The organism is Paenibacillus sp. HGH0039, from assembly GCF_000411255.1.
Taxonomy (GTDB): Bacteria; Bacillota; Bacilli; order Paenibacillales; family NBRC-103111; genus Paenibacillus_F.
Genome location: NZ_KE150413.1, coordinates 1024341 through 1460947, shown reverse-complemented (window position 1 = coordinate 1460947; position 436607 = coordinate 1024341). Strand labels below are relative to the sequence as shown.

Annotated in this window: 424 protein-coding genes, 1 tRNA gene, 1 other RNA gene, 5 pseudogenes and 3 riboswitches; of the genes and pseudogenes, 123 read left to right on the top strand and 308 right to left on the bottom strand. The window is 52.7% G+C overall.

Annotated features, from left to right (window positions below):
- Positions 1-213, top strand: a pseudogene (locus HMPREF1207_RS21035) (XRE family transcriptional regulator); the annotation flags it as partial.
- A gap of 111 nt (positions 214-324) precedes the next feature.
- Here HMPREF1207_RS21035 and HMPREF1207_RS21030 read toward each other — a convergent pair.
- The gene (locus HMPREF1207_RS21030; protein ID WP_009674730.1) at positions 325-594 is read right to left on the bottom strand and encodes a hypothetical protein; all 270 of its coding nucleotides are present in this window, start codon (positions 592-594) and stop codon (positions 325-327) included.
- Positions 595-952: 358 nt separating this feature from the next.
- Here HMPREF1207_RS21030 and HMPREF1207_RS21025 point away from each other — a divergent pair, with 358 nt between their 5' ends.
- Together HMPREF1207_RS21025 and trxA are read left to right on the top strand one after the other, a co-directional pair.
- A complete protein-coding gene (locus tag HMPREF1207_RS21025; RefSeq protein WP_009674797.1) occupies positions 953-1585 on the top strand; it encodes a nitroreductase family protein in 633 nt (210 codons plus the stop codon).
- 40 nt (positions 1586-1625) lie between these two features.
- Complete coding sequence (gene trxA / locus HMPREF1207_RS21020) at positions 1626-1943, top strand: thioredoxin (protein WP_009674789.1); 318 nt, start codon at positions 1626-1628, stop codon at positions 1941-1943.
- A gap of 135 nt (positions 1944-2078) precedes the next feature.
- Here the strand turns inward: trxA and HMPREF1207_RS21015 are convergent, their stop codons facing one another.
- The 4 genes from HMPREF1207_RS21015 to HMPREF1207_RS21000 all read right to left on the bottom strand — a co-directional run bounded on the left by HMPREF1207_RS21015 (position 2079) and on the right by HMPREF1207_RS21000 (position 6634).
- A complete protein-coding gene (locus HMPREF1207_RS21015; protein WP_009674757.1) occupies positions 2079-3116 on the bottom strand; it encodes a hypothetical protein in 1038 nt (345 codons plus the stop codon).
- Positions 3117-3342: 226 nt separating this feature from the next.
- Positions 3343-4863 (bottom strand): MDR family MFS transporter, encoded by a 1521-nt coding sequence (locus tag HMPREF1207_RS21010; RefSeq protein WP_009674737.1) that lies wholly within the window; start codon positions 4861-4863, stop codon positions 3343-3345.
- Positions 4864-4920: 57 nt separating this feature from the next.
- A complete protein-coding gene (locus tag HMPREF1207_RS21005; protein WP_009674766.1) occupies positions 4921-5736 on the bottom strand; it encodes a Cof-type HAD-IIB family hydrolase in 816 nt (271 codons plus the stop codon).
- 112 nt (positions 5737-5848) lie between these two features.
- Positions 5849-6634 carry a pseudouridine synthase gene (locus HMPREF1207_RS21000; protein ID WP_269212180.1) on the bottom strand — a complete coding sequence of 262 codons (786 nt, stop codon included), beginning with the start codon at positions 6632-6634 and terminating at the stop codon, positions 5849-5851.
- A 357-nt stretch (positions 6635-6991) separates the two neighbouring features.
- On the opposite strand from HMPREF1207_RS21000, the gene HMPREF1207_RS20995 reads away from it, so the two are divergent.
- On the top strand, positions 6992-7501 hold the full coding sequence (locus HMPREF1207_RS20995; RefSeq protein ID WP_009674760.1) for a thioredoxin family protein: 510 nt from the start codon (positions 6992-6994) through the stop codon (positions 7499-7501).
- Between the two features lie 65 nt (positions 7502-7566).
- Here HMPREF1207_RS20995 and HMPREF1207_RS20990 read toward each other — a convergent pair whose 3' ends face one another.
- From HMPREF1207_RS20990 to HMPREF1207_RS20975, 4 genes are all read right to left on the bottom strand, one after another.
- The gene (locus HMPREF1207_RS20990) at positions 7567-8190 is read right to left on the bottom strand and encodes an ABC-2 transporter permease (protein WP_009674786.1); all 624 of its coding nucleotides are present in this window, start codon (positions 8188-8190) and stop codon (positions 7567-7569) included.
- Positions 8174-9049, bottom strand: coding sequence for an ABC transporter ATP-binding protein (locus HMPREF1207_RS20985; RefSeq protein ID WP_009674745.1), 876 nt, complete (start codon positions 9047-9049; stop codon positions 8174-8176). Before HMPREF1207_RS20985 ends, HMPREF1207_RS20990 begins: the two co-directional genes overlap by 17 nt.
- Positions 9046-9432 carry a GntR family transcriptional regulator gene (locus HMPREF1207_RS20980; RefSeq protein ID WP_009674777.1) on the bottom strand — a complete coding sequence of 129 codons (387 nt, stop codon included), beginning with the start codon at positions 9430-9432 and terminating at the stop codon, positions 9046-9048. The genes HMPREF1207_RS20985 and HMPREF1207_RS20980 overlap by 4 nt, the downstream gene beginning before the upstream one ends.
- A 153-nt stretch (positions 9433-9585) precedes the next feature.
- Complete coding sequence (locus HMPREF1207_RS20975) at positions 9586-10944, bottom strand: aminotransferase-like domain-containing protein (RefSeq protein ID WP_009674729.1); 1359 nt, start codon at positions 10942-10944, stop codon at positions 9586-9588.
- A gap of 137 nt (positions 10945-11081) precedes the next feature.
- Between HMPREF1207_RS20975 and HMPREF1207_RS20970 the strand changes: the two genes are divergently transcribed.
- Complete coding sequence (locus HMPREF1207_RS20970) at positions 11082-12029, top strand: DMT family transporter (RefSeq protein ID WP_009674754.1); 948 nt, start codon at positions 11082-11084, stop codon at positions 12027-12029.
- A gap of 218 nt (positions 12030-12247) precedes the next feature.
- Here the strand turns inward: HMPREF1207_RS20970 and HMPREF1207_RS20965 are convergent, their stop codons facing one another.
- From HMPREF1207_RS20965 to HMPREF1207_RS20935, 7 genes are all read right to left on the bottom strand, one after another.
- Positions 12248-12730, bottom strand: a complete 483-nt coding sequence (locus HMPREF1207_RS20965) for a GNAT family N-acetyltransferase (protein ID WP_009674791.1) — start codon at positions 12728-12730, stop codon at positions 12248-12250.
- 153 nt (positions 12731-12883) lie between these two features.
- On the bottom strand, positions 12884-13294 hold the full coding sequence (locus HMPREF1207_RS20960; protein WP_009674752.1) for a DUF309 domain-containing protein: 411 nt from the start codon (positions 13292-13294) through the stop codon (positions 12884-12886).
- Between the two features lies 1 nt (position 13295).
- Positions 13296-14099, bottom strand: a complete 804-nt coding sequence (locus HMPREF1207_RS20955) for a GTP pyrophosphokinase (protein WP_009674739.1) — start codon at positions 14097-14099, stop codon at positions 13296-13298.
- A 21-nt stretch (positions 14100-14120) separates the two neighbouring features.
- Entirely contained in the window at positions 14121-15224 is a 1104-nt protein-coding gene (locus tag HMPREF1207_RS20950; protein ID WP_009674728.1) for a quinone-dependent dihydroorotate dehydrogenase, read from the bottom strand.
- Positions 15225-15619: 395 nt separating this feature from the next.
- Complete coding sequence (locus HMPREF1207_RS20945) at positions 15620-17137, bottom strand: L,D-transpeptidase (protein WP_016423959.1); 1518 nt, start codon at positions 17135-17137, stop codon at positions 15620-15622.
- 210 nt (positions 17138-17347) lie between these two features.
- Complete coding sequence (locus HMPREF1207_RS20940; protein ID WP_009674781.1) at positions 17348-17584, bottom strand: ferredoxin; 237 nt, start codon at positions 17582-17584, stop codon at positions 17348-17350.
- A gap of 159 nt (positions 17585-17743) precedes the next feature.
- Positions 17744-19024 carry a DNA polymerase IV gene (locus HMPREF1207_RS20935; protein ID WP_009674762.1) on the bottom strand — a complete coding sequence of 427 codons (1281 nt, stop codon included), beginning with the start codon at positions 19022-19024 and terminating at the stop codon, positions 17744-17746.
- Positions 19025-19281: 257 nt separating this feature from the next.
- Here HMPREF1207_RS20935 and cimA point away from each other — a divergent pair, with 257 nt between their 5' ends.
- Positions 19282-20898 (top strand): citramalate synthase, encoded by a 1617-nt coding sequence (gene cimA / locus HMPREF1207_RS20930; RefSeq protein WP_009674744.1) that lies wholly within the window; start codon positions 19282-19284, stop codon positions 20896-20898.
- Positions 20899-21031: 133 nt separating this feature from the next.
- Here the strand turns inward: cimA and HMPREF1207_RS20925 are convergent, their stop codons facing one another.
- Complete coding sequence (locus HMPREF1207_RS20925; RefSeq protein ID WP_009674788.1) at positions 21032-21568, bottom strand: TlpA family protein disulfide reductase; 537 nt, start codon at positions 21566-21568, stop codon at positions 21032-21034.
- Between the two features lie 183 nt (positions 21569-21751).
- Here HMPREF1207_RS20925 and HMPREF1207_RS20920 point away from each other — a divergent pair, with 183 nt between their 5' ends.
- Positions 21752-23053 carry an MFS transporter gene (locus HMPREF1207_RS20920; RefSeq protein ID WP_009674774.1) on the top strand — a complete coding sequence of 434 codons (1302 nt, stop codon included), beginning with the start codon at positions 21752-21754 and terminating at the stop codon, positions 23051-23053.
- 39 nt (positions 23054-23092) lie between these two features.
- Positions 23093-23758 (top strand): Mov34/MPN/PAD-1 family protein, encoded by a 666-nt coding sequence (locus HMPREF1207_RS20915; RefSeq protein ID WP_009674784.1) that lies wholly within the window; start codon positions 23093-23095, stop codon positions 23756-23758.
- Between the two features lie 88 nt (positions 23759-23846).
- Here the strand turns inward: HMPREF1207_RS20915 and HMPREF1207_RS20910 are convergent, their stop codons facing one another.
- From HMPREF1207_RS20910 to HMPREF1207_RS20900, 3 genes are read right to left on the bottom strand one after another with little or no spacing between them, the layout of a single operon-like run.
- Positions 23847-24575, bottom strand: a complete 729-nt coding sequence (locus HMPREF1207_RS20910; protein WP_009674738.1) for an exonuclease domain-containing protein — start codon at positions 24573-24575, stop codon at positions 23847-23849.
- A gap of 20 nt (positions 24576-24595) precedes the next feature.
- Entirely contained in the window at positions 24596-25723 is a 1128-nt protein-coding gene (locus tag HMPREF1207_RS20905) for a DUF294 nucleotidyltransferase-like domain-containing protein (protein WP_009674727.1), read from the bottom strand.
- Positions 25724-25761: 38 nt separating this feature from the next.
- Complete coding sequence (locus HMPREF1207_RS20900) at positions 25762-27189, bottom strand: ammonium transporter (RefSeq protein ID WP_009674756.1); 1428 nt, start codon at positions 27187-27189, stop codon at positions 25762-25764.
- A gap of 307 nt (positions 27190-27496) precedes the next feature.
- Here HMPREF1207_RS20900 and HMPREF1207_RS20895 point away from each other — a divergent pair, with 307 nt between their 5' ends.
- Together HMPREF1207_RS20895 and HMPREF1207_RS20890 are read left to right on the top strand one after the other, a co-directional pair.
- On the top strand, positions 27497-27928 hold the full coding sequence (locus HMPREF1207_RS20895) for a helix-turn-helix domain-containing protein (RefSeq protein WP_009674805.1): 432 nt from the start codon (positions 27497-27499) through the stop codon (positions 27926-27928).
- Between the two features lie 40 nt (positions 27929-27968).
- Positions 27969-28655: a zinc metallopeptidase gene (locus HMPREF1207_RS20890; RefSeq protein WP_009674804.1), complete on the top strand. Its 687-nt coding sequence runs from the start codon at positions 27969-27971 to the stop codon at positions 28653-28655.
- Between the two features lie 142 nt (positions 28656-28797).
- On the opposite strand, the gene HMPREF1207_RS20885 is transcribed toward HMPREF1207_RS20890, so the two are convergent.
- Complete coding sequence (locus HMPREF1207_RS20885; RefSeq protein ID WP_009674734.1) at positions 28798-29721, bottom strand: LysR family transcriptional regulator; 924 nt, start codon at positions 29719-29721, stop codon at positions 28798-28800.
- Positions 29722-29903: 182 nt separating this feature from the next.
- Here HMPREF1207_RS20885 and tpx point away from each other — a divergent pair, with 182 nt between their 5' ends.
- The gene (gene tpx / locus HMPREF1207_RS20880; RefSeq protein WP_016423958.1) at positions 29904-30422 is read left to right on the top strand and encodes a thiol peroxidase; all 519 of its coding nucleotides are present in this window, start codon (positions 29904-29906) and stop codon (positions 30420-30422) included.
- Positions 30423-30522: 100 nt separating this feature from the next.
- On the opposite strand, the gene HMPREF1207_RS20875 is transcribed toward tpx, so the two are convergent.
- From HMPREF1207_RS20875 to HMPREF1207_RS20865, 4 genes are all read right to left on the bottom strand, one after another.
- On the bottom strand, positions 30523-30933 hold the full coding sequence (locus tag HMPREF1207_RS20875; protein ID WP_009675019.1) for a DUF1499 domain-containing protein: 411 nt from the start codon (positions 30931-30933) through the stop codon (positions 30523-30525).
- 236 nt (positions 30934-31169) lie between these two features.
- Positions 31170-31826, bottom strand: a complete 657-nt coding sequence (fsa, locus tag HMPREF1207_RS20870; RefSeq protein WP_009674996.1) for a fructose-6-phosphate aldolase — start codon at positions 31824-31826, stop codon at positions 31170-31172.
- Between the two features lie 205 nt (positions 31827-32031).
- A non-coding RNA gene (ssrS, locus tag HMPREF1207_RS28880) (6S RNA) lies at positions 32032-32212 on the bottom strand.
- A gap of 109 nt (positions 32213-32321) precedes the next feature.
- Positions 32322-33122: a YesL family protein gene (locus HMPREF1207_RS20865; RefSeq protein ID WP_009674978.1), complete on the bottom strand. Its 801-nt coding sequence runs from the start codon at positions 33120-33122 to the stop codon at positions 32322-32324.
- Between the two features lie 139 nt (positions 33123-33261).
- On the opposite strand from HMPREF1207_RS20865, the gene HMPREF1207_RS28875 reads away from it, so the two are divergent.
- Positions 33262-33354 carry a hypothetical protein gene (locus tag HMPREF1207_RS28875; protein ID WP_016423956.1) on the top strand — a complete coding sequence of 31 codons (93 nt, stop codon included), beginning with the start codon at positions 33262-33264 and terminating at the stop codon, positions 33352-33354.
- 92 nt (positions 33355-33446) lie between these two features.
- On the opposite strand, the gene HMPREF1207_RS20860 is transcribed toward HMPREF1207_RS28875, so the two are convergent.
- Entirely contained in the window at positions 33447-35054 is a 1608-nt protein-coding gene (locus HMPREF1207_RS20860) for a DEAD/DEAH box helicase (RefSeq protein ID WP_009675007.1), read from the bottom strand.
- A gap of 301 nt (positions 35055-35355) precedes the next feature.
- Between HMPREF1207_RS20860 and HMPREF1207_RS20855 the strand changes: the two genes are divergently transcribed.
- The 6 genes from HMPREF1207_RS20855 to tatA all read left to right on the top strand — a co-directional run bounded on the left by HMPREF1207_RS20855 (position 35356) and on the right by tatA (position 39047).
- Positions 35356-35889, top strand: coding sequence for a DUF4178 domain-containing protein (locus HMPREF1207_RS20855; protein WP_009674989.1), 534 nt, complete (start codon positions 35356-35358; stop codon positions 35887-35889).
- 152 nt (positions 35890-36041) lie between these two features.
- Complete coding sequence (locus HMPREF1207_RS20850; protein WP_009675008.1) at positions 36042-36749, top strand: DUF4247 domain-containing protein; 708 nt, start codon at positions 36042-36044, stop codon at positions 36747-36749.
- 199 nt (positions 36750-36948) lie between these two features.
- Complete coding sequence (locus HMPREF1207_RS20845) at positions 36949-37365, top strand: DUF2188 domain-containing protein (protein ID WP_009674990.1); 417 nt, start codon at positions 36949-36951, stop codon at positions 37363-37365.
- A 159-nt stretch (positions 37366-37524) separates the two neighbouring features.
- Positions 37525-38346, top strand: coding sequence for a YitT family protein (locus tag HMPREF1207_RS20840; protein WP_009674995.1), 822 nt, complete (start codon positions 37525-37527; stop codon positions 38344-38346).
- Positions 38347-38503: 157 nt separating this feature from the next.
- Positions 38504-38692: a hypothetical protein gene (locus tag HMPREF1207_RS20835; protein ID WP_009674991.1), complete on the top strand. Its 189-nt coding sequence runs from the start codon at positions 38504-38506 to the stop codon at positions 38690-38692.
- 133 nt (positions 38693-38825) lie between these two features.
- Positions 38826-39047, top strand: a complete 222-nt coding sequence (gene tatA, locus HMPREF1207_RS20830) for a twin-arginine translocase TatA/TatE family subunit (protein ID WP_009675012.1) — start codon at positions 38826-38828, stop codon at positions 39045-39047.
- A gap of 178 nt (positions 39048-39225) precedes the next feature.
- Here the strand turns inward: tatA and HMPREF1207_RS20825 are convergent, their stop codons facing one another.
- The 3 genes from HMPREF1207_RS20825 to HMPREF1207_RS20815 are packed head-to-tail and all read right to left on the bottom strand — an operon-like array spanning position 39226 to position 40935.
- On the bottom strand, positions 39226-40122 hold the full coding sequence (locus HMPREF1207_RS20825) for an aldo/keto reductase (protein WP_009674999.1): 897 nt from the start codon (positions 40120-40122) through the stop codon (positions 39226-39228).
- 26 nt (positions 40123-40148) lie between these two features.
- Positions 40149-40691, bottom strand: a complete 543-nt coding sequence (locus tag HMPREF1207_RS20820; protein ID WP_009675009.1) for an NADPH-dependent FMN reductase — start codon at positions 40689-40691, stop codon at positions 40149-40151.
- 19 nt (positions 40692-40710) lie between these two features.
- On the bottom strand, positions 40711-40935 hold the full coding sequence (locus HMPREF1207_RS20815; RefSeq protein WP_016423954.1) for a DUF3906 family protein: 225 nt from the start codon (positions 40933-40935) through the stop codon (positions 40711-40713).
- A 155-nt stretch (positions 40936-41090) separates the two neighbouring features.
- Between HMPREF1207_RS20815 and HMPREF1207_RS20810 the strand changes: the two genes are divergently transcribed.
- Positions 41091-42047 (top strand): D-2-hydroxyacid dehydrogenase, encoded by a 957-nt coding sequence (locus tag HMPREF1207_RS20810; protein WP_009675001.1) that lies wholly within the window; start codon positions 41091-41093, stop codon positions 42045-42047.
- A gap of 163 nt (positions 42048-42210) precedes the next feature.
- Here HMPREF1207_RS20810 and pfkA read toward each other — a convergent pair whose 3' ends face one another.
- The 4 genes from pfkA to HMPREF1207_RS20790 all read right to left on the bottom strand — a co-directional run bounded on the left by pfkA (position 42211) and on the right by HMPREF1207_RS20790 (position 45405).
- On the bottom strand, positions 42211-43179 hold the full coding sequence (gene pfkA, locus HMPREF1207_RS20805; protein WP_009675013.1) for a 6-phosphofructokinase: 969 nt from the start codon (positions 43177-43179) through the stop codon (positions 42211-42213).
- A 42-nt stretch (positions 43180-43221) separates the two neighbouring features.
- Positions 43222-44247, bottom strand: a complete 1026-nt coding sequence (locus tag HMPREF1207_RS20800) for a tetraprenyl-beta-curcumene synthase family protein (protein ID WP_138918197.1) — start codon at positions 44245-44247, stop codon at positions 43222-43224.
- A 37-nt stretch (positions 44248-44284) separates the two neighbouring features.
- Entirely contained in the window at positions 44285-44914 is a 630-nt protein-coding gene (locus HMPREF1207_RS20795; RefSeq protein WP_009674988.1) for a hypothetical protein, read from the bottom strand.
- Positions 44915-45090: 176 nt separating this feature from the next.
- Entirely contained in the window at positions 45091-45405 is a 315-nt protein-coding gene (locus HMPREF1207_RS20790; protein ID WP_009674981.1) for a hypothetical protein, read from the bottom strand.
- Positions 45406-45827: 422 nt separating this feature from the next.
- On the opposite strand from HMPREF1207_RS20790, the gene HMPREF1207_RS20785 reads away from it, so the two are divergent.
- From HMPREF1207_RS20785 to HMPREF1207_RS20760, 6 genes are all read left to right on the top strand, one after another.
- Positions 45828-47021: an MFS transporter gene (locus tag HMPREF1207_RS20785; RefSeq protein WP_009675010.1), complete on the top strand. Its 1194-nt coding sequence runs from the start codon at positions 45828-45830 to the stop codon at positions 47019-47021.
- Positions 47014-47796 (top strand): ABC transporter ATP-binding protein, encoded by a 783-nt coding sequence (locus HMPREF1207_RS20780; protein WP_009674986.1) that lies wholly within the window; start codon positions 47014-47016, stop codon positions 47794-47796. Before HMPREF1207_RS20785 ends, HMPREF1207_RS20780 begins: the two co-directional genes overlap by 8 nt.
- Positions 47793-49190, top strand: a complete 1398-nt coding sequence (locus tag HMPREF1207_RS20775; RefSeq protein WP_009675023.1) for an ABC transporter permease — start codon at positions 47793-47795, stop codon at positions 49188-49190. The genes HMPREF1207_RS20780 and HMPREF1207_RS20775 overlap by 4 nt, the downstream gene beginning before the upstream one ends.
- Before the next feature lie 17 nt (positions 49191-49207).
- On the top strand, positions 49208-50305 hold the full coding sequence (locus HMPREF1207_RS20770; RefSeq protein WP_009675005.1) for an efflux RND transporter periplasmic adaptor subunit: 1098 nt from the start codon (positions 49208-49210) through the stop codon (positions 50303-50305).
- Between the two features lie 143 nt (positions 50306-50448).
- A complete protein-coding gene (locus HMPREF1207_RS20765) occupies positions 50449-51096 on the top strand; it encodes a nitroreductase family protein (protein ID WP_009675022.1) in 648 nt (215 codons plus the stop codon).
- Positions 51097-51211: 115 nt separating this feature from the next.
- Complete coding sequence (locus tag HMPREF1207_RS20760) at positions 51212-52036, top strand: GNAT family N-acetyltransferase (RefSeq protein WP_009675011.1); 825 nt, start codon at positions 51212-51214, stop codon at positions 52034-52036.
- A 76-nt stretch (positions 52037-52112) separates the two neighbouring features.
- Here HMPREF1207_RS20760 and HMPREF1207_RS20755 read toward each other — a convergent pair whose 3' ends face one another.
- A complete protein-coding gene (locus HMPREF1207_RS20755; RefSeq protein ID WP_016423951.1) occupies positions 52113-54356 on the bottom strand; it encodes an MMPL family transporter in 2244 nt (747 codons plus the stop codon).
- Between the two features lie 257 nt (positions 54357-54613).
- Between HMPREF1207_RS20755 and HMPREF1207_RS20750 the strand changes: the two genes are divergently transcribed.
- Entirely contained in the window at positions 54614-55243 is a 630-nt protein-coding gene (locus tag HMPREF1207_RS20750; RefSeq protein ID WP_009674984.1) for a TetR/AcrR family transcriptional regulator, read from the top strand.
- 111 nt (positions 55244-55354) lie between these two features.
- On the opposite strand, the gene HMPREF1207_RS20745 is transcribed toward HMPREF1207_RS20750, so the two are convergent.
- Together HMPREF1207_RS20745 and HMPREF1207_RS20740 are read right to left on the bottom strand one after the other, a co-directional pair.
- Positions 55355-55552, bottom strand: coding sequence for a cold shock domain-containing protein (locus HMPREF1207_RS20745; RefSeq protein WP_009675016.1), 198 nt, complete (start codon positions 55550-55552; stop codon positions 55355-55357).
- A gap of 88 nt (positions 55553-55640) precedes the next feature.
- Entirely contained in the window at positions 55641-56357 is a 717-nt protein-coding gene (locus HMPREF1207_RS20740; RefSeq protein ID WP_009674994.1) for a class I SAM-dependent methyltransferase, read from the bottom strand.
- A gap of 275 nt (positions 56358-56632) precedes the next feature.
- Here HMPREF1207_RS20740 and HMPREF1207_RS20735 point away from each other — a divergent pair, with 275 nt between their 5' ends.
- The 5 genes from HMPREF1207_RS20735 to HMPREF1207_RS20715 all read left to right on the top strand — a co-directional run bounded on the left by HMPREF1207_RS20735 (position 56633) and on the right by HMPREF1207_RS20715 (position 60869).
- Positions 56633-56866, top strand: a complete 234-nt coding sequence (locus HMPREF1207_RS20735) for a hypothetical protein (protein ID WP_036740500.1) — start codon at positions 56633-56635, stop codon at positions 56864-56866.
- Between the two features lie 321 nt (positions 56867-57187).
- On the top strand, positions 57188-58024 hold the full coding sequence (locus HMPREF1207_RS20730; RefSeq protein WP_009675020.1) for a TerC family protein: 837 nt from the start codon (positions 57188-57190) through the stop codon (positions 58022-58024).
- 159 nt (positions 58025-58183) lie between these two features.
- Positions 58184-58372 (top strand): hypothetical protein, encoded by a 189-nt coding sequence (locus HMPREF1207_RS20725; RefSeq protein WP_009675025.1) that lies wholly within the window; start codon positions 58184-58186, stop codon positions 58370-58372.
- 236 nt (positions 58373-58608) lie between these two features.
- A complete protein-coding gene (pepF, locus tag HMPREF1207_RS20720) occupies positions 58609-60399 on the top strand; it encodes an oligoendopeptidase F (protein WP_170318686.1) in 1791 nt (596 codons plus the stop codon).
- A gap of 80 nt (positions 60400-60479) precedes the next feature.
- Positions 60480-60869: a LapA family protein gene (locus HMPREF1207_RS20715; protein WP_009674980.1), complete on the top strand. Its 390-nt coding sequence runs from the start codon at positions 60480-60482 to the stop codon at positions 60867-60869.
- Positions 60870-60988: 119 nt separating this feature from the next.
- On the opposite strand, the gene HMPREF1207_RS20710 is transcribed toward HMPREF1207_RS20715, so the two are convergent.
- Complete coding sequence (locus tag HMPREF1207_RS20710; RefSeq protein ID WP_442512604.1) at positions 60989-61840, bottom strand: DUF92 domain-containing protein; 852 nt, start codon at positions 61838-61840, stop codon at positions 60989-60991.
- Positions 61841-62004: 164 nt separating this feature from the next.
- Between HMPREF1207_RS20710 and HMPREF1207_RS20705 the strand changes: the two genes are divergently transcribed.
- Entirely contained in the window at positions 62005-62337 is a 333-nt protein-coding gene (locus HMPREF1207_RS20705) for a hypothetical protein (RefSeq protein WP_009675006.1), read from the top strand.
- Between the two features lie 81 nt (positions 62338-62418).
- Here the strand turns inward: HMPREF1207_RS20705 and HMPREF1207_RS20700 are convergent, their stop codons facing one another.
- From HMPREF1207_RS20700 to HMPREF1207_RS20690, 3 genes are all read right to left on the bottom strand, one after another.
- Positions 62419-63747 carry a CapA family protein gene (locus tag HMPREF1207_RS20700; protein WP_009675015.1) on the bottom strand — a complete coding sequence of 443 codons (1329 nt, stop codon included), beginning with the start codon at positions 63745-63747 and terminating at the stop codon, positions 62419-62421.
- A gap of 46 nt (positions 63748-63793) precedes the next feature.
- Positions 63794-64420, bottom strand: coding sequence for a fumarylacetoacetate hydrolase family protein (locus HMPREF1207_RS20695; protein WP_009675000.1), 627 nt, complete (start codon positions 64418-64420; stop codon positions 63794-63796).
- A gap of 155 nt (positions 64421-64575) precedes the next feature.
- Positions 64576-65796 (bottom strand): spore coat protein, encoded by a 1221-nt coding sequence (locus HMPREF1207_RS20690; RefSeq protein ID WP_009675024.1) that lies wholly within the window; start codon positions 65794-65796, stop codon positions 64576-64578.
- Between the two features lie 249 nt (positions 65797-66045).
- Between HMPREF1207_RS20690 and HMPREF1207_RS20685 the strand changes: the two genes are divergently transcribed.
- Complete coding sequence (locus HMPREF1207_RS20685) at positions 66046-67257, top strand: MFS transporter (protein WP_009675017.1); 1212 nt, start codon at positions 66046-66048, stop codon at positions 67255-67257.
- A gap of 229 nt (positions 67258-67486) precedes the next feature.
- On the opposite strand, the gene HMPREF1207_RS20680 is transcribed toward HMPREF1207_RS20685, so the two are convergent.
- Positions 67487-68161 carry an O-methyltransferase gene (locus HMPREF1207_RS20680; RefSeq protein WP_009674993.1) on the bottom strand — a complete coding sequence of 225 codons (675 nt, stop codon included), beginning with the start codon at positions 68159-68161 and terminating at the stop codon, positions 67487-67489.
- A 276-nt stretch (positions 68162-68437) separates the two neighbouring features.
- Here HMPREF1207_RS20680 and HMPREF1207_RS20675 point away from each other — a divergent pair, with 276 nt between their 5' ends.
- Entirely contained in the window at positions 68438-69598 is a 1161-nt protein-coding gene (locus tag HMPREF1207_RS20675) for a THUMP domain-containing class I SAM-dependent RNA methyltransferase (protein ID WP_009674987.1), read from the top strand.
- Between the two features lie 391 nt (positions 69599-69989).
- Positions 69990-70232, top strand: coding sequence for a hypothetical protein (locus tag HMPREF1207_RS20670; RefSeq protein WP_009675004.1), 243 nt, complete (start codon positions 69990-69992; stop codon positions 70230-70232).
- Between the two features lie 154 nt (positions 70233-70386).
- Here the strand turns inward: HMPREF1207_RS20670 and HMPREF1207_RS20665 are convergent, their stop codons facing one another.
- The 3 genes from HMPREF1207_RS20665 to HMPREF1207_RS20655 form a co-directional block, all read right to left on the bottom strand.
- On the bottom strand, positions 70387-71616 hold the full coding sequence (locus tag HMPREF1207_RS20665) for an MDR family MFS transporter (protein WP_009674979.1): 1230 nt from the start codon (positions 71614-71616) through the stop codon (positions 70387-70389).
- Between the two features lie 316 nt (positions 71617-71932).
- Complete coding sequence (locus HMPREF1207_RS20660; protein ID WP_036740497.1) at positions 71933-72880, bottom strand: aminopeptidase; 948 nt, start codon at positions 72878-72880, stop codon at positions 71933-71935.
- A gap of 133 nt (positions 72881-73013) precedes the next feature.
- Positions 73014-74147 carry a GNAT family N-acetyltransferase gene (locus HMPREF1207_RS20655; RefSeq protein ID WP_009676740.1) on the bottom strand — a complete coding sequence of 378 codons (1134 nt, stop codon included), beginning with the start codon at positions 74145-74147 and terminating at the stop codon, positions 73014-73016.
- Between the two features lie 235 nt (positions 74148-74382).
- On the opposite strand from HMPREF1207_RS20655, the gene HMPREF1207_RS20650 reads away from it, so the two are divergent.
- Positions 74383-75288, top strand: coding sequence for a TIGR01777 family oxidoreductase (locus HMPREF1207_RS20650; protein WP_009676713.1), 906 nt, complete (start codon positions 74383-74385; stop codon positions 75286-75288).
- A 63-nt stretch (positions 75289-75351) separates the two neighbouring features.
- Here HMPREF1207_RS20650 and HMPREF1207_RS20645 read toward each other — a convergent pair whose 3' ends face one another.
- Both HMPREF1207_RS20645 and HMPREF1207_RS20640 read right to left on the bottom strand, forming a co-directional pair.
- On the bottom strand, positions 75352-75573 hold the full coding sequence (locus tag HMPREF1207_RS20645) for a DUF1450 domain-containing protein (RefSeq protein ID WP_009676710.1): 222 nt from the start codon (positions 75571-75573) through the stop codon (positions 75352-75354).
- Positions 75573-75875: a heme biosynthesis protein HemY gene (locus HMPREF1207_RS20640; RefSeq protein ID WP_009676739.1), complete on the bottom strand. Its 303-nt coding sequence runs from the start codon at positions 75873-75875 to the stop codon at positions 75573-75575. The genes HMPREF1207_RS20645 and HMPREF1207_RS20640 overlap by 1 nt, the downstream gene beginning before the upstream one ends.
- A 108-nt stretch (positions 75876-75983) precedes the next feature.
- On the opposite strand from HMPREF1207_RS20640, the gene fosB reads away from it, so the two are divergent.
- The 6 genes from fosB to HMPREF1207_RS20610 all read left to right on the top strand — a co-directional run bounded on the left by fosB (position 75984) and on the right by HMPREF1207_RS20610 (position 80365).
- The gene (fosB, locus tag HMPREF1207_RS20635) at positions 75984-76418 is read left to right on the top strand and encodes a metallothiol transferase FosB (RefSeq protein WP_009676745.1); all 435 of its coding nucleotides are present in this window, start codon (positions 75984-75986) and stop codon (positions 76416-76418) included.
- A 318-nt stretch (positions 76419-76736) separates the two neighbouring features.
- Positions 76737-77483: a type I methionyl aminopeptidase gene (map, locus tag HMPREF1207_RS20630; RefSeq protein WP_009676742.1), complete on the top strand. Its 747-nt coding sequence runs from the start codon at positions 76737-76739 to the stop codon at positions 77481-77483.
- A gap of 177 nt (positions 77484-77660) precedes the next feature.
- Positions 77661-78767: a sporulation integral membrane protein YtvI gene (gene ytvI, locus HMPREF1207_RS20625; RefSeq protein ID WP_009676717.1), complete on the top strand. Its 1107-nt coding sequence runs from the start codon at positions 77661-77663 to the stop codon at positions 78765-78767.
- A gap of 136 nt (positions 78768-78903) precedes the next feature.
- Positions 78904-79458: a signal peptidase I gene (lepB, locus tag HMPREF1207_RS20620; protein WP_009676743.1), complete on the top strand. Its 555-nt coding sequence runs from the start codon at positions 78904-78906 to the stop codon at positions 79456-79458.
- 210 nt (positions 79459-79668) lie between these two features.
- Entirely contained in the window at positions 79669-79848 is a 180-nt protein-coding gene (locus HMPREF1207_RS20615) for a hypothetical protein (protein WP_009676716.1), read from the top strand.
- 313 nt (positions 79849-80161) lie between these two features.
- Complete coding sequence (locus HMPREF1207_RS20610) at positions 80162-80365, top strand: hypothetical protein (RefSeq protein WP_009676741.1); 204 nt, start codon at positions 80162-80164, stop codon at positions 80363-80365.
- 245 nt (positions 80366-80610) lie between these two features.
- Here the strand turns inward: HMPREF1207_RS20610 and HMPREF1207_RS20605 are convergent, their stop codons facing one another.
- The 5 genes from HMPREF1207_RS20605 to HMPREF1207_RS20580 form a co-directional block, all read right to left on the bottom strand.
- Positions 80611-80871 (bottom strand): hypothetical protein, encoded by a 261-nt coding sequence (locus HMPREF1207_RS20605; protein WP_170318730.1) that lies wholly within the window; start codon positions 80869-80871, stop codon positions 80611-80613.
- A gap of 210 nt (positions 80872-81081) precedes the next feature.
- Complete coding sequence (locus HMPREF1207_RS20600) at positions 81082-81597, bottom strand: hypothetical protein (protein ID WP_009676709.1); 516 nt, start codon at positions 81595-81597, stop codon at positions 81082-81084.
- A 559-nt stretch (positions 81598-82156) separates the two neighbouring features.
- Complete coding sequence (locus tag HMPREF1207_RS20590; protein ID WP_009676722.1) at positions 82157-83359, bottom strand: M14 family zinc carboxypeptidase; 1203 nt, start codon at positions 83357-83359, stop codon at positions 82157-82159.
- A 209-nt stretch (positions 83360-83568) separates the two neighbouring features.
- Entirely contained in the window at positions 83569-84378 is an 810-nt protein-coding gene (gene racE, locus HMPREF1207_RS20585) for a glutamate racemase (protein ID WP_009676736.1), read from the bottom strand.
- 206 nt (positions 84379-84584) lie between these two features.
- Positions 84585-85628: a delta-lactam-biosynthetic de-N-acetylase gene (locus tag HMPREF1207_RS20580; RefSeq protein WP_009676726.1), complete on the bottom strand. Its 1044-nt coding sequence runs from the start codon at positions 85626-85628 to the stop codon at positions 84585-84587.
- Positions 85629-85787: 159 nt separating this feature from the next.
- On the opposite strand from HMPREF1207_RS20580, the gene HMPREF1207_RS20575 reads away from it, so the two are divergent.
- Positions 85788-87245 carry a YcdB/YcdC domain-containing protein gene (locus HMPREF1207_RS20575; RefSeq protein WP_009676723.1) on the top strand — a complete coding sequence of 486 codons (1458 nt, stop codon included), beginning with the start codon at positions 85788-85790 and terminating at the stop codon, positions 87243-87245.
- 223 nt (positions 87246-87468) lie between these two features.
- Here HMPREF1207_RS20575 and HMPREF1207_RS20570 read toward each other — a convergent pair whose 3' ends face one another.
- The 8 genes from HMPREF1207_RS20570 to HMPREF1207_RS20530 all read right to left on the bottom strand — a co-directional run bounded on the left by HMPREF1207_RS20570 (position 87469) and on the right by HMPREF1207_RS20530 (position 96635).
- Positions 87469-88662 carry an acyltransferase family protein gene (locus HMPREF1207_RS20570; RefSeq protein WP_009676719.1) on the bottom strand — a complete coding sequence of 398 codons (1194 nt, stop codon included), beginning with the start codon at positions 88660-88662 and terminating at the stop codon, positions 87469-87471.
- A gap of 17 nt (positions 88663-88679) precedes the next feature.
- Positions 88680-89726, bottom strand: a complete 1047-nt coding sequence (locus HMPREF1207_RS20565) for a Gfo/Idh/MocA family protein (protein ID WP_009676735.1) — start codon at positions 89724-89726, stop codon at positions 88680-88682.
- Positions 89727-90157: 431 nt separating this feature from the next.
- Complete coding sequence (locus HMPREF1207_RS20555; protein ID WP_009676712.1) at positions 90158-91006, bottom strand: sugar phosphate isomerase/epimerase family protein; 849 nt, start codon at positions 91004-91006, stop codon at positions 90158-90160.
- A 77-nt stretch (positions 91007-91083) separates the two neighbouring features.
- Positions 91084-91998 carry a carbohydrate ABC transporter permease gene (locus HMPREF1207_RS20550; RefSeq protein WP_009676720.1) on the bottom strand — a complete coding sequence of 305 codons (915 nt, stop codon included), beginning with the start codon at positions 91996-91998 and terminating at the stop codon, positions 91084-91086.
- The gene (locus HMPREF1207_RS20545; protein ID WP_009676725.1) at positions 91999-92943 is read right to left on the bottom strand and encodes a carbohydrate ABC transporter permease; all 945 of its coding nucleotides are present in this window, start codon (positions 92941-92943) and stop codon (positions 91999-92001) included.
- 182 nt (positions 92944-93125) lie between these two features.
- Positions 93126-94391: an ABC transporter substrate-binding protein gene (locus HMPREF1207_RS20540; protein WP_009676714.1), complete on the bottom strand. Its 1266-nt coding sequence runs from the start codon at positions 94389-94391 to the stop codon at positions 93126-93128.
- 362 nt (positions 94392-94753) lie between these two features.
- On the bottom strand, positions 94754-96055 hold the full coding sequence (locus tag HMPREF1207_RS20535) for an alpha-glucosidase/alpha-galactosidase (protein WP_009676730.1): 1302 nt from the start codon (positions 96053-96055) through the stop codon (positions 94754-94756).
- Positions 96056-96200: 145 nt separating this feature from the next.
- Positions 96201-96635: a disulfide oxidoreductase gene (locus tag HMPREF1207_RS20530; protein WP_009676729.1), complete on the bottom strand. Its 435-nt coding sequence runs from the start codon at positions 96633-96635 to the stop codon at positions 96201-96203.
- A 104-nt stretch (positions 96636-96739) separates the two neighbouring features.
- Here HMPREF1207_RS20530 and HMPREF1207_RS20525 point away from each other — a divergent pair, with 104 nt between their 5' ends.
- Positions 96740-97600, top strand: a complete 861-nt coding sequence (locus HMPREF1207_RS20525; RefSeq protein WP_009676715.1) for an AraC family transcriptional regulator — start codon at positions 96740-96742, stop codon at positions 97598-97600.
- On the opposite strand, the gene HMPREF1207_RS30370 is transcribed toward HMPREF1207_RS20525, so the two are convergent.
- Positions 97582-97932: a hypothetical protein gene (locus tag HMPREF1207_RS30370; protein WP_138918244.1), complete on the bottom strand. Its 351-nt coding sequence runs from the start codon at positions 97930-97932 to the stop codon at positions 97582-97584. The genes HMPREF1207_RS20525 and HMPREF1207_RS30370 overlap by 19 nt on opposite strands.
- A gap of 182 nt (positions 97933-98114) precedes the next feature.
- Between HMPREF1207_RS30370 and HMPREF1207_RS20520 the strand changes: the two genes are divergently transcribed.
- Positions 98115-98690, top strand: a complete 576-nt coding sequence (locus HMPREF1207_RS20520; protein WP_009676728.1) for a GNAT family N-acetyltransferase — start codon at positions 98115-98117, stop codon at positions 98688-98690.
- Between the two features lie 246 nt (positions 98691-98936).
- Here the strand turns inward: HMPREF1207_RS20520 and HMPREF1207_RS20515 are convergent, their stop codons facing one another.
- The 3 genes from HMPREF1207_RS20515 to HMPREF1207_RS20505 form a co-directional block, all read right to left on the bottom strand.
- Positions 98937-100250: an ABC transporter substrate-binding protein gene (locus HMPREF1207_RS20515; protein WP_009676737.1), complete on the bottom strand. Its 1314-nt coding sequence runs from the start codon at positions 100248-100250 to the stop codon at positions 98937-98939.
- Positions 100251-100425: 175 nt separating this feature from the next.
- Positions 100426-101262 (bottom strand): carbohydrate ABC transporter permease, encoded by an 837-nt coding sequence (locus HMPREF1207_RS20510; RefSeq protein WP_009676734.1) that lies wholly within the window; start codon positions 101260-101262, stop codon positions 100426-100428.
- Entirely contained in the window at positions 101259-102143 is an 885-nt protein-coding gene (locus tag HMPREF1207_RS20505) for a carbohydrate ABC transporter permease (protein WP_009676744.1), read from the bottom strand. The genes HMPREF1207_RS20510 and HMPREF1207_RS20505 overlap by 4 nt, the downstream gene beginning before the upstream one ends.
- 239 nt (positions 102144-102382) lie before the next feature.
- On the opposite strand from HMPREF1207_RS20505, the gene HMPREF1207_RS20500 reads away from it, so the two are divergent.
- Complete coding sequence (locus tag HMPREF1207_RS20500; protein ID WP_009676738.1) at positions 102383-104200, top strand: cache domain-containing sensor histidine kinase; 1818 nt, start codon at positions 102383-102385, stop codon at positions 104198-104200.
- The gene (locus HMPREF1207_RS20495; RefSeq protein WP_009676727.1) at positions 104197-105822 is read left to right on the top strand and encodes a response regulator; all 1626 of its coding nucleotides are present in this window, start codon (positions 104197-104199) and stop codon (positions 105820-105822) included. The genes HMPREF1207_RS20500 and HMPREF1207_RS20495 overlap by 4 nt, the downstream gene beginning before the upstream one ends.
- Before the next feature lie 139 nt (positions 105823-105961).
- Here the strand turns inward: HMPREF1207_RS20495 and HMPREF1207_RS20490 are convergent, their stop codons facing one another.
- The 4 genes from HMPREF1207_RS20490 to selD all read right to left on the bottom strand — a co-directional run bounded on the left by HMPREF1207_RS20490 (position 105962) and on the right by selD (position 109651).
- Complete coding sequence (locus HMPREF1207_RS20490) at positions 105962-106303, bottom strand: YtxH domain-containing protein (RefSeq protein ID WP_009676731.1); 342 nt, start codon at positions 106301-106303, stop codon at positions 105962-105964.
- Positions 106304-106766: 463 nt separating this feature from the next.
- Positions 106767-107288 (bottom strand): DUF948 domain-containing protein, encoded by a 522-nt coding sequence (locus HMPREF1207_RS20485; RefSeq protein WP_009676711.1) that lies wholly within the window; start codon positions 107286-107288, stop codon positions 106767-106769.
- Between the two features lie 191 nt (positions 107289-107479).
- Complete coding sequence (mnmH, locus tag HMPREF1207_RS20480; protein ID WP_009676718.1) at positions 107480-108550, bottom strand: tRNA 2-selenouridine(34) synthase MnmH; 1071 nt, start codon at positions 108548-108550, stop codon at positions 107480-107482.
- A gap of 39 nt (positions 108551-108589) precedes the next feature.
- Complete coding sequence (gene selD, locus HMPREF1207_RS20475) at positions 108590-109651, bottom strand: selenide, water dikinase SelD (protein ID WP_036740239.1); 1062 nt, start codon at positions 109649-109651, stop codon at positions 108590-108592.
- A 190-nt stretch (positions 109652-109841) separates the two neighbouring features.
- Here selD and HMPREF1207_RS20470 point away from each other — a divergent pair, with 190 nt between their 5' ends.
- Both HMPREF1207_RS20470 and HMPREF1207_RS20465 read left to right on the top strand, forming a co-directional pair.
- A complete protein-coding gene (locus HMPREF1207_RS20470) occupies positions 109842-110501 on the top strand; it encodes a bifunctional 4-hydroxy-2-oxoglutarate aldolase/2-dehydro-3-deoxy-phosphogluconate aldolase (RefSeq protein WP_009671470.1) in 660 nt (219 codons plus the stop codon).
- Positions 110489-111274 (top strand): MBL fold metallo-hydrolase, encoded by a 786-nt coding sequence (locus tag HMPREF1207_RS20465; RefSeq protein ID WP_009671480.1) that lies wholly within the window; start codon positions 110489-110491, stop codon positions 111272-111274. Before HMPREF1207_RS20470 ends, HMPREF1207_RS20465 begins: the two co-directional genes overlap by 13 nt.
- Before the next feature lie 315 nt (positions 111275-111589).
- Here HMPREF1207_RS20465 and HMPREF1207_RS20460 read toward each other — a convergent pair whose 3' ends face one another.
- The 4 genes from HMPREF1207_RS20460 to HMPREF1207_RS20450 form a co-directional block, all read right to left on the bottom strand.
- The gene (locus HMPREF1207_RS20460) at positions 111590-112228 is read right to left on the bottom strand and encodes a helix-turn-helix transcriptional regulator (RefSeq protein ID WP_009671457.1); all 639 of its coding nucleotides are present in this window, start codon (positions 112226-112228) and stop codon (positions 111590-111592) included.
- Positions 112229-112339: 111 nt separating this feature from the next.
- Positions 112340-112771 (bottom strand): DUF86 domain-containing protein, encoded by a 432-nt coding sequence (locus tag HMPREF1207_RS20455; RefSeq protein ID WP_009671461.1) that lies wholly within the window; start codon positions 112769-112771, stop codon positions 112340-112342.
- Between the two features lie 5 nt (positions 112772-112776).
- On the bottom strand, positions 112777-112929 hold the full coding sequence (locus tag HMPREF1207_RS29380) for a hypothetical protein (RefSeq protein ID WP_009671483.1): 153 nt from the start codon (positions 112927-112929) through the stop codon (positions 112777-112779).
- 144 nt (positions 112930-113073) lie between these two features.
- Positions 113074-113739, bottom strand: a complete 666-nt coding sequence (locus tag HMPREF1207_RS20450) for a tetratricopeptide repeat protein (protein WP_009671460.1) — start codon at positions 113737-113739, stop codon at positions 113074-113076.
- A 205-nt stretch (positions 113740-113944) separates the two neighbouring features.
- Between HMPREF1207_RS20450 and HMPREF1207_RS20445 the strand changes: the two genes are divergently transcribed.
- Positions 113945-114238 carry a hypothetical protein gene (locus HMPREF1207_RS20445; protein WP_009671468.1) on the top strand — a complete coding sequence of 98 codons (294 nt, stop codon included), beginning with the start codon at positions 113945-113947 and terminating at the stop codon, positions 114236-114238.
- A gap of 366 nt (positions 114239-114604) precedes the next feature.
- On the opposite strand, the gene HMPREF1207_RS20440 is transcribed toward HMPREF1207_RS20445, so the two are convergent.
- The 3 genes from HMPREF1207_RS20440 to HMPREF1207_RS20430 form a co-directional block, all read right to left on the bottom strand.
- Positions 114605-114973 carry a hypothetical protein gene (locus HMPREF1207_RS20440; RefSeq protein WP_009671474.1) on the bottom strand — a complete coding sequence of 123 codons (369 nt, stop codon included), beginning with the start codon at positions 114971-114973 and terminating at the stop codon, positions 114605-114607.
- Between the two features lie 61 nt (positions 114974-115034).
- Positions 115035-115538 carry a VanZ family protein gene (locus HMPREF1207_RS20435; protein ID WP_009671477.1) on the bottom strand — a complete coding sequence of 168 codons (504 nt, stop codon included), beginning with the start codon at positions 115536-115538 and terminating at the stop codon, positions 115035-115037.
- A gap of 65 nt (positions 115539-115603) precedes the next feature.
- Complete coding sequence (locus tag HMPREF1207_RS20430; RefSeq protein ID WP_231392164.1) at positions 115604-115951, bottom strand: hypothetical protein; 348 nt, start codon at positions 115949-115951, stop codon at positions 115604-115606.
- A 191-nt stretch (positions 115952-116142) separates the two neighbouring features.
- Between HMPREF1207_RS20430 and HMPREF1207_RS20425 the strand changes: the two genes are divergently transcribed.
- Together HMPREF1207_RS20425 and HMPREF1207_RS20420 are read left to right on the top strand one after the other, a co-directional pair.
- Positions 116143-116215: transfer RNA gene (locus tag HMPREF1207_RS20425), tRNA-Ala, on the top strand.
- Positions 116216-116791: 576 nt separating this feature from the next.
- The gene (locus tag HMPREF1207_RS20420; RefSeq protein ID WP_016423945.1) at positions 116792-117511 is read left to right on the top strand and encodes an SDR family NAD(P)-dependent oxidoreductase; all 720 of its coding nucleotides are present in this window, start codon (positions 116792-116794) and stop codon (positions 117509-117511) included.
- Positions 117512-117696: 185 nt separating this feature from the next.
- Here HMPREF1207_RS20420 and HMPREF1207_RS20415 read toward each other — a convergent pair.
- Positions 117697-118095 (bottom strand): annotated as a pseudogene (locus HMPREF1207_RS20415) (Rpn family recombination-promoting nuclease/putative transposase); the annotation flags it as partial.
- A gap of 91 nt (positions 118096-118186) precedes the next feature.
- Entirely contained in the window at positions 118187-119188 is a 1002-nt protein-coding gene (locus HMPREF1207_RS20410; RefSeq protein WP_009671458.1) for an oxidoreductase, read from the bottom strand.
- A 147-nt stretch (positions 119189-119335) separates the two neighbouring features.
- Between HMPREF1207_RS20410 and HMPREF1207_RS20405 the strand changes: the two genes are divergently transcribed.
- The 3 genes from HMPREF1207_RS20405 (at position 119336) to HMPREF1207_RS20395 (ending at position 122980) form a co-directional block, all read left to right on the top strand.
- The gene (locus HMPREF1207_RS20405; protein WP_009671469.1) at positions 119336-119770 is read left to right on the top strand and encodes an Lrp/AsnC family transcriptional regulator; all 435 of its coding nucleotides are present in this window, start codon (positions 119336-119338) and stop codon (positions 119768-119770) included.
- A 308-nt stretch (positions 119771-120078) separates the two neighbouring features.
- A complete protein-coding gene (locus HMPREF1207_RS20400) occupies positions 120079-120741 on the top strand; it encodes a FusB/FusC family EF-G-binding protein (RefSeq protein WP_009671473.1) in 663 nt (220 codons plus the stop codon).
- A gap of 286 nt (positions 120742-121027) precedes the next feature.
- Positions 121028-122980: an AraC family transcriptional regulator gene (locus HMPREF1207_RS20395; RefSeq protein WP_009671471.1), complete on the top strand. Its 1953-nt coding sequence runs from the start codon at positions 121028-121030 to the stop codon at positions 122978-122980.
- A 93-nt stretch (positions 122981-123073) separates the two neighbouring features.
- On the opposite strand, the gene HMPREF1207_RS20390 is transcribed toward HMPREF1207_RS20395, so the two are convergent.
- Positions 123074-123409 (bottom strand): ribosomal protein L7/L12, encoded by a 336-nt coding sequence (locus tag HMPREF1207_RS20390; RefSeq protein ID WP_009671482.1) that lies wholly within the window; start codon positions 123407-123409, stop codon positions 123074-123076.
- 192 nt (positions 123410-123601) lie between these two features.
- Here HMPREF1207_RS20390 and HMPREF1207_RS20385 point away from each other — a divergent pair, with 192 nt between their 5' ends.
- Positions 123602-124054, top strand: coding sequence for a DUF441 domain-containing protein (locus HMPREF1207_RS20385; protein WP_009671456.1), 453 nt, complete (start codon positions 123602-123604; stop codon positions 124052-124054).
- Between the two features lie 98 nt (positions 124055-124152).
- On the opposite strand, the gene HMPREF1207_RS20380 is transcribed toward HMPREF1207_RS20385, so the two are convergent.
- The 3 genes from HMPREF1207_RS20380 to nrdR all read right to left on the bottom strand — a co-directional run bounded on the left by HMPREF1207_RS20380 (position 124153) and on the right by nrdR (position 126249).
- Entirely contained in the window at positions 124153-124800 is a 648-nt protein-coding gene (locus tag HMPREF1207_RS20380; RefSeq protein WP_009671455.1) for an FMN-dependent NADH-azoreductase, read from the bottom strand.
- A 185-nt stretch (positions 124801-124985) separates the two neighbouring features.
- On the bottom strand, positions 124986-125579 hold the full coding sequence (locus HMPREF1207_RS20375) for a YuzF family protein (RefSeq protein WP_009671465.1): 594 nt from the start codon (positions 125577-125579) through the stop codon (positions 124986-124988).
- A 187-nt stretch (positions 125580-125766) separates the two neighbouring features.
- Entirely contained in the window at positions 125767-126249 is a 483-nt protein-coding gene (gene nrdR, locus HMPREF1207_RS20370) for a transcriptional regulator NrdR (RefSeq protein ID WP_009671464.1), read from the bottom strand.
- Between the two features lie 111 nt (positions 126250-126360).
- On the opposite strand from nrdR, the gene HMPREF1207_RS20365 reads away from it, so the two are divergent.
- Entirely contained in the window at positions 126361-126591 is a 231-nt protein-coding gene (locus tag HMPREF1207_RS20365; protein ID WP_009671472.1) for an alpha/beta-type small acid-soluble spore protein, read from the top strand.
- A gap of 72 nt (positions 126592-126663) precedes the next feature.
- Here the strand turns inward: HMPREF1207_RS20365 and HMPREF1207_RS20360 are convergent, their stop codons facing one another.
- The 5 genes from HMPREF1207_RS20360 to polA all read right to left on the bottom strand — a co-directional run bounded on the left by HMPREF1207_RS20360 (position 126664) and on the right by polA (position 132278).
- Positions 126664-127242: a lytic transglycosylase domain-containing protein gene (locus HMPREF1207_RS20360; RefSeq protein WP_009671476.1), complete on the bottom strand. Its 579-nt coding sequence runs from the start codon at positions 127240-127242 to the stop codon at positions 126664-126666.
- Positions 127242-127835 (bottom strand): dephospho-CoA kinase, encoded by a 594-nt coding sequence (gene coaE, locus HMPREF1207_RS20355; protein ID WP_009671475.1) that lies wholly within the window; start codon positions 127833-127835, stop codon positions 127242-127244. Before coaE ends, HMPREF1207_RS20360 begins: the two co-directional genes overlap by 1 nt.
- Before the next feature lie 44 nt (positions 127836-127879).
- On the bottom strand, positions 127880-128647 hold the full coding sequence (locus HMPREF1207_RS20350) for an MntP/YtaF family protein (RefSeq protein WP_009671481.1): 768 nt from the start codon (positions 128645-128647) through the stop codon (positions 127880-127882).
- 63 nt (positions 128648-128710) lie between these two features.
- A complete protein-coding gene (gene mutM / locus HMPREF1207_RS20345) occupies positions 128711-129571 on the bottom strand; it encodes a DNA-formamidopyrimidine glycosylase (RefSeq protein ID WP_009671479.1) in 861 nt (286 codons plus the stop codon).
- A gap of 40 nt (positions 129572-129611) precedes the next feature.
- The gene (gene polA / locus HMPREF1207_RS20340; RefSeq protein WP_016423943.1) at positions 129612-132278 is read right to left on the bottom strand and encodes a DNA polymerase I; all 2667 of its coding nucleotides are present in this window, start codon (positions 132276-132278) and stop codon (positions 129612-129614) included.
- A gap of 208 nt (positions 132279-132486) precedes the next feature.
- On the opposite strand from polA, the gene HMPREF1207_RS20335 reads away from it, so the two are divergent.
- Positions 132487-133236 carry an HAD family hydrolase gene (locus tag HMPREF1207_RS20335; RefSeq protein ID WP_009671364.1) on the top strand — a complete coding sequence of 250 codons (750 nt, stop codon included), beginning with the start codon at positions 132487-132489 and terminating at the stop codon, positions 133234-133236.
- 421 nt (positions 133237-133657) lie between these two features.
- Here HMPREF1207_RS20335 and phoU read toward each other — a convergent pair whose 3' ends face one another.
- The 5 genes from phoU to HMPREF1207_RS20310 form a co-directional block, all read right to left on the bottom strand.
- Positions 133658-134317 (bottom strand): phosphate signaling complex protein PhoU, encoded by a 660-nt coding sequence (gene phoU, locus HMPREF1207_RS20330; RefSeq protein ID WP_009671365.1) that lies wholly within the window; start codon positions 134315-134317, stop codon positions 133658-133660.
- 16 nt (positions 134318-134333) lie between these two features.
- Complete coding sequence (gene pstB, locus HMPREF1207_RS20325; protein ID WP_036740494.1) at positions 134334-135101, bottom strand: phosphate ABC transporter ATP-binding protein PstB; 768 nt, start codon at positions 135099-135101, stop codon at positions 134334-134336.
- 17 nt (positions 135102-135118) lie between these two features.
- On the bottom strand, positions 135119-135976 hold the full coding sequence (gene pstA, locus HMPREF1207_RS20320) for a phosphate ABC transporter permease PstA (RefSeq protein WP_009671372.1): 858 nt from the start codon (positions 135974-135976) through the stop codon (positions 135119-135121).
- Positions 135973-136839, bottom strand: coding sequence for a phosphate ABC transporter permease subunit PstC (gene pstC, locus HMPREF1207_RS20315; RefSeq protein WP_009671360.1), 867 nt, complete (start codon positions 136837-136839; stop codon positions 135973-135975). Before pstC ends, pstA begins: the two co-directional genes overlap by 4 nt.
- Before the next feature lie 277 nt (positions 136840-137116).
- On the bottom strand, positions 137117-138013 hold the full coding sequence (locus tag HMPREF1207_RS20310; RefSeq protein ID WP_016423941.1) for a phosphate ABC transporter substrate-binding protein: 897 nt from the start codon (positions 138011-138013) through the stop codon (positions 137117-137119).
- 275 nt (positions 138014-138288) lie between these two features.
- Between HMPREF1207_RS20310 and HMPREF1207_RS20305 the strand changes: the two genes are divergently transcribed.
- Together HMPREF1207_RS20305 and HMPREF1207_RS20300 are read left to right on the top strand one after the other, a co-directional pair.
- On the top strand, positions 138289-140016 hold the full coding sequence (locus HMPREF1207_RS20305) for a methyl-accepting chemotaxis protein (RefSeq protein ID WP_009671355.1): 1728 nt from the start codon (positions 138289-138291) through the stop codon (positions 140014-140016).
- A gap of 520 nt (positions 140017-140536) precedes the next feature.
- Positions 140537-144520 (top strand): glycosyl hydrolase family 18 protein, encoded by a 3984-nt coding sequence (locus HMPREF1207_RS20300; protein ID WP_009671362.1) that lies wholly within the window; start codon positions 140537-140539, stop codon positions 144518-144520.
- 82 nt (positions 144521-144602) lie between these two features.
- Here the strand turns inward: HMPREF1207_RS20300 and HMPREF1207_RS20295 are convergent, their stop codons facing one another.
- The 3 genes from HMPREF1207_RS20295 to HMPREF1207_RS20285 all read right to left on the bottom strand — a co-directional run bounded on the left by HMPREF1207_RS20295 (position 144603) and on the right by HMPREF1207_RS20285 (position 150742).
- The gene (locus HMPREF1207_RS20295; protein WP_009671368.1) at positions 144603-145931 is read right to left on the bottom strand and encodes an ABC transporter substrate-binding protein; all 1329 of its coding nucleotides are present in this window, start codon (positions 145929-145931) and stop codon (positions 144603-144605) included.
- 24 nt (positions 145932-145955) lie between these two features.
- A complete protein-coding gene (locus HMPREF1207_RS20290) occupies positions 145956-148643 on the bottom strand; it encodes an EAL domain-containing protein (RefSeq protein ID WP_009671374.1) in 2688 nt (895 codons plus the stop codon).
- Between the two features lie 129 nt (positions 148644-148772).
- A riboswitch (cyclic di-GMP riboswitch) is annotated at positions 148773-148854 on the bottom strand.
- A gap of 166 nt (positions 148855-149020) precedes the next feature.
- Positions 149021-150742 (bottom strand): ribulokinase, encoded by a 1722-nt coding sequence (locus HMPREF1207_RS20285; RefSeq protein WP_009671371.1) that lies wholly within the window; start codon positions 150740-150742, stop codon positions 149021-149023.
- 309 nt (positions 150743-151051) lie between these two features.
- Between HMPREF1207_RS20285 and HMPREF1207_RS20280 the strand changes: the two genes are divergently transcribed.
- The 6 genes from HMPREF1207_RS20280 to HMPREF1207_RS20255 all read left to right on the top strand — a co-directional run bounded on the left by HMPREF1207_RS20280 (position 151052) and on the right by HMPREF1207_RS20255 (position 157157).
- Positions 151052-152680, top strand: coding sequence for a catalase (locus tag HMPREF1207_RS20280; protein ID WP_009671352.1), 1629 nt, complete (start codon positions 151052-151054; stop codon positions 152678-152680).
- Positions 152681-152995: 315 nt separating this feature from the next.
- On the top strand, positions 152996-153895 hold the full coding sequence (gene trhO, locus HMPREF1207_RS20275) for an oxygen-dependent tRNA uridine(34) hydroxylase TrhO (RefSeq protein ID WP_009671359.1): 900 nt from the start codon (positions 152996-152998) through the stop codon (positions 153893-153895).
- Between the two features lie 167 nt (positions 153896-154062).
- Positions 154063-154986: a Gfo/Idh/MocA family protein gene (locus HMPREF1207_RS20270; protein WP_009671379.1), complete on the top strand. Its 924-nt coding sequence runs from the start codon at positions 154063-154065 to the stop codon at positions 154984-154986.
- A gap of 284 nt (positions 154987-155270) precedes the next feature.
- Positions 155271-155822, top strand: a complete 552-nt coding sequence (locus HMPREF1207_RS20265; RefSeq protein WP_009671370.1) for a GNAT family N-acetyltransferase — start codon at positions 155271-155273, stop codon at positions 155820-155822.
- A 125-nt stretch (positions 155823-155947) separates the two neighbouring features.
- Complete coding sequence (locus HMPREF1207_RS20260) at positions 155948-156955, top strand: TIR domain-containing protein (protein WP_009671376.1); 1008 nt, start codon at positions 155948-155950, stop codon at positions 156953-156955.
- A gap of 1 nt (position 156956) precedes the next feature.
- Positions 156957-157157 carry a hypothetical protein gene (locus HMPREF1207_RS20255; protein WP_009671363.1) on the top strand — a complete coding sequence of 67 codons (201 nt, stop codon included), beginning with the start codon at positions 156957-156959 and terminating at the stop codon, positions 157155-157157.
- 239 nt (positions 157158-157396) lie between these two features.
- Here the strand turns inward: HMPREF1207_RS20255 and HMPREF1207_RS20250 are convergent, their stop codons facing one another.
- The 6 genes from HMPREF1207_RS20250 to fucU all read right to left on the bottom strand — a co-directional run bounded on the left by HMPREF1207_RS20250 (position 157397) and on the right by fucU (position 165934).
- A complete protein-coding gene (locus tag HMPREF1207_RS20250; RefSeq protein ID WP_009671369.1) occupies positions 157397-157927 on the bottom strand; it encodes a DinB family protein in 531 nt (176 codons plus the stop codon).
- A 162-nt stretch (positions 157928-158089) separates the two neighbouring features.
- Positions 158090-161086 (bottom strand): glycosyl hydrolase, encoded by a 2997-nt coding sequence (locus HMPREF1207_RS20245; protein WP_009671361.1) that lies wholly within the window; start codon positions 161084-161086, stop codon positions 158090-158092.
- Positions 161087-161445: 359 nt separating this feature from the next.
- The gene (locus HMPREF1207_RS20240) at positions 161446-162108 is read right to left on the bottom strand and encodes a class II aldolase/adducin family protein (RefSeq protein WP_009671356.1); all 663 of its coding nucleotides are present in this window, start codon (positions 162106-162108) and stop codon (positions 161446-161448) included.
- Complete coding sequence (locus HMPREF1207_RS20235) at positions 162101-163627, bottom strand: rhamnulokinase (RefSeq protein WP_009671366.1); 1527 nt, start codon at positions 163625-163627, stop codon at positions 162101-162103. The genes HMPREF1207_RS20240 and HMPREF1207_RS20235 overlap by 8 nt, the downstream gene beginning before the upstream one ends.
- Before the next feature lie 26 nt (positions 163628-163653).
- A complete protein-coding gene (locus HMPREF1207_RS20230; RefSeq protein ID WP_016423939.1) occupies positions 163654-165444 on the bottom strand; it encodes an L-fucose isomerase in 1791 nt (596 codons plus the stop codon).
- Positions 165445-165508: 64 nt separating this feature from the next.
- A complete protein-coding gene (fucU, locus tag HMPREF1207_RS20225) occupies positions 165509-165934 on the bottom strand; it encodes an L-fucose mutarotase (RefSeq protein ID WP_009675295.1) in 426 nt (141 codons plus the stop codon).
- Between the two features lie 132 nt (positions 165935-166066).
- Between fucU and HMPREF1207_RS20220 the strand changes: the two genes are divergently transcribed.
- Complete coding sequence (locus HMPREF1207_RS20220; RefSeq protein ID WP_009675293.1) at positions 166067-167077, top strand: LacI family DNA-binding transcriptional regulator; 1011 nt, start codon at positions 166067-166069, stop codon at positions 167075-167077.
- 14 nt (positions 167078-167091) lie between these two features.
- On the opposite strand, the gene HMPREF1207_RS20215 is transcribed toward HMPREF1207_RS20220, so the two are convergent.
- The 5 genes from HMPREF1207_RS20215 to HMPREF1207_RS20195 all read right to left on the bottom strand — a co-directional run bounded on the left by HMPREF1207_RS20215 (position 167092) and on the right by HMPREF1207_RS20195 (position 171413).
- Positions 167092-168147, bottom strand: coding sequence for a CotH kinase family protein (locus tag HMPREF1207_RS20215; RefSeq protein ID WP_009675283.1), 1056 nt, complete (start codon positions 168145-168147; stop codon positions 167092-167094).
- A 161-nt stretch (positions 168148-168308) separates the two neighbouring features.
- The gene (locus HMPREF1207_RS20210; protein WP_009675302.1) at positions 168309-168602 is read right to left on the bottom strand and encodes a hypothetical protein; all 294 of its coding nucleotides are present in this window, start codon (positions 168600-168602) and stop codon (positions 168309-168311) included.
- A gap of 434 nt (positions 168603-169036) precedes the next feature.
- Positions 169037-169903, bottom strand: a complete 867-nt coding sequence (locus tag HMPREF1207_RS20205; RefSeq protein WP_009675290.1) for a MetQ/NlpA family ABC transporter substrate-binding protein — start codon at positions 169901-169903, stop codon at positions 169037-169039.
- Positions 169904-169962: 59 nt separating this feature from the next.
- Positions 169963-170631, bottom strand: a complete 669-nt coding sequence (locus tag HMPREF1207_RS20200; protein ID WP_009675312.1) for a methionine ABC transporter permease — start codon at positions 170629-170631, stop codon at positions 169963-169965.
- Positions 170628-171413 carry a methionine ABC transporter ATP-binding protein gene (locus tag HMPREF1207_RS20195; RefSeq protein WP_009675287.1) on the bottom strand — a complete coding sequence of 262 codons (786 nt, stop codon included), beginning with the start codon at positions 171411-171413 and terminating at the stop codon, positions 170628-170630. Before HMPREF1207_RS20195 ends, HMPREF1207_RS20200 begins: the two co-directional genes overlap by 4 nt.
- Positions 171414-171690: 277 nt before the next feature.
- Between HMPREF1207_RS20195 and HMPREF1207_RS20190 the strand changes: the two genes are divergently transcribed.
- Positions 171691-173037 (top strand): LLM class flavin-dependent oxidoreductase, encoded by a 1347-nt coding sequence (locus HMPREF1207_RS20190; RefSeq protein ID WP_009675301.1) that lies wholly within the window; start codon positions 171691-171693, stop codon positions 173035-173037.
- A gap of 410 nt (positions 173038-173447) precedes the next feature.
- Here the strand turns inward: HMPREF1207_RS20190 and cysK are convergent, their stop codons facing one another.
- The 15 genes from cysK to HMPREF1207_RS20115 all read right to left on the bottom strand — a co-directional run bounded on the left by cysK (position 173448) and on the right by HMPREF1207_RS20115 (position 186877).
- A complete protein-coding gene (gene cysK, locus HMPREF1207_RS20185) occupies positions 173448-174413 on the bottom strand; it encodes a cysteine synthase A (protein ID WP_009675296.1) in 966 nt (321 codons plus the stop codon).
- Positions 174414-174448: 35 nt separating this feature from the next.
- A complete protein-coding gene (locus tag HMPREF1207_RS20180) occupies positions 174449-175012 on the bottom strand; it encodes an OsmC family protein (RefSeq protein ID WP_009675294.1) in 564 nt (187 codons plus the stop codon).
- Positions 175013-175201: 189 nt separating this feature from the next.
- Positions 175202-176527, bottom strand: a complete 1326-nt coding sequence (locus tag HMPREF1207_RS20175) for an LLM class flavin-dependent oxidoreductase (RefSeq protein WP_009675318.1) — start codon at positions 176525-176527, stop codon at positions 175202-175204.
- A gap of 25 nt (positions 176528-176552) precedes the next feature.
- Positions 176553-177035 (bottom strand): DinB family protein, encoded by a 483-nt coding sequence (locus HMPREF1207_RS20170; protein WP_009675297.1) that lies wholly within the window; start codon positions 177033-177035, stop codon positions 176553-176555.
- 12 nt (positions 177036-177047) lie between these two features.
- Positions 177048-178208 (bottom strand): N-methyl-L-tryptophan oxidase, encoded by a 1161-nt coding sequence (solA, locus tag HMPREF1207_RS20165; protein WP_009675284.1) that lies wholly within the window; start codon positions 178206-178208, stop codon positions 177048-177050.
- Positions 178205-179398, bottom strand: coding sequence for an amidohydrolase (locus HMPREF1207_RS20160; protein ID WP_009675315.1), 1194 nt, complete (start codon positions 179396-179398; stop codon positions 178205-178207). The genes solA and HMPREF1207_RS20160 overlap by 4 nt, the downstream gene beginning before the upstream one ends.
- Before the next feature lie 86 nt (positions 179399-179484).
- Positions 179485-180552, bottom strand: coding sequence for an LLM class flavin-dependent oxidoreductase (locus HMPREF1207_RS20155; RefSeq protein WP_009675289.1), 1068 nt, complete (start codon positions 180550-180552; stop codon positions 179485-179487).
- Positions 180553-180694: 142 nt separating this feature from the next.
- Positions 180695-181447, bottom strand: a complete 753-nt coding sequence (locus HMPREF1207_RS20150) for an amino acid ABC transporter ATP-binding protein (protein WP_009675317.1) — start codon at positions 181445-181447, stop codon at positions 180695-180697.
- Positions 181444-182154 (bottom strand): amino acid ABC transporter permease, encoded by a 711-nt coding sequence (locus HMPREF1207_RS20145; protein WP_009675286.1) that lies wholly within the window; start codon positions 182152-182154, stop codon positions 181444-181446. The genes HMPREF1207_RS20150 and HMPREF1207_RS20145 overlap by 4 nt, the downstream gene beginning before the upstream one ends.
- Positions 182144-182926: an amino acid ABC transporter permease gene (locus HMPREF1207_RS20140; protein ID WP_009675314.1), complete on the bottom strand. Its 783-nt coding sequence runs from the start codon at positions 182924-182926 to the stop codon at positions 182144-182146. Before HMPREF1207_RS20140 ends, HMPREF1207_RS20145 begins: the two co-directional genes overlap by 11 nt.
- A 33-nt stretch (positions 182927-182959) precedes the next feature.
- Complete coding sequence (locus tag HMPREF1207_RS20135) at positions 182960-183829, bottom strand: transporter substrate-binding domain-containing protein (protein ID WP_009675291.1); 870 nt, start codon at positions 183827-183829, stop codon at positions 182960-182962.
- A gap of 206 nt (positions 183830-184035) precedes the next feature.
- On the bottom strand, positions 184036-184575 hold the full coding sequence (locus tag HMPREF1207_RS20130) for a GNAT family N-acetyltransferase (protein ID WP_009675304.1): 540 nt from the start codon (positions 184573-184575) through the stop codon (positions 184036-184038).
- A 329-nt stretch (positions 184576-184904) separates the two neighbouring features.
- Positions 184905-185417, bottom strand: a complete 513-nt coding sequence (locus tag HMPREF1207_RS20125; RefSeq protein WP_009675281.1) for a GNAT family N-acetyltransferase — start codon at positions 185415-185417, stop codon at positions 184905-184907.
- Positions 185418-185459: 42 nt separating this feature from the next.
- Positions 185460-186251, bottom strand: a complete 792-nt coding sequence (locus tag HMPREF1207_RS20120) for a phosphotransferase (RefSeq protein WP_009675282.1) — start codon at positions 186249-186251, stop codon at positions 185460-185462.
- A 65-nt stretch (positions 186252-186316) separates the two neighbouring features.
- Positions 186317-186877: an AAA family ATPase gene (locus tag HMPREF1207_RS20115; RefSeq protein ID WP_009675300.1), complete on the bottom strand. Its 561-nt coding sequence runs from the start codon at positions 186875-186877 to the stop codon at positions 186317-186319.
- Between the two features lie 206 nt (positions 186878-187083).
- On the opposite strand from HMPREF1207_RS20115, the gene HMPREF1207_RS20110 reads away from it, so the two are divergent.
- On the top strand, positions 187084-187758 hold the full coding sequence (locus HMPREF1207_RS20110) for an SIMPL domain-containing protein (RefSeq protein ID WP_009675308.1): 675 nt from the start codon (positions 187084-187086) through the stop codon (positions 187756-187758).
- A gap of 524 nt (positions 187759-188282) precedes the next feature.
- On the opposite strand, the gene HMPREF1207_RS20105 is transcribed toward HMPREF1207_RS20110, so the two are convergent.
- From HMPREF1207_RS20105 to HMPREF1207_RS20090, 4 genes are all read right to left on the bottom strand, one after another.
- Complete coding sequence (locus HMPREF1207_RS20105) at positions 188283-189194, bottom strand: TauD/TfdA dioxygenase family protein (protein WP_009675298.1); 912 nt, start codon at positions 189192-189194, stop codon at positions 188283-188285.
- A gap of 78 nt (positions 189195-189272) precedes the next feature.
- Positions 189273-190028: an ABC transporter permease gene (locus HMPREF1207_RS20100; RefSeq protein WP_231392163.1), complete on the bottom strand. Its 756-nt coding sequence runs from the start codon at positions 190026-190028 to the stop codon at positions 189273-189275.
- Positions 190029-190158: 130 nt separating this feature from the next.
- Positions 190159-191175 carry an aliphatic sulfonate ABC transporter substrate-binding protein gene (locus HMPREF1207_RS20095; protein WP_009675299.1) on the bottom strand — a complete coding sequence of 339 codons (1017 nt, stop codon included), beginning with the start codon at positions 191173-191175 and terminating at the stop codon, positions 190159-190161.
- A 292-nt stretch (positions 191176-191467) separates the two neighbouring features.
- A complete protein-coding gene (locus HMPREF1207_RS20090; RefSeq protein WP_009675311.1) occupies positions 191468-192061 on the bottom strand; it encodes a TetR/AcrR family transcriptional regulator in 594 nt (197 codons plus the stop codon).
- A 172-nt stretch (positions 192062-192233) separates the two neighbouring features.
- Here HMPREF1207_RS20090 and HMPREF1207_RS20085 point away from each other — a divergent pair, with 172 nt between their 5' ends.
- Positions 192234-193505, top strand: coding sequence for an ATP-binding protein (locus HMPREF1207_RS20085; protein WP_009675285.1), 1272 nt, complete (start codon positions 192234-192236; stop codon positions 193503-193505).
- Positions 193506-193618: 113 nt separating this feature from the next.
- Here HMPREF1207_RS20085 and HMPREF1207_RS20080 read toward each other — a convergent pair whose 3' ends face one another.
- The 30 genes from HMPREF1207_RS20080 to pdxR all read right to left on the bottom strand — a co-directional run bounded on the left by HMPREF1207_RS20080 (position 193619) and on the right by pdxR (position 222127).
- Positions 193619-194566 (bottom strand): aminopeptidase, encoded by a 948-nt coding sequence (locus HMPREF1207_RS20080; protein WP_009675309.1) that lies wholly within the window; start codon positions 194564-194566, stop codon positions 193619-193621.
- A 97-nt stretch (positions 194567-194663) separates the two neighbouring features.
- Entirely contained in the window at positions 194664-195335 is a 672-nt protein-coding gene (locus HMPREF1207_RS20075; RefSeq protein ID WP_231392117.1) for an AroM family protein, read from the bottom strand.
- 86 nt (positions 195336-195421) lie between these two features.
- Positions 195422-196354, bottom strand: a complete 933-nt coding sequence (locus HMPREF1207_RS20070) for a DUF1177 domain-containing protein (RefSeq protein ID WP_009675316.1) — start codon at positions 196352-196354, stop codon at positions 195422-195424.
- A gap of 52 nt (positions 196355-196406) precedes the next feature.
- On the bottom strand, positions 196407-197468 hold the full coding sequence (locus HMPREF1207_RS20065) for a DUF917 domain-containing protein (RefSeq protein WP_009675310.1): 1062 nt from the start codon (positions 197466-197468) through the stop codon (positions 196407-196409).
- A gap of 10 nt (positions 197469-197478) precedes the next feature.
- On the bottom strand, positions 197479-199083 hold the full coding sequence (locus HMPREF1207_RS20060; RefSeq protein ID WP_009675292.1) for an OPT/YSL family transporter: 1605 nt from the start codon (positions 199081-199083) through the stop codon (positions 197479-197481).
- Positions 199084-199467: 384 nt separating this feature from the next.
- Entirely contained in the window at positions 199468-200391 is a 924-nt protein-coding gene (locus tag HMPREF1207_RS20055) for a DMT family transporter (RefSeq protein WP_009675307.1), read from the bottom strand.
- Positions 200392-200400: 9 nt separating this feature from the next.
- On the bottom strand, positions 200401-201060 hold the full coding sequence (locus HMPREF1207_RS20050; protein ID WP_009675319.1) for an aspartate/glutamate racemase family protein: 660 nt from the start codon (positions 201058-201060) through the stop codon (positions 200401-200403).
- A 163-nt stretch (positions 201061-201223) separates the two neighbouring features.
- Positions 201224-202768: a PucR family transcriptional regulator gene (locus HMPREF1207_RS20045; RefSeq protein WP_009675288.1), complete on the bottom strand. Its 1545-nt coding sequence runs from the start codon at positions 202766-202768 to the stop codon at positions 201224-201226.
- A 937-nt stretch (positions 202769-203705) separates the two neighbouring features.
- Positions 203706-204155 carry a hypothetical protein gene (locus HMPREF1207_RS20035; protein ID WP_009676573.1) on the bottom strand — a complete coding sequence of 150 codons (450 nt, stop codon included), beginning with the start codon at positions 204153-204155 and terminating at the stop codon, positions 203706-203708.
- A complete protein-coding gene (locus HMPREF1207_RS20030; protein ID WP_009676555.1) occupies positions 204136-204423 on the bottom strand; it encodes a hypothetical protein in 288 nt (95 codons plus the stop codon). Before HMPREF1207_RS20030 ends, HMPREF1207_RS20035 begins: the two co-directional genes overlap by 20 nt.
- Positions 204424-204445: 22 nt before the next feature.
- Positions 204446-204871: a hypothetical protein gene (locus HMPREF1207_RS20025; RefSeq protein ID WP_036740232.1), complete on the bottom strand. Its 426-nt coding sequence runs from the start codon at positions 204869-204871 to the stop codon at positions 204446-204448.
- Between the two features lie 223 nt (positions 204872-205094).
- Entirely contained in the window at positions 205095-205976 is an 882-nt protein-coding gene (locus HMPREF1207_RS20020) for an aminoglycoside 6-adenylyltransferase (RefSeq protein ID WP_009676552.1), read from the bottom strand.
- Positions 205977-206364: 388 nt separating this feature from the next.
- The gene (locus HMPREF1207_RS20015; protein ID WP_009676553.1) at positions 206365-208677 is read right to left on the bottom strand and encodes a M4 family metallopeptidase; all 2313 of its coding nucleotides are present in this window, start codon (positions 208675-208677) and stop codon (positions 206365-206367) included.
- A gap of 380 nt (positions 208678-209057) precedes the next feature.
- A complete protein-coding gene (locus tag HMPREF1207_RS20010) occupies positions 209058-209309 on the bottom strand; it encodes a hypothetical protein (RefSeq protein ID WP_231392162.1) in 252 nt (83 codons plus the stop codon).
- Positions 209310-209374: 65 nt separating this feature from the next.
- Positions 209375-209923: a CPCC family cysteine-rich protein gene (locus HMPREF1207_RS20005; protein ID WP_016423935.1), complete on the bottom strand. Its 549-nt coding sequence runs from the start codon at positions 209921-209923 to the stop codon at positions 209375-209377.
- Between the two features lie 64 nt (positions 209924-209987).
- Positions 209988-210476: an immunity 26/phosphotriesterase HocA family protein gene (locus HMPREF1207_RS20000; protein ID WP_009676554.1), complete on the bottom strand. Its 489-nt coding sequence runs from the start codon at positions 210474-210476 to the stop codon at positions 209988-209990.
- 77 nt (positions 210477-210553) lie between these two features.
- Complete coding sequence (locus tag HMPREF1207_RS19995) at positions 210554-211219, bottom strand: hypothetical protein (protein ID WP_009676548.1); 666 nt, start codon at positions 211217-211219, stop codon at positions 210554-210556.
- A 111-nt stretch (positions 211220-211330) separates the two neighbouring features.
- Positions 211331-211879 (bottom strand): hypothetical protein, encoded by a 549-nt coding sequence (locus tag HMPREF1207_RS19990; RefSeq protein WP_009676557.1) that lies wholly within the window; start codon positions 211877-211879, stop codon positions 211331-211333.
- 481 nt (positions 211880-212360) lie between these two features.
- On the bottom strand, positions 212361-212948 hold the full coding sequence (locus HMPREF1207_RS19985) for an Imm64 family immunity protein (protein ID WP_009676547.1): 588 nt from the start codon (positions 212946-212948) through the stop codon (positions 212361-212363).
- 94 nt (positions 212949-213042) lie between these two features.
- Positions 213043-213369 (bottom strand): hypothetical protein, encoded by a 327-nt coding sequence (locus HMPREF1207_RS19980; protein WP_009676559.1) that lies wholly within the window; start codon positions 213367-213369, stop codon positions 213043-213045.
- Positions 213370-213580: 211 nt separating this feature from the next.
- On the bottom strand, positions 213581-214135 hold the full coding sequence (locus HMPREF1207_RS19975; RefSeq protein WP_009676574.1) for a hypothetical protein: 555 nt from the start codon (positions 214133-214135) through the stop codon (positions 213581-213583).
- 32 nt (positions 214136-214167) lie between these two features.
- On the bottom strand, positions 214168-214476 hold the full coding sequence (locus HMPREF1207_RS19970; protein WP_009676562.1) for a hypothetical protein: 309 nt from the start codon (positions 214474-214476) through the stop codon (positions 214168-214170).
- A 67-nt stretch (positions 214477-214543) separates the two neighbouring features.
- Complete coding sequence (locus HMPREF1207_RS19965; protein ID WP_009676560.1) at positions 214544-215272, bottom strand: YfjL-like protein; 729 nt, start codon at positions 215270-215272, stop codon at positions 214544-214546.
- A 319-nt stretch (positions 215273-215591) separates the two neighbouring features.
- Entirely contained in the window at positions 215592-216080 is a 489-nt protein-coding gene (locus tag HMPREF1207_RS19960) for an immunity 26/phosphotriesterase HocA family protein (RefSeq protein ID WP_009676570.1), read from the bottom strand.
- Between the two features lie 268 nt (positions 216081-216348).
- A complete protein-coding gene (locus HMPREF1207_RS19955) occupies positions 216349-216576 on the bottom strand; it encodes a DUF7336 domain-containing protein (protein WP_009676551.1) in 228 nt (75 codons plus the stop codon).
- Positions 216577-216660: 84 nt separating this feature from the next.
- Positions 216661-217041 carry a hypothetical protein gene (locus tag HMPREF1207_RS19950; RefSeq protein WP_036740228.1) on the bottom strand — a complete coding sequence of 127 codons (381 nt, stop codon included), beginning with the start codon at positions 217039-217041 and terminating at the stop codon, positions 216661-216663.
- Between the two features lie 586 nt (positions 217042-217627).
- Positions 217628-218119, bottom strand: a complete 492-nt coding sequence (locus tag HMPREF1207_RS19945; RefSeq protein WP_138918240.1) for a hypothetical protein — start codon at positions 218117-218119, stop codon at positions 217628-217630.
- 1057 nt (positions 218120-219176) lie between these two features.
- Positions 219177-219464, bottom strand: coding sequence for a hypothetical protein (locus tag HMPREF1207_RS19940; protein ID WP_009676556.1), 288 nt, complete (start codon positions 219462-219464; stop codon positions 219177-219179).
- A gap of 442 nt (positions 219465-219906) precedes the next feature.
- The gene (locus tag HMPREF1207_RS19930) at positions 219907-220596 is read right to left on the bottom strand and encodes a GNAT family N-acetyltransferase (RefSeq protein ID WP_009676567.1); all 690 of its coding nucleotides are present in this window, start codon (positions 220594-220596) and stop codon (positions 219907-219909) included.
- A gap of 82 nt (positions 220597-220678) precedes the next feature.
- Positions 220679-222127, bottom strand: a complete 1449-nt coding sequence (pdxR, locus tag HMPREF1207_RS19925; RefSeq protein ID WP_009676566.1) for a MocR-like pyridoxine biosynthesis transcription factor PdxR — start codon at positions 222125-222127, stop codon at positions 220679-220681.
- A 110-nt stretch (positions 222128-222237) separates the two neighbouring features.
- Between pdxR and HMPREF1207_RS19920 the strand changes: the two genes are divergently transcribed.
- Positions 222238-223416 (top strand): DUF4272 domain-containing protein, encoded by a 1179-nt coding sequence (locus HMPREF1207_RS19920; RefSeq protein WP_009676549.1) that lies wholly within the window; start codon positions 222238-222240, stop codon positions 223414-223416.
- A gap of 355 nt (positions 223417-223771) precedes the next feature.
- On the opposite strand, the gene HMPREF1207_RS19915 is transcribed toward HMPREF1207_RS19920, so the two are convergent.
- The 14 genes from HMPREF1207_RS19915 to HMPREF1207_RS28515 form a co-directional block, all read right to left on the bottom strand.
- Positions 223772-224386: a DinB family protein gene (locus HMPREF1207_RS19915; protein ID WP_009676571.1), complete on the bottom strand. Its 615-nt coding sequence runs from the start codon at positions 224384-224386 to the stop codon at positions 223772-223774.
- A 65-nt stretch (positions 224387-224451) separates the two neighbouring features.
- Complete coding sequence (locus HMPREF1207_RS19910; RefSeq protein ID WP_009676565.1) at positions 224452-225399, bottom strand: helix-turn-helix transcriptional regulator; 948 nt, start codon at positions 225397-225399, stop codon at positions 224452-224454.
- Between the two features lie 278 nt (positions 225400-225677).
- A complete protein-coding gene (gene lepB, locus HMPREF1207_RS19905; RefSeq protein WP_009676546.1) occupies positions 225678-226910 on the bottom strand; it encodes a signal peptidase I in 1233 nt (410 codons plus the stop codon).
- The gene (locus tag HMPREF1207_RS19900) at positions 226891-227463 is read right to left on the bottom strand and encodes an RNA polymerase sigma factor (protein ID WP_009676564.1); all 573 of its coding nucleotides are present in this window, start codon (positions 227461-227463) and stop codon (positions 226891-226893) included. Before HMPREF1207_RS19900 ends, lepB (HMPREF1207_RS19905) begins: the two co-directional genes overlap by 20 nt.
- 92 nt (positions 227464-227555) lie before the next feature.
- Complete coding sequence (gene gap / locus HMPREF1207_RS19895; protein WP_009676563.1) at positions 227556-228623, bottom strand: type I glyceraldehyde-3-phosphate dehydrogenase; 1068 nt, start codon at positions 228621-228623, stop codon at positions 227556-227558.
- Between the two features lie 244 nt (positions 228624-228867).
- Positions 228868-230031, bottom strand: coding sequence for an efflux RND transporter periplasmic adaptor subunit (locus HMPREF1207_RS19890; RefSeq protein WP_016423930.1), 1164 nt, complete (start codon positions 230029-230031; stop codon positions 228868-228870).
- Between the two features lie 50 nt (positions 230032-230081).
- A complete protein-coding gene (locus HMPREF1207_RS19885) occupies positions 230082-230951 on the bottom strand; it encodes a carbohydrate ABC transporter permease (protein WP_016423929.1) in 870 nt (289 codons plus the stop codon).
- A gap of 20 nt (positions 230952-230971) precedes the next feature.
- Positions 230972-231865, bottom strand: coding sequence for a carbohydrate ABC transporter permease (locus HMPREF1207_RS19880; protein ID WP_009672570.1), 894 nt, complete (start codon positions 231863-231865; stop codon positions 230972-230974).
- 20 nt (positions 231866-231885) lie between these two features.
- Positions 231886-233286, bottom strand: coding sequence for an ABC transporter substrate-binding protein (locus HMPREF1207_RS19875; RefSeq protein WP_009672572.1), 1401 nt, complete (start codon positions 233284-233286; stop codon positions 231886-231888).
- 30 nt (positions 233287-233316) lie between these two features.
- On the bottom strand, positions 233317-233997 hold the full coding sequence (locus HMPREF1207_RS19870) for an N-acetylmuramoyl-L-alanine amidase family protein (protein ID WP_231392116.1): 681 nt from the start codon (positions 233995-233997) through the stop codon (positions 233317-233319).
- A 225-nt stretch (positions 233998-234222) separates the two neighbouring features.
- Positions 234223-234975 carry a hypothetical protein gene (locus HMPREF1207_RS19865; protein ID WP_009672573.1) on the bottom strand — a complete coding sequence of 251 codons (753 nt, stop codon included), beginning with the start codon at positions 234973-234975 and terminating at the stop codon, positions 234223-234225.
- Positions 234972-236411: a sensor histidine kinase gene (locus tag HMPREF1207_RS19860; protein WP_009672574.1), complete on the bottom strand. Its 1440-nt coding sequence runs from the start codon at positions 236409-236411 to the stop codon at positions 234972-234974. The genes HMPREF1207_RS19865 and HMPREF1207_RS19860 overlap by 4 nt, the downstream gene beginning before the upstream one ends.
- Before the next feature lie 3 nt (positions 236412-236414).
- A complete protein-coding gene (locus HMPREF1207_RS19855; protein WP_009672577.1) occupies positions 236415-237071 on the bottom strand; it encodes a response regulator transcription factor in 657 nt (218 codons plus the stop codon).
- Between the two features lie 228 nt (positions 237072-237299).
- Positions 237300-242792 (bottom strand): cadherin-like beta sandwich domain-containing protein, encoded by a 5493-nt coding sequence (locus HMPREF1207_RS28515; protein WP_016423928.1) that lies wholly within the window; start codon positions 242790-242792, stop codon positions 237300-237302.
- A gap of 273 nt (positions 242793-243065) precedes the next feature.
- Between HMPREF1207_RS28515 and HMPREF1207_RS19845 the strand changes: the two genes are divergently transcribed.
- From HMPREF1207_RS19845 to HMPREF1207_RS19830, 4 genes are read left to right on the top strand one after another with little or no spacing between them, the layout of a single operon-like run.
- A complete protein-coding gene (locus HMPREF1207_RS19845; protein WP_009676684.1) occupies positions 243066-243551 on the top strand; it encodes a GNAT family N-acetyltransferase in 486 nt (161 codons plus the stop codon).
- Positions 243548-244048, top strand: coding sequence for a phage tail protein (locus tag HMPREF1207_RS19840; RefSeq protein WP_009676692.1), 501 nt, complete (start codon positions 243548-243550; stop codon positions 244046-244048). The genes HMPREF1207_RS19845 and HMPREF1207_RS19840 overlap by 4 nt, the downstream gene beginning before the upstream one ends.
- A 30-nt stretch (positions 244049-244078) precedes the next feature.
- On the top strand, positions 244079-244579 hold the full coding sequence (locus HMPREF1207_RS19835; protein WP_009676690.1) for a phage tail protein: 501 nt from the start codon (positions 244079-244081) through the stop codon (positions 244577-244579).
- Positions 244580-244597: 18 nt separating this feature from the next.
- Entirely contained in the window at positions 244598-245140 is a 543-nt protein-coding gene (locus tag HMPREF1207_RS19830; RefSeq protein ID WP_009676705.1) for a phage tail protein, read from the top strand.
- 68 nt (positions 245141-245208) lie between these two features.
- On the opposite strand, the gene HMPREF1207_RS19825 is transcribed toward HMPREF1207_RS19830, so the two are convergent.
- From HMPREF1207_RS19825 to HMPREF1207_RS19795, 7 genes are all read right to left on the bottom strand, one after another.
- Positions 245209-245424, bottom strand: a complete 216-nt coding sequence (locus HMPREF1207_RS19825) for a DUF7336 domain-containing protein (protein ID WP_009676694.1) — start codon at positions 245422-245424, stop codon at positions 245209-245211.
- Positions 245425-245447: 23 nt separating this feature from the next.
- Entirely contained in the window at positions 245448-245804 is a 357-nt protein-coding gene (locus tag HMPREF1207_RS19820; RefSeq protein WP_016423927.1) for a hypothetical protein, read from the bottom strand.
- Positions 245805-246016: 212 nt separating this feature from the next.
- A complete protein-coding gene (locus HMPREF1207_RS19815) occupies positions 246017-247015 on the bottom strand; it encodes a DUF4405 domain-containing protein (protein WP_009676674.1) in 999 nt (332 codons plus the stop codon).
- A 95-nt stretch (positions 247016-247110) separates the two neighbouring features.
- On the bottom strand, positions 247111-248022 hold the full coding sequence (galU, locus tag HMPREF1207_RS19810) for a UTP--glucose-1-phosphate uridylyltransferase GalU (RefSeq protein WP_009676668.1): 912 nt from the start codon (positions 248020-248022) through the stop codon (positions 247111-247113).
- A complete protein-coding gene (locus tag HMPREF1207_RS19805; protein WP_138918243.1) occupies positions 248019-248498 on the bottom strand; it encodes a GtrA family protein in 480 nt (159 codons plus the stop codon). Before HMPREF1207_RS19805 ends, galU begins: the two co-directional genes overlap by 4 nt.
- Positions 248491-249471 carry a glycosyltransferase family 2 protein gene (locus HMPREF1207_RS19800; RefSeq protein WP_009676687.1) on the bottom strand — a complete coding sequence of 327 codons (981 nt, stop codon included), beginning with the start codon at positions 249469-249471 and terminating at the stop codon, positions 248491-248493. The genes HMPREF1207_RS19805 and HMPREF1207_RS19800 overlap by 8 nt, the downstream gene beginning before the upstream one ends.
- Positions 249468-251849: a glycosyltransferase family 39 protein gene (locus HMPREF1207_RS19795; RefSeq protein WP_009676670.1), complete on the bottom strand. Its 2382-nt coding sequence runs from the start codon at positions 251847-251849 to the stop codon at positions 249468-249470. Before HMPREF1207_RS19795 ends, HMPREF1207_RS19800 begins: the two co-directional genes overlap by 4 nt.
- 344 nt (positions 251850-252193) lie before the next feature.
- Here HMPREF1207_RS19795 and HMPREF1207_RS19790 point away from each other — a divergent pair, with 344 nt between their 5' ends.
- The 6 genes from HMPREF1207_RS19790 to cydS all read left to right on the top strand — a co-directional run bounded on the left by HMPREF1207_RS19790 (position 252194) and on the right by cydS (position 258198).
- The gene (locus HMPREF1207_RS19790) at positions 252194-252880 is read left to right on the top strand and encodes a response regulator transcription factor (RefSeq protein ID WP_009676662.1); all 687 of its coding nucleotides are present in this window, start codon (positions 252194-252196) and stop codon (positions 252878-252880) included.
- A complete protein-coding gene (locus tag HMPREF1207_RS19785; RefSeq protein ID WP_009676678.1) occupies positions 252877-254403 on the top strand; it encodes a sensor histidine kinase in 1527 nt (508 codons plus the stop codon). The genes HMPREF1207_RS19790 and HMPREF1207_RS19785 overlap by 4 nt, the downstream gene beginning before the upstream one ends.
- Positions 254404-254431: 28 nt before the next feature.
- On the top strand, positions 254432-255286 hold the full coding sequence (locus tag HMPREF1207_RS19780) for a hypothetical protein (protein WP_009676681.1): 855 nt from the start codon (positions 254432-254434) through the stop codon (positions 255284-255286).
- A gap of 392 nt (positions 255287-255678) precedes the next feature.
- Complete coding sequence (locus HMPREF1207_RS19775; protein ID WP_009676672.1) at positions 255679-257034, top strand: cytochrome ubiquinol oxidase subunit I; 1356 nt, start codon at positions 255679-255681, stop codon at positions 257032-257034.
- Positions 257031-258056, top strand: a complete 1026-nt coding sequence (locus HMPREF1207_RS19770; RefSeq protein ID WP_009676669.1) for a cytochrome d ubiquinol oxidase subunit II — start codon at positions 257031-257033, stop codon at positions 258054-258056. Before HMPREF1207_RS19775 ends, HMPREF1207_RS19770 begins: the two co-directional genes overlap by 4 nt.
- 7 nt (positions 258057-258063) lie before the next feature.
- Positions 258064-258198, top strand: coding sequence for a cytochrome bd oxidase small subunit CydS (gene cydS / locus HMPREF1207_RS30605; RefSeq protein WP_009676689.1), 135 nt, complete (start codon positions 258064-258066; stop codon positions 258196-258198).
- A 450-nt stretch (positions 258199-258648) separates the two neighbouring features.
- Here cydS and HMPREF1207_RS19765 read toward each other — a convergent pair whose 3' ends face one another.
- On the bottom strand, positions 258649-259740 hold the full coding sequence (locus tag HMPREF1207_RS19765; RefSeq protein WP_009676699.1) for a Gfo/Idh/MocA family protein: 1092 nt from the start codon (positions 259738-259740) through the stop codon (positions 258649-258651).
- 206 nt (positions 259741-259946) lie between these two features.
- Here HMPREF1207_RS19765 and HMPREF1207_RS19760 point away from each other — a divergent pair, with 206 nt between their 5' ends.
- Positions 259947-260816 carry an AraC family transcriptional regulator gene (locus HMPREF1207_RS19760; RefSeq protein ID WP_009676693.1) on the top strand — a complete coding sequence of 290 codons (870 nt, stop codon included), beginning with the start codon at positions 259947-259949 and terminating at the stop codon, positions 260814-260816.
- 491 nt (positions 260817-261307) lie between these two features.
- Here the strand turns inward: HMPREF1207_RS19760 and HMPREF1207_RS19755 are convergent, their stop codons facing one another.
- The 3 genes from HMPREF1207_RS19755 to HMPREF1207_RS19745 form a co-directional block, all read right to left on the bottom strand.
- The gene (locus HMPREF1207_RS19755) at positions 261308-262027 is read right to left on the bottom strand and encodes a response regulator transcription factor (RefSeq protein ID WP_009676698.1); all 720 of its coding nucleotides are present in this window, start codon (positions 262025-262027) and stop codon (positions 261308-261310) included.
- A 127-nt stretch (positions 262028-262154) separates the two neighbouring features.
- The gene (gene pnpS, locus HMPREF1207_RS19750) at positions 262155-263954 is read right to left on the bottom strand and encodes a two-component system histidine kinase PnpS (protein ID WP_009676695.1); all 1800 of its coding nucleotides are present in this window, start codon (positions 263952-263954) and stop codon (positions 262155-262157) included.
- A gap of 319 nt (positions 263955-264273) precedes the next feature.
- Entirely contained in the window at positions 264274-265857 is a 1584-nt protein-coding gene (locus tag HMPREF1207_RS19745; RefSeq protein ID WP_009676664.1) for a fumarate hydratase, read from the bottom strand.
- 152 nt (positions 265858-266009) lie between these two features.
- Between HMPREF1207_RS19745 and HMPREF1207_RS19740 the strand changes: the two genes are divergently transcribed.
- Both HMPREF1207_RS19740 and yfbR read left to right on the top strand, forming a co-directional pair.
- Positions 266010-267191 carry a polysaccharide deacetylase family protein gene (locus tag HMPREF1207_RS19740; protein WP_009676691.1) on the top strand — a complete coding sequence of 394 codons (1182 nt, stop codon included), beginning with the start codon at positions 266010-266012 and terminating at the stop codon, positions 267189-267191.
- Position 267192: 1 nt separating this feature from the next.
- On the top strand, positions 267193-267774 hold the full coding sequence (gene yfbR, locus HMPREF1207_RS19735; protein ID WP_009676682.1) for a 5'-deoxynucleotidase: 582 nt from the start codon (positions 267193-267195) through the stop codon (positions 267772-267774).
- A gap of 61 nt (positions 267775-267835) precedes the next feature.
- On the opposite strand, the gene HMPREF1207_RS19730 is transcribed toward yfbR, so the two are convergent.
- From HMPREF1207_RS19730 to citZ, 4 genes are all read right to left on the bottom strand, one after another.
- On the bottom strand, positions 267836-268249 hold the full coding sequence (locus HMPREF1207_RS19730) for a hypothetical protein (RefSeq protein ID WP_009676673.1): 414 nt from the start codon (positions 268247-268249) through the stop codon (positions 267836-267838).
- A 110-nt stretch (positions 268250-268359) separates the two neighbouring features.
- Positions 268360-269304: a malate dehydrogenase gene (gene mdh / locus HMPREF1207_RS19725; protein WP_009676688.1), complete on the bottom strand. Its 945-nt coding sequence runs from the start codon at positions 269302-269304 to the stop codon at positions 268360-268362.
- Positions 269305-269460: 156 nt separating this feature from the next.
- Positions 269461-270759, bottom strand: coding sequence for an NADP-dependent isocitrate dehydrogenase (gene icd / locus HMPREF1207_RS19720; protein ID WP_009676666.1), 1299 nt, complete (start codon positions 270757-270759; stop codon positions 269461-269463).
- A 148-nt stretch (positions 270760-270907) separates the two neighbouring features.
- The gene (gene citZ / locus HMPREF1207_RS19715) at positions 270908-272020 is read right to left on the bottom strand and encodes a citrate synthase (RefSeq protein WP_009676663.1); all 1113 of its coding nucleotides are present in this window, start codon (positions 272018-272020) and stop codon (positions 270908-270910) included.
- Positions 272021-272295: 275 nt separating this feature from the next.
- Between citZ and HMPREF1207_RS19710 the strand changes: the two genes are divergently transcribed.
- Positions 272296-273831, top strand: coding sequence for a Ppx/GppA family phosphatase (locus HMPREF1207_RS19710; RefSeq protein ID WP_016423922.1), 1536 nt, complete (start codon positions 272296-272298; stop codon positions 273829-273831).
- On the opposite strand, the gene ppk1 is transcribed toward HMPREF1207_RS19710, so the two are convergent.
- Entirely contained in the window at positions 273791-275896 is a 2106-nt protein-coding gene (gene ppk1, locus HMPREF1207_RS19705; RefSeq protein WP_009676704.1) for a polyphosphate kinase 1, read from the bottom strand. The two genes, HMPREF1207_RS19710 and ppk1, sit on opposite strands and share 41 nt — an antisense overlap.
- Positions 275897-276150: 254 nt before the next feature.
- On the opposite strand from ppk1, the gene HMPREF1207_RS19700 reads away from it, so the two are divergent.
- A complete protein-coding gene (locus HMPREF1207_RS19700) occupies positions 276151-277194 on the top strand; it encodes a S66 family peptidase (protein ID WP_016423921.1) in 1044 nt (347 codons plus the stop codon).
- A gap of 183 nt (positions 277195-277377) precedes the next feature.
- A complete protein-coding gene (gene ytvI, locus HMPREF1207_RS19695; protein WP_016423920.1) occupies positions 277378-278502 on the top strand; it encodes a sporulation integral membrane protein YtvI in 1125 nt (374 codons plus the stop codon).
- A gap of 90 nt (positions 278503-278592) precedes the next feature.
- Here the strand turns inward: ytvI (HMPREF1207_RS19695) and HMPREF1207_RS19690 are convergent, their stop codons facing one another.
- From HMPREF1207_RS19690 to hisC, 10 genes and pseudogenes are all read right to left on the bottom strand, one after another.
- Positions 278593-278988, bottom strand: coding sequence for an FxsA family protein (locus HMPREF1207_RS19690; RefSeq protein WP_009676697.1), 396 nt, complete (start codon positions 278986-278988; stop codon positions 278593-278595).
- Positions 278989-278991: 3 nt separating this feature from the next.
- Positions 278992-279423, bottom strand: coding sequence for an acyl-CoA thioesterase (locus tag HMPREF1207_RS19685; RefSeq protein WP_009676667.1), 432 nt, complete (start codon positions 279421-279423; stop codon positions 278992-278994).
- 110 nt (positions 279424-279533) lie between these two features.
- Positions 279534-281294, bottom strand: a complete 1761-nt coding sequence (gene pyk / locus HMPREF1207_RS19680; RefSeq protein WP_009676700.1) for a pyruvate kinase — start codon at positions 281292-281294, stop codon at positions 279534-279536.
- On the bottom strand, positions 281287-282261 hold the full coding sequence (gene accA, locus HMPREF1207_RS19675) for an acetyl-CoA carboxylase carboxyl transferase subunit alpha (RefSeq protein WP_009676686.1): 975 nt from the start codon (positions 282259-282261) through the stop codon (positions 281287-281289). The genes pyk and accA overlap by 8 nt, the downstream gene beginning before the upstream one ends.
- Complete coding sequence (accD, locus tag HMPREF1207_RS19670; protein WP_009676707.1) at positions 282251-283117, bottom strand: acetyl-CoA carboxylase, carboxyltransferase subunit beta; 867 nt, start codon at positions 283115-283117, stop codon at positions 282251-282253. The genes accA and accD overlap by 11 nt, the downstream gene beginning before the upstream one ends.
- An 84-nt stretch (positions 283118-283201) precedes the next feature.
- A complete protein-coding gene (locus HMPREF1207_RS19665; RefSeq protein ID WP_009676703.1) occupies positions 283202-283390 on the bottom strand; it encodes a hypothetical protein in 189 nt (62 codons plus the stop codon).
- Between the two features lie 435 nt (positions 283391-283825).
- Positions 283826-284360: pseudogene (locus tag HMPREF1207_RS19660) on the bottom strand (phosphatidylglycerophosphatase A family protein).
- A 93-nt stretch (positions 284361-284453) separates the two neighbouring features.
- Positions 284454-288647, bottom strand: coding sequence for a DNA polymerase III subunit alpha (locus HMPREF1207_RS19655; RefSeq protein WP_009676665.1), 4194 nt, complete (start codon positions 288645-288647; stop codon positions 284454-284456).
- A gap of 307 nt (positions 288648-288954) precedes the next feature.
- Entirely contained in the window at positions 288955-290154 is a 1200-nt protein-coding gene (locus HMPREF1207_RS19650; RefSeq protein ID WP_009676680.1) for a pyridoxal phosphate-dependent aminotransferase, read from the bottom strand.
- A 47-nt stretch (positions 290155-290201) separates the two neighbouring features.
- A complete protein-coding gene (gene hisC, locus HMPREF1207_RS19645) occupies positions 290202-291296 on the bottom strand; it encodes a histidinol-phosphate transaminase (protein ID WP_016423918.1) in 1095 nt (364 codons plus the stop codon).
- Positions 291297-291525: 229 nt separating this feature from the next.
- On the opposite strand from hisC, the gene HMPREF1207_RS19640 reads away from it, so the two are divergent.
- On the top strand, positions 291526-291858 hold the full coding sequence (locus HMPREF1207_RS19640; protein WP_009674587.1) for a YtrH family sporulation protein: 333 nt from the start codon (positions 291526-291528) through the stop codon (positions 291856-291858).
- Between the two features lie 2 nt (positions 291859-291860).
- Positions 291861-292406, top strand: a complete 546-nt coding sequence (locus tag HMPREF1207_RS19635) for a hypothetical protein (protein WP_231392161.1) — start codon at positions 291861-291863, stop codon at positions 292404-292406.
- Between the two features lie 41 nt (positions 292407-292447).
- Here HMPREF1207_RS19635 and HMPREF1207_RS19630 read toward each other — a convergent pair whose 3' ends face one another.
- The 3 genes from HMPREF1207_RS19630 to HMPREF1207_RS29940 are packed head-to-tail and all read right to left on the bottom strand — an operon-like array spanning position 292448 to position 295425.
- Positions 292448-293386, bottom strand: a complete 939-nt coding sequence (locus HMPREF1207_RS19630; protein WP_009674619.1) for a polyprenyl synthetase family protein — start codon at positions 293384-293386, stop codon at positions 292448-292450.
- A gap of 24 nt (positions 293387-293410) precedes the next feature.
- Positions 293411-294034: a response regulator gene (locus tag HMPREF1207_RS19625; protein WP_009674584.1), complete on the bottom strand. Its 624-nt coding sequence runs from the start codon at positions 294032-294034 to the stop codon at positions 293411-293413.
- Positions 294031-295425, bottom strand: a complete 1395-nt coding sequence (locus HMPREF1207_RS29940) for a sensor histidine kinase (RefSeq protein ID WP_196809674.1) — start codon at positions 295423-295425, stop codon at positions 294031-294033. Before HMPREF1207_RS29940 ends, HMPREF1207_RS19625 begins: the two co-directional genes overlap by 4 nt.
- A gap of 1014 nt (positions 295426-296439) precedes the next feature.
- Here HMPREF1207_RS29940 and HMPREF1207_RS29935 point away from each other — a divergent pair.
- The 3 genes from HMPREF1207_RS29935 to HMPREF1207_RS19615 all read left to right on the top strand — a co-directional run bounded on the left by HMPREF1207_RS29935 (position 296440) and on the right by HMPREF1207_RS19615 (position 297568).
- Positions 296440-296607: a hypothetical protein gene (locus HMPREF1207_RS29935; RefSeq protein ID WP_009674578.1), complete on the top strand. Its 168-nt coding sequence runs from the start codon at positions 296440-296442 to the stop codon at positions 296605-296607.
- Positions 296608-296960: 353 nt separating this feature from the next.
- Positions 296961-297104 (top strand): hypothetical protein, encoded by a 144-nt coding sequence (locus HMPREF1207_RS29930; protein ID WP_009674608.1) that lies wholly within the window; start codon positions 296961-296963, stop codon positions 297102-297104.
- Positions 297105-297271: 167 nt separating this feature from the next.
- Complete coding sequence (locus tag HMPREF1207_RS19615; RefSeq protein ID WP_009674559.1) at positions 297272-297568, top strand: YtpI family protein; 297 nt, start codon at positions 297272-297274, stop codon at positions 297566-297568.
- Here HMPREF1207_RS19615 and HMPREF1207_RS19610 read toward each other — a convergent pair whose 3' ends face one another.
- From HMPREF1207_RS19610 to HMPREF1207_RS29925, 3 genes are all read right to left on the bottom strand, one after another.
- Positions 297569-298906: a DRTGG domain-containing protein gene (locus HMPREF1207_RS19610; protein WP_009674567.1), complete on the bottom strand. Its 1338-nt coding sequence runs from the start codon at positions 298904-298906 to the stop codon at positions 297569-297571. It lies immediately after the preceding gene.
- 200 nt (positions 298907-299106) lie between these two features.
- Positions 299107-299382 (bottom strand): hypothetical protein, encoded by a 276-nt coding sequence (locus tag HMPREF1207_RS19605; RefSeq protein ID WP_009674576.1) that lies wholly within the window; start codon positions 299380-299382, stop codon positions 299107-299109.
- A 123-nt stretch (positions 299383-299505) separates the two neighbouring features.
- On the bottom strand, positions 299506-299673 hold the full coding sequence (locus HMPREF1207_RS29925) for a hypothetical protein (RefSeq protein WP_009674593.1): 168 nt from the start codon (positions 299671-299673) through the stop codon (positions 299506-299508).
- A gap of 129 nt (positions 299674-299802) precedes the next feature.
- On the opposite strand from HMPREF1207_RS29925, the gene HMPREF1207_RS19600 reads away from it, so the two are divergent.
- A complete protein-coding gene (locus HMPREF1207_RS19600) occupies positions 299803-301710 on the top strand; it encodes an ABC transporter substrate-binding protein (RefSeq protein WP_009674603.1) in 1908 nt (635 codons plus the stop codon).
- A 265-nt stretch (positions 301711-301975) separates the two neighbouring features.
- On the opposite strand, the gene HMPREF1207_RS19595 is transcribed toward HMPREF1207_RS19600, so the two are convergent.
- The 6 genes from HMPREF1207_RS19595 to HMPREF1207_RS19570 all read right to left on the bottom strand — a co-directional run bounded on the left by HMPREF1207_RS19595 (position 301976) and on the right by HMPREF1207_RS19570 (position 308667).
- A complete protein-coding gene (locus HMPREF1207_RS19595) occupies positions 301976-302971 on the bottom strand; it encodes an acrylyl-CoA reductase family protein (protein WP_009674561.1) in 996 nt (331 codons plus the stop codon).
- A gap of 110 nt (positions 302972-303081) precedes the next feature.
- Complete coding sequence (locus tag HMPREF1207_RS19590; RefSeq protein WP_009674595.1) at positions 303082-303918, bottom strand: PRD domain-containing protein; 837 nt, start codon at positions 303916-303918, stop codon at positions 303082-303084.
- A 16-nt stretch (positions 303919-303934) separates the two neighbouring features.
- A complete protein-coding gene (locus tag HMPREF1207_RS19585) occupies positions 303935-305368 on the bottom strand; it encodes a PTS transporter subunit EIIC (protein ID WP_009674598.1) in 1434 nt (477 codons plus the stop codon).
- 44 nt (positions 305369-305412) lie between these two features.
- A complete protein-coding gene (locus tag HMPREF1207_RS19580; protein WP_009674591.1) occupies positions 305413-306258 on the bottom strand; it encodes a carbohydrate ABC transporter permease in 846 nt (281 codons plus the stop codon).
- Between the two features lie 13 nt (positions 306259-306271).
- A complete protein-coding gene (locus tag HMPREF1207_RS19575) occupies positions 306272-307225 on the bottom strand; it encodes a carbohydrate ABC transporter permease (protein WP_009674583.1) in 954 nt (317 codons plus the stop codon).
- Between the two features lie 77 nt (positions 307226-307302).
- On the bottom strand, positions 307303-308667 hold the full coding sequence (locus HMPREF1207_RS19570) for an ABC transporter substrate-binding protein (RefSeq protein WP_009674617.1): 1365 nt from the start codon (positions 308665-308667) through the stop codon (positions 307303-307305).
- Positions 308668-309129: 462 nt separating this feature from the next.
- Between HMPREF1207_RS19570 and HMPREF1207_RS19565 the strand changes: the two genes are divergently transcribed.
- The 4 genes from HMPREF1207_RS19565 to HMPREF1207_RS19550 are packed head-to-tail and all read left to right on the top strand — an operon-like array spanning position 309130 to position 314181.
- On the top strand, positions 309130-310515 hold the full coding sequence (locus tag HMPREF1207_RS19565; protein WP_009674592.1) for a YheC/YheD family endospore coat-associated protein: 1386 nt from the start codon (positions 309130-309132) through the stop codon (positions 310513-310515).
- 21 nt (positions 310516-310536) lie between these two features.
- A complete protein-coding gene (locus HMPREF1207_RS19560) occupies positions 310537-311682 on the top strand; it encodes a YheC/YheD family endospore coat-associated protein (RefSeq protein WP_009674604.1) in 1146 nt (381 codons plus the stop codon).
- A gap of 4 nt (positions 311683-311686) precedes the next feature.
- Entirely contained in the window at positions 311687-313054 is a 1368-nt protein-coding gene (locus HMPREF1207_RS19555; protein ID WP_009674572.1) for a YheC/YheD family endospore coat-associated protein, read from the top strand.
- Positions 313054-314181, top strand: coding sequence for a YheC/YheD family endospore coat-associated protein (locus tag HMPREF1207_RS19550; protein WP_009674563.1), 1128 nt, complete (start codon positions 313054-313056; stop codon positions 314179-314181). Before HMPREF1207_RS19555 ends, HMPREF1207_RS19550 begins: the two co-directional genes overlap by 1 nt.
- Positions 314182-314206: 25 nt before the next feature.
- Here the strand turns inward: HMPREF1207_RS19550 and HMPREF1207_RS19545 are convergent, their stop codons facing one another.
- From HMPREF1207_RS19545 to HMPREF1207_RS19530, 4 genes are read right to left on the bottom strand one after another with little or no spacing between them, the layout of a single operon-like run.
- Positions 314207-315466 carry an ArnT family glycosyltransferase gene (locus HMPREF1207_RS19545; protein WP_009674618.1) on the bottom strand — a complete coding sequence of 420 codons (1260 nt, stop codon included), beginning with the start codon at positions 315464-315466 and terminating at the stop codon, positions 314207-314209.
- 39 nt (positions 315467-315505) lie between these two features.
- On the bottom strand, positions 315506-315877 hold the full coding sequence (locus tag HMPREF1207_RS19540; protein ID WP_009674588.1) for an EamA family transporter: 372 nt from the start codon (positions 315875-315877) through the stop codon (positions 315506-315508).
- Positions 315874-316263: a DUF2304 domain-containing protein gene (locus tag HMPREF1207_RS19535; protein ID WP_009674611.1), complete on the bottom strand. Its 390-nt coding sequence runs from the start codon at positions 316261-316263 to the stop codon at positions 315874-315876. Before HMPREF1207_RS19535 ends, HMPREF1207_RS19540 begins: the two co-directional genes overlap by 4 nt.
- 14 nt (positions 316264-316277) lie before the next feature.
- A complete protein-coding gene (locus HMPREF1207_RS19530; RefSeq protein WP_009674597.1) occupies positions 316278-316973 on the bottom strand; it encodes a glycosyltransferase family 2 protein in 696 nt (231 codons plus the stop codon).
- 269 nt (positions 316974-317242) lie between these two features.
- Between HMPREF1207_RS19530 and HMPREF1207_RS19525 the strand changes: the two genes are divergently transcribed.
- Both HMPREF1207_RS19525 and HMPREF1207_RS19520 read left to right on the top strand, forming a co-directional pair.
- On the top strand, positions 317243-317779 hold the full coding sequence (locus HMPREF1207_RS19525; RefSeq protein WP_009674609.1) for a hypothetical protein: 537 nt from the start codon (positions 317243-317245) through the stop codon (positions 317777-317779).
- 21 nt (positions 317780-317800) lie between these two features.
- Positions 317801-319357 carry a flotillin family protein gene (locus HMPREF1207_RS19520; RefSeq protein WP_009674571.1) on the top strand — a complete coding sequence of 519 codons (1557 nt, stop codon included), beginning with the start codon at positions 317801-317803 and terminating at the stop codon, positions 319355-319357.
- A 183-nt stretch (positions 319358-319540) separates the two neighbouring features.
- Here the strand turns inward: HMPREF1207_RS19520 and HMPREF1207_RS19515 are convergent, their stop codons facing one another.
- Together HMPREF1207_RS19515 and HMPREF1207_RS19510 are read right to left on the bottom strand one after the other, a co-directional pair.
- Positions 319541-320806 carry an ArnT family glycosyltransferase gene (locus tag HMPREF1207_RS19515; protein ID WP_009674613.1) on the bottom strand — a complete coding sequence of 422 codons (1266 nt, stop codon included), beginning with the start codon at positions 320804-320806 and terminating at the stop codon, positions 319541-319543.
- 320 nt (positions 320807-321126) lie between these two features.
- Positions 321127-321807, bottom strand: a complete 681-nt coding sequence (locus HMPREF1207_RS19510) for an HAD family hydrolase (protein WP_009674599.1) — start codon at positions 321805-321807, stop codon at positions 321127-321129.
- A 217-nt stretch (positions 321808-322024) separates the two neighbouring features.
- Here HMPREF1207_RS19510 and HMPREF1207_RS19505 point away from each other — a divergent pair, with 217 nt between their 5' ends.
- The 3 genes from HMPREF1207_RS19505 to nagA are packed head-to-tail and all read left to right on the top strand — an operon-like array spanning position 322025 to position 324807.
- Positions 322025-322882, top strand: coding sequence for a MurR/RpiR family transcriptional regulator (locus tag HMPREF1207_RS19505; RefSeq protein WP_009674573.1), 858 nt, complete (start codon positions 322025-322027; stop codon positions 322880-322882).
- A 3-nt stretch (positions 322883-322885) separates the two neighbouring features.
- Complete coding sequence (gene nagB / locus HMPREF1207_RS19500; RefSeq protein ID WP_009674569.1) at positions 322886-323614, top strand: glucosamine-6-phosphate deaminase; 729 nt, start codon at positions 322886-322888, stop codon at positions 323612-323614.
- Complete coding sequence (gene nagA, locus HMPREF1207_RS19495; RefSeq protein ID WP_009674579.1) at positions 323611-324807, top strand: N-acetylglucosamine-6-phosphate deacetylase; 1197 nt, start codon at positions 323611-323613, stop codon at positions 324805-324807. Before nagB ends, nagA begins: the two co-directional genes overlap by 4 nt.
- An 80-nt stretch (positions 324808-324887) precedes the next feature.
- On the opposite strand, the gene HMPREF1207_RS19490 is transcribed toward nagA, so the two are convergent.
- Both HMPREF1207_RS19490 and HMPREF1207_RS19485 read right to left on the bottom strand, forming a co-directional pair.
- Positions 324888-326024: an ROK family transcriptional regulator gene (locus HMPREF1207_RS19490; protein ID WP_009674566.1), complete on the bottom strand. Its 1137-nt coding sequence runs from the start codon at positions 326022-326024 to the stop codon at positions 324888-324890.
- Between the two features lie 140 nt (positions 326025-326164).
- Positions 326165-327373, bottom strand: a complete 1209-nt coding sequence (locus HMPREF1207_RS19485) for an MFS transporter (protein ID WP_009674606.1) — start codon at positions 327371-327373, stop codon at positions 326165-326167.
- Between HMPREF1207_RS19485 and HMPREF1207_RS19480 the strand changes: the two genes are divergently transcribed.
- Entirely contained in the window at positions 327372-327590 is a 219-nt protein-coding gene (locus HMPREF1207_RS19480; RefSeq protein ID WP_009674570.1) for a hypothetical protein, read from the top strand. The genes HMPREF1207_RS19485 and HMPREF1207_RS19480 overlap by 2 nt on opposite strands.
- Positions 327591-327602: 12 nt before the next feature.
- On the opposite strand, the gene HMPREF1207_RS19475 is transcribed toward HMPREF1207_RS19480, so the two are convergent.
- The 7 genes from HMPREF1207_RS19475 to HMPREF1207_RS19445 all read right to left on the bottom strand — a co-directional run bounded on the left by HMPREF1207_RS19475 (position 327603) and on the right by HMPREF1207_RS19445 (position 332869).
- Positions 327603-328709 carry a Gfo/Idh/MocA family protein gene (locus HMPREF1207_RS19475; protein ID WP_009674612.1) on the bottom strand — a complete coding sequence of 369 codons (1107 nt, stop codon included), beginning with the start codon at positions 328707-328709 and terminating at the stop codon, positions 327603-327605.
- Position 328710: 1 nt separating this feature from the next.
- The gene (locus HMPREF1207_RS19470; protein WP_009674602.1) at positions 328711-329529 is read right to left on the bottom strand and encodes a sugar phosphate isomerase/epimerase family protein; all 819 of its coding nucleotides are present in this window, start codon (positions 329527-329529) and stop codon (positions 328711-328713) included.
- 111 nt (positions 329530-329640) lie between these two features.
- Entirely contained in the window at positions 329641-329907 is a 267-nt protein-coding gene (locus HMPREF1207_RS19465) for a hypothetical protein (RefSeq protein WP_009674590.1), read from the bottom strand.
- Positions 329908-330050: 143 nt separating this feature from the next.
- Positions 330051-330380, bottom strand: a complete 330-nt coding sequence (locus HMPREF1207_RS19460) for a hypothetical protein (RefSeq protein WP_009674558.1) — start codon at positions 330378-330380, stop codon at positions 330051-330053.
- 25 nt (positions 330381-330405) lie between these two features.
- Positions 330406-331107 (bottom strand): pirin family protein, encoded by a 702-nt coding sequence (locus HMPREF1207_RS19455; protein WP_009674607.1) that lies wholly within the window; start codon positions 331105-331107, stop codon positions 330406-330408.
- A 374-nt stretch (positions 331108-331481) separates the two neighbouring features.
- Positions 331482-331883, bottom strand: a complete 402-nt coding sequence (locus HMPREF1207_RS19450; protein ID WP_009674581.1) for a phage holin family protein — start codon at positions 331881-331883, stop codon at positions 331482-331484.
- Between the two features lie 131 nt (positions 331884-332014).
- Positions 332015-332869 (bottom strand): C40 family peptidase, encoded by an 855-nt coding sequence (locus HMPREF1207_RS19445; protein WP_009674605.1) that lies wholly within the window; start codon positions 332867-332869, stop codon positions 332015-332017.
- 4 nt (positions 332870-332873) lie between these two features.
- Positions 332874-333014: riboswitch (cyclic di-AMP (ydaO/yuaA leader) on the bottom strand.
- A gap of 144 nt (positions 333015-333158) precedes the next feature.
- Here HMPREF1207_RS19445 and HMPREF1207_RS19440 point away from each other — a divergent pair.
- Entirely contained in the window at positions 333159-334211 is a 1053-nt protein-coding gene (locus HMPREF1207_RS19440) for a polysaccharide deacetylase family protein (RefSeq protein WP_009674575.1), read from the top strand.
- 48 nt (positions 334212-334259) lie between these two features.
- Here the strand turns inward: HMPREF1207_RS19440 and HMPREF1207_RS19435 are convergent, their stop codons facing one another.
- The 5 genes from HMPREF1207_RS19435 to HMPREF1207_RS19415 all read right to left on the bottom strand — a co-directional run bounded on the left by HMPREF1207_RS19435 (position 334260) and on the right by HMPREF1207_RS19415 (position 337423).
- Positions 334260-335225, bottom strand: a complete 966-nt coding sequence (locus tag HMPREF1207_RS19435) for a 3D domain-containing protein (protein ID WP_009674580.1) — start codon at positions 335223-335225, stop codon at positions 334260-334262.
- 11 nt (positions 335226-335236) lie between these two features.
- Positions 335237-335425, bottom strand: a riboswitch (cyclic di-AMP (ydaO/yuaA leader).
- 264 nt (positions 335426-335689) lie between these two features.
- On the bottom strand, positions 335690-335911 hold the full coding sequence (locus HMPREF1207_RS19430; protein WP_009674560.1) for a hypothetical protein: 222 nt from the start codon (positions 335909-335911) through the stop codon (positions 335690-335692).
- A gap of 374 nt (positions 335912-336285) precedes the next feature.
- On the bottom strand, positions 336286-336855 hold the full coding sequence (locus tag HMPREF1207_RS19425; RefSeq protein ID WP_009674562.1) for a manganese catalase family protein: 570 nt from the start codon (positions 336853-336855) through the stop codon (positions 336286-336288).
- Between the two features lie 77 nt (positions 336856-336932).
- A complete protein-coding gene (locus HMPREF1207_RS19420) occupies positions 336933-337199 on the bottom strand; it encodes a spore coat protein CotJB (RefSeq protein ID WP_009674585.1) in 267 nt (88 codons plus the stop codon).
- 38 nt (positions 337200-337237) lie between these two features.
- Positions 337238-337423: a spore coat associated protein CotJA gene (locus tag HMPREF1207_RS19415; protein ID WP_170318682.1), complete on the bottom strand. Its 186-nt coding sequence runs from the start codon at positions 337421-337423 to the stop codon at positions 337238-337240.
- Between the two features lie 229 nt (positions 337424-337652).
- Between HMPREF1207_RS19415 and HMPREF1207_RS19410 the strand changes: the two genes are divergently transcribed.
- Positions 337653-340238 carry a beta-N-acetylglucosaminidase domain-containing protein gene (locus HMPREF1207_RS19410; protein ID WP_009674610.1) on the top strand — a complete coding sequence of 862 codons (2586 nt, stop codon included), beginning with the start codon at positions 337653-337655 and terminating at the stop codon, positions 340236-340238.
- Between the two features lie 171 nt (positions 340239-340409).
- Here HMPREF1207_RS19410 and ytvI (HMPREF1207_RS19405) read toward each other — a convergent pair whose 3' ends face one another.
- The 7 genes from ytvI (HMPREF1207_RS19405) to HMPREF1207_RS19375 form a co-directional block, all read right to left on the bottom strand.
- The gene (gene ytvI, locus HMPREF1207_RS19405) at positions 340410-341456 is read right to left on the bottom strand and encodes a sporulation integral membrane protein YtvI (protein ID WP_009674565.1); all 1047 of its coding nucleotides are present in this window, start codon (positions 341454-341456) and stop codon (positions 340410-340412) included.
- Between the two features lie 17 nt (positions 341457-341473).
- Positions 341474-342787 carry a hemolysin family protein gene (locus HMPREF1207_RS19400; protein WP_170318681.1) on the bottom strand — a complete coding sequence of 438 codons (1314 nt, stop codon included), beginning with the start codon at positions 342785-342787 and terminating at the stop codon, positions 341474-341476.
- A 63-nt stretch (positions 342788-342850) separates the two neighbouring features.
- Positions 342851-343981, bottom strand: a complete 1131-nt coding sequence (yfkAB, locus tag HMPREF1207_RS19395; protein WP_231392115.1) for a radical SAM/CxCxxxxC motif protein YfkAB — start codon at positions 343979-343981, stop codon at positions 342851-342853.
- A 123-nt stretch (positions 343982-344104) separates the two neighbouring features.
- Positions 344105-346351, bottom strand: coding sequence for an MMPL family transporter (locus HMPREF1207_RS19390; RefSeq protein WP_009674589.1), 2247 nt, complete (start codon positions 346349-346351; stop codon positions 344105-344107).
- A gap of 223 nt (positions 346352-346574) precedes the next feature.
- Positions 346575-347663 (bottom strand): HD-GYP domain-containing protein, encoded by a 1089-nt coding sequence (locus HMPREF1207_RS19385; protein WP_036740216.1) that lies wholly within the window; start codon positions 347661-347663, stop codon positions 346575-346577.
- 191 nt (positions 347664-347854) lie between these two features.
- Positions 347855-348685, bottom strand: a complete 831-nt coding sequence (locus HMPREF1207_RS19380) for an undecaprenyl-diphosphate phosphatase (protein WP_009674574.1) — start codon at positions 348683-348685, stop codon at positions 347855-347857.
- Between the two features lie 114 nt (positions 348686-348799).
- The gene (locus HMPREF1207_RS19375) at positions 348800-350251 is read right to left on the bottom strand and encodes a bifunctional metallophosphatase/5'-nucleotidase (RefSeq protein ID WP_016423912.1); all 1452 of its coding nucleotides are present in this window, start codon (positions 350249-350251) and stop codon (positions 348800-348802) included.
- Positions 350252-350407: 156 nt separating this feature from the next.
- Between HMPREF1207_RS19375 and HMPREF1207_RS19370 the strand changes: the two genes are divergently transcribed.
- The 4 genes from HMPREF1207_RS19370 to HMPREF1207_RS19355 all read left to right on the top strand — a co-directional run bounded on the left by HMPREF1207_RS19370 (position 350408) and on the right by HMPREF1207_RS19355 (position 354732).
- On the top strand, positions 350408-351196 hold the full coding sequence (locus HMPREF1207_RS19370; protein ID WP_009671503.1) for a molybdenum cofactor biosynthesis protein MoaE: 789 nt from the start codon (positions 350408-350410) through the stop codon (positions 351194-351196).
- 222 nt (positions 351197-351418) lie between these two features.
- Positions 351419-352687, top strand: a complete 1269-nt coding sequence (locus HMPREF1207_RS19365; protein WP_009671545.1) for a ThiF family adenylyltransferase — start codon at positions 351419-351421, stop codon at positions 352685-352687.
- A gap of 355 nt (positions 352688-353042) precedes the next feature.
- The gene (locus HMPREF1207_RS19360) at positions 353043-354104 is read left to right on the top strand and encodes an HD-GYP domain-containing protein (protein ID WP_009671515.1); all 1062 of its coding nucleotides are present in this window, start codon (positions 353043-353045) and stop codon (positions 354102-354104) included.
- A gap of 202 nt (positions 354105-354306) precedes the next feature.
- A complete protein-coding gene (locus tag HMPREF1207_RS19355) occupies positions 354307-354732 on the top strand; it encodes a DUF308 domain-containing protein (RefSeq protein WP_009671535.1) in 426 nt (141 codons plus the stop codon).
- A 296-nt stretch (positions 354733-355028) separates the two neighbouring features.
- Here HMPREF1207_RS19355 and HMPREF1207_RS19350 read toward each other — a convergent pair whose 3' ends face one another.
- The 9 genes from HMPREF1207_RS19350 to HMPREF1207_RS19315 all read right to left on the bottom strand — a co-directional run bounded on the left by HMPREF1207_RS19350 (position 355029) and on the right by HMPREF1207_RS19315 (position 363379).
- On the bottom strand, positions 355029-355505 hold the full coding sequence (locus HMPREF1207_RS19350; protein WP_016423910.1) for a hypothetical protein: 477 nt from the start codon (positions 355503-355505) through the stop codon (positions 355029-355031).
- Positions 355506-355592: 87 nt separating this feature from the next.
- A complete protein-coding gene (locus HMPREF1207_RS28870; protein ID WP_009671495.1) occupies positions 355593-356273 on the bottom strand; it encodes a hypothetical protein in 681 nt (226 codons plus the stop codon).
- Positions 356274-356506: 233 nt separating this feature from the next.
- Entirely contained in the window at positions 356507-357904 is a 1398-nt protein-coding gene (gene sufB, locus HMPREF1207_RS19345) for a Fe-S cluster assembly protein SufB (protein WP_009671499.1), read from the bottom strand.
- Positions 357905-357931: 27 nt separating this feature from the next.
- On the bottom strand, positions 357932-358360 hold the full coding sequence (gene sufU, locus HMPREF1207_RS19340) for a Fe-S cluster assembly sulfur transfer protein SufU (protein WP_009671527.1): 429 nt from the start codon (positions 358358-358360) through the stop codon (positions 357932-357934).
- Positions 358347-359573: a cysteine desulfurase gene (locus HMPREF1207_RS19335; protein ID WP_009671498.1), complete on the bottom strand. Its 1227-nt coding sequence runs from the start codon at positions 359571-359573 to the stop codon at positions 358347-358349. Before HMPREF1207_RS19335 ends, sufU begins: the two co-directional genes overlap by 14 nt.
- A complete protein-coding gene (sufD, locus tag HMPREF1207_RS19330) occupies positions 359570-360865 on the bottom strand; it encodes a Fe-S cluster assembly protein SufD (RefSeq protein WP_009671534.1) in 1296 nt (431 codons plus the stop codon). Before sufD ends, HMPREF1207_RS19335 begins: the two co-directional genes overlap by 4 nt.
- A 32-nt stretch (positions 360866-360897) precedes the next feature.
- The gene (sufC, locus tag HMPREF1207_RS19325) at positions 360898-361734 is read right to left on the bottom strand and encodes a Fe-S cluster assembly ATPase SufC (RefSeq protein ID WP_009671509.1); all 837 of its coding nucleotides are present in this window, start codon (positions 361732-361734) and stop codon (positions 360898-360900) included.
- A 355-nt stretch (positions 361735-362089) separates the two neighbouring features.
- On the bottom strand, positions 362090-362683 hold the full coding sequence (locus HMPREF1207_RS19320) for a DUF1802 family protein (RefSeq protein WP_009671556.1): 594 nt from the start codon (positions 362681-362683) through the stop codon (positions 362090-362092).
- A gap of 246 nt (positions 362684-362929) precedes the next feature.
- Positions 362930-363379, bottom strand: a complete 450-nt coding sequence (locus HMPREF1207_RS19315; RefSeq protein WP_009671488.1) for a Dps family protein — start codon at positions 363377-363379, stop codon at positions 362930-362932.
- 201 nt (positions 363380-363580) lie between these two features.
- Here HMPREF1207_RS19315 and mtnK point away from each other — a divergent pair, with 201 nt between their 5' ends.
- On the top strand, positions 363581-364807 hold the full coding sequence (mtnK, locus tag HMPREF1207_RS19310; RefSeq protein ID WP_009671572.1) for an S-methyl-5-thioribose kinase: 1227 nt from the start codon (positions 363581-363583) through the stop codon (positions 364805-364807).
- Positions 364807-365916, top strand: coding sequence for an S-methyl-5-thioribose-1-phosphate isomerase (gene mtnA / locus HMPREF1207_RS19305; RefSeq protein ID WP_009671561.1), 1110 nt, complete (start codon positions 364807-364809; stop codon positions 365914-365916). Before mtnK ends, mtnA begins: the two co-directional genes overlap by 1 nt.
- Before the next feature lie 366 nt (positions 365917-366282).
- Here mtnA and HMPREF1207_RS19300 read toward each other — a convergent pair whose 3' ends face one another.
- Positions 366283-366984, bottom strand: a complete 702-nt coding sequence (locus HMPREF1207_RS19300; RefSeq protein WP_009671565.1) for a TetR/AcrR family transcriptional regulator — start codon at positions 366982-366984, stop codon at positions 366283-366285.
- A 159-nt stretch (positions 366985-367143) separates the two neighbouring features.
- Between HMPREF1207_RS19300 and HMPREF1207_RS19295 the strand changes: the two genes are divergently transcribed.
- A complete protein-coding gene (locus HMPREF1207_RS19295) occupies positions 367144-368844 on the top strand; it encodes a DHA2 family efflux MFS transporter permease subunit (protein WP_009671564.1) in 1701 nt (566 codons plus the stop codon).
- Positions 368845-369168: 324 nt separating this feature from the next.
- On the opposite strand, the gene HMPREF1207_RS19290 is transcribed toward HMPREF1207_RS19295, so the two are convergent.
- Entirely contained in the window at positions 369169-370128 is a 960-nt protein-coding gene (locus HMPREF1207_RS19290) for an aldo/keto reductase family protein (protein ID WP_009671523.1), read from the bottom strand.
- A 196-nt stretch (positions 370129-370324) separates the two neighbouring features.
- Here HMPREF1207_RS19290 and HMPREF1207_RS19285 point away from each other — a divergent pair.
- Positions 370325-370689: pseudogene (locus HMPREF1207_RS19285) on the top strand (winged helix-turn-helix transcriptional regulator).
- Positions 370690-370774: 85 nt separating this feature from the next.
- Complete coding sequence (locus HMPREF1207_RS19280; protein ID WP_009671494.1) at positions 370775-371245, top strand: ester cyclase; 471 nt, start codon at positions 370775-370777, stop codon at positions 371243-371245.
- Between the two features lie 368 nt (positions 371246-371613).
- Here HMPREF1207_RS19280 and HMPREF1207_RS19275 read toward each other — a convergent pair whose 3' ends face one another.
- Positions 371614-372609: a Gfo/Idh/MocA family protein gene (locus HMPREF1207_RS19275; protein ID WP_009671547.1), complete on the bottom strand. Its 996-nt coding sequence runs from the start codon at positions 372607-372609 to the stop codon at positions 371614-371616.
- Between the two features lie 296 nt (positions 372610-372905).
- Between HMPREF1207_RS19275 and HMPREF1207_RS19270 the strand changes: the two genes are divergently transcribed.
- Positions 372906-373526, top strand: coding sequence for a pyridoxamine 5'-phosphate oxidase family protein (locus tag HMPREF1207_RS19270; RefSeq protein ID WP_016423908.1), 621 nt, complete (start codon positions 372906-372908; stop codon positions 373524-373526).
- A 76-nt stretch (positions 373527-373602) separates the two neighbouring features.
- Here the strand turns inward: HMPREF1207_RS19270 and HMPREF1207_RS29370 are convergent, their stop codons facing one another.
- The 15 genes from HMPREF1207_RS29370 to HMPREF1207_RS19200 form a co-directional block, all read right to left on the bottom strand.
- The gene (locus HMPREF1207_RS29370; RefSeq protein ID WP_009671529.1) at positions 373603-373767 is read right to left on the bottom strand and encodes a hypothetical protein; all 165 of its coding nucleotides are present in this window, start codon (positions 373765-373767) and stop codon (positions 373603-373605) included.
- A 218-nt stretch (positions 373768-373985) separates the two neighbouring features.
- On the bottom strand, positions 373986-375743 hold the full coding sequence (ptsP, locus tag HMPREF1207_RS19265; protein WP_009671514.1) for a phosphoenolpyruvate--protein phosphotransferase: 1758 nt from the start codon (positions 375741-375743) through the stop codon (positions 373986-373988).
- Positions 375743-376012: an HPr family phosphocarrier protein gene (locus HMPREF1207_RS19260; protein WP_009671524.1), complete on the bottom strand. Its 270-nt coding sequence runs from the start codon at positions 376010-376012 to the stop codon at positions 375743-375745. Before HMPREF1207_RS19260 ends, ptsP begins: the two co-directional genes overlap by 1 nt.
- A 266-nt stretch (positions 376013-376278) precedes the next feature.
- Positions 376279-377013, bottom strand: coding sequence for an SIS domain-containing protein (locus HMPREF1207_RS19255; protein ID WP_016423907.1), 735 nt, complete (start codon positions 377011-377013; stop codon positions 376279-376281).
- A gap of 19 nt (positions 377014-377032) precedes the next feature.
- Positions 377033-377791 carry a creatininase family protein gene (locus HMPREF1207_RS19250; protein ID WP_009671557.1) on the bottom strand — a complete coding sequence of 253 codons (759 nt, stop codon included), beginning with the start codon at positions 377789-377791 and terminating at the stop codon, positions 377033-377035.
- Positions 377792-377804: 13 nt separating this feature from the next.
- Complete coding sequence (locus HMPREF1207_RS19245; RefSeq protein WP_009671541.1) at positions 377805-378797, bottom strand: phosphotriesterase family protein; 993 nt, start codon at positions 378795-378797, stop codon at positions 377805-377807.
- A gap of 100 nt (positions 378798-378897) precedes the next feature.
- The gene (locus tag HMPREF1207_RS19240) at positions 378898-380193 is read right to left on the bottom strand and encodes a PTS ascorbate transporter subunit IIC (protein WP_009671536.1); all 1296 of its coding nucleotides are present in this window, start codon (positions 380191-380193) and stop codon (positions 378898-378900) included.
- Positions 380194-380213: 20 nt separating this feature from the next.
- On the bottom strand, positions 380214-380477 hold the full coding sequence (locus HMPREF1207_RS19235) for a PTS sugar transporter subunit IIB (RefSeq protein WP_009671516.1): 264 nt from the start codon (positions 380475-380477) through the stop codon (positions 380214-380216).
- A complete protein-coding gene (locus HMPREF1207_RS19230) occupies positions 380474-380917 on the bottom strand; it encodes a PTS sugar transporter subunit IIA (RefSeq protein WP_009671517.1) in 444 nt (147 codons plus the stop codon). Before HMPREF1207_RS19230 ends, HMPREF1207_RS19235 begins: the two co-directional genes overlap by 4 nt.
- A 26-nt stretch (positions 380918-380943) precedes the next feature.
- Complete coding sequence (locus tag HMPREF1207_RS19225; protein ID WP_269212179.1) at positions 380944-383064, bottom strand: BglG family transcription antiterminator; 2121 nt, start codon at positions 383062-383064, stop codon at positions 380944-380946.
- Positions 383065-383359: 295 nt separating this feature from the next.
- Positions 383360-384217, bottom strand: a complete 858-nt coding sequence (locus HMPREF1207_RS19220) for an SDR family oxidoreductase (protein WP_009671511.1) — start codon at positions 384215-384217, stop codon at positions 383360-383362.
- A 76-nt stretch (positions 384218-384293) separates the two neighbouring features.
- A complete protein-coding gene (locus HMPREF1207_RS19215) occupies positions 384294-385091 on the bottom strand; it encodes an inositol monophosphatase family protein (protein WP_009671553.1) in 798 nt (265 codons plus the stop codon).
- 75 nt (positions 385092-385166) lie between these two features.
- Positions 385167-385703, bottom strand: coding sequence for a GNAT family N-acetyltransferase (locus HMPREF1207_RS19210; RefSeq protein ID WP_009671569.1), 537 nt, complete (start codon positions 385701-385703; stop codon positions 385167-385169).
- A gap of 6 nt (positions 385704-385709) precedes the next feature.
- Positions 385710-386027, bottom strand: a complete 318-nt coding sequence (locus HMPREF1207_RS30365) for a hypothetical protein (RefSeq protein WP_231392114.1) — start codon at positions 386025-386027, stop codon at positions 385710-385712.
- A 443-nt stretch (positions 386028-386470) separates the two neighbouring features.
- Positions 386471-386959 carry a DinB family protein gene (locus tag HMPREF1207_RS19200; protein ID WP_009671487.1) on the bottom strand — a complete coding sequence of 163 codons (489 nt, stop codon included), beginning with the start codon at positions 386957-386959 and terminating at the stop codon, positions 386471-386473.
- A gap of 247 nt (positions 386960-387206) precedes the next feature.
- Here HMPREF1207_RS19200 and HMPREF1207_RS19195 point away from each other — a divergent pair, with 247 nt between their 5' ends.
- Positions 387207-388184 (top strand): aldo/keto reductase, encoded by a 978-nt coding sequence (locus tag HMPREF1207_RS19195; protein WP_016423906.1) that lies wholly within the window; start codon positions 387207-387209, stop codon positions 388182-388184.
- A gap of 801 nt (positions 388185-388985) precedes the next feature.
- A complete protein-coding gene (locus HMPREF1207_RS19185; protein ID WP_009671520.1) occupies positions 388986-390662 on the top strand; it encodes a fibronectin type III domain-containing protein in 1677 nt (558 codons plus the stop codon).
- A 316-nt stretch (positions 390663-390978) separates the two neighbouring features.
- On the opposite strand, the gene HMPREF1207_RS19180 is transcribed toward HMPREF1207_RS19185, so the two are convergent.
- The 42 genes and pseudogenes from HMPREF1207_RS19180 to HMPREF1207_RS29360 form a co-directional block, all read right to left on the bottom strand.
- The gene (locus tag HMPREF1207_RS19180; RefSeq protein ID WP_009671505.1) at positions 390979-391179 is read right to left on the bottom strand and encodes a hypothetical protein; all 201 of its coding nucleotides are present in this window, start codon (positions 391177-391179) and stop codon (positions 390979-390981) included.
- Positions 391180-391191: 12 nt separating this feature from the next.
- On the bottom strand, positions 391192-391416 hold the full coding sequence (locus HMPREF1207_RS19175) for an aspartyl-phosphate phosphatase Spo0E family protein (RefSeq protein ID WP_009671513.1): 225 nt from the start codon (positions 391414-391416) through the stop codon (positions 391192-391194).
- Positions 391417-391746: 330 nt separating this feature from the next.
- Positions 391747-393048: a hypothetical protein gene (locus HMPREF1207_RS19170; RefSeq protein ID WP_009671522.1), complete on the bottom strand. Its 1302-nt coding sequence runs from the start codon at positions 393046-393048 to the stop codon at positions 391747-391749.
- 298 nt (positions 393049-393346) lie between these two features.
- Positions 393347-393547 (bottom strand): annotated as a pseudogene (locus HMPREF1207_RS28865) (DUF1805 domain-containing protein); the annotation flags it as partial.
- A 65-nt stretch (positions 393548-393612) separates the two neighbouring features.
- Positions 393613-394725: a tyrosine-type recombinase/integrase gene (locus HMPREF1207_RS19160; protein ID WP_009671538.1), complete on the bottom strand. Its 1113-nt coding sequence runs from the start codon at positions 394723-394725 to the stop codon at positions 393613-393615.
- Between the two features lie 86 nt (positions 394726-394811).
- Positions 394812-394994, bottom strand: coding sequence for a hypothetical protein (locus HMPREF1207_RS19155; protein ID WP_009671540.1), 183 nt, complete (start codon positions 394992-394994; stop codon positions 394812-394814).
- 89 nt (positions 394995-395083) lie between these two features.
- Positions 395084-395821 carry a phage regulatory protein/antirepressor Ant gene (locus HMPREF1207_RS19150; RefSeq protein WP_009671544.1) on the bottom strand — a complete coding sequence of 246 codons (738 nt, stop codon included), beginning with the start codon at positions 395819-395821 and terminating at the stop codon, positions 395084-395086.
- 181 nt (positions 395822-396002) lie between these two features.
- Positions 396003-396623, bottom strand: a complete 621-nt coding sequence (locus HMPREF1207_RS28510) for a hypothetical protein (protein WP_016423904.1) — start codon at positions 396621-396623, stop codon at positions 396003-396005.
- A 4-nt stretch (positions 396624-396627) separates the two neighbouring features.
- Complete coding sequence (locus HMPREF1207_RS19140) at positions 396628-397344, bottom strand: M15 family metallopeptidase (protein WP_009671546.1); 717 nt, start codon at positions 397342-397344, stop codon at positions 396628-396630.
- A gap of 11 nt (positions 397345-397355) precedes the next feature.
- Positions 397356-397754 carry a phage holin family protein gene (locus HMPREF1207_RS19135; RefSeq protein ID WP_016423903.1) on the bottom strand — a complete coding sequence of 133 codons (399 nt, stop codon included), beginning with the start codon at positions 397752-397754 and terminating at the stop codon, positions 397356-397358.
- 79 nt (positions 397755-397833) lie between these two features.
- The gene (locus HMPREF1207_RS28860) at positions 397834-397974 is read right to left on the bottom strand and encodes an XkdX family protein (RefSeq protein ID WP_009671512.1); all 141 of its coding nucleotides are present in this window, start codon (positions 397972-397974) and stop codon (positions 397834-397836) included.
- A gap of 20 nt (positions 397975-397994) precedes the next feature.
- Positions 397995-398279, bottom strand: coding sequence for a hypothetical protein (locus HMPREF1207_RS19130; RefSeq protein WP_016423902.1), 285 nt, complete (start codon positions 398277-398279; stop codon positions 397995-397997).
- A 16-nt stretch (positions 398280-398295) separates the two neighbouring features.
- Entirely contained in the window at positions 398296-399888 is a 1593-nt protein-coding gene (locus HMPREF1207_RS19125; RefSeq protein WP_009671519.1) for a hypothetical protein, read from the bottom strand.
- Complete coding sequence (locus tag HMPREF1207_RS28855; protein ID WP_036740210.1) at positions 399885-400214, bottom strand: hypothetical protein; 330 nt, start codon at positions 400212-400214, stop codon at positions 399885-399887. Before HMPREF1207_RS28855 ends, HMPREF1207_RS19125 begins: the two co-directional genes overlap by 4 nt.
- Position 400215: 1 nt before the next feature.
- Positions 400216-400833, bottom strand: a complete 618-nt coding sequence (locus HMPREF1207_RS19115) for a hypothetical protein (RefSeq protein WP_009671486.1) — start codon at positions 400831-400833, stop codon at positions 400216-400218.
- 4 nt (positions 400834-400837) lie between these two features.
- Positions 400838-401845 carry a hypothetical protein gene (locus tag HMPREF1207_RS19110; protein ID WP_009671533.1) on the bottom strand — a complete coding sequence of 336 codons (1008 nt, stop codon included), beginning with the start codon at positions 401843-401845 and terminating at the stop codon, positions 400838-400840.
- An 18-nt stretch (positions 401846-401863) separates the two neighbouring features.
- A complete protein-coding gene (locus HMPREF1207_RS19105; protein WP_009671531.1) occupies positions 401864-403210 on the bottom strand; it encodes a hypothetical protein in 1347 nt (448 codons plus the stop codon).
- A 12-nt stretch (positions 403211-403222) separates the two neighbouring features.
- On the bottom strand, positions 403223-404401 hold the full coding sequence (locus HMPREF1207_RS19100) for a hypothetical protein (protein ID WP_009671508.1): 1179 nt from the start codon (positions 404399-404401) through the stop codon (positions 403223-403225).
- 11 nt (positions 404402-404412) lie between these two features.
- Complete coding sequence (locus HMPREF1207_RS19095) at positions 404413-405267, bottom strand: hypothetical protein (protein WP_009671521.1); 855 nt, start codon at positions 405265-405267, stop codon at positions 404413-404415.
- 36 nt (positions 405268-405303) lie between these two features.
- On the bottom strand, positions 405304-405849 hold the full coding sequence (locus tag HMPREF1207_RS19090) for a GNAT family N-acetyltransferase (RefSeq protein WP_009671484.1): 546 nt from the start codon (positions 405847-405849) through the stop codon (positions 405304-405306).
- A 2-nt stretch (positions 405850-405851) separates the two neighbouring features.
- Positions 405852-406028: a hypothetical protein gene (locus HMPREF1207_RS29915; RefSeq protein ID WP_009671574.1), complete on the bottom strand. Its 177-nt coding sequence runs from the start codon at positions 406026-406028 to the stop codon at positions 405852-405854.
- A 237-nt stretch (positions 406029-406265) separates the two neighbouring features.
- Positions 406266-411848, bottom strand: coding sequence for a phage tail tape measure protein (locus HMPREF1207_RS19085; RefSeq protein ID WP_009671549.1), 5583 nt, complete (start codon positions 411846-411848; stop codon positions 406266-406268).
- A gap of 75 nt (positions 411849-411923) precedes the next feature.
- Positions 411924-412163: a hypothetical protein gene (locus HMPREF1207_RS29365; protein ID WP_138918117.1), complete on the bottom strand. Its 240-nt coding sequence runs from the start codon at positions 412161-412163 to the stop codon at positions 411924-411926.
- Positions 412164-412271: 108 nt separating this feature from the next.
- Positions 412272-412700: a hypothetical protein gene (locus tag HMPREF1207_RS19075; protein ID WP_016423901.1), complete on the bottom strand. Its 429-nt coding sequence runs from the start codon at positions 412698-412700 to the stop codon at positions 412272-412274.
- Positions 412693-413208 carry a hypothetical protein gene (locus HMPREF1207_RS19070; protein WP_009671525.1) on the bottom strand — a complete coding sequence of 172 codons (516 nt, stop codon included), beginning with the start codon at positions 413206-413208 and terminating at the stop codon, positions 412693-412695. Before HMPREF1207_RS19070 ends, HMPREF1207_RS19075 begins: the two co-directional genes overlap by 8 nt.
- 116 nt (positions 413209-413324) lie before the next feature.
- Positions 413325-414059: a hypothetical protein gene (locus tag HMPREF1207_RS19065; RefSeq protein ID WP_009671555.1), complete on the bottom strand. Its 735-nt coding sequence runs from the start codon at positions 414057-414059 to the stop codon at positions 413325-413327.
- A gap of 42 nt (positions 414060-414101) precedes the next feature.
- A complete protein-coding gene (locus tag HMPREF1207_RS19060) occupies positions 414102-414821 on the bottom strand; it encodes a hypothetical protein (RefSeq protein WP_009671570.1) in 720 nt (239 codons plus the stop codon).
- The gene (locus tag HMPREF1207_RS19055) at positions 414822-415310 is read right to left on the bottom strand and encodes a hypothetical protein (protein ID WP_016423900.1); all 489 of its coding nucleotides are present in this window, start codon (positions 415308-415310) and stop codon (positions 414822-414824) included.
- 17 nt (positions 415311-415327) lie between these two features.
- Complete coding sequence (locus tag HMPREF1207_RS19050; RefSeq protein WP_009671526.1) at positions 415328-415945, bottom strand: hypothetical protein; 618 nt, start codon at positions 415943-415945, stop codon at positions 415328-415330.
- Positions 415946-415949: 4 nt separating this feature from the next.
- Positions 415950-416381, bottom strand: coding sequence for a hypothetical protein (locus HMPREF1207_RS19045; RefSeq protein WP_009671530.1), 432 nt, complete (start codon positions 416379-416381; stop codon positions 415950-415952).
- A gap of 12 nt (positions 416382-416393) precedes the next feature.
- Positions 416394-416891 carry a hypothetical protein gene (locus tag HMPREF1207_RS19040; protein WP_009671518.1) on the bottom strand — a complete coding sequence of 166 codons (498 nt, stop codon included), beginning with the start codon at positions 416889-416891 and terminating at the stop codon, positions 416394-416396.
- A 51-nt stretch (positions 416892-416942) separates the two neighbouring features.
- The gene (locus HMPREF1207_RS19035) at positions 416943-417914 is read right to left on the bottom strand and encodes a hypothetical protein (protein WP_009671497.1); all 972 of its coding nucleotides are present in this window, start codon (positions 417912-417914) and stop codon (positions 416943-416945) included.
- 28 nt (positions 417915-417942) lie between these two features.
- The gene (locus HMPREF1207_RS19030) at positions 417943-418422 is read right to left on the bottom strand and encodes a hypothetical protein (RefSeq protein ID WP_016423899.1); all 480 of its coding nucleotides are present in this window, start codon (positions 418420-418422) and stop codon (positions 417943-417945) included.
- 29 nt (positions 418423-418451) lie between these two features.
- Complete coding sequence (locus tag HMPREF1207_RS19025; protein ID WP_009671559.1) at positions 418452-419462, bottom strand: hypothetical protein; 1011 nt, start codon at positions 419460-419462, stop codon at positions 418452-418454.
- 14 nt (positions 419463-419476) lie between these two features.
- Complete coding sequence (locus HMPREF1207_RS19020) at positions 419477-420976, bottom strand: hypothetical protein (RefSeq protein ID WP_009671504.1); 1500 nt, start codon at positions 420974-420976, stop codon at positions 419477-419479.
- Positions 420977-420993: 17 nt separating this feature from the next.
- A complete protein-coding gene (locus HMPREF1207_RS29910) occupies positions 420994-422811 on the bottom strand; it encodes a hypothetical protein (RefSeq protein ID WP_009671532.1) in 1818 nt (605 codons plus the stop codon).
- A 24-nt stretch (positions 422812-422835) separates the two neighbouring features.
- A complete protein-coding gene (locus HMPREF1207_RS19010; protein WP_009671493.1) occupies positions 422836-423873 on the bottom strand; it encodes a hypothetical protein in 1038 nt (345 codons plus the stop codon).
- Positions 423874-424027: 154 nt separating this feature from the next.
- A complete protein-coding gene (locus tag HMPREF1207_RS19005; RefSeq protein WP_009671507.1) occupies positions 424028-425236 on the bottom strand; it encodes a hypothetical protein in 1209 nt (402 codons plus the stop codon).
- 11 nt (positions 425237-425247) lie between these two features.
- Complete coding sequence (locus HMPREF1207_RS19000; protein WP_009671542.1) at positions 425248-425526, bottom strand: HU family DNA-binding protein; 279 nt, start codon at positions 425524-425526, stop codon at positions 425248-425250.
- 4 nt (positions 425527-425530) lie between these two features.
- Positions 425531-426274 (bottom strand): BRO family protein, encoded by a 744-nt coding sequence (locus HMPREF1207_RS18995; RefSeq protein WP_009671567.1) that lies wholly within the window; start codon positions 426272-426274, stop codon positions 425531-425533.
- A gap of 2173 nt (positions 426275-428447) precedes the next feature.
- A complete protein-coding gene (locus HMPREF1207_RS18985) occupies positions 428448-429062 on the bottom strand; it encodes a hypothetical protein (protein WP_009671560.1) in 615 nt (204 codons plus the stop codon).
- A 63-nt stretch (positions 429063-429125) separates the two neighbouring features.
- Positions 429126-429602, bottom strand: a complete 477-nt coding sequence (locus tag HMPREF1207_RS29360) for a hypothetical protein (protein ID WP_016423896.1) — start codon at positions 429600-429602, stop codon at positions 429126-429128.
- 1004 nt (positions 429603-430606) lie between these two features.
- Here HMPREF1207_RS29360 and HMPREF1207_RS18980 point away from each other — a divergent pair.
- On the top strand, positions 430607-430798 hold the full coding sequence (locus HMPREF1207_RS18980; RefSeq protein ID WP_016423895.1) for a hypothetical protein: 192 nt from the start codon (positions 430607-430609) through the stop codon (positions 430796-430798).
- 524 nt (positions 430799-431322) lie between these two features.
- Positions 431323-431505 carry a hypothetical protein gene (locus HMPREF1207_RS18970; protein ID WP_016423893.1) on the top strand — a complete coding sequence of 61 codons (183 nt, stop codon included), beginning with the start codon at positions 431323-431325 and terminating at the stop codon, positions 431503-431505.
- A 215-nt stretch (positions 431506-431720) separates the two neighbouring features.
- On the opposite strand, the gene HMPREF1207_RS18965 is transcribed toward HMPREF1207_RS18970, so the two are convergent.
- A complete protein-coding gene (locus HMPREF1207_RS18965; protein ID WP_009671558.1) occupies positions 431721-432431 on the bottom strand; it encodes a hypothetical protein in 711 nt (236 codons plus the stop codon).
- A gap of 57 nt (positions 432432-432488) precedes the next feature.
- On the opposite strand from HMPREF1207_RS18965, the gene HMPREF1207_RS29350 reads away from it, so the two are divergent.
- The gene (locus HMPREF1207_RS29350) at positions 432489-432650 is read left to right on the top strand and encodes a hypothetical protein (RefSeq protein ID WP_016423891.1); all 162 of its coding nucleotides are present in this window, start codon (positions 432489-432491) and stop codon (positions 432648-432650) included.
- 110 nt (positions 432651-432760) lie between these two features.
- Here the strand turns inward: HMPREF1207_RS29350 and HMPREF1207_RS18960 are convergent, their stop codons facing one another.
- Entirely contained in the window at positions 432761-433267 is a 507-nt protein-coding gene (locus tag HMPREF1207_RS18960) for a superinfection exclusion B family protein (protein WP_016423890.1), read from the bottom strand.
- Between the two features lie 129 nt (positions 433268-433396).
- Here HMPREF1207_RS18960 and HMPREF1207_RS18955 point away from each other — a divergent pair, with 129 nt between their 5' ends.
- Positions 433397-433849, top strand: coding sequence for a hypothetical protein (locus tag HMPREF1207_RS18955; RefSeq protein ID WP_016423889.1), 453 nt, complete (start codon positions 433397-433399; stop codon positions 433847-433849).
- 44 nt (positions 433850-433893) lie between these two features.
- Here HMPREF1207_RS18955 and HMPREF1207_RS18950 read toward each other — a convergent pair whose 3' ends face one another.
- From HMPREF1207_RS18950 to HMPREF1207_RS18945, 3 genes are all read right to left on the bottom strand, one after another.
- The gene (locus tag HMPREF1207_RS18950; protein ID WP_009671566.1) at positions 433894-434145 is read right to left on the bottom strand and encodes a hypothetical protein; all 252 of its coding nucleotides are present in this window, start codon (positions 434143-434145) and stop codon (positions 433894-433896) included.
- 69 nt (positions 434146-434214) lie between these two features.
- Positions 434215-434388, bottom strand: a complete 174-nt coding sequence (locus HMPREF1207_RS29345) for a hypothetical protein (protein ID WP_016423888.1) — start codon at positions 434386-434388, stop codon at positions 434215-434217.
- A gap of 68 nt (positions 434389-434456) precedes the next feature.
- The gene (locus HMPREF1207_RS18945; protein WP_009671571.1) at positions 434457-435083 is read right to left on the bottom strand and encodes an antA/AntB antirepressor family protein; all 627 of its coding nucleotides are present in this window, start codon (positions 435081-435083) and stop codon (positions 434457-434459) included.
- Positions 435084-435220: 137 nt separating this feature from the next.
- Between HMPREF1207_RS18945 and HMPREF1207_RS30675 the strand changes: the two genes are divergently transcribed.
- Together HMPREF1207_RS30675 and HMPREF1207_RS30670 are read left to right on the top strand one after the other, a co-directional pair.
- Complete coding sequence (locus HMPREF1207_RS30675) at positions 435221-435385, top strand: type II toxin-antitoxin system PemK/MazF family toxin (RefSeq protein WP_331271696.1); 165 nt, start codon at positions 435221-435223, stop codon at positions 435383-435385.
- 67 nt (positions 435386-435452) lie between these two features.
- Positions 435453-435635 (top strand): type II toxin-antitoxin system PemK/MazF family toxin, encoded by a 183-nt coding sequence (locus HMPREF1207_RS30670; protein ID WP_331271695.1) that lies wholly within the window; start codon positions 435453-435455, stop codon positions 435633-435635.
- Between the two features lie 36 nt (positions 435636-435671).
- On the opposite strand, the gene HMPREF1207_RS18940 is transcribed toward HMPREF1207_RS30670, so the two are convergent.
- Both HMPREF1207_RS18940 and HMPREF1207_RS18935 read right to left on the bottom strand, forming a co-directional pair.
- Entirely contained in the window at positions 435672-436226 is a 555-nt protein-coding gene (locus HMPREF1207_RS18940; RefSeq protein WP_016423887.1) for a hypothetical protein, read from the bottom strand.
- Positions 436227-436317: 91 nt separating this feature from the next.
- Complete coding sequence (locus tag HMPREF1207_RS18935) at positions 436318-436578, bottom strand: helix-turn-helix domain-containing protein (RefSeq protein WP_009671562.1); 261 nt, start codon at positions 436576-436578, stop codon at positions 436318-436320.
- Positions 436579-436607: the final 29 nt, after the last annotated feature.

Below are 436607 nucleotides of genomic sequence, written 5' to 3'. Positions count from 1 at the left end.
ATTCCTTACGCCGAACTGATGAAAATCGCCGGATATTTAGACGAACCGGAGAGCGGCGGGGACAAGCTCAAGGCTCCGGTCAATTTGCGCCGGTTTCTTCATGACAACGAACTTATCTTCGACGGCATCGAACTGACGGAGCAGGATAAAGAATGGGTCGAGCGCATGCTCAGTGCTCTGTTCTGGAAAGAACGGAACAGCCGCAACGAATAAGAACGGCCGGCCGGCACCTGGAATCCTGCCTTACATAAGCAAACGGAACAACCCGCGGGAGCTGAATCATCCCTGCGGGTTGTTTCTTGATGTATGTTAATCCGGCCCCGGCTACGCGATTGAATTCGGTTTGGCCAGACGGCCGAGGTTTCCCTGTATCTCCTGAATCCGTTCATTCTCCTGCCGCAGCTTCTCCTCGATACGTTCCGTCAAATGAGCGATCTGTTCTGCAACACTGTCCGGCACTTCCACTTCGGGCAGCGACTTGATAATATACAGCAGACACTGCAGCGTATCTTCCATCACTTCTTTTTTGCGGCTTGCGATTACGACCTCCGCCAGAAAGATAAGGTGCGTCAGTTCATTTTGCAGGACACTCATTCAAGTTCCACTTCCTTCCACTTCCGATTATGACTGAAATTGTCGAATGTGAAAAGTTGCTCTTGACAGTTTTAACTGTAATATTTATTATACTAGATATAGCGTAACTTATTTAGTTACAGTTTAGTCCACCCAGACGGCATCCGTTATGCCCGGATATCCGTCCTTCTGCCGGCGGGCCTGACCGAGTTCTCCCTTTTCTGCCGAACGGCCGGCGGCCCGCTTTTTTTACCCGACGACCGAGAAATCGTTTGGCCTGAAAAAATTGACTACGCGGAACTACCGGAAACGAGACATGTTTTCCGCAAAACCGCACACATTACCTATAACTTTGCGAACCGCCAAAAGGAGGATATTTATGACCCAACAGCTTTTTCCCGAAACTCTGAAAGTCATCGCGGAGCGCCACTCCGTAAAATCGTACGATCCGGATTTTGTGTTTCCCGAGGAGCATAAGGAGCTTATCCTGAACGCGGCTAACCAGGCGCCGTCCTCCTGGAATCTGCAGCACTGGAAATTCCTCGTGATCGACGACCCTGCCGCCAAGCAGCGTCTGCTCCCCATCGCAAGCAACCAGAAGCAGGTCGTGGAAAGCTCCTTTGTCGTCGCCGTCCTGGGCGACCTGCAGGCGAACCTGAACGCCGAGACGATCTACGGTGCTGCCGTAGAGAGCGGGTTCTTGACGCAGGAAATCAAAGACACGCTCGTGTCGCAAATTAACGGCGCCTATGCAAGCGGCGGAAGCATTCCTCGCGATGAAGCGATCCGCAACGCCTCGTTCGCGTCCATGCAGCTCATGCTCGCGGCGAAAGCGCTCGGCTACGATACGTGCCCGATGGGCGGCTTCAATCCGGCCGCGCTCGTACAGGAATTCAATGTTCCGGAGCGCTACATTCCCACTCTGCTGATCTCCGTCGGCAAAGCGGCTAAACCGGCTTATGCGTCGGGCCGCTTCCCGCTGGAGCAGGTTATCGTTAAAAATTCGTTCTGAACAGGTTTTACCCTAAAATTTCACACACGGAGGGATTCCTATGTCTTTGCTAAATGTATCCGATCAAACTTTCCAAGAAACGCTGGATAACAACAACCTTGTTCTCGTCGATTTCTGGGCGCCGTGGTGCGGTCCCTGCAAAATGCAGAGCCCGATCCTGGACCAACTGACGGAAGAAGCCGGCGAAGCGGTAACGATCGCCAAGATCAACGTCGACGACAACCCGGAAACGGCCTCGAAGTTCGGCGTGATGAGCATTCCTACCTTGAAGCTGTTCAAAAACGGCGGCGAAGTCAAAACGATGGTAGGCGTTCAATCGCTTCAGACGCTGAAAGAACTGGTTAATCAAAACCAGTAATTATCCGGAATCTTCCCTGCCCCTTTCCCCCAAAGCCCGGCACAAAGCAAAAAGAGCGGTCCTTTTCGTCATCCGGCGAATTGGACCGCTCTTTTTTACGGAAAAAACGCGGAGCTCCGGCTCCGCCTCATCGTGTTATTGAATCGTAACATTTTCGAACAACAGTTCATCGATCAGCTTGTTGCGGTACAGCATGGACAGATGCAGCGAATCGTAATCCTGCTCCTTGTCCAGCTCCTCCATCAGCAGCCGGGCAATTTCCTGCCGCTGGCGGGAATCGTCGGTTTGGCGGAAGTCGATAAATCCGGTCAGCTGATCCTCGCTTACGTCAATAGTGGCCGTTCCGATCGGAATACCGCCGTATTCCTGCTCGTAAATCTCATAGGTCAGCGTATCCCCGTCATCCCTTGCCAGAATGACCGAGTATTCCTCTTCGCCGCTGTCCAGTTCGCTCAGCTCATCCGCCTCTTCCAGCGAGATTTCGATCGAATCCACAATTTCCCCGTCAAAACGGCTGTGGAACAAAAAGTTCTCGGTCTCTTCGTCCTGAAAATCGGCGACAATCAGGTTCGATGCGAGCTCCATCTCTTCCTCAAGCGGGTCGAATACCCAGTCGAGCATACATACGGCTTCGCTGCCGTAGATCCGGCATGACGCTTCCGCTACCAGGCGGGAACCCGGATCGAAAAGCTGGTACTCCACCCGCCCGCGCGAATCCTCCAGAAGCACCAGCTCGTAATCCGGTTCCGCGTCGTAAGCGTCCTCTTCCATGGAGATGTCATCGAGCTCATCTTCGTCGTAGTCTCCGTATACGGATTCGTCACCGACCCACTCCGCCGTCGTTTCATCGTCCGCATAGTCCACCGCCGGGGATTCGTCCGGAAGCAGCGGAGTCCCGATGATATGGTCATAGCTGCCATACGTCAGCACAACGTCGCATTCCCGGATGTTCATCGCATCGACCAGCCATTGGATATGGTTGCGCACGAATGCGTCCACTTCTCTTTTGCCGGCAGGGGATAGTACGGCATCCTCAAGCTGAATGCCCCCGGTCATCCGGTCCCCTTCGCGGTACACCAAACTGATAATTCCGGCAAAACGGCCGTCCACCAAGATTTCCGTCACTTCTCCGCCCGCCGTTTTCAGGTCGGGTCTTAGTACTAGCTGGGCCATTTGCTCTGCCTCCCTTATCGGTATTTCCGGACGATGCAGCACATTCTGGCCAGGCCAAAAATGCTTACCCGGAAGATTCTGCTCCTAGCGTACCCGGATCGCCGGAAAAATATGTGACAACCGGGAGGCGGGCCCATAACAAAAAAAGGCTTACCCGGAGTCTGCAAATGCGGACGGGTAAGCCTTTTTTTCATGGATGCAGCGTTAATTGCCTGCGTTCAATCCGTCAGGACTGCCGGGACGGCTCCGGTTCCGCCGCCAGCTCCGGCTCCTCTTCGACCTTGAACCGTTTCGGCAGAAGCAGCGTGAGCACGATGCCGATGGCCGCCAGAACGAGCAGGGACCAGAAGATGCGGCTGAGACTGAACGCGAACAGCTCGCGGATGCCTGCCATCGTTTCCGGCGAGAACGCGGAACGTCCGTGGGCGTCCAACGCTTTGTTGAGGTCGATGCCTCCGACCTGATCGGGATGAGCCTGCTGATACGTATGCAGCGAGGTGTTGTACAGCATCCCGAACACCGCGATCCCCAGCGTCTGGCCGAGCGTACGGATGAACGTATGCGAAGACATGGCGGCTCCGCGCAGCTTCCAGCCTACGGCGGACTGCATCGTGATCGTGTACGCCGTGAAGGCGAAGCCGAATCCGATCCCGAACAGCGCCGTGTACACTTCCAGCGCCCACCCCGGGGTTGCGGACGTCATTAGAGCCAAGGCGACGGAACCCGCCGTAATTCCTCCCACGCCGATGAGGACGGCGGATCTTACGCCGAGACGGACAAAGCCTCTTCCCGCCAGAGCAGCGCCGACCGTCCAGCAGATGGACAGCGGAATCAGCGCGAAGCCCGAGCCGGTCGCCCCGCCGCCGTTCACGCTCTGCACCCAGAGCGGCAGATAGATCGTGACCGCCACGAGGATGGCGCTGAGAATGAAGCCCGACGAGTTGATGAGCGTAAGAAGCCGGTCTTTGAACAGGTCAAGCGGCAGCATCGGCTCCGGCGATCTTTTTTCGACGGCGATAAAAATAAACAGGAAGACGACGGAGACGACCAGCAGACCGAGAATGACAGGCGAGCCCCAGGCATACTGGACCCCGCCGCTGAGCAGGGCATAGATCAGAGCCGTCATGCTGACCGTGAACGTCACAATGCCCGGATAATCGATCGGCCGCTTCGTTTTCTCCAGATTTTCGTGCAGATAGGCGGAAATCAGCAGCATGGAGATAATGCCGAATGGAATGTTAAAATAGAAAATCCATCTCCACGACACATAATCGACCATCAGACCGCCGGCCAGCGGCCCGAGAATGCCCGAAAGCCCCCAGATGCCGCTGATCCAGCCCTGGATTTTCGCGCGTTCTTCGAACGAGTAAATGTCTCCGACGATAATCATCGTAACGGGAAGAATGGCGCCGGCGCCGATCCCCTGGACCGCCCGGAAGAAGATCATCATTTCCATGGATTGCGCGATTCCGCACAAGGTCGAGCCGATCAGGAACAAACCGGTTCCGATCATAAAAATTTTCTTGCGTCCGTACAAATCGGACAACTTGCCGAATATCGGGGTAGAAACCGCCGTGGTGAGCAGGTAAATGGATATGACCCAGCTCATCAAGTCCAGACCGCCCAAATCGCCGACGATGCGGGGAATGGCGGTCGACACGATCGTGCCTTCGATGGAAGACAGGAAGGTCACGACCATGATCGCCAGCAGGACTTTCGTTTTGTCGGTGTTACCGGACCGAGCCATTGGCAGCACCGCCTTTTCTTTTTTTAGGGAACCGCCCTGGATGACCGTTCAATTCGCTCAATCCCGGCGGACCGTTTGCAAGACGTGCGTTTCCAGCGCTTGCGCCACGCCGTCTTCATTGTTGGAGGCGGTTATTTGATCCGCCTGCTCCAGAACGCCTGCCGGAGAATTGGCCATCGCGATTCCGAGACCCGCGAAGGAGATCATCTCCAGATCGTTGAAGTAGTTGCCGATGGCAAGCACCTCGTCCGGACGGACGTCGAGACTTGCGCATAAGCTGCGCAGTGCGTTGCCCTTCGTGGCATCGGCGTGCATCACGTCGATAAAATGATCCCCGCTGCGGATCATGCGAAGATCGCCGTACAGCCGAGAAAGCGACCAGTCCCGCTCCACCGTGTCCATGACGGCCGGGTCCGCGCTGTAAAGCGTAAACTTGACGAGCGGGACCGTCAAAGCCGTAACATCCGCAACGAGATGCGGAGTGACGAAAAACTTCTTATACATCGCCTGTTCGACCTCGGTTAAACGCTCCAGGTACATATCAAACGGGGCGCACACGTCGAAGTGCACCTCATGCTCGCGGCAGTATGCGATCATAGCGGCGATTTGGCTCACCCGAAACGAATACTGATGAATCAGTTCCAGCCCGGGAGACTGAACGGTGGCGCCGCCGTTATGCGTAATGACCGTTCCTTCCAGTCCCAGTTCCTCCAGAACCGGAATGGCGCTTGCGGGCCCGCGGCCCGTGCAGAGCACGATATAGCTTCCCTGCTCATGCACACGGCGTACGGTTTCCCGGGTCCGTTCGGTAAGGAGATAGTCGTCGTTCAGAAGCGTGCCGTCAACATCCAGGGCGATCAGTTTGTAAGTCATGGGGCAGGTCTCCTTTCCACTCCGTTAGGATCTGGTTTTGTCTCTCTTGCCTTATGCACTGTCTTGTGCACTGTCTTGTGCATTGCCTTGTGTACGCTGCCTAAGCTTCGTCTCACTTATGTAAATCGTTGTCGACATCGGGGCCAGAATCAAGAGAAGGCTTGCCCTGGAGCAGCTCCAGTTCCTCCCGGGTCAGTTCCCGGTATTCGCCCAGTCCCAGAGCCGGGTCCAGTTGGAGCGGTCCCATCGAGACGCGTTTCAAATAAACGACCCGCTTGCCGACTGCCTGGAACATCCGTTTCACTTGGTGAAACTTCCCTTCCTGTATGGTCAGCTCAATCTCCGAGCGCGGCGGATCGGCGGTTGTATCGCATGTCAGAACGCGAAGCTGCGCCGGCATCGTCACGTACCCGTCATCCAGCTCGACGCCCGCTTCAAACGCCTGTTTATCGGCTTCTCCGGCTAAACCTTCCACCTTGGCGTAGTACGTCTTCGGCACATGCTTGCGCGGAGAAAGCAGATTGTGGGCCAGCTTGCCGTCGTTCGTAAGCAGCAGGAGCCCTTCCGTATCTTTATCCAGCCTGCCGACGGGAAATACGTCAAAGGGCGCATAAGCCTCGCCGAGCAGATCCACGACCGTGCGGTCCCGGTTGTCTTCCGTAGCGGAAACGACGCCCTGCGGCTTATTCAGAAGAAGGTAGACGAATTCCCGGTAAACGATCTTTTCTCCGCTTACGGTGATCTCGTCCTGCTCCGGGTCCACCTGCATCCCGCTGTCTTTGACCCGGATGCCGTTCACTTCGATCAAGCCGTTTTTGACCGTCTTTTTCAAATCGGAACGTGAACCGTAGCCGAGATGGGCGAGCACCTTATCGAGCCGTTGTGTTTTTCTTTTAATCGCGCTTCCGCCTCCTTCCGGCCAATCTTTTATGGAGCCTGCCTCTATTTCCTGCTTTTCCGCCCTATGAATAAAAGCCCTCTTGCCTCCGAGATCCGGGGCCAGGGCATGTTAGGTGGACTGCCTTTTATGCGAATCGGGGTTTCGGTCGAAGCGTTTGTGTCGAGCATACCGGGCGGAATTTAGTGCGGCTCCCCGTATTATAGACTATTCCGTGCCTGCTTGCACCTTCGGTCTGACAAAAAAACAGGCAATCTTTCACGATTTTCTCACTTTTTCACGAAGAACAAGCAGGATTTGCGCTCTTTCGTCTCGAAGTTATTCTAGCTAAACAAGTAACCACTTAAGGAGTGAATCATGAAAAAATTAGCGATTTATTTAGGCATTATCGTTGTCCTTTTCGCCGCGATCTTCGTGGTCACGAAATCTTCCAACAAGGGCAATGACGAAGCGGCCAACAAGCTTTACGGCGTATCGGCTTCCAAGCTGAAACCGGCCACGCAGAAACTGCTCGAAGACCCGAACTACCAGAACCTGATCAAACCCGAAGAGCTTGACAAACGCATCGCGAACAAAGAAAGCTTCTTCCTGTACTACTACGGCGCCGATTGTCCGCACTGTAAAGTAACGACGCCCGTCCTTGTCCCGCTGCAACAAAAGCTTGGCATCGACGTGAAGCAGTTTAACCTGCTTGAATTCCAGGACGGCTGGAAAAAATACAACATTGAATTCACGCCTACACTCGTATACTACAAAGACGGCGTAGAGGTAGAACGCATGGTCGGCGGCGTGCCGGAAAACGGCGGAACCGAAGGCAATACGCCTGCGAAATTCGAAGAATTTTTCCTCAAGCATAACGGCAAATAAACCAAAGAAGCAGCGGAGCTTATCCGCTGCTTCTTTGGTTTATTCCCGCTCCCCGGGACTGCGGGTCAAAAATCTTTCTTTTTCATAATTCCGAGCGAAATCAGATAAGAAACGAAAAATGCCGCAGCTCCCGCCGCCGCGATAACCGCGGCTGCAGCCGGGGAAGGAAGCCCCCATCTGTCCGTCGCTCCTACAATGAAGCCCAGCATGGAAGTCGACGCGAACAGCAGGATCATCATGATAACGCTGATTACCTGCAGGTATTTGTCTCCCAGCCAGTAATGCAGCGGAAGGTAAATCGCCGCATACACGAGCAGCATCGCGCCGAGAAGGCCAGAGGCTCCCCAGGAGAAGGAGGATGCGCCGCCCGTCCCTTGTATCATCGACGTTGCCGTGCTTACGATAAAACCGATCCCCGCTCCCAGTACACCGAACAGGAGCACGCTCACATACCTGGCGCGCACGATGTCCGAACGCCGAACGGGAAGGCTGCCCAGCAGGATGAAATTGCGGTTCTTCACGTCATGATTCGCGGAAATAAATAAGAGCATGATGGAGGGAACAAGCTGGACCACTACACCGCCCATCCGTGAGTTGGAGAAAGTGATGGCAAAGAAAACGACATAGACGGCCATCCACAAGAGCTCTTTTCTCATCACGCGAAAATCTTTGCTAAGCAGTGCCGCCATGGCTGTACCCTCCTTTGACCGTATAGACCATAATATCTTCCAGCGTCGCGGGCTCGATGACCGCATAGCCTCCGAACAACTTCTCGGCCTCCGGCCGGTTGTAAACAAGGCCTTCGAAGCCTACGGACGTTTCCCGGACGGAAACGAACTGCTTGCGGATGTCCGCATCCAGAAGCTCCGTCCCGCCTTTGACGATCGCGTACCGTTCCTGAACGTTCTCCTTGCTCTCGCTGAAAACGAGCTTTCCCCGGTTCATGAAGGCGATGTAATCCGCGACGCGGTCCAAGTCCGTCGTAATGTGGGTGGAGAACAGAATCGTATGCTGCTCATCCTGCATCAAATCCGCCAGCAGATCGAGCAGTTCGCGCCGGAAAACGGGATCGAGTCCTGCCGTCGGTTCGTCCATCACGAGGAGTTTGGCCCCGTGGGACAGAGCCGCAGCCAGACCGAATTTCATCTTCATGCCTTTGGATAAGTCCGAAATCTTCTTCCCGGCCGGAAGCTCGAACCGCTCCAGATAGGTTTGAAACTGCGCCTCGTTCCAATTCCGGTAAAAAGAAGCGAGCAGCCTACCGGTCTGGCGGACAGTCAAATGCTCGTAGAAATGACTTTCGTCCGACACGAAACCGATCCTTTCCTTGATTTCCTTCTCCCGCTGAGGCATCTCCATTCCTTCTATGAAGACGCGCCCCTGCTCCGGAATAGCGAGATGGAGCAAAATTTTGATCAGGGTGCTTTTGCCCGCACCGTTAGGACCGATCAGTCCTGTAATGTATCCTTTCGGAACCGCAAAGGACAGGTCTTGAATGTTGAAGTTTGAATAGGCTTTGGAAATATGCTTAAATTCCACGGCGTTCATCGGATGTCTTCCTCCTCTTCATACAGCGCTTTGACGGTTTCGATCGTTTCATCCACGGTTATTCCCAACTGCCTGGCTTCCCGGACGGCTTCCGACAATTTCGCTTCAAACTGCTTCAGCTGCTGTTCCCGGATATATTCCCGATTCAGACCGGAGACGAAGGAGCCTTTGCCGACGACCGAGTCGATCAGCCCTTCCTTCTCCAGCTCCTCGTAAGCTCTCTTGGTCGTAATCACGCTGATTTGCAGATCTTTGGCCAGCTGCCGGATCGACGGCAGGCTTTCTCCCGGAAGCAGCTCTCCCTGCAGAATTTGTCGCTGAATCTGCTGTCTGATCTGCTCGTAGATCGGCTCGCCTGAACTCTGCGAAAGAATAATGTTCATAGTTCACCCGCTTCGCGTTAGCTTTGTTCATATTGTATATGTATACTATATACACTATATACAATGTTGTCAATCCGATTTTGCCCATAAAAAAAAACGGCAGACCGCTTGGAGCAGCCTCCGTTATTTGTCCAACCGCCTTCCCTCGGGGCTTCAGCGGTCTCCGTATCTTCCCAGCTCCTCCATGAGAAGCCGGACTCCCCTCCGGATTTGTTCGTCCCCGACTTGGGAGACATTCAGCTTCAAATAATTGTCCCGGGGAAAGCCCGGCAGATAGTGCTTGTCGATCGGTTCGATCACCACCGATTTTTTACGCAGCCGCTTGGTCAGCTCCGGTTGGGATACAGACGGGCTCAGCACAAGGTGGGTATGGACGGGAGAAAGCTCTTCGCTGTACATTGCCCCTTGTACTGCGCCGCCGGCAAGCGGCCCATGCTCTGCAAGCATTTGCCGGAGAAGCAGCGACCTGGTCGCGTAGGCGGCTTTGATTTTATGCTTGTGCCGTTCGAACATCCCGCTTTTCAAATAAATCTCCAGCGCTCCTTGGGAAATCATCGAGCTGTCAATGTCGGCGATGCGCTTATACCGGCTGAAGAGATCCACAAGACTGCCGGGAATAACCGCAATACCGATGCGAAGGCCGGGGAACATGATTTTGGAGAAACTTTTCAAATATATCACGCGCTTGCCCTCATCGTAAGCATGGACCGGATCGGCTTTTCCGTCCGGCTCCAAGTCGGCCAGATAGTCGTCTTCCACCACGTAGACATCGTACTTGCGGGCAAGGGCCGCGATTTTCTTCTTCACATCCGTGCGGTAAGAGCACCCGAGCGGCGCATGAAACCGCGGGATCGTATAAAAGAACTTGATCGGCTCCGTGCGGAAAATCCGCTCCAGTTCGTCCAGATCGATCCCTTCCCGCGAACGCCGGATTCCCATGACCGGGACTCCGTGAGTCACGAGCTGTTCGATGAACAGGTGATAGCCGGGCTGCTCGATCAGCACCTTCGTTTTTCCGTTCGGAAAAGGAAGCCCGGCCAGAATGGCCAGCGCCTGCTGCACCCCGGACACGACAAACAGGCTGCTGACGCGCGTAAACACCTGATAATCCGCAAGCAGCTTCTGCATCATCATGAGCAGTGCGGGCAGCCCTTGAGGAGTGCCGTACACAAACAAATCGTTTTTGTACGTATCGATCGCTTTGTTCATGCAGTGCTGGAAATCCAGATAAGGAAAAAATGCCGGGTCCGGAGCGGAGACGGCAAAGTCGATGACTTCCGGCGAGTCCGGGGCGGTATCCGGCGACGATTGGACGACGTAGTACCCGCTCTTGGCGATGGAATAGACCAGATGCCTGCTCTCCAATTCCTCCATTGCCCGGATAACGGTGCTTTTGTTAACCCCGTAGCTTTCCGACAACTGCCGGATGGAGGGCAGTTTGCTGCCCTCCTTGTAGCGGCGGTCCGCGATCTGCTGCTCCAGATCGGTTAAAATTCCTTCATATTTGTGCATGAATACACCTCTCCGGCCAATCTGTACCGGTACAGTTAACGTTTTCTCCTATTGTAGCACAGCCGCCCGTCCCCTTAAAATCTAAACAAGGACCTTAATAAACCGCTTTGCATGCAGGCTCAAAGGAATAGATCGCCATGAAAGCAGCAGCACCTCTTACCAAAGCTTACCTATCCGCCGTACTATACGCCTTGATCATCGGCTTCTCATTCATATTCGTAAAAACCGCCCTCGTTTCCACAGGGCCGTTCGACCTCCTGGCGCACAGGTTTACGATTTCCCTGGCCGCGCTGCTCGTCTTCCTCGCCCTCAGCAAAACCCGGCTGAACATCCGGAAGCGGGATTATTTAGCCATCCTGCCGATGGCCGTGCTGTATCCCGTTCTGTTTTTTGCTTTCCAGACCTTCGGCCTGGTACAGGCGTCGGCTTCCGAGGCGGGAATCATTCAAGCCGCAGCCCCCGTTTTCACCATGATGCTCGCTTCGGTTGTGCTGAAGGAACGGACCGGCCTGCGGCAAAATCTGTTCATCGCCCTTTCTGTGGCAGGCGGTGTTTATATTTTCGCCATGAAGGGACTGGACTTTCGTACGATGAACGGAGCCGGACTGTTCCTGATCCTGCTCTCCGCTCTTTCCTCCGCCGGATACAGCGTGCTCGCGAGAAAATTAAGCCGGAACTATACGCCGCTCGACTTGACGTTTGTTTCGCTGCTTTTCGGCTTCATCGCGTTCAACGGATTTGCGGTCATCCGCCGCATCGTTCAAGGCACGCTTCCACTCTATTTCGAACCTTTCGGCGACCTTTCGTTCACTGTCTCGGTCCTTTTTCTGGGTGTGCTGTCCTCCCTTGCGAGTTCATTTCTGTCCAATTACGCCCTTTCGAAAATGGAGGCGTTCAAAATCAGCATTTTCAGCCAGCTGGCAACGATCGTTACCATGGCGGCCGGCGTCATCATCCTGCATGAGAAACTGGCCTATTTCCATTTGATCGGAGCCGCCCTTATGATTGCCGGAGTGGTCGGCGTATGCCTGCCGTCGTCTCCCCGCAAAATTTCCCGGCAGCCCGAACGGAGGCTGGATGCGTGAAGGGAATTTTGAGCAGCAAAAAGCCGCCGCGTTTGACAATCTGTCACCGCGTCCAGCTTCGAGTATGCGCATCCGCTCAACTATAATGCCTGACGTCTATTCCGCAGGTACAGCGAAAAGGCCGTGACATTCACGGCCTTTTTATCGTTCGCCCTATTCCCGGCTGTTGCTTCCCGCACCGGCTGCGGGGCACCCGCTTCTCGCCGCGAAACACTGCCTCAAAGAGAGGCCCGCATATGGATGCCGGCCAGACGCTTCCCGTCCGGGCCCGACTTCTCCGACACGTCAAAAGGACAGAAGCCGAGCTTCGCGTAAAGCAGCAGCGCGGGCGTATTCGTGTTGTGACAAACGAGATTCAGAAACGGAACATCGAGCTCCCGCTTCGCTTTGTCCATCATCGTCCGGATTAGATAAGAGGATGCCCCTTTTCCCCGGTACTCGGGCGCCACAATCACGTTTCCGAGCCAGCATTCCTTCTCCCGTACGCAGTCGTACAGATTGGCGTAAGCGGCAATTCCCCCGCCTTCGGCCGTTATAACGGTCGGGCACAGCCGTGTTTTCAGCGTTTCGCGAATCTGCTCCGGCGTCAGCGGATATGCGCCTTTCGGATACATGTAAAAGAGCTCGCCCGCATGCTGCGGCAGCCCGCAAATAACGTCCAAATCGTCCGGTGATAAAGGCCTGCTTTGATAATCCGCCATTCCTGCCACTCCCTCATCTTATTCTTATGTACCGTATTGTACAGGCGAACTCCGTTTTCCCGCCCGCTCTTATCTCTTATCCCTTGTCCCTGCCCTGCCTGCAAAAAAACCTGCCGGGCCTTATGCCTGCCGGTTCCTTCCCTGCCGTTCCGTCTATGATTCGGTCCGCCGCTCGCCTTGAATTTGCCGGACCTGTCCCGCCAGATCCTCATCCACGATGCGAATTTCCAGCGGATAAGGCTCGAAAGGCCGCACCCCGTTATTCCGGAGCTTGACCAGATACGCTTCCGCATCCCGCAGCAGCAGAGCCACGTCTATTCCGAGCAGCCTGTCCGGGTACCCCTGCAGCTTCGCGATCCCCGATTCCATCAATTTAACGGCTCCCGATACGTTAGCGTTAAGATGATGATACAGTCCGACGGCAATCTGCAGCAGCCCCTGATAAAACGGCTTCCGGCCTTCTTCCAGCCAAAGGGTCTCCATCACTTCATGGCATTCGTAATAGTCCCGGCTTACATTGAACTCGTATAAAAAAGCGAGGTACAGAGGATCGTAAGGACGCAAATCAGCGCGCCCCTTTTTTCGCCCGTTTGATGGCTTCCTGAATTTCCTCCTGGAGCTCGCGCATGGCCCGTGTATCGTCCTTTTCGAAAATTTCGTTGAAGCGCATCTGGAACTGGACGGCTTCCCGGACGCGATGATAGAAATACAGCACCTGGATGCAGTTCAGAATGACGGTAACCAAATTCGAATTGTCTTCGAACAGCTTCTGCGCTTCCACGATTTCCCCGCGGATATTGGACATTTCCTGATCCAGCAGGTAAGCGGCTTCGGCCGCCCGGCTCAGTCTCGTGCGGACCTCCTCCGGCAGCATGCTTTCCTTGTATTTATAATTCAGGGAATGCTCGATAGTCGCCCAGAAATTCATCGCCAGCGTACGCAGCTGAATTTCGCCGAGCACCTTTTTCATCCCCAGAGAAGTCTGCACCGGGTATTCGATAATCATATGAAAGCTGCGGTAGCCGCTTTCCTTCTTGTTGGCGATATAATCTTTCTCGTAGAGCACTTTCATATCCTTACGCTGGTGGATCAGCTCGCGCAATGTTTCGATATCTTCAACGAACTGGCACATGATGCGGATGCCCGCGATATCTTCGATGCCGGTTTCAAGATCGTCCATGGATACGTTCAACTTCTTGGCTTTATCCAAAATGCTCGAGATTTTTTTGACACGCCCGGTCACGAATTCGATCGGAGAATATTCCTCGCGGTTTTTGAGTTCCGCCCGAAGCGTTTTGAATTTAATTTTGAGTTCCTCTACGGTCTGTTCATAAGGAAACAGAAATTTTTTCCAATCTCTTCCATCCATAAGAACTGCCTCCACTTCCGGTCAAAGTCGACGTTGATCTGCCCCGATCGCCTCGGAAATATGGGTAAAGCCGTCTTTTTTAAGCAGGGTCGACAAACCTTCATTCAATTTCTTCAAAAGGCCCGGGCCTTCGTATATAAGCGCCGTATACACCTCGACGAGGCTCGCTCCCGCACGGATTTTGTCATAGGCATCCTGCGCGGTGAAAATTCCGCCGGACCCGATAATCGGGATGCGTCCCTCCGTCATTCGGTACACGCGCGAAATAAGCTCGGTCGAACGGGATGTCAGCGGACGTCCGCTCAGGCCCCCTGCCTGATCCCGGTTGGGATGACTTAATCCGTCGCGTCCTAGCGTCGTATTCGAAACGATAATCCCGGAAACCCCGCTTCCGCCGATGACGGCAATCGTATTTTCCAGCTCGGTGTCGGTCAGGTCGGGCGCAATTTTGACGAGAACCGGCTTGGCCGCGCCGCCGGTCCGCTCGTGCTGATTCTTCATCTCGCCCACGACCGCATGAAGCAATCTCTGCAAATCATTGCCATGCTGCAAATTACGCAGATCGGGGGTATTCGGTGAAGAGATATTGACCACGAAAAAGTCGCCGTGCCCGTACAAGGTCCGGATGCAGGAGCGGTAATCTTCTTCCGCCTGCTCGTTGGGCGTCGTTTTGTTCTTGCCGATGTTGACGGCTACGGGGATCGGACGGCTGCCGAGGCGGCTTAAATTTTGCGCCATCGCCTCCGCCCCGATGTTGTTGAAGCCCATCCGGTTGATGAGGGCTTCATCCTCCGGAAGCCGGAAAAGCCGCGGCTTGTCGTTGCCGCTCTGCGGTTTGGGGGTAACGGTCCCCACTTCCATAAAACCGAAACCCATCCGGGAGAACCCTTCCACCGCCTGGGCGTTCTTATCCAGTCCGGCGGCAAGTCCCACCGGATTCGGGAACGCGATTCCCCAGAGCGTGCTATGAAGTTCGGGGGCATGACCGAACCCCCATGCGGCGCCGATAACGGACGACATTCCCGGGATCTTGGCAGCCGTTTTAAGTCCGTTAATCGTCAAATGGTGAGCTTTCTCCGCGTCCATGCGAAACAGGACCGGCTTAGCGATCTTCTTGTATACCATGCAGTTGACACTCCGTTCCTCAGTACTCTCATCTGTCAGTTTATCGCGTTCCACGCGAGAATGCAAAGATTTTTATCCGTACAGAGCCCCGTGATCGGGACGTATAATCCCCTTTAATCCACATTAAACACGAACGAAATATATTATAACACAAAAATCGTTCGTCTTATCATGAAATCCGTACAAATGTTTGCTTATTTTGACCGGTTCTTGCGACAGAACCTATTACGATAAACCGGATCGTTTTAATCGGTTTTAAAAAAACGGATTTATACGGCAGGCCTTCGTCTCGTAACGCGTCAGACAGAGAGGTCTCTAACCGGACGTAAAAAAAGCGCCCGCCCCGCACATAGCAGGGAAGGCGCTCTCGCATCCCGTCCTTAACGGACGGGGACTTAATCCAGCCAGCGGTATACTTTACCGGGATTGGTCTCCTGTACCTCCGAAGGAAGCTTAAAAGCTCCCTTCGGGCCGAATCCTGCCCCGGGTGCGCCGCTTCCTTTGGAAGCCCCGCTGTCGCCGGACCCGTCACCGACGAGCCCCGCCGGGAGCAGCCCGCTTCCTATGGTGACCTTCGTGCCTTTCGGAGCCATGTCGAACAGCTCCTCCACGTCTTCCTGCCTCATCCGGATACAGCCCAGCGATTCGTCCTTGCCGATCGAGGACGGGTGTCTGGTCCCGTGGATCGCATAGTCCGTATCGGAGAGTGTCATCCCGCGCGTGCCGAATTCGCCTTTCGTCCGTCCCTTGGGATTGCGGACTTTCTCGGATACGGCGAATTCGCCGAGCGGGGTCCGCGCCCCCCCGAGACCGACCTCGTAGCTCCGCACGACGGTCCGTCCGCTCACCAGCGCCAGCCGGTGCAGCTTCGTGTCGATGAGGATCGCCAGCGGCTCGCTGAGCGCCTCCTCCGCGGCCGCGGAAGCGGCGGACGGCTTGGCGCCGGGGGCCGTGTCCGCGCCGCCTGTCCCGGCTGCGGCCTGCCCGTTCGCGCCCGCGGCGGCCGCCTCCCGTACAAGCGGGAACGCTTCCCGCATGTACGGCGTCAATCCCGACATCACGTTGTCGGGATACGGCCGCAGCAGCTCCTCCGGACGCTCCGGCAGCTTCCCGCTTGCCGCGCGGTAAGCCTCCAGCCCCGACCGGAGCACGAGGAGCTGCTCCTGGCGCTGCCGCCAGGCTCCCGCCGGCTCCGCGAAGCGGCCCGGATCGTCCGGGCGGCAGTTGCAGGCGGCGGCGTCGAAATAGGCGATCGCCGCCGCTTCGCCGGGCCCGCCGCTTGCGACCGACAGGAGCGGCTTCAGCGGCCTGTGCCAGGCGATCCAGCCGCCGCCCGGTCCGTCCGCGCCCTGTGCGGACAGGAGGACGGCTTCGCCGCCTGCCGGCCTGTCGCGCAGCAGCATCCGTTCGAGCGCTCCGCTCGCGGACGTCTCTTTCCCGGCGGAGGAAGCGCCGTCCGCCGTCAAATAGACGCGCGGCCCTTCCTCAGCCGCCGGGAGGTCCGCCGATGCTCCGGCGCTTCCGCCGGGGCGTCCGTCTCCCGCGTCCGGTCCCGCCGGAGACGGCAGCAGCGCGATCAGCGCCAGCAGGGCCGCCGTAAGCGCGGCTTTCCTGCGGCGGCTCCGCTTGGCCGCCGTCTTCAGCTCCTGCGGCCAGGGAACGGAGGAATCGAGCGCCGACCAGTCGACGGTTATTTTCCGCTTCTCGAACGCTTCATAGATCTCGCCGGACTGCGCGTAGCAGTAAGCGGCTTTCCCCCGGTCTCCCCGGGCCGCATATTCCCTGCCGAGCAAATACCACGCCATCCGCTGGTCCGGATGATCCCGGACATATTCCTTCAGATAAACCCGGTCTTCAATGGGATTGTGCCGCAAAAATCGGGCCAGTTTCTCGTCCGGTTTTTCTGTGCTCACTTTTTTCACCGCCTGCTTCAAGGATTACCGGTGTTTCTTTTCCTTTTATCGGCAGAAGAAGCTGCTCTGTTGAATTTCATTCAAATCCTGTCTGTTTTTCTCTCTTATTTTCTTTTATCCGGGGTAATCCAAGTTAATCCGACAATAACAGACAAAAAAGCCCTGTTTCCGATAGGGAAACAAGGCTTTATTTGTATAAAGAAAGAAATCTTACATATTGAAAGGAGTATCGGCCACTTTGATCGAATCGGTCGGGCAGCCGTCTTGCGCATCCTGCAGATCGTCGTACAGATCTTCCGGAATTTCGGTCACGCCGTGGTTACCGTCGTTTTCGTAAATCACTTCCGCAATACCCTCATCATCGTAGTCGTAAATATCTGGAGCAGTTGCGCCGCAAGCTCCGCACGCAATGCAGGTGTCTTTTTCCACCCATGTATACTTAGCCATATATGAATTCCTCCTCTAATAGTCCTCCATTGTCCACTATAATATAAAGTATTCGAAAGTTCAACGGAAAGTACAAGTGGAAAGCCAGCCGCCATGCGGTGTCCGGCTCTTCCCCTTTAAGATTTCATTCCGGGCCGGATGTTATTCAGCTCCCGGCTTTTATAACGGGAATGAATCTCCGTCCGGGTCTTTCTGCAAAGAAGTTCCCCTCCGTTTGCGGTTGCGAATAAGCGCCGACGGATTGTCGCCGATCATCCCAGCGGTAAGCACGGCATCTTCTCCGAATTTATCCCGGAGCGCGTCCATGATCTCGCTCAGTTTGTCCTTCTTCGGCTGCTGCTCGTAACTGAACAGATCGAGCTGAATCGCGGCCTCCTCCTTCGGCGTCAAGTTCTGGCCCGTGATGCCGAGTAGGCGGATCGGCTTTTCCGGCGCCCAATGCCGCTCGAACAGCTCGCACGCGGCCTTGTACAGATCTTCGTGATGGTCGGTCGGCACGGGCAGCGTCACATTCCGTGTGATCGTCTTCATATCGGGGTCCCGGATCGTAATTTGCACGGTCGAAGCCATCAGCTTCTGATGTCTGAGCCGGCGCCCGACCTGATCGGCCAGATTCAAGAAGACACGGAACACTTCCTTGCGGTCCGTGTAATTGTAAGGAAGCGTCGTCGTGTGGCCGACCGACTTGTTCGGCTCGCGCTCCGGGTTAACCTCCGAACGAGAGATGCCGTTGGCGGCCTGCTTGAGAGCGGGTCCGCTTATGCCGAACGACTTGCGGAGAAGCCCCTCGTCGGCGGCCGCCAGTTGGCCGATCGTGTGAATCTGCAGCTTCTGCAGCTTCTCGGCCGTTTTTCTGCCGATGCCGTACAATTCTCCGCAGGGTCTGTCCCAAAGCACCTTCGGCACGTCCCGCAGACGAAGCACGAACAATCCGTTGGGCTTTTTCATATCCGAAGCCATCTTGGCCAGAAGCTTGTTCGGCGCCACGCCGACCGAACAGGGCAGACCCAGCTCTTCGCGTATCCGGGTCTGAATCTCCTCCGCGATCTGAAGCGGGGTTCCGAACTGCTTGGAACCCGTTATGTCCACGTAACATTCATCAATGGACATGGTCTCGACCATCGGCGAATAATCATAGACTATACGGCGGAAGCCGCGGGAAAACTGCCGGTACAAATCGAAATTCGGCTTGATGAGCACAAGCTCCGGACAAAGCCTCATCGCCTGCCGGACGAGCATTCCCGTCTTGACTCCGCGCGCCCTGGCGGGATAGGAGGAGGTTACGATGATGCCTTTGCGCTGTTCCACGCTGCCCGACACCGCGATCGGCTTGCCCCGGTACAGCTCGGGCTCCACGACTTCGTGTACGGAACAGTAGAACGCGTTCATATCGATATGTAAAATGACTCTTCCGTTCTTGGGATACCCTTCCTGTGCCATTATCCCGGCTTCCTCCTTCCTGCGGGCGCGCGAGGTCCCGTATAGCGTATCGAAAAGCGGCCGCTCGGCGCTTTATCCTCTTTATTCCTTCTAATTCTTAGTCTATTCCTGTCCGCCTGAGGAATCAAGAACGGCTATCGTCCAAAATTTGCGAAAATTCATTCTTTATGGTTGAAATTATGGTATAATCGTGCATTATACATTCGAGAAAACATTCGAAAAATGAACAGCCACACGTTTAGAGGGGGAGCACCGAAATGTCCGATTCAATCAAAATCTTTGACACTACGCTTCGTGACGGAACCCAGGGCGAAGGAATCAGCCTGTCCGTGGAGGACAAACTGAAAATTGCCCAGAAGCTCGACGAGCTGGGCGTTCATTATATAGAAGGCGGCTGGCCCGGAAGCAACGGCAAAGACATTGAATTTTTTAACCGTGTTCAGGAACTGAATCTTAAGCATGCGAAAGTAACGGCATTCGGCAGCACCCGCCGCAAGAACACCAAAGCCGAAGAAGATCCCAATCTGACGACGCTGGTGGCGTCCGGCGTTAAAGTCGCGACGATTTTCGGAAAATCGTGGGATTTTCACGTTCACACCGCCATTCAGACGACGCTCGAAGAAAACCTCGCGATGATTTTCGATTCCGTACGGTATCTGAAAAGCTGCGGTCTTGAAGTCATTTACGACGGCGAGCATTTTTTTGACGGCTACAAAAACAACCCTGACTACGCCCTCCAGACAATCCGCCAGGCACAGGAAGCCGGCGCGGACTGGATCGTGCTGTGCGATACGAACGGCGGATCGATGCCGGAGGAAATTTTCGAGATCGTTTCGGAAGTCAAGAAACAGATCACGACGCCCGTGGGCATCCACGCCCACAACGACTGCGAGCTGGGCGTCGCCAATTCCCTGGCAGCCGTGAGAGCCGGCGCCCGCCAGGTACAGGGCACGATGAACGGATACGGCGAACGCTGCGGCAACGCGAATCTGTGCTCCGTCATTCCGAATCTGCAGCTGAAGCTCGGCTTCGCCTGCATTTCGGATGAGCAGTTGGAATCGCTGGGGCCCGTCGCCCGTTACGTCAGCGAGATCGCGAACATGCACATGCCGATGAACCAGCCGTATGTCGGCAGCGCGGCTTTCGCCCACAAAGGCGGCATCCACGTGTCCGCTATACTCAAGCACGCGAGCACATATGAGCATATCGTTCCCGAGAAGGTAGGCAACAAGCAGCGTGTGCTCGTTTCGGAACTGGCGGGGCAGAGCAATCTCGTGTCGAAAGCGGCCGAGCTCGGCCTCAACCTGGAACAGCAGGACGGCAAAGCGAAAGAAATCATTTCGCGCATCAAAGACCTTGAGCACGAGGGTTACCAGTTCGAAGGTGCGGATGCTTCGCTTGAACTGATGATGCGGGAGGCTTCCGGCGAGCTGCAGGAGCCGTTCGTGCTGGAATCGTTCAAAATTTTCGTGGAAAAGTCGGCGGATCGTCCGGTCAGCTCCGAAGCTTTCGTCAAAGTGAACGTGCACGGCGAATCCATGTATACCGCCGCGGAAGGCGACGGACCTGTCAATGCGCTCGATAACGCGCTGCGTAAAGCTCTGCTGCCTTTCTACCCGGACATTCACAGAATGCACCTGTCCGACTATAAGGTACGCGTGCTTGACGACAAAGGAGCGACCGCTTCCAAAGTCCGCGTCCTCATCGAATCCCGCAATTACGAGAACGAATGGAATACCGTCGGGGTTTCCTCCAATATTATCGAAGCCAGCTGGCATGCGCTCGTCGACAGCTTCCGGTATGCCCTGATCGGCAAATCCTGCATCGAGAGAGAATCGCTTGATCCAAGACCGGTCGGTCTAGTGAACCATTAATTTATTTTCCTTACAAAAAAATAAGCCCCGTTTCTTCCGTGTGGGCAGCCTGGCCTTTACACACGGACTCGAAACGGGGCTTTTTACATGTCACCGAAAATCGGGCAGGCTAGACGCGAAACTACGGAACCTACTAGCGGCCCTTGATCAAAGCCTTGATTTTCTTTTCCCACTCCGCCTTCGGAAGAAGGTTTACCACTTCCTGCACGACTCCGTTCTTGTCCACAAGGAAGCTCGTCGGGATCGCCAGAAACTTGAACGATTCCGATACTTTACCGGGTTCATCCAGCAGCACCGGAAAATTGATGCCGTACTCCTTGGCGAAGGCTCTCGCCTTTTGTTCGTCATCCTGACTCGTTACATTTATCGCCACCAGGTCCACTTTGTCCCCGTATTTTGTCTGCAGATCAATCAAATCCGGCACTTCCATCTTACACGGGCCGCACCAGGACGCCCAAAAATTCAAAATAAGCGGCTTATCGCGCGCGCCTCCGACCTGATAGGGCTTACCGTCCAAATCCGGCAGGCTGAAAGAAGGCACAAACATTCCCGGACGTGGGCCCGTTTGGGTAGGCGCAGCCGTTTGTTTTTCGTTTTTTTTGCCGATCTGGACAAATATAGCCGCGGCCACAAGGAGCACGATGGCCAGAATCGCTGCATTCCGTTTCAATTTCAGACCTCATTTCCGCATCATTCGCTTTTTATTCTATCACACGGGAAGCTCAAAATCAGGTACATACACGGTCAGTATCCCCATCTTTATCCGATTCCAACATTATGAACGGTTTAAAAAGTATGATCTTCCGCCCCGAGGAAACCCTATCCGTACCAAGTCAGAAGAGAGGTCAACCACATGGAAAAATCAAAATCCCGAGGGCTTGACATCATTTTCGAGAGTGATCAGGACGACGACTACCAGTTTACCGCCGAACAGACGGCTGAAGGCGGTAAAAAAGGCGGCGGCAAAAGCCGGCTTCTTGAATTTATGGCCATTGCGACGGTACCGCTCGTACTGGTACTCGGGAACTCGATGCTGGTCCCTATTCTCCCGCAATTGGAAACGGAGCTGGGCATCACCAAGTTTCAGAGCAGTCTGGTCATCACACTGTTTTCGATTACCGCAGGCCTGATCATCCCTATCTCCGGTTACTTGTCCGACCGGTTTACAAGGAAATCGGTGATCATCCCGTCTCTTATTATATATGGGGCGGCCGGGGTTTTGGCGGCGTTCGGAGCGATCTGGAAATCGTATACGATCCTGATTATAGCCAGGGCCATTCAGGGTATCGGCGCAGCCGGCACGGCCCCCATCGCGATGGCGCTCGTCGGGGATTTGTATAAAGGGGGGACGGAAAGCAAGGCTCTCGGCTTGACGGAAGCATCCAACGGGTTCGGTAAGGTGCTCAGTCCCATCATCGGCTCCCTGCTTGCTCTTATTGTCTGGTATATGCCTTTTTTCGCCTTTCCGATCTTTTGTCTCCTGGCTCTGCTGGCCATGATGTTTCTCATTCACGAACCCAAAACCAAGAAGGAACCGACGGAACTGAAGCCTTATCTCCACAAAATCGGAACCATTCTGAAAAAGAAAGGACGCTGGCTGATCACTTCCTTTTTCGCGGGTTCTCTTGCGCTTTTTATCCTGTTCGGTGTCCTGTTTTATCTGTCCAACATATTGGAGGAGCCCCCTTACCACATAGACGGCGTCAAAAAAGGGTTTGTCCTGGCGATCCCGCTGCTGGGCATGGTCATTACCTCCTACACAACCGGAGCCCTGATTAAGAAAAACGGCACCGTGATGCGCTGGCTGATTAACATCGGCCTTTTAGTTATGACGCTGTCGCTGGCATCCACGATATTCGCTCTCCAGAATCTGTATTTATTTATCGGCCTGCTTACCTTAAGCGCCATAGGCACCGGGCTGCTTCTCCCCTGTCTCAACACGATGATCACCGGCTCCGTGGAAAAAAGCGAACGCGGTATGATCACGTCTATCTATAACAGCCTCCGGTTCATCGGCGTGGCCTTCGGTCCGCCCATATTCGGCTGGCTGATGGATAAATCCGACCGGCTCATTTTTATAACCGTATCCTCGCTGGCGGGGTTGACGCTCGTCCTTGTGTTTTTTCTTGTTAAACCGCAGGGAAAAATCAGCTGATCCGTTGAGTGCGGTAAAGGATTCCGTTATAATTAGCGCATGATAAACGCGAAACGGTTAACTGAAATCAACGTAAGCCGGTCTTTGTACACGGAATGGCTGGCGCGGTTCAGCAGCTTTCCGGATGAAGAGGCGTGCGGATTCGTTTACGGAAGGATTCGGAAGGAGACCGCCTATGTCTCCTCTTTCGTATGGGTTCCGAATGTTTCGGCTTGCCCCACCCGTTCTTTCCGCATATCCCCCTCCGATATTATGCATCACTTAGGCGGCGGAAAAGCCCCTAGGGACCGGCCCGCGCGCTCTTCATTAGCGGGTCCCGTGCTGCTGGGACTGTTCCACTCCCACCCGCGTACGGCCGCTTTGCCGTCTTGCGAGGACATCTCGGTCTTACGGTTGTGGCCGGAACTGCCCTCCTTCTGGATCGTCTCCCTGGTGCGTTCCGCTCCCGAAACAGCGGTATACGCGTGGGCGGAACCGCAGGAGAGCGGCGCAGCACTCGGACCGTCCGAATCGGAGGATTCCGCCGGCAAGGCCGTCAAGACTGAGGATACGGGGCAGCCCGGACCGGTTGGTCCCTCCGAGACGTACACCCGGACCGATCGGACCTCGCAGCGTACAGTATCCGCTCCGTCGTCTAATCGGTCATATCAGGTCAAAAGTCTCCCGAGACTCCGTAAAATCCCGCTTTGTATAGAAGCGCTATGAACCAAAAAAAGCAAGCAGGTATCCGCGGCTTTCCGCATTCCTGCTTGCTTTTTCATCTCATAGCCTTCTTCTCCGCTTTCTGCGAGCCCTAGGCTTTGCTGAGAAGCGCGTAAAGATCTCCGAGCGTATCCACGCCCATTTCACCGATTTCTTCCAGAAGCTTCTTCCACAGCTCGCCAGTCATCAAAGAATCGTCCAGGGCGTGGTGTCTTCTCAGCACCGGAATCTCGTACAGCTCAAGCAGAGAATCGAGGGTATAGTCTTTGCGCCGAGGCATCAGCCATTTGGCTACCATCATCGAATCCAGCACCCGGTGGGAGAGGCTGACTTTCGAAGTTTTCCAGAGCGCCGCATTCAAAAACGCTTTGTCATGGGCCGAGCCGTGCGCCAGCAATACCCTTGCCCCTACAAACTCGAAAAATTCACGCAGGGCCGTAATCAAGTCCGGAGCTTCGGCCGTCTCTTCCGTCCGGATTCCGGTCAGCTCTTCGATATGGGGAGGAATCGGGCGGTTCGGATTCACAAGGGTGTAAAACGTCTTGTCTTCGAGCTTGTCCCCGGCCATAGACACCGCGCCGATCGAAATAATCTCGTCCGCCGTCGATGAGAAGCCCGTTGTTTCCAGATCAAAAACAACCACTTTGAGATTGTGCAGGCGAGTGTCCAGCAGCGAATGTCTGCGCTGATCCTTCAGAAGCTGACGGATAAACGCCATCTGCTGGGCGTTGCGCGGGTTAAACATGGAGGTAATCGCCGGGGTCAAGCCGCCCATCTTGTAAAGCCTCCACATACCGCCGTCGGGGCCGCTCTCTTTCATCGTTTTACTCCTTTCCGGTCCTATTGTCCCGTATGCTCGCGCAGTTTGGCGGAGGAAGCGTCCCTGCCTTTCTTGACGGAACCCCGCACCTGGCGGATGACCTGCCGCTGAAGCTGTTTTCCGAATTTAAGGCCGCTTTTCAGTTCCGCCCGGCATTTGCCGGTCAGCATTCCGGCAGGCAGTATACCCGCAGTCGCGAAGTGTCCGTTTTCCCTGTAAAAAGGCGTGTTCAATCTCATTTTCAATGAGTGCAGAAACACTTCCCGGCAAGCCGTGCCGAACTCAACCGTAACGGCTCCGCGGTCGATGAGCGCATCGATTCTTTTAAGGGTGGAAGAAACGGAAATGCCGTTTTCCAGAGCCAGAAGACGGACCGCATTTACAAGCGGGATATAAAGTCCGTATTTGATGTCCACGCCGCCCGCGTAAGGCCCGTACCGTTCCGTCACCAGACGCCCCAGCAGTCCCAGGGACACTTTATGGTGCAGGGTGTTAGCCAGAAGCGGCAGGAGCAGCCCGCGGTTGAGCGCTATGCTCTCGTGGAAGGCCTGCTTGATCCGGTCCGCAAGAGCTTCGCTGCCGTATACGCACCTCAGGTCGGCCGCGATAAGCAAATAGCGCGCGTTCTCCCAGACGGGCTCCGCAAACCAGCCGTTAAGCTGATCTTTCCACCCCGATTCGCTTCTTCTCCACAGCTGGTTCTCGGCCAGCACCCTCCCCGTGCACGGTGGATAACCTGCCAGCTCCAGACCTTGGCGGATTCGCTGGGCCAGCTTGCTGAAATATCCGTCCGCCGCCGCTTCCGCGCCTTCCGGGGGATTTTCGTAAACCAGTCCGCTGTCCTGGTCGCTCCACGGCGTCTGTTCCTCCCGGCCCCCGCTCCCCATAAGCAGGAATGCGTAAGGGAGCGGCGGCTCCCCCGCTCCTTCCGCTTCCAGGCGCTTTTCCGCCAAGGAAATCATTTTCCGGATCATGGCATCGTGTGTAAAATTGAGTTCTTCGTACAGCAAGGCCGCCGCTTCCTCGCCGAGTTCCCTCCGGAACAAATCCTGCATATCCGCGCGGATCAGAGCCAGTTCATCCGATCCGGCGGCACGGTTGATTCTTGCGCGGAGCAGTTGCCAAGCCGATCCTACTATCGGTTCCATGACGGCATCTCCTTAGATGAGACCGGTCCGGGGCGCGGTCACGAAACCGGCACCGAGCGACCGCCTTCATTGGACTGTTTTGCCGAAGTGTGCGCTTCGATCGCGTGATTCATTTGCTCCGGATACCCGTAAGTGCCGTGCTCGGCGAGATCCAGCCCCATGATTTCTTCTTCTTCCGTCACGCGCAGACCCGTCGTAACTTTAATCAGGTAGAGGACGATGAAGGAAATAACAAGGACGAAGACAAGTGCGCCCGCTACTCCGATAAACTGCACCCACAGCTGGTGGAAACCGCCGCCGTAGAACAAGCCCGCTCCGCCTACATTGACCGTTTTGGCCAGCTCCGGCGTAGCGAAGAAGCCTGTGGACAATGTGCCCCAAATCCCGGCGATGCCATGCACGGAGAAAGCGTAGACCGGATCGTCGATCCCTTTCTTCTCAAACCAGATCGCCGTGAAGAAAGTGACCCCGCCAGCGATGGCCCCGATGGCGATCGATGCCAGAGGCGTAACGAAAGCGCAGGAAGCCGTGATCGCGACAAGCGCGGCAAGCACACCGTTAAGCATGCTTGGAATGTCGGATTTGCCGAAGTAAATCCAGGAGACCGCCATAGCGGCCACGCCGCCTGCCGCCGCGGCCAAGTTTGTCGTCAAGGCGATATAGCCGAAGAAACCGTCTCCCATTGCGCTCAGCGTACTCCCCGGGTTAAAACCGAACCACCCGATCCAGATGATGATGACGCCAAGCACGGACAGCACTTGATTGTGGCCCGGAATTTTATTGGGCGAGCCGTCTTTATTAAATTTGCCGATACGCGGCTTCAGGAGGATGGTTGCCACAAGTGCCGCTGTTGCTCCTTGCAGATGCACAACCGTGGAGCCCGCAAAATCCTGCATGCCGATTTTGGACAGCCAGCCGCCGCCCCATACCCAGTGAGCCACGATCGGATAAATCACTACGGTGAATAGCAGTCCGAAAATAAAGTATACCGGGAGCTTGGCGCGTTCGGCGAAGCCTCCCCACGCGATTGCCAGCGATACACCCGCAAACGCCAGTTGGAACAAAAACTTAATCGTGATCGGGACATCCGAAGCGCTCAAGGAAACGAAGGCGTCGGCGTTGACTCCGTCCATGAAGAAGCCGGACAAGCCGAACAGATTGTTGTTGAACAATCCGGCCCCGTCTCCGAAAGCAAGCCCGAAACCGAACGCCCAGAATGCGATGGCGCAAATTCCGAAAGTCAGAATGGTTTTACCCGCCACGTGGCCGGCATTTTTCATCCGGGTTGAGCCTGCTTCAAGCAAAGCGAAACCGGCTTGCATAAAGACAACCAGCATAGCGGCGACCAGCACCCATACCGAGTTGATCGCGGCTTGCAGTTGCTCCGGTGTCGGAGCTTCCGCAAACGCCAAAGTCGGGAAAACCATACTGAGCAGCGCTAACCCGATCAGTGTCTTTTTAATCATTCATACCAGCCCTTTCATGTTAGGTTTCTTTACAAGATAATTGATTAGTGTCATTATACGCGAACGTTTTGCGAAAAAACAATAGGTTTCGTTCACGTTTCGGATGTTTTTTATTAAAAAAATCAACTTTTTTCAGATTTCAACAATATATTTATCATAATATGTAATGTATATGTCAGATGTATAATTGTTCATCAAAATGTCAAAAGCATTACGTTTGACTGTACGGTTTAGGATCGGGTATCATTAGGCTGAGGTAAACACGTGCGAACAACAACTTTTAAAGGAGGGGCAAAATCATGGGGATATGAAGCTTCATAGAATCGGAGAGTTGTCCCGGTTGGCCGGAGTCAGCCCCAGGACGATCGATTATTACACCAAGCTGGGCCTGATTCATCCCGAGAAAAGATCGGACACCAATTACCGCCTGTATTCGGATGAAACCTTGCTGCGGCTCAAACGTATTGAAGAGATGAAAAAAGAGAAATATACGTTGGAAGAAATCCGTACAACAATGCTGAAGCTGGATAAAGCGGCCCACGACGAACATGTGACCGATAAGCTGACATCCTATCAGGTGCTGCTCGGCCAACTGCAGAAAGAAATCAAGGAACTTGATCCTATGATTCAGCAGCTAAAACCGAATCAGCTCAAAAAGATTTATAATCTGATTACCCAGCCCACCGCCGCATGCGTCGAGGCACTGCTCTATTTGCTCGGCAAAGGTCCCTTTACGTAACGGATCCCCACGACTATCTTGACTATGGAGGTCTGCAGTTATGTTTTTTCATCCTATGGATTTTCTTATTCTCATTGCCTTCGGCTTATCCATGTGGGCTTCATTCCGGGTCCGCGGCACGTTCAACCGCTGGTCCCAGGTACCCGTTCAATCCGGTATGACCGGATACGAGGCGGCCCGCCGCATGCTTGATGCGGAAGGGCTGTACGATGTTCCGATCGAGCCAGTTCCCGGAGCTCTCACGGATCATTACGATCCGATCTCCAGAACGGTACGTCTTTCCGAGCCTGTCTACTACGAGAGCACCATCTCGGCCGTTTCGGTCGCTTGTCACGAAGTGGGACATGCGATCCAGCACCAAGTCCATTATCCGATGCTTGTTGCGCGCCACAAGATGTTCCCGGTCGTAAACTTCGCTTCCGGCGTTGCTCCGCTTCTACTTATCGCCGGCCTTATTTTTCAGCAGTTTGATATTCTGCTTCTTCTGGGAATCGTCTTCTTCTCCGCCGCGGTGCTTTTCCAGCTCGTGACTCTGCCGGTCGAATTCAATGCCAGCAACCGGGCCCGGGAGCTCATGATTGCAGGCGGCTTTATCACCAACGAAGAAGAGCAGGGCGTAGCGAAAGTGCTTAACGCGGCCGCCTTGACTTATGTGGCTGCGGCTCTTATCTCGCTGCTTGAGCTCGTTAAGTACGTCATGATTTTCAACAGCCGTTCCAATGATTAAAACGGCCGTATCCAACCCGGACGCAGCAGATGCTGTAACCGCAATAAGCTTTCGTCTCCAATAGACGAAAGCTTTTTTTCTGTTTATGCACGGAAAACGACAGATTATGTATGACGGAGTGCTTTCTCGCACCGTTATCCAGCTAAGACCCGTTTAATCTGCCCATAGGCCTGCCCGGATCGGCAGAGGGCTGAAACTCCATCAGAAACCGGCTGAAAAGCTCAGTCACGAGCGGAAGTTTCTCGTCCCTCCGGCGGATGACTCCTACGGTGCGTGTCACTTTCGGATCGACCTTCACCACACACGGCTCGATATGCGTCGTATAGCGCAGCGCCAGCTCGGGAAGAAGACTGACGCCCATCCCCGCTGCGACAAGCCCGCGGATCGTATCCGTTTCGTCTCCTTCGAATTCGATCTTCGGCACAAATCCTGCCTTTAGGCAGGCGTTCATGACGATCGGACGAAGGGAATACTGTTCGCCGAACATGACAAACGGCTCCTCCTTAAGCTGCTCCAGCCGGATGCTTTTACAGTCGGCCAGCGCATGGTTAGGCGGAAGCACCGCTAACAGCTCCTCCGTGAGCATGACTTCTCCCTTGACGAGCTCATGCGTCTCCGGACACGGCGATATGATCGCCAGATCGATTTCGCCTTCCGTAACGTCACGGATGAGACTGGTGTAAGTTCCTTGCTTTAACCGGAATTTAACGTTGGGATGCTCTTTCTTGAAGCAGGATATAAACGCCGGAAGAATGGAAACGGATACACTATGGGGAAAACCGACCCGAATCTCCCCGGCTTCGGGGTCCAGGAATTCCCGCACTTCGCCCACCGCGCGCTCCAAGTCGGCCAAAATATGTTCCGCACGGCTCAGAAACAGACTCCCGGCGGGAGTCAGCTGCAGATTGCGGCCTTTCTGGACAAACAGACGAACACCAAGCTCCTCCTCCAAATGGCGGATTTGCCGGCTTACGGCAGACTGGGCCACGCGAAGCTCTTCGGCCGCTTGTGTCATATGCTGCTTTTTAGCCACTTTCACGAAATACTGCAGTTGTCGTAACTCCACAGATTCCTCCATTAGTAAGTTCTACTATCTCTACCTATTATAGCCGATTTAGATGCTCCGGAGAACCGTTTCCAGGCTCCATATGTTTAAAGAGTGTATTGGACAACCCCTTTAACGCGAGGGTATAATAGGGAGGGCTGGAATTTCCAGTTCTTTCGGATAATCAATAAGGAGGAATACATATGTCTCAAGAACGCAAGGGTGCAGCCACTTTTAAGGGCAACCCGATCACACTCGTCGGTCCCGAGCTTAAAGCGGGCGATGCAGCACCGGATTTCAAACTGAACAAAGACCTCCTGAACGAAGTTTCCCTTTCCGATTATGCCGGCAAAGTGAAGCTGATCAGCGTGGTCCCTTCCATCGATACGGGCGTATGCGACGCTCAAACCCGCCGTTTTAACGAAGAAGCCGCCAAACTCGGCGATAACGTTGCCGTTCTGACTGTCAGCGTTGATCTTCCGTTCGCACAAGCCCGCTGGTGCGGCGCCGCAGGCATCGATCAAGTCGTCCTGCTTTCCGATTACAAAGCGAAGTCCTTCGGACAAGCTTACGGCGTTCTTATTCAAGAACTCCAGCTCGACATGCGTTCCATCTTCGTCATTGATGCCAATGACAAGATCCAATACGTGGAGTATCTCGGTGAAATGACGGAGCACCCGAACTACGAGGCCGCGATCGAAGCGGTTAAAAAGCTCGTATAAAACTCCGGCATAAAAAGAAAACAGCACAGGAATCGATGCGCTCATCGAATCCTCTGCTGTTTTTTTATGCCTATGAAGCTGCCCGCAAGCTGCCCAAGCGTTAGCGGCTGATTTTGTAAGCCGCCAGCTTTTTGTCCAGCTGCTTGTAAATGTCCAGAATGGTCCGGTAATTGGAACCGAGATCCCCCATGTTCCCACGGGAAGCCGAATAAATATCAATAGCCGTTGTCGTCGGATTAACCGCAAACAAAGTAATTGTAATATCCTGAGTACGTCCGAGAGCCGTACGTTTTTCCACCACAATCTCTCCGACATTTTTCACTTCGTGAAGGAGTTTGTAGCCGGGTGTTTTTTTGATCATCCCGACTGTTTCTTCCCACACCTGGTCTTTGGATAATTTGTAGTAACGGGTTTTTAATTCCGGATCTTTGGCTTTCTCACCGGTTGTCTCGAAACTGCGAAGCAAACCGACTAACGTTCGTTTCAAAGTCGTTCCCCCTTCATGAAGCATATCCAGACTGCTTGCCAAACCACACTAAAAACAATCTTACCATTCTTTGCAGGGAAGCAAAAGAGGAGAACCGTAAAAACCGGGCATAAATCCCTGGTCATTTTATTAAACAGCGGCTTAATAACCAATTTCACCCATACTTACCGCTTTTGTATGAATAAAAAGCCTCTCCGCAGAGAGGCTCCTCTAATTCAAGGGGGTTCCGTTCACTCTAAATGTGCGCCCCCGGATTATCTTTAGAACGTTTTCTGGTTGGCGCTTTCCCAATCTTTCATAAACCGTTCCACGCCGGCATCGGTCAGCGGATGCTTCATCATAGCTTCGATTACTTTGAACGGCACCGTAGCGATATGAGAGCCTAGAAGAGCGGCCTCGATCACATGCGTAGAATGACGCACGCTGGCTGCGATAATTTGTGTCGGCAGCTCGTGTACCGAAATAATTTGGCTCACTTCTTCAATCAGATGCATGCCCACCTGGTTAATATCGTCGAGCCGTCCGATGAACGGAGATACATAGGTCGCTCCCGCTCGTGCCGCCAGAAGCGCTTGTGTGGAACTGAATACAAGGGTCACGTTTGTTTTAATGCCTTGGTCGCTGAAACGCTTCGTCGCCTTAAGGCCGTCCGCAGTCATCGGCACCTTAATGACAATCCCGCTGCCGATTTTGGCAAGTTTCTCGCCTTGCTGGACCATTCCTTCCACGTCCGTGGCGACAACTTCGGCACTGATCGGCAGATCGCCTACGATGCCTACAATTTCTTTGAGGGTCTCAAAGAAATCTCGTCCCTCTTTGGCAATCAGAGACGGATTCGTCGTAATTCCGGAAATAACCCCCAGCTCGTGCGCTTCTTTAATCTCGTTTACATTGGCCGTATCAAGAAACAGCTTCATACACGATCCACCACTTTCGGCAAAATTTTTGATCTCTATGTACATTCACATTCCACTTTTTTACCATAGCATAAAATGGGTTCTAATACAAAAAGGGTCCGTGCCTGTAGCCTCTCTTTAAATTACCCTCTTTCGGACAAAATAAAAACAGCCCCGTTTACGGAGCTGTGTCTTTTTTTATACTTATAAAATCCATGATTACATAAGAAAACCCGCAAATGCCGTCCGGTTTAATAGTTTCAAACCTGCTTTAGCAGGTGGGTGATCGCAGAAACGTTTTTGAAGTCCCTTTTCGGGGGCATGTCAGCCGCGCTTCAATATGGATTTCCCGAGAAACAATCATTGGTTTAAAACAAAAGAAACCGAAACGTACATCGCAGGATTTTGTTTGTATCCCTATTATAAGACAATCGCGAACCGGATTCAACTGGAATCGACTGTCTTTTGTAAGAATAGGTCTATTGCTTCAGAACGCCGCTGAAAAAGGGACCAGGGCTACAGTTTGTCAGACTCTTTCTTTGTCGAATCGTCTTCCCGGACGGCCGCCGCATCCAGCTCAGCCGCCTGCCCGTTCTCTTCCTGCTCGCGTTCAGCCTCTTCCATCGCTTCCTGCTTGCGTTTGATTTTCTCGAAGCTCCGGTTGAACTGCCAGAACGAAAAGGTCGCGCTGACGCTGCCCGCGAAGAATACGAGCAGGAAACTGAAACGGAAACTGATGATCACGATCGCCACGTTCCCGATAATCGTCATCACGCTAGTAACGGGGTTGCCGATCGTCAGCAGGATGGCGTTTTTGATAATTTGAAGAACCTTCATATGAAGATGGGACATGATACAGAAAAAATTGAAAAAGGCGCCGATCAGCAGGATTCCCATGGCCAAGAACATGTACGAAAGAAGGGAAAGCGCGCTGTCGAGACCCGCATAAAAACGGTAGCTCACGAACAAAATCAGAGCAAATAAGACGAAGGCGATGCCTCCGATCATACTCTGCAAAAAGTTTTCTTTGTAGCCGCGGAAGAAGGTCTTGAACAGGGGCACATCCTCATCCCCGGTCACCCACTTGCGGGCTACCGTGAACATCGCAGCCGTAGAAGGAAACAGTGTAAACGGTGCCAATATTCCCATTAAAACGAGCGATTGCATCATTATATCCGCTTGGCCCGAAGTAAGCCCGGCTAATGCAAAAAAGAAAAACGGAATGCTGCAAAGGATCCACAGCAAATTAATGGCGGACAGCCTCATGATCCATTCGGAAATCCGGTAAAAGCCGCCCATTAGTCCTCTAAATTCCAAACCCTTGTCCCCCTCTGTTGATGTTATTCTTATTATAGCCTATTTTGTAGAGCATAGGTAGCGGCCCTTTCTTTTCTTCCCCGCAGGCATATTCTATTAAGGTAATAAATCTTCAAATTTTGTACGAGGAGGAGATTACATGTCTGGTGTAGGCGGCGCTTTTACTTCCACAGGTGCGATTCTGGTGCTTTTCATTCTGCTGGTTATCATCTCTCGTTCTTTCCTCTACTAATCCTTCCTTAACAGATCCGTAGGAACTAATTTAACACGAATCTCCAAAAAAAATGACGACCCGACGGGTCGTCATTTTGATATTCGAATCCATTAAGCGTTGGAATCTTCACTGCGGCGGGTGCTGCTGGAACGGTCACGATTGTAATCGGAACCGCCGCTGCGGGAGCCGTAGCCGCCACCGGAACGACTGTCACGGTCACGGTCGCGGTAATCGCGTCCGCCGTCTCTTCCGCGGGAGGAAGAAGAACCGTAGCGCGATCCGCCTTGGCCGGAGCGGGAGCCGTAGCCTCCGCCGGAACGGCCGTCGCCTCTGCGGTCGCTGCCATAGTTGAACTTGCGTCCGGAGCTGCGAACATCGACGCGGCGTTTCTTAGCACGGATCGGATCTTCCGGAGTCAGCTCGACGGATACTTCCTTCTTCTCACCGCCGGTAAGAAGCTGAAGTGCCGCTGCCAGCAGGTTGACGGAATCGTATTCCTCAAGGAGCTGGATAGCTACGCCTTTGAATTCGTTGTGCTTGTCTTCTTGAAGCAGGTTGATGATGCGTTCAGCCGTTACCTTCTGCTTGCCTTCCATAGCCTCGGCCGGGCTCGGCATAGGCTTCTTAGGAATGCGGTGACGGGTCACTTTCTCGATGAAGTGCAGGTGATCGATCTCACGCGGCGTTACGAACGTCCAAGCCGTTCCTTCTTTGCCCGCGCGGCCCGTACGGCCGATCCGGTGAACGTAGCTTTCCGGATCCTGCGGAAGGTCGAAGTTAACGACGTGCGTGACGCCGGAAACGTCGAGACCGCGCGCCGCCACGTCCGTAGCGACAAGCACTTCGATGCTGCCGTCACGGAATTTGCGCATTACGTTGTCACGCTGATTCTGGGACAAGTCGCCGTGCAGGCCTTCTGCGGCATAACCGCGCTTCTGCAGGGCTTCCGCCAGCTCGTCTACACGGCGCTTCGTACGTCCGAACACGATCGCCAGTTCCGGGGATTCCATGTCGATGAGACGGCTAAGCGCTTCGAATTTCTGCTTCTCATGCACTTCGACGTAAGCCTGATCGATAAGCGGAGCGCTTACGTGCTTAGGAATAACCGATACATGCTGAGGGTTCGTCAGGAACTGTTGAGCCAGCTTCTGGATGTTAGGAGGCATGGTTGCCGAGAAGAGCATGGTGTGGCGCTCTGCCGGTACAAGGCTCAGGATGGACTGGATGTCATCCATGAAGCCCATGTCGAGCATTTCATCCGCTTCGTCGAGTACGACGGTTTTAACGTCTTCGAGCTTGATCGTTTTACGGTTGATGTGGTCAAGCAGACGTCCCGGCGTACCGATGATGATCTGAGGTCTTTTCTTCAGCGCGCGGATTTGCTTGCCGATATCTTGTCCGCCGTAGATCGGCAGGGAGCGGATGCCTTTGAAGCGTCCGAGTTTGCTCACTTCTTCCGCAACCTGGATGGCAAGTTCGCGGGTCGGGCACATGATCAGTGCAACGATCTTGTCTTCGCTTGGCTCGATTTTGCTTACGAGAGGAATACCGAAAGCGGCCGTTTTACCCGTACCGGTCTGCGCCTGGCCGATCAGATCGTGTCCTTCAATCGCAAGCGGAATCGTTTTCTCCTGAATCGGGGTCGATTCTTCGAAACCCATTTCTGTAATAGCTTTGATTACTTTTGCATCTAAATCAAATTCTGAAAAATTTTTCAATCCGTTCATTCTCCTTTTATCCGATGAAGATCTCTCTTCTTTTATATACCCTTAAGCACGACTTTTCTTCCTTAATATCCGTTCATCCGTGCGGAAACCCTATCCCGAATTGCCCTTATCCTAATTCGTAGAGCCGCCCTTAAGAATATCTCGACTAGTATAACATATTATACTCAAGCTTTTCCAGTGACTATTTGCCCATGTGCAGGGAGGAAGAGGGTCTGCCATCGAAACCTTAATCGCTTTTCATCGTATATAATGGACAGAAGAACACCAGATTAAACGTAAGGAGCGTCCCTTTATGTCTATATTCAAACGCGTAGGCAACATTATCCGCAGCAATAAACAGCAGGAACCGGTCAGACAAGCGAACCCCTTCGAGGAATCCCGCGTCGGCGATATCGTCAACGTCGATCTCGAGGAGTACGTCGTTTCCGGGAAAGTGATTTATTTCGACCGCGGTTTCGAGCCTCACCGGTATGCGTACTATCTTCAAAGCGGCAAAGATGTCCGCTGCCTGCTCATCGAGAAAGGCCGTTCTTACGAGTGCTTCCTCTGCGATTTTATGGAGGGAGCGCTCGACGATCCGAACGACGTGCCTTCCCGGCTCGAGCTTGACGGAGAAGACACGTTCGAACTGGAGCATCACCGCAGCGATGTGACCCGTACGGAAGGCAGCACCGATTTCCGCAGCGGCGACGAAGTCATGATCTGGAGATACTTCGGACCCGACGACCGCTATTTCTTCCTGCAGTGGCAGGACGGCAAATTCGTCGCCATGCAGGGCGAACGCACACCGGCCTCGCAGGTTAAATTTATGCGGGCGACGCTTTAACGTCCGGCGGGCGGAAAACCGGTTTGTTCATTCCGGCGGCGAACGGCGCTGAGGCTGCAGACGGCCGCACAGACTGTCTGTGCGGCTTCTCCAGTTCAAACGGAGGCTTCTGTTTTTGATTCCCCCTTCAGCCTTCAGGAGGTGCCTTCCGCTTGAACAGATGGACATCATGGATTTCCGGCCTGCTAGTATTTGTTCTGCTCACGGGCTGCGCCCCCAACGCCAGCGATTTCGTCCGGCAAGAGTATAATCTCACCAGCGCCGACGGATCGGGCAGCAATTTATCGAAAGTATACACCGCCGAGAATAAAGACGTACCGGTCGTAGCCAAGGAGCTCGCCGACCGGGAGAAGCCGCGCGAAATCAGCAAGGAATCGCAGGATCAGATGTTTCTGCTCTATCCCGACAAGGTCATCAACCTGCAGCGGGACGATCAAAACCCGGCGAACACCCTGGTCCAGGTGGATACGATCCAATATGCCAGAGAGCATTACTCGCCCTCCTTCCTGCAGACCTTCCTGACCGTAGCCATGCTTCAATCCGTTCTCGGCGGCGGTTTTTTCAACAGCCGCGGGGTCAGCGATTACCGCGGCTACCGCTCTACCCCGACCTACCGGGGGACGCCAGGGGGTTACTCGCCCGGCACGGGTACGGGTTCGACCAAGCCGCCCGTAACGTCGGACCGCGAAGGTTCGTTCCGGACTCCGGGCAGCCCGTCCGGCACTACCGGCGGGATCGGGGCCGGAACGGGAGCCGGCGACCGCCGCAGCGAGATCACCAATCCCGGGCGAACAAAGCGCGGGATCGGGACAAAACCCGGAACAAGCGGACGTTCCGGATCGTTCAAAAGGCGGCGGTAAGCCGGTTGCCGGCGGCCGCCCCCTTTCCTTGCAGTACGAGCCGGTACCCGCGCTATGCCGGGAACTGGCGAGCCGTGCGGCCGTTCGTTGAACGGCCGCACGGCTTTTTACATAGGCCGCTCCTGCTTAATTCTTCCGCGTTTCGGGTAAAAGAACAACGAACGAGCAGCAGAACCGTAACCCGGAAGGAGGAACGATCATGCCTTGGACCAAGAACGACTATCCGCCCTCAATGAAAAATTTGCCCGAGCGGGTCCGCAATAAAGCCGTTGAAATCGCCAACGCCCTGCTGGACGACGGATACGAGGAAGGCCGCGCGATCGCGATTGCTACCGCCAAAGCGGAGGAATGGGAAGAAAATCATCCCGATCACCGGAGCGGCGGCAAAAGCGGTACGGAACGCCGGGCTTCTTCCTCTCCCTCCTCACCGCTCCATGTCGTACCGGACGGCGACGGCTGGGCCGTTAAAGCCGAGGGAGAAGATAAACCTCGTTATGAAGCGGACACGAAAAGCGATGCGGTCAAAAAAGCCGACGAGCTTGCTTCAGACGCCAACACGAGAGCCGTCATCCACCGGAAGGACGGCACCGTTCAGAACTCGCACAATTACTCTTAACCCCACAAACGGACCGGCTGAAAGTAACCTGAGCGGCAGAATGACAGGTTTATTTTCGAAAAGGTCCGTTTTTTTTATTGTCCTCCGGTCAATTCCTCTTGATGTTTATCCCGGATGAGTGGTACTTTTAATCTGCATACTACTTCTTGAGGTGATCGTGTGGACAAAAAAGCGATTTCCATCGCGGTTGTAATACTCGGCGCGGCACTCGTCGCGTTCGGCTTTAACATGTTTCTTATTCCGCACGAACTCCTAAGCGGCGGAGTATCCGGTATTGCGATGGTAATCGGATACTTGACGAACATGAATATTTCCATTTTATACTTCGTCCTGAACCTGCCTTTGATCATCTGGGGGCTTGTCATTATCGGACGCCGGTTCATCATTATCAGCGTCGGCTCCGTTATCGCCACAACCTGGTTCATGCAGATCATACCGGTCCGTGAGCTTGTGCAGGAGCCTATACTCGGAGCCGTATTCGGCGGCGTGCTTGTGGGAATCGGCGCCGGCATCACGATGCGGGCGGGCGGCTCCACGGGCGGGTTCGACATCGTGGGGTCCATTCTGACGCGCAAGCGCGATTTTCCTCTCGGCCAGATGCTGTTCGCTTTGAACGGCGGCGTTATTTTTCTGCTCGGTTATTTTAAAAACAACTGGGACCTCGCCCTCTTTTCGATGCTGTCCATTTATATTGCCGGCAAGGTGATCGATACGATTCATATCCGTCATATCAAAGTGACCGCCTTCATCGTGACGAAGCAGAGGGAGGCGCTTCTGGAGAAGCTTCTCGTGATTCCGCGCGGGGTGACCGTTATCCGTACGGAAGGAGCTTATACGAATCAGGAGCAGAGTCTGCTGATGACGGTAACGACGCGTTACGAACTGGTCGGCCTGCAGAAAATCATTAAAGAAACCGATCCTAAAGCGTTCGTGAACGTGGTCGAAACGGTCGGTGTCTTCGGTGAATTCCGCCGTCAATAGCACCGGATTTAATCGGGAGTCCTCCACGATGTGCCAATGCAACCCGCCGCTCTTTATGGTATAATGAAAGAAGGCTTCAGCTTGGCTTCATTTTCGGTTTACGAGTAATATTTCCGCTTAGCTTTCTCATCAAAACCGGATAGGAAGGATGATGGAAATGGAAACCGTAAAACTGTCTCATATCGTGAAGACTTACACCCCTGAGCTTTATACGTTTTTAACGCGTACGGAACTCAATTCCGAAATCGTCCTCGTGAACGGAATACAGTCCCTCGATCAGGAAGATGTAATTGAAATTGTACAGTTTAGCATAAACGAGAACCGCAAAGACGCCTTCCTCCAGTAGGAGGGCGTCTTTTTTACAGCTATGTTCACAAAAAAGTAGCAAATGAACTGGATTGGTGTCCCATTACATGGTATGATAAGGTCACGATTGAATAGCCTGGTTGCATGCCGGCATCGAATTGGAGGTACATGTAATGAATTTTTTCTCTCCATGGCATTTACTGCTCGTTGTTCTAGTTGCTTTACTGCTATTCGGACCAAGCAAACTGCCTGAACTGGGACGCGGCTTCGGACGTATGTTTAGAGAATTCAAAGACGCGACTAACGGTCTCGTTTCCGACGAATCGAACCAAGCGGCTCCGGCGCGTAAAGAAGTCAACACTAATTCTTCCGTTGAAGAAGAAGCGCGGAAATAATTTCATACGCCCCTTTATACACAGAAGACTCCGCGTGATGCATGCAGGGTCTTTTTTATTTGAACATAAGCTGTAAAATAAAAAACAGACCGGCGAGAGAGTTCTCTGGCCGGTCTGTTCTGTTTTGCGAAAAGCTCTTGCGGATTGAACCATCCGGACGAAGCACGCCGGATCTGTTTCAGCGCAATCCCGGCCAGTTCCCCCGGGACGCTTGCTGCCAGCGCCCTCTGATTTCGGCAATCGCTTCAATCGGCAGCGGTCCCCGGGAGAGGAATGCCGCATTCTCTTCCCAGCGTCCCGGACGCGTCGTTCCCACGATGGCCGTATGGACACCGGGCACCGACAGGGTGAACCGGAGCGCATAAGCGATGGCTTCCGGTACGGATTCGTTCAGAAAATGGTACCGCAGCTGCTTCAAGCGCTCCCAATACTCGTGGTGGTAGCTGTCGGCAGGCTTCTCTCCCGTCCGCCAGGCGGCGTTAGCAAGGGGCCTCTTCGCGATGACGCCCATCCCCCGCTGCCGGGCTTCGGGAATCGTCAGCTCGATCGCCTCCTGATCGGCTATGCTGAGCGACGTCTGAAGCGTGTCGAACACCCCCGTCCGGACCGCGTACAGGGCGGCTTGCCCGTCTCCGCTGCATCCGATGAAGCGGGTTTTGCCCTGCTTCTTGAACTTCTCAAGAAGCCCGATCACTTCCCCCCGGCGCAAAATCTCCTCCGGGCAGCTGTGCAGTTGAAGCAAATCCACATAGTCGGTTTTCAGACGTTTCAGGCTGCGGTCGATGCTTTTCTCAAGCATCCCCAAATCCCAGTCTTCTTCTTGAAAACCGGCGCCGTGGCCGATTTTGGTAAACAGGCTGAATTCCGCCCGGCGGTGCGAGACGGCTTTTCCGATTAATTCTTCGGAATTTTTGTAACATTCTCCGGTATCGATAACGGTAAGTCCCGCGTCCAGCGCTCGGCCCAGCAGATTTTCCACCGTTCCCGGGTCAATGCCCTGGTAGCCGATTTCGGCGCCTCCGAATCCAAGCGGGCTTACCTGCAGGCCTGTCCGGCCCAAAATCCTCTTTTCCATCCCGATGCCTGACTCTCCTTTCAACCTTAAACGGATTTACGGAAAGTCTCTGTCATCGACAGGAAGTAAGTGACCGTTCTAAGAATACGCTCGCGGATTTGAAGCGTTTCCGGCTCGCCCTGTTCGTTAAATGTCCGGCCTGCGCCCCCGATGGAAATCCATTCCGGGCAGTTAACGCCGTGAAGGTTGCGGACAACCGTCTGAAGCTGCTGCAGCGAGCTGACTCCGACAGCCCCGCCCGCGGAACTCATCGACAGCACGACTTTGCCGTCCACGTACTGGGCGTCCATGTGATCGAGCGCGTTTTTCAGTACGCCGCTCATGGCGCCATGGTATTCCGGCGTAGCCAGAACGATGCCGTCCGCCTCCATGACCGTTTTTTTCATATGGATCAGATTCTCGTCCTCGACTACGCTCGGATCCGGGCTGTAGAGCGGGACAGGCTGTTTGTACAGGTCGACCAGGGTCACTTCCGCCCCCTTTTCCGTCAATACTTGTCCGACATAGGCGCTTAAAAGGGTTGTGCTTGCCCCTTCGCGGTTGCTTCCGCTAATAATTACGATTTTCATTCTTCCGTTTCCCCTTTTCTTAAACCGGACTCTCGACGGCGGATTCGATTACGTACCCCGCGCCGTTTCCGACCCGTTTTTTCTCAATGATCGTCGTTTGCACGACTTCAGGCGCCACTGTGAAATGGCGGACAAGATGACCTTCTACCGCATCGAACGCCTTAGCGTCCGTTTCGGCCACAACAATCAGATAAGCCAGACTTTCTTTAAGCTCCAGCTCTACTTTGTATAAGAACACATTCATACCCTCCTTCTCCCACCGATATACTCGGCATCTCTGTAAGATTCCCTTTATGTTACCAAATTGTCAAGGATTTGCCTAGATGATCCTTGGCTGCTCGCGCTTGTTTTCTTTCTCTCCCTCTTTTGTTTAATATATAGAAAAAGGAGCTGACCCCTATGCTGAATATAACGGCCTTGACGAAAATGGACTTGACGTATTTGCAGGATCATCTGCCTGAAGATTTAAAAAACGCCGTCTCTCTGCAGCAGTTTCCGACTGCCGAAGAAGCGGGAGACCGGCTCGCTTCCACGGACATTCTTCTTACTTCCGGAGCGTTTCAAGACGACTGGCTCCCTCTGCTGCCCAAGCTGCGCTGGTTTCAAAGCCTTTCGGCCGGTGTCGACAAGCTGCCTCTCCGCCAATTGGACGCGAAAGGCATCCAGGTAACCAACATGAGCGGTGTCCACTCCATCCAAATGAGTGAATATGCGCTGTCCGTCATGCTGGACTTCGTCCGCCGTACACATACGCTTATGGAGAGCCAGAGCCGCAAAGAATGGAATCACCGGATTCGTACCGCAGAGCTTCACGGCCAGACGCTCGGCCTTATCGGCACGGGAGCGATAGGTTCGGAAGTAGCCCGGAAGGCGAAGGCGTTCGATATGAAGGTGGTCGGCTACAGCCGTTCCGGCCGGGACAGGGAACATTTCGACGACATGCGAAAAGGAAAGAGCGGCCTTCACTCTCTCCTGCGCGAATCCGATTTTGTCGTCGTGATCGTCCCCGCCACGCGCGAGACGGAAAATCTGATCCGGGCCGAAGAGCTGGCCCTCATGAAGCCGTCGGCGTTTCTCGTCAATATGGCCCGCGGCAGCGTGATCGACGAAACGGCTCTGATCGAGGCGCTGCGGAAAGGCAGCCTTGCCGGTGCGGCGCTGGACGTATTCCGGGAAGAGCCGCTTCCTGCGGATTCCCCCCTCTGGGGAATGGAGCAGGCTGCCCTTACGCCTCATATCGCGGGAAATACGCCGAAATATGTAGAGCGGTGTGCGGAAATTTTATTTCCGAATATCCGCCGTTTTATCGAAAATCAACCGCTGATCAACCGGATCGATCCGGACCACGGTTATTAATAAGCGCCGCTTTGCGCCGGGTCTGCTGTCGGATAGGACGGGACTCGGTGCGGCCGTATCTATCACAAAAGCCTTCCTCCTCCATATGCCCGCTGAGGCCGTGGAGAAGGAAGGCTTTTGTGTACTGGCTAGTTCCGGCGTACCGGTCACCTGCCTCGCAGGATTACTGCGACAAGCGAAGCGCAAGGTTATACAATTCCATGTTGAACGGACGCTTCGTGTTCACGACAAGATCGATATCCGTCGCAACGAGTTCACCTTTGATCACGCCGCAGGATTTGCCGGAGTCGCCCTCGATGAGTCTGCGCACTGCGAAGTCTCCAAGGCGGCTTGCCAGAATGCGGTCCGTATGAGTCGGCGTTCCGCCGCGCTGAATATGGCCGAGAACGGTCACGCGGGCATCGATTCCGTTATGCTCCATGATCTGGCGGGCGATATCGTCCCCTTTGCCGGCGCCTTCCGCAACGAGAATAATGCTGTGACGCTTGCCATGGGCAAAGTTGTCGCTCATCCGTTTCGCGATTTCCTGGCAGTCGTGGGGAACTTCCGGCACGAGGATTGTCTCGGCGCCGCTCGCGAGTCCCGCGTACAGGGCGATTTCGCCGCAGTGACGGCCCATCACTTCGACCACCGAGGAGCGCTCATGCGAAGTCATCGTATCGCGGAGCTTGTTAATCGCGTCCACGACGATGCTGACAGCCGTGTCGAATCCGATGGTGAAATCGGTGAAGGCAATGTCGTTGTCAATGGTGCCGGGAAGACCCATGGTCTTGATTCCGAGCTTGCTCAGCTTGTTAGCCCCTTGATAAGAGCCGTCTCCGCCGATAACGATCAGGCCGTCAATGCCTCTGTTGCGGAGATTCTCCGCTCCGAGCTGCTGGCCTTCCGGCGTCGTGAATTCTTTGGAGCGGGCCGTCTGCAGGATCGTTCCTCCGCGCTGGATAATATCTCCTACGCTTCTTAGATCCATTTCCGTAATATCGTTATTAATCAGCCCCTGGTACCCGCGTTGGACACCGAATACCTTCACACCGTGATAAAGTGCGCTGCGCACAACGGCGCGTACGGCTGCGTTCATCCCTTGGGAGTCGCCGCCGCTCGTAAGAACTGCGATGGATTTTACTGCTGTCATTAAAGTTCCTCCTTGCTTATCTATGAGCAATATAATGAGAGATCAGGACGTTTTGCGGATCACAAGACTGTTTATCCAGAAAAACAAACGGCTGATCGTACTGTCTTTCATAAGATTACGGGATATTTGCCGGACAACCGGCTGGTCTTTCACTTTGGGGTCGGACAAATAAAGGGCAAGCAGCCCTTCAATAACCATGCGGTGGAAAGCGGCGTCTTCCAGTTTCGAAGTGCCTTCCTTGGCCTGTTCGGCCACATAAGCGATCCGCCGGATCGTTTCATCCATATCCGCGTAGTAAAAACAAAAATTCAAATCTCCGCCGACACGGTCTTCTTCCTGGTCGATGAGATAATCCAGCAAAATATGAAGCCCGCATACGTAAGGGAAATAGGCGCTTTTAATCCCCTCCACCCGACGACGGTCCAAATTGCGGTCCGAAGCCGCCGCGAACAGCATGAACATGCCGAGCGTCGAGCCGGTTGCCGCCGAAAATTCGTTCCAAGTCAAATCGGGGTAGTTCGCGCTATGTTCCGCCCACCAGTCCAGCAGGGCTTGTTCGCGAAGTTCCGGGCGAATATGTTTGTACACCTGCAAATCACAATACAGCCCCACAAGCGAGCGGACCGCATCGGCCGCCAGCCCATACGAAGGAAGCTCGGCAATGCTTTTCTGGCAGGTCTGTACGAGTTTGACCAGATAGCCGTTGTCTTCTTTCTCAAGACGATAGGCGTAATAATCGTGAAGGGGAGCCGCCGGGTCGACCGCGTCCAACATGGATTGATGCAGCATCCGGAAATCCTGCGGGTCCAGTGAAGTGCTGCGGTCGCACAGATTGTCCAAGTAGTCGCTGATGGTCTGGAACGCGACAATCAGCGAAATGAGCACCTGCCTCATCGGTAAATTGATTACCGCATAAATGGCGCCGCCCTGACAGTGAAACTGTTTGGATGTCATGCTGGCAATCGCCTGCGTCCGCAGCTCCTCGTCCGGAATCCGCTCCGCTTCGCGGCGCCAGCCCTCCAATTCCCGTTTAACGCCCGGAAGCACATATTTGTATACCCGGTACATTAGGCCCAGAGGCCCCCGGGGAACGTTTAAAGATGGTTTATTCGGCAAGTTCAACGAGTTCTCCTCCATAACACTGGCGATAGCAGTAGGCAAGCAGCAGTTTGAACTCCAGGTATTGGATATGGGTGAGCCAAGCTTCAATGTCCGGATTTTGCAGCAGGGTTACCTGAAGCTCGACGGCATCCGCAAATACGGAGGAATTCCACTCTGGAGAAGTAACGAGAACGTCAATCTTCGCTTTCATCGCTTCATGCTCTATCGCCCGGAGCCCCGGCTGGCGGTCCAGAAAGGACCGGACCTCGTTGACCAGGTCGGTATGGATCGGATGGTTGCCCGCGTCCTGCAGCCAATACTTCGCATTGCTGTAGTCGCCTTCCATCCGGTGCATCAGCCCGTGCCAATAGCTTCCGGTTTCATTTGTAATGGACTGGGAAATTTCATGACTGTTGTCAAGACTCTCATTTAACAGATAGAGTCCCGATTTTAGCGCCAGTGCATAAGGTTCTTTATCTGGATTGTCTCCGCTTAATGCGGAAACCTGAAGTTTGTCGATCCGGACATCGATCAGCGAATCCCATTCTTCGATCGGATACAGCGAAGGCTGCCTTCCGAGCAAAGGCTTGACGATCAGTCTGATCCAAGACGGTTTCTCATTTTCTGTTGGCACCTCGAGCACTCCTTCCTGCGGCTCAGACCTGGCGCTTCAGATCCAATCTCAATTTTTCTTTCTATCTTACCAGAATTGCGGAGCTTTTACACCTTGTCTCCTCCGGCAGTTCTGCCGCAGGAAGAATACGTGCGTATCCGCGCAGAGAGAGAATCACCGGAAGGAACCCTCTGCCGTTAACCGTGTATCTTGCCTTCCACTTCCTGATTCGTCCGGAACCAGAGATGAAGGTCGTTGATGGCGCTGGCCAGATCGGCAATCTGCGAATTAAGCGCGCAGGAAGCCGGAAAATCGTCTTCGACGTTTAACTTGTTCTGCTTGGCGATAATCTGTCCTTCAAGCTGCTTGATCCGGTCCGGGATCGTCCCGCGTATTTGTTCCCATTGAAACAGAATGGACTCTCTTTCCCTTAGAGAGTACTCTTCCCACTCCTTATCGAACTCGGGGACCGGGATTCCCAATCGCTCGTCAAAAATAAAACGGCAGGTCACAAGGCACCCCCTTCAGCTTAATCCGGCGCGATGTCTAACAATCTTATCTTCTAATGTATCACGAGGCGCCGTAACCTTTCCACTACAAGTTAACGGTAACTTGCACCCTGCCGTTACCCGCATCCTACTCCATCCCAATTATACCGGGATATGACTTTTGTCATGGTTTCGGAGCGTCCATACAGGTCCTTAAGGCTATCGGACGGTCCATAACGCCACTGTGCCGGGATATGGCACCGGATTTGTTCATATAGGAGCAACCGGGATAAGCAGCCGCCCCTATTCTCCAAACGACTGCCGATAGCGGTGAAATGCTCAATTGCGCCACCGCCTGCGGCCTCCGTATACTGGATGGAAAGAATAGGGGACGCCCTTACGGCGTCCTCCGTTTTTTTACAGAACAACGAAGACAGGTGGTCGCCTTGAAAAAACAAAATGATTTCGTCTTGCGGGGATTTACGTTTTCCTATTATATGATGATGGCCATTATCGCCTCATTTTTCCCTCTTTACTTCGATTCGCGCGGCTATTCCAAAGCCGAAATCGGACTGCTGTACTCCATCGGGCCGATGGTCAGCATCTTTGCCAACCTCGCCTGGGGATTCGCGAGCGACCGGCTGCAGAAGATCAAGCCGATTATGATCACCTTGTATGTCGGACAGCTCGTTTTTGTCGTCTCCATGTTCGGAACCGATTCCTTTACCGTGCTTTACGCCTTGATGGCCGGGTTTTACTTCTTCCAGCAGCCCGCCCAATCCCTGAACGATAGCCAGCTCCTGCTGCATGCCAGCCAGACGGGAAAGAGCTATTCCTCCTTCCGGATATTCGGCTCCATCGGCTTTGCTTTCTCGGCGCTTTTTTTCGGGCTCCTTATAAAAGAAACTAATATCGGCCTTACTTCGTCTATTAGTATAGCGGTTATTGTCATCGGGCTGATTTTCACTTTCGGCCTGGTCGATACACGGGTTGCTTACAGCAAAATGGACTTTAAGGGCATGGGAAAAGTGATCGGCTCCCCCCGGCTGCTGATCTTCCTCCTGCTCGTCCTTATCATGTCGATTTCGCACCGGATCAATGACGGCTTTCTGGCTCTGCATCTGCGCGAGCTGGGGGCCTCGGACATGACGGTCGGTACGGCGATGATGCTTTCGTCGCTAAGCGAAATTCCGGTGTTTTTTCTGCTGGGCAAATACGGGAACCGCTACAAAGAGCTGCCGCTTCTGGCCATTGCCGGATTGATGTACGCCATCCGCTTCCTGATCGTCAGCCTGTCGGATCAAACCGGCTGGGTTCTGTTCGCGCAGACTATGCACAGCGTGACCTTCGGCATTTTCTTCGTCACGGCTCTGCGCTACCTCGCCCAGATCATTCCGGATGAGTACAGGGCGTCCGGCCAGGCTATTTTCGCCGTTACGTGGTCCGGCCTTGCCGGGATCATCAGCGGAAGATTCGGCGGCCTGATCTATGCGGATTACGGAAGCACGGTCCTCTACGGAATCGGATCGGGGCTTGCCGTTGCGGCTGCGGCCGGTTTCCTCGTATTCCATGCCCGTCTGAACGCGCTGGAAGCCAGATTAACTGCTATTTCAACGAAAAAGGAGGATTCGCATGCTTGAGGTAAGCGGGCTTTCGCATACCTTTCTAAGCGGTACGGAACAGTCCCAGGTGTTGAAAGACATCAATTTTACCGTGAACAAAGGAGAAATCGTAGCCCTGCTCGGAAGCTCCGGCTCCGGTAAATCCACGCTGCTCAACCTGATGGCCGGACTGATGAAGCCGACGGAGGGCAGCATTCTGATCGACGGACAGCCGATCGAGCGCATGAGCGAAAACAAGCTCGCCGAATTCCGGCGCCATCATATCGGATTTATTTTTCAATCCTATGAGCTCATCTCGCATTTAACCGTCCGGGAGAACGTCGAGCTTCCGCTCGTCTTTCAAAGCGTCAAGCCCAGCGAACGGCGCGAGCGGGCCATGAGTCTGCTTACGCAGGTCGGATTGGCGGAGAAGACGGAACTCTTCCCCTCCCAACTGTCCGGCGGACAACAGCAGCGCGTCTCGATCGCGCGTTCGCTGATCACCCGTCCTCCCGTCGTCTTCGCGGACGAACCTACGGGGAATCTGGACACTAAGACCGAGAAGGAGATCATCGACCTGCTGCTCGAATTGAACCGCACGCTTCAGCTTACGTTCATCATCGTGACGCATGAACGCGAAGTGGCGGCCAGAACGCAGCGGGTCATTCAGCTGAAAGACGGACGGCTCGCCGAAGACAGCGATTACCTGCACGGCGAGGATGAGACGGCGGCGGCCTTGGCCGATGAAGCTCCTCCGGCAATCGCGCCGGATCCCCCCCTCCATGCCGGACAAGCCGGAGGTGAGCGGCCATGAAGATGCGCGATTACATGGGGCTCGGCTGGGATCAGCTCAAACGCCGGAAAGTCGTCACCGCTCTATGCGCGCTCGGGATTTCCATCGGGTCCGCCGCTATCGTTGTCGCCCTGGCCGTTGGGGAATCCGCTTCTCACTACAGCGAGCAACAGATGAAAGCGTACCTGAAAACCGATGAGATTACGATCCGCAACGACCAGAGCCAGGACCAGGGGTCAGAGGGCTCCGCATCGGACAAATCCGGCTCCGCTGCCGGTTCCATTACAAATCAGAAGCTCGATCTGATCCGAACGCTGCCGCACGTCAAAGCCGTCGCCAGCTTTCAGCAGGTCGGTCACTTCTTCTTTAAGCTCGACGACGGCAAAATCGGCAGTTTCGAGCTGGTCGCTACAGATCTGGATACGCTCGAAAAGTTCGGGCACGAGTTCCAGCAGGGCGGCCCTTCCGATATCGAAAACACGATTATTCTGAACCCCGGTGCCACCATGGGTCTTCTCGACGAGGAAACCATGAAGAACCGGGATCGTCAAATGCGGGCGAACCAGAACGATCCGACCCTCTGGGAAACGTTCCGGGAATTCGATAAAATCCCGACATCGCTTTATCAGAAGAAGATTACGCTGACGCTGGAACACCCAAGCGCTTCGAAAGGCAAAGCGCAGGCGCAAATCCCCGTACGGGTCGCCGGCGTCCTAAAAAAAGGGGAAAGTGTGCCCAGCAACATGGTTATGTATGACAAAAAGGGATACATTTCCCACGCTCTTGCCAAACAAATCCGCGAAGCCATTAAAGCTTCGGCACCGCCGGACAGCGAAACCGCCAAGCGGATGGGAGCGGGCGAATCCTACTCGGAGGTACTGGTTAAAGTCGAGAACTCGAGCCATATCGAAACCGTCGACAAGCAGATTCAGAAGCTTCGTCTGAATACCCAGAACAACCTTCATCAGGAAGAGAGAATGCAGGGAGAATTCGTCATCATCCGGGTCGTCTTTCTCGGCGTCGGACTGTTCGTCCTGTTCATCGCCTCCATTTCCATTGTGGTCGCCATGACGATGTCCACCTACCAGAGACGACGCCAAATCGGCATCATGAAGGTGCTTGGAGCGAATCTGAGGCAAATCCGCAACATGTTCATCGTAGAGTCGGCGCTCTTGGGGCTGCTGGGCGGAATTCTCGGCATTCTGCTGTCCTACTGGGTCGTCTGGGGTATTAACGCTCTAACCTTCATGATGGGCAAAAATTCTGCGGGCGAAGACTCCCAAATCTTGTTTATATCCACCTGGATTCTTCCCGTCGGTCTCTTCTTTGCCATCATGACAGGGGTTCTCTCAGGTATCTATCCCGCTGTGAAAGCGTCCAAAACCGACGCCCTGACAGCTATCAAACGCGAATAGGAGTGAAAACGGTAACGATGAAGAAAAAAATTTGGGCACTGGCGGCGGCGGTTGTCGTCATAGGAATCAGCGCGTTTTTATACATAAAAAGCCATCCTCAAACAGGTCCTAATCCCGCCGATATGGCGATGAACAATCCCCTTTCTTTCAAAGTGACCCGCGAAGAGCTGGTCGGCTCCATTGAAGTGAAAGGCAAATCATCTTATGAAAAAGAGACCTGGGTACACGCCCCGTTCAGCGGGGATATCGTGAAGTGGAACGTAACCGAAGGCGCTCAAGTGAAAAAGGGCGACTCTCTTTTCGTCCTCGACAGTGCGGCCATCGATGCCGAAGTCGTTCAGATGCAGGCCAATCTGAAAAAACAGGACCTGGAAGCGCAGCTCGCCAAATTCCAGGAACGTTCCGCCCAAGCTCCGGCAGGTTCCGGCGAATCCGGCGACGGCATGTCGGAATCGGACGCCAAGAAACGCTATGTCGATGCCGAAAGCGCCAAAGTCCAGGCCCAGCTCAATACCATGAACCGCGAGACGGCCCAGAACCAGCTGGGAGAAAAACAGAAAATGCTCGCCAAAGCGAATTTTAAAGCACCGGAAAGCGGCATTTTTCTTTTCGAGGATTCTTCCAAAATTCCGCAGGCCCTTCAGGCCAATAACCGGATCGGCAAAATTGTCGATTTGTCCAAGCTTGAGCTGCTCTGCTATGTGGGAGAATTCGATGTTTTTCAAATCAAGCCGGATATGCCGGTCCAAGTCAAGATCAATGCTCTTGCCGACGTTCCGCTGAAAGGCAAAGTCAAACAAGTGTCCAAATTCGCCAAATCGGGAACGGAAGCGGCCACCTCCGCCACAGCCCAGTTTGAAGTCATCGTCTCTTTGGAACCCAACGACAGGCTCATTGCCGGACTCAGTTTAACGGGCACCATTGAAACGGCCCGCAAGGCCGACGCTCTTGTCGTTCCTACCCTTGCCGTACAGCGTGATAAAGACAAGCATTTCGTCATGCTTGAAACACCGGGCGGCGTGGAGCGCAAAGAAATTACAATCGGCATGGAAACCGCCGATAAAACCGAAGTGGTCAGCGGCTTGAACGAAGGAGATACCGTCGTCCTCCAGTAACCATTCCGGGCGGAAAGGACCGCTTGTCCGTCATCGGCTTTCCCTATGCAAACTGCCGGATTTGGACTATAATTAGGAGAAGATATTAGTACCAAGTCTTAAGGACAGTATCCAGGAACCAGCGGAAAGTAGGGACTGTACGCATGAACTATGAAGATTTCAAATCCGTCGTGCTCGAAAGACGGAGCGTCCGGAAATTCACGGAAGACCCTGTCTCGGTTGAAGACGTACGCGAACTGATTGACTGCGCCAGATACGCACCGAGCGATACAAACTCACAAACATGGAAATTTATTGCCGTCATGAACGGCGACCTCATCAAAACGATCGAAGACGTTACGTGGGAAGAACTTCACAAAAGGGCGGCCGATGCCGAAGAACGCGGCTTATCCCGTGAAGGCCGCCTTCTCGTCAAGTCTTTCGGACCGTATGCGACCGCGTTCTCAGGCGCGCCCGTGCTGATTATTTGCCTGGCCACCCCTTACGAGTCCAAATTTCGTGAGCGCATTTTCGACCCGATCAAGCTTGTGGAAAACTCCGTCTGGGATGAAGAAGGCATCAAGAGCTCCTGCCTCGCCGCCCAGAACCTGATGCTTGCCGCCCATGCGCGGGGCTTGGCGACTTGTCCCATGACCGGACCGGTCCTCCTTGCCCAGCACAGACTCCGCGAGCTTCTCCCGATTCCGGAAGAAGCGCAGGTCAACATGGTCATCGCCCTCGGTCATCCGCAGGAGCGTCCGGGCAAGCTGGCCCGTAAAGAAGTGGATGAGATACTCGAAATCATCAACTGACCGAACCAAACGCAGGTAAACTTTCAAAGCCTCCCCTTTCCAAGCCGGAAACCGGGAGGCTTTCTTTTCACGTTTTCTTTTTATGTTCACCCCGTAATGAACTTCAGGAGGCGGTATGATGGCACAATTACCCGTACTTACACAAGAACTTGTAAAGCGCCTGGAGCAGGCGGAAACGGCTTTCTGGACTTCACGCATAGAAGCCATCGGCAGCCGCGAAGGCAACCCGATGGGCGTTCATACGGCGCGGTTCGGTCATACAAGCGCGGTTTGCACGGAACATATGCCATGGCCCTTGTTCAACACCGTCAGGGGCCTGGGTTCCGGTGATGTCGGAGAACTCGGGGCGATTCTCCGTTTTTACGCGGAATACGGCCGTTCCTGCACGTTCGAGCTCACTCCCGGCAAAGCGGACAAGTCCGTTACATACGCGCTGGCACGACAAGGCTTTTATCAGGAAAGCTTTCACGCTTATATGTACGGCCTGCCGGAACCTATCGCTCCCGTGCTTCCGCCTCACATCCGGATTGAGCCGATCACGTCGACAGACCGGTTCGACCTATACGGGGAACTGCACTGCGTGGGAACAGGGATGGATATTAGCGCAAAGCAGCATTTCATCGACAACAACATCGTTCTGCTTAACCGGCCGGGATGGCATATGTATGTGGGCTATGTAAACGACGAGCCGGCCGGAGTCAGTGTGATGCACATCGACGGCGACATCGCTTCTTTCACGCTGGCCGCGACGATGCCGGAGCACAGGGGCCGCGGCCTGCACACCGCTATGCTGCAGGTACGCATGCACGAGGCGGCCAAACGAGGCTGCCGGCTAGTGGCCGCACAGGCCGCCTTCGGCAGCGTGAGCCAGAACAACATGGAGCGCGCCGGCATGAGGCTCGCTTATACGCGCGCCGTCTGGAGCGCTTTGGGCGAGTAGCCCGACGCGGCGGCCCTGGCGCGGTACACAAAAAAGGAGAGCGGAACGGCTAATGCCGCTGCTCTCCTTTTTTGCTTCAAATGCCCGGCCGCGATGCGCTCCGCTCGTCCGCCGGTGTTCCCGGCTTGCCCGGCCAGAAGGCCGCTCTGCCGAGCAGAAGCGTGATCGTCGGCACAAGGAACGGACGGACGACGAACGTGTCCAGCAGAACGCCGACTGCACAGATCACGCCGAACTGCACGAGCACCTGAATCGGCAGCACGGACAGTACCGCAAACGTGCCTGCCAGAATCAGTCCGGCCGAAGTGATCACGCTGCTCGTCGAGCTCACGCCAAGCCGGATCGCTTCTTTCAGCTTGTGCGTTTTGCTTGCTTTCCATATCCCCGACACCATGAAAATATTGTAATCTTCGCCCAAAGCGACCAGGAACACGAACGCGTAAAGCGGAATCAGCCCCTGAATCGCTTCGGTTCCGAAGAACGTGTGCAAAATAAGCCAGCCGGCTCCAAGAGCCGAGAAGTAAGACAGCAGAACGGTGGCCATCAGATAGACCATCGCAACGAGCGAACGGAGATAGACGAGAAGCAGCAGCGCGATGATCCCGATTACAATCGGGATGACCACCTTCGTGTCCTTGCTCGTCACTTTCTCGGTGTCGTACTGCTCGGCGGTTTGTCCCGAAACCCTCACATGGGAGCCGGCGTTCGCAACTCCCGCATCTTGAAGGGAAGCTTCCGCCGCCGCATACAGATCCGGAATATGATGAATCGATTCCAGCTCGAACGGATCATCCTTGAACAGCACATCGTAGGCTACGATGTCGGGATTCGTTTTCCCTTTTACAGGTTCCGAGACGGAGTCCACAAAAGAGAGTGCCTTCAGTCTGGCTCCAGCGTCCACCTTATTCCCTTCCGTGTCCACCATCACTTTGGCCGGAGCCAGAGTCCCCGGAGAATAGTGTTCCGAAAGAAGAGTAAACCCTTCTCTGGACGGCATCGTTTCCGGAAAAGAGGAAAGCAGATTAAAGGTATATTTGATCTGCGACGAAACCCCCGCCAGCGCAATCAGCACAACAAGGCTTACGACCAGAATCGTCTTCGGCTTTTCCGTCACCATCCGCCCCAAAGTTTCGCTCATGCGACCGACGGCCCGCTGTCCGCGGACGGGTTTTCCCCGCTTCGCTTCCTTCACGGCTCTCTGTTCCGGCGTAAGCGGAGCAAACGGATAGAAAGACTTACGTCCCAGAATGCCCAGAATCGCCGGCACAAGCGTTACGCTCGCTGCGGCCATGATAAACACGGCCAGAGAGAACGGGATGGCAAAGCGGTGGTTGGCCCCGTATTTGGCGAAAAGCAGCGCCAGCATCGAAACGATAACCGTCAGCCCGCTCATCCCGATCGCACCGCCCGAACCGAGCAGCGCTTCTTTCACGGCAAGATGCTTATTCTCGTGCTCCAGAAGCGCCGTCCGGTACCGGGTTGCAAAAAACAGGCAATAGTCCGTCCCCGCCCCGAAAAGCAGCACCGTCATAATAGAAATAGACTGCGCATCCACCACGATCCAGCCAAGCTGCGCCAGCTTTCCGAGTATCGGCGAAATAACGCCGTAAGCGAAGGCCACCCCGACAAGCGGCACAATCGCCATAACGGGCGACCGGTAAAGCAGAATCAGCAGCACGAGCACGAGAATGACCGTCGCCATCAGCAGCGAGAAATCCGCTCCTTTGAACAAATCGTTCGCATCCATGGAAATTCCGACTGGACCGGTAATACGCGCGATCAGGCCTTCCCCTTTCAGGTCTTTAACCGCAAAAGGATCGCTTCCCGTCACGGCGGCGGATATCTCCTTGAGCTTTGCCGCGCTCTCCTTGAGCACCTTGGTTTCCGTTTTTTCTTTAAACGAGACCGGCAGCACGATGGTGGTCCCGTCTTTGCTCACGGACTGCTTCAGGGCCGGTAAAGGCAGCTTGTCAAAAGGAGCTACCGAAGCCTGCTCCGGAAGCGGCGTTTCCGTCAGCCGACCCGCTATTTTCTGCAGGGCGCCAAGATCTCCTTCGGTCAGTCCGGCCTGCCGGTAAAAGACCACCAGCGCCGGGACCCCGCCGCTTGCGGGAAACTGCTCTTTCTCGAGCGCCGCGGCCTGCACGGAGAGCGAATCCGCGGGAAGCTGGTCCGCCGCGTTATTTTCCTGACTGTTGACGCCCGGCCACAGAGCGCTGAGCAGAACGGTCAGCACGATCCAGACTGCTACCGTAACCCATTTGCTTCTGGGACCCGCAACACGGGAAAGCATTCCCTCCATAAAGGACGATGATTTCATTGAGACGTTCTCTCCTTTTATCCGGATAGTAAAGCTGTATGTGCCTCTATAGACGTTAAACATTCATTTTCGTTATAATTATATATACTGGTCAGTTAATTAATCAACCAGAAATTTTCCGTTTAATTTTTTCCTGCCTGTTTTTTGGAGTTGCGAGTCCCCTACCACGAGCGCTTTAAGAAAGGTCGGGTTCCGGTTTGTGGTATACTACTCTTTAATGAGCTTCTCAGATTCCCGTTTTGAAAGGAACACTGCCTATGTCATCCACTTCCCGAAAATCTCCCGGAAGGCCCCGTTCCAGCGAGCAGGCGGCCCCCGTTTCCGACCGGATTCTCCAGATAGCCATGCACGAATTTATCCGCAGCGGATATGATGCCGTTTCCATGGACGATATAGCGAAAGCGAGCGGCGTCACCAAAGCGTCGGTCTATTATTATTTTCCGTCCAAAGCCGTGCTGCTCACCGAATCGACGATCCGGCTTATGAATGTGGTGCGAGCGGCCACGCTGAAAATTCTCCAGAAGCCCCTTCCTCTCCGGGAACGGCTGCTGGAAGTCACTTACAATCACCTTCAAGCCACGACAAGCTTCGATTTCGAGGGCTTTATGAACAAAATCGAAACCGTCCTCACTCCCGAGCAGACGGAAAATATGCGAAAAGCGGAGCATCAGCTTCTGGAAGCATTGGCCGACGCGTTCGCCGAAGCTTCGGACAAGGGCGAAATTCGCACCGCGGATTGCTGGCTCGCGGCACGTTCTTACATGGCCCTGCTTATGATCGGACACAGCAAACAGCCCGACGGGACGTTTACCTACCCCGACAAGCGGCTCGCCGCCGACAAAATCGTCAGCATGCTCTGGGACGGAATCGGAAACAGTCATCCATGAGCAGGTTAGGTACAAATTCAGACCGCAAAAAAGACAGTTCCCAATCTTTCGATCGGGAGCTGTCTTGGTTTGCTATGACACTATTTATAAGAAGGTGGTTATCCCTGGATCTTATAACTTGGTGACGTTAGCTGCTTGAGGACCGCGGTTACCATCCGTGATCTCGAATTCTACTTCTTGGCCTTCGTCAAGAGTTTTGAATCCATCGCCTTGAATAGCGGAAAAATGAACGAATACGTCTTCGCCGCCTTCTACTTGGATGAAGCCATAGCCCTTCTCTGCGTTAAACCATTTAACTGTACCTTTCAAGTGAACAACCTCCTAAATGTATCGCCATCTATGGCGAATATGGATATTATATCATCCTTTGTCTGCCAGTTCAACTGCCAGAAAGGGGTCAATCCGCAACTTTATGCAAAGTCAAGTAGTCCCTCGAACCCGGGATAAAAGCGAGCCGCGTCGGCCTATATGCGGCGCTGACGCCCTCTCCGGCGAGCTCTGCCAGCAGCTCGGGAAGCTGTGGATACACCTCTCCGCCGAATGTCAGCAGCGGATAAATCCGCACTTCTCCGCCCGGTTTACAAACCCTCAGCAGTTCTCTCATCGCCTGGAGGTGAAATTCGGGACTGAACTGCTCTCCGTACAGAAACAGGAAGTGGCTGCACAGCACAAGATCGAACTCGCCTTCCGAATGCGGAAGCTCCGGCAGCGAAGCCGCCGTGTATCTCTCTTCGCGGGAAGCGGGATTCGCATAATCGGCGGCGAAATCCGCGAATGATTGTTTGCGCAGCTCCTTCAGGAGCACGGGCTCCCCGTAGAAATCCCAATTGTACATATGCCTTCTCTCCGTCAGCTTGGCAATAAACCGGTCGATCTCCTCCAGACCCAGCCCTTCGATTTCCGAAGGCCCCATCGCATACAGGGGATCTGCCGCGCTGGCCTTGATTTCCCTGCGGGAAGCCTCGGCCGTAAATGCCGAAGCGCCGGCGCCGGTATCCAGCACGCGCTTGCCGCGCAGCTGTTCCGGCTCTAAATCAAACATCCGGACGTATTCCTCGAAATTGCGGCATGTCATAGCGACACCCGTCTGCTCATAAAAGCGTTTTGTCTCCATCTCAACTGCACTCTCCTCTTCTCGGCTCATCTCAACTAAACTGATTTTCCGTCCCTGCGGACGGGACTTTACGGATAAGTGACGGCGGCGCTCTATCTGCCTCATCCAACTTTTCCCATAAAGATTGAATGTATTGTACCACCTCCGCCCGGTTCAAGCTAGTGAAATTTTTAATCCCTTATGCTAAAGTAAGATGCAAGCGGTTGGGGCATTCTTACCTTTATATTCGTCCCTCATCCTTCAAACCAGATTAAAGGAGAATTCTCATGTCACACGTGATAAAAAAACATGTCATCTTCAAAAGAGACAAATGGAATATGGTTACGGTTGAAGTGAACGGTTCCCGGCTTGTCGCCAGGGAAATTTCGGATCAATGGGGCGAAGATACCCATACTTTTCTCAGCCGGCCGGCTTTGATGCATTGGGCTCAGGAAAGATTCCCGCGGGATTCGTTCGAAGGAACCGACGAAGAATATGACGCCATGATGGAAGCTTTCCGCAACGTCTGAAACAGGCGAACAAATGTCTTGACGTATTTGCGACACGCGCGGTATACTGAGCTCAGAAAACTAAATGTACGGGACAGTCAAAGGGGAGTAGCTTCTACAGTAAAGTCGTCAGTTCGGGTTGGACAACAGCCCCGGCTTTATTGGCAACGAAAGTTGTTAGCAAGACCTTTGCCAGCACGCTGGTAAAGGTCTTTTCTTCTTCGCTGGAGAAAAATGCCTTTACCGGATAATTCGGTAAGGCATTTTTTTGTAGGCTGCCGCCGAATTAGAAGTCCCTGACTTGCAAACCCTATTTTAAGATGAAGGAGTGAACTCACTATCATGGACTGGTTCTCAACAGCATCCTTGCTTACCTTGCTCAACATCATCATCATCGATCTCGTGTTAGCGGGAGACAACGCCATCGTCATCGGGATGGCTGCCAAAAACGTACCCAAGAACCTGCAGAAGCGGGTCATCCTTTGGGGGACTGCAGGTGCGGTCGGTATCCGCGTAGTCGCGACCGTTCTCGTTGTGTATCTACTTCAAATTCCCGGCCTGCTCTTCGTAGGCGGACTGCTGCTGGTCTGGATCGCGCTCAAGCTTCTCACGGATAAAAGCGATCATGACAATATCGCGGCTAAAAATACGGTCGGAGCCGCGATCACTACCATTATCGCGGCCGACGCGGCAATGGGCATCGACAACGTGATTGCGATTGCCGGTGCGGCTCACGGCCATATCGGCCTTGTCATTATCGGACTGCTGGTCAGCGTTCCGATCGTCGTCTGGGGAAGCACCATTTTCATTAAGGTCGTCGACCGGTTTCCGATTGTCATGTACATTGGTTCCGGGGTGCTCGCCTATACCGCAGCCAAAATGCTGACGGAAGAAAAATTCATTATGCACGATTATTTCTCCGCTAACCCGCTTGTAAAATGGCTCTTTATCGCCGTCGTTATCGTCGGGGTACTCGTGACCGGTTATGTCGTGAAAATGTCCGGTTATTCCGTTAAAATCAACGACCGCGGCCAGCTCACCCTTCCCAAGCATGTGGGCCACGAAGCCAACATCGCGCCGGAAGACCGGTTCACCGTACAGTCGGACCCGAGCGGCCGACTCGTCTTCGTCAAGGTCGGACCGGACAAGGATCCGAAATCCGTTAAATCCGCCGGCTGACGACCGGCTCCGTATACCGAGTAACTACCGAACCCGCCCCTTTCCGCTGAAAGGCCGGCGGGTTTTGCGCGCTAGCCGGAAAAGAGGGAAATCGCCCGCATGAGGCGAAGTTGTATGGCATACTAGTTAAAATGCTTAATGGCAAGAGGTGAACGTATTTTGGGGATTTCCAATGATGTACTGCTCTTTATCATCGCGGGCTTCGCTTTCGCGCTGCTTGTGCTTTATTCGCGCAACCGCATACCGGAGCAGCTGCGCAGGCCGATGGCCATTTTCGCGCTGATCCTGGTGGTCTGTTCTTTTTCGCTGGTGGTCGTATCTCTGTTTAAATTAGGAATGGCGGGGTAAAACGCGGGCGAATTTACTTCCCAAACGCATTCCCCTATAATGATAATTAATCTTCCGATCGGTCATACTAGACGGGATTCCCGAAAAGTCAACTGGGAAAATCCGTCTGGGGAGCGTGAAACCGTATGCGCCTCTTACCGATCGCCCTTATGGCCGGATTGCTCGTGTCCACGCTGGTTCCCGGCAGCGGCGCGCATCCGGCCGCCAATCCGAAATCATCTGTCAGGAGGGTTCCCATGAACCAAATTCCCGTTCGTAAAGACGTCCCGGCCGAGCACCGCTGGAAGCTGGAGGATCTTTTCGCCAATCAAGAAGCCTGGAACAAAGAATACAACGAAACGAAAGAAGCGCTGGGCAAAATCGGCCAGTTTCATGGCAAGTTAAGCGATCCTGCCGCTGTGAAGCAATGCTTCGAGCTGGAGGACGATATTTCTCTACATACCGAAAGACTATACGTGTACTCCAACATGAAGCATCACGAGGATATGACGGACCCTACCTACCAGGCTCTGTCGGATAAAGCCCAGAAGCTCAGCGTGGAAGTGAGCCAAGCGCTCTCTTTCATCTCTCCCGAAATCGTCAGCCTCTCCGAGGAGCAGTTAAAGGCGCTCGTGGAGAACAAGGATCTGGCGCCATACAAAACGACGCTGGAAGAAATGATCCGCCAGAAGCCTCACGTGCTGTCCAAGGAAGAAGAAGCGCTGCTGGCGATGGCCGGCAATATGTCCGGCGCTCCGAGCAACATTTTCGGCATGATCAACAATGCGGACATGAAATTTCCGAAGGTGAAGAACGAGAACGGCGAGGAAGCAGAGCTGACACACGGAAGCTACATCCAGTTCCTCGAAAGCCGGGACCGCGAGGTGCGCGAGCAAGCTTTCAAAGCCGTTTACGAGACGTATGCCAAGCAGAAAAACACGATAGCCGCCACGCTTTCGTCCAACATCAACAAGAACATTTTTTATTCGCAGGCTCGTAAATATCCGTCCGTTCTTGAGATGTCCCTTTTCGGCGACAACATCAAACCGGAAGTATACACGAATCTGATCGAAACGATTCACGAATCGCTTCCGCTTCTCCAGCGCTACATGAAGCTGCGCAAGAAGCTGCTCAAACTCGATGAACTTCACATGTACGACCTGTTCGTGCCGCTTGTAGACGATCTCAAGATGAAGGTCACCTACGACGAAGCGAAAGAAACGATTAAGGAAAGCCTGGCTCCGCTCGGCAAATCCTATGTGGAAACGCTGGAAAAAGGCTACAACGACGGCTGGATCGATATTTACGAAAACCAGAACAAGCGCAGCGGAGCCTACAGCTGGGGCGCTTACGGCACGCACCCGTACGTGCTGCTTAACCACAAAGAGAATCTGAACAGCATGTTTACGCTGGCGCATGAAATGGGTCACGCGATCCATTCGTACCTGTCGGATGAAAATCAGCCGTACCGGGACGCCCAGTACACGATTTTCCTGGCCGAAGTGGCTTCCACGCTCAACGAAGCGCTTCTGATGGACTACCTGCTGAAGCATACGGACGATCCGAAGAAGAAGCTGTACCTGCTTACTTACTATGCCGATCAGTTCCGTACGACCGTGTTCCGCCAGACCATGTTCGCCGAGTTTGAGAAAATCACGCACGAGAAGATGGAAAAGGGCGAATCGCTTACGGCACAGGAGTTCAGCAAAATCTATTATGATTTGAATACCCTCTATCATGGTAAAGAAATGGTAGTGGACAAAGATATCGAAATGGAATGGGCGCGTATTCCACACTTCTATAACAGCTTCTATGTGTATAAATATGCGACGGGCTTCTCCGCTGCCACGAGTTTCTCCAAACAGATTCTCGACGAAGGCCAGCCTGCCGTGGAACGCTACCTCGGCTTCTTGAAGAGCGGCGGAAGCGACTATTCCATCAACATTCTGAAAAAAGCCGGCGTGGACATGTCAACTCCAGAACCGATCAAGCAGGCGATGAGCGTATTCGCTTCCGTGCTTGATCAGATGGAAGAGCTGACGAAGTAATTCACGCGGACTTTACCCCGAGCTTAAAGGCCGATGAACGGTTTCACGGCCTTTTTGCCGGTTTAAAGGAGAGATTTTCCATGAAATCCAACCGTATTCAATGGCTGTTGATCGGCGCTCTTATTTTTGCCCTTATTACGACGGTTTTCGCGGTGGTAAACATGGATCAGGTTCGTGTCAATTTCGTGTTTATGGAAACGAACGCGCCCCTCATTCTGGTCATCGTGATTTCCACCGTTCTCGGCGGACTTATCGTCGGTCTGTTCGGCATTTTGCGTCAGGTACAGATGCAGAAGGAAATCAAGGAGCTTCGCAAACAGCTCAAAGGATCCGCCGTTCCGGCCGATACAGAAGTGCTGCCGGGAACTGCCGCCGCAGAAGCCGCTTCCGCTTCTTACGAAGATCGTCTGCCGGGTGAGGAATCTCCCGTCCAGAAAGAATTCGGCAAGAACAACTCCGGCGCGCTGTAAGACAAAACGAAAAACCTCCATCCATACGGCCGTTAAGGCCTGCCGGGATGGAGGTTTTTTCATGTTTCGGCGGAGTTTGCTGCTTCGGCCGGAACGCCGGGCAGCGGTCCCCAGGCTGTTCACAGCCAGCCTGCGAGCAGGGCCGCCGCAAGCGCCGCCGCGCCGCCGAAGAGCGAACCGATGACGTTCACGGCATCGTTCGTCATCCAGGCGAAGCCCCGCAGCGGCTCGGCGGGCGAGCCGCAGTGCGAGCCGCGCTCGACGTCGCGGCCGCACACGGCGCAGCGGTACATCGCCTGCCACTTCGCGCCGATCAGCGAATCGGATAGCGATCCGGCGAGGCCGCCGGCCAGACCCGCCGCAAGCAGCGGCAGCAGCGTCTCCAGCGGATGCTGCGCTCCGACGGCGTGAGCGGCTCCCGTGACGGCGCCGCTCCCCAGCCTGGCCAGCAGCCACGCCGCCGCGCCGATGAAGAGCCCGCCCGCGCAAGTCGCGAGCAGCCCGAGCGCGGTGACCCCGCCGGACGTGCCGGGGGCGACTTTGCGCCCCGTCAGGATGGAGCGGGGAGCGGTCCGGCTCAGCCCGCCGATTTCCGTAGCCCAGGTATCCGCCGTGACGGCGGCCATAACGCCTACGAAAGCGGCCCACCAGGCGGGATGAGGGGCGATCACCGAGCCGATGCAGAGCAGAAGCCCCAGCCCCCCGTTTGCGGCCACTTGTCCGGCGTCCCGGTTGCCGCTTTTGGCGTAGCCCGATTCGATGGCCGCTTTTCGCTTGTGCTTGTACTTGGACAGCAGCGTCGAGGCAACAAAAAACGCGATCAGGGTGCCGAACCAGGCGGCCGAGCCGAGCGAATACATCAGCGTGCCCAAGACAACCGCCGCGGCCGCACCCGACGCTGTCAGGGAGCGCTTCGAATAAGCGGCTCCCGCCACCAGGACGCTTCCCAGCAGTCCTATCCACACATCCATTCCCGACATTCTCTCATCTCCCCTTCTTTCAATCATCCGAGCAGGGCAAAGCACTGCCTGCAAAAGCCGGCGGCTGCAAACCGCGGGTTTCGTTTTCCGTATTTCGGGTAAAAATAAGGGTAGATCCCGTATCACACATTCGTTTATGAGGGGAGATTTTAATCATGGAAACCAACCAAAACAAACCGAACGAGGACATCAACCCGATTACGGATGAAAATAAGCACAACCCCTACACCAATCAGAAAAATAACGTCCGTAAATATGAGAATGAAGATCTTGAATCCGTAAAAGAGCATGAATATCATGACGCCAAGCAAAATTCCGCGAATCGCGATATCAATGAGGTCATGAACGGTTCGATGGCGCCGAACATGGATGAAATCAAACAGCTCGGCAAAGACATGGAAGGCATGAAAACCAACGAGGACCTCACGGAAGAAGGCCTGCTTCCCGACCCGATTCAGAACGAACGCGAGGAAGAAGCTTCCCGCTAAATTCTGCCTTAGGTCCATTATGGCAAAAATCGCCCTTTCAAGCAAAACACACCCCCACTCGGGAGGTGTGTTTTCTGCTTTTCAGGAAGCGGGTTCGATGGCTTTGCCGCGTATCTTGACGCCGTAAGAAATGGACTGGAGAAAATCCATCTGCTTTTTGTCGTAGGCCGCGTCCCTTTTCACAATCTGATCTTTTTGAATGTAATACGGGTTGAATTCTGCCGTGATCTTTCCGTTGATCAGCTTTAATTTAAGAAGTCCGGTGTCCGCTTTCGCGTCTTTCACATAATCGGGAAATAAAAAATTGCCGATGGAATACGCGATGGGCTTGCCTTTGTAAAATTCGAATCCTTGCAGAACGTGCACATGGCTCCCGATGATTCCGTCGGCCCCGGCATCGATCATTTCTTTGGCGAAGGTCCGCTGCCACTCTTCCGGTTTGTGGTTTTTCTCCACCCCCCAGTGCATATAGACGAATACATAGTCCGCGTCCTTGCTTTCCTGCCGGATGACCGGCAGAACGGCGGATTTGTCGTAAGCCTGAGCAATCCCCGGCGTATCGGGACCCGCAAACCAGTCCCGGGTCGGAATAAACCGGGAAAAGGCAAGAAATTTGATCCTGGCCCCGTTAATTTCGACGGTTTTGGCTTTGTACGCTTCCGCGGCGTTGCGGCCGCCCCCGATATAAGGGAGCCCCGTCTGTTTCAGGTGATTCAGCGTATCCAGAAAACCCTGTCTCCCGAAATCGAGCACATGATTGTTCGCTATGGAAACGAGATCGAATCCGGCATTTTTTAATCCTTTCAAGGACGGAGGGTCCGATTTGAAATTATAGAGCTGGTTCGTATCCTTCTCGGTCGCGTCGGTCACCGACGTTTCCAGATTCACAAAGGCGTAATCCGCCTTGGAGACTTCCTTTTTTACAAACTGAAAAGGATAATCCGGCCCCTTCTTCTTGATCGTTTCCTTCACGGACCAATCCATCAGTGCGTCCCCGGCAAAAATAAGATCAACGGCTTCATGATCGCCCACTTTTTTGCGGACGGCAGGAGCCGTGTCCTGCGAACCCTTCGGCTTTTCGGTCGCTTTGGCTACCCCCGGGTTCGCCGGTTTATCCGCCGGTTTGGCTTCTTTATTGCCGGTCGGTTCGCTTGCGGCAGCCTCCGCCGACTCCTCCGCTTTATCCGGGGCCGAAGATGCCGCGGGCACGGGCGATTTTTCCGGAGCCGGCACCGCGGAAGAGGCGGGCTGATTGTCTCCGGGCGTCTTGGCGACCGGCCGTTCGGAAGACGATGCGGCGGGCGGAACGGATGCCGCGTCCATTTTTATTTTGACAAGCAGCAGTCCTGTAAGGAGAACAGCGCTGAAGATCGCAGACACGATAAGAAGGGTCAACCTCTGTTTCTTCATCGGCCCCCTCTACTTTCCGCGGCAGGACAGTTCATCCTATCCCTCCTTACAGCTTAACTGTGCAGCGGCCGAAGGTTTCTGCGCCCCAGAGAAGCTCGAACACATCCCCGTCCGCGCAGGCTCCGACGCCGGCAGGCGTGCCCGTATAAATCAGGTCCCCCGCTCCAAGGCCGTAGTTTGCGGCCACATAATCAACGATAGCCTGCAGCGGGAAAATCAACTCCCCGATATTGCCCCGTTGGACGGTTTCGCCGTTGCGCACGGTCTTGAATTCCGTCTTTTCCAGTTCTGCGGCACCCGGAAACGGGCGAAGCGGACTCAGAGCGGCGGAGTTCAAAAATCCTTTGGCGGCCAGCCAAGGATGGCCTTTTTTCTTCAAGACGCTTTGAACGTCGCGAAGGGTGAAGTCAATCCCCAGTCCGAAAGAATCGACAAGCTCATCCACCGTCATTCCCGGCGAATAGGGCTTGGAAATATGAAGAACGAGCTCTCCCTCGTAGTGGATTTCTCCTTTGCCTTGAGGCAGCTCGAGCAAATCCCCTTCCATTGCGGCAAGCGCATGCGTCGGTTTCGTAAAGATCATCGGCTCTTCCGGCACGTCGTTGCCCAGTTCGGCGGCATGAAGCTTATAGTTGCGTCCTACACAGTAAATGTTGCGTACAGTTCCCGTCATCGGTCACTCAACTCCCCGTTCTGAATAAGGGCATTCATGGAAAAAGGCCCTCTAGCGATTATAAACGTTCCGCTAAGGGGCCTCAAGGAGAACACCGGTTTTAAACTGATTTTTATCGGAAGTTTCACGGCTGTCGCGGCTACACTTCTTAACGCTTATTGAATCGGATTGGAGGAAGATTCGCCCGCTTTGGAAGTCAGCGCCCCGCTGTCGGGTTCGTCCGTTTTCTCTTCCTGCCCGCCTCTTTGGGAGTTGACAGACGTCTGGGCGTGGGAAGCCTGCCTGGTCCCGGCGGCGGATGCGGCGTAGCCGGACTGGTGCTGCTGCTGGGTTCCCGAACCGGTTTGCGGCGTGTAATTCCGGTCTCCTTGATATGAGGAATTGGAAGCCTGTGTGTAGGACGGGTTTGGCGTCTGGTAGAGCGCCTGCTGGCCTGCGCTCTCATATCCGTAAGCGGCGCCGTAGCCGGAAGTGCCGCCTCCCGTATAAGAGGACGGCTGTGAGGAGCCGTAAGCGTCCGGCTGCTGCCCTTGTCCTCTGTAAGCCGAGCTGCCGTAAGAATGATCCGCATAGCCCGTTTCCGTTCTTCCGTATGCGGAGTAACCGCCGTTATCCGGCTGTGAGCTGTAACCCCCGTTGTAGCCATAGTCGCCCGGCTGGTGGATATGCGGTTGGTAACTTTGCTGCGGGCGGCTTTGCTGATGCGGCTGGCTGCCGCCGGCACCCGGATAGCCGTACAAGTGATTTTGGCCGTAGTCGGGAGCATGGCCGAATTCCTGGGCGTAGCCGTAACCTTGGCCGTAGTTTCCCGCCGTCTGGCCGAAATCCGCTTCATGAACCGGCTGGAAGGTGTGCAGGTAGGTTTTGGCCGTATGATCGTGAAGCGTCGGAACCTGGTACTGGCCTTGACTGTTCATGAACAGAAATACTTCATAGGCATGATCCGCGGCCGCGTCGGCTGCTGTAAGAAGCATCCGGCGGACGTTGGGATCGGCACATTCCAGCGCGGCCGTCATTTGATTTTTCGCGTTGTTTTTGTGGCAGCAGAGCATGGCGGATAAAATCTGCTCGTCATTGAAGGAGCCGTCCGTTTCCGGTGAGACCGGGGCAGGATGGCGCAGGCCGTACAAAATATCCTGGACCGAGACAAACGGCGGCTGGCCGTAGGGCGCCTGGCCGCGCGCGGCGCTGTAATCATGCGTGTAAGCGACCAGCTCGTTATAGTGCTGCACCCCCGCTTGAAGATGATGCTCGGCGATCGCTTTCACCTGCGGATGCCGGGCCTGCCGGGCGTAAAAAGAAAAATGCCGGATCATATTTATTTTTTCGGTCAATACTTCGTGGACCTCTAACGTTTCATGGGCTCCGAATGGCATGGGAAAACAGCTCCTTTTGTAAGTTCCTTTACGCTTACAATTCCCTGTCTTTGGGAAATTTATGCATAGGAAACCGATTGCTCCCGCCTTACCGGGTTAAAGATAACTAGAATCCTAGAAGCTCGCATCCACAAAGAGCCCCTTCCTGAGGATGAAGGAAAAAATATCTTCTTTTTGTGATATAATAAGGGGATGAATTCCAGGACGGCGCAAAAGCAAAGCATGTACAACTAGAAATGGGGGAATTGCATGATCAATTGGAGAGTAAACTTGGCGGTTTTGTGGGTCGGACAGTTTTTCGTAATGGCAGGCATGACCATGATCATGCCGTTTCTGCCCTTATATCTCAAAGAGATGGGCCTGCAGGACGCGCAGGAAATCGCAACTTGGACAGGCATTATTTTTGCCGGCAACTTCGTCACTTCCTTCCTCTTCCAACCGTTCTGGGGAGGAATGGCGGACCGCTACGGACGCAAAGTGATGCTGCTGCGCTCCGGCTTCGGAATGGCTGCCGTCATGACGACGATGGGCTTTGCGCATGCCCCGTGGGTGCTCCTGCTGCTGAGGCTCGTCAACGGCACGATCTCCGGGTACGCTCCCGCTTCCGTCGCTCTCATGTCGACGAACACGCCGCGCGAGCATATCGGATTTGCGATGGGAACGCTCCAGTCGGGTGCCGTAGCCGGCTCCATTCTCGGCCCGTTTATCGGCGGTCTGCTGGCCGAGCTTATCGGCTTCCGGTACATCTTCTATGTAACCGGAGCCATGCTCTTTATCGCTTCGATGGTGACGATGCTGCTGGTCAAGGAGAAGTTCAATGCGGCTGAAGCCAAAAAGCAGCCGAAAATATCGGTCATTCAGGGTTATAAGGACCTGAGGCCGATCCGGCAGCTGCCGACGCTGTATTCGATCACGTTCGTGATCCAGTTCTCCATCCAGTGCTCCATGCCGCTGATGGCGCTCTTCGTCGAGGAGCTCCACGGCTCGGGGGAACTGCTCGCCTTCTACGCGGGACTTGTCGCTTCGATCACCGGGTTCTCGAACATGGTGGCCGCCCCCCTTCTCGGAAAATTGTCCGATAGGATCGGCCCCCAGCGCATCCTTTTCGTCTCGCTTATCGGCGCGGCCATCTTCTTCATTCCGCAGGCTTTTGTGCAGAACGTCTGGCAGCTGATGGCGGCCCGGTTCTGCCTCGGCATTTTTATCGGCGGGCTTCTGCCGACGGTCAATTCCCTGATCCGGACCTACACGCCGGTCGGAATGGAAAGCCGTTCGTACAGCTTCAATACGAGCGCTCTGGCTCTCGGCAACATGATGGGACCGGTTATCGGCGGCGCCCTGTCCGGCTTCCTGAACATTCGCGAACTGTTCCTGTTCGCGACCGTGATGCTTGCCATTAACGCGGCCTGGTCGTACCGCACGCTGCTCGGCAAGCACAAGATTTCAGACGGAACCTTGTAAAGACCGAACGGGTGGATGGGCGGAGTAGAAAAGCGCTCGACGGAACCGCTTCGGCGGTCAGACGCCTTCAACCGCCAACCAAACAAAAAAGAACGATCCTCGGCCGGATGTGTCCGGGTGGATCGTTCTTTTTGTTGTTTGTAACTCATTCGCACCGTGCGAAGCTCCCAGCGCGCGGTGCTCGGCGTCACATGACCGTGGTCAACGGAAGACATGCGAGCCCGGAGTCCTATTTCACCCGCGCCACCGCAAGCCCGTCGTAAGCGGGAAGCATTGTGCTCTCAAGGCGCGGATCGGAAGCGAACCGGCGGTTGAATTCCCTCATCGCTTCGACCGATTTCTTCGTAACGGCCGCATCGATCGTCCGCCCCCGCATCAGAATATTATCGCCTATGATAATGGCGCCCGGGTTGGCCAGCTCGATGGCATAGTCCAGGTAAGCCGGGTAATTCACTTTATCCGCATCGATAAAAAAGAAGTCGAACTTCGCGCCTTCCTCCTTCAGCGCGGCTAAGCTTTCTACGGCGTCAGCCACCCGGTATCCGATCTTGTCCCCGAAGCTGGCCTTGGTCACGTTCTGCCGTGCCGTTTCCGCGAAGGCGGCGTTCACCTCCAGGGAGAGCACCTGTCCGCCGTCGCCAAGCCCTCTAGCCAGGCAAATGGCGCTGTAGCCGCCAAGGGCTCCGATTTCAAGCACCCGCTTGGCGCCCGTCAGTCCCACGAGCATGGTGAGCAGGCGGCCATAGCCGGGAGCAACCGAAATATCGGGCATGTTATTGTCCCGAATAGCCTCTTTTACCAGCGCCAGCGCCTCATCTTCCGCATAAAGAGCTTCCAGGTATTCCTCAGGCCCCGGAGCCGCTTTCTCCGAACCCCCGTTTGTTTGAACCGTCCTTTTTTCCACGGGTCATTCCTCTTTTCTGCATATGTATTCAGAAACTATCCTCCATGCACGGGACAGTCCTGGAACAGCCGGATCATCGGCCAAGCCAAACGCACCGTTGCGACGCGTGAACCCCATGCGTGCGTACGGCGTTGATCTGTGAGGTCATTGTATATGAAAAAACAAGCGTGTTCAACCGTCCGAAGGTTGATTTCGGCAACATTGGCATTTGTCTCCCGCGCCTCTTTCGCCTATACTTAGAAATTACACGGATACCACCCGAAAGGAAATGAAAGCATGGCTAAATTGGATTTGATCGCCACCTGTCCCATGGGGCTGGAAGCGATCGTAGCAAGAGAGGTCAAAGAGCTCGGTTACGAGGATGTAACCGTCGAGAACGGACGGGTTACTTTCACCGGGGACGAACTGGCGATTTGCCGGACGAACCTGTGGCTGCGTACCGCCGACCGCATTCTTGTCAAAATGGGGCAATTTGAAGCACGGACTTTCGATGATTTGTTTGAAGGCACCAAAGCACTCGACTGGCCCGCCTGGATTCCCGAATACGGCGAATTCCCCGTAGAGGGCCGTTCCCATAAATCACAGCTTTCCAGCGTCCCGGCCTGCCAGGGCATCGTGAAAAAAGCCGTCGTTGAGAAAATGAAAGAACGCTACCAAACGGAATGGTTCGAAGAAGACGGCCCCCGCTATGTGATTGAGGTCGCTCTCCTTAACGACATCGCCACGCTGACGATCGATACGACGGGTCCGAGCCTGCACAAACGGGGATATCGGAAGCTTGTGACCGAAGCTCCGCTCAAGGAGACGATGGCTGCTGCTCTGATAAACCTGAGCCGCTGGAAGCCGGACCGCCCGCTCTACGATCCGTTCTGCGGCTCCGGCACGATTCTGATCGAAGCCGCCATGTCGGGCTGGAATATCGCACCCGGCCTTCGCCGCTCCTTCCCCTCGGAGGATTGGGACATTATCGGCCAGGATCGCTGGGAGCAGGCCCGGGAAGAGGCCTATGATTCCCTGAACGACGACATTCCGCTGGAAATAGCGGGCTCCGACATCGATCCGAAAGCGATTGAGGTCGCCGAGGCGGCCGCCAAAGCGGCCGGCCTTTCCAAGGAGCTCAAGTTTTACGTCGAGCCGGTAGCCAAAGCGAAGCCGCGTAGCGACTTCGGCTGCCTGATCACAAACCCGCCATACGGCGAACGGCTCGGCGAACAGAAGGAAGTGGAGCGCGTGCTGCGCCAGCTCGGACAGCTGACGGGTTCGCTTCATACATGGAGCACGTTCGTCCTGTCACCGAGCAAGCAGTTGGAGCATTATTTCACCCGTCCGGCCGACAAGCGCCGCAAGCTGTTTAACGGACGGATCGAATGCCAACTGTATCAATATTTCGGCCCGCTGCCGCCGCGCCGCCGGAATACGGAACCCGTCGATCAATAACGGCAGATTTGCGCCTGTCCGGTCTAACCGTAACCCCGTTTCGTTCATTAGCTGAACGAAACGGGGTTTTATTTTGTCCGCAGGCTGCCATGGCCCCGATTTAGCCGGAGAAACTTCGGTGAACCGTCATGCGACGCCACACCGCGCAACCGGGAAATGCAAGTAATGGGCGAAAAGTAAATACCGGGCACACGACAACGCCATTTGTGGAGCTTGAGCCCGGAAAAACCGGGCCTATATACTCATAAATCTCACAATAATGAACAGAAACAAAAAAACTTGATAAAATTTTGATAAATTCTTCCCATTTTCCTTTGTATATGGTACTATTTTCATAGGAAATAGTACCCAATCATTTCTGACAATTTTATTATTTATAGGGGGAACCGCTATGCAAGGTATTCTGGCGCTTGTCTTATTTTTTATCTCTATGCTTATGTTCGCAGCTCTCGTTCAATCGAAATCGAAAGGCCAGAACCAGCGGTTCCGCTTTCTTCATCACCCGCTGTTTCGTAAAACGGCCGTGGTCGTTTCTGTTCTCGCCTTTCTGCTCGCGGTCGTAGTCAGCCCCAAAGCGGATGAGGGTCTGCAGACCGAAGCGAAGCTTACAACAGCGGCCGTTACGGTACGATAAAGTCCGGCAAGCAAGAGTGAACATCGCAGTCATTCACCGCTCTGAACCATACCAAAAAGAATCAAAAACGGCCTCCAGCCGCCTGTATGCGGGCGAAGAGGCCGTTTTTTCTTTGTCGGATAAGCCCGGGAAACAAAACACATTTGTTTGGCGGCTATACCGACCCGGTGGCGGAGGTGTATTCGCCTTCTATCCGTTTTGTAAGCAGGTGACTTCCACGCCAGTATAAAAACGAGCTGGTGACCGTCACGACCGCCATGACCAGAAACATATTGCCGCCGATTGAGGCTAGCAGAAGACCGCCGATCCACGGGCCGACAAAATGTCCGAGGCTGGTAAGGGTCTGCGCCCCGAAGTACGTGCCCCGCATATGGTCCGGGGCGATTTTGTCCATAAGCATCGTGGATGCCGGAAAATTGAGCGTCTCCCCGATAGTGAAAACGACCATCGAAGCGATCAGCAGCAGCCAGTGGTTCGAAAGCGCGAAGCCGACGTCCCCGAGCGCGAACAGGAGATTCCCCACGACGATCGCCGTAAGCGGAGACTTCCGGTCCGCCAGCTTGGACAACGGAATCTGGAGCACGATCACGGTGACGGCATTGACGCTCATCATCGCCGCGAACAGCTTGACCCCTTGGGCAAAATTTTCGTTCACGTACTGCGACAGGGTAATGGACATCTGGGAATAGCCGATCGCGCCGATCATCCCGCCCAGCAGCTGGTAGCGCAGTATCATGTCCTTGCGGACGACTCTCCATGCGGCTGCGAACGTTACCCTCTCCTTGACTTCCTTGGATACGGTCTGAACCTTGAATTTTCTCATCATAACGACAAGGAAGATTCCGTAGAACAGATACACGATCCCTGTAAGAAGAAAAGGAAGCGAGCCCTTCACCATCCCGAAGGCCGCACCCAGCAGGGGACCCACCGCCACTCCGACATTGATCGCCAGATAGCGGAGCGAGTAGACCTGCAGCCGTTTTTCTTTTTCGGTCAAATCCGCCATGAGCGCCTGAGAGACCGGCTCGTAGAACGAACGGCACAGGCCGCTGATCAGATTAAGCAGAAGAAACAGCAGAGGGTGCGTCACCAGCGAAAAGCCGACAAAGACGGCCGCCCATGTAAACAGCGCCCCCTGCATGACCGCTTTGCGGCCGATCCGGTCCGAGAGCGTCCCCCCGATAAAGCCGCCTACCGTTCCCGCCAGCGAGCTTGCGCCGATAACGAGACCGATCATCCCTTTGCTCATATCCGTTGTGGCTACGAGGTAAAGCGCCAGAAACGGCATACTCATGGAGGAAGCTGCCCGCGCCATCACTGTACCGAACAGAAGCGTGTGCACGAGCGGGTGATACGAAGATAAAAAATGCCGTATTCGATTCAAGCCAATCAGTCTCCTTCCGAACATTTCCGGGTATCCGGTCGACCGGGTAACCAGGAAGGCATTCGTTTACCTTCGGTCAATTGTTGTATATTTTTGTTATTATACACGACAATTCGTCCAGCACAACAAAAAAATCTTGCCGCCCGGTACGGACAGCAAGATCAAAGACGGAGAGCTCTAGCTCTTCCGCCGGTCGGACAAATTTTAAGCCGGACGGATAAACGATCGTCAAAATCACGCCACGTCGCTCCCGGCACGCGGTGCAGCGTCGCCTGACAAACGGCGGCTCGAGAGAGAGCTCCGTCCATGCGCCGGGTCACACGAGCAGACGCCCGTTTTCCAAAATCAGCTCGTCGTCGATATACACGCGCGGTGAGAGCACCATGAGGTCGATGTGGACGCCGGCCGCTACGGTTCCGCCAAACGTATTGTTGCTCCCGAACGCCACATGGATCGTGCCGTACACCTTCTCGTCCTCCAGCACGACGCCGGTGATCCGGGCCTTGTCGTTCGTGCCGATGCCGAACTCGCCCAGCAGCCGGCCGTCTCCGTCGCCAAGCACGGCAAGAAGAGCCTCGCCCTGCTCCCCGTCCGCTCCGACAAGGCGGCCGTTCTCCACGGTCAGCGTAAGCGGAGACGTTACCTTGCCGAGCCCGGCAATGGAGCCGTCCACGAGCAGCGTGCCCGAAGCGCTCCCTTCCACCGGGGCGATGTAGCCTTCTCCCGAAGGGAGGTTGCCCGATTCGCCCGGATTCAGGTAGACGCCCGTGCTGGGCACGCCCGCTCTGCCCGCGATCGAGAAGGTGAGCGCCGTGTGCTCCTTCTCGATCTTAACCCGGCTCCCGGCGGTCAGCCGGGCGGTCACGCGCTCGGTCAGCTCGCGCACTTGAGCGTAGTCGGCCGAGATCGCCCCTTCACGGAACATATCTTCCGTGATGGTCGGCATCGTCGCCACGCGTGTGCCGCTGGCCGCCGCTGCCTTGCGCGCGCCCGTATGCGTCAGCGAGTGCTGCGTGAGGCAGATGGCCACATCCGCCTCGCGCATCGCCGCCGCAACCGGAGCAGGAGGCTCCTCGCCGGATTTCTCACGGTGCTTCATGACGACGAGGGAGGCATCCGCCCCCAGCTCCAGTCCGGCCTGATGCACATGCTCGGCAAGTTCTTTCTTATAGTCGTCGGCCACAACGACAAGCAGCTCGCCCGGCTTTACGCCGAGGCTCGACTGCAGCAGCGATTTGCTGATCTCGATTAGAGAACGGTCCATAGTCATCGTTACAATCTCCTTTAAATCTTTCGGATTGCCCGGCGGCGGAATAACATGGTCGACGGCGCCAGGTCTTCTTTCGACCCGGGACGCCGCCAGCCTTCCTGCCGGCCGGAGCTGTCCCGCTATCGTATCACGCCCGGCCTTCTTCCGTCATGTCCCGAGTCATCCAGACCATCTCGTGAGCGGTTTCAAACCCTCTCTCCTCCAGCAGGCGGATCAGATCCGTCCGGCTCGAAGGAATATGAGAAGCGCTGAACGAGACTTCCCCGTAACCGTCCAGGACCGTCTCAAGCAGAGTCCTGAGCATAGTCTCGGGGTCCCGGTTGTCCGGCGAGGCTTCACACTGGTAAAGGGTGACACCGGCAAGTTTGCCCGAAGCTTCGTAGACGCGCATGTACAGGGCGTAGCCGGCCGGCTTGCCGTCTTCGAGCATAATCAGCGACTCTCCCGCCGGCAAGCTGGCCCAATGCCCCCGCCACGCACCCAGGGCCGGATAGAACGGCAGGAGACCGGCGTCTCTGGCGGTGCCGTGGCGCAGCGTGTACCGACCGGCGGCATCGTTATGCCGCGCCGCTGCCGCTTTAGCCCTGCCGGCGGACCGGCCGCCATCCGGCTGCCCTGCTTCCGCTGCCGACAGGGCGCCATGCCCTCTCCGGCCTTCCTCCGGCGCGTCCGCCTGCCGCGCCGCTGAGCCGCCGGAGGCATGGGCAGACCCGCCCGCGCGTACGGCCGCTGCATCGGTCTCTGCGGCCGCCGGAGGCAGCGCATCGCCCAAGGCTCCCCGGCTCTCACCGGTCCCCTCTGACGGACCGACACCCGCAGCTCCGCCCGCTTTCCGGAGGACCAGCACCGTGTCCCGCGTGACGTATCCCACGCTTTCATAGAGAGCGATCGCCGGGGCATTGTCCGCAAACGCTTCGATCGTAGCCGTATCGACGCCTTCTTCGCGGTAAATGTCCAGCGAGGCTTCGATCAGTTTACGGCCGACTCCTTGGCCCCTGTACGCCGGAATGACTCCGGTACCCCCGTTCCAGGAAATTTTACGGCCCCCCGCCATACGAATTCCGTTCAAAACAAACCCGACCGGCTGTTCCCCGTCAAAAGCGACAATGGAATGCTGCGGCGATAATTGTTCGTACGCCTGTCTCGTCATATAGGCGCCCGGATTCGTCGTCATGTCGACAAAGTACCCGGAAAACCCGTCGTTCCATACCTGAACGGCCTGGTCAAGGGTACATTCGGATAATTTTCGGATAGCAATCATCTGTCTCTTCCTCCTCTTCCCTATGTATATCACTATTATATCACTGGAAAGAGCCCAGTAAAAACCAGTTTTGAGCCGCTTCTCCCTCCGGAAAAACCGTGCTTTTGCGTTCAAAAGTACTAGCTTCGTCCCGGCGGAAGGCCGCAAAGGTCCTGAAAAGTTCCGCCCTGAGCAGGTTTGTGGAAAAAAACGGTTCGTCATATAATGGAAATTAGAGAGAAGGAGGAGAGAGCTCATGCGAATTGCCATCAGCGGAGGAACCGGGTTTATCGGCGGACATCTTATTGCCCATTTCAAAAAGCGGGGAGATGAACTTATTCTCATTTCCCGTTCGGCTTCCGGACATGCTTATGCGGGCGTCCAAACCGTAACCTGGTCGGAGATTGAGCATAATCCCCGGTATCTTGAAGGCACAGACGCCTGGATCAATCTGGCCGGCTCCACTATTAATCAGCGCTGGAGCGAAACCGCCAAGCGCCAGATCCTATCTTCCCGCCTGAAAACGACGGCGGCTGTCGCCTCAACCCTAAAGGCGCTCCAAAACAAACCTCCGGTGGTCGTAAACGCTTCGGCTATGGCGATTTACGGCACATCCGAAACTCATACATACGATGAATTCAGTCCCGTCCGTGCCGACGATTTCCTGGCTGAAGTCGTAAAGGAATGGGAGGAAGCCGCCGACCGAATTCCCGCGGAACGGATCGTCAAAATCCGTACGGGTCTCGTGCTCGGAACCGACGGCGGCGCCTTCCCCAAAATGGCTCTTCCGTTCAAATTCGGCGCAGGAGGCCGGATCGGCAGCGGAAGCCAGTGGATGTCATGGATCCATATCGCGGATATGGTCGCTTTGATCGATGCCTGTATCCGTAATGAGGATATATCCGGTCCCGTGAACGCGACCGCTCCTCATCCGGTCCGCAACCGGGAATTCGCCCAAACGCTGGGCAGCGTGCTGCGGCGGCCTCATGTCCTGCCGGTCCCCGCCTTCGCCCTGAAGCTTGTCCTGGGGGAGCTTTCCATGCTTCTGCTGGAAGGACAGCGCGTTCTTCCCCGCAAGCTGCTGGAGCATGAGTTCCAGTTCCGCTATCCGACGCTGGAAGAAGCGCTTCTGGAGCTGACCGGCGCCGAAAGGCCCGCTTAAACAACCGGAAGCGGGTCTTCAGCCAAATAAAAAACGGCCCGGTTCCCCGGGCCGTTTCTTTGGCTACTTCACAAACTTCTTCGCGTGCTCGATTGCTTCGTCTTCGGTCGGCGCTTTGATGTAACGGCCGTTAATAAATACGAATGCGTAGCGGGCGCAAGGTCCGCAGTATGATTTGCAGCCGACTTTGACTTCGGCATCCGATGCAAGCTTCTGAAGCTTAGGCAGCGCCGTTTTCACCCGCATATGCTTGCATTTATCGCAAATCCGGATATCGTTAGCCATTAATGATCCCCGTGATTGCCCTTGCTCGGATTCGTAATCATGAATCCTTCTTGCGGAATGTAGAAGTAATCGATCCGGATGCCGTCGAGCAGCGGCTCATCTTTCTCCAGCAGGACGTCAACATCCTTATCGGTAGAAACGACTACATCGTTATCCGTTTGTGTATCGAGACCAAGCGCATAGTGAGCGTGATCGCCGTGGTTGTGGCTTACCTGGACGCGGACCAGAAGACCCTGGTTCTCTTCTTTCTCCAGTTCGAGTTTCAAAACTTTAGCTGCGTTGCGCGAAATTTTGACGTTCATAGTGTAGTCACATCTCCTGAAAAGTTATCATTCTTTCTTTTAACCTTTATTGTAAAGAAAGCTTCGCCTGAAATCAACAAGAAGTCGCAAGCCGGAGGAGGCAAAGCCGTGACAATTCGCGGCATCAACCATTTACTAGTTTCCGTTTCCGATCTGGAGCGCTCGATCCGTTTCTACCGGGAGGTGCTAGGGGCCAGACTGCTGGTGCAAGGGCGCTCCCTTGCCTATTTCGATCTGGGAGGCCTGTGGCTTGCCCTGAACACCGAGCGGGACATTCCGCGCAATGAGATCCGCCAGTCCTATACGCATCTCGCTTTTACGGTGGACGAGAAGGATCTGCCCGCCCTCGAAGCGAAGCTTGCCGCCTGCGGGGCTCTTCTACCGGGCCGCGAACGGGACAGCCGGGACAAAAGCTCGCTCTATTTCGAAGATCCGGACGGACATAAGTTCGAATTTCACACCGGCACGCTTCAGGACAGGCTGGATTATTACCGGGCGGAAAAAGGGCACATGCGGTTTTTCGGCGATCCGACGGCGGATTAAAGGCTCCGGTAAGAGCGAACTCGCATGCCTTCCGCTTCCGGGGCATCGGCGCCGCGCCGCATGACGGACCGCAGCATAATCTAATTCTGCGGCAAGGAAAATTCGTCCCGTCCGATTTGAATTTTACGCGGTTATTTTATACTATGGAATTTGGGCTTTCTTACGGGCTTTGGGAAGCTTTTCAAGCTACGCTGACCTTTATCGGGATGTCAATCGCGCACAACGGCGTCTTTTTTTGACCCGAACGAAACTAGAAGCTGCCGAAAGGTCATACTGATGAAATATACAAATCATTCGGCAGAGGAGATGTACGCTCTTATGGTAACGATTAAGACCAAAGACGAAATCGAAAAAATGCACCGCGCCGGCAAACTGCTGGCGGCATGCCACCGCGAAATCGCGAAAATGATCCGTCCGGGTGTGACCACCTGGGAAATCGACCAGTTCACGGAACAATTTCTGCACGAGAACGGCGCCACCCCGGAACAGAAAGGGTACAAAGGATATCAGTACGCAACCTGCGCCTCCGTGAACGATGTCATCTGCCACGGTTTTCCGAAGAAAGAGCCGCTGAATAACGGGGATATCGTAACCATCGATATGGTCGTCAATCTGGACGGCTGGCTCGCGGACTCCGCCTGGTCCTATGCGGTCGGCACGGTTTCCGAGGAAGCCGGCAATCTGCTTGAGACGACGAAGGAATCGCTGTACAAAGGCATCGAGCAAGCCGTCATCGGCAACCGGATCGGCGATATCGCGCATGCGATTCAAGTCTTCGCGGAAGAACGCGGCTACTCGGTCGTCCGTGATTTCACGGGCCACGGAATCGGCCAGAAGATGCATGAGGAGCCGCAGGTGCCCCACTACGGCCCGGCCGGCCGCGGCACGAGGCTTAAGGACGGCATGGTGCTGACAATCGAGCCGATGCTCAATACGGGCATGTACTTCGCCACCGTGGATCTCGACGGCTGGACGGCCCGTACGGTGGACGGAAGCCTGTCCGCCCAGTATGAGCACACCATCGCCATCACGCAGGACGGACCGCTCATTCTGACTGCGCAGTAACCGCGGTTCTCCTGCAGCCGGGAGGCTGACGGGCAGCATGCCTGAAGCTTGCGACCTGTCCGTCCCCGGTTATTTTTTACCTACATACCCTGCCAAAGCATGGCAAACCTGCCCGGCAACTACCTTGTCATCCCCCACACGTCCTGCCAGCGGCCATAACGATTACGGAGGAATGCTATGATATCGTTTTACAAACGGTACTACAAAACCATCCTGGACATTGGGCTGATCGTCCTCACTGTTTTTCTGTTCATGAAATTGTTCAGCTTTATTTACGCGATCGCCACGCCGATCTTCTGGGCCTTCGTCATTTTTGCCATGATCGAGCCTCTTGCCCGCTTCCTCCATCGCAGAGGACTGAAAAAAATGCTCGCGACGACGATTTCGACGCTGCTGTTCGTTCTGGTCATCCTGGCCGTCTTCACCGGAGCGGGATTTCTGTTTACGAGCCAGATCGACAATCTGGTTACGGTACTCCCCAAGTATACCCAGATGCTTCAGGAGCAAATTACAAAACGCACGATCGATCTGCAAAACAGCATCGAGGCGCTTCCTCCCGATGTGATCGAGAAATCCAGGGAAATCGCCAATCAGATGGCGACGAAAGCGACCAGCTTCGCCACGAATTTCCTGAAAACCCTGCTTAATTTCCTGACCAGCGGCGTCATGGGACTCGTTACTTCTTTTTCTACGTTTATGCTGAATTTTGTGGTCGGCGTCATTCTGGCCTTCTTCCTTTCTCTTGAAATCGACTGGTGGAAAAAGAACGCCCGCGAAAAGACGCCCAAAACGTTCCGTAAAGCGTTCGATTTTCTTCGCGAGAACGTTATCAAGGGCATCGTAAGCTACCTGAAATCCCAGCTCATTCTCATTTCTATCACGTTCGTCATGGTTCTGGTCTCGCTCATGATTCTCGGCGTCGACAACGCCTTTACGATTTCGCTGCTGGCCGCTTTCTTCGATGTGCTGCCGCTGCTCGGTGTCTCGACCTTGTTCGTGCCGTGGATCGTGTACCACTTTATCGCGGGAAGCACAATGATGGGCATCTGGCTGACCGTCGTGCTGGCCGTAGTCGTTCTCGTCCGGCAGGTGCTGGAGCCCAAGATTACCGGCGAGTCGCTCGGAGTATCCGCTTTTACGATGCTGTCCTTTATGATCATTTCGCTGTCCCTTTTCGGGGTCGCAGGCGTTATTCTTTCCCCCATTCTGATTATTCTGATCAAAGCGTTGTACGACCAGGGCTATCTGCGCAAGTGGATCCGTACCCCCGAGGATGAATATTGACCCGGCCCTTACAGACAAGCTTAAAGAAGAAAGAGGCCCCGGCGGCCTCTTTTTTTGTCTAGGCGTGAACAGCCGTGATATACTGAAGCCATGAGAGATATGAGAGATATGTAAACCGGAAGGCAGGGAACTTGCGATGAATAAAGTGGCAAAAGAAATTGGAGGCTGGGCGCTTTCCCTCGGAATCGCGTTCGTCATTGCACTGGTAATCGGAATCTTCGGTATTCAGCCGACCAAGGTGCTGGGCCATTCGATGGACCCGACTCTATCCGACCAGGAACGTATTTACGTATCCAAATTGTCGCATACGCTGGGCTACGAGCCGGACTACGGGGACATCGTCATTATCGACAGCCGCGTAAACCGGGAACGTACGCTTAAGGACGACATCATGGAGCATCCCCTGTTTTCACTGCTGAGCGGGAAAGTGGACGATAACCTGTACGTCAAACGCGTCATCGGCAAAGCGGGCGATAAGCTCCAGTTCAAAGACAACAAAGTGTACCGCAACGGGCAGCCTCTGGACGAGCCCTATCTCAACGAAACGATGCTGTATGAATCGAACGAGGAAATTACCGTTCCCGCGGGCCACGTGTTCGTGATGGGAGACAACCGCAACAACAGCAAAGACAGCCGCGATATCGGACCCGTTCCGCTGGATCACGTGCTGGGCATCAAGATCAACGGTTAAATCAGCTTTCTCGCTAAAAAACAGAGTTTTCCGGCTGTCCGGAAGCTCTGTTTTTTCCTTTTTTGATGTGCGGCCTATTGAGTGACCTTACATCATGTGTTATATTAAAAAGGCGGATTATGAAGACTTTCCGCGTCTCATCCGCAACATTCATTGCTTCCGACAACCAGCAGTCGCACCCCTAATCTTGATTGACAAGGAGTGAAGAACATGAATCCCAATCTGCACATTCCCCAAGGGGACGAAACGATTCTTGTTGAAATGACCGTTAAGGAAGCCATGGCGCTCTCCGGAGAAAAGTTTCACTCGGACCACAAGGTGGAAACCGAGGCCATCAAGAAAGTCAAAAAGAGCTTGGAGAACCGTCTGATCTCGGGCGTTTCGCAATAAAACTTTTTTAAAAGCCGACCTTGAAAGGGGTTACATGCCCGGTTCAGGGTCTTTTTTATGGGCTCGTAAGAGCGGTAAAAAGCGGTCATGAAGATCCGGAGAACCGTATAGAAAATCCGCCGCGCCGCATACTAAGCATCGTGTACTTGCCTCACTTACGACCAACCCGACCGGACAGGGGGTGAACGTCAGTGTCACACAAACAACAGGGCCACGCTCGGCAAAACACGACGACCCGCACTTCCGACCGCAAGAACGGCAACGGCAAAAGCAAATAAGCCATTTCATCCTTGAAACAGGGAGGCAGCGACCGATGATTGAAAATCTCGAAAGCAATTACGATTGCGCCCACGCGGGTCTGGACCTGCACCAGTTGAAGGAAGAGCTGAACGACCTCAGAATCAGCATGATTCCGGGCTCTCTCGTGCACAGCGAGAAAGTGAACCGTCTGGAGAACCAGATCCGGTTTATCGAGAACAAGTGCTCCATCCACCACGGGGATTCCCATTCCCTGTAAGGCATTCTCATCCTTTCTGCCGAGGACCGGATTTATTCAGACCGTTTATCGTTTTGGCAGCATGCAAAAAAAGCCGCGGCCGGGGGCGCGGGGTTAACCCGTTCCCGCCGGATCGCGGCGTACAAACGTCTCCGGTACATATTCGTTCTTGATGCGGCACCGGGCTGTCCGGATTCCAGAGTGGATCTATCCCTCTATATTCGGATCATGCTGCCTTGCCTCCCGGCCGGCGGCGCTTGATTAATCTAAGCCTGCGGATATTTACGCTCCATCCAGCCCGTAAACCAGTTGGCAAGCATCATCGTGACCGCTATATCGTCAATCGGCATAAACGGCAGGACATCGGGAAGTACCCAGTACAGCAGCGCCGGAACTACAAAGAGTAGCTTACTGCCGATCGGTACTTGCGGAGACATCAGCAGTTTGCCCGCCCGCTTGAATACATGGCCCCAGTGGCGCAGTGACAATAGTTTTTTCACACGGGTTCCCTCCTTAGGGTGGGACATGATCCCGTAAACCGGTTGTGCGGCATTTGCACCGTGTCCCGATCTGTAACGGAAGTCCCTAATAACCTATACGCGATACGGCTTTTGGCGTTCCAGTTCCATCCTTCTTCTGCCGTATACTCTCCTCTTACCCGTAATCGCCTTGAAAAGAACAAAGAGCATCTCGCATAAGCCGATGCTCCGTCCTTGAAAACCCTTTACATTTTACGTTCAACTGTGCGGTTCGCCGGATTGCAGCTCGCTTGTCACGGCATCCGAATCGCCGAACCGGATGTTCAATTCCACGTTCACGGGAACATGACTCCGGATTTTAAGAAACAGGCTGAGCCGCTCCAAAATCTGCGCGACCTCTTCGGCCGGGTAGGTTCCGTTTACGTTGTAGCGGAAGTTGTCCGAGATCGATAAGGCGGGGGCCGAAACGGCCGGACGATTTTCTGCCTGAACAGATTCGGGGAGGCGCCGGAAGTCGGACGGCTCGGAAGGCCGTTCCAATGATCTGCTTTGGGAACGGTAATTTGTATAGCCCATAAACTTGTTGGACGTTCTGACAGTATCGTTGTAAATGTTCAGTTTTTTCAAAATGGTATAGTAGGTTGCCGCATTGTTGAGCTTCCATGCCGACGTTATTTCGCCTACGGAATAATCTTCTTTCCACTGATTGATTAACCGTATTTGCTCCTCACGTTCCAACTCCTTGAACTGGTCGAGTGGCAGAATCCCGGACATACTATTCCTCCTATTCGGATTGGTCTTACTCTTTATCATAAAACAAAATTAATTAAACTTCAAAAACCTTTATACCTATAATCTCTACTAGTTTACCATTAAAATGCATAATTCATACAATTACTTTATATAGGTATCTTTTACCATTTTAAACGATATAAAATAAACCTTTAAAGGCCCGGACATGTGTCCGGGCCTGAGTCTTCGGAATCAGTCGATTTGTTTTGCATCCGAAATCGACACGCTTTTTAGACTCAAGTGAGTTTTCTGCGCGTCAGTATGCAGGGTACTCCTGTGCCGAGCGCCCCGGGCCGGGACATCTGTTCCAGATACCGCAGTCCCCTTGCGCACTGTTGTTTGCAAGAAGCACAGGTGGAGGATTCGACAATCCTCATCGTATACTGTGCCCTGCCGGATGATTCAACCTTCTTGCCTTTTGCTTTTCCGCTTTTTCCCGCCATCGTATTCCCTCCCCTAACACACGCCTGGTTCAGTATATGGGAACCGATTTCGGACGGATTGGACGTTTGTACCGGCGGCGGGGGCTTCTTTGCGCGTTTTACAGGGCGAGAGCCCGGACAAGCAGCCGGGCGGTTTCTTCGTAAAGCGCCGGAAACTGCTCCAGCGGGAGCGGATTGATCCCGCTTCCGAGTTCAACGGTGAATCCGGGACGCCGGAATTCGTAGATGAACCAGTCCTTGAACCCGGCATCGCTGCCCCGCAGCTTTACGCTCTTGAAGCCGCTTGCCTGCTGCAGCTTCAGGGCCAGAAATTCCGCGTCATCCGGTTCGTAGTCCCGGTAGTTCCAGTAAATTTCTCGCCCCTGCGTATGCAGGGCGACGACGTGACGGAAGCTGCGGCTGCGGGTAAACTCGGCCACAGCTATCGCTTCCGGCTCGGTCAGCGGAGCCTCGCCCGTATAGTCGCGCGGTCCGGGTCCGGGTACCGCGCGGCGGGCCCGCTCCTCTTCCCAGAAGGCGGGGAACTGATCGTTAAGATCGACACCGTTGATGTTCGCTTTCCATCGGCGGAAATCAAACGACCCTCCGTTCCACTCATGAAGGGAATCGAACAAGGGATGCGCCGGGTAGACGCCCCCGAGCACGAGCTCGACTCCGTCCGGGTTCACCATCGGCACGATCCATAAGCTCGTCTCGCGGAACAGGGCAGCCGCATCGGAGCCGTGAAGGTCCCCGCTTTGACGGACAGCCTCCGCGTACTCCTCGAGAAACTTCACCGCCGCCAGGGAGGTGATCCACTCGTTGGCGTGAAACGATGCGTTGACTTGAATCTCCCGGCTTCCGGTGCCGATGCGCACAGCTGGAATGTTGCGGCCGAGGACGCTGTGCCCGATGCATGTTTCCTCCAGAAACGGGTACCGTTCCTTCAGAAGCGTCAAATCCCGGAGCATTTCGGGATACCCGTATTCCTCGTCCGTACGGACCACGGACCTGTCGCGGACAGCCGGCACATCTATCGTGACGCCGGGCCTGAGCACTGCCGGATCCAGGAAAGTATTGGCCTTCCAGAGCTCTTCCCCCGATAATCCGAAGCGCAGCGACACGCTTTCCCAGGCGTCTCCCGGTTGAACCGTATATTGATGATCGAGTTTGGCCGGAATCAGGATCATCTGTCCGGGAATGACATACTCATGAAGACTCAGCTGCGGGTTCGCGGCCTTAAGCGAGACGGAATTAACGGCATACAATCTGGCGATCCGCTGCAGTGTCTCCCCCTGCTGAACGACGTGGCGAAACGGCATACCACTCATACCTCCTCAGGACAAGGCAAAGAGAAGCCGCTTTCCTTCACGCACTTGCTTCCCTGTACCGAGTTGTGAGTATATGTCTATGCCCCCTCTCCCTTCTTCATGTCCCGGGCATGCAAAAGGACCGGCGGGTTCCTGCCGATTCTGAATAGAATACGGCGGAACTTACCGGTCCTGTCGTTTGATTGCGGAATGGTTACGGACTAGACGAACGTCGGCACCTGCCACACAACCGGGGTACCGAGCAGCTGCTCGCGCAGCCAAGAGCCCGTAATGTGATGGAACATCTCGGCATCGCCGCTGCAGAAAAACTGGTGCACCGGAATGTCTTTGGTCGTCGCCAGCATTCCCCGGTGATAGAGGATGGTGCTGATTTCCCGGGCGGTCTCGTCCGCGGAAGAGATCAGCGTCACTTCCGGATCGACCACACGGGCAATCGCCTCCGTCAGGAACGGGTAGTGCGTGCAGCCGAGAATGAGACAATCCATGGGCTTGTCGAGCAGCGGCTGGAGGGAATCGCGCACGGTATCGACCGCTTCCTCGGAGAAGTACAATCCACGCTCCACGAGCGGTACCAGGGCCGGGCAGGCCAGCGAGTGTACCTGGATCGTGGGCGAGATGGTTTTCAGCGCTTGTTCGTACGCTTTGCTCCGGATCGTGCCTTCCGTGCCGATTACGCCGACAATACCGCTTCGCGTCGTCTTGATCGCGGCGCGCGCTCCCGGGGAAATGACGCCCAGCACCGGAATATCCAGCCGGTCGCGGATTTGCTCCAGCGCGACCGCCGTCGCGGTATTGCAGGCGATCACGATCATTTTAGGGTTAAATTGGATCAGGTAATCCACAAGTTGATTCGTAAACGTGAGAACTTCATCGGCGGGTCTGGGGCCGTAAGGCGTCCGTGCCGTATCGCCGAAATAAATCACTTTCTCCTGCGGAAGCTGTCGCATAACTTCTTTTACAACGGTTAAACCTCCGACTCCGGAGTCTAGGATGGCTATCGCTTGCTGCACACTTATACGCTTCCTTTGCGAATGAAATGATTGCTTGTAAATACATGGATAGAATATGATTGCCCAAGCCGAAATGTACCTAGGTATCATACCAGATTTCCGATTCGGTGCCAACGAAAGCAGCTCCGGAGCGGCATGCGCCCGGAGCTGCAGGACTAGCTGGGAATAGGGCCGGACGAGATCCGGCAGCTCCTGACATTCAGGGGTCAGCGCTTGATCTCACTAACCAGACCGAAGGAGTAGCCGGCCTTTTTCACGTCTTTCAGAATGCGGTCCAGCGCTTCCATGTTTTCTTTGGAGCCCTGGTGCATGAGGATGATATTGCCCGGATGCAGATTGTTCATGATATCGTTGTAAGGATCCTCGGCTCCGTTGGCGCGGGGTTCCCAGTCACGCATCGCGGTCGACCAGAAAACGGAGGTATACCCCATATCCGAAGTCAGATCGAGCAGATGCGTGCTGTATTTCCCGTACGGAAAGCGGAAATATTTGACGACATCCTGTCCGGTAATGTTTTTATACAGCTTCTCGAAATCGGTAATTTCTTTACGCACCTGCTCATCGCTCAGCGTATTCATATCTTTGTGCGTCATCGTATGATTGGCCACGAGATGGCCATCCGCTACCAGTTGCTTGATAAAATCGGGATGGGCCTTGACGTTGTTGCCCGAAATGAAGAAGTTCGCCTTCACGTTGTTCTCTTTAAGCGTCTTCAAAAGTTTCGCGGTATCCCCCATCGGACCGCCGTTGTCTATGGTCAGGTAAACGTTTTTGCCCTGTCCGACCCAGACGGCTTTCTCTTTGGCGGTAAAGGATTTCGTTTCTTTCGGAAAATCCGGCACCTGGCCTTTCGGCTTTTTCATGTAATACCACGACAGAGCCTGACGGCTGGCGCCGCTTTCGCCCTTCGGCTGCGGAGACGGTTTCGCGGTCCCCGGGGAAGCGGAAGGTTTTGCCGATGGAGCAGCGGAAGGTGCGGCCGACGGCGAAGCCTTGACCGCGGACGAAGGCGCGGGAGAATCTCCCGGCGCAGCCGATGCGGATGGAGACGCGGAAGGCTTCGGGCTGCCTGCCGGCGTTTTTTCAGGAGCCGGTGACGATGCAGTAGTCGGAGATGCGGAAGCGCCGGCGGTCGCCGCCGGAGATTGGACAGGACTTCCGGAATTTGATACGTTGGAATTGCCTGCGCATCCGGCGGCCAGTATGCCGGAAAGCAGCAGAACGGCGGAAGCCGCAGCGGTTTTTTTCATGGTATCACCTAGATTTCCTAAAATGTGAGGCTAATCTTTCCTTTTCGACAACAGGCTGAGGAATCCTTGCTCGAAACTGTGTTTTAAACGTAAACGGAACAAAAAGTTCCACCATCAAACAGGGACCTGCCGGGTCCCGCCGACAAAGGGGCGATTGCGATGCTTATCGACGAACTTAAGCAAAAAGCAGCCGTGACCGGTTCCGTACCGGCACACTTCAACTTGATCATCGAGGACATCCATGAACCGGAAGACGGAGAGACAGAGGTCCTGTTTGTCTGGCAGGAGCCATCCGGGGAGAGCGGAATCTCCGTCACTCTTGATGCGGCCGGCAGGCTGCTCTCCTACTCCGTAGACGAAGAGCTGTGCAAGGAAGCCGCTCCGATCGGCGAGGAGGCTTTGAGGGAACGGGCACGGTCTTTCTTCCTCTCCCAACGTCCGGAAGCTGCGGACAGGTTTCTCCTGACGGAGTCCCGGTTCGGGGAACGCAGCGTTTTCTTCCAATGGGCGCAGACCGCCCTCGATCTTCCGCTTCCCCAGACAGGCGCCTTTATGCGGCTTACCTTATCGGGAGAGGTAACCAGTTTCACCTACAAAGGGACGGCGGCCTCGCCTCCTCTCCCCGCCTCTCTGGCGCAGCCGGAACGGCTCCGGCAGCAGCTAGCCGAAACCGTGCGGATGAGTCTTGCGATCGTCAAGCTCATCCCGGCATTATATGCGGGCGGCGACGACCGGCTCCGTCTCGTTTATCAGCCGGAACCCGGCTACCGGCGTTTCGACGCCGCGACGGGTCTGGCGCAAGGGACGGAGGCTGAGGCGGAAGAGGAACACGAGGCTTACAAGGCGTACGAGTTATCGCCGGAGGAGACCGATGATTCGCTGGGCAGTCTTGAAGAGCTCATCGGCATTTCCACCTATCCCCTCGTAAGAGACAGGGAAAGGGATATGGACGAGAACCTCAAAGGAATCGTCTGGCACGCTGCGGATCGGGAGGAAAATCCGGCAGACCTCTCGCTGGACGGCTATTTCCGCAGAAGGATGGAAGACACGGTGAAAGCGACCGCAGACAAGGACACCGGGCGCCTTCGCTCCTTCATTTGGATGATCCGCCGACCGGGGAAGCTTGCGCTCTCGTACGAAGAATGTTTGGAGCGGGCGGACGCTTTTCTGCGCAAAGCGATGCACGACTGGCTGCAAGTGCCGGGTCTCGCTTTTTATTTACAGGAAAAAAGCGACGAGGATGCCGGGTCGGAATCGGAAGGCCAGCTCCGGTACTTTTTTACGTGGCAGCTCCGCTATGAAGACGTTCCTCTCTATTTGCAGTTCGTGACGCTATGCGTGAATGCTTCCACCGGATATGTGGACCGGTTCTCGGGAACCGACTGGAATCCGGAAGAAATCCGGAATCTTGCTCCTGCTGCGAAGCTGAATGCAGACGAAGCTCATCGGCTCTACGTGGAAGCAGTGGACTTCAAGCTGGAGTGGGAGCGGGATTATGACGCCGAAACGCCCGAAGGCGCCTACAATCTTCTGTATACGCCCATCCTCAAGGGAAGCGGGCGGAGCCGGATCGCTTTTATCGATGCCGCAAACGGCGAGTTTGTGACCCAGGCGTAATCTGTCCGCTGCTTCCTCGTTTCGCTTAGGAAGACTTGGATAGCAAACAGCCGGCTCCCTTTCAGGGAGCCGGCTGTTCAGCTTTGGCCGGGATCGGCCCGGATGCTCGACTGCTCGGATGTGCGGTTGTCCGTTCCGCCGTTCCGGTTACGGGACCGCTCGCCACGCTGCCGGTGCGGTTAAACGCCGAATTTGGAGATTGTGGCGCGTATACACCCGCAAGCTACAGGTCCGCTTCCGTCCCGGCATGTCTTGCGGCGGCATCGGTATTCCTGCGGCTGCGCGCTGCGAATCGCACCCGCGAGAGCAGGCTGACGACCGGCTCATCGATCAGCCGGTACATTAGGTGGGCGAGCGCGAAGATAAGCGGGAGCGAAACGAGCGTAGTCACGAGGATGTTCAGCCCGTAAGGCAGCCAGCCGTCAAGCCGCAGAAACAGCAGGCAGGAGAAGCTGCAAAGCACGGCAAAATGAACGAGATAGAGCGAAAAAGACAGCTTGCCGAGATAAGCCATCGGTCTGCCGGCGAACAGCTTCTGCCCCGACGGGCTGTTCAGCAGCGCAAGCAGCACCAGAGCCGCGCCCGCGGTCCGGTAGGCGACGACTCCGGGGAAGCCGTCCGGTCCAAGCGGCAGCCAAGCGTAGACGGTTCCCTGCCAGCCGACGTAAGGAACCGAGCCGAGAAAAAGGCCCAGCAGCGCAAGTACCGCAGGGATGGCTCCGGGACGCAGCGCAATCAAATTCCGGCCGGAGACGGCCGATAAATCGCTGAGCAGCATGCCCAGCACGAAGCCCAGATAGTAAGAGTCCCGGAACAGCCATACCCCTGCGGCATACAGGATGAACCGGAAACGGGACATGCCGAAGGCCAGCAGCAGACCGTAAACGAGGAAGGAACCGAAAAGCTCGTAGGTCATCGTCCAGAGTACGGGGTTATAAGCCATGCCATATTCAAAGAACGTATGGACAAAGCCCTGCTCCAACAGCGCCGCAAACGACGGGACCGTCGTGTACGGGTCGGGCATCGTAGCCCGCGTGTACCCCCTCGCCTCCTCGTAAAAATTCCAGTCCAGCTTCATGACCGCGAAAGCGAGGAGCAGCGAGCAGAAAGCGGGAACGGCGAGACGGAAATACCTTTTCAGAAGTGCGGCCGTCACAATCGAGCGTTTGCGGTACCGGAAGAAGCGGCGGCTCAGGACGAATCCGCTCAAAACGAAGAAAAGGCAGACCGCAAAATTGCCGTTGAACAAAAGATTGAGCGGCGTACGCGGAATCCACTGATCGAACGCAAAGTGGGACACCTGCGGCCGAGCTTCGAACATGGACGGCAGAAACACCTGAAGAAAATGGGCAAAAACGACAACCAGCGCAGCCGCACCGCGCAATCCGTCCAGATACGTAATTTTCGGCTCGTTCATGACGGCTTGACTCCGGGCTACAGCCGGATCAGCTCACCGGACTCCGAGGAATGCCGGATGGCTTCCAGCATCCCGACGACCTCGCACCCCTGCGCCGCATCCGAAAGCGGCTGGCGTCTGGTTTTTACACAGTCGATAAAATGGGCGATCTCCGCCTTGTAGTAGTCAACGGACGGAACGGAAAGCTTGTGTTCCACCGGGAAGCCGTTCACTTCCGTGAATACGCTCAGCGGCTCGAGACTTCCCCCGCCCTGTGTTCCGTAAAGCTCCACCTTAACGGCGTCATCCTGGCTGCCGTTAACGGCCCAGCTTGCTTCGACGGTAAGGACGGCGCCGTTCGTAAACGTGATAAAAGCGGTGCCCAGATCTTCCACATCGTAGACGCCCTCCGACTTGTTGATGTCGGAATGAGCCGTATACGCCGCTATCCCCTTGGTCGAGTAAGGGGCGATTTTGCGGAACAACTTGCCGGTGACCGATTCAGGCTGAGGACAGCCCATCATCCACCAGGCCAGGTCCAGCACATGGACGCCGATGTCCATCAGCGGTCCGCCGCCGGAATAGCGGCTGTCCGTGAACCAGCCCTCGGGCACACCGCGCTGCCGCAGGATCTTGGTCTTCGCGTAGTAGATGCTGCCGAGCCCGCCCGACGCGACCATGCCCTGCAGCGCCTGCGCGTCCGCACGGTACCGGTGGCTCATGCCGACCATGACGAGCCGGTCGCTCCCGGCCGCCTTGTCGCGGAGCCGCAGTGCTTCGTCGCGGTTCATGGCCATCGGCTTCTCGACGAGCACATCGAGGCCGCGCTCCAGCGCCAGCAGCGACAGCGCCACATGGCTGTCGTTGAACGTGCAGATGCTGACCGCATCGAGCCGCTCGGCGTTCAGCATCTCCTCGGCCGACGCGTACGAAGCAGTCCCGTATTCGGCGGCCGTCCTGTCGGCCCTGTCCTTGTCGATATCGGCCACGGCCGTAAGCTCCACATCGGGGTGATCCTTGTAATGCTTCAGGTGAAACATATGGGCAATGGAACCGGTCCCGATGACTCCAACGCGAATACTCATCGTCTTTTCGCTCCTTTGCGTGTGGGCTACCCGGTAAGCCGCGCTGTAAACGGCACGCAGGCGCCTTTTTTGGCTGACGGTCAGAACAGGCTGGGCTGGCCGTGGCCATGGTTGCGCCGACCGTTGCGGTCCGGCGTCAGGCCGGTCTGTTTTTACGATATCCGCTCGACCGGCCGATTGCCGGCGGTGCTAGCCGGTATCTTTTCCGTCCGGTCAGCCTCTGTTTCCGTTAGCTTCTGTTTCCGTTTCAACTCTTCCACCGGATTAGGTACCGTCGGCCTTCTTCATCCTCCGGCCGATCAGCTCCCGTTTCCCCTACTCCTTCCCGCCTTGGCCTATTTCGAAGGCCGTCTTTCCATCCGCCGGAATCTGTGCTGAACCGGCCGACGAACACTGTCATCGCAAGCAAGATCACCGCTCACACCGGTTCTCTATTCCCGCTTCAAAAGCTCCACTTGTTCATGCACGTAGTCGAGAGCCTTTACGGAACCTTCCGCAGGCTCCTCCAGTCCTTCGAACTCGACCGTGAGCCAGCCGTCGTACCCGCTCGCCGCCAGCTCCCGGAAAATGTACGACAGGTCCACGTCGCCTTCTCCCGCTATACGGCCCGCATAGGGCGTGCCGTCCAGGGCGTTTATGCTCCCCTCCGCACCCGGCTCCGTCCGCAGGAAGTCCTTGACGTGGACATGCCCTACCCGGCCCCGCAGCTTTTGTACGGCTGCAGAAGGGTCTTCGCCCACCAGCAGGAAATTGCCGGTGTCGAACGTACTGAGCAGAGCCGGAGAACCCACCTCGCGGATGATCTCCAGCACCTGGTCGCTTCGGCCCGCGAAAAGCCCGTGATTTTCCAGGCACAGCACCTTGCCCTTCTCTTCCGCATAAGCGGCAGCCGCCTTCAGCCCTTCCAGCACGTAGCCCATGCCTTCGTCCACGGGCATCGTCTCATCCGGCCGGTCTCCGGAGAAAACCCGCACGACGGGCGCTCCGAAATGGACCGCCATATCGACGGCTTCCTTCACTTCCCGGAGCTGGGCGGCCCGTTCTTCGGCATCGGCCGTTACGAAGTTGTTGCACGCGCAGAAGCACGCGACCTCCAGTCCCAGCTCATCCAGCACCCGGTCGATCTCGGGCAGCTCGCGCTCCCGGTCCTTCCAGAAGACGGACAGGAGCTCTACCCCTTCCGCTTTCGTCCCGGCTGCAAAACGGAGAAAATCGGTGACGTCCCATTTCCCCCCGTACCAATAAGCATGAACGCTCCACATGCTGAGGCTAATTTTCATCGCCACTCTTCCTCCTCCTGAATTCTTCTCTGCACGGATCGGCAAGTCCCCGCCCATTACCAATCGGCACGAGCCCCTTATTTAAAACCGGAAAGCGTGGAACCGGCTTTCATAAAATATTTTTGTCCGAAAAAATACAAGACGACCATCGGAATCGTAAAAATGGCGGAAGCGGCCATCAGCAGCTCCCATTGAGCGCCGTGGTCCTGCAGAAACCCCTGCAGCCCGACCGTAATGGTCCATTTCGTATTGTCGTTCAAATAAATGAGCGGCCCCATAAAATCGGTGTAGGTCCCCACGAACGTGAACAGGGCAATCGTCATCAGCGGCGGCTTCAGCAGGGGAACGATGATCTGCCCGTACGTCCGCAGCTCGGATGCGCCGTCCATTTTGGCCGCCTCGCACAGCTCGCCCGGAATCCCCATCATAAACTGGCGCAGCAGGAAAATGTAAAACGGAGCGCCGAAAAAGCTGCCGATCGTCAGAGGCAGGAACGTATTGATCCAGCCCAGCTTCGCGAAAATGATATAGACCGGAATCATCTGAACTTGGGCCGGCAAAATCATCGTCGCCACGACGAGCGAAAAAATAATTCCCCTTCCGCGCCACGGGATTTTCGTGATGGAATAGGCCACAAGCGGCGCAGAGAAAAGCTGACCGACGATATTGACCGCGCACAGCAGCAGCGTATTGCCCATGTACAGGAAGAACGGAATCGACCCGATGGCGTTCCCGTAGTTGCTCCACTGCCACTTTTCCGGGAAAAAGGCGGGCGGGACCTGGAAGATTTCCGACGGGTTCTTAAGCGAAGTCAGAAGCAGCCAGATGAACGGAAACAGGAAAATAAGGCCAAGCAGCGACAGCGCCGCATGCGGCAGGATCGTCCTGCGGAGTACGAGCAGCGGGCGCCTGCGCCTGTTCTTGGGCATTCCGGCAGGCGTACCCGGCAAGACCCTCATCCCGCCCCCTTGAAGGTTCGTGGAAGTTGCCATTCAATCACCTCCGTAATACACCCAGCGGGCGGACGTTTTCAGCACGAGTACGGTCATGAGTACGACGATTACGAACAGAATCCAGGCTAAGGCAGACGCGTAGCCCATTTTCAGATACATGAAGGCGGTCTGATACAAATAAACGGCGTAAAACATCAGGGAATGATCCGGTCCCCCCAAGGCGCCGCCCTGGTTGCCTCCCGTCAGAATGAACGATTCCGTAAAGATCTGAAACGACCCGATAAGGCCCATAATGAGCTGAAAGAGGAGGACCGGAGAGAGCCCGGGCAGCGTAATGTGCCAGAACCGGCGCCACACGCTTGCCCCGTCGATCGAGGCCGCTTCGTAAAACTGCTGGGGAATCCCCTGCAGCGCCGCCAGAAATATGAGCGATCCCGCACCGGAGCCCCACAGTCCCATCAGGATGAGAGAAGGCTTCGTATAACGCGGATCGAGCAGCCAGGCCGGGTCCGGAAGATGCAGCGACCGCAGCAGCATGTTGATCAGCCCGTAGTCCGGATTAAGCAGCCACGTCCAGAGGATAGCGCTTGCCACTACCGGGATCACCGCCGGTAAATAATAGACCGTCCGGTAAAAAGCGATCCCCTTTACCTTGACGTTCAGCAGCAGGGCGATCAGCAGCGAGCTGAGAAGCCCGATCGGCATGGAGATAAACGCCATAAAGAACGTATTGCGCAGCGATTTGTAGAACGTCTCGTCTTTTAAAATCTCCATGTAATTTTGCAGGCCCACCCACTGGGGCGAATTGAATAAATCATAGCTTGTAAAGCTGAAATACAGGGAGCCGAAAAACGGATACACGGTAAACGCGAGAAACCCGACAATCCAGGGCAGAGCAAAGGCCGTACCGACCCAGAAATCCCGTCTGGCTTTGCGGGAGCGTGCAGGACGGCCGGCGCGGGCATTCAGCGTATCGGCGCTCATGACGGATCTCCTTTCGGAAAATCGGCCTCCCGCCTGTCTGGAGACGGAGCGGCCGGAATAGCGCCGCCCCCGGTTCCGGACTGACAGACGGAGGCAGCTTGGTCGTGCGCAATCGCCACAACAACATCAACATCAAGTAAGCGCTTGCAAACATTGGGCGCAAGTCCTTATTTATCTGCAAATTATTTCCCGACCAGCGGCTGGATTTTATCCTTGATCTGTTTGAGCCCTTCGTCCACCCCGACTTTTCCCCGGAGGATGTCGTTGTACTTTTTCGTAATTTCGTCCATATATTCGTTCATAAAAGGCAGCGTCGGAAACGATTTGAGGTTCGGGCTCTTCGCATATTCGGTATATTCCTTGAAGCCCGGAACACTGTCGTACGTCTTATCGTCGAGCGACGAAAGCCGGGTCGGCAGGTTGCCGAGCGCAGCCGTGAACTTCACCATCTGCTGCTTCTCCGTCAGCCATTTCAGGAACGTCCAGGACTGGTCCGGATGCTTGGCGCCCTTGGGGATGTAAAAGACGCTGGTGGCGATGCTGCCGGCGTTTTTCAGCTCCGGTTTATCCTCGCTGTAAGGGATGGGCGCGATGCCGTAGTTCAGACCCGGCGCATACTGCTTAATAAACGTCGGCAGCCATTCCCCGTCCAGGGCCATCGCGTATTTTCCCGAGAAAAACGGATTCTGCGAAGACTGGTACTTGCCGAGGGACGCCGAGAAACGGTCGAGGTTTTCCGTGCCGTACTTATCCCACAGCTCTTTGGAAAGCAGAATGGCCTGCTTAAAGCCCGGATCATCCGGCGTGACTTCCTTCTTGTCCGGGTCCCAGAACTTGCCGCCGAACACTTGCGTAAAAGTATATGCGTCCGCTCCGGGCCATAAACCCAGCCGGTCGAGCCTTCCGCCTTCCTGGACCACGCTTAATTTTTCCGCGTACGTTTTCAGCTCGGCGATCGTTTTGGGCGGGCCGTCGAAACCCGCTTCCTTCAGGAGATCTTTGTTGTAGTACAGCATGCTGAAGTGCATCGCAATCGGGATCGCATAGGTTTTGCCTTCGTATTGGGAAGTGGACAGGGCGGAGGGAATAAAATCGGCAAGATCGACCTGGTCTTTCTTGATGTACTCGTCTAGGGGAATCATTGCGCCTTTCACGCCCCAGGAAGCGACGTTCTGGCCGAATTGGGAAGCGATATCGGGAGGATTGCCGCCGGTAATGGCGGTCAGCTGCTTCTGGTAGTCACTCTGGCTGAGGCCTTTCACTTTGATGCCGTCATGGGTGTCGTTAAATTCCTTGATCAGTTTCTCCAGCGCTTCGGCTTCCGGTCCGGTCCAGCCGTACCAGAAGTTAAGCTCTGTCTTTCCGCCGCCGCCGACTGCGGAACACCCCGACAGGGCGGCCGCCGACGCCATAACGGCAGCCAGCATACCCGCTGTGAATTTACGCATACCTGGACCTCCTCGTGAATAAATGAACGTGATCCTTCCAGCATGGTGAATCCTTTATGCAGTTTTCGGCCTCCTTTTCGCAACGCTCGAACTTAAGATGGGGATATCATAGCACCCTCAAAATGAAAAGGAAACAACTTTTTTTATTATAATTTTAGGCGGAAATAATTTTCAAAATAACGTCGAACGGTGCACAAAGAAATGAGTACCTGGGCATCTGGCGGTGAGCTTAAAGGGGGACTTCGGGAGGAGGTGCGCGGCGTTTTTTTTGCCTAATGGTCGGAAAGTGTGTCGGAAACTATTTTTTGCGCGAAAAAAAGGACCGGAATTCATGGAAAAAAATTTCGGTCCCTTCTCTCCTATCAGGATGTATAGGCAGGCAGCCAGTCTCCGTGCGCTTCGATCAGTTCATCGCAGAGGGCCACGATATCGTCGATCGAGAGTTCCGCGGACGTATGGGGGTCCAGCAGAGCCGCATGATAAATATGCTCCTTCTTGCGTGTAGCGGCCGCTTCGATCGTCAGCAGCTGGGTGTTGATATTCGTGCGGTTCAGCGCCGCCAACTGAGGAGGCAGATCGCCGATATATGTGGGCGTAATGCCGCTGGCATCGACCAGGCACGGCACTTCCACGCAGGCTTCCTTCGGCAGATTCGTAATCAGCCCGGTATTCATTACGTTGCCCCCCATCTTGTACGGGACGTTCGTCTCCATCGCTTCGATCATGTAGGAAGCATATTCGCCGGACCGTTTGTGCTCAAGCTGCGGGTTGTTGACCAGCTCCGCGCGAAGATTTTTCCAACGCTCGATCTGGTTTACGCATCTGCGGGGATATTCGTCCAACGGGATGTTGAACTCATCAATCAGTTCAGGGTAATTCCGTTTGATGAAATACGGATGGTACTCCGCATTATGCTCGGACGACTCCGTTACATAATACCCGAACCGGAACATAAGCTCGAAACGCACCATGTCGTGGTGTTTTTCTTTCTGTTTTTCCTTCGCCAGCCGCTTGATTTCGGGATATAAATCTTTGCCGTCCTTCGTCACTTCAAGCAGCCAAGCCATATGGTTGATGCCGGCGATTTTGGACTGGACGCCTTCGGGGTCGATGCCCAGATGCCGGAACATAGACGGAACGCAAGCCTGGACGCTGTGGCACAGGCCGACCGTTTTGACGCCGCCGTGCGTATTGAGCACGTTCGTAAGCACGGCCATCGGATTCGTGTAGTTAAAGAACCAGGCGTCCGGACACACTTCCCGGATGTCCCGGGCGAAATCGAGCACGACCGGGATCGTGCGCAGATTGCGGAAGATCCCGCCGATACCGACCGTATCGGCAATCGTCTGGCGCAGGCCATACTTCTTCGGAATTTCAAAATCCATAATCGTACACGGATCGTACCCGCCGACCTGAATCGCGTTGATGACCACCTTAGCTCCGCGGAGCGCTTCCTTGCGGTCGCTGTACGCCTTGATCCGGCACGTGCTGCCTACGGTGTTTTTGATATGGTTCAGCATCGTCTCGGAATCGCGCAGCCGCTCCCCGTCAATATCGAACAAGGCGAGCTCATAGCCCTGCAGCGCCTCCGTTACCATGCAGTCCCCTAATATATTTTTGGCGAACACCGTGCTGCCTGCGCCCATGAACGTAATTTTGGACATCTCTTCTCATCTCCCGACTAAAAAAGTGGAATGCCTATACCTAGCACTATACCGTCTTAAGGCGGCACCGCACATGGAGACATCCCACTTTCGTATGGAGATTTGTAGTGTGAAAATGACCGGCAAATAATCCGAACGGAAAGTCTTATCTTTCTTTGCGCATTTGGACCCACAGAAGACCGAGAATCACGGTGATCAGCGTAAAAGCCGTGAAGGCCAGCAGCGGAATCGTAATAAATCCGAGCCAGTCGATGTAATCCTGATCGCATGCGACGATGCCGCATTTGGAAGCTGCCTCTTTAAACAGGGGCGTTTTTTGCATAAGATAGTGATAGAGGGAAATTCCCATCCCCCAGACGGAGAACGGCAGCGCGTAAATGACCTGCTTGTTGTCCTTGCGCGTTGCGGCGATTCCGAGAATCAGCACAAGCGGGTACATCAGGATACGCTGGTACCAGCACAGCTTGCACGGCGTAAAATCCATTATTTCCGAGAAATAGAGGCTGCCGAGCGTAGCAACCACGGAAATGGCCCAGGCCATGTGAAGGGCGTTATTTTTTAGAAACGAGTTCGATTTCAATACGGTCTTGCTCCTCTCCCGGCTCAATCTTGACGTGCATGCTTTATTATAAAAAATGAAGCGTCCGAAGTCTATCGTTCTTCTATCGTGATTGGAGGCTTATCATGCTTAAACCGTTTCACTCTGTTTCGGTTAATCCCTATAACGGCAAAGGAGAGCTGTTCGTCCTGTTCGCGGGTTACGGCCAAACCGCTCCGTGCCACGAAGTCGGTCCGCAGATGCTGGATTACTACCTGATTCATACCGTGGAATCCGGGAAGGGCCGCTTCAGCTGCCTCGGCAAAGAATACGACCTCGGACCGGGCGACACCTTCGTGATCTTCCCCGGCGAAGTCGTCACGTACGCCTCCGACAAACGCGACCCGTGGCGTTACAGGTGGATCGGCTTCAAAGGCAGTTCCGCCGACGACCTCCTGATCCGCCTCGGCATCACGGCGCAAAGGCCGGTCGTACATGCGGAGGGGCTTCCCCGCCTGCCCGTCTTCCTGCGCCGGGCCGAGCGGGCGCTGCGGGAGGCGGGCCCGGCCTGCGACCTCCAGGCGGAGGGCGAGCTGCGGCTGCTGCTTGCCCGGCTTGCATCGCACACCGATGTCCCCCGCCGCAGAGGCGAGGAAACCGACGCCGGGCGGCAGCAGATCGACCGCGCCGTGAGGTGGCTGCAGCTGCAGTACGCCCAGCCGGTGACCATCGAGCAGCTTGCGCAGCATATGGGCTACCACCGGACGTACTTGTCGAAGCTGTTCCGGCAGCATACGGGCCTCACGCCGACGCAGTTTCTGCTCAAAATCCGGATGGAGCGCGCCAAGCTTCTCATGACGGAGGGCTCGACAATCGAGCAGATCGCCTACTCCGTAGGCTTCTCGGATCCGCTCTATTTCTCGAAACAGTTCAAGAAATGGTTCGGCTGCACGCCTTCCGAATACCGCACCAAGCACGGCCGGCTTGCCTACGACTGCTCGCGGTAGAGAAGGCGGAGCAAAGCCGGGAAACAGGCGGACGTATGGAAAAGGACGTACGTACGGGAGGCGGACGTACGGAAAAAGACGGCGGCGAAAGGCCGTCTAACGGCACGGCCGGCTTGACGCCGGCCGCTCCGCACAGCGCGGGGCAAGCGGGTGACCGCCGTCAGGCGACGCCACACCTTGCCGGGCGCTGTGCGGAGCGCGATGTGACAGGCAGACGGCCGCCGTCTGCTCGCCGTTGTGCTGCCGCTCCACCGCTGCTTGACACTAGCGGATGGAGCAGCCTCGCGGGGCTCGCCTGTCGCCTTGCTCTCCCGATGCCGCAATCGCTGCACGTGCCGCTCTGCCCATACTGTCGGGCGGGCCGCTCTGCCCGTACTGTCGGGCGGTCAGAGCGGCTCACCCGAATCGCACGCCGACCGGTCGGTATGGGCGACAGCGTCCCGGCTCCTTGCTCACTCACACGATTTTGCGCCGATATAAGCGAATACACAGACAGGAAAGGAATCCAGAACCTATGAATCGCATTTCCCTGCTTTCCCCCGGCGGCCGCTTCGAAACCGGCCGCCTGTACCTCCGGCTGTTAGCGCCGGAGGATGCCCCCGCGCTGCTGGACTACCGGCAGCGCAACCGCGCCGAGCACGCTCCGTGGGAGCCCGTGCGCGGCGAAGCGTTCTTCACGGCCGAAGCGCAGCAGGCGGCCATCCGCGGATTCGAGGACGAATCCGCGACCGACCGCGCCTACAGCTTCGGCGTGTTCCATCAGCCGGACGGCCTCCTCATCGGAACGGTCCGGCTGAGCCACATCGGCCGCGGTCCGTTCCAGAACGCGTACGTCGGCTACAGCATCGACGCGGCGCACGGCGGCCGCGGCCTGATGACCGAGGCGCTGCGCGAATGCCTGCGCATCGCCTTCGGCCCCCTCGGCCTGCACCGGGTGCAGGCCGCGATCATCCCACGCAACGAGCGTTCGCTGCGTGTGGCGGAGAAGTGCGGCTTCGTGCGGATCGGCCTCAGCCCGCGGTATTTGAACATCGCCGGCGTGTGGGAGGATCACATCTTGTTTGCGCTTACAAGTGAAGATTTCGGATGATTCCGTATGGAGCTTTCCTACGGCAGTAACATACATTTTTTTCTAGTTCTACTGCAATTATCATACAAAAACGGACAAGTTTCAAGCGTTTGTCCAAGCTCTCTCCCTTGTATACGACTGGCGAAAATTTTCCTCGTTTCTCCATTTCATAAACGCAAAATTTATATGTTTATCCGTTCTCGAAAAGCAGCTAAAAAAGCCCGGTCATCCGTCTTAAACGGATGCCGGGCTTTTCCTCATATTCCGTTATTTCTTCAAGCTGTCCCAAGCTTTCTGGAAGTCTTGAAGCATTTGATCCTTGCTGATCTGTTTGCCTACATAACCCTGCATGGTGTCGCCGAACTTCTTGGAAGTCGCTTCGCCGCCAGGGAATTTGAACCAGTTCCAGGAAAGCGTTTTGCCGTCTTTCGCGTATTTCATAATGTCGGCGGCAAGAGGGCCCACGACTTTTTCGTCCACGGAGATAGTTTTGAAAGCCGGAATGAACTTGAATTCGTTGGTGATATACTTTTTACCCATATCGGACGTTACGAGCCAGTTCAGGAACTTTTTCGCTTCATCCTTATTCGGGGAGTTCTTGTTGATGACCCAGTTGTTCGGCACGCCCACGAGCAGTTTGTCGTTCGCGGCGGCATCGTCAGAGATCGGCATCGGAAGGAAGCCGATGTTGATGTTCGGATTCGTTTTGGAAATTTGAACCTGCGTCCAGTTGCCCTGCTGCGTCATAGCGGCTTTGCCGGTTGCAAACTCCGTTACTTGCGTGTTGTAGTCGGTTTGCAGCGGGTTTTTGTTGCCGTATTTGAGCGTCAGGTCAAACAGCTTTACCCAGTTGTCGAACACGGCATTGCCCGGAATTTTTTGCGAGCCGTCGTTCAGGCCTTTAATGAATTTGTCGGGATCCGGCTGGTTCGCAAACGGAACGTTCACGAAATGGTTGCCGAGTACCCACCACTCGCCGTAGCCGTTCACGAATGGCGTAGTGCCTGCCGCCTGCAGTTTCTTGGCCGCGTCTTCCAGCTGTGTCAGCGTCTTCGGAAGCTCGGTGATTCCGGCTTTCTGGAACAGATCTTTGTTGTAAATATAGCCGTAGCCTTCGAGACCTACCGGCATGCCGTAAATTTTGCCGTCTTTGGAAATCGGATCGCCCGCGCCCTGCGCCAGGTCTTTTACCCACGGCTGATCGGACAGATCTTCCAGATGCTCCTGCCAGACGTCCAGATCGGAGTTGCCCCCGTTGTTGAAAATGTCGGGCTTATCGCCGGAGTTGAATTTAGCTTTGAGCGCCGCGCCGTAGTCCGCACCGCCGCCGACCGTCTGAACTTCGATTTTGACGCCGGTTTCTTTCTCGTATTCGGCAATCAGCTTGGAAAGGGCCTCGGCGATTTCCACTTTAAACTGGAACATTTTCAGCGTGACGTTTTTCTTCTCGCCGCCTGCCGCCGGAGAACCCGATGGAGACGCTCCGCCTTGTCCCTGGTCTTTATTGCCGCAGCCTGCGAGCAAACCGCCTACGAGAGCGGTGGTCAGACCTACCGCGATCCATTTTTTATTTCTAGTCATGAAAGAAAACCTCCCTTTTCTAATGCATACCTGTTTGCTTGCATAAGCCTGATCTATCGGTGCTGCTCTATGCGGTAAACCCCGGTAATCGGGATAATCGCCGTTCTCTGGTGATGCGATAAATGGTTGCCATGGCGAAAAGTACCGGTTCCGGCCGAAGTTAAGCCGGGTGTGCTCAGCCCTTGACCGAGCCTGCCGTGATGCCTTCGATGATGTGCTTCTGCAGCAGCAGGAAGAAGATGATGATCGGCAGAACGCCCAGCGTCAGCGCCGCCATCGCGAGATCCCACTGCTTCGTGTACTGGCCGAAGAACGCGTAAGTGGCGAGCGGAATCGTATGCAGCTTCGTGTTCGTCAGAACGAGGGACGGAAGCAGGTAATCGTTCCAGATCCACAAGCTGTTAAGCAGAATCACGGTTACCGCGATAGGTTTCAGCAGCGGGAATACGATCCGCCAGAAAATGCTGAACCATCCGCAGCCGTCCACCGTAGCCGATTCCTCGATTTCCTTCGGAATGCTTTTGATAAATCCGTGGAACAAGAAGACGTTCAGGGAGACCCCGAAGCCGAAGTAGCAGACGACAAGTCCGAGCCGGCTGTCCATCAGTCCCAGATTGTTGGCAACCTTTACGAGAGGAATCATAATGGACTGGAACGGGATGACCATGGCCGCCACGAACAGCAGGAACAGCAAGTTGTTCAACTTGGTGGGCTTGCGGACGAACCGGTAAGCCGACATGGAGGCGAAAATAACGAGTCCGATGTTCGACAGCACCGTAATCATCAGCGAGTTGCCCATCACCTGCGGAAAGTGGATGATATCCACGACTCTGGAGTAGTTATCCAGGCTGAACGATTTCGGAAGCGAAGCCGTATTTTGCAGCAGCTCCGCGAACGGTTTAAACGAATTTACGAGAACGAAGTAGAACGGGACAAGGAATAGGATGCCCAGTAAAGCCGTAAGAACTTCCAGAATAAAGGTCCGCGACGTATACTTGCTTCCGCTGCTCATGATTCCACCTCTTTCCGCTTGGTGTAGGAAACCTGGATGAGGGAGATCAAAGCGACCACGAAGAAGAAGATCAGCGCTTTCGCGGTACCCAGGCCGAGCCGGTTATTGCGGAACGCTTCCTGGTAAATGTTCAGCGCTACCGATTCCGTGGAGTTGAACGGTCCGCCTTTGGTCAGGGACAAGTTCAGGTCGAACATTTTGAACGCCCAGGAGATCGTCAGGAACAGGCAGACGGTAAAGGCCGGCATGATCAGCGGCATCGTCACGCTGCGCAGCAGCTGCCATTTTCCCGCACCGTCGATCGTGGCCGCTTCCATCAGGTCTTTGGGCACGTTGGCCAGCGCCGCGATGTAGATGACCATCAGGTACCCGGCTCCCTGCCACACCGATACGATGACGATTCCCCAGAAGGCCGTAGGCGCGTCGCCCAGCCATGGAAGATTAAAGAACGAGATTCCCGTCATCTCCCCGATCGAGGCAAAGCCTTTTACGAAGATAAACTGCCAGATAAAGCCGAGCAGCAGACCCCCGATAACGTTCGGCATAAAGAACACGGTCCGCAGAACGTTGCGCGTTTTGAACGCTTTCGTCAGGAGCAGAGCCAGGACAAACCCGACCAGGTTCGTTAAAATAATCATGGCTGCCGAAAACCGGATGGTGAACCAGAAGGCATTATGGAAATCGGTATCTTCGAAAATGATCCGTTTGAAGTTGTCCAAACCGATAAATTTGACCCCTTCGCTGACTCCGTTCCATTCCGTAAAGGCGTAGTAAAGGCTCATCAGAAACGGAACGACGACGATCAGGGTGAAGAATAAGAGCGCGGGTCCGACAAATACCCATTGCTGGAGCCCGTCGTGCGTTTTGGAGCGAGTAGTCAAGATTTCCCTCCCCCTTTCTGAGTGCAATCGCTTTCAAATGTGTCTTTTTTTGATTTATACTGTGATTGTAATGCAGTTTAACGGGGTTAAACACACCTTAAATTGCTCCTTTGGTGGACTATTTTGCGCTTGGGGCAAAACTTTCGCCCGTGTATTTGCACGCCCGGCATCCTGATGTACACTTACTATGCCGACAAGAAGCCGGCATGACCACTAAGCAGCGACAGGGGGGAATTGCGATGCGGTCCAGACTCCGCAACAAGCTGATCGCCTTTATTCTGGCGGCGACGATCCTGCCGATCGCGACTTCCATTCTCGTCTCTCACTTCTATACGCAGTCCAAGCTGGAAGACAAAGCGATCCGGGACAATCTGAATCTGATTCACCAGGGAAAGCTCAATCTGGATACCTACCTCCAGAGCGTCGAGCAGAATATGAAGCTTCTCTACCACAATACCGTGATGATGGAAATATTGGAGAACCGGACGGATAACTTCTTCTCCGAGTCGCGTCTGTTTCTGACGGAGCAGGAAATTTTGCGCTCCATGCAAACGCTGAAATATGCGTCGCAGGATGTGCGGCAAGTTTACTTATATGTGGAACAAGCGCGCAAATCGTATCTTTTATCGGAAAACAGGCTCGTACGGACCGACCAGGGAGCCGCGCCGTTCAAACCGGATATCCGCCGGGAAGAAAGCCGGATTACGCCTCCTCACCCGATGTCCGCCTACGGCAAGCAATTTTTCATCTACTCGTCCGGAGACGTATTCACCTACCAGACGGCCTTGACCAACATCGTGGACAACATTCCGCTCGGCTCTCTGTCCCTGGATTTCTCGCCCGACACGATCAAAGCGATCTGTGACGAGCTTTACACCAAAGGAAGCGAAGAACTTTATATTATCGGACCGTCCGGCGAAATTATGTACCAGGCCCATCCCGATCCCGAAGGAAGCAAGAAACCCGTTCCGTGGCTTCAGGAACTTAAGAAATCGGCCGCCCAGGCGGAACGCGGTTACTTCCGTTCGGAGGATGCTTCCTACAACGGCATTCATATTTACGAAAGCATTCATGCGCCCGGAGGCAGCTGGCTTCTCGTCAAAGGAGTTCCGGACTCCGTTCTTTACAAAAGCCAGCGGGAGCTTACCGGCATATGGACGCTCGTCGGCGTTATTTTTCTGGGACTGGCTACCGTCGTGACGATCTATGTGTCCCTGCGGATGACGGCCCCCATCTCCGCGCTGATCGGCTATATGAACAAAATCGAGTCCGGGAACATGAACGTGGACATCCGGGTCAAAGCCGACGACGAGCTCGGCGTACTCGCCAGACGCTTCCGTTCGATGATGCACACCATCAATGAATTGATTCTCCGGGAATATAAGCTGGAAGTCGCGAATAAAACGAATGAGCTTAAAGCGCTGCAAGCCCAGATTAACCCGCATTTCATTAATAATGCCCTGCAGTCGATCGCCGCCCGTTCCCTCCAGAAGGGAGACCGCGAGGTGTATTCTCTCATTTCTTCGCTCGGCAAAATGATGCGGTACAGCATGAAAACGGAAGAAACGATCGTTCCGTTAAAAAGCGAATGGGACTATGCGAAGTCCTATATCAAGCTTCAAAAACAACGTTTCCGGGACCAGTTTGAAGCGGAAATGGAGCTCGAACCCGGCCTGGAATCGATTCTCGTGCCCAAAATGGTCATCCAGCCGCTTGTCGAAAACTATTTCAAGCACGGATTCGACGGCAGCCGGAGCGATAACATCGTCCGCATCGTATGCCGCTCCTCCGATAACCGCAGTCTGCTTCACATCGAAGTCTCCGATAACGGACTCGGCATCGGCGAGAACGAACTGACGGCGCTGCGGGCGGACCTGGAAGCCTGTATGGCGGAAATGGGCGAGCCCGGCAGCCATATCGGCCTGGCCAACGTGCTTTCCCGCCTCAAGCTTTATTACCGGGAACAGACCACCATGGAAATTGACCGCGGAGAAGACGTCGGTTTCCGCGTCTTGCTGACGTTACCGATTATGCAGGAAGAAGGTGAACCTGAATGAAGGCGCTCATCATTGATGACGAAGCTCACGTCCGTGAGACGATCCGGCTGCTCGTGGACTGGCAGCAGTATGGCATTACCGAAGTGCTGGAAGCTTCATCCGGCGAAGAAGGCATCCGGCTGATGGGAGCCGAGAAGCCCCAGCTTGTCTTCACCGACATCATGATGCCGGGCCTGACGGGGCTTGACGTGCTCAGCCGGATCGCCGAGAGCGGCGTTCCGATTAAAGCAATCGTCATCAGCGGCTATGACGATTTCACTTACGTGCGCAGCGCTCTCCAGTTCGGCAGCTTCGATTATCTGCTCAAGCCGATCGACGAAGAGGAGCTGGAAGAAGCAGTCGGCCGGGCTGTCGCGGCCTGGCGCAGCGAAGAGAACGAACGCACCCAGCGGCTGCAGTCGGAGACGAAAGCGAACCTGTACAAACCGATGCTGGCCGACAAGAGCTTCGTCCAGCTGCTGCTCGATCCCGAGCAGTATCCCCTTCACGCGGAAACGCTGGAGCGTGAATTCGGCATCGGCCGGGATCAGAAGCAGGTGCTCGCCGCCGTCGTCTCCCTCCAGCCGCTGGATGCGAGGCTGCAGGCGAAGTTCGAGAGTGCGATGGATCTGCTCTTGTTTGCAGTCACGAACATATGCAGCGAATTTATGAGCAAAAGCAATCTCGGCCTCGCGTTCCGCCACTGGCACCGTCATGCGGCCGTCCTGCTCTTCTTCGACCGCTTCCACCAGGCCGGCGCGATCCTGGAAGAGATCAACGCGGGTCTGTACGCCGCCTTGCGCGGGAACTTCCACCTCGGCTACGGAACGGTCCAGCCGTTTCCCTCCGGGATTCAGCGCACGTTCCACGAAGCGGAGACGGCCCTTCAGCTGCGCAACCTCCGGGAGCAGGACATCTTCCTGCATCCCTATCACGTGCGCAGGCAAGCCCTCGGCACTCTGCAGGCGCCCCTGGCCGCACGCGAGGACGAGCTGACGCTGGCGGTCCGGATGAACGACTTGGCGGGCATCCGCCGCGTGCTGGAGCAGTGGGAGCTGCAGATCCGCAAGCTCCCGTATATCCACACCCGCCAGCTGGAAATGTGGTGGCAGGAGTTTACCCTCCTGCACAGCCGGCTGCTGCTGGAGAACGAGGTCGATGAGGACGGCGAGGAACAGCTCGGCACGGCGGACGACTTGTCTTTCTGCCTGCCGCTTGACGAGCACGGAAAGCCGGACCTGGCCATCTGGACGAAGCGGATGGAATCCATTCTGACCGGCATCGCCCAGTTTCTTCTGCGGGGCGACCGGAATTCGGTGATCCGCAGCATCGAGAAATACGTGCGGCTTCATTACCGCGAACAAATTCTGCTCGACGATTTGTCCGAGAGATTCCATCTCAGCCCAAGCCATATTTCCCGCTCGTTCAAGACCGAATTCGGAGAAAATTTATCGGATTACGTGACGCGCCTGCGCATTAACAAAGCCAAGCTGCTGCTGGCCGATCCGGAGCTGAAGATCAATACGGTCGCGGAAGCGGTCGGCTATCAGGACGAGAAATATTTCAGCCGCGCTTTCAAAAAAAGCGAAGGCATCTCCCCGAATCTGTTCCGCAAGCGGAACGCTTGTCCGGCAGTGGATTAAAGGGCGGCTGGCCGTCTGCACAAGTGCCTCCTTCCCCCGGGTTTGGGTTCCCGTCGGCATTCCATGCAATCGATCCTTACTTTGGTTCCATAAAGAAGCGGCGGCCCGTTAGCGGGCCGCCGCTGTTCTTTTGCTTTTTTTATTTCCCGAGAATGACCAGATCCTGCGCCGCCTCGGAAGCCGCAATTTCCTCTGCCGCCAGCTTGCCGGGAATTTGGCCTTCACCGCTTTTAAAAGAGCGGATTCCTTCCGTGGCGTTGAGCGTAACTTCTTTCGCTTTGCCGACCAGCTCAGACGTCTTCTCCCCTACGGTGCGTGCGATTTCCTGCGTTTTCTCCGACACATTGGCCGCCTGCACGGCAATATCCGAACGCAGCTCCTTGCCCGACTTGGGAGCGAATAGCAGCGCCGTCACCGCGCCCACAACACTTCCGAACAACGCTCCGAATACCAGATCTTTCGTTCTTGTCGAGTTAGCCATTTACCATCTCTCCTTTAAAATTGGTGGGGTCTTTCCGGACCGCGAGAAACGTTATCCGGCAGTCCGGCCTTCCGGTGCATCCGCTCTCTGCCGATCGGCAGCCTAGCCCTTGCGTCAGCGGGGGCGATACGTCGGTGGCCCGGCGGCTTTGGTCTGCGGCTCACGGCTTCAACCTTCAGCTTCCGTTCTCTTGCTTACGCCTTACGGCGTACGGTGTACGCTTTAGGCGCACGGCTCACGGGGCACGGCACTTGGCTTTCGGCCACAGCGCACAGCACTTGGCTCTTGGCTCACGGCTCAGGGCTCCCAGCACACGGCACACGGCTCACGACACTTCAACCTTCAGCCCGGGCCTTCCGCCTTCGAGCCTTCGGGCCTCCGGGCGGGCCTATGACTTTCAGCTTCCGGCACGCGGCAACCGCCTTGCAGCTTCGGGCTGCCCGTATCCGCGGTTCTGCCGCCTTTACAGACCACCCGGGGAAACGCCTTTTCCCCGAGGGTCCGGGGACGGAGCGCCTGAATCCGGCGATGGTGCGGAGGACCCGGCTGCGGCTTCGTTCCTGCTGTTCTGCCACCGGCGCCACAGCTCGATTCCCGCTGCCGTCCAGTCGGCTGCTTCCACAATCCGGTTCTGCCGGGTATGTACAGCCTGCTGTACCTTCAGAACCGACTCCGCCAGTGCGGACGCCGCGCCGCCGACAGCTTCCGCGCCTTCATGCAGGGCGGCGCCGAACTTTGCGGCTCCGTCCAGAACACTCCGGGCGGTGCGAAGGTGCGACCGTGTCTCCGCGGCGAGCTCCCTCGTCTCCTGCAGAAGCTCTGCTGTCCGGTCCGCCGTCTCCTCCAGTCTCAGCCGGGACTGTCCGAGCGCTTCCTCCAGCCGGATCAGAGATTGCCGGAACGCCTGAAGGGCCAGCACCGCCTGCCAGACCAGGACCGCAAACGCGATTGCCGCACAGACCGCGGACAATTCGATCCACGTCATCCTTTCGCCACCTCCGCTGTTAGTGTGCCCCCGCTGCGGCTGTCTGTCTTCTAGACGAATGCCCAGGGGATAATACAGTATAAGCGTATCTCCCGTTTTTGACACAGCTTCCGGAAGAAAAATGGGGAAAAACGTAAAAACACCCGTCCATCCCGCATAAAACGGGAGCAACGGGTGCATGAAACAAATCGTCAGACAGCGTTCGATGACTGAACTTTAGGGCGATACCCCGGGAAACGCTCTTTCAGCTGGGCGGTAACGAGACGGAAAGCTTCGTCCGTATCCGCGGCCTGCAGGGTAACGGTTTCCTGCTCATAGTTCTGCGCCGCATGCGCATAGCGGGGGTCGTAATAATGCTCCAGCATCAGAGCGACCGCCTCGCCGAACCGGTCTTCCTTCAAATACTGCTCGATGGCAGCCGCAATGGGCGAGTGAATCCGCTTTTTAATGAGCTGATACGCATCGATACACTCTTCTTTATGCAAAGACGGCTGGTAGTCCGCCACGATATTGGCCACACGGCGCTCCATCGGAATGTCCAGGAAAAGGGGGATTCCCGTTTCCTTGGCATTGAACAGGAAATCGGGCATGACGACCTTCCCGACGCGTTTGCTCTCGGCTTCCACGAGGACGAAAGGCTGTTCATTGACTTCCATCAGCTCATGGACCAGCCTCGACTCGAACGTCTTCTGATTGCTGGGACGCAGTCCGATCTGGCCGAAAATAGAGCCGCGGTGCTGCGCCATCGTCTCCAGATCCAGCACCGGATATCCCGCTTCTTTCAGCTTCTGAAGCAGCTCGGTTTTGCCCGAACCGGTCGGACCGCCGATCACGACGCAGACCGGCTTGAACTCGAACGTTTCCAGCTTTTCATGCGTCCATTTGCGGTAAGAACGGATTCCGCCCGACAGCCTGTACATCTGAATCCCCATCAGGGATGTCACGGTCGCGGCGGTTTTGCTCCGCATGCCCCCGCGCCAGCAGAAGACGGCCTTCTGGCCGGGAATTTCTTCGAATTGTTTAATAAATGACGGCAGCTTGGCCGAAAAAATCTCCAGCCCCTTCTCCTTCGCCGCCTGAACGCTGACCTGCTTATAAATGGTGCCGACTTCCTTACGTTCCCCGTTGTCGAACACCGGAATATTTCTGCTTCCAGGGATAGTGAACTCTTCGAATTCTCCCTCCGAGCGCACATCGATCAGCTGGATGCCCCGCTGCTCCTGCAGCTCTAACAGCTGTTCAACCGTAATATCACGAAACATTGCTGCAAACACTCCTTTGATTTGCCGGAAAACGGGCTGTTAACGGATGGTTTTCGCGACGGCAATCCGTCCCGGATGATCGGCCGTCGTTTCGCCGATCACCGCCGCTTCGACGCCTGCGGCGAGCAGCCGGGCCAGCAGCTCGTCCGCATCCGCAGCCGCAGCCGAAATGAGCAGCCCGCCGGATGTCACCGCGTCGCACAGCATCCACTGGCCGATTTGATCGATAGACGGATCGAAATCGACCGTATCCTGTACGTGCGCGAAATTGTTCTTCGTGCCGCCCGGTACGAAGCCGGCCTCGGCCAGCTCGCGCACGCGCGGAAGAAACGGCACGTCATTGGCGCCGATACGCACGCCAACGCCGCTGCCTTTGGCAACCTCGGACGCGTGTCCGAGAAGCCCGAAGCCGGTAACGTCCGTGCACGCGTGCACCTCGAAGCCGTCCATGACTTCGGCGGCTGTTTTGTTGAGCGTCGCCATCACCGACGTGACGCGCTGTACCTCTTCCTCGCTAAGCTGATCCTTTTTGATGGACGTCGTCAAAATGCCCACGCCGATCGGCTTCGTCAGGATGAGCTTGTCCCCGGGCTTCGCTCCCGCATTGGTCCGCACCCGGTCCGGATGTATCAGCCCCGTTACGGCAAGGCCGAATTTCGGCTCGTTATCGTCAATGGAATGGCCCCCCACAAGCGTAGCGCCGGCTTCCTGGACTTTATCGGCCGCCCCTCTCAAAATATCGGTAAGCACTTGCTTATCGAGCGTTTTGATCGGAAAAGCCACGATGTTCAGCACAGTCAGCGGTTTGCCGCCCATGGCGTAAATATCGCTGATCGCGTTCGCTGCCGCAACCTGGCCGAAAGAATAAGGATCGTCTACAATCGGAGTAAAAAAATCGACGGTCTGCACGAGAGCCAGATCATCGCTCAGTTTATATACACCCGCATCGTCGCTCGTATCCAAACCGACAAGCAGGTTCGGATTCGGCAGCGGAGCGGGCATTCCCCGCAGAACTTGGGACAGATCGGCCGGACCGATTTTACAGCCGCAGCCTCCTTTACTGGAGAGGGAAGTTAATTTGACGGGTTGAGCTTCTTTCATGGGGTTCACCCTTTTCACACAGAATGGTTGACACGCTTCTTCTATTGTATACCAAGCTTGCGGTTTCTTAAAATAATCTTGTCCTTCGTCCCTCCCCCGGTTGGTCATGACGCCGCGCCTTTTCATGTGATAACATGAAGCTATACGGGAGTCTCTCCCGCTTAAACAACCGAAAGCGAAGTGAACGATAGTGGAACGTGAACAGGGACTCCAGGAACTGGAACGCACCCGACTTATCGCCATCCTCCGGGGCGTCAAACCGGGACAAATTATCCGCACGGCGGAAGCGATGCTGGAAGGCGGTGTTACCGTCCTCGAAGTCACGCTTAATACGGACGGGGCACTGGACATGATCCGGGAACTGAGAAGCAGGCTCGGCGGCCGCATGTTTATCGGAGCGGGCACCGTTCTGGATCTGGAGGATGCTCGGCAGGCGACCGAAGCAGGCGCTTCCTTCCTCGTCACTCCGAACACCGACGAGGCCGTGATCGCTTATTCGGTTTCGCAAGGCATCCCTATCTTCCCCGGCGCGATGACACCGACGGAGATTGTCCGGGCCTGGAAAGCCGGCGCGCAGGCCGTCAAGGTGTTCCCGAGCACCGGTCTCGGCCTTACGTACATACGCGAATTGATGGGACCGCTGGACCGGGTGCCTATGGTCGCCGTCGGCGGCGTCACGGCCGGCAACATCGGCGAATATCTGCAAGCGGGCTGCTATGCGGCCGGCGTAGGCAGCTCCTTGTGCAAGCTCGCCGATATTGATGCGGGCCGCTTCGATGTAATCACGGCGAACGCACGACGGTTTACCGGAGCCGTATCCGAGTGGAGGGAAGCCGCGTGGACGTCCTGACGTTCTTCGGCACCGGCGACTCGATGGGCGTTCCCCGCGCCTACTGCGACTGCGGCGTCTGCACGGAAGCCCGCACAACCGGCGTCAACCGCAGACTGCGCTCGTCCGCCCTGCTGGACACCGGCACGGCCGAAGGCAGCCTGCTTCTCGACTGCGGGCCGAACTGGGGCCTGCAAATGGAGCGGGCCGGCCTTAGAGATCTGCGCCATGTGCTCATTACCCATGCGCATTACGACCATATCGGCGGCCTTCCGGAATACGCCGATTTATGCCGCTGGCTGGGCATCCGCGGCAAAGTGTATGCCGCCGCGGAGGTGGTGGACCGGATCCGCGCCATCTTCCCCTGGATCGACCGCAATCTCGATTATATCGCGGTCGATGAAGGCTTCTCCTTCGGCGGCTGGGAGATCCGCCCGTGGAAGGTAACGCACGGGGCAAACGGATTTTCCTTTGCCCTGCGGTTCGACCGCAAGGAGGACTACAGCTTCGTCTACTGCCCCGATTCCATCGGCTTGGACGAGCGGGAGAAAGCTCCTATGCGAGATGTCGATCTCCTTGTGCTCGGCACGAGCTTCTACAAGGAGGAAGGGGCCGGCCGCTCCGTCTACGATGTGACGGAAGCGCTTGAGCTGCTGCGGGAAGTGAAACCGTCCCGCACGGTTTTCACGCATCTGTCGCACGGAATCGACCTGCTGGAGGATTACGCGCTCCCCTCCGGCGTCAGGTTCGCTCAGGCCGGGCTGAGCATTGCTCTGTCCCGCGATTCCGGCTAACGACAGGCTCTGCGCTCCGTGGGGATAAGAAGCGCGATGTCGCACGAGCCGCCGGTTCCGGTTATACAGCCGCTCCCGCTCCTGCGACGCAGCTTTGTGTTCTCCGCAGCCTCCGGTGAAGCTTGGCCGCTAGCTTCATCCCGTTAGATTATTCCGGACCGGCACCCGATAGTAGAAGGAATGCCACTAGGCATAGCCCCCGCCCCCGAGTTCTTCGGCAGCTCTATACAGGCAAAAACAAAGAAGCCCGCCCCAACGTCCGTTAGGACAAGGCTGGCTTCTTCGTTTCGTTTTTAACGCGGCCGGTTCTACAAATCAGAAGCTCTCCGCCCGGCGAATCTGATACACGCACTTAGTCCCGCCTTTGGCCAAACATTCGGTGCGTTCGACCGGCGTTCCGAGCAGTTCCTGGAACAAGGCAAGCTCACATTGACAGGCCTGCTGGTATTGGTCCGCAACCTGGGCGATCGGGCAGTTATGTTCATTCAGAATATAATCCCCGTTCTCCCCCTGCTCCAGACTTACCATATAGCCGTTGTCGTTCTGAATCCGGGCCAGTTCGGCGACCTTCTCCGGGAAAGACTTGCCTTCCATCCGGGAGCCGTAACGCTCCGAAAGCTTGTCTTTACGCCTTTGAAAAAGCCGCGTCAGCTTCCCTTCGCCTTCTTCCGCAACCAGCTCCTCCAGAAGATCCAGAGTCAGCGCATTGTATTTCTTGGGAAATAAATCATCCGCTTCTTTCGTGAGCGAATACATATGCAAAGGCCTGCCCATTGCCTGGCGTGCCAGCTTTGATTCGATAAAACCATCTCGATCCAGCGTGTTTAAATGGCGTCTGACGGCCATCTCCGTAATCCCAAGCTCCTTGGCAAGTTCCCCTACACTGAGAGGGCCCCGGGTCCTGAGCAGAGATAACACGATTTTGCGGGTCGACAGCTCTGCGTCGCGATACATGAGAATCACCTGCCTGATGCCTAGATAGTCTCATTGTATCGTAACCTTTGGCATAAGTAAATTATGAAACATAAAAGTATAAAAACACCGGGATGCATCTCTCCCCGAGTGTCAGATCATTTCTTTTTCGATAAAAGCTTCCACCGAACGGGTGAAATCCGGGAGAATGGCGGGCAGTTCTTTCAGCAGAGGGTGAACCCCTTCTCTGGAAAACGTATCGTACTCCTGTACGAGAGGCCTGCGAAGTTTCACCAGCGACAGCAAGGCCGCTGTCGTTTCCTCCGAAAACACTTTTTCCGTTCCCAAAATGTCGATAATGTCCTCATAGCTGCTCGCGTCTCTCATCAGAAAGCCGTCAATGATCAGGCTCCCCACGTCCGTGACGGTTTCGATCGCCAGATGAAGAACACGCTCCTGGGCCAGGTACGTGATCAGGCGCTTGTCCCCGTTTGAGAATGCCTGCTCCAGCTCGCTGCAGCCTGTCAGCAGTTCGGGTACGAAAGCGAGTCTTTGCTTGATTTGATCCACATTAACATAATACATGGCGGTTATTTCCGCCTCCTTTTCTTGCTCCATTTCGACCAGACCAGCATAATCACGAACATAATCACGACGATTATGACCAGAAGTACGCTCTGCATCAAGTATTCCATGCTGAGCTTGGACTTCCCGCTATCTCCGGCGGCCGCTGCAATGTACATTAGATCCATCTGCGTTCCAGTACCTTTCTTGTCGGCTTGCGCCGCTTTCTTCTCTCAACTAAGTGTAGCCAACCCCCGGCGCCGCCGTCAAGCGAAGCCGCGGGCTTCAGGGCAACAACTTTCGCAAGCGTTTGACGCCGACCGTCACTTAAACCGGGCGAGGATCGCCCAACGGCGTTGTTTACGCCTGCTGTATTTAGGCAGAGATTTGTATACGTCGACGGATTCCCTGAAAGCTTCCTTCGCTTGTTCGGTACGGCCGAGCTTGCGGTAAAGCAGCCCCAGCCGATAATAAGCTTCCACCGAAGAAGATTGTTCGTCGCGGAAACGTTCCAGCATGTCCACGGCTTGCCGGGGTTCGCTTTCCGCGAGGGCTTCGCCCATTTGCAGATAGGGATCGCCGTATTTGACGCGGGGGTTAAGCTCCAGCGCTTTTGTCATGTAAGCAAGGCCTTCTTGCAGCTGATCCGTTTTCAGCAGACACAGGCCGATTTCGTAGGAAACATCCGCCGATTCGGACATGACCGGCTCCACCTCGCGCAAATAGACAAGCGCCTCGCGGTATTTCCGTTTGTCGATCAGCAGACGCGCCAGTTCCAGCTTCGAGGAAGCGTGGTGCGGATTCGCGCGCAGCTCCTGCCTCAGCTGCGAGATGCGCCGGTTTCTTTTCAAGGGCCGCAGCAGACTGGGTGAAAGACCGATAAAACGGCGGTCGATGACATACAAAAGAACGAGCAGAATGATCAATGCGAGCAGAGGACTCCGGGTAATATAGAGCAAGAGCGAGAACAGAAAAAATTTCCCAAGCAAACCTATCTCTCCTTCCGACCTTTTCTTTCCGCAACTTATCGTACCATAATTTCCAAAAAACCTCATGAAATTGTTTGTGTGACATTGTTGTGACAGCCGTCTGCGGAGGCCGGGACATTTTTTCCTGAAGGAGGTATGTGCTTCCGGCCCCTTTTTAGTATAATTAGACTCAGCATTCTCACGCAGAAAGGATTTCGGTCTGAATATGAATGAACAACAAGCGCGTAAATGGAGTGTTATGCGGCGCAAAGGTCCGGGTATGTACGTCATGCTCAACTTCGCACTCCCGGTTGGACTTGTCCTGACCGCTCTCGTCTCGCTTCTGGAATACTCGCTGACCGGCGAACTGATCGGGATCTGGCTGCCCATCCGGCTTATCGTGTTCTGCTTTATCGGGTTCTTCATCGGCATGTTCCGCTGGCAGACGGTGGACAAGAGGTATCAGCAGGTTGCGCCTAAGTACGGATTGCCCGTTCAAGTGGAAAAAGGGACTAAGTAATCTCCGGCCAAGGGGTTCCTTTTCCCTCGGAGTGTCGGAATTAAAAAGATCGCTTCTTCGTCCTCCGGACGGAAAAGCGATCTTTTTTTACGGGACGGGGTTCTGGGAGAGGCCGGGAGTCGGGCATCATGCGGCATCCGTATGTGAATGACCGCCGACATGCGGGGCCATACCGCGCTCGGGAACTGCGCAGTGTGAAAAGGAGTTGTGCAGCTGCACAACTCCTGAACGGCTCAAGCTGCTCGGGCTCGGGCCCGGAATGAGGCGCGTGAGCTTGTCCAATCCCCTCGGCCTCAGGTTTGTCCAAACGCCGCAGCCTCGGGTTCCGCACGTCTCTATTACCTTGAGGGGAGTCAACCGAGATGTTTAAAAGGTCCCTTCCTCGAGTTCACGCTTGACGTCGCCGTGCTCCAGCAGCCTCGCTTCCAGCTGGTCTTTTTGCAGCTCGTAAATGTTGGTCGAGCTGGAAAGCAGCTCGGCGGTAATGTCCTCGTACGCGTCATGCAAGTTGTTGTTGTACCAATCCAGCGCCAGATCGGCGTCGTTGCGATAAACCGGACCCAGCTTGAAGGACGCTTCCCCGGCGCTGCCTGAGGATAATGCCCCATGAGGCTTTTCGAACTTGGCCAGCAGCGGCTTGTCAAAGCCCTCTACCGCAAATTCGACATCGGCTACTTGGGCGTCTTTGTGATTTGTAATGCGGGTTACTTTGGCGTGCTTGATGTAGGTATCCATAGCTCTCTCCTGTCTTTGGCATCGTATCCTTTAGCAGGTAGTATGCCCGGAGGAGCGTATTTTATCGGCTGCGAACGTTCCCGCCCCGGATGAGCCGGATGCCCGCGAAAACGACCATGACCAGCAGCACGCCCACGCTGTCCATTCCTACGTCAATGGCGTGTCCTGTCCGTCCCGGAACGAAGCTCTGGTGCCATTCGTCGGATGCGGCATACAATACGGCCAGAAAACCGCCGGCCAGCCATGCGGTCCAGAAAGGCCTTTTCATCGCCAGCAGCGTGCGGATCCAGAGAAAAGCGAGCAGCGCGAACTCCGATACGTGGCCAGCTTTACGGATGATGAATTCGGCGAAATCATACGGCTTTTTGTACGTCACCAGCCCGCCGTCGTAAGTAAATTCCACTTGGGGAATCCACTGCCGGAGCACATCCTCCTGAACCAGTTCCCGGAAAAAAGGCCGCATATCCTGCTCCTGGTACGTCTCGGCGGATTTTGCGAAAATAAATATCATCCACACCAGCGTCGCGGCCAGCCACCAGCCATACGTGCGTAAACGGGGCTTCATGTCTCTGTGCCAGCCTCCTTGCAGGAACTGTCTGAATTTGTCCCCAACTGCGAGCAGTCGGACAATCAGGTATCCCCGTATTCTTCTTCGTATGTTTTTTTGCGTTTTTTGGCTCCTTCGCCCGATGTCTTTCTTTGGATACTCACCAGAGCAAAAAAGTCGATAATGATGACATTGAAGTAGCCCAGCAGGAAAAACGCGTTATGAAACAGCACACTGTAGGCGTCATCCGTAATACGGGCCCACCAGAGGCAGACCAAAACCGTCATCACCGTATTGAAAAGAGTCGAAATTCCAAAGGAAAGCCATAGTTTACGGGTGCGCCGCATCAGGACGATTCCCATGACCAGCGTGATTCCGAATACCAGAATCGTAAACACCCAGTAGAGCGTATTATTCGACAATAGAACCACTCCTGCCAAAAATTACGTTCCGGCGGAACGCATACTGACCTAAGGGTAGCATGAAAACGCAGCCGCTTACAACAAAGATCCCCGGGTGAATACGTCAAAAAAAGTACTTTTTCGGGTGTCTTGGGCCGGAATGAGACTTGTCTTGCTTTGAGCCCCAGATCTATGTATAATACAAATCACGGGTATGATACGGGGCCTTAGCTCAGCTGGGAGAGCGCATCGCTGGCAGCGATGAGGTCAGGGGTTCGATCCCCCTAGGCTCCATATAAGACAAAAAAGCACTCTTCGGAGTGCTTTTTTGTTTTTTGAGCCAGCGGGGCCGAACCCCAAGGGGTTCAGTCCGCGCGCACGGAACGAGTGAGTACGTTTCGTAGCTTTACTTCGTGGAGGAGCACGGCGTCCGAATCTTCCGCTAGAATGCTGCGCCGAGTTAGCATCGTCAGCCGTTTAGATCAAGATTTGGACATCCCCCTAGGCTCCATATAAGACAAAAAAGCACTCTTCGGAGTGCTTTTTTGTTGTTTAAGCCAGCGGGGCCGAACCCCGAGGGGTTCAGTCCGCGCGCACGGAACGAGTGAGTACGCTTCGTAGCTTTGCTTCCGTGGAGGAGCACGGCGTCCGAATCTTCCGCTAGAATGCTGCGCCGAGTTAGCTTCGTCAGCCGTTTAGATCAAGATTTGGTCATCCCCTGGTGGATAGCCGAGTGCTTGCGAGGCATATCCCCCTAGGCTCCACCTTGACATTGGATCAATCCTGCGAGCAGTGGAGAGTCCGTAGCTAGTATAGTACACTTGAATATGATATTAAAATAGAATGATTAACATGGGGAAAGGATACAGTATGAGAAGCTATCTTATTTTTGGGGCGAGTAAGGGTCTAGGAGATGCATTTGTGAAAGGTTTGCCTGAACATGGTGATCAAGTATGGATTGTCTCCAGAAGCAGGCCGGGCAGTCTGGATCTTAATGATGGCATAAAGCGGATATGGATTGCTGCAGATCTGGCGCAGCCGGATGCCGCGCAAGTCATATCAAAGGGCATTCAAACGGAGAAGATCGATGTTCTAGTTTATAACGTAGGAATTTGGGAGAAAGAAGGGTTTGAGGTTCAATATACTTTTGACAAAGATGAGGCGAGTGACATTGCCAACATTATAAATGTGAATATAACTTCAACAATTACCTGCATACAGGCTGCACTGCCTAATCTTCGCAAATCAGAAGCGGGTAAAATTATTCTAATTGGCTCCACAGCAGGACTGGACCATACGAATAACAACCAGGTATCATTTGTAGCTTCCAAGTTCGGTCTGCGTGGCATTACTCATGCACTGCGAGAGCATGTTCGTAAGGATGGTATTGCGGTCACTTGTGTGAATCCGGGCGAGTTGGCAGCAGAAATTCCTTATGAGGATGGTGCGGACAAAGCGATTGCTGAATATAGCGGCACAAGAATTCCTGTACAGGATATTGTCTCAATTGTAAAATGCGTCGTCAACCTCTCTAGGGTTTCCTGTGTTAAAGAAATTCATATTCCAGCAATGACGGATTTGAATGCATAATACTGCACCAGAGTTACTTCCGTGCAGGAGTATGGCGTCTGAATCTACCTCTAGAATGCTGCGCCGAGTTTAGCTGCGCCTGCTGTTTAATCAAAGATTCGGACATCCCCCCTAGGCTCCATATAAGACAAAAAGCACTCTCTGGAGTGCTTTTTATTGTTTGATCCAGCGGGTCTCAGCCCGCTCTATTGTACCGATTTTAACGATTCAACCTCGGCTTCAGAGAGACCGCTAGCTTGAGCGATGACTGAAACCTGAAGCCCCAAGGCAAGCATATTTTTTGCAATTTGGATGGCCTTCTTTTGCTCTCCTTCGGCTATTCCTTTAGCTATACCTTGGGCCATGCCCTTAGCCATGCCCTTTTCCGTCGCCCATTCAATCATGGAAGCTTCATCGTGTAAATACTTTTGCCGTTCTTCATATAATCGGCGGGCTTCCCGGTCCTGGCTCAGAAATTCCAACGTATCCATGGCTTTTTTCAAAGTCGGTTCATTCATTTTCAGCACCTCCCAATTAGTTTTGTCCACACCCTTCAAGAACAACAGCCAGTTGATCAGACCGCCTTCAACCGGAGCAGCCTTCTCTAGGCACTCCGTAGAGCGCTTTGGTGATCAAAACTAGGGAACGTTCGAAGAACTTGCTTCCTTTTCGGGAAATCGCTCCCTTTAACCCGGCTTACCCCGCGTTCCCGGCCGTCTCCCTCACCATCAACAACCCCTCCGCGTAATCCGGATCTTCCAAAAGAGGGCGACCGATCGCGATAACGTCCGCCAATCCGTCCTCAAGGATGCGGTCGGCAAGACTCCGGGTATAAATCTTTCCGACGGCAATGACCGGAATTTCGAAGTGCTGCTTGATCGCGGCCGCATGAGGCAGTTGATACGCGGTGTATACGTCGCTGGGCTGCACCGGGAGAATCCCGCCCGAAGACACATGGATAGCGTCCAGTTCGGACTCCAGCGGCTTTAACATGCGTGCCCATTCTTCAGGGATGAGTCCCCCTTCGCTGTAGTCTGTGGCCGAAATCCGAACGATGACCGGATAGTCTCTGCCGACCTCTCCCCTGACCGCACTGAGAACCTCCTTCAAAAACCTCGCTCTGTTCTCGGAACTTCCTCCATAAGCATCGGTCCGCACATTCGACAGAGGCGATAAAAACTGGTGAATCAAAAACCCGTGCGCCGCGTGAAGCTCAATTCCGTCAAATCCCGCTTCTACACTGCGCCTTGCCGCCATACGGTACTCCCGGATGATGTTATGGATGCCCTCTGCCGACAGTTCTTGCGGCATGCCGTATTGATCGTCGAATGCAATCGCACTCGGCGCAACCAATGTAGCCGTAACCTCCGGCGAAGATTTTCTTCCCCCGTGGGACAATTGGATAAAGACCGGGGTATCGTGCGCATGGACAGCATCCGTCACTTTCCGCAGCGCCTCCACGTGCCGGTCCGTATAGATACCGATATCGTTTGCCCACAGTCTTCCATTCGAAGAAACTGCCGTCGATTCCAAAATGATAAGTCCCACATGCTTCGCTCTGCGCCCGTAATGCTCGATGTGGTGTCCGGCTGCAAAGGCTTCGGGGGTTCCTTTATACTGCTGCAGCGGCGCCATGATCAGCCGGTTTTTTAACGTGATTCCGCCGATAGTTATCGGGTCATTCAAGGTCCTTGTCATCCTTCATTCTCCTTCGCGATTGATTAATGACATTTTATAATGAAATACACCCGGATCACATAGTATTATTAAGGAATAAAAGTTTGAATAACTAAATTATGAAGTCATATGATTTCTATTCCCTTTAATAATGAGGTGTTTGCAATTATGGACAGAATCGACTCGAAAATTTTATCTTTGATGCACGAAAACGCCCGGATCCCCATCTCCGAGATGAGCCGGATGATCGCGATGTCACAGCCGGCCGTAACCGAAAGACTGCGTAAATTAGAAGAGCGGGGAGTTATTACGGGCTACCGCGCAAAGCTTTCTCCCCCGAAGCTCGGCAAGCAGACCACGGCGTTTGTTTTGTTCAAAACGACCGATTGCAAAGGCTTCGCCGCTTTCAGCGAAAAGTCACCTGAGATCGTCGATCTCTACCGGATCAGCGGGGAGTACAACTTTTTAATGAAAGTGTTAAGCGCAACGACGGAATCGTTGACCGGTTTTCTCGATGAATGCAACGCGTTCGGATTTTCAACGACTTTAATTGTGCTTTCGACCGCATTTGAGGATAAAAGTCTAGTAAAGAGCGACCTGTGATGCTGCGCTAAACGCCAGAAAAGAGGAAGGATTGCCTTCACACGGGCAAAATTTTTTTATAGCTGTTTTCGGCATTGCAGCGACGCCCCTGTTCCTTTATAATGGTCGCGTAAGAGGAGGTCGGTACAAATGGCAAATCAATTTGCCGGTACAAGAAGCGGCTCATGCGAAGCCTGATTATGGGGCGATACTTTGCATGGGCGGACGGTTCACGATAACATAGTCGCCCGAAACAGCTGATATCGTTTCTAATAATGGGCTTTGCACTTATTTTTTTAGCTTGAATAAAAAATAAGGGGCTGAAAGCCATGATACAACCATTTATTAGAAACCATCAATATAATGTCATTAAAAAGCAGAGTCTTCTGCTTCAGAAAACCTACGAAACCGTTTCCGACCCGAAAGTCGTGGAATCGGTAAAATCCAGCGCTCCATTCAAACTGCTTGAAGCATTCCCGGAGGCAGACGACCTTCAAAAACCACTGCTGGAGAAGATTTCAGGATTGCGTACCGCGGAAGAATCCAAGCATTATCCGGAATCGCTGGAATCTTACTTGGCGCCGTTCCCGGCACTGACGGGAAAGCAGCTCGCCAAACTTTTTCCGAAGAATAAGAAACTGAAGATTCCCGACCTGTCCGAAATCGACTACCGCTATGTCACTTATCTGGGCTGGACCGACATCGCGGCGAATAAATTGTTTCTCGTCTACCCGTTGAACGGGAAACTGATCGGCATCGAAGGACGTTATACACCGGCGAACAAAGGCGTTTGCTTTCTGTGCAACAAGCACGAAGAAGTCGCGCTGTTTACCGCGGTCACGAAATCAAGACCGGCCAAGGCATCATCCGATTACTATAAGGCGATCGGGAACTACCTGTGTGTGGACAGTATCGTCTGCAACCGGAACATCACGAATGTCACTACCCTCGACAAATTCGTCCGTGAGGTAGTTGGATATACTGAATCTTAACCTAGTCCTCCTGTCCATCTTGATCGTCTTGTTCTTAAACGTCCTGAAGGAAGCGTAAGGACACGCAAGAAGGAATAAACATCCGGAGCCCGCCCTGTTGGCGGGCTCTTGGCGTTTGGGAAGGAAAAACGGTCCGAAGCCCGCGGAATGCTTGCCAATATGGCGTTTCTTTCGCAGGAACGCCATCGCTACCCGGATAAGTAAGAAAGTTAAGTCTCTCTCCTCTTTTATTGAGAATCATTTTCAATTATACTATTGGAAAGCTGTGCCTCAGAGGAGACCCGTCATGAAATTCAATGAACAAGTTGCCATATGGAATCAAACCGCCGTTAAAATTTTCGATATCAGACACACGGTTATGAATCCGGGAGAACGGCTGGAGGATTACCGCCTGCCTGCAAGCGCATATATATACGGAACCCGGGGGGCCGCGAATCTTCAGTTGGATGGCGTCGTTCACCGGACACGGCAATATTATTTGCTTCACGGTGCCAAAGGAATGAATTTGGAGATCGAAGCAAAGGAAGAATTTGAATTTTACCTGCTTTTCTACAAAGCTAAGCTAGCGTTCACAAACTGGAGGAAATTAAGGGATTGGCTGGAGCAAAGGAGCCCGTTCGAAATCCAGTACGGATTCGAGCCTGACGAACCGCGTACCCTGTTCATTTTAATGTCGTCGATGAAGCGGACATTGAAAAGTTCCGGCAGCCTTGGAAATTTACAAATTAAAGGAATGTTTTATCAGTTTGTTCATGAAGTCATGCAGCATAGGATTGCGGCCGAGTCCGACAGCGGTCAGAAAGATCTTGTGTCCATGGTAACTCAGTACCTTCATACTCACTACCATGAGGTAATTTCTCTAGATCTCCTTGCCCGTCAGTACAAATACAGTCCCCGCTATCTGTCCATGAAATTCAAACAACAAACCGGAACGAGTCCGATCGAGTATTTGATTCAATACCGCATTAACGAAGCCAGGAAGCTGCTCTCGGAGACAGATGAGACTTTGGGGGTAATTGCGGAACACGTAGGGTATTCAGACGAGTACTACTTCAGCCGGCTGTTCAAGAAATACACGGGTCTATCTCCCTCTCGTTATCAGGCACAGGCACGGGCACGGGAAAACCTTGCACCGCAAGATAATCCATCGGCCATTTCCAGATCGTCCATTGGCCTGCTCAACTTACGCCGCTATAGTGATAATGATAATCATTACCACTATAGCGACGGAGGCTTCCTTACTATGAAAAGGATTAAAAAATCATCATTGATCCTCGGAACACTGATCAGCTTGACATTACTGCTTAGCGCTTGCTCGGGAGGGGTAAACCCGGCATCCAATTCCTCTGCATCAACGACGAATGTATCGGCATCCCCTTCCCCTTATCCCGATAAGATAAGTACGGAGACTCGCATCGTTTCAACGGTTAAAGGAGATGTAGTCGTTCCGGCGGAGCCCAAACGTGTGGTTGTTTTGTACATGTTGGGCGATGTCGTTGCCCTCGGGGTCAATCCGGTCGGCATATCCGAAATATATGACGGGGCCGCTTTTTCAGAGCAATTAAAGGGTGTACAATCGCTGGGCCACTGGGACGAAGCCAACCCCGAAGCCGTGTTGTCCCTCGAACCGGATCTGATTATCGTCTCCTCTGAAAATAGCTACAAAAAATTAAAGGATATCGCCCCAACCGTTTTCATCCCTGCAGACCAGATAACAACAGAGGCACGGATACAAAAGCTCGGGGAAATTTTCGGCAAAAAGAAAGAAGCCGATCAGTTTATGGAGGCGTTTAACGACAAGGTTAAGGCAAGCAGGGAGAAACTTCAGGCAGCCGGAATTCTGGATAAGACTGTATCCATCGTAGAGGGCGAGAGAAAAGGGATGATGGTTATTGAAAGCAAGCATTATGGGCGCGGTTCTCAAATTGTCTACGATTATTTGGGGATGAAAGCTCCGGAGATCATCCAGAAGAAAATCGATCTTGCCAAAGACGTGGAAAGCGAAACGGTCTCTCTGGAAGTGATTCCTCAATATATCGGAGATTTCGTGCTGCGCAGCACCTGGGAAGGAATGGACAATCTTATGGATCATCCGGTCTGGAACAGAATTCCCGCCGTTAAGGCCGGCCGTATAATCGAAGCGCCGTTCGGCTTGTTTTATTACACCGACCTTTACTCGCTGAGCGCTCAACTGGATTATGTCACGAACAGCCTGCTGAACAATGCTTCAAAATTTTGATCCACCCCTGGACCCCAAGTTACGGCTTCTGGTGTCCCCGTCCATTACGGGAAAAAACGCCACGCCGCGCTGCAAGCGGATCAAGACTGTAAGCTAGCCGCGCTCCAGATTCTCCACATAATCTTTGGCTTCCTTCAATCCGATCCCGTGTGCCGCTCTCACTATTTTGATCGCTTTGATTTTTTCGCCTTGTGCAAGCAAGTGATGCACTCTTTCGTCAAGGAGAGGCCTCTGCTCGGAAGCGGGCTTATCGGATCGGGCGGCCGTCGACGGCTTTAACCGGTTTATCATCTGGCCTTCCGCCCGTCCTTTCAGCCACTCCAGATCGGATTGGATGGCGTTGACCCGGCTTTGAAGGCTGAATACTTTAATCAGCAGCAGCAGAGCGAGAATCAAAGCCCCGACCGCTATCATTTCAATCGTTTCCATGGAATCGTGCTCCTTTCGCCAGGGGCGGTTTTGGATCACCTGCCCATATATATGTAAAGTATACCATATCACCTCAGGGGATCTCACAGCATCTTTCGGCTTTCGGCATTCCTCCTGACCGGTCCCTTCCTTGTTGACGCGGCTTCAATGCTTTACAATGGAAACAAAAAAGACCTAAAGGGGAATTTGAAGATGGTCCAAGTGGACATGCCTTCCATCCTGCTGCTCGGTTTGGCCCTTCTCGGGCTGCTCAGCAGCAATTCGACCGTTACGATTGCCATGCTTGTTCTCCTGCTCTTGCGGGTGATGAATGTACATCAAGCCTTTCCCTTTTTGGAAAAATACGGACTTACGATCGGCGTCGTCATTTTGACCATCGGGGTCATGACGCCGATTGCCAGCGGCAAGATGCCCGTCCAGACCATTTTCCAGTCCTTTATGCACTGGAAATCGCTTTTGGCCGTGCTGATCGGCATCACCGTTGCTTACCTGGGCGGCCGGGGCGCCCTACTCATGACGAACCAGCCGAATGTGGTAGCCGGACTGCTTATCGGCACCGTGCTCGGTGTTGCCCTGTTCCGCGGCGTTCCCGTCGGCCCTCTGATTGCGGCCGGTCTGCTCTCTCTTCTCATCGGCAAAGGCTGAGACAAAACCGTCGAACCGCCGGCTCCAAACGCAAAAAACTGCCCTCTTAGAAAGGGGCAGTTTTTTGCGTTTATATGGGAACACCGCAAGGAGTAAGTTTATACTCGCGATGGGGTTTTCGCAAACTGAGCGGCTGTTTCCGCAGCTCTTGTTTTGGCGCCTTTCACAAGCTCTTCCGCTTTGTCCGGGTAAGCCGCGATGCCTTCCACATAGACATGCTCGTAGTCCGTGATACCTATGAACGCCATAATTCCGCGCAGATATTTGTCGGTAAATTCAAAGTCCGCCGCCGGCCCTTCGGAATAAATGCCTCCGCGCGCCTGGATGTGAACGACTTTTTTGCCGGTCATGAGCCCTTCGGATCCGTTTGCGGTATAACGGAACGTTTTTCCCGCAATCGCGATGTTGTCGATGTAAGCTTTCAGCATCGGCGGGTAGCTCAGGTTCCACATCGGAGTGACGAATACGTAGCCGTCGGCCGACAAAAACTGCTCCAGCACTTCATTCATCCGGTTGATGGCAGCCGCTTCCGTTTCGTTCAGCGCTTCACCGGCACGCAGCTTATCCCAGCCGTTCAGAACATCGGCGTCAATAAGGGGAATATGCTCTTCGTACACATCTACGCGTTCCACTTGAAGATCTGGATTTTCTTTCGACACCGCCTCCAGAAAATGCTCCCCGACCTGAAGACCGAAAGAACGGTCCACCCCTCTTGGATTCGCAGTGATATATAATAATTTGTTCATTTTGATTTCCTCCTAGTCAGATTTCGAATATTTATATCAGCTAACTTGCATTCAATTACTTACTTTATGTAAGTATATTATCACGGTTACTTTCTTTTGTAAAGCTGCTATATAAAAATTTTTCGTAATCCGATGCACACCAAAAAACCGCCGGAATCCGGCGGATCTTAGGCTCCGAAAAGGTTCTACTCCGGCATCACCCAAATGATTTGGGCCGTCCGGATAAAAAATTTCTTTCCGTCCTCCTGAACCACGACATGATCCGGTTTCACGTCCGTCAGAACACCCCGGTTGCTGCCGCGGACCGTTTCTACCACGACGCCTCTGCCGACAATCGTTCTGAGCGTCAGATACACATAAGGATCGATGCTGAAAAAAGGCTGCGGCACCGCGACCGGTACGCCTCCGCCTCCGTAAGGGAAGCCCGCCTCAAGGGCGCCGTAGCCCCCCGGCTCCGCTCCTCCGCCGACCGATCCGAAGCCTCCTTGAGGGAAAGGCGCGAAGCCTCCGCCACCCGGTTGAAAACCGGGAGGGAAGCCCCCCTGTCCGGACCAGCCGTCGGCTGAGCCGAAGCTCCCCGGATAAGCTCCCGGCGGCGGAAAAGCGCCGGTCAGCCCTCCCGCCGGCTGACCCTGATTGCCCGGGGGTTGATTGACCCCGCCGCCGAACGGAGACCCCGGCAGCTGCGCCTGCCCCTGTGTCACTTTCGTGTAATCGGGAACTTCGGGTTTCCCGAACCCCCACGGGACTCCCTGCCCGTTTCCTTGCGTACTCGACATATCGTCGCCTCCTTTGGCCGTTCCACCCTGAAACATATGGCGGCGGATGCGAAGATATGCCTGTTGTCTTCCGACTGTTTTCGTCGGCTGCGCGGCATATGCCTGTATTCGGGCCTTTTCCCCCGGCTATACGGCAAAAAGGCTTTCCTCTTTTAAAGAAGAAAGCCCTGCAAGCTTGTCCCGGCCTCTAACCGTCCGGTTTCAATGCGCTCAAATTAGTTTTGCCTAAAATTTGCTCCAGTTCCTTCAGGAACATGTTGATATCTTTAAACTGCCTGTACACCGACGCAAAGCGGATATAGGCCACTTCGTCGACCGGGTAAAGCTGCTCCATCACGATTTCTCCGATCCTCATGCTGTCCACTTCCGCGTGAGCCATGTTGCGGACCTGCATTTCAACCTCGGAGACAATTTGCTCCAGCCGGTCCACGGACACCGGACGTTTCTCGCAGGCTCGGATTAACCCGCGCAAAATCTTGTCGCGGTTAAATTCCTCGCGACTGCCGTCCTTTTTGATGACGATAAGAGGCGTTTCCTCCACCATCTCGAACGTCGTAAACCGCCGCTGGCACTTCTCGCATTCTCTGCGCCGGCGGATCGATTTGTTGTCGTTAGCCGAACGGGAGTCCAGTACTTTCGTGCCGTTGTGCTCGCAAAACGGGCATTTCATCGGGGATTCCTCCTCTCGTCCGTTCTTTATTTTTTCTCCCAAATGTTGCTTGTTATCAAGCTTACAAAAACGCACATAATAGTTCTACCGACGACAAGGAGGTGAACAGAAATGGGTGCAGGACAATCTCGCAGCAGCAACGTACTGGTTGTTCCACAAGCTAACCAAGCTTTGGATCAGCTGAAATATGAAGTTGCCCAAGAGCTTGGTATTGCGATTCCTCAAGACGGTTACTACGGTAACATGGCTACTCGCGACACGGGTGCTATCGGGGGTCACATTACTCGCAGACTGGTGCAAATCGCCGAACAACAACTGGCCGGTCAAGGCCAATCCCGCTAACTTCTAGCGGAAACCAAGCAACACACGGAAGTATCGGATCCGGCGGCTACACCCGCCGGGTTCGGTGCTTCTTTATTTGCTTCCCGCACTTTGATTCCATTCCTCGCCGTACAGCTTCTTGAATTTCTGCTGATAATACAGCACCCTCTGTACATAATGCCGGGTTTCGCCGAACGGGATCTTCTTGATGGTTTCTTCCGTCCCGTCCCAGACGCCGTTGTTTTTCCATTTGCTGACGTTTCCCTGACCCGCGTTATACGCGGCTATGGAATAAAGCCAGTTTCCCTTGTACTGCTTGTTCAGCCAAGCCAAGTACCAGGAGCCAAGCTGGATATTATGTTTCGGATCGCGGAAATCGGCCGATTTCGTATTGGACGTTTCCCGAATCCATTCCGCTGTATCGGGCATGAGCTGCATAATGCCGACGGCCCCTTTTTTGGATTCCCGGTCGTGGTTGAAATTCGTCTCCACTTTGATAATAGCCGCAATCAGAAACGGATCGACCTGGTACTGTGCGGCATTCTGCCGGATTTCTTCACGATAGTGAATGGGATAGATCATCTGCCCGATAAAAAGTCCGTTGCTGAACAGAAGAAACACAAATCCGAGCAGCAGCAGGGCGAATACCCGCTTTTTCCGCAGAAGCTTCATTACAGCCCCCTTTGAAGCCAGAACCGCTCGACAAGCTGCTCCGTCTGCTCCAGGGTCCCCGAATTGTCGATACAACTATCCGCGAGCTCTTTTTTACGTTCAATGGGCCACTGGGCCGCAAGCCGGAATTCTGCCTGCTCGGCGTTTAGCCCGTCCCGCTCCATCAGTCTCCTCAGCTGAACTTCTCTCGGCACATAAACGACCATGACGGACGAAAACATGCTTTGAAGTCCCGATTCATAGAGCAAAGGCACGTCCACCACGACAAGCTTGTCCGGAAATTCACGCTCCGCGGCGGCCATTCTTTCTTTCATGAGAGCACGGATGGACGGATGCAAAAGATCTTCGAGCGCTTTGCGGGCCTCTTCGTTCCCGAAAACCGTCTCGCCCAGTCTTTTACGGTGGAGCGAGCCATCCGGCAGCAGCATATCTTGTCCGAAATGCGCGGCGACCTGAGCCAGAACGGGGCTCCCCGGCTCTACCACTTCGCGCGCGATCCGGTCGGCGTCTATAAGAATCGCACCGCGGCGGACAAGCATGGCCGAGACCGTGCTTTTGCCGCAGGCGATACCTCCCGTGAGTCCTATATTCATTTCACTCGACTCCCACGTCAATCACATTTTTTAAGGAATAACAGCTAAAACAGCTTGGAAATGCCCATCAGGATCAGGACGACTCCCGGCAGCACCGATACTTTACGAATCCAGCCGAACCCGGAATACGTATAGCCGATTTTCAGGCCGAAGTAAATAAACAGCCCGCTCGTTACCGCGATTACCGCCGATGTCAGCAGCGGGGTGTACCCGATCAAAGCGGCGCCGATGCCCGCGCCGAAAGCGTCAAGGGACAGCGCGATTCCGAGCAGCGTCGCTTCCGAAGAAGAAATATTGCCGGACCGGTCCACGTCGGCTGCGGAAGGCGTACGCAAAATCTGGATCACGAGTCCGAGCCGCTTGATCTCGATCGAAAACATCCTCGGCTCGCGCTCCGGCTCTGCCCTTGTGGCTTCAGGACGGCGGGCCGCAACCGGATTCGTCTGGAAAACAGCTTTCAGACGGGCCGTTCCGGCCGGTACCGCCGATGCATTCGCCGTCTGTGTACGTTCCTTTTCATCACCGTCGCCGTCATTGCCCTGCTTCTGTGCCAGAAACTGAACCAGCGCCCAGATTCCGATGCCGATCAGAATGACCGCACCGAGCATACCGGCATAGTCCGGGGATAAATACCGCGTCAACCACACTCCAAAACTCATCGAAATGTAAATGATGATTCCCGAGCACAGGGAAATGATCGCCAGGGACGGAAGCGGGATACGGATTTTACGCAAGCCGTACATCATCCCTACCCCGAAGCCGTCCAAACTGACGGCCAGAGCCAGAATCAACAGAGAAAAAAATGGAAGCACGCCTCATTCCTCCTACCTGCATTTTCTACTCACTTATCATATGGAAGGGTAGGAGGAGTTGTGCTAAAGCTTATTTTTCGGCGCGCTGCGCTTTCTTTTGAGAGGCTGGCATGTCAGGCAGAAATGCGTGCCCCGGCCGCCGACGACGGTTTTCTCGATCAAGCTGCCGCAGTTAACGCAGGGTTTGCCGTTCCGTCCGTAAATGTTCAGGGAATGCTGGAAATTTCCGGATTCGCCTTGGCCGTTTACGTACGATTTAATGGAAGAGCCCCCGGCCTCGACCGAGCTTTGGAGGGTATGCACAATCGCTTCGTGAAGTCTCTGAAGCTCAAGGCGGGTCAGCGAAGCCGCCTCCCTCTCGGGATGAATTCCCGCCCGAAAAAGCGCCTCGTCTACATAAATATTACCGAGTCCGACGATGTATGCTTGATTGAGCAGCAGCGGCTTGATCTTCGTGCTCCGCTTGCCGATGGCCTGCCGGAAGGCTTCGAACGTAAAAGACTCGTCCAGCGGCTCGATGCCCAGCTTATGAAGCGGCTTGCTGCTCAGATCTTCCTCTCCGGCGAAAAGATGCATCGTGCCGAACTGCCGCACATCGCGGTATCTCAGTTCCGTTCCGTCCGTAAAGCGGAAAATCACATGCGTGTGAGGTTCCACCTCGTCCGAAGCTTCGTAGAGGCCGTAGCGGCCTTCCATACGAAGATGGGAGACTAACACGCCGTCATCGAGCAGGAAACGCAGAAACTTACCTCTGCGGCTCACGCCCTGTATCGTCTGGCCTTCCAGAAGATCGGCGAATAGCTCCGGCTCTTCGGGTTTTTGAATAATCCGTTTCAGGCGGACTTCCACTTCTTGAATCGTCTTGCCGACGACCAGTCGGCTGAGCGTCCGTCTGACGGTTTCCACCTCCGGTAATTCCGGCATGGCGCTTCACCTCGGTTCATGCTGTGTTTTCGTAATCTCCCTATTTCGCTTCGTACCAGTTGGATCCGTAATCCACCTCGGCGAGCAGAGGCACGTCCAGCGCAAGCGCGCCTTCCATGACCTCGGGCACGATGCGGCGCATCGTTTCAAGCTCGTCGGGCGGAACTTCGAAAATCAGTTCATCATGTACTTGAAGAAGCATCCGGCTTTTCAGGCCTTCCGCTTTAAGACGCTCGTCCATTTGCACCATGGCCAGCTTGATGATATCGGCCGCGGTTCCCTGAATCGGCGTATTCATCGCCGTTCTTTCCGCGAAAGAACGGAGGTTAAAGTTAGAAGCGGTAATCTCCGGCAAATACCGGCGCCGCTGCAGCAGTGTCGTGACGTAGCCCTGTTCGCGGGCCAGTTTCACTATGTCATCCATATACTGGCGGACACCCTGGAAAACGGCGAAATACTGCTCGATAAACTGGCTTGCTTCCTTACGGGAAATGGCCAGGTTCTGGGAGAGCCCGTAATCGCTTATCCCGTATACGATGCCGAAGTTAACGGCCTTCGCCGAGCGGCGCATATTCGCGTCCACTTCGGATTCGGCTACGCCGAATACATCCATGGCCGTTTTCGTGTGAATATCCATATTATTCGTAAAAGCTTCCTTAAGATTCTCGTCACCGGAAATGTGAGCGAGCACCCGAAGCTCGATCTGCGAGTAGTCCGCGGCCAGAATGGACCATCCCGGCTCCGAAGGCACGAACACCTTACGGATTTTACGCCCTTCCTCCAGCCGGATCGGAATGTTCTGCAAGTTCGGATACTGGCTGCTGAGGCGGCCCGTGGCCGCGATCGTCTGCCTGTAGTACGTATGAACCTTGCCTGTTTCCTTCCGCACCTCTTTCAGCAGTCCTTCCACATACGTGGACTGGAGCTTGGCGAGCTGCCGGTAATGGAGAATGCCCTGCACGATTTCATGGTAAGGGGCCAGCTTTTCCAGCACCTCGGCATCCGTAGAGTAGCCTGTCTTCGTTTTCTTCTGGACGGGAAGCTGAAGCTTCTCGAACAGCACTTCTCCCAGCTGTTTCGGAGAGTTGATATTGAATTCCATTCCGGCGTGGCGGTAAATCTCCGTCATCGTCCGTTCGATCTGCACGGCGAGTTCATCGCCCAGCTGCCTCAGCCCGGCCGTATCGACCTTGATGCCGCGCAGCTCCATATCCGCGAGCACACCCGAGAGCGGAAGCTCCAGCTCGTAGTAGAGCTGCTTCATATCCGCCTGCTCCAGCTTCTCGCGCAGCGAGACGTCCAGGCGGGAGATGCGGTCGGCCTTGCGGACGAGATGCTCCGCGACGGCCTCGGTCTCCGGCAGGCGGAACTTCGCGCCTTTGCCGAAGACCGCTTCATCCGGTGCTACATGAAGCGCGCCGTACTTATCCGCGATGCCGCTGAGCGTAAGCGACGACTCCGTCGGATCGAGCAGATACGCCGCGAGCATGACGTCGAACGCCACGCCGGCCAGCGTGATGCCGTTCCAGGCGAGCACCAGCTCCGCGCGGTGGCGGTCCCACGTGCTCTTCGGAGCACGCTCGTCCGCCAGCCAGGCGTGAAGCGCTTCCGCTCCGGGAGCGGTCAGCACGCCCGCGGGCACGTAGTAGCCCGCTTCCGGCGTGTGGAAAGCCGCCCCGACCAGCTCGGCCGTGTGGGCATTGTCCCCCACGGCCTCCACGTGCAGCGCGCTTACGTCTTTCAGCGCGCCGGTCAGGTCCGTGATGTTGTCCGCGTCGATCAGGCGGACAACCAGCTCTTCCGCGGGGCCGGGCTCCGCCCCTTCGGGGGAGTCCGTTCCCCCCGCGCCGGAGAAGTCCAGCCTCTCGAGCAGCGACTTGAACTCCAGCTTGCGGAACATGGCCGCAAGCTCAGGCGTTTCGAAGCCGGAGAAGGCGAGGCTGCTCCAGTCCGTATCCATCGGCACTTCGCGGTAAATGGTCGCGATTTCCTTGCTCATCCGCGCGGAATCCGCATGGTCGCGGACCTTTTCCTTCATCTTGCCTTTCATCTCGTCCGCATGCTCCAGCACGGACTCGACGGAACCGTACTCGTGCAGCAGTTTCAGGGCCGTTTTCTCGCCTACTCCGGGAATGCCCGGAATATTGTCGGAAGAGTCGCCCATCAGACCCTTGAGGTCGATAATCTGGGCCGGAACGAGGCCGTACTTCGCTTGGATCTCGGCCGGATCGTAACGGTCCACTTCACTGATGCCTTTGCGGGTCAGGGCAACCGTCACACGGTCCGATACGAGCTGCAGCATATCCTTGTCGCCGGTAACGACCAGCACGTCCTTGCCTTCCTGCTCCGCCGATTTGGTCAGCGTGCCGATGATATCGTCCGCTTCATAGCCTTCCAGCTCGAACTGGCGGATGCCGAAAGCGCTCATCAGCTCTTTAATAAGTGGAAACTGCTCGGACAGCTCCGGCGGGGTTTTGGCTCGTCCGCCTTTGTATTCCGTGTAATCTTTATGTCGGAACGTCACTTTGCCCGCGTCGAAAGCCACGAGAAAATGAGTCGGTTTTTCTTCTTCAATCAGTCTGAGGAGCATGGTCGTGAATCCGTAAACGGCGTTCGTATGAAGACCGGCGGAATTGCTCAGCAGAGGCAGCGCGTAAAAGGCGCGGCTCGCAATACTATTTCCATCAATAACGATCAATTTTTCCATCTTACACCCCGAATTTTGGACATATACGTTCATGATAGCACAGGCTGGACGAATATGAAAAAGTTTCAGCCCGGTAATTTTTGAGCCTATCCTCCCGGGCTTGCGGTGATGTTCTCCGCTTTCCGCACATAGACTGATAGTACGATGCAAAGCCGGCGCGTCCGGTGTTTTCAGCTGGATTTCGTCCGGCGAGGGAAGGAGGACCGAGATGAGTCCCTTTTTTTTTCCGGCTCCCAAGAAATTGGTTTTTTTCGATATGAACAATACATTGGTCGACCGCAGACAGTGCTTCGATTCGGCATTCACGGAGGTACTGGGAGACTACACCGGAAGATGGGAACAGGAAGACGGGGCGGCTTCCCCCGAAGATGCGCTTCAGATTTATAAGCAGGAGTGGCAAAAACTGCGGAAGCTGCGCCCCCGGGGCCACCGTCCCAGCGAAGAAATGCGGATAGCCTGCCTGGAAAAGGCGCTGGACGCTTTTCCCATATCGGTGAACGAAACGTTTGCCAAAGGCTTTTTCGAACAAATTGAAGAAACGGAAGGAAACTACGTCCGGCTTTTTCCCGGCGTCGAAGAAACGCTGGCGTCTCTGGGCGAGCGCTACAAGCTGGCGGTCATCAGCAACGGCAGCCGCAAAAGGCTGGAGAGGGACATCGGGCGGCTCCGGCTGTCCTCCTTTTTCCCCGAGGAACTGCTCTTCAGCTCCACGAAAGACGGGCCGCGCAAGCCGCATCCGGGTTTGTACCGGACCGCCCTGAAAGAAACCGGCATAGCTCCGGGCCAAGGCGTCATGGTCGGCAACTCGTGGAAAAACGACATCATCGGCTCCACCCGCTGCGGTCTGGATGCCGTCTGGATTTACCCGCCCCATGTGAAAAAAATTTCCCAGCGGAAAGTCGGCCGCCAGAAAGTCGTTATCGTGCGGTCCGTCAAGCAGCTGGTGCATGTGCTTTAGCCGAGGCTTATTATGCCCGGCCCTCGACTATCGGCAGGAAAAATTTCATAAAAATCATGCGCACAGCCGCCCCGAGGGGCGGTTTCTTAATTGGCCTTGCAAGCGCGGATGACGTTTGCGTACGCGTCCGGACAAGGGAAGATCTTGCGGGTTAAGGAGCTTGCTTCTGCTTTTGATCTTGTGTTGCTTCGCCTGTTCGTCTGTATTCCTATCACAAAGAAACAGCCTGCCGGGAAGTTCCCGACAAGCTGTTTTCCGGTCACGCTTCTTTGTAGCGCCAGGCTGAATACGGCAATTTTCAATGCACCGTCGCCATCCTTACAGGTTTACATCCTTGCATTCTTATATCCTTGTCATGCTTACCTACCAAGCCGGGTTCTCCGATACGTACGGCCCGGTATCAGGCGGCATTGAAGCCGTTCTACACGTTCAAGTCTTTTCGTTTGCCCGTGACCATGTAAATTACGCTCTCGCCGATGTTCGTCACATGGTCGGCCACCCGCTCCAGGTAATGGGCTACCATGATCAGGTGCGTCAGCTGACGGTTGCGGGTGAAATCCGCATTCATCATCCCGATCACGTCGGTCATGATGCGGCTGAATATTTTATCCACCTGATCGTCCTTCTCCGCCAGCGAAGCGGCCATATGAACGTTGCGGTTCATATAAGCGACCAGACTCTCGCGGAGCATCTCTTTGGAGATTTCGGCCATTTGGGGAATGTCGATCAATTCCTTGGCCAGCGTCTCTCCGGACAGGCGGATCGTAATCTTCGCGATGTCCACGGCATGGTCGGCGATCCGCTCGAGATCCGTCGCTATGCTGAGTGCCGTGCCGATAATCCGCAGATCGCCCGCCATAGGCTGCTGCAGCGCGATCAGCTTCAGGCACATTTCTTCGATGCGAAGCGTCAGTTCGTCCACCGCGTCGTCATCCTCGACCGTGCGCCGCGCGAGATCCGTATCCAGCCGGGTCAGCGCTTCTACAGCCTGGTGAATGGAATTTTCAACCATGGAGCCTAAATCGAGCAGTTCGTTCTGCAGATCGTCAATCGAATGCTGAAAATTAAGACGATTATTCATTGAAGCCCCCTTAGAGTTAACCGAAACGGCCGGTGATGTAATCTTCGGTGCGCTGGTCGTTCGGATTTGTGAAAATCTTGTCGGTCTGATCGGTCTCAACGAGAATTCCGTTGAGGAAGAAAGACGTGCGGTCGGAGATACGCGCGGCCTGCTGCATGTTGTGCGTCACGATAATGATCGTGTAACGCTCCTTCAGCGTCTGCGTGAGCTCCTCCACCTTCAAGGTGGAAATCGGATCGAGCGCCGAGGTCGGTTCGTCCATCAGCAGCACTTCCGGCTCGACCGCCAGCAGGCGGGCGATGCACAGACGCTGCTGCTGGCCGCCGGACAGGCCCAGAGCCGACTTGTTCAGGCGGTCCTTCACTTCGTCCCAAAGGGCCGCCTGACGCAGGCTGCGTTCCACGATTTCGTCGAGAACGGCGCGTTTTTTCTGGCCGTGGATGCGCGGTCCGTAAGCAATGTTGTCGTAAATGCTCATCGGGAACGGATTCGGACGCTGGAAAACCATACCCACGCGTTTGCGCAGTGACACGATATCACTCTCCGGCGAATAAATATCTTGGCCGTCCACCTTAATGGTCCCGTTAATTCTCACGCTGTCGATCAGATCGTTCATCCGGTTGAGCGTGCGCAGAAAGGTCGATTTCCCGCAGCCGGAAGGCCCGATCAGGGCGGACACGGTATTCGGCGCGATGTCCAGATCAATGCTGTGCAGGGCCTGGTTGTCTCCGTAAAAAAGATCCAGCCCGTTTACTTTTATTTTTGTATCGGTCGCAATAGTCATGGCAGGAGCTGTCAAGGTTATTTCCCTCCCGTAAGTCTTTTTTGGATGATTCGGCTAGGAATGCCGATAAGCAGGTTGAAGATCAGAACGACTACAAGAAGGAGCGCCGCGCTGCCTTCCGCGATTTTCTTCGCATCCGGCACGATGGCTTCCGCCTGGATGTACCATAAGTGCGTGGAGAGCGTCTCGCCCATCGTCAGCGGATTGAAATCCGGGAAATGCCGGGAAACGGAAAGCCCCGACGTATAAATCAGGATGGCCGATTCACCCAGTGCGCGCCCGGCTACGAGCGTAATGCCCGTGATCAGGCTCGGCAGTGCGGAGGGAATCAGCACTTTGCGGATCGCCTGCCATTTGGTCGAACCGAGCGCAAGACTCGCTTCCCAGTACGATTCGGGCACGGTACGGATCGATTCCTCCGTGACCCGGACAAGAACCGGCAGATTCAGAAGCGCCAAAGCCAGGGAACCGCTCAAAATCGAAATTTTAAAATTCATCAAGTCCACGAAGAGGAGAAATCCGAACAAGCCGAATACGATGGATGGCACGGAAGACAGCGTCTCGACGGACATGCGGACAATTTCGGTAAAACGTGATTTTTTGGCATACACCGCCAGGTAAATCCCGGCTCCCAACCCGATCGGCAGCGAGAACAGCAGAGAGAGGAACAAGATATAGAACGAGTTGAAGAGCTGCGGTCCGACGCCGCCGCCGGCCACGATATCCTCCGGCTTGCCCGTGATGAAATCCCATGTAAGATGCGGCAGTCCCGCACCGAGAATCCGGATCAGGAACCAGGCCAGGATCAGCAGGATAAAGATGCCGGTTGCCCAGAAGAACAGCGTGGCGATCCGGTCAGTCGTTTTACTGTTCATTTCACTTCACTCCTTCTTGATACGACACGGATGATGAGAATCAGCAGCAGAGAAGTGATCAAGAGAACAAAGGCCATCAAATAAAGCGCGTTGTTCCAGGTCGATCCGTAGTTCGTGTTCCCCATATCCTTGACGATTGCCGTCGTCAGAACCGTGGTCGAGTCAATCAGCGATTTGGGCATCTGCGGCGAGTTCCCGATGACCATAAATACCGCCATCGTCTCTCCGATAGCCCTTCCGATTCCAAGCACCACGCCGGTCAAAATTCCCGGCCGGGCCGCGGGAAGCAGCACGCGCCAAATCGTCTGCCAGCGGGTGGCTCCGAGCGCCAGCGACGCTTCTTCCAGCCGCGGAGGCAGTGCGCGGATCGCGTCCTCCGAGATGGACAGGATGGTCGGCAGAATCATAATCGCGAGGATGATTCCCGCCGGCAAAATACCGTATCCTGTCCCGTTCACCACTTTTCCGATAAAAGGCACAATAACCGTAAGGCCGATCAGGCCGTATACGACCGACGGAATGCCCACGAACAGGTCCGTGGCCGGACGCATGATCTCTCTCACCCATTTCGGTGCGATCTTCGCCATGAAGACGGCTCCCGCTACGGCGAGAGGGACCGCAAGTACAATGGCGAGCATCGTTAACAGAAAAGTACTGAACAGGAACGGAAACGCTCCGTATTTGTCCGCGCTTGGCGTCCAGTCTGTCGAAAAGAAGAATTCAATCGGGCTGACGCCCGAGAAGGTGCGCATGCCTTGTACACCGACAAACAAAATAATCGAAAATATGACAATCGAGACGAGTGCCGCACTGCCGACAAACAGCAGCTTCATCACGCTGTCCTGCCGTTTTTGCAGTTTCATCCAGCGCGTGGGTCCTTTCTGGCTTTGGCGGTTTTGTCGGCTCTGCTCCTTCGTCTTCGTTGTTTGCTGAGCGTAAGTGTTCACAAACGGGAAGCCCCCTTCAATCGGAATGCGTGCATAGTCGGTAAGCACAAAGTACTAAATGATTCTTCTTAATCATAGGCCCTGTTTGTAAATACAAAATTAATCAATTGTAAAGCCCGTGTAAATTTTGCGGCAAAAAAAAAGATGCCCCGAAGTTGATAAGCTTCAGGACATCCCACGGAAGTAAATCATTTTATTTTTTCAGAAGGTCAGCCGGAAGGAACTTCAATTCTTCGACTTTTTTCGTTTGGAAATCAGGGCTCATGATGTAGTCAAGGAAAGCTTTGGTCGCGCCGGTAGGCTCGCCTTTCGTATACATGCGCTCGGTTCCGAACAGCTTGTAGCTGCCGTCTTTAATCGTTTCTTTGGAAAAAGCGACGTTGTCGAATTTCAGAGCTTTAACGGTGTTGTCCAGGTACGGCGTATCAATGTAACCGACGGAGCCGGATTGGCTGCCTACGGCTGTTTTAACGGCACCCGTGCTTTCTTGAACGACGCCGTCTTTAGTAAAGTCTTTGCCGTCAAGGACGATTTGCTGCACTAGCTTACGGGAACCGGAAGAGTCCGGACGGTGAACGACGTTAATCGGAGCGTCTTTGCCGCCTACTTCTTTCCAGTTCTTGATTTTACCCATGAAAATATCGGCTGCCTGCTGTTTCGTCAAGCCCTCGATACCTACGTCAGGATTTACGATCAGTGCGAACGGAGCGATCGCAACCACGTGTTCTTTCAGGTTTTTGTCTTTGTATTCGTCGCCGGCGGCCACGTCGGAGTTCCCGATATTCGAAATGCCGTCCGCTACGTCCTTAAGACCTTTGCCGGAACCGCCGGCCGTCGGGTTGATCGTAACTTTCGGATTCTTTTCCATGAACAGCTTCGCCGCTTCTTTCACGAGCGGGAGAAGAGCGCTGGAACCCGAAGCCGTAACCGTTCCGGAAATTTCTTGAGCCGCCGTTGTTTCCGTAGGCTTGTTCGACGTTGCGGGGCCGCTTGCGTTTGTGTCTGTCTTTCCGCAGCCAGCCAATACCCCCAGAGTAAGCACTGCAGCTAGCGAGATGGATAACCCTTTTTTCGACATGAACTTCAACATGTTGTACATGTCCTCCTTTGACGTTTCTTTCTTTGTTTTGTGTTTCCTAGGACATCGTAACAAGCGAATGTAAACTGCAAGTCGTCCAAACGTAAATTTCATGTAAAACTTTCACGAACCGTCCGGAAACGTTCCATCTCCCTTCGAAATGAGCCTATTTTACTCCCGTTTTACAAAATCCTTTACGTTCTCTAATACTGAAGACTTATAGTTAAAGCGACTAAAGACCTATATAAAGGTAATTTTCAAACAAAGAGACCTATCGGAGGGTGAACATGGGGAATTTCTTCTATCTAAGTACAATGAAACGCAAATTGATCGCCAGCTTCGGGGTTCTGATTCTGCTGTTTGTAGCCATGGCCTTTTTCCTCGTTCATCAAATCAGTAAAATCAACGCGCAGATCGCGCTGCAAAACGAGCGGGTCGCCATGAAAACGACTGCGCTGGAGCTGAAAGAAACGGTTCAGGAACTCAGCATTATCGCTTCCGGCCTGGAGCTTTCCAAAGATCCTTCCTATATAGAGAGATACGAGCAGAAGAGAAAGGTGTATAGCAGTCTTCTCGACGCCATCAAGGAAACCGCCCGGACCGAAGAGGAAAAAGCGTGGCGCGGGGGACTTATCGTCGCTTCCGCGGATTACATAAACAATTTCGACGCAGCCGCCAAGCTCGTCCAGGAGAAGAAAGTCAGCCCCAAAGAGATGGAGCTGAGCATGCTTCATTATTACGGCGAAGGGCAGATCTTGCGCGAAACGATATTTAAGCTGGTCGACAAGTTTTATATCGCCTTCTCGGCCGATGCGCAGGCGGCTGTCGAGGACTCCCGGAAAGTCATCGCGCAGACCGTGACCGTCACCGTCGCCGCGGCCGTCTTCGTCCTCCTCGCTTCCGCGGTTGTCGCCGTCCTGCTGATCCGCTCCTTCCTCATTCCGGTGCGCAAGCTCCAGGAAGCGGTCGCGCGCATGGCGTCCGGCGATCTGCGGCATGAAATCGGAAGCCGCACGCAGGACGAGCTGGGCGAGCTCAGCCGCAGCTTCGACCGGATGACCGCCCAGGTCCGCGGCATGCTCGAGCATACGAGCGGCATCGCGACGGCGCTGGCCGGGCAGTCGGTCACGTTCCGCCGGGTGTCCACCGACACGGCGGCGGCCAACGCGGACATCGTCCAGGCGATGTCCGCCATTGCTCGCGGCGCTTCCGATCAGGCGGCGGATTCCGAGCACGCGTCGACCTCCGTCGCCGGGCTCGAAAGCGAGACGCGCGAGATCGCCGAGTACGCGGCGGTGATGAGCCAGGCGAGCCGGGAAGCGGCGGAGGTCACCGTGCAGGGTTCCCGCTCCGTGCACTCGCTGGAGGAAGCCAGCGGCGCTACGCGGCGGGTGCTCGGGCAGGTGCAGGAAGCGATGGCGACGCTGGCAGGCGATTCCCGCCGCATCGGCACCATCCTGGACGCGATTACCGAGATCGCGTCCAGAACCCACCTGCTGGCGCTGAACGCCGCCATCGAGGCGGCCGCCGCCGGCTCCAGCGGGCGCGGCTTCGCCGTCATCGCCGCGGAAGTGCGTCAGCTCGCGCAGCAGTCGAGCGACGAAGCCCGCCGCGCCGCGGGTACGATCGCATCCGTCGAGAGCCGGATGCTCGAGATGCAGGCCCGCGTCACGGACGCGAGGCGCCATGCGGACGCCCAGGAGCTGACCGTCCGCGAATCGCTCGGCTCGTTCGAAGCGATCGAACGCGCGATGGAAGTCGTGACGAATCAGATTCAATTCGTCAACGGCCGCATCGAGCGTTCCCTGCACAGCAGCGCGCAGCTCGTCGGCACCATCCGCCACATGGCGGAAATTGCCGAGCAGACGTCCGCGGGCGTGCAGGAAGTCACCTCGGCTTCGACCGAGAACGACGCCTCCATCCGGAGCATCGCCGTGCAGGCCGACGAGATGAACGGACTCGCGGAAAGTCTGTACCGCGAAATCAACAAGTTCAAGATCGGCGAAGCTTCGTAAACGCCGGAAATAATCGCAAGAGCACCCCGTCATGGCGGTGCTTTTTTGCATGTCGAGGAGACATTTCTGTTCGACTCCCGCGGATTTTTTCAAGACAACTGGTTCTCATTCATGAAACACTCCATTTTAATTGACCTTTGTTCATCTTTCGTGTCAGTTCCTTGTAAGAAAAGGGCGAAAAATAGAGAAACTTCTCCCTTATCGTCTAATGTTATCCCTTTTGCTTCCCGCCGTTTTCCTTGATACTGAAATTAGTTAACCGGTTTCATCGCGAGAAGAAGAACCTTGTGCTTTCGCCTGTTTCAAGCTCGTTCGCTTGTCGCTTATATCCAAGCCTATCAAGGTCGGTCGTTCAACCTTACACCCTTCTTCTCCCATTCAGACGGTTATCTCATAAAGGAGGTGCATGCAGCCAGGAACCGCAACCCATGCGGAACAATCCGGATGCTGTTGAAGTTCTGTGGACTCTTATTCATGAAAGCGTTACCATTTCCCCTATCCGAAAAGGAGGCATTACTTAATGAACCTGAAATCCCGGCAATCAGCCAAAACCCGGCGTTCCCACTCACCGGCCCGGGTTGCGCTCCGCATCCTGTTGATCGTAACCCTCATTGTGTCTTTATTCCCGTTCCTGGGCTTAAGCGCGCAGAAAGCATCGGCGGCTGAATCTTATAAAATCGTGGGTTACTACCCTTCGTGGGCGGCTTACGGCCGCAATTACAACGTCGCCGACATCGATGCTTCGAAAGTTACGCACATTAACTACGCTTTCGCCGATATCTGCTGGAACGGCAAACACGGCAACCCGGACCCGACCGGTCCGAATCCGCAAACGTGGGCCTGCCAAGATGCTGCGGGCGCCAACATTAACGTTCCGAACGGCACGGTCGTTCTGGGCGATCCTTGGATCGACACGCAGAAAAGCTTTCCCGGCGATACTTGGGATGAACCGGTCCGCGGCAACCTGAAACAGCTGATCAAGCTGAAACAGGCCAACCCGAACCTCAAGACGATCATCTCCGTAGGCGGCTGGTCCTGGTCCAACCGTTTCTCCGATGTAGCGGCAAGCGCTGCGACACGTGAAGTATTCGCAAACTCCGCGGTCGACTTTATCCGCAAATATCAGTTTGACGGCGTCGACCTCGACTGGGAGTATCCGGTTGGAGGAGGCCTTGCAGGCAACTCCGCTCGCCCGGAAGATAAGCAGAACTATACGCTGCTCCTTCAGAAGATCCGTGAGAAGCTGGATGCCGCAGGCACGGCGGACAACAAGAAATATTTCTTGACCATCGCTTCCGGCGCAGGTCCGACTTACGCGGCCAACACCGAGCTCGGCAATATTGCCAAGCATCTCGATTGGATCAACATCATGACGTACGACTTTAACGGCGGCTGGCAGACGGTCAGCGCTCACAACGCTCCACTCTATACCGATCCGGCCGCAATTGCCGCAGGCGTACCGAATGCGGACACGTTCAATGTGGAAAAAGGCGTACAAGGGCACCTCGACGCCGGCGTACCGGCAAGCAAAATCGTTCTCGGCCTCGCTTTCTACGGACGCGGCTGGAGCGGCTGCAAGAACACGGCTAACGGCGAATACCAGCAGTGCGCCGGTCTGGCGACTACCGGAACGTGGGAGAAAGGCTCTTTCGACTTCTACGATCTGGAAGCCAACTATATCAACAAAAACGGATACACCCGCTACTGGAACAACACGGCGAAAGTTCCGTTCCTGTACAACGCTTCGAACGGCACGTTCATCTCTTACGACGATGCCGAATCCATCGGGTATAAAACAAGCTTCATCAAGTCCAAAGGTCTTGGCGGCGGCATGCTCTGGGAATTCAGCGGCGACCGCAACAAGACGCTTCTGAAGAAAGTCACAACCGACCTGTCAGGTTCCGCGCCGGTCGGCGATACGATTGCACCTTCCGTACCGGCCAACCTGACATCGACGGCTAAAACGTCCACAAGCGTTACGCTTTCGTGGAGCGCTTCGACGGACAATGTCGGCGTGACCGGCTACACCGTCACTTACGGCACCAAGACGGTTGACGTTTCGGCGACTACCGCAACAATCACAGGTCTCACGCCAAGCACGGCTTACTCCTTCACGGTAAAAGCGAAGGATGCGGCGGGCAACGTATCCGCGGCAAGCTCCGCCGTATCCGTTACCACCGATGCAAACTCGGGCGGCGGAACGGATACGACGGCACCGACGGCTCCGGCTAATCTGGCCGTAACCGCCAAAACATCGACCAGCGTAACACTCGGCTGGACGGCTTCCACCGACAACGTAGGCGTAACCGGCTACACCGTATCTTACGGCAGCACGAGCGTCAACGTCACCGGTACAACCGCAACGATCAGCGGCCTTACGGCCGGCACCGCTTATACGTTCAACGTAAAAGCGAAGGACGCGGCGGGCAACCTTTCCGCAGCGGCGACCGTGTCGGCTACGACGGACAGCGGCTCCGGCGGCGCGGTTTGCCCGGCGGCTTGGGACACAAGCAAATCGTATACGGCGGCACAACGCGTCTCCTACAACGGCAAAATCTATGAAGCGAAATGGTGGACGCAAGGTGAACGCCCGGATCTTTCCGGTCAATACGGCGTCTGGAAATATGTCAGTGATTGCGGAGCGGGAGCGGGTTCTCCCGCTTCTGTTTCTTCCGGCGGCGCGGCACTTGCCTCTAATCTGATCGCAGGTGCAGGCGCAGCTTTACCCGCCATCGCTCCGGGCAGCTCCGCTGCAAGCACATCTTCGGCCCTGGCTCCGAGCACCAAGGTGCTCGTCGGCTACTGGCACAACTTCGACAACGGTTCCGGTTTCATTCGTCTGCGCGATATCTCCCCCAAGTTCGATGTCATTAACGTTTCCTTCGCCGAGCCTGTAGGCGGATCGACGACTGGAACGATCGGATTCACACCTTTCAACTACACAGATGCGGATTTTAAAGCCGATGTCGCTTATCTGCAAAGCCAAGGCAAGAAAGTCATTATTTCCATCGGCGGCGCTAACGGCCAGGTCCAGCTTACAACGGCCGGCGCACGCAGCAATTTTGTAAGCTCCATGAAGTCCATCATTTCCAAATACGGCTTCGACGGCCTGGATATTGATTTCGAGGGCCATTCCCTGTACCTGAACCCGGGCGATGCCGATTTCAAAAATCCGACCACACCGGTCATTACGAACCTGATTTCCGCTATCCGCGAGCTGCATGATTCGTTTGGCGACAAATTCATGCTCACTATGGCTCCGGAAACGTTTTTCGTCCAGCTCGGCTACTCCTTCTACGGCGGTACTTGCAGCGGCTGCGATACGCGTGCCGGGGCTTACTTGCCGGTGATTTACGGCGTACGCGATATTTTGGACTGGCTGCAGGTTCAGCTCTATAACTCCGGTCCTATCACGGGACTGGACGATCAGTACCACACGATGGGCGTAGCCGATTTCCACGTGGCCATGACCGACATGCTGCTTACGGGCTTCCCGATCGCCAAAAATCCGAACTCCTTCTTCCCGGCGCTCCGTCCGGATCAAGTCGTGGTCGGACTTCCGGCTAACGGCAACGCGGGCGGCGGCTTCACAAGCGTCTCCGAAGTGCATAAAGCGCTGGACTATCTGATGAAAGGCAAAGCTTTCGGCTCCTATACCCTTCGCGGTTCCGTTCAACCGGGACTGAGAGGTCTGATGACCTGGTCCATCAACTGGGACAAATTCAACAACTTCGAGTTCTCGAACAGCCACCGCGCCTATCTGGACAGCTTCGGTCCGGGAACTCCCGTAGATACTCAGGCACCTTCCGTTCCGGGGAATCTCCGTTCTTCCAACGTAACGGCTACAGGCGTCACGCTTACGTGGAACGCGTCCACGGATAATACCGGCGTAACCGGCTACGAAGTCTATCAGGGATCGGTCAAAATTGCCGATACGGCAAGCACGACCTATAACGTGAGCAATCTAACGGCAAACACCTCCTACACGTTTATCGTAAAAGCGAAAGACGCGGCCGGCAACGTATCCGCGGCAAGCACGCCGCTGGCCGTCACAACCGCTAACGGCGGCGGCTCCGGCGACACTTCGGCACCTACGGCGCCAACGGCTCTGAAAGTAACGGCAAAATCTTCGAGCAGTGTCAGCCTCAGCTGGACCGCTTCAACGGATAATGTCGGCGTAACGGGCTACACCGTTTCGTACGGTACCAATGCTGTGGACGTCACAGGTACGACTGCCGTCATCACAGGGCTGACGGCGAACACGGCCTATACGTTCACCGTAAAAGCCAAGGATGCGGCAGGCAACGTATCCGCAGCCGCTTCCATCCAGGCAACGACGGACCCGGCAGCTCCCGGAGGTCCTGCCGCATGGGCAGCCGGCGTCAGCTACAAGGTTAATGAAGAAGTCACCTACAACGGCTCGACTTATATCTGCCGCCAGCCGCACACCTCCCTGCAGGGATGGGAGCCTTCCAACGTGCCGGCTCTCTGGACTAAAAAATAAGGACTGATTCGGCAGCCATGCTAATCGGACCGAAACGGAAAAACAGCAGCTTCGCCCCGTTTTGACGGGCGGCTGCTGTTTTTTATTTTTTCTTCATGGTATCCAGTAAAATCTGCTTTTCTTTCGAAAGGGACTGTTCGATTTTATCTCGTGCGTCCGCGATAATCTGTTTGGTAGACAGTCTTTTCTCAATGCCGCTTGCGATCTCATTCTCCCAGATCTCCTGGGCTTTGACGTCCAGCGGCGTGGCAGGAAATTCTCTCACCCGGGTCATCAAATCCTCATGAAGCGCATAGGTTTTCTGTCCCCCCAGGAACGGATTCGTGGCCGCCAATTCCTTCGCATTGCCGCGGGCGGGTAAATAGGCCGGAACCGCTCCGCTGAGGCCTTCCTTGCTGTATTCGGTAACGGCGAATTCAATGAATTTCCAGCCCATCTCCTTGTTGGCACCGTTCGAAGGGAGAAGGAAATTGGTGCTGTTCTGCCAGCCGTACAAGCCGAAAGGAAGTCTCGTTTCGCGCCATTTACCGGCCGTCTCGGGCGCCCATTCTTTAATCTGTTCGACTCCCCATGTCCCAAAATACATCATGGCGATCGTTCCGTCCTGGACCGCCTTCCGGCCCAAATCGCCCCATACGTCCAGATGGGCCTCCAGGCCGAAATCGTTGACTTTTTTGGCAATGTCCACCGCTTTGTGAAACGCTTCATTATACCGCATAAAATTCAGTTTGCGGTCGAAAATGCCTTCCGAACGCTCGAAGAGCTGGACCGTTTCGTTCACCCACTGCGTCAAATAAATGTTATGCTCGCGCAGTTTCTTGGCCATATTCAGCCAGTTTGCGGGGTCTTCCATATACTTGGCAAGCTCTTCGGGCTCCGAAGGAAACCCGTACTGCTTCATAATGTCCTCCCGGTAATAGGTAACGGTAGGCGCCGTGGAAAGCGGAAGGGCAATCAGCTCGATTCCGTCCGCCGACATGCCGCTATCCCAGAGGGAAGGGCTGAAATCGTTCCGGTATTTTCCCGCCTGATAAGGAGGCTTGAGCAGATCCTCCAGCCCTTCGATCGCGGAGAAATTGCCGAAATCGCTGCTGTCGACCATCATGACGTCCGGCGGTTTCCCGTCCGCCAGCGCCTGCAGGTAAGCTCCCACATATTCCGAGTAAGGAATGACCTTTACATCTACGCTTAGATCCGGGTAGCTTTCTTTGAATTTGGCGGCCATGGTCTCAATCCCGCCGTAATGGGTCCATATCGACAAATGGTTCGGAACGGCCGCTTGGCCCGTGGAGGGAGCCGGCTTTTCGGCGGGAGCGGTTGAAGCGGGAATGAGCGGCTCGGACCGGAAGCAGCCCGCGGTGGTTACTGTGAGCAGGAGCAGAAGCACGAAGATTTTAGTAAGTTTGACCACAACTCGTTTCCTCCCATCGTATAGCTAATCTGTATGTCCCCCGGCAAAAAGTCCGGCATAGTTTCCTCTTTGGAGAAGTCTGGAAAATTCCAGGGCCGGTAAAGGTCTGCTGAAATAGTAGCCTTGAAGTTCGTCGCACCGGCACTGGGTAAAATAGTCCGATTCCTCGGCTGTTTCGACTCCCTCCGCCACGACGGTCATATTCATGCTGTGAGCCAGCTCGATGATCGCCTTGGCCACGGCGGCTTTTTTGGGCTCCCCGCCGATATCCCGGATAAAAGAGCGGTCCAGCTTCACATGTGAAATCGGCAGCCGCTGAAGCTGGTTAAGGGAAGAGTATCCGGTCCCGAAATCGTCGATCGAAATATGGATACCCCGCTCCCGGATCCGGCTTATGATTCCGATGACCTGTTCGACATTCTCGATAAATACTCCTTCCGTAATTTCCAGAGTCAGATAGGATTCTTCCAGTCCCGATTCTTCCAGCGCGCTGTGAATCATATCCAGCAGATTCGTCTGGGAAAAATGCAGGGCCGAAATGTTCACGGCAACCGGAACTTTGGGAAGCCCCTCATCCTGCCACGCTTTATTTTGACGGCATGCTTCCTTCAATACCCATTCGTCGATTTTGTAGATGATCCCCGATCTTTCGGCCAGCGGAATAAATTTATCGGGCGAAATGCGCCCCAGCTCGGGATGCTCCCAGCGTACCAGCGCCTCGATTCCGCTGATTGCGCCGGAAGCCGTATCGACCTTCGGCTGATAATGCAGAACGAGCTGATTGTTCGCAAGCGCTTCCTGAATACCGTTGTCGATCATCATTTCTTCGGAAAAACGGATTTTCAGCTCTTCTTCATAGAATTGATAGCTGTTGCTGGAGCCCATGGATTTGGCGAAATACATCGCCATATCCGCGTTTTTGACGATGGCCTCCATCGTGTCGCCGTCTCGCGGAAACATGCTGATGCCGATGCTGACTGAACTGTACAGGGTCGATTCCATCAGCCGGACCGGTTCCTCCATAGCGGCGAACATGCTGTGCGCCACGGCCGTCGCTTTCGCGTCGTCGGCATCTTCAATGACGATGACGAACTCGTCTCCGCCGATCCGGAACAGCTTGCACGATTCCGTAACGCTGCGGGTAAATCTCTCGCCGATCTCTTTGAGCAGCAGATCGCCGATATCGTGACCCAGCGTATCGTTAATCTGCTTGAAGCGGTTTAAATCGGCGAACATCACCGCCACCTGCTTGGGCATGTGTGCCGCCTCCGCAAGCATGCTCTGCAGGTAGGTTGTGAAATACAGGCGGTTGGGAAGCCCCGTAAGGATATCGTAAAAAGCGAGCTGATGAAGCTTTTCCTCCGAGAGACGAAGCTTGTCCGTCTGCTCCTGCAAGCGTTGGTTCATGTTCTGCGCTTGATGGAACATGCTAAGCAGGTTCAGCGACATCTGCCGGAAGTTATAGGTCAGCGAGGTAATCTCCGAAACACGGCTGCTCGGCCACTCGATTTCTTTCATCTGCTTTAATTTTTCCGGCAGGTCCGTTGTGGAGGTCGCCAGTTTGGACAGCCCGTGGACCAGAACGCGGCTTAAATATAAGGCGGTGGCGGCTGCCGCTGCCGCGAATAAAAGCAGGTACCAGAGCTGCGACAAATACTGCGAGAACACACTGATCTGATAATGGCGGATCGGTATGTCGATGTACACGTGCAGGGGCATCCTGGCGACCGCATTGTCGTAGATGTAGCTGCCCTCTCTCCACTGTTGAGCGGGCAGAGCCGTACTCTCCCGGGCGGGCAGGACCTGGTAAAAGTTGTCGTCCAGACCCACTATATTATTGCCCCCCCTCCAGTCGTAAACCTGGTTAAGCGTGTAGCTCTGACGGTCGGCCGCCAAAACTTTGTTGGACCTGTCCGTAATGACGATCCGGAACAACTGTTCCGAGGTGTATTTATTCACCAGTTCCTGCAGATAACCCACTTGTATCCGCCCCTTGAGCCGGATGCCGAGAATATCCTCGGCTCCCCATTGGTTCAGCTCCTGGTTGATGCTGTTGGCCGTGTTTACCGCAAGCTGCCTGGAGTTCTGGATGGACAATTTCTCGGAATACCAACTGTTCATCACGATATAAAGGAGCGACGGAAGCGCCACGGCCATAATCGACAGGTGGAACAGGACCTTGCTGTAGGAGTAGGTTCTTTCCCGCTCTTTGACGAGGCCGAACCAGTGAAAAAGAGGCAGGTACTTCAGCAAAATATCGGCGATTAGCGCATTGAACAGCCCGTTCGAGAGCGCAATCAGGAGCATCAGAATCAGCTCGTCCGATACAAATTTGTAGAAACCGTAGTAAATGACGATCATCAGCGGAAGCCCCATCAGCAGCCAGTAAATACTGTCCCAGACAAGCAGCTGCCCCGGTTTTTTCCGGTTAAGGAGTCCGACCCCGGCAATTTCAAGAAGGCCGATCCATTCGAATGTAGGATGGTGTAGAAAGAAGAAGGAGAAGAGTTGGGTAATGACGCCGGCCAGGACGCCCAGACGGACGCCGAACAACGATACGGCAAACAGGAGAAAGATGCTGGAAAACGAGAAGGCGATTCCGTAGATAAGATGAAGCCTGCTAGCTTCGAAAAGAAGCGCCAAAGCGATACAGAGCAGGTATCCCAGCATTAGGCGGGCTTTATTTTGTAAAAGGGACTGAATAGTTTTCACACGCTGTCCTCCATTTCTGCCGAAAAGTACGAATGTGAGCACTGCCCCATGTCCGAACTTACTTACTGGATACCGGCAAAAATAAAAGACCGCTTACAAAACAGCAGCCTCCACTTCCACTCATCCAACTTCGGTAACCCGGCTGTCTAGCTGCGCTTTAGACCCGTGGCTTTGCGTCCTATGCTTTCGCGATAGTTTGCCTTTATCGAGTTATTCAACTAAAGATTCGTTAGTTAATAATTTCGACGCACTGGGTCCTTCTCCTCTTTTTTACAAGAATAAAATAGGGCAAAAGTCGCAGTTTTTTTAAAAAAGCTTAATACTAGCCGAGTGGTGAGGAAAATTAAGCCTTTTAACCGATAAAAACCATTTTTTTCTTAGGGGAGGAGATCCTGCTTTTGCCCCCGGTGACGTTCCGTGCCTTTTTCCCGGAGCGTTTGCTCCTTGACCGCTTTGAGCTCTTTCATCGTCCCGCCCGCGTCCCTCCCGAAATAATCGTGGAGCTTCGTATATTCCCGGTACAGCTTATCGTATACGGCCGCGTTCGCCGCATCCGGCTTATACGTATCTTCGGAGACCCGGGCCATGCGCGCTGCGGCTTCCACGATGGTAGCGTATCCGCCTCTGTCGGCTCCGGCCGCAACCGCTCCGAACATGGCGGCTCCGAGAGCGGGTGTTTGCCTGGACGCGGCAACTTTGATCTCGCGGTTCGTCACATCGGCATAAATCTGCATCAGCAGACGGTTTTTCTGCGGAAGCCCTCCGCACGCAAACAGTTCGTTTACTTCAAGGCCGCTGTTTTGAAAAGTATCCACGATTTTCCGCGTGCCGAATGCGGTCGCTTCAAGGAGGGCCCGGTAAATCTCTTCCGGCTTGGTAGCCAGCGTGAGTCCGACGATCAGACCGGACAGATTCGCGTCGACGAGCACGGAGCGGTTCCCGTTCCACCAGTCGAGCGCCAGCAGCCCGGTTTCACCCGGCTTGTACGCGGACGCCCGGTTCTCCAGCCAGCCGTGAACATCCGTGTTCTCCGCGGCGGCCGCTTCCTTGACGTAGCCGGGCAGCGCCTCGTTCACGTACCAGGCGAAGATGTCGCCTCCGGCGGATTGCCCCGCTTCGTAGCCGAAACAGCCGGGGATGATGCCGTCTTCCACGACGCCGCACATCCCTTCCACCGGCCTCTCCTCGGCGCCCAGAAGCAGATGGCAGATGGAGGTGCCCATCGCCATGACCAGCTTCCCCGGCGTAACGGCACCGAGCGCCGGAACTCCGGCATGGGCGTCGATGATGCCGACGGCGACAGCCGTTCCCGGCGCAAGGCCCATCTTCTCCGCCATCTCCGCGGTAAGCTCTCCGGCTTTGGTGCCGAGCGGAAATACTTCGCCGCGCAGCTTCGTTTCCGCCAGATTTTCCAGGCGCGGATCAAGCGCTTTTAAAAACCCGGGGCCCGGATATCCATCCCGCTTATGCCAGTTGGCTTTGTATCCGGCCATGCAGCTGCTGCGCGTCATTTTCCCGGTCATCTGATAAATGACCCAATCGGCGGCTTCCAGAAAACGGTCGGCCCGTTCATAAATGTCCGGCGCCTCACCTAGAATTTGCCAAACTTTCGCAAGCATCCATTCGGACGAAAGCTTGCCCCCGTACCGCGGCAGGAACGCTTCGCCCCGCAGGGCGGCGATCTCGTTTATCCGGTCGGCTTCGTCCTGCGCCGCGTGATGCTTCCACAGCTTGACCCAGGCGTGGGGACGTTCCTTCAGCTCCGGATGAAAGCACAGGGGAACGCCGCTTTCGTCGACCGGCAAAATGGTGCAGGCCGTAAAATCGACGCCGATCCCGACCACTCGCTCCGGACTCACGCCGGAAGCTTGGATCACTCCGGGAACGGAAGCGGTTAGCACGGCCATGTAGTCTCCGGGATGCTGGAGAGCCCAGTCCGGTTCCAGCCGGACTCCGGAGTGCGGCAGCTTGCGGCACATCACCCCGTGCGGATAAACCGTTACATGCTCGGCGATTTCGCGCCCGTCGGCCAGATCGACGAGCACGGCTCGTCCGGATTCCGTCCCGTAATCGATGCCGATGGCGTATGTTTTGCTCATCTTTTGATGCTCCTCTCTGCGTGAACGCGGAAACCGCTGCCGAAGCTCTATTGTTTTGGTATCGCTTACATTTCATCTGTACAAAACGGACCTACCCCTCGCGGGTCGGACTTTCTTTTTATTATATAAGAGATTACCAAGGATTACCGCTATTTTTCCGTTTGATCCAGAAAATTTCTCTTTACGGCATGCCGGTCGGTAATCCGCCGGAAGCTTTCCTTGCTCCCGCTGACTTTCCGTTTCATGCATAGTTTTGGCCTTCTCTGAAAATAATGGAAACAGTCTGACAAGAGCAGGAGGAATTGGGTTATGAAAGACGAGATCAACAACGGTACAGCCGTAACGGGAGTCGGCGGCCCTGCCGACCAAAGACTCGCCGAAGGCGAGCAGGAAACGACGCTGACCAACCGGCAGGGGCATCCGATCACCGATAATCAGAATATCCGCACCGTCGGAAACCGTGGTCCTTCCACCCTGGAAAATTACCATTTTCTCGAGAAAATTTCCCATTTCGACCGCGAGAAAATACCCGAGCGCGTTGTGCACGCCCGCGGCGCAGGCGCTCACGGCTATTTTGAAGCGTACGGTAAAGTCGGCGAAGAGCCGGTCGCGAAGTATACCCGCGCCAAGCTTTTTCAGGAGGCCGGTAAAAAAACGCCGGTATTCGTCCGGTTCTCCACGGTCGTGCACGGTGTTCATTCGCCCGAAACGCTTCGGGACCCGCGCGGCTTTGCCGTCAAATTTTATACGGAAGACGGGAACTGGGACCTCGTCGGCAACAACCTGAAAATCTTTTTTATCCGCGATCCGCTCAAATTTCCGGACATGGTTCACGCCTTCCGCCCGGACCCGGTTTCGGGTGTTCAAAATATGGAGAGAATGTTCGACTTCCTCTCCAACTCTCCGGAAGCGACGCATATGGTTACGTTCCTGTTCTCGCCTTGGGGGATTCCCGCCAATTACAGGGAAATGCAGGGGTCCGGCGTCAATACGTACAAATGGGTCAATGCAGACGGCGAGGGAGTGCTGATCAAGTACCACTGGGAACCGATCCATAACGGCATCCGCAACCTTGTCCAGCGCGAAGCGGATGAAATCCAGGGTAAAAACTACAGCCACGCTACCCAGGATCTGTACGAAGCGATCGAACGCGGCGACTATCCCGAATGGGAACTCAGCGTTCAAATTCTGAGCGACGACGAGCACCCCGAGCTGGATTTCGATCCGCTTGATCCGACTAAGCTGTGGGACCACGAGAAGTTCCCGTTCCTCCCGGTCGGCAAAATGGTCCTGAACAAAAATCCCGAGAACTACTTCGCCGAAGTCGAGCAGGCGGCCTTCGGTACGGGCGTCCTCGTGGACGGCCTGGATTTCTCGGACGACAAGCTTCTCCAGGGCCGCACTTTCTCCTACTCGGATACGCAGCGCCACCGGGTCGGGACCAACTACCTGCAGCTGCCCGTCAACGCTCCGAAGAAGCATGTCGCGACGAACCAACGAGACGGCCAGATGACTTACTTCGTGGACCGGGCGCCCGGACAAAATCCTCACGTCAACTACGAGCCTTCTTCGCTCGGCGGATTGCAGGAAGCGCCTCCGCGCGGACGGGAACACGAACCGGCCTATAACGCCAAGCTCGTCCGCGAGAAAATCGACCGGCCGAACGATTTCGGACAGGCGGGCGACACGTACCGGAAGTTCGAGCCGTGGGAGAAAGACGAGCTGATCTCCAATCTCGTCAACAACCTCAAGATCTGCAAGCCTGTCATCCGCGACAAGATGGTGAACTATTTCACCCAGGCGGATGCGGAATACGGACGCCGCGTAGCGGAAGAGCTGGGCAAGGCAGTTGCCTCCTCCGAGCACATGGGGACGGTTCAAAACCGGGAAGGCGCCGAGCAAGCGGAACAAGCCGGCCGCAAAACGGACGGCTATTAAAAGCGGCTGACGGGCGCACCCCGAAAACGGAAAACAGAGAACTGTTTTCCGTTTTTGCGTTTTGCGTTTCGCATTTTTGCTAACAACTATTATATAGAAACTTCTGATATCCGCCGCCGCAAAATATCCTATCACTTTCCATCCCCTATTTAGGAAGCCTAAATGTTTACTAAGTCCGGGATATCTTCTATAATAGATGCATGAATCCTCAAGTTACTCCTCTATAACGGTAGGAAAGGGCGATCCCTTTTCTACCGTTGTTGATTGAACGCAGCCTTTTCTCCTAAAACTTAGATTAGACAGGTGGTACTAGCCATGAACGATACGAAGCAGCCTTACCGCATTTTGCTTTACTATAAATTCGTTCCGATCGCAAATCCCGAGGAATTCGCGGCCGAACACCGGGAATACTGCAAAAATCTCGGCCTGAAAGGCCGCATTCTGATTGCCGCGGAAGGCATCAACGGGACCGTATCCGGTACGGTCGAGCAGACGGAGCAGTATATGTCGGACATGCATGCCAACCCTCTTTTTGCCGATATGGTATTCAAAACCGATCCGGCCGAAGAGCATGCATTCAGAAAAATGTTCGTCCGCTTCAAACAAGAGCTGGTCACTTTCCGTTACGACGAAGAGCTGGACCCTAACGTGATCAGCGGAAAAAGATTGTCTCCGGCCGAGTTCCACGAGCAGCTTCAAAACGAAGACGTGATCGTCCTCGACGGACGCAGCAACTATGAGTACGATCTGGGCCACTTCCGCAACGCGATCCGTCCGGACGTGGAAGCGTTCCGCGAATTTCCGGAATGGATCCGGGAAAACATGGCCGATCTGAAGGATAAGCCGATCCTTACGTACTGTACGGGCGGTATCCGCTGCGAGAAGCTGACCGGCTTCCTGATCAAGGAAGGCTTCAAGGATGTCGCGCAGCTCGAAGGCGGCATCGTCACTTACGGGCAGGACCCGGAAGTGAAAGGAAGACTTTTCGACGGCAAATGCTACGTCTTCGACGAGCGGATTTCGGTGCCGATTAATCACACCGAAGAAGATATCGTCGTGGGTAAATGCCATCACTGCGGCAAGCCTGCCGACACGTTCATCAACTGCGCGAACGACTTCTGCCATCTCCAGCACATCTGCTGTCCGGAATGCGAAGAGGAGCACAGCGGCTGCTGCTCGGACAAATGCGAGGAGCTCGTTCTTTCCGCGCGTTAAGCAGCTTCACATGGCGGCGCGTGCTTGACTTAAAGCGGCTGTGATCGTCCGCCGCAGCAAACCCCAGGCCTACTTCCGACAAGGAGGGGCCCGGGGTTTTTCTTTTTGCGGGAAAGAGCCGCGGAGTTCCGCTATAATGGAAGAAGAACATTCGAGGAGGAGACTTTATGCGCATTGGTATTATCGGGCTCGGCGACATCGCCCGCAAAGCTTACCTGCCGGTGATCACCGCAAGAAACGACGTGGAACTTGTCTTCTGTACGCGAAATACCGCTACCCTGGAGCAGCTTGCCGCCACTTACCGGATAAGCGAAACCGTTACGGAGGTCGGCGATCTGATCAGCCGGGGCATCCGGGCGGCATTCGTCCACTCTTCAACGGAATCCCACGCGGAAATAACGAAGCAGCTTCTGCAAAACGGCGTTCACGTCTATGTGGACAAGCCTATTGCCTATACATACGAGGAGTCCTTGGAGCTTACGGAGCTTGCCGAAAAAAACGGCCTCATTCTGATGGTCGGCTTCAACCGGCGTTTCGCTCCTCTCTACGTTTCCGTTAAAGAGAAATCATCACCGAACCTGATTCTGATGCAGAAAAACCGCCCCCACTCCCCCGACTTTGCGCGCCGGTTCATCCTCGACGATTTCATTCATGTCGTCGATACGCTGCGCTATCTTGTGCCGGGAGACGTCCGGGATGTTAACGTCACGTCCCATCAGAAGGACGGCAAGCTGTACCATGTGATGCTTCAGCTCAGCGGTGACGGCTATACGGCCATCGGCATCATGAACCGGGACAGCGGCAGCAGCGAAGAGACCGTGGAAACGATCGGCGGCGGCCGCAAATGGTCGGTGAAAGATCTCAATACCGCGGTAGAGCTGGCGGACGGCGGCGAGCGGCATTACAAATTCAACGATTGGGACCCCGTCCTGCACCGCCGGGGTTTCCATGCCATCATCGATCATTTTATCCAAACGGTAAAAGAAGGCGGACAGCCTCTGCAGTCAACGCGGGATGCCCTCGAAACCCACCGCGTCTGCGAGGAGATCGTGAAAGAGCTTGAAAAGAACGGAGTATCCGCCTGGGGATAAGGAATGCCCGATCTCCCGGCCGGTCATCTGCAAAGCTAGCCCTTTCAAATAAACGCCCTTCGCTTGTCCGGCAGTCCGGATCGGCCGCCCTTCGTTTAAAGGGACCCGTTCTCGCTTAAACTAAGAAAGAGTGCCTCCCGTTAAACGGGTCCCCGTACACTGGACACTTCAATAAAAGTGTTTCGCGTACGGGGACCCGTTTACGTTTCCGTGAGGCTGCCCTCTTTCTTTTTGTTTTTTTGTCGCATTTGCGGTTAACCAACTAATCCAGACCGGAGGTACCGATGAAAATCATCACGACCACGCAGTGGGATGAAAAGCTTTGGCGGGAAGCGGAGCCCCTCTACAATGAGGCTTTTCCGGATCACGGAAGAAAGCCGATCCGGATCATTCGTCAGATGTTCCAAAGGAAGCTCTGCTTCCTTCATCTCGGGATCGTTGAAAATACGGCCGCCGTTATGGCGATTACGGGAGAGCTCCCGTCGATACGGGCGCTTCTGATCGACTACATCGCCGTTCGTCACGATTGCCGCGGACAAGGCACCGGCCGGCTTTTTATAGAAGCGCTTAAAGATTGGACCCGAAGGGAACGCGGCCTCAGCGGCATGCTGATCGAAGCGGAAGCCGGCGACGGACCCGGCCATCGGAGCCGGCGGCGTTTCTGGGAAGCCTGCGGGTTTCATTTGACGGACTACGTCCACGAATACAGCTGGGTGCCGGAGAGCTATCAGGCGATGTATGTGAATTTAAGCCCCGAAGGAAAGCTCGTGGACGACGGCCGGCTTCTTTTTGAGTCGATCACCGATTTTCATCAAAGATCTTATCGGCGCACCTAGTCGAAGGAAGTCGATCGCCGCCCTTTGCTTCCCTGCCGCCTCGTCCTACTTCTGCCGCATGGACAAATGAGCTCCCTTGCGCTATTTTTAAAGAAGCAGGCGACTTTTGGAAAAAAGGAGTACGTATGGACCAACAACGGAAACCGAAAGTGTTTATCGGCTCTTCCAGGGAAGCGATTCCTATCGCGGAAGGTGTGCTGGAGAATCTCTCCCCGGCCGCACAGGTGAACCCCTGGTTTGCCGGCGCCTTCAATCCCGGGCGGTATACCATGGAAGATTTGGATAAACAGGTACAAAACAACGATTTCGCCCTTTTCATCTTATCGACGGACGACGTCGTTCAAATCCGCGGCAAGCAGTATGCCTCGGCCAGGGATAACACCATTTTTGAAATGGGGCTTTTTATGAGCCGCCTGGGCAGGGAACGCGTCTTTTTTCTTATGCCGGATCATATTCCTGAAAGCGTTAACGAAACGGCCGTCGGCGGGCTAAGGACACCTTCGGACCTGTTCGGGGTCAATGCCCTTACGTTCGAAATCCGTTCCGAAGCCGACGAGTGGGTTCAGGCGACGGCCGCAGCCTGCAGTACCGTCAAAAGAAAGATGCGCGAATTGGGCTGCCTTTCGGAGCAGCCGACGATCTCCCAGCTCGCACGCATTCTGCGCCTTTTTCGTACCCTGTTAAAGGGGGTTCCCTTCAAACCGGAGGAGGAAAATGCCCTCCAGACGCTGAGCGAAGGAATCCGGATCTCCTACACGTGTCCGGCCCAGTTTACGGTTAAGGGCGTCACGATTCACAGCGCGGAGCAGGACGAGTGGATCAAGCAGGTCGCGGGCACCTCGAACATCGGCACGATGAACCGGACTTATCCCTTGACGGCCAATGAAAATCTGGGCCCCGGAGACAAGCGTATCCTCGTGGTGGACGCTCATTTGAACAACAGAGTCACGATGAATCTGCACTCTTCCTCCATTGAAAATGAATATTTGATATGTTATCCTTTAGCTAAGAAGTATGTGCTGACCGTGCATATGATCGGCCAGGACACATTGAGTTCGGAGCAGTTGAATAAGATAGCCGGCCTGAACGGGCAGCTGATCAGTTCGGTAAACGATTTGTTGGGAGGGGAATAAGATGAAACCGGTCAGAAACAGATCGAACAGCGGATTAAAGCGTCGTCGTTCCGCCAAATCTGCTGGCAAAGTCTTGACCCAACGGAATTCCTCGGGTCCCATTTATTCCATCGGTCCTTCCGTAGACGGGAAAGAGCAGTCTTTCCAGCTCGTTTTGGAGAAAGAAGCCGTGTACGAAACTCCTGTCTATCTTCAAGGCTGACGCCCATACAGAATAAGAATAACCCGCTTCCTTTCGCAAGAAAGGGGCGGGTTATTGCTATACCGGCACCAAGGCATCCGTGAAGCCGCATGTTCGGCTAAGATTGTCGGACCGTATGGAGGGTATGAAAGCATGGAGAGACGCAGGACGGGGGGACGGGTATACGATACATCCGAGTTTGGATTAACGGAAGCGTAGAGGCCCGCTTTCCGTCCCTCATCCGTTCCCCCTTCATTCCGCTAATCCGAATGAGCCAGGCGAATCCGTTTCAGCTGGTGAATATGACTCCACTCGTGAAAAGCGCTGAATTGCAGCCACTGGCAGGCATTCAGTTCCACGCCGAGGGGATGGCGGGACACCAGACGGTTCGTCTCTCTTGCGGCCAAAAGGGGCAAAACCGCTTTCAGTTTGCCGCGGACCTCCGCAAGCCGTTCCAGCCCGTCCTCATACGCCACTTTTCCGGTAGGAGATGCGGAAGGCGGAGATTTTTTCGGCGTGCCGAGCAGCCCTTTTTGCTCGAACAGCGCCGTGATGTCCACCAGCTTCCGATCCTCCGGCTCGGATGGCCGGACAGCCTCGCCGTTCAGCAGCTTTCCGATTTCGGCGATGACCTGCTCTTCCACAATGCTCAGGTGCTCGACGATCTGAACCGGGTTCCAGCCGCCTTCGTACTCGCTCAGATGCCGTTCTTCCGGTCCGAAAGCGTCCAGCGCCGCCAGAAGCTCCCGTCTTTTTTTGTTCAGAAAGGGTTCCAGCTCGGAAAAAATCATACGTCCCGCCTCCTTCTGTATAAGCGTCCTTCTCTCCCCATCATAGCGCGTTCCCCTGTTTTCTTCATCCTTAATTTAGGGATTCCCCGAAATGCCGGAGCCCGGCCGGTCCGGCTGCTGCCGATATCTGGCCAAGCATCCTGTGTAGTCCACCGCAAAGTCTCAATGCGTATAGGTATAGTGAGCCGAATCGTACTGCGGACCAGATTTCTCGTAGGTGAACCACAGCTCGACCTGCTGACCGGCCGACAATCCCTGAATCGTATGCGTCCAACTGCCGCCGCTGGCGGTCATCCGCACGTTTTGCTGGTTCGTTCCGTTCACCTTATAGTGGATGTCTACATAGGTCGCAGACGTCTTCGGAGCGAATACGACCGTTTCCGACGCGCCCGACTTGGTAACCGTAGCGGTATAGTCCGAAGCGGTATAGGTCAGTACGTTGTCCGCTGATGCGAACTGCAGCCAGTTCAGGTTGAATTGCGGACCGCTGATAGCGACCCGCAGCGTCTGCGGACCGGCCGCCAGCTGCACCTGAGCCGAGACCGTCGTCCAGGTCTGCCAGCCTCCGGTGTTCGGGACGTTCACCGTCGCGGGCGTATTGCTGCCGGAGCGGAGCTGGAACTGGCCGGTTCCGTTCGGACTGGCCACCCGCGCCTGCAGCGTATAGGTTCCGGCCTTTGCGACATTGACGCTGTAGTCCATCCAGTCCCCCGTATCCAGATAGCCGACATTGAGGCCGCCTCCCGTGTCCGTCGTCGTTTCCGTCTGGACGCCGCTCATCGAAGCGTAGCTTTCGGCTTCGATTTTCCCGGGAATCGGCGCAGCCGACGGAGTAGGCGTTGGTGTTGGTGTTGGCGTTGGTGTTGGCGTTGGTGTAGCGGTCGGCGTTGGTGTTGGCGTTGGCGTCGAACCTCCGGCCCCTTCCGTGTTCGAACCGTTCGCAGGCACCGACATCGTCTTGCCGTCGGAGAACGTGACCCTAATCGCGGAGCTGCCCGCGTTGTATGCCGTGTAGGTGCGGACGCCGTTCTTCACGAATACGGCGTAGAGCGGCGTATCGGCTGTCACGGTACGGTCTTGGACACCCATTGCGTCCAGATTGTAGATCCAATGGTACGCAAACGCCTTGGAGTTCCCGGCTTCGGCCGAAAGCGCATTGCCGCGCGAGGACCAGAAGCTCTTCGCTTCAGCCGGATTCGATATCGCCCGGTACATGTAGACGAGGTCTTCCCAGGCGTCAAAATTCGTGCCGCCGTTCTCGGATACCAGCGCGTTATAATTTTTGGCGGCATAGTCGGGGTACTGCGTCAGGTAAAGCGAAGCTCCCGTGAAAGGCAGCCAGTTGATGCCGTGAACCTCTTCCGGATTGCCGGTCCACCAGGTTCCGTCGCCGACGGTTTTGCCGCCCCAGACCATGCTCGCCGTCGACCGGGTGAAACCTGCGGGACGGTTTGCGCCCGTCACGTCGAACCAGTATTCGTTGATCGCGTTCATCTCGGTCGTGTACAGAGAGATCCCCGTGTCGCGGATCGCGGTGTCGCCCGTCGCCTGTCCCCACAGAATCATGCCCGCCCAGGCGTTCATGCCCTCGGAAGAAGATTCATTGTTGTTGCCGTCTCCGAACCGTGCATGCCCCGAGGCCCATGAGTGGCCGGCATACGGGTCAAAGTTGCGAAGGTAAGGGAACATCGTGTCCGTGCGGCTGCTGCCGGCGATGTCCCGGATCAGTAAATTCACCATCGGTCCCCAGGCGGAAGCCCAGGCTTTGTCCACACGTGCGACCTCCGCGGCAGCCTTGATGAAATAGCCGTAGTGGAAATGGTGGTCGTTCAGCTCGTTGTTGGAGCCGTAGCTGGCCGGGTAGCCGATCACGGTGCCCCAGTTGCGGTTGTAGTAAAACACGTTGCCGCTCTTAAGATTACCGCTGCCGTCGCTCGCCTTGAACCAGTTCTGCAGGATGCTCTTGATCTCGGTGCGGAACTTGTTCGCCGCCGTCGTATCACCGATCTGATCGGCAATCGGAGCCAGCGAGGCAAGTTTGCCGAGGCGCTTGCCGATCCAGTAGGTGTCGCCGTCACCGGTGTATGTTTCGGCCTCCGCCTGGTCGATGTACTGCTGCAGTTGCCCGCGGTCGTAGGAACCCTTGTCCGGCAGCGCCGGGAGGACTCCGTTAAACTTCATGCGCGTCTGGAAGGAACTTCCCTCGCCCGTCTTCATCAGACCGCGCACCGAGCCGTACGTATAGGACAGAAGCGGCGTCGGGCTGTTCTTCCATTGATGCGGATACAAGGCGAAAATCGTACCGCTTTGCGCGCCCTGCTTAGCCTGCGTCGTGAAAGTGAAAGTCGATGTCACCTCGCTTGCAGTGGCATTGTAGCTGTAAGACACCTGCGTGCCGGTGACATGAGAGTAAGCGTACTGAGCAAACTTGCTCAGCGTCGACTGGCTTTGGTCCGGCAAGACCGCGACGGAAAAGTACGAGCTGCCGTTGTTCGTCAGCGTGCCGCTGCCGATCCCGCTCCATGTGCTGCCGTTCGCCCCGAACAAACCGTAGTGAGCGCCCGCAACCGTAATGCCGAGCACCGGCGTGTTCGCGCTTCCGGACCATACGGCAGGCGCGTCGTAGAAGCTAAGCTTGGGATTTCCGCCCGCATAAGTGAAGTAGACGTACGGCGAACCATGCCCGTAGCTGACGTTCATCTCGCTGGCGCCGCTCTTGTACTGCGACTTCACAAACCAGTCGCTGTAGCCGTCCACCTTCGCGTCGGGAAAAGCGGCCACGCTCGAGTGACCGACTGTGAAGTCGTGAATGTCGTTGATCCAGCCGCAGACGCAGCTGGAATTCGCCGTGATCCGGTTGCCAGGATAATAAATGCGGATGCCGCCGGAGCCGTTTTTCATCGCCAGCGGATGCGGATACTGGGCTTCCGAGAAGGTGTCCCAGGCGAGATTGCTCCACCAGTCGTTGGTCGGCATCGCTCCGGTGACGTTCGCGGTCTTGTAGATCATGCTCTGTGTATCGACGGCGCCCGGAGGCAGCACGGTCGAGTAAGAGCCGGAACCCAGAGTGACCTCGCCGCTAAAAGCGGAAGTGCCTCGTTCGGGAAGCAAGGAAACGAGCAGGACCAGTGCAAGCAGACCGGCAAAAAGTTTTTTCATTTCATTCCTCCTTAAAAGTTAAGTCATTGGGAAACGCTTTCATTTTATTGGGAATCGAATTCCTCCTCCCCTTTCCTTTTAAGATGAACGGACTGAGCCCGTACGTCTTTATCGTATCAGCCTAACGAAGGCCTCGAACAGGCGCCTCATTTCGGATCGATTCCCTTTTTTTCTCCTTCCCCCTTCGACGGAATAAAAGAGACACGGAAAAACGCAGCCCCGGTGGACTGCGCTTACAGAAGTACGTTGGCACGATTAACGAAAAACAGTTTTTCCTTTAAGCCTCTGAACCGCCGGACACCTCGGCATGCAGCCGGAGTCATCCGGCAAAACCGCCATACAGCGACCATCCCCCGAAGCTACTCCTTCATATTTTGAAGCAGTTGAACCCGGTAAGCTTCGCTCTCCAGCCCCTGAATCTCTTTGTATTCCTCTTCCGTCAGCCTTCTGGGCTCCCCGACCGATTTGGCGATCATATAAATTTTCGCGCTCTCTTCCATCACTTCGGTCCGGTAATACGCTTCCCGGAGGTTTTTGCCCGTAGTCACCAGACCGTGATTTTTAAGCAGCATGGAGCTGTAACGGTCCGCCTTCTCCGCCACTAGATGAGCGAGTTTGTCCGTCGTCGGCACGACATAAGGGATAAACGCGACATCCCCTACGAGAGCCGCCTGATCCGGAAAAAGCATGGGCAGCTCGTCGTCCACGAGCGTCAAGGCAATGCAGTAGGCGGGATGCGTGTGCACGATTGCCTGTAGCAGAGGGTTCACCCGGTAGCAGAACAGATGCATCAGCACTTCGGATGAAGGCCGGAAGGCGGTATCCCCGATTTCACCGGTAGGAATGTGGACCGGCACCCACTGATGCGGCTCGATATCTTCCAGCGCAAATCCGCTGGGCGACAGGTACATAAACTCTTCGGATCTTGCGCTGATATTGCCTCCGGGGCCGACTACCAGACCTTTCGCCACGCTTTTGGCGGCGTATTTCGTCAATTCTTCTCTTATTTTCCGTTCAGTCATTTCCGTTGACGCTCCTTTCGGAATGGTGGGCGTTTGCGTTGATCTTCCTGTAACGCGCATAAGCTTCCCGCCACCGGCCGGTATCCTCGGGAGAGTACACATCCGGCGGGAACGAGGCCAGCACGACCTGCCGCATTTCGTCCCGGGTATGAAGCTCGCCGCGAGCCTTCGCCTGCATAAGCAAGCTGCCGACGGCGGTCGCCTCGACCGGCCCCGCGATGACGCACCGGCCGGTGATGTTCGCCGTCAGCTGGCAGAGCAGCCGGTTGCGGATGCCTCCGCCGACCATATGGACGGCGTCCAGCCTCCGGCCCAGCAGCTCCTCGATTTCGTGGAGGGTCTGGCTGAATTTCATCGCCAGGCTTTCCACGATGCAGCGAATCATCTGCGCCTTCGTCTGCGGAACGGGCTGACCGGTCTGACCGCACCAGCTGCGGATGCGCTGCGGCATGTTCCCCGGCGCCAGGAACACGGGGTCTTCCGGATCGACGTAGGAAGCAGCCGCTTCTTCTGCCGCCGCCATCGCCTGCATGTCCCCGAAGGTGAGCGCTTCGCCTTCCAGCTCCCAATACCGGCGGCATTCCTGCAAAAGCCACAGGCCCATGATGTTCTTCTGCAGCCGGATGCGGCCGTCCGCTCCGCCTTCATTCGTGAAGGCGAGAATCCGGCTCTGTTCGGTGATGACGGGCCGCTCCGTCTCCACCCCCATCAGCGACCAGGTGCCGCAGCTGATAAACGCATAGCTGCCGCCGGCTTGCGCGGGGATGGACACTACGGCCGAGGCCGTGTCATGGGAAGCTGCCGCCACGACCGGGAAGCTGCTCATCTGCAGCTCCTCGGCCAATGCGGCGCGCAGACTGCCTGCTGCGGTTCCCGGCATCACGATGGAAGGAAACATCGCCCGCGGATGCGGAAGCAGGGCAAGCACTTCTTCATCCCAGCCGCGCAGCTGCGGGTGGAGCAGGCCGGACGTGCTGGCGATGGTGTATTCGGCCGAAATGTCTCCGCATAGATAGTAGCGGAACAAATCGGGCATAAACAGCATCCGCACATCCCCACCGGCCAGGGAGGCCGCCTCCCCTTCCGCTTCAAGCTGAAACAGCGTGTTGATGGACTGGGTCTGGATGCCTGTGCGCCGGTACAATTCTTCTTCCGGTATCCGGTTCAACACCCGCCGCATCGCGGGCTCGTTCCGTGAATCCCGGTAGTGGTAAGGGTTCCCGAGCAGCCTGCCCCTGCCGTCCACAAGTCCGTAATCCACGCCCCACGTGTCTACGGCAAGCGAAGCGGGGGCCTCCGCCGTAAACGACTTATAGGCCCGGATGCCCTGGAGCATCTCGTGAAACAGCCGCAGAAAATCCCAGTGAAGATTGCCGCCTAGTCTGACGGGATCATTGGAGAAGCGGTGGATTTCCTCAACGGCCAGACGTGATCCGTTGTAAGTGCCGAGCACCGTCCGCCCGCTGCTCGCTCCGAAGTCCACGGCAAGCATGTGAAGGCCGTTCTTCTCTACTCCCATGAAAAGTCCCCCTCCCTGTACGGCTTTTATTTATACAAAGGGCCGAAGTTTGCGCACGCGCGGAAGTCCGCCGCTTCTTCATCCCGGGTCCCGAAAGAACTCCATACGCGCGGCCGGAATAGATTCTTCTCATCGACATTGTGCATGGAAACGGGAATTCTCAGCATCGCCGCCAAGGTAATGAGATCGGCCCCGATGTGTCCGTAGCTGATGGAACCGTGATTGGAGCCCCAGGTGTCCATCACCGAATAGACATCGCGGAAAGAGCCTTCTCCTGTCAGGATCGGCGCGAACCAGGTCGTCGGCCACGTGGGGTCGGTCCGCTTATCCAGCGCGTCGTGCACGTTATCCGGCAGATCGACCGTATAGCCCTCGGCAAGCTGAAGCACCGGACCGAGGCCCTTCACCAAGTTGATCCGGGTCATCGTGACGGGCATCCCGCCTTTCGTCAGGAAATCCGACGAGTAGCCGCCGCCCCGGAAATACTCCACGGCCGCGGGCCGCCAGGACGTTTCGCTGAGGCATTTGTCCACCTCTTCCTCCGTAATCTCCCAATAAGGCTTCATGGCGGGCGCGCCGTCCCGGGACTGCTGCCCCGTACCGTCCAGTGCAGCCGAGCCGGAATTGATGAGATGGAGAATCCCGTGCTCCGCGGCTCCTTCCAGCGTATAACCCGTTACCCGCTTCACCGATTCGGGACTCCAGTACGTGCGGACATCGGCGAAAATTTGGGCGGTGTGCGTCAGAAGGTACCCCATCAGCATCGCAACGCCGTTCAAACTGTCGTTCTCGGTCGCCACGAGATAAGGCCCTCTTCTTCCGTTCCAGTCGAAGGAGCTGTTCAGGATCGCTTCCATGAAGTCCCCGTTCGGGAAGTGATCCGTCCAGTGGCGCTGCCCCTGGAAGCCGGACAAAATCGCGTTATGCCCCAGCGCTTCCTCGCCGAAACCGAGTTCAGCCAGCTTCGGATTCCCGGTCATCAGGTCGCGGACGATCAGGGACATTTTGACGACGGTTTCCCAATCTTTATCTTTACGTTCCCGGGACGTTTGAATGACCGCAGAATTGTTGTCGGGGCCCTCCTTGCAGTTGTCCTTCACCCAGGCGAGAGCAAGCCCGAACTCCTCCTTGTCGTATATCTCTTCTTCCATCCGGCGGACCAGCTCCGACATATCCACGTATTCATTGCGCATGCCGAGGTAATTCTGGAACAGCTCCTCGCTGACGATCGAACCCGCAATCCCCATGGAAACGGAGCCGACCGATAAGTAGGACGTTCCTTTCATCACCGCCACGGCCAGAGCCGCCCTTGCAAAACGGAGCAGCTTCTCCCGCACGTCTTCGGGAATGTCGGCCGTGCCCGCGTCCTGCACATCCTTGCCGTAGATACCGAACGCCGGAATTCCTTTCTGCGCATGGGCCGAAAGCACGGCGGCCAAGTAAACGGCGCCCGGACGTTCCGTCCCGTTAAAGCCCCAAATGGAATTCGGAATGGAGGCGTTCATATCCATCGTCTCGGTTCCGTAGCACCAGCAAGGAGTCACGGTGACGGATACGCCCACGCCCGACCGGGCGAATTTGTCCGCAGCCGCAGCCGCTTCCGCTACGCCGCCGATACAGGTGTCGGCAATGACGCACTCCACCGGCGTTCCGTCGGGGTAGCGCAAATTGCCGCTGAGCAGGGCGGCAGCCGCCTTCGCCATGTTCATCGTCTGTTCTTCAAGCGATTCGCGCACCCCTTTGCGGCGTCCGTCGATGGTCGGACGGATGCCGATTTTCGGAAAAGGCCGGTTCCATCTGTGTTCACGGTTGTTCATTTGATCTTCCTCCTCATTGAGTTATCGATAAACCTCTTCATAAAAAATATCCTTCACAGACACGTCACGTAACGACACCTTTTCTCAAAATAATGTTGGCATATAAAGCGCTTTCACTCGTAGCGACAATGGCATAAGCTTCTTTAGCCCGTGCGTAGAAAGCGAATCGTTCCAGTTGTCCCATCGGGGCGCGAGGCAAATGCCTTCCGATCAATTCGCCATACGTCTCCCAAATCACCGGCTGAACCGGATCGCCCGGAACGACCGCCATAAGCGAAACCGGCTGATCTCCGTATGTATCGAGCGGGAATAAGGCAAGAACCGCCTCCAGAAGCTCGGGCACGCCGTGACCGTCGCAGCGGACCAGACGTTTGGCATGGCTCGCCGCCGGAAAGTTGCCGTCCCCCAGGACGATTTCGTCCCCATGGCCCATTTCCATCAGCACTTTCAGAAGCTCCGGCGAAAGAATAGACGGAATTCCTTTCAGCATCCGCTTGTCTCCTCTCTGCAATTCAGGTAGAGTTAGAGTTACCGATAACACAAAATTAACAGCTACCTCTCTTGCTGTCAACGGTTTTCTTTTATACAATAAACTCATTGAAGTATGAAAAGGTGATAACGATTGATTACCATCTATGATATAGCCGAAAAAGCGAATGTCTCCGCCATGACCGTTTCCAGAGTTATCAATAACTCCGGAAGAATCAGCGAGGCGACCCGCAAGCGCGTCCGCAAGGTGATGGAAGAGCTGAATTATATCCCCAACTCCATGGCCCGCGGCCTCGTTCTGCAAAAAACGAAGCTGTTGTCGCTGTTGATCACGGATATTACGAATCCTTTCTACACCACGATTGCGCGGGGAGCCGAGGATACGGCGAAGCGGTCCGGCTACAAGCTTCTTTTCGGCAACAGCGACGAGGATTACGGCAAGGAAAAAGACTACGTGGAGATGATCCTCTCCACACGGGTGGACGGCGTCCTGTTCGCGCCTACCGGAGACGCCTCTCTTGAGCAGCTCCGGCAGCTGCAGAAGCACGGGATTCCGTTCGTGATTCTGGACCGTGAAGTGCCCGGCATCGAAACGGATGTCGTCCTCGGCGACAGCAAAGAAGGGGCGAGAAAACTGGTCGAGCACCTGATCGGCCTCGGCCATCGGCGCATCGCTCTGGTCAACGGCTCGCCCGATGTATCTACGGCCCGGCTCCGGTATACCGGCTACCGGGAAGCTCACCTGCTCGGCGGACTGCCTCTCGACGAGAGCCTGGTTGTGTCGCTGAACTACCGCGAGTTTCAGGACGAGGCCTCGCTGCAGACGCTGCTGGCGCTTCCTTCCCCGCCGACGGCGATTTTCGCGGCAAACAACCTGCTCGCCGTGGGGATTATCGGGGCACTCCGTCAGAGAGGCTTGTCCGTTCCGGAAGATGTATCGGTTGTCTGCTTCGACGATTTCGGCCCCGCCGAGACCGTCAATCCCTTTCTGACCGTAGCCTCCCAGCCCGCATATCAGTTCGGTGCCCTCGGCATGCAGCTTCTGATCGAACGGATCGAGAGCGGCCCCGGTTCCGAAAGCCGCAAAATCATGCTGCCCTCCGAACTTCTCATCCGTTCCTCGACCCGCACATGGGACAGGTAAGCCGCCGGACTGACTTATAACAGCCGGATTCCTTCTTGGATGTCTTTCCGCCGGTCCTCGATATACTGCTCGATCACTTCAGGCTCCGACCGGAACAGGGACAGACTTTTTTGACGGCCGGGGTCCTTATCTACATCCCGGGCAATGCGTTCGTGCATCTCATGCACGACGGGCATAATCCGGTCCTTCGTAAACGCAGTGTCCGTAAGATGTTTCAAAAGAGCCTTGTACCGCTGCCGCGCCTCCTTGCTTTCCAGCACTTTTTCGGTCAAGTCGTTATACCCGGTGATCCTCACGAGATTGCTGTTTACTCTTTTCCCGTAACAATTCCGCCCCCAAGTGCCTTCATAATCCCACGGAATCATCCGGTACCTCCGGGTCGGTTTATGCTCGTAAATCGCATAGTTATGCTCGAAACCGTCATAATTCCCCGTCATCACGGCCCCGGCCAGCCACCGCAAATAATTGTCGAGATCCACGTGCTTACCCAGAAAAGCCTTCAGCCGGTCTCCTTTAAGCGCATGCATGGATTGGATGAACGCTTTCATCTTGTCCCGGTCCTGACCCGTTCCGATAATAAGATCGTATCCGGCAAACAAGGTCTTTTTTCGCTTGCCGGTATCCGGATCTTTCAGTGAAAAATTCGCACGGTCGTTGCTTGCATACAGGAGAGACTTCATAAGAATCCCCCTCCGCCGGAAAAAAGACCGCTTAACCGCCTCGATCAGCACATATACGCCTTCGTTTCTGCCGTCGATCGTCAGTACGACATGGCGGGTATGCGGACTCGGCACGCCGATCATCCGGAAAAACCGGAACGACAGCGCGTTGCGGATCAGCGAAGGATCGTCGTATTCGGCATTCAGATGATAGGTCCTTCCCTTCATCCGGATTTCATACGATTTTTTCGCATATTCGCGGGTATGCCCGCCCCGATATCCGATCCGGATAGGCACGCTGCTGCTCCCGTCCGATAAAATCGCCGGTACGAAGCGGCTGCTCCATACGTCTTGCCGCAGTTTGCGGTCCCCACCGGTGCCGACTGCTAGTTGAAAATGAGGAAGCGACATCAGATTCCTCCGCCTTTCGCTATAAGAAAACAGCCTATCCGTCAAGATAGGCTGTTCTTGTTACGTTACCTTATGCGAAATGCAGGCGCCGCGGCACAATGCGGACCGACAAAGTTCAACCTAACGTTTTCTGGTCGGTTTCGCTTTGAATACGGGAGCGGTCAGGCGTGCGGGGAGCCCGTGCGTCCGGCGGCCAGACGTACGGTTTCCTCCCGCACGGCCCCCTTCGGTTCGGTTTCCTCTTGTACGGCTGCCTTCGGTACGACTGCCTCCGGTATGCCTGTCCCCGGTACGATCTTCCCTCGCGAATTCCCCCTCCGGTCGATCCGCAGGCGCGTTCCAGGGATTCGACCAGATTCCTCCGGGAAGGTTTTGCGGGTACTGCCCGCCGTAATGGTCTCTCCGCCCCTCCGTCCGGTTACCCCGCGTGCGGTTTCCTTCGTTTCCGTTTCCATCGCTCCGGCCACCTGCTGTACGATGGCCTAAGGTACGACTGCCGCCTGTGCGGTTACCCGAAGTCCGGTGATCTGCGGAACGGCTTCCCCTTGTCCGGTTGTCCCTTGTCGGATTCCCTGCTGTACGCCAGTCCAAACGATCCCCCTGAAAACCGGGAGATTCTTTTAAACCTTCAACCGACTGAGCTCGTTCATCCTTTGCCCACCAACTTTCAAATAAATCGGGATACTCGCTCATTTGAACTACCCTCCAGCTATCAAGATAGTATATACATATGAGCTAACTTGCAGATTGGTATGGTCATTGGTGTACTCTTATCTCGTTTTTGAAATATCCGCCTTAAAAACCGAGTTAATAGACACAAAGACGCCCCAGCCCGGAATTCGGTCTGTGCGTCTTTTATTCGGACATACGATTGGAGACTTAGCTTTGTTCAAAAAGCCGGGACAACGGCAACGCCGTATTTGTCCTGGATAAATTTCTTCACTTCCGGGCCGGTAAGCGCCGCATCGAGTTTTTTGATTTCGTCCCGGCTCTCATCGCCTTTGCGGACTACGATCACATTTGCGTAAGGAGAGTTGGCATCCTCCCGGAATAAGGCCGATTTGGGATCAAGCTTGGCTTCCAGGACGAGATTCGTATTAATAATCGCACCATCCAAATCCGGCAGCGCCCTCGGCAGAGTGGCGGAGTCCGTTTCGAAAAACTTCAGGTTTTTCGGATTATCCGCGATATCCTTCGGCGTAGCCTCGTAGGTGGTTAGCCCCTCTTTCAGCTTGATAAGACCCTGCTGCTGCAGGAGGACCAGCGCCCGGTATTCGTTGGAGGGATTGTTCGGAATACCGATCTTCGCGCCGTCTTTGATCTCGTCCTTGGATTTCAGCTTGCTCGAATAAAATCCGATGGGTTCCACATGAACCTTGGCAGTCACCGCAAAGTCAAAGCTTTTCTCTTTTTTGACCGAATCCAGGTACGGCACGTGCTGAAAATAGTTCGCGTCGATCTGTTTGTCTTTCAAAGCCGGATTCAACTGGCCTTCGTCATCGAACACTTTAATGTCCAGGTTGATTCCCTGTTCTTTCAATTTCGGTTTTACGACTTCCAGGATCTCCGCATGCGGAACGGCCGCTGCTCCTACGGTAAGTTTCACCTCTTTGGCGGGTTCTTTGGACGCTCCCGGCGTACTGCCGGTTTTCTCCGAAGCGGTAACCTCTCCTTTGCCTGGGCTTCCGCATCCGGCAGCCGTCAACGTGACAGCGAGCAGAATGGCCGCAATAGCGCTTAATCGTGTAGGTGTCATGGAATACGCCTTCTTTCTTCTATGTAATGAATAAAAAACAGATAAAACGGACGGATCGTTTATTCCAGTTTGTAGCGTTTGCGGATGACCGATTTGGCGATGGAATCGCCGGACCACTGGATAATCTGGACAATCAGAATAATAAGGATAACGGTGGCAATCAGGATATCTTCCCGGAAGCGCTGGTAACCGAACCGGATGGCCAGGCTGCCTAGGCCTCCCGCGCCGATGGCGCCCGCTACCGCCGTAAATTCCGTGATCGCGATGACGCCGATCGTGACCGCCCGGATCAGGGCCGGAAGCGCCTCCGGAATCAGCACGCGGAGGATGATGGTCCACGGCGAGGCGCCGACCGATTTGGCCGCTTCGATTTTGCCGGAGCTGACTTCTTTCAGCGAGTTTTCGATAATCCGTCCCAGAAATGGAGCGGCTCCGATCGAAAGAGACACAATCGCCGCCGTCGGTCCCAGTGTCGTGCCGACAATGAGCCTGGCAAGCGGGAGGAGCAGCACGATCAGAATAATGAACGGCAGGGACCGTACCGCATTGATCGCGGTGCCGATCACTTTATTCAGCTTCGGGGCCGCAAGAATGCCTCCTTTTTCCGTAACCACCAGAGAGATGCCGAGCGCGCTGCCCAGCAGGAAAGCGAACAGGGAAGACCAGACGACCATGAAAAGCGTCTCCTGCAGCCCTTCGACCAGCAAATCGACCAAATCGTCTCTCATATGCCTGCCCCCGCTCCTTCCAGAACCGTCCGCTTGCTGCGGTAATGGTCGATAATGCTGACGAATCTTCTTGCGGTATCGCTCTCCGGCTGGAGAAAGAACTTATCCACAGTTCCGGTCTCTACAATTCTACCTTTTTCTATGACCGCCATATTGCGGCAGATGTGCTGGAGGACGTCCAGCTCGTGCGTGATCAATACAATCGTCAAATTCAACTGGCGGTTAATGTCTTTGAGCAGCTCCAGCGTGGAATAAGTCGTTTGCGGATCGAGCGCCGAGGTCGCTTCATCGCTCAGAAGCACATCGGGTTCGTTCACAAGCGCCCGGGCAATCCCAACCCGCTGCTTCTGGCCTCCGCTGAGCTGGGACGGGTAGACGTTCTCTTTGTCCCCCAGCTGCACCAGATCCAGAATCTCTCTCACTCTCTCGGCCAGAAGCGGTTTAGGAACTCCCGCCACTTTAAGAGGAAACGCCACGTTCTGGAACACGGTTTTGGAATCGAGCAGATTAAACTGTTGAAAAATCATGCCGATTTTACGCCGGGCCATCCGCAGTTCCTTCTCGCCCAGATCGGTGATGCGCAGCCCCTCGATTTCCACCGTGCCCGAATCGGGCTCCTCCAGCCGGTTGAGGCAGCGGATTAATGTGGATTTCCCCGCCCCGCTAAATCCGATGATGCCGAAAATATCCCCCTTTTGGATGCGCAGATTGATGTTTTCCAGGGCCGTTACGGGACCGCTGGCGCTTTTGTACGACTTGGTCAGATTTTCTACGAGAATCATGTGCCTACACCTGCCCGGAAATTTTTTCAATAAAAAAAACCAAGCCCATCTTACCGGCCGTCCGGTAAAGAGCTTAGTTTCCAGCTATCTGGTCAACTAATGACTTATGAAGTTATTTCCGACTAAACCAATGTCTTTTGTTTAATTTATATCAGCTTTCCCCTCTTGTCAACCGCCTTTTGAGAATAAAAAACGAGGATTGACGGCCTCCGGCGCTTGATGTTAATGTTTAACATATTATTCCTATGAAAGAACTAGGTTATAAGGAGGAACCCCCTTGGCAGCCAACAGACAAATCAAGCTATCCGCCTACCTCGTGGGCACCGGAATGCATGTCGCCTCGTGGAAACATCCGAACGCGCAGCGAAGCGCCAGCATCTCCATCGATTATTACAAAGCGCTCGCCCAAACGGCCGAACGCGGCAAGTTCGATATCGCTTTTATCGCCGACAGTCTCGCCATCAATGAGGATTCCCATCCGAATATCCTGAACCGTTTCGAACCGCTTACGCTCATTACCGCGCTTGCGGGCGCCACATCCAAAATCGGCGTCGTCGCCACCGCTTCCACGTCCTACATCGAGCCGTTCAATCTGGCGCGTTCCCTGCTGTCCGTCGATCAGATCAGCAAAGGCCGGGCAGGCTGGAATATCGTGACGACACGCGATCTGTCCGGCAGCACGGCCCGGAATTTCGGAGCGCAGGATCATCTGGAGCACGGCTTCCGTTACAAAAGGGCGGAGGAATTCGTCGAGGTCGTGACAGGGCTCTGGGATTCCTGGGAGGACGACGCCTTCGTGCAGGACAAGGAAAGCGGTGTTTTCTTCCATCCGGGTAAAATGCACCGCCTTAACCACCGGGGCGAATTCTTCTCCGTCGAGGGGCCGCTGAATATCGCGCGTTCCCCACAGGGGTATCCGGTGCTGGTGCAGGCGGGGACCTCGGAATCCGGCCAACAGTTCGCCGCCAAGCGGGCGGAAGTGATTTTCTCCATCAAATACAGCAAACAGGAAGCCCGGGAGTTTTACGACACGTTCAAAAGCAGAGTCGCCTCTTTCGGCCGTTCACCCGACGAGGTCGTCATTTTGCAGGGAATCTTTCCGGTAATCGGCCGAACTCAGGAAGAAGCGGACGAGAAATACAGGCAGCTCGAGTCGTATATTTCCGAGGAAACGGGTTTCAGCTTCCTGCAAGACTATTTCCCGGGTGTCGATTTCGCGGGCTTAACGCTGGAATCCCGTGCCGCCGATGCGGGGCTGGACCGCCTTGAGCTGGACAAATCCGATTACCGGAAGCATCAGCCTGTCATTGCCCGGGAGAATCCGACGCTCCGTGAAGTCTACTCCCTTCTTACGGGCTCCTTCAGCCGGGAAGACTGGGTCGGCACCCCGGAGAAAATCGCGGATACGCTCGAAGAGTGGTTTACGGAACGCGCAGCCGACGGTTTTATGCTGATGGCCCCGCTGCTGCCGGACGGACTTCACGATTTCGTGGAGGAAGTCGTCCCGCTTCTCCAGCAGCGCGGGCTGTTCCGCACGGAGTATGCGGGCGATACGCTCAGAGAGCACCTCGGTCTGAGCGTGCCGGAGAACCGCTATGCCCGGGAGGAAGTATCCCGCCCGTAAACGGGCACTCGCGAGCGTGCCGGAAGGCGGCCCCTTGCTTCGTGGCGTGCTTTTGCAGCGGGTATGTGCCGCCGCAAAAGCACGTAGAAAAGGAGCCCGGATTCCACGGGCTCCTTTTCTACGTGCAGGCTCGCTGCGATCTTGTATACTCGCTTGGACGCGTTCGCGCTTGCTGTGCGTTCTTGATGCTCGCTGGGCGTATGCTGCTTGCTTCGCTACGCTCTTGATGCCGGCTTTGGTGCTACGCGCTTCGCTGCGTGAATGACCGTTGCTTCGGCACGCAAACGGTTCGCTGTCACATTGGAGCGTGTGTGCTTCTCTGCGCCCCGCCCGGCGTAATGTCATTCGCTGCGTTCACGCCCCCGCTTTCCGGCGATGCAGTAGCTGCTAAGGTAAATGGAAGCATGGCTTCAAACATCGTAAAGCCCCGTGCTTAAATATCGCTCCCCCGTATCGGGAGCGATGCAGAGTACCTTCTTCCCTCTTCCGAGCTTCCGGGCAATCCGCATACCCGCCCACACGGCCGCTCCCGAGGAAGGCCCGAGAAGCAGCCCTTCCCGGCGGGCAAGCTCTCTGGCCGTCTCGTGCGCGTCCTCGTCCCCGATCTGCAGCACCTCGTCGTAGAGCTGCGTGTTGAGAACCGGCGGAATAAAGCTGGGACTGATTCCCGGGATACGGTGAGTCCCCGGCTCGCCGCCGGAGAGTAGAGGCGAACAGCGCGATTCGACGACGTAAATACGCAAATCCGGCAGTCTGGATTTAAGCGACTCCCCCGTGCCCGTTATCGTGCCTCCGGTGCCCGAGGTACATACGAATGCGTCCAGCCTTCCTTGCATCTGCTCCCATATTTCCGAAGCGGTCGTAAACCGGTGAACGTCGGCGTTGCCGGCATTCTCGAACTGGACGGGAACGAAGCTGCCGGGAATCCGCTTTTCCAGCTCCCTGGCTCTGCGGAGGCCGCCTTCGATCTTTTCTTCCGCCGGGTAGAGGACAACTTCCGCCCCATACGCTTGCAGAATTCCCGTACGCTCCGCCGACATGTTATCGGACATGATTACGATAAGCCTGTATCCCTTGACGGCCGCCACCATCGCCATGCCGATGCCCGTGTTTCCGCTGGTCACTTCGATGATCGTTCCACCGGGGAGCAGCCTTCCGTCCCGTTCGGCCTGCCCGATCATATGCCGGGCCGCACGATCTTTCACGCTTCCGCCGGGGTTGAACGACTCCAGCTTGACGTAAAGCTCGGCGTCGTTCTCACCCGACAGCCGCCGGATACGGACGACCGGAGTATCCCCGATCAGCTCCAGTACGCTGCCCGCCATTGCGGGACTGTGTCCGGCACCTTCAACCTTTTCTCCGTCTCTTGCAGACATGAGAGCCGCCTCCTCCCGCCTCTCGGATCGCGATGTCAGCTTCCGATCGTTACTTCTCCCGCCTCTCCGCTGCCGGAAGAATGCAGGACCTTACCCGTTATTTCCTGAGGTCTTTGCAGCAGATTTAAGATAGGGCAGACTTCCTCGACTCCCCGGTGAAGCTCGGCGATTTCTTCCTTGGAAGCGGCCGACTCGATGTGCAGGGTGTAACGGATGTTGTGAGGCCAGAAAGGAATCTCCTCGTAGCCGTCTTTTCCGGCAAACTTATGCAGCTCGCCTTCGACCTCCACTTCCAGCGATTCCAGCGGAACTCCGCGCAGGGCGGCCTGAATCAACGTGATGTGCGTCAGGCAGCTTCCGAGAACGCCCAGCTGAATCTCCGCCGAATTCGGCCCGAGGTCGAATCCGGCGAAATCCGGCAGGCTGTCGCTAAGAATCTGGAAATTCCGGATACGGATTTCCCTTACGCCGCTCCGGTCCTTGGCTCTTACCTTGGCCTTCAGCACGTCCGACGGCTGATTCGCGACTCGTTTGCGCTCCTCCTCACGCTCCTCCAAAGACTTCTTTTTGTCGGCCAAATAATCGTTTAACTGGCTCATAACGCTCACACTCCCGTTCCCATGGATTGAACTGCCGTTCCTTAACTAGCCCCGTCCGCCCTAAAGAACCCCTTCAGAACGGGTCAGGTTACGACCGCCCGACGAGCGGACTCCCCGCCCACGGCACTAATTCCACATGCATAATCTACGCAACAGCGCAGCAACGCAGCCAAACTCTATTAAACCGGCTCACACTGTTTCCGGCTGTTTCGTATACCGGTTGGCCGGTACCGGCAGTCCGAGGTTGCCCCGGAGCGTATCGCTTTCGTACTCCGTACGGAAAATGCCGCGCTCCTGCAGGATCGGCACCACATGATCCACGAAATCCTCCAGGCCGTTCGGAACGGCGGCGGAAAGCATAAAGCCGTCCACGGCGCCCGCTTCGAAATACTCCTGAATAAGGTCCGCGACCTTTTCGGGCGTTCCGACGAAACGTCCTTTCGGCGTTGCGGCCTGCAAAGCTACCTGACGAAGCGTAAGGTTTTTCTCCTTCGCTTCCTGCTTGATTTTGTCGGTCCCGCTTTGGAAGCTGTTCTTGCCAAGATCGCCGAGATCCGGGAACGGCTCATCCAGAGGATACTGCGAGAAATCGTGATGCTCGAAAAAACGGCCCAAATAATCGAGCGCCGTCTCGATCGTCACCAGATCCGCTACCTCTTGGTACTTGCGTTCCGCTTCCTCCTCGGTCGACCCGATAATCGGTCCGATGCCCGGGAAAATAAGCACTTCGTCCGGCGAACGCCCGTGCGAAGCGGCCCTCTCCTTCACTTCCTTGTAGAAACGGACGGCGTCTTCCAAGTTCTCCTGCCCGGCGAAAATGGCGTCCGCCACTTTAGCCGCATAGTTTTTGCCCACTTCAGAGGCTCCCGCCTGAAAAATAACCGGCTGCCCCTGTCTGGAACGGGCAATGTTCAGCGGGCCCCGGACGGAGAAAAATTCCCCCTGGTGATTCAAGGTGTGCAGCTTCTCCGGATCGAAAAATACGCCGGATTCCTTATCCCTCACGAAGGCGTCGTCTTCCCAGGAATCCCACAATCCTTTCGTCACATCCAAGTATTCTTCCGCGATTTTGTAGCGCAGATCGTGTTCGGGATGCGATTTGCCGTAATTTAACGCGGACCCTTCGAGCGGTGAAGTGACGACGTTCCACCCTGCGCGACCGCCGCTGATGGCGTCGAGGGAAGCGAACTGCCGGGCGACCGTAAACGGTTCGCTGTACGAGGTCGACAGGGTTCCGACGAGGCCGATGTGTGTACTCACGGCCGCCAGAGCGCTCAGAATCGTAATCGGTTCAAAACGGTTCAGGAAATGCGGGATCGACTTCTCGTTGATATATAACCCGTCGGCAATGAAGATCAGATCGAACTTGCCCGCTTCCGCCTTCCGTACCCACTTTTTGTACAACTCGATATTCACGCTCGCGTCCGGCTGCGCATCCGGGTGTCTCCACATCGCCGGGTTACCGCCGACCCCATGCAGAAGCGCGCCCAGCTTTAACTGTCTTTTTTTACTCATAATCGTTCCTCCCCTTCCGCTTTTCTTACACAGCCGCTACCCGTGATTTGATCCGTTCGATTTGCGCCAGATGAGTTTGCACATGCGCCGTAAAAGCATTCACGACAGACGCCAGGGTGACGGTCTCCCCTTTGAAATTGACACCGGTTTTCTCCCAGTCTTCCTCCGTAAGCCGCCGGAACAACACCGCGTTGTAGTGCAGCAGTGCCGCATAAGCGTCCAATAGTTCGGAAACGTCGCTTTCATTCGCCCGCTGTCCTTCCACCCAAGGGTCCTGGGCGAATCCCGGCAGGGTCTTATCCGAGCCCGCCAAAATTTCCCGGATGCGAAACGAGACTACGATATTGTGGTCGGCCAGATGCGCAAGCACCTCCGTAATGCTCCATTTTCCCGGAGCTTCTTTCCGCTTGAGCTGCTCTTCGTCCAGTCCCGCGACCGCCAGTTTCAATTGATCGTAAACCGATAAATAAAGTTGGATATCTACGTTTAAAATGCCGGAACCGCTCATTGTTCTTCCTCCTTATGCAGTCGTCCGGGGACTCTGGGCCCCTTGTGTAAAACGCGTCAAAGCAAACGGACGGATATCGAACGGCGTCCGTCCGTACAGCGTCAGATCGGCGAGAATCTCCCCGACGACACTGGCAAATTTGAACCCGTGACCGGAAAATCCTCCCGCCAGAAGAACGGACGGATGGGCCGGGTGACGGTCGATCATAAACTGTTCGTCGGGGGAAAGCTCGTATTTGCAGACGGCGCCCCGGTTCAGCCGGCCAGCCGCCTGGGGCATATAAGCTTCCAGCGCCCGGCGCAGATCCCCTTCGTCCTCTTCGTAACGGCCGAAAGGCTCCAGAGCCTCACCCGCCGTCCATTCCACGCCGGTGTCGTGTCTGCCGATTTTGACCCCCGCGCCGCCGATGTCCGGAAAGCCGTAGTAGCCTCCCTCGCCGCCGCCGATGGTGAATCCCGGGAAGCGGCCCGCACCGAACAGAGGCTGTTTCGGCTGAAACCAGCCTACCGTTTTGCGGACCGCCCGGACGGGTAGCTTCACGAACGGCTCCAGCGTCCGAAACCAGGCGCCGGTGGCGAGGATGGCCTGCTGCGCATAGTACACGCCCTGGTCCGTATGGACGGCGACCACGCCTTCCCGCACGTTCAGCTGGCGCACCGGCGTATCCGTCAGCAGCCGGGCTCCCGCCTCTTCGGCCAGCCTCCGGTAGGCGGCGACGCACTTCTCGCTGAAGAGATAGCCGGCGTCCGGCTCATACATCCCGGCGAAATGCTCCGGCAGCTCGAAACCCGGCCACCGGCGGCCGATCTCGTCCGCGTCCAGGAGCTCGACACGGACGCCGAGCTTCCGGGCGTCTTCGGCCCGGGTGCGGAACGCGTCCGCACCCGCAATGTTGATCACCCCGGACGGGACCATCAGCTCCGCGCCGGTCTCCGCCTGGAGCTCCTCCCAGAGCTCCTGGGCGCGCAGCGCCACCGTGATGTAGGCGGGCCCTCCACTGTAAGCATGGCGGATAAGCCGGGGCTCTCCGTGATGGCTGCCTTCCCCGTGCGGCGGGTTGAAGGCGTCGATGAGCAGCGTCCGCACCCCCTGCTTCGCCAGGTGATAGCCTGCGCTCATGCCCATCGAGCCCGCTCCGACCACGATGACGTCATACGTCATCCCGCCGTTCATCCGTTTGCTCCGCCTGCGGGCTGCCCGGAGAGTTCCAGGAGCGCACGCTGAGCCAGCTCCGAGAAAAATTGCGCGCTCACCGGAAGGGCCGCTTCATCCAGGTCGAACGCCGGATGATGCCACTCGTGCGGTCCGTCCGTCCCGACGAAGACGAAAAGCCCGGGAACTTCCCGCTGATAGAAGGCGAAGTCTTCGCCTGCCGGAGACGGAAGCGGCGTCACCGCTATGTAGCCCAGGCTCTCGGCCGTGCTTCTCGCGAGCGCGGCCAGCTCGGCCGAATTGTTCACGGGAGGCGGACCCTGGATCCAGCGGAGCGACGCTTTCGTCCCGCTGGCCGCCGCCACTCCCTCGACGACCTCGCGGAAGCGCGCCAGCACGCGGCTCCGTACGCCTTCGTCGAAGGTGCGGATCGTGCCCTCCAGCAGCGCTTTCTCCGGAATCACGTTCCAGGCGGTGCCGCTGTGCAGCTTCGTCACGCTGACGACGGCGCTGTCCAGCGAGCTGATGTTGCGGCTGACGATGGACTGGACCGCCGAAACGATCTGCGCGGATGCCACGATCGGATCGCTGCCGGCTTCGGGCAGGGCCGCGTGCGAGCCCCGGCCCTCTATCTCGGCGACGAAGCCGTCTGCAGCCGCCATCAGCGGGCCTTCTTTAATGCCGAGCGTCCCGACCGGCAGATCGGGTTTGTTGTGCAGCCCGAATACGGCCCGCACGTTCTCCAGCGCTCCGCTGCCGATCACTTTGAGAGCGCCGCTCGCTTTCTCCTCGGCCGGCTGGAACAGGAAGCGGACTGTGCCCGGAAGCTCCTCTTCCCTCTGCTTGAGCAGATAAGCCGCTCCGAGAACGGCCGCCGTGTGAAAATCGTGGCCGCAGGCGTGCATTTTCCCCGGAATCTTGGACGCGTAAGGAAGGCCGGTCTCTTCCCGGATCGGCAGCGCGTCAATGTCCGCCCGGATGGCGACCACAGGTCCCGGGCGCAGCCCCCCCACTTCGGCAATGAGCCCGGTCCGCAGGGAGTAAGGGGCGATGCGGATGCCGGCCTCCTCCAGCCAGGCTTTAATAAAAGCCGTCGTTTCGAATTCTTCGTGAGACAGCTCCGGATTCTCATGCAGATGGCGCCGGACCTCAACGAGTCTTGTGGCGAGCTCCTCCAGCTGCTCTTGATGTGCCAGTGTTTCGCTAGTCATGGCTTTCGTCCTCCTCTCGACTGAGACTGCTTAAGATTGCTTAAGAAGCGCGATGCGGCGGATTGCCGTCCGCCAATCGTGGCAGCTCAAGCCTCTACCGATACTCGCTGCCCGGCTGTTTCCGCATCCGCTTCCGTTTCAGCCGCCGTGTCCGCACCCGACAACGCTTCGATCAGCAGCTCGAACGACCGCACCCGCTTCGCAAAATCTTTGACCGCGGTCAAAACGATAAATTCGTCCACGCCGGTCGCCAGCTGCAGCTCCAGCAGCTCTTTCTTCACGGTTTCGATCGTCCCTTTCGTCACCGAAGGCTCCTTCACCTCGATCGTGAAGTTCTCGCTGCTCTGCTTACCGAATTCCTCCGCATGTTCCAAGGTGCTGACCGTAATCGTCCGGCCGCTCTCCAGATGGATCTTGACCAGCTTATGGTCCCCGGCCAGCTCCTCCGCTTCTTCCTCGCTTCCGGCCGCAATGACGGACAAAGCGAGTATCGCCGCCGGTTCGGCGCCGTCCGCGTAATTGAACTCGCTCCGGTACGTCCCGATGGCTTCCACGGCCGTCTGCGGGTCCCCGTTAATAAACAGCGAGAACACGTAAGGCAGACCCAGTTCCGCCGCAATCCGGGCGCTTCCCGTGCTCGCTCCGAGAACGTAAAGATCCGCGGGCCGCTCCGGTACCGGATTCGCACGGAGACCGGCCAGCGGATGATCTTCTTCCAGCCGGTTGTGAAGAAATTTGCGCAGCTCGACGATTTTGTCCGTCAGGGAATCGGCGTCTACGACGTTTTTCTGCAGCGCCTGCGTCGATCTCGGCAGGCCGCCGGGAGCGCGGCCGATCCCCAGATCGATCCTTCCCGGTCCGAGCGCGGACAGCACGTTAAAGTTTTCCGCAACTTTGTACGGGCTGTAATGCTGAAGCATGACGCCTCCCGATCCGAGCCGGATGCGTTCGGTTTTGGCCAGCAGATGGGAGATCAGCACTTCCGGCGAAGATCCGGCGACGTGCGCGGAATCGTGATGCTCCGCCACCCAGAAGCGGTGGTAGCCGAGCTCCTCCGCCCGCCGGGCCAGAGCGACGGTCCGCTTGAAAGCCTCCGTCCCGGTTTCGCCTTCGTAGATAGGGGTCTGGTCCAGAATACTCAGTTTAATGGCCATAACTTGGTTTCCTCCTTGTAAAAAAACGAATTCCGGCCGTACAGACAGAACCGTCTTTCCTGTTGCGTTTTTGCTGTTGCGTCTTTGCATTTTCGTTTTGCAGTTGCGTCTTTGCCGTACCGTCTTTTTCCGGCTCCACGTTTTAAATGGAATAGCTCAGTTCAGGCGTGATCCGCTTCAGAAACTGCCGGGTCCGCTCTTCCTTGGGCGCGTTGAACAGCTCTCCGGGCGGACCCTCCTCGACGATTACGCCGCCGTCCATAAAGACCACATGATTGGACACCTCTCTGGCGAATCCCATTTCATGCGTCACGACAATCATCGTAATGCCCTCTTTGGCGATTTTGCGGATGACCGCGAGCACTTCGCCGACCAGCTCGGGGTCCAGGGCCGAGGTCGGTTCGTCGAATAGAATGACCTCCGGATTCAGCGCCAGTGCCCGCGCGATTCCGACGCGCTGCTGCTGACCGCCGGACAATTGGCTCGGATAGGCGTCCAGTTTCCCGGATAATCCGACTTTCAGAAGCACTTCCGCGCTTCGCGCACGCGCCTCGTCTTTCGGAAACTTCTGCGCGACGACCAGTCCTTCCATCACATTTTCCAGAACGGTCTTGTGTTTGAACAAATTGTACTGCTGGAACACCATGGCGGTTTTCTTACGCAGCGTATGAATATCTTTGCGGCCCGAGCGCTTGCAGTCGACGGTAAAATCCCCGATCGTCACCTCGCCGGCGTTCGGCTTTTCCAGAAAATTAATGCACCGCAGCAGCGTCGTTTTGCCCGATCCGCTCGGCCCCAGGATAACGACGACTTCTCCTTTATGCACGGTCAGGTCAATGCCTTTCAGCACTTCCTGCTTCCCGAACGATTTTGAAATCCCGGTCAGTTTAATCATGCCACTCCACCCCGATTGTAAAGAGTAAACCGCTTCTCCAGAGCGGACGATGCCTTTTCCACCAGGACCGTAATTCCCCAGAACAGGAGAGCGGCCGCTATATAGGCTTCGAAAAACTTCCAGTTCGTAGACGCCACGATGTTGGCCTGGGCGTTAATTTCCACCACCGAGATGGTAAAAGCGAGCGTAGTCGCATGCAGCATGGAAATGACGGAGTTCGTCAAATTGGGCAAGCTGACCGCAAATGCCTGGGGAAACACGATGCGCCGCAGCGCCTGGGCAGTCGTCAGTCCGACAGCGTAAGCCGCCTCGATCTGCCCCCGGTCCACCGCCCCGATGCCCGCCCGGACCACTTCGGACATATAAGCCCCCGCCGTGATGGAGAAAGCGATGATCACGAAAGCGACGAGCGGGATGGAGCCCGAATTGAAGGACCATCCGTAACGGTCCGCGAGCGTATCCAGAACGGCCGGAAGTCCGAAATACACGAGGAACAAGTGCATCAGCATCGGCGTTCCCCGGATAAAGGTCACGTACGCAACCGCCGCCGGATGCAGAACCGGCACCCGGTAAATGCGCGCCAGCGCGATGCCCGTACCGATCAGCAGCCCTCCCAGAACGGAGACAGCCGTGATATACAGGGTCACCGGCAGAGCCGACAGCAGGCTCAGAAAGGCCGTGCCGATGAAGGCAGGATCAAGGTTCATAGCCCGGCGCCTCCTTTTTGATTTCCGGCTGAAGCCGTCTGAAGATGTTCAGGCGCGCCGCCGTTTTACCGGCCGTGTCCGCAAGCGGCCTGCTGTGGCGCAGCAGCCTTTTCTCGGCGGCGTCGAAGCCTTTCTGCAAAATAAAGCTGACGACGAAATAAATCAGCGACAGGGCGATATAAATTTCGATAAAATGCTGCGTCGCCGTGCCCAGCGTCTCGGATTTGCCCGTCATTTCCATGACGCCGAGCGTAAAGGCGAGCGAGGAATCTTTTAGGTTGCCGATGACCAGGTTGCCGAAAACGGGCAGCGCAATCCCGAGCGCCTGCGGCATAACGATCCGGGTGAATGCCTCGTACCCGTTCATGCCTACCGCATAGGCCGCCTCCACCTGCCCCCGGTCAACGGCCGCCACCGCCGACCGGATCATCTCGGAGACATAGGCGCCGGTGTGCAGCGAATAGGTGAGAATGACGAACAGGAGCACCGGCGTTTTGGACACGTCCACCTGGACGATTTTCAGCAATTCCGGCAGTCCGTAATAGATCAGGAACAGTTGGATGAGAATCGGCGTCCCCCGGAAGAAGGACACGTAGACTTGACTGATCCGCCTCAGGACGGGCACGTTATACAGCCGGGGCAAAGCGATAAGAAACCCGATGATCAGCCCCAGCGCGATGGAGCTTCCCACGATCAGCAGCGTGATGTGCAGATAGGAAAGCAGCTTCGGAATAAAGAAGAAGATATAGTCCGCCTCGAATCTTCTGCCCATGATACCACCTCTCTCGTACGAACCTTCGGGTTCTTATTTCTTCTGCTTGCCCACGTGCGAGAAATCCTGGCCGAGCCACTGAATGCTCAGCTTGGACAGCGTTCCGTCCGCCTTCACTTCCTTGATCGCCTGGTCGATCCGGTCGGCCAGCTTTCCGTCCGTTTTGCGGAATACATACAGCACATCCGATTCTGTCAAAGGTTCGCCGACCGTTTTCAGCGCGACTTTGCCGTCTTTGTCCGTATAGTTGCGGAGGGCGAAATCCGACGTCACCGTGGCGTCGATGCGCCCTTTGCGGATTTTATCGACCAGATCGTTGGCCGTGGCGTTGTCGTACACGATCTCGATGGCGTTGTTGTTCTTCTTGTTGTACTCCTGGAGGATGTACGCTTCGTTGCTTGTCGCTCCGGTGCGGACTTTCTTACCTTTCAGATCGTCGATGGTTTTGATGGTGTCGTTGTTGATCTCGACGGCGACTTTGTTCAGGAAAATGCTGTACGGCTCTTTATTGAACAAATATTTCTGCTCGCGCTCCGGATTTTTTTCCATTTGATGGGCGATCAAGTCGATCTTGTTCGTTTCCAGGCTGAGCAGCAGACTCTGGAACTCCATCGTTTTGAATTCGAACTCGTATTCCGGTATCCGCTTGTCGAGCTCTTTGATCAGCTCCACGTCAAACCCCGTCAGCTTGCCGTTCTGGTCGATAAAGCACACCTGCGGGAACTTGGTCCCCGTGCCGACTATGACCTTCTGGACCTTGCCCGCCGGGCTTTCTCCCGGTTTGTCCGTGGCCGCCGAGGTCGTCCCTCCGCCCGTTTCAACGGCTTTGCCGCAGCCCGCAGACGCTGCCGCCAGTAATAAAATTCCTGCACCCGCCAACCATTTGCTAACCTGTTTCTTCATTAGACTCGCTCCCCCGCTTCATTATGGATAGTTATGTATAGTGATCGTCCAGCCCTGATTAAGTCCGAACCCGTGCGGTGTATGTCTCTTGCGGCTGAAGGTCTGCCTGCATCGTTGTGATTTGTAAGCATGTCTGTTCAAATTCCCTGCACATGCTTTCTCTTTGCCGACCGCCTTGCCTAACGGCTCTTATGTACCGGATTCTTCTATGAGGCCGTAAAAAAGGCGGATTCGCGCAGCTCCAGCCGGTAGCTTTTGACAAGCACCTCGCCGTTATGGAACTCCTTGTCAAACGCGCGCTGGAATCCCAGCCGCTCATACAGGCTCACGGCGGAAGCCATCATATCGGACGTATGAAGATGAAGCGTGGAAGCCCCGAGCTCCAGGGAGCGTTTCGCGCTTTCTTTAATAAGCTCCGTCGCGACGCCCCTGCCCCGCGCTTCCGGCGATACGGACAAATAGCGGATAATCGGCGTATAGATTTCCAGCTCCGGCCTGCCGTAAGCCGCCTCCGAGGAAACGAACAGCTGGACGGTTCCGACGATTTTCCCTTCCGCCTCGGCGACCAGCCGTGCGACGGGATTGCCTTTGTCGGCGGCGCCGCCGATATCTTCGAGGTACTGCTGCCATCTTTGCGCGGACATGACGTCGGCATACTGCAGATAAGCTTCAAGCATCACCGCGCGGACCGCTTCGCGATCCGCCTCTGCCGCTTCACGGATGACGATGGAGGGTGAGCTTCCCATAGACCTGACACTCCTTTTTCTCCTAGGTGTGGAACTCCGCGTAACAACGCAAAAAGCCAGAGAGGTCACTAGAAGCGACTTCTCCGGCTGTCCGGTCGATACTCGACAATTCAAAGCGGAATACTAAGTTTTTAATACTGTACCACTAAAGCGGGACGTTATCAACCATTTTTTGTTGTTTTTTTGGGGAAGCTGAACGGTTAAGATATTATGAAGTCCCGGAACACGCATACCCGGCTGCATGTGGTTCCGGCTGTTCGATCTTCACTTCGCGGACCCTGCTCACGATAAACGGGCTGCACAAAAAAAGGCTGCATGCCGCAGCCGTCTTACAGCTTTTTCTCATACAGGTTAGCGCGCCATCCGTCTCCCCGCACGGTTTCCAAATAAACGAAGCCGGCGTTCCGGTAATACGCGTTGAGCCCGGAGTTCTCCGACATGCAGTCCAGCCGGAAATACGTTTTGCCCGCCCGCCTGATATAACCTTCCGCCCATTCGAGCAGCCGGGTTCCCAGCCGGAGTCCGCTGCGCTTGCGCGTCACAACGAGCCGGTGAAGATAGCCCGCATCGCCGCGGTCCCTCTCTCCCCAAAGAGGCTTATCGCTCCACTGGAGCATGAAGCAGCCCACGGCCTCGCCGCCCGAATAAGCGATAAACATTTCATAATCGGCCATCAGGCCCGCGATATACTCCCGGGTGAACGTCTTCTCGTCCCAGAGCAGAATGCCCCGCGAAACTCTCCAGCGGGCCGCTTCCACATACAGCTCCTGCAAAAGAGCCGTGTCGGCCGGACCCGCTCTTCCGATTTCCAGTTCTGCCCCCGCGTCCGGACACGTACTCACCGGCTAAACCTCCTTTAAAGCCCCCTTTAACGGAAGGAAGATTTAAGTCCAGTCATTCTTATGCTCAGAGATGAATGTAATGTCATTTCGATAATGTTCAAGATGACCGGCATCTAGCATCTTTTGAAAAGCAAGGTCGCCTTCACTCGCTCTTCTTGTTATCGTTTTACATAATCCTTCCAATCGCAGCAGTACCATGTCTATATAATTTTCCGCAAATCCTTCCCCGTAAGAATCAAAAAACAAGTTCACTCTGTTTTTAATGCGGGAAGCGTCTTGAACGGAATCATAATAAACGATTTCGCCTGTTTCCGTAAGATACAATCGGCTTAACGGCACACAAGTGTACAGAGTATAAGCTATGTCCCAAAGCCGCGGACCGGGTCCGGCCGCATCAAAATCAATAATCCCTATCGGTCTTTCCTGCTGAAAAATCATGTTGTATACGGCAAAATCGTTGTGGCATATTACTTCCAAAGGTTGTGGAGTACCATCTAACGGCTGCCAGCCGTCATCAAATGAAAAGTCGCTTACCGCATCATGATAGAGACGGAGCATTTTCGCAATTTCCTGTAAGACATCATCTGACCGCATATAGTTCTTCAGAGGATAATTGCCGGCTTCTCCTTCGATAAAGGATAAAATTTCTCTTCCTTTTTCATCGATACCCAGGTATTTAGGGGCATACCCGTATCCTTTGTGGTCAAGATGGTTTAACAGGGCATGAATTTTGGGGCTGTTCGGCTTTAATTCCCGTCTGACTGTATGACCCGACCTATATACCTTTGAAACGTTGCCACCGGCTAACAATTCCTCATTTGAATGATTAGACATCTAAGCACCTCCTTTTTTTTGTACGCATCCGAAAAGAAGTACACTCGGCAGATTCGGGCTCTTTCCTAATCCCGGACATCCGAGGCCCGGACAGTTCCTTCCTCCCATACGCGCTCCAGAATCGCGTCCACGGTTTCCTCCGGCGTCAAATCGGTCGAGTCCAGCCACAAACCAACCCGCGGGGTTTCCGCGTGCAGCACGCCGTTCAGTGCGGATACGGTCCATACGCCGTATCCCGTCTTGGACCGGGCCGCTTCTCTGCGCGCGACTTCCTCTTCGCCGGGACACAATACGATCACGTACAGGGGCCGGTCCTCCAGCAGCGCAAGGAAGTCGTTCAGCACGCGGCCTACCACGACATCCTGCATCACGACGGTGAATCCGGCGGAATAGTAGGTGTCGGCGGCTTGAGTCGTCAGCCTGTACCGCAGCAGAAGCTGCTCCATCTGATCCGCTTCCGCATCCGGATGGACTTCCTTGCGGTCGTTGACGATCATTTTGCGGAAATGATCTCCCCGGAGATGAACCGATTTCTCGAATCGCTCCGCCAACAGCTGCGCGACCGTCGATTTGCCGCTTGCCATAATGCCGGTCACCAAAAACATCGCATGAATATCCCGAATCATACCAATCTCCTCCTCTTGCGGACGATTTCTCATGTTTCCATTGTAGCCAATCGCCGGCAAGGCACCGTAAGGAGAGTTTCGTTATAATTAAACCGGCCGACGCACGTCCGTGTACCAACGTATCCATATCCGCTGCCGGCATGCGGAAGGTAAGGATTCCATACACTAAGATATAACAACTCTTGCATCCAGAAAGGAGACCGGCCATGTACGGTTTTGCACCCCCGCCGCCGCTTCCTCCATCACCCGGATACCGGGCAGGCAAACCGGCCGCCATTGAAGTTACGGGCGACGGAATCGTCTCCGTCATTCCCGACCAAGCCGTGATCGTGCTGGGAGCCGTCACGGAGGGAGAATCCCTCTCACCCTTGCAGGCCGAGAACGCCCGGATCATCTCGGCCGTGATCGACTCCCTGCTGCAGCTCGGAATTTCCCGGGACAACATCCAGACGGACGAATTCCGGATCGATCCCCAGTACGACTTCCAGGACGGCAAACAAATTTTTCGCGGCTACCGGGTCACTCATCTGCTGAAAATTACGACGGAACGGGTCGGAGAAACCGGGACGATTGTCGATACCGCCGTTTCCAAAGGCGCCAACTCCGTCTCCGGGATCTCCTTCCGGACGTCCCAGCCGCAGAAATACAGCAAGGAAGCGCTGGCCCTCGCCGTCCGGAACGCCCGGGAGAAGGCGCAGACAATAGCGGCTTCCCTCGGGGTCACCCTGGCGGCGGTTCCGGAGTCCGTCCGGGAGATCAGCCGCCAGAACGAGCCCGTGCCGTTCAAGGCCTCGGTGCTGGCCGCCAGTCCGGCAACCCCGATCCAGCCGGGAGAGCTGCAGGTTTATGCGGCGGTTAGCGAGCGGTACACCTTCAGCTAGCGCGGGGCCGGGCACACCAAAAAAAGAGCGTATCCCGTCAGTTGGGGACACGCTCTTTTTGGGGCTAGGGCCAGACAGCACAACGAAGAGAGCGTATCCGTCAGCCGGGATACGCTCTCTTTCGCTGGAGCAGGATCACGGTAGATATTCGCCCCGTGCCATGCCGAAACGCACCCGGGATTCGCGGGCGGTCCCGGCGGCTCCGCGGAACGGCGTTTGCCTGCCGCCGCCACGGCCGGGCCCGCTCAGAAATCGCGGGCCAAGTCAGACGCACGCCAAGACCCGCGCTGTGTCCGCTCCGCTCTGGCTTGGCTCTGGCTCGGCCCCGGCTACGCTCTGATTACGCTCCCTTGCGGCCTCGCTTGACTTTGCTCCGCTCCCTTGCGGCTTTCGCTTGACTTTGCTCCGGCTCCGGCTACGCTCCCGTCCGGCCCCGGCTCGGCTCCGCCTACGCTCCAGTCGGCGTTCCGGCTCTCGCCCGGGCCAGCCCTGCGCAGGGCTGAGGCTTGTCAGCCGCAGCCCGCTTACGACGCGCTCGCCGCAGCCGCAGGCTCCGAGACGATGCGCGTCACGCTCTTGCGGCCGTCCACACCGACCGGGACTTCGCCGGCAATCGTGACCCGGCGGACGACCCGATGCTGGTCGCCGTAATCGTTCACGGCGTAATGCTGCGTGGCGCGGTTATCCCAGACCGCCACGTCGCCTTCGGCCCAGCGCCAGCGCACGGTATTTTCCAGGCTTGTGATATGTTCCTGGAACAAGGCGATAAGCTTCTGGGAATCGGCGATGGAGAAGCCTTCGATTTTTTTGGCGAAGCCGCCCAAAACCAGTGTCTTCTCTCCCGTTTCCGGGTGAACGCGGACGAGCGGATGCTCCGTTTCGTAGACCGTGGAAGCGAAGCTCTCCCGGTATTTCCGTGCCGCTTCGCTGCCCAGGGCGTTAACCGTTCTGGCTGTGGCCGCATAATCGAAATCATTGGTGTGCAGCACCCGCAGCTTGTCGGCCAGCTCGCGCAGCTCCGCAGGAAGGAGTTCATAAGCGGCTGCCGTATTCGCCCACACCGTATCCCCGCCCGATTCGGGAATCACAATTCCCCGGAGGATAGAAGCAGCCGGATATGCATCGACAAACGTCACATCCGTGTGCCACACGTTGGCGCGTCCACCGTGAGTCGAATCCAGCTCCAGAACGTAATCCGTGCCGTCTTTGGGCTTGATCGTCGGGTGGGCGATCGGACTGCCGAGCAGCTTTGTAAACTCTTCCTGTCCGGCATTGTCCAGGTGATTCTGACCCCGGAAGAAAATAACCTTATGCCGGAGCAACTTTTCGCGGATAAAACCTACCGTGCTTGCATCGAGACTGCCGGACAATGAAATCCCTTCAATAATAGCACCAATTCTTCCTGAAACCGGGGTTACCTTCACTTGTTCACTCATGTTCTTTTCCTCCTTTAAAATGGTTGATTTATCGTCAGCGGCAAGCCCGGACCGGCAGCTCGGCTGCCTTACCCGGGACTATCCCTTGTAATTGTCGCGCCATTTCAGCAGCCGCTCTTCCAGCAGCCGCACGACGGAATCCACAAGCTTGCCGACAACAGCGAAAATAAGGATGCCCACAAACACGGCGGTCGTTCTGGAAAACTGCCTGGCATCCTGGATCATATACCCGATGCCTTCGCTCGATCCCATCAGCTCCGCAACGACGAGCCCCAGCCAGGCGACGCCCAGCGACAGCCTGAGTCCGAGCAGAACATTCGGCAGCGCCGAGGGGAGCACCAGCTTCGTAATTTGCCGGAAACGGCTGAACTCCAGCACTTTGGCTACGTCAAACAGCTTGGAGTCCACGTTCCGGACACCGAGGAATGTATTCACATACAGCGGGAAGAAAGCTCCCAGCGCGATCAGCAAAATTTTGGACAACTCGTCGAACCCGAACCAGAGTATAAAAAGCGGCGTGATCGCAAGATGCGGAACAGTGCGGAGCATCTGTAAAGTAGGGTCGAGCATGTACTCGGCTCTTTTCCTCAAACCGACCAGCAGACCGATCAGGAGACCGAGCGAGCCGCCAAGCAAAAAGCCGTAGGCCGCCCGCTGCACGCTCACCCTCAGATGATGGAAAAGCTCGCCGGATTGAACCATGGCCGCGAATTCCTCCGCAATGCTGAGCGGTGAAGGAAATAGCGTCGCGGAGACCAGTTTCAGCCCGCTTACCGTCTGCCAGACGACAAGCGCCGCCAGCGGCAGCACGAGCCCGAGCAGGACGATTTTCAGTTTGCCTCCGCGTCTGGCGGATGCCCTGCCGGCTGCGGCTTGTCTCCCTTCCCTCTCTTCCAGATCCTTGGCGGCCGGAGAAGACGGATTTAATTGTCCCAAAGCTGACACGGTCTTCGCCTCCTTCTCCTTATTTAGCCGGTTTCACGGCTTCAATCGCTTTGCTGTCCGTATTTCGCGTCACGTCGATTTTCTTCTTGATAAAGCCCGCTTCCAGGAGGATGTCCGCCGAAGCCTGCTGGATACTGAAGATCTCTTTCGAAATCGGAACGTTCGAATATTCGGTATTTTGTACCACCAGCTCGATCGTCGCCCGGTCCGCCTTCTTCGCCTTCGCTATGAACTCGACGACCTCATCCCGGTGCCCCTTCTGAAACTCGATCGCTTTCTCGAATCCTTTCAGGAAAGCTTCCGCCGCCCCCGGGTGATCCTTGATAAAATCGGTCCGGCCGATCGTAAGCACCGGCGCTTTGATGTTCAGAGCTTCCCCGCTCGTCAGGACGCGCGCGCCGTTTTTGGCGATTTGGATGCTCGTATACGGGTCCAGTCCGACCCAGGCATCCACCGCCCCCGATTCGAAAGCGGCGACAGATTCTTCCGCCTGAAGCTGAATGAGTTGGAAGTCGGATTCTTTCAGCCCCGCCTGCTTAACCGCTTTGATGAAAAAAACATGAAGCGTAGTCCCCTTGGCAATGGCGATCTTTTTCCCTTTCAAATCCGCAAGGCTCTGGGCGGTGCTTTTGGCCGGAACGATCACGATGTTGAGCCCTTTCAAGCCCTCGGAGAGCAGAGACAGCGTCGTGACCGGCAGGTTGTTCGCCTGAGCGGATATCGCCGCCCCGTCCCCGAGCCAGGAGAAATCGACGCGTCCCGCGGCCAGTGCCTCCAGAAGAGCCGGTCCGCTCGGAAACTCGGACCATTTGACGTCCCCGCCGATTTTGGCGAACTCCTCCTCGAACCAGCCTTTCTCCTTGGCCAGGAGAAGCAGCCCTCCGCCCCCGTTGTTAGCGAGGTTGACGGTATATTTGCCCTTAGGCGCGTCCGTCCCGGAGGCGTTTGTCGCGGCCTGTCCGGCGCCGCATCCCGTAAGTCCGGCCAAGCCTATGGCGAGTGCCGCGGCCGCTAACGATGCTTGTAGTTTGTTCATCCGCCGTGCCCCTTTGCACAAAAATTTTGGGTACAAAAAAGACACCCGACAGCGCGCGTTAAGCGGGCCGTGCAAGGTGCCACCAGTGGACCGGTAGGATACCAGAGTTATCGATTGACTCCTAAAAACATTTAAACCTCATATTCACATAAAAATAGTTGGTTTTAAGAGTCGACTAACTGACTAGTCAGTCAGCGCTTGTTGGAATGATTTTATCAGCCCCTTTTTGGGAAGTCAATACTTTTTTAGCAATACTTGAAAAGAAGGCGGCAGCCCCTCCATATCCGCCGGCTTATTTGCAAAGCAAACCGACCAGCTGCTCTTCATCCGGGTTCGCTACGGCGCCCAGTCCTCTGCGCCGGGCCCCGCTGACTCCGTTGAGCAGAGCGAAATAAAGCACCGCCAAATCCTCCGGTCTTCCTTCCCGGAATGTCCCCTCTTCTTGTCCCTGCTTCACGATCGCGATAATCGGCTGGAGGTTCTCGACGGCCCTTCGCGGTATTTCCCGCTTTTCTTCCGGGGAGATGCTCGCTATCGTCTCCGCATGCAGAACGACATGCATACCGTTCAACGCATTCTCGTCCTCCCCGATTTTCCGGGCATGCCAAAGAAGCTTATCGCGCGCATTTCCTTCCCGGCGGCGGGCCTCTTCGCAGACTCTGCCGTATCTTTCCTGAAGCATCTTGACCAGGCTGACGAACAGCTCTTCTTTGGAGGAATAATAGTTGTATACATGGCCGTGGGAAATGCCCGCCGCTTCCGCAATATCCGATATTTTGGCCGCCGCGAGGCCCTTTTTGGCGAAAATTCCGATGGACGCATGAAGAATCTGCGACCTGCGTTCTTCTCTCTGCTGCGTAACTTTTTCCGGGTTGTTCACAGACATAGCGGGTCCCCTTTCTCTGATACCGTGGATTATAACATATTTAAGGAATCTGAAAACTGAGGTTTCTCCCGGTTCCTGGAAATATTCATTTTGAGCCCCAGGAATTTCCCCCTTCATGCCGAATAGTTTAGGGGATCAGATGAAGTTAACCACGTCCAGAGGGTGAGCGATATTGGCACAGATCAAGGATCTTTTACTTCAGCTCTTTTTTTCCCTTATGCCTTTCGTACTGTACAGCTTCTATTACCGGGACAAAGACACCAATTACTCCAAGAAATTTATTCTGATTACCTCCATGATCTGCCTGTTTCTTTCCATGACATTCGCTTCCAGCGTCGAAAAAGGCATCCAGTTCGATGTCCGTTACGTCATCCTTTTTTTCGCGCTTGTGTTCGGCGGGTTTCGCATCGGCCTTCTGCTTGTGCTGGAGTTTGTTCTGTACCGCCTTTATTTGGGCGGACCCGGGACCTCTTCGGCTATGGGCATCTTGCTGGTTACGTTCCCCCTGTCGGTCTTGCTGTGCCGTGTCTACCACAGGACAAGCCAGAAGTACCTGGTCGCCCTTATGGCCGGACTTTGCTATTCTTTTTTTCCCCTGCTTCTTTTGTATATCAACCGGCCCGATTATATTCTGACTCATTTGACTTACCATATTCTGATCATACCCGTTCACAATTCGGTCGGAGTTCTGCTGCTGATCTACTTGTTTGAGAAATCCGCGACGGATAAGGACATGTACATGAGGTACCTGCAAAGCGAGAAAATCGAAGCCGTCGGCCAGGTCGCCGCATCCCTGGTGCATGAAGTGCGCAACCCGCTCACAACCGTGCTCGGTTTTTTGAAGCTGATCCGTCAAGATCAGGCAATGCCTCCCGAAAAACTTCACCGGTTCATTGACATCAGCATCGAGGAAGTGAAGCGAACGGAAGCGATTCTGTCGGAGTATTTATCCATGTCCAAGCCTTTAACGCAAAAGCGCGAAGAAATCGATCTCGTCCATGAGCTGGAGGCTGTCGCGGAGGTTATGACTCCCTATGCCACAATGAACAATGTGTCGCTGATCCTGCATGTCCCGTCCGAACCCGTACGACTAACCGCTAACGGAGCCGAAATGAAACAGCTCCTTGTCAATTTCGTAAAAAACGCCGTCGAAGCCTGTTCCGCCATACAAAAAGGAAACGTCACGCTGCGCATGCATACGGACGGGCACCTCGTGAAAGTACACATCCGGGACAATGGAATCGGGATGAACAAAGAACAGCTGAGGCGGCTCGGCTCCATCTATTATTCCACCAAAAATACGGGCACCGGCCTGGGCCTTACGTATTCTTATCAAGTGATCCGATCCATGAACGGCACGGTCTCGGTGTTCAGCGAGCTTCATGGGGGGACGGAATTCACTCTCTCGCTGCCCCTTTCTTCCAAAGGTCCCGGTGGAGGTTAAAAAAAATCGCCCGTCCTTTCACGCTCTGTCGGAGCATAAGAGGACGGGCGATTTGATTTATTGGCCGCGGACGGCCGTGATTGTACAGGGTGGGTACTGACAGCGTATTACACCTAAAAAGCCAGCTTCCCCTTCTCCATGATGAGTTTGCCGTCCAGATATACGGTCGGCTCTTTAACGAGTCCGTCGATATGGACGCCGGCCATGATCGTTCCTCCGAACGTATTGTTGCTGCCGAAGGCCACATGTATCGTGCCGTACACCTTCTCGTCTTCCAGGATGACGCCGGTGATTCTCGCTTTATCGTTCGTTCCGACTCCGAATTCGCAGAGAAGCCGGCCGTCTTTGTCTCCGAGCATGCCCAGGAGCTGCGGTCCGGCTTCGCCTTCCGCCTTCACGATACGGCCCTGTTCGATCGTGAGCAGAAGAGGCTCGCTCAGCTTGCCGATCCCGGCAATAGACCCGTCGATCAGGATTTGCCCTTCCGCCGTTCCTTCCAGCGGCGCGATGTACGCTTCGCCGGACGGCAAATTCCCCGACTCGCCGGGATTCAGATACAGACCGGTGCTCGGCACGCCGTTTCTTCCCTCCACAGGGAAAGTGAGCGTGTAGCCGCCCTTCTCGATGCGCACCTCACGGGCCCCGGTTAAGAGCTTCGTCACTTGCTCCGTCAGACGCTTAACCTCGGCATAATCGGCCGAGATGGCGCCGTGGAGGAACATATCCTCCGTAATGCCCGGCATCGTGGCCAGCCTTGCTCCGGCGGCAGCCGCATTTTTGCGGGCCTGCGTATGCGTGAGAGACTGCTTCGTGATGCAGACGACCACGTTCGAAGTGATCATGGCGGCGGCAACTGCGGCAGGAGGCTCTTCCCCCGGTCTGTACCGGTCCTTCATGACCATAAGCACAGCCTCCGCTCCAAGCGCTTTTCCCGCTTCGTAAAGCGGCTCAGCGAGATGTCTCTTGTCCTCGTCCGAGACGACCAGGAAAGATTCCCGGGCCTGCAGGCCCAGACAGCTTTGCAACACATGTTTGCCGACTTCAATGAGTGATTCGTTCATTATCTTCATCCTTTCTGAATTGGAAAATGGGCCGGGAAGGGGCTGACGTTCGATTGCTTCCCTGCATCAGCCTCAACCCGTCTCAACATAGCTTCTTCTAAATCATTTCCGATACGAGCTTGCCCATCAGAGCATTGGACAGAACCACAGGCTTCCCCGAAGCCTCCGCCATAAACTGCCGCGCTTCCTCCGTGTACCCCATACAGTCCAGCACGATGATGTCGCTCTTCTCTTTCAGTTCCTCGGCGGCACGCCGGAATTCGGCTTCGTCCAGTTTGTACGGCGACGCGACGGCAAAAACCGGGCTCAAGCCGTAGGGCTCATACTTCTGCGCAAGCGTTGCGCGCTGCTCCGCCAGCGGAACGAGCACGCCGAGCCTGCGGCCGCCGGCCATCGCTTTGACAGCGGGAGGGATGAGATGGTCGGGCTCGATCAGATACGACCGCTCTGTAGTAAGGCCGGGGAATACGCCCGTGCACAGCAGCAAAATGTGCCTGATTCCGGCCTCCTCGAACTCGCTAATCCGCTTCTGCAGCAGAGGCTGCAGCTTCTCGCGCGACATCAAGACGGATTCTCCGGTCGCCAGACGCGACGTCAGCACGTACTGCCCTTCTTCCGGAGAAAGGTCCCTCTCGATTTCCGCTTTGTCAAGCCCGTCCAAGGCACCGCCCTGAACGAGCTCGGCGCGCCCCTCCAGGCAGCGCTCCACAATCGGCGCCACGTCTGTCCTCGGCGCTTGGCCGATTGTAATCATTCCCAGTTTCTCCATGTTCTCCACCCCCATGAAAGATCCGCCCGAAGCGGCTGAAAAAAAAGGACAGGGGAAACTCCCCTGCCTGCTGTCCCGTTCCAAGCTTACTTGCCGCTGGTCTGCAAAATTTTCATGGACCCGTACAGCTTCGTGATCCGGCCGAATTCTTCCGGGTCGTAGAAAGCGCACGTGCCGGCCGTCGTTTCCTTGGCCGCTTCAATGGCGAAACGCGCCGCCGCCGCGATGTCCGTCTCATGGCTCGCGCCCGTTCCACAGCCCGGCACGACGGATTGCGCCGTTACCGCAACACCGACGACGGGAGCATCCGTCGCTACGGCCGGCTGCAGGATGGAGTTGATGTGATACAGGTCGTTGCCGTACGGCGTGATGTCCTGCATCGTAACCGGGAACGTCACCGCATGCTGACCGGTCGTCATCTCCATAATGCGGAGCAGATCGTCGCTGACGCGGAGGATGTACCCTTCCTTCACAGTCGGCGAAATCGCGATGCCTTTGTGATTGATCACGCGGTTGCCCTTCGTCGTGTCGATGGACAGAATCGCGTCCATTTCGGGCACGACTTCCTCCTGGTTCATCGTCAAGATATCGACCGGCGAATCCATAAAATCGACCGGTTCATGCGGGCGGGTCGGCGCGTCCGGGCAAATGTGAGTCGTGACGATCACATCGCCCGGCAGCGCGTCGCCCTTCGTCTGCATATCCGCCAGCTTCAGCGCCGCGGCGACAGCCGCAACCGCTCCGTCGGCATCGGAGACGAGGCCGATGCGGCTAGGGCGTGCCCCGATGCCGCCGAGACGGCCGATAATGCCGAAAGTCGGCGCGCTGCCGCCTTTGCTTTTGCCGTCCGTGCCGGGGATCACGACTTTGACGAAATCCGTGCTTCCTTTTTCCCCGCTGACTTTGGATACGGTCACCGATACGCCGGGATAGGCGTCGAACAATTCTTTTACCTTCGCTCCGCTTGCATAAATGCTGTCGAGTGTATCGAGAACAGTCATCGTTTGTTTAAGGGTCATGTTAATTTCCTCCGTATGATTCACTTTGATGTCGAAATGAACGAGTCCGGATTTAATCCAGGTAAGAAAGCACCGGCTTCTTGATAATGTCTTCCACCGCTTGCAGCAGCTTGCGGTTTCTCATCGTCGTGCTGAGCAGCAGCTTCTCGGCGGGCACGGTAATGACGGCAATGTGCTGCCCTTTCGCGATGGCCGCCGATACGATCGGCTTCGCTGTTTTCGCGTCCAGCGTCATGATCAGATCCGGGAAGGTGCCGAAGCGCTCCCCGTCTTTCTCGAGCGTCATGTACTCGTTCCAGAAGGTCATCTCGTACGCGTCGTCGATCCGGACCGTACCGGCATCGAAGCCTCCCGCCGTTTCCAGCGCGAAGTCCGTTACCGTTCCGGCGGTCACGACTTTGCCTCCGAGCTGCGCGACTACGGCCTCGATAGCGGCTTCTCCCTTGGCGGAAAGCAGCGCCCGGCCGACTTCGATCGCCTGCGTGATAGCCCCCGCCGCGCCGTTGGCTCTCGCGTAAGCCGCGGTCACCGGGTTCCGCGCCACGGCCACGAGGCCGCCCGCTTCGATGGAAGCCTTGCGGATCATCGTCGACGCCTTGTCCAGCGTCCCGGAGATGCTCAGCTCGATGTAGCGGTCGCCACGGCCGCCCGCCGCCGCCTGATGGGACACATAGTCCTCCACCTCGGACAAGTTCATCGAGCCCATGGAGCCGGTCGGGTGAGCCCGGCCGTTGCAGGCGAAATCGACGAGCGGCACGCCGGTGATCGCCGACTGGAACCAGCCGTTGACCGTCGTCCCGGCCCCGTTCTCGTTCGTGTGAAGCCCCTGGATGGGCCGGCCGATTTTGGCCGCGAGCATCTCAAGCGCCTTCGCGTAGTGAACGGGCTTCACGAACTGTTCTTTGGCGGCGGGAGCGCCGACCATGGAGACGGTGACCAGCAGGTCGTCGTCCCCGAATTCGTCGAGAGAGATCAGCTCGGGCTCGCCGACTTCCAGCGCCAGGCGTCCGAGCTTCAGCCCCTCTTCGATCCAGCCGCCGCCACCGCCGCCCAGAACGGCGCCGCCGTATACGGCCTGCTCTACCATTTCTTCGTTCAGCTTCAGTCTCGTCATGGGAGTCACCTCATTTTTTCAGTTTGAATACGGAGCTAAAGAAGCTGTACAGGGCATCCCCCGCGATAAAGCCGGCGGCGAGAATGCTCATCGGTGTTTCGGCTTCTTTCTTGAAAATTTTCAGAACGATGATCCGGATCAGAATACCGGCAAGTACCGCCCAGCACGCATTCGGCGAAACGATCAGGAGACCCGTTGCGAAAAGCACCCCGATCTGACGGGACGGCCCTCCGAGCAATTGGACAATCGCGCCGGGAATCGCCCAAAGCAGCAGTTGGCGGGCAATATCGGCCGAAGCTCCGGCCTGGATCGTGGACACATACACTTTATCGATCGGCGGAACGAGGTTTTGCGCAAAATAGCCTTTGTACGAAAGCAGCACGGTCAGCAGAGCGACACCGAAGGCGATCATCGCCGTGATGTACTGCTGTTTTCTCCCGTGAAGCTCAAGCTCGGGATCTTTGCCGTTGCCCCGGAGAATATATCCGGCTTTCAGATCGTAGCCCATATCCGCAAACGCCGGGCCCGTTGCCGCGCTGAAGCCGGCCAGAAGCGCAAGCGCAACCGGCGGAAACCCGATCAGCATGCCGAACAGCAGCGTGATAAAAGCGACGGCAAACGCCGGGAACCAGCCGGAATGCATGGCGGCGATCCCTACGATGATCTCGTGCACGAAGGCGGCGAAAGCGGCGAAAATGATGAAGCCGATCAGCATGCCGAGCGACATTTTCGTCATAATGCCGCCGATGATGGCAATGAGCAGGGCGATGACCAGGTAAGCGGCAAAGCCGAGGCTGAGGGTGCGGCGGGCTTCTTTATCCGTCCTTGTCAGCCTGCTGTCCCTGACTTCTTCCTCGCTCTCCGCTTCGGAGCCCGCCGTTTTCGGGCGCTTGAAAAGGAGCATCCCCGCCTGGATGAGCGCGACGATACCGGCGCCGATCATGACCCCGTGGGCGATGTAAAGCTGATTGACGTCGATATCGAACCACGGCACCGAGTACTGCCGGATCATCAGGCCGATGCCGAACATCGTCAGCGCCCAGATGTTTCCGATAAACGCGACACCGAAAGCGGACATCGAGATTTTAAAATACGAGCCGATGAGCCCGATAACGGTTCCGACACCGAGCAGCAGCGCGCGCTTGCCGCCTTTATCCCCCGCCAGGATCGATTCCGCGGTAGCCACGCCGGGCGCCCAGGTCCCTTTTGCCGGGAAGAGTTTGGAGTCAAAGAGCTTGTACAGCAGCGTCGCGTCGACAAACATCGCCAGCGCGGCTCCGATCAGCATCGGCACGATCAGTTCCGTCGCACCCATCGCAAACGGAATCCCGATCGGAATGAGCAGGCTGTTGGCCGCTCCGAACGTAGCCGAGGAAATGGACGTCTGAACCAGATTTTGACGATGGATCGATTTGTACTTACGGAATATCATCATGGGAATTCGTGCGATGAGCATCGCGACAAGAGCGCCGATAATCGCGGTATTCGGGGTTACCCCCAGTGTCGTAACCAGCTGCATCCCGATAATGGCCCCGATTACACTCGTGACAATGTTCAAGATCAGCGCGAACGGCTCGAAAATACTCGGGTGTTTCTTTTCCTCTTTCTCTTCCATGGACAATCCCCCTAATCACTTGATGTAGAACCATTCTCCCGTCATCTGTTTCCTTAAGAAAACTTTTTTCTGTTACGGGAATGAAGCCGAAGGCAGAGCCGCAAGCTTTTTTTTTACATTTAGTATGTGCAAAATGGAATAATCCTACAAACGGAAGCGCAGAGCGGAAGCCGCCTTGTAAACCTGGTGATATACAGCCGTCACAGACGTCACAGCCGTGCTCATGCAATATGCACATCCTATACATACTAGGCGCATGTCCCATTCGTCACGTGTACGGCATCCATCGTACACATCCCATCTCACTCACACCGCTTTAAAGCTTTACTAGAATATAGCCCGGGGGTATGACAAAACCGGCTCGCGGGCGCTTTCCGAAAGGAATTACTTTCCGGCCGTATCCGGGAAATCCTCCGATAACGTCCGCTTCTTTTTCAAGGAAAATATACGCAGTTGAACCGTCCCGAGAAGAACCCCGGTAAACACAAGCGCAGCTCCGAAAAGCTGTGGAGCCGTAACGGCGCGGCCCAAAAGAATAAACTCAAGCAGCATCGTCATCAGCGGCTGCAAATTCAGCATGATGGCCGCTTTCGCCGCGCCTAGCGTCTGCATCCCTTTGTTCCACAGGACGCCCGTAAGCCCCTGCGCCACGATCACCGTCACAATCACGAGCGCCCACATTCCGGCCGGATGAATCCATGTGACCTCCCCGGCCGCCAGAACGAACGGATCGAAGAGTACGGCGCTGAGTGCGAAGCTGTAAACCGTCACGATAAAGGGAGACAGCCGTCTCGTCAGAATGCGGGCGAAAATCAGGTTGCACGAAAAGGTAAACGTCGCGCCCGCCATAATCCAGTCTCCCGCATTGAACTGCAAACCGCGGACATTCAGGGCGAAAGCCAGTCCGGAAATGGCGATCACGCTGCCTGCCACCATGCGCCAGGTCACCCGTTCTTTCAGGAAAAGAGCGGCCAGACCGGCCGTAAACAGCGGCGACAGCGTAAAAATAAGCGAAGCGTTCGTGGCCGTCGTGAGCTGGAGTCCCCGGAGCAGCAGGATCTGGTTTGCAATGAGGCCGATTCCGGCCGAGCAGCAGAGCCAGAGCGCGTCTTTTCCCGTTATTTTCACAAAAGCGCGCGTTCCCCACGCCCACAGCAGAAAGGCGCCGGACACGATCGTCAGGCTCAGCGCCGAGAGAAACAAGGGAGGAAACTCCCGGAGCAGCACCTGGCGGACCATGTAGTTCAGCGCCCAGACGAAGACGCAGAAGATCAGAAGCAGGTAGGATCTGGCTGTTGCCCAAGTCACAAGCTTGACTTAATTCGGCTCGCGGACATCAACGAGCTGCTTGTAGTAATGGGAGGCGAACAAGCCCTCCGCTTCGACGGCGTCGACGACCGGAACGTGCAGTTCGCTCCGTAGGACGGCGGCCAGGCCGATGGTCGAGAAGCCCGTGCAGGCGAACACGATGACCTTCGTCCCCGCATCCAGCAGGGCTCGGGCGGCTTCGACCGCCTTCTCGCGTCCGGCCGGTGTCATGAGATCCGTCGTGTTGGTGACGCCTTCGGGACGTGCGTAGCGGACGAGCTTGCCGCCGAGCAAATCGCGGATGACCGCGGGCGCTTCCTCCGTGATGCCCAGCACGCCGACGGGCCGGCCCATGGACAATGCCGCGTACGCCGCGGCGCTTCCCGCTCCGATGACCGGCACCGAGACGCTTTCGCGCAGAGGCTCGATCGCCGGGTCCGCCGCGCAGGAGATGACGAGCACCGTGCAGCCTTCCCGCTCCATCCGCTTGCCCAGTTCGACAATTTTCGGAATGGCGATGGCTTCCGTCTCCTCGTCATAGATGCCAAGGGGCTGATCCGGAATACATTTACTCACAACCGGCAGTCCATACGTCTCATTCAGTAACTTTCCGTGCTGCTCGAGAACCTTCGTATCTTCCGTCGTTAATACGCGGATCACTCCGATCATGGCTTCCCATCCTTCCTCGTTTTCGTTTGCTTTTTTGTAGACTTCGTGTAGCTTATTAAAGTTGGATTGGTAATATTGTATTCGTTTCCAAAGAGGCGGACCATGTTCCCTGCTGCCAAAAATAACGAAGGCCTTTTGTGCTCGGAGCACAAAAGGCCGATTTTCATTCCAAATTTTTCAATAAATAAAACGACGTGCACAAATAATACATCAGCCGTTTCGACGTATCTTCCATGTCTATGTCAGCTATGTCTTTGATGCGGTCCAGCCGGTATTTTACGGAGTTCCGGTGAATGTACAGCTTGTTCGCCGCTTCGATCAGACTGCCGCCGGCCGCCAGGTAAGCATGGAAGGTGGGCACAAGATCGGTTCCATTGTCCCGGTCATACTTGGAGAGCCTGCCGATCTTCTTCTCCATGAACGCATCGAAGCCTACATAGGCGGAAGATTCCAACAGCAGATCGAACATTTCGATCTCCCCGTAGCTGAACGTACGGCGGTCTTTGTCCAGCCGGCAGCCGATGGTCATCGCTTTTTTGGCCTTCACATAGCTGCGGTACACTTCCCAGAGCGGAGCTTTGCCGCCGAAACCCGTCCGGATGTGGCTATGAGAGTCCAGCAGTGGGGCCAAAACATCGGCCCACGCGGCCGTTTTGCCGCTGACCGGCTGCTTCGTGCCTGGCTCCGATGCCGCAGGAGAAGCGAGCAGAAGGACAAACCGGTCCCCCTGCCGGAGCAGATGGGACTTGACTTTGCGAGCCGCCGATTCGCTTTCCACAAGCTCGCCCAGCGCGACCGGAAAGGCGGCATGCTCCTCGAACAGATGCGGCTCGCCCTCGGCGATGCAGATCTCCCAGCACCAGTCCGGCTGAAGGCCCAGCTGCCTCCCCTTGTTCTCCGCGTCCTGCCTGGACAGGGGCAAGCCCATCAGCAGCTCCTCGAAGAAGTTGCCCTGCAGCCGCTGCTCCGTGTCGTAGGTGATCTTGCGGCGCATCAGCTCCAACGAGAACACCAGCCGCGCATGCTCGATGCAGACCAGCTCCAGCTCGTCGAGCTGCTCTTTCCCGATGATGAGCCGCCCGGCGAATTGCTTGTCCACCGACACGTCCCAGCTCTTCGTCCGGCCGGTCGGCGGATCACCCGCATCAGCCGGCGATGAAACGATGACGCGGCCCTGCTTGTGGATCACCCAGATGGGCGCCTGGACCAGCTCCGCCACGCTGTCCGCCACCACCTGGATGCCTTTGTTGTGCAGAACAAGACCGGTCAGCGTCTTGTTCACTTCCTCGGATCTGCGCAGCAGAGCCGCTTGTGTATTCAAAATCTGCTCCATCACTGTATGCGTAATATCGATATACGGAATTCCCGGCGGAATCTGGATCACCGGAATGCGGTACCGGTTGCTCAGCTCCACCATTTCAGCGGGAATGCCGCCCATGAACCGCTCCGGTTTGATCGCAAGCGCCGCGGCATCCGCTCTTCTCAGCTCTTCCATCAGCTCCAGCACCAGACCCGGATCGTTGCGCATGGAATAGCCGGTAGTCAGAATAAGCTCGCCTTCCCTCAGCCAGCCCTTAATATCCGGGACCTCCATAATGTCGATATACCGCACGACGCGGTCCAGCCCTTCTTCTCCGCTGATCAGCGACGCGTCTTTCAATATCGGAAGCTGGAGCAGCTCCCGGACCGTCATCCCTTTGAGATTCATCGTGTTCACCCGATTTCAGACAGTTTGTGCGTTTCTTGGTGCATGGGGCAAAGGCAAAAAACTTCTGCGTCTATTGTATCATTTCTGCGTTTTTTGTGGGGAGGAAGGGGCGTGACAGGCAAGGGAAAAGAAGGATGCCTGTTAGGAGGCTCCTTCTTTTTGAGGGAGTGGTTTAGATTTTATTAGGATCAGAAAAGGGGCGATGCTTATAATCAGCCAGTACCAAATCATATAGGTTGTGGTTAGAGGGAGCTTACCTATTTGAATAAAATCTCCGCTTTTAACACAAACAATCAGATTCGTAAATACGGGTGCTAAACTAACGAAGAAATAGATACATTTACTGAACAAACTGACTTCAACTTCACCCATACAGTGAGCGCAGGTTACTTTCTTATTCCTATGTAAAGCTGCGAAGACTTTACTCCATTTCAGATAACCGTTACAACTCCTACATCGCTTTCTCATGAAATTCTGTACTCCCCTAATTGAGTTATAAAAACCAGCTTATTCCCCGCCCATCTTTGATAGACGAAACTTGAGAGGTGCTGTGGATCATAATCAAATCATCCAAAACCGTTATTTCATACAAAGCGTATTCATGCTGTAAAGAGGTACTTTCGGCATCTCCATGAAAATGGCACGCTCCTATACGAATGCATGAGTGTCCTCCACCGAACGTTTATCTATCCGTCTTGCCGCTCCATCTGAACATCACTTTTTTCAAATTCCCTTCGGGAAAATAATCTTCGTTCATACTCCGCGAACCAATCATACTTATGCGCTTTTATCAAAGAGAGAGCTTCATGTAAAGCGGTCCCTTTCAAAAGCAGCAACTGATCGTAATTGATTTCCGATTTTCTTAACCATATGTATGCCAACGATTCGCCACAGCTTGCAGCAACCATTTCACCTATACCTTCTTGATTAGATACCTTCAGCAGGATAGCAATTGTTTCTTCATCTTCAAAATGTTCGCCAGATCTATCGCCGCGTCATCTTTTTCAGCTTCCTTTGAATAAGGATCCAGTAAAATGTCGATTAGTGCTTTTTTTATAATGAAAGATTCTTGCCCCCGAGGGACAAAAGTCCATTTAATAGGCCCTTTATTAGCATTTTCATGAATCGGTTTGGGTTTTAAAGTTGGATCGTTTTTTCTAGCCCACCATCTGGAGCTATGTCCATAATAAATAATATAGGCCCAATCATCGGGAGTTTCATGATACCGGATATCGTCTTCATCCAAAAAGTCCATATCCGACCATTGAAGATTTATCCGGCAGACAGCTTCGCTTTCCTCTATTGTGAACTCTCTCATCATGCACTCTACGATTTCATAACATAGAGCATATGATTCTTCATTTGTTTTAAAAGAAAAATGAATCATCCAACATTCCCCTCTCTACTACACGCTCTACATCCTCTGTTGTAAAGTACACCCCCGGGTATTTTTGGTGATCTTCTTCAAACGGAGAGAATCTCGCTGCTACTGCAGCAATTTCTCTAAAAAGAACTCTTTCCGTTTCAGTTAATTTGTCGTCAAGATCATGATTGTATGTTAAATGAAATTCATCGCAGAACGTTTCTGCCTCTATTTCTTTATCCTTGTATAGTCTTAGCAGCCAACACAGGCGCTCTTTGGGTGTCCGTTCCATGTGAGATCCCCCCTTTCGGCTTTCATGATCTTCCTGTTTGCTTATCCGCTACAGCCAAGATACTAATAACAATAGCAAACACCAGGAAAATCATGCTCATAACCAACGGTTCCGTTATTTCAAAATTATTTTCATAATAAAGGAGGAGGACATCCACAATAAAAACAGTTAAAGTAAATAAAAAGAAAACAAGGAAACGTCCCGTCTTTGATGGCATTGGTTCCGAGCGAACGTACTTAACTATCCCCAAAATCATATACGCAGCAAAAATGTAGAGGATGTTATCATACGGTAGGTTTTTGTTAACAAATCTCTGATAGATCAGATTAACAATGATTATGGCAGCAAGAACACCCGCATATTTTAAAAGAGTCAGAGCTCTAATTTGCACAAAAAATTCTCCATCCGATGCTTGATTGTCCCTTTCCCATCCCCGGTAAGATCCCAACTCATATCTTCCATTCTTTTAACATTGGATCATGAATTAAATCGCTGCACAAAATTTCGCCAATTTCAAGAAACCGATTATACAAATCCTCAAATATCCTTGAAATCTGTTCTCTCTTCATATGAATAAAAATAGGGTCAGAAGTCCAATGAGTACGGCTTGAACATGTGAGCTTTACTGCATCCTTATCCTGGCTGAATGCTATCTGTCTGCGTCATGCTATTCAAAATATTCCTTTCGCATCCCCAGGCAATTCCCTGACTTGCATCAAATATTGAATCATATTCGTTTCATCCTTGATTTCGTATGTAAACCCAAAATGTTCAGCTACATGTCTGGCGAGAATTCTAAATAATTCACAGGCCCTGAAAACCGAATTCCACATATTTTCATAAGTGCTGTCCGAATAGGTTTCTTTGTACATGTCCCAATAAGGTTCGGGAAGATAGATTTTCAGATACTTCCCCATTTTTCCTATGGAAACTTGAAAATCATTTTTAGTGCCCACCCACCATGCAATCATCTCATCCAAACGGGGTCTGATGACTTGTTCAAACATTTGTTTGGCATAAGGTAATTCGTCGCGCCAAATCCCCTTTGCCACATTTTGCAGGCACCACCAAAAATTATTACAGCAAACTCTATACAGCTGCTCGGAAGGCTTTTTTATTTGATAATCGATATCACTTGGAGCAGGAATGATTGGCAGGCAGTCGTCCTTATCTAGCAATGGAACTGTCAATTTATCTCCGCCATATCTTTCAAGCATGGATTCTTTCGTTTCAATGCGAAGATCTATACGATTTCCATCTTTAAATAGCATTAAATATCCGTATGATCGAGTAAAATCCATATCCATGCCTACCGATTGATCATTTTTATCAGGCTCTTGCAGCATAAGCAAGTCACCAAAAGTATGTATCCAATATGCATCATTAATAAATGAAGCTGTTTCCGTTACTACATAAACAATATCAAAATCCTGAAAAATGTCTTTGGGGACATTAGAGTTGGTACGCGAGCCGTTCATATATACCGCACGAATTCGTTCGTCCTTGCGAGCAGTCTCTTCTATTAAATCAAACATTTCTTTCTCGGTTCTCATCTGCGCCTTCCCTCCAGCTTCATACTGCTAGATATAGCATAGCATGATTCGTATTTTTACTTACATCTTAACTTGCCGGTAAACTTAGTTAAGCAGGCAAGCAATCAGACATCTATAAAACTCGCCGTTTTTTATCGGCCTATCCTTAAAAATCAGTGAAGAACGAAGCCATTCCCGGCGTGAGAACTGGTTCGAAAACGTCTCTATTGAATCGTTCTTCTCTCAATCGAAAATTGAAAAGTTGTATGTGGAAATCCCAAAACTCCCAACAAATAAGTAGCCATATGGACGCATATATTTGATTTTATAACAAGCACCGTTTCCATAAAAAAAAAGCGCCCCATCCCCGGTTAAATCCAGGGAACAGGCCGCCTCTTAACTTTCTTTTTTAACTAACGACTGCCCACAAAGCCGGAACGTTAGCCGGTTCCCAGCCTGGCATAGCCGTGTGACCCTGAAGAGCTCTGTAGGTCTTCCCTTGATAGGTGACAAGATCGTTGACTTGGTAAGTGGTATACGCGGCCCAGGCAGCAGCGCCGGAGCCTGTATCGGTCACAACGGTCACCGCATTGCTCGCCGGCGACACGTTGCCTGCGGCGTCTCTCGCTTTGACGGTGAAGGTGTAGGACGTTCCGCCCTGCAGGCCGCTAACGGTGGCGCTCGTGCCTGTTACTGTAGCGGCAAGCGTCGAGCCGTTGTACACGTCATAGCCGGCTACGCCCACATTATCCGTCGACGCGCTCCACGACAGGGATACACTGCTGGACGTTTTGGCTGTCGACACCAGGTTGCCAGGAGCCGTAGGCGGCTGCGTATCCGTCGGGTCGGTCGACGAGCTGGTCGTCACCGTCACCGGGCTGCTCGCCGGGGATACGTTGCCGGCCGCGTCCTTCGCTTTCACCGTGAAGGTGTAAGCCGTGCTCGGGCTCAGACCGCTGACGGTCGCGCTCGTGCCGGAGACGGATGCCGCTAGTACGGAGCCTCTGTACACGTCATAGCCGGTTACGCCCACATTATCCGTCGACGCGCTCCACGACAAGGTTACGCTGCTCGAAGTCTTGCCTGTCGAGACCAGATTCGCCGGTGCCGTCGGCGCTTGGGTATCTTGAGCCGGCGGAGGACTTCCGATGCCGACCGCGGCATAGGCCGCTTTTACCGAGTTAACCTGAGCCGAGTTGGCACCGAATAGATCGGTGGCCGAGCTGATCGCCGCTTGACGCATGGCCGCAAAATTGGATGTGCTCGTCAAGTAGTAAGTAAGCGCTTTATATACAATCTTGGCAGCATCGCCGCGGCCGATGCCGGTTACGCTAACGCCGCGGTGCGTGCCGCCCTGGGCAAGCAGGTAAAACGCTTTGTTGGGAATGCCGCTGTTTGTATGCACGCCGCCGTTATCGTCGGACCCCCGGTAGATGTTGCTGTAATGGTCCGGCTGATTGAACAGAGTCGGATTCTCCATCGAGCGCAGCGCATCGCCTGGGATGGACGGCGTATAGATGTCATCCCCGATCAGCCAGTTCTTTCCTTGGATGGTGTTGCCGAAAACGTCCGAAATCGACTCGTTAAGCGCACCGGACTCTCCTTGATAAATAAGCCCCGCCGTTTTCTCGGTAATTCCGTGCGTCAACTCATGGCCGATGACGTCGAGATCGCCGGAGAACGCGCGGAATGTCGTACCGTCGCCGTCACCGTAGGCGATTTGCGTTCCGTTCCAGAAGGCGTTGTTATAGCGGCTTCCGTAGTGCACCGTCGACTTGATCGCCATTCCTCTGCCATCCAGGCTGTCGCGGTTAAAATTATTTTTAAAATAGTCATAAACGACTGCCGCATAAGCATGCGCATCGACAGCCGCCGGGTCCGTCCACACGTTGTCCGTATCCCTCATCAGCGTTCCCGGAAGCGATTGGGTGTTGCCCGCCGAATAAGTAACGATACCACCGCCGCGCGTCGTATCCTGCATCACGTATTGGGTGCCGCTTTGCGTTGTTGTAAACGTTTTCGTATCACCTAGCACGCCAACGCCCGTACCGGTCGCATGGTCCAGCATGCCGTACTGGTTCACGATTTTGCCCGTTGCCGCATCGATAAAATACGTCTCGCGCTGCGGGGAAGGATCAAGCACATTCACTTCCGTGATGTATACCAGCACGTTCTGCCCGTTGACCGGATAGAAGTTCAGCTCCGCCTGCTGCTCACGCTGCTGGGCGCCCAGCTTGCCGATCCGCTTCTCCATATCTTTATTCGCGATCGCAATCGCCTTCTCGGCGCTGATCTTCGGCGCGATAGCCGTGAGAGACTGCTGGCCGTTGTCGGCAACCGTACTGCCCAGATAAGCCGAGACGTTGCCCTGCTTGTCAAAATGCAGCGTCTGATCCGTGCCGAACACCGGAATTCCCTGGATGTACTGCTTCAGACGCACGTGCTGGGTTCCTGTCTCGGCGTCCGTCGCCTGATCCGTAATCCGGATGCTCTGCTCCGCATCGCCCGTCAGGTTCAAAATCCCTTTCTTCGCGTTCAGATAAGCCCATACCTTCGCTTCCAGCGACGCCCCCTGCGGCGCAATCCACTTCTCCCCGATAAAACGCGGAGCGGCCAAATCAGCCGGCGAACCCGACGCAGAATTGCCGGAGGCTGCGCCTACCGGAATTGCGGACAACGCCATTATCGTACTCAGCACAATTACGGATAAACTCTTTTTCATTCATCATTCATCTCCCATCATTTTTTTACTTGCAAGGCTCTTCAACCCCGTAATGTTAACGCTTTCAAAACACTCCCCTTTCAAAACAGCCCGTTGTCTCAAAGCTCTATGTTAGTTAAACCGGATGCACGCATGGAATGGCACAAAAAAACAGCCCTTTTCAAAACGTTAGTTAATCTTGGCTGCAATTTCACTGGTAAATATGTAATTATTATGTTATTTTTACAATTTCATAATACTATCGGTTTTGCGAGTTGTCAATTGACCGTAGGTTAAATTTGAGAAAAAAATTTTTTAGCTGAGAAGGAATAATTTTAAAAGAGAACTGCCCTTTGAGGTTGTAGAACCTGCCGGATCTAGAGGATATACGCTTAACTGGCCTACAAACATAAATTCATGATCTTTCTGGCAATTTCTAGTGTTTGTTCACTTTGTGTATAATAGCGTTCAAATGTTTTGCTAAATACCTCGTTTATTTTATCTCTAAGTGCATGTAAGGTCAGATCGGTTTTCTGTTCATTTATAAATTCGATAATGTATCTGATTTCTAAAGTATATTCATCATCCAGTAAGGGTTCAATCTCAATGGGATTCCATTCATTAATGATCTCTTGGATATTGTAAAAATTCACGGTCAATCTTTCTCCTCCTTGGAAGTTGAAAGGTTAGGAAAATTATATTTTTTGATAAGTCACTCTTATTTGCCATACCTTTCAAACCTATCTCTATCGAGGTGCATTAAGGAAGATTCGCTCATTGCTCCGAATTCCAGAAAATTTTTCTGGGCTTGTGTAAGAGTCATGTGATTTGGTGAACTATAGAAAGCGGGGGCTGTGGTCCCATCATCTTCCCAAAAGCATACCGGACAAATATCATACTCGCCTTTTACCGGCAGTGTCTTAAACTCACAACACGGACACGCAAAAAGTTCTTCCTGTAAGCCCACAACCGTTTGGTTGGAATTCAGTTGTTCGGAAATTCGTTTCGATAAATACTCGTTTGTGACTCCAAGATACTTGGTTCTTAAGCCTACACAGATCAAGCTATCGTAATCTTCATCCATAGCATCTCTCTGGGGTTCATCAAACTGGAGTATTTCTGATTGTAATGTTTCCGGCAGTTTATGGAATTCGGGATCCTCCCGGTCTATCCCCCACCAGTTTATTAAGTGGTTCATTCGTGCATCCTTTGACAAAACCTTAAGGGTTGATTTTATTAACAAAGTTATGGCTTCATCTCGATTCATTTATTGGCACCTCTCATTCCGCCATCATGTGATTTGCTGTTCTTCAGTCACCCGCGGGCTTTTCTCATAAATTGTGCGGTTGTCCCGAAAGCAATCTGTGAATACATCGACCGATTCCTCCGTAGCTAATTAATCCGTAACCGGTAAAAATTTTCGGATTATTTTTCAAAACTTCTCCTGAAAGAGAATAAAATTTCTCTCGTGTAAAATCCCAGAATCCGTAATCTATACTCTTCTCTTCTTCCGTAACGCCTTCTGAACCTATCGTCTCAAAGTACCCTTTCAACCATCCTTGCTTATTAATGACCATTGGAGGAATTAACAGATGATTAGGATCAAGGCTGCTTGGAATTTCTTTAGTTCCAGAAGGAATATTGTATAAATAAACGAGGTACCATCCACTGAAAAAGGGATTCTTGCTCTCCACATGGGCATTGATTACTTTTCCAAAGTAAAAGAGATTTTCCTTCGGCTCCATCACAAAAATATCTCCATCCTTCGGACTCTTTCTCGTGCGTTTTAAAACCCGGAGTTCTTTAAATTCCTCTGTCATCTTAGCTCACCTCTTCATCTTAGGCCGTCTGGTCTTCTCTAATAGAAAATGGGGTTCAATCAACTAATTTAAATACGTCATTTGTTCGGACACGATGAGTTTAGTTTAGTTGCTTTATTAAATAAAACCGTCTTTATATTCTTATTTTTATCCCCTTTGTTTGGAAGTCTAAATAGCGGTAATGCACTGCGCTCTATCAATTCTTGGGCAAGAGCATCCTCAATAAGTTTGTAATTCTCGTATTCGAACAATTTTAATAGTTCACTTTCGGATAGTGGAAATTTGCCTTTGATTTTTGATCTTATCCTGTTGGAATAAATCTCTTTCTCAATCATTTTACTATCAAAACTTCTCTTTAATTTTTCGAAATGGTTCTCGCTTAATCGATCCTCTTTTAACAGTTTCACAATTAGGCTTTCAAGTGCCAAAAACGACGTTTTCTTGTAATCTTTAAGAATTTGTTCCACTAAGCTGCCCTCTACCGTCTCGTTGGCTTGCTCTTTAATTTTTAGACCGTAATATTTGTAGATAATATGTTCCTTAGCTTCATTTGTCGTTTTCAGATCATCCAGTACAAGGTAGAGACCGAAAATAGCCTCATTTGATAAATCGCCGAAAATTCCAGCGGCATCTATGACTGATAAATTTGAAAACAGGTTTTGTACTTTGTGATAAATTTGTTCATCAAAAATTTTATAGGTATATAAATGATTAATTGATTTTACCGTTTCCGCATATTCCAATAAATATCCTCCCCTATTTCTTTTCTTTTACGTAAGATCTTTCAAATCTTTTTGTGCCAGATCCATAGCGCTCAAAATCCAGCCCTTCCTTTCAGCCAAAATGATTCCAGCTCAACTAAGCTTCTCCTCTTCCAGAAAAATATCAACAGAATAATCAGCAATATCATTTAGGGCCTCTGTCTTAGCAGTAGGAATTATAGTGATAGCCCCTTGATCTTTCAGTATCTTAACACTTGTTGTAATTCGGCTTCTCAAAGAATGGATCCATGCCGTATTCAACCAAGGAAAACAAAATAGCGTTTTTCCGTGCGCGAGTCCAATAGCTATGGACGCATTCCATCTCTCGTTACTGATATGTTCTATGTTTCGATCTAAACGTGAGGACGACAATTCAAACCATTCTACGAGCTCATTCAAGGTGAATTTGTTGGTTTGTTTTAACCCCTTTTCGATTTGCTGCCGTACTGTCATGCCTCCAAATCGCTTTCTTGAAATGACACCCTCACCAACATAACAACCATATTCGGCAAGTACAGACGAGTCCGCGGCAAGAACGTTATTCAGGTATAAGGTCCCGCTCTGCGCTTTTTCCCTCCCCGTTAAAAAAATAGGATAGAACCCAGCCTCCCGAACCGCATTCGCCGATAATTCCGTATACATGTCCACCTCTAAACTCATAGGAAAAGTTTTCGCAATAATCCCGCATCTGTCCATAGTTAGCTAACTTGGGATCGCCCAAAACCGTCAAATCCTTTACTCGAACCGTGTCGATGGGTTTTACCATTGGTTTAGAGCCTGCCTCCTCTCAAGAGTATCTTTAGTCATTTATTATGTACCAGCTCCAAAGTTACAAAATTGATTTTGAGTCCTAAGATAGCTAAGAATTATCATAAAGAATTGGATTACTAATACTTTAAACATGCATACAAAACAAGATAGGAAGTTACTAAAACCAAGCTAAGAGTAGGTTTGATTGTTGGCAGCCGCTTGATTCATTCGGCACTTGCTGAAGTTCTATTCATTTCAACTTTTTTAAATAAAGATAATAACAGTGAAATCTCTTCTTTACCGATCATAATATCCGCATCTCCGCCGCGCGTTAGAGATACTACGAGAATAATCGAATGTTCAAAAACATTGACTAATATAAATCCCTGTCCTGTCTTTCCGTTAATCCGTTAATATGACAATTGCTCTTTGTTACCTTCAATTCACCATTCGATATGTCCGGCCAAAAAGATAACGAGTATCTTTCCGGTTTGAATTCTTGGGGAGAGAACTCGATCTGTGCTTCAAGGTCACAAAACGCATAATCAAATGGCACTGCCGGATAAATTTCTGCAACAAGTTTTACAAGGGTTTCTGTAGCTGTCTCTAACGAGTCTGCTGAGTAATCCGGAAGCATTTCACTCTCTCTAAAAGAAACCAGAAAACCAGAATACCCCTCACACTTTTCTATCTCTATTTCAACATTCAAACCTTTAAATGGAACCAGATCGGCAAACAAATAAATGTGCCCATAATACGATCGTGTGAGTTTTTCAAAGATTGCAGGATCATGATGTGGAAAATCGTACTGAATCCATCGTTCGCCATCCACATCCTCACAGAACTTTACATTTTCAATTCGACCTTCATTCTCAGTCAGTAGTTCAATCAACTTCATTAAATGAGCCTCAGTGGCCTCAGAACTGCTGTAAATTAAGCCGATATTGATATAGCTGCCCAAATAATCCCTCCTGTTCCGTTGTGAAGCTTAATCAACTCTGAGTTTCCAAATAGCAACCTACATCTAATAACATTGATTAAAGCTCCTCGTGGATTCATTCAAAAACAATATGGAACAAGAAGGCTTTTTTACTGTCCAACGAGGAGAGTAAGAAATATTGAATGGCATCCTGTGTATCTTCTCTTACATAAAAAGTCGACCGGTATTCGATAAATCTTACTAAAGAAATAAAAACGGTCTTAGCTGCATCTAAACTAAACTCTTTTAATTTAATAACAAGATTATATTGTCCGTCTGTATATTTAATTGAAAAAGTAGTAAGGTCCTGCCTTTCGAGAAAATCCCTTGTCTCTAACCAAATACCAATTTCATACTCAGTGTTTAACGTTTTAGATAGGTCGAGCAGAGTATCTTTAGTCATTTATTGGGTATCAGCTCCAAAGTACAAAATTGTTTTCCTAACGTAGCTGAAGAAATTATCACATAGTATGGACTTACAATACTTTATATAGTGCACACAAACCAAATGGGAAATTAAAAAAATCAAGCCGAGGGATATGTTTGATTGTTGGCAGCCGCCTGACTCATTCGGAACTTACTGAAGTTGGGGACTCATGGGGATAAATCTGCTCTCAGTCCTTGATGGTGGTATTATTTATTTTGGATAGCAAGTCAAGTAAGCTCGATACTTCTTGACTCTGTATAAAGAGTTTATTAATTTCTAGAAGTTCATCAATAAATTCCTTCGTTCTTTGGATAACTATACTTTTGAACTCTTCCTTGGGTATTAAAATATCCTTCCACTCGGGATAGGATGTGCACGACAATGGCTTTAAAATAATAAACTCACTAATAGAAGGATCTGATTTCATTAAACTAACTGATATCTGGTCTTCTTTGGGGATAAATTCAATCCAAGTGTTATAGGTTTCAATATCTTTGAGCGCTACATACTTAGAAGCCTCCAAATGCAAACATACTTCCATTAAATTATCGAACCAGGTGGATATAAGATCGAAACCTTCTTCACCTTCTGCTAAATCTCTATTATGGTAATATCCGTATTCTTCGTTATTAAATACTAATTGAAAAAATCCTTCTATACCCCCCTCCTTGTCAATTTGTTCTAAATTACAATTTCTCCAATGGTCAATCTCGGTGATAATCCGGTAGTTAATTTCAAACATATTTTAATCCTCCCCTTCGCAAAAGAAAAATCTCATAAAAAATCTTTGTTTAATTGCTTTAACCAATCTGATAATTGAATAACGTTCGCTTCTAATTCGCTATAAGTAAAACATTCCTTTCTAAGGACCGGCTCGTCCCAGTTTAAATTTCGCACAATAAAAATCAAAAAACTCTGAGTTCCCAAATACCACCCTACATCTAATGCATAGTTATTCGGATACCTAACAAAAAACATATCTTCCTGTAAATCGTCATTGTCCCCATGCAATATGGTACTGCTATCGATCTTATACTCGTTATATTTAACTAATCCAGGATAAAAATTTATGTTTTCAAACATGATTTCACCTCATACTGCCTGGATAATGAGATTGCATCTTTGACTAGAATGATAAGGTAATAGTAAGTCATTCAAGATCGGATGAGTTTTCTCTGGAGAGGAGCTCAAATTTAACGATATCGTCCTGACTGTTCACCTTATCAAGCGAGTTAAATTCGAAAGTTTTTCCCGGCGAATCTTTTTGCTCCCCTTTATAACTGAACGAAATTTGTTCAAACTTGTACCCTTTAGCTTTAATAAATTGGATAACTTTATACACTTTATCATATTCATCTTCTATGCTCTCTTTTTTAAATGCGCGATCTATATGTATATAAATAATTGAATCTTTAAGTTCTTGTTTAATGTCTTGGTAACTCGGTACCTCTCCATATGGAATTGTAGAGTACTTATCTACTACAGATATAGTTTTTCCCAAGTTAATACTAGCCGTACCCTTCTGGGCATACACACTCTTTACAAACGATTCCAGTTCTTGATTAACTTCGAACCTCCAGGATGCCGTTAAAAAATCATCCCATAAACCTCGATCATTCCATGACTGGGATATTTCAAACGAAAGCTCTTTGTTGTTCTCAGGATGTGCAAGAATCCAGTAAAGGTCGTTTTTAAAGCTATACTTAATATTTTCGGTCACGATGTTTTGTGAAAATTTTTCCTGAATATAACTGTCTACTTCTTTTTTGAATTTGTACCTTTCTATTGGTGAACCTTCGCTTACATAATAAACCAAGCTGAATAACACAAAAACGATAAAGCTTATTAAAACGAGAATAATCTTTTTACTTCTTCTCACTTTTATCCCCTTTTCGATTATAGAGACATAGAGACGGGTTATTTAAATCCTACTCGTTTTTCAATATTATACTACCTATCTGGAACGCTAACTTAGTAAAGATTTCAAACTGGAAATAATGCCAGAATTAAAGAAACGTGACCAAGCGGCATTTGACTTTCCTTTTTTCAGTACGGTTTGCCAGGCCACTCTTATCCTGCTTGCACAAATTAGCTGTCGGAGGCATGTTGTACTCGCTTTTATTTTTTATGAGTGTAAATGATATTGGTTAGAATGAATTTAAAAAACACAAACGAAAACCTTCGCTTGTGGGTATCCCTTATAAATTGTGCGGTTGTCCTGAAAGCAATCTGTGTATACCTCGACCTATTCCTCCGTAGCTTATTAATCCGTAAGTAGTAAAAATTTCAGGTTTTTTCTTCAAGACTTCTCCTGAAAGAGAATAGAATTTTTCCCTTGTCATGTCCCAAAATCCGAAATCAATACTTTTCTCTTCGTCCGTAACGATTTCTGAGCCAATCGTCTCAAAATAACCTTTTAGCCAACCTTGTTTATTAATAACCATGGGGGGAATTAACAAATTATTGGGATCGAGATTATCCGGAATCTGTTTAGTATCAGAAGGCGTATTGTAAAGATAAACAAGATACCATCCTTTAAAAAATGGATTTTTACTTTCCACACTGTCGTTGATCACTTTGCCGAAATAAAAAAGATTTTCCTTCGGTTCCATGACAAAAATGTCTCCATCTTGCGGGTTCTTCCTTGTTCGTTTCAATACACGAAGTTCTGTAAATTCTTCTGTCATTACGTTCATCCCCTCTTTCTATAACTTAGCAAAAGGAAGGCATCAATTGAAACCAATTGCTGCCTCACTTTCTTTCGTACTGTTTACCCGCCCGTTACAGCGTCAAATTCACCCACCGTAAAGGTAATATAGACACCCAGTCTATTAATTCAGCGATCATTCAAATATAGATCATACATCCAGAAATTAAACAAAGGACCACAACCTCCGTTGTTGTCCTTTGTGGAAATATAAACTCTCCTTGCATAACTTATACTTATAGCAAGAATCAATCTTCAAATGCACTAGAACCTAAGAATCCTTCCTGCCACTCATTCTTATCCACATGATATTCATCAATATAAAAATCTTCCGGATATTCTTTAAAACCAGGCAATTCTTTATATTTATTGATTACATCCTGTGCTTTATCTCTTGTAGAATAGATACCAATTGTTTTTGTATATTCAATTTGGTTTATTTCATAACTATGTTGCAGCAAAAAAACTGTTTTCATGGTTACTCCCCTCTTCAAATTTTATTCCACTAGATCTTTCACCTTTATTCTTTCCATCATTAGGAGTAGTGTAGATTACGAGAATTATCTTGTAGATTTTAATATATGCTCTATGACTTTACTAAAGGCAAGCTCGGCAGTACCACCTTTACCCTTGATTTTATTGCCTTGCCTATCTAAGGCTTGAACTACATAACCATGACCCAGTTCCTTGCACTCCAATGTATAGGTATAATTATTATCCGCCAACCAAGTCATTAAATCAGTCAAACTAGGTAACCATGTCCCTCCAGTAATAATGTCTGAATGTGCTAGTAAGTCTCCTTTGGGCAAGACTCTACCACCTAACACCCATTCTTCTTCATTAAGCTTGTAAAAGTCAAATGGTGCTAATTCATCAATGTAGTAAGTTCTCTTAAAGCCGAGTTCTTTTAATCTCAACGCTGAGGTTTCAGACAAGTACATTTGCTCACCCACTTTATAAATAGATTAAGCGGCCTCCATTAAATAAAGAATACCACCGATCTTTGGGTTCTTCCTTGATAAGCACCTACGATGTAATACACCAATTTGCTGCCTCATTTTCTTTCAACGTATTTAACTTCTTTCTTTCGCAAGAAATACCTCTTCGCCAAAATGTTGTCTGGCATTTTCCTCTAGATAATTGGGCTCCACCAACTCTTTAGGGTTTCCGCTATATTCTGTTTATTGAAGACTCGGTAGGTAAATAGGGTAAGAGATATCTCCTTCACACGTTTTCCACCTTTCATAACGACTAATAATTTTTGTAAGTTCCGTTTGTATTTCGGACTTTTACAGTTCCTCCAGCACGTGTGATATCGTTTAATTTAAGTAGTAACTTGTATAGCTAAGGTATAATCATCAACACTTGAACGAGTACATACATTTGCATTTGAAGAAATATCATATGGGTCTGATGAGAGTAAAGTTCTATTAGAGACTGCCGCCCGATTCATTCGGCACTGGGTGGAGGCAAAAAAAGATCCTGAGGATTGCCGCCCCCAAGGTCAATGTGTTTACAACAGATGGTTTAGAACTCAATAATCGTTAACTTCGATTCGTACCCTTCTGGTAAATTATATCTCCATATCTCTTCTACCCCAAACCCTCCAATATTTATGCCAAAGAATTGAGGGTCTAAAAATAGTTCCTGTTTATTAGTCTTGTTAGTTATAGATAGCCTTAGAGCATCGCAGATAATTTCATTGCTGTTTACCTGCATATTGAACATCTCAATTTTGCTAACTTTGTTGTCAATCAAACTATTATCAAAAATAATGTCGCTAATACTTGATTTAGTCGGAATCACATCTTCCACCTCTACCCTTACAATAAGGGTTGGGGTTATTGCAATTGAAATTTTTGAATATTGCTCAATTGCTTCAACTTTTACGAGTTGATCATCAAACTCAAAAAACAGATAACTCCTATAAGGCACAAACTCTGCAAGTTCATCATCTCTTTCTGAAGGCAACACGACACCCGTTACATAAACATTACTTAAAAAGTTATTTTGAATCACACTTTTGATCTCTTCTAAACACATAGGTCTCCCCCGTCTTTTTACTATTCAAACAAAAATTTCAAATTCATCCCTTTCCCTGACTCTAAGAGAGTGTGCCACTCATCATCTTGTTTTGTTGTTATTGTCAAGCCATTGCCTCGATATACCTTGTATACTTCCCCGCCTTTTACAAAGTTGCATTCCCTACAAATGTGACTTTACCATCATCAATCATACTTTTATACTTTGTTCCAAGTACATTTTCTAGTAACTTCTTATGATAGAGATAATGACTTTTGAAGTTTTTCCCTGGTATAAAAAAAGACCTTGAGGATTACAACCCTAAGGTCAAACTCCACTAATACCTATTGGCTGATTTTCCCAGATGACTGTAATTCAACAATTCGTTGGCTCATTAGTATAGCAGGGTTTATTTTAACTAGGTCTGCAATAAAGTCTGCCGTTTTACTAATTACTTCTTTGGCAAATATCTCTTTTTGAATTCTGATGTCTCTCCATTCGGGAAAAATTCGATGTTCTAAATACCGGGATAGGCGCAGCCGGCGTAACCGTAAACGGTGCTCCTAACGTTTTGGCAAAACCATTCAAATATACGTTCCCGTATACACTGCTTTGGACATCTGTGCCAGGCAGCACCGCCCTGTCTATAAGATTCCCCGGATACGTGAGTGAATGATCGGACATACTAGCAACCCCTTCAAACCCAGCTTTGCTCATACTTTGTGAATATGCTGCAGTTGCTCCAAGTGTTAAAGCGTTCAGCAGCAGAACCACGCTAGCAAATCTTCTCAAGATTCCGTTTTTTCGTTTACGAAACCAACTCAAAATTTCCACCATCCTTGAATTAAAAATATTTTCGTTATCACTTAATATGTATATCCCTATGACCCTTGAACCTTTTGTTCCACCGCCTCGAATAAAATAAAGAACCAACAAACTACAATGTTAGTGGACAAAGCCTCATTTATCATTAAGAACTTTTGTCGTATATTGTAAAAATCCATCATTTTTTGACGAAATACAAAAAAAGGCCAACCGGGCTTCCCGGCTGACCTCAATTCCCTAACAACTTTCCGAATTTCATAGACACACTTTCAACCATCCGGCTGTCATACCAATCGATATCCGACCAGAAATGAACATAATCGTTCATCTGAAGCTGCGTAATCTGTAATACTTCCTTCGAAATGTCTTCGAACCTGACACGATTGTTCAATAGATCCGAAAGCACCTTAAAGCAGACAATTTCAACTCCGTCCACGGTCATGTTCTCACATAACTCTTTAAGAAGTTCAATTTCCTCCATCTCTTCCGTTGAAAAGATGATACCTTTCAGCTGCATGGATCTACCCTACTTTTCCAATTTGTATTGGTACAATAAACTCACGCCTTTGAATACATAAACACGCAAACATTCGGGGCAGCGCCATACGTCATATTTGGGTTCAGCGTCATAGATATCCGCTCCTTCGTGCACTTTTTCTTGTATGTCTTCCCATTCGAAATCCGTAAAAAGAATCAATTCGATGTCGTTGGGACACCTCGAATTGGATAAATTTTTTCCGCAATCGCATCTAAATACGGCCATAGGCTGCTCCCCTTTTCTAAAACGTCTGCTCTCCCCAGCTTCAAGGTTCTTCCATATAGTATAGCATCCCCCTGTCACAAAACCGTTTCCTTTCGTACATATTTCTGCTAATATTTCTCTCTTCAGTTGCGAGCATTCTCGTGGAATAATTTAGGTAACAGCATGATGACTTTTTAGGAGCAGTCCAATCTAAACTCTACAGCCCGTGAAGCTCCCGGTACTCGTGTTCAAGGAGCGCCATTAGAATCGAGTCGTGGTACTTGTGATTGTAATAGAGGGCTTCTTTCTGCACGCCTTCTTTTTTGAAGCCGATTTTCTCGTATACGTGAAGGGCGCGCTCGTTATAGGCAAATACGTTCAGCTCGATCCGGTGCAGGTTCACGATGCCGAATCCGTAATCCAGCATTAGGTTGAGCGCTTCCGTTCCGCAGCCTTTGCCCTGATTTCTGCTGCTGTCGATGGAGATGCGGATGCCCGCGCTGCGGTTGTAGCTGTCGATATCCTGCAGCGCGATGTCCCCGATCACCTCGTCGGTTTCGGTCAGGGCGATCAGCAGCAGAATGCTTGACGTGTCCTGCGCCTTTCCTTCGATATATCGCTCGATCTGGTTTCTTGTAAAATGTTTCTGCGTCCCCGTCAATTTGCGGGTTTGCGGCTGAAACAGCTGCTGAAAATACGTCTCCGTGTCCCCGGTATCAACGGGACGCAAATAGACCTTCTCCCCTTCCAGAAAACGTACGGGGACCGGGACTCCGGCTTTGTTCGGGCCGTCGCTTTTTTGCCGGTCCGGCTCGGTATTCCCAACTCCGTTCACAGGATCATTCACAGCTCTATTCACAGGCTCGCTCACAGATTCTTTTACAGGTTCATTCATAGATTCATTCATAGCTTTCAAATCCTCCATAGATCATGTGTACCTTAGTTATACCAGCAAACTATCTATTTCAAAATGAACAGATTTATAAAATTCAAGACGACAGATTCGCATCGCCGAACCACGCTTCTTTCAGTTTCCGTATACCCGGTTCGATGTCCTCTTCCGCAATCCCGCTGAATCCGACCATAAAATCTTTCTCGCCTTCGGGCGGAACCGTCCCCGGCCAGTAAAACGCCGCCGATGACACATGAACGCCGGCCGCTTCCGCCAGCCGGAGCAGTTCTGCCTCCGGCCGATCGTCGCGCACGCGGAGCACGATGTGGAACCCCGCGTCCCGGCCGATCACCGCGGCCCGGCTGCCGAAAATGCGCCCGACGGCTGCCGTCAGCCTGTCGTGCTTTTTCCGGTAAAGCTTGCGCATCCTGCGCACATGCTTCTCCAGGTAGCCCCGCTCCATAAAAAGAGCCAGCGTATGCTGATGCAGCCTGGAGGCGGACTGCTCGAACATCATCTCTCTGCGCAGCGCGTCGAAAAGCGGCACGAGCTTGTCCGGCAGCACCATATAGCTGACGCAGAGGGCCGGGGCCATAATTTGGCCGAAGCCGCCCAAATAAATGACGGGGGCGCCGGGAACGAGCGCCTGCATGGCCGGAACGGGACGCCCGTGGTAGCGGAATTCCCCGTCGTAATCGTCTTCGAGGATGAAGCCGTCCGTATCGCGCGCCCACTGGAGCAGCTTCAGCCGCTTGGAGACCGGCATCACCATTCCGCGGGGAAACTGGTGCGAAGGCGTGACGGTGACGAGACGGGCCCCGGTGGCGTGAAGCCGCCCAATGTCGATGCCGTCCGCCTCCAGCGGCACGGGCAAGATCTCATAGCCCGTCCTGCCGAAGATCGACGGGATCAGCGGGTACCCGGGGTTCTCTATGGCGAGCCGCGCACCGTACCGCTTCAAAATCTGGCTCAGGATGACGCCCAGATTAAACTGGTCGGCTCCGACGACAACCTGCGCCGGGGAACATTCCACGCCCCGCATCTGCCGGAGGTAGCGGGCGATTTGTTCCCTCAGCCCGCGCTCGCCTCTCGGGTCCCCGAAGAACAGCAGGTTCTCGTTATCCGGGGCGAGCATTTCGTTCGCAAGCTTTTTCCAGGTTCCGTATGGAAAAGCGGTAAAATCGTTCCGCGACAAATGAAAATCGTAGCGGAACTTGCGCTTCCTGGCCGCATGAGGCTCCTCCTCCTGGACCGGCAGGGGCGCCGCCACGGGTAGTGAGCCGAGTTTTCCATAGGGCTCGGGAAGCTTTTCCACATAATAGCCGCTCTTGGGCCTGCTCGCGATATAGCCTTCCGAAAGAAGCTGATGGTAAGCCGATTCGACCGGTGTCGTGCTCAGCCCGAGAAAACCGGCCAGTTTGCGGATAGACGGCAGGCGGGTATGTTCGGCGATCTCGCCCCGGATAATGCCGGTCTTAATATGAACGTAGAGCTGCATATACAGCGGCTGCGGGTCTCGTTCGTCCAGCTTAGGGTAACCAATCACGTGAATCCTTCCTATCTTTCTAGGTTTAATGCTAGAATACCACATTTTACAACTTTACCGGTTTTTCGGTATGATGGTAGGGTTAACGACACGATGAGAGGAAGTGCAGCATGAATCAATGTACGCTTTATATCTCGATAAAAGGGTACGAAAAAATAACGGAGGCCATCCGCACCGCCTTCGGGGACAAGCAGGTTCAAATTTCGCCAGACGGAAACCAGATTACAGTGGTGGACAAAAAGTTTTTCAGCAAAACGACCGTTACGTTTTCCCTGATGACGCTGGAAGGCAATCCGGGCGAATTCGAGCCGATGATCCGGGGCATGTACGGCTTTTTCAGCCAGATCGAAACGCCGCACGAACACATTCAAGCCAAAGTACTCAAGCAAATCTCCGCCCTTAACGCGGCTGTCGGCATCGTATCTTCCAAGGAAATCGATCCGGAGACGATGAACCGGATATTGGAGGCGGCGTCCCGCGTGCATGCCGTTTTGTTCCTGCCGACCGGCCAGCTGCTGAACCCGGAGGGCCGGGTGGTTTTGAGCGCACAGGGTGAGTCCGAGGTAGAAGATTTCACCGTCACGGTCAGCACGGATCTGATCGACGCCCATATCCAGTCGTCCCCGTCCGCCGAAGCGCGGAAAGAACGAAATATGGCTTTGCTGGCGGAACAGGGCGTGCCCGTCATCGAGCATTTACCGGTCATCGACGGCGATGAATTTGCCGCTATCCGGACGAAGGAGGAAATCGCCGCGCGCGCAGCCGCTCTATGCATGATCGCCATGTACGGCGCGGACCTTGCCGAAGGCGCGGACATCAAAGAAGCGAGAGAATTTATCGAAGGCGTTATCGAGCTGTACGGCGCTTCCCCTTTCTTTACGGAGAAAGAACGGGCTTTCCTCGAAAGCGATTCGCCCGATCCGACGGATGCCGTCCAGTTCGCCTGGATGTACGAATGCTACTGGGTTCTGCTCTGGTCCCTCGGGTACGTGGAAGAACTGGGCTATCCCGACTCCGTATGCGACGTTCAGGCCGCCGTGGACGCTTTAAGGCTGGCCGGGAATTTCGACACGTTCCATGAGCAGGCAATAGTCCGATCGAAAGCAGACATTCTCGAGGAAGCGGACCGGATTTACCGCTATGACTGGGCCTGCGTAGATGCCCGGATCAAAGGCAATCCCGCCCCGGCCGGACTGGACGGCGGCGTCGTTATGGAGAGGCACCGGGCTCTGAACTGGCTGGTCCGCTATATGGATGCGGAGTGGGATGACGTAAGCACCGATACGTAGAACCGGATATATCACCGGGTACATGATTTGGGTCCATAGGACCGGATACATCACCTGGTACATGATTCGGGTCCATAGGACCAGGTACATAGGGCATGGAATGAGGCTCAAGCATAGTCGATAAACCACGCCGCCCATACCCAAAAGGAGCAGCTCTTTTATGAGTCTGCTCCTTTTTGGGTTGCTTGCGCTGCCGACAGGCAGCTTTTGATTTTATCCGGCCTTCGGACATTGTCCATCCTTTGGATAGACAGGCGGCCGCCGCTTATGTGAACCCTGAGTTCCACATTAAATGTGAATTCTCGGCAGGAAATGCGATTTCGCATGACGGCGCCTCCACTACAGCTCGCAGAAATCAGGCCTCGGCAGCTTCCTTTGTCTCCCGCAGAAAAGCGTCCAAACGCTCCTTCTGGCGCAGATGGTGGCGGTAGTGCATCTCCACCAGCGAGAACCATTCCACCGCGTTCAATCCCCCGAAGCCGGGATGCTCCACCGTATGGGCGGGCGGAATATCGGCCAGTACCGGCTGGATGGCTCGCATGGCGCGAATAACGTCACGAAGGCCATCAGAGAGCTGCTCTTTGCTTTCCGGCTGAAGCGGCGTGTATTCCTTGGACGGCGGAACTTGGATTCGGATAGGAGGATAGCCTCCATTGGCGAAAGCCTCTACACCTCTCTCCGTTTTCTCGTCCATCCCGTCCGAACCGGAAGAAGAACGGCAGGCTTCCATAATGGGAAGATGCCGGTATAAAGCCGACTTGATCAAATGCACATACATTTGCCCCAGCGACCATTGTTCTTCATCGGGCTTGCGGGTCAGCTCTTCCAGGCTGTAATTTTCCAGTTCCTGAATATAGGTCTCGGCCAATTGCTCGAAGCGGTTCAGAGCGTCGAGCGTGTTCAAGTTCTGGTTCTGGTTCTGGTTCTGGTTTTGGTTTTGGTTTTGGTTTTGGTTTTGGTTCGTTTGCATGGGTCGTTCTCTCCTTTAAGGTGAAGTTATACCCAGTATAAAAGAGCGCTGCTGACAACAGTATGTCAGTAGCGTTTTGCCATGCGCCGAATTTCTTCCCGCAGCCGGACGCGCAGCGATTCGGGCTCCAGCACTTCAACGCCCGCCCCCCAGCTCAACACCCAATGGAGGATCTCCTCCGGCGACCGGACCTTTAATGTAACGAGCAGGCCCTGCTCCACATTTTGCGTTTCTTCTATATAATAGTAGTTCATTTCCCGAACCCGGTTTGCAAGCTCGCGGCGAAAAAGCAGGCGGACCTGCCCCTGCCGGTCATCCGCCGGCTTGTACGACTGAAGGTCGAACTCTTCCGGCTTCTCGAAGGTGGTCTCCAGGAGCGCAAGCTCGCTGATCCGGGACAGCCGGAAATGCCGGATTTCCTGCCGCAGCCGGCAGAAGGCGATCAGCATCCACGCGCTGTTCACGTAGACCAGCCCGTAAGGATCGGCTTCGCGCACCGTCAGCCGCTCGCCTCCCGGCATGGCCGCATCCTTCGCCGCGTAGGCGAAGCGCACCGTGCGCTCCTGCAGCACCGCGCCGCGCAGCAGAGCCAGCGCCGCCGTTCCGTTCCCGGCGGCGCTTCCCAGGCCCGCGAGGAGCTTCATGCCCTCGCGGTGCCTCTGGGACTCCCGGCGCACCCGCTCCGGGAGTACGGCCTCGAGCTTGGCCCGCGCGGCACCCGCCTGAGTGCGGGAAGCCTCGTCGAACTGCTGCTCGACAAATTCGATGCCGAGCAGCAGGGTGACGGCTTCTTCCGCCGTGAAGCTGACCGGCGGCAAGAAGTAGCCTTCGACGAGCGAGTACCCTTGTCCCGGCGCCCCGACGACCGGGACACCCGCTTCGCAGAGCGCCTGCATGTCGCGGTAGATCGTACGCACGCTCGTCTCGAAGGCTGCGGCGAGATCTTCCGCGCGCTGTGTGCCCTTGCGCTGGAGCCGCAAAATGATAGCCAGCATGCGGTCGGTTTTGTTCATGGCGTGAAGCCCCCCTTGTCGCCAACGTGTCGGATAGTTACTCCTATCGTAACCCCCGCGGCGGGAGTGTGCCAGCTTTTCTTCCCTCCGAGCAAAGAAAAGAAGAAGCTCCGGCACCATGCAGCCGCCAGCTCCTTCCCTCTTTTTGTTGCCTGTCCGCGCAAGTCAAATTTACGCGAATGATATCGGCGGAAGAATCTTTTAATCCCTGCCGCTTATGATTTACCGTTTCTCGGTTCCATCATTTATATTTGCTGCGCTTTCTATGATCTCCATAGCTACTCGGCGTTAACAAACATACTTGCGAAAAATTTTCCGCCCAAATAAATATCGAGGCGCCACTGTCCGCTTTCGTCCAGCTTGATCAGCGAGGGCAGGCTCGCATCCGCCCCGTTTAACGGACCGTAAGCCGGCCCCCACTCGTATTCCCATATGACACTGCCGTCTTCCTGCAGCAGCACCGGTTTTTTAACACCGTCACTCGTATGAATGCCTTCGATCCGCAAATTTTTGCCTTCGAACTCTTCACGAGCCCCCCAGAAATGCCAGACGATTTTATTAGGGGGGGAGGTAAGTATTTGACCGTTCAAGATGCCGAGCTTACCCGGAATTCCGGTAAACCACAAATTTCCGGAGGCGAAGATCTGGCTGGGACTTCGGGTTCCTGCTTCGTCGTAACCCAGCACTTTCCCCTGAATGTTCCCCTGTGCCAAGGCGCCGAACTCCCGGCTGTCATGGCTCTTCGCCCAGAAATCTCCCAAGACGAAGAGAGACCCGTCCGGCACTGTCGTCTCCGTCATATTCGTGTTGAAATAGTTTTTGGTATCTTTCACACAGTCCGGAGGACAGGCATCCTTTCTGCCGGATGCTTCCATATTCTTGAGATACGCGGCTTCGTCCAGCCCAACCGTCTTCATCTTTCCGTAGAACGTATCCAGCTTCTTCCCGTTCACGTAAACCCGGCCTTTCTCGATTGTAATCTTCTCCCCGGGCAGCCCGATCACACGGGCCGTTTGAGAGTCCGATCCGCTGATTTCGGGATTGGGCGTAAACCCGGGAATAGCCGGCAGCCGGTAATACAGCACATCTCCACGGCGGAACTGCTGTACCGTCTTAAACCGGGGATCGACGACTAACCTCCCGTAACCGCCGCTGTAGTATTCCATTTTCTGGCCGGCCATGCTCATCGAGTAATCGTCAACCAGTATCAAGCCTTCTTTCGCTTCTACACGCTGGGGATTCTGGGGTGTCGTTAAGTCCCGGATCGTTCCGTTCGCTTTATCCCCGAGAGGCCCCATAAACAGAACGGCACAACAAACGAGCAAGGCAGTCAAAGCCGTTCCCGCCAGATAGAGCCGCTTGCGTCTATTTGCGGGCCTGCCCGCTTCAGGACCTCCCCCGTTCCATACTTTTCGTTCCACGGCATCCATCGACTCCATTCCGAACATCGGCTTATTAAAGGGCCTGCCCGAAAGCTCAAACGGATCCGTCTCAATTTCCGTTTTCCTCATACCGGAATCCTCCTTTCGCTAGTTGAGCCGCTTTCCGGCGGGCTCTATGGATGCGGGATTTTACCGTCCCTTCCGAAATTTCCAGGGCGGCCGCTATTTCCGTTACCGACATCCCGTGCATCGATTGCAGCACCAGCACCTCCCTGTAGTGGGCGGGAAGCTCCAGCACGATTTTCCATGCCTCATCGGCCAAGTGGCGTTCCAGAAACTCGCTTTCGGCGGACGGGCTTTCTCCCCGGACGTAATCGGCCAGAATCACCCGCCGGAAAAAAGCTTTTCTCCGGTACGAATACGCGGTATTCCGGGTGATTTTCAGCAGCCAGGTCTTCACGCTGCATTCGCCCCGGAAGGAACTGACGCTGCGGAACGCTTTTACAAACACATCCTGTGCGATGTCGTCGGCGAGATCCCGTTTTTTCGTTAAAAAATACGCATAGTTCCATACATCTTCTCCGTGCTGTTCCATTAAGGTTCTTAAATCGGACGGATGAAGTTCGGACACGTACTTCAAATACTCGTCGTCCACGCGCTCCCCCCTTTCTTTTCTGAACAAACAGACTCCCCGCAAAAGAAAAAGTTCCCGCTTTTGGGAACTTAGGTCATTTATTTTCTGTTTTTTTAGTATACCATACAGAGCACGGAGAGTTAGGCGAACATGCGGCTTACCTCGGCATCACGGGACTGATCGGCCTTGGCTTTGTCCCGCATAAGCCCCGCCAACTCCACGACACGGCAGGCGTAAGCCCATTCGTTGTCATACCAGGCCAGCACTTTGATCTGATCGCCCATCGCCATCAGGGAGAGACCGTCTACGACAGCGGAGTTCGGGCAGCCCACATAATCCACGGACACGAGCGGCTCGTCGGAGTAGGCGACATACGGGGACATAGCACCTTCCGCCGCTTTACGGAAAGCGGCCTTCACGTCGTCCAGAGAAGCCGTGCGGGACACCTTCACGGTCAAATCCACCAGCGAAACGTCCTGCGTCGGCACACGAAGTGAAACGCCCTGAACATGCGCCGCCAAGTGAGGCAGGACATCTGTAAGCGCTTTACCTACACCCGTCGTGGTAGGAACGATCGACTCCGTGCACGCCCGCGCTCGGCGTAGGTCGTTGTGCGGATTGTCCAGATGCTTCTGATCCGATGTATAGGAATGCACCGTGCTCATCCATCCGTTCTGGACGCCGAACGCCTGATCCAGAATATGAAGCACGGGAGCGACACAGTTCGTCGTGCAGGATGCGGCGGATACAAGAGTATGCTTGATGGGATCATAGAGGTGGTCGTTGACGCCCATCACGACGGTAAAATCCATCTGCTTGCCGGGCGCGGTAATGAGAACTCGGGAAGCTCCGGCGGCCAGATGTCTCTGAGAACCTGGACGGTCGTTGAATTTACCGGTGGCGTCAATGACGAGATCGATTCCCATCTGTCCCCACAAAATGTTCTCCGGTTCCCTTTCGTACGTCAGCTGGATAGACTGTCCGTTAATGACGAGGCAGCCGTCGGCAATTTTCACATCCGCATTCCATCTTCCGTGGACCGAATCGTATTTTAAAAGGTGAGCCAGCGTTTCCGCCGGATAAATGGTATTGATCGCCTTGAGCGGAGAAGTCTGCCCTTTATCCGAAAACATTTTCCGAACGACAAGACGTCCGATTCTCCCCATTCCGCTAATCCCGATTCCTCTAATTCCTGCAGCCTGTGACAAGCTAACTCCTCCTCTGTAAGGTGAAATATGAGATAATTCGCATATGTCGATTAATTAGTACATCACAATTATAATTTATGACGTCATAAAAGACAATAGTATGTTTGAATTGTTTATATATGAGTATTATACATCGGTCAATTAAATCAAAAAAAGAGAGAGAATCCTAAAGATCTCTCTCCACTAACGTTTGCGATTCCGTTTCCGTTTCTTTGGCGCCTCCGGATCTCAACCTCATCCGTCCTTATTGCATCCGCACCTTATCGCCATCCTGCAAAGGCTCGCTGCTCTCGACTACGATTTGCTGTTGTTCGAATAGGCCTTGGGTGACCGTCGATGCTTTATCATCCGAGTCAGTGACGGTGATGGATGTTCTGCGGATATAAAAGGCGTTGCCCAGCGGACCGTTTTTTTCTTCGATTGTAAAGACGTATTTTCCGGTTTTATCTTCGTGAATGGCTTTATTGTCTACCACTATTATATCGGGATCTGTCGCTCTGTTCAGTTCCACCCGGACACCGGCGCCTTCCTTCAAGCCCGTACCTTGCAGCGTCACCAGAAGACGCTTCATCGGCAAACTCATGGCCGTATTACCGCCCTCACCGGCGCTGCCTTCCTCTGTCTTGCTTTTATCCGGGATACCGGGTTCGTGGATTTCCGAAATTTGACCTTCGATTTTTTCGGCAGCAGGACCATCCACTTGGACTTCCAGCTTGTCTCCCGCTTTTAGCGCGGCAGCGATATCGACCGGGACGGACAGCTCAAATTCAAAACCGAGGCTTTCGTCGGATAGGCGGACATCGTAGCCTCCACTTTCGGAAGAAAGCCCCTCCTTGGCGTTTACCTTCGTGACGATTCCGTTGAACGGAGCCGTCAATTTGACGTTCTTTTTCAACTTTTCCTGAAGATTTTGTATTTTCCGCTGCTGGACTTCCAGATCGATTTTATGAATCTCCATGGCACGCTTGGCGTCCTCAATACTCTTCTCTTCCCCGTTCTGGGACGCCTCAATAAAATGGCTTTGCAGTTCTTCCATAGTAAGCTTGAGCTTAATAAGACCGGCTTGCTGGTCCAGGATATCCTGCTCCGCATCTTTGCTGTCGTAAGTCACCAGCGTCTGCCCTTTCTTGACACGATCCCCTTCCTTCGCTTCCACCTTCTTCACTTTCCACCCCGTGCTGTTCGTTAAGGCGGTTTCAGCCCTCCACTTGATGACGCCGCTGCCTTTGAACGTATGAACAAGCTGGCCCCGGCTCGGCACTACAACCGCAACCTTGGGGATAGTCAAAGCCATGAACGTGTTGCTGAGCAGCGTAAATACGACCAGAAGGCCGATAAATAAACCGGAAAAGAGGCGAATCTTTCTTTTGCGTCTGTCACTCGCCTGCCCGGCATGCAGCAATTCCATTAGGACCACCTCTTACATTTCAGAAGGAGCTTTGGACTCGCAGGTGCCGGCTATCCTTTAATTCCCGATAACTGAATTCCTTCGATAAAATGGGACTCTGCATATAAGAACAGCAGCACCATGGGAGTCATATACAGTACGGATGCGGCAAAAGCGACGCCCCTGGCTCCTTCGTTGATACGCGACAAATATAAAGATAACGGCTGCTTGAACGAATCCTCCAGAAAAATAAGCGGCTGCTCGACCATGTTCCAGTTGTCCACAAACAGCAGGACAATCAACCCGGCGATTCCAGGCTGAATGAGCGGAAGAATAATTTTGTAAAAAATCCTCAGATGCCCGGCCCCATCCATCTGGGCGGCTTCGATATAGGAATTTGGAATATGCAGCATGAATTGTCTGAGCATAAAAACCCCGAAAGCGCTGAAGATGCCCGGCAATATAATGGCGGATGCCGTGTTCAATAGTCCAAGCTTCTGAGCCATCATATAATTGGGAACCAATGTAACCTGAAACGGCATCAGCATCGTCATGATATACACGACAAACAGCTTATCCCGTCCCCAAAACCGGAGCTTGGCAAAAGCGTAACCGGCCATAGAGGCGACCAGAACTTGCCCGGCGATGATAGGGGCTACCAACCCTGCGGAGTTCCAGAACATCTGAAGGAACACCGGCTTGTACACCAACACTTCCATATATTGATGGAACGACAGCCAGTCCGGAATCAGCTTCAGATTGACAAAGCCTTCTTCCCCCCCTGCTGCGGTATCGAACATTTTGCCGATGAGCTCATAATTATGGGCGATTTCACCCTCCGTCATAAGCGAGTTTACAAAGGTGACCCCAATGGGAAACACCATCACGGCGGCGATAACTCCCATTACGAGCGTCAGCGAGACCTTACGGAACAAAGTCAACGTTATCACCGTCCTTGCATCTAATCAATGAACTGTCTAAAGCGCCGTTCTATGAAAAGCATGAGGGTCACGAGGATGAGAATGCAGCCGACCATTAAACTTGCCGCGGCCGTCAGCTTCTGAATGTCCAAGGACAGAAACATGTTGTTCATATAATGCTGAAGCATATAGATCCGGTCGTACGGATAATCGCCCGCGATCAGATACGTTTCCCGGAAAACCTTAAACGAATTGATAATGGACATCAGAACGACCAAAAACATCGTCGGAGTCAAATACACGAGCGTTATATGAATGGTCTTGCGGAATGTTCCGGCGCCTTCGATATCCGCCGTTTCGTAATAGTCCTTCGGTATACTCTGGAGACCCGCCAAAAATAAAATGATGTTGTACCCGATATTTTTCCAGCTGTACACGACAGCCAGCACCCCCACGGACCAATCCGATTTCATCCAGTCGATCCGCTCCAAATGCAAGCTCTGCAGCCACGCGTTCACCGACCCGTTCCAGTCGAATAAAATTTGCCAAATCATCACGACAGAAGCTGCGGGCACCACCAGCGGCAAAACAAAAGCCGTCTGCAGCCAATTTCGGATAAACAGTTTCTGGTTCAGCAAGAGAGCAACTACCAAGGACAGGACAAGGATCAGCGGCACGCTTACAAAGGTAAAAAGAAAGGTGTTGGCTGCCGCATTGCGGAAAGATCCGCTCGCCAGCAATTCCTTATAATTTTCGAAACCGACAAAAGAGCCGTCCAGCGTACTATCCTGAAAAGAGTAGAAGAACCCCATGGCAAACGGAATCAGATAAAAAATCGCAAACCCTGTTAAACTCGGACCCAAGAAAAGAAAAACGACTATCCAATTCTTGCCCCTTCGTTTAAACGGGTTGCTCCGATAAAGCTTGTCCGCCATGTTATCACCTCGAATCTTGATCATTCATTCAGGAAAGTTGTCACTCTGTTTTGAATTAACTTCGCCGCGGCTTCGGCTGATTTCTGTCCTTTGAAATAGGATTTAGCCTCTTCCGAGATAATTTCTTCGATCTTGGAAGGCTTAAATTCGACGGGATAAATCGCTTCGGAAAGGAACCGGTCCAAATCTTGAATATCCTTGGCCGTGATGTCGAACACTTTGTCCTTTAGGGCTCCCATTTCCTGATCGGATTTCACTTTCCCAACTTTCAGCAGCTCCTTCACTCGCTTCTCGTAAACGGATTTATTCATCGGAAACCCGGCATGGTCTGGCCCTTGTTGAACCTCATCGGACAGCATAAATTTAAGGAAATCCCATGCTTCCTCTTTCACGGTAGACTTTTCGTTAATCCCGATGGTTTTATACGTCCGGAAGTATCCTCCGGCTTTCAGTCCTTCCGCGTGCGGTTTAGCGTAAAGCTTGGATGTAAACTCATACCCTTTCGATAAATATTCGCTCTGCTTTAAATCGCGAATATAATATTCCGGCGAAACGATCGAAACATTATTAAACAAAGCCTGAACCGGCTTCTCCGTGGCGATTTGGTCATCGAAAAGAGACTTCACCTGCTTCATAAGCCCGGTAAAAGCAGCCGTCTCGAAATTTGCCTTTTTATTCACCGGATCCACAAACGCGGCATACTGCTCCTTAACCCTTTCATTCAGCAAGTACTCCGGCGTACTATATAACGCGGATTTAGTCTTCTGATTCCCGTTTTTCATCAACTCTTTGGCAACGTCGGTAAACTGGCTCCAATCCCAGTTCTTATCGTCGATCTTCAGTCCGCTTTTCTCTATCGCCGTTTCATTCCCGATGAATCCGTAGGTAAAGAAATTCAAGGGCATTCCATAAATCCCGCCGTTTAACTTAACGTTGTCCAATATATTCGTGAAATATTGATCTTTCTTAAAGGTTGGATCTTTATCCATCATTTCGCTCATATTGGCCAACAATTTTTTATTTACATAATTTCCGATGGGCAATAGATCCATTTCGATCAAATCGGGGCCTTTCCCGGATAATAGGGCGGTATTCGTCGTTTTTATAAATTTTTCACTATTCTCTTCTCCATGTGCATCGTCCGTCTCCACATATTTCAGCTCGATTGTGATGTTCGGATGCTTCGCTTCATATTTCTTTTTAGCTTCCTTAAAGAAATCATCTGGAAAAAATGTAGAAAACACAATCGTTTTCGGTCCGCCGTCGGATTTCTTTCCTTCCGTTTTGGCCCCCTCTGGGCTTTGTGCTGCCTTATCCCCGTTTTGGGTTCCGGTAGCCTCTCCATTGCCCGTACGGCTGCTGCAAGCCGAGGCCGAAACCATAAGGACGATGGCGATCAAAATGAATGAAACTTTTCTCATGTGAATCCTTCCCTTCTTTTGCATATGAAGTTAAAACCCCGCGAAATAGTTCTTGATTCCATTCGCAATGGCTTGGGCTGTTCGAATCTGATGGGCTTCACTCAGCATATCCGTTTCGTTATCCCGGTTCGTGAGATACCCGACTTCCAGAAAAACAGCCGGATGTTTACTGTCTCTCAGTACCTTCCAGCCTTCCTTTTTCACACCGCGGTCCTTGAATCCGGTCGATTTTACCAGTTGCTCATGAACCTTTTGCGCGAGCGCAAAACTATCGTCCGCATAATAAAACGTTTCGGTGCCGGATACATCGGGATCCTTGTAGGTGTTCCCATGAATGGAGATGAATGCGTCCGCACCAAGCTCATTCGCGATTTGGGCCCGATCCTCCAGTTCGACGAAGGTGTCATCCGTACGTGTCATAAACACCTCAAATACCGGGTCCTGCCGGAGCTGGTCGAACACCTTTTTAGAAAGCGCGAGCGTGTACGCTTTCTCCTGCTTGCCGCTCGCTCCCGCAGCGCCGGGATCCTTGCCCCCATGCCCCGGATCGATCACGATTTTATAGCGGCTTGTCCCATTTTGCAGCGCTGCATGATTTTTGCCGGGCGAGACGGCCAACTCCGTCAAAGGTAGGCTTGCACTCGCTAAAGTCAGGGACGCGGACAGCTTATATAACGACCAGACCATTCCCGTTAACACGATTATGCTCATCCATATCGCTCTGCGGTTCTGAAGTTGTTTTCTGCTGCTCCTTTTCATACTCTCTCCTTACTCCCATTTTCTCTGACGTTCTCCTACACTCACGGGCGGCACTCCATCAGTGTAGTACGCGAATATAGCATAAGTTAGATAGACTTATATAGAACTTGTAAAAAAGACAACAAGGACAGCACAAAAAAGCCGGCTGCTTCTGCAGCCGACTTGTAGTACGCTGGCCTACGACTCTGAAAAATAACCGAGTATGGCCATGATATCCTTGCTGAATCCGATCACTTGGTTCGTTCTGAAATTAACCCTGACACTGTAGACTAACGATTGCGTTTCCTTGCTCTTGTAATACACTTCCGCAGCGACGCCCTTCCGGACTGTTTTCACTTCCGGAATCAGATCAGATAAGACATAAGCTCCCTTTGCCTGAATAAACCGGTTAGCGATCTCAAGCCCATCGTCCTGGATTACGCTTGGTTCCTTTTCAACAGGGGCCGGCTTTGAGCTATCACTGGAAACTTTCAGTACCTCGCCGTCTCTCGCGTTCAGAACAAGTTCATACACTTCAGAGGGATCCGCTATGTGGGTCAAGGTTACATAAAATAAACCGCCTGGGACTTTATTCAATTCCGTTTCGGAATCGATCTTTAACTTCTGATTCTTATCCAGCATCGGTTTGACCCCGTATTCCGTCTTATTCAGCAGATCTTCGAGCTTCTTCCGGTCCACCGCCATCAGTTCGAATCGGGCTTCTTCCAACTTCAGCTTCTCGTTGTAGGTCTTGTTGACCGCATTGAGGCTGAGTGTCTTCACCGTATCCTGAGCAAGAACGCCTTCATATTTCACTTCGCCCGTTTTATGCTCCCGGGTTATTTTTTTTACCAGAACCGTGTCTTTCTTGACCGTATTGAAAAATCCCTCGCACCCTGTCGTCAAACCCAGAAATAATGCGCAGAGAATAATCAGGATGAGCTTGTTCATGGATTCATCCCGCCTTCCGGATTTGTCCGCTCGAAAATGACTCTGATTGTCGTGCCCTTGTTTTCCAGGCTGTTCACTTCGATCACAGCATGATGAATACCGGCTACGCTTTGACAAATCGCGAGGCCCAGGCCCGCTCCATTGCTGTTTCTCGTTCTGGATTTATCCGCCATATAGAAGGGTTCAAAAATTTTGTCCCGATGCTCTTCGGCAATCCCGATGCCTTGGTCCATCACTTCAAGAATGCAGCGGTTGTCCCGCCAGTAAGTCCGAATCGTAATGCTCTGTTGTTCTGCGGAAGCTTTAAGCGCATTGTCGACCAGATTAAAAATCAAAATTTTAATCAAATCCTTTTCCAGCCGCAGCTTCCCTTCCTCCAAATCGGTGACGATCGTAACCCGGCGTTCCTTGGCCATCATCACCAACGCAGGCTCGATTTCGGCAACGACGGTTCCCAGATCATGCTCCTCCAATTGGAAATGATCCTCCTGCAGAACAATCAGATCCATCAGCTTCATCGAAAGCGACTCCAGGCGTTTGCCTTCCGAATAAATGACGTTCAATCCGTCCAAGTACAGCGCTTCGTTGTATTTGGTGGTCCTTAAGAAATTGGCATACCCGATAATCGACGTCAACGGCGTTTTTAATTCATGGGTAAAATTATCAATGAACCGTTGCTTCTCCTCATTATGCCGCTTCAGGTCATTTATTTTTTCCTCCACAGCCGAGGCCATCTCATTAAAATTTTGTGCCAGAACGCCTATTTCATCCTTCGATTTCAGTCGGACGCGTTCCGAAAAGCCGCCCTGTGCGATAACCCGGGCCGTCCGGTTCAGACGATCAATCGGTTTGGTCAATCCTCTGCTCACGAAAAACATGATGAGCATATAGAGCAAACAGGCGGCGATGTCCACTTTGATGAAAAAACCGTATTGATCCATGCGATCCTGGTATAAGGGAGTCACGTCTTTCGTGTAGGTGAACACATAGTTCTTGTGATTGATTTCCGTATGGTTCGATGTAAATAACAGGGTGCGATTGCCGATATCCCGTAAAATATAATGGATTTCATCCATGGCCAGCTTGTCCAGTTCTTCACGGTGCTCCGGCATCTTGAAATCGTTGTTGCTGAAAATGACCCGGTTCGTATCGTCCAAGATTTCCAAATAAATGCGCTGGTCGCTATTCTTCGCCACAAATTCATTGGCCATGTTCGTTAATACCGTTTTCTCATAATCGATGGAATCGTAAATACGAAGAATCGGAACAATGGCATCGACGCTGGAATGAATGCTCATGTTCTGGCTTAACGCGCCGTTGATTTCCTGACCCAGCATTTTGCCGTGACTCCGCTCGATGACCATAACGGAAGCCGCATTAAAGATGAAGACGAAGACCAGAATCGAGAACAAATAAATCTTTTGCCAAAATTTCATCGGCTAATCCTCCAGCCGGTAACCGATTTTGTAGATGGTCTTAATGTGATCCTGCAGGTGAAGCTTCTTGCGCAGCGATTTGATATGCATATCGACCGTTCTTGTTTCCCCGTAATAGTCGCTCCCCCATATTTTATCAATAAACTGTTCCCTGGTCAGGGCGATGTTCTTATTCCTCAGCAGCACGATCAGCAAATCGTACTCCTTAGGCGTCAGCTCGACGGGTTCCCCTTGCAGGGTCACTTCTCTTTTGTTCAAGTCCGCTTGAAGGTTCTGAAACTCTATGACGCGTTCTTCTTTGCCGTACCTGCGCAGTACGGTTTCGATCCGGGCCAGCAGCTCGATGGCTTCGAACGGTTTGACCATGTAGTCGTCGGCCCCCAGCCTCAGTCCGTTGACTTTGTCGTACACCGAATTTTTCGCCGTCAGAAAAATAACCGGGATTCCGCAGGACTGAATTTTTTCCATCAACGCAAATCCGTCCAGCTTAGGGATCATGACATCCAGCAGAATGAGATCGAATTTGTCTTGTTTTACCGCATCGAGCGCGGATAAACCGTCGTAGACTTCTACCGTCGCGTAGTTCACGATGTTGAGATTCATTTTAATGATGTTGGAAATATGGATATCGTCTTCCACGATCAAAATCTTTTTCTGCATCCGGTAATCCCCTACTTTTAGTTTGAGCTTCTGCTATCTTCTATATGATAACGCACCGTCATTAAACATGCACACGGCATGTATGCCTCCAATCATCTCCAATCGCCTCCAAAGGTTCGGAAACATGGAAGGAACCCGGCAAACTTCATCGGCAAAAAAACCGCATCTTATAAATAAGATGCGGTTAATCCTCCGAATTCGTCCGGCTGCGTTTTCATTTACGGGTTGTTATTTCCAAACTTCCCGGCCGTTCGCTGTCTTGTACTCATGGTAGACGGAAGCCTCCATCACGTCTTTATATCCCCAGAAGCCGGCAGGGACATCGGACCATGCCTGCGGGGTTCCCGCAGGAACACTATCCGGATTCCGGTCGAGGAGCTTGTTGAAAATGACGACCGCCTGCGCCCGGGTAAGCGCCTGATCCGGTCTGAACGTACCGTCCTCGAATCCCGAAAGCAGCCCGGCTTTCTCGGCTTTCCGGATATTTTCGGCGGCCCAGTGGCCTTGCAGGTCTGTGAAGGCGGAAGTTCCCTGCACGCCCGGAAGCTGTCTCAGCTTCACGAGAATCGTGGCCATTTCGGCACGCGTCAGAATGCGCTCCGGATAAAACTTGCCGTCCGGGTATCCGTCCATAAGCTTGCCTCCGAACACGGCCGTCACATATTGGAAAGCCCAGTGCGTGGCCGGTACATCGGCAAATGGATTTTGCACGGCGGCGTAAGTTTCATTTGCGAAAAGTCTGGCCAGTATGGCTGCCAGCTCCGCCCGTGAGATCCCCTTGCCCGGCTGGAACGTCCCGTCCGGGTAGCCTTCCATGTAAGGCTTATGTTCGTGGTACGCCCCCGAAGGTTTCAGAGCGATATCGAATTTTAAAGAAGTAAAATCTTTCGCAACGATTCCGCTGCCCCGGTCACTTCTGCTGTCGTAGGTTTCATACCCGTCTTTTTCGGCGATCAGATAGTAGGCCCCGTCCGGATATACGAGCCATCCGTAACGGCCGTCACTCGAAGTGGTTTGGGCATTCTTGTTCTGTCCCGGCAGCATTTTCGCAAGTTCCGGCAAAGAAACCGGCGTTCCCGCGATTTTTCCGGCAGAACGATTTTTTTCCGTATCGGCCCAATACAGGGTCACCTTGACTCCCGCAAGAGCGGCGCCTGTGACCGAGTCACGGACCGTCCCGAACGGATCGATTTTTTGCGTCCGGAACACGGCCGTATCCGAGTTTACTGTGAGCGTGCCTGCCGTTCCGGCAAGCTTTTCGCCGTTAGGAGCGGTTAAGGAAAGAATCATTTTATAAGTTCCGGCGGAAAGCGAGTACAGCGTAAACTTTCCTGAAGTATTGACGCTTACGTTTTGCTTGAAAAGCGTAGCGCCGTCGGCGCTGTAAATGTCCGCAAGCATCGTCAAGTTATCTCCGATTAGCTTGGTGAAGGACTCGTTAAGCACCTCTCCCGAGGAGGAAACGACCTCGATACGTCCGTCGATCGGGCGCTCTGTTGAGCCGCCGCCACCTCCGCCACCGCCACCGCTGCTTTCGCGCGTAAATGTAACGGTGTAGGTTTTGGCGGTCCCGTTCTGTGCGGTGACGACAACCGTAACCGGATTGGCGCCGACGCTCAGCGCGATCTGACGGCCGCTGCCGGCCGGTACGGAAACTCCGTTAACCGATACCGAAGCAGTGGCATCCGCAGCCGTCGGCGTTACCGTGACTTCCGTCACGGAATTTTTCACGGAAGCCGTGTATGCCGTCACGCCCGGTGCAAATGCCGTAGTCAGCGTTCCCGCGCTTAAGGCCAGGCCGCTGAGGTCCGCGTTGCCGGACGGAGGAACGGCCCGGGTGACGATGATCACGTAGGAATTCTTCGTTCCGTCCTGGGCTGTAACTTGGACGGTAATCGTGTTCGCTCCCGTCAGGAGCGGAACGATTTCGGAGCCGCCCGCGGACAGAACATGTCCGTTAACCGATACCGATGCCGTACTGTCTGCAGCCGCCGGCGTTACCGTAATCTCGGTTATATCGTGGGCGACATCCGCGGTATAACTGGTCTGCGTTCCGGCAAAAACCGGGTTAAGCGTGCCGGGGCTAATCTTCAGCCCGCTTAACAGCGCATTACTGGAAGGCGGTGCTTGCCGGTTGATCGTGACCGTGTAGGATTGCGTTGTTCCGTCCTGCGCCGTCACAACGATCGTGACCGGATTCGCCCCCACGTGCAGCGGGATATTGACGGTCTGCCCGCTCGCAGCGGGATTTCCGGCAATCGTCATCGTCGCGGTAAGATCCGCAAGCTGTGCGGCGAGATCCAGATCGTACACATCCGATGCCACAGTAGCCGTGTACAGCTTCGTTCCTGCGGCGAAGGCAGGCGTCAGCGTTCCCTTGCTCAGCGTTAGAGCGCTGAGATCCGCGTTGCTTGAAGCCGCGCGTGTGACCGTCACGGTATACGTTTTAAGCGTGTTGTCCGCCGCTTTAACGACAATCGTGATCGGGTTATCGCCCACATTCAGCGAAACCGGTTTAGGGGTTCCGCTGACTACGGCGTCTCCGTTCACGGTGATTGAAGCGGCCACATCCGCAGTTACGGCCGTTATGTCTATTCCGGCCGAAGCGTTCGGTACAGCCGCCGTGTAGCTAATCTGCGCAGGATCAAATGCAGGCGTCAGGGTTCCCTCGCTTAGCGAGATACCGCTTAAATCCGCGTTGCCGGATGCGGCGCGGGTAATCGTCAACATGTACGTTTTGACGCTCCCGTTCTGCGCCGTCACCTGGACTTCTACCGTATTGGACCCTACGTTCAACGAGACGGCAGAAGCGGTTCCGCTCGTCACCGGTGTTCCGTCCACCTTGACGGAAGCCGTGCTGTCCGCTACCGCAGGTGTGACGTCAACCGTGCTCACAGCGTTGGCCACACTTGCCGTATAGGCCGTAGTTCCCGCTGCGAAGGCCGGGTTGAGCGTGCCTGCGCTTAGGGCCAGGGAGCTTAAATCCGCATTGCCCGATAGCGGTGCGGCGCGTTTTACCGTCACCGTGTACGTTTCGCTAGTCCTTCCGTCCTGTGCCGTCACTATAACGGTGACCGTGTTGTCGCCGACGTTGAGCGACATCGGAACCGCCGTGCCGCTTGGCACCGATTGACCGTTCATGGTCATGGTTGCCGTGCCGTCCGCGACTACCGGCGTCACATCAATGCTCGATACGCCGGTTGCCACTTGCGCCGTATAGCTTGTAGTGCCGGAGGCAAAGACCGGGCTTAACGTTCCCGCACTTAGCGTTAAGTTGTTCAAGAGCGCGTTGTCGGATGGTGCCCGGTTTATCGTCAACGTATACGTTTTGGGCGTGCCGTCCTGTGCGGTGACGAGCAGCGTAACCGTATTGCTTCCCACGTTCAAGGAGACGGGAACCGGAGTGCCGCTTGCCACTGCTGTGCCGTTGACTTTAAGCGTCGCCGTGCCGTCCGCCACCGACGGCGTTACGTCCAAACCGAAGACACTGTTCGGAACATCAACCGTATAAAGTGTCGTTCCCCCCGCAAAAACGGGGCTGAGCGTTGCGCCTCCGCTTAGCGTGATTCCGCTCAGATTGGCGTTATTGGAGCCCGCCGCACGCGTTACCGTGATCGTATAAGTCTTCGTTGTACTATTCTCTGCCGTAACGAGAAGGGTGACCGTATTCGGTCCAACATTCAGCGGTACGGAAGATGGAGTCCCGCTGGCGACAGTATGGCCGTTCACTGTAACCGCAGCATGGCTGTCCGCCACTGTAGGCGTTACGTCAAGAGTAGTGACTCCATAGGCCACACTGGACGTATATGTAGTCGTACCGGATGCAAATCCGGGATTTAAGGTGGCTCCGCTCAGGACCAAGTTACTTAAATCGGCATTGCCGGATAATGGTGCCGCCCGCGTTACCGTTATCGTATAGCTCTTCTGCGTCGTGCCATCCTGCGCCGTTACCAGAACGGTGATGGTATTGGCGCCCACGTTCAGCGATACGGGCGACGGACTGCCGCTCACGGCCGCATTGCCGTTCACTTTAACCGTTGCCGTACCGTCCGCAAGGGTTGGCGTTACGTCGACGCTCGCTACGCTGTCCGCCACACTGGCCGTGTAGCTCGTCGTACCGGAAGCGAAGGCCGGACTAAGAGAACCGGCGCTTAGCGTTAAGCCGTTCAAGTTCGCATTATTGGATGCCGCTCGCGTTACCGTGACCGTGTAGGTTTTCTGCGTCGTGCCGTCTTGTGCCGTTACCAGGACGGTGATGGTATTGGAGCCCACATTCAGCGGTACGGATGACGGACTGCCGCTGACGGCCGCATTGCCGTTCACTTTAACCGCTGCCGTGCCGTTCGCAAGGGTCGGCGTTACGTCGACGCTCGTCACATTGTTAGCCACACTGGCCGTGTAGCTCGTCGTACCGGAAGCGAATCCCGGAGCCAGTGCCGTCCCGCTTAGGGTCAGATTATTAAGATCGGCATTAGTGGATGCCGCTCGCGTTACCGAGACCGTGTAAGTCTTCTTGGTCGTGCCGTCCTGCGCCGTTACGAGAACAGTGACGGTGTTGGCACCCACGTTCAGCGATACGGGCGACGGACTGCCGCTGGCCACCGTGCTGCCGTTTAATTTAACCGTCGCCGTGCCGTCTGCAACCGTCGGGGTCACATTAATACTTACCGTGCCGTATGACACATCGGCCGTATAGCCGCTTGTCCCGGATGCAAACGCAGGGCTGAGCGTTCCCGCACTTAACGTTAAATTGCTCAGATTGGCGTTCGTGGAAAACGTGTTATACTGCGTCAGCATAGCGCCGGCTCCCCCAACGGTGATAAACCTTCCGTTAGCAAAACCCACATGATTTAAAAAATCGCCGAGCCCCGTTTTCTCCGCACTCCATGTAATGCCGTCGGGAGAGGAGGCTATCGCTCCAGGTCCCCCTCCTGTATCGCCTACGGCTACAAACTTGTTCGCGCCATAAGCAATGCCGTATAAGTTCATCCCGGCCACGGAGACCGTTCTGGGCGTCCAGGTGATTCCGTCGGAGGAAGTAAGCACCCTCTGATTTGACCCGCCGGCAACGAATTGGCCGGCTCCGTAATTAACGCCCATCAAGTCTTCCGGGCTGCCCGAACGCGTCGTCCAGGTGATCCCGTCGGGAGAAGTTCGTATCGTGCCTGCACTCCCAACCGCAGCGAACAAACCGCCTCCATACGTAACGCTGTAAAAATTGGCCGCAGTTCCCGAAGTCCTGGGGGTCCAAGCGATACCGTCCGGAGAGCTCAGAATCACCCCGCTATACCCCGCGATGACCCATACGGTACCGTTATAGGCAGCCGCACTCAGATTGGCGGATGTTCCCGTCGAGCGGACCGTCCAGGTTACGGCATCGGGCGAGGTCGCGATTTTACCGCCCGCTCCCGTAACAATCCACTGGCTTCCGGCGTAGGTTACCCCTACCGCCGACGAAAGAGCAATGGTTGTCTTGCTCCAGCTCAGCCCGTCTGACGACGTCATAATCGTACCCAAGTTACCGACGGCCACCCATTTTCCATTTCCGTAAGCAACTTGGTTTAAATCCGTTCCCGCATTGTTAGGAACGTTATCCCATGTGCCTGCCGCCTCCGCTCTGCCAATCCAGTTCCCCGCACCGCCGGTACCGGCAACGAGCAGGAACACCAGGGCTATCCGCAGAAAGCGGCCCCAAAATCCCGTTTTACCCAGCTCCCTCATGTGAACCTCCTATATCGATTTATAAATGGTGACTGAATATATGTCATCTGGATGTTTAAAAATGCTAATAATTCTCATCCCCCCATAAGTTCATCGGAATACAAGCCTTCGTTTTGAGACCTAATTACATTTTAATAGAAAAAGAAGAAAAACTCACCAAAAAAATAAAGACAAACAGCCTATTGCATGTCACAAAATGTATATATTTTGGAGAAACCTTGTGGTATTCTGAAATGGAAAATAGTTCTTAACTCCTTAAGAGGGAGGTCCCCTGTGTTAAAAAAAATGTCCGAGCCGGAAGACCAGCCGTTTCTATTCGAGCTTTATTGCAGCTCCCGGATGGCGGAAGTACAGGCTTGGGGCTGGGACGAAGCAACCCTGCGGTCTTTTCTTGACATGCAGTACAGCGCCCAGAGCGGCTCTTACCGGCAGCAGTATCCCGAAGCGGAGTCGTACATCGTCTGCCAAGACGGTCAACGGGCCGGAAGAATTCTGATCCACCGGACGCCACACTGTATAAGAATTGTGGATATTACCCTCCTCCCGCAATTCCACAATCAAGGACTCGGTACAAAGCTGCTTCAAACCTTTATGCAAGAAGCCCGCGAACAAAACCTTCCGCTCCGGCTTTCCGTACTTAGAACCGGCAGAGCGCTGGCCCTGTATGAACGGCTGGGCTTTCATAACGCGGGAGAGAACGACATGTATCTGGCTATGGAATGGAATCACGAAACTTGTAAAGAAGGTGACAGCTCATGAGTGAATCTTATTTAGGCGAAATACGGATGTTTGGAGGCAATTACCCGCCGCAAGGATGGGCGCTGTGCAACGGCCAGATTTTGAGCATTGCGGAGAACGAGGCTCTTTATGCTTTGCTTGGCACGACCTATGGAGGAGACGGACAGACCACGTTCGGGCTGCCCGATTTGCAGGGCCGCATCCCGGTTCATCCGACTCAAGGGTACATCCGGGGATCGAAAGCCGGCACCGAAACCGTGACGCTTACCCAGTCTCAGCTGCCTCAACATACCCATATCCCCTATGCGACAGCAAGCCCCGCTACGGCAAACTCTCCGGCCAATAACACTTGGGCAACCGCCATCACCCAGAACTATGCGACTTCCGGCACGACAACGCCCATGAATCCGCAGACCCTTTCCTCCGTCGGCGGCAATCAGCCGCACGACAATGTGATGCCATCGGCTGTTATTACATTTATCATCTCTCTATACGGGGTCTTCCCGCCGCAGCCTTAAACACAGTTGATATATAAGGAGGAACTAACTATGTCCGAACCATTTGTGGGGGAAATCCGGTTGTTTGCAAACAATTACGCTCCGCGCGGCTGGGCTTTCTGCGAGGGACAAACCCTGCCTATTAACGGATACCAGGCTCTTTACTCTCTGATCGGCACCGTTTACGGAGGCGACGGCAGAACAAACTTTCAACTTCCCGATCTTCGCGGCCGTGTCCCGATTCACGTAAGCCCTACCAATCCTTTGGGCCAATCCGCAGGAGAGGCGGCTCATACGCTTACCGTTAACGAGATGCCTGCTCATACACATCAAGTGTCCGCTTCGGGGAATCCCGGTTCCACCTTTGCTCCCGCAGCCAACGTATGGGCCGATGAAACGGCACTGTACGAGCCGCTTTCGGACCCTACCGTTCCGATGAATGCGGGCACCATATCCGTCGCCGGTCAAAGTCAGCCGCACAATAACATGCAGCCGTATCTGGTCGCTAATTATGCCATCGCCCTAGTCGGCATCTATCCTTCAAGGAGCTAAGAAAGGAGCATTACTTTTATGGCTGACGCTTACTTAGGAGAAATCCGTATATTCGCAGGTAATTATGCTCCAAGGGATTGGGCGTTTTGCAACGGGCAACTTATGCAGGTTAGACAGTATACCGCCCTTTTCGCCATCTTGGGTACGCAGTACGGCGGGGACGGCAAAACAACTTTCGCCCTGCCGAATCTAATGGGCAAAGCTCCCATGCACCAAGGCGCCGGGCAGGGACTAACTCCCCGCGTTGTCGGGCAGTCCGTCGGTTCGCCTACCGAAACTCTGCTCACGACGGAAATCCCTTCGCATACTCACGTTCCCCAATCGGTGAATGCCGTAGGCAGCGACACAAACCCGACCGGTAATTTCTGGGCGCAATCTCCGGCAGAAGGCCGTCCCGGCAGGGAAAAGCAGCGGAATCTATACGATCCCACTCCCACCGTACAAATGAGTCCGGTCAATCTTTCCGTTACCGGCGGCAGCCAGCCGCATAACAACATGCAGCCTTTCCTTGCAATGAATTTTATTATTTGTTTATCCGGGGAATTCCCGCCAAAACAGTAAACGTGTGTAAAAAAAAGGACCTTCCGTCCGGTGAAAGGATGGGAAGGTTCTTAACCTTGTTTCGATAATTATAACTCAAACATAAATCCTTCCGTCCACTCATTTTCATCGACTTGATAAGCATCTATGTAAAAATCATCCGGAAATTCTTTAAAGCCCGGCAATTCTTTATATTTCTCTATCACAGCGTCGGCTTTATCTTTGGAAGAATAAATGCCGATTACTTTCGTACTTTCGATTTGATTCCATTCATAGCTATGTTGTAATAAGAAAACCGTTAGCATATTCGTTCTTTACCTCCATATTTTTAAGGCTGGTTCCCCAGTAATTTTAAATACTCCTCATATGCTTCATGAATTTTTTTCCGGCAAACTTCTTCCCATATTTTTTTAAGTTCTAAGATTCTGGTTTCATCTGCGTCAGCCGGAATCATTTCACCGCCAAATCCAATCCATGCATCCGAATCAGGTACTTCCCCATGTGCTCCTGTATATGCAATTTCATGAGGGGCGTAGGTAAAACCGATGTGCTTGCAATGGTTATCCAAACAGTGATAGCCAGGGTCTCCTACGCCATTTTTGCAAAAGGAAGGCGTTGCAACCGCTCTGGCATTAGACCAGGTTTGCGAACAATACAATTCCAGTAACAAATGTTTAATCGTCATTAATTCACTCCATTTTAACGTAATCTAACGCAGATCTTTATTATCGGATATAACTCTTACAGCCATCATATAAAATAATTATCAGTAGAACATTAGGAGATTTTGTCGAAAGCAAATCTTAAATCTAAATACAAAAATAACACACCGCAATAGTAAAAAAAACCGGCCGCCCCGAAGGTTTCCCCCTCAAGTTTCCGGTCTTCTATATCTGTTTATACCACTTTCGGTCTAGACTGCGCCGTTCCGCTGCCCGCGTGTTTCCTTCTTCTGCCCCGCTTCTCCGTGTAATACGTTACGGCGACGAATACACCCATCATGGCCGAATAAACGGCGATGACTCCCAGCGGATTCGGGCTTGCGAAGCCTACGCCCCCTCTTCCTTCGCCGGGGTGAAAGCCGCCCGGACCCGCCGCCCGCTCCGCTCCCAGTCCGCCTCCGCCTTGAGGCGCCCCGCGATCTTGTCCTCCGGCACCCTGTCCCTCGCCGGACGGTTCGCCGGCTCCGGAGGTGTCGCCGGTGGACGAGGACTGCCGCTCCCCGTCAAAGCCGCCCGGCGGCTGACCGCTCTCTCCTGCGGCCGCGTTCTGCGGCCGTTGCCGGCCGCCGCCCTCCTGCATCGGAGAAGATGCGGTCGTGATGCCGAACACGCTGCCGACTCCTTCCACCCGGGCAAGAAAATTCGTCGCGTACATCTCGTAGGCTCCGAATGCAACGATGGCCGCAGCCGCGATTTTGGCCGCCGCAGCTCCCGCTTTCCCCGGTGCTTTTCCGGAAAATATCCGGCCCGTCACCTGGATGACCCACTGCCAGTGCATCCCCACGTGGACGCCAATCAGAACCAGCACGAGGTATGAAATGCTGATATGTGCCATTTTGAACCAGCGCTCTTCACCGAGTCGTATTCCCCGGAATACGACTTCGGATATAAGAATGCCGCTTATGATGATGAAGGTCATCGTGACAAGCAGCAGAACATTGAGCAGATAGCCGAAGCGCGTTTTTCCCGGCAGGCTCCGGTCCATAATGCGCAAGGTTACTTTTTTCACCCACTGCAGATTCAGCAGGATATGGGTGAGTAGGGCGAACGAAATCGCCAAGCCCGCTATTTCGTGAAACGTCAATCCGCCAAAAACTCTTTTATTGAACAATAAGACCAGCGTAAGCGCCATGGCAAGATCGAGCATTAATTTTACAAGAGTTATCTTTTTCATGATTCACGTCTCCCGCACCCGTTAATTCTTTGCCGCCTTTTTCATTACCGTATGTCTCTATAGATTGTCGCTAGGTGTCTTCCCCTCGGACCTTCTTACGCCCTCCGCCGCTCGCGTTGGAGCTTCCAAGCCTCGGCTTCCTGCTGGTACACGAGATTTTTCAGATAGGGAAGAAGCTGCGCCGCAAGCTCCTCCCGGTTCAGCCCGATTTCCAGCACTGCCTTGAGATAACCGAGCTTATCCCCGATGTCGTAGCGGTTTCCGGCCAGTTCCAGGGCGAGCAGCTCCTCCCGTTTCGCGATTTCGTGCAGCGCATCCGTCAGCTGGTATTCGCCGCCGGCTCCTTTTTCGATATTTTCCAGTATGGGGAAAATAGTCGGCTCCAGAATGTACCGGCCCATGACGGCCACATTGGAAGGGGCGCTGCCGAGAGACGGCTTCTCCACCAGACCCGCTACGCGGTGAATCCGGTTCCTCCCTCCGGCCGAGTCGATGATCCCGTATTTGTCCACCTCGGAGTCCGGTACGGGTTTGACCCCGATCACCTGCCGGCCCGTCTCCTCATAGAGGTGGATCATCTGCCGGAGTGCGGGCGGGTCGGAAACCATGATATCATCCCCGAGCAGAACGGCGAAAGGCTCGCTGCCGATAAACTGCTTCGCGCACAGAATGGCATGTCCGAGTCCGAGCGGCTCCTTCTGGCGGATAAAATGGATCTTGGCCATCTCGCTGATCGCCTGCACTTCTTTCAGCAGTTTCATTTTGCCTTTCTCGCTTAAAGTCTGCTCAAGTTCAACCGACCGGTCGAAGTGATCCTCGATGGACTTCTTGTTGCGCCCGGTTACGATGATAATGCTTTCGATCCCGGACTGGACCGCTTCTTCCACAATATATTGGATGGCCGGTTTATCGACAATCGGCAGCATCTCCTTGGGTTGTGCTTTAGTCGCGGGCAGAAAACGCGTACCCAGCCCCGCTGCCGGGATAACCGCTTTTTTGATCGTCATGACTTTTCACTCCCTGTAGGTGTTGGTAAGCGGAAAACCCAGTATCGGCTCCCCGCGTAGTTGATCCATGAGCTGGCAAATGTTGCCCCCAGTTTGCCGGTTACGAGCGGCCAGCCCAGCCCGCTGTGCGCCCACTGGAGCAGAACGGTCGATACGGCCAGCGAAATCAGATTGATCAGGAAAAATCTTGCGATTTCCCGAGTGCCTCGCCCCGTCCGGCTGCGGAAAGTCCAGCTCCGGTTGAGAAAATAGCTGTTCAGCACCCCGAGCAGGAAAGCGATAACCTGTGCCGTTAAATAGGGCACGCCCGCTTCCGTCAAGAGCAAGAAGGCTGCGAAATCGACACCGGTGTTCAACAGACCGACCAGCCCGAACTTCACGAGCGGCAGAAGGCGGTTACCCCGGCTGCCTAATCTGTCCGGACTGCTCAGTCCGCCCGGGCCGCTCTGCTTACTAAGGTTCCCAGAGTTACTCATAACCGGCCAGCCTTTTGGGCATCGGCCCTTCCTGCTTTTGGAGACCATGGCATTCCCTCACGATATACAGCGGTCTGCCTTTCGTCTCATCGTAGATACGGCCGATATATTCGCCCAGAATGCCCAGCATAAGCAGCACAAATCCGTTAAAAATGAGCATAATGCCGACGACCGACGGCCAGCCCTTTAACGTCGCGTCCGTAAACAAGGCAAGGTATACCACATAGAGAAGGTAGAGAAATCCCGAGCCCGAAAGCAGAACCCCAAGATATCCAGCCAACTTCAGTGGCTTGTAAGAGAAAGACGTAATGCCGTCCAAGCTGAGCTTGATCATCCTCTTCAGCGGATACTTCGTCACTCCTGCAAGGCGTTCGTCCCGCTCATACTCGATCGCCGTCTGACGGAAACCTACCCAGCTGACCAGCCCGCGGACAAAACGGTTGTTTTCGGGAAGCTTCCTCATCTCGTCGCAAACCTTCCGATCCATCAGCCGGAAATCTCCCGTATCCACGGGTATATTGATGTCTGTCGATGCCCGGAGCACGCGGTAGAACAGGCTGGCCGACCATTTTTTGAATAACGTCTCTCCGCTCCGCTTCACCCGTTTCGCATAGATGACTTCGAAGCCTTCCTTCCATTTCTCGATCATCTGCAAAATCAGCTCCGGCGGGTCCTGCAAATCGGCATCGATAATGATGACCGCATCGCCGGAAGCGTAATCCATACCGGCCGTAATCGCGATCTGGTGACCGAAATTGCGGGAAAAATCGATCAGCTTCACCGTTTCGTCCCAGGTGGCGTACTCCTTGATGATTTCAGCGCTCCGGTCCCTGCTCCCGTCATTGATAAAAATCAGCTCGTAAGTTTCGGAGGTTCCGCTCATCACCACTTTCAGGCGCCTGTAAGTTTCCTGAATGACCGCTTCCTCGTTATACATCGGAATGATAATGGAATACTTTACCTTCTGCGTCATGACGCGTTCCCTCCATCCTCTATGGTTACTTCATACAGAGTCATGCTTCCGCCGCGGCCCCCCTCACCGCCGTTTGCCGCACTAGTGCCGGTTTGTGTCTGAGCAGACCCGGACTGCCATTCTTCGGACGAAATTTTCTTGCCGTGCTGCGCGAGCCATTGAGCCAGCTCCGCATTGCCTCCTCGTCCTCCTCCGCCTTCGGAAATCAGGAAATATTTTAATTTCCCGGTTTTGACCATGTCCTCCAGCTGAGCCGTTGTGTAAACCGGATCGTTGCCCGAGAATCCGCCGAGGGTGACGACTTTTTCCCCTTTGTCGATGATATAAGGCGCCGCTGTATTATAGTCGGATGTTGCGAATAAGTATGTCGTGCTGCCGATGTGGGCCTTCATGTAAGCGAGAAGCGCTTCGTTCACGCTTCGGCCTCCCATGCCGCCGTCCATTGCACCGGGTGCTCCCCAGCCTCCGGCGCTGCGGTCCGTTTCGCTGCCCGTGCCGGTACCGTCCGCCGAGGCGTCAGGGCCGTTTCCGTTCCCGGCTTCCAAAGCCCCCGGGTCCGTACCCTGACTTGCGCCGTCCTCGTTCTGCGAGCCGGAGCCTGCGCCATCGCGGCTGCCGTCGCCGGGCATCATTCCGCCGCCCGGTCCCTGACCCATCGCGCCGCGGTCGTTGCCGCCGGAAGGTCCCGCCTGCGGAATCATGCTGTTGAGTCCGTAAGTAATCGGGGTCGCCGCCCAATACGAGGGTCCGATGAGCAGGACGAGAAGTCCCGCCACGGCTGCCGCATAGGAGAAGCGCGTTGTCCTGAATTTCAGGGCAATAAGCACAAGTGCCGCCGCCGCGCCGGTCAGGCCGACGCCATAGGTCCAGCCGCTGCCGATTGTGCCGTTGTAGGGCGCCATAATAAACACTTGAAATGCCGCCGTCACCGCCACGGCTGCCGGAAGCAGCCAGGAGAGCCACCCCGATTTGCCACGGTAAGCGCTCCACATCTCGGACCAGCCCGCACCTGCAAGCGCGGCAATCGGAGGCGCCAGCATGATCAGATAGTAGTGGTGGAAGAAGCCCGCCACACTAAAGAAAGCCATCCCCGGAAGAAGCCAGGCGAGCCAGAACAGGCTCTCTTTATGCTTCCGGGTGAAGTTGTTCCGGCGCAGGCCGGCGAGCAGGGCGACGGACGCCACGGCCGCGAAAGGAATCATCCAGCTCGCCTGGCCGGACAGCGCCGACTGGAACAGGCGCAGCGGGCCTTTCTCGCCCGTGCCGAACATGCCGCCGCTGCCCCCGCCGGGGCCTCCGCTGCCGAATCCCGGCGGTTGGCCTTGGCCGTCTGCGCCCGGTGCGCCGGGCATTCCGCCGCCGTCGGCTCCACCCGGCACAGCCGCGCTGCCGCCGCTGGCTCCGCTCCCGCCCGGCAGCGGGTCGCTTCCTGCGGCACTCTGGCCGCCGGTTGTTCCGGCGCTGCCGCTGTCCGAGCCCGCAGCCCCCGGCGTCATGCCGCCCCCGGCGTTGGCGCCATCGTCAGCCGCACGTCGCTCTCCCATCGGCATACCGCCGCGGTCACCGCCGCCACCCGGACCGCCGCCCTGATTGCCCGTCAAGCGCGAAACGCCGTTATAACCGAAAGCCAGCTCCAGGACGGAATTGGTTTCGCTGCTGCCGATGTAAGGCCGCTCGCTTGCCGGAATGGAATCCACGATGACCGCCCAGGAGACGGAGATCATCAGCATAAGGGCGATTGCGCCGGACAGTACGCCGGCTTTCTTTTTCCAGGTGCTTTTAAACGCGAATAAGTAGAAGAGAACAAAGGCAGGCAAAATCATATAAGCCTGAAGCATTTTCATATTAAAACCGAGCCCGATAAGAGCAAATGCGCCAAGCAGACTGAAGACGCTGTTTCGTTTAACGGCTCTGAACAGAAACCAGGTGCCGAGAAGAAGGGTAAAAACAAGCATACTATCAATGTTGTTGGTCCGGCTGACCGCCACCGCAACCGGTGTGCACGCCATAACGAGGGCCGCTATCCTAGCCGCCGCCGCTCCGAAGGAAGGTTTAACGAGCAGGTAGATCAGCAGGATCGACCCGACGCCCGCAAGGGCCTGAGGCAGAATGACGCTCCATCCGTGAAGGCCGAAGATACAGGCGCTCACCGTTTGAATCCAGAACGTTACGGGCGGTTTGTCGACGGTTACGGAACCCGCTGAATCGAGGGAACCGAAGAAAAAGTTGTGAAAGTTTTGCAGCATACTCGCTACGGCCGTCGTATAGTACGTATTGGCGTATGTATCGAGCCAAATGTTGTAGGTGTTCAGAAAGACGCCGAGCAGTAAAATGAAAACTAGCGGAAGATCGACCCGGAATCGTTTGGTGCTTATCATGGTTCTCCACTCCTTAATTGTCACTTGCGAAAATGAAATTTACATCCCCCGGCAAAAACGTTACCATCGAGAAAGAAATAAAAGCGCCATGCCCATTGCCGGCCTGCGCCAGCCAAATGATCTGCCAGAAGCCTCTTGCAGCGCAGCCGGCTAGTCACCTGACATGCTTGTATTGTGCAATGTGTGCCTGAACCCTTCTTGAAGGCTGGCTGAATGTTTGCTGAAAGTCCGGCGGGCGCCCCCATGATTAAGCGGAAGCTCAGGCTGCGTTCAGACTCCATTCAGTTTCGTGACGGATAATCCGTGTATAGCTAATAGAAAGAAGACCCGAGAGGTGATCCCGCATGAAAAATGGTAAAGACATCCGTATCCTGCTTGTCGATGACGAGCCGCACATTTTGCAATTTCTCGAATTCGGCCTTGTTAATGAAGGCTTTGAAATTAAAACGGCCCCGGACGGCATGAGCGCCATTAATCTGGTCCGGGAATTTCAGCCGCATGTCGTGGTGCTCGACGTCATGATGCCCGGCATGGACGGCTTCGAAGTGTGCCGTCTGCTGAAGAAGAACGGCAGCAATATCGCCGTCATCATGCTGACCGCCAAGGACGAGGTCGAGGACCGCGTCAAGGGACTGACCATAGGCGCGGACGATTACCTCGTGAAGCCGTTCAGCTTCGAGGAGCTTCTGGCCCGGATCGAGGCCAGGCTGCGCAACCAGTTTCCCGGCGTTTTCCGGGAAATCGCCATCGGCCCTTTCCGGATCGACGATCCGAGGAAGGAAATTATTTTCGGAGAGAGATCGCTGGAGCTTTCGCCAACGGAATACGAGCTTTTGAAGTTTCTCGTCGTTAACCACGGCATCGTGCTCAGCAAGACGAAGATTTTGGACAAGGTGTGGGGGTATGACTTCGGCGGGGAAGAAAACATCGTGGAAGTGTATATCCGCTCTCTGAGGGACAAGCTGGGAGACAAGGAGCACCGGTTGATCCGTACGCTCCGGGGAGCCGGATACCGGCTCGACTGGTCATGAAACAAGGCCGGCCTCTGACCCGCGCCGCGCGCCTGTTGGCCCCCCGCTCCCTTCAGTTCCAGCTGTTGTCGCGGTCGCTCTATATTTTGGCCGCGCTTCTTGTCCTGGTCGGCGCTCTTCAATCTATATGGATGAAAAATTTCCTGTACCGCAACCGGGCCGAGACGATGTCCATTCAGCTGAACGGACTTCCCCGCGACCTGCTGGACCACTCCTCCCTGCTTCCGGAAAGGCGCGGCAAAAACGAAGAGGTCCAGCCGGGATCGGAGCGCCCGCGCGGTCCGGTGCTGTTCCTTCCGGACACGTCGCTTGCCTATATCGCTCCCGACGGAACCTTCACGGATTTGACGAAAGAAAGCGGGATGATCTCCCCGCAGCTCCCGGCCGAGGAATACACCGCCGTCCGAGAAGAGATGGCTCCCCGGCGGCCCGTTTCCTACAAAATCGTGCAGGATGCCGTGGGAACCGAGCAGCTCGTCGTCTTCCGGCCGGCGGAACGGTCGGGCAGCTTCGGCGGTATTATCCAGATGGGGACGGGCACGGCCCAGCTACAGGCCGTCGTGCTCCAGCAGCTCTGGATTTACGGGGCACTCATCGTGCTTGCCCTGGCGGGCGGCCTCGCGCTGAATATTCCCGTGCTCCGACGTACGCTCCAGCCGCTGAACAAAATGGTCGAGGCCGTCGAACAGACCGACGCCGGCAACCTGAACGAACGATTTCCCGAGACGCAGGGCCAACTGGAGATCGACTCCCTCGCGAAATCGTTCAACGGCATGCTCCAGCGCCTGGAGACTTCTTTCATCGCGGAACGCGATGCGAAAGAACAGATGCGGCGCTTCATCGCCGACGCCTCCCACGAGCTGCGCACGCCGCTGACTTCGATCCACGGCTTTCTCGAAGTGCTGCTCCGCGGGGCGGCGGACAATCCGAAGCAGCTCTATGCCGCTTTGACGAGCATGCACGGCGAATCGACCCGCATCAAGAAGCTGGTCGAGGACCTGCTCACGCTGGCCAAGCTCGACCGCGCTCCCCAGCTCCAGCTCTCGGACACGCGGCTGGATCGGCTTCTTCTGGAGATGGAGCCTCATCTCCGGATGCTGGCGGGTACCCGCACGGTTCATATCGACCTGACCGCGGGCATAAGCGGAACCTTCGACCCGGACAAAATGAAACAAGTGATCCTGAATCTGTTTCATAACGCGGTCCAGCATACGGACCCGGAAACCGGCGTCATCACGGTCATTTTATCCGCGGACAGGGACGGAATCGCGCTGAAGGTCAAGGACAACGGTCCGGGCATCCCCGAAGAACACGCGGCTCATGTGTTCGAGCGCTTTTACCGCAGCGATTCCTCCAGAACCCGCAAGCACGGCGGAGCCGGACTCGGGCTGTCGATCACGAAGTCGATCGTCGAAGCCCACGGCGGTACGATCTCGGTCCGGAGCCGGGAAGGCGCCGGTTCGACTTTCGTGCTCACCTTCCCTGAAATCGGTGAAATTAACGGCGGAAAAATGTTAAAATAAACGGGATAAACAGAAAGGCGGAGAAGCGATGGTATACGCGTTTACGATTCAGCCCGGTATCTACCACGCCTTCGAAGACGAGGCGGAGCAGATTGAACAATGCAAGGAATGGGGCTTGCTGTCCGGTAAGGCAACCAAAACCAAAGCCTTTTTCTATAAGGGAAACGGCTTGAACGTTCCCTGCACCATCGTCGGGTACACCGACAGAATGACGGCTGTCATCGAATTTGACAACAAGCAGCAGCACTGCATCCATCCCTCCTATTTGAAGGAAATGCAAGCGGCGAACTACGGGCAGAGGCAGTGGTCCTCCAGCGAAAACGCCACTGAAGCCGATGCTTCGGAAGGAAACGATGCGGCCGGGAATGCGGAGCCTGCAGGTGAAGTTCCGGCGGATTCGGCCGCTGAGACTACGGCAGCCGCCATCCCGCAGAAGCAGGCTGCCGCAGAGCCGGCGCTGACGTCACAGACGGAGGCAGAGCCTGGGCAAGCCGCGGTTTCCGCCGATCGGGACAAGCCCGACGCCGAATCCGAAGCCGTCGATGCGCCTAAGGCGAAGGCCAAGAAAGAAAAAGCGCCCAAGCTTCAGCTTCCGGAAGAAAAAGTGAAGATGACCGCTAAGGTACAGGATTTCACGACGGTTCCCAATCACTTTTCCGATAACGACGATGAGGTCATCATTTACGAAAATGTCACCATTGTGGAGCCGGAAACGGATATCGGCACCGCCTGGTCCAGCCACAGCGCGACGCTGAAAAAGCTGGAGCTCGAAGTCGGCGATACGATCACGTTCGAAGCCAAGATCGTGGCCAAGAAGCTGACGCGCTATCCCGTGCCTTACAAAATCAACAATCCCGCTAAAATCCAGAAAGTGCAGGAATAGCTGTAAAAAGAAGCACCTTCCAGACGCACGTTTCCCGTGCTTCCGGACGGTGCTTCTTCTTTTGGTCACCCGTCAATATTTTGTCAACCATTCTTCACCGTTTACTCACAGATATTGTGAAAATAATCACATCCAAGTGTGTAAGATAAAAATAGAATCATTTGGTTTAAGTAATCTAGGGTCGTGATTACATTATGTACCGGGGCGGTGAAAGCATGAAACCGTTTAAACGTCAGGAGAAACGGCTGATGATTCTCATGTTCGTCGTGGCCGCCGTTATGCTGCTTTCCTTTCTGCGCAGGTTGTTTGCATGAGCCTGTATGAGCCTGCATAAGCTTGCATGCACCCGCATGCATCCGAAACAAGAACATTCCAGGGGGAGTTGATGCACCGTGTTTCATTATGATCCTGTATTGTACAGCCGCATACTCACCGAAGTCACGCTCGCGTTCCACATTATTTTCGCCACGATCGGTGTCGGCGTTCCGGTGATGATCGCTCTGGCCGAATGGACGGGCATCCGCAAGAACGACCGGTACTACACACTGCTGGCCCGCCGCTGGGCGCGCGGCTTCGTCATCACCGTCGCCATCGGCGTCGTGACCGGAACGGCCATCGGTCTACAGCTGAGTCTGCTGTGGCCGAGCTTTATGGAAATCGCCGGGCAGGCCATCGCGCTGCCGCTGTTTATGGAGACGTTCGCGTTCTTCGTCGAAGCGATTTTCCTCGGCATTTATTTGTATACCTGGGACCGGTTCAAACCGAAGCGGCATCTGATGCTGCTCATCCCGGTCGCCATCGGATCTTCCGCCTCGGCCTTTTTCATTACGACCGTGAACGCATTTATGAACACGCCGCAAGGCTTTACGCTTGAAAACGGCAAAATCACGAACGTGGACCCGATTGCGGCCATGTTCAACCCGGCGACGCCCACGAAAGTTTCCCACGTCCTCGCATCGGCTTACATGACTTGCGCGTTCATTCTCGCGGCCATAGCGGCCTTCTCGCTGCTGCGCCGCAAAGGAGACCGGCTTTACGCCAAGAAGGCGCTCAAGCTTACGCTATCCGCAGGCCTTGTGTTCGCGCTGGCAACGGCTGCGATCGGCGACCTCTCGGGCAAGTTTCTGGCGGCTTATCAGCCCGAGAAGCTGGCTGCGGCCGAATGGCATTTCGAGACGCAGACCAAAGCTCCGCTGGTGTTCGGCGGAATTTTGACAGAGGACAAAGAAATCAAATACGGGCTGAAAATCCCGTACGCCCTGAGCATCCTCGCCGGCAGCAATCCCGGCTTTGAAGTCAAAGGGCTGGATCAGATTCCCGATGAGCTGGAGCCTCCGCTCTATGTGCACTACTTCTTCGACGGCATGGTCACCATCGGGATGTTCACCATCGTGATCGCGGCTCTCTACCTGTGGCTCAGCCGCAGCAAACGCGCCTCGAAGCCGGCTCCGCGCTGGCTGCTCCGGGTGATCGTCGCCTGCGGACCGCTCTCCATGCTCGGCATCTGGCTCGGCTGGTTCTATGCCGAGGTAGGCCGGCAGCCGTGGATTCTCCGCGGCTACATGAAAGTGGCCGAAGCGGCCACGACGTCGGCCCATGTGGACAAGATGCTGCTCTTGTTCTGTCTGCTGTATCTCGTCCTGGGGCTGACCGCGATAAAAGTGCTGTCCAAGCTGTTCAAAAACAACGACGTCGCGGATGAATTGATCGCATTCGGCGTTTTCGAGAAAAGGGGGCCGCTGGAATGAATCTGGAGCTGCTCGGCATTACCGTTCTGTGGGTGTTTCTGTTCGGCTACCTGATCGTGGCTTCCATTGACTTCGGAGCCGGTTTTTTCAGCTACTATTCCGTCGTTACGGGCAGCAAAAATATCACGCACCGCATCATCGAACGCTATCTTTCTCCCGTCTGGGAAGTCACCAATGTGTTTCTTGTCTTCTTCTACATCGGCCTGGTCGGATTTTTTCCGGAAACCGCCCGCTATTACGGCACGGCACTGCTTGTCCCGGGGTCCCTGGCGCTCATTCTTCTCGCTCTGCGGGGTTCCTACTACGCGTTCAGCACGTACGGGTCCAAAGACAACCAGTGGTACATGCTGATCTACGGAGCTACCGGGCTGCTGATCCCCGCCGCTTTATCGACCGTGCTGGCCATTTCGGAAGGCGGCCTGATCGTGGAAACCGCCGGCCAAATCACGCTGGACTGGAGCGCTCTCCTGGGCAGCGTCTATACCTGGTCGGTCGTGCTGATCGCTATCGTCAGCGTGCTGTACATCTCCGCCATGTTCCTGGCCTACTATGCGCATAAAGCGAAGGACAAGGCCGCTTTTGAAATCGTACGCGGGTATGCGCTTTTCTGGAGCGTTCCGACCATTCTGGCCAGCGTACTCGTCTTTTTCGCGATCTCCCGGCATAACCCCGAACATTTCACAAAAATGCTCGATCTCGCCTGGATGTTCGTTATCTCGTTCCTCTGCTTCCTGATTGCCGTCTATGCCGTCTGGAAAAAAAGACATTTGGGCCTCGGCTTCACCTTCGTCCTGCTTCAGTTCGCCTTTGCTTTTTTCGGGTACGGGGCCTCCCATCTGCCTTACATTCTGTATCCGTACATCACGATTCATGAAAACTTCACCAATCCCGCCATGGGCACGGCGCTTATCATCGCTTTTATCGCCGGCCTGCTGATTCTCATTCCTTCGCTTGTTCTGCTGATGAGACTGTTCCTGTTTGATGCCAGCTATGTTCAAGGAAACCGGGATAAGAAAGGATGAAGACGCCGTGGAACATTTTATGATCATGTATGCTCCTCCGATTGTCGTTGCGGTCTCGCTGCTCTTCTTGTTTCTGTGGACGCCCCGCGCCAAAGATGTTACGGACGAGCCGGAAGGCGATCGTCCGCAGCGTATGCGCTGAACCTTCTCTGCTCTAACCGTGCCGATCAGCCATACCCTTCTTATCACTCGCGAAAAGAAAGGCGATTCCCGTAAGAGAATCGCCTTTTTTATTTTACCTGCCGCTTACATGGTGATAATTTGCAGAAAACGATCATAAACTAGTATGTAAGAATAGATTACCGGAAGGAGGTGCCGACTAGATGTACTACGAAGAAGATCGCGAACCGTTTGAAGACGATACAGCCGACGAGAAGGAAGAATAAGTAGCCCTCGTGCGGCCCCCATGAATGTGAACCCCGTTTCTTCTGTCCACTCTCTCCTGTTTGACGTGTATGCCTCTTCCTTCCAAACGGCAAAAAAGCCCGTTCTCCGCTAATGGAAACGAGCTTATTTTTGTTGGACACTTTAAGAAAAAGCCGCCCCGTAAAACGAGGCGGACTTTTTTGTTTTAAGCAGACTGCGGCCGCTCTTACTTCTCTTCGTTCAGGTAAACCGCTTTGCCGGTTTTCGCCGATTCGTAGATGGCTTCGAGAATTTCCGATACGACAAGTGCTTGTTCCGGCGTGACTACCGGATCTTTGTCGTTTTCGATCGCGTCGATCCACATGCGCATCTCCAGATCGGGCGCGTTCTCGGAAGCACCCTCGTAGAAGGCTACGCCGCCGCTGGAAAGCTCGATATTCTGTGTGTACAGGCGGCTGTTTTTCTCGCCGTTAATGCGCAGGCCGTCCTTCATGTCGGCTCCGCCCTCGGTTCCGCTCAGCGTACATTTCGCTTCGTCGACTTCAAGGGTGTTCAGCGCCCAGCTCGATTCAAGCATGATAGTCGCGCCGTTTTCCATCGTGATCATACCGAAAGCGGAATCTTCAACCGTGAACTTCGCCGGGTCCCAAGGGCCCCAAGCATTCGCCGCGTTCGCCCGGTGAGACAGCTTGTGGTACGAGGTTCCAAGCACAACCTTCGGTTTGTAGTTGTCCATCATCCACAACGTGAGGTCGAGCGCGTGAGTCCCGATATCGATCAGCGGGCCTCCGCCCTGCTTTTCTTCATCCAGGAATACGCCCCAAGTCGGAACGGCCCGGCGGCGGATAGCGTGTGCTTTGGCGAAGTAAACTTCCCCAAGCTCGCCGTCTTCGCAAAGCTTTTTCAAATACTGGGAATCGGAGCGGAAACGGTTGTTATATCCGATCGTCAGTTTCTTGCCGGTCCGTTTGGCGGCGTCCACCATGCGGCGGGCGTCCACGGACGTTTTAGCCATCGGCTTTTCACACATGACGTGTTTGCCGGCTTCCAGTGCATCGATGGTAATGTCCGCGTGAGAATCGTTCGGTGTGCAGACATGAACTATATCAAGGGAGGAATCTTTCAGCAGTTCACGGTAATCTTGGTAAACGCAAGCATCGCCGGAACCGTATTGTTCCTTGGCTTTTTCCGCCCGTTCGATGACAATATCGCAGAATGCGACCAATTCAACGTTAGGCAGTTTCGCCAGACTCGGCAGGTGTTTGCCGTTTGCAATCCCTCCGCATCCGATAATTCCGATCCGGTACTTTTGTGACATTGCAGTTCCTCCTTCAAATGGGTAAACATGGGTATGTAACTAACAATCAGACAGGATGGCGGCAAAATGTACGCGCGTTCTAAAATTTAGCGGCTTCCCCTGCCTGCTCGATCGTACTACAATAAAGTATAGAAGATACCTCGCCAAAATAAAATCACAGATATGGCGATACTTATATGCGATTTTGTCATTCGGGGGCAGAGCTGGTGGAAATCTATAACGAACAGATTAATTATGAAAACCCTTTTTTGTCCATGCGGGTCTTTCAAGCCCGTCGTGACGACGAGCGGATGAGTCCGTGGCATTACCACAAAGAAGTCGAAATGCTCGCCATTGTCGAAGGAGAACTCGACGTTTACCTTGAAAATGAAAGAGTGAGCCTGAAAGCCGGAGACGTTGTCCTCATCGGTTCCTCCGAGCTCCACCGGGACCGTTCGTCGGCAGATACCACACTCGTCTACTATGTGTTCCAGTTCGACCTGGAGCATTACTTTGACGAAAGCGGGATCGCTTATTTGCGTTATTTTTCGGAGACCCAGTCCGCACTAAGCAAGCTGAATTATATTTTCCGGGAAAATCCCGCTATCCGCGACGAGGTATTTGCGTGCATCCGCAACATTTATACCGAGTACGCCGGCAAAAAAGTCGGCTATGAAATCGCCATCTCCATCCTCGTGAAACAGATCGTGCTCTCTCTGCTCCGCAGCGATGAGAAGCGCCTGCTCGATTACGGCAACAGCGCCGATCTGATCCGGCTGAAGCCGGTTTTCGAGTACATTGACCGGAATATCGACGGCAAGGTTTACGTGGATGAAGCCAGCAAGGCGGCCAACATTTCCTACTACTATTTTGTGAAATATTTCAAAAAAGTACTCGGCATTTCTTTCCTCGATTACGTGAACTTCAAAAAAATCAAAAAAGCCGAGAAAATCCTGCTGACTCAGGATATAAGCGTCGCCCAGGTCGGCGAACAGATCGGCATGCCGAACATGGCTCACTTTTATAAAACCTTCAAAAAGATCAACCACTGCTCCCCCCATGAGTTCCGCAAAAAAATGCTGGAGTGGAACCGGTAAGGACGGATATGGGCTTTCAGGCGGGCAAGCCGTGGTTGCTCACCGTCATGCTGAAGCAACGCAGAATGAGAGCTCGCTTGATGCGGCTGGGTACTAACCCAGGCGTTTGGGAGCTTGCCGGACGCCCCTAACGGAGCCGCACAGGTCAAGCCTGCGCCCCTGCACTTACCGGCAGGCCCCACGCGCGTCTCCGCGACCGGCAGCGGGGCTACCTCATGCCACGCTCTGCGGCTGCGACACTCGGCCGGACCCGCCGCTTTCACGCAGCCGTCTCCACGGACCGGCAGAACCGCGGCATTTGCGGACAGCCCAGCGCGCCGCAGACAAACCGAAGAAAGGCAGGCCCGCATAGGGCCTGCCTTTTCTTCTTACTGCGCCGCCGCGCGGAACAGCCCCGGCAATAGCCCGGGGCTTTCCGTATCGGCCGCGCCATCGCATCGCTCGCGCGGCGCGATCTCAAGACCGGCGGCGCTTAGCCGCACCGGTCCCGTCTACACCTTGCGGCCCTGGTGGGCAACGAGCTTGTACCCCACGCCGCGGATGGATTCGATCTGAACCGACTGCTGGTTCATCTCCAGCTTCTTGCGAAGCGAGCTTACATGAACATCCACCGTCCGCTGGCCTCCGATATAATCGAAGCCCCAGACGATGTTCATCAGGTCATCCCGCGTAATCACGACTCCGGGGCGCTGCACGAGATAAAGCAGCACCTCGAACTCCTTCGGGCGCAGCGGGATGGATTCTTCTCCGAGATAGACTTCGTACTTCTCGGGGAAGATTTGCAGATCGCCGACCGCGATCACCTTGTCGGTCGATTTCTTGCCTTCGCCGCCGGGCTCGTCCGCCTGCGTGCGGCGCAGAACCGCCGCCACGCGCGCCAGAAGCTCGGCGACGCCGAACGGCTTCGTAATATAGTCGTCCGCTCCGTGCTTCAGTCCCTGCACGACTTCTTCCTCGGCATTACGGGCCGTCAGAATCACCACCGGCGTCGCATTGCCCTTCTGCCGCAGTTTGGACAGCACCTCAAACCCATTCAACCCCGGAAGCATAATGTCCAGAATGATCAGGTCGTACGGCTGCTGCATAGCCGCCTGCAGACCGTCTCCCCCGTGATCCACGACCTTCGTTTCGTAACCTTCCTGAGTCAAATTATAAGAGAGCAGCCTCGCTAACGTAGGCTCGTCCTCGATAACCAAAATTTTTTGTGACATCGTGTCCCCCACGCTTGAACGTCTTATACTACTATCTTAAGTTTATCATAGCAGTGGAATGTAAATCGAATGTAAATAAAATATTAACGCCGCGTAAACTTGTCCGAAAAAAGAAACTCTTCCGTCGTTACGGATGAATCACCGGAAGCTCGATAATAAATTCCGTGCCGTAGCCGACCTCGCTCTCGACCCGGATCGTTCCGTGATGCATCTCAACCAGATGCTTCACAATCGACAGACCGAGGCCCGTTCCGCCTGAACTCCGGGAGCGCGCTTTGTCCACCCGGTAAAATCGTTCGAAAATCCGCGGAAGATCTTTTTTAGGAATTCCGATTCCCGTATCTTTAATGGATATCCGGATCCGCTCGTCCTCTCCTTCGGTTCCCGATCCCGCTAGTTCGGCCGCGACCGAGACCCGGCCGCCTTCCGGCGTGTAGTTGATTCCGTTCGCCATCAGATTGATCAGAATCTGCCTCAGACGGTCTTCATCCGCTTCCAGGAACAGCGCTTCATCCACATTCATGCTGAGCGCGATCTTCTTCTTGTCCGCCTCCGCTTCCATCATGTGAAGCGATTTTTGAATAATGCTTTGGAGATGAGTCGGCGACAACTGCAGAGGAATGCGCTTCGATTCGATTTTCGACAGCTCCAGAATATCCCCGACCAGCCGGTTGAGCCGCTCGCTTTCATCGAAAATAATTTGCAGAAACGATCTCGCCGTTTCCTTGTCATCCAGCGCTCCGGCCAGCAGCGTTTCGGAAAAGCCCTTCACCGCGGCAATCGGCGTTTTCAGCTCATGGGAAACGTTCGCGACAAATTCGCTGCGCATCCGTTCCAGCCGGCGCATCGCCGTAATATCATGCAGAACGACGAGCGCGCCCGACCATTCTCCATCCGCTTGCGAGATGGGGCTCAAGTTGATTTCCAGAATCCGTTCCGACGGATAATAGAAAATGATTTCCTCGCGGATATGCTCGTTCGTTTCGATGCATTCCTGAATGAGCCGCGTCAGCTCGAACTGCTGCTTCGCTTCGTCGTACTTTTTTCCGTACAATTCATTGGAAGAAAAACCGAGAATATCTTCGGCCGAACGGTTGACGAGCACGATTCTCTGGTCGCGGTCTACCATCAGAATACCGCTTCCCATATTCTCCAGCACGCCTTTGAGGCGGCCTTCGTTCTCCAGAATCCGGTTCATCTGCATATGCAGACTGTCCGCCATCCGGTTGATAGCCTGACCCAACTGGCCCACTTCGTCTAAGCTTTTCGTTTCCACACGCGCTTTATAGTTGCGGTTGGTAATCTGCTTCGCCACATTCGTTATGTTCTCGATCGGCCGGGTCAGCCCTTTGGCAATCCGGTAGCTGGTCGCACCTGCAATTAGGAACAGGATACCTAGACCGATAAGAAGGAACAGCCATAAATGGCGAATCGTATTCTCCACCTGCTCGAGGCTTATGGCCAGACGCAGATATCCCGTTTTCTCTTCGCCCGCTGTCTGTACCGGGATAGCTGCATACAGCATGTTGCGTTTAAGCGTGTCGCTGTACCGGATCGCGTACCCGACGCCTTCCCGGTTTGCCTGTTGAATTTCGCTGCGGCCCGCGTGGTTGTCCAGCTCTTCGGGATTTTCATCCGAATCTCCCAGCACCTTGCCGTCTTCCCGGATATACGTCACTCGGGCATCCGTAAATTCCTTCAGCCGCTTTGTCTGGGAAGTATAATACGGCACAAGGAAAGCCAAATCCCCGGCCTTGTTCCAGTCGCCGGTCATCTCGATCACGCGAAGTTCGCGCACCAGATTGGATTCCAGTTCCTTAATATGTGAATCTTCCAGCAGCTTTGCCATGAAAATACCGGCGATCAGCATGGAAACTCCGATCATCAGCATAAGAATGAGCGTCAAGCGGGCTCTAAATTTGAGCATAAGTTTACCTTCACTCCAAACATGAGGTCATCCTAACGGTTTTCTTCAGGAGATCAATCCTTAGTGTACGCTTCCCCCGCACGTAAAAAAAGTAAAGATTATGTAAAGGAATCCCGGAGGACCGGCAGTATAAGCATGCAAAAAAACCGGAGGCTCCCCGCCTCCGGCCCCGCGGGCAGAAGGCTTCCACCCGCGAAATAAGTCCGTTTATGAATAGCATAAACTCACGAACAAATCTGAGCAATCCTCGCGTACCGTTCACCCGATTCGTTCGCTTTCGGGAACTAACCGGCATCGCTTGCCCGTCCAACGGATAAACTTAGGCGAAAACAGGCTCCTTGAACTGCTCCAGCTTTTGCAGCGAATTTTTCTCTACATCCGCATGGAGACTGTTTCCGTGAGAATCCATCGTTACGATGGCCGCAAAACCCTCGGTCTGCAGATGCCACATGGCTTCCGGAATCCCGAATTCCATAAAGTCCACGCCTTCTACTTTTTTGAAGCATCTCGCATAGTATTGCGCGGCTCCGCCAATCGCATTCAGATAAACACCGCCATGTTCCTTCAAGGCAGCCAGCGTTTTGGGGCCCATACCGCCCTTGCCGATGACGGCGCGGATGCCGAACTTTTTAATAATATCTCCTTGGTAAGGCTCCTCACGGATACTTGTGGTAGGGCCTGCCGCTCTCACTTTCCAGTTGCCCGCTTGATCTTGGCTCATAACCGGCCCGCAGTGATAAATGGCCGCACCGTTCAGATCGACCGGCGAGTCGTGATCCATCAAATATTTATGAAGCGCGTCGCGCCCGGTATGCATCATTCCGTTGATGATGACCACGTCGCCCACTTTCAGCTGACGGATCTGCTCTTCGCTGATCGGCGTCTGCAGAACGATCTCACGACGCTCGTCAGATTCGTCGGCATCAGGAGCGGCAGCTACGGCCTCCGGCTGCGAAGCTTCCGCTGCAGCTACCGGTTGAGCCGCCTCGTTCATCGGCTGGTCGGAACCGCGCTCGTACACCCAATCCTGGATTTCGCCGGTTTGGGCGTTTAGGACAACCCCTTGGCGGCGGTAGGCCCAGCAGTTATACGCGATCGAAACGAAGAAACTTGCAGGGAGACGGTTCATCACACCGGCCTTACAGCCGAGCAGCGTAACTTGGCCGCCGAAGCCCATCGTGCCGATGCCGAGTTTATTGGCGTTCTCCATCACGTAATCTTCCAGCTTGCGGAGATCTTCGTTCGGATTCACATCGTCCAGGGAACGGAACAGCTGATGCTTGGCCAGCTCGTAGCCGGTCGTGCGGTCGCCCCCGATGCCGACTCCGATCACACCCGCGCTGCATCCTTGACCCTGCGCCTGATATACGGAATGCATGACGCATTTGCGGATTCCGTCCAGATCTCGTCCCGCTTTGCCCAGGCCGGGAATTTCCGCCGGAAGGCTGTACTGGATGTTTTTGTTTTCGCAGCCGCCGCCTTTCAGAATGAGCTTGACTTCGATATCGTCGCGTTCCCACTGCTCGAAATGAATGACCGGGGTGCCGGGACCCAAGTTGTCGCCCGTGTTGGCGCCTGTCAGGGAATCGACCGAATTCGTCCGTAATTTGCTGTCTTTGGTCGCTTGAGCGACAGCTTCACGGATTTGACGCTTCATCGTGATTTGGTCAGCTCCGACCGGACAGTGTATAATAAACGTAGGCATTCCCGTATCCTGGCAAATCGGCGATACGTTCGTTTCCGCCATTTCGATGTTTTGCGCAATGGTGCTTAACGAAAGCGCCGCACGAGTACCCTTATCCTCCAGGGACTGGGCATTGCGGATCGCCCGGCGGACGTCGGCCGGAAGGTTAGTGGACGTTTCCACAATCAAATCATATACACTTTGTAGAAAATGCTGCATGGTGTTAGTCTCCTCTCCTCTTGTCGCATCAGAACAACCGTAAGACCGTGATTTCTGTGGTAGTCACCGCTATTCTTACTATGCTTTAATTATAACACACCGTTCACGCCGCTTGTTACCACGGAAATATGATACAAGGAGCATGGCCATTCATGTACAAAAGACTTCTGAGCGCGCTGCTGCTTGCCGTCTTCGGGCTTAGCGCGCTGCTGATACCTACCGGTGCCGACCGGTACAAACTGTGGTACAGGGATCAGGTAGCCGTACTGATGTACCACCACATCCATGATCAGGACACAAGCAGCAGCACCATTACAAGCAAGCTGTTCCGCGATCAGATGAATTATTTGCTCGCCAAAGGCTATCATTTTATTACACTGCAGGAATTCAAACAGTATCTGGCGGGTGCGAGCGTCCCGGATAATGCCGTTCTCGTCACTTTCGACGATGGTTATGAGAGCGTGTATTCGCACGCCTATCCCGTACTGAAGGAACTGAAAATTCCCGCCGTCAACTTCATCATTACCGAAACGCTGGCCGATCCCAAAGCGACCATGATTCCGTCCATGTCCAAGGAAGAACTGACCCGGATGTCGCACGAGACGAATTTTATCGAAAATCAGTGCCACACCAACGCTTCCCACCGGAAGCTGGACAGCGGGGAAGCCGCCCTCGTCGGCCGCGAAACGGTAAACGGCGTTCAGGAAACGGACGAGCAGTACCGCAGCCGGATTTATAACGATGCCGCCGCCTGCGCATCTAACCTGTCTCCGCTGCAGGAGCTCCCCGTCGATACGGTTGCCTATCCTTACGGCATCATCGCCGATGAAGGCGCGGAGATGTACAGCAAAGCCGGCTTCCGCTACGGCTTTACGATCATTCCGCAGATGGCGACACGCGATGCCGACCGGATGCACATTCCGCGCATCAATGCGGGAAGCCCATGGATCACGCCGGAACGGCTGCACACCACACTCAAACGGCGGGCTGTCGCCCAGCCCCAGACGTCCGGCTCCGTCCTTCTGTCCGATGCCGTCGACCGTCTGGGAGGTACCGTTACCGACGACGGGCAGTCGGTGACGATCCGCTCGGACGACCGCGTCTTTTCGGGTTCGGTGGGCAGCCGCCGGTTCAAAACCGCCGCCTCCGTCGTTGAGCTGTCCGAACCCGTGCGCCGCGAGCACGGCGAGCTGGTCATCAGCCTGTCCGATCTCCAGCGGCTGCTCGGGCGCGAAGTGACCTACAACCGCTCCACCGGCCAGATCTATTGGCGGCAGGAACCCCGAATCCTGACGTCCCAAGACAGTAAGAGTCATCAGGGAGGAACGCCGTAAGATGGACCATCATTTTTTCGCCTACTTGTACCGGATGCGCTACATAGAAAGATGGAGCCTGATGCGGAGCACGGTGCGGGAGAACGTGGCGGAACATTCCTTCCACGTCTCTCTTCTCACCCACGTGCTCTGCACCATCGGCAACGAAGTGTTCGGCCGAAGCTGGCCGACCGACCGCGTCGTATCCATGGCGTTGTTCCATGATGCGACGGAAGTCATCACCGGCGATATTCCTACGCCGGTGAAGCATCACAACCCGCACATTCTGCGGAATTTCCGCGAGCTGGAGCAGCTGGCGGCCGATAAGCTCGTCCAGATGATTCCGGACGAGCTCCGGCATGCTTACGAGCCGCTTATACTCGGCCCGTCGGACCCCGAGCTTGCGCGGATTGTCAAAGCCGCCGATCTGCTGGATGCCTACCTCAAATGCACCGCCGAGCTGTCGGCGGGCAACCGGGAGTTCGGCACCGCCAAGAAGCAGATCGAGCAGTCCATCACGGAGCTGAACATGCCGGAAGTCGAGTACTTCCTGACGCGTCTCGCTCCGAGCCTGGAGAAAACCCTAGACGAGCTGTCCGATTAGTTAACCGGACCGCTCGTTTTTTTGCTTGGGCCTCGCTCTCGCCTCATCCCCGGCAGGTCTCTCACAAAATCTGCGGGAACTTCTTCAGCACCAGAAGCAGCACAAAAGCCAGCTCCGCGGCCGCGCTGTACCAGAAAGCCTGGCGCATCGCTTCGGCCCGCCCGTTGATGACGCGGCGGAGGGCCACACCAAGCATGCCTCCGGCAGCGCCGACCCCGATAAACAGCGTTATGACTGCTGTCATCCAGGCTGTAGAGTAGGTACCCAGGCTGAGCAGGTAACCGCCTGTCGCAAGCTGCGCAAGCAGAATATACTGACCGATCCGGTTCAAGTGACGGATCAGTCGGAGCTGCCCCAGCCTGGCGTCCTCCGTCTGCTTCAGGCTGGAATGCAGCAGAAGCGGAAGCAGCAGATAGAAGCCTAGCGTAATAGCTCCTGTCACGTGCAAAAACAATAGAGTTTGCAGAAAAAGCACAATACGACCCATCCTTCCGGAATTCCACCCGTTTGAACCCGGGCAGAAGAAAAGAGCCGGATCGGCTCTTTTCTTGAATGTTCGGGTTATATGCGCTAACCGGGCTTAAATTAAGCGCCTGTTACGACTTTAATTACGTTGCGAACGGAATCCGCGGATTTGTCCAGCGCCGTTTTCTCTTCTCCTGTGAGTTCCAGCTCGAATACTTTCTCAATGCCGCCCGCGCCCAGCAGGGTCGGTACGCCCATGAACAAGTTCTCGTAGCCGTACTCGCCTTGGAGGAGAGCGATAGCCGGAATAATGCGTTTTTTGTCTTTCAGGATAGCTTCAGCCATTTGAACCAGGGAAGCTGCCGGAGCGTAATATGCGCTGCCGTTGCCGAGCAGGTTCACGATTTCGCCGCCGCCCGTACGTGTACGCTGTACGATCGCCTCGATGCGTTCGGACGGAATCAGTTTCTCGATCGGAATACCGCCTACGTTGGAGTAACGAACGAGCGGAACCATATCGTCGCCGTGGCCGCCAAGCACGAAGCCGCGAACGTCTTCTACGGATACGTTCAGTTCTTGCGCGATAAACGTGCAGTAACGGGCTGTATCCAGAACGCCGGATTGGCCGATTACGCGGTTTTTCTCGAAGCCGAGTGCTTCGTAAGCCACGTAAGTCATGGCGTCAACCGGGTTGCTCAAGATAATAACGATGGAATCCGGGCAGTGTGTTTTCACGTTTTCGCAAACGGATCTTACGATTCCCGCATTGGTATTCACGAGGTCGTCACGGCTCATTCCCGGTTTGCGGGCGATGCCTGCCGTAATGATCACGATATCGGAACCGGCAGCATCTTCATAAGAAGAAGTGCCTACGATGTTGCTGTCAAACCCTTGGACCGGGCTAGCTTCCATCATATCCAGCGCTTTACCTTTTGTCGGGTTTTCCAGCTGCGGAATATCAACGAGGACAACGTCACCGAGTTCTTTTTGAGCCAGCATAAGAGCCGTTGTCGCTCCTGTGAAACCTGCACCTACAACCGTAATTTTGTTGCGACGGATAGCCATTTTTAGTTACCTCCTGATCATTGTTGCACGCTTTGGACAAGCGGGCATGGTTTTTAGGAACATGTAAAAACAGCCTTACCTGCCGTTCCGCTAGCGGAGCCGGAACAAGAAGGAATAGCCGGGCAAGCCCGGCTGGTCCTTTTATTCAACTACCAATTAACCCATGTGCTTGATGATTTCGTCGCCGAACTCGGAGCACTTGATTTTAGTCGCGCCGTCCATCAGACGTGCGAAGTCATAAGTAACGGTTTTAGCGTCGATTGCGGACTCGATGCCTTTATAGATCAGGTTGGCCGCTTCCTGCCAGCCCAGGTGCTCAAGCATCATAACGCCGGACAGAATAACGGAACCCGGGTTAACAACGTCAAGTCCGGCATACTTCGGAGCCGTACCGTGAGTGGCTTCGAAAATAGCGTGGCCTGTCATGTAGTTAATGTTCGCTCCAGGTGCGATACCGATACCGCCAACTTGTGCCGCCAGAGCGTCGGACAGGTAGTCGCCGTTCAGGTTCAGCGTTGCGATAACTTCAAAATCGGTCGGACGAGTCAGAACCTGCTGGAGGGCGATGTCGGCAATCGCGTCTTTCACGACGATTTTGCCGGCTTCTTCGGCTTCTTTTTGAGCCTGGTTAGCAGCGTCGGTACCTTTCTCTTCTTTGATTCTGTCGTATTCTGTCCATGTGAATACTTTATCGCCGAACTCTTTCTCGGCAAGCGCGTAACCCCAGTTTTTGAAAGCACCTTCGGTGAATTTCATGATGTTGCCTTTGTGAACGAGGGTAACGCTCTTGCGGCCGTGTTTGATTGCATATTCGATAGCCGCGCGGATCAGACGCTCGGAACCTTCTTTGGAAACCGGCTTGATGCCGATACCGGAAGTTTCAGGGAAACGGATTTTGTTCGCGCCCATTTCGTTTTGAAGGAACTCGATCACTTTTTTCACTTCTGCGGAACCTTCTTGATACTCGATACCCGCATAGATGTCTTCCGTGTTCTCACGGAAAATAACCATGTCAACCAGCTCAGGGTGTTTTACCGGGGAAGGCACACCGTTGAAGTAGCGAACAGGACGCAGGCAAGTGTACAGATCGAGTTCTTGGCGAAGCGCTACGTTCAGGGAACGGATACCGCCGCCTACCGGTGTAGTCAGAGGTCCTTTGATGGCTACGATGTACTCGCGGATAGCTTCGAGCGTATCGTTCGGCAGCCAGCTGTTGTAGGTGTTGAACGCTTTTTCGCCGGCAAATACTTCGTACCATGCGATTTTCTTCTCGCCTTTGTAGGCTTTCTCGACAGCAGCGTCAAGAACGCGTTGGGAAGCTGCCCAGATATCGGGACCTGTGCCGTCACCTTCGATGAACGGGATGATCGGGTTGTTCGGAACGTTCAGCTTACCGTTTTCAATCGTAATCGCTTGTCCTTCGGTAGGCAGTGCATAATTTTCAAATTTCGGCATGTTAATATCCTCCTAATCGATTATAAGATCATGGTTGCGCACCCGGTTTAACGCGGGCGCACGCAAAGAGAAAGCCGGATTGTCCGGGCGGGGGATGGCTCAGCCATTTCTTCCGCTGCCGCCCGTCTTCGTTGCCGGCCCTGCTTAATTAACGTTCTTCGATCGGAATGTACTTCTGATTCGTAGGGCCTGTGTATTCGGCGCGAGGACGGATCAGACGGTTGTTGTCGTATTGCTCCAAGATGTGAGCAGTCCAGCCGGATGCGCGGCTGATGGCGAAAATCGGCGTGAACAGATCACGAGGGATTTTCAAGGACGTATAAACGGAAGCGGAGTAGAAGTCAACGTTCGGCTTCAAACCTTTGAGGCTCGTAATAAGCTCGTCGATTTGAATGGACATTTGGTACCACTTGCCAAGACCCGTCGATTCCGTGAGCTGCTGGGACATCTCCTGCAGATGCTTCGCGCGCGGATCGCCGTTCTTGTAAACGCGGTGTCCGAAGCCCATGATCTTCTCTTTGTTTTCCAGCTTCTTGTTGATGTAAGGAACGACGTTTTCCACTTCGCCGATCTCCTCGAGCATCGCCATTACGGCTTCGTTCGCGCCGCCGTGCAGAGGCCCTTTGAGGGTGCCGATTGCGGAAGTGATGCCGGAGTAGATGTCCGTCAGCGTCGCCACGGTTACGCGTGCCGCGAACGTGGAAGCGTTGAGCTCATGGTCGGCATGAAGCACAAGCGCCTTATCCAAAGCGGTGATAGCGGTTTCATCCGGCTCTTCTCCAGTAAGCATGTAGAGGAAGTTTGCAGCCAGGGACGGGTATCCTTTGGAAGCAAGAGGCTCTTTGCCTCCACGGATGCGAGCGAAAGCCGCGATAATCGTCGGAATTTGAGCTTGAAGCTTGATGGCCTTGCGAACGTTGGATTCGCGGCTCATCTCGTTAGCTTCTTTATCATACAAAGCAAGAGCGGATACAGCCGTACGGAGCGCTGCCATCGCGTTTGTATCGGAAGGATACAATTTAATTTGTTCAAGAACCTGATCCGGAATGGAAGAACTCGCATTTAAATCGCTGCGGAGCTGGTCCAACTCGGCCTGGTTGGGCAATTTACCGAACCAGAGCAGGTAAATGACTTCTTCAAAGGAGGCATTCTCAGCCAAATCATCGATATCTAATCCGCGATAAGTTAACACACCGTCCACGATGGAGCTGATCGACGATGTTGTCGCAACAATACCTTCCAAGCCTTTGGTAGCTGTCATGGAAACCTCTCCTTATTTCACTGGATTGACAAAAACTGCGGTAGCTTTCTTACTAATAATAAAGGATTTTGACCATTATGTGAAACAAAAGCCCATAAAACTTCATTATCAGTACAATAAATAAACTTTCTTGCATCATTCGTGCACATTCGCCCGGTTTGTGGTCTATACTCGGTATTGGTACAATAGGAACCAGAGCAGCCAACAAAATCGGCCATTCATTCATCATACCATATTATTCACAAATTTTCTCGTAAATAGGAGCCCGAACGCATATGAACAGCAGCCGCTACGCCATTATCGACATCGGATCGAACTCGGTCCGTCTGGTCATTTACGAAGTGACGCCTCCGGGCGCCTACCGGATTCTGCATGAAACGAAAGAGACGGCCCGGCTGTCCGAGCGCATCGGCGAAGACGGAGCGATGACTCACGACGGCATCCTGTCCGTCGTGCCGCTGCTGCGCCGTTTCAAACGGATATGCGGCGCCTATTCCGTCGATTCGGTGAAGGCCGCCGCTACGGCCGCTATCCGCAATGCCGCGAACGCCGAAGATATCGCGCGGGAGCTTGCGGAGCGTTCAGGCATCGTCATCGACATCCTCTCCGGCGAAGAAGAAGCCCGCCTCGGGTTTCAAGGCGTGGTCAGCACGCTCGACGTCCGGGACGGGTTCATCGTGGATATCGGCGGCGGAAGCACCGAGATCACCCTCTTCCTGGACCGCAAACGGGTGAACAGCGTTTCCTTCCCGTTCGGCGCCGTGACGGCTGCCCGCGAGTACACTCCGGGCGGAATCGTCCGGCCGGAACGGATCGAGGCGCTCAAGGCGCTCGTCCGGGATACGATCGACCTTCACCCCTGGATCCGGGAGCATGCGGAGCTGCCCCTGATCAGCTTGGGCGGAGCCGGGCGGGCGCTGGCGAAGCTTAACCAGAAGCGTGTGGATTACCCGCTCCCGGTGATGCACAACTACGAGCTGGAGGAAAACGACCTCCAGAACTACATGGACCTTCTCCCGTCCCTTCCCGTGGAGAAGCGCAAAAAGCTCGACGGCCTGTCCAAGGGACGCGCCGATATTATTGTTGCCGGAGTCGTCCTCCTTCACTCCGTTTACCGGCAGACGGCCGCTTCACGGATTATCGTGAGCAGTGCGGGGCTCCGCGACGGCCTGTTCTACGAAACGGCCATGCCGGACCGGCTGCCCATCACCGATGTGCTGGAATTCAGCGTGGAAAACATGCTGAAGCTGCATACGCCCCTGCCGCACGATCATCTCCGCCGCGCAGCCGCCCATGCGGCAGCCTTGTACGATGTGCTGGCGGATAGCGCGCCCGAGCTGCAGCCGCGCCACCGTTCACTTCTTCACGCCGCAGCGCTGCTGCAGCGGATAGGCTACACGGTGAGCAGCTACCAGCACTGGCGCCATACGTTCCATCTCATCACGGAATCCCGCATCGACGGGCTGACCCACCGGGAGATCGTGCTTTGCGCCCTGATCGCCACCTTCAAAAACAAAAACCGGACCCGTCAGCAGGCGCTTCCTTACGCAAGCGTGCTGGACAGGTCCGATGAAGACATCGCGGCCAAGCTCGGCTCTCTTCTCCGCCTGGCCACCTCCTTGGATTACGGCGAGAACGGGAACGTCGCCGAACTGGACGTGCGTTCCGTTCCGGGCGAGCTGCACTTGCATCTGCTCTGCAAAGAGCAGGACCCGTCGGAAATCGGAACGATCGAAGAAACCGCGGAGGAGACCGGAAAATACTGGTCCTTTACCGCGTATATTCACGCTTCCGCACTTTCCACCGATTAATAGTCATCGCATCGAACTGGCTTCTCACCTTAGGCCCGTTTTCAGCCGCCCGGATATAATTCCCTCCGGGCTGCAGGAAACGGGCTTTTACATTATCCCGCAGACACAATTCAAGCAGATTGATCACACTCTGCTGCAGCTCCTCATCCCGGACGGGGCACATCAGTTCAATCCGCCGCGTCAAGTTGCGGGTCATCCAGTCGGCGCTCGACAAGTAGACGTCGGGACTGCCTCCGTTCTCGAACCAGTACAGTCTCGAATGCTCCAGAAAACGGTCGACGATACTCCGCACGGTGATGTTTTCGCTCAGATCCGCAACGCCGGGACGAAGGACACAGACTCCTCTCACGATGAGGTCGATCTTCACGCCCGCCTGCGAAGCCTCGTACAGCGCGTCCACCACTTCCTGGTTCGAGAGCGAGTTCATCTTGGCCACGATACGGGCAGGCTTGCCCGCAAGCGCGTGGCGTCCTTCTCTTTCGATAAGCTCGATAAGCCGCGTCTTCATGTCCGCGGGGGCGACGATAAACGCCTGCCAGTCATGAGGCGACGAATAGCCGGTCATTTCGTTGAACAAGGCCGAAGCGTCTTCGCCCATCACCTGGTGGCTCGTAAACAAACCCACATCCGTGTACAGCTTGGCCGTGTTGTCGTTGTAATTGCCGGTTCCGACATGGACGTATCTCCGGAGGCTTTCCTGCTCCTGCCGGACGACCAGCGTGATTTTGGCATGGGTCTTGAGTCCGACCAGACCATACACGACGTGGCACCCCGACTTTTCCAGCTTCCTGGCCCAGGCGATATTCCGCTCCTCGTCAAAACGGGCTTTAAGCTCGACGACGACCGTCACCTGCTTGCCCGATTCGGCCGCTCTGGCCAGCGCCCCGATGAGCGGAGAATTGCCGCTGACGCGATACAGCGTCATTTTGATGGCAAGCACAAAGGGATCGTCGGAAGCCTGCAAAATAAAATCCGCCACCGTATCGAAGCACTCGTACGGATGATAAAGAAGCACATCCCGTTCCCGGATCACCTCGAAAAAATCGTCCGTATGCTCAAACTCTTCGGCGTAAACCTGTTCCAGGGCGGGGTAGTACAAATGCGCGCGCCCGCCGACCAACTGAGGGAGCTTGATCAGATAGGTCAAATCGATCGGGCCGTCGATTTCGAAACAGCCTTCTCCGATTTCAAACTCGTCCCGCAATAGCTCCAGGGCATAAGGGTGGATTCCTTTCTCCACCTCGAGACGGACAGGCGCCCCCCATCTGCGCTGCTTGAGCTCCTTCTCGATCTCTTCCAGAAGATCCTCCGCGCCTTCCTCGTTCAGAGTCAGGTCCGCATTGCGTGTGAGCCGGAAGCCGTTGACGGCGATGGGCTTATACCCGCTGAACAAAGACTCGATATGATGCTTGATCAGCTCCTCCATCCGGATAAATTCCAGCTTCTTGCTGTTGGTGCGCACGGGCACCCGGACAAGCCTACCCAGATTAAGCGGAACTCTCACAATAGCAAAATACGTGCGGAGGTCCGTCGGCACACAGCTTTCCAGAACGACGGCCAAATAATTGGACTGCGTATGCACCAGCGGAAAAGGACGGCTCTGGTCCACGGCCATCGGCGTCAGTACGGGAAACACGATTTCATGAAAATAGGTGTCCATTTCCTTCTGCTGAGTGCTGTTGAGTTCATCGTAGGAAGGGAAAAAAATTCCCTCGCGGGCCAGTTGGCGCGTCAAATCGCGAAAAGCTTTATACTGGTCCGCCACCATGCGGTTCGCTCTCTTCAGCAGGCGCTTGAGCAGACCGGACGGCGTATAGCCGGTAAAATCTTTTTTATGATAGCCCGCTTTCATCTGATCCAGAATTCCCGCTACCCTTACACTCATAAACTCATCCAGATTGCTGGATACGATGGACAGAAATTTTGCTCTTTCCAGCAGCGGAGCCGTCGGGTCCTGAGCTTCTTCCAGCACGCGGCGGTTAAACTCGATCCAGCTCAAATCACGGTTTACATACTTATAGCAATCGTTGCTTTTAACGCCTTCCGGCTTTTGATTGTTTTCCACGAAACCCCAGCTCCCACTTATCTGCAATTTCTATTCTATACCTCTATTGTACAAGGGTTGTTCGGGGGGCATGTTTGCGCTGTATTTTTGCTTTGTTAATTTTATGTAAAAGTTTCGCGGAATGTTTTCTCCGTATTAAATTCGCATGTTTCGGCGTTCAGGCAAGGATTTACTCCGGTAACGGCGAAAAGAACGAAGCAGAGCCTTCACGGTTTTTTTCAGGCAAAATAAATGACAAGAAAGGAGATATCCGTATGAAAAAGCGCATAGTTTATCCGCAGCCATTAAAAAAGGGCGGACGCATCGCCGTGACAGCCCCCTCCAGCGGAGTGGAGGAGCCTCTCCATCATCTTCTCAAGGCATCGAAGGAAGCGCTCGAAAATTCGGGATACCGTATTTTGGAGGGTCAAACTATCCGGACCAACGACAAGTGCGTCAGCACGGGGAAAGAAGAACGTGCCCGCGAGCTTCAAAGCTTTTTGCTGGACGATACGGTTGCGGCCGTAATCCCCCCGTGGGGCGGTGAGTTCCTTATGGACATTTTGCCGCTGCTGGACTGGAACTTATTGAAGGCGAACCGGAAGCCCAAGTGGGTTCTCGGCTATTCCGATATCAGCACGTTTATGTTTGCGTACACGCTGCTGACCGGACACGCCACCGCGCACGGGACGAACTATATCGACATGAGTTCCGGACAACTGGACGGGACATCCGCACGATGGGAGGCGGTTTTAAGCACGGCTGAGGGGGAAACGGTGGAACAAGCCTCGTCGGAGAAATTCCAGTCGGCCTGGGATTTTTCCAAACCCGGTTTCCAACTGGATACCCCGACTTCCTGGAAAATACTCGGCAGCGAAGACGATCCCGCTTATGAGATAAGTCTCGAAGGCCGTCTGCTGGGAGGCTGCATGGACACGCTGTCCATCCTTGCCGGCACTCCCTACGCTCCCGTCCGGCCGTTCGTCCGGAGCTACTGCCGCGAGGAAGGCGTGCTTTGGTACTTGGAAAGCTGTGAAATGAACGCGGCCGACATTTACCGGCACCTGTGGCAGATGAAGCAGTGCGGGTGGTTCGAGCACGCAAAAGGCATCCTGATCGGAAGACCCGCCGGCTACGGCCCCGTCAAAAATTTCGCTCTTCAGGATGCGCTTCATCACGTATTCGACGGGCTCGGCATCCCTGTACTTTATGACCTCGACATCGGGCACGTCCCTCCCCAACTGACTCTCGTGAACGGAGCTTTTGCGAAAGTTAAAGCGTCGGGAGGAGCCGGAAACGTCAAGATGTCCTTCGTCTAAGGCGGCCGGCAGATTCAGCAGAGGCTTATTGCGGGTATTGGTTCTCAGAACTTAAGTCAGAACTTAAGGCAGGCACGGTCCTATAATCAAGGAAGTTCAGAGAAACACTATACTTGCTCCTTGTGATTTAGGGATTCATCCCGTCCTGTAGTAAACTCATTTCGAGCGAGAAAGAGGAAGCCTATGAGAGTGTTCAATCCGTACCTGCTGCACAAAATTTTCCGGGGAGCTCTGGTCCTGCTGTGCCTCGTGGCGGGCTGGCTGCTGCTGCGGTACGTGTCCCCGCTGATTTATCCCTTTATCATCGGCTGGCTGCTGGCCTATGTGCTCAATCCGATCGTCAACATGCTGCAGCGGAAGGCCAAAATGCCGCGTTGGCTGTCCGCCACGCTGGTCATCCTTCTATTGATCGCCATCACGGTTACAGCCATGACCCTGCTGGTGACGAAAGTGATCGTAGAGCTGGGAACACTGGCTGAAAATTTACAAAGTATGATCAATGGCTGGAAAGATCAGGCGACCGGATTTTTGAATTCGGCCTGGTTTCAAGGGATTGTCGGACAGCTTAATGATTTCATGAGAGCCAACAATCTGGATCTCAGCAGCAACCTCAGCTCCGTTACGGGAACGATTGCCGATTTTAGCTCCAATGCCTTGAAATATATCGTCAACTCGCTGATTCATATCATCCAGTCCCTGCCTAACATCGCGACCGTATCGATTATCGTGTTGATGGCGACCTTCTTTATCAGCAAAGACTGGTACCGTCTCGTGATGCGCTACACCGTACTGGTGCCGGAAACCGTCCGCAAAGCGACCCGTCTCATTTCCAGCGATCTGCAGAAGGCGCTGTTCGGCTTTATGCGCGCTCAGCTTATTCTGATTTCCCTGACAACGGTCGCGGTCATTATCGGGCTGGTTATTCTGCGTGTGGATTTCGCCGTCACCATCGGCCTTCTGATCGGCTTGTGCGATTTGATGCCTTATCTCGGCACCGGCGCCGTCCTCGTTCCATGGATCATTTACTGCTTTTTCAAAGGCAACCTCTTCCTCGGAATCGGACTGTCCGTCCTGTACGGTCTGATCGTCATCGTGCGGCAGATAATGGAGCCCAAAGTGCTCGCCTCAAGTGTAGGGCTGGATCCGCTCGCCGCCCTGATCGCCCTGTTTGTGGGACTTAAGCTGTTCGGCGTCGTAGGACTTATCCTCGGCCCCGTGCTCATGGTGGTCCTGACGGCAGTCTATAAAGCGAACGTCTTCCACGATATTGCCCGTTACATAAAAAATGGCCCGGCCGCGAACACGTAGGTTCGCTGACCGGGCTTTTCTTCGACCTGCTTAATCGAAAGCGTCGAAACGGCACCGTTTGCTGCTGTTTCGACGCTTTCGTTTTTCGTTTTACCTGCGGTTAATAAACATGAACCGTCCGTTTCTCATTAGCTTCTGCAGCAGGACGAGTAGCCCCATTTTAAACAAGGAACGTGTAAATGGGAGCACCAGAAGCAGACCCGCCAAATCGGTAAGGAAGCCCGGAACGATCAGCAGCAGTCCGCCGACAAAGACGCAGACGCTGTCCAGCACGGAATCCGACGGATTCTGGCCCATAGACAGTTGATTGCGGGCGTAAGGCAGGAAACGGGACGCTTCCTTTCTCACGATAAGAGCCCCCAGAAGACCCGTCAGCAGAATCAGCCCGAACGTCATCCAGCCCCCTATCAGATGAGCCATACCGATGATACAAGCGATCTCAAGGACCGGAACGATAATAAAGACGGCAAGCGCTATGCGTAACACCGGCTATCCACCCCTTTGCAGCCATTCGTATAATTCAGGCACTTCTTTATCTATACGTACAGGCTTCCAGGAAAGATTCACCCAAGCATGCCTCGTGATGCCCGTAACAAGAAGTTCTTCTCCGCGCCGCACTTCGTACTCAAACTCCAGTTTCACCGTCGTGTAGCTTGTAACGCGGGTCAGAATCGTAAGCTCGTCGTCATAGCGGGCCGGACGCACATACTTCAGTTCGGCACCGACGACCGGCAGCAGCAGTCCCAGCTCCTCCATCCGCTTGTACGGAAATCCTCTGTCCCGGATATATTCCGTTCGGGCGATTTCCAGCCAGGTCAAATAATTGGCATGGTACACGACTCCCATCTGGTCGGTTTCCTGATACCTGACCCGGACGCCGTATGGAAACCATTCGCGCTCATTCGTTGCTTCATTCGGCAAGATTCATCCTCCTATCTTTTGTTTCAGCGGTTTCGAGGCTCTGTCCTTATAGTTTGAAAAAAAGAGTGAACCCGCACCAGGCGGACTCACTCCTTTCTTATCCGAATCGCTTACAGGACGCGCGCACGTCCCGAGTACACAATCCCTACTTCAGGGAACAAGGTAATTTCCATGTCGTCCTTGATCAGGTCAAGGGCACGGTCAACACCGACGATAACCGGGATGCCCAGGCTGAGAGCTACTACCGCGGCGTGGGATGTGATCCCGCCCACGTCCGTGATCAGACCCGCCGCACGCTCGATAGCCGGCATATATTCCTTGTCGGTCGTATTGGTGACCAGAATAGCGCCGTCTTTCATTTTGCTGATGGCTTCTTCGGCTGTTTCTGCCGTCACGACAATACCTTTCGCGTGCTGGGTGCCGATACCGGTTCCTTTGGCGATCATTTCGCCGACCTGGTGAACCTTCATCAGATTCGTAGTACCGGAGCTTCCGATCGGCACGCCGGCCGTGATCACGACGATATCGCCGAGATCCACATAGCCTTCGCGGATGCTTCCGTCGACCGCTTGCTCAAACAGCTCGTCCGTCGTTTGCGCGTCCCCGTGGAGAAGGACAGGCTGCACGCCCCAGACGAGGTTCAGACGGCGCATAACCTGCGGGTTGCGTGTTACCGCAACGATCGGCGCCTTCGGACGGTATTTGGATACCATTCTTGCGGTATAGCCGCTTTCCGTAGCGGTTACGATCGCTTTGGCATCCAGTTCAAGAGCGGCGTTCGCGACGGATTGGGAAATGGATTCCGTTACCGTCGTTTGCAGCGCGTGCGCTTGACGCAGGAAAATCTCGCGGTATTCCAGAGCCGCTTCCGCACGCTGTGCGATGCGGGACATGGTTTCTACCGCTTCAACCGGATATTTCCCGGCAGCCGTTTCGCCGGACAGCATAATCGCGTCGGAGCCGTCGAACACGGCGTTGGCCACGTCACTTGCTTCGGCACGGGTCGGGCGCGGATTGCGCTGCATGGAGTCAAGCATCATCGTAGCGGTAATAACCGGTTTGCCGACCAAGTTACACTTCTTGATCATTTGCTTCTGCACAACCGGCACGTCCTCTGGCGGAATTTCCACGCCAAGGTCGCCGCGGGCAACCATCAGACCGTCGGAAACTTCCAAAATTTCATCCAGGTTGTCAACGCCTTCCTGGTTCTCGATCTTGGAGATGATCTGAATGTGCGAAGCGTTATGGCGCTCAAGCAGCTCGCGGATTTCAAGCACGTCGCTAGCTTTACGGACGAAAGAAGCGGCGATGAAATCGATGCCCTGCTCGATACCGAATACGATATCGTTAGCGTCTTTTTCCGTAATACCCGGCAGCGAGATGCTGACGCCCGGAACGTTCACGCCTTTTTTGCTTTTAATCGGACCGCTGTTCACGATGCGGCATTTGATATCGTTTCCTTGAACGGCCTCAACCGTCAGACCGATCAGACCGTCGTCGATCAGAATCGTGTCGCCGGGCTTAACGTCTTCCGCCAGACCTTCGTAGGTTACGGACACGCGTTCACGATCTCCGAGAATTTCTTCGGTCGTCAGGGTAATCATCTCGCCTGCGGCCAGTTCGATCGGCTCTTCTTTCAGCTTGCCGAGACGGATCTCAGGCCCCTTCGTATCCAGCAAAATGGATACATTGCGGCCTCCGAGCTCTTCGCAGGCAGCGCGGAGATTATTGATCCGGCCGCCGTGCTCTTCAAAATCGCCGTGAGAGAAGTTCAGTCTCATCACGTTCATTCCTGCCGTTACGAGCTTCTTGAGGTTTTCTTTGGACTCGCTTGCCGGTCCGATCGTACATACAATTTTTGTCTTACGCATGGTTACCCTCCTGAGTAAATGTATATCTGCCTATTTGTCTGAATTTGAGGTACCTGTCTTCTTTGAGTTCCTCTTCCGACATCGCTAACAGCGGCTGCATGTGCTCCAGAACGGCCGCTTTAATATTCGCTGACTGGAGCTCCAGATCACGATGGGCACCACCCTGCGGTTCAGAGACGATGCTATCGATAACGCCCAATTCCGCAATATCCTTGGCGGTGATTTTCATCGCTTCCGCGGCATGCAGGGATTTGGATGCATCGTTGTACAAAATGGATGCGGCCCCTTCGGGACTGATAACTGAGTAAATGGCGTTCTCAAGCATCAGCACCCGGTTGCCGACGCCAAGCGCGAGCGCTCCGCCGCTGCCTCCTTCGCCGATCACGACGCAGACGACAGGCACGCGAAGACCGGCCATGACAAGCAGATTGCGCGCAATCGCTTCCCCTTGGCCCCTCTCTTCGGCGGCGTTGCCGGGAAACGCCCCTTTCGTATCGATGAACGTAATGACAGGACGGCCGAACTTGTCCGCCTGTTTCATCAGACGAAGCGCTTTACGGAAACCTTCCGGATGCGGACAGCCGAAATTGCGGGCAATGTTGTCCTTCGTGTCCTTGCCCTTCTGATGACCGACGACCGTAACGGGAAGCCCGTCCAGCTTGGCGACGCCTCCGATAATGGCGAGGTCGTCCCCATACAGACGGTCTCCGTGAAGCTCTACGAAGTCCGTAAAGATTCTCTCTATATAGTCGATGGTCGTCGGACGCTGCGGATGCCGGGCCAACTGCATTTTCTCCGATGCGGACATCGTCGAATACAATTCCTGCTGCAGCTCGGCATACCGTTCCTCCAGACGTCTGATTTCATCCGTGAAATCGATTTTCTTCTCTTCACCGAAACGCTTCAGTTCGTCAATTTTGCTGCGAAGCTCAGTCAGTGGCTGCTCAAATGACAATTCACCCGCCATAATTCGCATCCCCTTTCATCACGTGCATGTCAAGCAGTTTGATCAGCGTTGTCCGCATATCTTTGCGTGCCACAACCTTGTCCACCTGTCCGCGCAGAAGGTTGAATTCCGCGGTTTGGAAGTTGTCGGGCAGTTTCTGCTTGATCGTCTGCTCGATGACACGTCGGCCGGTGAAGCCGAACGATGCCGCGGGTTCCGCGATAATAATATCGCCGAGCATGGCAAAGCTTGCCGAAACCCCTCCGAAAGTCGGATCGGTAATGACGGAGACAAACAAGCCGCCTTCCGAGTCAAGCTTCTGAATAGCCGCACTCGTTTTTGCCATTTGCATCAAACTGAGAATACTCTCCTGCATGCGGGCGCCGCCCGAAGTCGAAAACAGAATGAGCGGATACTTCTTCTGGATGGCGCTCTCAATGGCGCGCGTCAGCTTCTCGCCTACGACAGAGCCCAGGGAGCCGCCCATAAAGTCAAAACTCATCGCGCCAAAGACGACCGGATATCCGCCGATCGTACCTTCACCGGTAACGATGGCATCCTTCAGGCCGGTCTTGTCCTTCGCTTTGGTGATTTTATTCTCGTAATCCGGAAATCCGAGCGGGTCTTCCGAAATCATATTCTCGTCATACTCGAACAGACGCCCTTCATCGAGGGTCATCGTCATACGTTCCATCGCATTTAATTTGTAATGATAATTGCAGGACGTACAGACTTTCAAGTTTTTCTCAAGCTCTTTACTGTATTGAATAGTTCCGCAGCGCGGACATTTATTCATCAGCCCTTCGGGTATATCGCGTTTCGCTTTCTCGGAAGGGATCGTTGCATATTTGCGTTTCTGAAAAAGATCCTTTAGCACATTTGCACCTCTCTGGCTTACAATTTCCGCTCCAGCCGTCTCGCTGCGGAGGTTTCGTAAAACACGCCTTCGCAACCGCTGCGGTCAGCGATGTAAAATGGTGTTGAGTACTTCTTGAACCTCTTCCACTTCACCCTCGGGAACCACGATTTCAAATTGGTTCTTGGTCATGGAGATTGCTCGAATTTGGACCAGAAACCCCTCCTCCGACAGGCGTTGCTTTATACGCTCCGCAATTTTGGCGGTGGGGGCAATATAAATCACGGTCCACATGGGGATATACCTCCTCAACAGTACCCGGGTAAAATGGATAGCGCCAAAATGAAAATGACGCGGCAGCGTATCTCTAGCCTTCACTTTCCGTTCTCTCAAGTTCTATACAATGGAATAATGATAACACAACCTCTAATTTTCCCGCAAGGAAGGGTTGTCTTCCCTAAGAGGCTTCCGCTCCGCTGACACCTGAGATTAAACATGGAAAAAGAAGGATGGAGCATGCCGCGAACCGCTTTCCGCCGCCCGGATACCAAGGCATTTCCTCTGTAAAATATTCCCTGGACCCTATCAGCCCGACAAAAAAAACTTCCCACGCCCACGGGCTGGTGAAGTTTTTGTGAATCGGACACGCGGACGCTATCGCCGCGGTCCCGACCGATTCGCCGAGACGGCGCCTGAACGTTCGAGCGCCTGCCGCAGATAAAAGCCGGGCTATGCGGGCTCTTTCGTATCCACGCCGGTTTCGCCGGTTTCGCAAAGTTCCTCGAAATAAGTCGAAACGGGTTTGTTTTGATGAGCGATTCTGGCGGATGCCGCTGCGGCCAGCCCGGCCACGAGATCGTCGAGAAACACGTGAATCTCCCGCTGATGGTCGTTGAGATCGCGGATCACGCCTATTTTCTGCTTATCCAGATAACCGAAGCTCGTCAGCCCGATCATACCATACACATGTACAATTCCCAAAGCCAGCGTCTCGTCCACCCCGTAGAGGGGCTCGTCCGCTTCCAGAATGCTTTGCAGCGGTTCGGGAAGAAGCTTGCGTTCCGCCAGCTCGTCCAGTGCGATACCGGTCATCAGGGTGTACTGCACTTCGCGTTTGGCAAGCACGGTCATCACGCTCTCCAGGCAAAACCTCTATTGTTAAAGCCTTGTTATACGGCTTCTGGAGCTGGAGAACAATTTCGGCAACACTCTCCGCGGTCACTCCCCTTTCCCGCAGCATTTGCAGCACCAGCTCTGTACTCATGCTTCATTCCTCCCTTATCCGGCTGTTACCGCGCAGCTGCGGACAGGCTGCCGCTTTTGGCGGATTTACAAATGTATGCCGGAAAAAGGAGGATTATTTCACCTTTACACAATCTTTGCCCATCAGCTGTTCGATCGAACGGAACAGTTCCGGAGAAGGCTTGACGCGGTACTGGCCGCTCAAAGCCAGCAGCCGCTGGGTGCGCTCGTAGAACAGCGCGACCTCCAGCGGACCCGCGTGAAGCTGCAGCAGCTCCTGCAGCTTCACGAGGTTGTGCGGCTCCTCCAGGTGAGCCGCGATCTTGACGTACACCCGCTGCCGGGACGCCCCGGCGGGTGTGCCCTGCGCGGCGGGGCGCCGTGGCTCATCCGCAGACTTGGCTGCGGATGAGCGCTGCGGGGCCGCACTGCCGCGGTCTGCGGCGCGTCCGGACGAGCCCGCGTGGGCAGTGGCTTCGCCGCCCGGACCCGGGCCGCCGTCTTGCCCGCTGCGGGCTTCGCCGGCTGCAGGCCCGGGCTCTCCGGCGCCATAGCCAGCGGCTCCGCGGCGCGTCTCGCGCACCACGCTGGAGCTGCGCGCAGAGCCTGCGGCACGGCCGGGCGCCTGTGCGCGTCCGGAGGCCGCGTCCGCACGGCTGCTGCCATCGGCAGGCCGTGCGCTGCCGCTTACGCCCGCTTGGGCGCCGCCTTCTCCGCCGGGGCGCGTGCCGGCGCCCGGGCTCACGTTCGCGCCGCTGCCTGCTCCCGGGCTTCCGCCCGGCTGCCCGCTGCGGGCGTTCCCGGCCGCAGCGCCGCGCTCTCCGGCGCGCCCTCCTTGCGGCGCAGCCCCGGCTCCCCGCGGCGCACTGCCGCCGGAGGCGGACTGGCCGCCCGGACGCAGCGGACGGCGCTGCCAGCGGCGGACGGCCGGATCGTCCGGCGCGGCCACTGCCTCCGCCAGCAGCTTCGGCGGGTCTTCGTCCTGCAGCTGAAGCTTCGCTTTGACAAGCACGACGCTGCCTTTCTGCACGAGCGGAGCATGTTTTTTCCACGCTTCGGGGAATAAAACCACTTCGACCCGCGCTATCCGATCTTCCAGATCCATGAAGGCCATAGGCTGGCCTTTCTTCGTGACGATCGTTTTGCTGGAGACAACCATACCCGCCACGATAACTTCACTGTTATCGGCATAATCCTGCAAATAATGCAGAGGGTCCGCTTCCAGCTCCTGCAGCAGCTCTTGATGGTCATCGAGCGGATGACCGGATATATAGAGTCCCAGCAATTCACGTTCATACTCCAGCTGCTGTGTGCGGGAAAGCCTGGCAACCTCCGGAATCTCCACTTCCCAGTTCGGTTCCTCCACGAAGCCGAATAAGTGAAGCTGCAGATCATCCCGCTCTTTCCGCCATTTCACCGCCGCCTCCACCGTATCGTCCAGCATGGCGACAAATTGGGCGCGGTGACCGGGAAAGCCGTCAAGCGCCCCTCCCTGGATGAGCGATTCGATCACGCGTTTGTTGCAGACGCGCAGATCCACTCTCCGACAGAAATCGAGCAGGCTCTCGTAAGGCTTCTCACGCCGCTCCTTGAGGATCGCTTCGATGGCGTTCGTGCCGACGTTTTTGATCGCGGCCAGACCGAAGCGGATGGCACCCTTACCGGCAGGAGAAGCGCCGGCATCGCTCTTGGCGGATTCCCCGGAATCTCCACTCCCCCCATCTTCACCCTTCGAATGACCGCTTCCGGCCGTAACGGCGGCCCCCTCGAGGCCCTTATCTCCGTTGTCCGTCCCTCCGTGCCCTTCGCCTGCCCCTTCTGCAGCCGGCAAAGATGCTTTAGGAGCGACAGGCGTAAAATTAACGCCGCTCTCATTCACATCCGGCGGAAGTACTTCAAGCTTCATCCGTCTGCATTCGTCGACATACTCGGCCGTTTTGCGGTGATTCCCGACGACGGCCGTCAGCATGGAAGCCATAAAATGCCGCGGATAATGTGCCTTCAAGTACGCTGTCTGGAAAGCCAGCACACCGTAGGCAGTGGCATGCGCACGCGGGAAGCCGTAATCCGCGAACCGCACGATCATGTCGTAGACGCCGTTCGCCTCTTCCTCCTTATAGCCTAACCCGACGCTTCCTTCCACGAAGTGCGCGCGCTGCTCGTCCAACACTTCGCGCTTCTTCTTGGAAACGGCACGACGGAGCAGGTCCGCTTCCCCTAGCGAGAAGCCCGCCATTGCCGAAGCGATCTGCATAATCTGCTCCTGATAAACGATAATACCGTACGTATCCTTAAGGATCGGAACCAGCGCTTCATGCGGGATCTGCGGCTGTGTCAGCCCGTGCTTGCATTCGATGTACCGGGGGATAAACTCCATCGGTCCCGGACGGTACAAGGCGATAACGGAGACGATATCTTCAAAGCCCGAGGGCTTCAAATCCCGCAGCACCTTGCGTACTCCCGGTGACTCCATCTGGAAAATCCCCGTCGTCTCCCCTTTTTCCAGAAGTTCGTACGTCAGAGGATCGTTATCCATGTCCAGCTTCGCCAGATCCAGTTTGATGCCTTCCTGCTCCTCAATGGATTTCAAGGTCCGTTCGATGATGGACAAGGTCCGCAGGCCGAGAAAATCCATCTTGAGCAGGCCGATGGCTTCCAGATGCTCCATCGAATATTGGGTCAGGGGCGTTTGGCCGGTTCCCTCCTGCAAGGGAACATAATGGGTCAGCGGTTCGCGCGAAATGACAACTCCCGCGGCATGTGTCGAAGCATGACGGGGCATGCCCTCGACACGTTTCGCCATATTCAGCAGTTCCGCGGTTTTAGGCTGCTTCTCGGCCAGATCTTTCAGATCCGGGTTCACCTTCAGGGCCGCTTCAAGCGTCATGCCGAGCTGTCCCGGAATCATCTTCGCGGCGCGGTCCACTTCGTTGTACGGAACGTTCAGCACCCGGCCCACATCGCGTACGGCGGCCTTGGCGGCCATCGTCCCGAAGGTGATGATCTGGGCAACATGCTCCTGCCCGTATTTCGCCACGACATAATCGATAACTTCGTCCCGCCGTTCGTCGTTAAAGTCGATATCGATATCCGGCATCGTGATCCGCTCCGGGTTCAGAAAACGCTCAAAAAGCAGCTTATACCGGATAGGGTCCACATCGGTAATCCGGAGCACGTACGCAACGAGGCTTCCTGCGGAAGACCCCCTTCCGGGCCCCGTCATAATACCGTGCTCATGCGAGAAACGGATAAAATCCCAGACAATGAGAAAATAATCCGAGAAGCCCATGCTCTCGATAACGCCAAGCTCGTATGAAAGCCTCGTCTCCAGCGTCTGCCGGTATTCCCCCTGCAGGTCATTCCAGCCCGGCTGGTTCTCATAGCGCCGGGCAAGACCTTCCGTGCACAGCTCCCTGAGGTATTCCCCCGCGCCGAGCCCCTCGGGGATCGGTTTGAATTTCGGCAAAATGGACTGGTCGAAATTCAAAACCAGTTCGCACTTCTCCGCCACAAGCAGCGTGTTGTCAAGCGCTTCGGGTACATGTGCGAACAGTTTGCGCATGTCGTCTTCGCTTTTCAGGTAAAGCTGGCTCGTCTCGAACTTAAGGCGCTGGGGATCGTCCACCGTCTTGCCGGTTCCGATGCACAGAAGCACATCCTGCACCACATGGTCCTGTTCCCTGACGTAATGCACGTCGTTGGTGGCGACAAGCGGGATGCCCGTCTCCCGGCTGAGCTCGATCATGCCTTGCATGACTTTTTTCTGCTCGATGGAACCGTGATCCTGAATTTCAAGGTAAAAGTCCTCGCCGAAAATAGAACGATACCGCTCGGCGGCCGCTTTTGCCTGTTCCTTGCGGTCATGGAGCAGATGCTGGGACACCTCTCCCCCCAGGCATGCGCTCAGACAAACAAGCCCTTCCGAATAACGGGCGAGATGGTCGTGATCAATGCGCGGTTTATAGTGGAATCCTTCCAGATGACCGACCGAGCACAGCTTCATCAGGTTCTGATAGCCCTGCATATTTTTGGCCAGCAGAATGAGATGATAGATCGGCTGCTCCTGCCGCGTTCCCTTGGTGCGGATCGTCCCTTCCGTAAAATAAGCTTCGCAGCCCAGAATAGGCTTGATGCCCTTGGCCCGGCACGCCTTATAAAACGGTACCGCCCCATACATGACGCCATGATCCGTCAGCGCAAGTGACTTCATGCCCAACTGCGAGGCGGTTTCCACGAGGTCCTGAATGCGGGCGGCCCCGTCAAGCAGGCTGTATTCACTGTGAACATGCAGATGTATAAACGAATTCATGGCCATTACTCCTCCGAAACTTCCTTTCTTCTATTCTATCACAATTTTCAAAAAGGCGAAAATGCGTTCGCCCCGAAAAAATCTCGCCCCCGGCCCGTTTTTATCTTAAAAAAACCGCCTGCACCCGTAGGGACACAGACGGTTATTTATTGTTTTTGCTGCCATGCAGCAGCAGGAGCTTCTCTTTGCTTGGGGGTCGATCGCGCGGCACTACGTGCCGGAATGCCACCCGGCGGCCGAACACGCTGGAAACGGCTAGCAGCCTGCCTCTCCCGCTTTCTCCGTACTCTTCTCTCTCGCCGCTTGATTACCGGTAAGAATCCAGAAGCGCCTTAAATACTTTGCCGGAGCGCTCGATCTGCTTGATGGGCACGCTGTAGGACAGACGGAAATGCCCGCCCCGCCCGAAGCCGCTTCCCGGCACGATCAGAAGACGATGCTCCTGCACCGCTTTCAGGCAGAACTCGACGTCGTCTGCAATCGGTGCCTTCGGGAAGATGAAAAAGCCTCCCTGCGGCACGGTGAATTCATACCCGGCCTCCTGCAGCACGCCGACCATAAGATCACGCCGCTTGCGGTATTCCTGCTGCTCGACGGCGAGCGTATCCATACGCGTAATGACACGCTGCATCATAACCGGCGCGTTGACAAATCCGAGCGTGCGGTTGCTGAAAACGAACGCCTGGGCGAGCAGCTGCGCATCGTCTGCCGAAGCGTCGACCGCGACATAACCGAGACGCTCTCCGGCGATTCCGAGGTCTTTGCTGAACGAGCTGACGAGGATCGTACGCCCGTATGCGGCAAACGGGTTCGGCGGAACCGCGTCGTAAACCAGTTGGCTGTACGGATCGTCGTACACCATGTAGATCAGGCCGCCGTGTTTTTTCTCGCCTTCGGCAAGCACTTTTCCCAGTTCGTTCAAATTGTCCTGCGTAAGAAGCGTGCCGGTCGGATTGCCCGGGGTGTTGATAATGATCGCGCGGGTCCTCTCCGTGATCGCCCGGGCGACACGTTCCGTATCGACGCTGAAATCGTCGGCGAGGGGAACATGAACCGCGACGCCGCCGTGATTGTCGGCATAGTAGTCGTATTCCACGAAGTAAGGCGTCAGCAGAATCACTTCATCGCCCGGATTCAGGATGCTTTTCAGGACTACGTTCAGCCCTCCGCCCGCTCCGACCGTCATGACGATATGTTCGGGCTTGACGCTGCCCCCGTACCGGCCGTTGAGATAGTCCGCCACTTTCTGCCTTGCCGAAGGCAGCCCCTGGTTCGGAATGTACTGGTGCTTGCCCAGCTCGCCGCTGTTTACCGTATCGGCTAGTGCTTTCAGGAAAGCCTCGGGCGGCTCGACTACCGGATTTCCAAGCGAGAAATCATACACTTCATCGGCTCCGTAAATGTCGATCAGCCGCTTCCCTTCGTCGAAGAGCTTGCGGATCCAGGAGCCCTTTTCAAGCTGGCCTGCGAGTTTTTCAGAAATTGCGCCTTTCGCTGGAGATGTCATAGCGTTGCTCCTTTGGTACATTTTATTTTTGTAAACGAAAAGAAGATTTAATCCTCCGATGGAGCCGTTTCGTCCTCCGGCCTGTTAAGCAGTTCTTTAAGGAGTGTCAGCAGCTTAAGGTTTTCCTCTTCCGTGCCTATGCTGATTCGGATTTTGTCCTCAAGCAGCGGGGAATCGAAATGCCGGATGTACACGTACCGCTCCGCGAGCCACTCCGTAATCCTTCGTGCGGATAAACCCGATCCGGCCGGAGGCGTGCACAGCAGGAAGTTCGTCTCCGAATCGGGAACGGCAAACCCGAGGCTGCGAAGACTGCCGCCTAAGCTGCTTCTGGACGCGCGGATACGGCCGACGGTCTCGCCGAAATAGGACCGGTCCCTCAGCGCGGCGGCCGCGATTGTTTGCGTGAGCATGCTCACATTGTAGGAATCTTTGCATTTGTCGAGCGCCTCGATCAGAGCCTCGTCCGCAAACGCATAGCCGAAGCGAATTCCGCAAAGCGAATACGATTTAGATAACGTGCGCAGAATCAGCAGGTTCGGACAGCGGCCGATCAGCCTCAAGGCGCTCGCTTCTCCATCGGCAAAATCGATATAGGCTTCATCGACGATCAGAAGCCCTTTGTAACGGCCGGCAAGCTCTTCAATCGCATCCACGGACACTAGCAATCCCGTAGGGGCATTGGGATTTACGAGAATGATGGCCTGGGAAGGCACGGCGAGCAGAGCTTCCGTATCGATGCTGAAATCTTCCCGGGTCGGTACGAATTCGCAGTGCACCCGGTGGATGTCCGCCGCGGTCCGGTAAAGCGAATAAGTCGGATACGGCAGGGCGATGGTGCTTCCCTCCTCCAGAAACGCTTTGAACAGGAGGGAAATGATCTCATCGGAACCGTTGCCGCAGAACACCTGATTGCGGTTCACACCGTAGATGTCCGCCAGCACTTCCCTTACGGGCTCGGCCGTCGCATTGGGATAACGCCTCAGCAGAGCGTAATCGAAACCAGCCAGCGCCTTCCTCACATCGGGTGAGGGCGGATAAGGATTTTCGTTGGAATTGAGCTTGATGACCTGCTGCTCCGCTTCCGGCTGAAAGCCGGGTATGTAGGGAGCCATGCTGCGAATGTGGGCTTTGGCGTACAAGAAACCTGCCTCCTTTGCTCTTTGTGATCTCCGGTGAAATTTCTTTTTAATCAGTATAACGCAATTTTCCGGAGATTCTAGCAAAAAAAATAGAGACCGGAGCCGTTCTGCAAGAATCGCGGGCTTTGTCTCTTTTCTCTATCATAAACGCTCACGGAACTTCATAGACTTTACCAAAGGGACCCTATTAAAACCGCACAGAAGTCCAAAAAAGAAAGAAGGGAATCAGGTGACGGGCTTTGTCACTTCCGCGATACTCAATTTCTTCGTAGCTTTCGGCGTCGTTATGGGAGGCAGCATGCTGGCGGGAATCGGCTCGGTTCTTTCGCTCCAGCCCCCAACCTATAAGATGCTGCTTATCGCCGAGAACATTAAAATTTGGGCGATGGTCGCCGCAATCGGGGGCACGATCGACCCCATCCGGATGATCCAGGACAACTTTCAGGACGGGCAGCTTTCTCCCGCTTTCAAGCAAATTCTGCTGATCATCAGCGCCTATATCGGGGCGCACATGGGTACATCGCTCATCCAGCTGATCTGCAAGGGGGGCGGGCAGTCTTGAAAATGCCCAGCTTCGACCGTTATCCCCGCTTCCTCGCGGGTATCGGGCTTTTTTTGGCGGGAGGGATTGTGGGCAGCGCCGTGTTTCTAAGCTTGTATCATCATACCTACAACGTGCTCGTGATCGAGAACTGGAACCTGAAAAAAGAAAACAACGGGCTTCAACTGGATATCGAAACGCTGAACAAATTCAAGAACAAACAGGGACTGATCACGCGTGTGACCGTCCATTTGTACAATGATATTCAGCATCCGCTGGAAAGCCATGTTCAGAAAGCGCTGGAGGACCGGGTCAAAAGGGACCTGAAAATCGTCGAAGGACAGAAGCTGGGGGAAATCCGGGATTCGCCCCAATTGTACGAACGCCTCATCGCGAGCAAAACGTATTACGGCGTAATCGATAAAGACTACATCGTCAATGTCAAAGCGATGGCGCTCGTACAATCGGAGCTGACCGTGTGGATTACGGCGGACGAACCGAAGAAGCAGGCTCTTCCCGACAAAGGAACGATCGTGCCGGATCATGACGCCTTTAAAGGCTCTTACTAGCCCTTCCTATTAAAATAGGTAGAAAAGGCTGAAACCGGGCGTTACAGCTCGAAACGGGCCAGTGCGATCTCCCGGAAAGCCTCTTTATTCGCGGAAGCGGCCGGAATTTCGGCAAACAGCTCGTCCGCATGGTGCAGATACAAGTTCTGAATCGTGCGCGTGTATTCGATACAGCCGGAGTCCACGACATACTGGACGCATTGCGGCTTATGTTTTAAAAATTGGGGCTGGTCGATTTCACCGTTGTAATACTGCTGGATAACCGGGAATTCCGCATCTTCCTCGTCCAGAAGAAACAGGACCGGGATGGTTTTCTTTTTCTGAACGAGATCGTTCTTGTAATCGAAACGGAGCAGATCGCTCAAATCGTTGTCGAGCTGAGCCATCAGTCCCATATAGACGGCCAGACGATTCAGCTTGCCTACGGTATCTTCATCGGCGTTCGCATCCGTGCAGGCGTAGCCCATATACAAAGCCAGCTGAACGAGCGTACCGGATTTACGCTGAACCATTCCCACGTAGTCTTCTTCCGTCTGCACGGCATTCGTCACATCCAGATGCTGTCCGTTAATCGCCTCCGTAATGAATTCGCATACTTTGGCGGGATCGGGCAGAGGAGAGGCCGGGTATTGGCGTCGGAGGGCTCCCAATTCGGAGACGGACGCCGTCACGAGTCCCGTGTATACGTTCAGCGCCTGCTCCTGGGGCACGGTCATCCACGGCTTCTCCGTATTGTCCTGATCCTGGATATCGTCCATAATATCCAGCGCAAGCAGCATAAGCTCGGTCAATGCGGCGGCCCGGTGAATGGCCGGATTGCTTCCGCCCAGCAGATCGTGAACACTCCAGGTGAGCTCTCCCCAGATGGAGTGCTCTTCTTTCTTGTCCGCCACGCTTTTCAACAGCAGTTCTTTCAAGGAAGGTACGGTAAAATAAGTTTCAATGAGATTCTGAATATCGCTCCAAACTTCAGCCTTCATGCTGCACCGCCTTTTCGGGATTGGTCAACGCTTGATTTGTAAAAACTTCTCGATAGCCTGAGCCCGGGATTTCACCCCGAACTTGTCGTAGATCTTGCGCACGTAGTTGTCCACCGATCGCTTGCTCATATGAATCTCATCGGCAATCTGCTCATTGGTGGCGCCTTTGACGATCTGATTCATGATGTTGATTTCCTCGTCGGTCAAGCTCGACAAATCATCATCCGGGTGGCTGAGCCTCATCTGATGCAGGAGGGAGATCGGAATGACGGACTGGCCTTCCTTCAAGGCCCTCATCATGTTGCGGATCTGATCCTCGCTCGAGTCTTTGGACATGATGCCGCAAACGCCGAGCTCCAGAAGGTTGTTCAGAATCGGCATATAATCAATGCCCGTAAAAATCACGATCTGAACGTCCTTATTCAATTCCTTCATCTTGACGGCAACTTCCATGCCCGTTAAATCCGGAAGGTGAAAATCGAGAAAAATGATGGAAGGATTCAACTGCACCATCATTTCGACGCCCATTTCCCCCGTCGTCGCGACGCCGACCACTTGAATATTCTCCTCCTGCTCCAGAATAAACTTCGTGCCGTAAGCCATGGCGGGATGGTCATCAACTATTAGGATATGTTGTATTTTGTTCATGTCGGTATGCCTTCCTTTATAGGGATCTGAATTCTGACTTCAACGCCTTTACCCGTCATGGACTCCATTGTGAACTGCCCGTTTAAATGCAAGACCCGGCCTTTCATCTGCTCCAGGCCCATACCGGAACGGCCGACTGTCTTGCCTGACGACGAATTCGGTCTAAACCCGATACCATCGTCCTCATAGCGAATGCTAACCTCGCTTCCGCTTGCGACAAGCCGGATGAAAAGCCGGCTGGCCTGCGAATGTTTCTTCGCATTTGTAATCAATTCCTGAATGACTCGGAAAATATGGCGTTTCGCCTCATAATCGAGATTCTCCATCGCCGTCGTCTTTCCTTCCGTCACGAACTGAATTTCGTAATCGCCGAGACTCGATTCGGTATCCACGAGGTTCTGCAGGGCCCGGACAAGCCCGATATTTTTAAGCAGATAAGGATTCAGTTCGAAGCAGCACTGCCGCAAATTCATATTGATCAGTTCCAGATGGTTCAAAATATCTTTAAGCTGCCGGTGCTCATCGGGATTAAGCAGCTGTTTCTGAAGATTTTTTAATTTCCGTTGAACGAAGAAAATATCCTGCATAGTCGTATCGTGCAAATCGGTCGCGATCCGCGTCCGTTCTTTTTCCTGCAGATCGAACATGGTCTTGCGGAACCAGACGTATTCTTCGCTGCCTTCCTGGTTGGGAAGCTCCGAGGCCAGCTCCAGGAGCTTCATGTTCAGCTTGCGGATCAGATACAGGTTTTCTAGGCTGACGGACAAATACGAGATAATGAGGCTCAGCCATTCGCTCTCTTCCCGGTTCATGAACGTATTCGTTTTTTTCTTGGTCATGACCAGAAAAGAGATATACTCTTCATGCCCCTTGATGAGCGTTCGCGTATAATCAGAATCAAACCAGTCGTTCCCCACAATCCGGCGTCGCACTTCCTTCTCGTCAATGCTGCCCTCGCTGATAATTTCCAGATTTCCATCCGCGTATTGGATCACGATCGCTCCCCCGAGCACCTGCAAGGTATCCACAATATCAACCAGGACAATGTCTCTCAACTCACGAAAGTTTGTAATTCCGCCAAGATCGCTCGCGATCTTTTTCAGCGCCTGCTGCAGGTAATATTTCCTGGGAAACATAATCTTCTCGAGCCTGGTGGCGAAGTATTCGAGAGAATAGGTGACGAAAGTAAGCACGATTAAAGTCGTCAAGAAGCTGATGACCAAATGCTTGAGACTTGCATCCTTCTGAAAGATGAAGTAATTGACAATTACCAATACTCCGCTGGGCAGAGTGGAAATAAAAGCGGTGTAGTAGACCCTTCTTATAAGAATATCCAGATCGTAGAGCTGCTTGGACATCATCAAATAACCGAAAACAACCGGAAAGATCATCACAAACCACCCGCTGTAATATGAAAACGCGAGCTCTTGTTTAAGAATTAGCCTTGGCAGGAAAGTAAGAAATACCAGTGGAAAAAATGAACAGATGAGAGCAATTACAACTGTCCTAATCACTGTAAACAAATAATCATTCGTTTTTCGGTACTTAATGTATAAGTAAGCCAGCAGCGCGAGATTCAGTGTAAATCCCAGGATGAAAATAAAAATGGTTCCGTAATAAACTTCCGAATAAAATTCAAATTCGGCAGAGGGCAGAAACATGACTGCCTGTATCCCGGTAAAAATAATCAGTCCTACGTAAACATATTTCATAAAATAGGTCGGCAAGCTGAAGCTTGATCTCTCTTTAAAGAACATAATAAGAAAGTGAAGAAACACAAAAGGGAGGGCAGCGACCAGGGTCATAGTCACTCCTTTAGCCAGAATGTCCGCCCGTGTCGAGGCGCCTATGGCCATGAAGATCAGCGCAATATTTGCAAATACTACGGAAAGCATGGAAGCCGATACTGAATTTGCTATTCGAGTATATAAGAAATAAGCAAACAAAAAAGCAAAGATTTCTCCGATCAATGAAAGAATATCAATCGTCATCGACGTGGAGTATTCTTTCAAGGAAAACTCCAAGGTTTGGCCGTCTCTTTGAATAGTGATTTTGTCCGCTTGCTCTATACTGTGATACTTTTGTACAGTCGCATGTTCCGACGGATCTTTACCGTCAATGGAAATTACAATATCGTTTGTTTTAAAACCAACCTTATCGCCGATGCTTATCTTCTCTAATCCTGCTATGTACCACTGTCCCACTGCATTCTGTTCCGCCAGTATTCCTAAATACGGGTATCGGTAGGCTACTTTAAAAAAAGAAACCTGCAGGAAAACGATTACTAATAAAAGCAAGATGACCCATTTCTTTTTGTAATTCATTAAAATCACCTTTTCTATTTCCAGTTTTTATTGTAGTATAGGTAATAAGTTATATATTCTGAACAAAGCGAGGTGTCTGTCATGCAAACGGCAGTACTATGGTCCCGCGAACTGAAACAAGCTGTTAAAGAAGCAGTTGGTTCCAAATCCGCATCCGCATCCTCCGAATCTTTAACAAAGATTGAAGTGAATTCCTTGCAGAAAGCTTTGGCAAGCGAAAAACCAGAAGTAAGATATATTATGTGGTAAACCTATCCACATCATAGCAAAAAACAAAAAGATTGCCTATCAGCAGTGAGCTGATAGGCAATCTTTTTTTATGGTTCGTATGCACTAGACTGCATATGTGCGCAAGCCGGATTGCGTACTTGTTCAAGGAAACAGGGATGCTTGCACTACCGGATACGACTTTAAGACATGCAATCCCGGGTACGTCTTTAAAGCAGAACGCGTTTTTTTCCATTATTATCCTTCTTTCTTGCGCATCAGTGAAAATTATTTTGCATCCTTGCGAAACAAAATTGCGCTGAATCTGTAAGGTTTTAAAGATAATATAAAAGTATACATTTTTATCCATAGACCAGAACTTAGGAGTGTTATTTATGACCCAGTACCAATTCGATAACTTTTTTGAAGATCTTCTCAAAGATACGCTGATCGAAAAGTTCGAAACTGTGGAAGTACCACGGCTGCAGCTGGAATCCTCCTGGGAGAAACTGCAGCAGAAATTAGAGATAAGCAACTAACCCGTGTTGTGTCTTCTTTAATAATCAGGACATGTATTCGACAGAAAGAATTGAATCCCTTCTTTACTCATGACAGCCGGTTGCCCTTGGAGGCCCCGGCTTCGTTGCTTTTTCCAAGAAAAATCGGTACAGTTAAGGCAAAACAATCTGTAGGGGGCTTTCCGTACATGTTAGAAACGGTTCAAATCGTACTGTCTACGCTTATTTTTATTACCCTGCTCTTCTCGGTCGTCTTCAGCTTCCGCTCCCGCCGGAAAACCGATCCAAAGCAAAGAGGCACCAACGCCGCGCTGATGAATATCAGTATGGGGCTGATGCTTATTCTTATTGCCGTGACGCAGCTTTTCTTCCTCTCGGACACGCCGGTGCGTCGAATATTCGGGACGATCTGCCTGCTGCTCGGACTGTTTAACCTGTTTGCGGGAATCCGCAATTATTCGTACTTCTCCCGCATGTCCCGCTGATCAGACGCCGTCGATAAACTGGGCCGTCAGCATCGCCCGGCACACCAAAGTGCCCGCATGGTAGATCTGCACATCGATTTTGCCGAATTTACGGCTCACTTCCAGAATGTTGGGCCGGATCTGGATCTCGCTTTCGATCTGCACCGGTTTGATAAAGTACGTCGACATGTTATCCATCACGAGGTCCCCCTTCTTGACGGTCTGCACGACGCGGTACGCCGCTTCCGTCATGAGAGTGGTCAGGACCCCTTCCGATACCGTCCCCAGGTGATTCGTCATCTGGGGCGTTATCGTTCCGCGGAACACCACGTTCCCTTGTTCGTCCCGGAATTCCTCGAACCTTCCCCAGATGAGATCCTCGAACGTTTCCCCGTTCTGCGGCTGCTTCTGGATATACTGCATCGCCTTGAGCACGTCGTTGCGGTTGATCACGCCGAGCATTTTGCGGTTGCCGTCCACGACCGGTAGCAGCTCGATCCCTTCCCACACCATCATATGGGCGGCGGAAGCGACGGAGGTCTGCGGGCTGACCGTCAGAGGATTCCGCGTCATCAGGCGGTCGACGGTCTGGCCGGCATCGGCGCCCAGCATATCTTTTGGGGCCACAAGTCCGATAACGCGGTTCCACTCGTCCGTGACGGGAAAGCGGCTGTGCCCCGTCTCTTCGACCAGCGCGCGCCATTCCTTGACCGAGCTGTTCGCTTTCAAAGCGAAAACATGGGGATTCGTCGTCAAAATATCCTCGACGAGAAGAATTTTTTTCTTGATCAGCCTGTCGTAAATGGCCCGGTTAATCATCGAAGCCACGGTGAAGGAATCGTAGCTGCTCGATATGATGGGAAGCTCCAGCTTATCCGCCAGCTTCGTCATCTCGGGGCTGGTGTGAAAGCCGCCCGTGATCAGTACGCCGGAACCCTGCTCCAGAGCCAGCCTGTGCACTTCCTCCCGGTTGCCCACGATAAGGAGCGAGCCCGCCTCCACATACCGCATCATCGCATCGAGTTCCATAGCCCCGATCACGAATTTGTGCAGCGTCTTCTCTAGGCCGTTCATGCCGCCGAGCACTTCGCCGTCCACGATGTTCACGACTTCCTCGAAGGTCAGCTTATCGATATTGCGGCGTTCCCGCTTGCCGACCCTGACCGTGCCGACCCTTTCCTTCGTGGAAACGAGGCCCTGATTTTCCGCTTCTTTGATGGCGCGGTAAGCGGTGCCTTCGCTCACTTCGAGCTGGTCCGCAATTTTGCGGACGCTGATCTTGCTTCCGATCTTCAGGCTCTCGATATGGCGAAGAATCTGTTCGTGCTTCGTTAACGATTCTGTTCCCGTTTCATCCAACTGTACTACCCCCGTCCGATTCGCTGTATTAGTCTGTTAAGTTTATTATAGACGAAGAAAAACCAAACGAAAAGCGCGGAAAGCGCCGTCCGTCTGGTTTTTCTTCGCTGCCTGTGTTATCTCCGCGTGTCCACGGGACCTACGTTGTCTGCGGTGTCTGCGGTATTCGCGGTACCCCGTCGCTGGGCCCGCCGGATACTTTACTTGCGCAGGCCCAGCAATTTCTTCCCCTGCAGCCGCTGCTCCATGCGCCAGCGCTTCATCCGCTTGACGCGGACGATCTCCTGCCGGGTCTCCTCATCGACACCGAGAAGCTCGTGCAGATGAGCCGCGATGATAAGCAGGGCGAAACAGATCCAAATCGCACCGAACACCGTCGGCAGAGTAAAGCCTCCCCCAATATCAAGCTGCGGTACGGAGTACAGCAGCATACCAAGCGCGAGGCTCATAAAAATCACGTTTTTGAATCCTTTCACGGCTGTTCACGCTCCCCCTGAAGTGACGGCATCCCGCCCTCGAGCCTCTGCCCGAAGCAGCTTGAAGGACATGCCGCCCTGTACTTCATCCTATGACAGGCTCAGGAGCTTTATGAGTACGTTTTATACGGCGGATTTAGCGGTTGTACTGGCGTTCTTCGTTCCGTCCTTGCTGCTCATAAGCTTCGAGCAGAGAAAACGTCCGAATTTGGTATAGTCCCGGAGTCTGCGATCCAGGTCCCGGTTGTGCTGTTCCATTTCTTTTTCCAGATAATATGGTTGCGGATACATGCGTCAAACCCCTTTCTTTGTGTGAAGCGGCCGGCTACCTTTGATTATAGATGGAATAAGAGGAACAAAAAGAGTATAATTACCTTTAATATTTTCCCCTTTTTTACAACTACAAGGAGACCGGACTTTATGCAGCTTTATGATTATTATCTGCAGCTGCGCGTCAGCCAGCCGCATGCGCGCGAAGGCGAGCCGATTCCGATCACCTTGGACCTGCTGGCCGGCCACTGGTTCTGCACCGTACGGAATGTGAAGCTGCTGCTTAAGAAAATGACCCAGCTGGACTGGATCCGCTGGCAGCCGGGCTGCGGACGCGGCCGTTCTTCGCTGCTTACTTTCGTGATCCCGGCTCCGGAGCTCATCTCCCGGACCGCGATGGACCTGACTCGCAAAGGCGACTTCAAAGCCGCCGTCGAATTGATCCACACCTACGGGCGCCACTATGCCCTTAAGGACAGTTTTCTGGACTGGATGTCCGGATATTTCGGCTTTACTACCGCCTCCTCCGAGGGAGCCGTCCTGGATACTCTGCGTCTGCCCTTGTTCCGGCACCCCGTTTCGCTCGATCCCGCCCATGCCATTTTTGCCACGGACTGCCAACTTATCAGCCATGTGTTCTCGACGCTGCTCGAACTCGATCCCGCAACGGGAAATCTGCTCCCCCAGCTTGCCCATTATTGGGAATGCAGTGCGGACGGCACCGAGTGGACCTTTTATCTGCGCAAAAAAGTGTGCTTCCATCACGGCCGGGAAATGGATGCGGGGGATGTGAAATACTCGCTGGAACGGCTTGCCGATCCCGCCAGCGGCTCCAGCTGGTCCTGGTTCATCCAGGATGTGGTGTCTCTCACTCCGATAACCCCTTACATGCTTCGGATCGGGCTCAAACGGCCCAATCATCTGCTGCCTTTCTTCCTGACGTTTCCGGCGGCTTCTATCGTGCCGGAAGATATCGTCAGGGACAGTCCCTCCCTTTTCGGGCGCTCCCCTATAGGTACAGGACCTTTCCGGATGGAGTTTTATGACAAATATATTTGTCGGCTTCATGCCTTTGACGGCTATTACGGCGTACGGCCTCATCTGGATGTGATCGAGATGTGGATTTTACCGGAACAGCTTGCCGCCTATCGTCCGAAAGGGAATGATAAGCTCATCGTCTCCCACGGGGATGTCCCGATGCCTGCGGAAGAGTATAAACATCAAGGTTTCCTTGCCAAAGAAGAGCATGTATTCGACGGAAGCACTGTGCTCACATTCAACGCCAGACGCGGTCCGTGCCGCAGCCGGCTCCTCCGCCAGGCTATCGACCGGCTTATCGACCGGCAAGCCATGGCGCGGGAGCTCGGAGATAACCGGGTCGGTCCTTCGTCCGGCATTATGCGGGATTTTCAGTTGAGGCAAGGTTCACGGCTTCCGGAAGATCCGGATTTGAACGCCGGATATGCGCGTGACAACGCGTCTTCGTCCGTGGACGAGCTGATCCGGACATCGGGATACGCGGGTGAGACGCTGCTGCTCCTTGCATACGCCCAGCACGGTGAAGATGCCCGCTGGATAGCCGGAAAACTTACGGAAGCCGGCCTGAGCGTGAAAGTCGAAACGATGCCTATCGCCGCTTTTACAGACCGGGACTATGTCCATCAGGCAGACATGTGCATGTTCATGCCTGTCTCATCTTCTCCGCTAGGTTTTCTCGGCTATCTCCTTCAGACGACCAACTATATCCACAGGCATATGAGCTCCGCCCTCCAAAGCCGCATACAAAACGCGGTGGGACAAATCCAGCGGGAGGCCTCCCTTGAACGGCAGGCTGCGGAGCTGCTGAAGATCGAGGACATGCTCCACGCGGAAACGGCTCTGCTTTTTTTATTAAAAAAAACGTTCCGGGTCGCCGTTCACTCCTCGATCGGAGGCGTTCGCGTAGAGCGCCAGGGATGGGTCGATTACCGTCATCTTTTCTTAAGGGAGAGAGCCGACGAGGGAGATAGAACCGTTAACGAGAGCGGTCTCCGGGATTCCGCGGACGAACGGCCGTAAAAAAAGACGCTGAGCTCGGGAGAGCGGCAGCGCCGGGTGGTGCATTTTATCCCAGGGGAAATATGTGCTTGTGGCATGGAGCCTCTAACGGCGATGTACGGGAGCAGCCCCGCCGTGCAAGGAAGATAAATAGACAAAAAAGCAGTCAGCCGCGGGAATCCGCATCTGACTGCTTTTTAACGGGCGTCCGCTGTTTGGCGGAGCGTTTAGGTGCGCACCCCTGCAGATGATACGCGGCGAGCATCGCCGCATCGGCCCGTGTGCGCTACAGGCGCACCACGACGCGTCCGCGCATGCGGCCCGCCAGGATGTCCTGCAGCGCCGCAGGCACTTCCTCCAGCGTGATTTCCCGCTGGATCATGTCCCCCAGGCTGCGCGGCTTGAGGTCGCCGGCAAGCCGCTCCCACAGCTTCCTGCGCAAATCGGCCGGGCAGTAGACGGAGTCTATGCCCAGAAGGTTCACGCCGCGCAGGATGAACGGGTACACGGTGGCGGGAAACGCCCCGCCGCCGGTGAGCCCGCTGAGGGCGACGGAGCCGCCGTACCGTACCGTGCCGAGCACGTACGGAAGCGACGCGCCGCCCACAGGATCTACCGCCGCGCTCCACTGCTCGCGGCGGAGAGGCTTGCCGTCTTCTGCCGCAAGCGCTTCGCGCGGCAGCACCTCGCTTGCTCCGAGCCCGCGCAGGTATGCGTGCTCGGAGCTTTTGCCCGTGCTGGCGGCTACCTCGTAGCCGAGACCCGCCAGCATGGAGACGGCGGTGCTGCCCACGCCGCCGGTAGCTCCCGTGACAAGCACGGGACCCTGGCCCGGGCGCAGGCCGTTGTCTTCCAGCCGCTGGATGGAGAGAGCGGCCGTGAAGCCCGCGGTGCCGAGCGCCATGACGTCCTTCGGCGTCAGGCCGACCGGTACGGGCACCGCCCAGTCCGCCGGCACCCGGGCCAGCTCGCTGTAGCCGCCGAAATGCCCGGTCCCGAGCGCGTAGCCGGTGACGAGGATTTCGTCCCCTTCCTTATAGCGCGGATCGGCCGATGAGACGACGGTGCCGGACAAGTCGATGCCGAGCACCATCGGATAAGAACGGACGGTCTTGCTCTCCGGCGTGGAGGCAAGACCGTCCTTGAAGTTGACGCCGGAGTAGGCAACCTTCACCAGCAGCTCGCCTTCAGGGAGCTCCTCCACCGTCATTTCGCGTATACCCAGTGAAACGCCCTGCCCGGTCTTATCAACCTGCAAGGCACGGAATGTGGAATCTGTCATGATTCATCCCTCCTCATTCCGATCTTATCACGATTGCTGCCGTCGAGAAAATGCGGGGTGCCGCTTCCGACCGGAGCCCGCCACTTTCCCTACGGCAGCAGAGAAGCGGTTTAGTCCATCCCGGAGCGCTGCATCTGCCGTTCGAGGTGAAGAGCCAGAAAGCCGATCTCATCCATCGGAATCGGTTTTTGGAGATTCGCCTTGAGCAGTTCCGCCAAAAGGACCGCTTTTTGAAACGCCAGGGGATATTCCTCGCAGATTTTACCCAGCAGGGGATTCCGTATCGTTTTTTGTTCCATGATCCGGTCGATAAGCGCTTTTAAATGAGAAATAAAACGGACGGTCGAGAACGAATTGTCAAAATCCAGACCGAGTTCCTTGGCTCTCTCGATTACCTGGGCGACCAGTCTGACCACCGCAAGCGCCGTTCCTTTTTCCACCTTGGTCCGGGCGGTATGGAAATGCATCGCGAGAAAAGCGATTTCATCGTCCGGCAGCCTCACATCCAGATGCTGATTCAGAAAATCGATCGCCTTGCTGGCTATCCGGTACTCTTCCTCGTACAAGTGCTTGATTTCGTAAGCGAACGGATTAAGGATATGAACCCCCCGCTTGCAGCGTTCCACGGCAAAGTTGATGTGATCGACCAGCGCGGCGTGGATCGTTTCGGAAAATTCCCCTTCCAAATGCCCCTGCGCGTATGCGATCACTTCTTCCGTAATCCCGATAATTTTGACGTCAACGGCATGAAGAATGTGCTCGTAGTGCTCCAGCACTTCCGAAGTGTGCAGCAGAAATTCCTGCGAAATATCGGCGTCCTGTATAATCATGCCTGGTTCTTTTTTGAATCCGATTCCTTTGCCGAACGCAATTGAATTTTTGCCGGTCGAAAGCTTCGTCATGACTACATTATGGGAAAGCACGTGAATGATTTTTCTTTGAATCATAAAGGTTCTCCTCCATCTAGGCAGCTAAACGTTTGGCAATGGATTCCTTAATCAGTTCCGAGTCCGTCCCGAAAATAACGTGCACGTGTCCCTTTCCCATGTTCATAATTCCGAATGCACCCAGTTCCTTCAGTTTTTCTTCCTCCACTTCTTCAGCCTCTTTAAGCCACAGCCTCAGCCGGGTTATGCAGGAGTCCACTTTGATGATATTGCCGATGCCGCCCACGCTGTTCACGATAGCCGTAATCCGTTCTTCCTCCGGGGGCGGGGCCGAAGATACGATCGCCGCGGTCAAACCGGGAAAGTCTTCTTCCCTGCCGGGGGTTTTCAATTTAAAGGCTTTAATCAGAAACAGGAACAACCCGTAGTAGACGACAAAATAGACAGCTCCTATGATCAGAAACGTAAAAGGAAATTCCTTTAATTTCCAATTCAACAACAAATCGATAAATCCTCCCGAGAAACTGAAACCGAGCTTAATATTAAACAGATGCATGAGCAGCATCGAAAGACCGTTCAGAACCGCATGCACTCCGTACAGCAGCGGTGCCGCAAACATAAACGAAAATTCAAGCGGTTCCGTCACCCCGGTGAGCATCGAGGTGAGTGCGGCGCTGTAAAGCAGAGCGGCCGCTTTCTTCCGCTTCTCCGGCAGCGCGCATTTGATCATCGCCAAAGCGGCCGCAGGCAAGCCGAATATCATCGTCGGGAAAAAGCCGCTCATGAACATGCCCGCGCTCGGATCGCCCGCGTTGTAGCGGGTCATATCGCCATGAACATAAGTTCCGGTATTTGTCATGAACTCGCCCACCTGAAACCACACGATACTGTTCAGAATATGGTGCAGACCCGTGACCAGGAGAAGCCGATTCAGAAAGCCGTACATGAATACGCCGATTCCCCCCGCATCTACGATCCAGAGGCCCGCATCCCGGATCACATCCTGTACAGGAGGCCAGATCAGGCCCATGATCCCCCCCATTCCCGCCATAACGAGCGAGGTAATGATGGGCACAAAACGCCGGCCCCCGAAAAACATGAGGTAATCCGGAAGCTTGATATTATGAAACCGGTTAAACAGCATCACGGTGATAAGCCCCGTCATCATCCCTCCGAGGACACCCATATCCAGATGGGCTCCGGGCGTCGTCTGCTCTACGGGTACGCTTTCAAAAGTCGCAAGCGCTCTCACAAACACGACGTATCCTACCGTAGCCGCAAGCGCCGCCACTCCTTGACCGGACGTCATACCGATTGCGATGCCGATCGCAAACAGCAGAGGAAGGTTATCCACAATGGCATTGCCGCCTGTGCTGAATATTTTCGAGATGAAGATCAGAAACGGATCCTGGAAAGTAAAAGCGCCGAGCCGCTGCAAAATTGCGGCGGCCGGCAGGACGGCAATCGGTATCATGAGAGACCGGCCGATTTTTTGAAGCGTATGCAGCATGTTTGCTCACCTTTTTTCATCTTGCGGAAAAAAGCGGCGGGCCGTTATTTAACCGCACCCGCTGTAATTCCGCTGGCAATTTGACGCTGAAAAATGAGATAGAAAATCATGACCGGCACCATGGAAATGAGAAGCGCCGCAAACAGCGGACCCCATTCCGTCCGGTACTGCATCTCCCCTTGCATAACGGCAATGCCCACAGGAAGAGTGTATTTGGAAGGCTCACTATTAAGTACGACGCCGAGAATGTATTCATTCCACGTATTCAGCACGTTGATGATGCTGACGGAAATGAGTCCCGGTTTGGCGAGAGGCATCATAATGCGGAAGAAAATGCCGTAGTAAGAGGCGCCATCCATCATGGCCGCTTCCTCGATTTCGGACGGCAGTGTTTTGAAGAATCCGACCAGGACGAACACACTGAACGGAATGGTAGAAACTGTGTATACGATGATAAGCCCAAGAAGGGAATTGGTCAATCCCATATCGCTCATCAGGAAGAACAGGGGAATCATCCCGAGGAACATGGGAATCATCATCGAAGCGATATACACGTAATAAAGGACGCCGCTTCCCTTGAAGGCAAACCGGGCCAGAATATACGCCGTCATTGCCGAAAGCACGAGACCCGCCAGGACACTGACTACCGTAACGATGATCGAATTCATAAAATAGCCGCCGAACTGGTATTTATCCCAAACGTAACTGAAGTTGGAGAACAACAGCGGAAATTGGGGAAGATTCCACGGTTTTCCCTGGAAAAACTGCTGGTTATCTTTCAGGGAGCCGAGAACGGTCCAGACGAGCGGGTAAAGCACCATGATCGCCCACACGATTAAAAGCAGGTTGACGACTATGCGCCAGAACGGGTTTTTCAGTCCATCACTCATGCATATAACCCCTCTACGAAATTTCTAACGGTTCTCTTTTCATAATGCGCTGCAAGGCAACCGTCGTGATCAGAGAAACAAAGAGCGTCAATACGCCGATAGCCGCCGCATAGCTCAGGTGATACTGCCTGAAGCCCTGCTGGTACAAGTAGGAGCCCAGTACTTGGGTCGCGTTATCAGGCCCGCCCTCGGTCATAATCGAGACAATGATAAAGGAGCCGTTCAGTGTCGTCATCACGATCCAGATCACGGACGTCTGAATCTGTTCCCACGTCAGCGGAAGCGTAATGTGCCAGAACTGCTGCCACTGGGTGGCGCCGTCAAGTCCTGCGGCTTCGTACAGAGAGTCCGGGATGCTCAAAATTCCCGCGATCAAGAGCAAGGTACAGAAGCCGACGCCGGCCCAGATCGAAGGCGGAAGCAGAGACCACATCGCCGTTGCCGCATCTCCCAGCCAAGGAAACACGAACGGCTCGCCTTTAACCGCACCGATCAGGGAGTTCAGAAAGCCCAGGTTCGGGTTGTAGACATAACGCCACAGCACGCCGACGACTACGACGGAGATTACGTTCGGAAGGAAGAAGATCGCCCGGTAAAACCCGGAGCCTTTGATTTTGAGACGGGTAAGCGAGACTGCAAAAAACAGGGCGAGCACCATAAAGCCAATCACTTTGCCCGCAACCAGGAAATAATCGTTCAGCAGGGCCTTCGGTATAATGGGGTCCTTGAACATTTCTTTAAAATTATCCAGCCCGATAAAATTGTAATCCATGGAGCCGCCGGACCAGTCGAACAAGCTGAGATAGATGCCTTTCAGCATCGGATAAACGGTGAATACGAGATAGAGCAGCAGAGTCGGAAGGATAAAAGAAGCAATAAACAGATTGCGTCTTACCTTGGAGCGTCCGCCCTTCGGCTTTTTCGCCACGATGGCTCCAGCCGGATTAGTCACAGGTGTTCCTTTCATGCGAGAACCTCCGCTTTCCTGGGAACGACAATAAGGGAATTCGCATTCCCTTATTATCACTCCGGAGATATGGGTGCTTATTTTTTCAATTTGGCGCGCTGCTTGGCTGCTTCGTCTTCCATACGTTTCGCCCACTCTTCTTTGGTGATTGTGCCTTGAGTCAGAGCCAGCGTGGAATCGTTACGCACTTTTTTGAGGTCTTCCGGAATAACCGGCTCCGGCGCTACGACCGTATCCGGGGAGCTGTAGGATTTGATGGCCGTTTTTGCCAAGGTGCTTGCGGACGTGTTGTCAAGATTCGTTTTCACGTTAAGCAGAGCGCCTGTCGCTTCCGCCCATTTCCCCGCTTGCTTCTCCGTAAAAATAAACTGGATGAACGCTTTTGCCGCTTCCGGATTTTTCGCTTTTTTTGCGATACCCATTGTAGCCGTAGTCGGAATGGCTACGCTTTTTCCGCCTTTTTCCTGGGCAATGGACGGAATGAATCCGAATTCAAAGCCTTGCGGCACGTCTTTTTTCATTTCGTTCTCTACCCAGAGGCCGTTCGGAATAAAGGCCGCTTTGTGCTGAAGGAACTGCGTCTGGGAGTCCGTGTGGTTCAAAGCGACGGAACCCTTGTCGATGAAGCCCTTATCGCGCATTTGAATGATCTTGTCAAGCGCTTTCATAACCGGTTCGCTTTTGAATACGCCTTCTTCCATGTTGTTGATTTTTTTAATAACGGACGTATCGTAGTTGTTCGCCGCCACGGTTGCGGAATCCAGGAACGCCCCGTTAATGTAGTACGGGTACACGCCGGTGTGAATGTAGACGCTCATTTTGCCGGAAGCTTTGATTTTGTCGCCTACCGCAAGGAAGCTCTCCCAGTCTTTCGGCTCTTCCCAGTTGTTTTTCTTGAACTCGGCACGATCCCAGAACGTTCCCCACGATCCGAAAACGAGCGGAACATCGTAGTATTTGCCTGCTTCGTACTCTTCCGGCTTGGTAATGAACAGGTCCATAATGTTTTTGCCGTCCGCGTTCTTGGCGGTTTTCAACCAGTCGGTAATGTCCATGAGCTGGCCATCCTGAAACATGGTTCTCGCGTTGGCGCCCGCTCCATCGATATAAACCACATCCGGCGGATTGCCTTGAATCCAGCGGGGTTTCATCTGATCGTTGATTTTGGCTCCGGCGGACTGCTTGATTTTCAGATCGGGATTAGCTTTCTGGAACTCGTCGATCGCCGATTTCCACCAGGTATCTCCGTATCCGCCGACAAAATATTGGATCTCGAACTCGCCGGTCAGTTTTTTGCCGCCCGCTTCTCCCGAATTCGCGTTCGAGGACGCTCCCGGAGTAGCTGCCGGCGTAGTCGTTGTGTTCGTTTTGCTGCACCCTGCCGCAATTGCGGATACCATCATCAAAGAAATTCCCATGTTGAGCCATTTGTTTCTTTTCATGTGTACAAACACTCCTTAAAGGTTCTTTTGTAATCGGTTACAAACTGAAGCGGTCCCCCTGATGCTTTGTCAACCAACGCCTTCTTACCGGGAGTTCCTCACCTCCTTAGTGGTCCCGAGAGAACAAAAAAAGGGCATAGTCAAAGAAGCAAAATCACTTCTTTAACTTATGCCCTTTCGGTAACATGTTAAAGTTTGGGTATGCAGTTGTCGGGATGAAGATAATATTGAAATTACTTACATCTTACAAGGACTTTAGTCTCTCGTCAATCCTTTTGTTAACACTTTGTCCATATTTGTCATCTTGTGCCGGATTTACCCCTGCCGCTAAGTCATGCCGAACGTAAGGCCGAAACCCCGCATTCGCCCTTGCACCAAGGGATATATGTCCTCATATGATGAAGTAATTCTTTAGTTGCAGCCGCTGGTACCGCCGGTACCGCGAAGCGAAGGAGCTTTCCTATGACCCGCATCTTCCATGTCCGCAGCCTCGATCCCGCTCTCTATGAAGACGAACGGACCGTTCTGCTGAGCGCGGGGATAATGCGGGCATACCGATTGGCACCGGACAGCGCCGTCAAGCTCCGCTTCGGTTCCGCGTCCTGCGAAGCGGTGGTCCGGACGGCTGCGGAACCGGGGGCGAGTCCGGACGAAGAGCTATGCCTTCATCCGGCGCTGGGGCGCCGGCTCGGCATTCGCGGCGGATGCAGGCTCTCGCTCGTTTATCAGCCTTCCGCCGCCACGCTTTACGCGGGTCCGCTCGTCGGGGTTCTGCTCAGCAGGCTCTATTCGTCTCAGGAAATGCCGTTCGGCTCCATGACAACCTTCTGCCGGGAGCTGACCAAAGCAGGCGAGGAAGCCGGGGTCAGCCTGTTCTTTTTCTCTCCCGAAGAAATACACACTTTTCCCGATCTGGGAGGACTGTATTACGACGAGGAATGGAGAACAGGGATTTTTCCCGTCCCGCACGTTATTTACAACCGGCTGACTTCCCGCAAATACGAAAACAAACCGGAAATCCAGCATTTCCTCAAAGCCGTTCAACTGCGTCACCAGACGCACATTTTCAACGATAAATACCTGGATAAGAACGCCGTATTCTCCGCCCTGTGCAGTGAGACCGCTCTTCAGGACTGCCTGCCGGAATCTCATCCGTTCTCCAACTATCACATGCTGAAGGCCATGTCCGGCCGATACCGGACCTTATTTATAAAACCGGCCTCCGGCAGTCTCGGCAAAGGAATTTTCCGCCTGCACGTCTTGGAGGACGGCAGCTGTGAAGTCCGGTTCTCCGCGCTCAGCGGGACCGTCGTTCTTCCCTATCCCGATCTCTTCGAGGCTTACTCCCATATGGCGGGAAAAATTCGGACACAGGCTTATCAGATCCAGGAAGGCCTGGACCTGCTGACGATCGGCGGCCGCCCCGTCGATTTCCGTGCCCTCGTTCAGAGAGACGGCGGAGGAGAATGGGTTCTGAGCTCCATCGTAGCCCGGATCGCGGCGGAGCAGCACTTCGTATCCAACCTCGCGAGAGGCGGAACGATGACGGCCGTCCAGGAAGCGCTGGCCGGGACTTCTTTGGCCTCACGCAAAGGGAGCATTCAGCGTACTTTAAAAAGTACGGCGCTGACAGTCGCTCAGGCCATCAGCAGGAACGTGAAGGGAACGTTCGGGGAGCTCGGCGTGGATCTGGCTCTGGACGCGGCCGGGCAGGTAAAACTGCTGGAAGTGAACTCCAAGCCTTCCCGCGAGGAATTCTCCCTTCCCTCTGCGGCTGAGGAACCGCTTGTGCGGCCGTCCGTCCGGCGTCTCCTTGACTATGCCGTTTATTTGTCCGGCTTTATGTAGAACAAGAAGGCGGTGGGTTGTGTGGATCATGCAGTGAATCGATGTCTGGGCGTTCTGGCCTCGCCGGGTAAAGCGGCGCCCGCCGGAGATTCCGAACCCTTTTTCCGGAAGCTGGGCCAGAACGGGGCGGCCGAAGGAATCGAGGTCATCGTGTTCAGCCCGGACGGAATCTCTTTCGAGTACGAGACGGTGGACGGCTTCCTGTACAGTCCCTCGGATTCCGCCTGGAGAGAAGGCACCTTCCCTCTTCCCGCCGTCCTTTATGACCGCTGCTTTTGCTCCAATTACGCAGAACAGCGGCTTTACCGCCGGCAGCTGAACCGGCTTCACCAGCTGCCCGGGATCCGGTTTCTGGGCGGAGGCCTCCGGGGCAAATGGGACGTCCAGCGCCTGCTGGCGGCCGACCCGGCTCTCGCCCCGCATTTGCCGCTTACCCGGCGTCTGACTTCGCCGCACCAGCTTGAACCGTGGCTTGAACTGCACGGGGCCGCTTTTCTGAAGCCCGAAGCAGGCATGCACGGCAAAGGCGCCCTGCACGTTTACCGCAGTCCCGGCCCGGACTTTTCCTGGAGCGTACGCGGCCGCGACCGGGCAAACCGTCCGGTGCAGCGGGATTTCGGAACGGCGCTGGAGATGCGGCGCTGGGTCCGCGGTTTCATAGGCAAACGCCGCTATTTGCTCCAGCAGTACCTGCCGCTGACTACACCGGACGGTACGGCTTACGATATCCGTTCTCTTATGCAAAAAGACGAACACGGCCTTTGGAAGTTGACCGGGATGGTTGTGCGCTCGGGCGGTCCGGGGAGCGTGACGTCCAATCTCCACGGCGGTGGCACCGCCTGCGAGGCCGAAGCTTTTCTGAGGGAACAATTTCCCGGCGGGGCGTCCGGCAGGCTAATGAAGACACTGTCCGTTTTATCCCATCGAATTGCGCTTATTCTGGAATCGTCGCATGGGCGTCTGGCCGAGCTGGGCATCGATTTCGGCGTTTGCCGGGATGGACGCATCCACATTCTGGAGGTTAATTCCAAGCCCGGCAGAGCAGCCTTCCAGAGCATTGACGGCGGGATAACCGCCCGCTCAGCCGCCTCTAATCCGGTCCGGTACGCCGCCTATTTGCTGAGAACGCAGCGGGAACCGGCAGGGGCAACAAGTTTAGGAGGGTAACCCAATGAGTTTGACGACGTGCACGGTTCACGTAAATTCCAAACAGGAAAAAAGTATTTTGGTATCCGGTGAACTGGCCAAGGCGCTGCACTTGTCAAAAAGCAAGACGCTGCAGCTCCAGGTCGGCTCCAAATCCATTACACTCCCGGCCCGGTATATCAAAAAAAGCGGACTCCACCTCTATCTGCCCCAGTCCGTCATTACTTCCGTGAAACTTCCGCGGATCGGTCCGTGCCTGGCAGTGAGCGGAAGCGGCAAAGATATCCGGCTCGGTCCCGTAATCGGAATTCTGACGAATGTGGCCAGCACCACGTCCGGTCCTTTCGGAACGAGAACTCCGTTTATCCGCTCGCTGATGCAGCCGGGGGAACGCAAATCGTTCCACATCGCCTTTTCGCCTAAGGATGTCAACTGGCAGCAGGGCACTGTAAACGGCTATATGCTTCAACCGCAGGGAGGCTGGGTCCGTAAAACCGTTCCTCTTCCGGATGTGGTTTACAACCGTCTTCCCAGCCGCAAAGCGGAGAAATTGCTCTCCATGGAGGACTTCAAGCAGCGCTTCGTCAAACGGAATATCCCTTTATTCAACTGGGCTTTCTTCGATAAGTGGGATGTGTACCGGCTTCTTGAAAACGATCCGGCCTTCAAATACGTGCCGGAATCGGTCCTGGATCCTTCGGCGGATCAGTTGAAGGACCTTCTCACCCGCCACAAATTTATCTATCTGAAGCCAACGGCCGGAAGCCTCGGCATCGGCATTTACCGCATTACGTATTCGACGGACCGCGGATATTTCGTACGCTACCGCCGCAACGGCAAAAATGTACTGCTGCGCTTCAACAAATTCGAAGGGCTCGTCAAAATGCTCGGCATCAATCGCGGAAAGCTGACCAGCTATGTGACCCAGCAGGGAATCCGGCTGATCGAGATCGACGGCTGCCCCATTGATTTCCGCTTCCATCTGACCAAGAACGGAAGCAATCAGTGGGTCGTCGCCGCCATCGGCGCTAAAAAAGCCGGCAAAGGAAGCGTCACGACCCACCTGCGCAACGGCGGCCAGCTGATGACGGCGGAGCAGGCGCTGAAACAGGTGTACGGCAGCAGAAGCGATGCTGTTTTGTCCCGGATGAAAGAGACGTCTATCGAGCTTGCGGAAGCGATCGAAAAAAATTACAATCACCGTCTGGGCGAGCTCGGATTCGACCTCGGCATCGACCAGAACGAAAACACGTGGATGTTCGAAGCCAATGCGAAGCCGGGACGTTCCATCTTCAAACACCCGGGGTTGAAAGCCCAGGATAAAGCTTCCCTTAACTATATCTATGAGCACTGCGTCTATTTAAGCCGCTTTCGTGCGAGGAGGGATGGTTAGTGGACGTAAGCGCCCATAAAAAGCAGCAGCCTCTGTGCATCGGAATTTTAACAACACCCGATCCAAAACGCCGATTCTCGGGAAATCGTGAAAATTTCATTGATTTGATTAAAGCCGGCTACGAACAGGGTGCTCTCGTTTATGTAGTCACTACATCCGATCTGAAATTGAGCGGCAAGCATGTTCAGGCCTACTGCTATCAGTTGACCGCGAAAAAATGGAACAAACAGCTGATGCCTCTTCCCGACGTCATTTACAACCGGATCCCGACACGCCGGCTCGAAATTCAGAGTGACGTTCAGCGGACGATCCAGGCCTGCATCCGCAGCAAGCAGGTTCACTTGTTCAATCCGTTCTTTTTCGACAAATGGACGCTCTTCGAATGGCTCGATCAGTCTCCCGAAATCCGCAAATACGTGCCGGTTACGAAGCAGTTGAGCAGCCAGGCCGTTCTGGAGTCGATGCTCAAACGGTTCCCTTTCATCTACCTCAAACCGGTTGAAGGGAAAGCCGGCAAGGGGATCATGCGCCTGGAACGGATCACGAAGAAAAGCGGAGCGCAGACTTACAAGCTGACCATGCAGGAAACTGTGAATTCGCATTACGAGTTATTCACGAACTTATCCGATGTCTGGAACCGGATTGCCGAGATCAAAAAGGACGAAAGCTACATCATTCAGCAGGGAATCCGCCTTTCAAGCTTTAACAAACGTCCTTTCGATCTGCGAGCGCTTCTTCAGAAAACGTCGAAAGGCACGTGGAGCGTAACCGGAATCGGAGCCAGAGTCGCCGGCAGGCAGAGCATTACGACACATGTGCCTCGGGGAGGCTCCATCGACGATCCGGAACGGCTGCTGGAGAAATCATTCGGGCCGCTCAAGGCCAAACGGATTCTCCAGCGGACGCGCAGCACCGCACTGCTTATGGCAAGCAGCGTAGAACAGACCTCCAAGCAGAAGCTCGGAGAGATGTCGATGGATCTGGGCGTCGATCTCGACGGACGCATCTGGTTTTTCGAAGCCAATTCCAAACCGATGAAATTCGACGAACCCCACATCCGCAAAAAATCGCTGTCGCGCATTATCGGGTACAGCGTGCATCTGGCAAACAAAAACAAGACCAAATGAACCCACAAAAAAACCATCCCTCACTTTACGGAAGGGATGGTTTTTGATGTTTGCGGCCGACTGCCGCGCCTGTTCTTCCTCTGCCTTCCCACGCCTGGAGAATCGCATAGCCGGCAAAAAGAGCCATAAACGGCATCAGCGGAGCCGAATACCGCGAATGCGCCAAATAAATCATATGAAGCAGAGACATGTAGGCGAACAGCACGGTCAGGAGGTAAGCCAGCCGCTTCTCTCTAGCCAGCCAGATCCCCCGGATGCCGAACCCTAGGATCGTATAGTGAATCCCTACGGGCAGAATGAGACTAACCCAATTTACAGCGTTCCAATAATACACGTCCCCCCAGAAGGTCGCAAACTTCCCGATCGTATACCACTGGAGGTAGTACAGCGGCTGCTCCGCAAAGCCCGTCCGAATCCGCTCCTTGGCCCACTGCGTGTCGAACGCGTCATTGACCCACAGATCGCTTGATGCGTGCCACGTCCGCTGTTCGGCTACAGGCGGAGGCCCGTAAGGAAACGTGCCGAGGAGCAGCGGATTGCCGCTGGATTTCGTCAGCGGAATAAACTGCCCTCCGGACACTTCGTAGTTGCGGACCCACCACGGCATGAGGCAGAGGACAAATACCAGAGCGGAGACCGCCAGGCAAGCCGCCAGTTTTTTCCACGGGATCGTCCGCCAGTAAATGAGCAGCAGCAGAAAAAAACCCGGCCAAAGCGCGATCGTCGGCCTTACGTAAACGGCAAACGCCCATACCAGCCCGAACCAGACGGCATTTCCCGCGGTCGGCTTGTCCATCGCTTTCAACGCGCCATGCACCAGAAGCATCAGAGCGAGCACAAACAAGGCTTCCGTCAAAATATAAAACGAAATGTTCCACATCGGCGGATAAACGGCCGTCAAAACGACGGCGATAAGCGCGGTTCTCTCGTTAAACAGCCGGATTCCGATTTTGAACAAAAGAATCATCGAGAAAGAAACCATGACGACCTGAACGACCCGGATCGTCTGCTCCAGCACGTACCCCGTTCCGAGTCCGCTCATAAACAGGGCGATAAAAGCCGGAAGAGCGGGCGTAATAAACACCGTCGGCTTCGACGGGTCATTGTAGGTAAACATTCCTTTTTCCAGCCAGATTCGCGCGGTTTCCAGATAAGATTGGTCGTCCGATCCCAAGTTGTAGGAGGAACCGTATGTAAACACCACCGCCAGCTTCAGCAGTGTCGTGAGCAGCACGACAATCCAGAGCCAGCCCCGGACCGGTATAGATCGAAGCCTATGCGGCATGATGCATTCCCCGCTTTCCGTAAAAAAATCAAAAGCGCGTTACGAATAACGCGCCGATAAACCGATCATTCCCACGCCGATCAGGATCACTACGCAACCGGCGATTTTAAGTACCGACATTTGTTCGTTGAAAATATAATACGCACCGATGACAGTAATCAGATAAGCGATGCTCTGCATCGGGTAGGCGATGCTGATGTCTACTTTATTCAGGATAAACAGCCATAAAACCGTTGCAAGCCCGTAAATGAAAAGTCCCCCCAGAATAAACGGGGAAAACATAAGATGAATGATGCTTTGCAGGCTTTCGAAAGAGTCCGCTTTGCGCGAAAGCCCGAATTTCCACAAAAATTGACCGCTTACCAGCATAAGCGTATTCAGTAAAATCAGTCCGATATGTAACGGATTCATGGCGCTTCCCGTCTCCCCGCTCCTGTGTAACTATCTTGGTTTCGGCTTTGTTCCTTAAGCAGCATCACTTCGTTCTCCAGGTACGCGTGCTCTTGAGCGAGCGTCTTGATCTGCTCCTGCTGCTTGGACAGCAGGATCGTCTGATGGACGAGCAGGCTCAGGGTGACCACGATCACGATCAGGAAGATCAGCGACGGCATGTACGACACGCCGATCCAGAGAGCGAAACGGTTGAGCAGCGGGATACAAATGCCCGTGACAAGTCCCGCCAGGGCGATCATAATCCAGGTGAACGCATGGCGGTCTCTTAATTTATGCTTGCTGGTGTAGTAAAGAATCTGAAACAAGAAAATGACCGTAACTCCGATCGTAATAACCTGAATCAAAATGATTGCCCTCCCTAGAAGCTTCTCCGGATGATCGAAAACATGGTCACCTTCAGCATGTAATACACGGAACGGATCGGATTAATGGACGAGACGCCGCCCTGCCGTTTTTTCATTTCCACGCTGATCTCTTTGATCCGGTATTTGCTGCGGGCCATGGAGACGAGAATTTCCACTTCCGGATAATCAACCGGATAATAAGTGGCGAATTCCCCAATGATCTTGCTGTTGACGATCCGGTATCCCGACGTCGGGTCGAAGATCCGGTTCCCTGTAAGAATGCGGATCAACATGTAGAAATAGTAGATGCCGATCCGTCTGGGCAGGCTGCTTTTGTAAGAACTCTTCTCGACAAAACGGGAACCGATCACCATATCGGCGCCGGACTCGCGGATCTCCCGCACCAGCTTGTCTATGTCCCGGGCGTCGTGCTGCCCGTCCGCATCAAGCTGGATCGCATATTTATAGCCGTGTCTCGCGGCATAGCGGTACCCGGTCTGCATGGCTCCGCCGATGCCGAGATTGACGGGCAGACGCACACCGTTGTAACCCCGCTCCCGGATAATCGCCGCCGTGCGGTCTTTGGAGCCGTCATCCACGATCAGATAATCGTACTCAACGTGTTTCCGCAAATGATCGACGGTCTGTTCGATGGCGTCTTCTTCATTATAGGCCGGAATAATAATGAGTACATCACTTTGTCTGGACATAACCTCTTGCTTCCTCCTTCATTGCTTTTCAATCACCTTGTCCAGCTGTTCATTTATTTTATGCAGTCGGTTAAATTGAAATCTCTACGGTTTAACATCCCGATCATTCTGTTCAAAATCAGCTCTATTCAGTATAAAGGATATCCCTCCTGCTGGAAAGGACAACACCTGAATCATTAACCCCGTTAATTCCGGACCGAAACCCTTCTCCGCCTTGCCCGTATAGAATCCCATAACCAATATCCAGTATTTGATAAGGGAGGGACGACATGGAATCCTGGTATTGGGGCCTTTTTATAGCCGGCATTCTTTTTGCCTTGGCTACCCTCATTTTCGGCGAAGTTCTCGGCCATCTCTCGGGTATGCTCGACTCCGCCTCCGGACACCACCTGCCATTCCTGCAGCCGGCGGTTCTCGTCGGGGGAATTACAACCTTCGGAGGGGCCGGCATTCTGCTCTCCAGGTACACGGAACTCACTTCCTGGCAGAGCGGAGGGCTTTCTCTGCTGATAGCCGCCGTTTTATCCGTCCTCGTGTACCTCGTCTACGTCAAACCGATGGAAAACAGCGAAAATTCGGTCGCCTTCTCGCTGCAGGAGCTGGTCGGCAAAATCGGTGAAGTCACCGTGCCCGTGCCCGCCTCGGGCTACGGTGAGGTCATGGTGCGGACCGGCGGCGGAGTGACCAATCAGATCGCGGAAAGCTTTGACGGACGGAGTATCCCGGGCCACCTCCGTGTGGTCGTCGTGGAGGTTAAGAACAGCGTGCTGCTCGTCTCCCCGCTGGATTCCGATCCTCTTAACTAACCAAGCAAAGGAGTTTTGCCCATGTTGAACACAGATGTACTGCTCATCCCCGGTATCGTAGTCGGCGTCATTCTCATTCTCGGTATTGCCTTCTGGGCCCGCTACAAAACGGTCAGTCCCGATGAGGCGATGATCGTCACAGGCTCTTTTCTCGGGAGCAAAAATGTCAGCATCGACGATTCCGGCCGCAAAATGAAAATCGTGCGCGGCGGCGGGGCGTTTATTCTGCCGATCTTCCAGCAGTCCCAGTTCCTTTCCCTGCTCTCCCACAAGCTGGACGTTATGACGCCGGAAGTGTACACCGAGCAGGGAGTGCCGGTTATGACAGACGCCGTCGCCATCATTAAAATCGGCGGTTCCGTCGAAGATGTGGCGACCGCGGCCGAGCAGTTTCTCGGCAAACCGACCGAAGCGCTGAAAAGCGAAGCCCAGGAGGTCCTCGAAGGCCACCTACGGGCTATCCTCGGCTCCATGACGGTCGAGGAAGTATACCGCAACCGGGACCGGTTTGCCCAGGAAGTTCAGGGCGTTGCGGCGCGGGACCTCAAAAAAATGGGCCTGCAGATCGTCTCCTTCACGATCAAAGACGTCCGCGACAAGCACGGCTACCTCGATGCCCTCGGGAAACCGAGAATCGCGGCCGTAAAGCGCGATGCGGATATCGCCGAAGCGGAAGCCGTGCGGGACGCCCGTATCCAGAAGGCGAAAGCCGAGGAAGAAGGGCAGAAAGCCGAGCTTCTGCGGGATACGAACATCGCCGAGGCCAGCAAGGAGAAGGAACTGAAGGTCGCGGCCTTCAAGAAAGACCAGGATATGGCCAAGGCCGAAGCCGATCAGGCTTACCACATCCAGGAAGCGCGCTCCAAGCAAAGCGTAGTCGAGGAGCAGATGCGCGTGGAACTCGTGCGGAAAGAGCGCGAAATCGACCTCGAAACCAAAGAGATTTTGCGCCGCGAGAAGCAGTACGACGCCGAGGTGAAGAAGAAAGCCGACGCGGACCGGTATTCGGTCGTGCAGGCCGCCGAAGCCGAGAAGTCGCGCAAAATGCTCGAAGCGGAAGCGCTCCAGTTCCGCATCGAAGCGGAGGCCAAAGCGATGGCCGAGCAGAAGCGGCTTGACGGTCTGGCCCTTGCCGATGCCGAGCGGGCCCGCGGTACGGCCGAAGCCGACGTCATCCGGCTGCGCGGTCTGGCCGAGGCCGAAGCGAAGCAGCGGCTCGCCGAGGCGTTCGAGAAGTTCGGCGAAGCGGCCGTGCTGGACATCATCGTCAAAATGCTTCCGGAGCTGGCCGGCAAGGTCGCCGAACCGATCAAAGGCATCGACAAGCTGACCGTTGTCGATACGGGCCACGGCGAAGGGGCCGCGCGCATCAGCAACTACGTCACCTCGCTGATGGCTACCGCGCCCGAGATGCTCAAGAACGTCTCCGGAATCGACGTCGAGGGGCTTATCAAAGGGCTGACGTCGAGGAGCGCCAAGCCGGCAGCGAAGCCCGCGCCCCTGACCGCGGAGCTGGAACCCGCATCCGCAGCCGGGGCCATCGCCGCCGCCAAGGAAGACGAACCGGACGAGGCCTGATCGTCCCCCGGCCGGAATCAATCAACATGGAGGGCGGAGAACTTCCACCCTCCCAAGGTAATGAAAAAGCACTCCATGCGAGTGCTTTTTTATTTTCTTTTTCCGGCAGAAGATACGAACCGTAATCCCGGCATGATCCTCCGCAGTTCGCCGCCTGGCTTTTCGCTTGACAGCAACACCGCCTCAGACAGCCTTACTTCCGTCCGTTTCCGAACGGACATCCTTCCGGACTCCGCCTCCCGTCTTGTTGCGGCCACGGACAAGCCCTACCGCATAGGAAACCGCCTGAACCAGCAGCGCGGAAATAATCAGCATAAGAAACGGCATCATGCCGATCGTGTAACGCGCTTCCGGGATAAACATAAGCTGCGTCCCCAGCAGGATAAGAAAAACGGTGATCAGGTACCGGTAGCTTTTATGGATAAAGAAGGCGATCAGGGAGCCTCCCATTCCCGCATAGACCAGAAACTTGTGAAACCTTGGAATCCAGGGCGCATACCAGGCAGGCACCGAGGAGCCGTAATCTCCTATGTACAGCTTGTTCAGAAACATCTCTTTCATTTTGCCCACCGTAAACCAGCGAATCCAGAGGGCCGGATCGGTCTGCAGCCCTTCTTTGATGCGTTTTATCGCCTCTCCCTGTTGGTTGTTGAAGTCGATTTTGCTCCAGTCCAGCGTTCCCCGGTAATAAGGATCGGTTCCGCCTAGCAGGGGATTTCCCGCTCCTCCTTTGGAAATGAAAATAATTTCGTGAAAGGTGATCGCATTGCGTATCCACCAAGGAAGCATCCCCAGCGCAAAAGCGAGGACCCCGAAGCTGATTTCTTTAAAATAGGGCTTCTTGTGCTGAAACCACAGGAAAACATAAGGAACCGGCGCCACCACCAGCGTATTCGGGCGGATCAGAACGGCCAAGGCAAGGAGCAGTCCGGCAAGGAGATGATCCCTGGTACGGTTTTCCTGTACGATTTTGATCTGATAATAAATGAGCGCCATAAACGACGTCAGGAATATGACCTCCGTCAGGATCAACGAATTCACGACAATGAAGGTTCCGTATACGGAAGCGAAAAACGCCGCAATCAGGCCGGTCGTCCGGTTGAAAAGCCTCAGCCCGATCTTGTAGATATACCAGATGGCCCCGAGCGAGATAAAAACCTGTAAAACCCGTACCACCATAAACGTGCGTTCTATATCCGTGTATCCGAATACGGCCAGAATCGCCGCCAGAAATACGGGAAAGCCGGGAGTCACTAACGTGTTGGATTTGGCCTCGTTGTAGCCGTAAATCCCTTTTTCAAGCATTTGTACCGCCATCGTCGTATAGTTCTTTTGATCGTATTCCACAGGCTCGTATTGTTCTCCCAGTACGTAGAATAGCCTCAGGCCGAGCGCAAAAGCCAGAACGAACACAATCAGCATTTTTTTCCATAACCGGGATGCACCCACGCTCTTCTTCCTCCTCCAGCTTTACCGTATTCTTCCTGTCCCTTTAACGCAGGCCGGATTAAAAAGGTTTCATTTCTTAAGGATTGATAAGAAATTCCGTTCAAGCAGCCGCTCTTCCTGTCGTACCAGCATACCCGAGAAACGTCAACGGCCATGCTGCGTCCGGTCAATTTTACGTAAAAAATAAATAGGGAAACGCGTGATGGCCTACCCTATATATACCGAATAACTTCTGCCTAGAAACAAAAATCCCCGGCAGTGGACAAACTTGTCCCGCCGAGGATTTTCTTTATTCAGTTGTTTAAAGACGGCTTGTCTGATCAGTTTTCCTCTCGGGGAAGAAGGCCGAGCAGCTCCGGAAATGCCGTAATCCGGACATCGGCTTCGTCGAGCTCATGCTCGGTACGGAAACCCGCATAATCGCAACCGATCACCTTAAGCCCGTTGCGGTGACCCGCTTCCACATCGGAAGAGCGGTCCCCTACCATCCAGGCGCTTTGTAAGCCGTGCTGCTCCAGGAGCAATTTGACAAGATCCACTTTGGACTTCGTTGCGTATTCGCCCGCACTGTACAACCCCGTAAATAGAGGCGCCAGCCCCTTCATCCGGATCACTTCCCGGACATAATCCTCCAGACCGTTGCTCGCGACGAAAAGCCGGATCCCGCGGGCATGAAGCGCCTGCAGCGTTTCCTCGACGCCATCGTAGAGCGTACCTTCTCCCTGGAGCAGCCGGTCCATCTGTTCGGCGAGCAGGAGCTCGTCCGCGCGGCTGCGGACCGCGGCCGGGACATCGGGCAGAACCCGCTCCCAGATTTCTTCGAGAAGCATGCCGAGCCCGCCGAGAATACGTTCGTCAGACGGCGTCGGCCCTTCATAAACTCCTTCGCGGCGAAGCGCGTCGAAAGCCGCATGATAAGCCGGCAGAAGAAGTGTTTCCGTTTTGAAGAGCGTTCCATCCAAATCAAAAAGCATCGCTTGCGGTGTAGGGGACTGATTCATAGCTGGACTCCACATCCTAAAGGTTTTCTTTTAAGAATGGCAAACCGTGCCGGGCTTGTCAACTTGGTCCGCGGAAAATTTTTCCGGTGTTCGTCCGCTTTTCACTAGGACTTCCTATTGATGTTAAGGGTAAAATATTTTAGAATGAATGTGAAAATGTTTTTCTTAATAAACTACGATTTCACTAAAATTTTTTTCAAAAAAGGTGCGGAATCCTATGTCCAGCATTCTTCGGGCCATTGAAGAACGGAAGCACGGGCTGAACCGCCAAGAACAGGTTCTCGCCATTTATATTCTCGAGCATTCCAGTCAAGTGGTGCGCATGGGAATAACGGAATTGGCGGAACAGTCGAAGACGAGTCCCGCTACGATTTCCCGCTTTTGCAAGACGTTTCATTTCCAGGGATACACCGATTTCAAGTTCCAGCTCGGCGCGGAGCTCGCCACTCAGCCTGCCGGCCAGTCTTACCAAGATATCGTCGCCGGGAATCCGCTGGAGAAAATCGTGTCGGCTATGGAAGCTAACCATATGCGCTCTATTGCGGATACGACCCGTCTTCTGGATCTGAAGCAGGTCCAGTCGGCGGTCGACGCGCTTCAGAGCGCGAGGCAGATCGATCTTTACGGCGTCGCCACTTCGGGCGTCGTAGCGCTCGACTTCCACCAGAAGCTGGTGCGGATCGGGAGGTACGCGACCGCATGGTCGGATCCTCACATGCAGATCACGTCCGCTTCCAACCTGCAGCCGGGTGACGTCGCCTTCGCGGTTTCCTACTCCGGCGATACGCCTGAAACGATTCAGGCGCTGCTTTGCGCCAAAGAGCGGGGGGCCACGACGATCAGCCTGACCAAATACGGCTCCAATCCCCTGGCGGATCTTTCGGACATCAAGCTGTTCGCCTCTACGCTGGAGGAAGGCATGCGCCGCGGAGATATGGCGTCCCGGATCGCACAGCTTCATGTGATAGACATTTTGTTTACGAGCCTGGTCAGCGACCGGTTCGACGAACATGTCACCCGTTTGGAACGGACCTACCACATGGTCCGCAAATACCGAAGCAAAGGGAGAGAGTAAACCATGATTATTCACAAGTTTGAAAATCAGCAGGAATTAAACGAGGCGGGCGCGGGGATTATTACCGCTCTTGTCCAGACGAAGCCCGATGCGGTTCTCGGTCTCGCTACGGGAAGCACGCCGATCGGCATTTACGAAGAAATCGTAAAAGCTTACAACAAGGGACGCGTGAGCTTTAAAAACGTACGCACGTACAATCTGGACGAGTATGTGGGACTTCCCGACGGTCATGCCGAAAGCTACCGTACGTACATGAACGAGCATTTGTTCCGCCATATCGATGTGCAGCCGGAGCGCACCCGCATTCCGAACGGCAACGCCTCCGACCTTCAGGAAGAATGCGCGCGTTATAATGGCGAACTGGACGAGATCAAACAAGTGGACCTGCAGATTCTCGGTCTCGGCCACAACGGCCACATCGGCTTCAATGAGCCGGCGGACGAGCTTCATGGCGGCACTCACCTGGTCGAACTCGATCACAAAACACGCGAAGCCAACGCACGCTTCTTCCCTTCCATTAATGACGTTCCGACGCACGCTCTCACGATGGGGGTAGGAACGATTCTTAAAGCCAGAACGATTCTTCTCGTTGTCCGCGGCGCCGACAAAGCGGATATCGTACACCGTGCCCTGACCGGCCCGATTACGACCCAGTGTCCGGCAAGCCTGCTGCAGACACACCCGCATCTGATCGTTCTGCTCGATTCCGAAGCAGGGAGGAATTTTGTATGAGCCGGTCCACTTCCGCGCAGGAGCGCATATTAATCGTTAACGCCCGGATCGTGACGGAAAATACAGTCGTCGACAACGGCGCGCTGCTCGCCGTAGACGGCCGCATCGAACGCATCTACAAGGCGCATGAACTTGCGGAGCTTGATTTAACGGGCGCCGTAGACGCGCAAGGAAGCTGGCTGCTGCCGGGCTTTATCGACGTGCATGTTCACGGCGGCTTCGGAGCCGACTTCATGGACGCTTCCGCCGAGTCCCTGGAAACGATCACCCGTTTCCACAGCACCAAAGGCACGACAGCGATGCTCGCCACATCCGTCACGGCCTCCCGCGAAGCGCTGGATGCGGTTATTACCGCCACAGACGCTTATATCCGCGGCGGAATGCCGTATGCCCAGTTGATCGGGGTACATCTGGAAGGCCCGTTCATTTCTCCGAAATGGAGCGGCGCCCAGAACCCGGAATTCATCTCCCTGCCGACATCCGAGTGGCTTGAAGATTGGCATGCCCGCTTCCCCGGCCTGGTCAAAATGATGACGCTCGCGCCCGAACGGGAAGGAGCCATGGACGTCATCCAGTGGCTCAGCGATCACGGAATCGTTGCGGCCGCAGGCCATACGGATGCCGACTACGAGACGATCGAACGCGCGGTTGAACACGGCTTGAGCCATGCCGTTCATACGTTCAACGCCATGACTCCCCTGCACCACCGGAATCCCGGCACGGCGGGCGCCGTGCTGACCGATCCGCGGATTCATGCGGAAATTATCGCCGACGGCGTGCATGTGCATCCGGCCGGCGTCCAGCTGCTGACGCAGACGAAGAAGCAGCATAACCTCATCATGATCACCGATGCGATTTCCGCGGCCGGCCTGGAAGACGGCGATTACAAGCTGGGCGGACTCGACGTGATCATGAAGGACGGCATCTGCCGCCTGAAAGAAGGCGGAAGCCTGGCCGGAAGCACGCTGACCATGATCGACGCCTTCAAATTCATGGTCAACAAAATCGGCGTCAGCGTGCAGCAGGCCAGCGAATACGCCAGCGGCAACCCTGCCCGCCAGATGGGCGTAGCGGACCGCATGGGCTCCATCGCACGCGGCAAACAAGCGGACTTCCTGCTCGTCAGCCCGTCGCTGGATCTCGAACGCGCCTGGGTGCTCGGACGCGAACTTTCCCTCGTGACGGAAGCTTAAGCCTTCCGTCCATAAGCGCAAAAAACCTCGCGCAGAATGTTACGTTCATTCTGCACGAGGTTTTTTTGCGGTCTTTGCCGTCAGCTCATGGTCCGCGACTTGAACATCCGGTGGAGGCCGATCGTAGCGGCGCCGATGGAGGCGCCGTACTCCTTCCACCGGGGCGAGTGGACAGGCGTCGGCACGATCGCCTGCTCGCGGCTTTGGATACGCTCCGCAAGCCGCTTGAAGAACGGCTCGCTCTCGCCTATCCAGCCGCCCAGAATGAGCTGCTCGGGGCTGAGCAGCTGCAAGACGTGCCCGCAGTAGGAGGCGATCGTCTCGATGATCTCCTCCAGCTCTCCCGCGAAGGGCTCCGCTCCCTGCATGCCCAAGTCCACGAAACGGCGGACGACGAGCGGCTCTTCGTCTCTCACATCGCCGAAGGTGTCCGGGTACGTCTCCAGCAGACGCTTGGACAGATTCGCCGTGCTGAACCGGCTGAACTCGCGGATACGTCCCGCACGATCATGGCGGCCGCGGTAGATTTGGTTGTTCAGCACAAGACCCGCGCCGATTCCATAGTCGATGAGGATGTAGACGATCGTCTGGAGACCTTTGGCCGTTCCGTTAAAACGTTCGGCGAAACCCGCGGCATCCAGATCGTTCACCAGATGCATCGGAATGTTGAACTCCTCGTAAAGCTTCGTTCTCAGCGGGAAGTTCTCCAGGCCCAGTACGGTCGAATTTACGACGTTCTCGCGCTTCTCGTCAATCCGCCCCGGAATCGACACGCCCATCCACCGGATGGTGGCAAGCGGCGTCTCCTGCTCCTCCAGAAAGGCGCGGATGAGCTGGGGAAGCTCGCTGCACATCGCTTCCGGCCCAAAGAGAGGCTGCGCCGGCTGCAGAGGCTGCGAGGCGAGCAAATTGCCCCGCAGGTCCAGCAGAACGCAGCGGGCCGGGGCGTTGGACAGGTCTACGCCAAGCACGCAGCCGCCGGCCGCGTTGATGTCGAGAAGCGTCATGCGCCTGCCGACACCCGAGCCGGCCGTGCCTGTTTCGCGCACCAGTCCTTCGCGGATCGCTTCTTCCATCAGGACGGAAACCGTCGTCGGGCTTAGTCTTGTTTTCCGGGCCAAATCCACTCTCGAAATCGGACCCTGCTCATAAATATTATTCAGCAGCAGAGACTTGTTGATCTCCCGCAACATTTGTTGATTTCCAATCTGATTCATAATCCTCTACTCCCTGCAAGCCTTATTTCATCCACTATCATTGTGCCACGGGCATCCGATTTCCCGCAATTCCGGAACCCTGCCGTTTATCGTAAACAATGCCGGTCAGGCCCACTCCTGTCAAAATGCTTCCGGATCTGTCAAACGCCTGCGGCCGCATCCGTTCCCCGATCGGCCGACGACTGCCGCATTCCGCGCCAGATCAGCAGAAACCCGATCATTCCGATCAAGGATACCCCCGCTCCGATACCGTACATTTTACCGGCTCCGAGCGTATCGTACATCCAGCCTCCCGCGAATCCCGCGAAAATTCCGGACACTCCGCCCCAGGTAAGCGCAAACGCCGCTTGGCCGGACGCCCGCATTCGGGCCGGAATCAAATGACCTGTCAGGTTCGTTCCGATATAATAGTAGCCTCCATACGTAATGCAGTGCAAAAGCTGAATAAAAATCAGCTGCATGGGGCTGTCCACCAGCATCATGAGCAGCCAGCGGATACTGAAAAGAAGACTGACCAAGGCGAGGCAAACAAACATCGTTCTGGAGTCCCGTTTCAAATAACGGTCCAGCAGGAGAAATACCGGCGCCTCGAAAACGGAAGAAAGAAAAGCGGCCCAGCCGATCCAGGTCGCCGACCCGCCCATATCCGTCAGGTAGATGGACACGAAGGTCGAATTAATGGAATTCGGGACCGAAATCAGAACTCCCAGCAAAAGCAGCATCACAAACGGACGGTTGCCCAGAAGCTGCTTGAATCCCCCTCCCGGCAGCGCATCGCCCGCAGCGGCGGGTTTCGGTTGAGGAATGCTGAAAACGAACAAAAGCGAGATCATCAGAATACCGCTGTACAGCCACCAAAGCTGTTCTATGCCAACCGCAGTCAGCACGGGTCCCGCCGCAACGGCGGCAATGGCCCAGCCGAGCGAGCCCCAGAGGCGGAACGTGCCGAACTTGTAAGGAGTATTTTCAATTGTGCTTAGAATGAGACTATTGCTCTGGGAAAAGGTCGGGCTTTGAAAGAAAAAGTACAGAAGCAGGACCAGGTAAAGCCAGGAGAACGAATGCAGGTGAAAAACAGGTTGAACCACGATGAGGTTGCAAATGACCAAAATAATGAGCGTACGCCGCACATTTTGCATCCGGTCGCTCCAATAGCCCCAGAACGGGTTGGCCAGAATGGAGACGAAAGGGCCCCCCGCCATCAGCATGCCGATCTGAAACCGGGTCAAGCCGTGTTCCAGAAACAGAAGCGGCACATAGGTGAACAGAAGCGAAAAAGCGCCGTACAAAAAAAGAATATACAGCTTAAACATCGTAAATGAGCGCCGTTCGGCGGCTCCGGTTGTCATGATGAGCAAACTCCTTTGCGATTCGGTTGCAGGTAAACAGGTATGCTTCCGCCAAGCGGAAGGAACGGCGGCAGGCAGGAAACGCGGTTCCTTTTCTGCCGCCGTATACCGCGCCTCCCTGCTTCGGCTTAGGCTGTACGGGATAGCGGCATCCGCCGGGTTTCCCGCTGCCGCGCTGCTTTGTATGCTCAGCCGGAAGAGCTGCTATCCGGGTTGACCGGCGCTCCGCTTAAGCTTTAAGCCCGTTCTCCACTTCCTCCGCGGAAACCTCGCGGCCTTGGGCGTCGGAGAGGTACATGCCTTCGCTGATCAGCATGGTCTGCAAAGCGATCTCCGCCGTCGGCAGAAGCTTCACTCTCCCCTGAAGAGCTGCGATCCAGTGATGCTGGGAAGAGTCGTAGGCTTCTTCGTCGGCGCGCAGGCGGTGCCAGCGCAAATCGGCCGCGTCCAGATCGATCGTCGTGTCCATATCCATGTCGCATCTTGTCGAGTAATGCGTCAGCTTGTTGCCGTCCGGCCCGTTAACCGGCAGGCGCAATCCGCCTTTGGACCCAAGAACGGAGCTTCCTTCGAACGGATTCATATGAACGGCCCATGATTCGATGATATCCATCGTGATGCCGTTCTCGAAGCGCACCAGCCCGATCGCCAGCTCTTCCACGTCGAAACCGCTGGATTCCCGGCGACCGGGGTCCATGTCCGTCTCCTGGTAGAGCTTCCCGGAGATCCGCTCGACTTTAGGCAAATCGAGCAGATACAGCATCTGCGAGATATGGTAGACGCCCATATCGAAAAGCGCGCCGCCCGCAGCCGTCTCCTTGCGCGTAAAAGCCGGGGTGCCGTAGCCGTCCACAAAAGGGCGGTTCCGTCTGCGGTAGCCTGTGGAGCGCGCGTGGAACACACGGCCCAGCTCCCCGCCTTCGATCAGCGCTTTCGCCGCTTTGGTCTCCTTGCGGTAGAGCGTGCCGAGCTGGACGTGCAGCAGCCTGCCGAATTCACGGGAAGCGTCTACCATCGCTTTGCCGTCCGCGTAGGTGCCCGCGATCGGTTTCTCGCAGTACACGTGCTTGCCTGCCTTCATCGCGGCAATCGAAATAGGAGCGTGGAAGTTGTTGTGCAGGCAGACATCCACCGCATCCAGGTCGTCGCGCTTTAACAGCTCGTTATAGTCCGTGTAAACTTCCGGAATTCCGTACAGGTCCGCTACACGGCGCGCTTCCGCCTCGTTCACGTCACAGACGGCCACGATTTCCGCGTCCGGAATCAATTTATATTGATCGAGATGAATTTTGCCGATTTGTCCGACTCCGATGATGCCGATCCGAATTGGGTTCATGTTAAGCCTGTTCCTCCCCGTTGTTGCCGTCTTCGCTCATGAGCAGCAGATGCTTGACCGTGGTCAGCAGCCATTCGACTTCCAGATAAGGCTGTTTCTGAGCATGATGCTCAACGCCCCAGTAACCGTCGTAGCCGTTCTTTTTCAGCATGCGTATAGTTTCAACCGCATCGTCCGCCTCGGCCGTCTGAGGGTCGAAATGCGTGTGTACGGTCCACGGGGCCACGATAGCGTCCCCCTGCTCCCGATCTTGATCCCAGCGGTGCATATGAAGCAGAAACCCGTAAGAAGGATGATTCACGGCTTCGGCAAGGCGTTTCATTTCACCCGGCACGAGAGACGGGCCCATATGATTCTCGGGACCTATCGTAAATCCGTTCTCCTGCGCGATTTGACAATATTCGCGGTAGCGTCCCGCCACATAATCCAGTTCTTCCTCGGAGAAGGCGGATTGTCCGCGGCCGCCCGTATCGATCCGGACCGTTTTCGCACCCAGTAAAATGGAGGCGTCCAGGTATTCCAGCGCATTTTTGTGAAGCGCTTCCCTTTTGTCCGCATCGGGGTCCCACAGATGAGCTCCGTCAATGGCAATGTTCACGAGCGTCATTTCTTTCTCGTCCATCGCCTGGCGGATCTTCTTTAAATACTCCCGGTCCGGCAGCTTAAGCAGCGGATGGGAGCGGTCCGCGAATTGTCCGTTCCATAAATCGACGGTGGCAAGCCCGTAACGGTACCGGACCGTTTCCAGGTAGCCGAATACATCCATCGTTCCGTTCAGAAAAGCCTGGTTAAAAGAAAATCCGCCTACAGATACTTTCATGAGTAAGTCCTCCTGAGAATTAATTATTCCAGCGGAAAAACTAATTAATTAAAGAAAAAAGTGAAATCATGTTCACTTTGATTTAAATGTTAAACCGTCTCTTTGGCGATGTCAACCATAAAGTAAAGGATTTCCCGGCGTCTTTTTTCTACGGGGATAAAATTCCGGTCTGCTTGAAGTTTCTTCCTCGGACTGCGGAACCCAAGCCAGAATATCGGCGCTGCGAAAAAAGCGGAGAGCCTGCTGCGCGTAACAATAAGCTTTAACCTTGTCCCCGGTTACGGCCAGCGGCCGAATGTCGCGTTGGCTGATCGCTCCTTTCCGGTCGATATAGATAATCTCTACTCTCCTTCCCAGGTATCGCTCCAACGTTGACATAAACGGCCAGCCTCCTTCTGAGTTATCGCATTTTCCGAACAAAAATAGGAACGTTTGTTCTTATTATAAGTCCCGGAAAGCAAAAATGCAATCGGCCTTCTTTTGCCAATCCTAAAAAATCCGCAACAAAAAACCGGACGTCCTCAGACGTGCCGGTTGCTGTAAGCCTTTCTCGTATCCACAGTAATGTGGAGGACTCGGCCGTTGGCCTCATAGTCGATCTCCGGCGTTTTATGGCCGTAATACCACCACTTTTGGGGCTCTTCCTCTTCACCTTCCTCCAGGTAAAAGAGGTTAAGCTCATCCTTGAAATCCGCGATTTCACGTGCCGCGTCCAGATCGACTCCGCTTATTTCAAAGCGCCAGCCTCCCGGAACCTCGGACAGGTGCAGAAATCCGCCCACTTCCTTCGTGTCCAGCAGCATCCGGCTGCCTACTGCATGCTTCACATACAAACGGTGAGCTTCACTCATAGGTATTCCCCCTCTTTGACGCGTATCAAGGCAGATCAATCAGCATAAAACGTGCGCCTGCCGCGCTGCCGATCGTGAGCGACGGAGTTTCCGTGATCCGTGCTGAATCTCTTTTACCCAAAATCGTCCCATTGTTAAGCGCGGCCTCACCGTCCAGGACCATGAAGAAAACCCTTCTGCCTTCCGGCTGTTCGAACGTAACTGATTTACCTCCGTCCAATTCGGATAAGTAAATGCTCATATCCTGATGGATGCCGGCGACCCCGGGACCGGCCTTTGGTTTGGACACCACCGGCAGCAAGTTGTTCTTCAGCGCTTCAACCTTGAACTCGGTCGTTTCATAGGAAGGTTCGAGACCGCGCTCTTCCGGATCGAACCACATCTGCAAAAGCGTAACGTCGTCTTGTCCCGGATTCATTTCCGAATGAATAATGCCGGTACCCGCGGTCATCCGCTGAACGCCTCCATAGGTTGTGACCGCCCGGTGGCCGGAGCTGTCTTCGTGCTGAAGCTGCCCTTCCAGAACGATGGTCACGATTTCCATCTCACGGTGGGGATGGGCCCCGAATCCCCGTCCGCCCTGCACCGTGTCGTCATTCAACACTCTCATGGGACCGAAACGGGTATTGTCCGGATCGTAGTAATCCGCGAACGAAAAGCTGAAATGGCTGACCAGCCAGCCGTGATCCGTGGAATACCGGGATGAAGCGGGATAGATCTTTATCATTGTCATTCACACCTTTCAATATAAGCTTGTCCAGCCGTTTATGGATTTACGAGCCATCGGGATATCCCTCTTAGGATGATTGATTGCGAAGTACGATTGCGTTAGAGTCCTGATTCTATTTTTTAATCTATTCTTCCTCTATCATACTCCTTAAACTTACTTATTTCAAGTAACTATATATTTCGTTTAAATTACAATTATTTCATTTTGTCATCAATTTGTTACCCTTCTTTCTTCATAAACGCATACAATAGGAATTAGGACCAAGTCATAAAAAAACTCCCGCCTGAGCGAGAGCCTTGTCCGATCATTCATTTAATAAAAAACGGAAACTTTTTCTAATGGAAGAGTTTCACAGCAACTTGGAGCGGGTATTAATCCTTATCTTGCTTCGGATTTTTCAATTGGGCGATGACTTCCTTGAATTTATCGGGAAGAGGAAGACCGAGTCGGCCATAATTTTCCGTAATGGAAATTAACTCATTGACCAGATAGAAATAAATAGCGGCATCCATCACGACGCTGCTGCCAATGAGCATGTCCATCCGGTGACCCAACAAAATGATGAGCAGCATAAGCCCTTTCTTGGCGAGACCCCAGAAGCCGATATTGCTGTTCAACCCGGACTTTTCTTTCAGAGAGGCCGCAACACCGGTTACATAGTCGATTGCGATAGCCACGAGGAAGAAACCCAACAATTCAGACCATCCACCGAACGCATACGTAACGAGTGAGGCGCCGAAAGCCGCCAAACTACCGAAAATCGTTTGGTTCATCTTAATCCCTCCTTTCTCTACCACTCTATGAATCCGGCAGTAGAAAGGAACGACGCTTGGCTAGTGCTTACAAATAAAATAAAAAACCGCCCGGTGGCACCCGGACGGCATAAAAATTACAATTTGTATGATTACATGACGCGTTTGGCTCCAACATAACGAGAGCCCCAGTAAGCGCTGCCCAAGCTGTCCACTTTCACTCCATCATCTGTCGCGGAAATGAATTTGTCAGCCCCTACGTAAATACCCACATGCTGCATTTTGGAATTGCTTGCGAAGAATACAAGATCGCCCGGCTGCGGGTTGGATACTTTAACCCCTGCGCTGGCATACATACTTGCAGAAGATCTAGGCAGGTCTACCCCGTTCTTATCGTACACATATTGCACAAACCCGGAGCAGTCAAATCCAGATGGCGAAGAACCGCCATACACGTAACGAACGCCTTTATATTTGTTGGCTGTTGCTACAATCGTATTTTCCTGCTGCGACTTCTGAGGCACGGTTGCATACCAAGCCGGGGAATGGTACTGACCATCGGCATCGAAAATTGCAATCGTATTCACATTATCCCATTGTACACGGATAGACAGTGAATCCGCCAGAAATCTCATCGGAACATAGACCGTATTGTTCAAAAACTGCGCTTTGCTTGGCAAGTCGATCTTCTTGCCGTCCACGAGAGCCTGATTCTCCCCCGTAGTAAACGTAATCTTGTGGCCATTCCCGGTCACCGAGATACTCATTTGAGCTCCTGCACGTTCCCATCCAATTTGAGTTCCCAATTTCTCTGCAACAGGACGAAGCGGAATCATCAGGTTATTGCTGGAATCGATAAAAGGTGCGGTACCTTCGGTATTCACCAGTTGGTCGTTGACCTGCACTTTAGCGGAACGAGCGGCATTGGCATGAGCATCCGAAGCCGCGAATAGACCGGCCGTCAGTACGGCGCATGAAACTACAACGCTTTGTACCCAAATCTTCAAAACGATTTTTCCTCCTTGGGCCTCCGAGGTTAGTTGACGGGTTCGGGAAAGAGGTTCCCTAGCTTGCAGAATGACAGGCATTCACCCCAGAAATAAGTCCCCCGTACAGGTGCTTTTGATTCACCGGATTCGGCTTTGTATAAATTGTGTCAAAGACACTCCTAAAAAGGTTAACATAATTTACATAATCGGACAACCCTTTTTGTTGTGTCTATTTTGTAACAAATCCCGGATAAAATTCCTCCCTCTAAACAAAACTAGTGAAAACGCCATTAGAGGAGGGTTCCCCATGAAACGTGCAGCCCTGGCTGTCTCATCCGCCATTTTGCTGGCCTTCGTCTCCGCATGCTCTCCGGCAAAGCTGCCCGGCGAGGGCTCGGCCTCTTCCCGGCTGGACGAAAACCGTTTTATCCCGCACACTCTAAGCGAAGATCCAGGTCCGTCATCCGTATCCGGTCCAGCCAAATTCCAGCCTGCGAAAATTCCGGCGATCAAGGAAAAAACCGCTGCCGCTCCTTCTGTATCACCGGCAGCTCCGGCAGCTCCGGCTCCTGCGCCTCCCGTGCCCCTAAAAAAACTTAAAAACGCATCTGCTCCCAAACCGGAGCCGAAAAAGAAAGACGTTCCCGTTCAGAAGCATCATCAGGAAGCGAATGCCCTTCAGAAAACGGAGCAGCGGAAGCTGAGCCTAGCCGAGATTCATCACAAATACCCGGCGGTTTTCCGGATGAGAGGAACCTCCCAAGGAAAGAAAATCGCGCTCACGTTTGATGACGGGCCCGATCTCAAATATACCCCGCAAGTGCTCGATATTCTGAAAAAGCATCAGGTGAAAGCGACCTTTTTCGTGATCGGAAGCCGCGCTCAGACACATCCCGAGATCATCCGCCGGATGGTACGGGAGGGTCATGTCGTGGGCAACCACTCGTACAGCCATCCTTTTATGCCCAAACTGACCGCCTCGGAATTTTCTTCGCAAATTATGCGTACGCAAGAGGTCATCAAACCGTTGACCGGTTATACGCCCAGACTGGTTCGTCCTCCTTACGGAGCCATCAATGAAGAGCAGGTGCGCTGGATGTCCGATCATCACCTGCTGGCCGTGAACTGGGACGTGGATTCCCTCGACTGGAAAGGACTGTCCGGCAAGCAGGTATACCACAATATTGTGGACAACGCCCGGGCCGGTTCAGTCATTCTGCAGCACAGCGCGGGAGGAAACGACAAGCATGATCTCAGCGGTACGGTCACGGCCCTTCCCGATCTGATCCGTTCCTTGAAATCGAGCGGATACAAGCTGGTCACGATTCCGGAACTACTGGGAATTTCCAAGGATTTGTAACGCACAAAAGACGGGAGCATCCGCTCCCGCCTTCTTTCCGGCTAATGGTTATTTAAGAATGTATACTTTCACGCTTTGATAGCCAAAGTTGTTTACTTTATCTTTGGAGCCCGGAACGAAAATATCGATCCGGTTGCCTTTGATCGCGCCGCCGATGTCCGTCGCTTTGGCGATCATTCCCTTGGCCGGAAGGCCCGGGAAAGCATAACCCGTTACATATACGGTGGAGCCGAGCGGAATTACTTTCGGATCGACCGCGATCGTGCCGACGGTCAGTTTGTTGCCGTAGTAGTCGATGCCGGCATATCCGCCGTTCTCGCTCGGGTCAGCGGAATAGGCCGATGCCTTGATATTCAGCACTTTTTTGTATTGAATCTGTTTGCCCGCCGCGGTTGTCAGCGTCTGGCCAGATTTTGCGGAAGCCGATGCCGCTTGGGCAGCCGGTTTCTTAACGGCCTTCTTCTCCGCGGTTTTCTTCGGTTCGGGAGCCTGCGGTTTGCCGCTCTTTTGAAGAGCCTCCGAAGGTTTTATGGAGTCCGTCTGACTTGGCGAGGCCGATGCAAGCTGAACTTTGGCCGGTGCCTGGACCGGGACTTTTACCGTCGCTTTTAAAGCTTTAAGCTGCTCAAGGGCCGCTTCCCCCACAATTTTCAGCTCGCTGCCTGCCGGCAGGCTAAGCGGATCCGCATCGGGATTTAACGATAAGAGGTCAAGAACGTCCATATTCATTTGGGAAGCGAAGTTCCACATGGAATTTGGCTCGGATAGCACCAGGGTTTGATTTTCCGGTGTCACCAAAGATTGGGTAAGCTCCGAATCGGCTGCTTGTCCTACGGTATCGGTCATACCGGCTGCAATCTCCTGATAAGATTTAGCCAGTTTCCAATACAACAGGCCGTCGTTTTTAGCCGTTTCCGTTTCAGCCGCCTGCGACTGGAATGCGGAAGATGCCGCCACCACTGCACCCAGCAGCAGAGTAGCGCATGTTTTTTTCCAATGATGCTTTAAAGCCATAGTTGATGTACGCTCCTTCTCGGTATTGCCTACGAGGTTAGTTGTCGGGTTCGGACTGAGAAGTCGCCCACGCTGCTGCCAGCGATTCACCCCTATCGGACGCCGCAGTCATACACACGGTTCCGAAATAAATCATCCCCCGCACCTCCTCCTCTCCTGGAAAATCCGGGAAACGGAAGAAGTTTCGGCTCTCTACACAAGCTATCACATACATCTTTAGAAACAAACACACACAAATTGGCAGAAAACAACCTTTTCATTTTTTTAATCCACCGCTGAAGCTGCTGTAAAAAGCTGTTCCATCAAGCCTATTTGATGCTTCCCCGCCCTTTCGGCCGGAAAAACGCGAGAGAGAAAATTAACGCCATTCTCACATTCCGCTTATGTAATTCTCATGTGTTTCTCATAAAAGGCATTGTTTCTTCACCATATATCCAGGAAATTCATCCCATAGGAGGAAACCTTTATTTGGCGATTCGTTTCCTTTCTCTCGGCTTTTCTTCTATTTTCACGGCTGCCTGGCTTTGTACCGATTCTACAGTCGGCCGCTTCTTCCCCTCGTAAATATCATCGAAAGGACGAAACGGCACGTTATCGGACCGGTCGAATTCCTTCGGTTTGCGCAGACCTAATGATGCCGCTAAAAGAACTAACATACCGATCAGCAGACTTAATGTGATCCCCATAATAGCAGCCTCCTCCTTATTCCAAAATATAGGTTTCGCTCTTAATTTCTTGCTAACTTATTCCATTTTATCATACTTATAGGTAAAATGTGGTATTTTTTAGCGGAAAGCTGACGAACTTTTTAAGATTTTTCGTAAATACGACATCATTTTTGCCCATGTCCAGCTCCTAACACCGCTCCTATAAGACCTACGCCATTTAAACGGACTGTTTACTTGTAACCTTTATATAAGTAAGACACCTTCAGAAGGGGAAACGTTCCGGAAAAATTAGTAATCTTATTCAATTTTTCCATATCTATTGAAGTCGTCGGCTCGGTTATCTTAAAAATTGCCGAAAAAAGACGGGTTTCCCCGTCTTTTTGTCCAGGCCGCTAGAAAATTTTCTGGGCCGCCCTTTCGTCTTTAAGAATTTCTACCGCTTCGCGGAAACGCATCGAATGGATGATCTCACGTTCACGCAGGAATTTCAGCCCATCCTGGAGATCGACGTCGTCCGTCAGATCAATGAGCCACTGATAGGTAGCACGCGCCTTTTCTTCCGCCGCGATATCTTCGTAAAGGTCGGCGATGGGATCGCCCTTGGCTTGAATGTAGGCTGCCGTCCACGGTGTGCCGGCCGCATTTTGGTAATACAAAGCCGAATCGTGGTTGACGTAATATTCGCCCAGGCCCGCGGCTTTTAGCTGGTCGGGAGTGGCGTCTTTCGTAAGCTTGTAGATCATCGTGGCAATCATCTCTAGGTGAGCGAATTCTTCTGTCCCGATATCATTCAGTACCCCGATTACTTTGTCCGGAATGGTGTAACGCTGGTTCAAGTAACGAAGCGCGGCAGCAAGTTCCCCGTCCGCACCCCCGTACTGCTCGATCAGAAGTTTGGCCATGTGCGGATCGCATTTGCTTACACGAACCGGATACTGCAATTTCTTCTCGTAAATCCACATCGGAATCCCCCGTCTCCTTAAGCACAACCGTGCTTGTTCTTCCGTCCAGGCCGTTCATACAGTTTCCTCTACACATGTCATACCTGCCAAGGCCAGGGAGCTTCAGCCCACTCCCAAGTCTGCTGCGGCAGCGCATTTTGCCCGTACTGCAGAAGCGGTCCGTACAAACACTCATATTCCAGCGCGATTTGCTTCCGTTTTTGGGAAAATTCGTTGAACTGCTGCAGAGCGTTGCCATCTTCGGGATGGGTGTCCAGATACAAGGTCAGTTCGACCAGTACGAAATCGGCCGCTTGCAGGTCGTGCAAAAGCCGGTAATAATTTTCATCCAGTTGTTTGTGCATACGGTTGTCGTTCCCCTCTCTTTCGCTTTCGGACCGGGTTAGCACTTGGGTTCGTAGCTGCTGTACAGCTCCGGCCAAAGGGTACCGAGCCTCAAAGCCTCGTAAGGGCTAAACTGCGGCAGGCACATGGGCTGGAACTTGATGAACAGGTTCGGCGGAGTTACATACGTTTTGACGAGCTTCGGCGGGCAGGGGTCGAACGGCCCCACGAAAGGATGATACATGCGGACTTCAGGATACAATGCGCTTCCTCCTTGTAACCGGTAATGGTGTGGCTCTGCAATACCATATGGCATCCGCCCAGGGATGGTATGGGCATCCGCCCAGATTTACGAAATAAAAGCGGAATAATCCGCAAGATTGTCATCTCTACCGTCTCTATGAATATCCTATGATAGAAAGAGAGACGATCCGGGGAAGCCTTTTCCCCTTTAAAAAAAGGAGTGAGATGGCATGACACATCATCTGAAAGCTCCCCTTCTGACCCCGCCCCCGCAGCAGGTGGAATACAGCGGGTACACCGTCCCTTTGTATGCAACCGCCGGAATCCTGGCAGGCGCGGATACGTCCCCCGAAGCTCTGCTGGAGCTGCGGAGTCTGCTTATCGGGTCCGGCGTCAAGCGCGTCGTTCCGTGCAAGGACTGGCATTCCGCCGCCAAAATGCCTCTGGCCGTCTATATCGGCAAGCTGCCGGCCGATCCCGCCGTACAGCGGGAATTCCGGAGCCGGCGCAGCGGCGACTCCCTCGGAATTCCCGAAGAGGGCTACACCCTTGCGGCGCGGCGTAGCAAACGCGGCGGCAGCATGATCGTGCTGGCAGGCGCGGATCATACCGGCACCCTTTATGCGGTCCGCACGCTTAAGCAGCTCATCCGCAAAGGCCCGATGATGGCCGCTGTGCCGGCTATCACGATCCGGGACTTCCCCGCGTTCCCCGTAAGGGGCGTTGTGGAAGGGTTCTACGGCGGTCCGTGGTCTCCGGACGACCGGGTCAATCTGATTGCTTTCCTCGGCGATCATAAAATGAACACGTACCTATACGCTCCGAAAGATGATCCGTACCTGCGCGGACGCTGGCGGGAGCCGTACCCGGAGGAAGAGCTCCGTCATATCCGCAGGTATGTGGATGCGGCCGAAAAAGCCGGTGTCCGCTTCGTTTACGCGCTCTCGCCCGGGCTCGATATCTGTTTCTCGTCGAACGAGGAATTTCAGAAGCTGGCTGCCAAAGCGAGCCAGATGTGGACGCTCGGAGTCCGCCATTTCTCTCTGCTTATGGATGATATTTTCCAGAATCCCAACTGTGCGGACGATGTACAGAAGTTCGGCGGGGACGAGAGCCCCGCTGCGGCTGCGCAGGCTTATCTGCTGAACCGGTTCAACCGCGAGTTCGTGCAAGCGCATCCCGGCGCCTCCAGGCTCATTACGGCGCCGACCGAATATTATCAGGACGGCTCCAGCCCTTACCGGAAACGCTTTGCCGAATTGGTAGATCCGGGCATCCTCGTCTGCTGGACGGGGATCGGCATCGCTCCGGCGGTTATCACTTCCGGGGAAGCCGAGCGGATTCACAAGGTGTTCAATCACGATATGCTCTTGTGGGATAACTACCCGGTGACGGATTATGTGCGGGAGAAGCTGTTTCTCGGGCCCTTGGAGGGCAGAGACGCCGAGCTGCACAAGCACGGCCAATTCGGCTATTTGTCCAATCCGATGGAGCATTTGCAGGCCTCTTTGCTTGCTTTGTTCACTTCAGCCGAGTATGCCTGGAAGCCCGGTGCCTATAAACTCTGGGAATCCTGGGAAAGATCTCTGAAGGAATTCGGAGGGCCGCTGTATAAGGAACTGCGGATTTTGGCGGAAAATCATTTATCCTCCGCCGTCCACGGCGGTGAATCTCCAAAGCTCACAGCTCTTCTTGCGGCTTTCTGGGAAGATTTCGAGAAGGGCGCACCGGAGAAAGCCGCCGCTCGTTTGATCGCCTACTTCGGCTCTATGCGCAGGGCAGCCTTACGATTGGCTCAAATGCACAATCCCGATTTCGTAAGGGAAACGGCGGACTGGCTGAAAAAAATCGACTTTTACGGAAAAGCCGGTGAATCCGCCGTTTCCCTGCTTCTGGCGATGATGCTGGGCAGCGGTGAAGAGGCCGATGCCCGGTACTCCGCCTACGCCGCCGTTCTCACGCAGGATACCGTCGACATCGAGGTAACGGAACCGAGAACAGGCTCGCGCCGTATCGACGGCGAAAATCGTGAGCGGGGTGAATCCGAGCTTATCCGGTATACATCGGTATATGGGGCAAGGACCGGGACGAACGAGTGGGGCTACGAGGTGACGGTCGTGAACGGGCGCATCATCCGGGAAGGCGGCAACAACTCGGTCATTCCCCCCGACGGCTACGTACTCAGCCTTCACTCGGGCCAAGACAGAGAATGGTTGAAAAGCATGACGATAGTAGGCGCTAAAGTGGATATCCGTGACGGGAGCGTAACCATTTCAGTCGAAAAGGGAATCTACCCGGTCCCCAACAAAAAGGTTTCGGCCGACGGAGTTATGGAGCCGTTCCTGCAGCGGGTCTCGTCAGCCTACGAGATGTATGTCAGGTGGCGTGAGAACCGCGGGTTCACCGACCCGATCAGCACACTTCCCGCCTGGGAAAGCAACGTGCTCGCAAACATGACCGACGGCCGGGCGGATACGTATTTCTGGAGCGGCAGAGCCCCGCAATCCGGAGATTACGTGGGCGTAAACCTGGGGCAGCCGGCACAGGTACGCCGGGTCCGCATCAGCCTGGGCCATCCCGATCCGGCAGCTCCGCAGGCTGGCGACCTCATCCTCAGCGCTTCTCTGGAAGCTTCGCTGAACGGCCTCAGCTGGACGAAGCTGGCGGAATTTACGGAGCAGCGGGAAATTGATTTTACTCCCGCCGCGCCCTTCCGCGCTCACTTTGTCCGGCTGAAAAGCAACGCGTCCCAGACGGAGTGGGTCATGATCCGTGAGTTCGACGTCACGGCGGACCGCGATCAGGCGGCGAACTGAACGAGGGCGGAATCCGTACTTCGTCAAAGCTTCGCCAAGGATACTTCGGATGGTTCGTAGTGTACATTTTTATTTGACGGCTGCTTGATCTCTACGGGCAGTCATCCAAAAAAGCCTATCGTCCGGAGCGCAAGCTCGGGACGATAGGCTTTTGTACACCAAACAGACCTTCTAATCCAGGTTAATCTTGAATTGCAGCAGTCCGACCTGCCGCATCGTTTGAAAGAGAATGACAATCAGCGGGCCCAGGAACATGCCGGCCACACCCATCAGCTCGAACCCGATGTATAAGGAAACCATGGCCGCAAGCGCGCTAATTCCGACCGAGTTGCTTAAAATTTTGGGCTCGATAACGCGGCGGGCCAGCGTGATGACGATAAACAGCAGCATGATCTGCATACCCATGCCCGGATCGCCAAGCAACAGCCTGTAAATCGCCCACGGCAGAAAAACGAGTCCCGTTCCGATCACCGGCACGAATTCCATGAACATGACAAGCAGGGCAATCGCAAGCGGATAGTCCGTCCGGATAAACAAAAGGCCGATCAAGGTAAGCACATAAGTGAGCATCGACATCATGACTTGGGCATACATAAATCCAAACAATGCCTGACGGAGGGAAAGGATCAGTTTTTCGACTTTTTCACGGGAACGGTCATCGAACATATTCAGGAAGGATTGCTTCAATACGGGCAGCGAGTAGGAGAAGAGATAGAGGGAGAACAAGTAGACGATGAACAAAATAAGAAGATTCGGGATGGCCGCGGCCGCTCCCAGAAACGAGTCGGACAAAAGCAGGATAAAACGCTCCAGTGCTTGGGCGGCGGAAGCCAGTCCGTTTTGCAGCCAGACTTGCATTTGGGAGTTATCGCCCGGGAAAAGGGACTCGTACATCATTCTCGCCCTTGCGGCCGCATCCTCCACATAAATGCCGGTTTCCTCCAGATAAACGGGGATTTTGCCCCAGAAGTTCATAAATTCTGTTACGACTTTGACGCCGATCATGGAGAAAAGGCCCAGGGTAAGAAGCGTAAACAGTGTGCTGACAAGAGAAACGGCTGCAAACCTGCGCAGTTTAAGCAGCCGCATTCCCACTGTCACCACGGGCTCCAGCAGCATCGCGGTCACGATCGCCAGCAGGAACGGCATTCCCACTGTGAAGAGACCGTACAGCAGCAGAAGCCCGAAAGCCAGTATAAGCAGGGTTTTCCACGACACGTGAAAGAATTCCCCCTTTATTCCTCCAGTCCGGCTGCAGGATCTTTGGGCGTTTCGCTTTCGTTCTTCGTGATATTGACACGGGTAATACGAAGCCGGTCCACCTCGGCGACTTCAAACGTGTGTCCGCCAAAGACCACTTTTTTCCCTTTGATCGGGGAGCCTTCAAGCGTCTTGAACACCCAGCCGCCGATCGTGTCGACTTCCTCATCCTCAATTTCGAGATGAAGCAGCACGTTTAAATCTTCAATCAGTGTGCGTCCTTCGACGGAAGTGATGTTTCCTTTAACTTCGATGCTCGGTCTCTCATCCTCATCGAATTCGTCATGAAGCTCGCCGACGATTTCCTCCATGATGTCTTCGAGCGCCAGCATCCCCGCCGTTCCGCCGTACTCGTCCACTACGATGGCGAGCTGGGAATGCTTTTTTTGCATAAGCTTGAGCACCTGGCTGATCTCCATGGATTCCGGTACGCTGAGAATCGGCCGCACGAACTGCTGCAGCTCGACCTGAACCGTTGCGTCCGCGGTCAGCAGATCGGTAATGTGGACAAAGCCGATAATCTGGTCCTTGTCCCCCAAGGCCACCGGGTAGCGCGTATGCTTCGTCTCGTAGATATGCTGCAAAATTTCGTCGTAAGGCTGGTCGATGAACAGACAGTCCATGTCCGTGCGGGGCAGCATCACCTCGCGGGCAATACGGTCGGAGAATTCGAAAATATTATCGAACAGAAGCATTTCGTCGCGGTCGATGTGTCCGCTTCTGGCGCTCTGATTCATCAATATGCGGATTTCTTCCTCTGTATGCGCGGCATCGTGTTCATTGGCCGGCTGGACGCCGAACATTTTAAGAAGCAGCCGTGCCGCTCCGTTGAGAACCCAGATAGCGGGAAGAAAAATTTTATAGAAATACATCAGCGGGGCCGAAGTCCACAAAGAAACCGCATCGGGTTTCTGGATCGCCAGCGATTTGGGCGCAAGTTCCCCCAGCACGATGTGAAGAAACGTCACAATTGAGAAAGACAAAACCAGCGAGATCGTCCCCGACAGGAAAGTCGAATGCCAATTAAGTGCATGGAAAAGCGGTTCGATAATGAGTTCCGCAATCGCGCTTTCCCCGACCCAGCCGAGTCCGAGGGACGCAAGCGTAATCCCGAGCTGGGTGGCGGACAAGTAAGCGTCCAGTTTCTTGGTGACGGCAAAAGCGAATTTCGCTTTCTTGTTCCCTTCATTCACGAGCTGCTGCAGTTTCGATTGACGCACTTTCACGAGCGCGAACTCGGCGGCGACGAAGAACCCGTTGAGCAGTACCAGTAATAAGACCAGTGCCATGTTCAGAAAAATTTTATCCCATTCAAAACTCCCCAATGGTTCTCAGTCTCCTTTGCTGCTAAATTACGTCAGAATGGCCTGACGCCGTGTGAAATCCTCACCGGAGTAATAAGAATTCGCCACCAGCAGGTTGGGACCGCAGCAGGAAACGGCCGGACAATGGCAATCGACCGTGCGGCTCAGCGGATGGTTCAGCCACCGATCAAAAACGGTCTCCAGCTTATCCTCGTGCAGATTGCCCAAAGCCGGGACGTCGGCAAAATCGGTCACGTAAACGTCGCCTGTAAACATGTTGACGTTGAGACGGTTGCGCCCGTCCGGATCGTTGCGGACCGTCAGGTTCGGTTCGCTGCGCAGCCTGCTCAGCAGCTTCCGGTCTTCCTCCGCGCTGTTGCACGCGTAGAAAGGAAGTGTTCCGAGCAGCATCCACATCTCCGGATTGCGCCCGTCGAGCAGGCGGTGTATCGTATCCCTCAGCTGATCCAGGGTGAGGATCGGCAAGTTGGATGCAAAAGAACTCGGATACATGGGATGAACCTCATGCCTCTGGCATCCGATTTCTTCAATGATTTTATGTATAGGAACTATTTTTTCGCTCGTTCGGGTGTTCAGCATGGATTCCGCCGAAATAAACATCCCACCCTTACTGAGTGCCACGGAATTATCCAGCATGCGGTCGTACATTTTGGAAGCGGCTTGCATTCCGACAGGCCGTCCCGAACGGACAAAACCTACTTCGTGAAAATCTTCCACGCTCGTGTAGTTAAAGGAAATGTGCATCACGTCCAGATATGGGGCAATCCACTCGTACCTTTCCAGCTCCATAGTGAGATTGGAGTTGATTTGCGAACGGACTCCTCTCTCGCGTGCGTACCGCAGCAGAGGGACAATATATTCCTTTACGGTTTTCTCGGAGAACATGGGCTCTCCGCCCGTAATGCTGATCGTTTCCAGGTGCTGGATTTCTTCCAGCCTGCGGAGCGCATGATCCAGGGCAAGCTTCGGCCCTTCTTTCATGACAAGCGTATCGCCGACCGCACAATGCTCGCAGCGCATGTTGCACAAATTCGAGACCGTGAATTCCACACTGGTTAACGTGTGACGGCCGTGCTGCTGGAGCGAACGTATCGGATCCCACGGGTCGTAGGAGGGCGAAAGTCTCATTAAAGCCGGGACAGCTGTTCGTTCATTCATTTCTTCTTCACATCCGGTACCTAAATTGGGGTGATTTCCCGATCCCCCTGGAATATACGCCGCCTTGCGCAAACGTATGCCCTCTATTGTACCCGATGCCAATGAAAAATGAAATAATCTCCGTTACAGTAACGGATCGCTTTCCTCCCGCGGTCCGTGGGGACGCAGCCAGCCCGGGGCCCACCAGTTGAGCCTGCCGAACAGCTTCATCAAGGCCGGAACGAGCAGGACGCGGACGACAGTCGCATCAATGAGGACAGCGAGCGCAAGGCCCAGGCCGAGCGCCTTCATAATCTCGATATCGGTAAAAATAAACGTGCCGACCACGACGATAAGAATGAAAGCAGCGCTCGTGATAAGCGAGCCGGTTTTCATCAGCCCTTCGGCCGTACTGCGCTCGTTGTCCCCGCTCCGGTCGTACTCTTCCGCTATCCGCGAAATGAGAAACACCTCATAGTCCATCGAAATGCCGAAGACGACGCAGAAAATAACGATGGGCACCGTAGCGCTCACGTAACCCGTCGAGGTTACCCTCATCAGATCGGCCAGGAAACCATGCTGAAAAACGAGCACCACTGCTCCGATACTCGCCCCTAGGCTTAATACGTTCATCAGGACCGCTTTAAGCGGGAGAAACAGAGAGCGGAACGCCAGCAGGAGGACGATAAACGTCACTCCCAAGACAAACATAATTACCACCGGCAGCTTGTCTTGAATCCGGTCCAGCATATCCAGCCGGTACGCGGGACCGCCCGTCATATGGACGTCCAGCCGCTGCCGGTCCAGCCCGCGGAGGCTCCGCACCAGTGCGTCGGTCGCCCGGTCGTCGGGGTCGCTTTCCGGGACGACGCGGATCAGCACGCTGTCCCGGACGGCCCCTGTCTTCCCCGCACCCGGAGAAGACAGGGAAGGCTCGCTCAGCACCGAAGCCGTCTGCTCGTCGCTGAGGCCCGGGAAGCCGTCCAGCACGCTGCGGACGCCTTTCACTCCCCCGGTTGCCTTCACCGAGGCGATGTAGGCCCTCAGACGGCCGACGGATGCGGCATCCCACCTGCCCCCCGGGGCCGTGGCAAGTACCTGCAGCGGGTTCAACTCCCGCTCGTCGAATGCCTGCCCGGCCAGGTCGCCGGCTTGCCGTGCGCCATACTGCGGCGGCAGGACGTCTCCGCTCGGGGTGCTCAGCTGCATGCCGCGTATGGGCAGCATCATGGCTGTCAGCGCCGCCGTCAGCACGAGGGCCAGAACGACCGGATGGCGCATGACGAAGTAGGCGGTCCGCTCCCAGAAGCGCCGTGTCGTCCCTCTCTCCGACCACGCCTTCGGCAGGACCCGCAAGGAATTCACGTGTCTGCCCAACATAGCCAGCAGCGCCGGCAGAAGGGTGTTGGCAGCCAGAACCGAGATCGTCACCACGAGAATGCCTCCCAGACAGAGGGAGCGGAAGAACGAAAGATCCACGAACAGCATGCCGCACAGCCCGATCAATACGGCGATTCCGGAGAAGAAGATGCTCCGTCCCGCCATCCTGCAGGTCACCGCAACGGCATCCGGAATCTCCCTGCCTGCTCTCAGCTCTTCCCGGAACCGGCTGACCATAAACAACGCGTAGTCGATTCCAACCGCGAGCCCGAGCATCGTCACCATGTTCGGCAGGAAGTTGGACAGCGCGACTTGCCGCGCAATAAAGTAGGTAATCCCCAGTGCCGCAGTCAAGCTGGCCACACCGACGATAAGGGGCAGCAGGGCTGCCGTTAACGTGCCGAAAATGATCAGGAGCACGATCAGCGCAATCGGCAGGCCGATCATTTCCGCTTTGGCGATATCGTTCTTGCTCGCTTTCTGCATATCGGCCAGCAGAGCCGGCGCTCCGCCCGTGTACACTTTCATTCCCGGAGGCGGAGTCAGACAAGCCTGGAGCTCGCCGTATTTCTCCAGTACTTTCTCCACCTCCAGCTTGAGCGCTACGTTCACCGCCTGGATCTCGGCGGCCCGGGCCGATTCTTTTCTCGGACTTTCGACAAACGCCCACGTACCTACATAGGGCAAGGACTTCAAAGGCTCCAGCGATTTTGCAATGGAGGCTTTGGCTTTTTCCGTCGTCAAATCTTTGCCGTCCCCGTCATATACGAGCTGTAGCGAGGAAGGCGGAACGCCCAGCTTCTCCTGCAGCAGGTGAAACCCCCTATCGGATTCGCTGCCTTTCGGCGTAAACCCGTCGTCTTTCAAAAGCCCCGGTACTTGACCCGCCAAAATGGCGGCCCCGGCAAAGAATACGATCCAGACCGTCAACACCCGCTTGCGGTACCGGTACATGGCGTATCCCCACTTCATGAATAGCTCCGACTTCGCGCTTGGCTTCATCCCGTTCATTCCGATTCCTCCCGGACCTCTTGCGGCAACCGGAATTCTGCCCTATAAGCGGAATTTCCGTAATCGCTTCTTTTAGTATTCTTCCGGGATTTCCATTTTATATCAGCCTTCGCGGACGAAAAGCAAAAAAAGCCGACCGGATCCTTCCGTCAGCTCTCGGGCTTTTAACGTATCTATTCTTTTGAGAGCCGGACGGCCGGATAGAACCGCTTAACGGCACGACTTACAGGGGATGAACTTCCGTAATCATGATCGTCAATTTTTTGGACAAATCGATCTCGTACGGGGAGGCGATCATTTCACGCGCTTCGTTCTTGATCACACGGACAACGGGCCGCTGGGGAGCGGAAGCATTGAGGTCGACCACGACGGCGATTTCGCCGGTATTGAGCGCAACGGTGACGCCGAGCGGGTAAATGGCCACTTTATCCCGGAACAGGTTCAGCATGTCCGTATCGTACAGGGTGCCCGCTCCGCCCATAATGACTTCCAGCGCCTCGTGGGGAAGCATCGCCTTGCGGTAGACCCTCTGTGTCGTCATCGCATCGTAGGAGTCCACCATCGCGATCCATTTCGCATAGGGATGAATCTCTTCGTCTTTAATGCCTCTCGGGTATCCGCTGCCGTTGATCCGTTCATGATGCTGAAACGCGCAGTGTGCGGAGAGCAGAGGGATGTTCGCCTCATCCTTGAGCATTTGAAACCCGTACACCGTATGCTTCTCCATCTCGGACCATTCCGGTTCGGACAGCTTGGAGGGCTTCGACAGGATCTCCTCCGCGATTTGCGTTTTGCCGATATCGTGAAGTAGAGCCCCGAGGCCCAGCGTCATCAATTCATCCCTTTCGTATCCATGGCTCATGCCGAGCATGGTGGTGTATAAACAGACGTTAAGCGAATGCTGATATAAGTAGTGGTCTTTAATCTGTATATCGCCCAGCATAATCATGGCGTCTTTATGACGGGATAAATCATCGATCACGTGGTCCATCTGCTGCCTGAACGATTTGCCGAAATGCTGGTAATTCGCCAGTGTTCTCCGTCCCGGCTCGTTCATCAGCTTACGGAAGGTGGAGCGGATTTCCGTGAAAAGCCTGCGCTTGGTCTCCTCCGAGACCAGTTCGTCCGGAACGATATCATCGGTCAGCGCATCCTGGATATATAAATAATCGATTCCGTGTGTTTTCAACCGCTCCAGCAGCGATTGCGTTAATTCGACATTTTCCGCAAGCAGTACCGCTCCCTGCTCGTTGTAAATATGTCTGCTCAGTCTCATGCCCGGTTGGCAATGGCTGATGGGTAAAAGCCGCATATTCTCCAAACCCCGCGATCTGTGTATTCCTCTCTTTATACCCTTACTGTATAAGATATTTTTGGAAAGAGCAATACAAAAACCGCGTTTTTTCGACGCGGTTCTTGGAGGTTTTTTTACATGTTCCATCCATTTTTGTAAAAACTATCTCTCCGGATATCCCAAACTTATAGGCTAAAACCCGGAAAAACCTAAACGACCCACAGATAAACGATGAAAATAGCGGCCAGTGCAAAGCGGTAATAAGAGAAATAAGTCAGTTTCATGCGCTGTACGAAACGGATAAACGTCACAATGGCCAGCAGCGCGACAATAAAGGAAACGATAAAGCCCACTGCGAAAAACAGGATATCGTCCGACGTGAAGCTTTTGTAGCTTTTAAGCAGGGAATATCCGCTGGCGGCAAACATGATCGGAACCGCCATAATGAACGTAAAATCGGCACCCGCTTTACGGGTTACACCGTGGAGCATACCGCCCGCCATCGTCGCACCGGAGCGCGAAAATCCCGGAATCAGGACGGATAGACACTGGTAGAGGCCGATGGTAAACGCCTGACGGTACGAAATACCGTCCATGTCCTCAACGACCGGTCCTCTTGTCCGGTCCATCTTCTTCTCGGCGATGATCATCAGAATACCGCCCAGGATCAGGGACACGACAACGGTTTTCGGGGAAAACAAATACGTTTCAATCAAATCGTCGAACAGAAAAGCGATTCCCATCGCCGGGACGATCCCCAGCAGAATGTGAAGGACATTTAACCGGGATGCTCCTGCTTTAACCGCTACCGGCTCCCGGTTGATTCCGAGAATACGCAGGATCCGTTTCCAATACACGATCACGACGGCAAGAATGGCGCCGAGCTGGATCACGATCGTGAACGTCTTCATGAGCGGTTCATCGTCGCTGATTCCCAGCAGAGACTGCGTCAGAATCATGTGTCCGGTTGAAGAAACCGGCAGAAACTCGGTTAATCCTTCGACAATCCCGATAATCACGGCAATCCACAAACTGTACATGGTCTCTCTCCTAATAATAACAGCTGGGGACCTGTGCCGGGCATGGACAGATCCCCGCAATTATACATTTTACCCGGATCAAAGGGTCAAGACAAGTTAACCTCCCGGCATCGGTCAAATGCCTTCAGGCTGCCAGCGTGACTCGAAAGCCTCTTGAAACCGCTCGGGATGCTGAAGCTCCTCGCCCAGAATATCCCTCAGCAGCTCGGGAAGCAGGTACTCCACATCCGTTGCTTCGCGCAAGGATAAGTATCCCACTCCGAACGTAAACATGTCGATCATACCGACCGTATACGTCCGGTCTTGCTCCAGTGCCTCTCCGTTGACGAGCACCCCGCGAATTTTGTCCGAAGGCTTCCCTTCCGGATCGTAACGGACGGTCAAACCGTCCAGGCACAGGATGCCGAGCACTTCCCCGCGGAAGCCGAAGCCCCGGATCGGCTTGCTCTGAAATTCCGGCAGAAGTGATTCCTCCAGCGCCTGCAATAGACGGCCGCCTGTCAGCTTGACCCGGCAGGGATTGATCGGGCCGGGACAGATGGCCAAGAGGCGCCCGATCGTGACGGGCCCTCTCGCAAGCCCGCGCAGCAGTTGACCGGCGTTGACGAGCCCGATCTCCGCGTTCATCCAGCGGCGCAGGCCCGACGCGAGCAGGTTGCCGAGCGGAGACTCGCTGTACCAGTCAAGCTCCAGCGGCTCCGCGAGATTCGTTACCGGAATATCGAGGGCGCGCCGGCCCAGCTCCGCATTGCGGGCGAGAATTTCCGCGATCTCCGCGTCGTCCTCCCAGCCGGAGACGGCGTGAACGCGGCCCGCAAGCCGCTCGATGCGCCGCTCCCGCACGTTGTAGGCGATCTCCACCTCTCCCGCATACTGCCCGTATTTGCCTGCGGCGCAGACCAGCGTGTCCCGGATGTGCAGCGGTTTTTCCAGCAGATGGTGAGTGTGCGCGCCGAGGATGACGTCGATGCCTTCGACTTCCGCCGCCATCCGTTCATCGTAACGGAGTCCGAGGTGGGACAGGACGATCACAATGTCGACCTGCGGCCGCAGCTTCTCCACCCAGTAGGCAGCCGCCTTAACAGGCTCCCGGACATCCCAGCCCAGCAGCTCGTAATAGTCCGTAAAAGCCGCCGTCAGGCCGATTAAACCTACGGTGATGTCTCCTTTGCGCACGATATGATACGGAACCATCCAGGCGGGAACCTTCCCCGTGTCCGCATCAAGAATGTTGCTTCCGATAACGGGAAATTCCGCTTTCGTTTCAAAAAGACTCCGAAGCGCATCCGGAGCGTATGTCAATCCTTCGTTATTGCCCGGGACCATCGCCTCGTATCCCGTTGCATTCATGATTTCGATATTGGCGGCGCCGCCCGTCCCTTCGGTTTCGAGCCTCATCCGGTCCAGATGATCGCCGATATCCAGCGTCAGGATCTCATCCCCTTCATGGCGGCGTCTAAGCTCTTTGAAGCAGGTTGCAATTTTGGGCATTTGTTCGAAATGACTGTGCAGGTCATTCGTATGAAGAATCACTAACGTCTGATGCTTCTGCTGCTTTTCGGGCATGATTTCACCTCCGCTGTAAAGCCTGTCTCTATTACGTATGCCATACTTTGCTTCATTATGTAAGAAGCCCGGTTGCCCGGACAGCCTCATTATATCATTTTCGTTTTAGGATATGATATGCTAGTTGAAAACGCAACTTTCAGGAGAGAAGCCCTCATGACGTTTCATATCCGACTTTTTGCGGGCTTGGCCGATGAGCTCGGCCGCCCTTCCATTGATATAACACTGACCCGGGACCCCGGTGAAAAATCCGTAACCGTTCAGGATCTCTTGGACGAAATAGGCGGGCAATTTCCCGGTGCCCGTTCTCTTCTTACCCACTGCTTCCTGGCCAAAAATCACGCCTATGCGGCTCCGGATGAGCTTGTAGCCGAGACCGACGAGCTGGCTCTCATTCCTCCCGTGTCGGGAGGAGGCGGCGAAGAGCCGCAAGCGGCAGACGAAACATCCGTAGCCGCCCGTTACATACTCACGCGAGATCCCATTGAGCCCGCCGAGCTCCTACATAAGGTTACCCATCCCGACTGCGGAGCGACACTCGCGTTTATCGGCACAACCCGCGAACATACTCACGGAGTGCGCACCGTCCTGCTCGAATATGAAGCCTACGAGCCGATGGCCGTCTCCGTCATGGAAACCATCGGCGCCGAGATGGAAGCCCGCTGGCCCGGAAGCCGCTGCGCGATGACGCACCGGCTGGGTCCCGTCGGAATCGGCGAAAGCAGTCTTGTCATCGCCGTCTCCACGCCGCACCGGGCTGACTGTTACGAGGCAAGCCGCTACGCCATTGAGCGGGTAAAGCAGATCCTGCCCATCTGGAAAAAAGAAATCGGCGAAGACGGCGCCGAATGGAAAGGCTACGTATCCCCGTCCGGCGGGCGCGAGTGGAATCCGCTCGATCTCCCGGAGGGCGGGAACGGCAGCGTCAGCAAAGCCGGAAAGTAAATTTTCCTTGCAGAAGCGGGGGAAGGAAAGACTGAAAAGCCTAAAAGGACGAACCGGACCTGAACGGACTTATACCGATTTAATTCCTTCTGAATCTAACGTTCACGTTCGCACATCGGATAAAGGCGTGCGCGCAACTTCTTCAATGAACCTAAGGTTACGGTTAATTACCATAATGCCCAGCAGATTACTCTACAAAACAAGCACGGAAGGAGCAAACCTATGAGCAGCCTCCACCCCAATCAGCCAGCGGGCGACTTGCCGTCCGCGGCCTTCTCTCCGTCCTCCCGAGCCGGTGAGGATGCAGCCGCTCAGCCGGCGGCGCAGCTTAAAGCGGCGCAAGCCGGCGGGCTTCATGCCGGAGCGGCGCAAGCCTCCGGCGAGCCGGCCGCGCAGGCCGCCGCCGTGCAAGCAGCGCGGACCGGAGTGGCCGCCGGGGCGCAAACCGCCGGCGAAGCCGAAGTGCCGGCCCGCTATTCCCGGCACGTGCTCTTCAAGCCCGTCGGCGAGAACGGCCAGCGGGCGCTCGGCCGCGCGCGGGTCGCCATCGTCGGCCTCGGCGCGCTCGGCACCGTCCTCGCGAACCACATGGTTCGCGCCGGTGTCGGCTTCGTGCGCCTGATCGACCGCGACTTCGTCGAGGAGAGCAATCTGCAGAGGCAGATGCTCTATGACGAAGAAGACGCCCGCCAGGCGCAGCCCAAAGCATCAGCCGCCGCCGCGAAGCTGCGGCTGGTGAACTCCCTCGTCGGCATCGAAGCCCATGTCGCCGACTTGAACCCCTTGAATGCCGAAGAGCTGCTGACCGGCGTGGATCTGATTCTGGACGGTACGGATAACTTTTCCGTCCGGTTTCTGATCAACGATGTCAGCGTCAAGCACGGCATTCCGTGGCTGTACGGCGGCGCCGTCGCTTCGCGCGGCGTCTCGCTTGCCATTCTGCCCGGCGAAACGCCGTGTCTGCGCTGCCTGTTCGGCTCCGCGCCGGCACACGGCACCGCCGATACATGCGACACCGCCGGCGTCATCGGTCCGATCATTCATATGGTCGCTTCCTATCAGGCAACCGAAGCGATGAAAATTCTGATCGGGGATATGCGGCATCTAAACCGCCGCATGCAGCAGTGGGATCTGTGGTACAACCACTACACCTCCGTGGATGTTGCGGGAGCCCGCAAAGCGGACTGTCCCGCCTGTGCCCGTCACACATTCGAATATCTCAACGCGGATATCGAAGGGGAAACGATCCAGACGCTGTGCGGAAGAGATTCCGTCCAAATTCATCCCGTCCAAGCAGCGGAATTTTCTCTGGAGCAGTGGGAACAGCGTCTCGCCCCGCTCGGTCACGTAAGCCGCAACAAATTTTTGCTTCGCTTCCGTCCTTCGGATGAGATTACGCTTGTCCTGTTTCCTGACGGACGCGTGCTTATACAAGGCGTCACCGACCCCACTGCCGCCAAAACGTTGTACAGCCGGTACATCGGCATGTAATCTGCGCGCCACGCTTCGGACCTTATCTACGGATAAGGTCCGTTTTTTATAAGATCCGTCCATGCTGGCGTACTTCATAAGAAAAAACACCCCGGCACTCGTACTCGCACGCTATTCGTTACAAAACATGTCCCCCCTCCCTTCCGTTTACAATATAAATCCCTCCCCTTTATTTTCCTATTTTGCCCATCTTTTAGTGGCTTGTTACGGCTTTCATTTTCTTTATAAATAATTGATCAAATCCGACACCTAAATTCCGAAAGATGGAAAATGTTTCATTGCAACTCTGTTTATCCTCCTGCTAATATGAAAGTGATTGAGAAAAAATGGGAACAGGAAAAGGTGAATGAATTCAATGAGAATTCATATAACAGATCTGCAGGTGGGTGACCGTCTAGCCCGCGATACGTTCAATTCTATCGGATTGAACATTTTATCGGCCGATACGAAAGTGGACGAGTTCGATATTTTGAAACTGAACAAGCATCAGATTGAATATGTGGACATCGAAGACCGTCCTCTGCCCGGCAGCCAAGCTCATTCGCAAACCGCTGCTGCTTCCTCGGAGCTTTTGCGGCAGGAGGAATCGTTCCACTCCGCTATCGGCGGCATCAAAGACTTATTCGAAAGCGCGGTACGGACAGGCAAGCTTTCCGACCCGGTTGTCGAGCAGTACTATGGTCCCCTCATCTCTAGTGTGCGGGAAGAAAAAGACGTCGTGAATCTGCTGCTCTGCCTGGACAGCCGCGATGATTATACATACCAGCACAGCGTACAGGTCGGCCTCATCTCCTACTTTATTTCGATCTGGCTGGGCAAATCCGAAGAGGAGGCCAAGGAAATCGGCAAAGCCGGCTATCTTCACGATATCGGAAAATGCCGGATCAGCTTCGACGTGCTGCATAAACCAGGTAAGCTTACGGAAGAAGAGTATACCGAGATGAGAAAGCATACCGTTTACGGTTACGAAATTATACGTAATTCAATTGCGGATGAACTGGCGGCGCTCGTCGCCTTGCAGCATCACGAACGGCTCAACGGCTCCGGGTATCCGCTGGGCAAAACCTCCGAAGCGATTCACCCAGCCGCCAAAATCGTTGCCGTAGCCGACGTATACAGCGCCATGATCAATAACCGTTCGTACCAGTCCAAGCGGGATCTGCTTTACGTCCTGAAGGAGCTTCACAAAATGAGCTTCGGTGAGCTTGATCCTCAAGCGGTTCATGTTTTTATCGCCAACATGGTCCCCAATTTTATCGGTAAGAAAGCCACCTTATCCAACGGTCAGTCCGGCACCATCGTCATGACTTTTCCCAATGATTATTTCCGCCCCCTTATTCAAATTGACGATGCCGGAGATACGTTCGTCGACCTTACACAGCGGACCGATCTGGAGATTCAATTCATCACGGTCTAGTAAGCGCTTCATTTCTAATGCTGCAAAATGCAACAGCCGCCGCTCCCTTTGGGATTGTGCGGCTGTTTTGTGCTACAATGACCCTATCGCCACACACACGGCCACCGATCCGCCGATTCGGCGATCCTCTTATACCGGATATGCCAGATCCGTCGGTGGTAAATCCGGCAACCCAACCCTTCCTCAAGGAGGCGCATGCATCTTGTCCGACGACAAACACAAAGAACAGCCATTTGTAACGATAAATCGCCAGCCTGATCCGCTACAGGAAGGCACGTTCGTAAACAAGGAAGAGAGCGAACCCTTGCGAGAACCCGAGCTTCCCTCGGCTTTTTCTTCCGGTTACACCCCGCCTCCCGTAAAACCGAGAAAGACTTCGGCTGTCCTGGCGGTACTCTGCGGCATTTTGGCAGTCCTTTTTAACCTGCTGGTTGTTACGCTTCCCCTCGGCATTATCCTCGGGATTACCGCCTTCGGTTCGGGCCTTATCGCCAGACGCTCTCACCGGCGGTCCGCAGGGCTTGTCCTCTCCCTTTTCTCGTTTCTGATCGCAGGGGTTTGGCTTGCCAGCGCCCTGGTCCCGCTTGCGGTTGATCCCACGATAAGAGTCGGCCTGCGGCTGCCTTAACCGGCGGTCCGGGCTTTTTGTCGTGACCTTTTAATGAGGAATGACAGGCTAGTCTGTGGCGTCATCCGCAGGAGTAAAATTGACGGATAAGCCTCTGGAGTCGGGAACCCCCCCGATGGATTTAAGATTGCAACGTCATCCTATTCCGAGGAGAGTGCGCCTTTTCCTATAAATTGCAGAAAAAAACGTGTCCGGTAACTCGGACACGCAAGCGTAGAAGTCATCGCAGATAAGTAATGAGACCACCCATTTCAACCGCTTAGAAATCGCTCTAGCTCTTATTATTAAATTGTTAGTTATTGCCCTTTCTTATCTGTTAAATCATACTCGGTTCCACCTATCGTTAGCTTAAATTTAATTTCATCCAAATGTAGTTTTAAGTACTCCAAATCATCTTCTTTGTATGGAGATTCCGGAATAAAGGTTATGGGATACCTTACAGCCAATGTGGTGTTCTCTTGCTTGCAACCATCACCGCCTGCAAATCTTCTACACAGAGATTTTAGTGAAAGGGTACCTTTATTAATTGGGACTAACTCTTTTGAATGCGCCGAATATCCATAACTAATTTCTGCACTTTCAGTGTCTATCGGAGAGGGACCGCTAATTGTCAACTGGTATTCTAACATAACTAGTTTATTTCCATCTGCTTGAATTGTTTGGCTTCCCTCGGTGATTAGCTGAATTTTTTCAAGATTGTAGGTCTGTTTGTCTGTACTACAACCTGTTAAAACTAATACAACTAGAATGAGAAGCATGAAGTATTGTTTCATAAGTTTAACCTCCATAGCTATTGTAAAACAAATCAAAGTCGGCGAAAAGCCGACTTTGATTTATCTTTATTCATGCTTTAGGTTATATCAATAGTTTGAATCTCTTGAGTACAACACAATTTTGGGTTTGTATACGGAATTTACTGTGGTGTTCCCTACATAATATTCCTGAGTACCTGTATTTATGTTTCCATTGTAAACATTGTAAACATCATACTTTTTAAGCGTCCATGCGGATTTGTCATATCCGGTCCCAGTATAGTAATTTCTTGAATTATATCCCGGATCAGGACCTGCAAAAGACTCAGTGACAGTCTCTTTATAAGACCAGGTGCCCGTGTAATTTCCAGTAATACTTAAATTGATTACTTTTATTTTATTAAAATCTGCTTCACCTGTAATACTTACAGTTGTAGAGTTACTCCTTTCAACTGTTGTCGTTTTTGCTCCACCTTTTGCAATACTTAAGTATTGTTTTTGATTATCAACAGGTTTTGCATCATACTGAACAATGCTCCAATTTTGAACAACATAATAAGAATATTTATACTCCTCATGAACATCTCCTCTAGTAGAGTGTTGGTTCTTGAGCGATGGATCTATAAAAGTTAATTTTGCAGTTGTATTAACAGGCGTTTCAATAGTCTTTTCAAATTTTACAGGCTCATCAAGAGAGTTAGCGTCAGTTGCATATGCCGGTATTGATGAAGATGCCAATGTTAAAACAGATGCTACAGCCAATACATGTAGTATTTTCTTACTTTGCATGGAATGCACCTACTTTTCTATTAATTAATTATTGATTGTAATGTTGGCCAACTATTACAACATCAAACAATCTTTCAATATGCACCTTTTAATTTAACCATATTTATACATTTTTGTAAATGAATTTTCCTGTTTTTAAAATAAAAAAAGTGCCCCTGAGACTCGAACACGACGTGTACAAGTCATCATAGGCACTTTTATTGTTATAAATATAGAAACATCCAAAATCAAAATTAACCGATGGAACCTTCCATCTCGAACTTGATGAGTCGGTTCATTTCAACCGCATACTCCATCGGAAGTTCTTTCGTGAACGGCTCGATAAAGCCCATTACGATCATTTGCGTCGCTTCGCCTTCCGACAGACCGCGGCTCATCAGGTAGAAGAGCTGATCTTCGGATACTTTCGAAACAGTCGCTTCGTGCTCCAGCGTGATGTTGTCGTTCATGATTTCGTTGTACGGAATCGTGTCGGACGTGGATTGTTTATCCATAATCAGCGTGTCGCACTTGATGTTGGATTTCGCGCCTGCGGAATTACGGCCGAAGGAAGCGAGTCCACGGTACGTTACTTTACCGCCGTGCTTGGAGATCGACTTCGAAATGATCGTCGAAGTGGTGTCCGGAGCAAGGTGGATCATTTTCGCACCGGCATCCTGATGCTGGCCTTTGCCTGCAACGGCAATGGACAGAACGGAGCCTTTGGCGCCGCGGCCTTTAAGCACGACAGCCGGGTATTTCATCGTCAGCTTGGAGCCGATGTTACCATCCACCCATTCCATGTTCGCGCCTTCTTCAGCGACGGCACGCTTGGTAACGAGGTTGTAGATGTTCGGCGCCCAGTTCTGGATCGTGGTGTAACGGGCACGGGAGTTTTTGCGGCATACGATTTCAACGACCGCGCTGTGAAGTGAGTTCGTGCTGTATACCGGAGCGGTACAACCTTCTACATAGTGAACGAAGCTGTCTTCGTCCGTGATGATCAGGGTACGCTCGAACTGACCCATATTTTCCGAGTTGATACGGAAATACGCTTGAAGCGGAACTTCGCATTTTACGCCTTTCGGTACGTAAATGAAGCTGCCGCCGGACCATACGGCGCTGTTCAGCGCGGCGAACTTGTTGTCGGTCGGAGGAATGACGGTTCCGAAATATTCACGGAACAATTCCGGGTATTCACGCAGCGCGCTGTCGGTGTCCATGAAGATCACGCCTTGATCTTCAAGTTCTTTCTGCATGCTGTGGTAAACGACTTCGGACTCGTACTGAGCGGATACGCCGGCAAGGAACTTCTGTTCCGCTTCCGGAATACCGAGCTTGTCGAACGTTTCCTTAATCTCGGTCGGAACCTCTTCCCACGTCTTGCCCTGTTTCTCGGACGGCTTGACATAGTACTGGATGTCATTGAAATCGAGATCATCCAGGTTACCGCCCCAACGCGGCATCGGCATGCTGAAGAACTGTTCCAGCGATTTCAGACGGAACTCGAGCATCCACTCGGGCTCGCCTTTCATTCTGGAAATTTCGGTGACGATTTCGGCGTTCAGGCCTTTTCCCGATTGGAAAATAGACTTGTGCTCGTCCCGAAAGCCGTATTTGTACTCTTCCATTTCTGGCATTTGCTTAGCCATCGTACCAACCTCCTTTAATTCTGCTAATTATGATTGCTTCGTCTGTTCGATTCCCTTGCGGAGCGCGTTCCATGCGAGTGTGGCGCATTTGATACGGGCCGGGAACTTGTTCACACCGGACAAAGCCTCTATATCTTCGTATTCGAATTCCACGTCTTCGCCCTTCATCAGCTTGGAGAAATTCTCTGCCATTTCGAGCGCTTCTTCGAGCGTTTTGCCTTTGACGGCATCCGTCATCATCGAAGCCGAGGACATCGAAATCGAGCATCCCTCGCCCACATACTTAGCGGCTTTGACTTTTCCGTCTTCTACCTGCATCTGCAAAGTGATCCGGTCCCCGCACGTAGGGTTATTCAAGTTGATCGAAACCGATTCGTTATCGTCGAACGACCCGCGGTTTCTCGGCGTTTTATAATGATCCATGATGACTCTGCGGTATAAATCATCCAATTGCATGACCGAAATACTCCTTTGTTTTTAGTAGGCCCTGGACGAGTCGGTCGATGTCATCTTCAGTATTGTATAAATAAAAGCTGGCGCGTGCCGTAGCCGATTGTTCCAGCCAGCGCATCAGCGGCTGGCAACAGTGGTGACCGGCACGAACGGCGATACCTTCGGCATCCAGCACCGTAGCCACGTCGTGCGGATGAACGTCACCGAGGTTAAAGGTGACAAGCCCGACGCGGTTGTTTCTCGGACCGTAAACATTCAGACCCTCAACTTCAAGCATACGCTCCAGCGCATAGGCAGTCAAGCTGGCATCGTGGTCGGCGATCGCGTCGAGACCGATCTCCTCCAGGAAGTCGATAGCCGCTCCAAGACCGACGGCGCCGGCGATAATCGGCGTCCCCCCCTCGAATTTCCAAGGGAGTTCCTTCCACGTGGAATCGTAAAGATCCACATGGTCGATCATTTCGCCGCCGAATTCAATCGGCTCCATCGCTTCAAGCAGTTCCTTCTTCCCATACAATACCCCGATTCCGGTCGGTCCACACATTTTGTGGCCGGAGAAGGCGAAGAAGTCGCAATCCAGATCCTGCACATCCACCTTCAGGTGCGGGGCGCTCTGCGCGCCGTCCACCAGCATCTTGGCACCGTGACGGTGAGCGATCTCGGCGATGGCTTTCACCGGGTTCAGGACGCCCAGGACGTTGGAAAGATGAACGACCGATACGAATTTCGTGCGGTCCGTAATGGTTGTTTCCACATCTTCAAGGGCGATGGAACCGTCCGCTTGAAGCGGGATATATTTAAGCGTGGCGCCGGTCGCCTTCGCGACCTGCTGCCATGGAATGAGATTGCTGTGATGTTCCATCGGCGTGATGACGATTTCGTCGCCTTCTCCGCAGATGGAGCGGGCATACGAGCTGGCAACCAGGTTGATCGCCGTCGTCGTGCCGCGTGTGAAGATGATTTCCTGCTCGGAGCGGGCGTTGATAAAACGGACGACCTTCGCACGCGCTCCTTCGTAAGCGTCTGTGGCACGGGACCCCAGGGTGTGGACGCCTCGGTGTACGTTCGAATTGTCCCATTCGTAATACTTTTTCAGGGCCTCGATGACTTGGACCGGCTTCTGGGAAGTCGCGGAGCTATCCAGATAAACGAGCGGATGCCCGTTCACTTCCTGATTCAAAATGGGGAACAGTTCGCGTATCTCCGAAGGTTTCATTGCCCCAGCTTCCTCTCTACCATAGTTTGCAGCTGCTCTTCCAGCTTGGCGATCGGAATCTCCGATACGACCGGAGCCAGGAAGCCGTAAATCAGGAGACGAGTGGCTTCCTCACGGGAAATCCCGCGGGACATCATGTAGTAAACCTGGTCCTGGTTTACTTGACCCACGCTCGCCGCGTGACCGGCTTTTACGTCATCTTCGTCGATCAGAAGGATCGGATTGGCGTCGCCGCGGGCTTTCGGGCTGAGCATGAGCACGCGCTCCGTCTGCTGGCCGTTGGCGCCCGTTGCGCCTTTCTCGATCTTCGTGATGCCGTTGATGATGGCGGTAGCCTGGTCTCTCATAACGGCACGCGTAATCATGTCGCTGCTGGAGTTCAGACCGAAGTGAACCGCGCGTGTCGTCAGGTTCAGCTTCTGATCGTTCGTTCCCACGCAGATGACTTTCGCGTCCGAGTAAGAGCCGTTGCCCTTCAGGATCGAAGTCGTGTCGGACATGGAGTTGCCTTGATTCATTTCGCCGACGACCCAGTTCACGCGTCCGTCGTTCTCTACAACGGCGCGGCGGTAAGTCAGATCCGTAACGCCTTCCGTCAGGTTGTGAACCGAAGCGAATTGAACGTTCGCGCCCGGCTTCACGAATACTTCGGTTACGCCGTTTTGTACAAGCGAAGCGCCGGTACCGTCGGAAGTAAAGTTCTCCACGTAAGTGACGGAGCTGTTCGTATCCGCTACGATCAGGATGTGCGGCGAGAAGCTCGCTGCCGAATCATCGGACAGGAACAAGGCCTGCAGCGGGATTTCCACGTTTACGTTCTTCGGAACGTAAAGGAATACGCCGCCGGTCCACGTTGCCGCATGCACGGCCGTCAGCAGGTTTTCGCCCGCTTCGACCGCTTTGCCGAGGTACGGCCGGACCAGGTCGCCGTGTTCGCGAACCGCGGTTTCAAGATCCGTAAAGATAACGCCGCGGCCGGCAAGTTCTTCGGACAGAGCCCGGTATACGGCTCCGGAGTTCCGTTGAACGATAATGTTCGTCTCTCCGACGAGTGTTTTAACCTGCTCCGGCAGCTCGCTGACGGAAGCAAGGGCTTGAGGCTCGCGGTACGTACCGAAAGAGCTCAGGTCCCAACGGTCCAATCTCGTTTTTTCCAATTTAGGCAGTTCCAAAGATCCCGCCAGATTTGCCGCCTGCACGCGCAGATCGGTCAACCACTCCGGCTCCTGTCTGGCTTTCGACGCTTGGGCGACGGCTTGGGAATCAACGGGAAGAATGGTTTGTGTCGTCATATCTATTTCCTCCTAATATATAGCCCAGGCCATTAGTTATATTTCGGTGCGGTTGTGTTCATAGGAACTTGGAATTCTTGCTCGTCGTCATTGCCGACTGTTTCGTCGACGATGCCCAGCTCTTCTTTAATCCAGTCATAGCCGTCTTTCTCCAGACGCTGCGCCAGCTCAGGACCGCCGGATTTGACGATTCTTCCCTGCATCATCACGTGTACGAAGTCAGGTGTTACATAATCCAGCAAACGCTGGTAGTGGGTAATGATCAGGAAGCCGCGGTCTTCGCTGCGCATAGCGTTAACGCCTGTAGCGACGATGCGAAGGGCGTCGATATCGAGACCGGAATCGATCTCGTCAAGAATAACGATGCGCGGATCGAGCATCAGCATTTGCAGAATTTCATTCCGCTTCTTCTCGCCGCCGGAGAAACCTTCGTTCAGGTAACGGTGCATGAACTCCGGATTCATTTCGAGTTCTTTCATTTTGCTTTCCATCTGGCGGATAAATTTGATCAGGGAAATTTCGCTGCCTTCTTCACGGCGCGCGTTGATCGCGCTGCGGAGGAAGTCGGCATTCGTTACGCCGGCGATTTCGCTCGGATACTGCATAGCCAGGAACAGGCCTGCGCGCGCTCTTTCGTCGACGGCCATTTCCAGCACGTCTTCGCCGTCCAGGCTGATGGAGCCTTCGGTCACTTCATATTTAGGGTGGCCCATGATCGTGGAAGCCAGCGTACTTTTACCGGTACCGTTAGGTCCCATGATGGCGTGGATTTCTCCGCCTTTAACTTCAAGGCTTAAGCCTTTCAGGATCTCTTTGCCTTCGATTTGCGCCTTAAGACCCTCTATTGTGAATACGGGTGCGTTTGCCATAGTGAATTAACCCTCCAACTTTTCAATGAATTTCACTTTATAATCATTCTAATATGATTATCAATGATTCTCAATAGCTTCATCATAGTCTATGCCGCCTGCTTAAATCAAGAAAGGGCATTTTCCCCGGTCTATCGTCTTTAATCGCCGTCATATGAGCTTTTTCATTGTGCGGCAAATAAAACTATGTAATTCCTTCCAGAATAACCGGCTTGCCGCAAAAAGAATCCGGTTTGAACAACTCCTGTTCATTCCTGGTCATTCCATGCTAAACCTACTCCGTCCTGGCCGCGGGAAGCCTGTTCAAGCTGCGGCAGTCGATGGGAAGGTATGGACACAGCCGGCTGTATGAAGACTAAGCCCCGTTGACCGGCCCGTCGTCCGCCAGAGCTTTCTCCACTCTCTCCACCGCCGCCCGGAACGCTTCGTCGCTCAGCACCGGCGTTCTGCCGGCGGACTCCAGCTCCCCGTGAAGCTCGATCCAGGACTTGCAGCCTTCATAGGAAGGATCGACGGCCAGGGTAACCGGGTTGTCCAGCTTATACACACGGAGCAGCATGACATGAAGGGGCTGCTTGCGCTTCCACTTCAATCTTTCCTCCGCAAAGGTTTCGGTCCAGATATGAAAAGGCTGCAGCTTCTCCAGCGTCTCCCCGTCACTTATTTCGATGTCGCGGACCAATTCGGCCCAGGAGGAAATCGTCACCTGCCTGTCGTCCGGATTCCAGCCGTCCAACGTTTCTTGAAGTCTCGGCTGCGCGGAATCTTTGATGAGATGCGGCTTCTGGTGCTCGTAGGTAGGATACAGGTAAAAAGCATCGGAAACGACGCGGAAATCCCGCGTTTCTTCGCGAATGCCGCCTTTGCGCATGATGAGAATCTGCTCGCCCTGCTCCAAAGCCTGTACGGCCGAAGCCCATTCTTTCAACGCCATTTGGGAATGTGTCACCGTTTACACCTCTCTTGCCCGTTATTCGGCTCACTCCCTCTTATTATAGTAGGCGTTTTCCCAAAAAGCCAAACCCGTCCGGCAAAAATCTCGTTAAAACGACGGTAAATTTTTTGCAAAGGCAACCGCAAAAAACCGGCGCGCCTCGTTAGAGGCCGCCGGCCGGCATCCGTAATCGGTATTTTGCCCGGATCGCAAGGCATATGACTGCGGCTGCGGTCAGCAAGTTAACACCGCCCGCTTCCGTCAGCCGTTCAGGAAAGAACCGAGCATCCAGCTGTGCTTCTCCAAGGACTGCGTAATGCCAAGCAGCATATCGGCGGTTCCTTCGTCTCCGGCTTCCTCGGCTTCTTTCATGCCTGTTTTGCATTCGCTTATAACCGTTTCGAAATCGGCGAGAAGAGTCCGGACCATCGCCTCCGACTTCTCTCCGCCCGCGGCTTCACGGATATCGGACAATTCCAGGCATTCTTTGAGCGTGGCGACGGGTTTGCCTCCGATCGAAAGCAGACGTTCGGCCAGTTCATCGACATAGCCTGCCGCTTCGTTGTACAGCTCCTCGAACTTCACGTGCAGCGTGAAGAATTGATCTCCTTTTACATACCAATGATAATTGTGGAGCTTGACGTAAAGCACGGTCCAGTTGGCTACTTGTTTGTTCAATACTTTGTGGGCGGAACGGATCGCAATCGACATGACGTACCTCCTGATGTGGGATATCTTCCGGTAGTGTAGGCCGAACGGAGTCGTTTTATGTAAGCCGTGTCCAGGGACCGGAGCCCTAAAAATTGTGTTTCATGCAGGGGTGTTTTCCTTTATACTAGTATTTAAGTCGGAATTAACGGACAACCCGGTACAAGCCGCCACTTATTAATTCTTTCTCAGGAGGAACGCCAAATGACTACGACTTACCATGCGCTGACGGAAGCGGAAGCGATTGCATATGCCAAAGGACTGCCGAACATTTTCGCGCCCGACGCGGTGCTGACAAGCCGTGAGATCGGGGACGGCAATCTTAATCTTGTTTTTCATATCTCGGATGAAAAGGCCGGACGGAGCCTGATTCTGAAGCAGGCGCTGCCTTACGCGAAAGTCGTAGGAGAATCGTGGCCGCTTACGCTGGACCGCGCGCGGATCGAAAGCGAAGCCCTGCAGCTCCAAGGTTCCCTGTGCCCGGACCTCGTTCCTCACGTATTCGCGTATGAGAAGGAACTTGCGCTGACGGTTATGGAAGATTTGAGCGACCACGTCATCATGCGCAAGGGCTTGATCGAGAAAAACAAATACCCGCTCTTCGCGAAACATATCGGCCGGTTTATGGCACGCACGCTGTTTTTCTCGTCGGATCTCGGAATGAATCAGCAGGAGAAGAAACTGCGTGTCGGCCGGTTCATTAATCCGGAATTGTGCAAAATCACGGAGGATCTTATTTTCGACGATCCATACCGCGATTCGGAAAATAACAGCATCGAAGATCATTTGAAAGATGCCGTTCATGCTATCTGGCAGGACCGCGAACTTCATCTGGAAGTCGCCATTCTGCGCAATACGTTCCTGACGCGTGCCGAAGCTCTGCTTCACGGCGATCTGCATACGGGCAGTATTTTCATCAAAGAAGATTCCACGAAAGTAATCGACCCCGAATTCGCCTACTACGGGCCGATGGGCTTTGACATCGGTGCGGTCCTGGCCAATCTGCTGCTGAATTACGCAGGGCAGGAAGGCTGGAGCGCGGGCGAGGCCGAGCGTACGGACTACCGGGAGTACCTGCTGGAAACCGTGAAAGAAGTGTGGACGGTATTCGAGCGTGAATTCCGCGCCCTTTGGGACAACGAAACCGTCGATCCGATGTCCGAAACGCCCGCCTATCAGGACTGGTACATGAACCGCGTTCTTCAGGAGACGATCGGATTCGCGGGCTGCAAAATGGTCCGCCGGATCTACGGCCTCTCGCACGTGGCGGACATTGACGGAATCGAAGACGCCGCGGCACGCGAACGGGCGCAGCGGCTTGCGCTTGCGATCGGCACGACCCTGATCAAGCGCGGCCGTCAGGCAAGTTCGATCGACGAACTGATTGCGGCTGCCCGCGAGGCTGCCGCCGCGAAGGAGGGAGTCCGCTAATGACTGCAAACGAAAACGGAGTACAAAGCGAAGGCCAGCGCGGCTGGGTCCAGTCCGTCCGCTGGAACGGAGAGCGGCTCGATCTTCTCGATCAGCGGCTGCTTCCGGAGGAAATCGTCTACCTGCCGCTGGAAACGCCCCACGAGGTGTGGGAAGCCATCCGCCACCTGAAAGTCCGCGGAGCGCCCGCGATCGGCATCGCGGCGGCTTACGGGGTCTTCCTCGGCATCCGCGACGCCGAAGAAGACGAGGCCATCTCGCGCGAAGCGAACCGGCGCCGCCTGGCGGGAGAAGTCGCCAAGCAGGCGGACTATCTCGCCACCTCGCGCCCGACCGCCGTCAATCTGTTCTGGGCGCTCGACCGGCTCAAGCGGCTGACGCAGAAACTTGTCGAGATGGACATTTCGCACGGCGAAATGAAGCAGGCGGTTCTCACCGAGGCCATCCTGATCCAGGCTGAGGATGAAGAAACGAACCGCCGTATCGGCGAGTTCGCCCTGGAGCTGTTCGAGGACGGCATGGGCGTCCTCACGCACTGCAACGCCGGCGGACTCGCGACGGCGAAGTACGGCACCGCGCTGGCGCCGTTCTACCTGGCCCAGGAGAAAGGCGTCTCGCTGAAGGTGTACGCCGACGAGACGCGTCCTGTCCTGCAGGGCGCGCGCCTGACGGCGTTCGAGCTTCAGCAGGCGGGCGTCGACGTGACGCTGATCTGCGACAATATGGCCGGCGCGGTCATGAAGAAGGACTGGGTGCAGGCCGTCATCGTCGGCACCGACCGCGTGGCCGCCAACGGCGACGTGGCCAACAAGATCGGCACGTACAGCGTGGCCGTGCTTGCCAAAGCCCACGGCATCCCGTTCTACGTGGCGTGTCCGATGTCCACGATCGACCTCAGCACGCCGACAGGGGAAGATATTCCGATCGAGGAGCGCGGCGAGGAAGAGATTACGCAGGGCTTCGGCAAGCGTACCGCCCCGCAAGGCGTCAAAGTGTACAATCCCGCTTTCGACGTGACGCCGAACGAATACGTGACGGCGATCATTACGGAGAAAGGGATTGTCCGCGCGCCCTTCGCGGAGAATCTCGCCAAATTGTTCGAAGAATAATCCGCCGGTTGTCCCGGCAAACAAGAAGCCAGCCCGGTTAAATTCCGGGCTGGCTTCTCGCGCTGCGGGTCGCAGGGCAATGCTTACGGCAGAGCAGATTCAGGTTATTCACGCGGTTCGTGCCCGTTTATGACGGGTGAGATATCGTGATATACATGAGGTGCATGCGGTTCATGCCGTTTATGGAACAATCGGCGCTTCCCTTGGTGATCAAAGTGTCTGTGGCGTTTGATCGCATGCAGCTTTCTTCCCCGCCGGAATTACAAACGGATGCCGGCTTGTGCTCCTGCACTCAGCAAGGAGAATCCGCCGCCGTTCAGCTCATTACTGTCGCCCGTGTCCGAGACACACGCCCCGGAACCCGGATTAGGACGGGGAGCTTTCTCCCCGCGGTGCCTTTTCGGCTTTGAGCGCCTTCTGGATGATAGCAGGCATATCGGGAAGGTCTTTCCAGATATCGAGCGAATCTTTCTCCGCTCCGAGCAGCTTTTCCAGAATTTCACCGATGGCTTGAAGCTTCGTCACTACTTCTTCCACCGTCCAGGCGAAAATGCCGGGATCGTAGAGGAAAAACAGGCCGACCATAAAAAACTCGACCACTTCCCGAGGATGGCTCGTATGGAAGTTCCCCTCCCGGATCCCCTGCTCGATAATGCCCGTAATGAAAGGCGTGTAAGCTTTGACGGATTCCACGAGCATTTTTTGATGAAGAAGCGCGTTGTTCTCATGGTGCATATAATCCAGATTGTCCAGATTTTCTCCCCGCTGAACGAAATCTTCTTTCATGACCTTGATGATCTTCTCCCGCCCGGACAGCTCCGGGTCTTCCGCAATGGACGAAATAAGCTCCATGTGTTCATCCAGCATACGCCGGATCATCGTGTCCGCCAGTTCGTCTTTCGACTTAAAATAATAATAAAAGGTCCCTTGAGCGACCCCGACCTGTTTAACGATATCGCTAACCGCCGTGCGTTCGTATCCCTTCACCCGGAACAGCGACTCCGCAGCGGATAAAAGTTCCTGTTTGCGTTCCTCCGGACTTTTCGTTACACGTGCCAACTTCTCCACCGCCTTTATGCCCCCTATCCGATTCCGGTTGAAAAATGATCGGAGAAGGAGGCTCTTTCTTTTAAATTTAACTATTGACTGTCAGTCAGTCAATGTTATATAGTTTTTTCATCGACTGATTGACAGTCAGTCAATTATAAATTTGGAGGATTCCCACCCATGCAAAAATCACGCAAGATCCCCGCCATCCTTACTCTTCTGCTCGGTTTTTTTATGGCGATTCTCGACACAAGTATCGTCAATGTCGCGCTTCCCCGGATGAGCGAGTTTTACGGCGCTGACACCGCCGGCATTTCCTGGGTCGTGAACGGCTACAGCCTGTCGTTCGCCGTTTTTCTGCTTGCCGCTTCACGCCTCGCCGACCAGTTCGGCCGTAAAAAAGCGTTTATGACCGGCTTGTTCCTCTTCACCTTGAGTTCCCTTCTGTGCGGTCTGGCAGGATCCATCACGTCCCTCATCCTTTTCCGTGTTCTGCAAGGGATCGGCGCGGCCTTGATCACCCCTCTGGTCGCCCCTTTGCTGCTGGCGCTGTTCCCTCCCGAAAAGAAAGCCGTCATGATGGGCATTACCGGCGCCTTGGCCGGCCTTGCGGCCGCAAGCGGACCCGCCCTGGGCGGTGTCCTCTCGTACCAGCTCGACTGGCAGTGGATTTTCTACATTAATATCCCGCTCGGGGCCCTGGCCCTCGTTCTGGCCGCCTCCTCCCTGACGGAATCTTACGATCCGACGGCTACGCGAAAGCTCGACTGGGGCGGTATGCTGACGGTATCGGCCGCTTCGCTGGCCTTGACGCTCGCTTTTATGCAGGCTAACGAGAAAGGCTGGGATTCTCCTTATATTTTGTCCCTTTTCGCCGCGGCTCTGGTTTCCCTTCTCCTGTTCCTATGGATCGAATCCCGCGTAAAAGAACCGATGCTGCCGCTGTCTCTTTTCAGGATCAAACGGTTCCCGTCCGGCAATCTCGGCCTGTTCCTGCTCGGAATCGGCATGACCGGCCCGACCTTCATCCTCGCGTTCTTCCTCACGCAGGTGATCGGCATGACGGAGCTGCGCGCCGGACTCATTATTAGCGTCCTGGCCGTCGCGTCCATGATCTGCTCCGTGCTTGCCGCCAAAGGCGCCGCCAAGCTGGGCCCGCGGATATTCTCGGTCACCGGAATGATCCTCCTTGGCCTCGGAACTTACCTGCTGGCGGGACTCACGACGGAATCCACGACTCTGGATTACATTTGGCGCCTCGTGATTGCCGGGATGGGAACCGGCATGGCGATCGCGAATTTGACGGCAACGACCGTCCTGCTTCCCCCGCCGGATAAAACGACCATCGCCATGGGCATCGGAACGATGGCCCGGACGATCGGAAGCGCGCTCGGCATCGCCGTGCTCGTCGCCCTGCTGTCCCAATCCATGCGGACGGAGATGGCTTCGGCCAAAACGGAGCTGGCGGAACGGATCGCAAGCAGCTCTCTGTCTGCGGAAAGCAAGGCGGGACTTGCCGAAGCTCTGCAGCAGGCCGGAAACCGCGGGACTGCTGCTGCGGGAGGCGCTTCAGGGGCGATGCAGGGCCTGCTCGACCAGTCGGACCGCAAGGAGCGGGAACAGCTCCAAGCCGCGTCCCCCGAAGCGGCCGGGCGGGTGAAGGAAGCCTTCGCCAAAGACAAAGCGGAGCTGCAGGGCCTGCTCCCCCAGCTTCAGGCGACGGTGAATACCCATACGACGGCCGCGTTCGGCCTCGTGTTTAAAATCAGCTGCCTGGCTCTGCTTCTCGGCGCCGTCTGCGCTTTCGTTAACGGACGAAAGACGGCGGAGCCCGCACGGGAAGCGGAACGCGTGGAAAATGCCCTCCGCTCCCCGCAGTAGGCGGACGGCAAAACAAAATCACCGGTTCCAGGAACCGGTGATTTTGTGCGCCTGTATGGTTTATAGGCGTCCCAAGGTTAGGAACCGTGGGGATATGTGAGTTCAGGCGCGCATGGGGGCGAGGCCGAAAGGATGGCGAGAGACGCCCGCCCGGTCGGCGATTCAATTCTTAGATCGCGGTTGCGGCGCGTAATTCCGGCCTGGGGAACCAGACGACTCCTCCGCGTCTTTGCTGATTTTCCGCACCGCGCGTTGCTCGGCGTCACATGACGGTGGTCAACCACTGCCCGTCATTAAGGCGGCCTTGCCTCCGTCCCGAACCGGTTACTTCCCGGCCGCTTCGCTCCCCGAGAGAACCGCCTCGATCCGCTCCAGCACGTCCGCCGCCAGCTTCACGCCTTCGGCCTTCACATTCTGCTCCACCTGCTCCGGACGGCTCGCGCCTACGAGGGCGCTCGCTACGTTCGGCTGGCGCAGAATCCAGGCAAGGGCGAGCTGTCCCACGGTAAGATCCAGCTCCGCCGCGATGCCTTCGAGCTGCTTCACCTTCGCGATGTTCTCCGCCGTCACGGCGCCGCGCATCGTTTCGACTTTGGCGGCGCGGCTGTCCGCCGGGATGTCGTCCGCCGACTTGTATTTGCCGGTCAAGAGTCCTTGCGCGAGCGGCGAGAATACGACTTGACCGATTCCTTTTTCCTCGCCCAGAGGGATGATGTCTTTCTCGATATACCGGTTGAACATGTTGTAAACCGGCTGGTTGACGACGATTTTATCCAGCAGGTATCTCTCGGCCAGACCGAGCGCATCCGCCATTTGAGCCGCCGTCCATTCGCTTACCCCTATGTAAAGCACTTTGCCCTGGGTAACGAGATCGTCAAGGGCGCGGAGCGTTTCCTCCAGCGGCGTCTCGGGATCGTACCGGTGGCAGTAATAAATGTCGACGTAGTCGGTTCCCAGTCTTTTCAGACTGGCATGCGCCTGCTCCATGATATGCTTGCGGGAAAGGCCTCTGTCGTTCGGTCCTTCGCCCATCGGCCAGAAAGCTTTCGTCGCCAGCACATAAGATTCGCGCGGATATTCCTTCAAAGTGTCGCCGACCACCTTCTCGGCTTCACCCTGCTTGTAAACGTTTGCGGTATCGAAGAAGTTAACGCCCAAATCGTAAGCTTTACGGATCGATTGAACCGCATTGTCACGTTCGACGTAGCCTCCATAAGTAAGCCAGCTTCCGAGGCTAATCTCACTGACCTTCAAGCCCGACCGTCCGAGTCTGCGATAATGCATGTTCCATAAACCTCCCCAATCTGTTTTCACGAAGCGGACAAACCGCCTCCCATTGCCATCATAAAATACTTTCTATATGATGAACAGTAGTGATCTTTTTTTGATCATACCCATAAAATTGTAGCTGCTACACTTTTGTTTAGCAGGGCTCCGGCCTTGCGGCGGACTTATTTTTTTAAAAGGGGGAAGCGTCTTCATGACAGCTCAATCCGGGAAAATACCGGCGGAACCGGCGGCAAGCAGCTATATTCCGAAGGAACCCTGCGTCATCGAATGCTCTATCGAAAAGACACTCGATGTAATCGGCGGAAAATGGGCGTTTCTTGTTATCCGGGAACTTTCGACGGAACGAGACGCTTCGGGGAGCTTCAGCGGAGCATTGCTTCGATCAGCCCTACCGCGCTGACGAATATTCTCCGCCATCTGGAGAAACAGGGCGTGCTTGAACGGAAAGCCTTCGCGACTGTGCCGGTTACGGTGGAGTATACACTGACGCCGAAAGGCCGCGATTTACACAAGATTTTAAAAGAAATGAAACTCTGGGCGGCAAAATGGACCTGACTGACGCAGGAACGAATTGTTCGATCAACCGGCAGCGGACATAACAAGCCGATACATGAACCAAGGAGAGCGAGGAAAAAGAATCATGACAGCTTTAAGATCGGAAGAAGTGGTCAAGCGTTTTTTTGATGAAGTGCGGTCGGGAAAAAATCTAAAGGCCGCTCCCGAGCTGATGGGCGGTAAAGTATTCGCCCACCAGGTCCAGTCGGAGCAAGAAGTGACGGTCGAGCGCACGCCCGAAGTTTATGCGGAGCACGTGCAGGAAATGCTCGATGCCTACGGCCCCTTCACCCTGGAAGTGCAGGAACTCCTGGGCTCCGGCGACCGGGTGTACGCACGCTGGAAGCAGACGGGAACGCACATCGGTGAAATCGACGGCTATCCGCCGACCGGACTGCCCGTTATCGAGCTGGCGAGCGCGGTGTACCGGGTGGAGAACGGCAAAATCGCCGAGTACTGGATCCAGATCGACCGGGCCGGCATCGAACGTCAGTTGAAGCGCAATGCAGGTGAAGCCGGGGCGGTAACAGCCACAGCCGACGGGTCGGCTGACTAGCGGGCTGTCCTAGAGAATCACCGAGCCGGCGGATACAGGGTCGCCCGGGATCGCTGCGTTTTCGGTTGACGGGACAAGCAGCCGGACAAGGTACAAGGTATAAGGTACGCTAAAGATAGCTGATCTCACAGAAAGCCACAAAAAAAGAAGCCGGTTAACCGGCTTCTTTTCTGTCTTTATACAGCGCGATGCCGGAAAGAAATGATCAGGCAACGAGATACGCCCGGAAAGCGCCCGCAAGTTCTGCCTAAGGCAGGCGGAGACACTGCCAAAACGTCCGTCGGCAGCCTGCACCCCATTTACAGCACCGCATGCAGTTCCGGCGCGCAGTGCAGCGTCGCATGAGGGCGGGCCTTCATTCTCTTCTCTTAAAGCTTAACGGCGCAGCCGCTCGCTGCCGAAGCGTTGGACGCTTCCATCAGGCGGGTAAGGTCCGCTGCCAGCAGCAGATTTTCCTCCGCCCGGGTCCCGGACTCGATATGCGCCACCCACTGCTCGAAAGCCGAGGGCTTCGCCTGCGGGAGATCCGTCACCGTCTGCCACTCCTCCCCTTCCTGCGACCGCGTACGGAGCAGGAGCTTGTCGTCGTGCTGGGAGTACAGCAGGCTGCCCTGTGTGCCGTGAATCTCGATCACGAACGGGGAATGGCTGTTCACAAAGCCCGCTTCCACGATGCCCAGGGCACCGCTCGGGTAACGCAGTACGCTTACCGCGTTATCTTCCGCGGAGCGTCCCGTCACGCTGCCGTAATTCGCTGTCAGGCTTTCCGGCATACCCAGGAATAAGCGGGTCAGGTACATCGGATGACAGCCGAGGTCGATCATGGCGCCTCCCTGCGCAGCGGATTCGTCGAAGAAACGCTCGGGAAGCCAGCCGCCCCCTTCTTCACGGCTTAATCCGCCGTTATGGGACAGTCTTGTACGGACCAGCGTCAGTTTTCCGAGTATTCCCTGTTCGAGTATGTTCCGAATCGCCAACGTATACGAAGCGTTCAATCTCGGCAGCGAAACCGTCATGACCACTCCCGCTTCGCGGACCGCGTCCATAATCTCGTCGCATTCTTTGTTCGTGGCGGCAACGACTTTTTCCGTGAAAATATGCTTGCCCGCTTTGGCCGCCGCCACCATAACGTCCCGGTGAAGATGGGTCGGGGTCGTCACGATAATGCCGTCGATTTCATCGTCGGCAAGCAGCTCATCCAGGTTTTCGTAAAATGGAATTCCGCGGTTTTCCGCTTCTTTACTGCCTCTGGCCGGGTCTTCGTCCCAGATCGCGGTAACCTGAGTGCCCGGATGCTGGTTGGCGTCTTTCTCGTAATCCAGGGCGTGAACGTGCCAGAAACTGAGCAGAGCGACTTTTAACATAAGAAAATACCTCCATTATGTCTGGTTGGTTTCGGTTAGCCGATAGGGTGAAGCCCCTGTCCGGCGCATGCCTTTTGTTTGGAAGCTGCATGTGAATACATACCTGATTAAAATTGTTTTACAGCAATTTGAACGCGCGTACATCATCCTGTGCAACCCACACCCTATCCTTTTGCTTGCGATCGGCTGCACAACTGGTCCACTAAAAATAGCGTAAAGTGGCTCTTTAGAAAAGTCAACCGTCCCGCTAAGATGAAAAAAACAGCCGCAACCAGGCAACCATAGGGGTGGAGAATTTGAGAAGAAAAGAATTCGGCGTGGAAGACTGGCAGGAAATCGAGCAGTTTATGAGCGAAATGACATTCGGGATTCTGGGAACGACCGGCGAAGACGGGTATCCGAATTTAAAAGCTCTTAATTTTGTATACGCGGACGGCGCCATTTATGCCCACGGAAGCAAAGTCGGCGAAAAAATTTCGGACCTGGGCCGGAATCCTCTCGTCACGTTCGCCATAGCCAAGGAGTATGCGCTCATTCCTTCTTATTTTACGGAGCCCGTGTACGCCTGTCCGGCGACAGCTTTCTTTAAGTCCGTCGTGATAAAAGGCCATGCCGTCCTCGTGGAAGATTTGGAGGAAAAAGCGAAGGCGCTCGGCATCTTCATGGAAAAACTTCAGCCCGAGGGAGGCTATGAGCCATTCTCCCTGGAAAATCCGGGCTACGTCAGCCAAATCCGCGGCGTCGCCGTCATCCGTATCGACGTGGACGACCTGTCCGCCAAGTTCAAGTTCGGGCAGAACATGAAAGGCGCCAAGCGCGAGGCCGTCGTGACCGGACTCGAAAACCGCGGGAAAGAACTGGACGAGGAAACCGTCCGGCTGATGAAGCTGTATTGTCCGGCGCATAAGGAGGGGTAACAGGCGGTGGAAGAAAGCATCGCACCTCAGAGAGGGACGTTGCCGTTCCGTCCTCCTCGCACAGGACGCAGCAGGTTTAGCTGCTGTCGGCGACCGCCTCCATGCGTGCCCGCCGCACGCGGGGAGCTGCAAGCGCGGTGTATAAGGCGTCAGCCGCCCCGCTTATCGAGCAGCCGTGCAGGAAGGAAGTCTGACGCAGACTGTGCCCTCCCTTGCCTTGCCGGATAATAAAACCGAACAACCCGGTTCCGCTCTATACGGAACCGGGTTGTGTTTATTGCCGATCTCTGTCGGAGATCGGCCTGTATCTGAATCTTGATCAGAGGCTTAATTTGAAACCCCCGAAGCGGAATTCCGCTTCATCGGCGACACAAGCAAGCAGCCGCTCCCGCACTAAACCTGACACCAGCTTCAATCTTCGCATCAGCGTCAGTTTTCCAACCACTTCGCCGGCGGGATTTAAACAGCTTTAGTTCCGCGGAACTCCTCAAGCGCCTGACGCACCGCCTGAGGCGTATCCAGAAGCAGCACCCGCTCCGCAAGCTCTCGGCACTCCTGACGGTCCAGTCCGGCGAGCACTTCCTTCAGCGGGCTGAGACGGCCCGCCTCCATGCTCCACTCGTCCAGTCCGAGACCGAGCAGAAGCGGCGCGGCCAGCGGATCGCCCGCCATGCCGCCGCACATGCCGGTCCACTTGCCGGCCGAGTGCGAAGCTTCGATCACGGTGCGGATCAGTTGGAGAACGGCCGGATGGAAATAGTCGTACAAGTACGCCACGTGCTCGTTCATCCGGTCCACGGCCAGCGTGTACTGGACGAGGTCGTTCGTCCCGATGCTGAAGAAGTCCACTTCCCGGGCGAACTGACCCGCCATCACGGCCGTGGAAGGAATCTCGACCATGATGCCGACTTCCATGTCCTCGTCGAACGGGACGCCCTCCTGTCTCAGCTCCGCCTGCGCTTCCGCCAGGATTTCTTTGGCCTGCCGCCATTCCTGCAGGCCGGAGATCATCGGGAACATCACCTTCACCTTGCTGAAGGCGCTGGCCCGCAGAACCGCCCGCAGCTGCGTGAGCAGCAGCTCCTTGCGGCTGAGACCGATCCGTATCGCCCGGTAACCGAGGAAGGGGTTCACTTCCTTCGGCAGCTGCAGATACGGAAGCTCCTTATCCCCGCCGATATCCATCGTGCGGATGATCACGGGGCGGCCCTCCATAAGCTGGGCCGCTTCCAGGTAGGCACGGTACTGTTCTTCCTCCCCCGGCATAGACGGGGAATTCATGAACAGGAACTCCGTGCGGTACAGCCCCACGCCGTCCGCTCCCTGTGCGGCGGCGGCCCCGGCTTCCGCGGCGGTTCCGATGTTCGCCGCGAGCTCCACGCGCGTACCGTCCGCGGTTACCGCGGGACGGGCCGCGTAAGCCTCGAGCGACTTGCGGCGCTCGAGATCCTGCCCCATGCGGAGCCGGTACTGCTCCGCTTCGGCTTCTCCCGGCCGGGCGATGCACAGCCCGGCGGCTCCGTCGACGACGAGGGTGTCCCCGTCGTCAATGCCGTCCACGGCATCGCCCGCGCCGACGATGGCGGCGATGCCGAGCGACCGCGCCAGAATGGCGGTGTGAGAGGTCGCCCCGCCCGTGCGGGTGATAAAGCCGACGACCTTGGCCGGGTCGAGCTGCACGGTGTCGGACGGCGTAAGATCGTCCGCCACGAGGATCACCTCGCCGGTGATTCCCTCAAGACCGGCTCTCTCTTCGGGCGACAGGCAGGCCAAGAGGCGGTTTCCGATATCGCGGATATCGGCGGCACGCTCTTTCATATAGTCGTTGGTCATGCCCTCGAACCAGGAGGCGACCTGACTTACGATTTCGGAGACGGCCTGCGGAGCCGGCTCCAGCTTTTCCCGGATCCGGGCTTCCATCTTCGGATAGAAAGCCGGATCGTCCAGCAGCTTCCGCTGGCCCGCCAAAATACCGGCCTGCTCTTCACCGACGGTTTCCTTCGCCTTCTCCGTGAGCTGTTCCAGTTCGCCCGCGCAGCGGGCTTTGGCTTCTCTAAGCTTGGCAAGCTCAGCCTCGACAACCGCCGAATCAGCCGCAATAGGCTTCCATTCGGCAGACGCTCCGCCAGCATTCTCGTGCGCTGCGCGGTAAACGAATGCCTGCGCGATGCGGATTCCTTCCGAAACGCCGATTCCCTGAATATGCAGCCCCTTCATTAGGCTTCACCGAACTTGCTTTCGACAAGCTGCGTCAGCGCTTCAACGGCTTCCTTCTCTCCGTCGCCGCTCGCTTCGATCGTCACGACAGCTCCCTTTTCAATGCCGAGCGTCATCAGCTCCAGCATGCTTTTGCAATCCGCTGTGCGTCCGTCTCCGGTCTTCAGGTGCACCTCTGCTCCAAACTGGCCGGCTGTTTCAGCAAAAAGCTGAGCCGGACGGACATGAAAACCCTGCGCGTTCTGTATGGTTACTGTTTGTGCAAACATGTCGTTCCTCCTCACCCGTTCACCGCCGGATCAAGACCGCAAAAAAGGATAGGGATGTATGGTTTCTCCCGACAGCTATCCGCTTAAGTTTTGCAAGTCGTCTTTCGGCGATTGTTCCCGGTTAACGTTTTTTTGGGGTTGATTGTACAAATTCCGTTCTTTGGTCTGCTTATCTCTCTATTACTCCACACATTTGCCGGATCTGAGCCGGATACAACCTTCTGTTTGATTTGCGGTTGTTTTTCTCTGTTAAGGCAGGTTAAGCGTTAAGCCAGCAGGGCGATCCGCTCTTTGTACGTTTGGATCAGCGCCTGGTTGTGCGCGTCGGAACCGTCGATGTTTCCGCTCAGGAACACCGGCGGGTTAAAGCCGTTTTCGATCATGATTTCAATGGACTCGGCAAAAACGGCGTTCAGGATCGCAGCTCCGATCACGGTCGAGCTCGGTGTGAAAGGGACTTGCAAGCCCGGATGATTCAGCACGGCGTCTCCTTTGACCGAGAAGTTGTCGATCACGAGATCCACCGCCTCGGCCAGATGCTTGCCGCTGGTATGCCGCGACGGCTGGCTCATGGAATACTCCAGGGAAGTAATCCCGACGGTAACGGCGCCTTTCTCCTTCGCCATCAGGGCGACATCGACCGGAACCGGATTGCGGCCCGAAGTGGACAGGACAAATACGACTTCGTCCTTGCGGATATCCTGCTCCTTCATGAAATCGACCGCCAGATTGTTCTGTCTCTCCAGCTCCGACGAGCGTACCGCGCCTTCGTGCAGCATCAGTTTCTCGACGAAGATCGGACGAATCGGGACAAGCCCGCCTGCCCGGTAGAATACTTCCTCGGTCAAAATATGCGAATGGCCGCAGCCGAACAAATGAATAATGCCGCCGTCCTGAATGCAGGCCGCCACTTTCTCGGCCGCTTCGCGAATCGGTCCGGCCTGTTCGGTCCGAACTTTGTTCAGCAGCTCGCCGATCACATCAAAATACGTATTCATCATCATAGCTCTCACCCCGTTGTCAGTCTGTTGAATCCTGATGTTCCCCGTCTTCCAGCGCCTGCTTGGCCCGCAGAAGCATCTCGGCCATCACGTCCAGGCTGCGTTCGATAATCTTCTCGCCCTTCTCCCGGGTAGCCAGCGTGGCGTCGCCGAGAACGGCGGAGGACGTGATTTCCTCCCATGGCGTCGGCGTGCAGTCCGCTTCCGCTGATATGCGGGGCGCTCCGTCTATCGCTTTGCTCATATCCACGTACTCGCCGGCCAGATAAAGCATGTAGGAAGTCTCGATTTCGTCGGCATGCATGTAGGTCCCGTGAGCCGCCGAAGACTCCCTCACTTGAGCGGTGATTTCTTTCGTGCCCGGATAAAAGAAATAGAACACTTTCAGCTCCGGCACCCGTTCGTATAAAACTCTGGCGGCTTCCTTAAGCGCGACCGCATTGCCCAAATGGCCGTTGACCATGGTGAAAATATGGAAACCCTGCTGGTACAGGCTCTCTCCGATATCGGCCAGCAGCCGGATCAGCGCCTCGTTGGAGACGTTGATGCTTCCCGGAAAATTACGCAGGCTCCACACCTGGCCGTAAGGCAGGACCGGAAGCACGAAGCTGTCCGTGCGGGCCGCCAGTTTATCCGCCAGCCGTTCGGCAAGCAGATTATCGGTGCCGAGCGGCAGGTGGGGGCCGTGCGCTTCCACGGCTCCGATAGGCAGTATCGCCGCCCGGAATTGTCGGATTTTATCCTGCACCTCGTACGAGTTTTCGTGCTCGAATTTCATCGTGCGCGCCTCCTTACTTTTTGAATGAGAAGCAGTTGGCCGGGTTTTTCACGAAAAATTTCTCGATCAACTTCTGCCCGTCGAACCCGTTGCGGTTCGCTTCGTCCACAAAGCGCGGCACCCACTTCGCAATGATGTACTCCAGACCGAGACCGTGGTCGTAATGCTTATAATACGTTTTGCGGGCGGTATCTCCGCTGATCAGAATCTGATCCTCGTAGCCCTTGCTTACGAGATTGAGAATCAGCGCGATCCGCGTGCTTTCGGGGGCGTACTTGATTTTGCCGATTCCGTCAAAGCTCATGTAAGCGCCGGTTGCCGCGATCTGCTCGTGGTAGTAAGGGTCCGGGTTGCGGTCCATATGGCCCAGGCTGAGGTACGACAGGTCCACGCCCTCGCTTTTCAGGAGCTCGATCTGCTCCAGCGCCATGGTGCCGACTTCCGTATGGGAGTGCACGGGAGCTTTCGTCTCGTGGTGAGCGCGCGCTACCGCGCGGAGTGTTTTCTCTTCCAGGGGCGTAATGCGGTTGTAGCCCGTCCCGAATTTGACTTGGCCGGCTTTGAAAGGCGTTCCTTCGAGCCCTTCCTCCACCTCGCGGATGACGAAATCGGCCAGCTCGTTGATGCTTTTCGCTTCGATCCATTGGGTATAGGTTTCATAATCGCCGGTGAGCGGCTTCAGCTCTTCTTTGATTTTGGCATCCCACAGGAAGCTTTTGTTGAAGCCCGCCGTGCCCACGATCTTAATGCCCGTTTCCAGGGCAATTTCCTGTACCGCCTGGACGTCCCGGCCGTAATCGACCGCCGTCGCATCCACGATCGCGCGTCCGCCGTGCTTTTTGAAATCAAGAACGTCCCGCTTGGATTTCTCTTTATCGTCCAGCAGCAGATCGTCCTCTCCCCGTTCCTGCCAGAAGGCCGGACGGCATACAATATGTTCGTGGGAATACGTAAAGCCCAGATCCTCTTTGGCGATGTCTCCATGTAAGGTACGGATATAGCTCATAACGTGTCTCCTCCACTCTCTTTATTCGGAAAAGGAAGACGGCGGAGCTTAGCGCTGTCACCGTCTTGTTGCCCTCGGGCGTTCGCCCGCTCATTCGTTGTTAGAAGAACAGTTTAGCCAGGAAGTGCAGAATCGGACCGATAATGAACATATCGGAGTCGGCTGCCCACATGGCCGTATCCGGCACCGTCGAAGCGATGAAGAAGCGGACCATGAGGAATTGTCCCCAGGCTACGATCGTGGCCGTGATGAATCCGCCGATCACAGCCCCGCGGACACCGCCCGTCGAGTTCCCGAATACGCCGGCCGTAGCCCCGTGGAAGAACAAGACGATCATCGTCGGAACGAAGATGTAGGAAACGGTGTTACCGAGCACAAGCAGCCAGATAATGGCGCCCGCGAAAGCTCCCAGGAAGCCGAGTACGACCGCATTCGGCGCGTACGGATACACAACCGGCGCGTCCAGTGCCGGCTTGGCTCCGGGTACGAGTTTTGTAGCGATCCCGTTGAAAGCCGGAACCAGTTCGCCGACAAACATCCGGACCCCCATCAGAACGATGGCGATACCGCCCGCGAACGTAAACGATTGAATAATCGAATAGATAATAAAGTTCTGATCGCCCGATTTCGCCATCAGTTCGGCGGCGGCAGGCGTTCCTTTCGTCGAAAGGATAATGGCCCCGATCAGGAACAGAATCCCCATGCTGAGCGCTGTAATGACGTTGGAATCACGAAGGAATTCGAAGCCTTTCGGCACTTTGATTTTCTCCGAGTCGTTGTTTTTGTTGCCGAATAGTTTACCGAACAGGGCTGCCAGCAGGGCAACTGAGGCGGACGTGTGACCGAGGGCAATGTTATCGTTGCCCGTTACTTTGCGCAGGAACGGCTGAACGAGAGCCGGCTGGAAGGTCCAGTACAGACCGAGTACGACGGCAATCATCAGCACAAGCTTCCAAATGGCGATACCGCTTGAGGCATGCACGATCACGCCCGCGAAGATCGTTGAAGTCCAGAACATCATGTGACCGGTCAGGTAAATGAATTTAAACCGGGTAAAACGGGCCAGCGCGACGTTGATCAGGAAGCCGACGAGCATCGCCAGCGTGACGGCGCTTCCGTATTTGCCGTTAAACGCTTCCTGCCCCATAAACGTACCGAGCGAGCCGGCCTCCAGTCCGAAGACCTCTTTCCACATCGGCTCGAAGACATTCAGCGCTTTGACGATGACGTCGGAACCGGCGCCGATTACAAGGAAACCGATAATAGCTTTAAAGGTACCGCTTACGAGCTGGCTAGTCGACTTCTTCTGGAGCAGAAGTCCGACCAGAACGATGAACCCGAGCAGAATGGCCGGTGTTCCGAAAATATTGGTGGCGATCCAAAAAAGCATGTCCATAAAGACCCCTCCTTAATGGGTTACAGCACTTCTTCCAGTTTTTGTTTGATTTCGTCATTGTCAAAATAGTTATTGACGATCACGATTTTGGCCGCGTGCCCTTGCAGGCTCTGTGCCAGTTCATTGCTCGTAATGATGTACTCCGCCGCCGTGCCGGATGCCGTGGATACGTCGGTATGCTCCACATCGGCGCTTACACCCAAGCCGCTCAGCACGTTTTCCACGTTCATTCTCAAAATCAGGCTGGTTCCTTGTCCAAGACCGCATACGCATAAAATTTTCATTGTTCGTTCCCCCTAATAAGTTGTTGAATAGTATCTACATCGGCTGCCTGCTTGAACGCTTCCACGTTGTCCGGGTTGCTTAGCAAAATCGTCAGCTTGCGCAGCATGGTGATATGCTCGGAGCTGGTGGACCCGCCCAGTGCGAATACGAGCTGAACGGGATCGTTGGCCGCGTGGCCGAATTCGACCGGTTTCTTCAGCCGGAGCAGCGAGACGGACGCTTCTTTCACTCCGTCTTCCGCACGGGCGTGCGGCAGAGCGATATGAGGCGCCAGGACGAAGTACGGGCCTTTGTCCCGGTAGGATTCTACCATGGCTTCGGCGTAGCGCGCTTCCGCGGCTCCCGCGTCCGCCAGCAGTCCTCCCGCCAGGCGGATCGCTTCTTCCGCCGTCTCGGCTTCGACATCCAGTGCAATCAGTGACGGTTCTAAAAATTTCATCTCTCATCTCTCCCAAATCCGGTAATCTAACTGCGGGGACCTTCTTTTATCTGCTGTAATATCTGTTCTTTGGTCCCGGCGTCCTTCAGCCGGGTCAGGCTATCTTGTTCTCTGAGCAGGAGCGTCAGCTCCGACAACGCTTTGAGATGCGATTCTCCGTCGATCGCCGCCAGCACCAGGATCACCTGTACTTGATAGCGGGTTTCTTCGGAGAAGGCTACGGGCTTCGCAAGCCGCAGCAGGCTGATTCCCAGCCGCTTTACTCCCTCCTGCGGCTTGCCGTGCGCGATGGCGATGCCCGGAGCCACGACGATGTAGGGGCCCAGCGCCTCCACTTTGGCGATCATCGCCCCGATGTAGGCCTCTTCGATGCGCCCGTCCTCGAGAAGAGGCAGGGCCGCCTCGCGGATGGCGGAGCGCCAGTCGGCGGCCTCCTCCTCCACCCGGACCATCGGTCCGGTGAGCAGGTCGGCCAGCGACGGCTTGCGGGCTTCGCTCAGCCACGTTTTCCCCACGGACATGTAGCGGTTCAGTTCCTCCGCGAGCCCCGCTTCATCCGTCACCTTCGCGTATTTGCGGACAATGTCGAGCAGAGCCTGAACCGAGCTGGCCTGGGCCCGGGACTTGCGGCCGACGACCGTGTTGATCTGGTTCAGCAGATGCTCCTTGTCCTTGTCGCTGAGGATCGGATTCACGACGAACACGGGGACGCTGCTGTCCGGAAGCGGGACCGTCGAGAAAATAAAATCGACGCTTTCCTCTTCAAACGCTTCGTAATCCCTCAGCGAGAGAATGGCCGTAATGTCCACCGCCGAAAACAAATCTTCGAGCTGGGACTTCAGCATCCGCGAAGCGGAAATGCCGTTGACGCAGACGATGGCGGCCTGGCGCCTCTGTACCGGCTCCGTGTTCTCCCTCCGCAGCCAGCCGCCGAAATGCATGGCGAGGTAGCCGATCTCGTCATCGTCGAGCCTGCGTCCGACAAGCTCCTCGAACGGTGCCGCGGAGCGCCGCGTCAGCTCGAACACTTCTCCGTACTTGGAGCGGATGTTGCCGAGGAGCGGGTTATCGAGCTCCAGCCCATACAGGATCCGGTAATACGCCGGCTTCAGATGAACGAGCAGATTCTCCTCCATCGCTTCCCGGTTCGGCAGAAACACGCAGGCGTGACGCTGGAAGGCGTCGGTCATTTCCCTGGCCGCATCGCGGAGCTTGTCGATCACTTCCTCGGAGCCGGTCAGCTGCTCCATCCGGTTGACGCGCGCCCCGAGCAGGTGCATCGTAAAATACGCGATTTCCTCGTCCGGTACGGCGGCGTCGAACAGATCGCCGAGACCCTCCGCAATGCGGGCGGCGGCCTCGTATTCCGGCATGCGCCCGAGCACGCTCCACTCATCTTCGTCGATCGAGATGAGCTGCTTGTTCTGGATTCGGCGTGTATAGAGCAGGAAGCGAGTGGTCAGGTTAAACACCATCTCGTCCGTTAATTCCACGCCGAGTGTGCGTTCGCTGTCGGCGATGAGCCGGTAAACCCGCTTCAGGTGATCCGGCTTCATCGGAGGGAATAGGTCCAGCACCGGGTCAAGACTGCCCGGGTCTTCGCTCCGGCTGAGCGCCTGCTCCCAGCCCACGCTTCCGAAGATCTGCCCGAAGTAGTACGTGAGCGCCTTCCGCTTGTCGCTCTCTTCCCCCCGGACCCGGTAGCCCTGCTTGCGGTCGTAAGCGACCTTAAGCTTCAGGGATTCCAGTTCCGGCCGGACGATGTTCAAATCCTTCAGCACGGTTCCCCGGCTGACTTGCAGGAGATCCGTCAAGTGATGGACGAAAAGCGATCCATCCGCCGGCGATAACAGATGGACGGCCAGCCAGGCCAGCCGCTCCCGCGGAGACAAGTAGTACTGCTGGACCGGAAGCTGTCCGGCCAGCTGCGGAATGCCCTTGCGGCTTTCATCCGGCAAATAATAGCCGGCCGCCCGGACATATTCGACCGGCGGAAGATGAATCGTTTTCAGCCAGTCGTTGATTTTTTCCATATCGTAATAAACGGTTCGTCTGGAGATGCCGAGCTTCTGCATCAGTTCTTCCAGAGATACATAATCGGCTGCCTGCTGCAGCAGCGTCAAAATCCGGGTACTGCGTTCGTCCAGAATACGGCATCACCTCCTTTGCCGTTTAGTGTGGTTCTTTGTTCGATTTGATTATACCCATGGACAATAAACGAAAGACAGTTCAATTCGTGGAGGCTCCTTTGTGCAAAAATGAATTCTAATCTAGCAAATCCGGAAGACGGCACCCGGCTTCGGCTTTCGTCCACGCAAAAAAACGGCTCCGGAAGCATCCGCTCCTGGCCGCTTTATCAAGCCGGTTCTATTGAATAGGACCCGTCTATCTCATTACCGCCGCTGACTTGCTTTTATCCCGATTAATCCGTATCCGCCCGCGTCACTCCGTTTCCGAAGGCCGCAGTCCCACTTCCCGCACGCTCCAATCCCAGAACTTCGCGGCAAGCTCCTTGTCTTTAGCCCGTGCGGACACCGGCGCAATCTTCTTCCGGTAAAAATATTCGCCCGTGGCGCACGACACGTTATCGCTGGCAGCCAGATAAACCGCCGTTTCCGCCCCCTGGGCGGGTGTCAGGAAGAACGGCCGCAGCATAGCGAGCACCGATTTGCCGAAGCCCGTATTCCGGTCCACGCCGATCTGGGTGCCGACGGCTCCCGGGTGCAGGGCGTTCACCGTAACGGCGGTGCCTTTCAGCCGGGCGGCGAGCTCCTTGGCGAACAAAATGTTCGCCAGCTTGGACTGCGCGTATCCGGTCCATACCGTATACCCTTTCGTCAGATACGGGTCTTCCCAGCGGATTTTGCCGATTTTATGCGCACCGGAGGAGACGACGACGATCCGGCCCTGCTCCGCCCGCTTCAACGGCCCCAGCAGCAGATTCGTCAGCAGAAAATGGCCCAGATGGTTGACGCCCATCATAACTTCGAATCCGTCGGAAGTGGTCTCTCTCTTGAGCGATACGACGCCGGCATTGTTGATCAGCACGTCCAGATGATCGTAGCGGCTCTTGAAATCCGCGGCAAAAGACCGGATGCTCCGGAGCGAACCGAGGTCGCACTGCATCAGCTCGATGTCTCCGGAGCCGCTGGCAGCTATCGCCTCCCGGAGAGCGCTCTGCCCCCGCTTTTCGCTGCGGCATACCATAACGACCTTCGCCCCCTGCAGGGCCAACGCAATCGTTGTGGCGAGACCCATACCGGAATTGGCCCCGGTTACCATCGTGATTTTATGCTTCATCTGCAGCCCGCCTTCGTTAGGTTTTTGGGGAAAATCGTGTACGAGCAGGATCGCCGGCAGCGGGTGCTTGAACCGATCAGCCCAGCCCTTCGGCCACCGTTTTCAAAAAATGCTCCTTATGCGCCGGGTGGCAGGCAATGAGGTAAGGCTCCGGGCTCATTCCTCTGAACGGCTTGCCTTCATAATCCATGACGAGTCCGCCCGCCTCCTGTACCATCAGGATGCCCGAATACAGATCGGTCCCCTCCGAGTTGTAGAGAACGATGCCGTCCAGGTCTCCCTTGGCGAGCATGCACCACTGGAGAGTCGGCGCCCACACCCTCATCATCCGCTTGAACCGGACGTCCAGATGATGGCGGAGCTTAACGGCACGCGCCTCGTTCTGGACCTTGTGCCCTTGTATCCAGCCGATCGTGCCGCGTTGAATGGACGGGCAAGGTTTGGTCTGAATGCGGATATTGTTGCAGAAGGCCCCTTTGTCCGCCGCGCTGAGGAACAGCCTGTCCACCATCGGTTCGTAAATTACGGCCAGCACGGGATTTCCCTGGTGCATCAGCGTGATAGACGTGGCGAAAAGCGGAAGACCTATCGCGTAATTGTTCGTCCCGTCTAGCGGGTCCACGATCCACATCCAGTCGCTCTGCCTGCCGTTGTGCCCGATCTCTTCGCTGTCCACGCAGTGATCGGGAAAGCTTTTCGCGATGTGGGTCAAAATAATTTCCTCCGCGAGGTGATCCACTTCCGTCACGACGTCGCCGAAATCGTCCTTTTCCAGAATGCTGTTAATATTCTCAAACCGGTTCTTCGCTTCTTGCCCGGCTTGTAAAGCGGCTTGGATGGCCACCTTCTTCGCTGCGCGCAGGATGTCTTCCACTGCCTTCTCCCCCTCTGCTCTATCTGTCCGCCTATCCGACTAGCCTTGTATATCGGTGTCTGTAGTCCGGCGTTGTTACCGGCCGCGTCCGTGCCATTCGCTCTCCAAAATGCCCATTTCAATCAAATTCCAGTAGGTGTCTCCCATTCGTTTGGAGTCCCGAATGAGGCCTTCTCTCACGAAGCCTTCCTTCTCGTAGCAGCGGATTGCCGCTTCGTTAAAGTCGAAAACGCCGAGCGTCATTTTATGCAGGCGGAGCTCTTCAAATCCGATCCGGAGCGCCTCGCGGATCATCGCTTGTCCGGTTCCTCGGCCCCGCCGGGCCGTATGGCCCACGAGCACCTTGCCGATCCTTGCGGAGCGGTTATGCCGGTCGATATTTCCGATCGAAAGATGCCCTATCGTCAGGTCGGTCTCCGAATCTATGACCTTATATACGAGCCGGCCGGATTGTTCAAGATCGTTGACTCCTTCCGTGTAAGCCTCCAGCTGCGATGCGGTTAGAGGGTACTTAAACTGAGGCCCCGCCCACTGAAGCAGAAAAGCCTCGTCTCCGCTCCATTCGATAAGCTGGTCGAAATCCTCCCGTCCAAAATACGCAAACCGGATCATTTCAGATCACATCCCTTCCCATTTGATTATGGCCAGATATAATCCGGCGGTCAGAAGAGCGCACGGCACGATAAGCATAGGCTGTCTGTTCTCCAGACACGTCAGCAGACCGAAAACAAAGGTAAATATCGCCAGCAGCACACTAAAAGCAAGCATGGCCATCATGACCAGAAAGCCCGTCAGTTCATCGCCGAACGGCAGATGCACCGCGACGAGAGCCCCGTATTCCAATCCGACCGTAAGCAGCAGAAGCAGGCTGTAGTAGCGCCAGGTAAGCAGCCGTCTCCCTCCGTTCACGGGTTCCGTCCCCTTTTCGCTTCGCATGGCAAGCTCCTCTTCCCATGATTTGTAAGTCGATCCTTCTGTTAGAGTAGCATCCCTGGTCTCATTTGAAAATGCTTTTTGAAAAAGAAAATTTTCGTTAAAAGAAGGTAAACAAAAAAAGTCGTTTGCCGATTTCTTCCTTATTTTCCGGCGAAACGAACGGTTCTTGAACAGCTCCTTAGCGGATCGATCCGGCGCGAAAACGCAAAAAAACGCGTGCATGTCATGCACACGTTCTTTGTATTTCACCTTAGGCATCTTCCGGCGCAGCAGCCCCGGCGTTTCCGACTCGCCTCTCATCTCTCGTCCTCTCCCCCTTTTCTTTTTGGTTCCGGTTCACAAAGAAAACACCAAGCGAAATTCACTTGATGTTCTCAAATAGAAGCTATGTACGAAGCCTTCGGCAAAGCTTTGGGTCCCACTCGGGGCTTGCTCCGGACCGATTATTTGCCGATCTGCTCGCGTTCTTCCTTACTCGGGCCGTAAATGCCCGGCACAATCAAGCCGGCTTGGCGCATAAGGACCGTCATTTGGCCCCGGTGATGAGCCTGGTGCTGAATAACGAAGCGCATGATGCCATGAATCGTGGTTTCCCGGCCGAACACGGTAATGCTTTGCTTCAGCGTCTCGTCCGTCCACTGCTCGCCCGCCGCCCGAAGCAGGTTCGAGCTTGTCCGCTCGTAGACATCGGCGATTTCTTTGGCGGACTCGGGAACTCCCGCGCCTCGCTCAGGTCCCTCGAACTTCAGGCCTGCCGCCGAAAAAAGGCCGTACATGGCTTGAGACAGATGCCATCCAAGCTCTCCAAGGGAGAAGTGGTCCAACGCGACGCTCTGGTCGAGCGACTCGTCCGTCAACGTATTTAAAATTTTTCCCGTCAACGAAGCCTCTCGCTTCCATTCCTGTTGAAACTCGTTCAGACTTACGAACATACTTGTCAGCCTCCTTTAAGGAACTAATCTCTTTACCAGTATAATACAAAAAGGTCCTCCTTCACCAATGACACCGCTCCGTACGTCGGCGAGCTGCGCGTGGCATGAAAGGAAGAGAAGAGAAAGAAATCTTCCGGTAAATTCCCCCGATTTTCCTTTTGGTTTTTTTGGCACTCTCCGCCGGATTCGGTATAATGAACAACGTACATACGTCTGCCGCATAGCGCCTACAACAGGAGGAATGATGATGAACATACTACCGTTAAAAAAACGCGGCCTGAACGCGAGCCGTCTCGTACTGGGCTGCATGCCTTTCGGCGGAGGCTGGAATTCCGATCCGGTGACCAAAGAAGATGAAACGCAGGCGCAGAAAGCCGTCGAAGCCGCTCTTTCCATCGGAATCTCCATGTTCGACCATGCCGATATCTATACAAGAGGAAAAGCGGAAGAAACTTTCGGCCGCATTCTCAAAAACAAGCCGGGTCTGCGCGAGGAGATGGTGATCCAGTCCAAATGCGGCATCCGCTTCGCCGAGGGGGATGTACCCGGGCGTTACGACTTCTCCAAAGCCTATATCGGCGAAGCCGTCGACGGAATTCTCCGCCGTCTGGGCACCGACTATCTCGACATCCTCCTGCTGCATAGACCCGATCCGCTGATGGAGCCGGAAGAAGTCGCGGAAGCATTCGGCCGTCTTAAAGCCGCCGGAAAAGTCCGCTATTTCGGGGTGTCCAACATGAGCGCCGCCCAAATCCGTTTCCTTCAGCGTGCGCTGCCCGATCAGCTCGCCGTCAACCAGCTGGAGATGAGTCTGGCGCGCCACGACTGGCTCGACCAGGGGGTTCACGTGAACCAGAAGGCCGGCACTTCGGTGAACTTCTCCGAGGGGCTGCTGGAATACTGCCGGATGGAGAACATCCAGATCCAGGCATGGGGCCCGCTGGCCCAGGGAAAATTCTCCGGCAACCTCGGAGAATCGGAGCCGGAGCACATCCGCAAGACGGCGGAGCTCGTCGGCAAGCTTGCGGATGAGAAAGAGACCACGCGCGAGGCTGTCGTACTCGGCTGGCTCATGCGGCACCCGGCCATGATCCAGCCGGTGATCGGCACGGCCAACGCGGAGCGCATTGCCGCCTGCCGGGACGCCGAGCGCCAGGCGGAACTCATGACCCGCGAAGAGTGGTATTCGCTTTACGTCAGCGCGAGAGGCAGCTTCCTGCCTTAAGCGCATCCGGAACCTCCGGTCTGCTTCGGCAGCTCCGGAGGTTTTTTTGTGGATACCGAAGGCCCCCCGACTCAGCTCTGCCCATTAATGAAATGAACAATTCCGACAACAATTAGCACAGCACAGTTATTAGGAAACACTTTACCAATAGTTTAACCATAACAATACCTCCAACTCGCCGCTGCTGAGTATTACCCAGCATTCCGGCTTCCCGGCTAACAAGCGGACGTGTTTCCATATCCGTCTTCGTCCAGCCTCAATTATCTGCCGCATATTGGTTCTTTTAAAACTTCCCTTTTTTTTGAGATAAGTCTGCAGTCCCTGAAGGATGACGATCACCGCGCACACGAGCAAGCACACGAGTAGAATGATCCATACAACCTGAGCAGCCTGCCAATCCGTAAGGCCCACGGACCGTACCGGATAAACGCTCACATAGCCTCTTATCAAATAAATCAAACCCGCGAGTAGCAGAAACACCGTCATCCGGTAAATCATCTTCCCGCTAGTCAATTTATCCGCTCCTCTCTCTTCGACAATCCGCATGAACGCGGCCCTCATACCGGCGCAAACTTCACTGCTAACCGCCGCCTTAATCCGCCTTTATACGCGGAATATTTTACCGCTAAAAAGACTTTGTCGAAATTCCCCCCTCCATAATAGGTTTTTATCCTTAATCGGGACGAGTCTCCATGGGATAATAAAAGTGCATTTGTAACCGTTTACAAAAAAGGAGGCCTATTCAACCCGCTTACCGGCAGAACCCGCACTTATCTCAATTAAAAAGGAGCGTACCGATTGATGACTTCTTACGCAACTCCCCGAAAAAAAATGATTCACCTTGCTCTCGCCTTCACGCTTGGCCTCGGCGTAGTGCCTGCTCTGGCTTCCAGCCAGGCTCATGCGGCCGGTACGGCTGCGGCGGCATGCCAAGACCCCGCCTGGAACTCTACAACCGCCTACACGGCCGGCAAAAGAGTCTCCTACTCCGGCAAGACCTTCGAAGCCAAATGGTGGACGCAAGGGGAACAGCCCAACACGGCGAACACCTGGGGCGCCTGGAAGTATGTGAGCGACTGCGGCTCCACCGGCGGCGGCACGACAGACACGCAGGCGCCATCCGTTCCTTCCGGGCTGAAGGCAACCGCCTCCACGAGCACAAGCGTCTCCCTGTCATGGGCAGCCTCGACGGACAACGTCGGCGTGACGGGCTACGACGTCTATCAGGGAACGGCTCTTGCCGCCAGCGTGACGGGAACGACAGCCCTCGTCACCGGCCTTACCGCCTCGACGGCCTACAGCTTTACCGTGAAGGCCAAGGACGCGGCCGGCAACGTATCGGCCGCAAGCGCTCCGGTCAGCGTGACGACACCGGAAGGCGGAACCACGCCTTCCCCGGACCGCAGGTACGTGGCCTACGCCAGTACCTGGAACACCAGCATCTACGATTTGAAGCTGGAGAACATCCCGAATTACATCACGGATGTCAACCTGTCTTTCGCCAGACCGGATACGAAGTATGTCAAAGGTTCTTACGCCTTCGACCAGGAAGTTGCCGGCTTTGAGTTTGTCGAGGGCGCCACTACGGGCCGCGGCCAGCTGAAGTTTACGCCGCAGCAGTCCCAGGATCTGCGCAGCAGCATCGCCGCACTGGATGCGCGCGGAACGGACACGTGGCTCTCCGTGGGCGGCTGGTCTTACAGCCAAGGCAGCCAGTGGGCGAATTTCAACGCGCCGCATGTCGTCGACCTCGCGCTGGATCTCGGCGCTTCCGGCGTGGATATCGACTGGGAATCGAGCGGCAGCAACTGCAACAAAGCCGCAGCCGAATCGTTCAGCTGTTCCAAAGACGCCGAAATCGCCGGCATCATCAACAGCCTGTACAACGAAATCAAGGCACGGGGCGCGAAGCTGAAAATCTCCATCGCCGGCTGGTCCACGGGAGCCTACTACGTGAAAGGCTCGCCGTTCGAAGAAGGCAAAGTCCAGTACGGCTCGCCGTTCGGCGGAACGATGTACCGCGTCGTGAAAGATCACGGCAGCAAAATCGACATGATCAACCTCATGTCCTACGACGGCGGCGTCTATTACGATCCGCGCGAAGGCTACGAATCGTACCGCGCCATCTACGGCGGAACGATCAACATGGGCCTGCAGATTGCGCCCGAAGGCTCCGGCGGTGCCGTACTGAAGCTGAATGCCGCACCGGGAACCGTCTACGACGCCGAAATGCTGAACGGCCAGAACAACGTCGCCTCCGCTTACTACAACGTGGAGACGCTTGTCAAATACGTCAAAAACAAAGGCAAGTCGTTTGACGGCTTCATGCTCTGGCAGTTGTGGAAGCAGCGCGTTCATCTGCCAGCCCCTTCAGACGGCGCCACCGAGAACAGCGCGGGCCAGTATGTGTGCCGCAACCTGCCTTTGGCAGGCGACTGCAGCCAGACCATTCCGACGCTGCCGAAGTTGACTCCGTAACGAAAGCGGCATAACGGCACCTTGCAAGCAGCGGTTACCCTCGCGTCTTTCGCGCAGCGGTAACCGCTTTTTTGGGCTGAAAAGCACACGTAATCGGCAATAACAGATGCGCGTTCCGGCTCCGTTGGCTGGCTTTTCCCCCAAGTCAGACCAGGTGAACTTCGATGCCCGCGGTCCCTCTTTTTTAACACTTTCCTGTTCGGGTCTAAGTATTCTCGGCAAATTGCGATCTAACGCAAACAAGCGCTCGAACAAGATCGAAACGCACAAGAAGGCTCTTAGTTATCCGAGCTGCTTTTGATCGGTTTTCTGACCGTTAAAGCAGCCCTCGTTCATTTTTACGATGCTCGTGTTCAGGCAGTTCTTCCCGCTTCGGGTCAACTTTATTACGTGTACGCTTGCTTTTTTTACCGTCCAGATGGAATACCATAAACATGGCGCTTATGAGCACCCACATCAAAAACATCACAATGATGAGCTGATCGGAATTGAACAATTGAATAATCGAAGTAGGCATACGGGTATTCTCCTAATTTATGAATTCAGCGGGACCGGTTACAGAAGAGAGGCTTAGATGAATAACACCCGGGTACTTTTGCTCCTTGAGCTTGCATTTCTCCCGCTGATAGGTATTCAAAACACGGTCTAATTCCTGAGATTTAGTTAGAACCCTGGAATCGGAAAAACCATATTCCCCTGCCAGCCGCATCATTTCTCTACGAATTTCTTCAATATGCTGATGAATTTCGTCCATCCTCATACTCTCCTATAGGTAATATGTAAAACTTGTCCTTTACCTCTGTTCTTGTCATATTTTACATCCTTCTGTTAAATTATAGGATATCGTTCGAATGACATTACGCTTAGACGCCTTCTCCCCCGAATAAAAAAAGACATTCCCGGATTACCCGGGAATGCCCTTTCTGCTGCTATCCTTTTCATTTGCCGGGTTAATTTCCCCAGCCATGCCCCAATTGTACGATCTTATGTACTTGCGTCTGCGGTTGAGCTGAAAATCCCGTGCTTGGAGCCAAAACGGCAATTGCCACACTCGACAGCACGAGCAAAACAGATAATTTTCTTTTCATCCTAATCGCACCTCATTCACTAAATGTTTAAATTCATTCTTTTCTTCAATGCCCGCCAAGTGCCTAAATCTTTCAAAAAGCGCCATACATTGAATAATATTTCTCTCACTATTTATTCTAACAGAAAATTCCAATCCGTGCAGTACAAACTTTATCCCTTTTCTACGATTTTGAGTCAAGTGATAGGCGGCCAAATCGCTCAAAAACTGGGCGTACCGCTCCTTCATAACGGGCTTGTTGTATTCGCCAAATTCAGATTGATAGGTTTGATAGGGAAGATGAGAAGAAAAGCGGTCCAGAATGTCGTCGATCTCATATCCGTACCGATTGGCTATTTGTACGATTTTGCAGAGTGCCGTGAAAATATCGTCCTTGCGGGACGCGATGCAGTTGATGTATTCGGGCAGAACCATGAGTTCTCCCGACATGATGCGGTACAAATAAGTGTTCGCTACCGCCCATTCTCTAAACTGCTCGACAATACGTTTCTCCTCATCCGATTGTTCCCGTAGCCAGTCCGGTTCCGCGTACAAGGAAACGTAATGCAGCGCCTGATCGAATTGGCCGCGTTCCTCACATACCACCGAACGGATCAGCAGGGCCTGGAGGATATAATAGCAAAGCGGACGTTTGGGCTGCTTGATAGCCTCCCTGCCGGGTTCCGAAGCCGGCTCAAGCCGGTACTGAATGGCCGCAATCCGGTGCAGCTCTTGGGCTAGTGTATCGACCTTCTCCCATTCGTGCAGAGTCCCGAATACATAAGCCAATTGATTCAGCGCATCCAACTGATCCGATACGTCTAACCGGGGCACATAGCTTTCGAATAAGGTAGCCGCCCGTAAATTAGCTTTTAGATCATCTCCTATGGCAAGGGTAAACAGCCGGTACTGACAGAGGGCCAGTCTTTCGGAATGCTGGTACTTTTCACTTTCCGCAATGCACTCATACAAAAGCGCGGCAGCCTCTCTTCTTCCTTCCGAATGAAAGTGTTCGGCCGTCTCAAATAACAAAGGAAGATACGAGAGATTTTCCAGCATCAGCCGTACCACGCGCAAGAGGAGGTCCAGTTTGCCCAGCTCCGCACAGCGGTGTATGAGCGGTCCCAATCTGCGCCAATCCGGATTCGAATGAAAAAAACATTCTTCAATGTACACGTCATAGAAATGGCCTTCGTGAAGCCCCATACCGGCGGTCATTCGATCCAACTGCTGCATGGCGATCGGACGATTCCCGTGCAAAATAATGCTCAACGTTCCGGAGTTGATTCCGGATACTTCCGCAAATTGGTTAATCGTCATCTGCCGGCGATCTAGATAGCTCTTCAATTGTGTGCGAATCGAAGTTATTTTTGGCCCCAAACCATCACCACTTTCTGAAAACCACCGAATCCTGCCGGTTTCCCTATCACAAAATAAATCTATTAGGACATCGGTCAATAAAAGAATTTGAGAACGTATTTTCCATTACATGGGAATTATACCTCAAATGATCTTTTGGGACAATTAGATGAAGGATAACGTGCACGTTTTTCCGCGTAAAAAAAGAGGCGGGCGTCTGCGCAGCGGCAGCACCCGCACCCGAGGCTTTCCGAGTTTCCTACATCATTTTAAGTATGGCGTCACGGCCGGTCATGCCCGCGAAGATCCCCATCTCCTCGGCCGTATGCGTAACGGATTCCAGCGGAGCGTCGAGCAGCTCGCCGATTGTTTTCACACCTGTGGCACGGGCGGCGATAATCTGGCGGTCGCTCAGCCGTTCGTTCAGCAGGGCGACATCAAGTGCTCCGCGATGGATGTAATCGTCCTCAAACCCTTGATAAATCTAGGCCTTTCTAACCAAATCAGTTAAAAGTCACAACGTGGTCACATCACCATGATCTCATCAATCGTATCCGCGACCTCTTGCTGCATACTTGGAATCACATGACTGTAAGTATCAAGGGTTACTCCAATTTTAGAATGTCCCAGTCTTTCAGAAATCAATTTCACATTTACGTTTTGCTCAATCAGCATTGTTGCATGAGTGTGACGCATAGAGTGAAATGTAATATGAGGAAGTCCCGCTCTCTTTACATCCGCCGTATAAACTTTAGTCAAATTTGATGGAAAAACTGTTTTACCATTAGACAAATTGAAAATAACCAGATCCATATCAATAAATTTCTCACCAAGTTTTTGCTTCAGTTCAATGTATTTTTCATGCTGCTTCTTCAAAATCGTTATAAGCAAATTAGGCATAGCAATTGTTCTAATCCCCGCTGCAGTTTTTGCACCACTCTTGATGCTCTTCCCATAATGAGTTAACGTTTGATTGATAGAAATAATTCGTCTTTCAAAATCGATATCTTTCCATCTTAGTCCAAGGATTTCTCCTTGCCTCATTCCCGTCAACAATGCTAATGCATACACACAATGAAATCTTCTGTCCTCTGTTGCTTTTAAAAACTGGATCGCTTGCTTGGCTGTCCATATTTCCTTTGCCTTTTTAACTACTCTAGGTAGTGTTACCTGCCTCATATAGTTCTCGCGAATCAATTTATACTGTACAGCTTTATCAAGAGCCTTTTTCAGCATCGTTACAACTCTGTCTATCGTATTTCTTGCATAACCTTTCTCATGCATTTCATTAACAAATTCCTGACAAACAATATGGTCTAATTTTTGAAGTCTCATTTTTCCGATTCGAGGCATAATGTGATTCTTTAAATAAAGTTTATTGTTGTACATGGTCGTTTCGTCAATTTCTAATTTTCTAACTGTATCAATCCAATTCTGTACAAAGGCCCCTACCGTTGTCTTGTCCGTGCAAACAAACTTTTCCTCTAAGACTTCATTTTGTAGAGCGATCATAGCTTTACTTGCTTGTTTTCTGGTCTGGAATCCTCTTCTTCTGACCTGTTTACGAACACCTTTGACATAGTAATCAAAGACAAATTCCCAAGTTTCCGTTTTAGGATTTTTTTTAGGCTCTGGCATTCAAATACCTCCGTATACCTTGTAAGTAAAACGGAGTCAAAACGTGACAATTTTAGTTTATCACACCCAGACTCCGCATTATATTCTTATTGATCGCCTTTAAGCCACTTTTCAAAAACATCTTCGTGTACAAATCTTTTTTCATTAATTCGAAATACATGCAGTTCATCGGATGCTAAAATTCGTGCAGCCATGTTCCTACCGATTTGTAATCTTTCCATAATGTCTTTGATTCCTAAAATAACTTTTTTCTCATTTTTTCTAATCATATATGATCACCTCTAAAAAAATTTATTCATGAATGATTTGTCCTATTCGACATGTTAATGAAAACTAATTATTGTTTACTTTTATTTTATTATGCGGTTTCATCTTGTATGTATGCACTTACGAATTTGCTCAGAAAATCGAAGCCCGAATGTGTAGCGTAAGCAATTGAATGCCAAACCATCTTACCATCTTTATTGGGTATTTGCTCTCTGACAACAGAGAAGTACCCTTTATTCGCATATTTAGCTGTAGGAATATGCACATTGGGCTTCTTCTGCTTCATTAGAATTCCTTCCGTGCGGAGGATAGCGTAAAAAGTTTTTAATCCTACATTTAGATGTTTGGCTACTTCATTTAACTGAATCAGTCCTTCAGTATTAAGAAATTGATCGTATTTGTCTGCTTTTGGTTGAGCAATTTCTAATTTAGTCTGTATTTCTCCGGCTAATTGCAAAGCCCCAGACATCGTGCTAGGAATGTTAAACTTATCTAATCCATGTGCAATGTATCTTTCCATTAGTTCAAATTTTTTAACGTAGGCCGCTGTAAAAAGAACACCCTTTTCACCGGACATTTTGTTTGCTACCATATCACATCCAATACGAGTGAGATCATATTTTCTTCTTGTCTCTCCTTTTGCATCTAAATAACTACTAAGAACGAAGAAATCTGACGCCCCCAAATCTGGGGAGGTAGCCTTGTTGAGAATTCCAATGAAGCCATCGATATCCCTAAGTAAATGATCGTGCCGTTTACCTGTCATGTCTGCTACATCGCGACTATCCACGAAAAGTCTTCCCTCTTGATTCAAAATACTAAGTTCCATTCAATCATCCTTTTTTTATATGTTTTTGTTGTCTCCACAAGTTGCTATCTTCATAAATCCATAATATAACACATTTCAATTTATTACAATCTTTTATTTTAATAATAGAGAAAAAAATAGGGTAATCCTCAACTTTCGTCAAAAAACGATTGTCAAAGACTACCCTAAAGTTTCCATTCTATCACTTACTAATAGTAAGAAAGTATTCACTCATACCTTTTATGAATTCACTCTTAATGTATCCACGTCTAATAAAAACCTGTACTGCTTCATCAACAAATTTGCTTATGTCGTACTTTTGTTTTTCAGACGAGTGTATTTTAACTCCAATCGTCTTACAATCGTCTCTGTTTATTCCTGATTTCCCACTACTCTTTGACCAGCTTATGAAATCATTTATATGTACGAAGAACGTTTCATCGGGATATGATTTAGTTTTTGTTTCTCTTTCTCTAAAATTGAATATGAATCCAGGTATCAATCCATCTTTAGTTGCAAATTTCATAAGCGATTTAACCTGATGAGCCTTAATCATTACCTGTGTAGTTTTGTTTTGGGGTTTCTCTTCTGGTCTCTCAGGATTAAAGCTTATCGAACTCCCTTTGGTGCTTTTCAATTCTATTAGCCATAGAAAGGGGGCAGCATATTGAATCCCATCACATGGGTTCTCAGGTGTAAAAGTAGCTCCAGAACCCCTTAACCATTTAGCGCTATCTTTAAGTCTTAGAAAGAAGTAAGCTGTGCGATTTACTGCACTTTCATAATTCTTTTCAAATTTCTTGCCTTCATTTATCTTCTTCAATTTTTTACATCCCCGCAGATTCAGCTTCTACACTTAGACAATCCTTTTTAGCTGCAATTACCGCATTCAGGAATGCTAATTCGCCAGCATTCAATTGCTTACATCTGATCTTTTCAATCCATTTCCAATCTTCTATCTCGCCTTTATTGTATCTTTGACTCCATATACCGTTTAGCATTTTCCATTCATAATCATTTAATTGCAATGGCATATTGTCTTCAACCTCCTTGATGCTTTCATTTACGACAGGCGGTCTCTTACCTAGTTGAAAGTCCTTAATCGAAAGACCAAAGGTCATTTCAAAATGCGGGGAATCCTTAAAATTAATCCAGTCTCCGCCCCATTGGAAACCAAGCTTTTTAGCTTCCTCTACAACTTCTAGCCAATCACACTGACGATCTCCGTCACCATCTCTTTGCATATCCCAGGACACATTTTTACCATCTGGTAATAACAATGCAAAATCAATAGCTACACCATAGTTATGAAAACTCTCACCGGCCTTGGCATTTGTTACAATAGGCCTCTTGTCACCATATCTCCCCTGTGCATATAGGGCGTTCTGCTCCGCAAAGGTACGAAGGCCTTGTGTAATTACAATCGGAACTCCTCTTTTATAACTGTTTATGATTAGCTTTTCAGCAGCAACTTTAACTGTTGGATGCAGATCACTTAGACGTTTTGATGATTTACTTAAGATAAATTCAAGTTGTAATCCCATTGATTTATCACCTATTTTTGGTTTTTATTTCGAAGTACAGTAATGATTTGTTTGAGTTGTTCTGGAATGAGTACATCTATACGTCCAAGGTTTTCGATAATTGAAATCGTCTCATTAGCAATGTAAAAGTAGATTGCTGCATCCATCAAGATCCCATTCAGATTCATAATGCCATCGAACCAATGACACATTGCAATTACTACAAAAATAAATACTTTTTTGCTTATACCAATAAAACCTACACGAGAGCTTAGCCCAGTTCCGTCTTTAATCGATGCTACGATACCGGTTACCTGGTCTATCACAACGAGTGCTACAAGAACCCCCAATACTGCTGGCCAACCGCCGAATGCATAGGTTGTAATAGTTGCTCCTGTACTAAATATCAGCTTTAAAATTGATTCATTCAATTTGGATCCTCCTAATTAATAAGGAGGCCTCAATTAAGAGTCCTCCTTTAATTACAAATTAATGATTTATTGTTTTCTTTTATTCAATAGAAAACTTTTCGTTTGTAATAATTTCGTATTGCTCAAGCGTGATTTTGTTTTTTACCACGAACACTTTTACATTATCATTAGTATAGAATCCTTTATCATAATAAACTTTTACTGTTTTAAACCAGTCCATTAGGCTTCCCCCCTCTCGGATTATACGAGGCCAGCATCTACAAGTGCTAGCATCATAACTGCTTGTGCTGCCTGCATATCCTGAATTATTTGTTCTTGTGAAGGTGGCGCTAGTGTATATTCATAATATAAGCACTTTTTATCTGGATCAAATTTAAGAGCAGCGACATGTGTTTTACTTTTTTCTGGGTCTTGCGAAATATAGTCTACTTCTATAAGATTAGCATCTTTTGGACCATATTCAAGTGAGTTATATATGGTACCAATTTCACCGTTTTCATTAAGCATAATATAACGTTTTTCCATTGTATAAGCCTCCTATTTAACCAAAGTAAGTGTTGAGATATTGTAAAGATATCTGCGTATTACTGCTGCTGTTAGGCGCTGTATTAGTTCTAGCAATTAGATGGTTACCAAAATCCCAAGACATACCGGTACTGTTACGATCAACCCCAAAACCGTCAGGATTGGCAGTGGCTCCATTGAATCTGGCTAATACTGTCTTATCCGATGTTCTGAATATATAAGACGGGCCCGAACCAGAACCCCCAACAAATAAATATTCGCCATCATTTATAGACTGCGCTTCGGCTGTGGTAGTGTACTCAGGAACACCAACGGTATCCTGTACCGTAATTGTCCCGTTTGTGTTTATATACGCCATATTAGTAGTCCTGTAAGCGGTATCAAGAGTTTCACCGTTATTAGCGTAGAGGTATCCGTAACCACTTACAACGACTTGACCTAATGCGGGAGCCCAGAAAGCACCATAGCCATACCTGAATGGAACAAACAAAGAAAGTGACCATTGCTCTTTGCCGAAATAATTTCCACTTCCATCTGTGGTAGTAGTGCCTGTTGCTTGATATTTATGCAGTCGTCTGTTTTCATCAAACATATAGTAATACTGACTATCTGGCTGTACTACTATCTGAGAACCATTTCCTGGACTATGTGATTGAGAGGCTTCTACGACGCCTGTAGCCGACATCCTAGTAATAGCCGAATAAGAAGTGCCAGTATAAAACGATCCAAGTAACCAAAGTTTACCATCAGGCGTTTCTTGGATGGCCGCAACAGTCTGGTCCCTATTTAAAGGGCTTTCCCAAACAGTAACACCATCAGTAAGTCTGATCTTTCGTACTGTATGGTAATAAGAATTACCAGTATTGTCACCATAAGTCCAAAAGACGTGGGTGCGGTCTCTTGCAACCGTAGTAGCGCCTACTTGCGGATAGTAACCTGATCTAGCTGCCACAGTTTGTCGCCATACTTCCGTGCCAGCTGTATCCCAACAAATTACTATAGTTTGTCTGACAGATACTCCGTCATTGTAACTCATACTGCTAACGTAGCGATTGTCTACACCACATGGCCGAGGAGCAAGAACATACCCAAGACCAAAGTTCTTCTCCCAACGTCGTAATATGCGGTACTTCTGTATACGTCCGAATGGGATCCAATCGCTGGCACCATACTCGAGGGAGTTACCTTGCACTCCACCGATCCATACGCCTTTGCGGATATTTTCAGGCCGTATGTTTGCGTCACCTGCAACAGTGCCGCCTGTATAATAACCTGCGAGTATCGATTGGTTATTAGGAGAGACGTTAAATGTAGGGGCACCTAGATTAGGCATTGTACCTGCTACACTTGCAATTGTTGTACCAGTTAAAACTTTATCCGCGGGTACGTTCACTTGAGCAATTTTACTATTAGCATGGATTCCATCTGGAATTGAAACCTGACCGGTTCCACTTGGCGTCAATGTCATAGCGCCACGATCAGGCAGCGTTCCAACTAAATCCGTATCAATTTCAGATGAAAATGTTTTACCTGCTCTTACATCGCTCGGTTGTACATCGCCAGAAGCCCCAGGTTTGATCCTCATGTCTCCTAAACGGCGAATACTCATACACACTCAACTCCCGAGATATAGGCTGAAATAGCGTTCGCTGTACCTTGAGAAACTTGAATCGTATCGCCGCTATGAAGGACAGACGACATATCCACGCTAATGCTGTCATTTGGTTTAACCGGATAATTAGCGATGATTTTATTTGCATTCGTTGCTGACTGTCCATTTGGAACAAGATGGATAGTTACAGTAGAAACAGCAGCAGTATTATTTGCAATATGTATATTTTTCACAATCGTTGTTGTTCCCGCTGGAACGGTATAGGCTGTCGAAACAGTCGTACCCGGTTGATTTACATATAATCTCTTTGGTGTATTAATCATTTTATACCCCCATCCAATAGGCAATTTCTAAATTTGACTTGATTTCATTCATCGCTTTCACAATATTGCTTTGATCCGTTGTATTAAGAGTAGACAAAGCTCCAATTTTATTGTCTATTTTTATATTGTCAGATCGAAGTTCATTGGCCACTTTGACAAGAGATTGTTTATTAACGGTCTCCAAATCCCCCATGACTCCAATATCATTTCTTAATGCCCCTGCAGTAGTTCCATCAAGATAGGTAATTACATTTTCTTTTTTCTGCTCAATGGTTTGTAGAGCCGAGTCCTTTGTTGCTTGAACAGTATTTGTGGCTATATCTACATAGGTTGTAAATTCCCCTTGCTTGGTCAAAATATAGCCTTCAACATTATCTTTAATGAATATCTCCATGTTAACCAAGGCGTCTTGAAACCTGTTAAAGTCATCAGCCGAAATAAACTTTTCCCGATACTGCACGGTTAAATTAGCCAGTTCAGTTTCTTCCGCGGGAGTACGATTGGCTTTTAGTTTTAATTCTTGAAACCTCTGTACTCCTGGAATGTCTTGAGCTTGAAGTTCATAATGACGCTGAAACTCATCAATTTTCACAGGAAAGGTCGATAAATTAACTGCCATATTTCTAATTCACCTCACCAAATATATTCATGTCTCCGCCAATCTGCTGAATGCATAAAAAATAGCCACTACCGGTTAACGGCTGGCTGGCGTAATGCGAACGGTAATTATAAACTTCCCTGAATAGGTGAAACCTTTGATCATCATCCCAATATTGTAGAGTCATGATTCCGTTCTGTCCTTTTAAAACTAATAAATCAGTATAAGGTTTGATGTCCTCAAACCACAATTTCAATGTGAAGTCCGCATCCACATGAAATCCATCTGTAAATGTGAAAACGTCATCTCGTAGATCCAGTTTCTCACCATTCAAGTAAATGGGCTGCTTAGTAGTTTTTCCGATAATCTGAATCGTCTGCCACGACAATTGAATACCAGCATTCTTAACATTCTTCGCCTCAAGATTGATGCTAATGTCAGGCTGCAGGTAACTAACCGTGAATGGTATCAAACCACTCGTACCAACGGAGCCTTTATTACTTGTTGCTTGGAATTCAATAAAATAAGATGATCCGCTTTTCAAGTAATGAATTAAATAAACAAGTGGAGCCGATGTTCTTACATTAGACTGGCTAATTAACGTCCTATCTTTGTCGTATAAGAATGCAATCCATGAACGTAGTGGGACATTTTCTGTTTGAGTGTAACTAGCCGAAAACTCATACGATTGGGAGTTTACAATTCCAATTGGAGAAACAGAAATATTAGGCCTAGATGATGTTTGGAATATCTCTGTATCCGAGACGGCAAAGTTGTTACTCGAATCCCAGATCGTGACTTGCACTTTCAATTCGTATCCATTTGGCAAAGCAAATGCAGGAAGAGAGTAGGCTTTTGCAAACGATGTTATGAGTCCACTATCATAAATTAAATTGTTATCTTGGTTTCTATAAATTCGAACTTCAAAGGCTGTGCTCATATCTCCAGAGCTTTGCCAAGATACTTTGATGGAATCTTTCGCATCAACCGTTGTACCCTTCAAGCTGATATTATAGGGCTTTTGTATAGCCAAAAAATCACCTCATTTCTTCTAATACTTCGATAGTAGGAGCTTAGCAGATACAAAACCGCTACCAAGATAGCCGTAGGCTCCGTAATCAGTAAAAGTCGCATTTATTGCCCCAAATTGTTTCAATGAGCCATCAGACTGAACTCCGATTACCCCCGTAATGTACGTGTTATTCTTATTCCATGTTGGATCAGGGTAGCTAAGATTAAAATCCGTTCCATTAACGACGTCTGCTTTGACGGGCAAGATTGCTGGAACGGTCTTGTCTTTCACTTTCATATTACCGTCCATGTCTAATGACAAAATATCCTTCCAATTTTCAACCTGATGCCCTACATTCTTAGGCTTCATTCGCAAAACATATTTAACGTCCTCCATAGAAGCCTGGTTAGAGTATGGGTTATGGTAGCCCTGATCATAAAAATCAATGGGGCTCACTAACCCCCAAAAGAAGCTATTCCTATTGTTTTGATCGCTTCCATGCATACCGTGAAAGGCATTCCACAGGTTCCCGTTATATGCGTAACCGTATTGCTCGTATCCTTTTGAAGAATCCACACTTCCACCGTTAAATTTATTCAAAGACACTCGCTTGAAGGGACTTGTACCATTCCCATCTATCTCAAACCCAGCCCCGCCAATTGTCATGCCGCCATAGGAGTCACACATAAAAACATTATTCCAACCAAGCATGATTCCAAACTCACGCCACGATCCGTCTGATTGTACTGCGCCTATATCTTCATTGGTTATATCTCTAGCCGGATCATTGACCCCATATGCTGATTTACCGTTTGCTTTCCAGAGGTTTACGCCTTGATTGGAATAATCTCCGAAGTTTTCTTCACCTGGATATGTACCCATGCCTTGAAACTGCCAGCCAAAAGAATAGTTATTTACATTTTTTCTTTTAAAACGCTTCGCTTTGTAATCGTAGTAGGCATTAACGAGAATCCATAATTCAGAGTACTGAACACCGCCTCGCGTCCCTTGAATGACAGTAAAATTGTATGGAGCTGTTAATCCCGATTCTTCCTTATGGTTAAGGGATAGGTTTCCTAATACTTGGTTTGCCACACTACTGCCGATATAATTCTCATCTGCAAATCGTTTGTAGGGAACAAATTTATTTTTCGAGTCTCCATTTACATAGACGACGTAAACAAGATCCCCTTTGATAAAATTCACATCTGGATTACATGGAACGTCTTGTGAAGTCGCCGAGCCATTTATTGAAATGCTTAGGAGAGTCTTATTTTTCACCTTGGTTACGGTGCCTAAATGCCAGTGCCCAATTGCTAAATTGTTCTCTTTTAATTCAATGTTTACAATTTGCCTTACCGCTTTTATAAAATCTTCATTCGTCAACCGATCACCTCCTTAGATAAAATTCCAATCGCTTATAACGCGGCGATACTTCATGCATTCGCAATTCATTAATTGTGGAGTTAATGGGAGTGAAAAACTCTGCAAAAGATATTTGCCCGTTACCGAGTTTTCTATGTCTTCAATCTCAATGACATCGTTTGCGTCATGCAAATGGTTTGGACTTAAGGACAAAGAAACGCGCTCTGCATAACCTAGCCGATTCATAAGCTCGTATTTAGCTCTCCATTTACATTCCTCATTAGTTGCAAGCAAACTGTCAGGATTGCCGCTATTATGCTCATAGGTAATTTCGCCAATCTTCTCAATAGAATAGGGGTGGTCTTTCCATAGTGAATTAGACTCCGTAACAATAAGCTCGTATCGACTCTCGGCAATTTGGCTTGATCCCCCGAGAACTAATATTCTGTTAGCTAATTGATTTTCATCAAACTTACGTACGTTTCCAGCATAAAAGCGTTCATTCGGATCACCATACACATACTTCCATACTGAGGGAGATTGTTCAAATTGATTCAGATCGATCTTACGCAACCGCAGATACCCATTTACATCATAAAAAAGCTCACACTTAGCAAGTAGAGCCAGATCAGACATTGCCTTATATATATTATCGCTTGGTTGAAAGGTAAACGTATAAGGAATTGTTTCTGTAATGGGGTCGAAGTTGAATTGCGTTTCTCCATACTTTTGAGCTAATAATTTAATAATGGCTCCAATATTTCCACCGACTTCAATTGTAGTTTCTGTTCGAAACTTGCCTCGCTTATCCGTACATAGAAACATTTTATCCATGCCTGAAAGGCTAGTTAACTTACCTTCAGTTGTATGACTATCTTCTGGTTCCGATAATACAAATACACCCTGCGGAATGTATTCCATCCCTCCAGACCTAAGCTTTAACCCTGTATATACTTTGACTCGCTTATCAATCCAGATTAGATTATCTTCACCAAAGTTAAACTCGTTCTTCTTGTTCAATAGCTTGAAGGAGAAACTGCGTCTAACTGGGCGAGAAGCATCCACAGAAATGGAACCTGAATCCTGTGTTGTGATTTGCTTTGTAAATTCACTAATGTAGCTCATTTGCGAATCATAAAACTCAAATTTCAAAAACATTTGTTTGATTGGGCTCTTTAAAGCTGCCAAATATTCAGATGAGCAATATTGCATTCTTCACCTTCTTACTCATTCATAAACTCGTTGTAGTCTTGAATTTCTACGAAATCAATCGTTAAAACACCATAGTCATAATCCTTCCAAGTATTCAACGGTGTGCTGAATCTTGGGTTGCTGCAGTCACAGACAAAAATTCTACCTGTATCAGATTTAACAATAAAAGGACGATGGTCGCGAATAAACGTATTCACGATCTTCTCATAGTTCTGGCCAGAACGTTCAAACTCACTTGGGATAATTGCCGTGCTTAGTGAAAATGTGTGATAGTCTTTATCGAAATAGTAAACAGAAGGGAAACGAGAGAGCGTTTCGATTACTGTTCTTCCTTGATTCAAAGCTGTTTCGACACTACCGATTTCGCCTATAGCTGAATCAAATCCAAGTGTATTATCTGTTTCTTTATCGACTAACCACCAGCCAACAAAATCAGATTTTACATGGACTTCAACCGGCTTACCTTCTAGTTCATTCTGAGCAATAGGGACAATTGTGTAAATTAACTCATCGTTTGGCTGCGTGTAATCTTCATAGTTAATGCTGAGATTATTTATAAAAGGAATGTGTTCGAGGGTAATAGAATCGATCTCATTGACTCTTCGACGCTTAATTGCAAAGCTTACAATTTCTAATCCGCTGTTTGATATATTGCCGCCTTCAAGATCTCCAGCGAATTTAAATATTGCTCTATGGTCAAGTTCCCATTTGGTTTTGTTCTTGTCAGTTGGTGCATCTGTTCGGTCTCGAATCTCTAATTCATCGTAGATACCCCCCTTTAACTCACCATAGAAGATGTCTTTTATTGCGTTTCCTGGGCTACGGAAAAACTGTGTTCCATAAAAATCATATCCGATAATTGTCATAATTCACCTCCATAAAAATAATAAAAGATACTACTATTAAGCAGTATCTTCATTGACCATATTGAGAGATTCAGAACTTGAAAAGATATCAAATCTCATACTAACAGTTCCCTTTCTTGCGTCTTGTTGAACATTTTGAATAAAGTTTAGAGACTCATAAAAAGGAACTCTAGCAGGATAGGCATCTAGAGTGATAAATCTTATTCCTAACTGCTCTTGAGAGATATTCAAAACCTGATACTGTACATACTCCATCAAGTACCGACCCAATTTAAGGTCTTTGTACTTTTTGTCTCTTCCTAATCTAGCAATTTTTACTGCAGGGACACTGTTTCTAGGGAGTTGTGAAACCTCTTTTTCCGAAGAAGCCAGTGAAATACGATCCGCACATATAGAACAGAATGCTGCTAAATCGCCACAATAATATAAAACAAACGTCTTATTGAGACCAAAATTTTGCTCTTCCAGACATTCTTCACGAAAGAAACGATTCATTTCCTCATCTTCACAATCGAACTGTGATATGTACCATTCATCTTCTTTTCCTAAAGGATATACAGCTACCTGTCTTTCATTAAACAATTCTAGCGCCGCCTTGTTTGAATGTTTGCAAATTTTTGTTCATACTGTTTTTTCAACAATTCTAATTGACGTTCACTAGGTTTTGATTGAATCTGTTTTAATACTGCTTCGGCATCTTTTCCATACAAAACAGGAGTTTCTGCAATTTGTGTCGCCATTCTTTTCCCCTTCTTTCCCATCGTTCGCACACCTCCGTTAATATAATTAACGCTAGCATATGCGATAGAATCATGTTTAGAACAATCGATTACTAGGAGTTGTGTTTGATAGATAGCCTAGCTGTTAGTACAAAACTATCGCAACCCTATTCTATTATCATTCTACCAAATGTTACTAGGTTAAATCTACCATCTATCAAGAAAATTTTCCCTGTATAATTAATAGTAGAAAAAGAGGGGAGATTAACAACCTCTCCCCTATGTTCTATTTGATTTAATTAAGTTATTTAATCCACTAAACAGTTCTGTTGGATTATTCGCTTGAATTGTAAAATTCGATAAGTTATATGTTGGTCCAGCCATTGCTTGATTGTTTCTAATAGGAGTATCAGGAATGGTATTCCGCACGGTTCCTAGAATGCTTCCAACAAAATTAATTGGCTGCATGATGACACTTTTTAGTTTGGCAATGTGATCCTGTGTGAACACTTCTTCTCCAAGTTTTAGGATTGCCGGAACTTCATTACTGGCAAGTGGAGCAGAGCCAACTACGCCTCCTGTATGATACTTAGGTACGTTTGCAGATGATGGAGCTGCGCCCCCAGACATAGAAGCCATTGCCGCCATTATAGCCTGCATTTCCTTTAGCCTATCTCTAGCTGATGAAACCATTGTTTCGAGCTTTGAAATAGCTCCACCTGTATATTCATCTAAAACTTCATGAAATGCCACCTTACCCGCTTCGGTAGTTTCAACCATTTCTTTGAGATGAGTTTTGAGATCTTCTGCCTCTTTATCATAAATGGTCTTGAGCGTATCAATCTTTGTTTGAGTATCTTGGGTAAGAAATTGATTCAACTGTGACAAGTAACCGGCATACATATTCATGCTGTCCAGTTCGGATTGGTGAACTTGTCTTAGCGTATCTAGGCGCGCCTGTTCATTTGCAATTTCAGTATCATATTGAGACTTCAATTGACCAATTTTATTCTGTACATCCTGTAAACCAATCCGATACAAATCCTCAAGACTTTTAACATAAAGCTTTTGGGACTCAAGTTCATTCTGGTGGATTACCTTAGTCTTATCGAGTTGTTCCTGTAGCTTCTGAATGGTTTCGTTCTTGGTTTTCTCAAGCTCGTCAATGCTGTCTTGGAGAGCTTTCTTGACGTCTTCGCGTTCATACTGCTTTAAAAGATCGTCACGCTGCTTCTCTAGTTCAGCAACCTTCCCTTTATCATACGTGAGTATTTCCTTGCCATCAGCATTGATATAGGAAAAGCGCTTATCATTCTTAACCTTGTCAAGCTCGTCATTGATATCTTTGAGTTTCTTTAAGCGATCCTCTTTATCAATCTGCTCATCAAGATTCTTTAGTGCTTCTTTCTGCTTATTGATTTCATCGTCATAAGATTTCTCTTTTGCTTTGATTAGTTGTGCGAGAGCTTCTTCTTCATTTTTGTACTGTAACTCTTTAACTCGGATGGAATCGTTAAGTGAATCAATTTGAGCCTTAAGCCCATTAATGTAATTAGTTTGCTCAGTAATTGAGGAAGATGAGAAGTTAGCGCTATTTTGATAATTCTTAATCGCTTCAGCTATCTCGGTAACTTTCTTCTTATACGATTCTAAGTCTTCCCGTGTACCTAGGGTGGATTCAACAAAATTACCTTTAACATACTTACCATCTAATGCATCTAAAGCTGACAGTATAGAATTGATGGAAGTACTAAAGTCAGTTGAGTTAAAGGTATCCTTGACTTCAAGAGCCTTATTCAAACCTTCAATAATCTTATCGTTTCTCTGCTGATGAAGTTTGATTTGATTTTCTAACGACGCTTCTTGCATCCGATATGCGGTTTCAGTTTGCTTAATAAGCGCGTTCGTTTCATTCATAAGCTTTTTGATATTGCCAGCAAACATGATCTGACCATCAATCATATTTTTAAGCTGATCTGCGTTTTGGTAAGGCATTTCCATCATGCTTTTCATATTAGCCGCGAGTCCAGTAATGTTACCTTTATAAGCATTAAGCCGCGTTCTAGCTTCGTCAGAAGTATCTATAGGCGAGTATCCATTCGGGTATTTCTTATCAATCATATCGATACTCGCCATGATTGCATCGACTGAATCCGCTAGTTCACCCGGATTGAACGATTCCTTTGTCTCCATCTTTTTGCGGAGTTTCTCAATCGTTTCATCTGCTGCTTGTGAAGCTTTCTCCATTACCTTGTTGAAATCTTCCTCATACTTGGATAGGAGTTCTTGTCTGACACGGTAAACTTCTTTATCCGCATTTAACCGCTCTTCGGTTCCTTGATCGTACCTTGCCTGGACACGTTCCCAAGCAGCCAATTCATCATCTAAGGATAGCCGTTTATAATATTTCTCTTGATCAATCCAATTCTTAGAGATGTCGAATTGTTCTTTATTATATTTGGCGATGCTTTCGGTAATTTTCTTCTGAGTAGATTCAACCGCAACTTGATAATCCCACCAGTTGTTGCTGAGTCGACTAAGGTTGTTTTCTTTCTGCTCAAGTTGTTTAAGCAGGTCGTTTTCTTGTTTCTGATTAAGTTTACCAACAGCAATTTTATTCTTAACGTCCGATATTTCAGAGCGAAGACGTTCAGCTTCATTGTGGGCGAGAGCTTGCATTTTCTTTCGAATATCAACTTGCTTCGTTAACTCGTCGCGATAATCCTTAGACGTGTCAGGGTAACGATTGATTATAGCTTCGGATTCCCGTAGTTCATCATCAAGACTTCGTAAAGCACGTTCGTACTCGTTAATTTTATACTTTTCTGATTCGTCATAAGCAGACGGTTCAGACTTAGTCTTTGCGCTTTTCTCTTTTGGCGTTTTAGTTTTAGATGAAGATACACCCAAATTGGGATTATCTAATGTTTTTTGCAAAACAGCAATTTGAGCATCAAAGCCAGTCATTTCACTGATAAAGCCTCTTAAAGCATCTCTTGTTGCGTTGGCCTCTGCTAACTGAGCCCTCTTTTGCTGTTCAAATTTCTCTCTGTATTGATTAGGAATTGTTGCTACTTTAAATCCTAATTCCTCTTCAATGCCTGGCTTAGAATTCTCGATAATCTTTCTGTTTACATCTTCAAGTTTACCTTTAGCTTCAGCTACACTTCTAATTGCTCCAATTTCTTTTCCATAAGCTTGCATCCTGGCAATGGTATTTGAGATCGCGGCAGCCGTAGAAGCTTTCTCATTTTCCAAGTCAGCCTTAGCTTTATCAATTTTAGCTTGTCTAACTTTATCTAATGCTGACTTCTCAATAGTAAAACCTTCTGCGCTAATCTGTACGTAACTAGCCAATTCAGGATATTGCAAAATTAAATCTTGAGTCGCTTCACTGGACAGAGCCTGACCTTTAGTTACATCACTGATAGCATTATTTAAAGTTTTCAATTCATTTGTCGTTGTGTTGAACTGCTTAATGAAATTTTGATTCTTAGCTATCCCAGTAGCAACTTGTTCATTGTTATCTTGTAGAGCATCTGTGTTATTTTCAATCTCACCAGTCTGTTCATTGAAAGCTCCGCTTAACTGATCGGTACTACCTCTAGCTTTATCTTGAGTCTGCGTAAGTTTGTCAATTGCTCTTTCTCTCTCTAAAAGTTGAGTCTTCTTCTGCTCAAGTCCATTTTTATCGTTTACAGCGTCTGAATAGCCTTTAAGCCTCTCTCCGCTATTCTCAAGCATAATAAGAAAGGCATCAAACTTGGTTTTGAGCTTGTTTAACTCTTCCTCTTTTAATAATGCTTTCGAAATATCCCCAGAGTCATAAAGTGATTTGATTTCACTTTTCATCTGCCTTGTCATATTGCTGAAATTTTCTCTTGCTTCATTGGCGGTTTGAGCATTAAATAGCTTTTGGTAAACTTTTAAGTCACTAAACTCTTTAGAAACATTCGTACCGAGCTTTTTTAATTTCTCTTCTGCTTTCGCAATTTCGGTATTCACATTATTCAGTTCAATACCATTAGCTAATTTAGCCTGTTCGACTTGCTCTTTTGTCATCTGTCTTAAAGATTCGATGTACTCATTAGCTTTTTCTTTGTTGAGCGAAAGAGAGTCTCCATATTTCCCTGTATGTTCAATTAATTGAGGGGCAATGCTATTGATTTGGTTCAGTACAGATTCTAATTCCTTTTGTTTCTCGCTGTTACCCGCAGCCAGTGGTTCAAGCTTATTATATTGGTCAACTAGGCTTTGGAGATTATCAGCATTCATACGTGTTTGATTTGCGTTTTCGGCAAGGGCTTGAGAGTTAACTTCTACTGATTTTGTGCTACCCACGAAAGCAGACACTAAAAGTTCTGCTAGCACTACTGCAGCACCTATCCATCCAAAAGAAGCCTTCAATCCGATTCCTGCAGCTTTTAATGCATTAAATGCCTTGACTAATCCATATACGCCTGCAATAGCTACGGGTAGATAAATATTTATTCCATAAGTAGCCTCTGTAAGTGATGTGAAGCCTTTAACCATGCCAGTTATTCCAGTAACAATCGCACTAAACGCACTTGTTACACCGCTATTGCCAATTGTTATGGCAAGATTCTGCCAAGCTGCACTATTAAGATTCAACTTCGCCTGAAGAGAATCCATGTATTTTTCATTTTCACGGAATGCAGATCCCTGAGAGGTGAGAGACGTTTGAGTCGCTTTAATTGCAATATCAAAATTACCCATCAAAGCCAGGAATCGCGTCAATTGATACTTACCCGCAATGCTTAATGCTGTATGCTGTTGTTGAGTCATAGATAGCGATTTCCATTTACTACCCAGCTCATTAATGATCTCGGATGCTTTACGATTCTGTCCATTCACATCCGTAATCGCTACTCCAACTTCGGCAAGGGCAGTGGCAGCCTTTTTGCTGTATAGACTGGAAAAGATAGACTTTTGAGCATTGCCAATAATATTGCCACTTTCCCTTGTTACCTCACCAATCGCCGCTGTATAGCCAATTAACTCATCTAGGCTAACTCCATAAGTAGCAGCCGTAGCACCAGCCTTTTCCATACTTTGTGATAATGTCTTAGTTGTAATCGAATAGTCGTTATCTACTTGGTTCAGCTTATCGACAATCTGAATGGTATCTTTCGCTTCAATCTTATAAGCCTTCATTGCCGCGATTAGATTGGACATAGCTTCTTTTGGGCTTAAATCAGATACATTAGACGCAAGAGTTGCAGTCCTAGTTATGTCCAAGGCTTCTTGTGCAGCGTAGCCTGCTTGTGCCGCGTCAATTAACGCCTCGTTAATCTTGGTTATCTTTTGTCCCAACTCATTTGCCATAGAAATTGAGCCATTCAACATTTCTTCAAAGTTTGTATCAGCATTCATGACACGTTTAAGATGAGTCATTTGGGTATCAACTTCAATAATAACTTGAAGCATTTCTTCCATTGCTCTCTTACTTCCGTAAATGGCAGTAGTAGCTACTCCCCAGGTAAGCGTACCTGCGATAGCTGATGCCATTGCTTCACCAATACCTGCTACATGTGCTCTGCTTGCTTGTGCTGTATTGCCTAATGTTTTCAGTTGATTGTCAGTATCACTTAAAGATTTTTTATAATTGTTTACAGCATTCGTATTTTGAAAAGTTTTATTTAATTCTTCTAACTGCTTCTTTAACTTTTCAATAGCACCAGTAAAACTCTGAATGTTCTTGGTAAAATTTTGATCGACATCAATCCTTAATTGCAGTTTGTCTATCTTCTTATCTAAGGCAGCTACTGCTTTATTGATCTCAGTTGTTGTTTTTCCAACGTTTAAACCGGCAGTAATTAATATCCTCAAATCATCAGCCATTGTCTCACTCCTTTTTAGAAAATAAAAAAGAAGCGACACAATGATCGCTTCCTAGTCGTACCTATTCTGTTTTAATCAAAAGTTAATGGAATCCTTGTGATCCCTTGCAGCCTGATCTAGCTTTTGTGCAAAGGTAATGCTGTCTGAACCGGTCATAAAGCTTTCACCACATGATGGACAAGTATAAGTAGGAACACTATACACCGTGATTACTTCTCTTCCTACCCTGCCCACTCTTGTGATATAGTTCAGATCTGCTTTTTCTCCACAAATACACATTAAAGAGTAATCTTCAAAGGCTTGCAGCTGATCCAAAGCAGGTACCCCTTTCAATAACACCAAATACTACACAAGAAAATTATACCATTAAATGTAGAGAAAACAATATGCGTTCTGTGTTCATCTAATAACCCTACAAAGTCCTTAATCTGTTTTGATTCCTTGCTTGGCCAGTCCAAGCTTCATTGCTTTTACATGAGATTGCGACCTTCTCAATTCTTGCCGTGTAGCTTCGGTGAATGCTCTTGGTTTATTTGTATAATCAAATGAATAATAATATCCTTGTCCAGTTTCCACTATCTCCGCTACGTTCCTATTCCCATCTGAACGAATATTCTCAATTGAAACTGTATCGTCTTTGATCATTTGTACTCTAATATTGTTGGGATCGCTTAAACCGCCATGCTCCTCATCACGTTTATACATTTTAGGCTCATATACAGCATAAACCACTTCATTAATCTTATTCGTCATAACCTCTACCGTATTAGTGGCAACCTCATTTTTTAACACTACATTTGCTTTTGACTGTATATACCGTTGAAGTTCTTTAATTGAAGTGAAGTCAGGCATTAAGCAGCTCTTTGTTTTGAATATTCAATTGATTCACTTTCTCACTCATCTGATTACTCAATTTCTTATTCTGCTCAATTAGATTTTGATAATCATCCAAACGCTTGAAGATCATTTCATAAATTTTTTGGATTTCCTTATTGTCGAAACGGCTCTCAAGCTGTCTAACGTATTCGTTGTCAGCAAGCTTGGTAAACAAGTCTAACTTTGTCGAAAAATCAGATGGAAGCTCTGAAACAATTGTTGAAAAATGAACAACCACGTGTAAATATAGAAACTTGTGAAAGGTATTGTCGTCTTCAATTTTCCCTTGATGCTTTTCGTATTCTTGCAAGAAAATTGCTAGTTGCTCAGTCATCGTTTCAATTTTAGATGGACGGAAACTCACATATACTTCTGTATAAGCCCCATCATCAAATACAACCTTTTTCAACTTGTCATATTGCTCATCCTGGGTAGTGGCTTGCTCAAGCGTAAGTGCCAATTTTTTGTTTTTTGCTTTAGTCATTTTTAATCCTCCCTAATTGTAAAAAGCCATATTCAGCAACCTTTTATCAGGTTTCTCAAGATGAATTTCTAATAAAAAATAGGGTAGAAACCAAAAGGAATCTACCCTCAACAAATTTATGCCAATGGAATACGTACAACCTGACCAATGACATTGCTGTCCTTTGGTTTAAGCACCTTCAAATCAAACTGTTGAGCTTGACCGTTACGCTCGGAAGCCGTTTTAACCGAGAAGTTACCCGTCGGTACTGCACTTTCGAAAATATACTGAATCTTATACAGAGGGGTTTCATCATTATCAATCTCAAGTGTTTCAAGGACAAGTTTAGTACCTCGTGCAAATACACTATTGTCGATATTGATGGTTTCTGTCTTAGCAGATGTAGCATATTGGAAAGTTCTAACTTCTACTTTCTCACCTGCGGTTACTCCCGTAGTGAATGTTACATCTTTGCTGGAAAGCGTGTAGTTTGCTTTTGGAATAGGTGTGCCGTCTGCTTTATAAATTGCGAGCGTATCTGCGATTGGCGCTTCTGGCAACGAAATTTTAATCGTAGTCGAACCGCTGGCGGTGTACCATTCTGGCATGGCATATGCTTTGCCTGCTCCTGTTACAATAGACTGACCGAGCTGACGAGCCATCCAATCATAACGGAACAGACTGTCTGTCATCTTGACGGAGATATCACGGTCAGAGTGCAGTACGCCTTGTAGTGCATTACCACGGCCTCCACGAACCTCATTTTCCTTTACATTAAAATCAATATCTCCGCTTTGGAGAGTTGTGGATGCAAATACTTGACCATCCTTGTCAATCATCTGCGCAATAAATACGTCTGCAATCAATGCCATTAAAAAATTCCTCCTAAAATAAAATAAGGAGCTTTCGCCCTTTTAATTTTTCATTGCTTTATTTAAGTGATTTAGATTATCTTTTCCAACGAATAAGCTATCGTAAGGATTCTCAAACATATTGATCTCTTCGGCGAAATGTTCAATTGATACTTTCTCTGCACCCGCACATTTCATTGCAATTGATGTGTGATAACTCTTATCCCTTGATATACGTTTGAAATCAGCGGTTAATTGATAAATGGTTTGTTCCCCAATTTGGTCATAGGTTTTACCAGTAATTACGGAGACCGTTGTTATCATGTCTTCGAAGGTAATAGGAATACCATTTTTGCTTTTAGCTTCGATAGCCTTATTCGCCCATTCTTGTGTGAGCTTATTTTTGTAAACCTTCTGTTCAAACAACAAGTTTTGCCGCATGACGATACTGCGAAAGCTTTCATAATTACTGCTATATACCTTCTTATCACTATTAATAATAAAGGAACAACCATTGTCGTCTTCGCGAAGTAGAGGATCGCGACCAGTCACTAATTTAATAAGCAGTTTAAGCTGTCGTATCATCTCGACATCTTTCATACCGTATACAATCAAATCTAATAAAGGGTACTCTTGATATTCGTTAGAGAAATGATTCTTCGTTATGTAGAGGACATTCTTACAATCATTAAACTCATCATAGTCCTTTACCTTGATTGGGAATATTTCGCCTGCCTCAATATCTATTTCTGGCTTACCCAATATGTATTTTACCGATTCCATTTAGTTCACACTCGACACACTGTAGGTTACTTGATAGCCAGAGTAGTCCGAATTGTAGCGAACTAGTCTCCCCCGATCAAAAGGCATCTTCTTAAAGCCTAAAATATGCTTGTCATTTAACATTTCATCGACTTCGTGCAGAACTAGGTAGGGTCGCAATAATGCTTTATCATTTAGCATCCATAAATTATTATGAATGAGTACATCAATAACTAAAACGCTCTCCTTTACTCCTTTGTTCTCTACAGACGGCTTGAAGTTGTCGAGGTAGATACTCAAGAAACTTGCTTCATACTCTTGCTCACCTGGAATCTTCGGCATAGGGAAAATATGCTCATTGAGAAGGCTTGAACGCTGGTCGTCTGACATATCGGGTTCGGATAACGGATCGTCGACGGCATAAAAAAGCAATTTGCACAAGTTCTGATTTTCGATCAAATTACTTAGTAATCCTGAGATATTTTTATTTAACTGTTCGAACCTAGCCAACTAGGGCATCGCTCCCTTCACCATTTGTTATAAGCGATACCTTCTTCAACTTTATCAGATGAACTAATGGCGACTTCCTGTAAAGTAAGTGTGAGCAGATTAGCTCTGGATAAGCCATCAATCGCAGAGACTTTCCATGCTCTCCTATCAAGAATAAAACGATGTGACTTTCCGATTTGAGCAGTATCCACATTGAACTGAATAGTGACTTTTCTCTCCTCATTTGGCAAATTAATAATTTTCCCTGATTCGATTCCTACTGCACTAGTGACGTTTTCTAACCAAAACGGAACCTCTATTAACTGTCCGGCCTTATTAGTCCATTTCAATCTAGAGTGGCATTTTCTAACCCTAACCGACCAAAAGAAATCGCGATCTTCTGCTTGAAAGAGAACTATATAGGGCGTGTTATCAATCTCAATGTAGTCGCCTGTTTTAATCTCGTAGACAGTTTTCTTGATTAGAACAATCATATCTACATCCTTTTGCCACTCATTCGCATCGTTTATGATTGCATCGTATGTTACCGAACCAGTAGATAAATCATTAATCTTAACTTTGCTTTTTTCACATAAATCGAAAACAATTTCTTCACTGTCTGAATTAGGAGACATCCATTTGCTGTAGTCCTTCATGTATTCACCCTAACTTCGAAATCCCTTTAAGAATTCCCCTCGTAAACATCCTGTTAATTTCTTGTGTCAGACGGCCTGTTATTTCTTTAAGAGCAACTATTTTGGACTGTAATCCAATTACCTGTAATTCAGAACGTTTATTGAAATGATTGGATAGTTTTAAACAACTATTCAGTTCACGCTCCATGTAGCTCTTATAAATAAGCTTTCCAAGTAAACGGATATGATGCCGAGGAATATCATTTAGAATTTCTGTCTTGTTGGTATCGCAAATGATCTCTTCGCCAAAGTTCTCTTCATATTCATATACAGCAGAATTCAAAAAGGTATCAACAATGTTGTCGGGAACATTGACATCTAATTCAGGGTGCTTAGCCAAATCTTCATTTATCGAGGAATAAAATACATCATATATTTTTTCTAATGTGACAGGCATTTCTCACCAACTTTACTTCTTTGAAATCATGCTTGATTTAGTTGTTTCCGGTTTACTTTGAAGATCCTCTTCCGTAACCGACATCCCTGTAGCTGTTTCGATTACTTTCACCTTTTTGGCATCCATAGACTCATTTTTATACTGTTCTCTCGCAAGCAGGACAATCTTCTCTTTAGTCCCATCACTTGTATCAGCCGCGAGAATAGTTTCAAGGTGCTTTGCGTCAGATTCCTTTACAAGTTCGCCTAACTCTTCTCTGGAAAGTGCGTTAATATCAACTTGATCACCATCTTCAAGCCCAAATTCGATGCGTACTTCTTTATTATCAATATAAAGATGGCCCTTTTGAATCAACTTGCACGAAGTGTAAATGTTAAGAACATTATCAAAGGATACCTCTTTGTAGCTGCCGGGTTTAGGCAAAACAATTGGCTTCCCATCAGTCAATACAATTCCAAGTGAACCTGTTGGCATATTGTTGACCACTCTAATCATTTTTGCTTTAGTCATTTATAGCCTCCCTTATTTAAGGAGGGGTAAACTCCCCTCCATTTTGTTTATTTACAGCGAAGTATTCTCATACAGCGCCATATTGTTCACAGCAAGTACAGATACGCCAGCTTTGCGATAGTACTCTTTTGTGGTGCTCCAATCCTTCTCTTGTTTATCACGAATATGCATATTACCTTCCAGTACAATCTTAACTGGCTTGTCAGCATTAACAGGAGCCATATAGATATAACCATCATCAAGCAACTTCTGAGAATTCGTTTCATCTGTAAAGGAGTTAGGCAATTCCACTACATCAGAACCCTTGTATTTGCCAACATGTCCAAGATTACGAATATCAAGTCGATCTGCTTCGGATGTTTTATTCCAATCAAAGCCTGCACCATTAGAAATGTCAGTAAGTCCTACGGCTGTTCCAAAGACAACTGGTTTGCCGTATGCCTGGACAGTACCTTTCAGTTTATCAAATTCAGATTGAATAAAAGAGCTGCCAGCAAATCGATTTGCATTATTGGTAGTTCCAAAAGCACCAATCAGCGCATCTTGGATGCCTGCATAGATTTGATCCATAATTGCATCGACAAGTTGGTTAATCATATCAGCAAAATCTACTCGACCAGTAATCAGATCTTCGTACTCAGCATAAACTGCACCACCGATTGGTGCTGTTTGAGTAACAAAGGTACCTTTGTACAACTTCTGACGAGGCTGTTCAACACCAAGTGCAGTGTATGCCGCAGTAATTTTACCATTCTTAACGTGCCACTTTTTAGTGACACCGTCTTGGACTTGGGATACATCTGCAAATACTCCCAACCGTTCAGTGATTTTAATGGGCAAAATAGCATCAACTGTTTGCTCAATAACCTCATTAATTAGAACCTCATTACGACGATAATCCTTCCCCAATTCAGCTAGATATGCCCGCATACCTTCTACACGTTGTTCAGGAGTAAATTTAGGATCAGAGCTTCTTCCAAGAGCTGCGTCAACGGCACAGTTCAAAATACGTTGTTCAATCATTTATGTAGTCCTCCAATATTTATATTATTTATTTCAATACTTTTACTTGAACGGCATTGTCACCGTTTAGTTTAGTTTTACCAATCACTTCTACAGTAAGATATGCAGTAGCGTCAGCAGCAGTATAGAATACCAGTTTTCCGCTAGGTTGTACATGTCCTTTATCCCCAACTTGAATAGCGTTAAAATCGGCACGTGGAGAAGTACCACCTGTGTAACCAATTGCGGTAACTGTAAAGATGTCCCCAGCTACTTTTTCATAGGTACGGGGTTTGAGTTTAGACCCAGCCTTATTAATGAAGTCACCTTCATTCATGCTTTCATATTGATGACATACGGAGGCTACCAACACAACACGGTCAGTCACCGCTGCTGGAAGTTTTAGTTCACCATTTACTTCATCCTGTACTACAAATTGCCCATTCTCCAAATCAACCTTTGCTTTAAGTCGGCCATCTGGTGTACCAGACACACGATCCAAGCGAACAATACCATATTTATTAGCCATTTATATAATTCCTCCTTAATATTTTTACTTTACATATTGAACTTTGTAAGCTCGTCATTGCCAAGATCTTTCTGTTTGGTTACAGAAAAGAAGTTGCTACCCTTCGAGTTGTTAAGCCTAATTGTTTCTTTATACTTTTGAGCACAAATTTCATTTACCTTATACTGAACCTTAGTAAATTCTTTAGCTTCTGCTACTTCGTTAACCAATGTTAGCTCTTGTTCGCTTAGGCTTTCTTTTACCTCTGCAATCAAGGCATTAATTTTGTCTACTTCTGCCTTCTCCAATGTGTCGTTCTTATACTTAGACAAATCATCTACTTGAGCAGTTAGCATTTCTTTCTCTTTCCCAAGTGTCGTTACCGCTTGATTCGCTTCATTTAGTTGAGCGGTAAGAGTCGCTACCTGGGCTTCGAGTTTTTCTTTTTCAATCTTCATTTCCTCTAGACTCACTTTTTCTTTTCCTCCTTTAGTCAATTGAGCAACTAATTTTAATGCCTTACTTGATGGTTCTGCAGGAACCGATACAAGACAATCTGAAACTAATAGGTTCCCCGGATGGGCATCAATAATAAGCCAATTGTTTTCATCGACTCTATATTCATGAGCAATCACTTCAACACTAAAATTTAGACCAGATGTTACATACAGCTCATTTATTACTTTCACTAGGTCTTCATTTCGTTTGCTGATCCTCGCTGTTCCATGTAATTCTGCAATCCTATTTTCATCATACTTCTTCTCAAAAGAAACGTAGTTCCCAATCTGTTGAGTAAAGAACTTATTCAGAAATTCGGAATATTGATGTCCAAGACCATCATACTCATTTTCAAGCAATCTTTCTAAATCGACAACCAATGGAAGACCATTATATTTATCCTGATTCTGAACAATTTCATCGATAAAGCTCTCAGTGAAATAGTAATTGTTCAGGTTCACTGCATTTCGCATGAGAAGAATGTCCATTTCAAGAAATAGTGGATTACTGTTTTCTTCACTTAAAACTGTTTTTAGGGAATTCAATACAAGCTGTTTCTGCAATCAATCACCTCCTCTCACTGACCTGTACGCGGAGCCATAGAACCACCATTTGTTTTGTCTTTCACAGTATTATCATTAGACAAGTCTGGTTCGGAAGGTCTTCCCCCATCATTACCACTTATCGTATGAGATGTTTGTAATGGTTTAAACTTGTCCTTGTACTCTAACGCGTCCTCAATAGCTACTATGTCGATATAATTTGAAACATCCATTCCTCTAGCCGCGATAGAATGACTTAGACTTCCACCCTTATCAAGCAATCCATCAAATGCGGCAATCACTTTATCACGATTAAATGATGTAATGCCGAGGAATTTCATTCGAAATTGAAACTGACTATTACCAAACGACTTAAACTTCCGATTGAACCAAATGGATTGAATCTGTCCAAGAATTTTAACAAGAGAATTGGTAATAATCTCGACGTTTAAGACGCCAGCCGAGAAGTTTCCACCTTTTAGTGCCCCCTCGCCAATACCGGCGTTCATAAGTACATCGCTCTGCACTTCCTGAACCTTACCCTTTTCGAGTGCAGATAATTGCAGAGGAATATCATCGAACTTTGTCCCACCCAAAACAGTCAAGCATCCTGCATTATTGGGTAAGAGTTTTTTCAAATTCTCATGCGATTGTATGATTTCTTCTTCGCCAAGAATTGAATTCCCCTCTTTATCGACAGGAATTTGCTGTACAACAATTTTTCGTTTTTGAGAGTTGATAACTGAACGATCTAATTCTTTAAGCTCGTCGTAATATTGAATATCATCGATAGAACCATATAGTAGACCTATTCCTTCTCTGCTCTCCATATTGGAACCAATTTTGATTGTGTATGTCTTCTCATAAGGTAGCGTTCTCCAATTGTATTCATTGGAAAAGTTAACTCTCGAATCATCGATACGCTTTTTATAATCCATATACATCTTTTTAAATAAAGGATCGTAACCGTTTAACTGCATTTCTCTTTCTCGCATTGTTTGAAACTGTTCAAAGTACTCAAAATTGAACTGTAGTACCGGATTGCCATCAGAAGCTACTCCAATTATTCGTGTGTAGTCTAAAGGCAATGGCTGGATGAAAGTTCCACGATCATACGCCGAGTACCGACCGTATTTAATTGTTTTAAACAGAATGTCATCTACGGTCGTATCCATAATGCAATCCGCCAAGTACGCCTTTACCTCAGCGTGTTTTTTCTGATACGATTTAGTATTTAGTTTTTCGATATTTACAACGGAAGGCTCGATAAGATACTCAAATGAAACAATGTTTTTAGTGGTATCAATCAATCTTCGGTAAGTTCCATTTGTAATATAGAGGTAGTCAGACATTTCTCTAAGCGCAACAGAGTTCTTTTCATGGTTTGAGAGCAGCCTCTTGATATCTTGGCTAGAATACTTTACATCTTGCTTATAACTACCATATTGATTGCTACTGTTATATGGCGTGTAAGCTAATTCAGCAGTAATAACTTTGCCTTTTTCATTTTTTACTATGTTGACTGTTTCCGACACACTTTGTCCTCCTTCCTTCAGTTATACAGAAACACCATTTTACTGGTCTTCTTTTTACCTGTAATATGTTCCCTTCTTAGTTGTTGTAATTGCCATGCCAACATTGCTAAACAATAGGCCCTGTCATCATGCATCTTAGTTTCTTTATCCGGAGCGAGGGCATACCTATATCCACCAGAGGGATTATCATATCTGTAGATATTTACAGCTTCTTCTTTTGTTAGATCAATATTTTTAAGCGCCAGTTCTTCATCAAATGATAATTTATAGCTTTTTTCCTTGCTTTCATGCAAACCATCAGCATTCTGTTTACTTTCAAACAACGTCAAATAACCCTTCATATCGTATTCCTCAGTAAAAGAAATAAGATCAAGGTTTAACATCTCAACTAATGCATCAAACATTTCTGTTTTATATTTCTTTGGAGATAATAGCTTAATTTTATCAACAGCATTTGGAAATTTGCTAATGTAGTCTGCCGATTCAATTTTATCAATAAGCCCTTTGTGCTTTATCCCTTTAGAATCTGACCAGTCTTCCATGAAATAATCAGCAATATTAACGCCACCACCACCAGCACCTGAATCAATCATCAAAGATATTAGATTTTCATAATCTGCAGCATTCTTCCCGTTATAGTCAAGAAGCATTTGCTTTAAATGACTGATCTGGTCTGGCGTCCTCATCGGTGTCTTTTTCTTTTTGGATATGTCCGCAAAACTAACCCCATTACAAATGTTCATTTTATATCCAACTTCATCATCGATGTAATATTCACCGACTAAACAAATCGAATTATCATAAGACCTTGCGGGGTCATATGCTAAAGCAAACTTACTGCTTGTATTATTGAAAAGAGTAGGAACCCTAACTTCACTATTTCTAATGATCGTCGCGCGGCGTATTGCTTGATTTTCTCCACCTTCGGTACTGAATTTGTTATAGTATTCGCGGAGCGCTTTTTCCTTGTTTTTCTTCATTGCATCGTCAATTACTTCTTGCCGTAATAGTCCCGGATACTTCTTTCCGTCGAAGGTTGCATTAATTACGATTTCAGCATTGATATCGGCAACGAAGAATCGCTTATCACCGAGAATCATCTTTTTAGCATAATCTTTATACAGCTTATAAAAATATGTATCTGTACTTGATGCAGAAGAAGCCGCAATCACTTGGTTCGGAAATTCTTTAGGGAGCAGCGAGACATCTACGCCTCCACCAAGTTTAAAGTTGCTATCTTGGGCAAGGAAAGGCATTGATGTTTCAAACATTTCTTCTGGAGCAAACCCAGCTTCATCATAAAAGTTAAGATTGGAACGTTTACTTCTGTTATTGTCGAAGGCACCATTCAAAGAATTTACTGCAGCACCGTTATAGAGCTTATATTGAAATGAGCCTGGATTATGTGTGAATCCATCTGTGTTAGCAGCACTCTTCACTGTTTCGTTATAGAATACATCAGTTAATCCTGTAAATGATGCAATTTCTCGTTTTGCAATCTTTTCGATCTTTAAGAATGCTTCCTGAGCTTGAGAACCGACCCCAGACATTATATATGCTTGAAAATTCGGAATTAGATTTGATTTAGCCATGATGAAAGGAGCTGCCAATGTCGTTTTGCCGCTGTTCCTTGACTGACACCAGACATTAAATGGAGTGACCCAACTCATCATAAAAACATATTTCTGATTATCGAGAAATTCAATACCGTAAAACCTTTCACAGAACTTAACGGGTACTCTTCTGCCCCATTGGACTACTTCTGCAAGCTTCAAATATCCTTCTAACTTCCTTTGAGATATCTCTTTCTCTGACTTCTTGATGATTATTTCCATAACAAGTTGGCCCCACCCCCAGTATCAATTCATGTCTTCAAAGTGCTTTATTTTAATGTGTAAATTTCTATTATCTTCTTCAAGCCTTGAACAGTCCTTCTCGTACTTTAAAATCATTTCCCTTTGCTCTTTGATCATCTCGGTATAATCATTTTCATTTAACATCAACTGGTCCATCAGACTTTTATTGCTTATATCTGCAACTTGTCTCATACCGTCACATGTTTCAATGTCATATACATTTATATCTGCAGCGTGTATACCTTTCTCGTGCAACTGTTTGATAATCCCCGAAAGAGTCCCGGCGCCTTTACTCTTATTATTATTGTGATTTACTGAAATCCCGTTATCCTTTGCGAGTGCAAGCACAGATTTAAGCATTTTTTCTTTTGCTGTAACTAGAGAGGTGACGCCACCAGCATTAGCTGAGACAGCCTCAGTATCAGAAGTGATTCTAGAAAGAGCGATATTCAATTTATCAATTTGATTGAAACTCTTCACGATTTCAATTACTGCCGGTAACTTAAAGTTATCTTCAAGGGTACTTTCATCAAGAAACTCAACCAATTTATTAAACAAATTTCGTCGATCTGATGGATGCTCATTTTCAAAAGGATCATACCTAAGCATACGAATTACATCTTCTTCGTTTCTTGTGTCTTCTTCATTACCGCTATCTTGGAGGATTTCTTTCTTGATCGGTCTAATAAATGTCACTTTATCACTATCATCATAGGTATATTCTTTGTATGATATCTGGCAATTTTTCACGTACAGGCCAAATGGATCTGAATTTTTATTGTTTGCTTCAGCGAGAGTAGATTCCCATAAACTCGCAATAAATGGTCTATTCAAGACGAGCAATGTCCTTCTTACACTTTTCAAATCATTTGAATTGGTATCGGCAAGCAAGCATTCCTTACATACATGAAATCTCTTGTCTTCATGATATTTAGAATTTGACATCCAATACTCCGTATTAAGATTTTTGCTTTTGAGACAACATGTACAAACTTTTTTTAAAGGAACATTTTTAGTTTTTGCTACACTTGCTCTAGCCATAATCACACCATCCTTAACTCCCTGAATTTAAAAATGAAGACGGAAAGGAGGGAGTGGCCAATTTAAGAACTAACCGTTCTCCGCCTCCATTATTTAATGAATAAATGAAAACACACCAAACCGAATAGGGCATGATGTGCTTGAAACTAACTCACTAATTTAGTTTTATGCTATAACTTATTGATCTACCCTTATCTTTCTCAAATACAGAGAAGTTAGCACCGGCTTTAGCTCCCGTCATTAACGAATCTGAATACTCGTCTGATCCCATTACACTTGGAATCTGAATAATCTCAATGTCGTTTGTTAATCCTTCGCCAACTGTCAGTGTACCGCCATGATGAAAGTGAGCTATGTACAGATAATCAATAAATTCTCTATGCAATACAGACAAGTCTCTAATAGCGTTCTTTTTGCCCCTCAACTGATGCCCATGCAACGCCCACAGCTTATAGCCAAAGACATCTAGTTTCACATAGTCTTTATCGTATAGTGGAACTTCAATTCTGGGGTTATTTTCAAGTACATCATGAACGTAGTTCATAATCACTTTCTCCAGATCCTCCGACGGATACTCGCCGCGGTTACTGTTAAACGGTCGTATCTCTGAATGATTTGCAGATGGCACATGATGATAGGTTATTCTCACATACTGAGACAATACATTGAGCCAGGACGCAATAAACTTGCTGAATTTAATAGTCTGATCAATAATTCCACTTTGTATAGATTGCAATTGACTTGTACGAAGTGTCATTCCCTCAATCGAATCTGCCGCATTAATAATATGTATATGTTCAAAACCATGCTGCCTAATGATTTCTAACGTATTGCCCATAAGCAGAGACATTCTGTCACGTGCAATATCTTCACTATATTCATTCTTTAGACTTTTAAAGTACTTGCCGAAGTGGATATCGGCAAAGGATAGAACACCAACCTTATCTCTTGTAGGTGGATAGATAATGGGCTGAAACTTTGGAACAGGAATCTTCTCAATGGAATCCTTTATCATATCCCACATTACTTCTCGTCTAGCTGCTTTATTTAGATTCTTATTGAGTTCATTCTTTACAGCTTGAATCTTTTTGTATTCCTTCTGTGCCTCAAGCTTCTTTTCTTCATGCAACATGACTATTTCATCAGAACTAATTTCAGTTTGATGCAAATCGTATCCGCGTTTTAGTAAATGATAATCCTTTCTCCACTTTGATTCAGAAAAATCCTCATTTGATTCAGCGTTCATAACATCTCTAATTTGATGCCAATTTTCTAACCCGTACAACTCTTTATCATTTCCAATACGCAAAAGGAAACGATCTAGGCTTTCAGCTTTACCGCGTGTAATATTGGAATGATTCACTTGATAACTCCTTATTTAGATTTGACCGCTTCTTTGAAGTTTTTACCCGCTGTAAATCCTGGGCACTTAGATACATCAATTTGCATTTCTTCACGAGTAGAAGGATTAAATCCCTTACGGGCTGCGCGCGAACGAATTTCAAACTTACCAAAGCCGTGTAGGGCTACCTCCTCACCTTTAGCAACTACATCGACAATTGTTTCAAGAATTGCATCTACAACAGATTCAATATTCTTATTGCTCATATTCAGTTCTTTAGCTACTCGTTTAACCAATTGATCTTTATTCATATTCTTATTCTCCCTTAAAATTAAATGTTTGAAATTTTTCTCTTACTTTATCAGCGATATAGTCAAAGCCTTTAGGAGTCAGCAAAGTTACACTGAATGGCTCTTTATTTCTTGTTGTATGTATTACTTTAAATTTATCAATACCGTTCCTATACTTCTGATAAGGAGTATTGTTGTTCATTAGAATTCCGATTCTTCTCAAAAACTCGAATAATTTATTCCTACCAATATTCAGCACCTTAGCAGCATCGCCAATGGTCATATAACCATCTGCATCTAGAAACTCGTCGTACTTTTGAATTTTAGGTGCCGATAGTTCGAGTTGATGTTCAAGCTCTTTCTTTTTCTTAACTTGACTAAAGTACGCAATAGCTCTATCTTCTTCAGATAGCGCAAGGTATTGTTGAACAGTATTATTAACTGAGTATTGTCCCGTTTTACGGATAGACGGAAGTACTTCACCGGTCACCCACTTTTTAAAACGCTTTGCTTCGGTTTTTCGGCTGTTAAAAATTAATGAGTACAATCCTGACTCATTAATTGTTAGTAATTCCTGCTTGCCACCAGGGGTCCAAATACTGTTTGTACCCTTCTCGTGCTTGTCTAATCTCTTAACCGCCATATTTGTATCTGAATGCTCTAAGATATTACAAATATCTTTAGCTACCCACCATGTCTCATTTTCAATAATAATAGTTCTAACAGTCTTCCCAAAATACTCAAAAATCCTGATTTCATCTTTACTCAATCAGTTAATCATCCTTTTCCATTTATAGTGGTCCAGTGTCAAAGCGCCCTCTTTCAAAGAAAGGCGCCCTGATATCACTGGTTCCGTAATTATGGTTACTCACTACATAATGAGTAGGATGATGATAAGGCTGTCAAAGCCTCGCATTAAGCGATACGATATTTAGTTGTTAGTTGCTTGCCTCTTCACAAGCCGGAGAAGCATCTCACCTTCTCATTTCACTGTCTATATTAAGCGCAAGGATGATGGGTCTATTATTTGATGTGAACAATTGTCACCGAATCCCTGCCTCCCTGCGCTGTGAAGAGAGACATCACTCAAGTTTTAAGCGCTGGTTGTTGATGCTCCCTTTAATACCATTAAGGGTTTTACAATAAAATCGCTTTGCAACAGGATGATTAATGATTTATCATTCTTTTATTTTTATGAAAAAACCACAAACCCAGTGCTGTTGCGGGTTACAGCGATTTTCTAAAGCGGTAGTGATTTTTGTTTCCCTTTAATACGATTAAGAGAAATAGGTAAAATCCTTATTAAATAAAGGATATGAAGACTTTTCTATATCAATAATTCTGTCCTATTGTGCTTGAAACCCAAGCGCATCAAGGGTTACAGCGATTTTCTAAAATTCTAGCAGGCTTTTCTATTCTCTTAATTCACCATGACTTATTCGATTTCTGGGAGTAAAAGATAAATGCTCAACAACATAGATTTTGGCATACACCTATAATAGAGTAATATATATATAATATAAATATAAGTATTAAATATATTAATCATTCTATTATAGGAGTGTGCCATTTTCTATGCTTTTAACTGACTAAAGTATAAGAAAGAAAATACAACAGAGTTATCAATAAATTTAAGATATAACATTGTCAAACGAATGAAACCATTAATTGATTATGAGACATGGTAATTCTATTGATAAATGTGTTGAATTTACAATTAAAATTGAACCCTATCGTTTGTTGTGGAGTACCCTGGTTAAATCTTAGCAATCGCAATACATCCTCCGAATATCCATACTAGTCCTAATAAGTAAAATAAGAAATCCTCTACTGTCGGATCATTAAAACATGCCCACAAAATCAAGACAATACTGGCTAACACCAAGTGTGTTATCACGAATAAAACTAACGTATCTAATTTGCTCATTCTCCACCTCATAAAGTTTAAAATCAAAAAGGTTAAATATTTGTATTCCTTATAATCTTTTAATTATTAATAAGACTCTCTCTTAAAGATCTATTATATACACACCAAATATTTAACCTTTTTATTTTAATAATTGATAAAGTAAGTATTGGCATATCTCTTCCATTCCCCTTCTTTTAGATAATGTTTTGGCCGCTCTATTCTTATGTTCCCTGTCTTTTCTAAATTGTTTATATACTTTTGAATAGTGCTTGTACTTAGCGATAATGTCTCTGATAGCGTAATTAGAGTTACAAAATAACCATTAGGAAATTTAGCACAACTGTACAACAAATACTGAAACAAATAGAACCCAATTGTTCCTAGATCCGGTTTGCTTATGATATCAATAAACCGATGTATTGAGAATAAGTGTGTATTACTTATGTCGTAGAATGTTCCATCAAATACGTCATCCTCATATCGACTAAATCCCTTAATTGGTTTTTTGATTGTATATTTGTGAGGTAAAGCGAAGATTTCGTTATCGTTTAAGTCTTTGTACATTTGAAAAGAAACAAATTGATCCTCGACCTTACTTTGTATAGGAAAGTCGGATAATGTTTCTGTTAGTCCTAATTGATCAAGTAAGCCGTTCTTCTTTATAAGGTAATCAAATGTCTTATTGTTACTGGCAAATCCAAGTACTTCGATTAATGTCTCTTTGGTAAACCAATATTCGTTTCCATATTTGCAGTAACGATACAAATAGCAAATTAAACAGTAATAGCAATAAGCAAAGGCAATGTTTGTGGCTGATTTGAACTGGTTGGTGTTCTGTAGCTCAGAAAAGATCTCGTTATGTATATACACTCTTTCATAATCTTTAGACTGTAACAAGGATATTAGTTTGTGCTTTTCCATTACACCATCCTTTCGCTTGAATTACCTTTGTGAAGGTATAATTAGAGTCTATCATATGTGTATATTATTGTACATTTTTATTTTATAATCCCTAGAAATTAGTCTTCCAATCTTAAATTTTAAGAAAATTGTATATTTTTTCTACTAACTTCGATATCAATCGCTCGTCTATGTAACCACTGTCGTGGAAAAGACGCATGTCAGGAAGTTCTGCAATAGCAATAACTACATAATTTCTGCTGTTCATAATGCTGTCAAATATGGGCATATCATAAACTACATCAATAACTAATGAAATGGTCGCTTCTGACTGGTCTAGTTTCTCTTTGACTCTATCATAAATTTTGTTAAGCAAGTTTCTGTCGATGTAATTAAGTTTATTGTAACCTCCAATGTAAGGATCGTTCCACCATGCTAAGAAAGAAGCTTTTAGTTTTTCAAGTGCAGCCTTTACCTTATCATCTGTAACACGACTTAATATCTCTAAATTGATTAATTGTGTACTAGTATTATCTGCTCTACCATTCCTCACTAAGTCTACCCAAATATTGATAAGAACATGTTGAAGCTCTACTAAGACTGGTTCATCTAAATCTATTGATACCCAAGGAAATTTCCTACGGATTGTTTCGTTTAACTGAATATCAGTGTTCGATATGGCATTCTGAATATATATTATATAATTCAGTGATTCTGAACTTTTGTTGGCAATAATTAATTCGCTCATTACTCTTCCCTCCTAGAACCAAGAACAGCACCTAAACGCTAAGTGCTGTTCTTGGCATGTATTTTATTGCTCTTCTGGTTTCTTAAAATCAACTCCGCCATAGTGATAGAATTTTGTTCCAGCATACAAAGAGCCGCCGTCACCAAGGGTACATGTCTCATGGTCAAGGAAAGCAACAGAACCAGTCAATTCAGCATAATAAGCGCCTGGATCTAATTCTGGGAAGAAACTACTTGGGTTAAATATACCACTAGAGCCTGAAGCACCACCACTACCATAAGTGGTAATATATTCGCTTGTAACATAGGAACCGCTTCTGCTGGCTCCTTTATAAACTGATATTTCAAGAAAAGCTGTATAGGCTACTGGTCGATTAGGATGTATTGACCAATAAAGTCCGTTAGCATCATAGAGTGCAGATGACCCACATGTACCCTTCACAGAACTTGCCGAAGCAGGGGTGGAAATGGTCGGTATCAATAAAGTCAGGAATAATAGAGACAGGAATACTTTTAAATGAGCAGAAACATTAAGTTTCATAAGTAGACTCCCTCCACCTAATGATTTTATCTACACCCGGTATGTATTGTTTAAATCATACCATTTTTTTATATATAATTTCCATATGATTACATAAATAACGTTCTGCAATTTGGAGAATCACTAAAAGTGCAAGCTGCTATTAAATATCGAGACAACTGCTTGCCAATGTTCTTTTAGAGGTTTTAATGATGTGTTGTACTTTGCCATATCTAATGGATATCGTATAAATGGGGATATAATAGGATAATTCAACTCACTTAGATATATACCAGAAAGATATACATTATTTATACACTGGTGTTTGTAGAGTATAAAAGCATGGATAAGACATTTTAACGATAGCGTTACGACAACAAGTACGATGAAAATCTAGGAGAAAAATTAAAATAAGTTGAGTGTAGGAATAGAAGTGCTGCTGCCTCATTCTCTAAAATTAACCGACTTTGGGATGTAAAATACCCCCCTATGCAAGAAATCTGGTTGAATTATACAGTCATACTTTAAATATATATGCATTTTAATGAGTTTTTATTCATATATCACTATATGTTGTGCATGATCCATAATACTATAACTATATACATACATATGTACAAAACCTTGATTTTATACTATTGTACTTATCCTTTTCCTAGAAGAAAAAGAGTTCTTCCTGTAATTCACTTACTTTTTGTAAGTTATCGTTATAGTAACAGAACCGGCTCGGCCTAACACTTTACATTCCCTCTTACATTCTCTTATTCACATTATTCACCTTTCTAATATTTATTCCTTATTACGTATATTTATACACCATTATTACACTTGATCCACCTATTATCTCTCCTTATTACATAGTAATAATCCCATTGTATTCACCCTTTACATAGTCCAATATCCGTTAAATCAGTTGCATATAGTCAATGAATAATCTATCATTGTTTATAAAATAAAACTATACATAATGATATAAATATGTTATAATTATCTTGTAAGGTAAATTATACATAGGAGTTGGAAACATGGAAATTTTCAAGATTCTCCTAACGCTATTGGGATTAATCATTAGTTATGGCCTATTCCGAATAGCGAACAAAAAAAACAAGCTTGAGCTAAAAAAACTCAAACTTGAAATCCGTAAACTTGAACTTGAAGTTGCGGAAAAGGAAAAGAGCGCCCTCCCACTTCGACCAAGAAATGAAAAGCGCTCTTAATCCTAAAACAGCTTGGAAGGGGAAACCCTTCCTTGCTATCAATTATACATGATTGTACATAACGAGTATAGATGCTAAAGAAAGTACCGAAGAATTAATGTAACCTTTATTAAATATAACTATTAAATAAATGATTTATATGATATACTTATTTATGTAAGGAACTCATACATAGGAAGGCTGATGCTGATGCAGGAATGGCTAAAGATTCTACTAACTGCCATTACTACACTAGTCGGAGTCACAGGGTTAGGCATAACCTTGAGAGACTATTTGGAAACTAGGCAGATGAAGAAAAGAATCCTCACCTACGATGAGCATTACAAGCTTCTTCAAATCATTGAGAAAAGGAAGGAGTTACAAGAAAAAGGAATCGAACTTCCCCCTCTTCCGCGACGAATTGGATAGGATAGCACGATTCCTGTAGGCATCGGAGACTGAAAAGTCTCCTTTGTCTCTTCTAATTTAAACGTAATGCCTTACAATTACAAGTAAAGATTTCTTTACTACTAGGAGGTACATATATGACAATTAACAAAAAAGCTTTTACGATAAATCTAATTTCTTTAGTTTTGGGAATTACTTTACTGTTTATTAGAAATGAATCAGATCCAAATTATTTGCGTATGTCCATGCTAGTTATTGGGGTATTTGCAACTATTGTTGGAGCCTATGGCATATTTAAAAGTCTGACAAGTGTAAAATAAACTGAAAGGACTATAACAGATTATGAGCAAATTTACAGGGATTTGTCTTGCTGTCGTTCTGTTTGGTATAGGTATGCTTATCTATGCTTATTTTGATACTGCTAGTGGAGACATTCCAATGTACATAGTAGGGGCTTTGTGCATTATAACAGGCGCTTATGGACTTCTTAGAGGAGAATAGCACTATAACAGCGCAGGGTATTTATTGCAGAGCATTACAAATGTTGTTTGATTCGTTCATGCTGCTTTAACTCTATAGCTAATTGCGCATTTATGCTTCCAAGTCTATTCAACTCGTTCTCAAAACCATCAGTAAATTTAATTACTGGATATTTTTTTGCAACTACATATAGTAAGTGCATACTTCCCAATGCTACATTGGCTATCCACAATAATCTTTCTTTTACAGTCAGATCATCTTCATCATCAAAAAAAACATTGGTATGATCTAAATCATAATTTGATATAGCCATAATAAGATTTGTGTGTGCTTTATGGTGATTGATAGCTTTTTTCATGAAATGTATTTTATCATTAAATTCGTTATAATTTTCCTTAAGCCATGTATGCGCAGGCGTCTTTACTATCTCTTCACTAATAGTACCATCATCATTCCTTGTTGAATATGTATCAAAACTCTTCTCTTTCATAGAATAAGCACAAAGAACAATTGATTCTAATACTATACGTAACATTAGTTGAGATTGTGTATCATGAAGTCTTAATGTTGATAAAAATGCTAGACTTAGCCCATTTTGGAACTCTCTAAGGAACAGGTGAAATGCCTCTAAACTTGGATCAAAGTCATCTATAAACTTTAGGGTATATGCAATCGCTTCATTTGTATGTTCATAAAAGTTGCGATATTTTTGAGCGTTCTTTAGCGTTATCTCATTTTCTGTATTCGCCATTGTTAAAATATCCATGCTATCACCTTCCCCATAAGTCAGTATATCATTGAGCTATATTTAAAGGAGGATTTAATGTTAAATAAATTGCTTAGTGTTGGTAGCGTAATTTTTGGGGTAGGATTGATTGGGCTTAACTATTCAGACAGTCCAGATTTAGGCGATATTATTATGCTTGTTATTGGAGCTGCTTGCGTTATTGCTGGGATAGTTGGATTCATCAAAGCGGACGCCTAATCTGCACATGTAAATCATCAGGATACTTTAGTACCTTATAGAATCAAGGGTATCTTACAGGATATCAGGATACTTAGCGGATACTTGGGGATTTTTTATCCCTCTTAGAATTATTGATGACTTAACAATTGGGTGTTCTTTTGTAAATACTCCCAAGCCCATGGCTGTATATTACATGCGAATCCTCCACGCATTGTGCCAATTGACGAAGCTTGATATATCACTTCTGAGTGTATTAAACCTTTAACTACTCCATCAAATACGTTAAGATTTTGAGACCTAGTATTGTAGTAAAGGTAATGCCTTAAAATATTTTTTTCTTCTTCTGTTAAGTTGTGTAGATATTCTTTCCGATATTCTTTCCACTTTCTATCTCCATTTTTGCCTGTGATAAACTGAAACAACTTGTAGATCAAATGAGTAATCAAAAAACAAAAAGATATGATAAAGGTTAAACCTATCCATGTCTTATATTTCACTGTAAAAGGATCTATTCCAAGCTGTTTTAATATATCTACTGGCAAAAACAGCATTGCTGCAGAGGCTAAAACAATAGGAAACAAGTATAAAGGCGTTAACTTTAGAATATCCAGTATTTTACCCATATCTAATTTCAAGCGCTCCCCTTCTTTCTATAGGTATATACTCCTACATAATATTATGACAAGTGCCAAAAGTTGACAAGAATATATCCAAAATGTTACATTCCAATTATACCACCAAACATACATTCGAGGGGGAATTGAATGAAACGTTTTTTTGACCAACTTCAGTATTTTGAAGATTGGAGAGTTTATCTACTTTTATTAGCGTGTTCATGCGGCTTTGGTTACTTGGCTTATGAACAGCTTATGTTATTTCCGCTTCCGGAAAGCTTCTTAGATAAGTGCCTGAATATTTTTCGTAATCCGGGACCAACCTTTAAAGTAATTGGTCTAAGCTTTTTATCTGCTATTTGTTTTCTAGCTCTTTCAATAGGTTCGTTTTGGAATACTTACATAGCTTATGAAAATGAAAAATATTATAAGTGGCCTGTAATTTTCTTTATCCCTATTGGTATAATGTCCGCATATTTAATTTATTATTTCCTCAGTACCTTTTTGCAACTGTTGTTCTTGTTATTAATCATTGGCATTGTTATTCTCCTTGTATTGTTCAATGAAAGCAAAGATACAAGAACAAGTCGCAGAAAAAGATAACAGAAAAAGAACCTGGACAATTACATCCGGGTTCTTAAACGTTTTCACCAAGCTTGATTTAACCGGCTCATCTCTAATTTAAGTTGTCCGTACTCTTTAGCCAAAAAGTTTATATCAGATTTAGCTTCAGCCGCTGTTATCTTGTCATTTTCCTCTATTCTGTTCAGTTGGGCGATTAATTCCTTCTGAAACTGTTCAAACCTCTTCTCGCTCCGTTCCTGGCTTCCTCTAATCGACTCAATCAATTCGCAAACGTTCTCAAATAGGTCTACAACCTCGTATGATTGCATGGACATAGTATCCCCCTCCCGATCTTAAAATGAGCAAGACAAAGAACCTAGACAGGCGTCTAGGCTCCCCATGATTTATCTAATCCGTTTATTCAATCTGTCTAATTCTAGATCGTGTTGACCAATTTTGGCAGCCAGATAGGCCACATCTTCTTTTGTTGCAGCTTGTTCCAGTTTGCCACTCTTTTCGATACTGTCTAGCCTTGTAAGGATCTTCTCAAGTAAACCTTTTATTTCTTGATCCATCATATTAACCTGCTCCTTTACTGCGTATTTTATAAAATCATCTATACTAAACGCGCCTAGGACACGGAGTTTTAGGCAATGTACAACTTGGCCAGATAGTCTAATCCTTTTGGAGTCACAAAGGTGGTAGGTATAATTTTATTTTTGTATTTATTTATTTTATTAACGTTTTTAACTACGAATAGACCACGGTCTATGTACTGTTGTTTAACAACGTTGCTTCCTTTTAGAATTATTCCACGCTTACGGAGATCCACAAACATTTTATTCCGACCAATCCCAATACTTTTAGCGGCTGAATTCATTGTTATGAGATTGGAAGCGTCAAATAGTTGTGAGTAAAGGCGTTCGATTTCTTGTAGCGCGGCTTTGTATTTAGATTCAAGTTCTATAAAATAGCGTCTAACTTCTTTTTCCTTTTGATTGTTTTCAACCATTGCCAGCTCTTTCGCCATGTCCAAACTTAAAATATGATCTACTCTTGGACGTCCTCCAGTACTTTTCCCCCGATTCGGGGTAAAGTCCTTCCCCAGTTCAAAGGAATATTCTTCTACCCTTCCTTTTAACCAAGTGCTATAGTCTCGGCGTACCCCTAAATACTCTTTCAAATCACGACCATCAACAACACTCTCACCTTTTTCGTTACGATAAACTGGTACAAACTCATCCTCAATTAACTCTAGACTTTCTAAACTCACTCAATACATCATCCTTTTCTCCTTTTTAACCAGATTGATCACTTGACACTGTCATCATATCACATTTTATATTTATTGCAATCATTTATTATTTAATTCTAAATAGAATATATATTCCCTTGTATACATAAAACTAAATGATTACAATATTATTAAATCAATATAATAAGAGGTGTTTATTTATGAGTAAACAACTTCTAAATTGTGAAGATGATAAGATGGTTACACGTGGAGACATATGGATGGTAAAGTTCGATGGGATTGGATCTGAGCAACATGGTTTAAGGCCTGCATTAGTTTAATCGAGGAATTAGATATGGATCAACAGTTATTGTTTGTGCTATTACTGCTCAAATACACAAAGCAAAATTGCCTACTCATGTTGTATTAAAAGCATCTCCAAACGGAATTATTAAGGATTCAGTTGTTATGCTTGAGCAGGTAAGAACAGTTGATAAGTCTAGGCTGCTACATAAGCTTGCTAAAGTTGGACCAATAACAATGAGTAAAGTTGTTGAAGCTCATGCGATTAGTTGCTCAGGTGATATATAAAAGAAAAAAGACGCTCAGCGTCGTCTATACATAGTGTTAGATTTCGTATTGTAGTTTTTGTACTAGTGCTATTTTACCTGTTTCTTTATTAATGTGATCAGCTACACCGTCACAGTATTTCTTATCACGATCAACCAAGAATAAAGCATCAATCTGCTCATTATCCTTATTTGTATACGTTAATTGAATGTAATGTTGTGTAACCTCTTTCTTCTGCTGTTTCGTACCTAAGCCGCTCATCCCCCCTACTACAGCCCCAATAGGCCCCAATAGTAAGCCGCCAGCAATCCCCCTAAGAATAACTGACTTCTGCTGATCGTCTAAGACGATTTCTTGAGCAGATACCCCTCTTGCAAATTGGAAACGATCCATAGGAATAATTTGAGTGTTGTTAATTGTGATGTTGTCCTTGTTTGTAACTACCTTTGCAGAGATGCCTGTGCCTATACCAGGAATACCTAAGACGTGCTTGCCATCAAATGATGAACTAGGCTTTTTATTATTTTCTTTGTACCCTTTAAAGGACAAGTAAAGGAAATAAAATAAGACAAAATAAAAAAATAAACAATTTATCCAATTTAATTCCCCCATACAATTTGTTCCCTAAATATACCATACAGATAGGATAAAAGACTATACAAAAACCCGAATTCGAAAATGAATTCGGGCTTCTTCGCTTTCCTTACTTTTGAACATTATCTTTAATTTTTAAAACATATCTTCCATCTTCATCTATATAGTCATCACTCGGAATATGTTCAATGACATCGGAAATTTTGCATTCTAGTTTATTACAAATGTCATCCAATATAGACAATGCAACATTTTCATTTTTCCATATTTTAGCGGTCGTTGATGAAGAGAAGCCCATATAATTCATAAATTCCGTTTTGGACATTTCCTTTTCAACCAGTAGTCTTTTTAAAGGTTTGTAACTAAACATTGTATATCCCTCCATAAACAAATATACAG

Bases quoted from the DNA above. Each gene is read 5' to 3' on its own strand.
- HMPREF1207_RS21030 (WP_009674730.1), bottom strand. From the start codon at position 594: ATGAGTGTCCTGCAAAATGAACTGACGCACCTTATCTTTCTGGCGGAG.
- HMPREF1207_RS21025 (WP_009674797.1), top strand. From the start codon at position 953: ATGACCCAACAGCTTTTTCCCGAAACTCTGAAAGTCATCGCGGAGCGC.
- trxA (WP_009674789.1), top strand. From the start codon at position 1,626: ATGTCTTTGCTAAATGTATCCGATCAAACTTTCCAAGAAACGCTGGAT.
- HMPREF1207_RS21015 (WP_009674757.1), bottom strand. From the start codon at position 3,116: ATGGCCCAGCTAGTACTAAGACCCGACCTGAAAACGGCGGGCGGAGAA.
- HMPREF1207_RS21010 (WP_009674737.1), bottom strand. From the start codon at position 4,863: ATGGCTCGGTCCGGTAACACCGACAAAACGAAAGTCCTGCTGGCGATC.
- HMPREF1207_RS21005 (WP_009674766.1), bottom strand. From the start codon at position 5,736: ATGACTTACAAACTGATCGCCCTGGATGTTGACGGCACGCTTCTGAAC.
- HMPREF1207_RS20995 (WP_009674760.1), top strand. From the start codon at position 6,992: ATGAAAAAATTAGCGATTTATTTAGGCATTATCGTTGTCCTTTTCGCC.
- HMPREF1207_RS20990 (WP_009674786.1), bottom strand. From the start codon at position 8,190: ATGGCGGCACTGCTTAGCAAAGATTTTCGCGTGATGAGAAAAGAGCTC.
- HMPREF1207_RS20985 (WP_009674745.1), bottom strand. From the start codon at position 9,049: ATGAACGCCGTGGAATTTAAGCATATTTCCAAAGCCTATTCAAACTTC.
- HMPREF1207_RS20980 (WP_009674777.1), bottom strand. From the start codon at position 9,432: ATGAACATTATTCTTTCGCAGAGTTCAGGCGAGCCGATCTACGAGCAG.
- HMPREF1207_RS20975 (WP_009674729.1), bottom strand. From the start codon at position 10,944: ATGCACAAATATGAAGGAATTTTAACCGATCTGGAGCAGCAGATCGCG.
- HMPREF1207_RS20970 (WP_009674754.1), top strand. From the start codon at position 11,082: ATGAAAGCAGCAGCACCTCTTACCAAAGCTTACCTATCCGCCGTACTA.
- HMPREF1207_RS20965 (WP_009674791.1), bottom strand. From the start codon at position 12,730: ATGGCGGATTATCAAAGCAGGCCTTTATCACCGGACGATTTGGACGTT.
- HMPREF1207_RS20955 (WP_009674739.1), bottom strand. From the start codon at position 14,099: ATGGATGGAAGAGATTGGAAAAAATTTCTGTTTCCTTATGAACAGACC.
- HMPREF1207_RS20950 (WP_009674728.1), bottom strand. From the start codon at position 15,224: ATGGTATACAAGAAGATCGCTAAGCCGGTCCTGTTTCGCATGGACGCG.
- HMPREF1207_RS20940 (WP_009674781.1), bottom strand. From the start codon at position 17,584: ATGGCTAAGTATACATGGGTGGAAAAAGACACCTGCATTGCGTGCGGA.
- HMPREF1207_RS20935 (WP_009674762.1), bottom strand. From the start codon at position 19,024: ATGGCACAGGAAGGGTATCCCAAGAACGGAAGAGTCATTTTACATATC.
- cimA (WP_009674744.1), top strand. From the start codon at position 19,282: ATGTCCGATTCAATCAAAATCTTTGACACTACGCTTCGTGACGGAACC.
- HMPREF1207_RS20920 (WP_009674774.1), top strand. From the start codon at position 21,752: ATGGAAAAATCAAAATCCCGAGGGCTTGACATCATTTTCGAGAGTGAT.
- HMPREF1207_RS20915 (WP_009674784.1), top strand. From the start codon at position 23,093: ATGATAAACGCGAAACGGTTAACTGAAATCAACGTAAGCCGGTCTTTG.
- HMPREF1207_RS20910 (WP_009674738.1), bottom strand. From the start codon at position 24,575: ATGAAAGAGAGCGGCCCCGACGGCGGTATGTGGAGGCTTTACAAGATG.
- HMPREF1207_RS20905 (WP_009674727.1), bottom strand. From the start codon at position 25,723: ATGGAACCGATAGTAGGATCGGCTTGGCAACTGCTCCGCGCAAGAATC.
- HMPREF1207_RS20900 (WP_009674756.1), bottom strand. From the start codon at position 27,189: ATGATTAAAAAGACACTGATCGGGTTAGCGCTGCTCAGTATGGTTTTC.
- HMPREF1207_RS20895 (WP_009674805.1), top strand. From the start codon at position 27,497: ATGAAGCTTCATAGAATCGGAGAGTTGTCCCGGTTGGCCGGAGTCAGC.
- HMPREF1207_RS20890 (WP_009674804.1), top strand. From the start codon at position 27,969: ATGTTTTTTCATCCTATGGATTTTCTTATTCTCATTGCCTTCGGCTTA.
- tpx (WP_016423958.1), top strand. From the start codon at position 29,904: ATGTCTCAAGAACGCAAGGGTGCAGCCACTTTTAAGGGCAACCCGATC.
- HMPREF1207_RS20875 (WP_009675019.1), bottom strand. From the start codon at position 30,933: ATGCTTCATGAAGGGGGAACGACTTTGAAACGAACGTTAGTCGGTTTG.
- fsa (WP_009674996.1), bottom strand. From the start codon at position 31,826: ATGAAGCTGTTTCTTGATACGGCCAATGTAAACGAGATTAAAGAAGCG.
- HMPREF1207_RS28875 (WP_016423956.1), top strand. From the start codon at position 33,262: ATGTCTGGTGTAGGCGGCGCTTTTACTTCCACAGGTGCGATTCTGGTG.
- HMPREF1207_RS20855 (WP_009674989.1), top strand. From the start codon at position 35,356: ATGTCTATATTCAAACGCGTAGGCAACATTATCCGCAGCAATAAACAG.
- HMPREF1207_RS20845 (WP_009674990.1), top strand. From the start codon at position 36,949: ATGCCTTGGACCAAGAACGACTATCCGCCCTCAATGAAAAATTTGCCC.
- HMPREF1207_RS20835 (WP_009674991.1), top strand. From the start codon at position 38,504: ATGGAAACCGTAAAACTGTCTCATATCGTGAAGACTTACACCCCTGAG.
- tatA (WP_009675012.1), top strand. From the start codon at position 38,826: ATGAATTTTTTCTCTCCATGGCATTTACTGCTCGTTGTTCTAGTTGCT.
- HMPREF1207_RS20825 (WP_009674999.1), bottom strand. From the start codon at position 40,122: ATGGAAAAGAGGATTTTGGGCCGGACAGGCCTGCAGGTAAGCCCGCTT.
- HMPREF1207_RS20820 (WP_009675009.1), bottom strand. From the start codon at position 40,691: ATGAAAATCGTAATTATTAGCGGAAGCAACCGCGAAGGGGCAAGCACA.
- HMPREF1207_RS20815 (WP_016423954.1), bottom strand. From the start codon at position 40,935: ATGAATGTGTTCTTATACAAAGTAGAGCTGGAGCTTAAAGAAAGTCTG.
- HMPREF1207_RS20810 (WP_009675001.1), top strand. From the start codon at position 41,091: ATGCTGAATATAACGGCCTTGACGAAAATGGACTTGACGTATTTGCAG.
- pfkA (WP_009675013.1), bottom strand. From the start codon at position 43,179: ATGACAGCAGTAAAATCCATCGCAGTTCTTACGAGCGGCGGCGACTCC.
- HMPREF1207_RS20800 (WP_138918197.1), bottom strand. From the start codon at position 44,247: ATGTACCGGGTATACAAATATGTGCTTCCGGGCGTTAAACGGGAATTG.
- HMPREF1207_RS20780 (WP_009674986.1), top strand. From the start codon at position 47,014: ATGCTTGAGGTAAGCGGGCTTTCGCATACCTTTCTAAGCGGTACGGAA.
- HMPREF1207_RS20775 (WP_009675023.1), top strand. From the start codon at position 47,793: ATGAAGATGCGCGATTACATGGGGCTCGGCTGGGATCAGCTCAAACGC.
- HMPREF1207_RS20770 (WP_009675005.1), top strand. From the start codon at position 49,208: ATGAAGAAAAAAATTTGGGCACTGGCGGCGGCGGTTGTCGTCATAGGA.
- HMPREF1207_RS20765 (WP_009675022.1), top strand. From the start codon at position 50,449: ATGAACTATGAAGATTTCAAATCCGTCGTGCTCGAAAGACGGAGCGTC.
- HMPREF1207_RS20760 (WP_009675011.1), top strand. From the start codon at position 51,212: ATGATGGCACAATTACCCGTACTTACACAAGAACTTGTAAAGCGCCTG.
- HMPREF1207_RS20755 (WP_016423951.1), bottom strand. From the start codon at position 54,356: ATGAAATCATCGTCCTTTATGGAGGGAATGCTTTCCCGTGTTGCGGGT.
- HMPREF1207_RS20750 (WP_009674984.1), top strand. From the start codon at position 54,614: ATGTCATCCACTTCCCGAAAATCTCCCGGAAGGCCCCGTTCCAGCGAG.
- HMPREF1207_RS20740 (WP_009674994.1), bottom strand. From the start codon at position 56,357: ATGGAGACAAAACGCTTTTATGAGCAGACGGGTGTCGCTATGACATGC.
- HMPREF1207_RS20730 (WP_009675020.1), top strand. From the start codon at position 57,188: ATGGACTGGTTCTCAACAGCATCCTTGCTTACCTTGCTCAACATCATC.
- pepF (WP_170318686.1), top strand. From the start codon at position 58,609: ATGAACCAAATTCCCGTTCGTAAAGACGTCCCGGCCGAGCACCGCTGG.
- HMPREF1207_RS20715 (WP_009674980.1), top strand. From the start codon at position 60,480: ATGAAATCCAACCGTATTCAATGGCTGTTGATCGGCGCTCTTATTTTT.
- HMPREF1207_RS20710 (WP_442512604.1), bottom strand. From the start codon at position 61,840: ATGGATGTGTGGATAGGACTGCTGGGAAGCGTCCTGGTGGCGGGAGCC.
- HMPREF1207_RS20705 (WP_009675006.1), top strand. From the start codon at position 62,005: ATGGAAACCAACCAAAACAAACCGAACGAGGACATCAACCCGATTACG.
- HMPREF1207_RS20700 (WP_009675015.1), bottom strand. From the start codon at position 63,747: ATGAAGAAACAGAGGTTGACCCTTCTTATCGTGTCTGCGATCTTCAGC.
- HMPREF1207_RS20695 (WP_009675000.1), bottom strand. From the start codon at position 64,420: ATGACGGGAACTGTACGCAACATTTACTGTGTAGGACGCAACTATAAG.
- HMPREF1207_RS20690 (WP_009675024.1), bottom strand. From the start codon at position 65,796: ATGCCATTCGGAGCCCATGAAACGTTAGAGGTCCACGAAGTATTGACC.
- HMPREF1207_RS20685 (WP_009675017.1), top strand. From the start codon at position 66,046: ATGATCAATTGGAGAGTAAACTTGGCGGTTTTGTGGGTCGGACAGTTT.
- HMPREF1207_RS20675 (WP_009674987.1), top strand. From the start codon at position 68,438: ATGGCTAAATTGGATTTGATCGCCACCTGTCCCATGGGGCTGGAAGCG.
- HMPREF1207_RS20670 (WP_009675004.1), top strand. From the start codon at position 69,990: ATGCAAGGTATTCTGGCGCTTGTCTTATTTTTTATCTCTATGCTTATG.
- HMPREF1207_RS20660 (WP_036740497.1), bottom strand. From the start codon at position 72,880: ATGGACCGTTCTCTAATCGAGATCAGCAAATCGCTGCTGCAGTCGAGC.
- HMPREF1207_RS20655 (WP_009676740.1), bottom strand. From the start codon at position 74,147: ATGATTGCTATCCGAAAATTATCCGAATGTACCCTTGACCAGGCCGTT.
- HMPREF1207_RS20650 (WP_009676713.1), top strand. From the start codon at position 74,383: ATGCGAATTGCCATCAGCGGAGGAACCGGGTTTATCGGCGGACATCTT.
- HMPREF1207_RS20645 (WP_009676710.1), bottom strand. From the start codon at position 75,573: ATGGCTAACGATATCCGGATTTGCGATAAATGCAAGCATATGCGGGTG.
- HMPREF1207_RS20640 (WP_009676739.1), bottom strand. From the start codon at position 75,875: ATGAACGTCAAAATTTCGCGCAACGCAGCTAAAGTTTTGAAACTCGAA.
- map (WP_009676742.1), top strand. From the start codon at position 76,737: ATGGTAACGATTAAGACCAAAGACGAAATCGAAAAAATGCACCGCGCC.
- ytvI (WP_009676717.1), top strand. From the start codon at position 77,661: ATGATATCGTTTTACAAACGGTACTACAAAACCATCCTGGACATTGGG.
- lepB (WP_009676743.1), top strand. From the start codon at position 78,904: ATGAATAAAGTGGCAAAAGAAATTGGAGGCTGGGCGCTTTCCCTCGGA.
- HMPREF1207_RS20615 (WP_009676716.1), top strand. From the start codon at position 79,669: ATGAATCCCAATCTGCACATTCCCCAAGGGGACGAAACGATTCTTGTT.
- HMPREF1207_RS20610 (WP_009676741.1), top strand. From the start codon at position 80,162: ATGATTGAAAATCTCGAAAGCAATTACGATTGCGCCCACGCGGGTCTG.
- HMPREF1207_RS20605 (WP_170318730.1), bottom strand. From the start codon at position 80,871: ATGTCCCACCCTAAGGAGGGAACCCGTGTGAAAAAACTATTGTCACTG.
- HMPREF1207_RS20600 (WP_009676709.1), bottom strand. From the start codon at position 81,597: ATGTCCGGGATTCTGCCACTCGACCAGTTCAAGGAGTTGGAACGTGAG.
- HMPREF1207_RS20590 (WP_009676722.1), bottom strand. From the start codon at position 83,359: ATGCCGTTTCGCCACGTCGTTCAGCAGGGGGAGACACTGCAGCGGATC.
- HMPREF1207_RS20580 (WP_009676726.1), bottom strand. From the start codon at position 85,628: ATGAAAAAAACCGCTGCGGCTTCCGCCGTTCTGCTGCTTTCCGGCATA.
- HMPREF1207_RS20575 (WP_009676723.1), top strand. From the start codon at position 85,788: ATGCTTATCGACGAACTTAAGCAAAAAGCAGCCGTGACCGGTTCCGTA.
- HMPREF1207_RS20570 (WP_009676719.1), bottom strand. From the start codon at position 88,662: ATGAACGAGCCGAAAATTACGTATCTGGACGGATTGCGCGGTGCGGCT.
- HMPREF1207_RS20565 (WP_009676735.1), bottom strand. From the start codon at position 89,726: ATGAGTATTCGCGTTGGAGTCATCGGGACCGGTTCCATTGCCCATATG.
- HMPREF1207_RS20555 (WP_009676712.1), bottom strand. From the start codon at position 91,006: ATGAAAATTAGCCTCAGCATGTGGAGCGTTCATGCTTATTGGTACGGG.
- HMPREF1207_RS20550 (WP_009676720.1), bottom strand. From the start codon at position 91,998: ATGGCAACTTCCACGAACCTTCAAGGGGGCGGGATGAGGGTCTTGCCG.
- HMPREF1207_RS20545 (WP_009676725.1), bottom strand. From the start codon at position 92,943: ATGAGCGCCGATACGCTGAATGCCCGCGCCGGCCGTCCTGCACGCTCC.
- HMPREF1207_RS20540 (WP_009676714.1), bottom strand. From the start codon at position 94,391: ATGCGTAAATTCACAGCGGGTATGCTGGCTGCCGTTATGGCGTCGGCG.
- HMPREF1207_RS20535 (WP_009676730.1), bottom strand. From the start codon at position 96,055: ATGTCCAAAATTACGTTCATGGGCGCAGGCAGCACGGTGTTCGCCAAA.
- HMPREF1207_RS20525 (WP_009676715.1), top strand. From the start codon at position 96,740: ATGCTTAAACCGTTTCACTCTGTTTCGGTTAATCCCTATAACGGCAAA.
- HMPREF1207_RS20520 (WP_009676728.1), top strand. From the start codon at position 98,115: ATGAATCGCATTTCCCTGCTTTCCCCCGGCGGCCGCTTCGAAACCGGC.
- HMPREF1207_RS20515 (WP_009676737.1), bottom strand. From the start codon at position 100,250: ATGACTAGAAATAAAAAATGGATCGCGGTAGGTCTGACCACCGCTCTC.
- HMPREF1207_RS20510 (WP_009676734.1), bottom strand. From the start codon at position 101,262: ATGAGCAGCGGAAGCAAGTATACGTCGCGGACCTTTATTCTGGAAGTT.
- HMPREF1207_RS20500 (WP_009676738.1), top strand. From the start codon at position 102,383: ATGCGGTCCAGACTCCGCAACAAGCTGATCGCCTTTATTCTGGCGGCG.
- HMPREF1207_RS20495 (WP_009676727.1), top strand. From the start codon at position 104,197: ATGAAGGCGCTCATCATTGATGACGAAGCTCACGTCCGTGAGACGATC.
- HMPREF1207_RS20490 (WP_009676731.1), bottom strand. From the start codon at position 106,303: ATGGCTAACTCGACAAGAACGAAAGATCTGGTATTCGGAGCGTTGTTC.
- HMPREF1207_RS20485 (WP_009676711.1), bottom strand. From the start codon at position 107,288: ATGACGTGGATCGAATTGTCCGCGGTCTGTGCGGCAATCGCGTTTGCG.
- mnmH (WP_009676718.1), bottom strand. From the start codon at position 108,550: ATGTTTCGTGATATTACGGTTGAACAGCTGTTAGAGCTGCAGGAGCAG.
- selD (WP_036740239.1), bottom strand. From the start codon at position 109,651: ATGAAAGAAGCTCAACCCGTCAAATTAACTTCCCTCTCCAGTAAAGGA.
- HMPREF1207_RS20460 (WP_009671457.1), bottom strand. From the start codon at position 112,228: ATGTATCGCGACGCAGAGCTGTCGACCCGCAAAATCGTGTTATCTCTG.
- HMPREF1207_RS20455 (WP_009671461.1), bottom strand. From the start codon at position 112,771: ATGTATTATGTTAATGTGGATCAAATCAAGCAAAGACTCGCTTTCGTA.
- HMPREF1207_RS29380 (WP_009671483.1), bottom strand. From the start codon at position 112,929: ATGTACATTGCAGCGGCCGCCGGAGATAGCGGGAAGTCCAAGCTCAGC.
- HMPREF1207_RS20445 (WP_009671468.1), top strand. From the start codon at position 113,945: ATGAATGAACAACAAGCGCGTAAATGGAGTGTTATGCGGCGCAAAGGT.
- HMPREF1207_RS20440 (WP_009671474.1), bottom strand. From the start codon at position 114,973: ATGGATACCTACATCAAGCACGCCAAAGTAACCCGCATTACAAATCAC.
- HMPREF1207_RS20435 (WP_009671477.1), bottom strand. From the start codon at position 115,538: ATGAAGCCCCGTTTACGCACGTATGGCTGGTGGCTGGCCGCGACGCTG.
- HMPREF1207_RS20420 (WP_016423945.1), top strand. From the start codon at position 116,792: ATGAGAAGCTATCTTATTTTTGGGGCGAGTAAGGGTCTAGGAGATGCA.
- HMPREF1207_RS20410 (WP_009671458.1), bottom strand. From the start codon at position 119,188: ATGACAAGGACCTTGAATGACCCGATAACTATCGGCGGAATCACGTTA.
- HMPREF1207_RS20405 (WP_009671469.1), top strand. From the start codon at position 119,336: ATGGACAGAATCGACTCGAAAATTTTATCTTTGATGCACGAAAACGCC.
- HMPREF1207_RS20400 (WP_009671473.1), top strand. From the start codon at position 120,079: ATGATACAACCATTTATTAGAAACCATCAATATAATGTCATTAAAAAG.
- HMPREF1207_RS20395 (WP_009671471.1), top strand. From the start codon at position 121,028: ATGAAATTCAATGAACAAGTTGCCATATGGAATCAAACCGCCGTTAAA.
- HMPREF1207_RS20390 (WP_009671482.1), bottom strand. From the start codon at position 123,409: ATGGAAACGATTGAAATGATAGCGGTCGGGGCTTTGATTCTCGCTCTG.
- HMPREF1207_RS20385 (WP_009671456.1), top strand. From the start codon at position 123,602: ATGGTCCAAGTGGACATGCCTTCCATCCTGCTGCTCGGTTTGGCCCTT.
- HMPREF1207_RS20380 (WP_009671455.1), bottom strand. From the start codon at position 124,800: ATGAACAAATTATTATATATCACTGCGAATCCAAGAGGGGTGGACCGT.
- HMPREF1207_RS20375 (WP_009671465.1), bottom strand. From the start codon at position 125,579: ATGTCGAGTACGCAAGGAAACGGGCAGGGAGTCCCGTGGGGGTTCGGG.
- nrdR (WP_009671464.1), bottom strand. From the start codon at position 126,249: ATGAAATGCCCGTTTTGCGAGCACAACGGCACGAAAGTACTGGACTCC.
- HMPREF1207_RS20365 (WP_009671472.1), top strand. From the start codon at position 126,361: ATGGGTGCAGGACAATCTCGCAGCAGCAACGTACTGGTTGTTCCACAA.
- HMPREF1207_RS20360 (WP_009671476.1), bottom strand. From the start codon at position 127,242: ATGAAGCTTCTGCGGAAAAAGCGGGTATTCGCCCTGCTGCTGCTCGGA.
- coaE (WP_009671475.1), bottom strand. From the start codon at position 127,835: ATGAATATAGGACTCACGGGAGGTATCGCCTGCGGCAAAAGCACGGTC.
- mutM (WP_009671479.1), bottom strand. From the start codon at position 129,571: ATGCCGGAATTACCGGAGGTGGAAACCGTCAGACGGACGCTCAGCCGA.
- polA (WP_016423943.1), bottom strand. From the start codon at position 132,278: ATGGAAAAATTGATCGTTATTGATGGAAATAGTATTGCGAGCCGCGCC.
- HMPREF1207_RS20335 (WP_009671364.1), top strand. From the start codon at position 132,487: ATGAGTCCCTTTTTTTTTCCGGCTCCCAAGAAATTGGTTTTTTTCGAT.
- phoU (WP_009671365.1), bottom strand. From the start codon at position 134,317: ATGAATAATCGTCTTAATTTTCAGCATTCGATTGACGATCTGCAGAAC.
- pstB (WP_036740494.1), bottom strand. From the start codon at position 135,101: ATGACTATTGCGACCGATACAAAAATAAAAGTAAACGGGCTGGATCTT.
- pstA (WP_009671372.1), bottom strand. From the start codon at position 135,976: ATGAACAGTAAAACGACTGACCGGATCGCCACGCTGTTCTTCTGGGCA.
- pstC (WP_009671360.1), bottom strand. From the start codon at position 136,839: ATGAAACTGCAAAAACGGCAGGACAGCGTGATGAAGCTGCTGTTTGTC.
- HMPREF1207_RS20310 (WP_016423941.1), bottom strand. From the start codon at position 138,013: ATGTTGAAGTTCATGTCGAAAAAAGGGTTATCCATCTCGCTAGCTGCA.
- HMPREF1207_RS20305 (WP_009671355.1), top strand. From the start codon at position 138,289: ATGGGGAATTTCTTCTATCTAAGTACAATGAAACGCAAATTGATCGCC.
- HMPREF1207_RS20300 (WP_009671362.1), top strand. From the start codon at position 140,537: ATGAACCTGAAATCCCGGCAATCAGCCAAAACCCGGCGTTCCCACTCA.
- HMPREF1207_RS20285 (WP_009671371.1), bottom strand. From the start codon at position 150,742: ATGAGCAAAACATACGCCATCGGCATCGATTACGGGACGGAATCCGGA.
- HMPREF1207_RS20280 (WP_009671352.1), top strand. From the start codon at position 151,052: ATGAAAGACGAGATCAACAACGGTACAGCCGTAACGGGAGTCGGCGGC.
- trhO (WP_009671359.1), top strand. From the start codon at position 152,996: ATGAACGATACGAAGCAGCCTTACCGCATTTTGCTTTACTATAAATTC.
- HMPREF1207_RS20270 (WP_009671379.1), top strand. From the start codon at position 154,063: ATGCGCATTGGTATTATCGGGCTCGGCGACATCGCCCGCAAAGCTTAC.
- HMPREF1207_RS20265 (WP_009671370.1), top strand. From the start codon at position 155,271: ATGAAAATCATCACGACCACGCAGTGGGATGAAAAGCTTTGGCGGGAA.
- HMPREF1207_RS20260 (WP_009671376.1), top strand. From the start codon at position 155,948: ATGGACCAACAACGGAAACCGAAAGTGTTTATCGGCTCTTCCAGGGAA.
- HMPREF1207_RS20255 (WP_009671363.1), top strand. From the start codon at position 156,957: ATGAAACCGGTCAGAAACAGATCGAACAGCGGATTAAAGCGTCGTCGT.
- HMPREF1207_RS20250 (WP_009671369.1), bottom strand. From the start codon at position 157,927: ATGATTTTTTCCGAGCTGGAACCCTTTCTGAACAAAAAAAGACGGGAG.
- HMPREF1207_RS20245 (WP_009671361.1), bottom strand. From the start codon at position 161,086: ATGAAAAAACTTTTTGCCGGTCTGCTTGCACTGGTCCTGCTCGTTTCC.
- HMPREF1207_RS20240 (WP_009671356.1), bottom strand. From the start codon at position 162,108: ATGACTGAACGGAAAATAAGAGAAGAATTGACGAAATACGCCGCCAAA.
- HMPREF1207_RS20235 (WP_009671366.1), bottom strand. From the start codon at position 163,627: ATGGGAGTAGAGAAGAACGGCCTTCACATGCTTGCCGTGGACTTCGGA.
- HMPREF1207_RS20230 (WP_016423939.1), bottom strand. From the start codon at position 165,444: ATGAACAACCGTGAACACAGATGGAACCGGCCTTTTCCGAAAATCGGC.
- fucU (WP_009675295.1), bottom strand. From the start codon at position 165,934: ATGCTGAAAGGAATTCCGTCTATTCTTTCGCCGGAGCTTCTGAAAGTG.
- HMPREF1207_RS20215 (WP_009675283.1), bottom strand. From the start codon at position 168,147: ATGTCGCTTCCTCATTTTCAACTAGCAGTCGGCACCGGTGGGGACCGC.
- HMPREF1207_RS20210 (WP_009675302.1), bottom strand. From the start codon at position 168,602: ATGGAAACGGAAACGAAGGAAACCGCACGCGGGGTAACCGGACGGAGG.
- HMPREF1207_RS20205 (WP_009675290.1), bottom strand. From the start codon at position 169,903: ATGACACCTACACGATTAAGCGCTATTGCGGCCATTCTGCTCGCTGTC.
- HMPREF1207_RS20200 (WP_009675312.1), bottom strand. From the start codon at position 170,631: ATGAGAGACGATTTGGTCGATTTGCTGGTCGAAGGGCTGCAGGAGACG.
- HMPREF1207_RS20195 (WP_009675287.1), bottom strand. From the start codon at position 171,413: ATGATTCTCGTAGAAAATCTGACCAAGTCGTACAAAAGCGCCAGCGGT.
- cysK (WP_009675296.1), bottom strand. From the start codon at position 174,413: ATGTCTGCAAGAGACGGAGAAAAGGTTGAAGGTGCCGGACACAGTCCC.
- HMPREF1207_RS20180 (WP_009675294.1), bottom strand. From the start codon at position 175,012: ATGAGCCAGTTAAACGATTATTTGGCCGACAAAAAGAAGTCTTTGGAG.
- HMPREF1207_RS20175 (WP_009675318.1), bottom strand. From the start codon at position 176,527: ATGAGTAAAAAAAGACAGTTAAAGCTGGGCGCGCTTCTGCATGGGGTC.
- HMPREF1207_RS20170 (WP_009675297.1), bottom strand. From the start codon at position 177,035: ATGAGCGGTTCCGGCATTTTAAACGTAGATATCCAACTTTATTTATCG.
- solA (WP_009675284.1), bottom strand. From the start codon at position 178,208: ATGAACGGCGGGATGACGTATGACGTCATCGTGGTCGGAGCGGGCTCG.
- HMPREF1207_RS20160 (WP_009675315.1), bottom strand. From the start codon at position 179,398: ATGACTAGCGAAACACTGGCACATCAAGAGCAGCTGGAGGAGCTCGCC.
- HMPREF1207_RS20155 (WP_009675289.1), bottom strand. From the start codon at position 180,552: ATGGCCATTAAACTGAGTATTCTGGACCAGACCCCTATCTACGAAGGC.
- HMPREF1207_RS20150 (WP_009675317.1), bottom strand. From the start codon at position 181,447: ATGATTAAACTGACCGGGATTTCAAAATCGTTCGGGAAGCAGGAAGTG.
- HMPREF1207_RS20145 (WP_009675286.1), bottom strand. From the start codon at position 182,154: ATGAACCTTGATCCTGCCTTCATCGGCACGGCCTTTCTGAGCCTGCTG.
- HMPREF1207_RS20140 (WP_009675314.1), bottom strand. From the start codon at position 182,926: ATGGGCAGAAGATTCGAGGCGGACTATATCTTCTTCTTTATTCCGAAG.
- HMPREF1207_RS20135 (WP_009675291.1), bottom strand. From the start codon at position 183,829: ATGAAGAAACAGGTTAGCAAATGGTTGGCGGGTGCAGGAATTTTATTA.
- HMPREF1207_RS20130 (WP_009675304.1), bottom strand. From the start codon at position 184,575: ATGGGAAGCTCACCCTCCATCGTCATCCGTGAAGCGGCAGAGGCGGAT.
- HMPREF1207_RS20120 (WP_009675282.1), bottom strand. From the start codon at position 186,251: ATGTCTAATCATTCAAATGAGGAATTGTTAGCCGGTGGCAACGTTTCA.
- HMPREF1207_RS20115 (WP_009675300.1), bottom strand. From the start codon at position 186,877: ATGATTCGGGATATTCATGCGATGTTTTTGGTGACCGGCATTATGGCA.
- HMPREF1207_RS20110 (WP_009675308.1), top strand. From the start codon at position 187,084: ATGTACGGTTTTGCACCCCCGCCGCCGCTTCCTCCATCACCCGGATAC.
- HMPREF1207_RS20105 (WP_009675298.1), bottom strand. From the start codon at position 189,194: ATGAGTGAACAAGTGAAGGTAACCCCGGTTTCAGGAAGAATTGGTGCT.
- HMPREF1207_RS20095 (WP_009675299.1), bottom strand. From the start codon at position 191,175: ATGAACAAACTACAAGCATCGTTAGCGGCCGCGGCACTCGCCATAGGC.
- HMPREF1207_RS20090 (WP_009675311.1), bottom strand. From the start codon at position 192,061: ATGTCTGTGAACAACCCGGAAAAAGTTACGCAGCAGAGAGAAGAACGC.
- HMPREF1207_RS20080 (WP_009675309.1), bottom strand. From the start codon at position 194,566: ATGAACGAATCACTCATTGAAGTCGGCAAACATGTGTTGCAAAGCTGT.
- HMPREF1207_RS20075 (WP_231392117.1), bottom strand. From the start codon at position 195,335: ATGGAGAAACTGGGAATGATTACAATCGGCCAAGCGCCGAGGACAGAC.
- HMPREF1207_RS20070 (WP_009675316.1), bottom strand. From the start codon at position 196,354: ATGACCCTTAAACAAACGATGACTGTTCTCGATACACTCGACAGCATT.
- HMPREF1207_RS20065 (WP_009675310.1), bottom strand. From the start codon at position 197,468: ATGACGAGACTGAAGCTGAACGAAGAAATGGTAGAGCAGGCCGTATAC.
- HMPREF1207_RS20060 (WP_009675292.1), bottom strand. From the start codon at position 199,083: ATGGAAGAGAAAGAGGAAAAGAAACACCCGAGTATTTTCGAGCCGTTC.
- HMPREF1207_RS20050 (WP_009675319.1), bottom strand. From the start codon at position 201,060: ATGATCGGAGTGATCCGCGTATTAACGACGGAAGATACGAAGGTTCTC.
- HMPREF1207_RS20045 (WP_009675288.1), bottom strand. From the start codon at position 202,768: ATGAATCTCAAAGGGATGACGGTCCGGGAGCTGCTCCAGCTTCCGATA.
- HMPREF1207_RS20035 (WP_009676573.1), bottom strand. From the start codon at position 204,155: ATGATTCATTTTTCTTTTAAAACAAATGAAGAATCATATGCTCTATGT.
- HMPREF1207_RS20030 (WP_009676555.1), bottom strand. From the start codon at position 204,423: ATGGAACGGACACCCAAAGAGCGCCTGTGTTGGCTGCTAAGACTATAC.
- HMPREF1207_RS20020 (WP_009676552.1), bottom strand. From the start codon at position 205,976: ATGAGAACCGAGAAAGAAATGTTTGATTTAATAGAAGAGACTGCTCGC.
- HMPREF1207_RS20015 (WP_009676553.1), bottom strand. From the start codon at position 208,677: ATGAAAAAGAGTTTATCCGTAATTGTGCTGAGTACGATAATGGCGTTG.
- HMPREF1207_RS20005 (WP_016423935.1), bottom strand. From the start codon at position 209,923: ATGAATCGAGATGAAGCCATAACTTTGTTAATAAAATCAACCCTTAAG.
- HMPREF1207_RS20000 (WP_009676554.1), bottom strand. From the start codon at position 210,476: ATGACAGAGGAATTTAAAGAACTCCGGGTTTTAAAACGCACGAGAAAG.
- HMPREF1207_RS19990 (WP_009676557.1), bottom strand. From the start codon at position 211,879: ATGTATACGGAATTATCGGCGAATGCGGTTCGGGAGGCTGGGTTCTAT.
- HMPREF1207_RS19980 (WP_009676559.1), bottom strand. From the start codon at position 213,369: ATGACTAAAGATACTCTGCTCGACCTATCTAAAACGTTAAACACTGAG.
- HMPREF1207_RS19975 (WP_009676574.1), bottom strand. From the start codon at position 214,135: ATGTTTGAAATTAACTACCGGATTATCACCGAGATTGACCATTGGAGA.
- HMPREF1207_RS19970 (WP_009676562.1), bottom strand. From the start codon at position 214,476: ATGTTTGAAAACATAAATTTTTATCCTGGATTAGTTAAATATAACGAG.
- HMPREF1207_RS19960 (WP_009676570.1), bottom strand. From the start codon at position 216,080: ATGACAGAAGAATTTACAGAACTTCGTGTATTGAAACGAACAAGGAAG.
- HMPREF1207_RS19955 (WP_009676551.1), bottom strand. From the start codon at position 216,576: ATGAAAACAGTTTTTTTGCTGCAACATAGTTATGAAATAAACCAAATT.
- HMPREF1207_RS19950 (WP_036740228.1), bottom strand. From the start codon at position 217,041: ATGTACTTGTCTGAAACCTCAGCGTTGAGATTAAAAGAACTCGGCTTT.
- HMPREF1207_RS19940 (WP_009676556.1), bottom strand. From the start codon at position 219,464: ATGCAGCTGAAAGGTATCATCTTTTCAACGGAAGAGATGGAGGAAATT.
- HMPREF1207_RS19930 (WP_009676567.1), bottom strand. From the start codon at position 220,596: ATGAATGAATCTATGAATGAACCTGTAAAAGAATCTGTGAGCGAGCCT.
- HMPREF1207_RS19920 (WP_009676549.1), top strand. From the start codon at position 222,238: ATGAATCAATGTACGCTTTATATCTCGATAAAAGGGTACGAAAAAATA.
- HMPREF1207_RS19915 (WP_009676571.1), bottom strand. From the start codon at position 224,386: ATGCAAACGAACCAAAACCAAAACCAAAACCAAAACCAAAACCAGAAC.
- HMPREF1207_RS19910 (WP_009676565.1), bottom strand. From the start codon at position 225,399: ATGAACAAAACCGACCGCATGCTGGCTATCATTTTGCGGCTCCAGCGC.
- lepB (WP_009676546.1), bottom strand. From the start codon at position 226,910: ATGAGGAAAACGGAAATTGAGACGGATCCGTTTGAGCTTTCGGGCAGG.
- HMPREF1207_RS19890 (WP_016423930.1), bottom strand. From the start codon at position 230,031: ATGGAATTGCTGCATGCCGGGCAGGCGAGTGACAGACGCAAAAGAAAG.
- HMPREF1207_RS19880 (WP_009672570.1), bottom strand. From the start codon at position 231,865: ATGGCGGACAAGCTTTATCGGAGCAACCCGTTTAAACGAAGGGGCAAG.
- HMPREF1207_RS19875 (WP_009672572.1), bottom strand. From the start codon at position 233,286: ATGAGAAAAGTTTCATTCATTTTGATCGCCATCGTCCTTATGGTTTCG.
- HMPREF1207_RS19870 (WP_231392116.1), bottom strand. From the start codon at position 233,997: ATGAGCATAATCGTGTTAACGGGAATGGTCTGGTCGTTATATAAGCTG.
- HMPREF1207_RS19865 (WP_009672573.1), bottom strand. From the start codon at position 234,975: ATGAACAAGCTCATCCTGATTATTCTCTGCGCATTATTTCTGGGTTTG.
- HMPREF1207_RS19860 (WP_009672574.1), bottom strand. From the start codon at position 236,411: ATGAAATTTTGGCAAAAGATTTATTTGTTCTCGATTCTGGTCTTCGTC.
- HMPREF1207_RS19855 (WP_009672577.1), bottom strand. From the start codon at position 237,071: ATGCAGAAAAAGATTTTGATCGTGGAAGACGATATCCATATTTCCAAC.
- HMPREF1207_RS28515 (WP_016423928.1), bottom strand. From the start codon at position 242,792: ATGAGGGAGCTGGGTAAAACGGGATTTTGGGGCCGCTTTCTGCGGATA.
- HMPREF1207_RS19840 (WP_009676692.1), top strand. From the start codon at position 243,548: ATGAGTGAATCTTATTTAGGCGAAATACGGATGTTTGGAGGCAATTAC.
- HMPREF1207_RS19835 (WP_009676690.1), top strand. From the start codon at position 244,079: ATGTCCGAACCATTTGTGGGGGAAATCCGGTTGTTTGCAAACAATTAC.
- HMPREF1207_RS19830 (WP_009676705.1), top strand. From the start codon at position 244,598: ATGGCTGACGCTTACTTAGGAGAAATCCGTATATTCGCAGGTAATTAT.
- HMPREF1207_RS19825 (WP_009676694.1), bottom strand. From the start codon at position 245,424: ATGCTAACGGTTTTCTTATTACAACATAGCTATGAATGGAATCAAATC.
- HMPREF1207_RS19820 (WP_016423927.1), bottom strand. From the start codon at position 245,804: ATGACGATTAAACATTTGTTACTGGAATTGTATTGTTCGCAAACCTGG.
- HMPREF1207_RS19815 (WP_009676674.1), bottom strand. From the start codon at position 247,015: ATGAAAAAGATAACTCTTGTAAAATTAATGCTCGATCTTGCCATGGCG.
- galU (WP_009676668.1), bottom strand. From the start codon at position 248,022: ATGACGATCAAAAAAGCGGTTATCCCGGCAGCGGGGCTGGGTACGCGT.
- HMPREF1207_RS19805 (WP_138918243.1), bottom strand. From the start codon at position 248,498: ATGAGTAACTCTGGGAACCTTAGTAAGCAGAGCGGCCCGGGCGGACTG.
- HMPREF1207_RS19800 (WP_009676687.1), bottom strand. From the start codon at position 249,471: ATGACGCAGAAGGTAAAGTATTCCATTATCATTCCGATGTATAACGAG.
- HMPREF1207_RS19795 (WP_009676670.1), bottom strand. From the start codon at position 251,849: ATGATAAGCACCAAACGATTCCGGGTCGATCTTCCGCTAGTTTTCATT.
- HMPREF1207_RS19790 (WP_009676662.1), top strand. From the start codon at position 252,194: ATGAAAAATGGTAAAGACATCCGTATCCTGCTTGTCGATGACGAGCCG.
- HMPREF1207_RS19785 (WP_009676678.1), top strand. From the start codon at position 252,877: ATGAAACAAGGCCGGCCTCTGACCCGCGCCGCGCGCCTGTTGGCCCCC.
- HMPREF1207_RS19780 (WP_009676681.1), top strand. From the start codon at position 254,432: ATGGTATACGCGTTTACGATTCAGCCCGGTATCTACCACGCCTTCGAA.
- HMPREF1207_RS19770 (WP_009676669.1), top strand. From the start codon at position 257,031: ATGAATCTGGAGCTGCTCGGCATTACCGTTCTGTGGGTGTTTCTGTTC.
- HMPREF1207_RS19765 (WP_009676699.1), bottom strand. From the start codon at position 259,740: ATGTCACAAAAGTACCGGATCGGAATTATCGGATGCGGAGGGATTGCA.
- HMPREF1207_RS19755 (WP_009676698.1), bottom strand. From the start codon at position 262,027: ATGTCACAAAAAATTTTGGTTATCGAGGACGAGCCTACGTTAGCGAGG.
- pnpS (WP_009676695.1), bottom strand. From the start codon at position 263,954: ATGCTCAAATTTAGAGCCCGCTTGACGCTCATTCTTATGCTGATGATC.
- HMPREF1207_RS19745 (WP_009676664.1), bottom strand. From the start codon at position 265,857: ATGCAGCATTTTCTACAAAGTGTATATGATTTGATTGTGGAAACGTCC.
- HMPREF1207_RS19740 (WP_009676691.1), top strand. From the start codon at position 266,010: ATGTACAAAAGACTTCTGAGCGCGCTGCTGCTTGCCGTCTTCGGGCTT.
- yfbR (WP_009676682.1), top strand. From the start codon at position 267,193: ATGGACCATCATTTTTTCGCCTACTTGTACCGGATGCGCTACATAGAA.
- mdh (WP_009676688.1), bottom strand. From the start codon at position 269,304: ATGGCTATCCGTCGCAACAAAATTACGGTTGTAGGTGCAGGTTTCACA.
- icd (WP_009676666.1), bottom strand. From the start codon at position 270,759: ATGCCGAAATTTGAAAATTATGCACTGCCTACCGAAGGACAAGCGATT.
- citZ (WP_009676663.1), bottom strand. From the start codon at position 272,020: ATGACAGCTACCAAAGGCTTGGAAGGTATTGTTGCGACAACATCGTCG.
- HMPREF1207_RS19710 (WP_016423922.1), top strand. From the start codon at position 272,296: ATGAACAGCAGCCGCTACGCCATTATCGACATCGGATCGAACTCGGTC.
- HMPREF1207_RS19700 (WP_016423921.1), top strand. From the start codon at position 276,151: ATGAAAAAGCGCATAGTTTATCCGCAGCCATTAAAAAAGGGCGGACGC.
- ytvI (WP_016423920.1), top strand. From the start codon at position 277,378: ATGAGAGTGTTCAATCCGTACCTGCTGCACAAAATTTTCCGGGGAGCT.
- pyk (WP_009676700.1), bottom strand. From the start codon at position 281,294: ATGCGTAAGACAAAAATTGTATGTACGATCGGACCGGCAAGCGAGTCC.
- accA (WP_009676686.1), bottom strand. From the start codon at position 282,261: ATGGCGGGTGAATTGTCATTTGAGCAGCCACTGACTGAGCTTCGCAGC.
- HMPREF1207_RS19665 (WP_009676703.1), bottom strand. From the start codon at position 283,390: ATGTGGACCGTGATTTATATTGCCCCCACCGCCAAAATTGCGGAGCGT.
- HMPREF1207_RS19655 (WP_009676665.1), bottom strand. From the start codon at position 288,647: ATGAATTCGTTTATACATCTGCATGTTCACAGTGAATACAGCCTGCTT.
- HMPREF1207_RS19650 (WP_009676680.1), bottom strand. From the start codon at position 290,154: ATGACATCTCCAGCGAAAGGCGCAATTTCTGAAAAACTCGCAGGCCAG.
- HMPREF1207_RS19635 (WP_231392161.1), top strand. From the start codon at position 291,861: ATGCCCAGCTTCGACCGTTATCCCCGCTTCCTCGCGGGTATCGGGCTT.
- HMPREF1207_RS19630 (WP_009674619.1), bottom strand. From the start codon at position 293,386: ATGAAGGCTGAAGTTTGGAGCGATATTCAGAATCTCATTGAAACTTAT.
- HMPREF1207_RS19625 (WP_009674584.1), bottom strand. From the start codon at position 294,034: ATGAACAAAATACAACATATCCTAATAGTTGATGACCATCCCGCCATG.
- HMPREF1207_RS29940 (WP_196809674.1), bottom strand. From the start codon at position 295,425: ATGATCTTTCCGGTTGTTTTCGGTTATTTGATGATGTCCAAGCAGCTC.
- HMPREF1207_RS29935 (WP_009674578.1), top strand. From the start codon at position 296,440: ATGCAAACGGCAGTACTATGGTCCCGCGAACTGAAACAAGCTGTTAAA.
- HMPREF1207_RS29930 (WP_009674608.1), top strand. From the start codon at position 296,961: ATGACCCAGTACCAATTCGATAACTTTTTTGAAGATCTTCTCAAAGAT.
- HMPREF1207_RS19615 (WP_009674559.1), top strand. From the start codon at position 297,272: ATGTTAGAAACGGTTCAAATCGTACTGTCTACGCTTATTTTTATTACC.
- HMPREF1207_RS29925 (WP_009674593.1), bottom strand. From the start codon at position 299,673: ATGTATCCGCAACCATATTATCTGGAAAAAGAAATGGAACAGCACAAC.
- HMPREF1207_RS19600 (WP_009674603.1), top strand. From the start codon at position 299,803: ATGCAGCTTTATGATTATTATCTGCAGCTGCGCGTCAGCCAGCCGCAT.
- HMPREF1207_RS19595 (WP_009674561.1), bottom strand. From the start codon at position 302,971: ATGACAGATTCCACATTCCGTGCCTTGCAGGTTGATAAGACCGGGCAG.
- HMPREF1207_RS19590 (WP_009674595.1), bottom strand. From the start codon at position 303,918: ATGATTCAAAGAAAAATCATTCACGTGCTTTCCCATAATGTAGTCATG.
- HMPREF1207_RS19585 (WP_009674598.1), bottom strand. From the start codon at position 305,368: ATGCTGCATACGCTTCAAAAAATCGGCCGGTCTCTCATGATACCGATT.
- HMPREF1207_RS19580 (WP_009674591.1), bottom strand. From the start codon at position 306,258: ATGAGTGATGGACTGAAAAACCCGTTCTGGCGCATAGTCGTCAACCTG.
- HMPREF1207_RS19575 (WP_009674583.1), bottom strand. From the start codon at position 307,225: ATGAAAGGAACACCTGTGACTAATCCGGCTGGAGCCATCGTGGCGAAA.
- HMPREF1207_RS19570 (WP_009674617.1), bottom strand. From the start codon at position 308,667: ATGAAAAGAAACAAATGGCTCAACATGGGAATTTCTTTGATGATGGTA.
- HMPREF1207_RS19565 (WP_009674592.1), top strand. From the start codon at position 309,130: ATGACCCGCATCTTCCATGTCCGCAGCCTCGATCCCGCTCTCTATGAA.
- HMPREF1207_RS19555 (WP_009674572.1), top strand. From the start codon at position 311,687: ATGAGTTTGACGACGTGCACGGTTCACGTAAATTCCAAACAGGAAAAA.
- HMPREF1207_RS19545 (WP_009674618.1), bottom strand. From the start codon at position 315,466: ATGCCGCATAGGCTTCGATCTATACCGGTCCGGGGCTGGCTCTGGATT.
- HMPREF1207_RS19540 (WP_009674588.1), bottom strand. From the start codon at position 315,877: ATGAATCCGTTACATATCGGACTGATTTTACTGAATACGCTTATGCTG.
- HMPREF1207_RS19530 (WP_009674597.1), bottom strand. From the start codon at position 316,973: ATGTCCAGACAAAGTGATGTACTCATTATTATTCCGGCCTATAATGAA.
- HMPREF1207_RS19525 (WP_009674609.1), top strand. From the start codon at position 317,243: ATGGAATCCTGGTATTGGGGCCTTTTTATAGCCGGCATTCTTTTTGCC.
- HMPREF1207_RS19520 (WP_009674571.1), top strand. From the start codon at position 317,801: ATGTTGAACACAGATGTACTGCTCATCCCCGGTATCGTAGTCGGCGTC.
- HMPREF1207_RS19510 (WP_009674599.1), bottom strand. From the start codon at position 321,807: ATGAATCAGTCCCCTACACCGCAAGCGATGCTTTTTGATTTGGATGGA.
- HMPREF1207_RS19505 (WP_009674573.1), top strand. From the start codon at position 322,025: ATGTCCAGCATTCTTCGGGCCATTGAAGAACGGAAGCACGGGCTGAAC.
- nagB (WP_009674569.1), top strand. From the start codon at position 322,886: ATGATTATTCACAAGTTTGAAAATCAGCAGGAATTAAACGAGGCGGGC.
- nagA (WP_009674579.1), top strand. From the start codon at position 323,611: ATGAGCCGGTCCACTTCCGCGCAGGAGCGCATATTAATCGTTAACGCC.
- HMPREF1207_RS19490 (WP_009674566.1), bottom strand. From the start codon at position 326,024: ATGAATCAGATTGGAAATCAACAAATGTTGCGGGAGATCAACAAGTCT.
- HMPREF1207_RS19480 (WP_009674570.1), top strand. From the start codon at position 327,372: ATGATGAGCAAACTCCTTTGCGATTCGGTTGCAGGTAAACAGGTATGC.
- HMPREF1207_RS19485 (WP_009674606.1), bottom strand. From the start codon at position 327,373: ATGACAACCGGAGCCGCCGAACGGCGCTCATTTACGATGTTTAAGCTG.
- HMPREF1207_RS19475 (WP_009674612.1), bottom strand. From the start codon at position 328,709: ATGAACCCAATTCGGATCGGCATCATCGGAGTCGGACAAATCGGCAAA.
- HMPREF1207_RS19470 (WP_009674602.1), bottom strand. From the start codon at position 329,529: ATGAAAGTATCTGTAGGCGGATTTTCTTTTAACCAGGCTTTTCTGAAC.
- HMPREF1207_RS19465 (WP_009674590.1), bottom strand. From the start codon at position 329,907: ATGTCAACGTTGGAGCGATACCTGGGAAGGAGAGTAGAGATTATCTAT.
- HMPREF1207_RS19460 (WP_009674558.1), bottom strand. From the start codon at position 330,380: ATGAGTGAAGCTCACCGTTTGTATGTGAAGCATGCAGTAGGCAGCCGG.
- HMPREF1207_RS19455 (WP_009674607.1), bottom strand. From the start codon at position 331,107: ATGATAAAGATCTATCCCGCTTCATCCCGGTATTCCACGGATCACGGC.
- HMPREF1207_RS19450 (WP_009674581.1), bottom strand. From the start codon at position 331,883: ATGAACCAAACGATTTTCGGTAGTTTGGCGGCTTTCGGCGCCTCACTC.
- HMPREF1207_RS19440 (WP_009674575.1), top strand. From the start codon at position 333,159: ATGAAACGTGCAGCCCTGGCTGTCTCATCCGCCATTTTGCTGGCCTTC.
- HMPREF1207_RS19435 (WP_009674580.1), bottom strand. From the start codon at position 335,225: ATGGCTTTAAAGCATCATTGGAAAAAAACATGCGCTACTCTGCTGCTG.
- HMPREF1207_RS19430 (WP_009674560.1), bottom strand. From the start codon at position 335,911: ATGGGGATCACATTAAGTCTGCTGATCGGTATGTTAGTTCTTTTAGCG.
- HMPREF1207_RS19425 (WP_009674562.1), bottom strand. From the start codon at position 336,855: ATGTGGATTTACGAGAAGAAATTGCAGTATCCGGTTCGTGTAAGCAAA.
- HMPREF1207_RS19420 (WP_009674585.1), bottom strand. From the start codon at position 337,199: ATGCACAAACAACTGGATGAAAATTATTACCGGCTTTTGCACGACCTG.
- HMPREF1207_RS19415 (WP_170318682.1), bottom strand. From the start codon at position 337,423: ATGTATCATCCTTTCGTGGGGCCGTTCGACCCCTGCCCGCCGAAGCTC.
- HMPREF1207_RS19410 (WP_009674610.1), top strand. From the start codon at position 337,653: ATGACACATCATCTGAAAGCTCCCCTTCTGACCCCGCCCCCGCAGCAG.
- HMPREF1207_RS19400 (WP_170318681.1), bottom strand. From the start codon at position 342,787: ATGGCACTGGTCTTATTACTGGTACTGCTCAACGGGTTCTTCGTCGCC.
- yfkAB (WP_231392115.1), bottom strand. From the start codon at position 343,981: ATGAATGAACGAACAGCTGTCCCGGCTTTAATGAGACTTTCGCCCTCC.
- HMPREF1207_RS19390 (WP_009674589.1), bottom strand. From the start codon at position 346,351: ATGAACGGGATGAAGCCAAGCGCGAAGTCGGAGCTATTCATGAAGTGG.
- HMPREF1207_RS19385 (WP_036740216.1), bottom strand. From the start codon at position 347,663: ATGCGGCTTTTACCCATCAGCCATTGCCAACCGGGCATGAGACTGAGC.
- HMPREF1207_RS19380 (WP_009674574.1), bottom strand. From the start codon at position 348,685: ATGTACAGTTTGTGGATTGCCGTGATTATCGGGATTGTCGAAGGATTA.
- HMPREF1207_RS19375 (WP_016423912.1), bottom strand. From the start codon at position 350,251: ATGCCCGAAAAGCAGCAGAAGCATCAGACGTTAGTGATTCTTCATACG.
- HMPREF1207_RS19370 (WP_009671503.1), top strand. From the start codon at position 350,408: ATGACGTTTCATATCCGACTTTTTGCGGGCTTGGCCGATGAGCTCGGC.
- HMPREF1207_RS19365 (WP_009671545.1), top strand. From the start codon at position 351,419: ATGAGCAGCCTCCACCCCAATCAGCCAGCGGGCGACTTGCCGTCCGCG.
- HMPREF1207_RS19360 (WP_009671515.1), top strand. From the start codon at position 353,043: ATGAGAATTCATATAACAGATCTGCAGGTGGGTGACCGTCTAGCCCGC.
- HMPREF1207_RS19350 (WP_016423910.1), bottom strand. From the start codon at position 355,505: ATGAAACAATACTTCATGCTTCTCATTCTAGTTGTATTAGTTTTAACA.
- HMPREF1207_RS28870 (WP_009671495.1), bottom strand. From the start codon at position 356,273: ATGCAAAGTAAGAAAATACTACATGTATTGGCTGTAGCATCTGTTTTA.
- sufB (WP_009671499.1), bottom strand. From the start codon at position 357,904: ATGGCTAAGCAAATGCCAGAAATGGAAGAGTACAAATACGGCTTTCGG.
- sufU (WP_009671527.1), bottom strand. From the start codon at position 358,360: ATGCAATTGGATGATTTATACCGCAGAGTCATCATGGATCATTATAAA.
- HMPREF1207_RS19335 (WP_009671498.1), bottom strand. From the start codon at position 359,573: ATGAAACCTTCGGAGATACGCGAACTGTTCCCCATTTTGAATCAGGAA.
- sufD (WP_009671534.1), bottom strand. From the start codon at position 360,865: ATGACGACACAAACCATTCTTCCCGTTGATTCCCAAGCCGTCGCCCAA.
- sufC (WP_009671509.1), bottom strand. From the start codon at position 361,734: ATGGCAAACGCACCCGTATTCACAATAGAGGGTCTTAAGGCGCAAATC.
- HMPREF1207_RS19315 (WP_009671488.1), bottom strand. From the start codon at position 363,379: ATGTCGATTGCGATCCGTTCCGCCCACAAAGTATTGAACAAACAAGTA.
- mtnK (WP_009671572.1), top strand. From the start codon at position 363,581: ATGACTACGACTTACCATGCGCTGACGGAAGCGGAAGCGATTGCATAT.
- mtnA (WP_009671561.1), top strand. From the start codon at position 364,807: ATGACTGCAAACGAAAACGGAGTACAAAGCGAAGGCCAGCGCGGCTGG.
- HMPREF1207_RS19295 (WP_009671564.1), top strand. From the start codon at position 367,144: ATGCAAAAATCACGCAAGATCCCCGCCATCCTTACTCTTCTGCTCGGT.
- HMPREF1207_RS19290 (WP_009671523.1), bottom strand. From the start codon at position 370,128: ATGCATTATCGCAGACTCGGACGGTCGGGCTTGAAGGTCAGTGAGATT.
- HMPREF1207_RS19280 (WP_009671494.1), top strand. From the start codon at position 370,775: ATGACAGCTTTAAGATCGGAAGAAGTGGTCAAGCGTTTTTTTGATGAA.
- HMPREF1207_RS19275 (WP_009671547.1), bottom strand. From the start codon at position 372,609: ATGTTAAAAGTCGCTCTGCTCAGTTTCTGGCACGTTCACGCCCTGGAT.
- ptsP (WP_009671514.1), bottom strand. From the start codon at position 375,743: ATGAAGGGGCTGCATATTCAGGGAATCGGCGTTTCGGAAGGAATCCGC.
- HMPREF1207_RS19260 (WP_009671524.1), bottom strand. From the start codon at position 376,012: ATGTTTGCACAAACAGTAACCATACAGAACGCGCAGGGTTTTCATGTC.
- HMPREF1207_RS19255 (WP_016423907.1), bottom strand. From the start codon at position 377,013: ATGATGAATACGTATTTTGATGTGATCGGCGAGCTGCTGAACAAAGTT.
- HMPREF1207_RS19250 (WP_009671557.1), bottom strand. From the start codon at position 377,791: ATGAAATTCGAGCACGAAAACTCGTACGAGGTGCAGGATAAAATCCGA.
- HMPREF1207_RS19245 (WP_009671541.1), bottom strand. From the start codon at position 378,797: ATGAGCTATATCCGTACCTTACATGGAGACATCGCCAAAGAGGATCTG.
- HMPREF1207_RS19240 (WP_009671536.1), bottom strand. From the start codon at position 380,193: ATGGACATGCTTTTTTGGATCGCCACCAATATTTTCGGAACACCGGCC.
- HMPREF1207_RS19235 (WP_009671516.1), bottom strand. From the start codon at position 380,477: ATGAAAATTTTATGCGTATGCGGTCTTGGACAAGGAACCAGCCTGATT.
- HMPREF1207_RS19230 (WP_009671517.1), bottom strand. From the start codon at position 380,917: ATGAAATTTTTAGAACCGTCACTGATTGCACTGGATGTCGAAGCCGAG.
- HMPREF1207_RS19220 (WP_009671511.1), bottom strand. From the start codon at position 384,217: ATGAAGCATAAAATCACGATGGTAACCGGGGCCAATTCCGGTATGGGT.
- HMPREF1207_RS19210 (WP_009671569.1), bottom strand. From the start codon at position 385,703: ATGATCCGGTTTGCGTATTTTGGACGGGAGGATTTCGACCAGCTTATC.
- HMPREF1207_RS30365 (WP_231392114.1), bottom strand. From the start codon at position 386,027: ATGCGAAGCGAAAAGGGGACGGAACCCGTGAACGGAGGGAGACGGCTG.
- HMPREF1207_RS19200 (WP_009671487.1), bottom strand. From the start codon at position 386,959: ATGTTCGTAAGTCTGAACGAGTTTCAACAGGAATGGAAGCGAGAGGCT.
- HMPREF1207_RS19195 (WP_016423906.1), top strand. From the start codon at position 387,207: ATGAACATACTACCGTTAAAAAAACGCGGCCTGAACGCGAGCCGTCTC.
- HMPREF1207_RS19185 (WP_009671520.1), top strand. From the start codon at position 388,986: ATGACTTCTTACGCAACTCCCCGAAAAAAAATGATTCACCTTGCTCTC.
- HMPREF1207_RS19180 (WP_009671505.1), bottom strand. From the start codon at position 391,179: ATGCCTACTTCGATTATTCAATTGTTCAATTCCGATCAGCTCATCATT.
- HMPREF1207_RS19175 (WP_009671513.1), bottom strand. From the start codon at position 391,416: ATGGACGAAATTCATCAGCATATTGAAGAAATTCGTAGAGAAATGATG.
- HMPREF1207_RS19170 (WP_009671522.1), bottom strand. From the start codon at position 393,048: ATGACGATTAACCAATTTGCGGAAGTATCCGGAATCAACTCCGGAACG.
- HMPREF1207_RS19160 (WP_009671538.1), bottom strand. From the start codon at position 394,725: ATGCCAGAGCCTAAAAAAAATCCTAAAACGGAAACTTGGGAATTTGTC.
- HMPREF1207_RS19155 (WP_009671540.1), bottom strand. From the start codon at position 394,994: ATGATTAGAAAAAATGAGAAAAAAGTTATTTTAGGAATCAAAGACATT.
- HMPREF1207_RS19150 (WP_009671544.1), bottom strand. From the start codon at position 395,821: ATGGAACTTAGTATTTTGAATCAAGAGGGAAGACTTTTCGTGGATAGT.
- HMPREF1207_RS19140 (WP_009671546.1), bottom strand. From the start codon at position 397,344: ATGGGATTACAACTTGAATTTATCTTAAGTAAATCATCAAAACGTCTA.
- HMPREF1207_RS28860 (WP_009671512.1), bottom strand. From the start codon at position 397,974: ATGGACTGGTTTAAAACAGTAAAAGTTTATTATGATAAAGGATTCTAT.
- HMPREF1207_RS19130 (WP_016423902.1), bottom strand. From the start codon at position 398,279: ATGGAAAAACGTTATATTATGCTTAATGAAAACGGTGAAATTGGTACC.
- HMPREF1207_RS19125 (WP_009671519.1), bottom strand. From the start codon at position 399,888: ATGAGTATTCGCCGTTTAGGAGACATGAGGATCAAACCTGGGGCTTCT.
- HMPREF1207_RS28855 (WP_036740210.1), bottom strand. From the start codon at position 400,214: ATGATTAATACACCAAAGAGATTATATGTAAATCAACCGGGTACGACT.
- HMPREF1207_RS19115 (WP_009671486.1), bottom strand. From the start codon at position 400,833: ATGGCAGTTAATTTATCGACCTTTCCTGTGAAAATTGATGAGTTTCAG.
- HMPREF1207_RS19100 (WP_009671508.1), bottom strand. From the start codon at position 404,401: ATGCAATATTGCTCATCTGAATATTTGGCAGCTTTAAAGAGCCCAATC.
- HMPREF1207_RS19095 (WP_009671521.1), bottom strand. From the start codon at position 405,267: ATGACAATTATCGGATATGATTTTTATGGAACACAGTTTTTCCGTAGC.
- HMPREF1207_RS29915 (WP_009671574.1), bottom strand. From the start codon at position 406,028: ATGGGAAAGAAGGGGAAAAGAATGGCGACACAAATTGCAGAAACTCCT.
- HMPREF1207_RS19085 (WP_009671549.1), bottom strand. From the start codon at position 411,848: ATGGCTGATGATTTGAGGATATTAATTACTGCCGGTTTAAACGTTGGA.
- HMPREF1207_RS19075 (WP_016423901.1), bottom strand. From the start codon at position 412,700: ATGCCTGACTTCACTTCAATTAAAGAACTTCAACGGTATATACAGTCA.
- HMPREF1207_RS19070 (WP_009671525.1), bottom strand. From the start codon at position 413,208: ATGACTAAAGCAAAAAACAAAAAATTGGCACTTACGCTTGAGCAAGCC.
- HMPREF1207_RS19065 (WP_009671555.1), bottom strand. From the start codon at position 414,059: ATGGCATTGATTGCAGACGTATTTATTGCGCAGATGATTGACAAGGAT.
- HMPREF1207_RS19060 (WP_009671570.1), bottom strand. From the start codon at position 414,821: ATGGAATCGGTAAAATACATATTGGGTAAGCCAGAAATAGATATTGAG.
- HMPREF1207_RS19050 (WP_009671526.1), bottom strand. From the start codon at position 415,945: ATGAAGGACTACAGCAAATGGATGTCTCCTAATTCAGACAGTGAAGAA.
- HMPREF1207_RS19045 (WP_009671530.1), bottom strand. From the start codon at position 416,381: ATGCCTGTCACATTAGAAAAAATATATGATGTATTTTATTCCTCGATA.
- HMPREF1207_RS19040 (WP_009671518.1), bottom strand. From the start codon at position 416,891: ATGACTAAAGCAAAAATGATTAGAGTGGTCAACAATATGCCAACAGGT.
- HMPREF1207_RS19035 (WP_009671497.1), bottom strand. From the start codon at position 417,914: ATGATTGAACAACGTATTTTGAACTGTGCCGTTGACGCAGCTCTTGGA.
- HMPREF1207_RS19030 (WP_016423899.1), bottom strand. From the start codon at position 418,422: ATGGCTAATAAATATGGTATTGTTCGCTTGGATCGTGTGTCTGGTACA.
- HMPREF1207_RS29910 (WP_009671532.1), bottom strand. From the start codon at position 422,811: ATGGAAATAATCATCAAGAAGTCAGAGAAAGAGATATCTCAAAGGAAG.
- HMPREF1207_RS19010 (WP_009671493.1), bottom strand. From the start codon at position 423,873: ATGGCTAGAGCAAGTGTAGCAAAAACTAAAAATGTTCCTTTAAAAAAA.
- HMPREF1207_RS19000 (WP_009671542.1), bottom strand. From the start codon at position 425,526: ATGAATAAAGATCAATTGGTTAAACGAGTAGCTAAAGAACTGAATATG.
- HMPREF1207_RS18985 (WP_009671560.1), bottom strand. From the start codon at position 429,062: ATGAGCGAATTAATTATTGCCAACAAAAGTTCAGAATCACTGAATTAT.
- HMPREF1207_RS29360 (WP_016423896.1), bottom strand. From the start codon at position 429,602: ATGAAACTTAATGTTTCTGCTCATTTAAAAGTATTCCTGTCTCTATTA.
- HMPREF1207_RS18980 (WP_016423895.1), top strand. From the start codon at position 430,607: ATGGAAATTTTCAAGATTCTCCTAACGCTATTGGGATTAATCATTAGT.
- HMPREF1207_RS18970 (WP_016423893.1), top strand. From the start codon at position 431,323: ATGACAATTAACAAAAAAGCTTTTACGATAAATCTAATTTCTTTAGTT.
- HMPREF1207_RS18965 (WP_009671558.1), bottom strand. From the start codon at position 432,431: ATGGATATTTTAACAATGGCGAATACAGAAAATGAGATAACGCTAAAG.
- HMPREF1207_RS29350 (WP_016423891.1), top strand. From the start codon at position 432,489: ATGTTAAATAAATTGCTTAGTGTTGGTAGCGTAATTTTTGGGGTAGGA.
- HMPREF1207_RS18955 (WP_016423889.1), top strand. From the start codon at position 433,397: ATGAAACGTTTTTTTGACCAACTTCAGTATTTTGAAGATTGGAGAGTT.
- HMPREF1207_RS18950 (WP_009671566.1), bottom strand. From the start codon at position 434,145: ATGTCCATGCAATCATACGAGGTTGTAGACCTATTTGAGAACGTTTGC.
- HMPREF1207_RS29345 (WP_016423888.1), bottom strand. From the start codon at position 434,388: ATGATGGATCAAGAAATAAAAGGTTTACTTGAGAAGATCCTTACAAGG.
- HMPREF1207_RS30675 (WP_331271696.1), top strand. From the start codon at position 435,221: ATGATTACAATATTATTAAATCAATATAATAAGAGGTGTTTATTTATG.
- HMPREF1207_RS18940 (WP_016423887.1), bottom strand. From the start codon at position 436,226: ATGGGGGAATTAAATTGGATAAATTGTTTATTTTTTTATTTTGTCTTA.
- HMPREF1207_RS18935 (WP_009671562.1), bottom strand. From the start codon at position 436,578: ATGTTTAGTTACAAACCTTTAAAAAGACTACTGGTTGAAAAGGAAATG.